Genomic DNA, 445040 nt, shown 5'->3' with positions numbered 1-445040 from the left:
ACGGCGCGCACCGGGCCACCGGCGATAACACCGGTACCGGCGCTGGCCGGGCGCAGGAGCACCACACCGGCAGCCTTCTCACCCTGGATGGGGTGCGGGATGGTGCCACCGATACGCGGGACGCGGAAGAAGTTCTTCTTGGCTTCCTCCACACCCTTCGCGATCGCGGCGGGCACCTCCTTGGCCTTGCCGTAGCCGACACCGACCATGCCGTCGCCGTCACCGACCACGACCAGGGCGGTGAAGCTGAAGCGACGACCGCCCTTCACGACCTTGGCGACGCGGTTGATCGCCACAACGCGCTCGAGGTGCGGGCTCTTCTCCTGAGCCTGACCACGACCGCCACCATCGCGACGGTCGCCGCGACCGCGACGCTCGCCACGTTCGCCGCCAGGTCCGCCCTGGCCGCCCTGGCCGCCAGGTCCGCCCTGGCCGCCGAACTGCCGCGTACGTCCCGGCATCAGGCGTTCCTTCCCTTGTTGCTCTGCATGATCAGAACTCCAGCCCCGCGCCGCGGGCCGCGTCGGCCAGCGCCGCGATACGGCCGGTGTACTTGTTGCCACCGCGGTCGAAGACGACCGCCGCGATGCCGGCGTCCTTGGCCCGACCGGCGATCAGCTCGCCGACCTTGGCCGAACGGGCCTTCTTGTCGCCGTCGACCGCGCGGACATCCGCCTCGAGGGAGGTTGCCGACGCGAGCGTGCGGCCCGCGAGGTCGTCGACGATCTGCACGGTGATGTGCCGTGCCGACCGGTGAACGACCAGGCGAGGACGCTCCGGGGTGCCGCTGATCTTCTTGCGGAGCCGGAAGTGCCTGCGGGTCTTCGAGACGCGGCGCTTGGTGGACACATCGGTGCCCACCGGCTTGCGCTTCGTGATAGTCGCTTCGCTCATGATCACTTACCCGTCTTTCCGACCTTGCGGCGGATCTTCTCGCCGGAGTACCGGACGCCCTTGCCCTTGTACGGGTCGGGCTTGCGCAGCTTGCGGATGTTGGCGGCGATTTCGCCGACTCGCTGCTTGTCGATACCCGAGACGGAGAACTTGGTGGGGCTCTCCACGGTGAAGGTGATGCCCTCAGGGGCGACGACCTTCACCGGGTGGCTGAAGCCGAGCGCGAACTCGAGGTCCGAACCCTTCGCCATGACGCGGTAACCGACGCCGTGGATCTCAAGCTTCTTCTCGTAGCCGTCGGTGACACCGACGACCAGGTTGTTGACAAGCGAACGGGTCAGACCGTGCAGTGCACGGCTCTGCCGCTCGTCGTTGGGCCGCTTGACCTCAAGCGTGCCGTCCTCGGCGCGCTCGACGACAATGGGCTCCGAGACGGTGAGTGCCAGGGTGCCCTTGGGGCCCTTCACGCTGACGTTCTGACCGTCGATGTTGATGTCGACCCCAGCCGGGACGGGGATCGGAAGCCTTCCGATGCGAGACATACGTTGCTCCCCCTTCCCTTACCAGACGTAGGCGAGGACTTCTCCGCCCACGCCCTGCTTGTTTGCCTGACGGTCGGTCAGCAGGCCACCGGACGTGGAGATGATCGCCACGCCCAGGCCGCCGAGAACCTTCGGCAGATTGGTCGACTTCGCGTACACCCGCAGACCGGGCTTCGACACCCGGCGCAGACCTGCGATGCTGCGCTCGCGGTTGGGGCCGTACTTCAGCTCGACGACGAGGTTCTTGCCCTTCTCGCCGTCTTCGTCGCGGAAGCCGGTGATGTAGCCCTCACGCTGAAGGATCTCGGCGATGTGCGCCTTGAGCTTCGAGTGCGGCAGCACGACCTCGTCGTGGTATGCCGAGTTGGCATTACGCAGACGGGTCAAGAAGTCTGCGATCGGGTCGGTCATCGTCATGGTGACCTGTCAACCTTTCTCGCCGTGGTTCCCTTGCGGGCCTACGGCGAACTGGGGGTAAAGCGGGCTAGGCAGCCCGGTCCACAGTGGACTGTGGACCGGACGGTCCTACCAGCTGGACTTGCTGACGCCGGGCAATTCGCCCGCGTGGGCCATCTGGCGCAAGCAGATTCGGCACAGGCCGAACTTGCGGAACACCGAGTGCGGACGGCCGCAGCGGTTACACCGGGTGTAGCCGCGCACCTTGAACTTCGGCTTCTTGGAAGCCTTGTGGACAAGAGCCTTCTTCGCCATCGGCTCAGTTCTCCTTGAACGGGAAGCCCAGGTGCTTCAGCAGCGCCCGGCCCTCTTCGTCGTTGATCGCGGTGGTGACGATGGTGATGTCCATGCCGCGCTGGCGGTCGATCGAGTCGGGGTCGATCTCGTGGAACATCGACTGCTCGTTGAGGCCGAACGTGTAGTTGCCGTTGCCGTCGAACTGCTTGCCCGACAGGCCGCGGAAGTCGCGGATACGCGGCAGCGCGATCGTCAGCAGGCGGTCGAGGAACTCCCACATGCGGTCGCCGCGCAGGGTGACCCGGGCGCCGATCGGCATCCCCTCACGCAGCTTGAACTGCGCGATGGACTTGCGGGCCTTACGGACCTCGGGCTTCTGGCCGGTGATCGTGGCGAGGTCGCGGACCGCACCCTCGATCAGCTTGCCGTCACGGGCGGCGTCGCCGACACCCATGTTGACGACGACCTTGACCACGCCGGGGATCTGCATGACGTTGGCGTAGTTGTACTCGTCCCGCAGAGCGACCGTGATTTCCTCGCGGTAGCGCGTCTTGAGACGGGGGATGATCTTCTCAGTGGTAGTCATGATCAGATCTCCTTCCCATCGCCGCTGCCGCGAGCGATACGGACCTTGCGGCCCTCGTCATCGAACTTGTAGCCCACGCGGACCGCCTTGCCCTCGGACACCAGCATCACGTTGGACACGTGGATGGGCGCTTCCTGGGTGACGATGCCGCCGGACTGGGCGCCGCGCTGGGTCTGCGAGATCCGGGTGTGCTTCTTGACCCGGTTCACACCCTCGACGAGGACCTTGGAGGTCTCGGGGTAGGCCTGGATGACCTTGCCCTTCGCGCCCTTGTCCTTGCCCGCGATGACGACGACCGTGTCGCCCTTTTTGATCTTCATCTTGGTCTTCATGAGTCAGAGCACCTCCGGCGCGAGCGAGATGATCTTCATGAACTTCTTGTCGCGCAGCTCACGGCCGACCGGGCCGAAGATGCGGGTCCCACGGGGCTCGCCCTCCGGCTTGATCAGCACGGCGGCGTTCTCGTCGAACCGGATGTAGGACCCGTCCGGACGGCGACGCTCCTTGACGGTGCGAACGATGACCGCCTTGACGACGTCACCCTTCTTCACCGCCGCGCCGGGGATCGCGTCCTTGACGGTGGCGACGATGATGTCGCCGATGCCCGCGTAGCGACGGCCCGAGCCACCGAGAACACGGATGCAAAGGATTTCCTTCGCACCGGTGTTGTCGGCGACACGCAGCCGCGACTCCTGCTGGATCACTTCAACTCCTGACCATTCTTGGCTCGCCAGATTTCCGACCTGACAAGCTCGGTCTTACCTGGAACAGCTTGTGGTTACTTGGCCTTCTCGAGGATCTCGACGAGCCGCCAGCGCTTGGACGCCGACAGCGGGCGGGTCTCCATGATCTGGACCCGGTCGCCGACACCCGCGGTGTTGCCCTCGTCGTGCACCTTCACCTTGGTGGTGGAGCGCAGGACCTTGGAGTACCGCGGGTGCTTCTTGCGGTCTTCCAGGGCCACGACGACGGTCTTGTCCATCTTGTCGGACACGACCAGGCCCTCGCGGACCTTGCGGTAGTTACGGACTTCGGTTTCAGTCTCGTTCACAGTGTTCTCGCTCATGCTGCGCCCTCAGCAGACGCGTCGGGGGCCGATGAGAGGCCGAGCTCGCGCTCGCGCATCACGGTGTAGATCCTGGCGATCTCGTGCTTGACCGTGCGCAGCCGACGGTTGTTGTCGAGCTGCCCGGTGGCCATCTGGAAACGAAGGTTGAAGAGCTCTTCCTTCGCCTCGCGCAGACGCAGCACGAGCTCTTCTTCGTTGAGCTCGCGGAGGTCTGCCGCGGTGGTTCCCGCTGCCATCAGAAGTCACCACCTTCACGCGTGACGATGCGGCACTTCATCGGAAGCTTGTGGATCGCGCGGCGCAGTGCCTCGCGCGCCACGGTCTCGTTCGGGAAGCTCATCTCGAACATGACGCGCCCCGGCTTGACGTTGGCCACCCAGTACTCGGGGGAACCCTTACCGGAACCCATGCGGGTCTCGGCAGGCTTCTTGGTGAGCGGGCGGTCGGGGAAGATGTTGATCCACACCTTGCCGCCACGGCGGATGTGCCGGTTGATGGCGATACGAGCGGACTCGATCTGCCGGTTGGTGACGTACGCGGGCTCGAGCGCCTGGATGCCGAACTCGCCGAACGTGACGCGCGTGCCGCCCTTGGCAGCGCCCGATCGCTTCGGGTGGTGCTGCTTGCGGTGCTTTACCCTGCGCGGGATAAGCATGACTCAGCTCTCCCCGTTGCCAGAGGCTTCTGCCGCGGGGGCTTCAGCCTTCGTCTGCTGCGCCTCGGCGGCCGCACGGCCCGCCTCGGTGCTGGTAGCGGTGGTGCCGGAGGCACCGGAGCGACGCGCCCGGTTCGGACGCTCGCGACGCGGCTCGCGACGGTCGGCCGACGGAGCGGCTGCGCGGGCATCGTGCTCGCGACGGCCGCCGACGACCTCACCCTTGTAGATCCACACCTTGACGCCGATACGGCCGAAGGTGGTGCGGGCCTCGAAGAAGCCGTAGTCGATGTCCGCGCGCAGCGTGTGCAGCGGGACGCGACCCTCGCGGTAGTGCTCCGAGCGGGACATCTCGGCGCCGCCGAGACGGCCACCGCACTGCACCCGGATGCCCTTGACCTGCGGCGAGCGCATGGCCGACTGGATGGCCTTGCGCATCGCGCGCCGGAACGACACACGGTTGGACAGCTGCTCGGCGGTCACCTGGGCGACCAGCTGGGCGTCGGCCTCGGGGTTCTTGACCTCGAGGATGTTGAGCTGGACCTGCTTCTTGGTGAGCTTCTCGAGCTCGCCGCGAATACGGTCAGCCTCGGCGCCGCGGCGGCCGATGACGATGCCGGGACGCGCGGTGTGGATGTCGACGCGCACCCGGTCACGGGTCCGCTCGATCTCCACGCGGGAGATGCCGGCGCGCTCCATGCCCTTGGACAGGAGGCGGCGGATCTTCACGTCTTCCGCGACGTACTCGGCGTACTGCTTGTCGGCGTACCAACGGGACCGCCAGTCGGTGGTGATCCCAAGCCGGAAGCCGTGTGGGTTGATCTTCTGCCCCATTAGCGGGCACCACCCTTCTTGGCAGCCTTGGCTGCGGGCTTCGGCCGGGACTCGACCTCGACCGTGATGTGGCTCGTGCGCTTGCGGATCCGGTAGGCGCGCCCCTGGGCACGCGGACGGAAACGCTTCAACGTCGGACCCTCGTCCACGTACACCGTCGACACCCAGAGGGTGTCCGGGTCGAGGTTGAGGTTGTTCTCGGCGTTGGCAATGGCACTGGCGAGCACCTTCGCGACCGGCTCACTTGCTGCCTGCGGCGCGAACTGGAGCACGGCCAGGGCCTCGCTGGCGCTACGGCCCCTGATGAGCTCGACGACGCGGCGCACCTTCATGGGCGTGTCGCGAACGTAGCGAGCCCGAGCAACGGCGCGAGGAAGTTCCTCTTGCGCCGGAGCTTCGTTACGGGCGTTCATCGCTGCTTCCCCTTGCTAGGACTAGCCCCGCTCACGCGGGGAGAGTTTGCTCTGTTAGTTCGAGCCGCCTGCTAGCGGCGACGGGCCTTGCGGTCGTCCTTGATGTGGCCCTTGAACGTGCGGGTCGGGGCGAACTCGCCCAGCTTGTGACCCACCATGGCCTCGGAGACGAACACCGGGACGTGCTTGCGGCCGTCGTGCACGGCGATCGTGTGCCCCAGCATGTCGGGGATGATCGTCGAGCGACGCGACCACGTCTTGATCACGGTCTTCTTGCCGGACTCGTTGAGAGCGTCCACCTTCTTGAGCAGGTGGTCGTCCACGAACGGGCCCTTCTTCAGGCTGCGTGGCATTGCTTCTACCTCCCTGCTCAGCGCTTGTTCTTGCCGGTGCTACGGCGGCGGACGATCAACTTGTCGCTCGGCTTGTTGCGACGGGTGCGGCCCTCGGGCTTACCCGCGGGGTTCACCGGGTGGCGACCACCGGAGGTCTTACCCTCACCACCACCATGCGGGTGGTCGACCGGGTTCATGGCGACACCACGAACGGTCGGGCGCTTGCCCTTCCATCGCATGCGGCCTGCCTTGCCCCAGTTGATGTTGGAGTGATCGGCGTTGCCGACCTCACCAACAGTGGCGCGGCAACGCACGTCCACGTTGCGAATCTCGCCGGACGGCATACGCAGCTGGGCGTAGGGGCCGTCCTTCGCGACGAGCCGCACACTCACACCGGCGGACCGGGCGATCTTCGCGCCGCCACCGGGGCGGAGCTCGATCGCGTGGATCACGGTGCCGACCGGGATGTTGCGCAGCGGCAGGTTGTTGCCCGGCTTGATGTCGGCGCGGGGGCCGTTCTCAATCGGGTCGCCCTGCGACAGCTTGTTCGGCGCGATGATGTAACGCTTCTCGCCGTCGGCGTAGTGCAGCAGCGCGATACGGGCGGTGCGGTTGGGGTCGTACTCGATGTGAGCGACCTTGGCCGGCACGCCGTCCTTGTCGTTGCGACGGAAGTCGATGAGGCGGTACGCGCGCTTGTGACCGCCACCCTTGTGCCGGGTGGTGATCTTGCCGTGCGCGTTACGCCCGCCCTTGCCATGCAGGGGACGGATCAGCGACTTCTCCGGCGTCGACCGGGTGATCTCGGCGAAGTCCGACACGCTGGAGCCACGACGGCCCGGGGTGGTCGGCTTGTATTTGCGGATGCCCATGTTTTAGTCAGTCCCTTACGCGGCCGGGCCGCCGAAGATCTCGATCGGCTTGCTCTCCGGGGAGAGCGTGACGATCGCGCGCTTCGTGTCCTTGCGCTTGCCGAACCCGGTGCGGGTGCGCTTGCGCTTTCCGTTGCGGTTGAGCGTGTTCACGCTCACCACCTTCACGCCGAAGACCTTCTCGACCGCGATCTTGATCTGGGTCTTGTTGGCGTCCGGAGACACCACAAAGGTGTACTTGTTCTCCTCGAGCAGCCCGTAGGACTTCTCGGAGATCACCGGCGCGAGCAGGATGTCGCGGGGATCGGGGATCACTTGTCCTCCTCAGACTTCCGCTGCGACGGCGGCAGCTCGAAGCCCGCGGCGGCTGCATCTTCTTGGGTGGCGAACCACACCTCGGCGACGGTCCGGTCATAGAAGGCCGAACCCGGAACGTGGTACAGCATCGAGTCGGCGTTGCCCTTGATCGGGAAACCCTCCGGCTGCGTGCCGTCCTCAAGCGCGTCGTGGCTGCCCGCGCCGAAGCGCGCGCCGACGACGCCCTGGACCTCGGAGCCCTTGGCCGAAGCCTTGGCACCGCGGGTCGGGGCGGACAGGAACGAGTCGAGCGCGGCCTTCGTGAACACGATGTCGTCGTTGACGAGCACGTCATAGGTGTTCAGCTGGTCCGGCGCGATCACGTGCACGTTCTGCAGGTTGCGCACCGACACCCAGGCGACGTCCTCGTCGCGGGTCAGCACGACCAGAACGCGCTTGGCGTCGGTCAGCGTGGCCAGCAGGTTGCGGGCGGTCTTGGTCGAGGGCTTGTCGCCGTCCACCAGGCCGGTCACCACGTGCACCTGGCCGGAGCGGGCCCGGTCGGAGAGGGCACCGCGCAGGGCGGCGGCCTTCATCTTCTTGGGGGTCCGCTGGGCGTAGTCGCGCGGCTGCGGGCCGTGCGAGATACCGCCGCCGACGAACTGCGGGGACCGGGTCGAGCCCTGACGGGCGCGGCCGGTGCCCTTCTGGCGGTACGGCTTCTTGCCGCCACCGGAGACCTCGCCACGAGTCTTCGTCGAGTGCGTGCCCTGGCGAGCCGCGGCGAGCTGCGCCGTGACCACCTGGTGCATCAGCGGGATGTTCGCCTGCACGTCGAAGATCTCTGCGGGAAGCTCGGCAGTGCCGTCGGTCTTGCCCGCGGGGGTCTTGATGTCAATGCTGGTCATCAGACACCACCCTTAGCTGCGGTACGCAGGAACACGAGGCCGCCCTTGGGCCCCGGAACGGCGCCCTTGATCAGGATCAGGCCGGACTCACCGTCGACCTGGTGCACCTTGAGGTTCTGGGTGGTGACCCGGACGTTGCCCATCCGGCCCGCCATCCGCAGACCCTTGAACACGCGGCCCGGGGTGGCACAGCCACCGATGGAGCCCGGGGAGCGGTGCTTGCGCTGGGTGCCGTGCGAGGCGCCCAGACCCTTGAAGCCGTGCCGCTTCATGACACCCGCGGTGCCCTTGCCCTTGGTGGTCCCGGTGATGTCGACGACCTGACCGGCCTCGAACACCTCAGCGGTGATCTCCTGGCCGAGCTCGTATTCGGTCGCGTCGGTGGTGCGCAGCTCCGCGAGAACGCGGCGCGGTGTCACCCCCGCCTTGCCGAAGTGGCCCGCTTCAGGCTTGTTGACCTTGCGCGGGTCGATGGCGCCGAACGCCAGCTGGACCGCGACATAGCCGTCGGATTCCTGGTTACGGATCTGCGTGACCACGTTGGGTCCCGCCTTGACGACGGTCACCGGAACAATCCGGTTGTTCTCGTCGAAGATCTGGGTCATCCCGAGCTTGGTGCCCAGGATTCCCTTCATCTGCCTGTCAGACATGGCTATCGTTACTCTCCGCCGCTCTCGCCACGCACGCTTTACTGGATGTTGACGTCGACACTGGCCGGCAGGTCGATGCGCATGAGCGCGTCGACCGTCTTCGGCGTCGGGTCGAGGATGTCGATCAGACGCTTGTGCGTACGCATCTCGAAGTGCTCGCGCGAGTCCTTGTACTTGTGCGGCGAGCGAATGACGCAGTAGACGTTCTTCTCGGTGGGCAGCGGCACTGGCCCGACGACCCGCGCGCCGGTGCGCGTCACGGTCTCCACGATCTTGCGCGCGGACGCGTCGATCGCCTCGTGGTCGTAGGCCTTGAGCCGGATGCGGATCTTCTGTCCCGCCATAATGGCTTGCCGTTCCTCTGTCTCGTACCGCTGCGATGCGGTTGCGATCCTCGGCGGGCCCGCGAAGGCCGTGCCGTGCCGCTTCCCTGTTCATAAGTCAATTCGGTGTTCAGAACCTTGGCTTCCCCGGTCCACGCGGTCGGGCGTGTCGCGCCGACTCCACATGCGGGTCCCTTGTCGATTCCGAGCTCCGTACTGGAGTACTCATCGCCACGGGGGCCAAACCAAAGATCTGAGGGTCGTGATAGACCCCGGCACTCGTGCTGGGGCGGCCGGTGTAAGAACTGACCGGCCGCCCCGCAACGAGCAACCCATAAAGAATGCCACACGGGTGTGCGGTAATCCAAACCGGGGTGTCCGAGCTAACTCGGACACCCCGGATCGGAACTAAGCGATGATCTTCGTGACCTGACCGGCACCCACGGTGCGGCCACCCTCGCGGATGGCGAACCGCAGACCCTCGTCCATGGCGATCGGCTGGATCAGCTTCACGGTCATGGCGGTGTTGTCGCCCGGCATGACCATCTCGGTGCCCTCGGGGAGGGTAACGACACCGGTCACGTCGGTGGTGCGGAAGTAGAACTGCGGGCGGTAGTTGTTGAAGAACGGGGTGTGACGTCCACCCTCGTCCTTGCTCAGGATGACCGCCTGCGCCTCGAAGTCGGTGTGCGGGGTGGTGGTGCCGGGGCGAACCACAACCTGGCCGCGCTCGACATCCTCACGCTTGACACCGCGGAGCAGCAGCGCCGCGTTGTCACCCGCCCGACCCTCGTCGAGGAACTTCTTGAACATCTCGATGCTGGTGACCGTGGTCGACAGCGCCTTCTCGCGGATCCCGACGACCTCGACGGTCTCGTTCACCTTGATGATGCCGCGCTCGATACGGCCGGTCACGACGGTGCCGCGGCCGGTGATCGTGAAGACGTCCTCGATCGGCATGAGGAACGGCTTCTCGGTCTCACGCTCGGGCTCGGGGATGCTGTCGTCGACCGCGGTCATGAGCTCCATGAGGCGCTCGCCCCACTCGGCGTCACCCTCGAGCGCCTTGAGCGCCGAGACGCGCACGACCGGCAGGTCGTCACCCGGGAACTCGTAGTCGGTCAGCAGCTCGCGAACCTCGAGCTCGACGAGCTCCAGGATCTCCTCGTCGTCCACCATGTCGGCCTTGTTCAGCGCGACAACGATGTACGGCACACCGACCTGACGGGCCAGGAGCACGTGCTCCTTGGTCTGCGGCATCGGACCATCGGTCGCGGCGACCACGAGGATCGCGCCGTCCATCTGGGCGGCACCGGTGATCATGTTCTTGATGTAGTCCGCGTGACCCGGGCAGTCGACGTGCGCGTAGTGACGCTTGCCGGTCTCGTACTCGATGTGCGCGATCGAGATCGTGATACCGCGCTGCTTCTCCTCCGGCGCCTTGTCGATCTGATCGAAGGCCATCAGAGGGTTCACGTCGGGGAACTTGTCGTGCAGGACCTTGGAAATCGCCGCGGTCAGCGTGGTCTTGCCGTGGTCGATGTGACCAATGGTCCCGATGTTGACGTGCGGCTTGGTCCGCTCGAACTTCGCCTTCGCCACTTTGTGTCCTCCTGGACTAGTACTTCCCGCCTGACCGGACATTCGGTGGCGGCTATTCAGGGTCAAATGTGCGGACCCCGGGGAGACCCCCCGGAGAGCCCGCACCTATCGTGCGGCGCTCCGGTTGGGGGTCATTCCCCCGTAGCCTTTGCGATGATCTCCTTGGCGACGTTCGTGGGAACCTCGGCGTAGGAGTCGAACACCATCGAGTAGTTCGCGCGACCCTGGGTCTTGGACCTCAGGTCGCCGACATACCCAAACATTTCCGACAACGGCACCAGTGCCTTGACGATCCGGGCACCGCTGCGCTCCTCCATGGCCTGGATCTGGCCACGGCGGGAGTTCAGGTCGCCGATGACCTCACCCATGTAGTCCTCGGGCGTGGTCACCTCGACCGCCATCATCGGCTCAAGCAGGACCGGGTCGGCCTTGCGCGCGGCTTCCTTGAGCGCCATCGAACCGGCGACCTTGAAGGCCATTTCCGACGAGTCGACCTCGTGGTACGCGCCGTCCAGCAGGGTCAGCTTCAACCCGACGAGCGGGTATCCGGCGAGGATGCCGTAACGCATGGCGTCCTGTGCGCCGGCGTCGACCGAGGGGATGTACTCCCGCGGCACGCGGCCACCCGAGACCTTGTTGTCGAACTCGTAGAGCACACCGTCCGTGGTGGCCAGCGGCTCCAGCTTGATGATCACCTTCGCGAACTGACCGGAACCACCGGTCTGCTTCTTGTGGACGTAGTCGAGCTTGTCCACCGTGCGGCGGATCGTCTCACGGTAGGCGACCTGCGGCTTGCCGATGTTCGCCTCGACCTTGAACTCGCGACGCATACGGTCGACGAGGATGTCGAGGTGCAGCTCGCCCATGCCGGCGATGATGGTCTGGCCGGTCTCGTCGTCCTGGTTGACCCGGAACGTCGGGTCTTCCTCGGCGAGCTTCTGGATCGCCGTGCCCAGCTTCTCCTGGTCGGCCTTGGTCTTCGGTTCGATCGCGACCTGGATGACCGGGTCGGGGAACGTCATGGACTCGAGGACGATCGGGTTGGCCGGGTCGCACAAGGTCTCACCGGTCGTGGTGTCCTTGAGGCCGATCACCGCGTAGATGTGACCCGCGATGGCCTCGTCGACCGGGTTCTCCTTGTTGGCGTGCATCTGGAAGAGCTTCCCGATGCGCTCCTTGCGGTCCTTGGTCGCGTTGATGACCTGGGAGCCGGAAGCGAGCCTGCCGGAGTAGACCCGGACGTAGGTCAGCTTGCCGAAGAACGGGTGCGTCGCGATCTTGAAGGCGAGCGCGGCGAACGGCTCGTCGGTGTTCGGCGCGCGCAGGACCTTGGTCTCGCCGTCCTGCAGCGTGCCCTCGACCGCGGGCACGTCCAGCGGGGACGGGAGGAAGTCGATCACGGCGTCGAGCATGGGCTGAACGCCCTTGTTCTTGAACGCCGAACCGCAGAGCACGGGGTAGGCCGACCGGTTCGTGACGATCCGGCGGATACCCGTCTTGATCTGCTCGACCGACAGCTCCTCGCCCGCGAGGTAGAGCTCCATCAGGTCGTCGTCGGTCTCGGCGACGGCCTCGATGAGCGCCTCGCGGTACTCGTTGGCCTTGTCGACGAGGTCGGCCGGGATCTCCTCGACCGTGTAGTCCTCGCCCTTCGAGACCTCGCCACGCCAGGTCAGCGCGCGCATCTGCACCAGGTCGACGACGCCGATGAAGTCACCCTCGCTGCCGATGGGCAGCTGGATGGGCAGCGGCTTCGCGCCGAGGCGCTCGGAGATGGTGCGCACGGTGAAGTAGAAGTCCGCGCCCAGCTTGTCCATCTTGTTGACGAAGCAGATACGCGGGACGTCGTACTTGGTCGCCTGGCGCCAGACCTGCTCGGACTGGGGCTCGACACCCTCTTTGCCGTCGAAGACGGCGACAGCGCCGTCGAGGACGCGCAGCGAGCGCTCGACCTCGACGGTGAAGTCGACGTGGCCGGGCGTGTCGATGATGTTGATCTGGTGGTTCTTCCAGAAGCAGGTCGTCGCGGCGGACGTGATCGTGATGCCGCGCTCCTGCTCCTGCTCCATCCAGTCCATGACCGCGGCACCGTCGTGGACCTCGCCGATCTTGTAGCTGATCCCCGTGTAGAAGAGGATCCGCTCCGTCGTCGTGGTCTTGCCCGCGTCGATGTGAGCCATGATCCCGATGTTGCGGACCTTGGCCAGGTCGGTGAGCACGTCGAGTGCCACGGGTTTCTTCCCCTGTCTTTGCAGCTACGGCGCCGCTGGAGCCCCGGCCGGGAGGCCGAGGCCGGTTGTCACCAGCGGTAGTGGGCGAAGGCCTTGTTCGACTCGGCCATCTTGTGGGTGTCCTCGCGACGCTTGACGCTGGCACCAAGGCCATTGGAGGCGTCGAGGAGTTCGTTCATGAGACGCTCGATCATGGTCTTCTCGCGACGAGCCTGCGAGAAGGAGACGAGCCAGCGCAGCGCCAGGGTGGTGGAACGACCGGGCTTGACCTCGATCGGCACCTGGTAGGTGGCGCCACCGACGCGGCGGCTCTTGACCTCGATGGTCGGCTTCACGTTGTCCAGCGCGCGCTTGAGCGTCACGACCGGGTCCGTGCCGGTCTTGTCGCGGGCACCCTCGAGGGCACCGTAGACAATACGCTCGGCGACGGAACGCTTGCCGTCCTTCAGCACCTTGTTGATGAGCTGCGTGACCAACGGCGAGCTGTACACCGGGTCGGAGATCAGCGGCCGCTTCGGGGCCGGTCCCTTACGGGGCATGTCAGCTCTTCTCCTTCTTCGCGCCGTACTTGCTTCGCGCCTGCTTGCGGTTCTTCACGCCCTGCGTGTCCAGCGAGCCGCGGATGATCTTGTATCGAACACCCGGAAGGTCCTTGACCCGGCCACCGCGCACGAGCACCATCGAGTGCTCCTGCAGGTTGTGACCCTCGCCAGGGATGTACGCCGTGACCTCGACGCCGCTGGTCAGCTTCACGCGAGCGACCTTGCGCAGTGCGGAGTTCGGCTTCTTCGGGGTGGTGGTGTAGACGCGGGTACACACGCCACGCCGCTGCGGGCTCCCCTTGAGAGCCGCAGTCTTCTGCTTGGCGACCTTGTCCTCGCGGCCCTTGCGGACCAGCTGCTGGATCGTGGGCATAGACCGGCTTTCTCTGCTTCATGTCGACACCCGTTATCGGGCACCGATATGCACTGTGTACTTACGGTTCCTGCTGTTCCGCCCGTCCCCCGAGGTCGGGCGTGTCGCCCGTTCCCGGCAGCACCCCACGCGGGAGTGAAACATCCCAGCGGGGTTCGGAAGGAACTCCGGCGTGACTGACAGGAGCCCGCTTCGTGGCGATCGGGTAAACGACCATCCAGTTCGCGGACCGCGCGGCACAGGCACACGGATCGACCCGACATGGGTCGGGCGCGAGTAGCAAAGATACCTTCCCCACGGGCGCGGGGACAAATCGGGGTCCCTTTACGACTCTCAACTCCAGGGACGCGCACTGTGTCAACCCAGTGGGGGCACTTGTTCCGATGGTAGTCGGGGCGTCCAGTCGATCTCATGAAATGGGCCGCGACGCGCCGACACAGGTGGCGTGTCGGCCCGTCGCGGCCCGGTTTTCCCAGGTCAGATGCCGCAGTTGGGCGCCGACCAGAATCGGCTGGAGCGGCCGTCGAGGTGCGTGTGGTCGTTGTGGCCCGGATAGCCCGGCCCGAGGATGCCCGTGAAGCCGTGGCTGCGGGCCTGCTGTGCCAGGCGACACAGTGAGTGCGGGCCGGAGCCGAGATCCGCGGCGTCCCCGTACAGGTGACGGCTGTCCGAGGCGCCGCCGACCGCGTTGTTGCACGCGTAGCTACGGAAGCCGCTGGTGACGGTGATCGACTGGTCACCGAGGGCGTGGCGCATCGCCTGCAGCTTCCACATCGTCACCCTGGCGTTGAATTTCGCCGTCGACGCGGAGACCGCGCCGCCCGACCAGTCGCTGTTGCAGCGGTTCAACTCGGCGTAGGAGAAGTTGATCGGGGTGCAGTCGTCGTCCTGCAGCGCGTAGATCTTGCTGTAGGTCGCGGAGCCCGCGATCCCGTCGGCGCCGAGTCCGTAGGCCTGCTGGAACCTGGTCACCGCCGACTTGGTGCCGGGGCCGAACTGGCCGTCGAGGGCGACGACTCCGCCGTAGCCGGGATAGCCGGCGACGCGGATCTGGAGTTGGCGCACGTCCTCACCGGACATGCCTTCGGACAGGGTGCGGCCCCACGTGTAGCAGCCGTCGGCCTGGGCCGGGGCGGCGGTGAGCACGAGGGTGGACAGGATGGCGGCGGCGAGGATGGGGAGGGTGGATAAGAGTCGGGCCAAGCGTCGGTTCACACGGCACCTCACTGATCCGAGCGACAGGACTCTCGGAGAGTGACGGAGCGCACGAATGAGGGTCAATGGACCACGACGTTGTTAGGGGTCCGATCGCCACACACGAGGGGGTGGCACGGGCCTTGAGTGAACCGTCGATGAAAGTGGGCTGGACGGTGCCCGCACGCTTGCGTTCCAAGACGACTGGTCGTATTGTTCGGGGCATGGCGCGACCGCGACTCAGTGAGGGCACCCGCAAGCGGCTGCTCGAAGCGAGCACGCACGCGTTCCTTCGGCAGGGCTACCACGGCACGGGCTTGAAGGATCTGCTCGACAGCGTCGAGATCCCCAAAGGCTCGTTCTACAACTACTACCCCAGCAAGGAAGCGCTCGCCGTGGCCACGATCGAGCACACCCAGCGATGCACCGCCGAGAGCCTGGCCGCGGCCCTGGAGAACGCGCCTAATCCAGTCACAGGCCTGCGGGCTTTCTTTCAGGGCCAGGCCGCCGAGTTCGAGCGGACCCGATTCGAGGGCGGCTGCCTGCTGGCCAACCTCGCGGGCGAACTCGACGAGAGCGAGGCCTGCCGGTCCGCGCTGTTCACCGCCTTCCTGGACTGGCGCGACGGCGTCCGCGACGCCATAGCCGACGCGCAGGGACTCGGGCTCGTCCGGGCCGATGAGGACGCCGCCGAACTGGCGGACATGCTCATCGAATCCTGGGAGGGCGCCGTGATCCGAATGAAGGTGGAGCGGTCGGTCGAACCGCTGCACAAGTGCCTGCGCAGGCTGCTCGACGGTTACTTCCGGCCGTAAGCCGGTCTCTTTTTTGCCCCAATTCCAAGACGACTGGTCGTCTTGTTCTGATAGGAGTCCCATGACCACCGCGATCATCACCGGAGCATCGAGCGGCATCGGCCTCGATGTCGCCCGCGAATACGTCAAGCGAGGCGGAAACGTCGTCATCAACGCCCGCGACGCGGACAAGCTCGCCGCCGCGGCCACCGACCTCGGCTCCCCCACCCAGGTCGCCGCCGTTGCGGGCGACATCGGCTCGGCCGCGACCGGCGCGGCCCTGGTCGCCGCGGCCGTCGACCGCTTCGGAGGGGTCGACCTGCTCCTCAACAGCGCGGGCATCTTCGGCGTCAAGCCCTTCGTCGAGGTCACCGAGGAAGAGCTCGACCAGTACCTGACGATCAACCTCCGGGGCACGTACCTGGTCACCCAGGCCGTGGTCCGCCGGATGATCGCCCAAGGCAATGGCGGCGCGATCGTCAACATCGGCACCGTCTTCGTCGACCACGCCAAGTCGGGCGTGCCCGCGTCGGCGCCACTGGCCGCCAAGGGCGGGGTGCACTCGCTGACGGTGAGCCTGTCGGCCGAACTCGCGCCCGAGCGCATCCGCGTGAACATGGTGGCACCCGGCATCATCCGGACACCTCTGCACGACGGGATCAATGTGGACGACTTGGCGGGCCTGGCCCTGCTGAACTCGGTCGGCGAGGTGTCCGACACGACCGCGGCCGTGTTGTACCTGGCGGACGCGGGCTTCGTCACCGGCCACGTGCTGAACGTGGACGGCGGCTACGTGGGCGGGAGGGCCTGATGCCGTACGTGAACATCAAGATCACCGAAGGCGCGACGGTGGAGGAGAAGGCGCTGCTGATCAAGGGCGTGACGGATCTACTGGTCGAGGTGCTGGACAAAGACCCGGCGCTGACCCACGTGATCATCGACGACGTCGCGCTCACCGACTGGGGAGTGCGCGGGCTTTCCACAGCCGAGATCCGCAAGGGCTAGGAAACACCGAAGAGGCCCGGAAGCAACAGCTTCCGGGCCTCTTCGGTGTTTCAGCTCTTAGCGGTAGTCGCGGCCGAAGTCGTAGTCGTCCAGCGGAACCGCCGCACCAGTGCCCGCGCCGAACACGTCCGGCGTGTAGTAGCCGTCGTCGTAGGACGGGATGGCGTAAGCCGCCACTCGTGCCTCTTCGGTCGGCTGGACCTGGATGTTGCGGTACTTGTTGATGCCCGTACCAGCCGGGATCAACTTACCGATGATGACGTTCTCCTTCAGACCCACGAGCTTGTCGCTGCGCCCGTTGATCGCGGCGTCGGTCAGGACCCTGGTCGTCTCCTGGAAGGAGGCGGCCGAGAGCCACGAGTCCGTGGCCAGCGAGGCCTTCGTGATACCCATCAGGACCGGGCGACCCGAGGCGGGCTCGCCACCGGCGCCCACGACGCGGCGGTTTTCCGTTTCGAACACGGCGCGCTCGATGAGGGCGCCGGGCAGGAATTCGGCGGTGCCGCTGTCGAGGATCGTGACCCGGCGCAGCATCTGCCGGACGATGACCTCGATGTGCTTGTCGTGGATCGACACACCCTGGGCGCGGTAGACCTTCTGGACTTCCTCGACCAGGTGCATCTGCGCCTCGCGCGGGCCCATGACTCGCAGGACCTCGTGCGGGTCGCGGGTGCCTTCCAGCAGCTGCTGGCCGACCGAGACGTGGTCGCCGTCGGCGAGCGGTCCGGTCGGGGTCGAGGCGAGCCGCTGACGCTTCGACAGCTTCTCGAAGATGATTTCCTCGCTGCCGTCGTCCGGCGTGAGGGTGATCTTCCAGAAACGGTCGCCGTCCTCGATGCGCACGCGGCCGTCGACGTCGGCGATCGGGGCCTTGCCCTTGGGGACGCGGGCCTCGAACAGCTCCTGCACACGCGGCAGACCGGTGGTGATGTCGTCTCCGGCCACACCACCCTGGTGGAAGGTACGCATCGTCAGCTGCGTGCCGGGCTCACCGATGGACTGCGCGGCCACGATGCCGACGGCCTCGCCGATGTCGACGAGCTGGCCCGTCGCCATGGAACGGCCGTAGCAGGTGGCGCAGACGCCGACCGCGGCCTCGCAGGTCAGGACCGAGCGGACCTTGACCTTCGAGACACCCGACTCCAGCAGCTTCTCGATCGCCGGGTCGCCCAGGTCGTCCGCCCGGTTGAGCAGGACGTTGCCCTCGGAGTCCTTGACCTCGTCGGCGACGCAGCGCGCGTACACGCTGGTCTCGACGTGCTGGTCGCGCAGGACCTTGCCACCCTCGATGGGGTCGCCCAGCGTCATCACGATGCCGCGGGTGGTCCCACAGTCGACCTCGCGGACGATGACGTCCTGCGAGACGTCCACCAGACGACGGGTCAGGTAACCCGAGTCGGCGGTACGCAGCGCGGTGTCGGCCAGACCCTTGCGGGCACCGTGCGTCGCGATGAAGTACTCCAGCACCGACAGGCCTTCACGGAAGTTGGCCTTGATCGGTCGCGGGATGAACTCACCACGCGGGTTGGTGACCAGACCGTTCATGCCCGAGAGCTGACGGATCTGGGTCATGTTGCCCGCCGCGCCCGACTTCACGATCGTGGGGATCGGGTTGTCGTCGGGGTAGTTGTCCTCCATCGCCTTCGCGACCTCTTCGGTCGCGTTGCTCCAGACCTTGACCAGCTCGTTGTTCCGCTCGGTGGCGGAGAGCTGACCACGCTGGTAGCGCTTTTCGACGGTGTCGGCCTTCTTCTCGTATTCCTCGAGAATCCCGACCTTGGCAGGCGGCACGATGACGTCGGACATGGCGATGGTGACGCCCGAACGCGTGGCCCAGTAGAAGCCGGCGTCCTTGAGCTTGTCCAGCGTCTGCGCGACCTTGACCATCGGGTACCGCTCCGCGAGGTCGTTCACGATCGCGGCCTGACGCTTCTTCGGCATCGGCTCGTTCATGAACGGGTAGTCCGGCGGGAGCAGCTCGTTGAACAGCACGCGACCAAGGGTGGTCTCGGCCAGCCACGGCTGACCGGGAGCCCAGTCCTCGGGCTGCATGCCGGGGCCGGGGGTCCGGTCCGAGATGCGGATTTTCACCATGGACTGCAGGCCGAGGACCTTGCGGTCGTAGGCCATGATCGCCTCGGCGGGCGAGGAGTACGCGTGCCCGGCGCCGAGACCGTCGTCCTTGAGGCGGGTCAGGTGGTACAGACCCGTCACCATGTCCAGACGCGGCATCGCCAGCGGGCGACCCGACGCCGGGGACAGGATGTTGTTCGACGACAGCATCAGGATGCGGGCTTCGGCCTGCGCCTCGGCCGACAGCGGCAGGTGGACCGCCATCTGGTCACCGTCGAAGTCGGCGTTGAACGCCTCACAGACCAGCGGGTGCAGCTGGATGGCCTTGCCTTCCACCAGCTGCGGCTCGAAGGCCTGGATGCCGAGACGGTGCAGCGTGGGCGCACGGTTCAGCATCACGGGGTGTTCGGTGATGACCTCTTCGAGCACGTCCCACACGGCCGGGCGCGCGCGCTCGACCATCCGCTTGGCGGACTTGATGTTCTGCGCGTGGTTGAGGTCGACCAGCCGCTTCATGACGAACGGCTTGAACAGCTCGAGCGCCATCGCCTTGGGCAGGCCGCACTGGTGCAGCTTGAGCTGCGGGCCGACGACGATGACCGAACGGCCCGAGTAGTCGACTCGCTTGCCGAGCAGGTTCTGGCGGAACCGGCCCTGCTTGCCCTTGAGGAGGTCGGACAGCGACTTGAGCGGGCGGTTGCCCGGTCCGGTCACCGGGCGACCGCGGCGGCCGTTGTCGAACAGCGCGTCGACGGCCTCCTGCAGCATCCGCTTCTCGTTGTTGACGATGATCTCGGGCGCGCCGAGGTCGATCAGTCGCTTGAGGCGGTTGTTGCGGTTGATCACGCGGCGGTACAGGTCGTTCAGGTCGGAGGTGGCGAAGCGGCCACCGTCGAGCTGGACCATCGGCCGCAGGTCCGGCGGGATCACCGGGACGCAGTCGAGCACCATGCCCATGGGCGAGTTGCGGGTCGCCTGGAACGCCGCGACGACCTTGAGCCGCTTGAGCGCGCGGAGCTTCTTCTGCCCCTTGCCGTTGCGGATCGTGTCGCGCAGGATGTCGGCCTCGGCGTCGACGTCGAAGTCGCGCGCCAGGGTCTGGATCGCCTCGGCGCCCATGGACCCGGTGAAGTAGTCGCCGTAGCGGTCGATGAGCTCGCGGTAGAGCATCTCGTCGGCGATGAGCTGCTTGATGTCGAGCTTGGTGAAGGTCGACCAGATCTCGTCGAGCCGGTCCAGCTCACGCTGGGCGCGGTCGCGGAGCTGGCGCATCTCCCGCTCGCCGCCCTCCTTGACCTTGCGGCGGACGTCGCTCTTGGCGCCCTCGGCCTCAAGCTGCGCGAGGTCGGCTTCGAGCTTCTGCGCGCGGGCCTCGATGTCGGCGTCGCGGCGGTTCTCGACCTGCTTGCGCTCGACGCCCATCTCGTTCTCGAGCGTGGGCAGGTCGTTGTGGCGCAGCTCGGTGTTCACCGAAGTGATCACGTACGCGGCGAAGTAGATGATCTTCTCGAGATCCTTCGGCGCGAGGTCGAGCAGGTAGCCCAGGCGGCTCGGGACACCCTTGAAGTACCAGATGTGGGTGACCGGCGCGGCGAGCTCGATGTGGCCCATGCGCTCACGGCGAACCTTGGCGCGAGTGACCTCGACACCACAGCGCTCGCAGATGATGCCCTTGAAGCGCACGCGCTTGTACTTGCCGCAGTAGCACTCCCAGTCCCGGGTCGGACCGAAGATCTTCTCGCAGAAGAGCCCGTCCTTCTCCGGCTTCAGGGTGCGGTAGTTGATCGTTTCGGGCTTCTTTACCTCACCGAAGGACCACTGACGAATGTCGTCTGCGGTCGCAAGGCCGATGCGGAGCTCGTCGAAGAAGTTGACGTCCAGCACGTCGGTTCCTTCTCCCCTTCTTGGTTACAGCACGTAAATGGGGGGATCAGTGCCTGCCCGCCGGGAGGAGTTTCCGGTTCCTCCCGGCGGCGGCAGCGAGGTTAATTGACGACGTCGTCCACGGACGGCGACTCATTGCGCGAGAGGTTGATGCCCAGGTTCGCGGCGGCGCGCTCCAGGTCCTCGTCGTCCCCGTCGCGCATCTCGATGGCAGCGCCGTCCGAGGACAGCACCTCCACGTTGAGGCACAGCGACTGGAGCTCCTTGAGGAGCACCTTGAAGGACTCCGGGATGCCCGGCTCCGGGATGTTCTCGCCCTTGACGATGGCCTCGTAGACCTTCACGCGGCCGAGCACGTCGTCGGACTTGATCGTCAGCAGCTCCTGCAGCGTGTAAGCCGCGCCGTAGGCCTGCATCGCCCAGCACTCCATCTCACCGAAGCGCTGGCCACCGAACTGCGCCTTACCACCGAGCGGCTGCTGGGTGATCATCGAGTACGGGCCGGTCGAACGCGCGTGGATCTTGTCGTCGACCAGGTGGAGCAGCTTCAGGATGTACATGTAGCCGACCGAGACCGGGTACGGGTACGGCTCGCCGCTGCGACCGTCGTACAGGGTCGCCTTGCCGTCCGAGCCCACCATGCGCTCGCCGTCGCGGTTGGGCCGCGTCGAGCCGAGCAGACCGGTGATCTCGTCCTCGCGGGCGCCGTCGAACACCGGCGTGGCGGTGTTCGTGTCGGGCTCGACCTCGAAGAGCTCCTCGGGGATCTTCTTCGCCCAGTCCGGGTGGCCCTCGATGGACCAACCCTGTTTGGCGATCCACCCGAGGTGGGACTCCATGATCTGACCGATGTTCATACGACGCGGAACACCGTGGGTGTTCAGCACGACGTCGACCGGAGTGCCGTCCGGCATGAACGGCATGTCCTCGACGGGCAGGATCTTGCCGATGACGCCCTTGTTGCCGTGGCGGCCCGCGAGCTTGTCACCGTCCTGGATCTTGCGCTTCTGGGCCACGTAGACCCGGACCAGCTCGTTGACGCCGGGGGGCAGCTCGTCCTCGTCCTCACGGGAGAAGACGCGGATGCCGATGACCTTGCCGGTCTCGCCGTGCGGCACCTTCAGCGACGTGTCGCGGACCTCGCGGGCCTTCTCGCCGAAGATGGCGCGCAGCAGGCGCTCCTCCGGGGTCAGCTCGGTCTCGCCCTTGGGCGTGACCTTGCCGACGAGGATGTCGCCCGCGCCGACCTCGGCGCCGATGCGGATGATGCCGCGCTCGTCGAGGTCCGCGAGGACCTCCTCGGAGACGTTCGGGATGTCCCGGGTGATCTCCTCGGCGCCAAGCTTGGTGTCGCGCGCGTCGATCTCGTGCTCGTCGATGTGGATCGAGGTGAGCACGTCGTCCTGCACGAGGCGCTGCGACAGGATGATCGCGTCCTCGTAGTTGTGGCCTTCCCACGGCATGATCGCCACGAGCAGGTTCTTGCCGAGGGCCATCTCGCCGTCTTCGGTGCACGGCCCGTCGGCGATGACCTGTCCGACCTCGACCCGCTCGCCTTCGGCGACGATGGGCTTCTGGTTGATGCAGGTGCCCTGGTTCGACCGGCGGAACTTGTGCATCCCGTAGGTCTGGCGGGTGCCGTCATCGGCCATCACGGTGATGAAGTCGGCGGAGAGCTCCTCGATGACACCGGCCTTCGCGGCGGTGACCAGGTCGCCGCCGTCGACCGCGGCGCGAAGCTCCATGCCGGTGCCGACCAGCGGGGACTCGCTGCGCAGCAGCGGGACCGCCTGACGCTGCATGTTCGCGCCCATGAGGGCACGGTTCGCGGCGTCGTGCTCGAGGAACGGGATCATCGCGGTCGCGACCGAGACCATCTGGCGCGGCGAGACGTCCATGTAGTCGACGTCGAACGGCTCGATGAACTCGACCTCGCCGCCACGCTTGCGGACGAGCACGCGCTCTTCGGCGAAGTGGTTCTCGTCGTCGAGCGGCGCGTTCGCCTGGGCGATGACGTGCCGGTCTTCCTCGTCCGCGGTCAGGTAGTCGATCTGGTCGGTGACCTGACCTTCGACGACCTTGCGGTACGGGGTCTCGATGAAGCCGAACGGGTTGACCCGCGCGTAGCTCGACAGGGAGCCGATCAGGCCGATGTTCGGGCCTTCCGGCGTCTCGATCGGGCACATGCGGCCGTAGTGCGAGTGGTGGACGTCGCGGACCTCCATGCCCGCGCGCTCACGGGACAGACCGCCGGGGCCCAGAGCCGAGAGCCGACGCTTGTGCGTCAGGCCGGCGACCGGGTTGGTCTGGTCCATGAACTGCGACAGCTGGGAGGTTCCGAAGAACTCCTTGATCGCGGCGACGACCGGGCGGATGTTGATCAGGGTCTGCGGCGTGATCGCCTCGACGTCCTGAGTGGTCATCCGCTCGCGGACCACGCGCTCCATGCGGGAGAGGCCGACCCGGATCTGGTTCTGGATCAGCTCACCCACGGTGCGCAGGCGGCGGTTGCCGAAGTGGTCGATGTCGTCGACCTCGACCGGGATCTCGCGCTGGTTCTCGCCCTCGCCCGAGACCATCGAGGTGTCGCCCGCGTGCAGGCGGACCAGGTACTCGATGGTGGTGACGATGTCGTCCTCGGTCAGCACGCCGGTGTTCGTCGGCATCGCGAGGCCAAGCTTCTTGTTGATCTTGTAGCGACCAACCTTGGCGAGGTCGTAGCGCTTCTCCTTGAAGAACAGGTTCTCCAGGAGCGTCTGGGCGCTCTCCTTGGTCGGCGGTTCGCCCGGGCGCAGCTTGCGGTAGATGTCGAGCAGCGCCTCGTCGGTGCCCGCGGTGTGGTCCTTCTCCAGCGTCGCGAGAAGCGTCTCGGAGAAGTGGAACCGCTCGCGGATGGCCTCGGTGGTCCAGCCCAGGGCCTTGAGCAGCACGGTGACCGGCTGACGGCGCTTGCGGTCGATGCGGACACCGACGGTGTCGCGCTTGTCGACGTCGAACTCGAGCCACGCGCCGCGGCTCGGGATGACCTTGACGCTGAAGACGTCCTTGTCAGTGGTCTTGTCAATCGCGGTGTCGAAGTAGACACCGGGCGAACGGACCAGCTGCGACACAACGACACGCTCGGTGCCGTTGATGATGAACGTGCCCTTGTTGGTCATGACGGGGAAGTCACCCATGAACACCGTCTGGCTCTTGATCTCGCCAGTGGTGTTGTTGGTGAACTCGGCCGTGACGAACAGCGGCGCGGCGTAGGTCATGTCCTTGTCCTTGCACTCCTCGACGGAGGCCTTGACCTCGTCGAAGCGCGGGTCGGAGAAGGACAGTGACATGGAGCCGGAGAAGTCCTCGATCGGGGAGATCTCGTTGAGGACTTCCTCAAGGCCGCCGACAGGGTTCTCGTCACCGGCATCGATGCGGCGCTGGAACCACATCTCGTTGCCGGTGAACCACTCGAACGACTGGATCTGCAGGTCCAGCAGGTTGGGCGTTCCCAGGGGCTCGCGGATCTTCGCGAAGGAGACCCGACGGGGCGCTCCCGGGATACCCGAGTTCGAAGCAGTGGCGGAGTTGGTCGCAGCAGTGGCCTTGGTCGCGCGGGAGACTGCCAAGATGCGTCCTTCCAGGACTATGAGCGGTTGACAGTCACATGCTCTGCTCGCGCTAGCAAGCGGAATACGCGCCTGTCAAGGGTGCCGTCGTGCCCAACATCCTAGCTCTTGGCAAAGGGCGTGCGGAAAGTGGGCAGCACAAAGGGGCAGTCTAGCCACTAAATGGGCGACTGTCGAGGCCCGCCGCTCAATCGGTCCTCCCGCTCAGTACGTGCTGGGTATCAGCGTGACCCCGGACGGTCGCGTAGTCAAGATGCCACGCCTGAGAATCCACTTTTGCAGCAGCGCCATGCCGTTCACAGATAGCCGCTTGACCTGGGGAAACTTGCCTGCTACAAGCAGGGACTCAGCACGTTGGCGCGGGCTTGCCGTCGGGTAGTGGCTGATCAAGCATGTCGAAATCGGTGATCTTCCAGGTCCCGTCGATCTTCTCCGCGCGCACGCCGAACTGGGCGCCGCTGGCGGTGGTCTGGTTCTGATCGGTGCGGGTGGTCGACTGGTCGACGAAGACCAACAAGTCGGCCGTGTCGCCGTCGAGCCGGGTGACGCCGAGCTGGCGGACCTTGGTCGTCAGCACCAGCTTCTGGGCAGGCGCGAGCTCCTTGAGCTGGCCGAACAGCTTGTCGTACTCGCACACGGCGTTGCCGGCGAGGTTGTCCTTGACGGCCTTGGCGGTGGCGTCGAGGCCGGTGAAGTTGTACGACAGGGTCTTCTCGATGGCGACCGTGAGCTTGCCCTGGACCTCGCTGGTGGCGGCGCTGTCGGTCAGGGCGTGGTTGGTGCCGTCGGCGCCGCCGGTGAGCGAGTTGGCCTCGCCGCGGAACCACAGGGCCAGCCCGGCGAGCACCAGGGCGACCACGGAGAGGGCGATGGCGAGGTTGATGGACCGGTTGCGGGCGGCGGCGGCCACCTCTTCCGGCGACCGCTCGTCGACGGCGTCGTCATCATCGGCGTCTCGGCCGCGTTCGGCGGCGGCGAGGTCTTGGGGGGCGCGGATTCCGGTGGCCCGGCGCTTGCCCGAGGGCCGCGGGGAGGGCACGTCAGCGGCATCCTGGTCGACTCCCAGCACGGCGGGGCTAACGACATCGACGTCGCCCGACTCGTCACCATCCGCCACAGTGGACTCATCGGCGGCGTTTTCAGCTTCGACCGAACCCCGACCAGCCCCCACCCTCTCCGGGGGGACGGCCCCTGCCCAGTCTATCGGGGTGGCGGGGGTTTTCCGGGCCTGCTCGGTGGGCTGTGGATCACTCGGCTGGGCTGTGGACGGTTCGGCGGTCGGGTCCGTGGGCTCGAGTATCTTGCTGTCCGCCTGCTCGGCGTCCTGGTGCGGCCGGTGCAGGCCCGCCACCTTGGGGCGGCGGACGGGCGTCGTCGGGGGCGTTACCGGGCGGCGGCGCGACGGGGGCGTGGGCACTGTGTGGACGTCCTCTCGGCGATCAGGAGGCGGGGGTGAACGGGACGAAGCCGACGCCGCTGAGCTTCCAGCCCGCGTCGGTCCGCTCCAGGGACCCCTGGATGCGCTGGTACTTGGACGTGGTCGGCTTGCCGTCGGGGGTGACGTCGATCCGGATGGCGGCGATGAGGACCGCCTTGCCCTCACGGTCGCGCAGATCGGTCACCGCGGACTTGAGCACCCGCGCGCTGGTCACCGTCTTGGCCTGCTGGATGGCCGTCTTGCTGCTCTCGCGCCTGCCGACGACCTCGTCGTGCAGCGGGCCGACCGAGGCGTTGAGCCACCGGTCGAGATCCTCGTCGACCTTGCGGTAGTCGAGGGTGTTGAACGTGATGATCGCCTGCTCGCCGACCCGGGTGACCTCGTCGCGCATCCGCGACAGCTCGAGGTCGTCGTCGTTGGCGGCCTTGATCCAGGCGACGCCGAACCAGACCGCCGCGGCCGCGCTCACGACCACCAGACCGAGGGCGACGAGCACGAACGGGTTCAGCCTCCTGCGCGGGGGCTGCTCGTCGGTGACGTCGTCGATCTCAGGGTCCGTGCTGGTCATGACACTCCAGGGTAGACGGGTGCGAAACGGTCAGGCGGGCAGGCCCAGCAGGCCCGCCAGGCTGGACAGACCGCCGATTCCGGGCTGGGTCACCGTGCCGGGGATGCTGTTCGTCGCGAGCTCGTGCAGCTGCTCGGAGTCGCGGTTCTGGTTGGCCGCCAGCTGCTCCTGCGTCGGCTCGACCGGCTTGCCGCCGAACGGCGCGTTCGCGGAGCCGCGCACGTTGATCGGGCTGCCGACCGGCTCGGCGCAGTAAGCCTGCTCGTTCACCGGCGCGGGACCCGTCTCGTTGCCGTCGCGGCGCTCGGTGCCCTCGTAGCCGCGGGTGCACGGGGGCGGGTCGAACAGGTTGAGCGCCAAGCCCAGGTGGGTCTGGCCCTTCTCGTCGATGACGGTCTTCGGACCCACCGCGACCAGCGGATACGCGACCAGCGCCAGTTCGAGGCCGTCCGTGCGGCTGACCATGATGTTGGAGACGGTCAGCAGGTTCGCGAACACCGCGCCGAGGCCGTTGCCCGACTCGCGCAGCAGGCCGGTGATGGAGTCGGCCGCGCCGGGCGTGGCCGCGATCAGCGTGCGGATCTGCGGGTCGGACTCGCGCAGCTGCGCGGAGAGCGCCTTGAGGTCGCCCGCGAAGGACTTGATGTTGCCCGACTGCTTCATCTGCGTGTTGAGGACGATCGAGCCGTCCTCGATCAGCTTGATCGTCTGCGGCAGGTGCTCGCGGGCGGCCTGGGTGAACGCCATCTGGTTGTCCAGCAGGACCTGCAGGTCGTCGCCGGTGCCGGAGAACGCGCGCTCCAGCTCGTCGACGACCGTGCGCAGCGAATCGGTGGGGACCGAGGTCGCCAGGTTGTCGAGGTCGCGGATGACCTCGTCGGTGCTGATCGGCGTCTTGGTGCGGTCGGCCGCGATGACCGAGCCTTCCTTGAGCACCTCGCCACCGGCCTTGCGCGGGCGCAGGTCGACGTACTGCTCGCCGACCGCGGACCGGTTGGCGATCACGGCGTCGAGGTCGGCCGGGATGTCGGGGGCGGACGGCTCGATCTCGAGGTCGATGCGCATGCCCTCGCGGGTCAGCTTGATCTCACCGACCCGGCCGACGTTGACACCGCGGTAGGTGACCTCGGCGTTGGTGAAGATCCCGCCGGACTGGACCAGGTCCATCTTGACCCGGTACCCGTCGGCGCCGAAGACGCGGCCGAGGTCGGTGAAGCGGAACGCCGCGTAGACGACAGCGACCACGGCGATCACGAAGAACGCCACGAGCTGGAGGCGGACGGTCTTGGTCAGCATCAGGAACCGCCTCCGAGGAGCACGTCGAAGATGCCGCCCATGCCGCCGCCGGACTGCGGCGAACCGGGCTGCACCGGCGTGGACTGGCCGCTGTTGAGCTGCGGCAGCGGCAACACCGGCGGGGCGTTGCCGGGCACGCCGTCCTGGCCGCCGCTCAGACCGCCGGGCAGGTGGAGGTCCTGCAGCGGGTTCTGCCTGCTGCGACCGAGGTTGTTCACGATCTCGCCCAGGTTCAGGTCGAGCGTGGCGTAGAGGTTGAAGTAGTCGCCCTTGACGCCCTTCACGGCCTGGTCGGTGAACGGGTAGGTCACCAGCAGCTCCAGCGCGTTGGGCAGGTTGTTGCCCGCCTCCCCCAGCTTCTGCAGGGTCGGCGCGAGCGCCTTGAGGTCGGCGACGAGGTCGGCCTGGCTCTTGTTGACGGTGTCGACCGCGATGCCCGAGAGCGAGTCGAGGCTCTGCAGCATCGTCACCAGCTGCTGACGCTGGTCGGTGAGCACCTTGAGGCCGGGCCCGATGTTGTCGATGACGCCCGCGATCTGGTCGCGCTGGGCGTTGAGCGTGCTGGCGAGCCGGTTGATGCCGTCGAGCGCCCGGGTGATGTCGGCCTTGCCCGCGTCGAGCTCGGTGACCATCACGTTGACGTTGTCGAGCAGCGCGCGGATGTTGGTCTCGTTGCCCGCGAGCGCGTTGTTGAGCTCCTTGGTGATGCTCTGCAACTGCTCGACACCACCACCGTTGAGCAGCAGCGACAGTGCGCCGAGGACTTCCTCGACCTCGGTGTTGCGGTTGGTCCGCTCGACCGGGATGAACGCGTTGTCGGCGAGCACGCCTTCGGCCTTGCCGCCGGGCGGCGAGCCCAGCTCGATGTACTTCTCGCCGAGCAGGCTGGACTGGCGCAGCTTGGCCAGCGTGTTGGCGGGCAGCTCGACATCGCCGTTGACCAGCAGCGTGGCCTCGGCGGTCCAGCCGTCGGGGGCCAGCGTGATGTTGTCGACCCGGCCGACGGTGACCTCGTTGACCTTGACCCCGGACTGCGGGACCAGGTCGAGGACGTCGCGGAGCTGGACCTTGACCGTGTACGGCCGGTCGCCGAGGTCGGCGCCGCCGGGCATCGGGAGGTCGTAGATGCCGGTGAACCCGCAACCGGACAGCGACACCGCCGCGACCGCGGTGGTGACCGCGCCGGCGAGCTTGATCCTGGTGGTCATCAGTTCCCCCCTCCCGATCCGACTGGGTCGCCCGCCATCGGCAGCGGCAGGGACGGCATGTGGCCGCTGCGGAGTCCGTCGATCACCTGGGCGGGCGACGGCAGCGGAACCGCGCCCTGCACGATCGGCGCGAGCTGGTCGCACACATCGGCGAGGGCGGGCGGCAGCGCGCCCTGGGTGCCCTGGCGGACCAGCTTGCAGACCGTGACGATCGGCGGCTGGGTCAGCTCGTTGATGTTCGCGCGGGCGTCGGTGGTGCCGGACGCAGCGTTGTAGGTGTTGACCAGGTTGCTCAGGGCCAGCGGCGCGATGTCGAGCGTCTCGGCGAGCGCGGCCCGCTGGTCGACGAGCACCTGGGTGACCGTGGCCAGTTTGTCCACATTGGACTTGATCCGGCCGCGGTTGTCGTTGATGAACTGCTGGACCGTGGTCAGCGCGATGCCGAGCTGGTCGACCGACGCGGCGAGGTTGCCGCGCTCGCCGGCCAGGAACCTGGCGGCCTCGGCCAGCTGCTGGTTGAACTGCCGGACCTGGTCGTCACTGCCCGCGAGGGTCGTCGTGAACTTCTGCAGGTTGTCGACCGTTGCGAAGAGGTCCTCGGAGTTGCCCGACAGCGTCGACGTCAGCTTGCTCAGGTCGGTGACCGTGTCGTTGACCGCCTGGCCGTTGCCGTCGAGGTTCTTGGCGAGGGTGTTGAGCAGGTCGGACAGGGCGCCGTCCTTGTTGACCCCGTTGGGGCCGAGGGTGCGGCTGACCCGGCTGAGGCTGGCGTAGAGGTCGTCGACCTCCAGCGGCGCGGCGGTCCGCTCGCGCGGGATGACCGTGCCGGTCGCCATCAGCTCGCCGCCGGTGAAGGCCGGGGTGAGCTGGACGTAGCGGTCCGAGACCAGCGACGGGGCGACGATGACGGCCTTGGCGTCCGCGGGGATCTTGACCTCGCGGTCGACGAGCATCGTCACCTCGACGATGTCGCCCTTGGGCGTCACCGACTCGACGGTGCCGACCTGGACACCGAGCACCCGGACGTCGTTGTGCTCGTAGAGGCCGACGGTGCCCGGGAACATCGCGGTGTAGCGCTTCTCGCTCGCCTCTTTCAGCAGCCACCACAGCGCGGCGGCGATGACGAGGCCGAGCACGCACACGATCGCGACTGTCCGGGCGGCGTCCTTGCCCAGCTTCGTGGAGAAACTGCTCATGACGGGTCCCCCAGACAGCCGGACTGGTTGAGCGGGCCGAACGCGGGCGGCAGCAGCCCGCAGATGTAGTTGTCGAACCAGCGGCCGTTGCCGATCGCGTTGTTGAACTGCCGGGCGAACGGCCCGAACTTCTTGATGCCCTCGGCGAGGGAGTCCTGGTTGCGCTGCAGCATCGCGGTGAGCTGGTCGAGGCTCTGCAGCACCGGGCCGAGCTGCCCGTTGTTGTCGGAAACCAGGCCCTGCAGCTCCTGCGAGAGCGTCTTGGTGCCGGTCAGCAGCGCGGAGATGGCCTTCTTGCGGCTGTTCAGCTCACCGAGCAGCAGGTTGCCGTCGGAGAGGAGCTTGGCCACCTCGGTGTCGCGGTCGGCGAGGGTCTGGCTGATCTGCCGGGTGTTGCTCAGCAGCGTCGCCAGCTCCTTGTCGCGCGAGGAGATGGTGCGCGAGAGGGACTGCAGGCCGTTGAGCGCGCCCTTGACCTCGTCCGGCGTGTCGGCGAAGGTCTCCGAGATCACCTCGAAGCTCTTGGCGAGCTGAACGGTGTCGACCTCGTTGACCGTCTCGGCCAGGCCGCGGAAAGCTTCGAGGACGTCGTAGGGGGCCATCGTCCGGTCGCGCGGGATGCGCACGTCGGGGTTGAGGACCTCGGAGCCGTCGGGCTCCAGCGACAGGTACTTCTGCCCCAGCAGGGTCTTGATCTTGATCTCGGCCCGGGTGCGGTCGCCGATCCAGGCGTCCTTGATCTTGAAGGTGACCAACACCTTGTCGCCGTCGAGCTCCACATCGGACACCTTGCCGACCTTGATGCCCGCGATGCGGACCTCGTCGTCGGCCTGGATGCCGGACGCCTCGCTGAACTCGGCGCTGTAGCTGGTGCCCGCGCCGATGACCGGCAGGTCGTCGGAGTTGACCGCGGCGACCAGCGCGAGCGCGATCACCAGGATGCTGACGATGCCGATCGGGATCGGGTTGCGTGACCGGAAAGGCTTCATGACAGGCACCTTTCCTGGGTCGCGGGCAGCGGCGTGATGTTGATCGGGTGGCTGATCAGACCGGGCACGCTGACCTCACCGGAGCCCTCGCACAGGAAGAAGTTGAACCACGAGCCGTAGCTCACGGTGCGGGTCAGGGTGCCGAGCTTGGTCGGCATGAACTGGATGAAGTGCTCGACCGTCTTCTCGTTGTCGTTGAGGTTCTTCGTCAACGTGCCGAGCGCGGCGATGTCCTGCTTGAGCGGCTCGCGGGCCTCCTGCAACAGACCCGTGGTCGTGGTGGCCAGGCCGCCGATCGCCTCGATGGCGTCGCCGATCGGCTCACGGTCCTCGGCCAGGCCGCTGACCAGCTGCTGCATCTGCACGATGAGCTGCGAGAGCTGCTCGCCGCGGCTGTTGACCGTGCCCAGCACGCCGTTGAGGTTCGTGATCACCTCGCCGATCACCGCGTCCTTGTCGGCGATCGTCGTGGTCAGCGAAGCGGTGTGGGCCAACAGGTTCTCCACCGTGCCGCCCTCGCCTTGCAGGACCGTGATGATCTCGTACGACAGCTTGTTGACGTCGTCGGGCGAGAGCGCCTGGAACAGCGGCTTGAAGCCGTTGAACAGCTCCGTGAGGTCGAGCGCCGGGCGGGTGCGCTCCAGCGGGATCGACTCCCCCGGGTCGAGCACCGAGTTCGGGTCGTAGCCCGCGCCCTGGGTCAGCGAGACGTAGCGCTGGCCGACCAGGTTGCGGAACTTGATCTGCGCCATCACCGACTCGGGCAGCTTGCGGTCGGCGGCGACGGAGAACTTGACCTCGGCCTGGTTGCGGTCGGCGATCGAGACCTCCTCGACCTGTCCGACCCGCACACCGGCGATGCGCACGTCGTCGCCGGGAAGCAGCAGCGTCGCGTCGGAGAACCGCGCCGAGTAGGAGTTCGTGGAGCTCAGGTTCGTGTTGGCGATGCTGATCGCGAGCACACCGGTCGCGGCGATGGTGATCACTATGAACAGCGCCAGCTTGATCAGCGGAGCGGCCATTCCCCTCATTCGAACCTCACCTCCGCGCCGCGGAACGCCGGGCCGAGCAGCAGCGTGCTCCACCTGGGGACCTGGTCGGGTTCGACGCCCATGCCGGGCGCGAGCAGCTGCGACACGAACGCGATCTCCCCGGGAGAGTTGGGCAGTCCAAGACCCACACCGTCTTCGCCGCCAGCGGCGCTGGGCGCCGTGTACTGCGTCGTGTTCGCGGGCGGCAGCAGGCCGTCCGACGACGAGCGGCCAGGTGACGGGAAGCTCGACCCGTCCTGGAGCGGGCCGTCCGGCGGTGCCTGCGGGAACGGATTCGGGAACTGGGTGAAGTCGTAGCAGCGCGGACCGCGGTCTTCGTCGTAGCGCGGCTCGTCCACACCGGCCTTGTACGCGCCGCGGTTGACCGTCACCTCGATGTTGGCGTGCAGACCGGGCTTGTTGGTGCCCTTGCCGAGCGTGGTGTCGACCTGGGCGACGGCCTCGGTCATCAGCTGCAGCAGGCACGGGTACTCCGGGGAGTACCGCGCGAGGACCTCCAGCGTGGGCCGCGAGGTGTCGGCGAGCTGGATCAGGTTCGAGGAGTTGGCCCGCAGGAACGATTCCAGGTCACGCGAGGCGGTGGTCGCGGTGGCGAACAGGGCGTCGAGGTTGGCCCGCTGCTCGGCGACGGTCTTCGACGTCACCGTCAGGTCGGTCAGCGCCTGGACCAGGTCCGGCGTGACGTCGCCGTAGGTCTCGCTGACCGAGGCCAGCAGACGCAGGTCCTCACGCAGCTTCGGCAGGTTCGGGTTCAGTTCGCCGACGAACTCTCCTAGGTCGGCCAGCGACTTGCCGAGATCGTCGCCGCGGCCCTGCAGAGCGGTGGAGATCGCGGAGAGCGTGCTCGACAGCTTCTGCGGCTGCACCGCCTGCAGCACCGGCAGGAGGTTCTCGAACGCCTGCTCCAGCTCGACCGCGCGGACCGAACGGTCCTGCTTGATCGTGTCGCCCGCGCGCAGCGCCTGCTCGTCGATCTCCTCGGGGATCTGCAGCGAGACGTAGCGCTCGCCGAACAGGGTCTTCGGCAAGAAGCGGGCCGAGACGTTGCGCGGGATGACGTCGATCATCTCTGGGTTGATCGCAAGGTCGAGCGTCGCGCCGTCCTTGGTCGGCGTGATCTTGCGGACCTCGCCGACGATCAGGCCGCGGACCTTGACGTCGGAGTGCACCGCGAGCTGGTTGCCGACCTTGTCCGTGGTCAGCGACACCTTCGCGACCGGGGTGAACGCCTTGTTGTACATCGCGATGCTCAGCGACACGAGCGCCGCGATCACCACGATGAAGCCCAGGCCGAGGAGCCTGCGCTTGATGACCTTTCCGGTGGTCTCCCGCCCGCTCATCCCGCGATCCTCACCGTCGTCGTGGTGCCCCAGATCGCGAAGCCGATGAAGAAGTTCACCAGCGCGACCGTGACGATCGTGGTCCGCACCGCGCGGCCCACGGCCACGCCGACGCCCGCGGGGCCGCCGCTGGCGTTGTATCCGTAATAACAGTGCGTCAGGATGATGATGATCGCGAAGATCAGCACCTTGCCGAACGACCAGAACACGTCTTCAGGTGGCAAGAACAGGTTGAAGTAATGGTCGTACGTACCGGCGGATTGGCCGTAGAAGTACACGGTGATCGTCCTCGAAGCCAGATATGAGGACAGCAACCCGATGATGTAGAGCGGGATGACCGCGATGAAGCCCGCGATGATCCGGGTGGTCACCAGGAACGGCAGGCTGGGCACCGCCATGACCTCGAGCGCGTCGATCTCCTCGGAGATGCGCATGGCGCCGAGCTGGGCGGTGAAGCCGGAGCCGACCGTCGCCGACAGCGCCAGGCCCGCCACCAGGGGCGCGACCTCGCGGGTGTTGATGTAGGCCGACGCGAACCCGGAGAAGGCGGCCGTGCCGATCTGGTCGAGCGCGGCGTAACCCTGCAGGCCGACAACGATGCCGGTGAACACGGTCAGGCCGACCATGACGCCGATGGTGCCGCCGATGACCGCGAGCGCGCCGCTGCCGAAGCTGACCTCGGCGAGCAGGCGCATCGTCTCGCGCATGTAGCGGCGCAGGGCGCGCGGGATCCAGGCGAGCGCGCGGATGTAGAACGAGAGCTGTTCGCCGAGGTCGTCAAGTGTCCGCAGGGGACGGTCGACGACCTTCTTGGCGGTCTCTGTCACCGAGGCCATGGTCAGCTCCCCTTCGCCGGGACGACCGTGAGGTAGACCGCGGTCAGCACGAAGTTGACGAAGAACAGCAGCAGGAAGGTGATGACGACGGACTGGTTCACCGCGTCGCCGACCCCCTTCGGGCCGCCCTTGGGGTTGAGGCCGCGGTAGGAGGCCACGACGCCTGCGATGAAGCCGAAGATCAGCGCCTTGAGCTCGCTGATCCACAGGTCGGGCAGCTGGGCCAGGGCCGAGAAGCTGGCCAGGTAGGCGCCCGGTGTGCCGCCCTGCAGCACGACGTTGAAGAAGTAGCCACCCATCACGCCGACGACGCTGACCAGACCGTTGAGCAGCACCGCCACCAACATGCAAGCCAGTACCCGGGGCACGACGAGGCGCTGGATCGGCGAGACGCCGAGCACCTCCATCGCGTCGATCTCCTCGCGGATGGTGCGTGAGCCGATATCGGCGCACACCGCGCTGCCACCCGCGCCCGCCACCAGCAGCGCGGTGACCAGTGGCGCGGCCTGCTGGATGATCGCCAGCACGCTGGCCGCACCGGTGAACGACTGCGCGCCGAGCTGCACGATCAGGGTGCCCAGCTGCAGGGCCACGATCGCGCCGAACGGGATCGCGACGAGCGCGGTCGGCAGGATCGTCACGCTGGCGATGAACCAGCACTGCTGGATGAACTCGCGGGTCTGGAACGGCCGCCGGAAGACGTTGACGACGACGTCGAGCCCAAGCGCGAACAGCCTGCCGGTCTCGCGGAGCGCACCGGCGCCGGGGAAGTTCGCGGGAGCGGTGCGCGTGGTCATGAAGCGCCGCCCGGGGGCTTCCAGGTGGTCTTCGGCAGGCGGGCGACCTGAGGATCGGACAGATCTCCCTGGAAGCCGCTCGGCTGGTCCTCCACCGGCCGCGGCCGCGGCGACGGCTGCACTGGCTGGAAGTTCTGGGTCGGCTGGTCGAGCCGCGGTCGCGACGCGGCGTTGGCCGGGACCATGTGCGAGTGCACGCCGTAGCGGGCGCGCTCCTCATCGGTCAGCGACTCGATGATGCCTTCCTGGGCGGCGTGCGGCAGCGTGTTCAGGATCCGCATGACGCGGTCCTTGCGGCGGCGCACACCGGCCCGCTCAGGCATGCCCGGGGTCGGCTCGATCTGCGGGACCACGCCGCGCAGGTCCTCGTCGCCGGAGCCGTCGGAGTGACCGGCGTCGGCGTGGGCCTGCTCGCGGGCCATCTGCGCCGCGTCCTTCTCCTCGGACATGCCGATCGGGCCGAGGCGGCGACCGTTGATGAACTGCTCCACCACCGGCTCGTCGCTGGTCAGCAGCACCTCACGCGGGCCGAACATGACCAGTTCCTTGCGGAAGAGCATGCCGATGTTGTCCGGGACGGTCCTGGCCAGGTTGATGTTGTGGGTGACGATGAGGATCGTCGCGTCGATTTGCGCGTTCAGGTCGATGAGCAACTGCGACAGGTATGCCGTGCGGACCGGGTCGAGACCGGAGTCCGGCTCGTCGCACAGGATGATCTCGGGGTCGAGCACCAAGGCCCGGGCCAGCCCGGCGCGCTTGCGCATACCGCCGGAGATCTCACCCGGAAGCTTCTTCTCGGCGCCCTGCAGACCCGTGAGCTCAAGCTTCTCCAGGACGATCCGCTTGATCTCGGCCTCGGACTTCTTCGTGTGCTCACGCAGCGGGAACGCCACGTTGTCGAAGAGGTTCATCGAGCCGAAGAGCGCGCCGTCCTGGAACAGGACACCGAACAGCTTTCGCGTCTCGTAGAGCTTGGCCTCGCTGCAGGTGACGATGTCGACACCGTTGATCACACACTTGCCACGGTCGGGCTTGAGCAGCCCGATCATGGACTTGAGGAAGACGGACTTGCCGGTGCCCGAGGGCCCGAGCATGACCGACACTTCACCCGGCGGCAGGGTCAACGTGACATCCCGCCAGATGGCCTGCTTACCGAAGGACTTCGTCAGACCCTCGATGACCACCTCGGCGCCCATCGAACCTCCCGACCTGTGGTTCTACCTGCCGCTTCGACTGCGGACGGTGTCTTCCATGCAACGACGGCGGGGCCTTCGGGTTACTGCCGAAGTTACCGCCGAGTTGGGAACGTACCTGGATGGCCCTTGTCACAGGAAATCGGATGTGAAGTAGCTAACACAAACACGCGCATCGAGGCAGGTCGCGTATTGGGCACCTCGGTAAGCGAAGCCCTCTCGGCGGAGCGCGACTCCCGGTGACCTTTCTCTACGCCGACACCAGCGCTGTCGTGCGGGCGTATTTGCCTGCTGAACCCGATCATGATGAACTCCGCGAACTCCTGCTGTTCGGCCCAGACCCGGTGATCACCAGCGAGCTGACCCGAGTGGAGTTCGCGAGCGCGATAGCCACGGCAGCCCGCATGAACCGCGCCTACGATCCATCGGATCTCCTCCAACGGTTCGATGAGGACTGCGGCGTCGGCGGCGTGGTCAACCTCATCAGATTGGACCCACCCAGCGCGCTCCCACTCGCGCGCGCATGTGATCCGATGTCCGGTGCGCACGATGGACGCCATTCACCTGACAACGATCACGATGGTGCGCGCCAAAGGCGCGGGAGGGGACGAAATCGTGCTCGTCACCAGAGACAAGAAGCAGGCCGAGGCGGCGCATGAGCTGGGAATCCCGGTCCTGACGTAGCCGAAGGGCCCGACGCGCGAGCGTCGGGCCCTTCGGACAGTGAAGTAGGAACTACTTCACGGAGATCTTGGCGCCAGCGGCTTCCAGCTTCTCCTTGGCGGCCTCGGCGGCCTCCTTGTTGACCTTCTCCAGGATCGCCTTCGGAGCGGCCTCGACCAGCTCCTTGGCCTCCTTGAGGCCCAGGCCCGAGACGACCTCACGGACGACCTTGATGACCTGGATCTTCTTCTCACCAGCCGACTCGAGGACGACGTCGAACTCGTCCTGCTCCTCAGCGGCCTCGGCCGGGGCGCCGGCAGGGCCGGCGGCGGCGACGGCGACGGGGGCAGCGGCGGTGACCTCGAAGGTCTCCTCGAACTGCTTCACGAACGCGGAGAGCTCCAGCAGCGTCATTTCCTTGAACGCGTCGAGCAGCTCGTCAGTGCTGAGCTTCGCCATGTTGGCGGTTCCTTTCACTTGCACACCCGGTAGAACGGGCGCGGTGTATTTCCGGGTGGTTTGTTCAGCTCTCGGCTGCGACAGCGTCCTCGGCGGGAGCGTCGGCCTCGGGGGTGGAAGCACCCTCGGCGGCCTTCTTCTCCTGCAGAGCAGCGGCCAGGCGGGCGACCTGCGACGCCGGGGCGTTGAACAGGCCAGCGGCCTTCGCCAGGTTGCCCTTCATCGCGCCCGCCAGCTTGGCGAGCAGCACCTCACGGGAGTCGAGGTCCGCGATCTTCGCGACCTCTTCCACCGTGAGCGGGCGGCCATCCATGTAGCCGCCCTTGATGACCAGACCCTTGTTTTCCTTCGCGAAATCGCGCAGGGCCTTCGCCGCGTCAACCGGTTCGCCCTCGACGAAGGCGATGCCGGTCGGACCGATGAAGAGGTTTTCAAGACCCTCCACACCGGCGTCGTCGGCTGCCCGCTTGACGAGGGTGTTCTTCGCGACGCGGTAGGTCGTGCCAGTGCCGAGAGCGCGACGCAGCTTCGTCAGCTGCGACACGGTGAGGCCCGTGTACTCGGTGACGACGGCAGCCGAGCTGTTGCGGAACTTGTCCGCGATCTCGGCGACTGCATTCACCTTGTCAGGCTTCGCCATGGTCGCCTCCTCTCGATGTGCATTGGGTATTCGCCGGCATCGAGGGCCCCGGAAACGCAGAACGCCCCGGCGCAGTGGCACGGGGCGTAAAAAGCGCGCGAGCGCTTGACACTTCCTCGTCCTCCTGCGCGGGCCGCCCGCATGTCGCGGAACCTTCGCCCTCCTCGGCTTGCGCCTCGGGGGAACCAGCGGTCTTCGGTAGAACCATCGATGAGAGTACGTGGTGCTCTATGCGGTCTCCAAATCGGGTCCACGGCATGATGGTCAGGTGGCCGACGACGAAGAGCCCAAGGGACTGACCCCCGCGCCCGGTGACCGGGGAAACCAGCCCGACCAGACCCCGCCGCCGTTCGTCCCGCCCGCGTCCCCTTCGGCGATGCCGCCGGGGCCGGTGCCGGAGCAGCAGTGGCGCGAATTCCAGGAGTTCCAGCGCTTCCAGGAGTTCCAGCGGAATTCGCCGCCGAAGCGGGGCAGGCCGACGTGGCTGCGGATCCTGCTCGGCAAGTGGGTCCGGCGGCTGGTGTTCCTTCTGGTGCTGGCGTTGGCGGCGATGTGGGCGTACCAGCATTACCTCGGTGGGCCGGACGAGGCACTGCCCGCTTCGGAGACCGGCGGCGGAAAGACCGAGCGGACCGTGCTGTTCGCGTCCTCGCCCAAGGAGGCGGTGCGCGCGCTGTACGACAACATCGCCCAGGACGTCCTGCCGGACGCCTGCACCCGCTTCGAAACCGAGGCGGTGGCGCTGAAGTTCGCGGACGCCTTCGGGGCGGCGAACTGCGAGGCCGCTGTGCACATGCTGAACAAACAGGTCGGCGTGGCAAATGACTACGCGGAGCCAACCTTTCCGCCGGTGGCCAAGATGCTTCCGAAACCGGACGGGACCGTGGTGATCAGCTCGTGCGAGATGGTGGTCCGGGACGGGCCGCGGCTGGGGCAGTTCACCCTGCGCAAGATCCCGAACGCTCGGGGCGAGCAGTGGACGATCTCGGGGTTCGCTTCCGAACCCTCATGTCCTACCGCTTGATCCCGACCAGAGGTGGCTTTGGACAAGGTGCGGACAAGCTGAGCATCAGCACTGCGACCACGGTCGACCTAAGTGATATCACCGGTATGTGAAGCAGATGATCACTCGTCTCGACGACGAGTTGCCAGTGCACACCGAGCCGCGCGAGTCGGTGATCGGCGGGGACCCGCGGCGCGGGGACCGCCGCCAGCTCAGCGCTGGAAGCGGAGCGCGACGCCCGATGAGCGTGCTGTACGCGGACACGAGTGCCGTCATCCGCGCTTACTTTGCCGACGAATCAGATCATCAGCGGCTCAGCGGCCTGCTCTGAGTGCCGCGGCACGCTGTGCCCGGGTCGACAACGCGAGCCAACTACTCGGGCGGCCCGATGAAGACTGCGGGGAGGATGGGCAGTTCGCCGTCCTCCGGCTCGACTCCGCCACCGTGTTCCCGCTCTGAATTCCCTGTCCCACAACAAGAAAGGCCCCGCCGAGGCGGGGCCTTTCTTGTTGTCGCTGTCGATCAGGCGTTCGCGTCGTCCTCGAGGAGGTTGCGGGTGCGCGCCGGGTCGACGGGGATGCCGGGGCCCATGGTGGTGCTGAAGGTGACCTTCTTCAGGAACCGACCCTTGGCCGAAGACGGCTTGGCCCGCAGGACCTCGTCCAGAGCGGCGGCGTAGTTCTCGACCAGCTTGGCCTGGTCGAAGGACGCCTTGCCGATGACGAAGTGCAGGTTGGCCTGCTTGTCGACGCGGAAGTTGATCTTTCCGCCTTTGATCTCGTTGACCGCCTTGGTGACATCCGGGGTCACCGTGCCGGTCTTCGGGTTCGGCATCAGACCACGCGGGCCCAGGACGCGGGCGATGCGGCCGACCTTGGCCATCTGGTCGGGGGTCGCGATCGCGGCGTCGAAGTCGAGCCAGCCGCCCTGGATGCGCTCGATCAGGTCTTCCGAGCCCACGGCGTCGGCGCCGGCGGCCTCGGCCTCGGCGGCCTTGGCGCCGGTCGCGAAGACGATGACGCGGGCGGTCTTGCCGGTGCCGTGCGGCAGGTTGACGGTGCCGCGGACCATCTGGTCGGCCTTACGCGGGTCGACGCCGAGCCGCATGGCGACCTCGACGGTCGCGTCGAGCTTGACCTTGGAGGTCTCCTTGGCCAGCTGGGCGGCCTCGAGCGGGCTGTAGAGCCGCTCGCGGTCGACCAGCTCGGCCGCCTGACGGTAAGCCTTGCTGCGCTTTGCCATTGCTGTTCCTTCACATTCATTGCACACCTGGGGCAGGAAACCGTCCCCGGCGTTACGGATCAGTCGTGGTGCGGACCAGCGCCTGGTCCTCCCACACTTGCTTGGTCTGGCGGGTGGTGCTTATTCGACCGTGATGCCCATCGAGCGAGCGGTGCCGGCGATGATCTTCGCGGCCTGCTCCACGTCGTTGGCGTTGAGGTCGGCCTTCTTGGTCTCGGCGATCTCGCGCACCTGGTCCCAAGTCACCTTGGCGACCTTGGTCTTGTGCGGCTCAGCCGAACCCTTCTCCACACCGGCGGCCTTGAGCAGCAGCTTCGCGGCGGGCGGGGTCTTCAGCTTGAAGTCGAACGTGCGGTCCTCGTACACGGAGATCTCGACCGGCACCACGGTGCCACGCTGCGACTCGGTCGCGGCGTTGTAGGCCTTGCAGAACTCCATGATGTTGACGCCGTGCTGGCCCAGCGCGGGGCCGACCGGCGGGGCCGGGTTGGCCAGGCCTGCCTTGATCTGCAGCTTGATGATCGCTGCAAGCTTCTTCTTCTTCTTGGGTGGCATTTCCGTGCTTCCTGTTATCGCGTGGTTCACCGCGGGCGAATGGCTGCGCCCGGGTGGCCGGCCGGTCCGGTGGTCGGACCGGTCAGATCTTGGAGACCTGAGTGAACGACAGCTCGACCGGAGTCTCCCGGCCGAAGATCGACACCAGGACCTTCAGCTTCTGCCCGTCGGCGTTGACCTCGCTGATCGTGGCGGGCAACGTGGCGAACGGGCCGTCCATGACGGTGACCGACTCGCCGATCTCGAAGTCCACCTCGACCTGCGGGCCGCGCGACTGCGCCGCCGAACCCTTCGCGGGCTTGGACTCCTCGACCTGCGGCAGGAGGAACTTCAGCACGTCGTCGATGGTCAACGGGGACGGCTTGGAGGTGGCGCCCACGAAGCCCGTCACACCCGGGGTGTTGCGCACCGCGGACCAGGACGGGTCGTTGAGCTCCATGCGGACCAGGATGTAGCCGGGCAGCACCTTGCGCTGCACCAGCTTGCGCTGGCCGTTCTTGATCTCGGTGACCTCTTCGGTCGGCACCTCGACCTGGAAGATGAAGTCCTCCATGTCGAGGGTCTGGATGCGGGTCTCGAGGTTGGTCTTGACCTTGTTCTCGTAGCCCGCGTAGGAGTGCACGACGTACCAGTCACCCGGGGCGCGGCGCAGGGCGTCGCGCATCTCGGTGGCCGGATCGGCGGGGGCCTCGTCGATCGGGGCGGCGTCAGCCTGAGCGCGCGCGGTGTCCTCGTCGGACTCCTTGGACTCCGCAGTGGTCTCGGCCTCGGCGTTCTCCACGGCGTCCGACTCGGTGGCTTCGGTGGGCACGACGTCGACTTCCGAGCCTTCCGGCGACGGGGTGACAACCTCGTCGTCGGTGAGGCTGGTCAGCTCACTGCCGCCCGCGGCGCCGTTCTCGGAGGTCACAGTTGGTCTCGCTTCCTTTCATACAACACGTATTCCGCATATTCGACCGGCGCGCCCCGCTGGGCGCAAGCTCAGCCGAACAGCCAGAACACGCCCTTGCCGAGAGCCAGGTCGAGGCCCGAGATGATGGCGACCATGAAGGCCACGAACACCAGCACCACGGTGGTGTAGGTGATCATCTGCTTGCGCGTCGGCCAGATGACCTTGCGCAGCTCGGCCACGACCTCGCGAAGGAACCGGGAGATGCGGGCGAAGATCGAGCCCTTCGACTCCTTGCGGTCCCTGGCAGGGGTGGGCCGACCCTTGCGGTCGGCCGCGTCGGAGTCGGCCTTGGCGCCGGACTTCGCAGCCCGGGCCTTCGCCCGGTCCGGCTTGCTGTCCGCGTCCTTACGGGCGGCCGGGCGAGCCGTGCCACGGCGTTCCCGCCGCGCAGCGGCGGTGACCGGACGAGAAGGGCGCTCCTGCTGCCCCTCTTCCCGTTCCTTGTCCTCGGCCACGCCAGTTCCTCCAACTCGGTGTGTATTCACCGCCCAGCCGGAGGTTCACCCGGGCTGGACGTCAAACGCAGGGGCGACAGGACTTGAACCTGCAACCTGCGGTTTTGGAGACCGCTGCTCTACCAATTGAGCTACACCCCTTCGCTGCCCACCAGCGAGCCGCTGGACCGCGTTCGGACGCCTTTGACTATCCCCACTCTAGCCAAGCGGGGAGCGTCAGGGCGTTCAAGCACGGAAGCATACGGCACCGGGCCCGAGGTACCGCAACCGAGTACCCCGAGCCCGGCCGTGGGCTCAGCCCGCGGCGACCTGAAGTGACTTCAGGGCGTCGGCGAGCCGGGTGATGCCGTCCTCGATCTGGTCCACCCGCACGCCGGAGTAGGCCATGCGCAGGGTCGACTGACCACCCTCGATGAGGAAGTCGGTGCCCTTGACGAACGTCACACCGCGCTCCTCGGCGGCGGGCAGCAGCTTCGCCACGTCCACACCATCGGGCAGCTCGACCCACATGAAGTAGCCGCCCTCGGGGGCGGTGAACTTGGCCTCCGGGATGTGCTTCTCCAGCGCGGCGCACAGCACCTGGACCCGTTCCGCCAGGGCCGCGTTCACCGTGGCGATGGAGCGCTCCATGCCGCCGCTGACGCAAAACTGGTGGACGATCGCCTGCGCGAGCATGTTCGGCGAGATGTAGGTGTTGGTCGCGCGCACCCGGATCTTGCCGATCAGCTCGGCCGGCCCGACCAGGTAGCCGACGCGGGTCCCCGGCGCCACGGTCTTGGAGAACGAGCTGGCGAACACGACGCGGCCGCGGCCCTCGTCGAGCTCCAGCATCGAGGGCAGCGCCTCGCCCGCGAACCGGATCAGCCGGTACGGGTCGTCCTCGAAGATCGTGAAGTCGTACTGCTCGGCCAACTCCAGCAGGCGCTTGCGCTTGGCCAGGCTCAGCGTGTAGCCGGCCGGGTTCTGGAAGTTGGGGATGATGTGCGCGAACGTCGGGCGCAGGCCGCCTTCGAGCAGCGCGGCCAGCTCGTCGGTGTCGATTCCGTCGACGTCGAGGGACACCGGGCGCACGTCGGCGTCGCGGCCGCGCAAGCCCAGCAGCGTGCGGTCGTAGGTCGGGCGCTCGACGATGACCGGCTGACCGGGCTTGGCCAGCTCGTCGAAGAGGAACGCGTCGGCCTGCATCGAGCCGTTGGTGACCAGCACCTGCTCGACCGGCACGCCGTGGAGGTCGGCGAGGTACTTGCGCAGCGGGACGTAGCCCACTGCCGTGCCGTAGCCCAGCGCGCCGCCGGGGTCGGTGGTGAGTGCGGCGTCCGCGGCAGCTTTGAGGCCGTCGACGTCGATGATGTCGAGGGAGGGGGCGCCGCGGGCGAAGGAGATCATTTCTGAGGCCGTCACCCTGTGAAATCTAGATGAACCGCACGCGGGGAGCCCGGTCGGGGCTCCCCTGCGCGGTTGTGCTCAGGCCTGGAAGGGGGCCAGGGCGGCGATGGCGGACGCGCGCTCGGCGTACTTCCACTTCGCCAGGTCGGCGACGGACTTGATGCCCAGCTCGGCGAGCAGCTCGTCGTGCTTGGCGGTCAGACCCTCCAGCGCCGAGGGCGGAGCGTCGAGCAACTCGGCCAGGCTCTTGTCCTCATACGCCTTGTCGACCAGCTTGTTCAGGTTCACGGCCACGAACATCCTCCTGGAGCGTGTAGCGACGGTCACGAAGCGTGCCCAGCCTGCACTCGTCCAGGTGTCACCGCAATGGCTTGCGGTGACCTTCGCTGAAACAGCTCATGAACGCGGTCGGAGCACCGCCACCGGCTTGCCGAGCACGGTCTTCCCGTCGAACTTCGCGGTCAGGTCGATCCGCACGGTGCCGTCGTCGTTGACCGCGCCGACCTTGCCGGACACCTCGACCAGCGCGCCCTTGTCGTCGTCGGGCACGACGACGGGCCGGGTGAACCGCGCTGAGTAGTCGACCAGCTCGCCGCCCCAGTCGCTCACCACGCGGGCCGCGATGGCCATGGTCAGCATCCCGTGGGCGATCACGTCGGGTAGGCCGACCTCGCGGGCGAAGCGCTCGTTCCAGTGAATGGGGTTGAAGTCGAGCGCGGCCCCGGCGTAGCGCACCAGGTCGGCGCGGGTGAGGGTGACCTCGATCGTCGGCAGCGGGTCGCCGACCTGTGGGGTGCTCATTCGCCCGCCTCCTCGGCGTCGCGCACGACGAGTTGGGCCTTGGCGGTGACGACCGGGTCGCCGTTCGCGTCGGCGATCTCGGCCCGCAGGGTGATGAAGTCGTTGCCCGCGCGGCTCATGATGTTGTCGACGTAGCCCGTGACGACGAGTTGGTCGCCGGCGACGAGCGGGCGGTGGTAGGTGAACCGCTGGTCCCCGTGCACCATCCGGCTGTAGTCCAGCCCGAGTTCGGGGTCGCTGACGATCATGTTGATCGCGGCGAGGTTCACGATGGTGGTGAAGGTCGGCGGCGCGATCACATCCGGATATCCGGCGGCCCGCGCGGCCTCGACATCGACGAAGAGCGGGTTCGAGTCCCCGATCGCCTGGGCGAACTCGCGGATCTTCTCCCGACTTACCTCGTACACCGGCGACGGCGGATACGACCGCCCGACAAATGATTGATCCAAGGCCACCGGCGAAGGTTACCCAAGAGGTTGTCCGCAGATGCCGAAGACCGCCCTACCAGCGGGTAGGGCGGTCTTCGGTGATCAGTCTTGGGACCCGCGTCAGCGAGTTTCCTTGTGGAGCTGGTGAGCCTTGCAGTTGGGGCAGAACTTCTTCATCTCCAGGCGATCCGGGTCGTTACGCCGGTTCTTCTTGGTGATGTAGTTCCGGTGCTTGCAGCTCTCACACGCCAACGTGATCTTGGGCCGCACGTCCGTCGAAGCCACAGCAGTACCTTTCTCACATCACAACCAGGCGGGCCATTTCCCAGCCCAGGTTCCCACCCAAATCGGGTGGGGGTTCAGACCCATCGCGTAGCGGTGGCCGGACTTGAACCGGCGACACAGCGATTATGAGCCGCTTGCTCTACCAGCTGAGCTACACCGCTTTGACATGGATCAAGCCGCGACACACCGCAAGGATATCTCGGTGCAACGCGGCCGATCTGTCGAGCCCCTTTACGGAATCGAACCGTAGACCTTCTCCTTACCATGGAGACGCTCTGCCGACTGAGCTAAAGGGGCTTGTCCCTGGGGACGGGCGTAACTTTACACAGCAGTCCGGAAAGCTCCAAAACCGGGGGTGGGATCACGAGAGCAAGGTCAACACGGTCTCGTCGCGCAAGCCCTTGGCCTGCATGGTTCTGGCCTGCAGCCACGCTTCCAGCCGACTTTCCGACAGCGGGCGGGAGATCAAGTAGCCCTGCGCGACGTCACAGCCCATGGCCGCGAGCTGATCACGCGCGACGTCTTCCTCGACGCCTTCGGCGACCACGGTGAGGCCGAGCGAGTGGCCGAGTTCGACAATCGAGCGGACCACCGCGTGGTCGCCGAGGTCGGTGCCCATGCCGAGCACGAAACTCTTGTCGATCTTCACCTCGTCGACCGGCAGCTGCCGCAGGTAGGCCAGCGACGAGTAGCCGGTGCCGAAGTCGTCCACGGCGAGCACGACACCGAGCGCGTGCAGCCTGCGCAGCACCGGAAGGGCCCGCTGCGGGTCGGCCATGACGCCGGACTCGGTCAGCTCCAGGGTGAGCAGCTCCGGCGGCACACCGTGCCGGTCGAGCGCTTCGGCGACCCGGTCGGGGAACGCGGCGTCGTCGAGGCTGCGCACCGACAGGTTGACCGCGGCGGAGATCCGCAGACCCCGGTCGAGCCACTTGCGGACCCGGATGAGGGACTGGTCCATCACGAACCCGGTCAGCGCGTCGATCAGGCCCGCCGCCTCGACCGCGGGGACGAACTCGTCGGGGTCGAGGTTGCCGAACTCGGGGTGGCGCCAGCGAACCAGCGCCTCGACGCCGAGGACCTGGCGGCTGGGCAGCGCGACCTTCGGCTGGTAGTGGACCTTGACCTGCCCGGTCTCCAGGGCCTGCCGGAACTGGGTGACGAGTTGGAAGCGGCGCAGGAAGATCTGGCCCATGGTGGGCAGGTACACACGGACGTTGTCGCCGCTGGACCGCGCGGCCCGCAGCGCGACGTCGGCCCGCTGCAGCAGCGAGTCGACGTCGACGTCGGCGGCGAGGCTCTCGCCTTCCAGCGACTTCGGCGTCGAGTAGCCGACGACCGAGCCCGCCTCGACGGTGAGCCGGTCTACCGGGTACGGCGCGGCGACGGACGCGCGCAGGCGTTCGGCGATGGCGTGGGCGCGGTCGTCGTCGGTGTCGACGAGGAGCGCGGCGAAGGCGCCGCCCTCGAGCCGGGCCAGGGCCACGGCGGAGCCGAGTTCGTCGCGCAGCCTGCGGCCCGCGGCGACGACCATCCGGTCGCTCCACGCGTAGCCGAGGGCGTCGCTGACGGTGGCGAGCACGTCGAGGTCGATGCGCAGGACCACGGAGCCGGGGTGGCGGCGCAGCTGGTCGCCCGCGGCCCGACGGAAGCCGAGGCGGTTGAGCAGGCCGGTCAGCGGATCGTGGTAGGCGTCGTGGCGCAGGGTCGCGAGCAGCCTGCGGTTGTCCATGGCGGTCGCGAGGTGGCTGGCCATGGTGCCGATGAGCCGCACGTCGGGCCTGCCGAAGCCGCGCCAGCGGGACAGCTTGTCGTGCGCCTCGACGATGCCCAGGAGGTGGCTGCCGCTGCGCAGCGGGACCACGAGGGCCTCGTCGGCGCCGCGGCGCATCAGCGCGTGGCGGATCTCGGGTGCCGCGTCGCCGCGGCGGAAGTGGCGGACCTGCGAGCCGGGCAGGCGCAGCAGCGCGTCGGCGCGGGCGCCGGTGGCGTCGACGCCGTACATCTCGGCCGGGAGGTCTTCACCGGAGACGACAGTGTGCAGCGGCTGCTGGGCGTCGAACCGCAGGCGCAGCACGACGCGGGCCGCGCCGAGCTGGTCTTTGATCCGGTCGGCGATGACTTGCCACTCGTCGTCGGTGCTCTGTTCGACGCGCGCGGACTCGCTGACGCCGAGCGACGGTTTCGCGGCGGCCTGGTGCCCGGCGCGGGCGACGATGAGGCTGACTTCCGAGAGCGCTTCGAGGTCGCGCTGTTCGCGCAGCATCCCGGAGTAGGCGAGGTAGAGGGCGGACAGGCCGCTGAGCGCGAGGACCAACAGCGGCGCGCCGGACTCGGCGTGCACCGCGACCTGGTAGCCGATCACGCCCGCGGAGGCGTTGACCATGCCGAGGACCAGGGTGCGCAGGACCAGGCGGACGGCCGCGCCGACGCGCATCCGGCGGCCGAGGACGCGCACGCACACCAGGGCGAGCAGGGTGCTCGACAGCGGTGCGACGAGCGCGCCCGCGATCACTCCGGCCCATGAGGGTCCGAAGCCGCCGAGCAACTGGTTGACCAGGGTGAGGGTGGCGAACGCGGAGCAGATCTCGAAGATCATCGCGCCCGCGTTGTAGAGGATGCGGTCATGGACCCGGCGCACGAGCAGCGTGCCGACACCGGCGGCCAGGTGGGCGGCGAGGACGACTTCGAACGGCGCCACGAACAGGCCGATGACCAACGGGATCTCACAGAAGGAGATCGACCACGACACCCCGCTGCGGACGTCGATGTTGATCGCGAGCTGTTCGGCGATCAGGAACCCGAGCGCGAGCAGCAGGCCGATCCAGATCAGCTGCGGGCGCGGATACGAGGGAAGCCACCACGACACCAGGCAGGCGGCGGTGACGGCCGAGACGAGAACCAGGAGGGAGAAAACCAGGAAGCGCCGGTTCGGCGCCGGATCCTCGGCAGGCCACTGAGGGATTTCAGACTGAGGGATTTCAGCAGGTGGCGACGACGGTGTCGCCACCGGTTCGGCCGCTCCTGAGTGGTCCGGCATGCAACCTCCTCGGACGGCCGATGGTGGGCCCGGTTGGTGTACCCCGCACATGGCGGGTCCCCCGACGGCTAGCTGACTGTACCCCGATCAGGCGAAAGAGGCACGTGTGCTAGTTACCCGCAGACACCGTGATCCGACCACATCCCCGGCAGGTTGATGACACTGCGCCGACCGTGACGTGCGCGTGGGCACTGTCCGACGTGATCGGCGGATTACCGATGGATGACACGGGCACCCCGTGCGGGTGACCCCTCCCCCTGCGCTTTGATGGGCGGCGTGGACCCTGCCGCGATCATCGCCGAGCACGCCGCCCGCGTCAGCGCGTCGGATCCCCTGCTGCCCGTCCCCGCGGAGTTGCGGGAAGGGACGCGGCTCTCGGTCGACGGCGGGGAGGCGGTGAGCTGGTTCCAGCACCTGCCCGTGGGGCTGGCGGCCCGGAGCTGGGAGCCCGCGCGCACGCACAACCTGGACGTCCGGCTGGCGGGCGGCGACCGGGCAGGCACTCTCGGCGCGCTGCTGGACCGGTGGCTGGACTTGATCAAGGATACGGTCACGCCGGGGGACAGCGACTCCGCGGCGGTGGTCGAGCTGCCGAGTCGCGACACCGAGGCGGTGTCGGCGCTGGTGCACCGCGGGTTCGTGCCGTGCAGCGTGCTCGCGGTGCGCAAGGCGGGCCGCGGCGGGCAGGCGGGCGACCCGGGTGTCCGCATCCGGGCGGCGACCGCGGATGACCTGGCGGTGGCGACCGAGCTGAACCTGACGGTGGTGCGCTTCGACGCTTCCTTCGGCAAGATCACGCCGCGCGACAGCACCGAGGAGGTCCTGCGCAACCAGCTCGTGTTCCTGCTGTCCCAGCCGGGGCCCCTGGTGTGGCTGGCCGAGCGCGCCGGCCGGGTGGTGGGGATCGTCCACATCCAGCTGCCGCCGGTGTCGAACTGGGCGGGCCGCTACGTCGCCGCGCCCACCACGGGCTACCTCGGGTGTCTCGGCGTGGTCGAGTCCGAGCGTGGCGGCGGGATCGGCGCCGCCCTCACCGCCCACGCGCACGCCGTCATCGACGCCGCGGGCGTGCCGGTGACCCTCCTGCACCACGCTCTGCCCAACCCGTACTCGACCCCGTTCTGGTACGCCATGGGCTACCGCCCCCTCTGGACCACCTGGCTCCGCCGCCCCACCTTCCCCACCCCGCGAGTCCCCCCGCCAGGCAAGCGAGTCGCCCCCTCAGGCAACTGAGTTCGACGTTCAGGACAACGAGTTCTCAGTTCAGGACGGCGGTCAGTCCTCGAGGAACCTCGCGATGTCGGCGATCTCGGCCTCGACGGCGTCACCGATGCCCTCCGGGAGCCTCCCGAACGGGTCGATTTCGATCTTGCCGCGGATCCGGCGCCAGGTCGCGACCGCGCGGCCGTCGACCAGGACCGCGGGCATGACGAACCCGCCACCCGCCTGGAGCTTGCGCGCGTGCTCGGCGGGCACCGGCCGCTCGCGGTAACCCAACAGGTAGGCGTCGAAGTGGCCGACCAGCCGGACCGTCCGGCCGGGATCGGTGGGCGCGGGCGGTTCCTCGGCGTCCTTGAACGCGGCTCGGGCCTTCCCCAGCGGCAGTCCCGACCAGGTGGCGAAGTCCTCGGCGGTGGCGGGCGCGTGGCCCGCGAGATACCGCCCCGCGAGCCGGGTCAGCGCGCGCGGCTCGTCCACCGCGGGGAGATCGCCGAACCGCACGTAGGTCGGCTCGTCGTCACTCCGATCGGGGCCGCGGCAGATCAGGCCGGTCATCGCGGCGTAGGCGATCAGGTGCGCGGGCGCCTGGGTGCCGGGGTCCAGGTCGATGCCCTCGGCCCGCAGGGTCTCGACCAGTTCGGCCCGCGTCCGCGGCTTGACGGCGGCGTCGGCGATCACCTCGGCGCCGCGGGCGGAGAGGTCGTCGTCCAGGCCGAGCCGGGACCGTCTCCCGCGCAGGCCGTGGGCGAATCGCGGGCCGAGCAGCGCGACGACCCAGCCGACGTCCTCGGCGGCGAGCATGTGCAAGGTCCCGCGCATCGCCCAGGTGCGGACCACGTCCCCGGCGGCGACCGCGGTGTCGACCTCGGCGCGGGTGAGGCCGTCGGTCCGGGCGCGGACGGCGAGCCGGTTGGCCCGGACGTCCTGCGCCTGCAGGGCCACGACCCGGCGCACGGCGTCGACCGTCGACGCCGGGCGGCGGCCCGCGAGCCCTTGGGCGACAGTGCGGGCGACCAGCGGATTCACCGTCGTCATGGGCCAGAAGGTAGCGGTCGTGGGTCCGATCGGGGAAAGTTCGACGATCGCGGCAACCTTTCGGCACTCCCCACGGTCTAGGGGGTGGATCGGGACGGAAATCGGCGGCGGATGGGGGGTGGCGGCGTGCGGGAGGACCTGGATTTCGACGGGTTCGTCCGGGAGCGGTACGACCAGCTCCTGCGGTACGCCGTGATGCTCACCGGTCGCCGCTGGGACGCCGAAGAGGTCCTGCAGGAAGCGCTGGTGCGCTGCCTTAAGAGATGGCGCAAGGTCCCCGCGGACAACGCGGTGGCCTACGCCCGCAAGGCGATCTACCACGAGTTTCTGCGCTCGGCCAAGCGCAAACCGCTGGCGACGCTCGACGAGATCGCCGGACAGCTGGACCTCGAGGACTTCGCCGGTGCCGTGGTGGCCCGCGAACACGTCCTCGCGGTCCTGCAGATCCTGCCGCCGCGCCAGCGGGCCGCCGTGGTCGCACGGTTCTGGCTGGATCTGACCGAGGCGCAGACCGCGGTCGAGTTGGGGTGTTCGGTCGGCACCGTCAAATCACTGACCAGCCGGGGGCTGGCGAAGGTCAGGGAAACGTGGAAGGCGGGGGCCGTGGAACACGCGACGGCAGTCCCCTCGCCAGTGAGGAGGTGGGCATGATCGCGGACGAGCAGGACCGGACCGTGGCCCGGCTCCGCCACGAACTGGGGGCCATGGACGTGCACGCGCACGTCGATCAGGTCGACCGGATGCTGCGCAGGGTGCACACCCGCAGGCGGGAACAGCGGCAGCACACGGTGCAGATAGTGGCGGCGTTGGCCGTGGTGCTGATCGCGGTGGCGGGCGCGTTCGTCGTGAGCTGGCGACCCGCCGAACCGGACATGACGGCGCCCGCCGCGCCGGTGATCGAGTGGCCGCTGCGGGGCAACCTCACGGGTGACATCGCGCTGCACGAACGGGCCGAGGCGATCTGGCGTGCCGCCGGGCCGAACGGGCCGAGCGGGCCGGTGCGGACGATCTACGCGGGCAATCGCAAAGACCGGTCGGCGGGCATGGTGGTCATCGCCATGTCGGCGCCACTGGACTCGGGACGCAGCCAGGTGGCCTTCGTGACCAGCGCGGTCAGCATCCATGGCGTCGCCGACGAGACGAAGCTGTTCCTGCGGTCGGTGGCGACGGTGGAGCCGGGCCAGCGGGCCGTGGGCTTCGTCGTGGCCAAACCCGCGTCGGGCGACGAGGAACTGCGCGGCGGTGGGGCGCTCGGCTTCGCGCTGGCCACGCCGGGGGCGACCGCGATCAAGTTCCAGTCATTGATGTACGACATGCAGCTCGAGGAAGGACAGCCGATCGCGCCGGACGGCGTCGCTTGGCTCATCGGCCAGTCCGGGGTGGCGGCGTGGAATTCGACCGTCGAGGTGGCCGCGCTGGCGCCGATTTCGGTGCGGCTGGCGCCTGCCCTGACCGACGCGGGTGTCGAGCCGGTGACGCTGACGACGTCGGGGCAGACCACCAAGGCGATGGGCGACGTCCGCCCGGGTGACTTGATCGTCACCCCGGAAGGGCTGGTCGGTGTGGTCAGCGGGTCGGACGGGACGGTGGACACCAGGCTCACGGGGCTGGGCTCCATCGGCACGGTCCAGATCGCCCGGTCGACCATTCCCGGCGACCTGGTCGAGCGGGCCGGGGTGCTGACCTTCGAGGCCACCGGGCCGGGAGACGTGCTGCCCGGCAACCGGCTGGTGCTGGCCAACGGGGACCTGGTGGTCAACCTGGGCAGGATCGCCGCGGACCGCCGGGCCGTCGAGCGGATGGTCGACCCGAACACGGTCACGACCGCGATGCGGGTCAGGCAGCGATGAACAGACTTACAACCGCGACGGAGGTGGGGCGCCAGCCCCACCCCCGCCATACCGGATCAGTTCGGCGACGCCCAGCCGTCGCCCCACACTCTGGAGGGTCCCCAGTCCTTGGTCAGGCGGAAGTAGTGCTCGTTGTACGGGTTGAGGCCGTGCCAGCAGTACCCGTAGTAGTACCCGTCGAGCTTGTACCGGACGGGCAGGCCGATGCGGGTGTCGACGCCGTAGGCGTTCCACATCTCGACCTTGAGCTCGCGCCACCAGTAGCTCGGGTCCGTGCTGCCGGTCGCGCGGAGGTTCACACAGGCGGTGCCGTCGTACGACGGCCAGAACGAGCGGGAAGCCAGGCTCGTGGAGAAGTCGTACGAGAAGTTGAACGGCAGGTAGCTGGCCATGACCGAGTACTGGGTCGTGGCGCCTGGACGATCCTTCCCATCGTCCGGGATCATTTCCAGCCAGGGCGCGTTCGGATCAGGGCGGCCGGGTACCGGCTTCGCCGTATCCGGCCGGTCCCCGCGATTTCGGCCATCATCGGCGACCGCACTGGGCGCCGACACCGTAATAGACAGTATTGACAGCCCGACTAGCAAAAGACGCTTAATTTTCGAAGACAACACCATTACTCCCTCCCGGAGTCAGGAATGGAAAGTTAGTCACAGAGCATGGTGGTACACGTCCATCTTTCGGGTGACACCAGGTCGACACCGAGCGCGTCGGCCGGAAAGTGCGACAAATGGCCGCAGACATTCGGTCCAAAGAGAGCAACGTGTGGCCGCATCCGGCATATCCGGGGAACGCAAAGGTCACGGTCCCGCCACTGGCCGGCAGGGGCGTCCTGCGGCGGGACCGCGGGCGAACGCATCCTCGATGGGGACTCCCGACCCCGCATTCGCCGGGCGACATCCTGCCCGACGCTTCGCGGACACCAGTAATTCATAGAATTTCAGCGACGATCCGTGGGGGCTGAAATTAAGAAACGTCCGCCGGGAAGTTAAAGGCCCGGCGGCACCACCCGATCGCGCTGCCCTCGCGCGCGATGGGGACCGGGTCCGGCCGCATTTGCAGGGATGCGGCCGGGCCCGCCTTAATTCAGCGGGCCGGTTGGTGACATAAGAGGAAATTGGCCGGGCCGGTGGCCAACAGCCGCGGACCCGGCAGAACGAAACAAGCCTATGACCGTTCGCACAGGTCATAGGCTTGTTTCGGTGATGTGGCGGGTGAAGGATTCGAACCTTCGAAGCTTTCGCGACGGATTTACAGTCCGCTCCCATTGGCCGCTCGGGCAACCCGCCGGGTTCGTCCAGCGCCGCTGGACGGGGGGAACAATACCCAACCCCCTCCACCGGGTTCCAATCGGTACCCCCAGTGCCCCGCGGCGGTAGCATCCAGGCCACCAGAACCCCTGATGTGGAGGTGCGAGACACGTGGCGGACCCGTCTTTCGACGTGGTGAGCAAGGTCGACCGGCAGGAGGTGGACAACGCGCTCAACCAGGCCGCGAAGGAACTGTCCACTCGGTTCGACTTCCGCAACACCGGCGCCCAGGTGAGCTGGAGCGGTGACGAGGCGATCACCTTCCAGGCCGACACCGAGGAACGCTGCGCGGCGGCGATCGAGGTGTTCAAAGAGAAGCTGATCAAGCGCAACATCTCCCAGAAGGCGTTCGACGTCGAGGAGCCCGCGCTCTCCGGCAAGGTCTACAAGGTCACCGGCACCCTGGTGCAGGGCATCACCTCGGAGAAGGCCAAGGAGATCGCCAAGAAGATCCGCGAGGAAGGCCCCAAGGGCGTCCAGGCCCAGATCCAGGGCGACCAGCTGCGGGTCACCGGCAAGAAGAAGGACCACCTGCAGGACGTCATCACCCTGCTCAAGACCGGCGACTTCGGGATCGCGCTGCAGTTCACGAACTACCGGTAAGCACGATGGGAGACCCCGGCAGGGTGTCTCGGCGGCAAGGTGGAGATTCACCCCGTCCCCCTGCCGGAGGTCGCCATGAATGAGCACAACGCGGGCATCATCGACGTCGACGACATCGAGCGTCGGCTCTCCTTCGTGATGCGGTCCATCAATGTCGCGCTGGCGTTGCGCGACCGGTCGCGGTTCCACCGGGCGTGCGCGCTGCGGCGCGATTTGCTCACATTGCGGGCGAAAGCGGTAAACGAAAGCGGCCAAGGCTCGATGCTGGACGAGACACGACAGGAGCCGCGATGAAGGGCATCATCCTCGCCGGAGGAAGCGGGACGCGGCTGCATCCGATCACCCAAGCGGTGTCGAAGCAGCTGCTCCCGGTCTACGACAAACCCATGGTCTATTACCCGCTGTCGGTGCTGATGCTGGCCGGGATCCGGGACATCCTGATCATCTCGACCCCCACCGACCTGCCCAACTTCGAGCGGCTGCTCGGCGACGGCAGCCAACTGGGTGTGCGGTTCACCTATGCGGTGCAGCCGGAGCCCAACGGGCTGGCGGAGGCCTTCATCATCGGCGAGGAGTTCATCGGCGACGACCCGGTCGCGCTGATCCTCGGCGACAACATCTTCTTCGGGCAGAGCTTCTCCCACCAGCTGCAGGAAAGCGTGGCGACGCTGAACGGCGCCGTGCTGTTCGGCTACCGCGTGAAGGACCCGGAGCGCTACGGCGTCGGCGAGGTCGACGCCGAGGGCAGGCTGGTGTCGATCGAGGAGAAACCGGCGAAGCCCAAGTCGAACCGGGCCATCACCGGGCTGTACTTCTACGACAACGACGTCGTCAAGATCGCCAAGAACCTCCGCCCGTCGGCTCGGGGGGAACTGGAGATCACCGACGTCAACCTGGAGTACCTGCGGCAGGGACGGGCCACGCTCGTGGACCTGGGGCGCGGGTTCGCGTGGCTGGACACCGGGACGCACGACTCGCTGCTGGAGGCGGGACAGTTCGTGCAGGTCTTGGAGCACCGGACGGGGGTACGGGTGGCTTGTCTTGAGGAGGTCGCGCTGGAGCGCGGGTTCATCACGGCGAACGAGTGCTACGCCCTGGGCGAGAAGCTGGCGAAGTCGGGGTATGGGGAGTACGTGATGGCCGTGGCCAAGGCTGCTGGGGCTCGTTAGACCGCTATCGCCCCGCACATCCCCCAACCGGCACTAGGCCTTGGCCATTGCCTCTAGGCGGGCGATGCGGTCGTCCATGGGTGGGTGCGTGGTGAACCTGCGGGCGAAGCGGGCGTTGGCGCGGAACGGGTTCGCGATCATCAGGTGTGACTGGGAGACCAAGGCGGGCTCAGCGGGCAGTGGTGCGGCTCGGGTTCCCGCGTCCAGCTTTCGCAGGGCCATGGCGAGGCCCAGTGGGTCCCCGGTGAGTTTCGCGCCGGATTCGTCGGCCTGGTACTCGCGGGAGCGGCTTACCGCCATGCGGACGATGGTGGCGGCGACCGGGCCGAGCATGCCCACCACGAGCAGGGCGATCGGGTTGTCGTCGTCATCGTCGCCGAAGAAGCCGGTGATCATGGCGATGCCGGCGATCATGCTGACCGCTCCCGCCAACGCACCCGCGACGCAGGAGATGAGGATGTCGCGGTTATAGACGTGGGACAGCTCGTGGGCGAGGACGCCGCGCAGTTCACGTTCGTCGAGCAAGTCCAGCAAGCCGGTGGTGCAGCAGATCGCCGCGGTGCGTGGGTTGCGGCCGGTGGCGAAGGCGTTGGGGGCCAGGGTGTGGCTTAGGTAGAGGCGCGGCATCGGCTGGCGGGCGGCCGTGGCCAGCTCCGCGACGATTCGGTACAGCGCCGGGTGCTCGGCCTGGGAGACCGGTCGGGCGCGCATCACGCGGAGTGCAATTTTGTCCGAGTTGACAAAGGCGTGGAGGCTCAAGAGGACCGCCACACCGCCGCCGATGATCAGCGCGGTGCGCCCGAACAGGGAGCTGACCAGCAGGATCAGCGTACTCATGCCACCCAGCAGCAGGGCGGTCTTGAGCCCGTTGCCATGCCAGTGCACGTTGTCGCCTCCCCGATGTAAAGCTCCTGTTGGGTCCGGAAGACAAACGGCCGTGCCTACTGAGAAGTTCCTCAGTTGCCGCTCTCGCCCCGCCGCCAGTATGTGGTGGGCCGCACACGCTGCCTCGGGTAGCCGCGTTCGTCGAGCAGGTGGGCGCGGACGGCGAGCATCGCGGTGCGCTCCCCCGCCATCCACACCTCGGGCAGGCCATCGGGCAGTTCCGCGGCCCGGATGGCGTCGACGAGGACCGTGCTCTCACCCGCGGGCACACCGTCGCGGTGCAGCCAGGTGATGGCGTGGCCGGGGTGCTCCTCGGCGGCGTCGGCGACCTCGACAAAGGCCAGCGCGGGCTTGCCCTCCGGGAGCGCGCCCAGGATGGCGGTGATGGCGGGCAGCGCGGTCTCGTCACCCGCGAGCAGGTACCAGTCGGCGGCGGGGTCGGGCTGGTAGGCGGGCGAGGGGCCGACGAAGATCAGTTCGTCGCCGACCTTGGCCCGCTCCGCCCATGCGGACGCGGGGCCTGAGTCACCGTGCAGGACGAAGTCGAAGTCGACCTCGTTGGTCGCCGGGTCGTGCCTGCGGATCGTGTACGTGCGGGTCAGCGGGCGAACCTGCGACCACAGGCCGCGCGCGGATTCGAGCGTCAGCGGCTCGGGCAGCACGATGTCGTCGGGGTAGAAGTAGAGCATCACGTTCTGGTCGGTCCCGGCGCCGGCGAGGTCGGCCAACTCGGCGCCTTGGACCGTGATCCTCGCCATGTGCGGGGTGATCCGCTCGACCCGGACCACGGGGACGCGCCAGAGGCGGGTCTCCTGCCTGCGGGAGCGGCGGCGGGCGGGGGTTTCGTTCGCGTTCATCGGTGCCATCCTCACTCCCCGGGTTTGGGCCGGTTTATCGAGGGTGCGGGTTAAAGTTCGCGAATGACCTTGCGCACCGGTTCGAAGGCCTGGAGACCGCCGCGAAGCGGCTCGCGGACCGTTCGGTGACGTCGATGGAACTCAAAGCCATCCGGCGCATCCGGGGTGCACCGGTGGCGCCAGGGACACGAAGCTCCAGGATGTGAAGCCGTGAGTGGGATCGAGTCGTCGCCGGCGGATGCCGATGAGCGAATGCGGACAGCCCGCACGTTGGCTCGCAACCTGTGGCGTCCGCGGGCGCAGGGTGCGGCGGCCGCGCCTGTTCTTGTCGCAGGCTCGGCATTCTTCCGGGATGACGCGGCAACTCTGCTGTGGACCGGTGTGGCAGTACTGCTGATCGGGCAGGCCGTGATCGGCTTGGTCTACGTGTTCGACGTTCATCGCTTCGGCGGCTGACGAACGCGAGCGGCTCCCCGTGTGAACTGGGAGCCGCTTCGCTGTTCTGTGAGACCGCCGAGACGTGCCGAAGATCGACTGACAGTCACCGCCGCCACGAATCCCGAGACTCGGATAGTCGCAGCTCAAGGATTATATGTGGCGAGAAGCTTGGCGACCATTAGTTGCGGAGAGTCACCAATTTTACCCGCGCAGTTCCATCGTGCAGCACTTGGGGCCGCCGCCGGACTTGCGGAGTTCCGAGATATCCACCATGACCGGCTCGTACCCGCGCGCTGCCAAGACCGCCGCCAGGCGGGTGGCTTCGACGGGCAGGATGACGTTGCGGCCGTCGGAGACGGCGTTGATGCCGAGGCAGGCCGCGTCTTCCTCGGTGCAGATGACGGCGTCGGGGAAGAGGCGGGCCAGGACTCGCTGGGTGCCTTCGGAGAACGCCGCCGGGTAGTACGCGATCTCGGCGCGGCGGCCGTCGTGGGCTTCCGACAGGACGAACAGGGCCACGTCGAGGTGGTAGTAGCGCGGGTCGACCAGGTGAAGCGACACCACGGGGACGCCCAGGGTCTCCTGCGCTTCGGCGTGGGCTCCGGGGTCGGTGCGGAAGCCGGTGCCCGCGAGCAGGACCTCTCCGGTCCAGGCGAAGTCGCCCTCGGCCTCGTTGACGCTCTCCGGCATGACGACGTCCCGATAGCCGTTGTCCAGGAACCAGCGGCGGAACTGGTCAGCCTCGGCCGCTCGCTGGGGGGCGCGGAAGCGGGAGCCGAGGACGCGGCCGTCGACAACGGTGCCCGAGTTCGCGGAGAAGACCATGTCGGGGAGGCCGGGCACCGGCTCGATGGTCTCGACCTTGTGACCGAGCCGCTCGTAGGTCTCCTTCAGCGCGGTCCACTGCGCGACCGCCTTGGCGGTGTCGACCGGCTGGTCGGGGTCCATCCACGGGTTGATGACGTACTCGACGGTGAAGTACTTGGGCTCGCACATCAGGTAGCGGCGGGTCGTCGGAACCCGCTCGGCCACGGCGGTGTGGGCCGCGGTTTCGGAGAGCAGCGTCATGGATCGAAATGTATGGCCACATTCGACACACATCAATGTCGCTCCATTGCTCTTGAGCATGCACAATGTTGCGTGTGGACGTCATAGATCAGCGAATCATTGCGCAGCTAGTGGCCGATGCCCGGTCGAGCTACGCGGAGATCGGGAAAGTCGTGTCGCTGTCGGCCCCGGCCGTCAAGCGCCGGGTGGACCGTCTCCTGGAGACAGGTGTGCTGCGTGGGTTCACCGCGGTGGTCAATCCGGAGGCCCTCGGCTGGGGCACCGAGGCCTTCGTGGAGGTGCACTGCCAGGGCAACGTCTCACCCGACCGAATTCGCCGCAAGCTTGAGCCGCTGACCGAGGTCGTCGCCGCGTACACCGTCTCCGGCGCCGCGGACGCGATCGTCCACCTGCGCGCCGCGAACATCCACCACCTGGAGGACGCGCTGGAGCGGCTGCGGGCCATCGACATGGTGTCCCGCACCGTTTCCACTGTGGTGTTGTCGACACTGCTCGAACGTCCCCCGGCCCCCGAGCCCGGATAAGGTCCGCGGGCATGACCGACGTTCTCCTCGACCGCCGCGACGGCGTCGCCGTGATCACACTCAACGCGCCCGACCGGCGCAACGCGCTGACGCTGCCGATGTCGGCGCGGCTGGCCGAACTGGTCGGCGAGTGCGAGGCCGACGACCAGACCTCCGCCATCGTGATCACCGGCACGCCGCCCGCGTTCTGCGCGGGGGCCGACCTCACCGTCCTCGGCGAGTCGCGCGAAGAGGGGCTGCGGGCGATCTACGCGGGCTTCCTCGCGGTCGCCCGGTCGTCGCTGCCGACGATCGCGGCGGTGGGCGGGGCCGCGGTCGGCGCCGGGCTGAACCTGGCGCTCGCCGCGGATGTGCGGCTCGCGGGCCCCAGGGCGCGGTTCGACGCGCGGTTCCTGCAGCTGGGCATCCACCCGGGCGGCGGCATGACCTGGATGCTGCAGCGGATCGTCGGGCCGCAGACGGCCACCGCGATGACGCTGTTCGGCCAGATCCCGGACGCGGCCGAGGCCGAGCGGGTCGGGCTGGTCCTGCGGACGGTCGACGGCGACCACGACGCCTTGGTGGACGCGGCCGTGGCGCTCGCCGCGCCCGCCGCCGCCGGGCCGCGGGAGCTGGTGCTGTCCATCAAGCGGACGATGCGCGCGACGGCGTCAATGGACGCGCACGCCGACGCCGTCGAGGCCGAGCTGCTGACCCAGGTGGCGTCCATGGACACCCCGGAGTTCGCCCAGCTCCTGGCCAAGATGCGGGCCAAGATCAGCGGCAGCCCGTAGACCCTACGTGGCGTACCACACAGCGAACTTCTCCCGCCGGCATCTGGGATACTGTTACCATGAGTTACAGTTAAATTTGGGGTTTGCGGACCACCCTGTGGACACTCGGACCGCGATCGCAGTCTCCCGACTGTGATGTGTAGCGCGTTGCGAGGGACCTGCCGATTCCGATGCCTACCTTGAAGGCGGAAGTGGTCGGCGACCCGGCCGGGTTGAGCAATCGAACGCCAGCTTGGCCGGGGGCGGAAGACTACCCTTGGCAGTAGCGAACGGCACTGGCCAAGCACGCTGTCAGGAGAGAGGGATCGGCGAGTTCATGAGCACAAGTGTGGACGGCGACGTGGCCGGAGGCGCTGACTCCGCCGGGTCTTCCCGTCAGGCCGGGACCAAACTCGACCGGGTAGTGATCCGGTTCGCGGGCGACTCCGGCGACGGTATGCAGCTGACGGGTGACAGGTTCACCTCAGAGGCTGCCGCGTTCGGCAACGACCTGTCGACGATGCCCAACTTCCCCGCCGAGATCCGCGCCCCCCAGGGCACGATCCCCGGTGTCTCCAGCTTCCAGGTGCACTTCGCCGACTACGACATCCTGACGCCGGGCGACCGGCCGGACGTCCTGGTCGCGATGAACCCGGCGGCGCTCAAGGCGAACATCGCCGACCTGCCCGCGGGCGGGACCCTGATCGTCAACACCGACGAGTTCACCAAGCGCAACCTGACCAAGGTCGGCTACGCGGCGAACCCGCTCGAGGACGAGTCGCTGTCGTCCTACCAGGTGCACGAGGTCGCGATGGCCACGATCACCCAGGGCGCGCTGGCCGAGACCGGCCTGGGCAAGAAGGACGCCGAGCGCTGCAAGAACATGTTCGCGCTGGGTCTGCTGTCGTGGATGTACCACCGGCCGACCGAGGGCACCGAGGCGTTCCTGCGCGAGAAGTTCGCCCGCAAGCCCGACATCGCCGAGGCCAACGTCCTGGCGTTCCGCGCGGGCTTCTACTACGGCGAGACCACTGAGGCCTTCGCCGTCACCTACCAGGTCGCGCCCGCCAAGCTGCCCGCCGGCACGTACCGGCAGATCACCGGCAACACCGCGCTCGCGTACGGCATCGTCGCGGCGGGCGTGCAGTCGAAGCTGCCGGTCCTGCTGGGCACGTACCCGATCACCCCGGCGTCGGACATCCTGCACGAGCTGAGCAAGTACAAGCAGTTCGGCATCACCACGTTCCAGGCCGAGGACGAGATCGCGGGCATCTGCGCCGCGCTCGGCGCCTCCTACGGCGGCGCGCTGGGTGTCACCTCGACGTCCGGCCCGGGTGTCGCGCTGAAGTCGGAGACCATCGGCCTCGGTGTGATGACCGAACTGCCGCTGCTTGTCGTCGACGTGCAGCGCGGTGGCCCGTCCACCGGTCTGCCGACGAAGACCGAGCAGGCCGACCTGCTGCAGGCCATGTACGGCCGCAACGGCGAGTGCCCGGTCCCGATCATCGCGCCGCAGTCCCCGGCGGACTGCTTCGCCGCGGCGGTCGAGGCCACCCGGATCGCGCTGAAGTACCGCACCCCGGTGCTGCTGCTGTCGGACGGCGCCATCGCCAACGGTTCCGAGCCGTGGCTGATCCCGGAGCTCGACACGCTGCCCGACCTGACCGTCGAGTTCGCCACCGAGCCCAACGCCCCCGACGGGTCCGGCGAGTTCTGGCCGTACCTGCGCGACCCGGAGACGCTGGCCCGCGCGTGGGCGCTGCCCGGCACCGCCGGTCTGCAGCACCGCATCGGCGGCCTGGAGAAGCAGGACGGCAACGGCAACATCTCCTACGACCCGGACAACCACGACAAGATGGTCCGGACGCGTCAGGCCAAGATCGACGGCATCGACGTGCCCGACCTCGAGGTGGACGACCCGTCCGGCAAGGCGCGGGTGCTGGTGCTCGGCTGGGGCTCGTCCTACGGCCCGATCGGCGCCGCGGCGCGGCGCGTGCGCAAGCTCGGCCACGCGGTCGCCCAGGCGCACCTGCGCCACCTGAACCCGTTCCCCGCCAACCTGGGCGAGGTCCTGCGGAGCTACGACAAGGTCGTCGTTCCGGAAATGAACCTCGGCCAGCTCTCGCTGCTGCTTCGCGGGCGCTACCTGGTCGACGTGATCAGCTACACCAAGGTCGCCGGCCTGCCGTTCATGGCCGAGGAACTCCAGAACGTCCTCACGGACATCGTGAAAGGGGTCGACGCATGACCGCGATTGATCTTGGGCTGCCCGGCCTCGCGGGGGTGCCGACGACCGACGAGCCGCAGAAGGCCAAGGACTACAAGTCCGATCAGGAAGTCCGCTGGTGCCCCGGCTGCGGCGACTACATCGTGCTCAACGCGGTGCAGTCGTTCCTGCCGACGCTGGGCCTCAAGCGGGAGAACATCGTCTTCGTCTCCGGCATCGGCTGCTCCTCACGGTTCCCGTACTACATGAACACCTACGGGATGCACTCGATCCACGGCCGCGCCCCGGCCATCGCCACCGGCCTGGCCACCGCGCGCCCCGACCTGTCGGTCTGGGTCGTCACCGGCGACGGCGACTCGCTGTCGATCGGCGGCAACCACCTGATCCACACCCTGCGCCGCAACGTGAACCTGAAGATCCTGCTGTTCAACAACCGGATCTACGGCCTCACCAAGGGCCAGTACTCGCCGACCTCGGAGCCGGGCAAGGTCACCAAGTCCACCCCGATGGGCTCGCTGGACCACCCGTTCAACCCCGTGTCGCTGGCCCTGGGCGCCGAAGCGACGTTCGTCGGCCGGGCACTGGACTCCGACAAGGCAGGCCTCACCGACGTCCTGCGTCAGGCGGCGGAACACCGAGGCTCGGCACTGGTGGAGATCTACCAGAACTGCCCCATCTTCAACGACGGCGCCTTTGATGTGCTGAAGGAGCCGGGCGAAGCCGAGCAGCGCCTGATCAACCTGCAACACGGGCAGCCGATCCGCTTCGGCGCCGAGAAGGAATACGGCGTCATCCGGAGCGGGTTCGGGTCGCTTGAGGTCGCGAAGGTCAGCGAGGTGGGTGAAGAGGCACTGGTGGTGCACGACGCCCACATCGAGGACCCGTCCTACGCTTTCGCACTGTCGCGACTGTCCACTCAGGACCTCAGTCACACGATCACCGGCGTCTTCCGTTCAGTACGCCGGGACACGTACGACGACCTGGCACGGGCGCAGGTGGCGCAGGCGGTGGAGAGCAAGCCGGCGGACCTCCGGAACCTGCTGCACGGCAAGGACACTTGGACCATCGCACCTTGATTTGAGCCGCAAAGGGCCGCCACCCCAATGGGGTGGCGGCCCTTCGGCTACCGCGCCGCAACATTCCCCTACACGCCGCGAGTCGCCCCTTCAGGCAAACGAGTCGCCCCTTCAGGCAAGTGAGTGCACCATTCCGGCAAGTGACTTCATCGTTGGGACCAGCTACCGGCACTGGGCAGACCGCCTCGGTCTGACCGACGGGCTCGACGACGAACGCATCCGAATGTCGAAGTCACTTGCCGGAATGGTGCACTCACTTGCCGGAAGGGGCGACTCGTTTGCTTGAGGGGGCGACTCGCGGAAGGGCTAGCTCTTCTCGCTGCGGCGCTTGTTCCAAGCCGTGAAGCCCGCCTGCTCCGCGTCGGCCGCGGTCTTGAACCAGACTTCCGCCCGAGTCCGCGGGTAATACGGCGACTCAGTCGTGTGGAACAGCATCGAGTCCGCGTTGCCCTTGATGGTGAACTCGTCCGACGGGGCCGAACCGTCGGCCTTCGGATTCGCCGAGTTCGGCCCGAACGGCCCCTCCGGAATCCGAGCGACCGCCTGCTGGGGAATCTCCGTCTGGCCTCGTTCAGCGCCACCAACGCGGTTCCAGGGGCGGAAGCCCGCCGCCTCAGCCTCGTCGGCATCCCGGAACCAGACTTCGGCCTTGGTCACCGAGTAGAACGCTGACTCCTCGGTGTGGAACAGCATCGAGTCGACGTTGCCCTTGACCTTGAACTCCTCCGCGGGCGCCGTGCCGTCGGCCTTCGGCTTGGCCGAACCCGCGAACTCACCCGGCTCCCACGTCGGCTGGGCGACCACTGGCTGCACGTCACGCTTGGCGCGGGTCCACGGGGTGAAACCGGCCCGTTCGGCGTCGGCCGCGGACTTGAACCACACCTCCGCCTTGGTGCGGCCGTAGTACGGGGAATCGGTGGTGTGGAACAGCATCGAGTCCGCGTTGCCCTTGATGGTGTACTCGGGCGACGGGGACGCACCACCGGGGCCGGGACGCGCCGAACCCGGGCCGTACGGCTCGTCGGTGGCCGGGGCCCGCGCAACGGTGGCCGAGGTGGCGAACATCGGGGTTCCCTTGCCTGACCCGGATTCCGGGTTGTCCGACTCCGTGTCGGCGACCGGTCCCGTGCCGGCGAGGCCGTCGGCGCCCGAGCCGGTGGCCATGCCCGCGGCGGCGGCACCGGCGATGGGACCCGTGCCCGCGAGAGATCCGCTGTCCGCGTCGGTTGGCGAGCCGTTCTTCCCGGACGTGCCCGCCCGGCGAGCCGCCATTGCGGCCGCCGCGCCCGCGGCCGCGCCGCTGGTCGCGGAGCCGCTCACGTTCACGTCGCTGAGGGCGTCTTCGTCGAACTTGGCGGGGAGGGTGTCGCGGTTGCCGTCCTCCATCGAGGGCGGCGGGGCGGCCATCCACTCCGTCTTGCCCGCGTCAGCCGAGACAGCCGCGTCCGCCGCCGAGTCAGCCGAGTCAGCCGAGTCACCGTCGTCGGTGAGGTGGTGCTTGGCCGGGTCGGACTTGGGCTCGTCGTCGAGGGAGCCCTTCAGCGTGCCGGAGCGGCCCGTGTCGTCGAGCGTCTGGACCGGGATGCGGCCGGTCGGGGTGTCGTCGCCCGGGGTGTCGTCCACCCGCGGGGTGCCGGTGCGTTCATCGTCGTCGAGGGTGCCCAGCGCGGAGGCACGTGGCCGCGCCGAGGCGCTCACCTTGTCCCTGTCCGCGGCGCGCGTGGGTTCGCGGTCGCTTTCCTTGACGGCGGGGCCACCGATGCGTTCCTCGGTCACCTCGACCTTGGGCTTGCGGAAGAACCGCTGAACCAGCCAGGTGACAAGCGCACCCAGCAGAAAGGACAGCAGCAACCAGAGCCACACCTGCCCGAAGAGATATTTCATGGTCTGGTCTCCTAAAGGACGACGATTTCGACCCGGCGGTTGGCCGCCTGGCCTGCTGCGGTGTTGTTGGGCGCCACGGGCTTGGTGCTGCCGTAGCCCTTGGCGGTGATGCGGTCCGCGGCGACTCCGAGCTGCGTGAGTCGCGATTGGACAGTGGCCGCGCGCTGGTCGCTGAGCTGCTGCCCGTCGACGCTGTCGTTGCCCGGAGCGTCGGCGATGTGGCCGCCGACCTCGATGGACGCGCCCTGGAGGAGCGGTGCGATCTGCTGCACCGCGTTCTCCCCGGCGGGGGTGAGCGTGGCCGTGTTGGGCTGGAAGGTGATCGGCTGGGCCGCGATCAGCGCGTTGATCTGCTGCTGCACAGCCGCTTTGTCGACCGCCGGGGCGGCGACGGTCAGCTTGTTGTCGACCTTGGCGCCGGGCGCCATCGTGGTCGCCGCCTGTTCCGCCGCGGCCTTGTCCTGCCCGGTCGGGACCGAACCGGACAGGGTCACCGTGTCGCCGTCCCAGCTCACGGCGCGGTCACCCGGTGCGGTGCCCAGGATCGCGACGGCCTTGCCAAGTTCGGCGGCGGGCAGCGGGAGGGTCGCTCCCGGCGTCGCTGTCAACTGGTCGACCACCGGACGCCCGCCCGCGGCCTGAGTGGCGGACGCGACGAGAGCGGTACGCGCGGCCTCGTCGGGGACAGCGCCGCTCAGCACGACCGAGCCGTCCTTGAGGTCGGCCGTCAGCGGCCCGCCCGGCGCGGGCGGCACCGGGTTCGCCGAGCTCGACGGCGCGCTGGAAGCGTTGGGGTCACTGGGATCCGTGCCGCCGATGGCTCCCGCGGGTACACCCGCGACGGACGCCGACCAGACACCGTCGACCGACTCGACCGCGCCGCGCGCGGCGTCGATCTGCCCGGCCGGGACCCCCGAGACGTTGGCGAGGACGCCGTCCATCCGCACGTCGGCTCCGGAGATTCCCGCCGCCGCGAGCGCGTTCTGCGACTCGAGCGCGAGATCGGACTCGACGTCGTCGCGTTTGCCGAACGGCGTGACGGTGGCCAGCAGCGCGAGCAGGGCCGGGATCAGCACCAGCCCCAACAGCCAGGGCAGTATTCCGCCGCGTCGATCGTAGTTCGTGGTCTTCGTGCGACGAATCAGAGTTTCGCCTGGTTGAAGGGAATCTGATACGGAACCTGGCATGGCCGCTCCGAACGGGACAACACCTCCGGTCGTCCATTTGGACGACCTCTAGCACTTCGAAAAGCGCACGGTGTCTTTTATCATTCCCGCAACAAGGCCGCCACTTGGAGTAAGCGGCCAATTCCCCCGCGTCAGGCGAGCGGTCGGAATCCCACTCGCTCGGCGTCGTCGACCGACCGGAACCACACCTCGGCGATGGTCCGGTCAAACTTCGGCGACTCGGGTGAGCAGTACCGAAGCGCGGTGACGCTCGCCTTGATGACGTAGTCGCTCGACGGGGATTCCCCACCCGGCAACGGCATCGCCGATCCCGGACCGAACGGCCCCGGCGGGACGAACGGGTCGACCCCGCCCATCGGCGCCTGCTTCAGCGCGGTGCGCGAGCGCCGCGGGCGGCTCTCCGGCAGGACCGACGCCGCGGCCACGGTCTCGTCCGCGGGCCGGATCGGCTCGAACAGCGAGCGCTCGGCCTCGGCGGCGGGCGCCGTGGCGGTCGCCGCGGTGGCGGGTGCGGGCGGCGCGGGCTGGATGCCGAACGGGATCCGGCCCTGTGGCTTGGCCGGGATGCGCTTGGGCAGCGCGCTGGTCGTGGTGGTGGCGCGCACCTCTCCGTACGCCAAGTTCGGTTCCTCCGCGGGCTCGGTCGCTACCACCGGCCGCGCGACTGGCCGCACGGGCAGTGGTTCCGGCTCGACGACAGGCACCGGCGGCACGGGGCGGACGAACTGCGTGGCGGCGTCGATCGACGCCGCGGGCGCCGGGGCGCTCTCGGTCCGGTCCGGTGCGGCCTGGTCCTCCTGCTCTTCATCGAGGTCGTCGATGAGAGCGTCGTCGGTGTTGTCCTGCTCGCCTTCGGCGTCGATCCGGCGGATCAACTCGGCGGGGATCGGGGTGGTGTGCTGGGTGAAGATCGTGCCGCCGCCGGTGTCGGACCGGTCGTCCTCACGGCTGCGGGCGACCTCGGCCTCAGCTTCGGCCAGGTCGTCGACAAGGTTTTCGTCGGCGGTCTCGGGCTGCCCGGCGAACCACTGCTTTGCGGGAGCCTCGCTCAGCTCCGCCGCGCGGTCGGCCGGGATGTACTGGGTGGTCTCGACGGCCTCGCTGAGCAGCGACCCGGCGTGCCGGGTCTCCTCGACCTCGCCGAGGCGCAGCGCGCCGCGCTCGTCGGCGTCGACCTGCCCGTCGTCGGCACGGTCGTACTCGCCCTGCTGGTCGTACTCGTCTTGATCAGCGTGGTCGCCGTCCGCGCGGTCGTGCTCGACGTCGTAGTCGTCCTGGGTGTCGAGGCGGGCGTGCTCGGCGGCGAACAGGGCCTGGTCGAACTCGCCGCTGTCGCTGCGGCGGGCGTCCTGGCCGTCCCGCTCGTCGCGGTCATCACGATCACTGTGGTCGTCACTGTGGTCGTCGCGGTGGTCGTCGCGGTGGTCGTCGTGCTCACCATGCTCGACACGCTGGTCGTGCTGGGCGAAACCGTCGCGGTAATCGCCATGGCCCTGGGACTCGAAGCCGGGAACGAGAGCGGGCGTCGACCGGAACTCGTGCGATTCGTAATCGTCGCCGAAGTCCGTGGAACGCGGCAACGGATCGGCGTACGAGGTCGCGTAGTCGTCGGCGGGCGCCTGGGCCTCACGCCTGCGGGAAGCGGCGAGCCGGTTCTGCAAATCGGCGACGCGCTTGCGTGCCGGGTTCGCGATCAGGATCCAGCACAGCAGCGCGCCGACCAGGAATCCGGCGAGGCTCCATACCCACACCTGACCGAAGAACGGCATCTGCCACTTCTCCCTCCCGGCCGCGCCGTCGCGGCGCGTAAGACCGTTGTTCGAGCCTAGAGGAGGCTACTGCGGTCGAGTTCGCGACAGGGATGCTCCCCAGGATTTCCCGGACACATCACAGTTTCGCGTCGCTGGTCGTGCCTTATCGGGTACGGGCGACTACATAACGTGTCAGCAGATCCAATGCCTCGCGGGCCGCGCATTCCGGAAGCGTCGCCAATTCGTTCTGCGCCGAAATTGCGTACTCGTCGAGCGTCTTGCGCGCGCGCTCCAGTCCGGGCGACTTCCGCAGCCGGGTGAGGGCGTCGTCGACGTCGGCGTCGTCGGTGATCGGGCCACCGAGCAACTCGGTGAGCCGGGGGTCGCCGCCGTCGTCGATGGCGTAGAGCATCGGGAGCGTCAGCACGCCTTCGCGCAGGTCGGTTCCGGGCGTCTTGCCGGACTCGGCGGCGGGTGAGGCGATGTCGATGACGTCGTCGGAGAGCTGGAACGCGGCACCGATGATCTCGCCGTACTTGAACAGCGCCTCAGTCTGCTCGGGGGTGGCCCCGGAGAACATCGCGCCGAAGCGGCCGGCGGTGGCGATCAGGGAGCCGGTCTTCTGGCCGATCACCGACAGGTAGTGCTCGATCGGGTCGCTGTCGCGGGGCCCGACGGTCTCGCGCATCTGGCCGGTCACCAGTTCGCGCATGGTCTCGGCGATGATCCGGGTCGCGGACGGGCCGAGGTCGGCGACGAGCATCGAGGCGTGGGCGAAGAGGAAGTCGCCGGTCAGGATGGCGATCGAGTTGTCCCACCGGGCGTTCACGCTCGCGTCGCCGCGGCGCATGGTGGCCTCGTCCATGACGTCGTCGTGGTACAGCGTGGCCAGGTGGACCAGCTCCACAGCGGCGGCGGCGGCGATGACCTTCTCGGTGTTGCCCTCGTTGAACTGGGAGCTCAGCAGCGTGAACAGCGGCCGAAAACGCTTGCCGCCCGCCTTCACCAGGTGCAGCGCGGCCTGGTCGACGAAGTCGACGTCGCTGTGCACGACGGAGCGCAGCAGCTCCTCGACCGTCGCCAGTCCGGTGACGACGGCCTCGACGAGCGCCGGGTCGGCGCTGTCGAGCCCCAGCGACGCGGGCACCTCGGAAATGGCCGAGTTCTCGGTGTCAGTCACTCGCGGCGCTCCTGATCAGCGTGGTTGGTGAAAATGAGCCTACTTGGCGGTTGAACTCCGACGTCGGGCAATAGGCGTGACCCGCGCAACGTTCCGGCCTGAGTAGTTGTCCCGATTCGCGATCCGGGTCGATGGGTCAGGATCACCCCGTGCGAACCTCGGTGAACGTGACTGTGCAGCTGGCGGCTGTGGTGCTCTTCCTCGGTCTGCGGCTGTCCGCGGGCGGCTGGCTCCTGGTGATTTACCTTTTCTCGATCATCGGCCCGATCGTCACGCTGGTGCCGCTGTTCTTCGCCATCAAGACCGCGCGCCGGGAAACACTGCCGAGCGGGGTCGCGGCTCCGTTCGTGACGGCGGCCGTGTCCCTTGTCGGCGCCGGGCTGCTGGTGGCCGACTTCGGCGACTCGGCGTCGGGCTGGATCCCCATCCTGGGTGACACCAAGGTCGGCAGCGGCAGTGCGCTGATGGCATTGGACTCGCTTGGCTGGCTCTTCGTGCTGGGCTTCATCAGCTCGGTCGTGTGGATCTTCGTGGCGGTGAGCGCCGCCGAACCGGCGCCGGTGACGCGCAAGGGCGCGCTGATCATCGGCGGGGTGGTGACGGCCATCGCCGCGGTGCTCGTCGTTCCACCGCTCGTCCAGGCGTCGTCCAACGCAGGCGACGAGGACCTCGCGGCGGCGCGTTCGGCAGCGGAGTCGGCAGGCCGGACGCTGCGCGCGGACCTGCGGCCCGCGCCCGAGCGCATGTCGGGTGTCTGGGAACTCTGTACCGACTCCAAGAGCGTCCAGTTCGTGGTCTCCATGGGCGTCTCCGGGGACGTGAGCGACGTGCACAACCAGTTGAGAGACCAGATGTTGTCCTGGCGGTGGGAGAGAGTGAAGAACTGGTCGTACTGGCATGCGAAGACGCGCGACGGACACGAAGTGGTGGCGAGCCAGGCCACGGTGGCCCGCGCGAAGGCGAGCGTGGCTGTCAAGAGCACCTGCGTCGCTGTCGGGAGCGCCATGGCCAGGGAGTTGGAGCTCGAACTCCCGGTGAAGCTGGGCGAATGAGAAACGGGCCCCGGCGCGGTGCGCCGGGGCCCGTTCACGAAGCGGTCTAGCGGATGGCGAACGCTCCGCCCGCCGCCCAGTCGAGGGCGAAGGAGGGGGCGATGCCGAGCAGCAGGGTCACCAGGACGCCGAGGGTGATGGCGGCCGTGGTGAACGCGCCCGGGACCGTGACGGTGGGGCCGTCGGCGGCGGGCTCGCTGAAGTACATCAGCACGATGACCCGCAGGTAGAAGAACGCCGCGACCGCCGAGGCGACCAGGGCGATGACCACCAGCGGGGCCATGCCGTCGGCCAGGGCGGCCTCGAACACGACGAACTTGCCGACGAACCCGCTGGTCAGCGGGATACCGGCCAGCGCGAGCAGGATGAAGGTGAACACGCCTGCCAGCAGCGGCGAGCGCTTCGCCAGGCCCGCCCACTGCGACAGGTGCGTCGCCTCACCCGAGGAGTCGCGGACCAGGCTGATCACGCCGAACGCGGCCAGCGTGGTGAAGCCGTAGGTCAGCAGGTAGAACAGCGTCGCCGACAGGCCCTTCTCGGTCAGCGCGATGGCGCCGACGAGCAGGAAACCCGCGTGGGCCACCGAGGAGTAAGCGATCATCCGCTTGACGTCGGTCTGGGTCAGGCCGAGGACCGCGCCGATGATCATCGAGACGATCGCGACGCCCCAGAGGACGCTGCGCCATTCCCAGCTGGTGGCCTCGAACGCGACCTGCAGGACGCGCAGGATGCCGCCGAACGCGGCGACCTTGGTGCAGGCCGCCATGAACGCGGTGACCGGGGTCGGCGCGCCCTGGTAGACGTCCGGGGTCCAGGTGTGGAACGGGCCGACGGAGGCCTTGAACAGCAGGCCGACGATCAGCAGCGCCATGCCGGCGAACAGCAGGGTGTCGGAGCGGTCCGTGCCCGCCGCCGCGGCCGCGATATCGGCCAGCCGGACAGAACCCGCGTAGCCGTAGAGCAGGGCCAGGCCGTAGAGGAAGAACGCCGACGCGAACGCGCCGAGCAGGAAGTACTTGACCGCCGCTTCCTGCGAGAGCAGGCGGCGCCGACGGGCGAGGCCGCACATCAGGTACAGCGGCAGCGACAGCACTTCCAGCGCGATGAACATCGTCAGCAGGTCGTTGGCCGAGCAGAAGATCATCATGCCGCCGAGCGCGAACAGCGTCAGCGGGAAGACCTCGGTCTGCATCCCGGTGGACGCCACCTGCGCGCGGTCCTGCACGGTGCCGGGCCGGATCGCCGCGGTGGCGACGAACGCGCCACCGGGCTCGACGGACCGGTCCGCGATCATCAGCACCGCGCCGAACGACAGCGCCAGCAGCGTGCCCCACAGGAACAGCGCCGGGCGGTCGACCGCGAGCGTGCCGAACATGGCCAGCTCACCGGCCGCGGGCGCGTCCGTCAGGTACAGCGCGAGGGCGATCCCGGCGCCTGCCAGCGTCAGCAGCGTGAGCACGACCTGCACGGGCCAGCGCTGGTGGCGGGGCAGGAACGCCTCGAACAGCACCCCCACGCACGCCGCGCCGAGCACGATCAGGATCGGCCAGATCGCGGCGAGCGGCGGGGCCTCCACCTTGGGGGCGGGTGGCAACGGCTGGTCCTGGGCGAGCAGCAGGACCGTAGACATCACTGACACTGCAGTTGCCTCTCTGCGGGAACCGGGTCGACCAGGGCCGCTTCACACATCGTGGCGTCCACGGTGGGAGTCACGATGTCGAGAACCGGCTTCGGGTACACACCCAGGCCGATGATCAGCAGGAGCAGCGGTGCGAGCACCAGCTTCTCCCGGCCGTTCAGGTCGAAGATCGCCTTGTGCGCGCTGACGTCGGGTTCGAGTTTGACCTTCACCGCGCCGGGCCCGCCGGAGGTCGCGTCCACCGGTGCGTCGATGGGCGGTTCCTGGGCGAGCAGCGCGTTGCCGCGCAGCGGTCCGGTCATGATCCGCTGGTAGAGCCAGAGGACGTAGATCGCGGCCAGGACCATGCCGACGGTGGCGATGATGGTGAACACCGGCCGGTTCGGGAACGAGCCGATCAGGACGAGGAACTCGCTGATGAACGAGTTCGTGCCCGGCAGCGACAGCGTGCTCAGACCGGCGATGAGGAACATGCCCGCGAGCACCGGGGTCAGCTTCGACATGCCGCCGTAGTCGGCGATGCGGGTCGAGCCGCCGCGGCTGACCACCATGCCGATCACCAGGATCAGCATCCCGGTGGCGATGCTGTGGTTGACCATGTAGGTGACCGAGCCCGCCATGGCCTGCGTGCTGAACGCGAAGATGCCCAGCGCGATGAAGCCGAAGTGGGCGATCGAGACGTAGGCGACGAAGCGCTTCATGTCGGTCTGCCCGGTGGCCAGCAGCGAGCCGTAGACGATGCCCGCGACCGCGAGGACCAGCACCCACGGCGCGAGTTCCTTGGTGGCGTCGGGGAACATCGGCAGCAGGTAGCGCAGGAAGCCGAAGGTGCCGACCTTGTCGAGCACGCCGACGAGCAGCACCGCGACGACGATGGGCGCCTCCGCGGTGGCGTCGGGCAGCCAGGTGTGGAACGGCACCAGCGGCGCCTTGAAGGCGAACGCGGCGAAGAAGCCGAGGAACAGCCAGATCTGCGTGCTCAGCGGCGCGTCGGAGACGACGCCGACCAGCGTCTGCCAGTCGAAGGTGCCCTGGCCCAGTTCGTCGCCCGCCATGACGTAGCAGGCGATCACCGAGGCCAGCATGATCAGGCCGCCGAGGAACGAGTACAGGAAGAACTTCACCGCCGCGTACTGCCTGCGGGCGCCGCCGTAGGAGCCGATCAGGAAGTACATCGGGATCAGCATGAGCTCGAAGAGGACGTAGAACAGGAACACGTCGGTCGCGGCGAACACGCCGATGGTGAGTGCCTGCTCCAGCAGGATCAGCGCGAAGAACCCGCCGGCTGTGCGGCCCTCGGGCAGCTTGTCGGCCCAGCCCGCACCGATCACGATCGGTGTCAGCACGGCGATGGTCGCGATCATGACGAGCGCGATGCCGTCGACACCGAAGGAGACGTGCACGCCGAAGGACGGGATCCAGTCGAACGAGAACGACTGCTGCAGCCGCGCCCCGCTCGCCTCGAACTTGCCCCAGGCGCACGCGGCCATGGCCAGCTCACCCAGGGAGAAGGCCAGTGCGGCCTGCTTGGCGAGTTTCGCGTTGCCGCGTAGGGCCATCACCACGCCCGCGCCGACGAGCGGCAGCAGGAGCAGCACGGCCATCACCCAGGAGCCGTCACCTGAGACGGTCGGACTCATGCGAACCTCACCATCAAGAACGCTGCGATCACGAAGATCGATCCTCCGAGCATGGATAGCGCGTAGGAGCGGACGAAGCCGGTCTGGGTGCGCCGCAGGCGACCCGAGCTACCGCCCAGACCCGCCGCGAGACCGTTGACCAGGCCGTCCACCCCCCGGTTGTCGACGAAGACCAGCGCCCGGGTGAGCCAGATGCCCGGCCTGCCGAACAGCGCCTCGTTGAGGTGGTTGCCGTACAGGTCGGCGCGCGCGGCGCGGACCGGGAACGACACCCGAACCGGCCGGGTGACCGGCTGCTCGCGGCGACCGAAGATCAGGAACGCGATGAGCGCGCCGAGCGCGGACAGCGCGACCGTGAGGACCGCGATCAGGCCGTGCGACAGCGGGCCGTGCGTCTCAAGCGTCGCGCCGACGGTCGGTTCGAGCCAGCCCGCGAGCCGGTCGCCGAGGGCGAGGAACGCGCCCGCGCCGATCGAGCCGACGGCCAGCACGATCATCGGGATCGTCATGGTCGACGGCGACTCGTGCGGGTGGTAGTCGCGGCCGTCCTCGGACTTGAGGTTCTCGTAGCGCGGCTTGCCGAGGAACACCAGGATCAGCAGGCGCGTCATGTAGAACGCGGTGATCCCGGCGCCGAGCAGCGCCACGCCGCCGAAGACCCAGCCGCGCCAGCCCGCTTCGCCGAAGGCCGCCGCGATGATCGCGTCCTTGGAGAAGTACCCGGACAGGAACGGGAAGCCGATCAGCGCGAGGTAGCCGAGGGTCCAGGTGATGAAGGTGACCGGCATCTTGCGCGCCAGCCCGCCCATGCGGCGGATGTCGCCTTCGTCGTTCATGCCGTGCATGACCGAACCGGCCCCGAGGAACAGCCCGGCCTTGAAGAAGCCGTGCGTGAGCAGGTGCATGATGCCCAGCGCGTACCCGGCCGGGCCGAGGCCCACGGCAAGGATCATGTAGCCGATCTGGCTGACCGTGGAGTACGCGAGGACCTTCTTGAAGTCGTCGTACGCGCAACCGATGACGCACCCGATGATCAGCGTCAGCGCACCGATGATCATCACCGCGAAGCGCGCGTCCGCGGCCTGCGGCAGCGAGTAGATCGGGCTGGAGCGGGCGATCAGGTACACGCCCGCGGTCACCATGGTCGCCGCGTGGATCAGGGCCGAGACCGGAGTCGGGCCCGCCATAGCGTCGGGAAGCCATGCCTGGAGCGGGAACTGGCCGGACTTGCCGCAGGCGCCGAGCAGGAGAAGAAGGCCGATCGCGACGACGGTCGCGGTGGACTGGTCGCCGATCTTGTCGAACACCACGTCGAACTGGGTGCTGCCCATCGTCTTGAACATCAGGAAGATCGCCAGGGCCAGGCCGACATCGCCGACCCGGTTCATGATGAACGCCTTCTTCGCCGCCGTGGCCGCGAAGTCCTTGCCCTGATACCAGCCGATGAGCAGGTAGGAGGCGAGACCGACGCCCTCCCAGCCGAAGTAGAGCGTCACGAACGAGTTGCCCAGGACCAGCAGCAGCATCGCCGCGATGAACAGGTTCAGGTATCCAAAAAAGCGACGTCGACCGGCGTCATCATGCATGTAGCCGATCGAGTAGATGTGGATCAGCGAGCCCACACCGGTGATCAGCAGCACGAAGGTCAGCGACAGCGGGTCGAGGCGCAGCCCGAAGTCGATCCGCAGCGCGCCGACGTTGATCCACTCGAACAGGCTCAGGTTCTGCAGCCGGTCGTCCGCGGCGAGCGACGTGCTGCCGAAGAAGAGGACCAGGCCGTAGACGAAGGCCGCGATCACGGTGGCGCTGCCGAGCAGGTGGCCCCACTTGTCGGTGCGGCGGCCGCCGAGCAGCAGCACGGCCGCGCCGAACGCGGGCAGCAGGAGCAGCAGCCAAGCGGCGCTCGCCGCGCCACTGGCTTGCTGGACCTCAGCAGCGAGGTTCAAAGTTCCCGACACCGAGTCTCCCTAGTACTTAAGCAGGTTGGAGTCGTCGACCGAGGCGGTGCGGCGGGTGCGGAAGATCGACATGATGATCGCCAGACCCACCACCACCTCGGCGGCGGCCACGACCATCACGAAGAACGCCATCACCTGGCCGGACAGGTCGCCGTTGATCCGCGCGAACGTCACCAGCGTCAGGTTCACGGCGTTGAGCATGAGCTCGATGCACATGAACACGACGATGGCGTTGCGGCGCACCAGGACACCGACCGCGCCGATGGTGAACAGCAGCGCCGACAGCAGCAAGTAGTAAGTCGGGGTCATGACCCGTCCTCCTTACCGGGGGCGAGCGAGCGGGCGTCGGGCTCGGGCAGCTTGCCCGCGACGGCCTTGCGCTCCCGCTCGAGCTTCTGCGACGCGGTGGCCTCGATGAGCCGCGAGAGCGACTCCGGGGCGACCGAGCCGTCGGGCAGCAGGGCCGGGGTGGCCACCGAGTTCGACGTGGCGAACACACCGGGGCCGGGCAGCGGCGACGGCCGGTCGTGCTCGCCGCGGAAGCGGGCCTCGACCAGTTCCTTCTGTGTCTTGCGGCCCTTCTGGTGCCGGTCGACGTAACCCAGGATCATCGCGCCCACGGCGGCGGTGATCAGCAGCGCCGAGGTCAGTTCGAAGGGGAAGAGGTAGTCGGTGAAGATCAGGCGCCCGATGTTGGCGACGTTGCCGTCGCCGCCGTTGGCCTGATCGCCGGCGAGCCCGATGATCGTGACCTCGTTGAGCGACCGCGCGATGGCGGCCACGATCAGCACCGCGAGGCCGACGCCGAGGACGCCCGCCCACGCCCGCTGACCGCGCAGCACTTCGACGACGGAGTCCGACGAGTCACGTCCGACGAGCATCAGCACGAAGAGGAACAGCATCATGATCGCGCCGGTGTAGACGATGATCTGCACGAAGCCCAGGAACGGCGCCTGCTGGACCATGTACAGGGCACCCAGGCTGAGCATCGTCAGCACCAGGAACAGCGCCGAGTGCACCGCGTTGCGGGCGAAGATCATGCCGAGCCCGCCCGCCAGGGCGAGCGGGCCGAGCACCCAGAAGGTGATCGCCTCACCGGTGGACACGGTCTGCTGGACCGCGAGGAGCGTCGCGCTCACTTGAGTTCCTCCCCGACGGAGTCCGGGTAGCCGTGCTTGCGCGCCAGGAACTGAGCGTTGACGTAGTAGTCCTGCTCGTTGTCGCCCAGGCGCATCGGGTGCGGCGGCTGCTCCATGCCCGGCAGCAGCGGCGCGAGCAGCTGCTCCTTGGTGTAGATCAGCCGCTGCCGGTCGTCGTCGGCCAGCTCGAAGTCGTTGAGCATGGTCAGCGACCGGGTCGGGCAGGCCTCGACGCACAGGCCGCAGCCGATGCAGCGCAGGTAGTTGATCTGGTAGTCGGCGCCGTAGCGCTCACCGGGCGAGTAGCGCTCGTCGTCGGTGTTGTCGCCGCCCTCGACGAAGATCGCGTCGGCGGGACACGCCCAGGCGCACAGCTCGCAGCCGACGCACTTCTCCAGGCCGTCCGGGTGCCGGTTGAGCTGGTGGCGGCCGTGGTAGCGCGGTGCGGTGCCGGGGAAGTTCTCCGGGTACTCCTCGGTGACGACCTTCTTGAACATCGTCGAGAAGGTGACCCCGAAGCCCTTGAGGGGGTCGAAGACGCTCATTCTGCAGACTCCTTGTCACCCGCGGCGACTGCGGCGGGCTCGCGCCGCGCGCGGCGCACCCTTGCGGGCTTCGCGTTCTTGTCCGGCACCCGCAGGTCCAGCGGCGGGATCGGGTAGCCGCCGCCGGTGACCGGCACGCGGTTGTCGTCCATCTCCACCTTGCGCTCGGGCAGCAGGAAGCTGAGCCCGATGAGCAGCACCAGCACCACACCGCCGGCGATCAGGATCGTCGGCGCGGAGATGGCCTCCTCGTTGCGGAAGGCCCGCAGCGCGACCACCAGGACGATCCAGACCAGGTTGGCCGGGACGAGGATCTTCCAGCCCAGGCGCATGAACTGGTCGTAGCGCATGCGGGGCAGCGTGCCGCGCAGCCAGATGAAGGCGAACAGGAACAGCCACACCTTGCCGAGGAACCACAGCAGCGGCCACCAGCCGGTGTTGAACATGTTGTCGTTGATGGCCGAGAGCGGCCACGGCGCCATGTACCCGCCGAGGAACAGCGTGGTCGCCATCGCGGAGACGATGACCATGTTGACGTACTCGGCGAGGAAGAACAGCGCGAACTTCATCGAGCTGTACTCGGTGTGGAAGCCGCCGACCAGCTCGGACTCGGCCTCGGGGAGGTCGAACGGAGCGCGGTTGGTCTCACCGACCATGGAGATGATGAAGATCAGGAAGCTCGGGATCAGCAGGTAGAAATACCAGCCGGTCTGCTGCGCGTCGACGATGTCGCCGGTGGACAGCGACCCGGTGTAGAGGATGACGGCCACGATCGACAGGCCGAGCGCGATCTCGTAGGAGATCACCTGCGCGGCCGAGCGGAGACCGCCGAGCAGCGGGTACGGCGAGCCGGAGGCCCAGCCCGCGAGCACGATGCCGTAGACACCCATCGACGAGCAGGCCAGCACGACCAGCACGCCGACCGGCAGGTCGACCAGCTGCAGCACGGTGCGCTCGCCGAAGATCGAGACCTCGGGGCCGAACGGGATCACCGAGAACGCCAGGAACGCGGGGATCGTCGCGATGACCGGGGCCAGGAAGTACACCTTCCGGTCGGCCGTGTCGGGGATGATCTGTTCCTTGAACGGCAGCTTGATCGCGTCCGCGAGGGACTGGAACCAGCCGTTCGGGCCGACCCGGTTCGGGCCGGGGCGCTGCTGCATCCTGGCGACGATCTTGCGTTCCAGGATGATCATCGCGGTGGTGGCGATCGCGCCGAAGCCGAGCAGCACCACACACTTGATCGCGATGAGCCAGATCGGGTCGTCGGCGAGCAGTTGCGCCCGGTTCATGAGTTGCCTCCAGGTTCCACGGTCACCACGGAGCCGTGGCCCGCGCCCAGGACCCGGCGGGTGGCCGAGTCACCGGAGTTGCCCGGCAGCCAGACCACACCGTCGGGCAGGTCGGCGACCTGGACCGGCACGGTGATCGCGCCGCGGTCGGTGGCGACCTTGGCGGTGCCGGTCACGGCGATGCCGAGGTCGGTGGCGGTCTTGAGGGACAGGCGGGCGAACACCGGTCGGGCGGTGCCCGCCAGGTTCGGCTCGTCGTCCTGCATCGACCCGTTGTCCAGCAGCATCCGCCAGGACGCCAGCACGGTCCCGGTCTTGGTCGGAGCCGCCTGCACGTCCGGCGCGACCGCTGTGCGGGGCACGGCCGGGAGCCGGGCCAGGTCGGCCGCGGCGGCGGCCGGGGTCTGGGTGAACAGGTCGACGTCCATCTCCACGGCGAGCGAGTCGAGGACCCGGCCGTCGGGCATGGCGCCGGTGCCTTCGATGGTGTTGGCGAACTCGCGGCGGCGACCCTCCCAGTTGAGGTAGCTGCCGGACTTCTCGACCGCCGGGGCGATCGGCAGCACCACGTCGGCGTGCGCGGTGACCGCGCTGTGCCGCAGTTCCAGGCTGACGACGAAGCCCGCGGTGGTCAGCGCCCGCTCGGCGAGTGCCGGGTCGGCCAGGTCGAACGGGTCGACACCGCCGACGACGAGAGCGTCGATGCGGCCGTCCGCGGCGGCGGCGAGGATGCCGTCGGTGTCGCGGCCGGGGGCGGCGGGCAGCGAGCCGGGCTTGAGGCCCCACGCCTGCTCGACGTCCACCCGGGCGGAGATGTCGGTGACCAGGCGGCCACCGGGCAGCAGCGTCGGCGCGGCGCCCGCGTCGAGCGCACCGCGTTCGCCCGCGCGGCGCGGGATCCACGCGACCTTGGCTCCGGTGGAGTTCGCCAGCCGCAGCACGGCGCTGAACAGGCCGGGGACCTGCGCGGCGCGTTCGCCGACCAGGATCACCGCGCCGGCAGCACCAAGGGCCTCGGTGACGTCCGGGGCGTGCGTGGCCAGGCCGTCGAGCGCGGACGGCTCGGCGCCGGGCTTGCAGGCCAGCAGCGTGCCCTGGGTCTTCTCGACGCTGGGGCTCGTCCACTGTCCGACGTGGAAGACTTTCGTCTTGTTCTTGCGGGCCGCCTTGCGCAGCCGCAGGAACACGATCGGCGCTTCCTCTTCAGGCTCGAAGGCCACGCAGAGGACCGCGGGCGCCTTCTCGATGCCCGTGAAGGTGACACCGGTTTCCGGTGTCGTGCCGACCACGGTCGAGGCAAGGAAGTCGAGTTCCTCGGTCGAGTGGGGGCGGGCGCGGAAGTCGATGTCGTTGGTGTGCAGCGCGATGCGGGCGAACTTGGCGTAGGCGTAGGCGTCTTCGACGGTCAGCCGACCGCCCGCGAGCACCGCGGCGCCCTTGCCGTCACGCGCCTTCGCCAGGCCCTCGGCGGCGACCTGCAGCGCCTCGGTCCAGCTCGACTGGACCAGTTCGCCGGTCTTCGCGTCGCGCACGAGTGGCCGGGTGATCCGGTCGGTCGCGGTGGCGTAGCGGAAGGCGAAGCGGCCCTTGTCGCAGATCCACTCTTCGTTGACCTCGGGGTCGTCGCCTGCGAGCTTGCGCATGACCTTGCCGCGCCGCCAGTCCGTGCGCTCGGCGCAGCCGGACGAGCAGTGCTCGCACACGCTCGGGGTGGACACCAGGTCGAACGGGCGGGAGCGGAACCGGTACGCCGCGCTGGTCAGCGCACCGACCGGGCAGATCTGGATGGTGTTGCCGGAGAAGTAGCTCTGGAACGGCTTCTCCTCGGCAATGCCGATTTGCTGCAGGGCGCCGCGTTCGAGCAGTTCGATGAACGGGTCGCCTGCGATCTGCGCGGAGAACCGGGTGCAGCGCTGGCAGAGCACGCAGCGTTCGCGGTCGAGCAGCACCTGGGTGCTGATCGGGATCGGCTTGGGGAAGGTCCGCTTGGTCTCGACGAAGCGCGAGTCCGTGCGGCCGTTCGACATGGCCTGGTTCTGCAGGGGGCATTCGCCGCCCTTGTCGCAGATCGGGCAGTCGAGCGGGTGGTTGATGAGCAGCAGCTCCATCACGCCCTGCTGCGCCTTGTCGGCGACCGGCGAGGTGAGCTGGGTCTTGACGACCATGTCGTCGCCGACGGTCATCGTGCAGGAGGCCTGGGGCTTGGGCATGGGGCGCCCGCCCATCTCGACCTCGACCAGGCACTGGCGGCAGGCGCCCGCCGGTTCGAGCAGCGGGTGGTCGCAGAACCGCGGGATCTGGATGCCGAGCCGCTCGGCGGTGCGGATGATCAGCTCGCCCTTGGGCGCGATCACCTCGGCACCGTCGATCGTCAGCCGCACATGTCCTTCTGGGACCGGTGCTTTCTCGACCTCAGTGGGGTTCTCGGGCGCGATGGTCATGACTGCGCTCCTGCCAGTGCGTGCGCGCCGACCCTGTTCTTCTCGCACAGGGCCAGGAATTCGTCGCGGAAGTACTTGATGCCGCTGGTGATCGGGCTGACCGCGCCATCGCCGAGCGCGCAGAACGAGCGGCCGAGGATGTTGTCGCAGATGTCGAGCAGCGTGTCGATGTCCGCCGGCGTGCCGTGGCCTTCGACCATGCGCTGCAGGATTCCCGCGAGCCAGTACGTGCCCTCACGGCACGGGGTGCACTTGCCGCAGGACTCGTGCTCGTAGAACTCGGTCCACTTCATGACCGCCCACGGCACGGACACGGTCTCGTTGAAGACCATGACCGCGGTGGTGCCTAGCATGGAACCGGCCTCCGCCGCGCCTTCGAAGTCCAGGGGGACGTCGAGGTGTTCGGCGGTGAACATCGGCGTGGACGAGCCACCCGGGGTCCAGAACTTCAGTGGGATGCCGTCTTTCATGCCGCCGGCGAGTTCGAGCAGTTCACGCAGCGTCGTGCCGAGCGGTGCCTCGTACTGCCCTGGCTTTTCCACATGGCCCGAAATCGAATAGATCTTCGGGCCGGGCGACTTCGCGGTGCCCATGGTGCGGAACCAGTCGGAGCCGCCGTTGACGATGAACGGCACGCTCGCGATGGTCTCGACGTTGTTGACCGTGGTGGGCGCGGCGTAGAGACCGGCCGCGGCGGGGAACGGCGGCTTGAGTCGCGGCTGGCCTCGGCGGCCCTCCAGCGAGTCGAGCAGCGCGGTTTCCTCACCGCAGATGTAGGCGCCCGCGCCGGCGTGGACGGTGATCTCCAGGTCGAACCCGGAGCCGAGGATGTCCTTGCCCAGGTACCCGGCGGCGTGCGCCTCGCGGACCGCCGCGTTGAGCCTGCGGATGCAGTGCAGGGCCTCGCCGCGCACGTAGATGAAGCAGTGGTGCGACCGCATCGCGTACGAGGCGATGACGCAGCCCTCGATCAGCGAGTGCGGGTCGGCCATCATCAGCGGGATGTCCTTGCAGGTTCCCGGTTCGCCTTCGTCGGCGTTGATGACGAGATAATGAGGCTTGTCCTCGTTTTGCGGCATGAACGACCACTTGATGCCCGCGGGGAAGCCCGCGCCGCCGCGGCCGCGCAGACCGGAGTCCTTCACCACCTGGACGAGCTGTTCCGGCGTGCCCTTGAGCGCCTTGCGCAGCGCGGTGTAGCCCTCAAGCTGCTCATAGGTCTTGAGCGACCAGGACTGTGGGGACAGCCAGCGCTTGGTCAGCACGGGCGTGACCGGCGCGGGCTTGTTCGGGGTTGTCACTTCTTCTCGACCTCCGGAAGCGCGACATCCGACATGGCAGGAGCGGTCCACCCGCGGTCCTCGGCGAGCTTGGCCCCGCGCAGCGTCTCCACCGCGGCCGACGGACCGTCCACAGTGGAGCGATAGTCGACCTCGTCCTCGGGCCAGAACCCGGCCAGCTCCAGCTCCGCGGTGCGGAAGTCGCGCAGCGGCGCTCCCCGCGTCGGCTGGGGCTTCTCCCCCGCGCGCAGCGCGTCGACGAGCGCGACGGCCGACTCGGGGGTCTGGTTGTCGAAGTACTCGTAGTTGACCTGCAGCACCGGACCGAGGTCGCAGGCCGCGAGGCACTCGGCGTGCTCCAGGGTGATCGAGCCCGGCGCACCCGGCTCGCCCGCGGTCTCGTTGTGGCCCAGGCGCTTGCCCCCCTCGCCGAGGTGCTCGCCGAGCGCCTGGTAGATGGCGTCGCCGCCGAGCACCGCGCACAAGGTGTTGGTGCACACCGAAACCAGGTGCTCACCGCAGGCCTTGCGCTTGTACATGGTGTAGAACGTCGCGACCGCGCTGACCTCGGCGGCGGTCAGGTCGAGCAGGCCGGCGCAGAACTGGATGCCCGCCTGGCTGACCTTGCCCTCGACCGACTGCACAAGGTGCAGCATCGGCAGCAGCGCCGACCGCGACTGCGGGTACCGGGCGACGATCTCCTGAGCCTTGGTGACGATGTCCTCGCCGAAGACACTGAGGTCGACGGATTCGGTGACGGCGATGGGTTCCGCACTCATCGGTCACAACCTCCCATCACGGGGTCGATCGAGGCGACGGCGGCGATCACGTCGGCGACCATGCCGCCCTCGGACATCGCGGGCATCGACTGCAGGTTGATGAAGCTTGGTTCGCGCACGTGCACGCGCATCGGTCGGGTGCCGCCGTCGGAGACGAGGTGGTAGCCCAACTCGCCGCGCGGGGACTCGACCGGCACGTACACCTGGCCCGCGGGGACCTTGAAGCCCTCGGTGACCAGCTTGAAGTGGTGGATCAGCGACTCCATGGACTGGCCCATGATCTTGCGGACGTGCTCCAGGGAGTTGCCCATGCCGTCGGCGCCGATGCTCAGCTTCGCCGGCCACGCGATCTTCTGGTCGGCGACCATGACCGGACCCGGCTCCAGCTTCTTGAGGCACTGGGCGACGATCTTGAGCGACTGGTGGATCTCCTCGACCCGGAGCAGATACCGGGCGAAGGAGTCGGCTGCGTTCGAGGTCGGGACCTCGAAGTCGTACTCCTCGTAGCCCAGGTACGGCTCGGTCTTGCGCAGGTCCCAGGCCAAGCCCGCGGAGCGCAGGATCGGGCCGGTGACACCGAGCGCGAGGCAGGCGTCGACCGGGAGGTACCCGACGCCGACGAGCCGGTTGCGCCAGATCGGCTGGCCGGTCAGCAGCTTGTCGTAGTCCGGCAGACGCGAGTCCATCACCTTGATGAAGTCGCTGACCTTCTGGTGGTAGTCCGCCGGGAGGTCCTGCGCGAGACCGCCGGGCCGGATGAACGCGTGGTTCATCCGCAGGCCGGTGAGGTGTTCGAGCAGGTGCAGGACTTCCTCGCGCTCACGGAAGCCCGCGGTCATCGCGGTCAGGGAGCCGAGCTCCATGCCGCCGGTGGCCAGGGCGACCAGGTGCGAGCTGATCCGGTTGAGCTCCAGCAGCATCACCCGGGTGACCTGGGCGCGGCGCGGGGCCTCGATGCCTAGCAGCTTCTCGATGGCCAGGCAGTACGCGGCCTCGTTGGACAGCGGCGCCAGGTAGTCCATGCGCGTCACGAAGGTGACGCCCTGGGTCCAGGTGCGGTACTCGCAGTTCTTCTCGATGCCGGTGTGGAGGTAGCCGACGACCGAGCGGGCCTGGGTGACCGTCTCGCCCTCGAGTTCGAGCACCAGGCGCAGCACGCCGTGCGTCGAGGGGTGCTGCGGGCCCAGGTTGATGACGATGCGCTCGTCGTGGATGGCGTCGTCCAGGATCTCGTCCCAGTCGCCACCCGTGACGGTGTAGACGCGCCCCTCAGTGGTGTCGCGCTCGTCTGCGGGTTGGATGTTCGTGGTCACGAGTAAGACCTCCGCTGGTCGGGCGGGGGGATCTCCGCGCCCTTGTACTCCACCGGGATCCCGCCGAGCGGGTAGTCCTTGCGCTGGGGGTGGCCGTCCCAGTCGTCCGGCATGAGGATCCGGGTCAGCGCGGGGTGTCCGTCGTAGACGATCCCGAACATGTCCCAGGCTTCGCGCTCCTGCCAGTCGGCGGTCGGGTAGACCTCGACGACCGACGGGATGTGCGCGTCGGTGACGTCGACCGCGACTTCCAGCCGGATGCGGCGGCGGAACGTCATCGACGTCAGGTGGTAGACCGAGTGCAGCCGCTGCGGGATGTCGACTCCGTAATCCACACCCGACACCGAGCTGCACAGCTCGAAGCGCAGGGCGGGCTCGTCGCGCAGGGTCCAGCAGAGCGCGACCAGGTCTTCGCGGCGGACGTAGAAGGTGATCTCGCCGCGGTCGACGGTGACCTGCTGGATCGCCTCGGCCGGGATCTCCCGGCGGGCCATGGCCGCGCGCAGGTCGTCGGTCAGCTCGTCGAACCAGCCGCCGTAGGGGCGCTCGGCCGGGGCCGGGGCGTACCCGGGCAGGCTCAGTCCGCCGAAGCCGGTGGTGTCGCCGGTGCCGGCGACGTTGAACATGCCCTGGCGGGTGCGACCCAGGACAACGGGCTCCGCGGGCACGGGCGCCTGGTGCTCGGCCGGGCGGGCCAAGTCCTTCTCAGGCTCCTGGCCGGGAACGGGACGGTCGGCGCTGGACTGCTCGCCGCCGGTGGTGGGGGTGTCAGACATGTCCGTCTATTTCTTCTTGCCGTACTTGATGGAGGACGCGATCAGCTCGGTGCGCTCACCACTGGCGGCGCGGATCGCGGCGCGGGTGGCGTTGATCGGCTCGTCCTGGATCTTGGCGTGCAGCTTGAGGATCGCGTCGAGCAGCATCTCCGGGCGCGGCGGGCAGCCGGGCAGGTACATGTCGACCGGCACGATGTGGTCGACGCCCTGCACCACGGCGTAGTTGTTGAACATGCCGCCCGAGGAGGCGCACACGCCCATCGCCAGCACCCAGCGCGGCTCGGCCATCTGGTCGTAGATCTGCCGCAGGACCGGGGCCATCTTGTTGGTGACCCGGCCGGCGACGATCATCAGGTCGGCCTGGCGCGGGGAGGCGCGGAAGGCCTCCATGCCGAAGCGGGCGATGTCGTAGCGCGGACCGCCGGTGGTCATCATCTCGATGGCGCAGCAAGCCAGCCCGAACGTGGCAGGCCACAGCGAGTTCTTGCGTCCCCAGTTCACCAGCTTTTCCAGGCTGGCCAACATGATTCCGTTGGGGAGCTTCTCTTCGATACCCATGACGTCTGCCTCCTTCCCCCGTCAGTTCCAGTCGAGGCCGCCGCGACGCCAGACATAGGCGTACGCGAAGCCGACCGTTGCGATGAACAAGAAGATCTCCACCAGGCCGAACAGGCCGAGGGCGTCCGCTGAGACCGCGAACGGGTAGAGGAACACCATTTCGATGTCGAACAGGATGAAGAGCATCGCCGTGAGGTAGTAGGCGACCGGCACGCGGCCACCGCCCGCGACCGGCTGCGGCGATGGCTCGATGCCGCACTCGTAGGCCTCGAACTTCGCCCGGTTGTAGCGGCTCGGGCCCAGGAGCGGGCCGAGCAACGCCGAGAACACCGCGAAGCCCGCCGCCAGGACGAACATCACGACCAAGGGGAAGTAGATCCCCAAGCCTGACGACACATCCGCTGACTGTGCTTGGAGCATCGACACCGCCGCTGTCCTTTCCCCGCCGCCTACGGCCGGAACCCTATGGGTCCTCGGTCACACCCGAGCCGGTTAGGATGACCTAACTAATTCGGGCGTAGTTTGTGAAAACATTCACAAGCCAAACCGCTCGGATGTGAAGGGCTTCACAACTTATCGGCGCCAGTCTAGGACCTGGCTCACAACGCGAAACGCGGCCCCCTCGGCAACTCTCCGTGAACGGGTGGTGTCCACAACAGAGCTGCCAAAAGGGCCGCGACCTGCGCTAACTCGGTGCTAGCGGCTGCGAACAGGGGTTACTTGACGGTAGGCGCCATCCGCGTCGCCGCCGTGATGACGCGGTCGAAAGCGTCGCCGTCCTTCTCGTCGTAAAGGCCCGCGAGAAGCTTGAGAACGAGTTTCATCAGGGTCTTGCGAGGCATGCCGTATTTGGTCGCCGTCCGCATGACGACCGGATTTCCGATCAGCTTGGAGAAGACGTTGCCCAGCCGGTAGTAGCTGCCCAGCGACTGCCGCAGCGCCACCGGGTACCCGGCGAGCGCGCGCTCGCGGGCCGGTCCCTCCGCGCGGGCCATCGCCTGGATGACGCACTCGGCGGCCAGCCGGGCGGACTCCATCGCGTAGCCGATGCCCTCGCCGTTGAACGGGTTGACCATGCCGCCCGCGTCGCCGACGAGCAGCAGGCCGTCGCGGTAGTGCGGGGTCCGGTTGAAGCCCATCGGCAGCCCCGCGCCGCCGACCTTGCCCAGCGCGTTGTGCTCGCGGAAGCCCCATTCCTCGGGGGTGCCGTCGAGCCAGGAGCGCATGAGCTTGCGGTAGTCGGTCTTGCCGTAGGCCTTCGACGTGGAGAGCATGCCGAGCCCGACGTTGACCGTGCCGTCGCCCATGCCGAAGATCCAGCCGTAGCCGGGGAGCAGGACGGGGTTGGCCGGGTCGGACTTGTCCCACAGCTCCAGGTGCGACTCCAGGTAGTCGTCCTTGCTGCGGGGGCTGGCGTAGTAGCGGCGGACCGCGACACCCATCGGGCGGGCGTCGATCTTCTCCATGCCGACCGAGAGCGCGAGCCGCGCGGACACGCCATCGCAGGCCAGGATGATCGGCGCGCGGTAGGTGACCGGGGTCTTGTCCGGGCCCGCCTTCGCGGTGACCCCGACGACTCGGCCGGTCCGCTCGTCGGTGACCGCGCCCATGACCGTGGTCTGCTCGGCGAGCCGGGCGCCCGCGCGCTGGGCGGTGCGGGCGAGCATCTCGTCGAAGTCCTGGCGGGTGCGGACCACGCCATAGGGCGGGAAGGAAGCCAGGTCCGGCCAGTCGAGCTCAAGGGTCACCCCGCCGCCGACGACGCGCAGGCCCTTGTTGTGCAGCCAGCCAGCTTCCTCGCGGGTATCGATCCCCAGGTCGATGAGCTGCTTGACCCCGCGCGGGGTCAAACCGTCACCGCAGACCTTCTCGCGGGGGAAGGTGCTCTTCTCCAGGAGCAACACATCCAGACCCGCGCGCGCCAGGTAGGTCGCGGCGGTGGACCCGGCCGGGCCGGCACCCACCACGATGACCTCGGCGTCCTCGCCCGCCTTGCGGCGGCTGATCGAAGTGCTCATGACGCTCCTTGTGAAAGCCTTCACGTACTCCCCGAGTCTAGAGGTGTGAAACAGTTCGCCCGCCGTGGCCGATATCTCGCGGTTCGTCGACAAAGACTCCTGGGGGAGCTGTGACCGCACCATCCATAGACCCGTACCTCTACCGAATGTTGCGACCCGTCGCCGGGCTCGGTGTCGTCTCCACCGTCCTCATCGCGATCACCACCGCGCTCGGCGTCGTGGGGGCGTGGTCCACTTGGAACGCGTACTTCCTGGTCGAGCGGTACTTCGACGATGACCTGACGGTCGGCGTGCCCGACCTCCTCGCGGCGAAAGAGGTCCTCATCGGGGTCTCGTGGAGCCGGATCGGCGCGCTCGTCGTCACGGCCGTGGTGTTCGCCTTCTGGCTCTATCGAGCGCGACTGAACTCCGAGACCATCTGCGAAGTGACGCACCGACGCTCCCGCGGCTGGGTCGTGGGCTCGTGGGTCTGCCCGATCGTCAACCTTTGGTTCCCGTACCAGGTGGTCAGCGACATCTGGAAGGCCAGCAACCCGGACACGCCGCGGCAGCTCGAGACGCTCCGGGCCGAGCAGATGATATCGCCGCGGTTCGTCTCGGGCAGTGGGCAGTTGGGGCTCTGGTGGGGCTGCTGGGTGGCCAGTTTCGTGATCGAACGGATCGCGGCGGTGGTCGTCTACGAGGAGGACAACCAGACGATGGGCATGTTCGGGGTCTCGGCGATCGCCGAGACCCTGGTGACGGTGTTGATCGCGGTGTCCGGAGTGCTCATCATCATGGCCATGCGCCAGATCACGCGCTGGCAGTCGCCGCAGGGGCTGTCATGACCGCGCCGCGCCGCTATCTCTCGGTCCGACCGGTGGGGCGCCGCGGTCTCGTGGCGTCGGTGCTGATCACAGCCTCGGTGGTGTTGGCGATCGCGTCGGCGGTGGCGAACTGGAACGCCTATTTCGCCGTCGTGGATTACAAGCGGCGGGACGCGACGTTCGAGGACGCGCTCGCCGCGCGTGATCTGACGATCGAGTACGGCGCGACCTACTTCTTCGTGTTGGCCGCCGCCGCTATCGCGTTCCTGTTGTGGCTCTATCGCGCCCGCGCGAACGCCGACCTGCTGTGCGACGCGCCGCACCGGCACTCGCGGCCGTGGGTCGGCGGGTCGTGGTTCTGCCCGGTGGTGAACCTGTGGTTCCCGTACCAGGTCATGTCCGACGTGTGGAAGGCCAGCAAGCCGGACGTGCCGTGGCGGCTGGAGTCGCTCAAGCAGGTGCCGGGCAGCGCTCTGCTGCGGGTGTGGTGGGCGTGCTGGGTCGGCAGCTTCGTGATCGGCCGGGTGTCGGCGCTGGTCAATGACCAGCAGACGTCGCCGACGCTGGAGAAGTACTACACGCTGGCGGTCGTCAAGTCGGTGAGCGCGGGCCTGATGATCGCGGCGGGCGCGTTGATCATCGTGGTGATCGTCCGGATCAGCCGCTGGCAGGAGCGGCCCCGAGACTTGGCTGTGGCTACGGCTTGACGGCCCGGTGCAGGGCGACGACGCCGAACGTCAGGTTCAGCCACTCGACCTCGCCCCAGCCCGCTTCGGCGATCATCTCCGCGACCGCGCGCTGGTCGGGCCAGTCGCGCATCGACTCGGCGAGGTAGGCGTAGGCCTCGGAGTTCGACGAGAACGGGCGCGTCGCCAGCGGCAGGCCGCGCAGCACGGTGTTGTGGTAGAGCCAGCGCAGGATCTTGGCGGGCGGCTGGGAGACCTCGCAGATCACCAGTCGGCCGCCGGGCCTGGTCACCCGGGCCATCTCGCGCAGGGCGGCGACAGTGTCGTTCATGTTCCGCAGCCCGAAGGACACCGTCACGGCGTCGAAGGCGTCGTCGGTGAACGGCAGGTGGAAGGCGTCCGCGGCGACCTTGGGGACCGCCCGGGACCTGCCGCCGCGCAGCATCTCCTGGGAGAAGTCGGCGGCCACGCACCAGGCGCCGGTGCGGGCGTGCTCGATGGTCGAGACCGCGGTGCCCGCGGCCAGGTCGAGCACCTTCTCCCCCGGTCCCGCGTCCAGCACGCGGCGGGTCTGTTCGCGCCATCGCCGATCGAAGCCGAGGGTCATCACCGAGTTGGTGCGGTCATAACCTTTAGCGACCCCGTCGAACATCTCGGCGATGTCGTGCGGATCTTTGTCCAAACCGGCGCGAGCCATGGCCGAACTGTACGAGAAGGTGTCAGTTCAGGCTCAGCGCGGTCAGCATTCCGCGCACCGACGTGGGCCAGTCGAACTGTTCGGCCCGCGCCCGCGCGGCGGCCCGGCGATCCGACTCCGGTACGGAGAGCAAACCCTCGACCGCGCCCGCGAAAGCGGGGGCGTGGTCTGAGACCGCGGCGCCGCATTCCGGTCGCACCAGCTCACCGAGCGCGGACGACTCGGACACGACCACAGGGGTCCCCGACGCGAGGGCTTCCAACGCGGCCAGGCCGAACGTCTCGTGCGGTCCGGGGGCGAGCGAGACGTCGGCGGTGGCCAGGAGCGCGGCGACGTCGGCACGGTCGGAGACAAAGCCCAGGAAGGTGACCGGCAGGCCGCTCGCGCGCCTGCGCAAAGCCGACATCCGAGGGCCGTCGCCGGCGACGACGAGCCGCACCCGGTGGCCCGAGCCGTGCAGTTCGGCGAGGGCGTCGACGCTGCGTTCGACGTGCTTCTCCGGGGAGAGCCTGCCGCAGTGCACGAGCAGCGCGTCGGCGCCCGCGGCCAGGGTCGCGCGGAGAGCACCGTCGTGGCGGGTGGGGGCGAACGTCATGAGGTCCACGCCGAGGGGGACCCGACGGACGTTGTCCGCGCCGATGCGGTCGAACTCCCCGCGCGCGAACTCGGTCGTGCAGACCACGGTGTCGTAGGAGGCGGCCATCCGCCGGTTCGCGGCGTCCGCGCAGCGCCGGGCGACCGGGCCGGGCAGGAGGAACTGCTCCAGCAGCCGGTCGAGCCGCTCGTGGGAGATGACCACGCTGGGGACGTCGTGGTCCGCGGCCCAGCGGCCCATGCCGCGCAGGGTGAGCCGGTCGGAGACCTCAAGGCGGTCCGGGCGCAGAGTCGGCAGGAGCGCCTTGACCCGCAGCGGGTCGACGGCCCGGTAGCCGCCGGTTCCGGGAATGGCGGGCGCGGGCAGGGTGATCCGCCGAACCCCGGACGGCAGCCGCTCGTCGTCGCGGCGGCGGCCGGGAACGACGAGGGTGACCTCGTGCCCGGCGGCCACGTACCCCGCGCCCAGATGGTGCAGCGCGGTCCGCAGACCGCCGGAGCGCGGCCCGTAGAAGTTCGCCAGCTGAACGATGCGCAAGCCCGCCTCCCCGGAATTTGTGTGTTGGTCCTGATAACGGGCGTTCAGGGGCACCGTGGTCAGGTGCCGTCGCGGTCCCCTTGGGCGGCGGTTGGAATAGCGCGGTGGGTTTGTCCACCTAGGCGGCCTTGGACCGGCGCCTTCCGATGGCGACGTCGTCGTAGTGGCCGACCAGTTCCTCGCACACCGCTGTCCAGGTGCGGCTCAACACGTCCGACCGGCCTGCCGCGCCCATCCTGCGGCGCAGCAGGGTGTCGGCGAGCCGCTCGACGGCCGCGCGCAGGTCGGGGCCGAAGCGGGCCGGGTCGAGGAGGAAGCCGGTGCGGCCGTGGTCGACCAGGTCGCGGGGGCCGCCCGCGTCCGGTGCGATCACCGGCAGCCCGGAGGCCATCGCCTCCTGGACCGCCTGGCAGAACGTCTCGTGCGGTCCGGTGTGCACGAAGACGTCGAGGCTGGCGTAGGCCAGGGCGAGTTCGTGGCCGCCGCGGAAGCCGAGGAACGCCGCGCCGGGCAGCCGTGCGCGCAGGTTGTCCAGGTCGGGCCCGTCGCCGACCACGACGACCCGCACGCCCGGCAGGTCGTTGAGCACCGCGAGGTGCTGGACCTGCTTCTCCGGCGCGAGCCTGCCGACGTAGCCGACGAGCAGCTCACCGTTGGGCGCGAGTTCCGCGCGCAGGGCCCGGTCGACGTGTTCGGGGGCGAAGCGCCTGGTGTCGACCCCTCGGCCCCACCGGTGGACACGCGGGATGCCGTGGCTGGTCAGGTCGCGGACCGACGCGGTGGACGGCGCCAGGGTCCGGTCGGAGTTGGCGTGGATGCGGCGGATCCACCGCCACGCCGCCCGCGAGCCGCGGCTGAGGCCGTACGCGGCGGCGAACCCGGCGACGTCGGTTTGGTAGACCGCCACGGTCGGCACGCCGAGTCGTCTGGCCGCCCAGAGTCCGCCCGCGCCGAGGACGAACGGCGAGGCGAGGTGGACGACGTCGGGGTCGAAGTCGGCCAGGTCGGTGAGGATCTTCGGCGTCGGGACGCCGATGGGCAGGGACGTGATGACGGGCAGGTCGACCGCGGGCACACGGCTCACACTCGCGTGCAGGTATCGGTCGGGCCCGGCACCGGGCGCGATGACCATCGCCTGGTGCCCGCGCTGATGGAGGTGTTCCACGATCCGCAGCACGGAGTTGCTGACCCCGTTGACCTGCGGCAGGAAGCTCTCGGTGACGATGGCGACGCGCACACCAGCAACGTCGCACCCGGCTATTGCCCGCGAGGGGTCAGCCGAATGACCGAGAGGCGAACTGCGCCGGAACACCCTGCGAGTCGGGTGGGCGCGGCCAAGCTTGGCCTGGTCATCCGCCCGTTGTCATCTCAGCGTCGCACCACGGACACCCGGCGTGGTCACTCTAGGTTGGCATGACGCTCTTGTCCTCTCGTCCCCGCAAGCCGGTCGAGCCCGGTCTGCTGTCCAGGGCCCTCGAGGTCGCTGGTCGCCTCGCCAACGACGCAACGGATGTCATCACCGCGACAGCCGGACGCGGGGCCAAGCCCGGGATCGAGGACTCACCCTTCGACTGGGTCACCGACACCGACCGCACCCTCGAACGCCACACCCGCCGCATCCTGACCGCCGAATTTCCGGGGATACCGGTGGTGGGCCAGGAATTCGGCGCGGACGTCGGCTCTGCGGACGCCGAGTTCCGCTGGGTGGTCGACCCCGTCGACGGCACCGCCAACTACGTCGCCGGGGTCCCCTGGTGCGCCTACAGCCTCGCGCTGGTAGATGCCGAGGGACCGGTCGTCGGGGTCGTCGCCGACCCCTTCCGCGGCCAGATCTACGCCGCCGCGCGTGGACGTGGAGCCAGAGCGAACGGCAGGCGAGTCTCGCTGACCGACCGAACCTCGACGGCTGGCGCGATCGTGTGCACGGAACTGACCCGCACCGGGCCGTGGCCCGGCATGGGTGGCTTCATCGAGCGGGCCGCGTCCGCCCGCGCCGGGGTGCGCGTGCTGGGTTCGGCGGCGCTGGCGATCGCCCAGGTCGCCCTCGGCCACGCGGCGGCGGCGGTCCTGCACAGCTACCACGAGTGGGACGTCGCTGGTTCGGTCGCGCTGGCCCTGGAATCGGGCGCGGCGGTGCTGGACCGGCACGGGGAGGACTTGGCGCTTCCGGTCGACGGCCTGCTGGTGGCGGCGCCTGGGGTTGCCGACCAGGTGCTCACCTGGTGGCAGGAGTCAGCCAACGCCTGAGACCCAACTTTTGGTTGAGTGCGACCCTCGTCGATCGACTGAGCAACCCTGAACTTGCGACGGATGTCCCGCGGCCACCACCCCGGCAAGGTGGAGACATGCCCGAAACATCCGCAGGTCCGCTAAGCGTCGAAGTCGACCGTCACCGAATCCGTCACCGGCAGGCCCTGGCAGGTGAGGACGAACCCGGCGTCGAGCTCGTGCTGTTCGAGGGCGTAGTTGCGACGCATCTCGACCTCGCCGACGACGACCTTCGCCCGGCACGTCCCACACACGCCGCCCTTGCAGGCGAACGGCAGGTCGGCGCGGACCCGCTGCGCGGCGTCGAGGATCGGCTCGTCGTACGGGAGCGCGAGGGTGGTCTCGCGGCCGTCGAGCAGGATCGTGACGGCGGACGTCGGGCCGTCGACCCGACGGTCCTCGGCACGCTTGGGCTCGGGCGGCGGTTCGTCCACATAGAACAGTTCGCGGTGGATCTTGGCGCTCGGCACGCCACGCTCGGTCAGGACGGCGTAGGCGTCCTGGACCAGGCCGAAGGGGCCGCAGAGCCACCAGTGGTCGATGTCCGTCGCGGGCACGACCTGGTCGCACAGCGCGGCGAACCGCCCGGCGTCGAGACGGCCGGAGAACAGCTCGACGTCGCCCGGCTCGCGGGACAGCACGTGCACGAGCTGCAACCTGGTGGGGTAGCGGTCTTTCAGGTCGGCGAGCTCCTCGGCGAACATGACCGTGTCGGAGCGGCGGTTGCCGTAGAGGAGGGTGACACGGTTGCCCGGCTCGGCCAGGACCGTGCCGACGATCGAGATGACCGGCGTGATGCCCGAGCCCGCGGCGACGAAGGCGTGGTGGCTCGGGGTGGTCAGGTCGGGGGTGAAATTTCCTTGCGGGGCAAGGACTTCGAGGGTGTCACCGGGTGCGAGGTCGTTGACCAGCTTGCTGGAGAACAGCCCGCCTTCGACGCGGCGCACACCGATGCGCGGGGCGTCGCCGACGGGGGCGCAGATCGAGTACGACCGGCGTTCCTCACGGCCTTCGACGTCCTGGCGCAGCGTGAGGTATTGGCCCGCGCGGAAGGCGAACTCGTCGGCCAGGCCCTCGGGCACGTCGAAGGTGACCGCGACGGCGTCGTCACAGAGCCGGTCCACGCGCTTGACGGGAAGCGAGTGGAAGGTCGACCGGCGGGTCATGGCGGCGGTCAACTAAATCTCCTTGATCTGTTCGAACGGTTCGCGGCAGTCCTCGCAGCGGCGCAGGGCTTTGCATGCGGTGGAGCCGAAGCGGGACAGTTCGGTGGTGCGCGCGGAGCCGCAGCGGGGGCAGCTCACGCGGCGCTTCGGTGGGTCCAGGGTGAGCGGGATCGGGCCCACGGCACGGGGTCCGATGCGCGAGGGCGGGGCGATGCCGTGCTCGGTGAGTTTGCGCAGGCCGTCGTCGCTGATCCAGTCGGTGGTCCACGCGGGGTGCAGGACGGTGCGGATCTCGACGTCGCGGTAGCCCGCCTCCGTCAGCTTCTCGCGCAGGTCCGACCGCATCTCGTCGAGCGCGGGGCAGCCGGAGTACGTCGGTGTGATCGTCACGACCACGCGGTCGCCGACCTCGCTGACCTCGCGCAGCACGCCGAGGTCGGCCAGGGTGAGCACCGGGAGCTCGGGGTCGAGCACCTGCTCGGCGACCTGACGCGCGCTCACCACACGCCTCCCGGCAGGGCCCGCGCGACCACCTGCATCTCGGCCAGCAGCGGCGCCATAGCCTCGGTGTGCACGCCGCCTCGGCCGCCTCCCGGGACCCCCTGGACGTCGGGACGCGTCAAGCCGGCGGCACCCAGGACGGTGTCGAGCACACTGTCCACTTCGGACTTGAGCCCGGCCGGGTCGACGGCGACGCCCGCTTCGGCCAGGCGGTGCTCGATGGGGTGCGCCGTGAAGAGTTCGTCGAGGTGCGGCCAGACCACGGCGAGACCGGCGATCATGCGCTCGCGGGAATAGTCGGTGCCGCCCGCGAGCCGCAGCACCCACTGGGCTGCGTGGTCACGGTGGTAGGTCAACTCCTTGACGCCCTTCGCGGCGACGGCGGCCAACACCGGGTCGGCTGAGCCGGTCAGCCGGTGCAGCAGGGGGAGACGCCACGCGGAGAAGACGAGCAGACGGGCGATCGTGGTGGCGAAGTCCCCGCCAGGGCCGGGGCCGCAGTCGATCTCGGCGAGGTGGACGTTGCGGAACTCGGCCGGGTCTCGCAGGTACGCCAGGGCGTCCTCGTCGGTCCCCTGGATCTCGCCCGCGCGGGAGAGCAGCATCCGGGCCTGACCGAGGAGGTCGAGCGCGATGTTGGCCAGCGCGACGTCCTCTTCCAACTCGGGCGCCTTGGCGCACCACTCGGCGAGCCGCTGGGCGTAGACCAGGGCGTCGTCGCCGAGCATGAGACAGTAGGCGGCGAGGTCGTCACGGTCCACAGTGGACGGGATGGCGCGGTCCACACCGGACAGAGCGTCGGTGAAGCCGGTGCCGAAGGCCCAATGCTTCTCTTCGTGACCCTCGACGAGGGATTCGTAAGCGTTGTCGAAGCTCATAGATGCGGCACATCCTCTGGGATGGCGTAGAACGTGGGGTGCCGGTAAACCTTGTCGCCCGCGGGGGCGAAGAACGGGTCCTTCTCATCCGGGCTGGACGCGGTGATGGCGTCGGCCTTGACGACCCAGATGCTGACACCCTCGTTGCGGCGCGTGTAGAGATCGCGCGCGTTGCGCAGCGCCATCTCGTCGTCGGGGGCGTGCAGGGAGCCGACATGCACATGGTTCAGCCCGCGCTTGCCGCGGACGAACACCTCGTAAAGAGGCCAAGACGACCTGGGCTCGCTCATGCTACCTGCTCCTTCTTAGCCGCGTAAGCAGCAGCCGCTTCCCGAACCCATGCGCCGTCCTCGTGTGCCTTGCGGCGGTTCTCGATCCGCTCGGCGTTGCACGGGCCGTCGCCCTTGACGACCTGCCAGAACTCATCCCAGTCGATCTCGCCGAAGTCGTGGTGGCCGCGCTCGGCGCTCCAGGCGATCTTCGGGTCCGGCAGGGTGACGCCGAGCTTCTCGGCCTGCGGCACGGACATGTCGACGAAGCGCTGGCGCAGCTCGTCGTTGGTGTGCCGCTTGATGCGCCAGACCATGGACTGCTCGGTGTTGGACGACTCGGCGTCCGGCGGCCCGAACATCATCAGGGACGGCCACCACCAGCGGTTGACGGCGTCCTGGACCATCGCCTTCTGGGCGTCGGTGCCGCGCATCATGGTCATGAGGAGTTCGTAGCCCTGGCGCTGATGGAAGGACTCTTCCTTGCAGACGCGGATCATGGCGCGGGCGTACGGGCCGTAGGAGGTGCGGCAGAGCGGCACCTGGTTGCAGATCGCGGCGCCGTCGACGAGCCAGCCGATGACGCCGACGTCGGCGAAGGTCAGCGTGGGGTAGTTGAAGATCGAGGAGTACTTCTGGCGGCCCTCGATGAGCTTGGTCGTGAGGTCCTCGCGGTCGACGCCGAGGGTCTCGGTGGCGGCGTAGAGGTAGAGGCCGTGACCTGCCTCGTCCTGCACCTTGGCCAGCAGGATCGCCTTGCGCCGCAGGCTGGGGGCGCGGCTGATCCAGTTGCCCTCGGGCTGCATGCCGATGATCTCGGAGTGCGCGTGCTGCGCGATCTGCCGGATCAGCGTCTTGCGATAGCCGTCCGGCATCCAGTCGCGCGGCTCGATCCGATGGTCGGCCGCGACGACGCGCTCGAATTCGCGTTCCAGGTCCACAAGGGTCGATGTTACACCTGAAAGCAAATTTTGAAGAGAGGTGTTACACCGCGAGCTTGCGACGGGCCCGCAGGGAGCGAAGGTGCAGCGGTCCCGGCTTGCGCAGCCACCACACCAGCCCCACGGTCACCGCCCAGACGGCGAAGAGGGTGGTGACGGCGGGCAGGAAGGTCAGGGTCGAACCCCGCCCGGCGACGCGGACCAGGTCAGGGTCGCGCAGGTCGTACTCGACCCGGACGACCTGACCCTCTTCGAGGGCTTCGGGGTAGAGGACCCCGACGTTGGGCACGTGCTCGGCGCCGTCGGGGGTCTGGAAGCGGATGAGGGTGCGGTGGGTGGTGACGTCGAGAACCTCGGCGTCGGCCCGGCCGGTGTGGTTCTCGATGGCGGAGTCCTCGGTGCGGGCGGCGATGACGAGGAGGACGGCGAGCAGCGTGGTGATGACGGCGACGAAGAGGATGGCGCAGGCGGCGGCCCGGCGGAGCTTGTAGGGCTGGGGCTTCACACCGTCACGGTGGGCTTCGGCGGGAGGGACGTCGGCGTAGTCGCGGTGCGGTTCGGCGGGGCCGGGCGTCTCGCCATCGCCCTGGCGCCCGACGGGGTGCGACTCGACGGGCTCAGACTCAGCCTGGCCACGATGGGTTTCGGCGGGATGGGATTTGGTGGCGCCATCACGGGCGGGGTGCGACTCGACGGCCGCACCATCAGTCCGCTCAGCCGGGTGCGACTCGACGGCAGCATCAGCCACGTCCGCCCGCTCGGTGATCTCGAACTTGACCTCGCTCGCCTCGGCGGCCGACCAGGTGTCGCTGATGTCCTGTGTCATCTCGGCGGCAGGCCGACGTGGGTCCGGTCGCACCACCTCGGCTTCGGCGGCGGACCAGGCGGCGGCGTCCGCGTGCGCCAGGTCGTCCGCATCGGCGGTCGTAAGCGGGTCGGCGGGGGCTTTGAGCTGGGGGTTCATCTGGTCCACGTGGGTGGGTCGGTGTGTGGTTTGGACGGGCAGGGGCATCGCCAGGTCCGGTCCGGTGCCGCCCAAGGCCCGGACGGGGGCTCCCCGCTCCTCCATCTTTGCCACCCCCCGAGCCTATCCGCACCGGATTTCGCTGGTCGTCGTTTCCCGCAGACGACGCGTCGTCGCTGGTGGGGGCTATGGGGTGTGGAGGCGGGCGATGGTTTCGCGGAGGTGGGCGTGCAGCGGGCGCAGAATGGCCCGGTCGGCGCGCACTTCGATCACGCGTAGGCCGGGGGCCGGGGTGAGCGCCTCGGCGAGGGCGGCCGGGGAATCTGCCACCGTATGCGGCACGTGATAACCCGCACAGAGGCTGCGCAGGTCGGCGCCGTGGGGGGTGCCGAAGACGCGTTCGAAGCCTGCCGCGTGTTCGTCGGCGCCCTGTTCGAGCAGGGAGAAGATGCCGCCGCCGTCGTCGTTGAGGACGACCACGGCCAGGTTGGGGCGTCGCTCTTCGGGGCCGAGGAGCAGGGCGTTGAGGTCGTGCAGGAACGTCAGGTCGCCGATGAGGGCGTAGACCGGGCCGCCGGTGCCGATGGCGGTGCCCGCTGCCGCGGAGACGTTGCCGTCGATGCCGGCGACGCCGCGGTTGGCGTGGATGGTGATGTCGGCGCGGTGGTCGGCGGCGATGTCGACGTCGCGGACCGGGTTTGAGGAGCCGAGGAACAGGGTCGCGCCCGCGGGGAGGGCGGCGACCACGTCGCGGGCGACGTGCAGGCCGGTGGGCCAGGGCTGGTCGTCGAGGACGGAGTCGACGGCCTTCACGGCGGCCTTCTCGGCGGCGCTCCAGCCCGCGAGCCAGGCGGGGTCGTGGTCGGTGACGTGGGTGAGGTCGTCGTCGTCTAGCCAGCCCCGGACGTGGGTGGCGACGTACTGCGGGTCTGTCCATTGTGGATGGTCGCCGATGCCGTAGACCGGCGCCCGGTCCATCAGGCCGCGCACTCCCCGGGACAGGGTGGGCCTGCCGACGACGATCACCGCGTCCGGTCGCAGGTGTTCGGGCAGTGCGCCGCTCCCGAGCAGCAGCGGACCGCGCCGCAGGACGTGGGCACCGCCGATGACCGCGGCTGCCGCACCCACGGGTTCGGCGACTACCGGCCAGCCTGCCTTCGCCGCCACGGCCGCCGCCGATGCGGCGCGGGCCGGGTCGCCGCTGCCGACGACCATGAGCGAACGGCCAGGCAAGGGGAAGTCGACGCGGTTGCCGGGGACTGTGCGGGCGGCCGACGAGGTGGTCCAGCGGGAGCCGTCGGGACGGCCGTCGAGGCTGTCGGGCCAGTCGGCGGCGCCGGTGGGGACGAGCGGCTCGCGGAAGGGGATGTTGAGCTGGACCGGACGCCCGGTCTCGGCGCGCGCGACGCCACGGCAGACCAGCCCGCGCCAGACCGGGTTGAGCCCCGCGCGCGCCTCGGCGACCGGGAAGTCGACGGCGACGGCGGAGCTGCCGAAGATGTTGCGCTGGTCGATGGTCTGGTTGGCGCCGGTGCCGTGCAGCTCGGGCGGGCGGTCGGCGGTGATCAGGAGCAGGCCGATGCCGGAGTGGTGGGCTTCGAGGACGGCCGGGTGGAGGTTGGCCACGGCGGTGCCGGAGGTGCAGACCACGGCGGCGGGGCGGCCGGTGGCCTTGCCGATGCCGAGGGCGAAGAAGGCGGCCGACCGCTCGTCGACGCGGACATGCAGGGTGAGCACCCCGGCCAGCGACGCCTTGTGGAGGGCGAAGGACAGGGCGGCGTTGCGGGAGCCGGGGCACAGGACGATGTGCCGCACGTCGTTGCGCACCAGCTCGTCGACGACGACGGTCGCCATCGCGGTGGACGGGTTCACTCGACTCCATTCCGATCGACCACGAGCCGACGGCCCGCGGTCCCTGACTTGCGACTCGCGACCCTGGAAACCAGGGAACCCGACCGAGGGTTCGCTGACCAGGGGCGAGGCTGTGCCGAGTGAGCCTCCGCGAATGTTGAACTCACTCGCCGGGAGGGGCGACTCATTTGCCGGGAGGGGCGACTCGCGGGGGTGGGGGTCACGGGAGGGTGGGGGCTGGGAACAGGACCTGCGTGCGCAACGCCCAGCGGGCTATGGAGGTGCCCGCGTCGGTGAGGCCTACGCGGCGGGCGTTCCAGTCGGCGTCGAGGGCGTCGAGGGTTCGTAGGGTTCTGAGGAAGCGGGAGCCCGCTTCGCGGGCGTGGTCCTCGCCAAGGGGGAGGCCCGCTGGGTCGGTCCACGCGTCTTCGGTGAGGACGTGGGTGATCTTGGCGAAGATGCGGTCCGGGGCCATCCGGTCTTCCAGGAGCAGCGCGCCGAGGACTACTTCCTGGATGACGGCCACGGCGTGGCGGTCAGTGGCGACGACGGTCTCGCCGACGGCCATGAGCAGGGCGTCCGGGTCGTCGACAACAGTGTCGCCGCGGTCGGTGAGTAGGAGCCTGGGGCCGGCGCGCTCGACCAGGCCGAAGTCGGTGGCCAGTTCTCGCAGGAGGCGGATCGGGGGCCAGGCGGCCTCGCCGCGGCCCGACGACGGGGCTTCGCGGCAGGTGGGCATGAGCGCCGCGAGTTCGGCGACCAGGGCGGTGGGCAAATAGCCGCGTTCGGTGAGGCGCGCGCCCTTGCCCCGGCAGGCGTCGAGGAGGGTCTCCAACGCGGGGAGGTCGTAGCCCGCGGCCTCGGGCGGCCTGCGGACGTCGGGGCGCAGGCGGACCAGGACCTCGCGGCGGGTCTGGCTGCCGCGGCCGAGGATCCACGAGTCGAGGCGTTCGTCGAGGAGTTTGCCGAACCAGGTGTCCTCGCCGCTGGTGTCCGGGCTCATCAGCAGCCGCAGCACCAGCTCGACGCGTTCGGGCTCGTCGGCGGCGTCGGCGCGCAGGGTGCCCGCGTCGATGGCTTCCTCAAGCATCCGGCCCGCGGCGGCGCGGAGGGCCTGTTCGACGTCGCCCGCGTGATCTGACCAGGTCAGGGTGGGTGGGTCCGGCGGGTAGACACCGGAGGAGCGCCAGGCCCGCTCGACCAGGCCGCGGTAAAGGTGGTCGTCGCGGGCGGCGTCGAGGATGGCGTGGGTGACCTCGCCGCGGCAGAGGCAGGCGTAGTCGCGGTGGCCGAGGAGGTCGAGCAGCTCGGCGAAGGCCTCGCAGGTGTCGTGCAGGTCGTCGAAGGCCTCGGCGCCGTCGGGGCGGCGCGCGGCCAGCGGCAGCGTGCCCCACACCATCTGCTGGACCTCGTACCTGGTGACCTTGGTCGGGTGGGCCGCTGTCGCGCGCATCACCTGCCAGAGGGCGTGCGCGTGCTTCGCCGCGGTGTCGTCCCGCGCGCGAATCACTTCCAAGGCCGAGTCCAGGTCGTGCACACCACCAGCTTTACACGCCGACCCGCAACCCCGCGAACGACTGTCCACAGGTGCGCCGGCATGCTCGCGGTGTGGCTGACCGCGAGGTATCCGAGCTGTTCGACCCGACGCAGTGGCGCGAGATCGACGGTTTCGACTTCACCGACATCACCTACCACCGCGCCGTGGACACGGGCGCCGTGCGGATCGCGTTCGACCGGCCCGAGGTGCGCAACGCGTTCCGGCCGCACACGGTCGACGAGCTGTACCGCGCGCTCGACCACGCGCGGATGAGCTCCGACGTCGGCTGCGTCCTCATCACCGGCAACGGCCCGTCGGCCAAGGACGGCGGCTGGGCCTTCTGTTCCGGCGGTGACCAGCGCATTCGTGGCCGCACCGGCTACCAGTACGCCTCCGGCGACACCGCTGAGACGGTCGACCCGGCGCGCGCGGGCAGGCTGCACATCCTGGAGTGCCAGCGGCTGATCCGGTTCATGCCGAAGGTCGTCATCGCGGTCGTCCCCGGCTGGGCCGCGGGCGGCGGTCACAGCCTGCACGTGACGTGTGACCTGACCCTGGCCAGCACCGAGCACGCCCGCTTCAAGCAGACCGACGCCGACGTGGGCAGCTTCGACGGCGGTTTCGGCTCGGCGTACTTGGCGCGGCAGGTCGGGCAGAAGTTCGCCAGGGAGATCTTCTTCCTCGGCCGGACATATACCGCCGAGGACATGGTCAAGATGGGCGCGGTCAACCAGGCGGTGCCGCACGCGGAGCTGGAGGCGACCGCGCTGGAGTGGGCGCGGGAGATCAACGGCAAGTCGCCGACGGCGCAGCGGATGCTCAAGTACGCGTTCAACGCGATCGACGACGGCTTGGTCGGCCAGCAGATCTTCGCCGGCGAAACCACCCGGTTGGCCTACATGACCGATGAGGCCGTCGAGGGCCGCGACTCGTTCCTGGAGAAGCGCGACCCGGACTGGTCGCGCTTCCCGTACTACTACTGACCCGCCGCGGCTCGACGGCGGGCGCCCTTGCCTGCCAGGTACTGCTCGTGGTCGACGCAGAGCCGCTCCCACAGGGTTTCGCGGCGGTCGGGGCTGATCTCGGGGAGGGCCAGGCCGAAGACGTCGCCGAGCAGGCCGAAGTAGTCGCCGCGGTCGGCGATCTCGGTGTGGGTCACGCCGGCGGCGTCGGTCTCCTTGTACAGGCGCCCGCGCAGCTCGCGGATGGTCGTCGCGTCGCGGTTTGAGACCGTCACCACGCGGACGAAACCGGAGTCGGGGGACGTGCACAGGTGGTCGTGCTTTTCCACGAAGTCCTCGACCTTCGCCTCCGCCGGCGCGAAGTCCATGCCGAGGAACGACCCCCGTGCGTCGTGGTCGAGGCGCCAGCCGCCGGGGACGACCTCCGATGGCCGCAGCGCGAAGGTGTACGGGGTCTGTTCGTACACGCCTTCGGCCAGTGGGATCGGCTCGTGCATGCCATCGCCCAGGCCGGCGTCGACCATCCAGGGGCCGCCGTCGAGGCCGTGGACTTCGATCACCATGTGGTTGCCCGTGACGCCGGGCTGGTCGCCCTTGCCGCCTTGCACCCCGCCGACGCGCCAGTGGACGTCGAAGCCGAGCCAGTCGAGCAGGGTGCTGAACGCGCCGTTGAGGTGGTAGCAGTAGCCGCCTCGGCCGCGCAGCAGGTAGCGAAGGGAGTCGAGGGGGTCGACCGTGCGCTGCTCGCCGAGGGCGATCCACACGGTTTCGTAGGGCACTCGTTCGACCTGGGCTCGGTGCAGTTCGCGCAGTGTGTCCAGGGTCGCAGGCGGCGGGGTGCGTAAGCCGAGCCTTGTCAGGTAGGCATCGCGCAGCGGCGCGTTCACCTGTCGCCCCCAGGTTTTGGTCATCGCCAGAGGCTAGTGGTGGAAACTGTGTATATGCACGACCTGCGAGTTCTCGATCCGGACACATCCGAGTTCATGAAGGCGCTGCGCGCGGCCCTGGACGGCTCGGGCCCCGCCGTGCTCCCGGTCGCCAAGGGACAGTCCGGTGAGGACATGGCGCCGGACGAGCCGCTGGAACCCGACACGGCGTTGATCGTCCGCACGTCCGGCTCGACCGGCACCCCGAAAGGCGTGCTGCTGTCCGCGGCGGCGTTGCGCGCGTCGGCGGAAGCGACCCATGAGCGTCTGGGCGGACCGGGGACCTGGCTGCTCGCCATGCCCGCGCACCACATCGCCGGCGTTCAGGTGCTGGTGCGGTCGATCGTGGCGGGCACCGAGCCGGTGGTGATGCCACGGACCGCGTTCCGGCCCAAGGTCTTCACCGAGTCGGCCTCGGACGCGCTCGGCGCGCTCGGCCCGGTCTACACCGCGCTGGTCCCGACGCAGCTCACCCGGATCGTCGAGGGCGGCGGCGACGCGCTGGCCGCGCTGCGCTCCTTCGACGCCGTGCTCGTCGGCGGCGCGGCCGTATCGGCGTCGACTCTGGAGCGGGCGCTCGACGCGGGTGTCCGCGTCCGCACCACCTACGGGATGTCGGAGACGGCAGGCGGCTGCGTCTACGACGGACTCCCGCTGACCGGCGTGGACGTGCGGATCGCCGACGGTGTGATCGAGCTGAGCGGCCCCATGCTGGCCCACGGCTACCGGTTGGATCCGGCGGCGACCAAAGAGTCCTTTGTGGATGGATGGTTCCGCACCTCGGACACCGGCGAGTGCCGCGACGGCAAGCTCGAGGTCTTGGGCCGCGTCGACGACCTGATCAACACTGGCGGGGTGAAGGTCGCGGCCACCGCCATCGAGCACGTCCTTGCCGCACAGGAAAACGTCCGCGAGGTCTGTGTGGTGGGCGTCGCCGACGCGGAGTGGGGACAACGGGTCGCGGCGGCGCTGGTGCTCACGGGCCCGGTCGACGAGGACGCCCTGCGCTCGGCCGTCCGCGCGGCGCTCGGCCCCGCCGCGGCACCCAAGGACTTCCTGATGGTGGCCGAACTTCCCGTGATCGGACCGGGAAAGCCCGACCGGCGCGCGCTCATCGACTTGTTCACCCTTAATTCGCGCTGCTGACCCCGATGGGACAGCTGGATCTGCGGCTGGCGAATTTCGCGCTCTGGGTGGCCGTTCCGACGCTGCTGCTGGCGTGGCGCACCAAGAGTTTCCACCTGACGATCCTGTTCGGCATCGGTGCGCTGGCCATCGTCCGGTTGGTGGCGGGGTGAGTTGTTCCCGGGCCGGGAACGCCTAGCGCGATGGGGTGGAATCGGCGTTCGGGGACACCGGGTGGCACGGGAAGTCCCTAGCGTGTGGGGAATGGGAGCGAGAAACCGGGCCGGCGTGCGCGAGCTGGGCGATCTGTTGCGGGAGCACCGGGAGGCGGCGGGGCTGACGCTGCGGGACCTCGCGCCCAAGTTGGGGCGGTCCATCGCGCATCTGCACCGGATCGAGACGGGGGTGCGGGGCACCACCTCGGAGACTGAGGTGGTGCATTACCTGGCGAGCTGTGAGGCTCGGTATCAGGACGTGGAACGGCTGATCAAGGTGTGCCGGGAGGCCGCCGATGACCGGGGCTATTGGATTGCGCCCCACGGGCAATGGATGACGGACTCCCTGCGATCCCTGATCTTCCACGAGGCAACGGCCGACCGGTGCGTGAGCTACCAACCCGAGGTGATCCCGGGACTACTCCAAACCGAGCCCTACATCCGCGCGCTCTTCGCGCGGGAGGACATCTCGGAAGCCGCGCGGGAACGGAAGGTGGGCTCGCGGTTGGACCGGCAGCGAATCCTGTTCCGCAACAACCCCGCGAAGTTCACGTTTTTCGTGCACGAACGGGCGTTGCGGCTGGAGGTCGGGGACTACCGGATCATGGCCGAGCAGTTGCTTGCGATGGTGTTCTTCGCCGACCAGCGGAACATCACCATCCGGGTGGTGCCTTCGGCGACCCGGCACCGGGGGCTCTTCGGGGGATCGTTCCTGCTACTCGCCTATCCCCGGTTCCACTCGCTCGTCTTTCTCGATGGCCTGGTGACCGGCCTGTTCATCGAAGATCCCGAGTATGTGACTGCCTACCGTTCACTCCTCCCGCAGATAGCCAAGGCCGCGCTGAGTGCGGGAGAATCCCGGGTGCTGTTCGCCGAACTGGCGGACACGTACGACCGGGCGGAAGGCAGCTGGGATGACGAGTGCCAGGTGGCGCAAGAGCAGCTTTAGCAGCGGTTCGGAGAACGACTGCCTCGAAGTGTCTCTGGAGGTGGAACGGGCGCGCGTCCGCGACTCGAAGAACGCGGCCGGGCCCATACTCGCCGTCGATGCCTCGACCTGGCAGACGCTCCTGAGGTGGGTGGGATGACCCAGTGGCGGAAGAGCAGCTTTTAGCAGCGGTTCGGAGAACAACTGCGTTGAGGTGTCCCTGAAGGTGGCACAGGCGCGCGTCCGCGACTCGAAGAACGCGGCCGGGCCCATACTCGCCGTCAACGCCTCGACCTGGCAGGCGCTCCTCCAATGGGTCAGATAATTCACCATAGAGGCTATTGAGCCACACCCGCAACACCGCAAAGTGACGATAAATTTCGGATCTTCCCCAATGGCTTAACCCTGAGCGATTCAGTAACAAGGCTCAGCGGATCCCGATTAACCTTATGCGAGCGAAAGCATGCGGTATTCGACTGCCGACTTGCGCGCTCTTGCCGAAGGCTGCGGTCGTCTCAGATCGCCCTTTGATCATCGCCTCAGGCGGCCGTTTCCGGCATCAGCGTCTCGTTAACCCACGACGGGCCTTTTCCTTCCGTTGTGACATGAAGTGAAGTCGGGAGTTCCACATGAGATCCACCATCAAGCGGCGTTCCACCGTCATCGTGGCCACCGTCGCAGCGCTCGCCCTCGGCGGCGGGATCGCCTACGCGTACTGGACGTCCACCGGCTCGGGAACCGGCGCGGCGAACACGGGTGTGAGCACGGCCTTCACGGTTGCCAGTTCCGCACCGACGGGCCCCGCGCTGACCCCGGGCGGGTCGGCTCAGACCGTCGCGTTCTCGGTGACCAATCCCAGCACCGGCAGCCAGACGCTGTCGAGCGTCGTGATCACCGTGGCGAACGCGGACGGCACCGTGTGGACCGCGGTCGCGGGCTGTTCCGCGGCTGACTACACCGTGGCCACGCCGGTAATCACCTACGGGCAGATCGCCCCGGGCGGCGTCGCGAACGGCACCGTCAACATCTCGATGAACAACCTGCCCACGAACCAGGACGCCTGCCAGGGCGTCACCGCTCCGCTCTACATCCGCGCCAGCTGACCGATCTCTCGGAAAGCCGAGGTGTGAGATGAGCAGGACACTCAAGCGCGGTTTGCTCGCGCTGAGCGGGACCACGGGGGTGGCCCTCATAGCGGTCACCCCCGCCCTCGCCGCCTGGACGTCAAGCGGGATCGGCTCAGCAGGCGGACAGACAAGCACGCTGTCCGCTCCGACGAGCGTGACGGTTCCGGTATTCAGCTCACCGAATGTTCCGGTGAGCTGGACGGCGTCCTCCGGGCCCACAATTCCCACCGGGTATTACGTCACCCGAATGGGGATCGGGGGCCCGGCCGCGGCGTGCGCTGGTGTGCTGATCATCGGGACTTCGTGCACCGATTCAGGCGTCGTGAATGGCGAACATTCTTATTTCGTCACCGCCGTCTATCGATCTTGGACAGCGGCAGGCAGGGCGAGCGGAATTGTCACGGTGACCACGGCATCCGTGCTCGCATTCACCACCCAGCCGCCCTCCGTGGCGTCCATGGTTTCGATTACCCCTTCGGTCACAGTGCAGCTCCGCGATTCGGGCGGTGCGGCGGTGTCAACCGCGGGAATCTCGGTGACCATCGCCATCGGGGCCAACCCGAGCGGCGGCACGCTCTCGGGAACCAAGACGGCACTGACCAACTCGGCCGGTGTGGCCACCTTCGCCGGGCTCTCGATCGACAAGGCGGGCGCGGGCTACACCCTCACGGCAACCAGTACCGGCCTCACCTCCGCCACCAGCAGCGCGTTCACGGTGACCTTCGGTGCCGCGGCCAAGCTCGCCGTCACCCAATCGCCGACAAACTCGTTCGCCGGGACCGCGTTCTACAGCCAGCCGGTCGTCACCATCCAGGACTCGGCAGGCAACACCGTGACCAATGCGACCACCACGGTCACGGTCACCGCGGCCGGAGCCGGGCTGACCTGTGCGGCCACGGCGGCGGTCAACGGGATCGCCACGTTCACCGGGTGTCTCGCCGCGAACCCGGGGACCTACACGCTCACGGCGAGCGCGGGAGCCCTCACCAGCGCGGTCAGCGCGTCGTTCACCGTGGTCGCCGCCCCCACCAACCTGGCGTGGAGCGGCCAGACCGCCTCGGGGGCCTGCACGGCCACGTCCGGCAGCACGTCGTTCGCCCTCACTTACAACCTCTGCGGCCTTGGGACCATCACGTTCACCGCCCGGGTCAGTTTGACCAACGCCGGCGGTGCCGTGATGACGAACCTCGGCCCCACCGCAACCGTGTCGTTCGCCGTCACGGCCGGCAGTGCCACACCGACGACCGTGACCATTCCGCACGGCGCGACGGCCTCCACCACGACCGTCACGCTCTCGTACGGCGGCCTGGCCGGCACCACCACGATGACCGCGAGCACACCGGGGCCGACCTCCGCGACCGCGAGGCTCAACCGAACCATCTGACCACGCACAGCTGAAAGGAGTGACCATGGACTGCACAGTTCTCGCGGGCACCGGTTCGCCGCTGCTCTCGCTGCTGGCGGTGGCGATCGGCTTGCTGATCGTCGGGGCGCTCCTGGCCCTGACCGCCCGCGCCCGCCGCGGTGTCGGCCCGGCCGCCATCGTGCTCGCGACACTCGCCGCCGGTGTGCTGGCGACCGGCCTCGGCTCGTCGCCCGCGGCGGCACAGCCGGGCTGTCCGGGATGGCCGGGCGACGGGAAGCTCACGCTCGTCCAGACATCGACGATGACCGGGCTCGCGCCGGGCATCGCACCCGCGGCGATCACCGGCACGATCACCAACCACGGCAGCGAAGCCGTCCACGTCACCGAAGTCACCGTCAGCATCGTGGGCGTGGTCATCGCGCCCGGCGCCGCGGCGGGGCCGTGCGACGCGACCGACTACCTGCTGCTGGAACCGCGGATGCCGGTCGGGCGGACTGTGCAGCCGGGCGGGGTCGAACCGTTCTCCGGTGCGGCCATCGGGTTCAACAACACCTCCGCCAACCAGGACGCGTGCAAGAGCGCGCGCGTCGACCTTCGATACCTCAGCTGGTAAACGCACTGCGATGTAAGGAATGTCTAACTATGGACAGACAGCGAATTGCAAGAACCGGCTACGCCCGATGGACCGCGCTGACTGGGCTGGTTGTCGTGGTGAGCGTGTTCGTTCTGACCGGGATATTGGCCGGCGCACCCCGCGCCTTGGCGGCGGAACCCCCCGTGGGGCTGGGCACGGCGGCGTCCTATTCGGTCCTGGGTGGACAGACGGTGACCAACACCGGTCCGAGTGTGCTCAGTGACAACCTCGGTGTCAGCCCGGGAACGGCGATCTCCGGGTTCCCGCCCGGCATCGTCGGCGGCACCATCCACGCCGGCGACGCCCACGCGGCACAGGCACAGTCCGATCTGGTCATCGCCTACAACGACGCGGCAGGCCGGGCGCCGACCGGGCTCGTCGCCGGGGATCTGGTGGGACAGACCCTGGTCTCGGGTGCGTACAAGTCAAGTGGACCGCTGGCGGTCAGCGGCACGCTGACCCTCAACGCCCAGGGCGACCCGAACGCGGTGTTCATCTTCCAGGTCGCCTCGACCCTGATCACCGCCACCGCGAGCAACATCCTGATGATCAACGGCGGGAACGCCTGCAACGTGTACTGGCAGGTCGGAAGCTCCGCGACGCTGGGCACGGCCTCGACGTTCCGCGGCACGATCATGGCGCTCACCTCGATCAGCGTCACCACCGACACCGTCGTCTACGGTCGCGCGCTGGCCCGCAACGGCGCGGTCACCTTGGACAACAACACATTCCTCACGCCTGACTGCTCCCCCACCACGACGACGACGACTGACACCACCACGACCACCGACGACACGACGACAACGACCGACGACACAACGACCACTGACACGACCACCACAACCGACGACACGACCACCACCGACACGACCACCACAACCGACGACACGACCACCACCGACACGACCACCACAACCGACGACACAACGACCACTGACACGACCACCACAACCGACGACACGACCACCACCGACACGACCACCACAACCGACGACACGACCACCACCGACACGACCACCACAACCGACGACACGACCACCACCGACACGACCACCACAACCGACGACACGACCACCACCGACACGACCACCACAACCGACGACACGACCACCACCGACACGACCACCACAACCGACGACACGACCACCACCGACACGACCACCACAACCGACGACACGACCACCACCGACACGACCACCACAACCGACGACACGACCACCACCGACACGACCACCACAACCGACGACACAACGACCACTGACACGACGGACACCACCACGTCGTCCGAGACGACGACGGCGATCTCGTCCACCACCACGGGGGCCGGGTCGAGCACGACCACCTCCGGGCAAGCCGCGCTGACCGGAACCACCGGCCAGTACTACGGATCCGCCCAGTCCGGTGGAACCGGCCCGCTCGCCACCACGGGCGTCAGCCCGGCATTCGGTTCCCTGATCGCGATCGGCAGCCTGCTCTTCGCCCTCGGCGGACTGCTGCTCCTGACGAGCCGCAGAAGCACCCGCCGGGTCACCGACTGAGGCCGATCACTTCGGGGTCCACCGTGTTCGTTCGCTATTTCGATGATCGCGAACAGCGGCCGGGATGTCACCGGGTCACGAGGGCCTCGATGCCGTCAAGCAAACGGTTGAGGCCGAGGACCAGGTCGCGGGCCGCCTCGTCGACCTCCATCGGCGCGGCGGCGGTTCTCGTGCGCAGGTCGAACCGGGCGGCGAGCGGGACCGGGGCGACCGGGTCCATCAGGCGGTCGTTCGGCCGGACCACGCTGCCGAAGCCGTGCCGGGTCTCGACCAGCCCCCAGCCGCGCAGGTCCTCGATGGCCCGCACGACGGTGACCCGGCTGACCTCCAGGCGACGCGCCAGGTCCCGTTCGGAGGGCAGCAGCGAGCCCACCGCGAGTCGCCCGCTCTCGATGGTGCGCCGGATCAGGTCCGCCACCTGACCGGTCTTCGACCCGACGGCCCGATCGAGGTCGGCCGGTCTCCACATCAGTCCAGTATCCCGAGATTGCGGGGTGGCCCCGGGCGCGGCGATCCCGTCTACCAAGATGGGGGCATGGCGACAGTCGCGGAATGGGTCCAGGGCGCACGGGTGCGGACGCTGCCGAACTCGGTCGCACCGGTGTTGGTCGGTGCGGGCGCGGCGGCGGCGCTGGACGGGTTCTCCTGGTGGAAGTCGCTGCTCGCGCTGGTGGTGGCGTTGTCGCTGCAGGTCGGGGTGAACTACGCCAACGACTACTCCGACGGCATCCGGGGCACCGACGACAACCGGGTCGGGCCGCTGCGGCTGGTCGGGTCCGGGGTCGCCACGCCGTCCTCGGTGAAGCTCGCCGCGTTCGCCTGCTTCGGCATCGGCGCGTTGGCGGGGTTGGTGTTGGTGATCGCGAGCGCCGAGTGGTGGCTGCTGGTTGTGGGCGTGCTGTGTATCGCGGGGGCGTGGTTCTACACCGGCGGGTCCAAGCCGTACGGGTACTCCGGGTTCGGCGAGGTCGCGGTCTTCCTGTTCTTCGGGCTCGTCGCCGTCCTTGGCACGCAGTACATCCAGGCCGGGACGGTCAGCTGGGCGGGCCTCGCCTGCGCGGTGTCGATGGGGTCGTTCTCGGCGGCGGTGCTCGTCGCCAACAACCTCCGCGACGTGCCGACCGACCGGGTCGCGGGGAAGACCACGCTGGCCGTGCGGCTCGGTGAGGAACGCACGCGGGTGCTCTACGCGACCCTGGTGGCGATCCCGTTCGTGGTCAGCGTCGCCCTGGCGACGCAAACCCTGTGGGCGCTCGCCGGCTTGATCGCCGCGGTCCTGACCGCGCCCGCGCTGAAGCTGGTCCTCGGCAAGGCGACCGGACCCGCGCTCATCCCGGTGCTCAAGCAGACCGGGCTCGCCATGCTGCTCTGGGCGGTCATCACCGCCCTCGCCGTCGGGCTCAGCTAGCCGCGGCCCGCGCCTTGGCGAAAGTGTTGCGCAGCACCGCCAACAGCGCGTCGCGCACGGAGAGCTTGTCGCGGGCGTCGAACATGATCAGTGGGACCTCGTCGGCGATGGCCAGCGCCCAGCGGATGTCGTCGGGCTCGTGGGCGAGTTCGCCGCCGAACATGTTGACCCCGACCACGAACGGCAGACCGGCCTTCTCGAAGTAGTCGACCGCCGGGTAACAGTCGTCCATCCGTCTTGTGTCGACGATGACCAACGCGCCCAACGCGCCACGCACCAGGTCGCCCCACATGAAGCCGAAGCGGTCCTGGCCGGGAGTGCCGAACAGGTACAGCTTCACCTCTTCGTCGATGGTGATGCAGCCGAAGTCCATGGCGACGGTCGTGGTCGTCTTCGCCGGGACCGCGCCCGCCCGGTCGATCTGCGCGCCCACCGACGTGATCGCCGCTTCCGTCGTCAGCGGCGAGATCTCCGAGATGGCGGCCACCGCGGTGGTCTTGCCGACGCCGAACCCGCCGGCGATGACGATCTTGACCGGTGCCGGCGGACGCTGCGGGCGCTCAGCGGATGGCTTCGAGTCCACGAATGACCCTTTCGATCATGCTGAGATCCTGGGCCGGGGTCGCGCCCGGCCGGCGGAGGACGACGTATCCGAGTTCCGCCAGATCGGCCACCAGCACCCTGGCCACCCCGATGTGCAGCTTGAGCGACGCGGCGATCTCGGCGACGGACATGGTCTTGCGGCACAGCGCGATGATCTCCCGCCGCTCGAAGGCGAGACCGGAGTGCGCCGCGGTGCCGAGGCTGCTGGACATCACCTGCGCCTCGATCTCCAAGGTGTCGTCCACCGGCTTGGCCCGACCCGCGGTGAGCAGGTAGGGCCGCAGCGGCGAGACGTCCGGTCGGCTATCCGACACTGTTCTTGAGCTCTTCGATCAGCTGCGGGGTCAACACGGCGCTGGCCCGGTTGGCGAACATCGCCATCTCGTAGGCGATGGTGCCCAGGCTCGCCTCCTTGGTGGCGAGCACGCCGAGCGAGCAGCCGATGCTGATCGTGCAGACCAGCAGGTAGCCGCGCTCCAACTCGATGATCACCTTGTCCGGCTGGCCCAGCGGGTGGCTGTCGGACACCCCGTTGGCCAGCCCGAGCATCGCCGAGGAGATCGCCGCGAGCCGGTCGGCGTTGGCCCGGACCAAGTCCGCGGACATCGCGATCAGCAAGCCGTCGGCGGACACCGCGATCGCGCCGATCGCGCCCGCGGTGTTCTGGGTGAACCTGCTGACCAGCCAGTTGAAGTTCTGCGCATCGACGCTGATCGCGGGTGCCGGCGGCCTGCTCATCTTGTGCTCTCTCTCCTCGGACTCGCCACTGGGTGCGGGGCGGTTTCCTGGGGTGTGACGGTATCCGTAACGATGGCCGCTTTCGCCAGTCCCAAGGCGAATTTGTCGAACTCGGCCCGTTCCGACTCGGGATCTCGTCTGCGCCAGGCCCGCACGGCCGGTGGCGCGGACGCGACGGACGCCGGACGCAGCCCCGGCGCGAGGTTCTCGCCGGGCACCCGCCTGCTCAGCCCGCCGCGCGACGACGACGGCGGCGGGTCGGCGGCGCGGGCGAACGCGCCGTGGAAGTCGTTGAGCGCCGCGCGGGCGGCGTCCGGGTCGTGGCGCGGCCTGCTCTGCCGGGGCGCGGGGGGCGCCCCGGGCAGCTGCGCGCCCGCGACCCGGCGGTTCAGGCCGCCGCGCGACTCGGTGGGCCGGTCTTCGGCCTGGAGGAACCCCGAGTGGAACTCGTCCATCGCGGCGCGCGCGGCCTGCGGGTCGCGCTCGGCGGGCGGGATCGCGGGCTTTGGGGTCGCGGGCTTCAGCGTGTCGCCTGCCTGCTGGGCGCCCGCGACTCGACGGCGCAGGCCGCCACGCTCCGGTTCCGCGGGCGGCGGGGGCGTGGGCTCGGCTTGGTCGCCGAAGAAAGTCGGGAACCAGAAGAATCCGTCGGTCCGACTGGCGGGCGGGATCTCGAAGCCCGGCATCAGCGGCAGCACCGGCTGGTGGGCGGGCTCCGGTTCCACGACCCGGCGCAGATAGGACCCGACCGCGATGTGGACGCGCGCGGTCACACCGCCGCCCGGCGTCGAGTCCAGCTCGACGCGCAGCGAGTGCCTGCGGGCGAGCCTGCCGACCACGAACAGGCCGAGCACGGTGGTCGGGACGATGTCGAGCCGCTCGCGCTCGACCAGGCGCCGGTTCTCCTCGGCCAGCTTCTCCGGCGGCAGGCCGATGCCGTGGTCGACGATCTCGATCACGCAGGTGCCGTCGGCCTGGAACCTGGCGCCGACCTCGACGTCGGTGTTCGGCGGGGAGAACGACGTCGCGTTCTCCATCAGCTCGGCGAACACCAGCACCAAGTCGGCGCCGATGTCCGCGGCGAGGGTGACGTCGGAGATCGCCCCGAGCTGGACCCGCTGGTACTCCTCGATCTCGGCCAGCGCGGACCGCAGCGCGGTGGACAGCTCGATCGGCCCGGAGAGCCTGCCCCGGTCCGCCGTGCCCGCGACGACGAGGAGGTTGTCGGCGCTGCGGCGCAACCGGGTGGAGACGTGGTCGAGCCGGTAGAGGCGTTCGAGGAGCCGGACGTCCTGCTCGTCGCGTTCGAGTTCGTCGACCAGGGCCATCTGCCTGCCGACGAGGTTCTGCGTGCGCTGCGCGACGTTGACGAACATCAGGCTGACGTTGCGCCGGGTGAGGGCCTGCCGTTCCACCAGCGAGGACGCGGTGGTCTGCACGCGGTTGAACGCGGCGGCGAGCTTGCCGATCTCGTCGTCGCTGGCGACCTCGATCTCCGCGAGCCGGGGCGCCTGCACCTCGGCGACCTCGGTGTCGGTGACCCGGACCAGCTCGGTCTCGGCCAGGTCGGCGACCGACGTGGCGGCGTCGGTGAGTCTGCGCAGCGGGTCGGAGATCGAGCGGCTGACCCGGATGGCGAGGACGGCGACCAGCCCGAGCAGCAGCGCGGCGCCGAATCCGACGCTGTGGGCGAGCAGCCCGGCTTCCGACGCGCGGTCCGTGGCGGCCGTGGTGACCTGCTCGGTCACCTTGTCCTGGGCGACCCGGCGCATCCGGGACTGGTTCTGCACGGTGGCGAGGGCGTCGAAGATGAACGACTCGCCCGCGTTGGCGTCGGGGTCCAGCGGCAGCCGCGCGGCCAGGGCGGCCACCTCGCGGGCCACGTCGCCCTGGTCGACGGCGACGACGATGCCCGCGTGCTCGACGTCGGCCTGCTGGACGAACCGCTCGGTCAGCATCCGGGCCTGCGCGGAAGCCTTGTCCAGCAACACCTGCCCGGTGGCCGGGTCGATCGCGGTGGCGATGATCGCCATGCCGTAGAGCTCGTTCTCCTCGTTGGCCCGCAGCAGCGAGTCGAGGACGGTGAGCTGCCGGGTGCCCTCGGCGTCGCTGGTTCGCTGCGGCGCCAGGCGAAGCGCGTCGAGGATCGCGCCGATGACCGCGTGGTAGGTGCGGGCCACCGCGTCCGGCGAGATGCCCCGGCGCAGCGCGCTCTGCCGCAGCTCGCGCAGCGAACCGATGCGCACCAGGGCGGAGGCGAGTTCCTCGGTGCCCTCGCCGTCGAGGGAGTCGCGCGCGGCGGCGGCCGCGGAGTCGACGGCCCGATGCTGGCGGACGAGGTCGGTGTTGTCCCCGCTCGCCGACGCCAGGTAGCCGGCGGTGAGCAGGCGTTCGCGCTGCAGCTCCCACACCAGGCCACCGAAGTCCTGGGCGCGGCCGGCGACATCCGCGGTGTGGCTGGCGGAGCGGGCGTCGCCGATCCCGCCCGCGACGAACGGGACAGCCACGAGGACCACCGCGGTGAGCGGGACCAGGAGCAGGACGTTGAGCCTGCCCCGGATGCCGAGCCTGCCCAGGATCATCGTTCACCTGCCGTCACCCGGGCCGTGTAGGCCCGGTGTTGGGCGCGGACGATGTCCTCGATCGACGCGCGCAGGGCCAGGAAGTCGGGGTGGCGCTTGACATCGAGGTCGCGGTCCTCGGGCAGCGCCACGGTGATGTCGGCGGCGACCCGGCCCGGGTCACATGCCAGGGCAACCACCCGGCCGCCGAGGAACACCGCCTCCTCGACGTCGTGGGTGACCATGAGCACGGTGGTGCCGGTGTCTTGCCACACCTGGCGGACGAGGACCTGCATGTCCTCTTTGGTCTGCACGTCGAGCGCGCCGAAGGGCTCGTCGAGCAGCAGGACCTCGGGCTCGCACGCCAACGCCCGGGCGATCGCGACCCGCTGCTGCTGCCCGCCCGAGAGCTGCCGGGGCAGCGCATGGCGGAAGTCGGTCAGGCCGGTCTCGGCCAGGTGCCAGTCGACCCGGGCGGCCCGGTCCTCCGGCGTGATCGGGAGCAGCTCCAGTCCGAATGCGACATTGCGCTCGACCGTGCGCCACGGGTACAGCGTCCCCGCCTGCGGCACCAACCCCCGGTCCGGCCCGGGGCCGGTGACGTCGACGCCGTCGAGGGTGATCCGGCCCTCGGTCGGCACGTCGAGCCCGGCGACGAGCGAGAGCAGCGTCGACTTGCCCGAGCCGCTCGCGCCGACGACGCACACGAACTCGCCGGAGGCCACGCGGAGATCGACACCGTGGAGCGCGCGGACCGTGGCTCCCCTCGCCCGGAAGTCCTTGCCGACGCCGGAGAGTTCCAGCTTCATCCGGTCCACCGTCCGACCTTGTTGCGCACCAGGCGAAGCGCGACGTCGATCAGCACGCCGCAGAGTCCGATGACGACGAGCACGGCGAAGATCTTGTCGGTCTGCAGGAACCGCTGGGAGCGCACGATCCGGTAGCCGAGGCCCTCGGTCGAGTTGACCAGCTCGGCGACCACCACGAAGTTCCACGCGGCGGCGGCGTTGACCCTGGCCGCGTCGATGATCCCGGGCAGCGAGTGCGGCACGATCACCTTGCGCAGCACCTCACCCCGGCGCGCGCCGAGTGTGTACGACACGTCGATGAGCGGGCGCGGCACGCCGCGGACGACGTCGGCGATCATCAGGGTGTTGAAGAAAACCGTGCCGATGAACAGCAGGGCGATCTTGGACGGCTCGCCCAGGCCCATCCAGATGATCAACAGCGGGATGAACGCGCTCGCGGGCAGGTAGCGCAGCACGCTGATCAGCGGCTCGAACAACGCCTGTCCCGCCCGGAAAGTCCCCATGACGATCCCGACCGGCACCGACACCGCGACGGCCAGGCCGAACCCGAACAGCACCCGCCTGCCGGTGGCCCAGAGGTCGGCGAACAGCTCGCCGGACTCGGCCATGCCGATGCCCGCCGCGAGCACCGCGCCCGGTGAGGGCAGGAACCGCGACGGGACCACGCCACTCGCCGCGAGGATGACCCACGCGAGGAACGGCACGGCAAGCGAGAGCACCCCCAGGGTCAGGCGCGACCGGCGGGAGATCGGGGCACGAATCGTGAGCAGCGGCCAGGTCCGCCCGGGGCGCTGCCTGCGGGGCAGCGGGCGCCATCCCTCCCGGCCGGACCGGGAGGGATGACTGGTGTCGGTCAGGTCGGCACCGACGGCGAGCGGACTCACTCCGGGACTGCCTTGACGAACCGGTCGTCGAGCAGGCCGTCGAGGGCCGGGCGCTCCTTGACCAGGCCGGTGGTGAGCATGAAGTCGACGATCTTGCCCGCCTGGTGGTTCAGGTGCGCGGGCGTGGTGCCCGGGGTGAACGCGTCGAGGTTCTGCTGCCGGGTGAAGATCGTGGTGCCCGCGTCGTAGGAGCGGTACTCGTCGGCGGTGACCCCGCCGCGCTTGGCCATGATGTCGGTGGCCGGGCCCTTGTTGTCCCTGATCCACCGCACCGTCTCGAACCAGGTGTTCACCAGGGCCTGGACCTCGGCGGGGTGGTCCTTGACGAACTCGGCGGTGAACACCAGGTGGTCCGGGATCGCGCCGGGGAACTCCGCGGAGGTGGCGACGGCCCGGCTGCCCGGGCGTTCGAGCGCCACGCTGGTGAACGGCGCGAAGGCGCCGACCGCGTCGACCTGGCCCGCGGCGAACGCGGCGGCCGCGGCGTCGGTGGCCAGCGGGACCAACTCGATGTCCTTCTCCGTCAGCTTCGCCTCGGCCAGCGCGAGGAGGAGCAGGTAGTGGTCGACGGTGCCCTGTTCCACGGCCACCTTCTTCCCGCGGAGATCGGCGACGCTGACGATCCCCTCCGCGGCGATGATCTTGTCATTGCCGGTGGAGTTGTCGTTGACCAGGACGATCTTCTGCTGGGCGCCGCCGCTGACCGAGGCCAGCGTGTCGTTGAGGGTCTGGCTGTTGGCGTCGATCGCGCCGGTCGCCAGGGCGTTGAGGCTGTCGGTGTAGCTGTCGAAGTACTTCAGCTCGACGGTCACGCCGTTCTTGGCGAAGAACCCCTGCTCCTGCGCGACCTGCCACGGGAACCAGCCGGGCCAGGCGCTGAACCCGAGCGTCACCTTCTTCTCGGACTCGGCGGCTTGCGACGTGCAGGCCGTCGCGCCGGACACGACGAACAGGCATAAGACAGCGGCGATGAGCCTGCTGACCGAACTGGACCTCACTGCGACTCCAGGGGAAGACGAACGGAAACAGCGGCTAGTCGGCCGACTATCGCGCGGCGAAATGCGGCAATTCACTCTAGGAAGAAGTGGGAATGCATTCGTCCACACTAGAGTCGATGCCGGACTCCGTCATCAAACATCCCCGTCCAACCCGATGAACCTCGGCCGTACCGAACCCTAACGGGGTACGGGACGGCCGACCAGGGACCGCGCAGTGGATCTCACCCGATCGGACTATCGGCGCTAAAGCATGTCACTATGCGCAATTATCGACTTATTAGCGAGAACGCCCCCGCGGCCCCCTGAAAGTGACCGGGATTACTGTCCACTCCCGCCGTTTAGGGGTTGCGCGCAGGCTGATTCCGCCTTCTACGAATTACCATCAAAAGAATGGGAACGGTGACGAGAAGTGTCGCGCCGGTGAAGAACAGCGGATGCCGGGTGATCAGCCGCAGGTCGGCGGCCCATCCAGTCCACACCGTCAGACCGCCCTGACACTTGATCACCGCGCCGCCCGGGAACCACGGGCGCAACTCGGTCACCGCGCCGAACGCGCCTTTGCTCGATCCGATCTCCATGGCCTCCTCGGCGCCGCCGTCGGGCGTGACCGTGCAGCCGCGCGCACCGGCCTTGCGCTGCACGGCGACCGTGTCGCCGCTCCACTGGTAGATCGCCGGGTCGCGGACGGTGCCGGACACGTACGTGCCGCTGAACGCGCCGATGGCGTAGACCACCGCGTAGAGCGCCAACAGCGCCCCCGCCAGCGCCAGTGCCCGCTTCACCAGGCGTCTTCGCGGAGCACGATGCCATCACCAGCACCGCCGCCGTCCGAACGACCAGACCGCGAACGGCCCGCCCCGATGACCTCGTCGGCGGAGTGGCCTTCCTCCAACAGCGCGTATGCCTGCCGCAGCTGCGGCAGACCGGACTCCAGCGCCTCGCGCACACCCGGCTCCCCCGCCGCCCGGCCGCTGGTGATGTCGCGCCAGGTCAGCTCGCCCGCGTCGATCCGGGCCTGCAGGTCGCGCAGCGCCTTGGGCGCGTCGGCGCCGCGGGCGTGCTCGGAGATCGCCTTGATGTCCTCGTCGGTGAGGCCGTCCTGCGGCTTGTCCGCGAACTGCTTCTCGACACTGGCGAGCTTGGCGTCGAGCGTCGCCAGCGCGACGTCGAGGCTCGCCTCGGCCTCGCGGAGCCGGACGCTCTTCCAGTCGTCGTTCATCGCGCTCCTCCGATGGGCTGCGGTGTTCCCTGCCGGTTCTGGGTCGACGGGTCCGGGCGGTTCGCGCCCGCGCCGACCGAGGCCGCGCCGTCGCTGATGTCGCCCTTGGCGTCGGAGACGTCGTTGGCCGAGTTGATGGCGTCGTTCAGGTTACGGACGTCTTTGATCTTCATCAACGCCGAGCCGAGGTCGCGGACACCGCTGACGACCGCCTGGCAGCCCTCGATGATCTGCTCGATGCCGCGGATGATCTGCATGACCGCGTTGTAGATCTCGATGGCGTCGATGACCATCTTGACCGCGCGGGCCCACCCGACGATCGGGATCGGGATCAGCGCGATCGCCTCGATCAGCTTGTTGACCAGCTTCTTGATCAGCTTGAGCGCGAGGTCGCAGGCCTTCTTCGAGGCCTCGGCGACCTTCTCGAACGCGGTGCCGACGAGCTTGGCGGCCTGCGCGTCGGCCTCGATGCCGACCGTCCACACGGTACGGATCAGCAGCTCGAACTTCCGCGCGGCGGCGCCGTCCCAGTGCGGGTCGAGCTCGTCGAGACCGGTGTTGAGGTTGTCCCGAACGGACTGGAGGGCCTCGGAGATGTTCTCCCACTGCTTGCCGGTGGCGGAGATCTTCTCGAAGTCACCGGTGATCGGCGTGATGATCGAGCTGACGAGGTCGTCGCCGACGACCTGCTCCCAGATCCAGTTGACGACCTGGACCTGCGCGCCCGCGTCGCGGATCGCGTCTTCGACCTTCAGGCCACCCGCGATGGTCTCGGCGTTGTTCAGCGCGACGGCCGGGTCGACGGTGTCGTCGTAGCTCATCGCGCACCCACCGTCGGGACGCCACTGGCCGCGGCGGACCGCTGAGTGTCCACAGTGGTCAATCGGCCGCACGACGTGCGGTCGGCCGTCTCATACGCGGCGGCGGCGCTTTCCAGCGAGACCTTGACGTTGCCCAGCTTCTCGTTGGCGAACTGGAGCGTCTCACCGTAGAGGCCGACGACGCCGTCGACCACCGGAACCAGCAGGCTCAGCAGGCCGGTGAAGCCGCTGGTGTCGCCGCCCTGGCTCCGAGCGTGGTCCTCGATCGTCTTGAAGTGGCCCGCGTTGCGGTCGAGCAGACCCGCATAGCCGCGCAGCTGCTCCGGCTCGACCCTGAACTGTTCGCCCATCGGTGGGTGCTCCTGACATGTCCCGTGTATGCCAGGGTTGACGGCCGCCTTGGGACGTCGGTTCCCACCGGGTGTCAGGGCTTTTCAGTTGCGAATTGTCGGGAGCCTGTCCTCATGCCACTCGCCGGTGGCCAGGAAGTGCCGCACGAACTCCTGGTACGGCTCGATATCGAGACCTTGGGCGGCGACCCAGGAGTCGTCGTAGTAGGTGTGCGAGTAGCGCTCGCCGCCGTCGCACAGCAGGGTGACCACGCTGCCGGACACCCCGGCCGCCCGGAGTTCGGCGATGATCTGGAACGCGCCCCACAGGTTCGTCCCGGTCGACCCGCCCGCACGGCGGCCGATCAGCTCCTCGACGACCCGGATGACCGCGATCGACGCCGCGTCCGGCACCTTGATCATCCGGTCGATGACCTGGCCGAGGAACGACGGCTCGACCCGCGGCCTGCCGATGCCCTCGATGCGCGAGCCGCGGCTGCCGGTCAGGTCCGGCTCGGTGTCGCGCCAGGCGTCGAAGAACACCGAGTTCTCCGGGTCGACGACGGCCAGCCGGGTGTCGAGGGCGCGATAGCGGATGAAGCGGCCGATGGTCGCGCTGGTGCCGCCGGTGCCCGCGCCGACCACGACCCACGCGGGCTCCGCGTTCGGCTCCTTCGCCATCTGCTCGAAGATCGACTCGGCGATGTTGTTGTTGCCGCGCCAATCCGTGGCCCGCTCGGCGTGGGTGAACTGGTCGATGTAGTGGCCACCGAGCTCGTCGGCCAGCTTGCGCGACTCGGCGTAGATCTGGCCGGGCTCGTCGACGAAGTGGCAGCGGCCGCCCTGGCGCTCGATCAGCGCGATCTTCTCACGACTGGTCGTGCGCGGCATGACCGCGATGAACGGCAGGCCCAGCATCCGGGCGAAGTACGCCTCCGACACCGCCGTCGAGCCCGAGGAGGCCTCGATGACCGGGGTGCCGTCGACGATCCAGCCGTTGCACAGGGCGTAGAGGAACAGCGAGCGGGCCAGGCGGTGCTTGAGCGAGCCGGTCGGGTGGGTCGACTCGTCCTTGAGGTAGAGCTGGACGTTCCACTCCAGCGGCAGCGGGAAGGGCAGCAGGTGCGTGTCGGCGCTGCGGTTCGCGTCCGCCTCGATGATCTTGATGGACCGGCAGACCCAGTCCCGGGTCTTGGCGCTGCACCGGTCGACGGCGGTCATCGCGCGAGCAGGACGAGCACCAGCGCGATCGCCGCGGGCACCGTCTGGACGAACAGGATGCGGAACGACACCGTCGCGGCGCCGTAGAGGCCGGCGATCATCACGCAGATCAGGAAGAACACCTGGAACGACAGCGAACCCGCGGCCAGGCCGTAGAACAGGCCCGCGGCCAGGAAGCCGTTGTAGAGCCCCTGGTTGCCCGCCAGCATGGCGGTCTCGGCGGCGAACTCGTGCGAGGTCCCGAACGCCCGGCGGCCGAACGAAGTGTTCCAGAGGAACATCTCCAACACGAGGATGTAGACGTGGATCAGGCCGACCAGCCCGACCATGACTTTCGCGGCGGTGTCCATCTCAGTCCTCATCCGGTTCTTCGCCGCGCAGCTCCGCCCGGAGGCGGTCGCGTTCTGCGTAGCGGTCAGCGAGGCCCGCGGTGACCCGGTCGTTGAGGCTTCGGAACAGCAGCATGCCCAGCGGGAACCCGACGACCACCGCGATGGCCACCGAGACCAGCAGCGGGAGGTCGAAAAACACCAGGATCCCCGTCACGGCGCCGACCAGGGCGATCCGCGCGAGCGTGTAGAGAGCGATGTCGCGCCCCAGGTGCGCGCCGGGCTTGTCCTGCACGGGCTGGACGTTACTCGGCATGGGCGCTCCGTTCCTCGTCGACGGTGTTCGGCCTGCCCTCGAACCGGGTCGACAGCACCACGGTCGACCTGGTGCGCGCGACACCCTTTATCCGGCGCAGCCTGCTCAGCGACCGCTCCAGGTCGTCCACAGTAGCCACGCGGACCTTGACCACGAAGGACTCGTCGCCCGCGACCCGGTAACAGGACTCGACCTCGTTCAGCTCGGCCAGGGCGTCGGCGACATCCTCGTCGTCGGCGGTGTCGGTCGGGTGGATCGAGACCAGCGCGGTGACGTCGAGTCCGACGGCGCGCGGGTCGACCATGGCGTGGTAGCCGGTGATCACGCCCGCGGACTCCAGTTTGCCGACCCGCTCGTGCACCGCCGACGCGGACAGGCCCACCTGCCTGCCGAGATCGGCGTAGGTGACGCGGCCGTTGGTGCGCAGGGCCGCGATGATTCGGCGATCGACAGTGTCCACGGCGAAAGCCTACGATGCCGCCCGCGCGTGTCCGAACCGGCCGTTTTGTCCCTTACTACCTCTTTACCATCACCCAACCGTTCGAGTACCCGACGGGCGAGATGCCACGATGATCCCGTTTGGTCGACTATCAAGGAGGCGGCGAAGGTGACCGTTGGCCACGTGGGGGAACGCCTGCTCACCCCGGGGGAAGTGGCGGCCCTGTTCCGGGTCGACCCCAAGACCGTCACCCGGTGGGCCACGGCGGGCCGCATCGGGTCCATCCGCACACCCGGCGGACACCGCCGGTTCCGGGAGACCGAAGTCCAGGCGCTGCTGGCCGAGCTCACCACCGAGGCGACGGAGCACGCGTGACCGCGCGTCCCCAAAATCCGGACAAACGGGCTAACCTCGTGTTCTAGGCTTTCGGAGGTGCCTCAATGACTTACCTGCTGGCCGCTGTCAGTGCGATCACCATCGCGGTGCTGATGTGGAAGGCCTTCGGCCCGCGCGCGGCCGAGGCCACCACGACACGCACCGCGATCGCCCCCGACGACGACCCCGACTTCCTCCGCAAACTCGGCGAGAAAACCCGCAAGCGCCCCGAAGAAGACCCACCCGCCTAACCGCGAGTCGCCCCCTCAGGCAAATGAGTCGCCCCCTCGGGCAAGTGAGTTCGACATTCGCGCATAGTGCCCGGCAACCGATGGACTGGTTGTCGGGCACTTGTGCTGCGCGAATGTTGAATTCAGTTGCCTGAGGGGGCGACTCACTTGCCTGGCGGGGCGACTCGCGGTTAGCGGGGGAAGTCGTCGGCTACGGTGGCGGCCATTTCGAGGAGGGCGAGGCGGGTTTCGGGGGCCAGGCGGTCCAGTTCGATCTCGGCGCCCTCTTCCAGGTGCGGGTCGAACGGGATGCGGCACACCGCGCGGCAGCGGGACCCGAAGTGCTGGGCCAGCTTGTCCAGGTCGACCGAGCCCGACTTCGGGCGCACTGAGTTGATCACCGCGACGGAGCGGGAGACCAGGTCGCGGTAGCCGTGGGCGTCGAGCCAGTCCAGGGTGGCCGAGGCGCTGCGGGCGCCGTCCACCGAACCGGACGAGACGATCACCAGCGAGTCCGCGATGTCGAGGACACCCTTCATCGCCGAGTGCATCAGGCCGGTGCCGCAGTCGGTCAGGACGATGTTGTAAAAGTGTTCCAGCAGGGTGACCGTGCGCCGGTAGTCCTGCTCGCTGAACGCCTCCGACACCGCCGGGTCCTGCTCGCTGGCCAGCACCTCAAGGCGCGACGGGCCTTGGGAGGTGTAGGCGCGGATGTCGCTGTAGCGGCGGATCCGGTCGGCGTCGCGCAGCAGGTGGCGGACGGTCGCGGTGGTCTCCAGCGGGATCTTCTGACTCAGGGTGCCGCGGTCGGGGTTGGCGTCCACCGCGATGACCCGGTCGCCACGCAGCGACGAGAACGTCGAGCCGAGCGTGGTCGTCGTGGTGGTCTTGCCGACGCCGCCCTTGAGGCTGAGCATGGCGATCTTGTAGCACCCGCGCAGCGGCTGGTTGACCCGGCCGATGAGCTCACGCCTGCGCACGTCCGTCGGGCTCTCACCCGGGTTGATCAGGTGGCCGCTGGCCACGAAGACCGCCTTGCGCCAACCGGACTGCGGCGCGCGCTTGGTCTGCTTGATCAGGCGGGCGGAGGACAGGTCGTGGCCGTGGCCACCGTCCTGCGGCCTGCCCGCCTGCGGGTAGCCGTATGGCTGGCCCTGCGGGTAGGGCTGGCCCATCTGGTTCGGGCCGGACTGTCCGGGGTTCACGAGGTGCGGACCGGATTGGCTCGGGTTCACGTTGTGGGGGCCCGACTGGTTCGGGTTCACGTGGTGCGGACCGGACTGACCGGGGTTGACCTGGTGGGGGCCGGACTGGCTCGCGCTCACCTGGTGCCGACCCGACTGACTCGGGTTCACCTGGTGGGGGCCCGACTGGTTCGGGTTCACCTGGTGCGGACCGGACTGACCGGGGTTGACCTGGTGCGGACCGGACTGGCTCGCGCTCACCTGGTGCCGACCCGACTGACTCGGGTTCACCTGGTGGGGGCCCGACTGGCTCGGACCGGTGGCGGACGACGCCTCCGGGTGGCCGGTCGAGTCCGTCGCGGCGTCCTCGTCCAAATGGCTCGCGCCCCGGTCCGCGGACGGGCCGAAGTCGTGCCCGTCGCCCTGGGTCTCAGGACCGTTGTTCGGCGGCCGCCAGGCCAGGTCCGACTCTTCTCGGCGTCCAGTCACCCGTGCGACTCCTCCTGCACCCGACAGCGGAAAATCCCCGTTCTCCGTGTCGACGGTAACGCACTTCGCACGAGCAACCGCAGGTGAGGGGCACTACGCGTAGGAGTGCAGTCCGGCGATCACCAGGTTGATGAAGAACAGGTTGAACACGACCATCCCGAAGCCGACCGAGTTGATGACCGCGGCCCGCTTTCCGCGCCAGCCCGCGGTGGCCCGGGAGTGCAAATACCCCGCGTAGACGACCCAGGCGACGAACGCGACGGTCTCCTTCGGGTCCCATCCCCAGAACCGGCCCCAGGCCGCCTCGGCCCAGATCGCGCCGCAGATGATGCCGAAGGTGTAGATCGGGAACGCGAAGATGGTGGTGCGGTACGCGAGGCGGTCGAGGACGTCCGCGTCCGGCAGTTTCGGCCCGAAACGGGTGAACTTCGCCGGGTTGGCGTCGTGGCTCGCCTTGACCAGGTAGAGCAGGCTGACCACGCCCGGGATCAGGAACAGGCCGCTGGACACGATGGCCGCGGCGACGTGGATGACCAGCCAGTACGACCGCAGCGCGGGCTGCACGGGGGCGGCCTCCGTGTAGAGCACGGTGCCGCCGAGGAACATCAGGATCACGATCGGCGTGAGCACGAAGACACCGAGCCTGCGCACCTCGAACTTGCGCATCAGCACCAGCCAGCTCACCACCGCGACCAGGGTGACGGCCATGCCGTACTCGTACATGTTGCCCCAGGGGGCGCGCCCGGTCGCGACTCCGCGCAGGACCAGCGCCGAGAGGTGCAGCGCCGCGCCCAGGACGGTCAGGGCGACGGCCATCCGGCCGAACCGGTCCGGCCTGCTCCGCGCGGGGGTCTCCTCGATCAGTCCATACGACGTCGGCACGCCAGCGCCGACCAGGGCCGCCTGCTCGGACTTCTTCGCCGCGCGGTTGAACGCCTGCTCGACGGCGTAGCAGACCATCGCGATGACGTAGACCAGCGTCGCGGCGCCGAACGTCCAGTCGCTGTAGGTCGACAGCGTGTCGTTGACCGGCATCAGGTATCCCTCCTGGGACTGAGCAGCTCGGCGGCGATCCGGTGGAACTCCTCGCCGTATCCCGCCTGGTCGGTGCGGGCCAGGCCACCGACGCGGACCACGGTACGACCTTCGCCGTCGGGCACCGCACGGACCCACAGCCTGCGGCGCTTCACGGTGAGCGACGCGCCGAGCCCGAGGATCATCAGGATGGCGCTGACCAGCACCCACACCTGGGTCGGGTCGTGCGAGACCTGCAGCGACACCCAGCGCACGACACCGTCGAAGGTGACTTTGGTGCCGTCGTCGAGGCTGATCGACTCCCCCGGCTTGAGGTTCTGCCGGGCGACCCGGGTGAGCCTGCCGCTGTCGACCAGGGAGCGGTCGATCTCGAAGATCGACTGGCCGCGCCCGGAGTCGATGCCCAGGTCGCCGCGCATGACGTCGACCGCGGCGGCCGGGTCGGTCAGGTCGGGGAAGCCGGAGGTGAGGATCTTGTCGTGCATCAGGGCGGTCGGCGCGAACAGGCCGGTGACGGCGATCTGCTTGGTGCGGCGCTCGGCGGAGTCGGTCACGCCGGGCGGGTCGAACTTGGTGGCGCCCTCGGACAGCAGGGTCAGGTTGTCGACCGGGCGCCACTGCACGGTCTGGGTGCGGGACTCGCCGTTCGGGAAGGTGACGGTGAACGTCGGGGCGTAGCCGTGGCCGAGCAGGTAGACCCGGTCGCCCGCCGTGCGCAGCGGCGAGTTGACCTCCAGGTCGTAGGGCCGCCAGGTGTTGGCCGTGAGGTCGTCGCCCGCCTGGTAGTCGATCTTGGCGCGGAACGTGTCGGCCTGGCCGTTGGGCAGGTACTCGGCGTCGAACTTGTTGACCCGCACGCAGAACGGGCTCAGGTCGGTGCCGTCGACACGCAGGCCGGGGCGGAACGAGTCGTAGTTGAGGGTGCCCGAGTTGCAGAACTCGGAGCCGTTGGCCAGCACGATGACCTGGCCCTCGTAGTTGACCATCTTGCCCAGCGCGAGCGTCACTATCAGGCCGAGCATGGCGAAGTGGAAGACAAGGTTGCCCGCTTCGCGGCTGTAGCCGCGTTCGGCGCTGACGCTGCGGACGCCGTCGGCCTCTTCGCGCTCGACCAGCCGCCACCCGCGCAGCCGCGTCCGGGCCGCGGCGATCATGTCGTCGGGCGAGCCGTCGAGGGTCACGGTCTCGTGGTGCGGCAGCCTGCTGAGGTTGCGCGGGGTCAGGACCGGCTTGGCGGTGAACTGCTTGGCGTACTCCAGGGTGCGCGGCAGCAGGCAGCCGACCAGGGAGACGAACAGCATCAGGTAGATCGCGGAGAACCAGACGCTGGCGTAGACGTCGAAGAACTGCATCCGGTCGAGCGCGCGTCCCCACCAGCCGTGCGTGGCGATGTAGGTGTCGACGTTCGGCGGGTTGAGCGAGCGCTGCGGCAGGAGCGCCCCGGGCATCGCGGCGAGGGCGAGCAGGAACAGCAGGATGAGCGCGGTGCGCATGGAGGTGAGTCCGCGCCAGGTGTTGCGCAGGAAGGAGAGGCTCACAGTGGCAGCTTCACGTCGCTGATGAACGCCACCCGCATCCAGCCGACCACCTCGGCCCACAGCCCGGTCACCAGCAGGATGCCGACGACCAGGAGCAGGCCGCCGCCGACGAACTGGATGGTCCGGCCGTGCCTGCGCAGCCAGTCGGAGGCGCCCACGGCCCAGCGCAGGCCGAGCGCGATGAGCAGGAACGGGATGCCGAGGCCCATGCAGTAGATGAAGACCAGCAGGTAGCCGCGGGCGGCGTTTCCGCCGGTGGCGGCGGCCATGGACAGCACGCCCGCCAGGGTCGGGCCGAGGCACGGTGTCCAGCCGAGGGCGAAGATGCCGCCGAGGATGGGGGCGCCTGCCAGGCCCATGCGCGGGACTTTGTGGACGCGCAGGTCCTTCTGCATGGCCGGGACCAGGCCGATGAAGACAAGCGCCATCGCGATGGTGATCACGCCGCCGACGCGCTGCAGGAGCAACTCGTTGATCAGCAGGGCGTCGGCGAGCCAGACCAGGCTGCCGACGGTGGCGGCGAAGACGATGGTGAAGCCGAGGACGAAGAGGGCCACCGCGCCCAGAACCCGGTAGCGGCCCTGTTTGCGTCCCTCGTCGGTGGTGACGGCGGGGGCTTCGGCGCCGACCAGGGCGGCCAGGTAGGCGAGGTAGCCGGGAACGAGCGGGACCACGCAGGGGGAGGCGAACGAGACCATCCCGGCGAGCAGCGCGACAGCGGCGGCCAGCAGCAGCGGGCCGGACGTGGCGAGCTCGGTGGGGTCCACCCGATCAGGGTAAGGAGTGGTCGCTGAGAGCGTTCGCGCGGTGCTTGCGTAAGCGGTCCGGCTCACATCGGTGGCGCGCGAACGTCGAACTCAGTGTCGTGAACGGGGAACTCAGTGTTCTGAACGGGCGACTCGCGGTTATTCGTTGATTAGTTCGTCGAGGACGGGGGTGAGGTCGGTGGCGAGGAGTTCGCGCATGTAGGCGGCGGCGACTCGGCCCTGTTTGTCGATCACGAAGGTCGCGGGGACCACGGCGCGCGGGTAGCCCTTGAGGGCCAGGAGGCTGCGGCCGCCCTGGTCGAAGATCGACGGGTACGTGATCTTGCGGTCCCGCATGAAGTCCTGGGCCTCCGAGCGGCCCGGTTCGCGGACGTCGATGCCCAGGACCTGGACGCCCTTGGCCGCGTAGTCGTCCTGCAACCGCTGCAGTTCCGGGGCTTCGGCGCGGCAGGGGCCGCACCACTGGCCCCACACGTTGAGGACTACGACCTTGCCTCGGTAGTCGCTCAGCTTGAGCTGCTTGGACTCGTCCATCAGGTCCGGGCCCGAGACCTCCGGCAGCACTTTGCGGTCCGCGCCGTCGTAGCGGATCTCGGTTTTTCCGTTCGGGGAGACGAAGACGAACTCCGATCCCGAGGACACCGCGTCCTTGCCAGTCGTGCAACCGGCCAAGGCCAGGAGCGCGGCGAGACCGATGACCAGCGCTCTCATGCGCCGGTCGCCTTCGGGTCGCTCACGCCGACCGGTTCCGCGTAGCGGATGTCGATGAGCTGTTCGTCGTCGAAGACCAGGCTGGTCAGGGAGGCCAGCGAGCACTCCCGCTTGGCCGGGTTGTGCCACAGCCGCTTGCCCTCCAGGTAGCGCCGCAGCGTCCACACCGGCAGCTGGTGCGACACGCACACGGCCTCGTGGCCGTCGGCGACCTCGCGGGCGCGGTAGGCCGCGGCGAGCATCCGGTGGGCGATCTGCAAGTACGGCTCGCCCCAGGACGGCGTGAACGGGTTGCGCAGGTGCGGCCAGTTCTTCGGCGACTTCAGCGCGCCGTCGCCGACCGAGACGCGCTGGCCCTGGAAGACGTTCGCGGACTCGATCAGCCGGTCGTCGGTGGCCAGTTCGAGCCGGTGCGACGCCGCGATCGGCGTGGCGGTCTGCTGGGCGCGGTCGAGCGGCGAGGCGACGATGTGCACGATGTCGTTCTCCCGCAAGTACTCCGCGACGGTCAGCGCCTGGCGCTCACCGGTGGCGGAGAGGCGGAAGCCCGGGATGCGGCCGTAGAGGATGCCGGTCGGGTTGTGGACCTCACCGTGCCGTAACAAGTGGACGATGGTCTTGCTCATGAGGGCTCCTCGGCGGCGGCGGCGGCCGCGGCCGCGTGGGGAAGGGCGGCGGCGATCTCGGTGAACGCCGCGTCGTCGAGGGCGGCGCTGACGAACCACGCCTCGAACGCGCTGGGCGGGGCGTACACGCCGTGGTCGAGCAGGGCGTGGAAGAACGCCGGGAAGCGCCAGGTCTGCGCGGCCTTGGCGCCCGCGTAGTCGGTGACCTCATCCTCGGTGAAGAAGACGCTCACCAGGTTGCCCGCGAACTGGACGCGGTGCGGGACGCTCGCCTTGGTCAGGGTCTCGGTGAACAGCGCGCCGAGTCGGGCCGCGTTCGCGTCGAGCGCCTTGTACACATCCGCGTCCGCGGCGCGCAGGGTCGCGAGGCCCGCCGCGACGGCGACGGGGTTCCCGGACAGCGTTCCCGCCTGGTAGACCGGGCCGGAGGGGGCGAGCGCGGCCATGATGTCGGCGCGGCCGCCGAACGCCGCGGCGGGCAGCCCGCCGGACATGACCTTGCCGAACGTGTAGAGGTCGCCCGCGACGCCTTCGAGGCCGAACCAGCCCGCCGCCGAGACGCGGAAGCCGGTCATCACCTCGTCCATCACCAGCAGCGCGCCGTGCTCGCGGGTGATCTCACGCAGGCCGGCGTTGAACCCGGCGACCGGGGCGATGGCGCCCATGTTGCCCGCGGCGGCCTCGGTGATCACCGCCGCGATCGTCGGGCCGTGCTCGGCGAACGTCGCGCGGACCGCGTCGAGGTCGTTGTAGGGCAGGACGATGGTGTCCTCGGCTTGCGCGCCGGTGACACCGGGCGTGGTGGGCAGCCCGAGCGTGGCGACGCCGGAGCCCGCTTCGGCGAGCAGCGCGTCGACGTGGCCGTGGTAGCAGCCTGCGAACTTGACGATCCGGCTGCGGCCGGTGAAGCCGCGGGCCAGGCGGATCGCGCTCATCGTGGCCTCGGTGCCGGAGTTGACCAGCCGCACCTGCTCGACCGGCGCGACCCGGCCGATGATCTCCTCGGCGAGGTCGATCTCCCCGGCCGTCGGCGTGCCGAACGAGAGCCCATTGCCCGCGGCCGCGCGCACGGCGTCGACGACGGCCGGGTGCGCGTGGCCCAGGATCATCGGACCCCAGGAGCAGACCAGGTCGACATAGCGGTTGTCGTCGGCGTCCACGAGGTACGGGCCCGCACCGCTGACCATGAACCGCGGGGTGCCGCCGACCGCGTTGAACGCGCGGACCGGTGAGTTGACCCCGCCCGGAATCACCGCCTTCGCCCGGTCGAAGAGCGCGGCGGAGCTGCTGACGTGTGCCTGGCTGACCTCGGAAGTCACCCCGTCAGTGTTTCAAACGGCGCGAGGATCACTTCGAGCGGGAGCGGACGGCCAGGATCAGCTGGCGCAGCGCGTCGAGCACGAAGATCAGGGCCAGGGTACCGACGGCGACGGACGCACCGATCCAGCCGCCCTGGTACCGGACGATGGACAGGTCCGGTCGGTCGCGCACGCCGCCGACGGTGTCGACCCCTTCGCCCCACAGCCAGACCGCGAGCCACAGCAGGAGCGCGGCGACGACGACCTCGGCCAGGGCCCACACGGCCCGGCGCGGCTCGTGCACCGCGCCCTCGCGGACGGGCCAGGTCAGGTCGGACTCGTCGTCGGTGACGGTCGGGTCGGAGGCGGTCACCCGGTCAGCCTCTCATGTCACACACCAGGACGTAATCGCGGACATCGGCGCGGGCGAGCAGGGCGATGACGACAGCCCAGGCCGCCACCAGCACCCCGCCGAGCACTGGAGCCACGGCCGCACCCACGGCGTTGGCCACGGCTGGGGCGCACAGGACGCCGAAGAGGGCGCTGACGAACAACCCGACGCGGGCCCACCACCGCCCGGTGCGCATCGGGAACGCGAGGACTAGGGACGCGACGGCGGCGACCGCCGCGCCCATGCCCAGATAGCTGATCGTGCGGTCGGCGACGCCGAGCAGGACCGCGGCGAGCGCGGATCCGGCCACCGCGCAGGCGAAGGCGCCGTCGACCGCACGGGGACGCTGAAGGGGCGGGAGACTCACGCGAGGTAAGTCCCCGCGACCCTTCGGCGTGTTACTCAGTCTTCGTCACGGCCTGCGCTTGGCCGTGTCGAAGTAGGCGCTCGCTTCCTTGGTGTACATGAAGTAGATGGCGCCGGCGATCAGTGCGATCTGCAGCACGGACACGATCGTCGCGATGGCACCCCCGGTGCCCTGCATGAGCCCGATCAGGCCGAACACCAGGCCGAGGCCACCGAGGATCGCCAGGGTGATCCGGGCCCAGTTGCGGCCCGCGCGCATCTTGAACGCGAACAGCAGGTACAGGCCGAAGAACACCGCCGCGATGACTCCGGCGAAGACGATGCCCGCGGTGACCAGGCTGTCGACCTGCGACTCGCTGAACGTGTCGCCCTGCGCCCTGAGCTGATCGATGATCTGGGTCCGGGTGGCTTCCCGGCCGACCGACACGGTCACGAGGAACCCGAGCAACCCGATGGCCGCGTTGGCGATCCACAGCATGAAGGAGGTGTCGACCGGCTTGGGCCGAACGGGTGCGACCGGCTCCGGTTCCGAGGAGGAGTAGTTCGGGTAATTCGGATAGTTACTCGTCATCGGTCGAAACTATTCCGGCCCGGCCGCGCGCGCACCTCAGATTGGCGGAGTTGCTCCGACCAGCGGAGTCAGCGCCGCCCGCAGCGCCGCCCCGTCGCGGGCCCAGGCCAGGACAGTGGTGCCGTCGTCGAGTTCGAGTGGGATCTCATAGGTCTTGCGCGGGGCGGTCAGGCCGCCGCCCAATGGCCTGCCCAGCGCGTCCTCGTCGTCGATCACGGCGACGATCCGGTCGACGGGGAGGATTTCCTGGCCTTGGCGCAGGGTTCGCTCGGTGAGCGACAGGGAGCAGACCCGGCGGCGGGCGTTGACCCAGCCCGCGGTCATCGCAGCGAGCACGACCGCGAGGACCAGCCACGCGAGCCAGTGCACCGGGCCGGTGACCACTTCGACGACCGCGCCGGTGGCCGCGAACACCGGGCCCCAGAGGACCGGCCACCAAGTCGAACCGGGCTCGGCGTAGAGCACCGGCCCGTCGACGTCCTCGCTCACCGCTCGTCGCTGACCGCGAAGAACTTCCGCGCCGCGGGCATGAACATCATGCCGAGCGCCACGACGATCAGCAGGGTGCTGAACAGCCCCAGGATGCCGACACGGCCCACGGAGTACTGGAACAGCGCGGCGAAGACACCGACGACGACCAGCAGCGTGCGGGCTTTACGGGTGCCGCCGCGCGCTTTGTAGGCGAGGAGGACGAAGAAGCCGAGGAACATCAGCGAACCCAGCACCAGCCACCACGACAGTCCGGTGGCGATCTGTTCGAGTTCGGCCTTGTTCTGCCCAGGCCGCTGGCGCAGGGTCTCCTCGACGATCTTGGAGCGCAGGAAGAAGAAGCTGAACGCGCCGAGCACCCCGACGACCCCAGCGGCGACCCACACCCAGAACGCGGCCCGCACGACCCCAGGGGCGTCCGCGCGATCCTCGCCCGCCAGGAACGCCTCGTCGGCGGTGGGCATGATCGGGGCTTCGCGCTTGCGCTCGTCTTCCGTCACCGGGCGACGATATACCGGCGCGGTGATCGTCCTCGGGACAGGGAGCACTACCTGCGTAAATGCTCCGACTGGCGCAAACCCCTGCCTGCTGGGACCGCCCCTTCGTGAGACGGTGATAGACCGACTGAGTGCACCGTCCCTAGGTGGCTCATGACCTACGCCACAGCCCCTAGTCCTTCCGTTGAGTAGCCACTACGTTGCTGTTCGCATTCGTCATGGCCCTCGCCCGAGCGCGACGCGACCGCTCCGGTTCGCAGACCTGGCTCTCTCCCGCAGAACGCGGCGCCCCGGCGCCGGTTCACCGACTGAACAGGAAGTGGCACGAATGACGGGCCTCGCACTGGACCGGCACGTCTCCCAGCAGCCGGAGATCATCGCCGGGCTGCTGGAGCGCGACGATGTGCCCGCCCTGGACCCGGCGCGGCCGATCGTGTTCACCGGGAACGGGACATCACTGCACGCCTGCCGGGTGGCGGCGGGCTGGGTGCGCGTCCTGTCGGGCGGCAAGATCCGCCCGTCAGCCCTCGACTCGCACGACGTCGCACTCACCGAGGTCCTGCGGCCTGAGGATCAGGTGGTGGTCGTCAGTCACCGGGGGACCAAGCGTTATCCCAACGCGGTCCTCGCGAAGGCGCGGGCGGCCGGGGCCAGAAGTTACGCGGTCACCGGGATCGGGCCCGCTGAGCCGGCGGCCGACCACATCGTGCGGACCTGCCCGCAGGAGAAGGCAAGCACCCACACGGCCTCGTACACCGCTTCCCTGACCGTCCTGGGCCGGATGGTGGCGGCGACCCTGGGCGCTGACGCGTTCGCCTCGGCCCTGCGGTCGGTCCCGGATGCCATCGCGGAGACCTTGACCCGAGAGATCCCGGCGCGCGCGATCAGCGCGGTCGCGTCTTCCTCGATGACACTGGTGACGGGCACCGGGCTGGACGCGGTGACCGCGGATGAGGCAGCGCTGAAGCTCAAGGAAGGCACGTACCGGTGGGCTGAGGGAATGCACACCGAGTTCGCCCTGCACGGCACGCCTGCGGTGTTCTCCCGCAAGACAGCGGCATTCCTCATTCGGCACGGGAACCAGGGCGGGCGGACCGACGACCTGCTGGGCTTGTTCACGGCACTGGGATCAGCGGTGCTGACCGTGGGCGACACGGCGGAGGACGACATCACGTTCGCTTCGGTGGATGCGCTGGTGCGGCCGCTGGTGGCGGTGGTTCCGTTCCAGCGGTTGGTTTCGGCGGCGGCGGCGAAGCTGGGGGCGAACCCGGACCTGACCCACGTGGAGAGCGAACCGTGGACGACCGCCATTCGGTCGGTCACCCTCTGATTGGGTATGGGGTTGGGTATCAGGGCTGAGCAGGGATTAAGGTTCGCGCGTCCGGAGTGGACTGTGCGTGGTGCGGTCTTCGGGCTGTGCTGTTCGTCAGTGGTGGTGGGGCTCAGTTCTCGCGGAGCCAACCTGCCGCTTCGACTGCCCAGTACGTGAGGACGATGTCGGCGCCTGCCCTGCGAATGGAGGTCAGGGTCTCCAGGATGGTGCGCCTGCGGTCCAGCCAGCCATTCGCGGCGGCGGCCTCGATCATCGCGTATTCGCCCGACACCTGGTAAGCGGCGACCGGGACGTCGGCGATCTCCGCTACCGCGCGGATTACGTCCAGGTAAGCCAAAGCGGGCTTGACCATGACCAGGTCCGCACCCTCGGCCAGGTCCAAAGTGGTCTCGCGCAGGGCTTCGCGGATGTTCGCCGGGTCTTGTTGGTACGTCATGCGGTCGCCGGTGAGCTGCGACTCCACTGCCTCGCGGAACGGGCCGAAGAAAGCCGAGGCGTACTTCGCCGAGTACGCGAGGATTCCGGTGTCGAGTTGGCCTGCCGCGTCCAGGGCTTCGCGGATTACCGCCACCTGGCCGTCCATCATGCCGCTTGGGCCCAACAAGTGGGCGCCCGCTTCGGCCTGGGCCACCGCCATCTCCGCGTACACCGCGAGAGTCGCGTCGTTGTCCACGTTTCCCTTGGCGTCAAGCACTCCGCAGTGGCCGTGGTCGGTGAACTCGTCGAGGCACAGGTCCGACATCAGGACGGTCTCGTCGCCCAGTTCCGCACGCAAGTCGCGCAGTGCCGCGTTCAGTACGCCGTTGGGGTCGGTGCCGCCCGAACCCACCGCGTCCCGGGTGGTGGGGACGCCGAAGAGCATGATGCCGCCGACGCCTGCCTCGACCGCTTCCAGCGCGGCTTTCCGCATGCTGTCCCGGGTGTGCTGGACGACGCCGGGCATGCTCGCGATGGCGACCGGTTCGGTGGCGCCTTCCTTGACGAACATGGGCAGCACGAGCTGGCTCGGGCGCACGGCTGTCTCCGACACCAGACGCCGCATGGCGGGGGTGGTGCGGAGCCTGCGGGGGCGGTGGTTCGGGAACATCGAGCACCCTTCGGAAGAAAGAACGCGGGCGGCGTGCCGAAGCACACCGCCCGCGGGTGTCTAACGCCGTGCGCGCTTGGTTTTGCGCGGTGGCGGGAGCGCGCCTTCGGCACGCAGCCTGGCCGCGTGCTCGGCCAAGGCGTCGACCAGGGCGGGCACGGTGGCGTGCTCGGGCTGGACGTCGACCCGGAGGCCGAACTCGCGAGCCGTCTCCGCGGTCTTGGGGCCGATGCAGGCCACCAGGGTCCGGGTGTGCGGCTTGCCCGCGATGCCGACCAGGTTCCGGACGGTGGATGACGAGGTGAAGCACACCGCGTCGAAGCCGCCGGTCTTGATCATCTCGCGGGTGTCGGCGGGCGGCGGGGCCGCCCGGACGGTGCGGTACGCGGTGACGTCGTCGATCTCCCAGCCGCGGTCGCGCAGACCGGCGGCCAGGGTCTCCGTGGCGATGTCGGCGCGCGGCAGCAGGACCCGCTCGACCGGGTCCAGGATGTCGTCGTACGGCGGGAAGTCGGCCAGCAGGCCCTCGCTGGACTGCTCGCCCGAGGGCACCAGCTCCGGGTTGATGCCGAACGAGCGCACCTTCTCCGCGGTCGCCTCGCCGACGCAGGCGATCTTGACGCCGCTGAACGCGCGGGCGTCGAGGCCGAACTCGGCGAACTTCTCCCACACCGCGCGGACCGCGTTGGTCGAGGTGAAGATGACCCACTGGTAGCGGCCGTCGACGAGACCCTTGACCGAGCGCTCCATCTGCGCGGGGCTGCGCGGCGGCTCGACGGAGATCGTCGGCACCTCCGACGGGATGGCGCCGTGCATGTGCAGGCGCTCGCTCATCTCACCGGCCTGGTCCTTGGTCCGCGGGACCAGCACGCGCCAGCCGTACAGCGCGCGCGACTCCCACCAGGACAGCTTCGAGCGCTGCGACACCGCGGCGCCCACCGTCACCACCAGGCTGCCCGACACCTCACCGGCGTCGGCGGCCAGCGAGGCGAGCGTGGTGTCGATCGTGCGCTGGCTCGAACCCGTGCCGTCCGCGGTCACCGCGACCGGGGTCTGCGGGGCCAAACCGTGCTCGACCAGCGAGGACGCGGCCTCGGCCAGGTGGCTCGACGTCGCGTGCAGCACGATCGGTCCGGGCACGCCCGCGAGGCCCGCCCAGTCGATGTCGCCGCGGACGTCGACCTCGGTGTGCGTCGAGCCGAGCGCGATGCCCGCGTACGCGGGGACAGCGGTCGCGGCCGAGACGCCGGGCACCACGTCGAACACCGCGCTGGTGCGCGCCACGGCTTGCGCCTCGGCCACGACCGCGGAATGTGTCAGCGGGTCACCGGCGACCAGGCGGACGACGACGCGTCCGGCTTTGGCCTCGGTCACCAAGTCCTTCGCCACGTCGGCGGGTTGCCCGACGGCCGGACGCACCTCGGCGTCCGCGCGGGCGAACGCCAGCACGCCCGAGGGGACGTCCGGGTCGGTCACCACGAGCTCGGCACGTTCGAGCAGTTCCCTGGCGCGAACGGTGAGCAGTCCGGCGTCGCCGGGGCCCGAGCCCACGAACGCGACGCGGCCGGGGGACTTTCGTGCACGGGTGGTCATGTCAGGCCACTTCCCATCAACTACGCCTCAGGACCGGAGAGCACCCCGGCCCCGAGTTCCAACAGTTCGGCGGCCAACGCACGACCGAGCTGCTCTCCTGCGGTCAGGTCTCCGGTGGCCGATGCGCGCAGGATCTCTCCCGCGGGCGTCGCCGCGACTCCGCGCAACGACAGGCGGAAGATCACCTTGTCGTCGGCGTCGAAGTCCTCGACGACATCGGCCAGTGCGCCAATGGGGGCGCTGCAGCCTGCTTCGAGCGCGGCCAGCATGGCGCGCTCCGCGACTACCGCGGCCCTCGTGTATTCATCCTCCACAGTGGACCGGAGGAGGTGCTCGACGTCGACGTCGTCGACTCGGCACTCGATGGCCAGCGCGCCCTGCGCGGGCGCGGGCAGCATCTGGATCGGGTCCAGCGTCTCGGTGATCTCGGCGAGCCTGCCGAGCCGGGCCAGGCCCGCGCGGGCCAGGACCACGGCGTCGAGCTTGCCGTCGGTGACCATGGAGATCCGGGTGTCGACGTTGCCGCGGATCGGCACGATCTCCCAGCCCAGGCCCAGCGCTTCGAGCTGCGCGGCGCGGCGCGGCGAGCCGGTGCCGATCTTGGCGCCCACGGGCAGCTCGCCCAGGGTCAGCCCGTCGCGGGCGATCAGCGCGTCGCGCGGGTCCTGCCGCTGCGGCACGGCCGCCATCGACAGACGCGGGTCCGGCGCGGTCGGCAGGTCTTTGTAGGAGTGCACCGCCACGTCGACCTCGCCGTCGGCGAGCGCGTCGCGCAGCGCGGAGGTGAACACGCCGACGCCGATCTCGGCGATCGGCGCGGAGGAGCGGTCGCCCGGCGTGGAGACCGTGATGATCTCCACCTTGGCGCCCGCCTTCTCCAGCGCGTCGGCGATGGTGCCGGTCTGAGCGAGGGCGAGCGCGCTGCCGCGGGTGCCGATCCGGATGGTGCGAACCATTACCTACCACCGTCCAGCGGGAAATCCAGCACAGTGGATTCGAGCATCGAGTCGATCCGAGTCGCGGTCAGGCTCGCGGGCGCCTGCGGGTCGAGCCCGAACAGCTCGCGCAGGGCCTCGGCGTAGCCGGTGCCTTCGGGGCCCGACGCGAGTTCCTTCACTCGGACCGTCGGGGTGTGCAGCAGCTTGTCGACGACGCGGCGGACCGTGCGGGCCAGCTCGTCGCGGGTGGAGCCGTCGAGGTCGGGCAGCCGCGAGTGCAGGCGCAGCAGTTCGGCGTCGACGACCTCGGCGGCGCGCTTGCGCAGCGCGGTCACCGTCGGGGTCACCTCGGCGGAGCGCTGGGCGGCCAGGTAGGCGCGGACTTCCTCGGCGACGATCTCGCCTGCGCGGCGGGTGTCGAGACCGCTGGGCGCGTCGGCGAGCCTGCGCTGCAGGCTGTCGAGGTCGACCAGGCGCACGCCGGCGATGGCGGCGACGCCGTCCTCGACGTCGCGCGGGAGTCCAAGGTCACAGATCACCAGGGGCCTGCCGGGCCTCGGCGCCACCGCGGAGACCGGCAGGACCGAGCCGACGGCGCCGGTGCAGGCGACCACGACGTCGGCGGCGGCGATGAGTTCGGGCAGCTCGGCCAGACCGGCGGACCGGGCCGGGACGCCCTGCTCGGTCAGCGACGCGGCGAGCCGGGCGCCGTTGGCCTCGGTGCGGTTGGCCACGACGACGTCGCCGATGGCCGCGCGCCGCAGCGCCGCGGCGGCGAGACCGCCCATGGACCCGGCGCCGATGATCAGGGCGCTGCGACCGGCGAGCCCGCCGAGGGCCTGCTCGGCGTCGGCCAGCGCCTCGGACACGACCGAGCCGCCCGCCTGGTCGAGGCCGGTGTCGGTGTGCACGCGCTTGCCGATGCGCAGCGACGTCTGGACCAGCTCGTGCAGGGTGCGGCCGACGGTTCCCTGCTCGCGGGCGACGTTGTAGGCCTGGCGGACCTGGCCGAGGATCTGCGGCTCGCCGACGACCATCGAGTCGAGCCCGGCGGCGACGGTGAACAGGTGCTGCGCGGCGGACCCGGCGTAGTGCACGTAGAGGTGGTCGTGCAGCGCGCTCACGTCGTCGCCCGAGTGCCGGGCGAGCACGTCGACCACGTCGGTGAGGCCGGCGTGGAAGGCGTCGACGACCGCGTAGACCTCGACCCGGTTGCAGGTCGAGACCAGCAGGGCCTCGGAGATGTTCGGGCGGCTGAGCAGGTCGGCGAGCACCTTGGGGACGTCGACCGCGGGCACCGTGACGCGCTCGAGAACGCGCAGGTCAGCGGTGTGGTGCGACATGCCCACTGCGAGAATGCTCACGACACCACCATCCCGTTGACCTTGCCGTTGAACTCCGGCGCCACACCGTTGGTGGCAGCCGCGTTGTCCGCCCGACGGGCCACGTGGAAGGACAGGACCTGCAGCTCGACCGCGAGGTCGACCTTGCGGACCTCGACGTGGTCGGGAACCTGCAGCACGACTGGAGCGAAGTTCAGGATGCACTGAACTCCCGCCTCGACCAAACGGTCGCACACAGTCTGGGCCGCGGGAGGGGGTGTGGCGATGACGCCGATGGACACTTCACGCTCGGCGCAGATGGTGGGGATGTCGTCGATGTGCTCGACCGGCAGCCCGCCGACGGGCACGCCGATGAGGTCGGGGTCGACGTCGAACAGTGCGGTCACGGGGAAGCCTCGTCCGGGGAACCCGCCATAGTTGGCGAGGGCATGTCCGAGGTTACCGATTCCGACGACCGCGACGCTTTGTTTCCTGGTCAGGCCCAGGATTCGCTCGATTTCCTCGATCAGGACCGCGACCTCGTAGCCGACGCCGCGGGTGCCGTAGGAGCCGATGTAGGAGAGGTCCTTGCGCAGCTTGGCGGAGTTGACGCCCGCCGCCACGGCGAGTTCCTCACTGGAGACGGTGCCGGAGCCCTGGTCCTGCATTGCGGAGAGGACCCGCAGGTAGACGGCCAACCGGGCGACCGCGGCCTCCGGGATGGCCCTGGCTCGTTCCCGCGCGGCGGGGACCTCCGCGACCACCCGGGGGATGGGTGCGGTGATCTCGGCGGCTGTCGGGGCGGGCGGGGTGTCGCCGACCCCGTTCCGCTGGCCTCGCTGTGCCGCCACGCTGGTACTCCTCGACAGATTTCGTCTCCGGGATGACCTAACGGTACCGCTTGTGAACGCATGCACAAAGTCGCTGGCCACCCACGGGACGAACCCCACATTCGCGCCAGACGACCTGCCCGCCCGGCCACCCACCTCCGCCAACCGGCAACCACCCACTTCGATCCGCAAGCAACCACCCACGTGGCACCCCCTAACTCACCCCACCCTCCTCCCTGGACCCCACCCACTCATCTCCCCCGATGCCAACCCCCCACCCGCGAGTCGCCCGTTCAGAACAATGAGTTCGCATTTCAGGCACGAAGAACCAAGAGACCCGCGGCCGAACCGCGAACTCACGTGCCTGAAATGCGAACTCATTGTTCTGAACGGGCGACTCGCGATGCCCTAGGGGCGACTCGCGATTACATGCCGGGGGTCATGACCTTGTCGATGACGAAGACGGTGGCGTTCTTGGTGGGGATGTTGCCGCAGAGGATCTTGGCGCCGTTGACGGTCATGTTGTCGCCGGTGCCCTCGATCTTGAGGTCGCCGCCTGCGAGGGGCTTGAGGGTGCCCGCCGCGGCGAGGCCGTCGGCGTCGTAGCGCTTCGGCACCACGTGGTACTGCAGGATCGGCGCCAGGGCCGACGGGTTGCCCGCCAGCTCGGCGAACTTCGCGTCGCCGAGGGCGGCGAACGCGGGGTCGGCCGGGGCGAACACGGTGAGGTTGTCGGTCGTGTTCAGCGTGTCGCCCAGGCCCGGCACCGCGCCGACGGCGGCCACGAGCTTGGTCAGCAGCGGGTTGGTGCTCGCGGCGGTGGCCACGGGCTGCGGGCCCATCGCGTTCAGGCCGCCGGGCGTGTCGCCCTGGGGGAGGTCCTTGCAGTTGGGGCCGAACGTGTCAGCGGCCGTGGTGACACCGTTCTCGGCGGCGGGGGCACTCGCCGCGGTGGTCGTGGTCACGGGCGCGGGGGCGGCCGAGCTGTTCGCTGACGGCTGGTCGGTGCCGCCGCACGCGGTCAGGGTCAACGCCGCCGCCGCGAGGGCCGCACCACCGGAAATCAGCTTGAAGTTCAGCACCTGGAATCACTCCGTTTCGACTTGGACATTCATCGGTTCTTCGGAGCTGATCGCCGGAGGGTTGGGTCCACGATCGGATGTCTCGGAAAGTTTTAGGCGACGGTGAACAGCGACGAGTGCCAGCCGGTCGCGCCGTCCGGGATCGGCGGCACCCGGAGGTCGGTCTGCGTCTGTCCATTTCGGTCGGTCGCGCGCACTTCGGCGCGGCGGCTGCCCGGGCCGAGGTCGAAATCGACGCTCCACATGCGCCAGGTCTGGTCGTTGGCCTCGGCGGCGAGCGTGGCCTGCTGCCACTGCCCGCCGTCGACCCGGACCTCGACCTTCTCGATGCCCACGTTCTGCGCCCAGGCGATGCCGGCGACGGTGACCTTGCCTGCGGGGACGGTGGCGAAGCCGCGCGGCACGTCGATGCGCGACTGCGTCTTGATCGGCGCCTCCCGCGCCCAGCCGCGGTCCTCCCAGTAGAAGCTCTTGTCGCCGGTCTTGATGACCTCCATGTCCACGACCCACTTGGTGGCCGAGACGTAGCCGTAGAGGCCGGGGACGACCACGCGCGCGGGGAAGCCGTGTTCGAGCGGCAGCGGCTCGCCGTTCATGCCGATGGCGAGCAGCGCGCCGCGCCGTTCGTCCATCAGGTCGTCAATCGGGGTGCCGGTGGTCCAACCGTCCACGCTGGTGGAGAACAGCTGGTCGCCGCCCGGTTTGACGCCCGCCTCCCGCAGCAGGTCGCGCATCGGCACGCCGATGAAGTTCGCGGTGGAGATGTACGGGCCGCCGACCTCGTTGGACACGCAGGTCATGGTGATCGTCTTCTCGACCAGCGGGCGGCCGCGGATGTCGTCGAAGTCGAGGTCGAGTTCGGTGTCGACCATGCCGTGGATCTTCAGCCGCCAGTCCTCGGCCCGCAGCCGGGGCACGGTGAGGGCGGTGTCGATCCGGTAGAAGTCACGGTTGGCGGTGATGAACGTCGGCGTGCCCTTGGCCGCCAGGTCCGCGCCCGCCGGGATCGCGGGAGCCGGGGTGCGCGGAACAAGCTTTCCCACACCGGCCCGGGACGCCTCGACGTCGACGCGGCGGGTCAGGAACTGCCCGGCCACGCCCATCAGCGCCGCGCCTGCCGCCACCCCACCCGTGACGAACAGGAAGTTGCGCCGCGACGGGCTGTCGGACTCCGCCTCGGACGCCCGGCCGTGCAGCCAGGTGAACACGCCCACGCCGGCGAGCAGGCTCGCGGCGGGCGCGAGGATGGCGATCTGGCCCAAGTCGGGGCGGTCGAGCACGGCCAGGAAGGCCAGAATCCCCAGCACCGCGGCCAACACCTGGCCCGGCCGCGGACTCCGGCGGGAGAGCAGGCCCGCGACCACGGCCGCGCCGAGCAGCGTCACCGCCATGCCGCCGAGCAGCACGAGCTTGTCGTAGACGCCGAAGGTGCGGATCGCGAAATCCTTCAGCGGGTGCGGCGTCAGGTCGATCGCGGCGTTGCCGACGGCGAGGAAGGGCGAGGCATTCGGCCCGACGAAACCCGCGACCAGGTGCCCGGCGGCGAGCGCGGCGGCGACTGCGACGACGCCGATGAGTGCGGCGACCCGGCGCGACAGGGTCCGGTCAGCGGTGTCCTCGTTCATAAGAGCTATTCGAACCCGGACGGGCCGCGGATGGACTTTCCAGCGACTTACCAGAGTCTTACGTACGACTCGAACGAGTTACTTGAGGGCGGCCCGCAGCCGCGGCTCCTCGACCTTCCAGTACCCGTGCTCCTCACCGTCGACGAGAATCACCGGCACCCGGTCGCCGTACTCGGCGCGCAGTTCGGGGTCGCTGTCGACGTCGGCGGTGTCCCACTCGACCCCCAGGTCGGCGCAGATCCGCTCGACGTCGGCCTTGGCCACCTCGCAGGCGTGGCAGTCCTGCCTGGTCATCACGGTCACCCTGGTCACCCCGGTCACCCTAGTCACGGCGCTCGCAGGCCCGCCCGGCGGAGCTTGCCCATGACCGAGTGCGGCAGCGACTTCGCGAACTCGACGGTGGCCGGGATCTTGAACTTCGCGAGCCGCTCGGCGCAGTGCGCGCGCAGGGCGTCCGCGCTGAGCTCGGCGCCGGGGACCAGGACCACGACGACCTTGACGTGCTCGCCGGTGCGCTCGTCGGGCTCGCCGACGGCGGCTGCCTCGGCGACGACGTCGAGTTCGGCGACGACCTGCTCCACCTCGTGCGGGTAGACGTTGAAGCCGTTGACGATGATCAGGTCGTTCGCCCGGTCGACGAGGTGCAGGTCGCCGTCCTCGTCGAAGTAGCCGACGTCGCCGGTGCGGAACCAGCCGCCGGCGTCGGGACCGCCCTCGCCGTCGGGCCAGTACCCGCTGAACAGGTTGTCGCCGCGGGCGGCGACCAGGCCGGTGTCGGTGGCCTCGTCGGTGAGGTCGGCGGTGAACTCGTCGGGGTCGGTGAGCGCCACGACCGGGCTGCCGTCGCTGTCGACGAGCCGCAGCTCCACGCCCGGGATCGCCCGGCCGACCGAGCCGGGCTTGGCGACACCGCCGACCAGGGTCGAGGTGAGCACGGGGCCGGTCTCGGTCAGGCCGTAGCCCTCGAAGACGGCCAGCCCCGTCTCCTGGCGGAACAGCGCGAGGGTGGCCGCGTCGAGCGGGGCCGCGCCGGAGGTGCAGACCCGGACGGTGGACAGCGCCTCGCCCAGCCGCTCGTGGCCCGCGGCGACGAACGCCTGGTAGATCGCGGGGACGCCGATGACCGTGGTGACCCGGTGCTCCTGGCAGGCGGCCAGCGCGCTCTCGACGCCGAACTTGTCGAGCAGCACCGCCGTCGCGCCCGCGGCGGCGACCTGCCACAGCCCGGACAGGCCGTAGGCGTGCGACAGCGGGACAGTCAGCAGGACACGGTCGCCTGCGATGACCGGCGCCGGGTGCAGCGCGGCGCACTGCTCGACGTTGGCCAGCAGCGCCCGGTGCGACAGCATCACGCCGCGCGGAGTGCCGCCGGTGCCCGAGGTGTAGGCGAGGACCGCGAGGTCCTCCCCGCCGCGGGTGGTCTTCGGCGCCGGTTCCCCCAGGTCGGTCTCATCGAGGTCCGGCAGCGCGACGGAGGTGACAGTGTTGATGGCGGACGAGCCGACGTCGCCGGCGGTGAACGCGGCCCCACTGTGCGCCAGGACCCGCTCGATTTCGCGCGGGGCGGCGTCGGTGCCGATGGGCACGACGACCCCGCCCGCCCGCAGCACACCGAAGAGGGCCACGACGGACTTCGCGGTGTTGGGCAGGCGCAGCGCGACCCGGTCGCCGGGGGCGAGACCCGCTCCCACCAGCGTCGAGGCGAATCGCTCGACGAGCTCACCGACCTGCTGCCAAGTGAGTGAACGCGCGCCCGAGATATCGACCAGGGCTACATGCCGGGGTACTTTTTCGCAGGTTCGCGCCATCAGATCCGCCACCGTGCCGGTCGGCGTACGGGCCATGTGTTCGACCTCATCTCCGCGGGAAGCAGGGGGAAAATCACAGGGATACGCAGTGTGGCACGGGTCACCAACGTCACGGTTAACTACCCACTGCGTCACATTCTTGGACCTCAAGCTTGTTGGCTACTACAAAGTAACTACCACTGAGGCCCTGATTGACGACCTCCGGCGGGACACGGCCGCCGAAGACCGCGTGAGGAGTGTGCGGCTGCTTGATGACCCGCCAGACGCGACCGACCACGGCGCCCGCCGTGCCGCAGGCCCGCCCATCGACGGACCGGGCCCTGTCGCCGCGCGCCGACACCCTGCCGGTCGACGCCGATGCCGAGGCCGAACCGATGACTGAACCGGACGCCATCAACGGCCCCACCAGCCCCGCCTGCCCTGACACCCCCGACGTTCCCGACACCGACGCGGCGCACGCGGCGGCGTGGGAGCTGGTGGGCGCGGCCCAGAGCGGGGACACCCACGCCTTCGGCCAGCTCTACGACCGCTATGTCGACATGGTGTTCCGGTACGTCCTGTTCCGAGTCGGCGACCGTGAGCTGGCCGAGGACGTCACCAGTGAGACCTTCCTGCGCGCGCTGCGCCGGATCACGTCGGTCAGCTACCAGGGCCGCGACGTGGGTGCGTGGTTCGTCACCATCGCCCGCAACCTCGTGCTCGACCACGTGAAGTCCAGCCGGTTCCGGCTGGAGATCACCACGTCGGAGATCCGCGACTCCGAGCGCACGGAGGCCGGTCCCGAACAGCAGGTGATGTCGAAGGTGACCCGCGAGGCGCTGCTCGTCTGCGTCCAGCAACTCGGCGAGGACCAGCGCGAGTGCATCGTGCTGCGGTTCCTGCAGGGTCTGTCGGTCGCCGAGACGGCGCACATCATGAATCGCAACGAGGGGGCAGTGAAGGCCCTCCAGCACCGAGCCGTGCGCAGGCTCGCCCAATTGTTGCCCTCGGAAATTCGGTAAAAGGTTCACCCTGCAGAGTGGACCTGTCCAGTACGGCGCCGAGGCCGTAACCCCGGGCACCGGCAGTCGTTTCACACAGCGGGGATCGATACCGATTTCCTGGGGAATCCGCAGGGCCAACACGAGTCGGAGTGGGATGGTGGAAAGCGGATCGGGGCGGCGTAGCCCGCAGGGTCGACACGAGCGCGACGCTCGTGCCGGTCAGTCGCGTGCGGAGCTGCCCGGATTCACCGTCGACGACCTCACCGTCGTCGACCTGCTCTCGGCCATGGCTCCGCTCACGGCGCCGTCGGGCGACGCCCGCGCCCGGATGCGGGCCAAGGTGCTCGCCGGTATCGCCGAACCCGCCACGACCACGCACGGCACCCGCCCGGTCCGACCCACTCGCGCGGGCCGAGCGCCCCGCGGCCGCCGTTCGGAGTCCGCCCCAAGCGTCCGCCCCGAATCCGCAAGACCTGGGTCCGGGGCGCGGGGCCGGTTCGCCGTGGCCGCCATCGCGGTGCTGGCGCTGGTGTTCTCCCTGGCCGGGATGAGCCTGCTGCTCGCCCGCGACGCGCTGCCGGGCGACACCCTCTACGCGATCAAGCGCACCGGCGAGGCCGCGTCGCTCGGACTGACGTTCGGCGACGAGGAGAAGGCGTTCAAGCACCTGCAGTTCGCCACCGCCCGCATCACCGAGATCGAGACCCTCACCCAGCGCTACCCGAACCCGGCCGACGCGCCGGTCGGCGGCTACCTCTCCGCGCTGCGCGACTTCGACAACGACGCCTCCGCCGGGTCGCGCCAGCTCATCGCGCTGGCCACCGCGGGCGACGGCACCCAGCTCGAGACGCTGCGCTCCTGGGCCGACATCCAGGGCGGCAGGCTCGACGCCCTCGGCCCGCGCCTGCCCAGCGCCGCGGCCATCAGCCAGGACGCGTCCGTGGCGCTGCTGGAGAAGATCGAGGCGCGAGCGACCGCGCTGACCGCCCGGATGACCTGCTACCAGATCACCTCCGGCGCGATCGACGACATCGGCGCCATGCCCGCCACGGCAGGCTGTGAGCGCCGGGCCGACGCGGACCTGCTGCCCACGCCGGGCACCCAGGCGGGCAACGCCCCGTCGACCGGCTCGTCGAACGCCCCGTCGCTCGGCCCCGCCGTCCCACCGCCACCCGCGCAGCAGCCCAGCACGCCGGGGCAACCGGAGCCCGGAGCGCCCACGCTGACGACTCCGCCGCCGCTGGTGACGGTCCCGCCGATTCTCGGTGGACCGACCCTCACCTCGCCGCCGCAGAGCACCTCTTCGGCGGCGCCGACCGTCTCGCTGCCGTTACCGCTGCCGCTTCCCACGATCGCCCTCGCGCCGCTGCTCCCCGGGTTGCCCGGGGTCCAGCTCGGCTGACGCGTCGCTTGGACCAGCGCGTACCGAGGACGCCGTTGTCGGTGGAACCACTAGGCTGGTGACCACGGCACGGATGGCACATCCGACCCACCGGGAGGCATGCGGTGTCAGTACGGCGTGGGGTTGACAAGGACTCCGAACTCGAGCGCCTCGCCGCGCTCGCGGGCGCGGCCAGTGCCGAGGCGGCCGTCTCGCTGGAGCTGCCCGAGAGCGACCGCGACATCGCGATGGACCTCACCGCCGCCGCCTTCTTCGACGTCGACAACACGATCATGATGGGCGCGTCGATCTTCCACTTCGCCCGCGGGCTGGCGGCGCGCAAGTTCTTCAGCAACTCGGATCTGGTGAAGTTCGCGCTGCAGCAGGTGATGTTCCGGGTCGGCGGCAAGGAGTCGGCCGACGGGATCCGCAGCAGCCGCGAACAGGCCCTCTCGTTCGTCGCGGGCCACACCGTCGAGGAACTGAGCAGGCTCGGCGAGGAGATCTACGACGAACTGATGGCCGACAAGATCTGGCCCGGCACCCGGGCGCTGGCCCAGATGCACCTCGACGCGGGCCAGCGGGTCTGGCTGGTCACCGCGACGCCGGTCGAGCTGGCCACGATCATCGCCCGCAGGCTCGGCCTCACGGGGGCGCTGGGGACGGTCGCGGAAAGTACGGACGGCGTGTTCACCGGCAAGCTCGTCGGCGAGATGCTGCACGGCCCGGCGAAGGCGCACGCGGTGCGCTCGCTGGCCGCCCGCGAGGGCCTGGACCTGCGCCGGTGCACCGCCTACTCGGACTCGTCCAACGACGTGCCGATGCTGTCGGTGGTGGGCACCGCGGTGGCGGTCAACCCGGACAGCGGGCTGCGCGAGGTCGCCCGCAAGCGCGGGTGGGAAATCCGCGACTTCCGCACGGGTCGCAAGGCGGCGAAGATCGGCGTCCCGTCGGTGCTCGGCGCGGGGGCGGTGGCAGGCGCGGTCGCGGCCGGACTCGCGTACCGCAAGCGCACCGTCTGAACGCAGGCCACCTCCAGGGGCCAGGGCGGCCGGTGGCTTCCACCGAGGTCCCGTCCTCCGACGTCACCACGACCCGCGCGTAGTTCTCGTAGCGTCCGGTGGCCAGCGCGCCATCGGTGGCGCAGTCCCGGGCGCCGCCCCGCGCGTCGAACACCTCGCCGGCGTCCTGAACCGGGGAATCCTGGCCAATGGGTGGGGCCGTGACCCGGTTGGAGCAGAAGGCCCCTGGCAGGGTGGGGAAGGTCGACCCGCGTCATGTTCGACACGCGGCAGGGCATGCCGTGACCGCACGGGGAGGCCCGCCGTTGGGTGAGCCTGCGAACCGTGAATCTCAACACGACCACCTCCTCGTGCGGTAGTCACTGTTGGAATCCCTGGCTTTTCAGGCGGGGAGGATGTCAAGTTGGAGACATGCTGCCGGAGTTGCGTGTAGGCACCCGGCTGGCCGTGCAGCGGCTGGCCACCCGCGGGTTCGCGCTCGCGGGCGACCCCCTCGCCCGACTGGCCACCGCGCCGTGGCGGTACGACCCGTACCCGATCTACGCGGGGCTGCGGGCCCACGGCGTGCACCGGAGCCGGTTCGGCTTCCACACCGTCGCGACCTACGAGCTGTGTTCGCCGATCCTGCGGGACCGCACGTTCGGCGTGCGCACCCGCGACGGGCTGGAGCCGCCACCCGCGACCCAGTCGCCGCTGCCGATGCACTCGGCGGTGATCCCGACGTTCCTGGAGCAGGACCCACCCGACCACACCCGGCTGCGGGCGCTGGCCCGGCCCGCGTTCAGCCCGCGCAAGATCGAGGGCTACCGGGAGGTGGTCCGCAAGACCACGTCCCGACTGCTCGACGACGCCTTGGCGAAGGGCACGTTCGACCTGATCGCCGACTTCGCCGCGCCGCTGCCGATCGCGGTGATCTCGGACCTGCTGGGCATCCCGGACGTCGACACCGAGCGGTTCGCCCGCTATGGGCGGGTTCTCGGGGCCTCCCTGGACGGGACAACCACGCTGCGGCAGGCGAGGGCGTTGCGGTCGGCCACGGTGGATCTGCAGGCGCTGTTCAGATCACTGATCGTCGCGCGGAGGACCGCTCCGGGCGACGACGTGATCAGCGCTCTCGTGCACTCCCTCGACGCGGGCGAGCTGACCGAATTGGAACTGGTCACCACGTGCGAGTTGCTGCTGATCGCCGGCTTCGAGACGACGGCGAACCTGATCGGCAACGGGATGTGGACCTTCGCGCGGAACCCTGAGCAATGGGAGCTGCTGCGGTCCGACCCGTCGAAGGCGGCAGCTGCCGTGGATGAGGTGCTCCGCTACGAGCCGCCGATCCAGCTGACCCAGCGGATCACCCACGCCGACTCGGTGATCGGCGATGTGGAGATCCCGGCCGACCGGATGGTGATCGTCGCCCTCGGATCGACTGGGCGAGACCCGGGGGCGTACTCGGACCCGGACACATTCGACATCTCGCGCACGCCGGAACACGACCACCTTGGCTTCTCCAGCGGCATCCACTACTGCCTCGGCGCACCGCTGGCCCGGATGGAAGCGGAGATCGCGTTCGCCGCACTGGCCGAGCGGCTCCCCGCGATCCGTCCGCGGCGCACCCCACGCTGGCGCGACACCACAGTGATCCGCGGCCTGCGCTCACTACCGATCGGGGTCTAGCCCAGGAACGGGTTTCCGCGTTGGCTCAGCATTCGGTAGAGGGTCTGCTGAATGGTCTCCCGGACCTGGTCGGTCAGGTTGAACACCAGCATCGGGTCGTCATCGGCCCCTGCCTCATACGAGTCGGTGGCGATGGGCTCGCCGAAGCGGATGTGCCACTTCGAGGGCAGGGGGATCATGCCGAGGGGGCCGAGTAGCGGGAAGAACGGGGTGATCGGGAAGTACGGAAGCCCGAACAGTCGGGCGATCGTCTTCATGTCGCCGATCTTGGGGTAGATCTCCTCGGCTCCGACGATCGAGCACGGGATGATGGGGACGCCCGTGCGCAGGGCCGCGGAGACGAAGCCGCCCCTGCCGAATCGCTGGAGTTTGTAGCGGTCGGCGAACGGTTTGCCGACGCCCTTGAACCCCTCGGGCCAGACGCCCACCAGTTCACCGGCGTTGAGCAGCTGTTCGGCGTCGGGGTTGCACGCCAGCGTCTGGCCGGACTTGCGGGCCAGTGCGCCCAGCAGGGGAACCTGGAAGACCAGGTCGGCGCCCAGCATGCGGAGGTAGCGCTGCCGTGGGTGGTTGTCGTGGACGGCCACCGCGGTCATCAGGGCGTCGAGGGGCAAGGTGCCCGAGTGGTTGCAGACGACCAGGGCGCCGCCGTCGACGGGGAGGTTCTCGATTCCGCTGACCTCTACGCGGAACCAGTTCTTGTAGAGCAGCCGCAGCGGTGGGAGCAGGACCCGCTCGGTGAGGTCCGGGTCGAAGCCGAACTCGTCGATCGGGTAGTCGCCGGTCAGCCTGCGCACGGCGAAGCCGAGGGCGTCGCCGATCCCTCGCCGGACTGCCGAGACCGGTGGGTGTTCGCGAGCCGGGTGCAGCGGGGTGGGCTCGACGATCGGGCCGTCGGCCTTCGGGGGTGTCGGGGCCGGGCGACGCCGGTCCGCTCTCTGCAACGGGATCACACGGGCTTGCTGCATGCCTGTGGCACCTTCCAAGGGCAGATCTAGGTACGCGTCTCCAGGACGCGCCTGCGGGCGGCAGCGAGCAACGCGGGGGTGAATACGGGGCGCAGCTTGCTGCCGGATACGTAGTCGTCGAACGCCTGCCGGGTGGTCCACCGGGGGGTGAACGCCAGCTCGGCCTTGAGTCGGGTGGTGTCGATCACCCGGCCGTAGTTGAGGTAGCGGACGTGGTCGGGTGAGAAGTCGACCAGCCGCGCGCCGCGCAGGAGCCTGCCCGCGGCGGGCAGGGCCTGGCGCAGCACCGGCAGCGGGAGCCTGCCCGCCCGCCGGATGGCTTGCGACAGCATCAGGACGCCGTCAGCGGCCACGTTGAACACCCCTGTTGCCTCAGTTTCGCCCAGGCTCGCCAATTCCAGCACCGCGAGGGCGTCCTCGGAGTGCAGCAGCTGCATGCGGGCGTCGAAGCCCAGCACCGTGGGCACGATCGGGAGGGCGAAGTACCTGGTGAGCACGGTGTCCACGCTCGGCCCGATGAGGTTGGCCAGCCGCAGCGTCGCCACCGACACGTCGGGGCGCCTGCGGGCGAAACCCCGAACATAGGCCTCGACCTCGACCGCGTCCTTGGCGTAGCCGCTGGAGCCGATGTCCTTGGGGGCGTCGTCCTCGGAGAACACCGCGGGCGAGCGCGAACTCGCGCCGTAGACCGCGGCGGTGGACTTCACCACGAGCCTGCGCAGCGAGGGCGCGCGCTGGCAGGCGGCCAGCAGCTGCATGGTGCCGATGACGTTGAGCTCCTTGAGCACCGTGCGCCGGGCGGGACCGGCCGGGTTGGTGGTCGTGGAGGCGTGGACGACGGTGTCGACACCCGCGGACGTGATCACCTTCGCGATGAGCGGGTTGCGGATGTCGGCCCGGACGAACTCGGCGCGGCCCATGGAGCGGACGACGTCCTTGCGCGGGGGCACCGTGTCCACGCCGAGCACGCGGTCGATGTCGGGATTCGCCGCCAGACGGGCGGCCAGATTGCCGCCGAGGTAGCCGCCGACACCGGTGACGAGGACGACTTTTGGCGTCATGCGTTTCCCTAGGGTGGGCGCTTGGGAATGGCCGACTCTACTCGCGAGTCAAGATCGAAAAAGCCCTGGCAACAGACTCTTAACGCAGGTCACATGGGCTGTTGGCCAATGTCACCCGATTGGTCCACTGACCGAAACGCGGCGACGCCCGCACCGTGGGGGTGCGGGCGTCGCCGGACGCGTCGAACTACTTCTTCAGTTTGCGACGCTGCACTCGCGTCTTGCGGAGCAGCTTGCGGTGCTTCTTCTTCGACATGCGCTTGCGGCGCTTCTTGATGACCGAGCCCATGTGTGTCCTCAACTCTCAGGTGGGTCGTTCCAGGTGTTCCGGCGCTCCGGTGTGGCCACGTCACGGAACGCACGCCAAAACACCAGGCACAACGGTTATCCAGCGTACCCGTCGGCCTTCGCGGCTCGACCGGGGGCCTCAGCCCGCGTCGAAATAGGCGTTTTGCAGGTAGTCATGCACCGCTTTCTCCGGCACACGGAAGGACTTGCCCACCCGCACCGCGGGGAGGTCGCCGTTGTGCACCAGTCGGTAAACCGTCATCTTGGACACCCGCATCAGGGTCGCCACCTCGGCCACCGTCAGGAATTGCACCTGCGGAAGTCCGGGTGCGCCCGGGTCGCGCTTGTTCGCCGGCATCATCACCGCGTCCTTCAACACGCGTCGCGCCGTCAGCTTCCCCACCGACGGATTCGACACGCACGTGCTTCTGTCGAGAGTAGCGGGACACGTGTGACTAAAGCGACGCCACGTTTGGCTCAAATCCGCGAAGCGCGGACTTCGTCAGTGCGCTTCGTGTTCGGCGCCCAGCTCCCGGGAGCGGTCCCGAGCAGCCTCGATGGCGGCCAGCAGGGCGGCGCGGACACCGTGGTTCTCCAGTTCGCGGATGGCCATGATGGTCGTCCCGGCGGGCGAGGTCACAGCCTCGCGCAGGATCACCGGGTGTTCGCCGGTCTCGACGAGCATCGCGGCGGCGCCCACGGCGGACTGGATGATGAGCTTCTCGGCGACCGCGCGCGGGATCCCGAGCAGGATGCCCGCGTCGATCATCGCCTCAACCAGGAAGAAGAAGTACGCCGGACCGGACCCGGACAGCGCCGTCACGGCGTCCTGCTGCGACTCCGGCACGCGCACGACCTTGCCGACGGCCGTGAGCATGTCCTCGACGGTCGCGAGGTGCTCCGGGCGGGCGTGCTTGCCCGGCGAGATGGCGCTCATGGCCTCGCCGACCAGCATCGGGGTGTTCGGCATGACCCGGACCACGGGCACGCCTGCGGGCAGCCTGCGCTCGAACAGCGACGTCGGCAGACCGGCGCACAGGGACACCACGAGGGTCTCGGGCTCGACCACCGACGCGAGCTCGTCGAGCAGCGGCTCGATGTCCTGCGGCTTGACCGCGACGACGAGCACGTCGGCTTCCTTGGCCGCCGTCGGCACGTCGGTGCAGCGGATGCCGTAGGTCTTGGTCAACTCCGCCGAGCGTTCCGGGTAGCGCTCGGTGAACAGCAGCTCATCGGCACTGCGGCCGCCGTGCAGCAACCCGGACAGCAGCGCCTCGCCGATCTTGCCCGCACCGAGCACCGCGATCGTGGGCCGCGCGTTCGCCTCAGTCATGGGACAAGGCTAACCACCCACCCGCGAGTCGCCCCGCCAGGCAAGTGAGTCGCCCCTTCCGGCAAGCGAGTTCGACATTCGAGTGTCGCCATTGTCGAACTCGCTTGCCTGGCGGGGCGACTCACTTGCCGGGAGGGGCGACTCGCGGGGTCAGGCGGTGGCGGTGAGGGCTAGTTGGCGGGCCTGGCAGACGAGGCGGCCGGTGGAGTCCACGACCGTGGCGTCGGAGTCGAACCACATGCCGTGGACGGCCTTGGACTCGACCTGGATACGCAGCCAACCCGGCGCCGGGCGGGACCGCAGGTGGGCGGTCAGCTGGACGGTCGGCGACCAGCCGAGCCTGCCCAGGTTGAACGTCACCGGCATCGAGATGTCCCCCGCGACCAGGGCGAACAGCGGGTCGGCGTGCTCGCCGCGCGGGCGCGCCCAAAGCCGCAGGCGCAGCGGGTCTCCGACGTGGCCGTGCAGGAATCCGGCGCCGTTCGGGTCGAGCCGCACGTCGCAGGTCTCGGTCAGCCGGAACATCGACGCGGACGGGACCGTCGACAGGTCGATCGCGTTGCCGGGCGGCTCGGCGGGCTGGTTGGGCAGGTCGGCCCAGGCGGCCCGCTCCCGCGGGAGCCTGCCCGTGGTGACCACGCCCTCGACGCACGCCCGGCCGCTCTGCTCAAGGTGGACCGAGACGACCGTGGTGCGCCTGCCGGTCTTGCGGACGTCGGTGCGCAGCAGCACCGGACCCACCCCCGGCGGGCGCAGGAACTGCGCGCTGACCGACAGCGGGTCCACCAGCGGCGCCCCCGCGCCGGTCTGGCCCGCCACCGCCGCGCGCGCCAGCAGGGCCAACAGGAATCCGCCGTGCGGTCGCCCTCCCACGGTCCATTGGGCCGGGAGATCCGCGGTGAAGGTGCCGTCTCCCATCGGACGCACCTTGACCGCGGCGGCGAACGCCCCACCCGCGGGCACGTGTCCGGACGCCCGCACATCGCCGTGGCCTGTCGCACTACTCATGGGCAACAGCCTGCCACGCCGAGCTACCGAACCCCGCGCGGCTCCGCAGGATGAGCGTCACTCATTTCTTGCTCATGAGCGCACGGAGGAAGAACACGGTGTTCGCGGGGCGCTCGGCCATCCTGCGCATGAGGTAGCCGTACCACTGGCCGCCGTAGGGGACGTAGACGCGCACGGTGTGCCCCTGCTGGGCCAATCGGAGCTGCTCGTCGGGGCGGATCCCGTAGAGCATCTGGAACTCGAACTCGCCGGGCTTGCGGCCGTGGTGGTCGGCGCGCTCGCCGATGATCCGCACCAGGCGCGGGTCATGGGTGGCGAACATGGGGTAGCCGGTGCCCCCGAGCAGCGCGTTGGCGCAGCGCACGTAGCTGCGGTCGACCTCCGGCATGTCGTCGAAGGCGACGGTGTCGGGCTCCTTGTAGGCGCCCTTGCACAGCCGCACCCGCGAGCCGTCGCCGGAGAGCCGGACGGCGTCGTCGAGGGTGCGGTGCAGGTAGGACTGCAGGACCGCGCCGACCCACGGCCAGGTGGTGCGCAGCTCGGCGAGGATGCGCAGGGTCGAGTCGGTGGTGGTGTGGTCCTCCATGTCGAGGGTCACCGTGGTGCCCGCCTCCTCGGCCGCGCGGCAGATGCGCGAGGCGTTGGTCAGGGCGAGGTCCTCGTCGAGGAGTTGGCCGACGGCGGTGAGCTTGACGCTGACCTCGGCGCGGTCGGACAGGCCCTCGGCCTTGAGGCGGTCGAGCAGGTCCACATAGGCCTGCACGGTCTGCTCGGCCAGGGCGGCGTCGGTGGTGTCCTCGCCCAGGTAGTCGAGGGTGACGGCGAGACCGGACTCGACCAGGCGCCGGGTCACGGCGACGGCCTCCTCGGTGGTCTCACCGGCCACGAAGCGGCGGACCACGTCCCGGCTCACGGGTGCGGTCGCGATGACACGGCGGATGGTGTCGTTGCCGGCGGCGGCCAGGATCAACGAGCGCAACGGGTTCACGCGCACAATGTACGACGCGGCTCGCCGGGGGCGAACAAGGCATCCGGTCGTCCTACGTTTGCGCCTCCGGCTTCGGCCTGTTCGGGCGCCTACCGGCCGTTCGGGGAGATCAAATGCAGTCGGGCGAAGAGCAACGCCTCGGCCAGGTCTTTCGCCCGCTCTGCCGGGCCCTTCGCGCGGCGGGTGGACACCTCCAGGACCACCTGGCCCTTGAAGCCGCTCGCGGCGAGCGTCTCGCACAGTTCGGCGCAGGGTTGGTCGCCTCGGCCGGGGACCATGTGCTCGTCCTTCGACAGGCCTGAGCCGTCGGCCAGGTGGACGTGGGTCAGGCCGTCGCCCATTCTCTCGGCGAGTTTCATCGCGTCCATGTGGGCGGCGGACGTGTGTGACAGGTCCAGGGTGTAGTTGCGGTGACCGACATCCGTCGGGTCGATCGACGGCCGGAACGCGGTCATCTCCATCGACCTGGTGCCCAGGCCACGGCGGACCGGGAACATGTTCTCCACCGCGATCGCCACCCCGGTGCGCTCCTCCAGGCTCGCGACCAGGTCGGGGAAGGCGTCGGCGTAGCGGCGTTGCCAGCGGAACGGCGGGTGCACGACCACCGTGCGCGCGTCCAAGTCCTGTGCGGCCTCGACCGACCGGCGCAGCCTGACCTCCGGGTCCGGCGACCAGACGCGCTGGGTGATCAGGAGGCAGGGCGCGTGCACGGCCATGATCGGCACGCCGATCCGCGCCGAGCGGCGGCGCAGGCCGGGGACGTCCTGGCTCATCGGGTCGGCCCAGACCATGACCTCGACGCCGTCGTAGCCGAGTTCGTCGGCCAGTTTGAACGCGGTCGCCGCGGTCTGCGGCCACACGGATGCCGTCGACAGGCCGACGGGGATCGCGGTCACCGACCGAGGAGCAACAACACCGCGGGCGAGACCGTGACCACCAGCCCGACCAGCACGGCGAGCACGGTGGTCTGCAGGTCCTCCGCCTTGCGGATCTTGCGGACGATGAGCACCAGGCCGACGATCACGGCCAGGGCGGCGGCCAGCGCGGCGGCGGGGAGGAAGCCCCACAGCCAGTTGAACGCCAGCCAGACCGCGGCGCCGCCGACCACGCCGAGGGCGAGTTGGCCCGCCATGATCGCCCACTCGCGACCGGGGTTGGCGACCTCGTCGGCCTCGTCGTCGTCGTCGGCATCGTCCCTGTCGCGCGGGTCCGGGTCGAAGTCCTCGTCGAAGTCGCTGTCATCGAAGTCGTCGAAGTCGCGGTCGGTGCCGCCGCGGGCGGGATCGCGAACCGGGTCGCGGTCGAAGTCCTCGTCGAGGTCGTCGTGCGCCTGGTACTCGTTGAACCGGACCGCCGCGCGGTCGTCGAAGGACTCGACTTCCTCGAGGAACTCCGGCCGCGGGCCGCGCGGGTCGATGGCCGTCTCGGCGGCGTCACCTGGGAACTCGCGGGCGCCCCGGTTCGGCGCGGGCGGGAAGGTCGGCAGCGGCCGTGCCTCGCCCGTGGGCAGCGGCGGCTTCGGCACCTGCTGCGACGGCTGCGGAAGCTGCTGGGAGAGCTGCGGCTTGGGCAGCTGCTGCGACGGCTGCGGCAGCGACTGCGACGGCTGCGGCTTCGCCGGCTGCTGGGATGGCTGCGGCATCCGCCGGCCGGGCTGCGGCTGCTCGGGGCGCTGCCCGCGGCGCGGGAGCAGCGGGAGGCGGTTGGGCCCGCCCGCCAGGCCCGCGGGCGGCTCGCTCGGGTCGGGACCGTCGTCGGTGACCCGCGGGATCTGCTCGGTGTGGCCCTCGGCGGGCATGGGTCGCGAGACCGGACGCGGCGGGCGCGCTGGGTCGTGACGCACCGGGTCGGGCCGGGGGATCTCAGCGCGCGGCGGCTCCGGGCGGACGGGCTCCGACCGGGTCGGCTCGTGGCGCACGGCCTCGGGCCGGGCGATCTCCGGTCTCGGCGGCTCCGGCCGGGCGAGCTCGGGCCGCGGCGGCTCCGGGTGGACCGGCTCCGGGCGGCGCAGGCCAGGGCGGACGGCCTCCGGCCGGACCGGCTCGGATCGAGGCGGCTCCTGCCGGGGCGGCTCGTGCCTCGGTGGGTCATGGCGCTGTGGATCATGGCGCGGCGGCTCGCCCATGGGCGGGCGGCCGAGCAGCTCCGGCGGCGGCGTCGGCGCGGGCTGACGACGCTGCGGCGCGGGCTTGGGCGCGTGCGTGGTGCGGCCCTGCCGGTGCGACACCCGCTCCGGCGGCGCCTGGTCCTCGGTGATCGGCAGCATCTTCCCGCTGTCGGACATCACCCGCTCGATGATCGCCTGCGGCGCCGTGTCCGAGCCGTCCTCGGGCTTGCGGCGCCGTCGCCTGGGTGCGCTTTCGCCCGAGGTGCCGCCGTATTTGGCCAGCAACTCGGCAACGGTGCGCTGGGTGCGCTCCGACCCGCCTTCTTGACTCATCCACTCCACCGTGCCCCGTGCTGGCCGATCCGTCCAGTGCCGGCACGCTCCGCGGAGGCTTCCCGGGCGGGAAGTCCCCGACTTCTCTCAGTCCGAGGAGACAGTGTGGTCCCCACCGTTCGTCTGGTCCAGCCGCCGGAGGATCACGCCTTCGCGCAGGGCCCACGGCCCGATCTCCAGTTCCGGCAGTGATAACGCTCGCATAGTGGCCTGTGCCACAAGTGCACCGGCCACCAACTGGTGCGCGCGGCTGGGGCTGACGCCCTCCAGTTCGGCGAGATCACCCGCGGACATGCGGGAGATGAACGCGATCAGCTGGCGCAGCCCGGCGTCGGTCAGCGTGCGGCGCACCCGCGGTCCCGCCGACGACGGCGCGGAGCCGGTCAGCCGGGCCAGGGTGCGGAACGTCTTGGAGGTCGCGACCACTCGATCGGGTTGACCGAACTTCGCGACACGCCTGGCCACGGGGGCCAACTGCTCGGCGAGCCACTCGGTCGTCGACTCGATCTCACCGCGCTGCGGCGGGTCGCTGGTGAACCGGGTCCGGGTGAGCCTGCCCGCGCCAAGCGGGAGCGACCACGCGAAATCCGGGTCCTCATCGATGCCGGCGGCGATCTCCAGCGAGCCGCCGCCGATGTCGAGGACGAGCAGGTTGCCCGCCGACCAGCCGTACCAGCGGCGCGCGGCGAGGAAGGTGTAGCGGGCCTCGTCCTCACCGGAGAGGACCTGCAGATCGACCCCGGTCTCCTTGGCGACCCGGCGCAGCACCTCGGCGGAGTTGCCCGCCTCGCGGACCGCCGATGTGGCGAACGCCATCATCTCGGCGCAGCCCAGCCGGACCGACGACTCCTTGGCCGAGGCGACGGTGCGGACGAGCTCGTCCGCACCGGCCTTCGACAGCATTCCGGAGCGCGTGATGCGCTCCGCGAGCCGCAGCACGGTCTTCTCCGACCGTGCCGGGGTCGGGTGGGCGCCCCGATGGGCGTCCACCACCAGCAAGTGGACCGTGTTCGATCCGACGTCCAATACCCCTAGGCGCACCGGGGGAACGCTACCCGCTCAGGTCAGGACTCGAACTTGTAGCCGAGACCCCGAACGGTCACCAGGTGCCGCGGCGAGGCCGGGTCCGGCTCGATCTTCGAGCGCAGCCGCTTGACGTGGACGTCGAGGGTCTTGGTGTCGCCGACGTAGTCCGCGCCCCACACCCGGTCGATCAGCTGGCCCCGGGTCAGCACCCGGCCGACGTTGCGCAGCAGGTACTCGAGGAGGTCGAACTCCTTGAGCGGCAACGGGATCTCCTCACCGTCCACAGTGACCACGTGCCGTTCGACGTCCATTCGAACCGGTCCGGCGGCGAGCACCTGCGGGAGCAGCTCACCGTCGCCACCGGCCTCGCCACCGCGGCGCAGGACGGCCCGCACGCGGGCGATCAGCTCGCGGGCGGAGTACGGCTTGGTCACGTAGTCGTCGGCGCCGAGTTCGAGCCCGACGACCTTGTCGATCTCGCTGTCGCGGGCGGTCACCATGATCACCGGGACGGCTGAGCGCTGGCGGAGCGCCTTGCACACGTCGGTGCCGCTCATCCCGGGCAGCATGAGGTCGAGCAGCACGATGTCGGCGCCGTTGCGGTCGAACTCCTCAAGCGCCTGCTGCCCGGTGACGGCCACCGCGGCGGTGAACCCTTCCTTCCGGAGCAGGAAGGCAAGCGGGTCGGCGAAGGACTCCTCGTCCTCGACGATCAGCACTCTCGTCATGCCATTCCTCCGTGATCGGTACCGGCGCCGTCGGACTTCGACGGAGCGGCGGACGCGGCCAGCGACGCGACCGCGGCGCGGCCCACCCTGGTCTTCTCCGCGCCGTTGAGGGTGTCCGCCCCGGCCGTGGCCGGGGCGTCCAGGTGCGCGGGGATGCGCAGGGTGAAGGTGGAGCCGAGACCGGGCTTGCTCCACAGCTTGACCTCGCCGCCGTGGTTGGCGGCGACGTGCTTGACGATGGCCAGGCCGAGCCCGGTGCCGCCGGTGGCCCGCGAGCGCGCCTTGTCGACGCGGTAGAACCGCTCGAACACGCGCTGCTGCTCCTCCTCGGCGATGCCGATGCCGCGGTCGGTCACGGCGATCTCGATGAACCCGTCGACCAGCGAGCGGCTCACCGAGACCGGGTTGCCCGGCGGCGAGTAGGCCAGGGCGTTCTCCAGCAGGTTCGACAGGGCGGTGACCAGCAGGGTCCGGTCGCCCTCGACGAGCAGGCCGCTGTCGGGGTCGGTGGTGACGTCGATGCCGGTGGACTCCATGACCAGCCGCGCCCGGCCGAGGGCCTCGCGGACGACCGCGTCGACGTCGACGGTGTTCATGTCGGGCAGCCGCTCGGCGCCCTGCAGCCGCGACAGCGCGATCAGCTCGGTCACCAGGGTGCCCAGGCGGTTGCCCTCGTGGAGGATCTTGGTGGTGAAGCGGCGGACCTCGACCGGATCATCGGCGGCGTCGAGCACGGCCTCGGCGAGCAGCGCCATCGCGCCGACCGGGGTCTTGAGCTCGTGGCTGACGTTGGCCACGAAGTCGCGCCGGGTCGCTTCGAGGCGCACGGCGTCGGACTGGTCGTCGGCGTCGACGACGGTGTAGCCCTCGCCGAGCGGCCGGACCTCACCGAGCACGGCCTCCGGCGTCCGCCCGCCGCGCGACTCCAGCGGCGAGAGGTCGATCTCCACCGGGTCGCCGGTCTCCAGGACCAGTTCGGAGGCTTTGCGCGCGCGCTCGTCGACCTGGCGGTTGCGGACTAAACCGAGTTCCTCGGCGCGCGGGTTATAGATCACCACGTCGCTGAAGTGGTTGAGGATGACGACACCGGAGTGCGACGAGTGCACCCAGCGCTGGACTAGATCCGAAACGGTCGGTCCGGTCGGCCTGCGGGTCGGGTCCCCGTGCCGGGCGTGCCCGACCAGGTATCCGACGAACAGACCGACGAGCACTCCACACGACAGTGCGATCCACGCGGCCACAGGAGGATCGTAAGCAGGTGGGGAGGGGTTTGGACCAGCCCGACAAGCCGTTCAGTGACAGTGGTGACACCGATCGGCCCGCTTGTTCGCGACCAGGCCAGCCCGCGTTCACCCATTCGTGTCCTACCCGCCGGTAACCGCAGGTCAACCGCGAGTCGCCCGCCCCAGCAAGTGAGTCGCCCCTCCAGGCAAGTGAATTCGACATTCGCGAATGTTGAACTCACTCGCCGGAAGGGGCGACTCGGTGGCCTGGCGGGGCGACTCGCGGACTAGCGGCCTTGGTTGGCTACCTTGGCGATGGCGATCTTGGCGGCTTCGGGGTCGAGGTAAAGGCCGCCGGGGGTGGTGGGGGCGGCGGACTCGTCGAGGTCGTAGCGCAGCGGGATGCCGGTCGGGATGTTGAGGCCGGCGATGTCCTCGTCGGAGATCGCGTCGAGGTGCTTGACCAGCGCGCGCAGCGAGTTGCCGTGTGCGGCGACCAGCACGTTCTTGCCCGCCTTGAGGTCGGGGACGATCTCGTTCTCCCAGTACGGCACGACCCGGGCGACGACGTCCTTGAGGCACTCGGTCAGCGGCGCCTCGATGCCCGCGTAGCGCGGGTCGCCGTCCTGGCTGAACTCGCCGCCCTTCTCGATGGGCGGCGGCGGGGTGTCGTAGGAGCGGCGCCAGAGCATGAACTGCTCCTCGCCGAACTCCTCCAGGGTCTGCTTCTTGTTCTTGCCCTGCAGGGCGCCGTAGTGGCGCTCGTTGAGCCGCCAGTCGCGCTTGACCGGGATCCAGTGCCGGTCGGCCGCGTCGAGAGCCAGGTTCGCCGTCGAGATCGCGCGCCGCTGCAGCGAGGTGTGCACGATGTCGGGCAGCAGGTCCGCCGCACGCAGGAGGTGGCCACCGCGGGCTGCCTCGGCGACACCCTTCTCCGAGAGCTCCACGTCGACCCAGCCGGTGAACAGGTTCTGCGCGTTCCAGACGCTCTCGCCGTGCCGGATGAGCACCAAGGTTCCAATTGCCATGGCGATGAGCCTGCCAGATCCGGCGGCAGGCGCGGCCGTGAACGACGTCTCCTTGCCCACCGAGAGGCGTGGGCCAGGTGACGGTGGCCGCTGGGCCAGATGATGTAACCGAAACCACACCCAAGCCGGACTATGCCCCAATCGGAGTAATCGGGCCGGTAGAGCAGGGCAACCAGCAACCGATAGTCGCGAAACCATGAGTTTCCGTGACAAAACTGTTACTTACTGACAGCTATTTCCACGAACGGCGTACTACGTGGCCTTGTGCCGGTTGCCCAGGTCTGCCAAGTTGGCTCAAGCCACATCGGGTCTGCTCCCACGCACTCCCGGATCCGATGCGGCCCCGTGCGGCTCGACTCCCCTGCCGAGCCGCACCCCCGCACTGGGTGTCCGTGGCCTCCCCCGCCACGTGACCGGAGCGGGTTTGGTCGCGGGGCGGTCCAGATATGCGACTCCCCCCCCTCGCTGAATCGCCCCGCGACCCTCTTAAGACTCCTGAGTCACCGGCTCCTGAGTCACCGGCCGCGCCGGCGCCGGTCGGGCCGACCGCCGCCGATGTCGCCAGACCAGGTAGGCGGGCACGCCGAGCACCACCGCGAACGGCAGCACCAGGGCGATGGCCCGCACGACGAACGACGTGGTGTCGACGAACGCCTTCCAGCCGCCCGCGAGCGCGCCAAGGAACGTGTCGTCGTCCGCCACGGGCGCGGGCGCGCTGTCACGGGACAGCCGCAGGGTCACGGTGGACATGGCCACGCTGCCCGCGAGCCGCTCGCGCCGCTTGAGCAGCGACTCCAGGTCGGCCTCGCGGCGAGTCACCTCGGATTCGAGCTGGACGATCTCGGAGATCTGCTGGGCCCGGCCCAGCAGCGCCCGCACCCGCTCCAGGCTGGCCCGCTGGGTCTGGATGCGGCTCTCGACGTCCACGATCTGCTCGGTGACGTCCTGCGCGGACTGGCTGCGCGACTCCTCCTTGCCCAGTTCGGGCGCGGACAGCTTGCTCAGCGTGTCGTCGAGTTTGTCGCTCGGGACGTAGAGGGTCATCGTCGCGCTCCGGTTGCCCACCTCGGCCTGACCGGTGTAGCCGCCCGTGGCGACCACGATCTCGCGGGCACGCTCGGCGCTATCGCGCACGTTCGGCGTGACCAGGACGATCGTGGCCGTCCGGACGAGCTTGCGGTCGACGCCCGGCTGCCCCACCTGCGCGGCCTGTTCGGCCTGTTCGGGCTTCTCGCCTGCCGCGGCCTTGTCCGACCCACCGGAGGTGCCGGAGGAGCCGGTGCTCGCCGCCTCCGGCGCCGCGGCGGCGGGGTTCTCGCGACGCAGGTCGGCGGGCGCGGCGGCGCTGCCCGAGTCGGAGGACCCGCAGGCGGTCAACCCGCCGGTCGCGGCGAGGGCGAGCAACAGTCCAGCTAATCGTCTCTGCTTGGTCGAACGCATTCGGTGCCTCCCAGTTCCGTCGTCCTCATCAGACGTCGGCGGAGGCGCCTTACGTTGCCGAAATGCTGGTCACGACTCGGTTTCGGTCAGCCCCGGCCGATCTTCGCGCTCGGGCCGCACCAAATGTTCGAACGCTTTGAGGTTCGCCAGCGATTCGCCGCGGGAGACCCGCCAGTCCCATTCCCGCCGGATCGAGCCGGCGAAGCCGAGCTCCAGGATCGGGTTGAAGTCCCCGTCGGCGGCTTCGAGGACCTGGCCGAGCAGGCGGTCGAGCTCGTCGGCGGTGATCGAGCTCAGCGCGACCCGGCCGATCAGGTAGATGTCGCCGACCTTGTCGACGGTGTAGGAGACGCCGTAGAGCTTGGCGTTGCGGCGCAGCAGGTAGCGGTAGACGTCCTCGTGCGCCTCGTCCGGGCGGCGGCACACGAAGGCCTCCACCACCAGGCCGTGGTTGCCGACGATCAGCCACGTGTTGGTCTGCTGCTTCTTGATCCCCGGCAGGGTGACCAGGAAGCGGCCCGGCGCGGGGTGGTCATACGCCAGCTCGCGCTCGTCGAGGGTCTCCTGGATCAGGGTATCTAGATCGCTCACACCGCCACCTCAGCACGCGCGAGCGAGTAGCGCAGCGCGTGTTCGGCGTCCGCGTAAGCCGCGATGAGGGCGTCGGTCGTGCGGTCCCAGGAGAATCGGTGGGCGTGCTGGACGGCGCCCGCGCCGAGTTCGGCGCGCAGGCCGGGGCTTCGGGCGAGCCTGCCGAGGGTGTCGGCCCAGTCGTCGGTGGCGTGGCCGCTCACGAGTAGGCCGGAGCGTCCGTCGGACACGGCGACCGGCAGACCGCCCACGGCCGCGGCGACGACCGGCGTGCCGCATGCCTGCGCCTCCAAGGCGACCAGGCCGAAGCTCTCGTTGTGGCTGGGCACGGCCACGGTGTCGGCGGCGCGGTAGACGTCCGCGAGCGCCTCACCCGACTGCGGCGGGAGGAACCGGACGACGTCGGTGATGTCGAGTGCGACGGCCAGGTCCTGCAGGGCGGCGGGCTGCTCCAGCCCGGTGCCCGACGGCCCGCCCGCCACCAGCACGACGAGCCGCTCGCGGGCGATCTCCCCGCGCGCGAGCAGCGCGGCGACCGCGCGCAGCAGCACGTCGGGGGCCTTGAGCGGCTGGATGCGGCCGACGAAGGCGAACACGATCGCGTCGGAGGCGATGCCCAGCCTGCGCCGGGCGGCGTGCCTGCCGCCGGGCCGGAAGCGTTCGAGGTCGACGCCGGGGGCGATGATGTCGACCTTCTCGGGGTCGGCGTCGTAGAGCGAGACCAGCTGCGCGGCCTCGACGTCGGTGTTGGCGATGAGCCGGTCGGCCTCGTCGACGATCTGCTGCTCGCCGATCACCCGCTCCCGCGGCTCGGGGGTGTCGCCCGCGGCGAGGGCGGCGTTCTTGACCTTGGCCAGGGTGTGCGCGGTGTGCACCAGCGGCACGCCCCAGCGCTCGCGGGTCAGCCAGCCGACCTGGCCGGAGAGCCAGTAGTGGGAGTGCACGAGGTCGTAGTAGCCGGGTTCGTGGCGGGCCTCGGCGCGCAGCACGCCCGCGGTGAACCCGCACAGCTCGGCGGGCAGCTCGGCGCGGTCGAGGCCTTCGAACGGACCGGCGGAGACATGGCGGACAAGGACGCCCGGCGCCAGCTCGGCCACCGGGGGCAGGCCGGAGGAGGTGGCCCGGGTGAAGACCTCGACGGCGATACCGCGCTGCGCCATGCGGGTGGCGGTCTCGGTGATGTAGACGTTCATGCCGCCCGCGTCGCCCGTGCCGGGCTGTTCGAGCGGGGACGTGTGCACCGACAGCACCGCGACCCTGCGCGGCTTGCGCAGCTGAATGGGAGTCACCCCGGTTCACCCCTTCCGGTCCACCGCATGGCAGGCGGAGGACGCGGTACTTCGTCGACGCGTTCGGCGAAGGGCGGAGACCCACCCGGCAGATTCAACGCGCCGACAGCCCCGGAATCTTCCCGAGTGCGGTCTTCCTCACCCAGGGGTGAGCTATGTCACACAGATGCTTCGACCAGGTGCGGACACACATCACCGCGCCCACGGCCAACATGATCAACGTGACGAGCAAGCCAGGCCGGGTGGATCACCGCAGGGCGGTCATCTTCTGCCACTGGCTCCACGGGATCAGCCAGTCGTAGACATCCGACGTCGGGGGCATGTTCGCCTGCGAGCCGGTGACCTCCACCGGGTCGCCGATGATCGCGCTGTCGAAGTACGCCTTGGCGTCGGCCTCGAACAGGTTCACGCAGCCGTGCGAGGAGTTGACCTTGCCGATGTTGGCCCGGTTCTCCTCGTTCTCGTGGATGAACTCGCCGTGGTTGGAGAAGCGCACGGCCCACTTCTTCTTGACGTTGGTGTAGCCGTACTGCGGGTTGGAGAAGTCGCCGATCGGGTCCTTCTGCATCACGATCATGGTGCCGTTGGGCGTGTTCAGGTTCGGGTCGGCGTCCTTGCCGTTGCTCGCCGGGTAGCTCGCGAAAAGCTTGCCGTCGCGGTAGACGTTCATCTTGTGGTCGGGGGTGTTGATCTTCACGACCTGGTTGCGCCCGATGGTGAACTTCGACGACAGGTCCGCCTTGCCATAGGCGCCGCCGCCGTAGGCCAGGCCGTAGAGCTTCGCGGTGACCGTGACCTTCGTGCCCGCGGGCCAGTACTCCTTGGGCCGCCAGTCGACCTGCTGGTCGTGCAGCCACGCCCACGAGCCCTCGACCGGCACCGAAGTCTCGACCTTGAGGGCCTTCTCCACGGCGGCCTTGTCGGTCACCTTGCCCTCGGGGAACTTGACGCTGACCGGCATCGCGACACCGACGGTGGCGTTGTCCCCCGGGTTGACCGTGGCGCGGGGGGTCTTCGCGGGCTTGAGGGTGGTGAAGGTGCCCTTGAGCTCGACCTTCTTGCCGTCGATCCCGGTCGCGGACGCGGTGTAGGTGTACTTCTTCGCGTATCCGAGCGCTTCGCTGGACTTCCAGCTGAGCTTGTCGGCGGCCACTTCACCCGCGACGGGCTTGCCGCCGTCATTGGTGAGCTCGACCTCGTCGAGGGTGCCCTCGGTGACCGACACGGTGACCGGCTCGGTGGGCGGGACATCCTTGGCGTCGACGGCCGGGGTCGCGACGAGCTTCGCCTTGGGCGGCTCGTCGCCGCCGGTGGAACCACCGCCGACAGGGGACTCGGACGTGCACCCGGCGACCAGCGCCAAGGCCAGGAACAGGGTTCCCAGAACCACTGCCGTCCGACTGCGTCTCACCGTCTGCCTCCTCTGTCGAGTCTCGTCCCATTGGTGAAGACGTTCCACCCGCTGTCCGGTGGGGTGGCTGTGACCGTGCTCATACATGGTTGTCGGCGGGTGGGGAAAGATTGAGCCGTGAACAACGCCATCGCGGTAGTGACCGGCGCCAGCGCGGGGATCGGCGCGGCCACCGCCCGCCATCTCGCGGCCGCCGGGTTCGACGTCGTACTGGGCGCGCGGCGCCTTGACCTGCTGGAGAAGGTCGCCGCCGAGATCAGCGGCCACGCGATCGAGTTGGACGTGACCGATCCCGCGTCGATCGAGTCTTTCTGCTCCCGCGTTCCAGCGTGCCACGTTCTGGTGAACAACGCCGGTGGCGCCCGCGGGCTCGACCGCGTCCTCGACGCCGACGAGGACCGCTGGCAGTGGATGTGGGACGCCAACGTCATGGGCACCCTGCGGATGACCAAGGCCCTGCTGCCCAAGCTGGTCGCGTCCGGCAACGGGCACGTGGTCACCGTGACGTCCATCGCCGCGACCGAGATCTACGACGGCGGCGCCGGGTACACCGCGGCCAAGCACGCCCAGTCCGCGCTGCACCGGACCCTGCGCGGCGAACACCTCGGGCAGCCGGTGCGGTTCACCGAGGTGCTGCCCGGCATGGTGGAGACGGACTTCTCGGCCAACCGGTTCGACGGCGACCAGGAGCGTGCGGAGAAGGTGTACGAGGGCATCGAGCCGCTCACCGCCGACGACGTCGCCGAGGTGATCGCGTTCGCGGTGACCCGGTCGCCGCACGTGAACCTGGACCAGATCGTCATGAAGCCCCGCGCCCAGGCCTCGGCGACCAGGGCGCACCGGATCTAAATCGAGCAGTTCACCATGACGGGCTCGGGGTGCAGATCGACCCCGAAGGTCGCGCGGACGCCGTCGCGGACCTCGGCGGCCAGCGCCAGCAGGTCCGCCGTCGTCGCGGTGCCGCGGTTGGTCAGCGCCAGGGTGTGCTTGGCGGACAGGGCAACCCGGCCGCCGGGTCCCTCGTGGCCCTTCGTGAAACCGGCCCGCTCGATCAGCCAGGCCGCCGACAGCTTCGACGCGCCGGGCCCCGCCGGGTACTTCGGGACCGACACGTCCGGGCCGACCCGCTCGACGATGCGGGCCATGACGCCGTCGATGTCGGTGTCGGCGACGATCGGGTTGGTGAAGAACGAGCCCGCGCTCCACGTGTCGTGGTCGAGCGGGTCGAGGACCATTCCCTTGCCGCGCCGCAGGTTCAGCACCGCTTCGCGGGCGGCGGCCACCGGGACCCGCTCGTCCTGGCGGACGCCGAGGGCGCGGGCCAACTCGGTGTAGCGGATCGGCGCGGACATGCCGTCGTCGACCAGTTCGAAGCGGGCGCGCAGCACGACCGCGCGGTCGGTGCCCTTGAGGATGCTGGTGCGGTAGCCGAGGCCGAGTTCGGACACGTCGAGCGTGCGTACCTCGGTGGTCGCGCGGTCGAGCAGGTCGACCGAGACCAGGACCTGGGCGATCTCGACGCCGTAGGCGCCGACGTTCTGCACGGGGGTGGCGCCGACGAAGCCGGGGATGCCGGAGAGGCATTCCAGGCCGCCGAGCCCGGCCTCGACCGTGCCGGAGACGACGGTGTCCCAGTCCTCGCCCGCCTCGACGGTCAGCTGGACCCGGCCGGGCGAGGTGCAGTCGATCTTGCTGCCGCGGTTGGCGACCCGCACGACGGTGCCGTCGAAGCCCTCGTCGGCGATCACCAGGTTGGATCCGCCGCCGAGAACCAGCAGCGGGGTGCCCGCGCTGTCGGCCGCGCGGACCGCGTCGACCACCTCGGCGGCGGTGGCGGCGGCCACGAAGTCGGCGGCCGGACCACCGAGGCGCAGGGTGGTGTAGCCGCTGAGCGGAACGTCCGTCCGGACGCCGGCACCGAGTGGGAGGCTGGTCACGGGACCCAACGGTAACCTCCTGGCCATGGCTAGCCGCATCGAGCACCGCGCCGCGTTCACCCGACCGGCCTCCGAGGTCCACGCCGCCCTCGTCGACCGGGCGTTTCTCGACGCGCGGCTGCGCGATCTGGGCGGCAAGAAAGCCACGCTGCTGGACTACTCCGTCGACGGCGACGCCGTCACTTTCAAGCTGCGCCAGGGCGTCGACGCCCAGCGCCTGCCCTCGGTCGTGCGCACGGTGATCAAGGGCGACCTGATCGTCGAGCGCACGGAGTCGTGGCGGCCCGACGGCGTCGCGTTCACTGGCTCGACCTCGGCAAACGTCTCGGCCGTGCCGGGCGACATCAAGGGCGCGTTCCGGCTCGCGGACACCGCGGGCGGCAGCGAGTGGTCGACCCGCGGCGAGGTGAAGGTCAGCATCCCGTTCATCGGCGGCAAGATCGAGTCCGTGATCGCCGAACAGGTCACCCGGCTGCTCGCCGCCGAGGCCGAGTTCGCCGCGAAGTGGCTCGCCGGTAAGTAGCGCGTGGCCCGTACCCCCCGCCTGGCCGCGGGTCGAGCCCGAGCCCTGGGCAGCCCGACGCGCGGCACGACCAACCCGAACCGGCTGCGCCGGATCGACCGGTGGATGGTCGGGTCCCTTCCGGTGCGGGCGGCCCTGACGGCCGCCGCTGACCCGCTCGTCGTCGACCTCGGCTACGGCGCGACGCCGATCACCACGGTCGAGATGGCGGCCAGGCTGCGCACGGTGCGGCCCGATGTGCGGGTCCTCGGTCTGGAGATCGACCCCGAGCGGGTGGCCGCCGCCCTACCGGTCGCGGACCCGCCTGGGCTGGAGTTCCGGCGCGGCGGGTTCGAGTTGGCGGGCACCCGACCGGTGCTGCTGCGCGCGTTCAACGTGTTGCGGCAGTACACGGAGGAGGAGTCGGCGGCGTCCTGGGCGACGATGCTCTCGCGGCTCGCGCCGGGCGGTCTGCTGGTCGAGGGCACGTGCGACGAGATCGGCCGCCGCTGCTCCTGGGTCACACTCGACACTGCCGGGCCGCAAACCTTCACGCTGTCGTGCCTGCCGTCGGGTATCGAGCGGCCGTCGGATCTGGCGGAGCGGCTGCCGAAGGCACTGATCCACCGCAATGTGCCGGGTGAACGGGTCCACGACCTGCTCGCCGCGTTGGACGGCTGCTGGGCCACCGCGGCGTCGTTCGCCCCGTTCGGCCCGCGGGCGCGGTGGGTGGAGACCATCCGGGCGTTCGCCGCGGCGGGGTGGCCGGTGCTGGACAACCGGCGGCGCTGGCGACTCGGCGAAGTCACCGTCGAATGGTCCGCCGTCGCGCCTTGACATTGACGTTGCGTCAACTTCTACCGTGGACCTCGACAGTGAGGGAGGCGGGATGAGCTGGTCGATCGCCCAGGTGGCGCGGATGTCGAAAGTGACTTCGCGAACGCTGCGGCACTACGACGAAATCGGCCTGCTGCCGCCGGAGTCGGTGGGCCACAACGGCTACCGCTACTACGGGCAGGAGCAGTTGCTGCGCCTGCAGCAGATCCTGGTCCTGCGCGAGCTGGGCCTGGGCCTCGACGCCATCGCCGAGATCATCGACAACGGCACCGACGAGGTCGAGGCGCTGCGTAGGCACCACCGTTGGCTGCTGGCCGAGCGCGACCGGTACGACCGGCTGGCGCGGACCGTCTCCCGGACGATTGAGGATGTGGAGGGAGAACACAAGGTGACGACCGCTGAGCACTGGTTCGAGGGTTTCGACTCGACCAAGCAAAAGGCGTTGCAGGAAGAGGCCCGCGAGCGTTGGGGAGCGTCCCACGTGGACGCCGCGACCGAGCGCGTCAAGGGCAAGGGTGAGGACTGGTGGCGTGACCAGGGGCAGACCTGGGTGGCGTCGCTGGAGGCACTGGTCGCGCACATCGACGCGGGCCGGGAGGTGACGGACCCGCTGGTTCAGGAGACCATCGCCGGCCACCACCGGTGGCTGACGAACTTCTGGACCCCCAACCGCGAGTCCTACACCGGCCTGGCCGATGTGTACGCGGACGACCCGAGGTTCCGGGCGAAGTTCGACCAGACCGACCCCCGCCTCGCGGAATACCTTCGCGCGGCAATGGCCGAATACGCCCGCACACTGCTCGACTAGCCACTGGCCCCGACGGCAGTCCTCGACCCGTGGGCCATAGGGCCCAGGCCGCCCGGGTGCGGATGCTGGGTCGGCCGACGGGACTCGTTGGGCATGGCGGGGGAGCTGCAGATCCCCCGTCCCTGGCTCTAAAGTCGGACAGTGGACCTCGCCCAGGCAGTCGACCAGATCCGACTCCACTCCGACGCCCTCCGTGCGGCGGCCGTCGACGCTGGACCCGATGCCGCGGTGCCCACATGTCCGGAGTGGACTGTCCACCAGCTCGTGTCGCATGTGGCCCGTGCCCAGTCGTGGCCGGGTGCGAACCAGACCGCGGCGGTCGGCAGGCCACCGGAGGACTGGGAAGAACTCCTCGCCTGGTGGAACCCGGAGTCCTTCTGCGACACCCTGTTGGCCGCCCAGACCACCTGGCCGCCCACGACGCTCGGGTGGTGGGCCCGACGGTCGGCCCACGAGGCCGCCATCCACCGCCTGGACGCCGAACACGCCCGTGGCAGGCCGGTGCCGCCACTGCTCTTCGACCCCGCCTTCGCCGCCGACGGCATCGATGAGCTGCTGTCCCTGATCGCCCGACGTCACCGCACAGTGGCCGCCCCCGCCCAGGTTCTCCTGCACGCCGCCGACGCGGGCCGTGTTTGGAACCTGTTGCTGGCCCCCGACCACGGCGTCGAGATAGGTCCCGACAACGACCCCGCACTCGATGTCGACGTCGACGTCGCCGTCGTCGGCACCGCCGACGCGGTGTACCGAGCCCTGTGGCGCCGCCCGAGCGCCGCGATCATCACCGGCGACCAACTCCTGCTGAACCACCTCAAGGCCCCGTAGGTACAGGTGTGGACCACCCGGACACTCGGGACTGGTTCAGCGGCACGTCCCGCTCCGAGGCGGGACACCGAGCTTCTCCGTTTCTGTCACGGGGCGATGACCAACGGGCTTGATTGCGTGGTCCGCCTGACCGGGTATCTCGGCCTGCACCTTCGCGCGGGTGGGGTGTGCCTGCCTACCGTTGAGCCCGCCCCGGCCGATTGGAGTGCGCCCGGCGAAGCGCGCGGCCTGAAAGCGGGTCGCCAGAGCAAGGGGACTCGTAATCCCTTGCTCCTCTTTCAGCCTCCGTCGATGAGCGATTCGTGCGGGCGCGTTGTCAGGTTGGTGCGGAGGCCTTCGATCATGGCATCGTCCACCGCCAGCTGGGCCTGGGCGTAGCTGAGGATCGAGCCGTGGCGAGTGGCCAGGTTCGCCAGGAACAGGGTCATGGTCTGGGCCGGGGCTTGGCCGTAGCCGGGCCAGGTGAGGGTTTGGTCGGGGTGGGTGGCCTTCCAGTCGGCGACCAGGCGGGCGGTTGCCCGCTCGGTCAGGGCGAAGTCGGCGACGACGTCTTCTTCGGCGACGCCGAGGAGGGTGAGGACGAGGGCTGCGAGCAGGCCCGTTCGGTCCTTGCCGGAGGCGCAGTGGATCACTGTGGGGCCGGCGTTCGGGGTCGCCAGCAGGGTCAGGGCCTGGTGTAGTTCGGCGGTGCCGTCCTCGGCCACCTCAGCGAAGCGGTCGGCCAGGTAGGGGCCGGGGTCGACGGTGGGCGGCAAGGACGGCTGGTCATAGGGGCGGTGTTCGATGCTGAGGTTGTGGTACTCCAGTCCGTCGTAGTCCGGCACTCGGCCCGCGCGCTCGATTTCCCAGGGGTAGCGGAGATCGATGACGGTGCGGATGCCCAGTTCGGCGAAGCGGTCCCAGTCGTCGGTGGCGAGTTTGGACAGTGAGTCGGAGCGGTAGAGCTGTCCCCAGCGGACGGTGCGGCCGTCGGCGGTGGCGTAGCCACCCACGTCGCGGAAGTTGTGCAGGCGGGCGAACTCGATGTGTCTCCTCACGGTTCGACTGTACGAGCGATCTTGGGGAGCCGGTGTCAAGTGGCTTCGCGGTGGACGAAGGATCGGGAGGCCGATTCATGTTTCCGCTGGTCACGCGGGTACTGAACGGAATCGTTGGGTGCGGGTCGGCGGCGTGAGTCCTCACCCACCGGCCCACGAAGGTCAAGGACCGCCTGACAGAATCGGGGGGTGCCGTCGAACGAACGTCGCTATGTGATCAAGCTCGGGTGTCCGGACCGGACCGGGATCGTGGCGCGGATCGCGTCGTTCTTGACCGAGGCGGGTGGGTGGATCGTCGAGGCGGACTACCACTCCGATCCCGACACCAACTGGTTCTTCACCCGGCAGGAGGTCCGGGCGGACTCGCTGCCGTTCGGGGTGGAGGAGTTGCGGACACGGTTCGCCGAGGTCGCCCGGCAGCTGAGCGCCCAGTCGGACTGGAGCATCATCGACACCGGGGTCAAGCGGCGCGTGGTGATCCTGGTGTCGAAGGAAGGCCACTGCCTCTACGACCTGCTCGGCCGCGTGCACGGCGGCGAGCTGGACGTCGACGTTCGGGCGGTCATCGGCAACCACACCGATCTGGCCGACATCACCCGGGCCCACGGTATCCCGTTCCACCACGTTCCCTTTCCGCCTGGCGATCCCGAGGGCAAGTCGGCCGCGTTCGCCCAGCTGAGTCAATTGGTCGACGCCGCCAAGCCGGACGCGATCGTGTTGGCGCGGTTCATGCAGGTGTTGCCCGCCGAGTTGTGCGCACGCTGGGCGGGGCGCGCGCTGAACATCCATCACAGCTTCCTTCCGTCGTTCGTGGGAGCGCGCCCGTACCACCAGGCGCACAAGCGTGGGGTGAAACTGATCGGCGCGACGTGCCACTACGTCACCGCCGAACTCGACGCCGGGCCGATCATCGAGCAGAACGTGATCCGGGTCGACCACGGCGACTCCGTGGCCGACATGGTGCGCAAGGGACGGGACATCGAGAAGGTCGTGCTCGCGGGCGGGCTGCGCGCCCACCTGCAGGGGCGGATTCTGGTGCACGGCAACAAAACTGTCGTGTTCTGACCTGACGGGCCCAGGCGGATCCTGACTCCTTACTGTGTGGGCGACAACGGTCCACCCAGAGGTGCGATGGCGAGAGAACGGTGACACTGGTGGGTGTCCTCCGGCGCCTGGCGATGCCGACGGAATGACGACACCCGCGAGTGGTCGCGCGCATCATCTGTCGACCCCAACCGCCGCTGCGGGGCAACAGCTGCGAGCGGCAGCTAAGACCACATCTCATTTGGGTGGGTTGGCTGGTAGGCGATATGTTGATCAACGATGAACGATGTGGAGAAGTGGTGTCCGGAGCCGTTGTGGCTGTTGGCGTATCCGGTGTTGCCCGACGCGCCGCAACGCCACCAGGGCGGGGGTCGGCGCCGATTGGACGACCGTGTCGTGTTGGCGGCCATCTTGTACGTGCTACAGACCGGATGTGCCTGGTCGGCGCTACCGGCCTCGTTCGGGGTCAGTGCCCCGACCGCGCATCGGCGGTTTACCGAGTGGGTCGCCGCGGAGGTGTTCGCTCGGCTGCACGAGGCTGTGCTGGACCTGCTCGGCTCCGCCGGTGCGATCGACTGGTCGCGGGCGTCGGTGGACAGCATGCACGTCCGCGCGGTCAAAGGGGGGATCTGACCGGTCCCAGCCCGGTCGATCGGGGCAAGCCCGGCAGCAAGATCCATGCGGTGAGCGAGCGCGGTGGCCTGCCGTTGGCCGTGGTCGTCACGGCGGCCAACCGCAACGACCACCTGGAACTGGAGACCGTCGTCGATGCCGTGGCACCGGTCAAGGGGCCAACTGGCAGGCCTCGCCGCCGACCACGCAAGCTGCACGCGGACAAGGGCTACGACTACCTGTCCTGCCGCAAGGCGTTGCGCCGGCGGGGCATCATCGCCCGGATCGCCCGCCGGGGCATCGAGTCCGCCAAGCGGCTGGGTCGCCACCGGTATGTCATCGAACGAACCCTGGAGTGGGTTTCCCGATTCCGTCGGCTGGCCCGCCGCTATGAACGCAAAGCCGCCCACTTCACGGCATTCGCCCAGCTGGCCTGCGCGGTGATCTGCTACCGCCGAGCCCTCAAACTGGATCTGCTGACTCACAACAACCCCAAATGAGATGCGGTCTAAGGGTCCGCGTAGGCGTCGACAAGGAATGTCGAGAGTGCTTGTGTCTCAACGGTTTTCACGGCTGGCCTCCTGACTTGGTGATTCCAGGTTAGGCGGCGATCAGTGCCGTGTCATTGCCCCTTTAGCGTGGGGATGGACGTTTGACGACCGGCCTTCCCTGTGCTGCGCCGGTTAATTCGATTGCCCACCACCGCCGGTGCCGCCATCCTTCTTCCATGACCATCCGACCCGTCGACCACGTTCCCACCACCGATCCTCGCCCATTGTCCCTTGTGGACCTGACTGCCTGCCTCGAGCTCGCGGACAACCGCGAATGGCCGTACGAGGACCGCAAGTGGGACTTCCTGCTGCGGGTGGGCCAGGGATATGGAATCGTCGACGCGGCCGGGAAACTGGCCGCGTCGGCCGTTCTCACGCGGTTCGGCGGGGTGGCGGCGATCAGCATGGTGTTGGTGGCCGACCGGTACGAGGGACGCGGCCTGGGTAAACGGATCATGCGCCATCTCATGGCCGAGGCGGGCGACAGCATTGTCACGCTCTACGCGACCTCCAACGGCAGGCCGCTCTACGAAAAGCTTGGCTTCCAAGCGGTCTCCGGCTGCGACGCCCTCGTCGGCGGCTTCACCGGAGCCGCTCCGCACACCACCCGCCTGGCGACCGCGGACGACCTGCCCGCGATCCTCCGGCTCGACGCCGAGGTGCTCGGCGTCGACCGGACACACGTCCTGACCAGGCTGCCCGAGTACGCCGACCGCATTCGGGTCGTCGAGCGCGACGGCGCGATCACGGGATACGCCGCCGCGAGCCGGGCGATGTCGACGCAGGACCACGTCCAGGTGGGACCGGTGATCGCCGCCGACGAAGCGGACGCGCGGGCGCTGATCGCGGACCTGGCGGCAGGCGGCCGGATCCGCATCGATCTCGACCCACGTCAGTCCGACTTGCTCGCCTGGGGCAAGGAAAACGGCCTGGAAGTCCTCTTCCAGGCCACTTCCATGGTCGTCGGCGGCGCTCCCCTGCCGGGCGACCGCGGTCGGCTGTTCGCGCCGCTGCTGCAGGCGATCGGCTAGGGCAGGTCCTGTGGATCCCGGCAGCCCATGTCCTAGACCAGCCGCACCAGCATCTTGCCGGTGTTGCCGCCGCTGAGCAGCGACAGAAACGCTTCCGGCGCGTTGCGCAGGCCGTCGACAACGGTCTCCGTGTAGCGGAGGTCGCCGGACTTGATCCAGCCGCCGACCTCGCGGATGAAGTCCGCGCGGCGGGCCGCGTGGTCGCTCACCAGCATGCCGCGCATGGTGATGCGCTTGCCGACGATCTGCATGAGGTTTCGCGGCGCCGGCGTCGGCTCGGTCGCGTTGTAAAGCGAGATCATTCCGCAGACGGCGATCCGGCCGTGGACGTTCATCGCCGAGATGGCGGCTTCCAGGTGGTCACCGCCGACGTTGTCGAAGTACACGTCGATGCCGTCGGGCGCCGCCGTGGCCAGCTGCTCGCCGATCGGCGCCGCCTTGTAGTCGAGCGCCGCGTCGAAGCCGAGGTCGAGCAGGTGCTGGACCTTGTCCGCGCCGCCCGCACTGCCGATGACCCGCTTGGCCCCGCGCAGCCGGGCGATCTGACCGACGAGCGACCCGACGGCACCCGCGGCGGCGGAGACGAAAACCGCGTCCCCGGAACGAAATTCCGCGACATCGAGCAGGCCGGCGTACGCCGTCAGCCCTGGCATGCCAAGCACACCAAGGTAAGCGCCCAATGGGGCGACCGCCGGGTCGACCTTGGCGACGGCGTCCACGCGGACGATCGCGTGGTCGCGCCACCCGGCGCCGTGCAGCACGAAGTCGCCCGGCACCAGAGAATCCACAGTGGACTCAAGAACTTCGCCCACCGCCCCGCCGTGCATCACCTCGCCGAGCGCATACGGCTCGGCGTAAGACTTCGCGGCGCTCATCCGTCCCCGCATGTACGGGTCAAGACTCATGACGTGGTTGCGCACCAGGATCTCACCGGCCGCCGGAGCGGGCAGCGAGGTCTCGACGAAGGCGAAGTTCTCCAGCCTCGGCACACCTCTGGGCCTGCCGGCGAGATGCACTTCCAGGGCGGTGGTCATCAGCTCTCCAGTTCCCGCTTCAGGTTGGCTAGCAGTTCACCGTGGATGCGGCGCAGACCGGCGGGAGCGAAGATCCGCTCGAAGAACCCGCCGACGCCGTTGGCGCCTTCCCACGTCGTGACGACCCGCACGGTGCTCGTGTCCCCGGACCCCTCGACGGTCCAGGTGCTGATCAGCGTGGAGTTCTTGTCGGCCTCGACCAACACGTCCGGCTGCGGCGCGCTGACCTCGACCAGTACGTCGCGGACGCGCTTCGCGGTGGCCTGCAGCGTCCAGTGCACGACCGTGCCCGGACCGGTGCCGCCGGAGCGGACCTCGTAGTCGCGGTAGTGCTCGGTGAGGATCTTCCCGCGCACGCCCGCGTAGTCCGCTACAGCGGCGCGAGCCTGCTCGACGGGGACATTGATCACCTGTTCGGCGACAGCCTGGACCTGGTTCATCGTTCTCCGTACCTCGAATCGGCGACGCCCGTACGCTACTCGCGTGCGGACCGAGATCACCGACCTGGACACACTGCGCCGCCACCGCGCGGAGAACCTCGACCTGCGGGGAGTCGTGCTCATCCGGCTCGACCTGACCGCCCGCGAGGACGACGCGCTGCTGCGCACGGCGCTGGACGGCGCCCTGCTGCTGGGCTGCGTCCTCACCCCGGAGGCCGCCAGGCGGGCCGAGGCGGCGGGCGTGCTCGCGTTCCCCGCCGTGCCGGACCTGCCGTACGACATGTACCGGTCGACCCTCTACACCGCCACGGAGCTGTTCGACGGCTTCGACCCCGCTCGCCCGGAGTCCTACGCGGACACCCCGGATGCCCGGATCTACCGGCACACCAAGGAAACCAAGCTCGACCCGCTGCACGCGCTGACCGAGCGGCTGCACGACCACAGCATCTCCGAGGCCCTCGCCGACGCCATGACCGGCCACCCGGTGGCGGTGATGGGCGGCCACGCCCTGACCCGCGATTCCCCCGGATACCGCGACGCGGTGGAACTCGGCGTCACCCTCGGCCAGGAGGGTTTCACCGTCCTGACCGGCGGCGGCCCGGGCGCCATGGAGGCCGTCCCGCTGGGTGTGCGGCTCTCCCACACGTCCTCTGTGGACGAGGTGGTGCGGTCGCTCGCCGTCGCGCCGAAGTTCGCGAGCGGCGCCACGGTCGACGCGAGCGAGATCGGCACCTGGCTGGCGGCGGGGCTGGCGGTTGACCTGCCCGTCGACCACACCCCGCGCACCATCGGCATCCCCACGTGGTTCTACGGCCACGAGCCGCCCAACCCGTTCTGCGAGCTGCACGCGAAGTACTTCGCCAACTCGGTGCGCGAGGACGGCCTGCTGACCATCGCCACCGGCGGCATCGTCTACACACCGGGCAGCGCGGGCACGGTCCAGGAGGTCTTCCAGGACTACACGCAGAACCACTACTCGTCGATCGGCCCGCCGGCGCCGATGATCTTCCTCGGCAGCCGGTTCTGGAACGAGGAGGTGCCCGCCGCTCCCCTGGTCCGCAGGCTCGCGCGCGGGCGCGAAGCCGAGCCGTGGATCATGGTCACCGACGACATCGACGAGGTCGTGACCCTGCTGCGGGCCTACGCCGAGTCAGTCCAGCAGGCCGGCGCGCTGCGCTAGGACCGCGGCGGTGACCCGGTTCGAGCAGCCGGTGGCCGCCAGGATCTCCGAGACGTAGCCGCGCACCGTCGAGTCCGACAGGCGCAGCTCCTCGGCGATCTCGTTGTTGCTGCGCCCCATGCCGACCAGCCGCAGCACGTCTCGCAGGCGCGGGGAGAGCCGGGCGACCTCGGCGGCGGCGCCGATGCGGTCGAGGTGGTGGGAGGCGAGGTGGCCCATCAGGTCGTGCGTCAGCGTCGGGTCGAGCACGGCCCCGCCGCGCGCCGCGACGCGGACCGCTCGCACCAGTTCGGCCGGGTCGACATGCTTGAGCAGGAAACCTTTCGCGCCCAGCCGCAGCGCCGAGGCGACAGCCTGGTCGGCGTGGAACGTGGTGAGAACGACCACAGCGGGCATTGTCGGGAGCCTGCGCAGCTCGCGGAGCGCGTCCAGGCCGTCCATCCGGGGCATCTTCAGGTCCAGCAGCAGGACGTCGAGGTCCTGGGTGCGGGCCAGTTGCAGCGCCTCGCCGCCGTCGGCGCCCTCGCCGACGACCTGCAGGTCGGGGGCCGAGCTGAGGATCTTGGAGACGAACGCGCGCGCCATCGGCTCGTCGTCGACCACGCCCACGCGCACGGTGGCCCGCTCCGCGGTCAGACCGTCCACATCGAACTGCGCCGTCACGGCACGCCCCTTTCAAGGTTCTCTGGCAAATAGGACCTGACCAGGCATGTTCTCGGCTACCGACGTTCGTAGGTTCTTCAGCGGGCGAGGTCTTCGATGACCTCCGCGCCCGGGAGCGCGGCGAGCACGTCGCCCGGGACGAACAACTTGCTGCCGCGGATTCCGCTGCCGATGACTAGTTCGGGCGCGGCGGCGACGGCGGCATCGATGAGCAGCGGCCAGTCGGCGGGCAGGCCGATCGGGGTGATGCCGCCGTAGGCCATGGCGGTCGCCTCGACCGCGCGGTCCATCGGCGCGAACGAGGCCTTGCGCACGTCGAGCCTGCGCCGGGCGACACCGTTGACGTCGGCGCGGGTGGTGGCGAGCACCAGGCAGGCGGCGAGTCTCTCCTCGCCGCCCCGCTTGCCGAGGACGACCACGCAGTTGGCCGACGCGGTGAGCGGCGTGCCGTAGGCGTCGCAGAACGCGGCGGTGTCGGCCAGGTCGGGGTCGATGCGGGCCACACCGACGCGGTCGGCGCCCGGCAGTGAGGCAAGTGCTTTCGCCACCGGCTCGGCGAGCAGGTCGGCGTGGTCGAGGGCGGGGACGACGGTCAGGCTTCCGGCGATGTTCCAGCTCACACCCCCACATTAGCCACGCGGTCGGGGCGACTGGATGTATCCACTGGGCAGGAGCCACCTCTTAGTGGTTGTGCGTAGAAATACTCAGCATGTGTAGAGGAGCCATCGATGGCACTGGTTCACCTGTCGGCGACAGACGCCGACGGGCCGACGGAGCTGCGCCGTGGCGACACGGTGGAGCTGCGGTTGCCGGAGTCGCTGGGCACTGGTTACCGCTGGCGCTGGCGCCTGCCGGTGACACTGCGGATGGTGGCCGACGAGCATGTGACGCACCCCGGTGCGAAGGTGGACATACCGGGCTCGGCGGGAATGCGCAGACTCGCCTTCGACGTGACCTCGGCGGGTTCGCACGAGCTCCGAGCCGAACTGGCCCGGCCATGGGAGGGCGAGGCACAGCAGGCGCTCACCTTCGTCCTCCACGCACTGTGAGGAGTGTCCGGGATGGGTTCATCAGTTTGGGTGAGGCGAATCCGGATGCGACGCATCGGCCCACTTCACAGCGATGCGACCATTGGCACGAGAATGCACAACCCCGGCAGACGGAAGATGGGGTGGGAGCGGTGACCGAGCTCCGCACGGTAGGGACCAATCCGCCCTGGGAAGGGCTGAAAGGGTCAGACCGGCACGCGGCCTGCATGATCGCGGCCCGCGACGGCAACAAGGGCGCACTCGACGTTCTCGTGGCCGAGCTGACTCCGCTGGTCTGGCATGTCGCACGCGGCACGGGCCTTGACCGGACCGCGGCCGAAGACGTCGTGCAGACGGTGTGGCTGGCGCTGCTGCGCCACGTCGACCGTCTCGCCGAGCCCCGCGCCCTGGTGGGCTGGCTCATCACCACCGCCCGCCGCGAGGCGAACCGGACCCGGCAGCGCGGGAACGGCCAGATCGAGCTGTCGCCGGAGATCGCCGAGCACGTGCTCAGCACCGAGCCGATGCCCGAGGCCGAGGTCCTGCGCGGCGAACGTGATCACAAGCTTTGGGCCGCTTTCCGCAGACTCGCGCCGCGCTGCCAGGAGCTGCTGCGCCTGACGGTGCTGGCGGGCCGGGCCGAATACCGAGTGGTCGCCGACCGGATGGGGATGCCGCACGGCAGCATCGGCCCCACCCGCGGTCGGTGCCTGAACTCGTTGCGCGACTTGTACGACAATGGGGACGGGGTCAAATGAGAACCAAGGACGAGTACGACATGGAACCGGCCGAGCGGGACTACTGGCTGGCCCAGGTCGCCCATCTGGTCGATGACCTGGACCCGGTGCCCGTCGGTCTCGTCGAGCGGGCCCAGTTCGCCATCGCCATCGAGGACATCGACGCCGAGGTCGAGCTGGAGGCCGCGCGCTGGGCCGACCAGCGGCCGCTGGTCGGCGTGCGCAGCGGTGCGCCCGGGACGATCACGTTCTTCGTCGGCGACCTCACCGTCATGGTCAACGTGACCCGCACCGGCGAACGCCAGCGCATCGACGGCTGGCTGGTGCCCGCGGGCGAGCACGGTGTCGAGATCCGGGTCGCCGACCACGGGTCGACGGCGACGACCGCGGACGAGGGCGGCCGGTTCGTGCTCACCGAGGTTCCACGTGGAACCACGCAGATCCTCGTGCGGATGAACGGCGGCAAGCCACGCACGGTGGTCACCCCGACCGTCATTCTCTGACCGTCCTATGACAGCTTGACCAGTGATGGCGGCAGCTCGTCGGCGTGGATCACGCCGACCTGCTGCGTCGCCCTGGTCAGCGCGACGTAGAGGTCGTTGAGGCCGCGTGGGGACTCCGCGACCACCTTTGCCGGCTCGACCAGCAGCACCGAGTCGAACTCCAGACCCTTCGACTGGCGCACGGTCAGCACCACGACCTTGTTCTCCAGGTCGGGCTGATCGCCCACCGCCGCGTCCGACACCGACGCCACCACGGCCGCGCCGATTTCGGCGACCAGCGACTCGGGGGTGAGGACGGCCAGGGTGCCGGGCCCGACGTTGTCAGCCGCCAGTCGCGCAACCGTCTCCGGTACCGCGTCGGCCTCGACCCTTCGCGTCCAAGGCGGCACGCCGGTCTCGCGGACCGAGCGCGGCGGCTCGACGTCGGCGGCCAGTTCGGCGAGGACGTCGGCGGCGACCGCCATGACCTCCGCGGGCGTGCGGTAGTTCACCGTCAGCTCAGCCAGCCGCCACCGGTCCTCGACGTACGGGGCCAGGGTGTCGGACCAGGAGTCGGCGCCTGCCAGGTCGCCGGTCTGGGCGACGTCGCCGACCAGGGTCATCGAGCGCGACGGACAGCGGCGCATCAGGACCCGCCAGGCCATGGCCGAGAGTTCCTGGGCCTCGTCGACGATCACGTGGCCGAACGTCCAGCTGCGGTCCGCGGCGGCCCGCTCGGCGGCGGTCCGGTGGTCCTCGTCGTCGTGGCGGGCGGCGAGCCTGCCCGCGTCGATCAGGTCGTAGGCGGTCAGGATGTCGGGGTCGGCGTCGTCCTCCATCTGCAGGATGTCGAGGACGCCCTGGGCGTAGTCCTGCTCCTCGCGGCGGCGGCGGGCGGCCTCGGCTCGCTCGGCGGCGTCGTCGACACCGAGGAGTTCGGCGGCCTCGTCGAGCAGGGCGGCGTCGGCGGCGGTCCAGCCGAGACCGGGGTCGCGAAGCAGCAGGCCGCGCTCGGGAATGTGGGGCATCGCGGTGGCGAGTCGGTCGGGGCTCGCGTAGAGGTCGGACAGGAACTGCTGTGGGCTGAGCCGCGGCCACAGCTGCTCGATGACGTCCTGGACGGCCTGCTCCTCGCCCAGCTCGCGCCGGATGTCGGCGAGGTCGGCCTCGTCGAGGAACTCGGCGCCGAGCCGCTCGGCCTCCTGCCGGGCCAGCGCGGCGATGATCTCGCCTGCGAAGATCGGGCGGGCCTCGTTGTGGGTTCGCCGGGAGCGTCTGGCGCGGTTTCGGGCGGCGGCGACGGTGTCGCGGTCGAGGACCATTTCCTTGCGTTCGACCACGAGGACCATCGGCTCGTCGGGCAGTTCCTGGCGGTCTTTGACGGCCCGGCGCAGCGCGTCGACCATCGCCAGGCGTCCCTTGATCTCGGCCGCCTCGGCGGGCTCGGGACGGGTGCCGTTCTCGCCGGGGTAGAGCTCGCCGACGGTCTGCAGCAGCACGCCGGTCTCACCGAGCGACGGCAGCACCTGGCCGATGTAGCGCAGGAAGGTCGCGTTGGGGCCGATGATCAGCACGCCGCGGCGGGAGAGCTGCTCGCGGAAGGTGTAGAGCAGGTATGCGGCGCGGTGCAGGGCGACCGCGGTCTTTCCGGTGCCGGGACCGCCTTGGACGACGAGGACGCCGTTGAGGCCGGAGCGGATGATCTCGTCCTGCTCGGCCTGGATGGTCTCGACGATGTCGCCCATCCGGCCGGTGCGGCTCGCGTTGAGGGCGGAGAGGAGGGCGACCTCACCGGTCACGCCCTCGTGGACGTGCTGCTCGCCCGCGCCGAGATCGAGTACCTCGTCGTCGACGCCGGTGACCTTGCGGCGGCTGGTGCGGATGTGCCGGCGCCTGCGCACGCCGTCCGGGGACGCGGCGGTGGCCAGGTAGAACGGCCGGGCGGCGGGGGCGCGCCAATCGAGCTGGAGCGGCTCGTAATCGTCTTCTTCGTCGAAAAGGCCGATTCGGCCGATATAGCTGCGGCTTTCATCGGAGAAGTCGAGTCTGCCGAAACATAGGCCGTTCTCGACCGCGTTGTAATGCGCCAGCCGCTCGCCGTAATGAACGGTGGCGGCGTCGCGCTGGGTCATTGCCTGCGGATTGCTGCTGGTCTCACGCAGGGTCTTGGCCAGGCGGGTGTCCGCGTCAGCGCGGAGATCGTCGAGGTGCGCGTAGAGCAGGGAAACGTATTCCTGCTCACCGTCGATCTCGGTTGACAAACGCCCTCCACTTGCCATATAATTCATTTCAGCGGCGCCCTTGTGGGCGCCATTCTTGTGCGAACGTCAAATATAGCGCACGGAAATACCACCCGATTTCAGCCGCCCGGTCGGGTCAATCCGTCCGTGGCAGCGTCCCGACTCAGCACGACGCCGTCGGTGCGCTTGAGCGCCTGTTCCTTGCGCGCGGCGGACACCTCGGTGTCGCTGGTGAGGTCGCGCAGCCGGACCGGCGGGCCCAGGTCGACCAGCGTCGGCAGGTACTCAGCGTTGTCGACGGTCCAGCCCTGGCCCGACTTCGCGAAGCGGAACCGCGCGAGGACGCCTTCCTCGGTCGTGCCTTTCGGCTCCTCGTGCTTGGCGACCTGGTTGCCGAGGCCGTAGGTGACCCACTTGCCGTTGATCCGCTCGAATGGCTGCACCACGTGCGCGTGGTGGCCGATGATCACGTCGATCGATGGGTCGCCGAGCAGCCGCTGGGCGATCTTGCGCTGGTCGGCGGTCGGCTCGTGCTTGCCCTCGGTGCCCCAGTGGATGCTCGCGACGACCACCTCGGCACCGGCTTCGCGGGCCCGCTTCGCCTCGGCGATGACCGCCGCCGGATCGAGCAGGTTGGCCATCCAGGGCGTGGGGCGGGTCGTGCCCTTGTTGAAGGCGAAGGTGTAGGACACGAAGCCGACCTTGACCCCGGCGACGTCCCGGACCAGCGGTTTCGCCGCCTCAGCGGCGGAGCGGGCCGACCCGGTGTGCTGGATCTTCGCGCCGTCGAGTGCGTCGAGTGTGTTGGCGACGCCCTCGGCGCCCTGGTCCATCGTGTGGTTCGAGGCGGTCGAGCAGACGTCGAAACCGCTCGCGGCCAGCCCAGGGGCGACCTCGGGCGGGGCGTAGAACGTCGGGTAGCCCTTGAACGGTCCCTTGGCGGTGGCGATGGGGACTTCGAGGTGGCAGAGGGCGAGGTCGGCCTGTTCGAGGACCGGCTTGATCCCCGCGAAGAGGGGCGCGTAGTCGCGCTTGCCGTTGCCGTCCTCGGTGGCCTGCTCGGTGAGGGCGGGGTGGATGAGCACATCGCCGCCCGCGATCAGGGTGAAGGAGTCGACGGGAGCGGCGGGAGCGGCGGTGGACGTGGTCGGCGGAAGCGCGGAGGAAGGGGCGGAGGCCGCGGACGGGACAGGGGCGACCTCGGTGCAGCCCGCGGCGGCGGTGAGCAGGGCACAACCGACCAGACCAGCGGTGACTCGGCTCCTGCGCACGGTCGGCACGGTACTGGACGACCGGTGGGGTTGGGTGAAGGGCAGGGGATCCGCGGGCGCCCACGCGTCGACGGGCGAGGGGCGCGACATCGGACCAGGTGGCCGCGACAAACAGTCGACCAGGAGCAGCGCACGCCCGCAGCGGAAGTTGAGCTGGTCGGCCCTGGCCTGGCTGATAAGCCGGACCATGCGTCCGACGGCCGAGCGCGAGGCGCCGGACCGTTCGCACCGCCTGGATCGCCATCCACGCCATGACCATCGCGGCGACTGGCTCACGCCCGTGCGGCGACGAGTACGAACGCCAACGCCCGCTGCCGTGCCAGTCGCACAGCTGCCGCACCGCAGGGAAAGCGACCCGGAACCCAACCGCAGCGCCGGCAACAGCATGGCAGCGCGAATGGCGAGACCGGCGCGGCGGGTAGAGGTGTTCAGCGTTTGCGGCGGAGGATCACCACCAGGGCCACGACGGCGGCGGCGATCACCGCTGGCAGTAGGCGTTTCTTGAGGGAATGGGTTGCGATCTCCATCAGGTCGATGGGCTCGGTCTCGAACTCGGGGACCACGCGCAACGTGCGGGATGGGGTTGGTTGGGCTGGGATCTCTGGGGCTCCTCGCTCATCCGTCTTCGTGGGGGACGAGGTGACGGTGGTGGGTCGCGGGTCGCCGGTCGCGGATGGGGCGGCGGCGGTTGACGGCCGGTTGGGGGCAGATGGCGTGGTGGGGGTGGCAGCCGATGCCGGCGCATCGGTGGGTTGAGTGGGTTGGGTGGGCACGGCGTGAATGGATTGGGCACCTTGAGCAGGCTGGGTGGACTGCCCGGCTGGGGTGGAATGCCCCGCTGAGGTGGACTGCCCAGCCTGGGTGGGCACGGCTTGGGTGGGCTGCGCGGCTGGGGGCTGCGCGGCTGGGGCGGGCTGGCTGGAATGGGCGGGCTGGGAGGGTTCGGGGGCGAGTTTTCTCGCGAGGCAGTCGGCGAAGGTGTTGAGGATTTTGGTGCCCACCTCGGAGATCAGGCCGCGGCCGAATTGGGCGGGTTTGCCGGTGATGGCCAGGTCGGTGCGGACTTCGCCTTCGGTCTTCGCCCCGTTTTCGACCAGGGTGACCGTGACGGTCGCCGTGGCGGTGCCGTTGCCTCGGGAGTCCTTTCCGGAGGCTTTGATGGTGGTTCGGTGGGTGCCCTCGTCCGTCTCGACGAACTCGCCCGAGCCCTTGTACAGCAACGAGATCGGGCCCACCTTCACCTTCACCGTCCCGGTGAAGGTGGTGCCCGAGTACTCGGTCAGGGTGGCGCCTGGCAGGCACGGCGCCACCCGTTCGGGGTCCATGAGGGCGGCCCAGACGGTGTCGATGTCGGCTGGGACCGTGAACCGGTGCTCCAACTGCACGAGACTTCCTCCTAGACGCCCGCTGCGGCGGTCAGGGCGCGCGAAGTGAGGACGCGCGCGAGGTGTTGGCGGTAGGCGGGGTCGGCGTTGCCGTCGGTGGTGGGTGAGGTGCCTTCGGCGGCGTGTTCTGCCGCCGCCTTGATGTTCTCGGCGGTGGCTTGTCTGCCGATCAAGGTGTCCTCCACCGCGGTGGCACGGATCGGGACCGACGCCATGTTGGTCAAGGCGATGCGTGCCTCGGCGATCTTTCCCGCCTCGGCACGGACCGTGGCGGCGACGCCGACGATGGACCAGGCCTGCGCTACGCGTTGGAACTTCTCGTAGTGGGCGGTCCAGCCGGTGTGTTTGGGGACGTGGACCTCGACGAGGATCTCCGCTTGGCGCAGGGCGGTGGTGAAGAAGTCGACGAAGAAGTCGGCGGCCGACACCGTGCGCCGTCCGTCCATACCGGACACGATGAAGCGGGCGTCCAGGGCCAGCGCGGGGGCGAGCAGGTCCCCGGCCGGGTCAGCGTGGGCCAGTGACCCGCCGAACGTGCCGCGGTGGCGCACCTGCGGGTCGGCCACCGTGTCCGTGGCGAGCTTGATCAGTTCGGCGTGTTCGGCGACCAGTGGATCGCGCTGGATGTCGTAGTGGGTGGTCATCGCGCCGATCACGATGTGGTCGCCGCCGTCGCGGACGCCGCGCATCTCCGGGATCCGGCCGAGGTCGATGAGCGTGGTCGGCGCCGCCATGCGCATGCGCAGGACGGGCAGCAGGCTTTGGCCACCCGCGATCACCTTGGCCTCGTCGCCCGCCTCGGCCAGGGAGCGCACGGCGCTGTCGACCGTGGTGGGTGCGACGTAGTCGAAAGCCGCCGGGATCATCGCGAACCTCCAGCCGTGTCGATCGAACCGAGGCCGCCGCCCGCTTCACCGCGGATGCCGCTCTCGGCCGTGGACGCGCCGTGGATCGCCGACCAGACGCGCATGGGGGTGCAGGGCATCGGGATGTCGCGGACACCCAGGTGCCGGACGGCGTCGATCACGGCGTTGACCACCGCCGGTGTCGACGCGATGGTGCCCGCCTCGCCGACGCCCTTGACGCCCAAGGCGTTCGTCGTCGACGGGCTGACCGTACGGTCGGTGACGAACGACGGCAGGTCGACCGCGGACGGGATCAGGTAGTCGGCGAAGGTGCCCGTGGTGAGAGTGCCGGTCTCGTCGTGGATGGCCTCCTCGTACAGGGCCTGCGCCAGTCCTTGGGCGAGACCGCCGTGGACTTGGCCGTCGACGATCATCGGGTTGATGACCTTGCCGATGTCGTCCACGCACACGTACTTGCGGATCTTCACGTGCCCGGTCTCGGTGTCGACCTCGGTGGCGCACAGGTGCGTGCCATGCGGGAAGGAGAAGTTCTCCGGGTCGAACGTGGCCTCGGCGTCGAGGGAGGGCTCGATGCCGTCGGGCAGGTCGTGGGCGGCGAACACGGCGAGCGCGACGTCGGTGATGCCGGTGGACTTGTCGGTGCCGCGCACGGTGAACTGGCCGCCTGCGAACTCGAGGTCGTCCTCCGCGCACTCCATCATGTGGGCGGCGATCTTGCGGGCCTTCGCGATCACCTTCTCCCCCGCCTTGAGCACGGCCATCGCGCCGACGGTCAGTGAGCGGGAACCGTAGGTGTCCATCCCCCTGGCCGAGATCTGGGTGTCGCCGTGCAGCACCTCGATGTGGTCGAACGGCACACCGAGCTGGTCGGCGACGATCTGGCTCCACGCCGTCTCGTGGCCCTGGCCGTGCGGCGACGAGCCGGTGACCACCTCGACCTTGCCGCTGGGCAGCATGCGGATCGCCGCGTGTTCCCAACCGCCCGCGCCGTAGGCCAGCGAGCCGAGGACCCGCGACGGGGCGAGCCCGCACATCTCGGTGAACGTCGACGTCCCGATGCCGAGTTGGACGACGTCGCCGCGGCGGCGCCGTTCCTGTTGTTCGGCGCGCAGCCCGTCGTAGTCGAAGAGTTCCTTCGCGCGGGCGGTCGCCTTCTCGTAGTCGCCAGAGTCGTATGTCATCCCGGCGACGGTGGTGAAGGGGAACTCGTCGTTCTTGATCCAGTTCTGCTCGCGGACCTCGATCGGGTCCATGTCCAGTTCGGCGGCGAGTTCGTCCATCAGGCGCTCGATGGCGAAGGTCGCCTCCGGCCTGCCCGCGCCGCGGTAGGCGTCGGTCGGGGTCTTGTTGGTGAAGACGTTGGTGCACGCGAAGCGGTAGGCCGGGATCTTGTAGATCGCGTTGAACATGAACGCGCCCAGGATCGGCACGCCCGACGTGACCAGGCGCAAGTACGCGCCCATGTCGGCGAGGAGTTCGACCTTGAGGCCGGTCACCGTGCCGTCGCGGCGGGCGGCGAGGGTGAGCTTCTGGATCTGGTCGCGGCCGTGGTGGGCCGACACCAGCGACTCCGAGCGGGACTCGGTCCACTTCACCGGCTTGCCCAGGCGCTTGGCGGCGAGCAGGCAGACGACCTCTTCGGGCGTGACCTGGAGTTTGCCGCCGAAGCCGCCGCCGACGTCGGGGGCGATGACGCGGATCTTGTGCTCGGGTGTGTTCGTGGTCAGCGCGAGCATGAGCCGCAGGATGTGCGGGATCTGCGTCGAGGACCACATCGTGAGCTGCTCGCCGGTCGGGTCGACCACGACCGAGCGCGGCTCCATGAACGACGGGATCAGCCGCTGCTGGCGGAAGGTGCGCTCGATCAGCACCTCCGCGCCCGCGATGGCCGCCTCGACGTCGGACCCGGTGCCCGCCTCGGCCGAGTCGAACACCCACAGCGCGGACTTGTTGGTGCCCAGGTCCGGGTGCACTAGGTCGGCGTCGTCGATGGCGGTGGCCATGTCGAGCACCACGGGCAGCTCGTCGTAGTCGACGTCGATGACCTCCAAGGCGTCGTGCGCCTCGGCCTTGCTGCGGGCGATCACCACGGCGATCGCCTCACCTGCGAAGTTGACCGTGTCGACGGCGAGGGACGGCGCGGGCGGTGCCTTCTGGTCCTCGGTGATCGGCCACGCGCACGGCAGGCTGCCCTGCTCCTCGGCGATGTCCGCGCCGGTCAGGATCGCGACGACCCCCGGCTTGGACTTGGCCGCCGAGGTGTCGATCGACGCGATTCGCGCGTGGGCGGAGGTGCTGCGCAGGAAGGCCATGTGCAGCAGCCCGGGCAGCGTCATGTTGTCGGTCCACCGGGTGCGGCCGGTGATCAGTCGGGCGTCCTCTTTGCGGAGTCGGGACCGGCCGACCTCCGGTTCGACGGTCGCGGTCATCGCTCGCCTCCGGTGACCTGGCTCTTCGTGCGGCTGACGTGCGGCTCGGAGACCCGCTCGACCTCGGGTCCGGCGCCCGGCCGCATCTGGTGGGCGGCGTCGCGGACGGCCTTGACGATGTTCTGGTACCCGGTGCAGCGACACAGGTTGCCTTCGAGGCCATGGCGGACGGCGGCTTCGTCGGGGTCGGGATTGTCGGCGAGGAGGTCGATCGCCTGCATGATCATTCCGGGCGTGCAGAACCCGCACTGCAGCGCGTGGTTGTCGTGGAAGGCCTGCTGGACCGGGTGGAGCTTGCCGTCGCGGGCCAGCCCTTCGATGGTGGTGACCTCGCTGCCGTGGGCTTGGACGGCGAGCACAGAACAGGACTTCACGCTGTGGCCGTCCAGGTGGACGGTGCAGGAGCCGCAGTTGCTGGTGTCGCAGCCGACGACGGTGCCGACCTTGCCGAGCTTGTCGCGCAGGTAATGCACGAGCAATTGGCGGGGCTCGACGTCGTCGGCGTAGTCGATACCGTCGACGGTGACGGTGATGCGCATCGTGCCTCCAAGCGAACACGCCCGCTGGGGCCGGGCTGGCGGTGAACGGACCGAACCCATGTGCTCGTGACTGGGCTCACATCCGAGCGTGCCCCTCTTCGGCCGGCCTCACAACCCCACCGGCATCGCCTGTGGACAACTCCGGGCCGGCGTCACCGCATCGAGTCGGCGGGCTAAAAGATCGAGGACCATCCGACCGCCACCTAAGGACGCCACCCGACCACGGCGACCCACGATCCGTACTGGTCACACGACAGGTGACCAGGATCAAAATTCCGGGGAGGCGGACTAGTCCTAGTGGATGCGGCCGGAAAGCTCGGCGAGCCGCTGTCCCTGCCTGCCCCACCGCAGCGCGATGATCTCCGCCGCGATTGAGACGGCGGTCTCCTCCGGGGTGCGGGCGCCCAGGTCCAGGCCGATCGGGGAGGACAGTGCGGACAGTTCGCTCTCGGTCAGGCCTGCTTCGCGGAGCCGGCTCATCCGGTCGTCGTGGGTGCGGCGGGAGCCCATGGCGCCGACGTAGGCGAGCTTGCCCCGGAGAGCGACTTCCAAGACCGGCACATCGAACTTCGGATCGTGGGTCAGCACCGTGACGACGGTCCGCGAGTCGACCCGTCCCGCCGCCAGTTCGGCGGCGAGATAGCGGTGCGGCCAGTCGACGACGACCTCGTGCGCGCCCGGGAACCGGGTCGTCGTGGCGAAGACCGGGCGGGCGTCGCAGACGGTCACGCGGTAGCCGAGGTACGTGCCGAGCCGGGCCATCGCGGCGGCGAAGTCGATCGCGCCGAAGACGAGCATGCGTGGCGGCGGCTCGAAGGAGTTCACGAACACCGACAGGCCCTCGCCACGCCGTTCGCCGTCGGTGCCGTAGACCAGCGTGCCGCTGCGGCCACTGGCGAGCAGCCCGCGCGCGTCGTCGGCGATGGCGTCGTCGATACGCGCGGACCCGGTGGAACCCGCTACGCGATCCGGCCAGATGACGATCCGCGCGCCAACGAGAGTCGGGTGGGCGACCACGGTCGCGACCGCGACGGGCACCTCGGCGTGGACGGATTCGGCCAGCGCGGACAGCTCCGGGAAGCTGTCGCGGTCGATCCGCTCGACGTAGATGTCGATGATCCCGCCGCAGGTCAGCCCGACCGCGAAGGCGTCGTCGTCGCTGACCCCGTAGCGCTGCAGCACCGGCTGCCCGGTCTCCAGCACCTCGCGGCCGACCTCGTAGACCGCGCCCTCGACGCACCCGCCGGACACGCTGCCGGTCACCGTGCCGTCCGCCGCGACCAGCATCGACGCGCCTGCCGACCGGGGCGCGGAAGAGAACGTGGCCACCACGGTGCCGACCGCCACCGCCTCGCCCGCCTCGTAGCGACGCATGACCTCGTCGAGCACGTCACGCACGGCGCACCTCCTGGAGCAGACGGTCCAATGTGGCCAGGCTATGTCCCGCGAGCAATCGGTGGACATGGGGCAGCGCGACGGCGATCCCGGACTGCACCGGCTGGTACATGTCCGCGCCCGCGTGCGGGTTCACCCAGAACACCCGGTGCGCGAGCCTGCCCAGGCGCGCCATCTGCTCGCCGAGCAGCCGCGGGTCCCCGCGCTCCCATCCATCGGAGAACAGGACGACGACGGCCTGACGGGCGACACCGCGCTGTCCCCAGCGGTCCAGGAACGCTCGGAGGGTCTCGCCGAGGCGGGTCCCGCCGGCGAAGTCCGGCACCGCACGAGCCGCCGCGGCCAGGGCGAATTCGGGGTCGCGCTGGCGGAGTTGCCTGGTCAGCCGGGTCAGGCGGGTGCCGAGGGTGAAGACCTCCACCGGGGATCGCCGGGCCATCGCGTGGGCGAAGCGCAGCAGCGCGTCGGCGTAGGGCGACATCGAACCGGAGACGTCGATCAGCAGGACAATCCGGCGCGGGCGGCTGCGCCTGCGTTTGCGGGCGAGGCGGACGGTCTCCCCGCCGGCGGCCCGCATCGCGCGAAGCGTGCGGTGGCTGTCGATCGGGCCGCGCCGGTCGGGCCGCCAGCGCAGCGCCCGGCGCAGCGGCGGGTCAGGCCGCAGCAGGGCGATGAGTTCGCGCAGGTGGGCGCGTTCGGCGGCGGTCAGTTCGGACACGTCGCGGTGGCGCAGGACCTCGGTGTCGCTCGCCGTGCGGTCGACGTCGCTGACCTCCGAGGAGGAGCCCGCTCCTAGATCACCCAGCGGACTTAGACGGCTGCGTTGGATCGCGGGTGGGCCCGGTGAGCGCGGGCGTGGGGTGGCCCCGGTGAACCAGGCATGGAACGCGGCGTCGTAGCGCGTGAGGTCGTCCGGCTCGCCGCACAGGGTGACCCGGCCCGCCCAATAGAGCTGCCTGACCTGCGCGGCGTCGATCTCGGCGACCGCGTCGAGGTAGGCCCGGACCCGTCCTGGACCGCAGGCCACACCGGCCTCGCGCACCGTGGCGGCGAAGCCGACCAGCCCAGGGAGTGGGTCCACCCACCCAGTCTGCGCCTCAGGCGACCTCGGCGACGAGACCGGTGAGGACGTCGCGGCAGTCCGCGAGCACCTTCTTGCCGCGCTTGGTGGTCCGGTAGAGCCGCACCCGCCTGCCGTCGGCGGTCTCGCCGCGCGACTTCAGCAGGCCCGCTTCCTGCATTCGGTGCAGCAGCGGATAGAGCGTGCCGGGTGAGACCCGGTAGCCGTGGTTGGTCAGTTCGGCGGTCAGCCAGGCGCCGTGCACCTCGTCGTTTGCGGCGTACTGGAGCACGCGCAGCCGCAGCGCGCCGTTCTTGAAGTCCCGGACCACATCCATCGGCTCACGATATCGTGTCTCGATATCGAAATCCGACTTTTTGGTGATCTGCCGCAGCAGCACAAGGATCAGCAGTGAAATCGGGATCCGATATCAGAACCCGAGTACTAAATCGTTGACATGACCGTGTGAAACCCGCCACGCCAAGGGGCTAAGAACGCGCCGAAAGATGGTCACCGCGCGTAAAGTACCCAGGTCACAGCCTCGGTGAAAGGTGGAAGATGCGTCCGACCAAGCGGTGCGAGAAATGACGCTGGCCGACCACTCCCCACCCCTGCACTACCCGACGGACCTGCTCGCCGACGCCGCCGTCCGCGGGCTGGCCGTGTTTCGCGCGGGACCCGAGAGCGCGCCCCGCACCCTCGTCGACATCCTCGACGCCACCGCCGCCCTGCACCCGGACGCCCCCGCGCTCGACGACGGCGCCACAGTCCTGACCTACCGCGAGTTGCTCGCGCAGGTCGACACACTGCGCCGCTCGCTCAACGACGCGGGCATCGGCCTCGGCGACCGGGTCGGCGTGCGTGTCCCGTCCGGCTCCGTCGACCTGTACGTCTCGATCCTGGGCGTCCTCGCCGCGGGGGCCGCCTACGTCCCGGTCGACTTCGACGACCCGCAAGAGCGCGCCGACCTGGTCTTCACCGAGGCCGATGTCGCCGCCGTGCTCGGCGAGGGCCGCGCCCTGACCCCGCGCGGGACACCGCTGGGCCACCTCGGCACGCCGTCGCCCGACGACGACGCCTGGATCATCTTCACCTCGGGGTCGACCGGGAAGCCGAAGGGCGTCGCGGTCGGCCACCGCTCGGCCGCCGCGTTCGTCGACGCCGAGGCCGACCTGTTCCTGCCCGACGAGCCGATCGGTCCGGACGACCGGGTGCTGGCCGGATTGTCCGTCGCATTCGACGCCTCCTGCGAGGAGATGTGGCTGGCCTGGCGCAACGGCGCCTGCCTGGTCGCGGCGCCCCGCGCGCTCGTGCGCACCGGCGTCGACCTGGGCCCGTGGCTCGTCGAGCAGGAGATCACCGTGGTGTCCACGGTCCCCACGCTGGCCGCGCTCTGGCCGTCCGACGCGCTCGACGACGTCCGGCTGCTGATCTTCGGCGGCGAGGCCTGCCCGCCCGAGCTGGCCGAGCGTCTCGCCGTGCCGGGTCGCGAAGTCTGGAACACCTACGGCCCGACCGAGGCGACCGTGGTGGCCTGCGGCGCGCGGATGACGGGCGAGGGCCCCGTGCGGATCGGGCTGCCGCTCGACGGCTGGGAGCTGGCCGTGGTCGACGCCGACGGCGGACTGGTGCCGATGGGCGGGTCCGGCGAGCTGGTCATCGGCGGCGCGGGCCTGGCCCGCTACCTCGACCCGGTCAAAGACCAGGAGAAGTTCGCACCGCTGCCCGCACTGTCCTGGTCGCGCGCGTACCGCAGCGGCGACTTGGTCAAGGCCGAGCCGGAGGGTCTGCTGTTCCTCGGCCGGGCCGACGAGCAGATCAAGCTCGGCGGCAGGCGCATCGAGCTGGGCGAGGTCGACGCCGCGCTGCAGGCGCTGCCCGGGGTCGCAGGCGCCGCGTCCGCCGTGCGCACCACGAAGGCCGGTAACCAACTGCTCGTCGGCTACGTCGTGACGGGCGAGGAGTTCGACCAGAGCGCCGCGGTGGAGCGGCTGCGCAGCGCGCTGCCCGCCGCCCTCGTGCCGTTGCTCGCGAAGGTCGACACGCTGCCCACGCGCACGTCCGGCAAGGTCGACCGGGCCGCGCTGCCCTGGCCGCTCCCGGCGCTCGACACCACCGCGGTCGACCTGGAGGCGATGTCACCCACCCAGGCCTGGCTCGCCGGGCTGTGGGCCGAGCTGCTGGGCATCGGCATCGGCGACCCGGACGCGGACTTCTTCGCCCACGGCGGCGGCAGCCTCTCCGCCGCTCAACTCGTGTCCCGGATTCGGGAGACGTACCCGACCATCTCGGTGTCCGACATCTACCAGCACTCGAGGCTGTCCGCGCTCGCGAAGCTGATCGACGCCACCGCGGGCAGCGTCCGCAATGAGCGGGTCGTGGCGCCGACACCGCGCAAAGCGCAGGTGATCCAGGTTCTCGCGACGATCCCGATGCTGTCGGTCGTCGGCGCGCGCTGGGTGGTCACGCTCGCCGCATTGAACAACCTGATCCAGCTCCCCTGGGCGCCCACCGTGTCGTGGTGGCTGGTCTTCGCGGGGTGGCTGGTCTTCCTGAGCCCATGGGGCCGGATGGCGATCGCGGCGGGTACAGCGCGAACCTTGCTGCGTGGTGTGCGGCCTGGCCGCTATCCGCGCGGGGGCAGCGTGCACCTTCGGCTGTGGGCGGCCGAGCGGATGGTCGAGCTGAGCGGCGCGACCAACCTGGCGGGTGCGCCTTGGATGACGCACTACGCGCGGGCTCTAGGCGCACGTATCGGTGAGGACGTCGACCTGCACTCGCTGCCGCCCGTCACCGGTCTGCTCAAGCTCGGCCGGGGCGCGGCGATCGAGCCGGAGGTCGACCTGTCCGGCCACTGGCTCGACGGCGACGTCCTGCACATCGGCCGCATCCGGGTCGACGCGGACGCGACCGTGGGCGCACGCAGCACGCTGTTCCCCGGCGCTCGGATCGGCAAGCGCGCCGAGGTGGCGCCCGGTTCCGGTGTCCAGGGGTCGGTGCCGACGGGCCAGCAGTGGTCCGGGTCGCCGGCGAGTCGCACGGGCAAGGCGTCGCATCGCGCGACCCGCCCGCCGCGGCGCAAGCGCTGGGTCGCGGCGTACGCGGTGGCGTCGTTCGCGCTGAGCCTGCTGCCGGTGATCGCCGCAGTCCCCGCGCTGCTGATCTTCGGCTCGTTCGTGTCCGGCACCGCCACCCTCGGCGCGGCGCTGGGGCAGGCGCTGCTCGCGGTCGCCCCCGCGACGGTGTCCTGGCTGGTGGCGTACGCACTGCTGATCCTGGCGTCGGTGCGGGCGCTGAGCATCGGCCTGCGCGAAGGCCGTCACCCGGTGCACAGCCGGATCGCGTGGCAGGCCTGGGCGACCGAGCGGCTGATGGGGATCGCGCGGGTCGGGCTCTATCCGCTCTACGCGAGCCAGCTGACCCCGGTCTGGCTGCGTGCGCTGGGCATGAAGGTCGGCCGTGGCGTCGAGGCGTCCACGGTGCTGGCGCTGCCCAGCCTGACCACGGTCGACGACGGCGCGTTCCTGGCCGACGACACCATGATCGGGTCCTATGAGCTCGGCGGCGGCTGGCTGCGGATCGCGCACGCGCGGGTCGGGAAGCGGGCGTTCCTGGGCAACTCCGGCATGACCGCGCCCGGTCGCAAGGTGCCGAAGCGCGGGCTGGTCGGCGTGCTGTCGTCGACGCCGAAGAAGGCGAAGGCGGGCTCGTCGTACCTGGGTATGCCGCCGATGAAGCTGCCGCGCACGGTCGAGACGGGCGACGAGAGCACGACCTTCGACCCGCCGACGCGGTTGAAAATCGCTCGGGGGCTGGTCGAGCTGTGCCGGATCGTGCCGGTGATGGCGTCGCTGGCGCTCGCGGTGCTGGTGGCGGCCGGGTTCGAGGCGCTCGCCGCGGCGGCCGGATTCGGCGTGGCCCTGGCGCTGAGCGGGGTGCTGCTCTTCGGCGCCGGGATCGCCGCGTGTGCCGTCGCGGTGGTGGCGAAGTGGGTCCTCGTGGGCCGGTTCACGGCGATCGAGCGTCCGCTGTGGAGCGGGTTCGTGTGGCGCGACGAGCTGGCGGACACGTTCGTGGAGATGCTCGCGGTGCCGTGGTTCGCCACGTCCGCGCAGGGCACGCCGCTGCTGAACATCTGGCTGCGCGGGCTGGGCGCCAAGGTCGGGCGCGGCGCGTGGGTCGAGACGTACTGGCTGCCCGAGTACGACCTGGTCCGCATCGGCGACGGGGCCACGGTCAACCGGGGCTGCGTGCTGCAGACCCACCTGTTCCACGACCGGATCATGAGCATGTCCGCGGTGACCGTCGGCGACGGCGGCACGCTCGGCCCGCACGGCATTGTCCTGCCCGGCGCGTCGATCGGAGACCAGGCCACCGTGGGCCCCGCGTCGCTGGTCATGCGGGGTGAGTCGGTGCCCGACGGCAGCCGCTGGCTGGGCAACCCGATCGCGGCGTGGCCCGGCTGCTGTTGAATGGGGCTAGTGAGCGAGCTTGCGAGCGAATCATTGACACAGTGCCTTCGCGAGTGGAGCCACCGAACCTGTGAGGTGGCCGCATGAGCGCCAAGGCTGATCCGGCTCGCGCCGGGGAGCCCGGCGCCACCACGTCCGCCGACGCCTACCTCCCGCAGCACGGCAACGGCGGCTACCGGGTCACCCACTACGACCTCACGCTGGACTACCGGGTCGGTCCCGGCAGGCTGGACGGGTCGGCCCGGCTGACGCTGGCGCCGACGCACGCGCTGAGCCGGTTCAGCCTCGACTTCGGCAAGCTGCGGGTCACCCGGGTGACCGTCGCGGGCAAGGCGGCCCGCTACGCCCAGCGCGGGACGAAGCTGCACATCACGCCCGTACGGCCGCTGCCCGCGCTGAGCCCGGTGGCGGTGGAGGTCCGCTATGTCGGCTCGCCCGAGCCGGTCCCGACGGTGTGGGGCGAGTTGGGCTGGGACTACCTCGACGACGGGGTGATCGTGGCGAGCCAGCCGATCGGGTCGCCGTCGTGGTTCCCGTGTAACGACCAGCCCAGTGACAAGGCCACGTACCGGATCGCGGTGACCGTGGCGTCGCCGTACCAGGTGGTGGCGAACGGGGTGCTGGAGTCGCGGCGGACGTCGGCGTCGACGACCACCTGGGTATACCGGCTGGCCCAGCCGACTTCGGCGTACCTGATCAGTGTCCAAATCGGACGGTACGTGCTCAGTGGCGCCGGGACCGTGCACGCGGCGGTGCCCGCGCGGCTGATGGTGCCGTTCCAGTACGACTTCGGCAGGCAGCCGAGGATGCTGGCGGAGTTCAGCGAGATGTTCGGCCCGTACCCGTTCGACCGCTACGGCGTGGTGATCGTGGACGCGGAGCTGGACGCGCCGGTGGAGGCGCAGGCGCTGTCGATCTTCGGCTCGAACCATGTCGACGGCAGGCGCGGGTCGGAGAACCTGGTGGCCCATGAGTTGGCGCACCAGTGGTTCGGCAACAGCCTCACGGTCGCCGAGTGGCGGCACATTTGGCTCAACGAGGGCTTCGCGACCTACGCGGAATGGCTGTGGTCGGAAGTGTCCGGCGGCGACAGCGCCGACACCCACGCACGCCGGTCTTGGCGTGAAGTCGTTGCCCAGCCACAAGATCTGCGGCTCGCCGATCCCGGTATGCAGAAGATCTTCGATGACCAGGTCTACCTGCGCGGCGCCATGGCGTTGCACGCGTTGCGGATTCGCTTGGGGGACGGCGCTTTCTTCGCGCTGCTGCGCGAGTGGACGTCCACCCACCAACACGGCGTCGTAACCACCGAGGCGTTCACCACGATGGCCCAGCGGCACACGCCGTGGCCACTCACCGAACTGTTCGCCCGATGGCTGTTCGACACCATTTTGCCGCCGCTGCCAAGTAAGTAGCGGAGCCGCCTCACCGAGCGGCTCCGCTCCACATCCCATTCGACGCCGCCACTCGTCGTCCGGGCTGGCCTGGGTCTATGGTGCGCCGGCGGGTGCGGTGAACGCGAGCGATTTAGGACGAGAGCAGCGCGTCGAGTCCCGATGCGACGACCCGGTCGGCGTCCTCGCGGTACTTGAGGACCGCGCCGAGGGTGACGGCCGCGCTCGCGGCGTCGAGTTCCGTGCGGTTCAGCGCGAGCAGCGCCTGCGCCCAGTCGATCGACTCCGCCACACCGGGCGGCTTCAGCAGCTCCGCGGACCGCAGTTTCCGCACCGCCGAAGCGACCTGTGTGGACAGACGCTCGCCGATGCCCGGCACCCGGCGACGCAGGATGGCGACCTCGCGCGCCAGATCCGGGTGCTCCAGCCAGTGGTAGAGGCACCGCCGCTTGAGCGCGTCGTGCACCTCGCGGGTGCGGTTGGAGGTGAGGATCACCAGGGGCGCAACGGAAGCGCGGATCTCGCCGAGCTCCGGGATGGTGACCGCGTTCTCGCTGAGGACCTCCAGCAGGAACGCCTCGAACTCGTCGTCGGCCCGGTCGACCTCGTCCACCAGGAGCACGCACGGCGCTTGCTCCAGCGCCCGCAGCAACGGCCTCGCGAGCAGGAAACGGCGGCTGTACAGCGACTTCTCCGCTTCGTCGGGGTCCAGCCGACCGGGGGACGCGGCCTCCAGGGCGCGCAGGTGCAGGAGCTGACGGGGGAAGTCCCAGTCGTAGAGGGCTTGGGTGGCGTCGATGCCCTCGTGGCACTGCAGGCGGATCAGCTCGACCCCCAGCGCCTCGGCGAGCGCGGTGGCCAGCGACGTCTTGCCGGTCCCGGGCTCGCCTTCGCAGAACAGCGGGCGGCCCATCCGCATGGCGAGGAACGCGGCGGTGGCCACACCCTCGTCGGCCAGATAGCCGACAGCGTCGAGCGCGGCGGCGACGTCACGCGGCTGCTCCATCCAGCCACAGTATCCGCGCGGGCACCCGGGGACGACCCCGAGACGAAAACCAGGGTCGTTCCCCGATGTCCGGGCGGCCGCGGTCAAGCAACCTTGAGGTATGACGAACTACAGCGATGGAGACACCAAGACCACCCGCACGCTGCGCCGCAGCCGGACCGACAAGATGGTCGCCGGCGTGTGTGGCGGTATCGCGAAGACGCTCGGGATCGACGCCGCGCTGGTGCGGATCGGTCTCGTCGTGGCGACGATCCTCGGCTTCGGCACCGGCGCGCTGATCTACCTGGCCTGCTGGATCCTGATGCCGGAGGAAACCGCCTAAGATCTTGAGGCGTGACCGATCGCACGGGAACCGCCAAAGTGCTGGTCCTGATCGCCTCCGCCGTGCTGTTCGCGGCGGCCGGGGTGGTGTGCTTCCTGGTCGCGCTCTTCGCGCCCACGATGCGCGGGTGGCCGTACTCGGGGGCGGTCGCCTTCATGGCGATCACGGTGCTGACGGTGGGGCTGGCGATCTTCCTGACGCTGCGGGCGCGGACGGCTCAGCGGGTCGTCCTCGGCGGCTGCGCGACGCTGCTGGTCGGGGCGGCCATCGCGGTGGGAACGCTACTGGTGCTGATCACCTAGGAAGCCGATCAGCAGCGCGCGGATCTTCTTGCGGTGCGTGACCAGCGGATACGCCGACGGCAGCACCTCGAGTCGGGCGTTCGGGAAGGCCTCGGCGGCTTCGTGGGCGACTTCGAGCGGATGCAGCGGGTCGTCCTCGGCGGCGATGACCAGGACATCGGCCCGGACCTGCCGCAACGCTTCCGGGTCCGGCACGGGGACCTGCGACGCGACGGCGTGCAGGGCGGGGCCCAGGCGCATGAGGGCGTCGGCGCGGTCTTCGAGGTAGGAGCCCGCGCCGGGGAGGACGCCCAGCAGGTCGCGCAGGCCGGCGCGGTCGCCGGTGTCGACGGCGGCGGCCATCGCCTCGACCAGGTGCGCGTTGGTCCGGGGGCGCGACAGGGCGGCGGGAAACATCAAGACGAGTCGGTCGAAGCGGTCGGGCTCGGTGCTGACCAGCGCGGACAGCGCGGCGGCGCCGAGCGAGACACCGACGGCCTGGGACGCTTCGGTCTGGGCTGCGTCGGTCTGGCCGATGGCCTTGGCCAGCGTCGGGTAGTGCCAGTAGTCGGCGGGCGGATCGGGGGCGTCGGCGTGGCCGGGCAGCGTCAGCACGATTCGGGTGCCGGGCAGGCCGGACGCCGGGATGCGCGCCTCGCCGGCGGTGGCGCCGAGGCCGGGGACGACCAGGGTGACCGGGTCACCGGACCCGTAGGCCCGGCGGATCACCAGCGTGGGCCGCGCTGGACCTCGATCAGCTTCGGGCGCACGTCCACCAGGTAGACGAGCGCGGCGACCAGGCCCGCCATCCAGAAGATCCAGCCTCTGCCCGCGAAGCTGAACAGCAGCAGTGCGACAGTGGACGCGGCCGTGATACCGACCCAGGCCATCTTGGTCATGCGGTCGGCGGCGGAATAGGCGTCCGGCCGCTGCATCAGCGCGTGGACGAGCGCGAACACACCGACGGGTACGGCGGCCCAGTCGATGACTCGCAAGATCCAGAAAGCGGTCTCCGGCACGTGCCCAGCCTACGTGCGAAACCGTCCGCTCCACCACACACATGTCTGTTAGCGCTTCGCGCTGGTTGGGTAACCAGTAGTTGTGACAGACCGCACGGACCAGTTGCAAGCAGAGTGCTTGCAACTGCTAGCGGTAGCGCGTAGCGTCGGAACTGTCACAAGGAGGCTGGATGGACGAGGTCGGAACCGGCGAGGCGAGGGCGATCGACAAGGTCGCTGACCTCGGACGCGACATCGGTGAGTACATCAAGCACCAGCGCAACTCGGCGAAGATCTCGCTGCGCCAGCTCTCGAAGCTCGCTGGTGTGTCCAACCCGTACCTCAGCCAGATCGAACGTGGTCTGCGCAAGCCCAGTGCCGAGATCTTGCAGCAGATAGCCAAGGGGCTTCGGATTTCCGCCGAAGCGCTCTACGTCCAGGCGGGGATCCTCGACCTCCCGGCGGGCGGCCCCGTGGTCGACGCCGTGCGGGCAGCCGACGAGCTGACCGAGCGGCAGAAGCAAGTCCTGCTTGACATCTATGAGTCTTTCCGGCGCGAGAACGCCAACCAGTCCACAGTGGAGGGGTCTGATGTGGACGACGAAACCCTTAAACGGACCCCACCTTCAAGGAGTGAATCCGCATGACCAAGAGCACTGACGTCCGCAAGGCAGGCGAGCAGGCCGCCGCCGCGGTGAACACCGCCGTCGAGCAGGTCCGCACCCCGCTGCTGGCCGCCCTGGGCGCCGGTGACCTGGCCGCCAAGGCCGTCGCCGACGCGGTGAACAAGGCCAAGGTGCGTGCCGAGTCCACCAAGACCGCCGCCGCCGACCTCCCGACCGAGCTGTCGGGCCTGCGCGAGAAGCTGGACCCGGCCGAGCTGCGCAAGCTGGTCGACGAATACACCGAGGCCGCGGTGAAGCTGTACCAGAAGCTGGCCGACCAGGGCGAGGACGCGCTGGACAAGCTCAAGGCGCAGCCGCAGGTCAAGAAGGTCGTCGAGCAGCTCGAGGAGGCCATCGAGGCCGCCCAGCAGCGAGCGGGCGAGGCCGCGGGCGACGCCCGCACGCTGGCCGAGGACATCCTGGCCAAGGTGACCCGCAAGACCCGCTCGGTCGGCGAGAAGACCGCCGTGCGCACCCAGAAGGTCGCCGCCGACGTCGCGGGGGCCATCGAGGAGGCCGGTGACGAGGCCGCTTCGGAGGTCCGTAGCACCACCCGCCGCGTGGCGAACAAGACGGCCCCGGCCCGCAAGCCCGCTGTCCGCAAGACCACGACGGCTTCGACCACCACGAAGACCACCAAGTAATCCCCCGACGGCGAGGCCCCGGTTCGAGAAATCGAACCGGGGCCTTGACGTCTGTCGGCCGGGTCAGTCGCGGGGTGATGTCATGAATGTTTCCCAGAGGTCGACGGCCTGTTCGAGATCGAGAGCGGCGACCCGCTCCGCCGGAATCCCGGCGGAGTGGACAAGTCGGCGTGCGAGCCAGTCCGGCACTGGCTCACTTTGCCGGACCTCTTCGACAGCCACGTCTCCGACGAGCAGGCCCAACCTGTCACCCACCACTGGGGGGCTGCCCCTGGCCAGTCTATCGGCGGTGAGGGGGTGGAAGGAGGGGTGCGCGAGGGGTGTGGATAACCAGCTCGGAACTGTGGATAACCTCGGAAGTGATGTTGACAACCGGGCGGAAGCTGTGGGCAACCAAGGACTTTGGCTGTGCAGCCAGTGGGTGGGGCTGTGGACAACTGTGGATAACCCCGTCAGGGAAGGCGGGCCAGGAGCCAGTCTGCGACGGCCTGGGTGGTCTCCTCGACGGTGGCGGTTGTCGTGTCCAGGAGGTCCATCGGCGGGGATGTGGTGGCGGCGTTCTTCTTGATCCAGGTGTTGAAGCCGAGCATGTCGGTGATGCGTTGCTCGTTGTCCCAGCCGCGCCAGGACGGGCGGACGCGCAAGCGTTTGCTCAACACGTCGTCGTCGGCTACCAGTGACAGATAGTGGATCTCCGAGAACAGGACGCGTTCCGGGCGGCGTTCCAGTTGTGGGGGTGCCACAGTTCCGCAGAGGACGACCGGGCGACCGCTCTGGTGGATGGTGGCCGCCATGCGCAGCCAGATTCGCCGGAAGGAGGCGTAGTCGTCGTCGGGCTCATGGAGGGCGCCGACCCACAGGAGGTCCTGCTCGAGCACGACCGCGCGGTCGCTGAGCAGTTTCGTCAGACCCCGGCAGACCGTCGACTTTCCCGTCCCGCTGGGTCCGGTCACGACGAACATCGGGAGCCGTCGGAACGGCTCCCGATGCCCACATCGCGCACAGACGAGGACGGAGTCTTCGACCGCGGGTGCGTCGGCCCACTCACCGCAGGCCGCGCAGATCATCGGGTTCAGTCGAAGAGCTCTTCGAGGAAGCTCTTGCGCTTCTTCTTGTAGTGACCGCCGTGGCTGCCGTGGCCGCCGTAGCCCGCGTGGCCGTATCCGGGGGGCGAGTCACGGTAGCCGGGAGGCGAGTCCCGGTAACCGCCGTGCTGCTGCACGGGCGGCGGGTAGTGCTGTGCGGGTGGCACATGCGGAGCAGGCGCACCCTGGTAAGGCGGCGGAGCCGCGGCCGTCGTGAATCGCTGCTCGGCACCGACGATCTGCTCGAGCTCGCCGCGGTCCAGGAAGATCCCGCGGCAGCTGTCGCACTGGTCGATGTGGATGCCGAGACGATCCACCGTACGCATCGGGTTCTGACACTTCGGACAAATCACGTCGTCAGCCTACGCAAAGTGGCATGCCCGTGTCCGCATAGCTTGATCAGACACCCGAACGTGCTGCTTTGTGGCCTGCTCGCACATGGTTCGCCCCGCCCGCCGAACCTAACGTCGGCACCCATGAGCAGTGATCCCCTTCACACCCTCGATGGTCGCTCCACGCTGGTCACCGGCGGGGCGAGCGGGATCGGCCGGGCGTGCGCGCGGGTGCTGGCGGCGGCGGGCGCGAAGGTGCACGTCGTCGACCGGGACCTGCCGGGCGCCGAACTGGTGGCCGCCGAGGTCGGCGGCTGGGCACACGGGGTGGACCTTTCCGACCCCGACGCCCTCGACACCCTGCCGACCGACGTCGACGTCCTGGTCAACAACGCCGGGCTGCAGCACGTGGCCGCCCTGCACGAGTTCCCGCCGGAGCGGTTCGACCTGATCCAACGGGTCATGGTGACCGCGCCGTTCCTGCTGATCCGCCGGTCCCTGCCGCACATGTACGCCCGCGGCTGGGGCCGGATCGTCAACATCTCCAGCGTCCACGGCCTGCGGGCCAGCGCGTTCAAGTCCGCCTACGTCGCGGCCAAGCACGGGCTGGAGGGCCTCTCGAAGGTCGCCGCCATCGAGGGCGCCCCGCACGGCGTGACCAGCAACTGCGTCAGCCCCGGCTACGTCCGGACCCCGCTGGTGCAAAACCAGATCGACGCCCAGGCCCGCGAACACGGGATCGGCGCCGACGAGGTCGTCGAGCGGGTGCTGCTGGACCGCGTCCCGGTCAAGCGGCTGATCGAACCCGAGGACGTGGCCGAACTCGTGTGCTGGCTCTGCGGACCGCACGCCGGCCACCTGACCGGGGCCTCGGTCCCGGTCGACGGTGGCTGGACCGCGACTTGAGCTGACCTGATCCCCGCAGTCCCATCCCCCAGTCTCCCGGAAAGAGGTGTCTCCCTTGGCATCCGACAAGTCGTTCGTGCGCATCGTGAGCGCGAGTCTGATCGGCACGACCATCGAGTGGTACGACTTCTTCCTCTACACCTCCGCCGCGGCCCTGGTGTTCAACAAGCTGTTCTTCCCCAACACCGATCCGCTTACCGGCACGCTGCTCGCGTTCCTCACCTACGCGATCGGGTTCCTGGCCCGGCCGATCGGCGGGCTGGTGTTCGGCCACTTCGGCGACAAGATCGGCCGCAAGCAGCTGCTCGTGGTGAGCCTGCTGCTGATGGGCGGCTCGACCTTCGCGATGGGCCTGCTGCCCACCTACGCCGCCATCGGCGTGGGCGCGCCGATCCTGCTGACGCTGCTGCGGCTGATCCAGGGCTTCGCACTGGGCGGCGAGTGGGGCGGCGCGGTGCTGATCGTGTCCGAGCACGGCGACGACAAGCGGCGCGGGTTCTGGGCGTCGTGGCCGCAGTGCGGCGCCCCGGGCGGGAACCTGTTGGCCACAGCGGTTCTGGCGGTGCTCGCCGCGGTGCAGACCGACGAGGCGTTCATGTCCTACGGCTGGCGGATCCCGTTCCTGCTCTCCGGTGTCCTCGTGGTGATCGGCCTGTGGATCCGGCTCACCGTCACCGAGTCGCCGGTGTTCCTCGCCGCGCAGGCGAAGGCGGCGGAGCGCGAGGAGAAGCACGTCCCCGTGGTCGAGGTGTTCCGCGGCCACTGGCGCCAGGTGCTGATCGCGATCGGCGCGCGGATGGCGGAGAACGTGTCGTACTACGTGATCACCGCGTTCATCCTGGTGTACGTCACGACCGGGCTGGGCATGACCAAGGGCGTCGGGCTCAACGCGGTGCTGATCGGGTCGGCCGTGCACTTCGTGTCGATTCCGTTGTGGGGCACGCTTTCCGACCGCATCGGCCGCAGGCCGGTGTACCTGATCGGCGCGGTGAGCATGGCGGCATGGAGCTTCGCGTTCTTCGCCATGCTGGACACCAAGTCGCCCGCGACCATCATCCTGGCCGCCACCGTGGGCCTGGTGCTGCATGGCGCGATGTACGGGCCGCAGGCCGCGTTCTTCGCCGAGCAGTTCCCGACGCACGTGCGCTACACGGGGATGTCGGTCGGCAGCCAGCTGTCCTCGATCGCCGCGGGCGCGGTTGCCCCGCTGATCGCGGTGGCCCTGTTCCGGGAGTACAACAGCACCATTCCGGTGTCGCTGTACGTGGTCTCGATGTGCGTGATCACCACGATCGCGGTCCTCGCGGCCCGCGAGTCCAAGGGCGAGTCGCTGGGTGAGCGGGCCGGGGGCACGGCCCGCGAGCCGGTTCCGAGCGCGCCCTGACCAGCCCCGGGGCCATCCGCCTCCACGGGTGGCCCCGGGGTTTCCACCCGGGATTGCGTGAGGTGCGACCATGGCGGGCGTGATGGCTGACGACGCCGTGCGCACGCTGCTCGACCTGCTGGCCCGTGGGGCGAGCGGGGACCAGCTGGCGCAGGTGGCCACGGGCGCGCGGGCCTCGGGCCTCGACGGCGCCGACCTCGCGCTGGTCGAGCAGGCCACCGAGAACGCGCTGCGGGTTCGGCACACGGTCGCCGAGCACCGGCGGCGCGAGGCCGAGCTGACGGCCCTGTTCGACACCGCGAGCGACCTGGCCCGGCTGCGCGACACCGACGCGGTGCTGCGGTCGATCGTGCACCGCGCGCGGATGCTGCTCGGGGTGGACGTGTCGTATCTGTCGATGAACGACGAGGTCGCGGGCCGCACATACATGCGGGTCACCGACGGCTCGGTGTCGGCACTGTTCCAGCAGGTCACGCTGGCCATGGGCGAGGGTCTCGGCGGGTTGGTGGCGCAGACCGCCCGGCCGTACGCCACGCGCGACTACTTCGCCGACGAGCGCTTTCGGCACACGAACCCGATCGACACCTCCGTGCGCGACGAGGGCCTGGCGGCGATCCTGGGTGTGCCGCTTCTGTTGGGCAGCAAGGTGATCGGCGTCCTCTACGCCGCCGACCGGACGCCGAGGAACTTCGCCGCGGAGGAGGTCGCGCTGCTGGCCTCGCTGGCCGACCACGCCGCGATCGCCATCGACAACGCCCATCTCCTCGACGAAACCCGCCTCGCGCTCGCGGACCTCAACAGCGCCAACGAGACGATCAGCGCGCACAACGCCGCCATGCGCCGGGCCGAGGAGGCCCACGACAAGCTGATGGACGTCGTGCTGCGTGGCGGCGACGTCCCCGATGTCGCCGCCGCGGTCGCGGAAGTGCTGCACGGCGGCATCGCCGTGTACGACGCCGCGGGCGTCGAGCTGGCCCGGGTCGGCGCCGGATCGGCCCGGTTGTCGGCGAAAGCCGTGGGGAAGTCCCGTTCTTCGGGCCGCGCGGTGTCCACTCAGGACAACTGGGTCTGCGCGGTGCACGCCGGACAAGAGCTGCTGGGCAGTCTCGTGCTCACCGGCAGGCCCGGGCTGGCGGACGCCGACCGGCGCCTGTTCGAACGGGCAGGCGTGGTGACGGCACTGCTGCTGATGCTGCGCCGGTCGGTGGCCCAGGCCGAGGACGAGGTCCGCGGCGAGCTGCTGACCGACCTGCTCACCGCCCCCGACCGCAATCCTGGCGCGCTGTTGGCCCGTGGCAGACGATTGGGCGTCGACCTGACCGAGCCGCACGCGGTGCTGGTGGCCACCGCCGACCAGGTTCCGCGCCGACGGCTGGCGCTCGCCGCCGCGCGCTATGGCGCGCTGGTCGGCGTGCACGCGGACCAGGTCGTCGTGCTGAGCCGGGAATCCGCGGCGGGGAAGCTGGCGGCGCGGATGGCGACCGCGCTCGGGTCCACTTTGGACACCGACGTCACGGTGGGCGCCGCGGGTCCGGTGGCGGGCGTCAGCGCCCTGGTCGAGGCGCACGCGGAGGCGGCCAGGTGCCTGCGGTCGCTGCTCGCGCTCGGGCGGTCCGGGCAGGGCGGGTCGATGGCCGATCTCGGCTTCGTCGGCCTGCTGCTGGGCGAAGCCACCGATCTCGACGCCTATGTCCGATCCACGCTCGGTCCGGTTCTGGACTACGACGAGCGGCGCGGCACGGAGCTGCTGCGGACCCTGCGGGCGTACTTCGCCAGCGGCTCGAACCTCACCAAGGCCAAGGAGGTGCTGCACGTGCACGTGAACACCGTGGTGCAGCGGATGGAGCGGATCAGCTCACTGCTCGGCGAGGACTGGCAGAGCCCGGAGCGGTCCCTGGAAATCCAGCTGGCCCTGCGGTTGTACGACGTCATGCCCTAGCTAGCGCCTGTCTCGAAGTGCCGGCACACGCCAGCCGCGCCGGATGCGGCCCCTGACGGCACGGCCGGATCCGCCCGAATACACCCGGTATGAGGGCGATCCGTCCGCACCGCCAGAAGCCACCCCGATCACGACTGGCGCGCACCGGCACTTCGAGACAGGCGCTAGACAGCCCGGAGGGGCCCGTCATCGACGAGCCCCTCCGGAACGACCGGCCGCCTCACCCAGCCGACCGTCAAAGCCTTACTTGCCCGCGCGGTAAGCGGCCCAGGCGTCCGACATGCGGGTCGACTGTCCGGGGGTGAACTGGTTGTAGCAGTCGTCGTAGGAGTAGTCCATGTAGTTGTGGATCGGGTCCAGGCCCGGCAGCGTGCAGGAGTCACGGCCGGTCGGGCAGCCCGAGGTGGAGCTGGACTGCGCCGGAGTGTCGGCGACCGAGTCGTTGGTGGTGGTGCAGCCACCCTGGAAGGTGTGCCACAGACCCATCCAGTGACCGGCCTCGTGGGTCAGGGTCTTGCCCTTGTCGAAGTTCGTCGCGCTGCCACCGGGAACGCTGGCGTAGTCGATCACGACGCCGTCGAGGGTCGGGTTGTTGGCGTAGTTGGACGGGAAGTAGGCCCAGCCGAGGCCGCCGATGTCGGCCGACCAGACGTTGAGGGTGCTGGCGCCGCCGACGCGGGTGGCGGCCTTCATCTGCTTCTCGACGTTGGAGCGGTCCAGCTTCGAGAACCAGGTGGCGTTCGACCAGCGCTTGGTCTCCTGCAGGGTGAAGGTGAATCCGGTGTTCGCGGCGACACCCGGGGCCTCGGCACCGGCGAAGCCGTCGTTGAGGACCTTGATCTGCTGGGCGACCGTGGCGTCGGACATCGAGCCGACGCCGCCGTTGCCGGTGATGATGTGGAACACGACCGGGATGGTCGCGCCCGCGGCGTAGGCGCCGCTCGACTTCAGCGAGGCGACCTTGAAGCGGAGCTCACGGTTGATCCGCAGCGCCTCGTCCTGCGAGATCTCGTTGCGCTCGACGCCGGGGGCGGTGCCCGGCTTGACGCGGTCGGAGGAGAGGTTGCCGACGCACAGCTCGGGGCGCAGTGCCGCGGTGGCCGTGCCGGTGTCGGCGACGGCACCGCCGGCGAGGGTCAGGCCACCGAGTGCAAGCGCCGCCGCGAGCATCACGGTGCGCGCCCGCGTTGAACGATCCTGAGACATATGTCCTCCATGCAGGGGAGTGGGACGTCAGGATCCTCACCGGGGGCGCATGCGCCCTGGGGTATTTGTGACCTGGGTCACTTATTAACGTATTCCCATATATTGGTTCATTTTCCGGAGTACCCGCAGGTAGAAGCCGATATTGGGACAAGAGTTCCGGTCGGCGGGGTGCCATCCAGCCAACTTTCCAGGGCGTCGAACGCGGTCCGGAAGCACGGGCCGAGCGGCCGGAGCTTGTCGGGATACACGTCGTAGAGACCGTCCACATGGGTCCCGCCGTCGATCCGGTAGTAGCGGTGCAGCGCGCCTCGGTCCTGTGTGGTCACCAGGTCGGCGTAGACGTCCGAGCTCCGCGAAATCGGCAGCAGGGCGTCGAGTGTGCCGTGCAGCGTGATCAGTGGCTTGTGGATCCGGCCGGTCAGCGAGATCCGCTCCACCGCCCGGTGCACCGATTTCGGTCGCACGGTGTAGTCGTAGTCCGCGTCGCAGTTCGGCGTTCCGCTGACACAGAAGGGGATTCCGGCTTGGAGGTCGCCGTCGAACGCGGGGTCGAACTCCTCGCGGTAGATGCGCTGGGTGAGGTCCCAGTAGACCTGGTGGTGGAACGGCCACAGGAATTCCGAGCCCGGCGCGAAGCCCGCGTCGAGAATCGCTTGGTGCGCGGCGGGATCACCCGCCGCGTAGGCCGGGTAGTGGCGGATCGCGGCGGGGAGGGACGTGAACATGTTCGGCCCCTTCTCGGTCCACAGCGTGCCTTCCCAGTCGACACCGCCGTCGTAGAGGCCGGGCCGGTTCTCCAGCTGCCAGCGCACCAGATACCCGCCGTTGGACAGCCCGGCCATGAGGGTGCGCGCGGGGGGACGACCATAGTGTTGTGCCACAACGGTTTTCGCCGCGACTGTCAGCTGGGTGACCCGGGTGTTCCACTCGGCCACCGCGTCACCTGGGCGCCTGCCGTCGCGATGGAAGCCGGTGCCGGTGTTGCCCTTGTCGGTCGCGGCGAACGCGTACCCGGCCGCGAGGACGTGGTCGGCGATCGCCCGGTCGTTGGCGTACTGCCTGCGCACCCCGGGGGCGCCGGAGACGACGAGCCCACCGTTCCACCGGTCGGGCATCCGCAGGACGAACTGGGCGTCGGAGTTCCAGCCGTGGTGGGCGTTGGTGGTGGAGGTGTCGGCGAAGTGGCCGTCGAGCTGGACGCCGGGCACGGCCGCGGGCTTGGGCAGACCCGCCGACGTGAGCCCGGCCCAGTCGGCGGCGACGGTGTGGCCGGTGACCGCGGTCCCGGTGGTGGTGAGGTCGTCGAGGCAGGCGGCCAGCTGCCGCTGCGCGCCGGGCACGTGCAGCCGGTCGGCCGCGCAGTGTCCACTGTGTTCAGTCGCGGCGGCGGGCCCGGCGGTGAGAGCCAGGCAGACCGCGGTCAAGGCGATGCGGGCGAACATCGGGAGGCCTCCACGTCGTCGGGGTGAAGGCCAAGGTAGGGAGCGGGCGCGGGCGCCGATATCCGTGTGATCCACACAATCCGGCGGGCGCTTGTAGTGGTGATCACCGTGAGCGTCCAGTCAGCCTAAAGTGTGGTCCCGGACACAGAATGACCTTGGGCGATGGAGCCAACAGGTGAATCCGGTGGCGGGGCGACGATAGCTGGGCTACACCTGGATTCGTGCATGAGGTGCTCGCCGAACTGGGAGTCCGTGCCGACCTGCTCGCGCCGCAACAGCTCAGCGAACTCGACGAACTCGGCTACTGCCGGTTCGACCGATTCCTGTCCCCGGTCCAGGTCGCCGCGGCGCTCGCCGACGTCGAGATCCGGCTTCGCGAAAGCGGCAGGCAGGGCGGGACCCTGCACCTGAGCGGACTGCTCGAATCGGGCATGGTGTTCGACGCGTTCTGGCTGCGCCCGCACCTGCTCGCGGCGGTCCGGCACCTGCTGGGGCCGGAGTTCCGGATCAGCGAGATGCACTACCGGGCGAGCACCCCCGACCACGGCGGCCAGGCGCTGCACATCGACACCATCGACCGCGCGGGGCCCGGCCGGTGGCAGGTCTGCAACGCGGTGGTCGCGCTGACGGACTTCACAGCGGACAACGGCGCGACCCGCGTGGTCCCCGGCTCGCACCTCGACTACGGCTTCGTGGCCCCGCGCGGGCACGAGGACCACCCCGACCAGGTCGTGTTGGTGGGCGCGGCGGGGACGTGCTGGCTGTTCAACTCGCACCTGTGGCACTCGGGGACGAAGAACCAGACCGGCCAGGTCCGCCACGCGGTGCTGACCAGGTTCCAGCGACGCGGTGTCGCGGCCCTGCTGGACACGTCGCCGTCGGACGGCACGATCGAACGACTGGGCAGCGCTGCGTACCTGCTGATGTGAACCCCGCGCAACGAATGCGCGGACAGGAACAATCGACCAGAGAGCTGGGTAGGCCTCAACCTCCCCAAGCAATGCGACGGACTCACGCTCGCTGAGAGCCGCGGCGCTGGATCGAGACGTTCGGCAGTTCGGCCAGACCGGCGAGATAGCCGCATTTCGCTCGCCGCACACGTTCGCCTCCGACCGACCGGGTCAGGCTCATCTGATCGATCACCGCATGCGGCGGCAAGCCCCAGGGCGAACTCAAGGATCTCACTCGCCTCGGCCCCCATTGAGTGAACACCAGCTGGGGACCGCCCCCGAGCGGTCCCCAGCTGATCACCCCCGGCTATTCAGTTCGCATGGAGCTCAACCTGGTGGCGCCGCGCAGGAACGGCAGCGTCACCAGCGAGACGAGCACGCCCAGCACGACCGCGGCCAGCGACATCGTCGCCACCCCCGCCCAGTCGACGACCAGGGTCGAAGACCCCGCGAGACGCATCACGAGTGCGGCGAGGACGACCCCGATCGCCACCGCCAACACCATCCCGAGGCCGATCGGCACGGCGATCTGCCAGAGCAGCGAGCGGGCCAGCGCCCCGGTCGGGACACCACTCGCGGCGAGGATCGCCAGCGGACGGCGGCGTTCCCGGATGTGTTCCAGCGCCAGCACCAGCAGGCTGATTCCGGCCAGCAGCAAGGTGAACACCGATCCGATGAGCAGCCCCCGCCGGGCCGCCACGAACATCTGCTGGTTGGGATCTTCGTAAACGGTGTCCGCGTAGTAGGTCAGGTGCGCGTCCCACCGCGCCAGGGCGACGGCGGTGCGGACTCGCTCCACGGCGTCCGGGGCGGTGCTCTCGACCACGAGCCCCGACGTCGACCCCGACGGCGGCGCGGCGGGGCCGGACTGAGGTGTGGTGATCGCGTACCAGGACATGGATTCCGGCCAGTACTGGAGCGCTCGGCGGACCGGGGGCACCGTCCAGGTGCCGTACACCTCCGAGTCCGAGCCGCCCTCCCAGTGCACGGTGGAAAGGACGCGGCCCGGCGTCAAGCCGTCGTCGCGTTCCTCGACGCCGGGATGGACGAAGAACTGCCCGTCGGCGCAGTCGGTGATCTTGAGCTGCCGTTCGATGGTGGCGCAGTCGACGACTCGCACCGGCACCGTCGCATCGCCGTCGGGGAACCGGACAGTGGCGTCGCGGAACTTGGCTACCGGCAGGGCGGGCTCAGTCCGGCTGAGGTGGTCCGCGACATCGTCTATCGCCTCAGCCGTGCCCGTCACCATCGCGCTGGACGCGAGGGCGCGACTCGAGGACTCCGGTGGGACGTCGAACCGGACCGCGAGCGACGCCAACACCGACTGCAGCGCGATGGCGCCCGCGAGCACCACCGCGACGCCGCCGACGACCCTGGCCGATGTGCCGCTGTCGAGCTGCAGTCTGCGGATCGCCAGCTGCCACGACGAAGGGCCGCCGCGCAGTCCCGCCACGGTGCGCTCGACGACCCACGGCAGCAGCAGCGGCACGCCGATGAGGACGAGCGTGGCGCCGGCCGCGACCACGTAAGACCAGAGTTGGGTAGAGGAGCCGAGGCCGTCGGCGGCCAGGAGCAACGCGACCCCGAGACCGACCGTGGCGACCCGCCACACCATGCGGCGCCGGACCGGTTTGCTGAACCGCACGACGCCCAGGGGCTCGATGATCGTTCGACGCAACGCGAACTGGGCGGTGAACACGGCGAGGAACGGGATGGCCAGCGCGATCAGGACCGCCATCCACCACACCGGGGCCATGTCCGTCGGGTAGACGCTCACGTCCATGATCCGGACGCCTTCGGCCAGCTGCCTGCCCACCAGGAAAAGGCCCGTGCCGAACAGGAGACCGGCCACCGCGCTCACCAGGCTCTCGGCGGCGGCGATCCGCCGAACCTGGACGCCGCCTGCCCCGACCAGTCGCAGCGCGGACAGCCGCCGGTCGCGTTCGGCGCCCGCGATCCTCGTGCTGGAGGCGACAAAGATGAACACTGGGACGAGCAGCGCCACGGAACCCAGGAGCAGCAACAGAAGCAGACCCGGGTCGAGAGGTTGGCCGAGCTGTCGGTCGGTGCCGAATCCGTAGACCCGCTCACCATGGCCCACCGCCTCCGGCCCCACACCGACGTAGGCCCGCGCGTGTCCCGGCTCGACCGCGGCGTCCGGGGCGATCACACCCGCCGTGTGGTACGGAAAACGCTCGCGCAGCTCGGCGTTTGCGGGCTGTGCCAAGAGATCGGCCAACCCCGGGGTGACATACATTTCGCCGTCAGCCGGAAGCTTCGGGATGCCGGGCGGCATGGGCGCGGTGGGCCCAGTCGGCCAGATATAGGCGACACTGATCGACTTTTCGCCGAAAGTGGTCCCGTTGTTGATGTACCAGAGCGGGTCGACACCGTCGATCTTCTCCCCGATCGTCTGGCTCCCCGCCGCCCGATCGGAGCGGGCGTCGATCATCGGGCCGACCGAGGACGCCAGGAGCAGCACAGCGACGGCGATCCCGATGCCGACCGTGCTCAGGACCAGCCTGGCCACCGAGGTCCGGCCGCCCCCGACGGCCAGCCGGACCCCGATGACCAGGTCGTTGAACCAGGCCCTCACTGCACCATCTCCACCTGGCGGGCGCGGCCGTCGCGGACGATGACCTCGCGGTCGGAGTACGCGGCGACGCGCGGCTCGTGGGTGACGAGGACGATCGCGGCCCCGGTCTCCTTCGCCGTGTCGATGAGCAGGCGCATGACCTGTTCGCCGTTGAGCGAGTCCAGGGCGCCGGTCGGCTCGTCGGCGAAGATCACCTTCGGGCCGGTGACGAGTGCCCTGGCGACCGCGACCCGCTGGCCCTGGCCGCCGGAGACCTCACCGGGACGCTTGTCCGCCGTGCCGTCGACTTCCAGGCGCCCCAACCACTCCCGGGCGGACTCCTCGGCCTTCGCGCGGGCGAGGCCGCCGAGGCGCAGCGGGAGGGCGACGTTCTCCAGGCAGGTCAACTCGGGGACGAGCTGGCCGAACTGGAACACGAAGCCGAACTCGGTGCGGCGCAACGCACTACGGTCCTTGTCGGACATCGCCGACAGCGTCTGTCCATTGTAGACAACCGTGCCGGACTCGGGCGCGACGATCCCCGCCATGCAGTGCAGCAGGGTCGACTTGCCCGAGCCGGACGGCCCCATGACCGCGACGATCTCCCCCGCGCCGACGGTCATCGACGCGCCGTCGAGCGCCGCGGTCTGGCTGTAGGTCTTGCGGAGATCGGTGCCGACCAGGAGCGGCTCGGTCACGAGGCCACCTGCTTGCCGAGGTCGGCGAGCCTGGCCGTGGTCAGCTCCAGCCAGCGCAGGTCCGCCTCGAGGTGGAACAGCGCGTGGTCGCAGATGAGCTGGTCGGCCAGATCGCCGCGCTGCTTGCGCACGGTCAGCTCGCGCATCGCCCGCAGGTGCGCGACGCGCTGGGCGTCGAGCACGTCGGCGGCGTTGCGGCCGGACATGAGAGCCAGGATGACCTTCGTGTAGAGCGCGCTCTGCAGGTAGATCTCCGGCTTCTCCGGCGTCACGAGCCACTCCGCGACATCGGTAACGCCCGCGTCCGTGATCGCGTACCGCTTGCGTTCCGGACCGCCCCCAGGTTCGACACCGCTCTCCTCCACCAGTCCGTTGCGCAGCAGCCGCGAGAGCGTCGAGTAGACCTGCCCGTATGCCAGCGGGCGGTCGGCCCCGAAGTGCTCGTCGTAGGTGCGCTTCAGGTCATATCCGTGCCTGGGTCCCGTTTCCAGGAGCCCGAGCAAGGCGTGTCCGATTGACATGACCCGAACTGTACCGCATGTGTATACACACTGCGAATAGAGGACTGACCTGCGAAGATCAGCAGGCGACGAGGCAGAACGGGTGCCCGGCGGGGTCGGCGTAGACGCGGAACGTCTTCTGCTCGTCGAGCAGCTTGGCACCGATCTCGACGGCCCGCTCATGCGCGGCGGGCAGATCCTTGACCTTGAGATCGAGGTGGAACTGCTGCGGACGCTCGCCTTCCGGCCAGGTCGACGCCTCGTGGTTCGCCACCGCCTGGAACTCGATCAGCGTGCCGCCGTTGCCGATCGTCGACCAGGAGTTGTCCTCGGCGGCGTCGGGCTCGGGCCAGTCGAGCAGGCGGGCGTAGAACTTCGAAAGCTCCAGCGGGTCGGGACAGTCAAGGACGACCGAGCCGAGTGCGGGTATCGACATGATTTCCTCCCAGATGCGTAACCAGTGATATGAGCATGCCGGTTAGGCGCGGACCCGTCAACCGGTAAAGGGCCTACAGTGGTTTTGTGAGTTCTACCCACGACGTGGAGTTGGTCCTCGACTTCCTGAACACCCTTGACGTCGACGAGAACGCCGACCTGCTCGACGACGACCTGAGATGGCACGCCTGGCTGGCCGCACGCGGTCTGACAGCAGGCGACCCCGCGCATGTCCGCGCCGTCCGCGACGGGTTGCGGGGGCTGGTCGGCGGTGCGCCCGCCGATCCCCCGCCTGGTGCCGAGGTGCGGATCACGGTGGTCGCGGGCGTGCCTCAGGTGTCGGCGCCGGACGTCGCCGGTGCGGTTTTGGCGGCGGCGAGTCGACTGGCGGTGCTCGGGGAGTGGGAGCGGGTGAAGATCTGCCCCGCCGACGAGTGCCAGTGGGCGTTCTTCGACCGGTCGCGCAACCGGTCTCGGACCTGGTGCTCCATGCAGGTGTGCGGCAACCGGGAGAAGGCCCGGGCCTGGCGGGAACGCTCGAAGCTCGGCTGAACCACCCGCGAGTCGCCCCGTCCGGCAAGTGAGTCGCCCCGTCCGGCAAGTGAGTCGCCCCGTCCGGCAAGTGAGTCGCCCTGTCCGGCAAGTGAGTGCGTCTTTCGAGCAACTGATTTCGACGTTCGGGATGCGTCGTCAACGAGCCAGTCCGGGGCCCGCCACTTGAGGCATCGAGGCCCGCGGGTTCCACGATCAACTGGCGTGCGCGAATGTTGAACTCGTTTGCCGGAGAGGGCGACTCGTTTGCCGGGAGGGGCGACTCGTTTGCCGGAGAGGGCGACTCGTTTGCCGGAGAGGGCGACTCGTTTGCCGGGAGGGGCGACTCGCGGGAGGGGTTGGCCATGCCTGGCGCGGGCAAGTGCGGGTCGGGATCAGGTGATCAGCTGGGCGATGGTGTAGATCGCCAGGCCTGCCAGGGCACCGACGACTGTGCCGTTGATCCGGATGAACTGCAGGTCTCGGCCCACCTGGAGCTCCACCTTGCGGGCGGTCTCGTCGGCGTCCCAGCGTTGGACCGTGTCGGTGATCAGGGTGGTGATCTCGTCGCGGTAGTTGAGGACGATGTGGGCGGCGGCGCCCTCGACCCAGCCGTCGGCCTTGGTGCGCAGGGACTCGTCGTTCATCAGGCGGGTGCCGAGGGTCATCAGGCCCGCGCGGACGCGGGTGCGCAGTTCGCTCGACGGGTCCTCGGCGGCGTCGAGGAGCATCTTCTTGGCGGTGGTCCACGCCGAGCCGATGAGGGTCTGCACGTCCGGGTGTTCGAGGACCTGGTGCTTGACCTGCTCGGCGCGCTCCATCACGCGCGGGTCGGTCTGCATGTCGCCCGCGAACTCGGTGAGGAACTTGTCCAGGGCCAGCCGCATGGGGTGGTTGACGTCGGTTTTGACGTTCCACGCGAAGGACAGGACCTCGCCGTAGACCTTGTCGGCCACCAGGGAGTCGACGAACTTCGGCGACCACGTCGGCGCGCGGCCCGAGACGACGCCCAGGACTTGGGCGTGGTTGACCTTGACCCAGTCGTAGGCCTGGTCGCACATGAGGTCCACGAGCTTGTGGTGGGCGCCGTCGCCGATGACCCGTTCCAGCAGCTTGCCCATCGGCGGCCCCCACGGCGTGCCGATGATCCGGGTGACGACCGCCTGCTCCATGACGGCCTGCACGTCCTCGTCCCGCAGGACCGTGACGGCGCCGCGGACGACCGTGGCCAGCTCCGACGTGACCCGTTCGGCGTTGTCGCGCTGCGCGAGCCAGGCACCGAGGCGATTCGCCACCCCGACGCGGCGCAAGCGTTCGCGGATCACCTGTTCGGAGAGGAAGTTCGTGCCGACGAAGTCGCCGAGGCTGTCGCCGAGGACGTCCTTCTTGTTCGGGATGATCGCCGTGTGCGGGATCGGCAGGCCCATCGGCCTGCGGAACAGCGCGGTGACGGCGAACCAGTCGGCGAGGGCGCCGACCATGCCCGCCTCGGCGGCCGCCTTCGCGTAGCCGACCCACGGGGGCGCGTCCGGCCAGAGGGTCAGGCCGATGAAGATCACCGTCGCCCCCAGCAGGAAACCCAGGGCGACGCCCTTCATCTGCCGCAGGGCGCGCCGCTTCTCAAATTCGCCGGGTACTTGCTCCACGACGTCATTGTCCGTGAGGATTCCTATCCGTGCCTCGAACCACGCTTGTACCCAGACTGCGCCCGTTCACGTCGACGATCTTCGCGGAGATGACCTCGCTCGCGGTGAGCAATGGCGCGGTCAACCTCGGCCAGGGCTTCCCGGACACCGACGGTCCGCCCGCCATGCTGGCCGAAGCCCAGAAAGCCATCGCCGACGGGTTCAACCAGTACCCGCCGGGGCCCGGCCGACCGGAGCTGCGCGCGGCCATCGCGGCCCAGCGGTCGCGGTACGGGACGGCCTTCGACCCGGATTCGGAGATCCTCGTCACCGTGGGCGCCACGGAGGCCATCGCGGCGTCGCTGCTGGCCCTGGTCGAGACCGGCGACGAGGTGATCCTCTTCGAGCCGTACTACGACTCCTACGCCGCCTCGGTCGCCATGTCGGGCGCCACCCGGCGGGTCGTGTCCCTGGTGGAGGAGCCGTCGGGCCGCTTCGGTCTCGACGTCGACGCGCTGCGGGCCGCGGTCACGCCCGCGACCAAGGCGATCCTGGTGAACACCCCGCACAACCCGACCGGGACGGTCTTCACCCAGGCGGAACTGGAAGCGGTCGCCGCGGTCTGCGTCGAGCACGACCTGCTGGCGATCACCGACGAGGTCTACGAGGACCTGCTGTTCGACGGGCTGGCGCACGTGCCGCTGGGTTCGCTGCCGGGGATGGCGTCGCGGACGCTGACGATCTCCAGCGCGGGCAAGAGCTTCAACTGCACCGGGTGGAAGATCGGCTGGGTCTGCGGGCCCGCCGAGCTGGTCGCGGCGGTGCGCGCGGCCAAGCAGTTCCTGACCTTCGTCGGCGGCGCGCCGTTCCAGCCCGCCATCGCGCACGCGCTGAACCACGAGGGCGCCTGGGTTCGGGAGCTGCGGGACTCGTTGGAGAACAAGCGCGACCGGCTCTCCGCCGGGCTCGCCGAGGCGGGGTTCGGGGTGCGGCAGACGGCGGGCACGTACTTCGTCTGCGCCGACGTGCGCCCGCTGGGCTTCAGCGACGGCCTGGAGCTGTGCCGGGAACTGCCCGCGCGCATCGGGGTGGCGGCGGTGCCGGTGCAGGTGTTCACCGACAACCCGGATCGCTGGCGGCACCTGGTCCGCTTCGCCTTCTGCAAGAAGGACGACATCCTGGACGAGGCGATCAGCAGGCTGCACAAGCTCGGCTGACTCCGGTTTCCCGCTGGTTCCCGGTGTCCCTCTTTGGTGGGTCACCCGGATCCGGCTCCCGGTGATCGTCGTCCGACCGGCGATGACGATCACCGGGAGGACCAAGTGGACACAGCCGAGCTCGTCCGGCGGGCGGGCACGGGTGACCAGACGGCGTGGCGCGACCTGGTCGACCGGCACGCGGGCCTGGTCTGGCGGATCGCCCGCGCCCACCGACTCGGCGACGCGGACGCGGCCGACGTCAGCCAGAGCACCTGGATCGCCCTCGCCGAGCACCTGCCCGGCCTCCGGTCGCCGGAGCGGCTGTCGGCGTGGCTGGCGACCACGGCCCGGCGCGAGTGTCTGCGGATGATCGCCGACCGCGGCCGTGAGGTACGGGCGTCGGAGTGGTCCGACGTCGTCGACTACGCGGGCGAGCACCGCTGGCCGGAAACAGCCACCCTGCGCGGCGAACGCGACGACACCCTGTGGCGCGCGTTCGCGGCGCTGCCGGACCGCTGCCGGTCGCTGCTGGGCCTGCTCGCCTTCGCACCGGACCTGAGCTACGCCCAGCTGGGGCGCGCGGTCGGGATCGCGGTGGGCAGCATCGGGCAGACCAGGGGCAGATGCCTCGACGTCTTGCGGCGCAGGCTCATCTCACTCGGCCTGCCGGGCGAGGTGGCGTGATGACGGACGCGGAGCTGCTCGCCGAGCTTGCGGGGATGCTGGACCGGGTCGATCCCGTGCCCGCCACCGTCCGAACCGCGGCGATGTTGGCGGGGACGTTCGTCGGCGCGCGCTGGGACTGGCTGGAGCTCTCGCCGCAGGCAGGCGTCGCGGTTCGGGGCGACGCGCGGATGTGGCGGTGTGGGGCGGGTGTCATCGAGATCGCCGACCGGGTCCGCGGGCTGCTGACCATCCCGGTCACCCGCGCGGAGCTGCACAGCGCCGCCGGCGTGGTGACCGTCGCGGTGGACTCGGTGGGGGCGTTCTCCGCTCAGCGGCCCGCAGGCCAGATGCGGCTCGTCCTGCACCGGACCGACGAGGTTCCGCTGGTCACGGGGTGGTTCAGGTGACCTGGGAGGACCATCACCGGGCCGCGCTCGCCCACCAGGAACGCGGCGAGCCGCTGCGTGCCCGGCCGCACGCGCGGCTGGCCCGCGAGCACGCGGCGACCGCGGCGCAGGCGGCGGAGTCCGCGCTGGTCATGGCCTGGATCGCGCATCAGGTGGGTGACCATGACGCGGCCGTCGCGCTGATCGCCGACGCTCGGCCCGCGTTGTCCGGGCAGCTTCTCGCGCGTGCGGACTGTCTGCACGGGCTGACGCTCTCCATGATGGCCGAGCACGAATCGGCGCTCACTGTCCTGGCGCGTGCGGCGGGTCGGCTGCACGACGGCCACTGGCGGGCCAACGCCCTGGTCGGCATCGGCATCTCGGCGGGCTACCTGCGGCGGTCCGCCGTGGCGGAAGACGCCTTCGACCGCGCGCACGACCTCTATCTCGCGCACGGCCGACCGGAGCGGGCCCGAACCTGCTTGCACAACAAGGGATTCGTCGCCGCCCAGGCAGGCGACTTCAGCCGCGCCCTGCGCCGCTACGACGCCGCGGGCATCGACGAGGCAAAGCGGCCGGAAGTACTGGTGGACAGGGCGAACGCGCTTCTTGGCGTCGGTCTGGTCAACAGTGCCGGTCGGGCACTCGCCCGGGCGGCGGTGGCGCTCGGCGCCAGCGGGCGCGGCCCCGCGTTCGCCGAGGCCACCCTCGCCCACGCGCGCCGTGCGCTGCTGGCGGGTGATCCCGACACCGCGGCGAAGGCGGCGGGGACCGCGGCTGAACTCTTCGATGAGCAAAGGAATCCCGGGTGGTCAGCACACGCCCGCGCCGTGCGATTGCGTGCCCTGGGACGGACTTCGGCCGACGTCGCCGACCGGTGCGAGCAGGCGGGCTGGGTGGCCGAGGCCGCTGAGCTGCGCCTGCTCGCCGGGCGGCTGGATCTCGTCGAGCCACACCGGTTCGCCGCCGAACCCGGTCTGCGCTCGCTTGGCTGGCTGGCCCGGGCCCGCGCGGCCGACAGTCCGCGGGCCACTTTCGCCGCCTGCCGCGCCGGCGGTCTCGGCGACTCACGACTCGCCGCGGTCGGGGTCGACGCCGCCGTCGCGGGTGGTCGACCTCGAACGATCTTCACCTGGGTCGAGCGGTCTCGTGGCGTGGATGCCCCTGGGTTTAGAGAGATCAGCGCGACACTGGGGGACCGTGTGCTGCTCGACTTTTTTGTCCATAAAGGACGGATGCGGTTGGTTTCGGTTTTCCGCGGCCGGTTCCGCTCACACGTCGTCGGCTCCGCGGACGCGGTCGCCGAAGCCGCCGAGAGCCTGCGCATATCGTCCACACTGGACGCCAGGACCGGGAGTACGGCGGCTTCCCAGCGCGCGGCACGGGTGCTCGACGGGATGCTGTTCGCGAGTCCGGTGGTCCGGGAACTGGTTGTGCTTCCGTCGGCGGAGTTGTCGTCGGTTCCATGGGCGGCGCTGCCGAGCCTGACGGGCAGGCCGGTGTCGGTGGCACCCTCGGCCGCCGCCTGGCTGCGCGCGGAACTCGCCCCCGAGCGGACCGGTCCGACCGCGTGGATCGCCTGCCCCGGCTTGACCCACGCGGCGGGTGAAGTGGCCGCCCTGCACGCCCGACACGGCGGCACCCTGGTGACCGGCGAGGAGTCGACCGTCGCGAACGTGCTCGCGGCGATGACCGGCGCCGACCTGGTCCACATCGCCGCCCACGGCCGCCACCACGCGGCGGCGCCGCAGCACTCCGCGCTGGCCCTGGCCGACGGCGCGCTGCACGCCCACGACATCGAACGGCTTCCCGAGCCGCCACGACGGCTCGTGCTGTCGTCCTGCGAATCGGGCAAGGCGGACATGCTGGGCCTGATCGCCGTCCTGCTCGGCCTGGGTGTCAGCACGGTGATCGCCAGCACGCTGCCGGTCCCGGACGACCTGGCGGTCCCCCTCATGACCGCCCTGCACGAGCGACTCGCGGCGGGCGCGGGCCCGGCGAAGGCACTCGCGGACGCCCAACGGGCGCACGGACACCTGGGGTTCGCCTGCTACGGCAGGCCGAGATGACAGCGGCGGTGGACACGCCTGCTCAACTCACCCGCCTGACATCACCGGCGACACCCGTTCCCGTGCGGCGGTGTGGGTCAGGCCCTCGCCGATGGCCTTGGCGATCTCGGCGGCCACCCTGGGCGCGGCGAAGGAGGTGCCGCTCCAGCGGGCGGCGCCGTAGGTCCGGCCGGTTTCCGACTGGCGAACATGGGCGCTGACGACGTCCACCCCCGGCGCGGCGGTGTCGACCCATGGGCCGTGGCCGGAGAACGGGGCCCGCCCGCCGTCCGGTTTGGTGGCGCCCACCGCGACGACCGACGGGAGGGCGGCGGGCCAGAACGGCCGGGACGTCCCGTGGTTGCCCGCGGCGGCGACCACCACGGTGTCGGTGAAGCGGGAGAACTCGTGGGTCAGCGCGGGCGGGCAGCGGTCGTCCGCGGTGTGGCAGCCCGCGGTCAGGACGATGACGTCGATGTGTTCCCCGCGGGCCGCCGCGTGGTGGCGAGTGCGGCGCAGGGCCATGGCCACCGTGCGGTCGTCGGTGAGGCCGTGCGAACTCAGCACCCGGTGGTGGCGCAGGACCGCCCCAGGGGCATGGCGCAGGGCCACACCGGTGACGAAGGTGCCGTGCCCCGCCTGGGCGTCGGTGACGCCGTCGCCCTCGAAGTCGAGGGTTTCCGGGGCGGGACCCCATTGGCCGAACCAGGGGCGGCTGGTGAACCACGGGTGGGGGTCTACGCCCGTGTCCAGGATCAGCACCGTGACCGGCTTGGGCCACTCCTCGGCCGGCGGCTCCGGGGGCAGCTCGACCGGCTCGGGCTTGGCGCCGGTGCCGTGCATGATCGGGGCGCCGACCATGACCGTGTGGACGTGGTTGGCCGACACCTTGAGGCGGTCGGCGTAGTCCGTGGCGATCCGGACGGCGTCCGCCGTCGGGCGCAGCCGCAGGGTCGCGTGGTCGGCCGAGTCCACCCGGTCGATCCAGCGGCCGAGTGCGTCGACGGCCGCGTCGAGGCCGCCGAGCGGGACGAGGAGCTGGCCGCGGTGGACCAGGCATTCGGCGGGGCCGCCCGGGTCGTGGTGCTGGAAGGCGGGGTGGCGCTCGGCGATCTCATGTGTGTGCACATGGGACACGCTCCCGTCGCAAGGGGACAACCGCTCGCGGGAAGGCCTTGCGTCACCCGGAGTGGTGATTTCCACACTCTGTGACGATGGGCGGCCCGGAGTGCGGCCGTTCACCGTCTTTCCGGGTGGAACTAGCCCGGTTAGGGTGCAGAAATGCGGTCAAGTCGTGGATAGTGACTTGGTTGCGCCGGGTGGTCGGGACCAAGTCGCGGATGGTGGTGACGAACGTGGATCGCACAGTGCGCGTGCTGTTGCTCCGCGTCGCCGCCGTCGCCGGGCTGCTGATGGCGCTCTGGGTCGCGATGGTGCTCCTCGCGTCGAACGCCTCCGCCCAGGACAAGCCGCTGCCGCCGAACCCAACCCGGCCCAACTCCGGGCTGATCGGTCTCGTCGGTAACTCCCTCGGCGCCCTCGACGCAGCACGCCCGCTGGTGAGCGGGCACGGCACGGCGTCGAAGGGTCCCCTGGTCGACGACCCCGTCGACCAGCCAGTCCTGGAACCCCAGGCCGGCGTCAGCCAGTCGAGTGAGACGTTCTCGGCACCCGCCGCGGTGTCGGTCAAGCCGCCCGCGCCGCCGCACAAGCCCGTGGTGAGCGCGCCCGCGCCGGAGCTGGTCAAGGCCGCTCCGGTGCGGCCCGCGCCCAAGGTCGAGCCGCCCGTCGAGGCGCCGCGACCAGTCGTGGTCGCGAAGGCCTCCGCCCCCAAGCGCACTTTCGAATTCGAATTGGTGTCCGGCTCGTCGGATGAAGAAGCCGACAAGCGCACCACCCCGGAACCGCCCGCCGCGCCCGCCGCGCCCGCGGCACCGGCCGCTCCGGGGCCCACCGCCTCCGCCGCCTCCGATGGCGGCGGTCACGCCCGCGGCCTGACCGGCATGCTCGCCGGTCGCGCCTCGCTCACCCCGCCCGCGTCGGCGGGAGTGGCGGGAACGCGCGTCACGGACGCGGCCGGCCGATGCGCGGGGCTTCCCGCGTCGTCCCCCGACTGACGAAGCACTTTTCTCGGGGACAGGTATGCCCATAGGGCGCCCGTGTCCGCTCTCGAACCATCTCCACTGCCCGATCTGCCGACCGCGCCCGTGCAGATCGGGACCCTGGCCCCGGCGCCGCGATGCCCCCGCGGCGCCGGGGCACCCACTGGCCGTCCACCTTGATCGGCACAACGAGGGGCTGTGCCGAATGACCTTCATGGTGGATGGCCAGGTCGAAGTGCGCTGGATGGCGACAGACCCGGAAGGGTCAACGCGTTACGCCATCCAGCGCACTGCGCTTTCTAGCGGGTAAAGAGGGAGGAAAGCTAGTCAAGCGACCGGAATGTGCCCATACGGACTTATCGGTGCGGGCGATCCGGTGACGTTCTCGGCGACCAGCGACAGTCTGCGCACGGCTTCGGCCAGTTGCGCGGGGGGCAGTGTGTAGGGCAGCCGGAGCCAGCGTTCGAGGCCGCCGTGGGCGGCGAACCGCGATCCGGGCGCCACCCGGACCCCGAAGTTCTGCGCGGTCACCGCGAGCCGGGTGCCGATCGGCTCCGGCAGTCGGCACCACAGGCTCAACCCGCCGCCCGGCACCTCGAAAGTCCACTGTGGACAATACGTTCGGACGGCCGCGATCAACGCGTCGCGGCGGGCCGCGATCTCCGTCCGGCGCTCCCGCGGAACCGGGTCCGGATCGGCGTAGAGTTCAGCCAGGACAAGCTGTTCGAGCACCGGCGAGCCGAGATCGTAGGCGTGCCGGGCGGCGGCGATCCGGCGGATCACCTGCTCCGGCGCGCGCACCCAGCCCAGCCGCAGCCCGCCCCAGTGCGACTTGCTCGCCGACCCCACGGCCAGCACCATGCCGCCGCCGAACGCGGGCAGCGGCGCGGGCCCGTCGAGCGGGTCGCCGTCGAGGTCGAGTTCGACCAGGGTCTCGTCCACGACGACGGGCGTCCGCGCGCGGCGCAGCGCCGAGACGAGCCGGGTGCGGCCCTCGGCGTCGAGCCTGCGGCCGGTCGGGTTGTGGAAGTCGACGATGAAGTGGGCCAGCCGCGGCGACGCCTGGCGCAGCGCGGCCTCGATGCCCTCGTGGTCCCAGCCGTCCTCGACCAGCGGGACGGCGACGGGGATGGCGTGCGCGGCCTTGATCGCGTCGATGGCGTTGGGATAGGTGGGGAGTTCGACCAGGACCCGGTCGCCGGGGTCGGTCATCGTGCGCAGCACGAGGGCGAGCGCGTGGTGGGCGCCGTTGGTGATCAGCACCTCGGCCGGGGCGGTCGGCAGGCCGCGCACGGTGTAGCGCTCGGCGATGCGCTGACGCAGGATGTCGACGCCGTAGTCGTGGTAGCCGTGGCCCGCCAGTTCGGCGGCGAACCGGGAGCGCACGGCGTCGATGGCCTTGGCGATACCCGGCACCGCCTCGGGCGCCGCGCGGGCCAGGTCGAGGGGCTGCTCGTCGAGCGACTCCCAGGTCCGGTCCGCGGCTGAGGTGTCGCCGGGTAGCGCGGTCCATGACCCAGACCCGCGCCTGCTGACGATCAGGCCGTCGGCGCGCAGCAGGTCCCACGCGGTGCCGACGAGCGTGCGGCTCACCCCCAGGGCCTCGGCGAGTTCGCGTTCGGCGGGCAGGACAGTGCCCGGCGGAAGTTGCCCGTCGAGCACCAGCAGCTTGATCCCGGCGGCCAACCCGGCCGATCCCTGCCTGCTTCCGTGGGCCCGCCACTCGCCCAGCAATCGGACCAATTGCTGCCGTGATATCCGTGATACCCGCCCACTGAGTGGAACACTCGACGCCATGTGGCCAATTGTCGCAGATTGGCTCTCGATAGGAAGGCCAATCGTGGTCAGGATGGTCGCATGGCCGTCGTCAACCTCCAGCACGTCCCGGTCCGGGTCGAACCCGGACGCCGTCTCACCCAGCTGTTCGCCGGGCTCACGCTCTACGGCGCGAGCATGGCGCTGCAGATCGAAGCCGTGCTCGGGCTCTCGCCGTGGGATGTGCTGCACGAGGCGCTGAACAAGGTCACCGGGCTCAGCTTCGGCACGATCACCGCGATCACCGGGGCGATCGTCATGCTGTGCTGGATACCGCTGCGCCAGCGGCCCGGACTCGGGACGATCGCCAACATCGTGCTGATCTCGGTGTCGGTGGACGTGACGCTGTTCCTCCTGCCGACGCCGGAATCACTGCCCGCCAGGATCGGGTTCCTCGGCATGGGCATCGTCCTCAATGGACTCGCGACCGCCGCGTACATCGGCGCCCGACTCGGTCCGGGCCCGCGAGACGGGCTGATGACGGGGATCGCCGCCCGGTCGGGGTTCTCGATCCGCTGGGTCCGCACGGGAATCGAGGTCGCGGTCCTCGCCACCGGATGGCTGCTCGGCGGCACCGTGGGCATCGGCACCGCGCTCTACGCCGTGGCGATCGGTCCGCTCGCGCAGCTGTTCCTGCCCTTCGTCTCCTGGAAGCAGGACTAGGTCTGGGATCATGGGACACGCGCGCCCAGGGCCTGGTAATCACGCGGGTTGAACGGCCCGGTGGGCGCCGCGCCACGGATGTCGAACCCGTTGACGGCGGTAACCCGCAGGCCGAGCCTGCCGACGGTGCACCGGCGCCAAGCAGATGAAGTGCAACCTCAACAGCTCGGTGCCGCGCGACCAGGCCATGGGGTTCGAGGTCACCGATTCGGCTGGGGCGCTGGTTCTGGCGTCGAGGTTCTGAGTGGATTCGGGGCGGGCCGCCAGGTCCTTCGGTTGGAGTACGACTAGCCCGCCTGCGCCGACTCCGCGCTGACCACGCCGTGCGTGACGCCGAAATCCCCGAGGATGTCGGAGGCCACACCCGCGCAAGTGAGCAGGGCGAGCAAGATGTGCACATCACCGATGAGCGATTCCTTTCGCGCCAACGCTTCGCGCAGCGTTTGCTCGAGAACCTTCTTGGACTCCACGGCGATCGGGACGCGCCACCGCGGCCCGAACCCGCGGCGACGCTTGGCCGGAGCCAGGGCGCCTTCGCCGTGGGCGGACTCGAGCGCCTCGACGACCGCGTCGACGTCGATGCCGACCTCGCTCAGCGCCGCGGTGTCCGCTTGGGACAGTCCGCCGCGACGGTGGGCCTTGGCGACCGCTTCGGTGACCGCGGCGGTGGTGACGCCGTGCGCGGCGAGGATCTTCGCGCTGGTCGTGCCGTCGTGCCTGAGCATGGCCAGCAGCAGGTGCTCGGGCCGGATCAGTGCGGCGTGCTCCTGTTCGGCCAGGTGGACGCCGTCGCGCACGATGACGCGGGCGGACTTGGTGAATCGCTCGAACATCTACTTCCTCCCGTATTTCTTGTGCACGGCCTGCTTGCTCACGCCTAGCTCGGCCGCGATCTCCTGCCAGGACCAGCCGTCGATCCGGGCGCTGCGGACCTGGACGGCTTCGAGTTGTTCGAGTAGTCGGCGCAAGGCGGCCACCGCGCGCAGACCGACCCTGGGGTCCTTGTCGCCCGCCGCCGTGGCCAACTGGGTTGCTTCAGCCATGTCGTCAACATAAGTTGACGACACCCGAGTTGTCAACCTTCATTGACGGAGGCAGGATCAGGGCATGCCGGGATTCGGAATCGCTGAAGCCGCGGGGGTGGGCCCCGACGGTGTCGAACGTCCCAGCGAGGACGTGGTGATCGTGCTGCCCGAGGCGGTGATCCTGCTCGACGGCGCCACCAGCTCGCGCACCGACCTGCCCAGCGGCGGCGACTACGCCCGCGAACTGGGCGCGCAACTGGCCGGGCGGTTGTCGGCCGCACCAGAGCTGGACCTGGCGAAACTCGTGGCCGGGTCGATCCGGTCGGTCGCTCGGCACAACGGGTTCACCCCGGGCGACAGCCCGTCGAGCACGGTGTCGATCGTGCGGTGGGACGACGCGACGGTGGAGGCGCTGGTCCTGGCCGACAGCCCGGTCGCCGCTTTCCTCACCGACGCGACGGAGGTGGTGGCCGACGACCGGCTGCGCGCGCTGCGCGAGTCGGCCGACACCGTCGGCGAGTGGCGCAATCGCGACGGGGGGTTCTGGGTCGCCGAGGCGGTCCCGGCCGCCGCCGAGAAGGCCGTGCGGGCTTCGTGGCCACGGGCCGACGTGCGGGCCGTGCTGATGGCCAGCGACGGTGTCTCGTGCGGAATCGACGATTACGGCGTGTTCGCCCACTGGGATGACATGCGGCGGATGGCCGAGGCCGACGGCCCCCAGGCGGTGCTCGACGCGGTGCGGGCCGCGGAGCTGACCGACCCGACCAGGGCGCGGTGGCCGCGCACCAAACTCCACGACGACCAGGCACTGGTGCATTTGGACTTTAACCAGTGAGCCAAATGACACTTAGCGTGACCTTTTTCACCAAGATCAATACACCCCGTAACGCTCCCGGACGCGGAGCGACTTCGTCAGTGATACCCGCGAGTTCACCTGGAGACGCTCATGCGGCAGTCGAGTTCCAGCACCGCCTCCTCGCCGGTACTGCACACCGGTGACAAAGTGCGCGTTCGCGGCGCCCAGGACATCCTCGCCACGCTCGACGAGGACGGGACCCTGGGCTCACTGCCGCTGATGCCGGAGACGCTGAAGTTCGCCGGCCAGGAACTCACCGTGTTCAAGAGCGCGCACAAGACCTGCGACACCATCAACGGCAAGGGCACCACCCGGCGGATGGACCGCGCGGTACACCTCACCGGCGCCCGGTGCGACGGCAGCGCGCACGGCGGCTGCCAGGCGGGCTGCCTGCTCTTCTTCAAGGAGGAGTGGCTGGAGAACGTCGACGGCACGCCGATCCGGCAGGACTCGCCACCCGCGGGCACGATCCCGCTGAGTCTGGAGGTCATCGAGCGGGGGACGACCGCGGGCACGGACGACGACGGCGAGCCGATCTACCGCTGTCAGGCCACCGAACTGGTCCGCGCGACCGACTACCTGCCGGTGCACGACGCGCGGCAGTACGTCAACGACGTTCGCACGGGGAACGTGCGACTGAGCGCGACCCTGTTGGCGCTGACGATCTCGGTGTTCAACAACTACCAGAAGCTCAGCCGGAAGCTGCCCGCGAAGCTGCGGATCCGCGACGGCAAGTTCTACCCGTTCTACGGCGGCACCGGCCCGGCGAAGCAGAGGCAGCGGGAGCCGCTCGACCTCAAGCCCGGCGAGATGGTCGAGGTCAAATCCAAGGACGAGATCATGCCGACCCTCGGACCGAACAACCGCAACCGCGGCCTCTGGTTCGACGCGGAGATGCTGCCCTACTCCGGGCGCAAGGGTCGGGTGCTCGGCCGGATCGACCAGATCATCAACGAGGCCACCGGAAAGATGATCAAGCTGCGCGACTGCGTCGTGATCGAGGACATCACCTGCGCGGGCCAGTTCAACCGGTACTGCCCGAGGTCGGACTACATCTACTGGCGTGAGGCGTGGCTGCGGCGGGTTCCCGACAGCGCGGCCGACGAGGCCCCGGGCGGCACGGTCTAAGGGTGGGTCAGCGGCTCTGCCGGACCGGTACGGGCACCGGGGGCAGCGCGAAACTGACCTGTACGGCCTGCCGCCTGCGGACCGCGGCGCGGTAGGCCGACAGCCACGAGTAGACGATCACCAACAGCGCGATTCCGCGCGCCCAGTTCACGTGGGCCTCCGGGTAGAGGACGCCCTGGATGTAGGTCTCGATGAACCCGTCCTCGTAGGGCGCCATGCCGGCCCGCTCCCGGGCCCAGTTCTCCGCGCCGGTGATCGGGCACGGCATCTGCCATACCGAGCTGACGACACCCCAGCCCACCAGCGACACGTGCGCCCACAGCGCTCTGGGCCAGCGCACGGCCAGCAGACCGCCGAAGACCAGGAAGCCGAGAATCCCGAAATGGATGGCGAGCAACGCGATCGCGAGAATCCAGGCGCCCAAGACCCACCTCCGTGCCGACGGTCACCACAGAGGGATTTCCCGTGGCGTGCCCTTCAAGTGATCCACGGCGACGCCGTGATCCCAGCGCGAGGACGTCCGCGGCGATCGGCCATGAGTTGTCACCTGGCGCTGATTCCGCGGCGGATAGTCCTCACGAGGGGAGTCGTCCGAAGAGCACAATCCGTTAACCCGGTTGCGAGATTCAGTGCGTCCGTTGAGCCGGTTTCTTTCCCACCCCGGTCCAGTCGAATCCGGCACGACGCAACACATCCGGGTCGAGCAGGTTTCGGGTGTCCACCACGATCGGCTCGGCCACGACCTCCGCCATCCGCACCCAGTCGAGGGTCCGGAAGTCCGGCCACTCGGTGAGCACGACAAGGCCGTGCGCGTCCCTGGCCGCCTCGTAGGGGTCGTCGACGAGGGTGACCAGCCCCAGCTCCGGCGCGGCGGCGGCGGACGTCAGAGCGGGGTCGTAGGCGTAGAGCTCGGCCCCGGCCTGCCGCAGCAGCGCGGCCACGGCGAGCGCGGGCGAGTCACGCAGGTCGTCGGTGCCCGCCTTGAAGGTCAGGCCCAGCAGCCCCAGCCGCACCTTGGACAGGGAGCCGGTGCGCTTGCCGGTCACCGCGAGGCGGATCTTGTCGACCATCCGCTGCCGCTGCCGGGTGTTGGTGTCGATGGTCGCGCGCAGGAGCCGGAACTCGAAGTCGGCGGCGTCGGCGACCTGGAGCATGGCCGCGGTGTCCTTCGGCAGGCACGAGCCACCCCAACCCGGCCCGGGCGTCAGGAACGCCTGCCCGATGCGGTGGTCGTAGCCGATGCCCTCGGTGACGTCGTTGATGTTCGCGCCGAGGCGCTCGCAGAGTTCGGCGACGGCGTTGACGTAGGACAGCTTCATCGCCAGGAAGCAGTTCGCGGCGTACTTCACCAGCTCGGCGCTCTCGGCGTCGGTGAGGACCGTGGGCGCGCCGAGCCTGGCGTAGAGGGCGGCGACCCGCTCGGCGGCGTCCTGCTTGTCGCAGCCCACCACGATCCGGTCCGGATTCAGGAAGTCGTACACGGCGGTGCCCTCACGGAGGAACTCCGGGTTGGACACCACGGCGACGTCGTCGCGGCCGAGCAGTTCGGCGGTGCGCTGCGCGGTGCCCACCGGGACCGTCGACTTGTTCACCACGACGCACCCTTCGGGGAGCAGGTCGCGGCATTCGTCCACAACGGACTCGACGGCGGCGAGGTCGGCGACGCCGCCGACACCCATCGGGGTCGGCACGCAGAGGAAGACGACCTCGGGGGCGCCCGCCGGGTCCGTCATCGCGGTGGCCGCGCCGAGCACGAAGCTGAGCCTGCCGGAGGCGAGCCCCTCGGCGACCAGCTCGGGCAGACCCGGTTCGAGGATGTCGACCTCACCGCGGACCAGCCGCTTGATCTTGTCCGGGTCGACGTCGGCACACACCACCCGGTGACCGAGGGACGCCAGACAGGCGCCGGTGGTCAGACCGACATAGCCGGTCCCGACGACCACGATTCGACGTACGAACATCCGTGCACTCCCAACGTAGTGAGCGCCGCCGCCCACGGTTTGCCTATCCGGCGGACAAATCGCCCGCCGGTTCCCGGGAAACCCGCCGGGTGCCCGCGAAGTCGCGCAACGCGTCTTCGTCGCGCAGGTCGACCATCGTGTTGCCCCAGCGGTCGAGCAGTCCGGTGTCACCGTCGGCCCGCTGTTCGATGTCGGGCCACGCGTCCGGGAACGGACCCGCGGACCGGTGTGCCAGCAAGCCGTCGTAGACCCCGACGTAGGTCCGCGCCTGGGCTCGCCAGTCGAGTTCGGTCTCGGCCCGCCGCCTGCCCGCCGCGCCGAGTTCCGACCGGCGCTCCTCGTCGTCGAGCAGTGCGACCACCGCGTCCGCGAATCCGATGGTGTCACCCGGCTCGACATAAACGGCACAGTCACCGGCGGAAATTACGGTTTCGGTCAGCCGATAGGCCACCACCGGTAACGCGAACGCCATGTATTCCATGGTTTTGTTCATGGTCGAGATGTCGTTGAGCGGACTGAGCGGATCCGGCGAGACGCCGACCGACGCGGTCGACAGGTACCGGGTGATCTGTTCGGGGCCGACCCGGCCGGGGAACTCGATGTAGTCGTCCAGGCCGAGGTCGGTGCACCGCTTTCGGAGGTCGTCGAGGCAGTCCCCGAAGCCAAGCAGGGCGAACCGGACGTCCTCGCGGCCGCGGATCCTGATCATGTGGTCGGCCATGTCGAGCACACCGTCCACACCGTCCTGCGGGCCCATGATCCCCAAGTAGGCCACCAGGTGCCTGCCGCCGCGGCGCAGGCTGTCGACCGCGTCGACCGGGCGCATGATCGCGGTGTCCGGGCCGGACCGGACGACGGCGGTGCGCTCCGGGTCGACACCGCCGCGCTCCCAGGCGATGCGCTGGTAGGAGGTGTTGGTCGAGATGACCCGGTCGGCCGTGCGGAACGTGCGGCGCTCCAGCCACTTCAGGATCGCGAGCTGCGCCCGCGAACCGAGCCCGGTGGGCGTGCCGAACCGCGAGAGGAACACCTCGGGGTTGAGGTCGTGGTGGTCGAAGACGAACTTGACCCCGCGCGCCTTCCACAGCAGGGCGAGCAGCCAAAACGTGTCCGGCGGGTTGCACGCCTGGATCACGTCGAAGCGGCGCCTGCGCGAGACGGTGAGGCTCAGCCAGGCGGTGCGCAGCCAGCAGTACAGGAACTCCCAGGCGTAGCTCAGCAGACCCTCGGCCTGCGGCGGCGGCTTGTACTTGTAGAGGTGCACGCCGTCGAGCACCGCGCGCGCCGGGTCGCCCGGACCCTTCGGGCAGATCACCGACACCTCGTACCCGGCGGCGGTGAGCGCCTGGCACTCGAGCCAGACCCGTCGGTCCAGCGGCACCGGCAGGTTCTGCACGATGATCAACACATGGGGTTTGCCGGTCAACTCGACGCTCCTGACGGTGTCATTCCAGGTCATTGCTGCCCTCGACTAGTGACGTCGGTGGACCAGGCCATGTCGTTTCCTCCGCGCAGCCCGCGCCACCTGGCCAGCACCCGGTCGCAGAGCAGGACGAAGGCGAAACAGCCTGCGTCGACCGCGCTCACCCGGCCCGACCGCAGCAGCTCGACCAGCTCCCGGGGCGAGATCGAGCCATCGGCGGGCGCGGCGCCGACACCTTCGAGTTGGCGGTTGGCCAGCCGCACCCGGGCGCGCCTGCGCACCACGGCCGCCACAGTCCGCGCCGGGCGGACCGTGCACCGGGCGCCGGTGACGGACCGGCGCTCGTGCTCGGCGAAGCGCCGGTGCACCCACCCGTCGTCGGCGAGCACGTCGGGCAGCGGGAACACCCGCTCGTGCCCGGCGGCGCCAAGCGCATAGACGCCGACCCCGGCGAGTCCACGGCGCGGCTCCATCAGCCGCTCGTGCACACGCTGGAACCGGGCGGCCACTGTGGACACCCCGGTGAGGTCGAACTCGGGGATGGGCGCGCACGCGGCCACGGCGCCGTCCGCGAGCGCGGCGACCAGCAGCCGGACGGACTCGATCGGGAGGTCCACATCGGCGTCGAGGTACACCCTCGGGAAGGTCAGGCAGGCTTCGTCGCCCAAGGCGAGCGCGTTGCCCTTGCCGGGAACCGGCGTCTCGATCACCCGGGCTCCGGCCGCGCGAGCGACCTCGGCCGTGCGGTCGTCGCAGGCGTTGGCCACGACGATCACGTCCAGCTCATCCGGTTCGGCGTCGATCAGCAGGGCCGTCAGGCAGCGGCCGATGACCTGTTCCTCGTTGTGCGCGGGGATCACCACGCAGGCGATCGTCACCGGTCGGCCTTTCCGGGATAGCGCAAGAACAGCTCCACGACGCGCCCTGCGTCGTCGAGCACCGCGGGCGGCAGCGACACCCACGGCTCGTCGGCGGGGACACCGTCCGGCCGGTGCCCGAGCTGGGTGCGGTGGGCGGCGAGAGCGTGCAGCTTGCGGTCGCGGACCTCCGCGGTGCGGACCGTGACCGCGCCACCGGTCAGCACGACCCGCGCGAACCGGGCCAGCGACGACCAGCGGGCGCCCTTGGTCAGCGGCCAAGAGCCCCACAGCCAGACCGGGTACTCGAAGAGCCGCGCCCCGGTGCGGTCGGCGACCAACCGGGCGGCGTGCCCCACGGCGCCGTGGTCGGGATGTGCCTCCCACGCGCACGTGCTGAACAGGTCCACGACGCCGCGCTCGCGAACCAGGGTGCTGATCCGCTCGGCGAGCGCGTCGACGTCCTCGGCGGCCTGGCCGTCGGGCAGGCCGAGCCAGAGCACCTCGGGTCCGCCGAGCCGCTCGGCGGCTTCGGCCATCTCGACCCGACGCAGGGCGGCGAGATCCGCCGGGGAGAAGTAGGCGCTTCGGTGCGAGTCGCGACCGTCAGTCACCACGACCACGGTCACGGGTGCGCCCGCGGCGATCTTGCGCAGGATGGTCGCGCCGCAGCCGATGGTCTCGTCGTCCGGGTGTGGCGCGAGGACCAGCGCCGGGCTCGACGACGCGAGCCGGTCGGTCCAGTCGCGCGCCGTGGCGAACAGCGCTCCCCGCGCGATCCGCCGCAGGCCGCTCAGCATGACGACGTCCCAAATCCGGCCGCGGTGAGCAGCGCGCGCTCCAGCCGGTCGGTGGACGTCGACCAGTCCAGCGCGGCCACCGCCGCCAGTCCGCCCGCCCGCAAGCGCGCCCGGAGCGCGTCGTCGCGGAGCACGCGGAGCACGGCGTCGGCCAGGGCAGGCGGGTCGGCCACGTCGGCCAGCAGGGCGCTCTCGCCGTCGCGGGCGAAGTCGTCGACCCCGCCGTTGCGGGTGCTCACGAGAACCGACCCGCACGCCATCGCCTCGGTGGCCGGGAACCCCCAACCCTCGTGCCGGGAGGTGCAGAGGAAAACGGAGCTCCGGTTGTAGATGTCGTCGACCAGCACCTCCGGTGTGGGCGATCTCACATAGTCGACCCAGTCGGGGAGTTCCGGGGCCCGCGCCTGCGTCCCGAAGGCGACCGCGGCGACGGCCGGGAAGGCCGACCGCACCCGGTTGAGGACGTCGACGGCGGTGTCGAGTCCCTTGACCGGAGAGGGGTGGGCGAGCAAGGCGATCACGGGGGCTCGGGTCGCGGGGTCATTGCGCACACGGAACGCGTCGAGATCGAGCCCGTTGGGCACGTGTGTGATCAATTCCTGGGACACGCCCAGGTCAGTGAGCACGTCGACCAAGTGCCGCGACACCGCGATCTTGGGCACGGGCAGCCGCAGCACCTCGCGGACGGCGTCCTCGGGGCCCGCCCAGGTCTCGTAGGACTGGACCAGATGCACTGGCGCGCCATGATCGGGGCGCAGTTCGGGCAGCACCTGCGCGGTGGTCCAGTAAGTCGCGACCGTGACATCGGCGGGTGGCAATGATTTTGGCTGGAATTCGTCGACCGTGGCAATCACCACACGGTCGTCGATCGGCATCCACCGAACGGCTGTGGTCAAACCGCCGGAACGCAGATTCTGCCGCACCTGGCCGAGTCGGCCGCGCAGTCGGGTGATCGGTTCACGGCGGGGCGCGATGGCCCGGTGATGCAGGACCTTGACAGCGTGTCCCCTGTTCACCAGCCTGTTGGCGTACTCGTAGATGACCTTTGGCCCCCCTGAGGGCACTCGGGGGAACATCGGACACAAGATCGTGACCCGCATGCGGTCGCTCCAAGGATGAACCCAAGACCGCGTGATCTCGCGGCACACCGACACAATTCGTTAATCATTTTCTAAAAGATCCGGTGCCGATCTTTGGTTGAACACCAGTTATCCAACCGTTACGCTCGCCGCCGAATCGTTATAAAACGATTTGATCGACGATCAATCCGGAAGGAACCTTCGTTGTGCGCAACGTTTTTCGTTTTGCATTTACCGATCATTCCAAAAACAAGCGGGTGGCCGGCGCCGCGGTAGCGCTCGGCCTGGCTGTGCTGACAGTCACCGCTTGCACCGCCGCCGAGGCCGCCGAGGCCTCTCCCGGCTCGATCAAGCACGCGAAGCAGCACAAGCCCCACCCGCGATTCGGCACCACCGCACCGGTCTCCACCACCTCCGCGCCCAGCTCGAGCACCACCAGCCCGACCTCCGCGCCCTCCAGCGCGACCTCGTCGGTGGTCCCGACGACCAGCGGCAGCACCACCACCACCACTTCCGCCCCCGCGGCGGCCCCGGTCGCGGGCTGCGCGGGCGCGATGAGCCCGACCGGCCTGACGGTGAACGCCGCCGCCATGCCGAAGCGCGACACGATGTCCATCACCCAAGCCGGTGCCGTGGTCGAGAACGTCGACGTCTCCCGCTACATCGACATCACCGCGAGCAACGTTACGGTGCGCAACGTCCGGGTCCGGGGCAACGGCGGCCCCAGCTACGGCATCTACATCCAGCCCGGAGTGACGGGGACGCGCCTCGAGAACATCGAGATCGGCGGTGGCGACAACGGCACGACGAAGACCGGTGTCGACGTCGGCGTGCTGCTCCCCGCGAACTCCGGTGGCGCGGGCTCCAACAAGGCGACCCGGGTGTGGGTTCATCACACGCTGGATGGTTTCCGGTTGGACGGCAACGGTTTGATCTCCTGCAGCCGAGTGTCCAGCTTGGACATGGCGCCCGGCGCGCACGGCGACGGCGTGCAGTCGACCGGCTGGTCCGGCTCGGTAATCCAGGACAGCTACATCGAAGGCGGCTCCAACGCCCCGATCTTCTTCAACCAGGAGAGCGGCAACCCGCCCATCGTCGGCGCCCAGGTGCTGCGCAACCGCATCGTCGGGATGTCCAACGGGACTGACGTGAGCTCGTTCGGCCTCTACGTCAACGGCGGCACGAGCCAGACCAGGGCGGTCGACAACGTCTTCGCCGGGCAGTACCAGGGCGGCCCGGTCAACTCGAACGCCACGTTCGCGGAGTTCAGCGGCAACACGTGGGCGGACGGCAGGCCGGTCACCCTTTAGGAAATCGGCCACTTTCTGTAACGCTCGGGCCCCGGGAATCGTTTCACTGCATATGAGTGAATCCCGGGGCCCGAGTGGCGTCCGAGCCGTGACGGGCCGACGTTGACCACGCCCGCCGACCAGGCGCCGCCCACCGGGCGGGGCGACAAGGCCCCGGGCGAGCACCACCGGATCTCCGGCCACAGCACCGCGGACACCACGGCCGCCGCGGCGGGCGGTGTCATGTGGAGCACGGTCGCGCTGCTCGTGCGCCAGATCGGGCGGCTCGGCTTCGCCATCCTGCTGGCCAGGTGGATCGGGCCCGCGGATTTCGGCATCGCCGCGGAGGCGACGATCTACGTCGCGCTCAACGCCATGCTGCTCGAGACCGGCTTCGCGAGCCTGGTCGTGCAGCGCGACCGGCTGCGCGACGAAGAGGTCGGCGCGGCCCAGACACTTTCGATGGGCGTGGCCGTCGTCATCACGGCACTCACGGTGTTGCTGGCCGGGCCCATCGCCGAGCTGATGAACTCCCCGCAGCTGGCGCCGGTGCTGATGTGGCTGTCGGTGTGCCCGATCCTCAAGGCGCTGGCCGTCGTGCCCGCCGGGTACATCAACCGGTACCTGCGGTTCCGGGCGCTGGCCATCACCGAGATCCTCGCGACCATCGCGGGCGGCGCCGCGGGCATCACCGCCGCCGTCGGCGGGATGGGCTACTGGGCGCTGGTGGTGCAGCAGATCTCCACCGACGTCCTGGTCGCCGTCTGCATGCTGGTCGCCAGCGGGTGGCTGCCGTGGCGGACCGACCGGGCGGCGATCCGGGAGACGGCGAGCTTCGGCGGCAAGGTGATCACCGGCCAGGGGTTGGGCTACCTCACCCGCAACCTCGACAGCATGCTCATCGCCAGTGTGCTCGGCGCGGTCCCGCTGGCGTTCTACACGATCGCCTACCGGGTCATGACGGTTCCGGTGCAGCTGCTCGGCAGCGCGGCGAACCGCATCAGCTTCCCGGTGTTCTCCAGGCTGCAGGACCGTCCGGCCGACGCCAGAAGACTCTTCCTGCGCTCCAGCCAGGTCATGGCCATGGCTGTCTTCCCGGTGATGATCGGCGTCGCGCTGGCCGCACGGGAGATCGTGACCATCGTGTTCGGCGAGGTGTGGCTGCCCGCCGTGCCCGCGATGCAGGTCCTCGCGGTCACCTCGATCATCCAGGTCCTGGTCACCGCCAGCGGCGCCCTCTACCTCGCGGCCGCCCGGGTCGATCTGACCCTGCGCTGGTCGATCATCCCGCTGGTGGTCTGCTCGATCGCGTTCGTCGCCGGTCTTCCCTGGGGCATCACCGGAGTCGCGGTGGCGTACTGCATCGCGACGTTCCTGCTGGCCCCGTTCCAGCTCCGCGCCGCGGGCAACCTCGTGAGCCTGCGACTGCGCGAGTGGGTGTGGGCCATCCTGCCGTTCGCCTGGGCGGGCGCGGCGGCCACGGTCTCCGGGCTGGCGGTGCGCTGGATACTCGCCGACAGCGCGTCCTGGCTCATGCTCCTGGCCTTGGTCGTGGCGGTCCCCGCCACGTTCCTGGGCGCGCTGGCCGTGCGCAGGCGTGACCTGATCCAGATGGCGGTGCGGGCGGGGAAGATGATCCTCAAGGGCCGCAGCGGAATCACGGTCTAGCGGCGGGTCACCGACCGAACCGCCAGTTTCGCGTACTCGAACAGTCCACGTGCGACAGTCCTGATGACCCGCACCCAGTTGGTCTTCACCCAGCCGCGCATCTGGGCCAGGCAGCGGATCTTGTCGCGGCGGCTGATCGGCGAGCGCAGGACCGCGGCTATGTACTGGCGGCCGATGTTGAGCACCGGGAAGGGAATACGGCCGTTCCACTCGGGATCGAGCACGAGGTAGCGGGCCCGCGCGGTCGCGGCCTGGCGCATGATCCGACCGGGGTGCTCCCGGTGCAGGAACAGGTCCTTCTCGACGACCCTGATCGGGCCGCGCAGCGCGAGTTCGACGATCTCGAGGCGGTCGGCGGAGTCGAAGCTGGCGTGCAGCGAAGTCTGCTTCAGCGTTTCCCGCCGCGCCACGCCGAACCAGGCCCAGCACATGTGGTCGAGTTCGGTCAGGTCGCGGAAGCGGACGGCGACATCCGGGTGCCCGGTGCGCGGCTCGTCCTCCCAGCGCCGGATCCGCTCACCGTGCTCGTCGATGTCGACCACCGTGGTGTGCACGCAGGATGCTTCTGGGTGGTTGGCTAGCTCCCCCACACATTCCTTGAAATAGCCCGGCTCGTACACGTTGTCCGAGTGCACCCAGGCGAACAGCTCGCCCGCGGTGTTGTGGAAGCCGTAGTTGTGGTTTCCCGCCGCGCCAAGGTTCTTCTGGTGCCGGACATACCGAACCCGCGGGTCGCGGGCCACGTACTCCGCGACGATCGCCGGGGTCGTGTCCGTCGAGGCGTTGTCGCAGACGAGCAGTTCCCAGTCGGCGAAGTCCTGGGCGAGGATGCTGTCGAGGGCGGCCACGATGAACTTCTCGCCGTTGTACACGGGCATGGCGAGGCTGAGCACGGGCCTGCCGCCCGGCCCCGCCACGTTCCCACTCGCGTCCGCCATCGGTGCCCGCTCCTCGCCGCTTGTCCGTGTCGCTCGTACTGGATATCGCCCACAAGACGGGTCCGGTTACGTCGGCGCGGTCACTTCGGCCAGAGGACCGGCGTGCCGTCGGTGAACCTGTTGCGCTCATAGGTCTGCGGCTGCACGCCACGGGGATAGACCGGTCCGTACTGGGCCCCGGGCTGGAACTCGTTGTCGGCGATCGTGACGTCGACGAGCGCCTTCCCGGTGCTCCCCTCGACGTTGTAGATGGTGTACCCGCCGCCCCCGAGGACGTTGCGCCGGACGATCACCGGCCCCACCTGCTGCCGCTCGGGCATCACATCGGGGGACAGCATGATCGCGGCGTTGCTTCCCTCGCCGGTCCCGACGTCGATCCGGTTGTCCTCGATGACGATGTCGCCGTACGCCTCGTCGGCCTGCAAGCCGTCAATGTGGCCGCCCGCGACCGGCTGGAAGTCGTGGAACCAGCTCCGGGTGATCCGCACATGGTCGCCGAGCTTGGCGCCGTCACTGCTCGCGCCGACGATCTCCACCGCACGGGCGGTCCAGTTGTTCCCGGCGATCCCCGCGTCGGTGTACCCGCCGCGAATGGTGACCTGCTCGATCGTCACCGAGCCCTCGCCCTCGGTGCGGATCGCCCACGGCTCGGACCCGTCGCCCTCGAACACGCTGCGTCGGATGACCACGTCGGGCGCGGCGACGGTGATCGCGCCGGTCACCCGCATCCGGTCCAGCACCGCCCCACGGGCGGTCACCGTCATCGTCCCGGTCGGGGTCAGCTCGATCCCAGGGGGCACGCCCGGCGCCTCCGGTGCGGCGGGCTCCGCCGGTGAACCGCATGCCCCCGCCGTGAGCGCGAGGACAACGACAGCGACAAGACGGCAGATCACGTGGGGTTCCCGACCGGAAGGTGGCGGTATCGGCCGATCCCGAGGGCGGGATCGCGCACCGTCGTGCGCCACAACGCGCCCGACAGTCCGATGAGGACATGGGTGACGACGAGCATGATGGTGAACCCGAAGGCGTCGAAGGTGGCCGCGGCGACGGCGGCGGCGGCGATCGCCCCGGCGAGCGCCTGGCCGAGGTCGCGGTCGGCGGGGTCGGCGGCGAAGCGGCTCACCCGCCGCGCGAAGACGTAGCCGCACCAGAACAGGGCGACCCGCACGATCAGCCCGGTCGCGCCCAGGGTGACCAGTTCGTAGAGGTACTCGTTGTCGAGCACGATGTAGTGCTTCGGCACGAACGTCCCCGGGCCGAGGCCGAACAACGGGTATTCGCTCCAGTACCGGATGACGATCGCGTAGTCGCCGGTGCGCCCGGCGATGCTGGGGTCGTCGTCCACCGCCCGGAACAGCTGCAGGATCCCGCCGAGCACACCCGGGGTGGCGGCCTGCACGGCGATCAGGCCGAGGACCGCGACAGGCAGCAGGTTGACCAGCACGCGCAGCTTCGTCGTCAGGAAGTACACGCCCAGCGCGACCATCGTCGCCAGCACGGCGGAGCGCGAGACCGCCAGCGGGATGCCCGCGGCGATCACCGCGACGGCGAGCCACGGCCAGAACCGCTTGCCCTTCGGCGCGGTCAGCGCGAAGTGCAGGGCCAGCGGCAGCACCATGCTGAGCACGACGCCGTACTCGATGGGGTGGGTGGCGGTGCCGGCGACGCGGTAGAGGCCGTCGCGCTCGACGATGAAGTCGGAGTTCGACGTGTGCACGGTGAGGCCGGGCAGCCGGATCGCGCCGGAGAGATCGATGATCTGGAAGTACTGCAGGACACCGGCCAGTGAGAGGAACGCGGCGCCGCCGACGATCCGGGCGAGCACCTTGCGGACGACATCGCCGGAGCCGGGGACATCCGCGCTGAAGAGCAGCAGGCCCAGCACACTGATCTGGATCATCAGGCCGGCGTCGGCGCCGTTGGCCTCGATCGCCGTCATGCCGCGGATCTGCGCCAGCCCGTAGCTGGCGAGCACGCCCATGACGACCAGGATCGCCAGCACGCGGATGGGCTGGCGCCTGCGGTCGGACTCGCCGCCGGGCACGATCCGGTCGAACGACCAGTACATGAACATCACGGCCGCGATCAGCATGCACGGCCGACCGGCTTGGCCGAGCGGGCCGATCACCAGATTCGCGGGAAGCAGGAAGGTCGCGCCGAGCAGCACGCTGAACGCGGTCAGCTCGTTCCACGGCGCGAAGAGCAGCCCGGTGACCACCAAGGCGATGCCGAGCACCAGGGGCAGTGTGTCGGGGTAGATGATCGCCACCGCCGGCGCGCAGAAGGCCGCCACAATGAACACCACGCGGACCCACGTGCGGGAACCCATCCGCGCCCACAGCGACGGAGCGGGCGGCGTGATCGGGGCGAAGATGACGGTCGGGCTCATCGCGGCCCGGCCTTACGCGATGGGTCACCACCGCTCACTGGCGCCACCCGCACCGTGTCCTGGCCCTGGCCGTGCGGTTGGTCGTGATCTTTCCTCGGCCATCCGCTGGGTCTCCGGGCCGAGCCCTCACCGGCGGGCGGGGCGTCCTCGGTGGCGGGCCTGCGGGTCTGGCCGTTCGGGAGGTTCGCGGTCTTGGCGGCACCGTTCTGAGCCTGGCTGTTCGGCACGCTCGCCTCCTGACCGGCTCCGTTGCGCGCACCGGGCTTCGGCGGCGCGACGGCGGCGGGCACGGGGGTGCGCGGCGCGTTGGCAGGCGCGGGACCCCGAGGCGCGGGCTGCGCGGGGGCGGGCGTCCGCGGCTGGGCGGGCGGCGGTGCCGGTACCCGGGTAGCCGTGACCGGCTGCTTCTCGGGCACGTTCTCCTCGGCCGCGGGCTCCTGGTCGCGCACGGCGAGCTTGGCGTCACGCTTGCGCCGCAGCCGGGTCGTCCCCCAGCCGCGGAAGTCCGCGAGTACGGCGAGACCGAAGGCGAGGATCGTGCCGAGGCCGATCGCCGCGAGCAGCACCTTCAGCCTCGACCCGGTGGTCTGCAGCGGCTCCTGCGGGTTGACGACGTCGTCGAGGGTGACGCGGGCGGGCGGCGGCACGTTCTTGGCCGCCTGGATCGTGTCGAGGCGCTTGCCCAATTCACCCACCAGCGACCGATAGGTGATCAGTGCCTCCTCGCGGGTCGTCGCGACGACCGACACGTGGATCAGCGGGCGGCCCTCCTGGACGAGGGCCTGGAAGGTGCCGGTGCCGCCTTGGGCGGCGACCGCGTTGGCGGTGTCGGCCGACGCGGCGACGCCGCCGAGGACCGAGGCCGTGGACCGCGTGTCGGAGTAGCTGTTGTTCGCGATCGCCGCGGCTTCCTTCTCGGTGGTGACGTACGGCGTGTTGATCACCAGGACACCGCCGACCTCGAAACCCGGCGCGACCTGTGAGGCGGCGACGAACCCCGTGACGCAGCACAGGATCAACGTCGGCACGAACACATACCAACGGCGAATCGCGATGCGAAATACCGTGACAAGATCCATGCTCATACCTTCCACAAAATGGTACCCTCAATGGCTGGCCGGGGCTCCCAGCGCCATTTCGACGGTGACCACAGGATACTGCCGTACTCGCCGGAAAGATCCGGCGAACCATGCGAATTGGACGCAACACCTAAATGGGACAAAACAGCCTCGACCGTCCCGATGTCAGATTCGAAGCCGGGACGAGACGCCTCGGATTCGCCTGCGCGTGGGACACCCCGCCGATGCGCACTTGGTCGCACACGCCGTGGAACCTCCGGCAGGCACTGCGTGACCGGACGTCCGTCGTCGACCTCGGACTCACCTGGTCCGGGCCGACCAGGGCGGTCCTGAAGGCGCTGGGCGCCTACCGGCACGACGGCCGCTGGGCCACCGCGTGGAAACACCACCCACTCACGGTCGCCGCGGGCGAGCAGCGGCTGCGCCACCGCGGCCGGACGAGCGATGCGGAAGTCATCCTGCAGATCGGCGATCTCGCCCGGTTCGACCAGCCGTACGTGCTCTACCAGGATCTCAGCTTCGACATGGTGCTCGAGCGCCTCGTCGACGGCACCGGAAGCGGAGCGCGGATGCCCGGGCTGTCCGAGTCCCGGATCAGAAGGCTCGCCGACCGTCAGCGCGCGATCTATGACCGCTGCGCCGCGGTGCTCGCCATGAGCCAGTGGACCGCCGACCACCTTGTGCGGGTGACCGGTGTCCCCGCCGACCGCGTGCACGTGGTGCCGCCCGGCGCCAACGCGCTGCCCGACGGCCCGGTCCGGGCCGACCGGCCGCGGCCGCGCCGCCGACTGCTGTTCATCGGCAAGGACTTCTACGGCAAGGGCGGAGACGTGGTCGTCGAGGCGCTCGCCGTGCTGCGCCGCGAGGTCGACCCCGCGTTCGAACTGACCATCGCCGGTCCGGCCGCCTTCCCGGGCGAGGTGCCCGCGGGCGCGCGCTTCCTCGGCCACGTGCCGCTCGACCAGGTGGGCGCGCTTTACGCCGAACACGATCTGTTCGTGATGCCCAGCCGGTTCGAGGCATTCGGCATCGCATTCGTCGAAGCCCTCGCCCACGGAATGCCATGTATCGCGCGACGCGATTGCGCGATGCCCGAATTGGTCCGCTCGGGCGTGAACGGCGGTTTTGTCGAGTCCGACGATCCCATCGAATTGGCGGCCCGGATAACCAGCGTCATCAATGACGACTCGATCTACAAGCACACCGACCGCGAATCGGCGGATGTCATCGCCCGGTATCAGTGGTCGAGGGCCGCGGACGACGTCCTGCGGATCATCGGCGCGCTCTAGTGGGCGGCCGGCGACAGCGGACGCCGGACCGAAACCTGCCGGGGGGACAACACGGCTCGCGGACGCGTCGCGATGCGCCATGAGGACCTCCCCTTCTCCCGACCGTCGGAGCCGGCCTTCTCCCCTTGCATACCTATTTCGGCGATCGGCGTTACGCCTATTGGCGCACTCGCGCCGAGACTCGTTGAATCTGCGACCAGGAACGTCCGTCGAGGTCGGGCGCGCACCTTCACCCCCGCCTGTCACCGTAAGCCGCTTAACGGAATAATCGGCGAAAAGGGGCAGAACATGACAGGTCGAGCGTCACCCGGCGACGATACGCGGTCCGCCGGAGTCAGGGTCGGTTTCGCCTGCGCTTGGGACGAGCCACCCGCGCCGACCTGGAGCTATACCCCCTGGAACCTGCGTCAGGCGCTGCGCGTGCGGACTGAGGTCGTCGACCTGGGGCTGCGCTGGGCGCAGCCGAGCCGGACCGTGCTGAAGACGCTCGGGGCCTACCGGCACGAGCGTCGCTGGGCGAGCGCCTGGAAGCACCACGGCGTCACCCAGAGCCTCACCGGGCTGCGGCTGCGGGCCGCCGAACGCAAGCTGCGCCCCGACGTGGTGCTCCAGATCGGCGACCTCGCGCGGCTGGACACGCCGTACTTCGTCTACCAGGACCTGAGCTTCGACCTGCTGCTCGACCATTTCGACGACAAGACCGGGGTCCGGCACTTCCCCCACCTGACGCCCTCGCTTATCCGTCGCCTCATCGACCGCCAGCACGAGATCTACGCGGGCGCGGAAGGCATCCTCGCGATGAGCGGGTGGCTGGCCGAGCACCTGGTCCGGGTCACCGGGCTGCCCGAGGACCGGGTGCACGTCGTGCCGCCGGCGGCCAACGTGCTGCCCGAAGCCGACGACCGGCGGCCCTCGGTGTCCACGCACCGCCGCAAGCTCCTGTTCGTCGGCAGGGACTTCGACACCAAGGCCGGTCCGGACGTGGTGACCGCGCTGGGAGTGCTGCGCCGCGACGTCGACCCGGAGATCGAGCTGACCGTGGTGGGGCCGACCACCTGGCCGCTGCCGGGCCAGGTGCCCGACGGCGTGCGCTTCCTCGGCAGGCTTCCGCTCGAACAGGTCCGCAGGCTCTACACCGAGCACGACGTCTTCGTGATGCCCAGCCACTTCGAGGGCTACGGCATGGCTCTGGTCGAGGCCCTCGCCCATGGCCTGCCCTGCGTGGCGCGCGACGCCTGCGCGATGCCCGAGATCGTCCGGCCCGGGGTCAACGGCGCGCTGGTGACGTCCGCCGACGCGCATGAGCTGGCGGGCACGATCGCCGCCGTCCTCGAGGACGACGGGCTCGCCGAGCGGGCGATCGAGCAGTCCGACGACATCGTGGCCCGCTACAGCTGGGACCGGGTCGCCGACGACGTCCTCCGGATCGCGAACGGTTCGCGCTAGCTCAAGCCAGTCAGGACTTGAACCAGGCCCACCGCTGCAGGCGGCCCGCGCGCAAGGCGTCGGCAAGGGAGACGCCGCGCAGAGCCCGGTCGCTGAGGCCGTCCAGCACGGCCGTGGTCAGCTCGCCGCGGTCGAACCGGGGCGCGGGCTGGTCGCCGGAAACGTCCGGGTCTCCGGCGAAGCCGTCGTGCGCCAGCAGGACCGAACCCGCGGACATCCGCTCCATGGCCCGCTTCGCCAGGTCGTCTACCGGCAGGTCGAGCCAGTCCCACGCCGTCGGTCCCCAGACCACCGGCTCCAGCCCACACCGCTTCACCGCGCGCCAGGTGCCGATCGACTGCGCGCCGAACGGCGGCCGGAACCACCGGACCGGCGTGCCGAGAAGGTCTTCGAGCTCCGCCTTGCCCCGCGCGGTCCGCTGGTACACCTCGGCGGCGGGCAGGGTGGTCAGCCTGCGGTGGTCCACCCCGTGCAACGCGATCTCATGGCCTTGGGCGACCGCTTCCGCCAGCAGCGTGCGATAGCGCCGGGCGCGGTCGAGGAGCACGAAGAACGTGGCGGTGGCGCCGTGCTCGGCGAGTGCCGCGAGGACTTTCTCCGTCCCGTCCGGGTCCGGCCCGTCGTCGAAGGTCAGCACGGCGTGCGGCTCGGTGGTCCGCACTCCGCGCACCGAGCCGACCGGCGCGGTGATCACCCGCGCCACCGGTTTGATCAGGGACCGGACGTTCATGACCGGGCCACCGCGTCCGCCCGCGCCTGCCAGGTTCCGGGCCAGCCCCGCGCCCACTCGCCGCGCCGCCGCCACACCGCCGCCCAGCGCGGGTCCCGGCCCAGCAGCCGCTCGGCGATCATCCGCACGCGCACCCCGGTGCGCAGCGCCAGCAGGCCATACCGGCGCCAAGGGCCGAAATGCCGCTGCACCACCGAAGCCCGGCCCGCGAGGACGAGCACGTCACGGTCCGGCCGGTTCGTCGACGACGCCCCGACCGCGTGCACCGCTCGCGCCTCAGGGGTGATCGACGGCCGGTAGCCGAGCACGGCGGCACGCAGACACAGATCCTGGTCCTCGCCGTAGATCCGGTACGCCTCGTCGAGGCCGCCGAGTTCGTCCCAGGTCTGCTTGGCCAGCAGCATGAAACCGCCGCTGATCACGTCGACATGGCGCACCCGGTCGCGGGCGAAGTTCCCGATCGCCTCCGGGTCGAACCAGCTCGAACCCCTTGCGAGCGCGGAGATCCCGGTCGCCGAGCAGGTGACGCTCCACGGTGTCATCCGGCCGAAGCAGCTTCGCGGGTCCAGCTCGCCGTCGGGTCGCAGCGTGCGGCCGCCGACGATGCCGTGCCGGGGGTTGGCTTTGAGGTGGGCCAGCAACGCGTCGATGGCGCCGGGCATCGGCTCGGCGTCGGGGTTGAGCAGCAGCACGTAGCGGCCCGAGGCCCGCTCCGCCGCCCGGTTGACTCCGTGGGCGAACCCGGTGTTGGTGCCCAGTCTGCGCACGGCGTCCGGTCCGAGCAGCCGCTCGGCGACGTCGGCCGCGCCGTCGGCGGACGCGTTGTCGCTGACCAGGACCTCGAACGAGACCGAGGGCGCGGCGGCGCCGGTGAGGGCCCGCAGCGTGCGCTCAAGGAGTTCGGCGGCGTTGTAGGTGACCATCAGCACCGAGAGTTCTGGCTCGTTCATGCGGCCACCTCACAAATTCGGTGGCTCCACTCGCGAAGGCACTGTGACACTGATTCACTCGCAAGCTCGCTCATGCGGACTTCCCGAGGATCTTCGCGAGCGTCAGCCAAGTGCCGCCCGCCGCCTCGATCTCCGGCAGCGCGCGGCGGACCTCGTCGAGCAGGTCGGGAAGCATGAGCAGCACGGTGTCCGGCTTCGATTCGACCAGTTCGGCGGGCGAGATCACCGGCACGTCCGTTCCGGGCATCAGCCTGCCCTGCTTGCCCGGTGAGGCGTCGGCCACCGTGGGCAGCAGGTCCCGGGTGATCCGCGCGTGGCAGAGCACCGGGACGGCACGTGAGGCCGCGCCGTAGCCGACCACGCGTCTGCCCGCCTGCCGCTGCTCGCCCAGCCAGGTCCGCAGGACTCGGGCGTCGCGGTCGGCGTCGGCTTGCAGCGAACTCAGGACCGAGGGGTTGAGGACCCCGGCGCTCACCTCGCTCGAGATCAGCTTGCGGGTGTCGGCGTCCGGTTCGGCGTTGGCCTGGGCGAGGACGACGATCGTCCCGCCCGCCATCGGGTAGCGCCACGCGCGGTGCACACCAAGACCGTGCGCGCGCAGGGCGGTGTCGAGGGCGGGCACCGACCAGTAGCCGAAGTGGCCGTGGCGCAACTCGCTCCACTGCCGGTGCTGCAGGACGGTGGCCAGGCTGTGGAACTGCAACACCATGACCCCGCCCGGCGCCAGCCTGGCCGCGCGCGCCGCGAGCGCGCTCGCCTGGTCCGGCTCGTGCAGCAGGCCATAGGTGTCCAGCACCAGGTCCGCCTGCCCGGTGGGCGCCTCGACGAGACCGCGCCGCACGACCAGCGGCAGCCAGTCGCCACCGTGCGGGCTGCCGAACTCCGTCACCGACGCGCCGCGCCGGAGCCTGCCTTCGACCGCGAGCCGGTCGACGACCCTGGATGCCTGGTCGCGCATCGCACGGGGTTCGACGCCGAGCACGTTCTCGGGCCATCCGGGATCGTCGGCGAGCTGCGCGAGCCCGCAACCGGCGCAGAACCACATGCGCAGCGGGTGCACGGGCTCAGGCTCGGTCGCGCCGGGCTCGGGGAACTGCTCGCACCCGGGCTGGCGACCCAGATCGAGCACCAACTCGCCCGCACCACCCCCGCAGTGCCTGCACGACACCGCGGGAAGCACACCCGGCGAGTCCAGCGCGACAACCGGATTGGCCATCGTCAGCCCGTCGCGACCGGGCGCATGTCGCCATCGATGGTGCCCGCGGCGGTCCGGTCGCTGAGCCGGGCGAGCCGGGTGAAGCGGCGCTCGAACGCGGCCGCGGTCAGCTTGTGCGCGGTGTAGGCGGCAGCGAGTTCGCGGGCGCCCGCGGGCACGGTCCACGCGCACTCGAAGCCCGGCATCGCCGCGCGGATCCGGGCGAAGTCGACCCGGTAGGACCGCGGGTCCGCGCCCGCCTCGCCGGTGATCGACAGCGTCGAGCCGGGGACGGCGTCGACGACGGCCGCGGCGATCTCGGACACCCGCAGGTTGTTGCGCTCGTCGCCGACATTGAAGGCCTTGGCGTGGATCGCGTGCGTGGGCGCCGCGAGCACCTCGGCGAAGGCCGTCGCGATGTCCGCGGCGTGGACCAGCGGCCGCCACGGCGTGCCGTCGGAGAGCACCTTCACCACACCGGTCAGCAGGGCGTGCCCGACAAGGTTGTTCAGCACGATGTCGGCGCGCAGCCGCGGGGAGAAGCCGAACGCGGTGGCGTTGCGCAGGAACGTGGGGCTGAAGCTGTCGTCGGCGAGCGCGACCAGGTCTTCCTCGACCCGCACCTTGGACTCCGCGTACGGGGTCACGGGGCGCAGCGGGGCGTCCTCGTCGACCAGCCCGTCGCCGCCGCTGGCGCCGTAGACCGAGCACGTCGAGGCGTAGAGGAAGCGGCGGACGCCCGCGTCCTTCGCCAGCCGCGCGAGCCGGGTCGACGCGTGGTGGTTGATGTCGTAGGTGATCTGCGGGGCCAGCGACCCGAGCGGGTCGTTGGACAGCGCCGCGAGGTGCACGACCGCGTCGAAGCCGACGAGGTGCTCGACCTCGACGTCGCGCAGGTCGATCGCGAGTCCCTTGGGGTCGGCGGGCTCGGGCCCCAGGTAGCAGTCGGCGAACAGACCGGAGTCGAGCCCGACCACGTCGTGGCCGTGTTCGGTGAGCACGGGCGCCATCACCGTGCCGAGGTACCCCTGGTGACCGGTCAGTAGAACGCGCATTGCCAGTCCCCTGTCAGCTTCCGGCGCCGGCGGGACCGGCGGCCATAATCAGTTTCGTCGTGTGGAACGCCTCGGCGTAGCGGCTGTTGCACTGCACGCCGCGGATCCGGGCGAGTCCGGCGAAGGTCTCCTCATCGAACCACGTCTTGCCGTGCTGCGAGCCGTAGTGCTCGTGCAGCAGGCCGACCTTGTCCGCCAAGACGTCCTCGGGCAGCGGGAAGAACACCTGCGGCTGCGCCAGATCGCTCTCCCACTTGAGAATCTCGTAACCGAGCACCACATGGTTACGGAAGGCCGTCGGCACCAGGGCCGCCACCCCGCGGTGGTCCTGGTGCGCGTCGTGCGGCGACGGCGCGAACACGAGATCCGGGTCGCAGCCGCGGCGCACGAGTTCCAGCGCCTCCTTGGCCCGCTCCCAGTGCACCGGCAGACGCCCGTCCGGGATGTCGAGAACGGTCACCTCAAGTTCGGCCTTCGGACAGAACGCCGCCAGCGCGGCGCGTTCCTCGTCCTCGCGCGGTCCGCCGCCGCCGGTGAACACCAGCGCGACCACCCGCACGCCCGGGTTGGCGCGGCACAGTTCCAGCAGCGCGCCGCCCGCGCCGATCGCGATGTCGTCGCAGTGCGCGCCGATCACCAGGAGTTCGGCGCAGCGGCGCGGGATCAGGCTGAGCACTCAGGACTCCAAGGCGACGGGGACGCGGTCCGGGCCCTTGTCCCACAACATCCACGGCCGGTTGTTGTGCGCGTACGCGTCGTTGAGGGCGAAGCGTTCCTTGACCGTGTCCGTCGGCTTCCAGAAACCCCGGTACGGGTAGGCGAGCAGCTTGCCCTCCTTGGCGAGCTCCACGCAGCCGTCGGCCACCAGGTCCCCGTTCTCCGGGATGTGGTCGAAGATCTCCTGCCGCAGCACGAAATACCCGCCGTTGGACCACAGCGGCATCTCACTGACCGGCACGATCCCGCTGACCCGGCCATCCTCGCCGAGGTCGACGCAGTGGAACGTCGACTCCGGCGGCACGACCATCATCGACGCGCCCGCGTCGGATGCGGCGAACCGGTCGACCATCACGTCGAGCGGGGCGTCGGTGAGCACGTCGGCGTAGTTGGCGAGGAACATCTCCTCACCCTCGACGTGCTCGCGCACGCGCCGCAGCCGTTCGCCGATGGGCGACTCGATCCCGGTCTGCACGAACGTGATCGACCAGTCCGAGATGTCGGTCGAGAGCATCTCGACCTGCCCGTCGCGCATGATGAAGTCGTTGGACTCGGTCTCGCGGTAGTCGAGGAAGAAGTTCTTGATGTGGTGCGCGCCGTACCCCAGGCACAGCACGAACTCGCGGTGCCCGAAGTGGGCGTAGTAACGCATGACGTGCCAGATGAGCGGCCGCGGGCCGACCAGCGCCATCGGCTTGGGCACGTCGTCGTCGGGCCCGGAGCGCATCCGCATCCCGTAGCCGCCGCAGAAGAGAACGACCTTCATGACCCCACCTCGACGATTTCCAGGTTCGGGATCGGAAAGACCAGCTTCCCACCCCATTCAGCCACATAGGACAGTTGCGCGGTCAGTTCGGCGCGCAGGTTCCACGGCAGGACAAGGACATAGTCGGGCTTGTCCTCGGCGATGCGTTCCGGGGCGCTGATCGGGATGCGCGTGCCCGGGGTGAACCGGCCGTGCTTGTACGGGTTGCGGTCCACCGTGTACGCCAGCAGGTCGGGCCGGATGCCGCAGTGGTTGAGCAGCGTGTTGCCCTTCCCGGGCGCGCCGTAGCCGACCACGGTCTCGCCGCGCTCGGCCGCCGCGGTGAGGAAGCTGAGCAGCTCCCGGCGCACCCGCGCCACCCGCTGGGCGAACTGCGCGTACCCCGACAGCTCGTGCAGGCCCGCGGCCTTCTCCCGGGAAAGGACGTCCTGGACCCGGGTGCTCGGCTCGCCCGCGACCTCGGCCGGACGCGCCCAGAGCCGGATCGAGCCGCCGTGGGTGGGCAGCAGCTCCACGTCGACCACGGTCAGCCCGCCGCTCGCGAGGGCGCGCTGCGCGGACGCGACCGTGTAGTACTGGAAGTGCTCGTGGTAGATCGTGTCGTACTGGTTGAGGTCCATCAGGGTCAGCAGGTGCTGCACCTCGATCGACACCCAGCCGTCGTCGGCGACCATCGCGCGCAGGCCCTTGGTGAACCCGATGACGTCCGGGATGTGGGCGTAGACGTTGTTCGCCACGACGAGGTCGGCGGGCCCGTGCTCGGCACGCACCTCCGCGCCGGTCTCCGGGGTGAGGAACGCGTTCTTGGTCGGGACGCCCTTCTCGCGGGCGGCCGCGCCGACGTTGACCGACGGCTCGACCCCGAGGCACGGCACCGAGCGGGCCACCATGTGCTGCAGCAGGTAGCCGTCGTTGCTCGCCACCTCGACGACGAACGACGACGAGTCCAGCCCGAGTCGCTCGACGGTCTCGGCGACGAAGGTGCGCGCGTGCTCGACCCAGGACGTGGAGTACGACGAGAAGTAGGCGTACTCGGTGAAGGTGTCCTCGGGGCTGATCAGCGGCGGGATCTGGGCGAGCCAGCAGCTCGTGCACACCCGCAGGTGCAGCGGGTAGGTGATCTCCGGTTCCGCGAGCTGCGCCGCGGTGAGGAACCGCTCGCAGGGTGGTGTGGCGCCAAGATCGACGACGTCGGCGAGGTTCGTCGAGCCGCAGAGTCGGCACATCATCATCAGTAAGCCCCTTGACCGCTGAAAACCGCGCGCATCGTCTTCCACAAGATGACCGCGTCGAGCGCGAGCGACCAGTCCTCCACGTACCGCAGGTCGAGCCGGACCGACTCCTCCCACGGCAGGTCGCTGCGACCGCTGACCTGCCAGAGGCCGGTGAGCCCGGGCTTGACCAGCAGCCGCCTGCGCACGTCCGCTTCGTACCGGGCGCACTCCTCCGGCAGCGGCGGCCGGGGGCCGACCAGCGACATCTGGCCAAGCAGCACGTTGAACAGCTGGGGCATCTCGTCGATCGAGAAGCGGCGCAGGACGGCGCCGGAGCGAGTGATCCGGGGATCCTTGCGGATCTTGAAGAGCAGGCCCGCGCCCTCGTCGCACGCCTCGAGATCGGGGACCATCCGGTCGGCGCCGACGACCATCGTGCGGAACTTGACGATGGTGAACTCGTTGCCGTCCTTGCCCACGCGACGCTGGCGGTAGAACACCGGACCGCGGCTGTCGAGCGCGACGACGGCGCCCGCGGCGATCATCACCGGCAGCAGGAAAGTGAACAGGACGAGCGCGCCGACCCGGTCGACCACGTCCTTGACGACGCGGCGCACACCGGTGAACGCGGGCGCGGTGACGTGCAGCAACGGCATGCCGAGCACGGCGCTGACGTGCAGCCGGGGCCCGGCCACCTCCATCAGCATCGGCGCGACGACGAGGTCGGCGCCGCTGCCTTCCAGCTTCCAGGCGAGTTGCTGCAGTCGCTTCGGGGTCCAGTACGGGTCGGGGGCCACGGCGAGGATGCGGTAGCCGCCGCGGCGGACGTGTTCGGCGACGTCCTCAATGCGCCCGACCACGGGCACTCCGTCGATGGCTCCGTCGAGGGCGTCGGAGGTGCAGGCGGCCTCGACGCGCCAGCCGAGGTGCACCGACTGCTTGGTACGGGTGATCAGGTCGAGCGCGGCGGTCGCGTTGCCCGCGACCATGACCGGCAGCAGGCACTGGCCTTCGCGCCGGGAGCGGTGCAGCAGCTTGCGCAGGGCGTAGCGCATGGGGAAGGCCAGGAGCCCGACGGCGGGCACCACGAGGAAGACCCAGGGCCGCATGGTCTCGACGCCGAAGGCGAGACCACCGAGCCCCAGTGCCACGTCGGCGTAGAACAGCCCGCGGCCCAGGCGCGCGAACTCCTCAGCGCCCTGGCCGAGCGCGGACCGGTTCCACGACCGGTTCATCGCCACTGAGCACAAGACCACCGCGACGGTGACCAAGCCGAGAATCAGGGTGCGCGGTCCGGACAGTCCTTGGCTCGAACCCACCATTGGACCGATGGCCGCCACGACGAGGATCGCGCACAGCGCATCGCTGATGATGACGGACCGGCGGTAGCGGTACTCCCAGGTCGAGACTGGCGGCGAAGAAGGTTCGCCCGAGGGCAAGGACGGTCGGGGTGTCGGAAACCCCGCCTCGGAAGACCTTAAAGATCTTCGTCGTGGAAACCCCACTTGGTCACGCATTGTGTTCCCCCGGTCAGCCGGAATGGGCGTGCGGCACTGCGGGGCGTCCCCGACGAGCCCCTGCGATCTTCTTGAAAAGTTGATCAACCGAGGTGTCGAGTCCGTCGACCGAATCCTCGCGTTCGTAACTTCATTCGTCAGGGCCGAGGACGCCGTTACACGCACAGTGAGTTTTTCTATAAGCCGTAAGGATGAATTTACGTTAGGGAGCGCCGCTACTACACGCAACGGCACCACCCCAGGTACCTGGGCAAACGGGTGCGAACGGCGATCCGCCAGCCGTTTTTGGCCATCTACCAGCCGATTTGCCCGCCACGAATGGGTGATCCACTGCCGGGAAGTCACCGAAGGACGCCCCGGGCTCTTCCTCTAATGGAGTAACACGACAAGAGGGCCGCCCCGGCGATGGGACGGCCCTCTTGTCGATCACACTGTGGCCAGGGGCGGGGTCGAACCGCCGACCTACCGCTTTTCAGGCGGTCGCTCGTACCAACTGAGCTACCTGGCCGTACCACTACACACAGTCACTACAGTATTACAACCACACATGCGATCTGACAACCATGATCTAACACGATCGCGCCCCCGATACCGAAAGGTGCGACCTACCAACAGAACCAAGCTGGTTCCGCCGGCCGCCGCACCGTGGGGGTCTGGGGGGTCGCCCCCCAGTGCTTCGGCGAGCGCCCCTGTCCACGTTTTCCGTGGACAGGGGGCACCCAAAGCTCGCGACCCAGACGGGACTCGAACCCGCGACCTTCGCCGTGACAGGGCGACGCGCTAACCAACTGCGCCACTGGGCCTTGCTCTACTGCTGTCTTGCTTTACCGCTGTACTGCGCTAGCCACTACGTACTCCCAACGGGATTCGAACCCGCGCTGCCGCCTTGAAAGGGCGGAGTCCTAGGCCGCTAGACGATGGGAGCCCGACCGCTCGGGCGGACCGATCGACTGCGCTTCCAGAGGCTACCGGTTCTGCTTGCTGGTATTCGCTGGGAGCATGGATAGCTTAGGGCACACCCCCTTGGTACTCCAAAACGGGTATTCCATTGTGCCTCTGAGCTGCGCAAACGTGATCTTCGGACGGCCCGGGAGCTGATCAAGCCCCGGGTCGGGCACGACCCGGGGACCGCGATCGGCTTCGCGGAGCACGTGCCCGGCCTTCGGGGCCTACCCACGCGGGGAGGCGACCGGGGTCGGGCACATCGGAGGAAAGCGACCGAATTGTCGATCATGCCCGACTCGTGGGTGTTTCCGAACGCGCGGACAAGATCGACGAAAGAAGGTGTGAAAAATTCAGAACCGAATAGTGCTCACAATTCACCCGCGCGTCATTGACAACGGCCGTGCGCCGACCGATGGTCCGCGCACGGCCGGGGTCGGCGACTACCGGCGGACGGCGGGCAGGCCGTCGCCACCTTCCACGAGTCCGAGCATTTCGAGCAGCTCACGGCAGTCGTCGGCGTCGATCGAGCCGCGCGCGACAGCCAGCCTGGCTCGCCGCACCTGCTCGTCGGACACGCGTGCCGAGTCGCCGGACCGCGGCGCAGGCACTCCTGTCGAGAATTGGCCGGACGTGCCGAGGCTGTCCTGCTGAAGAAGGAAGGACCGCACTTCGAGTGACCCGCTCATATCGCCTCCCCGAATTGTTTGGCGTGAGGCTATGAGAGATCTCGCCCCGGTCACAGCCCCCCGGAGAGTGAACCGGGTCCGCGCCGGGTAGCCGTAGGTGATCGATTTTCTCGATCCCTGCCGAGTTTGGCCAGTAGGTCACCAACTTTGGGATCACCTGATCGGCGCAACGAGGCCCCGGCCATGTAAACCTTTACCCCCTAGGGGTATAGTTGCCTGCGAGGACCACCACCGTCGAGAGGAATCCCGCCGTGTCTGTTCAGACCGTCTACACCGTCACCGGCATGACGTGCGGCCACTGCGCCAGTTCGGTCACCGAGGAACTCACCGGAATCGAGGGAGTCACCGACGTCGCGGTCGATCTGACGAGCGGCGCCGTGACCGTCACCAGCGCGACGGCGCTGGAGCGGGACGATGTCGTGACCGCGGTGACCGAAGCGGGTTACCAGGTCACGGCCTGATCGCTCCCCCGCGCGGGTTACTTACCGCGAGATTTACCGCTGCACAAGGCGAACATCAGGTGAACATTTTCCCTCGAATTTTCCCACCTTGCCCCTCCCGCGGGGCGAGTGTGCGTGCAACAATCGTCTTGCTGACATACCCCCGGTCAGCGCCTGTGGAGATCCCCTCCGGCCCCCGCGTTCCTCCCCCTGGCGCGGGGGCCTCTCCATGTCCGCAGGTCAGCGGCCTGCCCGCGCGTACTCATCACTGTGCTCACCACATGAGGGGTGTGTCGACCCTCACAGAGGAGGCGGCGCCGCAACCGATTCGTTATCCTCTCCCGGTGCCTTTTCCCTCTTTCGGACGCAGCCGTACCGACCTCAAGACGGTCGGCACCAACACGGGACGCCACCGCCCCCCGCACCGTGAGCAGAGTGAGGAACTCCTGCCCGACGTAGAGCTGGAGAACTACCTCGCGGCTCTCTCCCCCGAATCGGACAACGAGACGACGGCCACCGGCCGCCGCTTCGGCAGCGCCGAGGTCTATCAGCTGCGCTTGTCGCTGATGGCGAACGAGCAGCTGCGTGAACTGGCGGCCTACCGCCAGACATCCCCGATGGCGCTCGCCCAGGAATGGGTCATGCAGCGCCTGGAATGGGAGTCGCAGCAGCTGCAGCGGTCCTGACACCCACACGCACGAGAGCCCCGGTCGTGGGCGACCGAGGCTCTCGTGGGTGAAGAGGACTAGAGCGGGACGACGTTCGTGGCCTGCGGGCCCTTGGTGCCCTGGCCGACCTCGAACTCGACGCGCTGGTTCTCCTCAAGGGACCGGAATCCCTTGGACTGAATCTCCGAGTAGTGCACGAAGACATCGGCGCCGCCGTCATCCTGCGCGATGAATCCGAAGCCCTTCTCGGCGTTGAACCACTTGACTGTGCCCTGTGCCATAAAACCTGCCTCCATCGCAGGAGCTTGGGTCTGCACCATGCAGCCCCGGGCCGCCCTCGGGCGGTGCTCCCGCCCAGTCCGACGGAAAGCAGCGCGCCCGCGTTGTCGTTCCGCGAGCGTGGAAAGCACGAACACAGAAGCTACGGCCTGCAAGGCAAAGAATATCGAGATGTCGTGGGCCGCTCTACGGCCTGACGGGCACCCCGCTAGCCCAAGCGGGTGATCTACGCAAACACGCTCCGAACATCTTCCGGCCGCCCTGGAACATCACCCAAAAAGCAACAGATGTGATGTGAGTCACACCCCTATCCAGCCAACTTCCCAACCCACTACAGCGTCGTAATGAGTGTCAAGGGGTGCTGGGGGAAGGGAAGCGACATGGGCGGCAGGAAACACTCGGGGAGACGGTGGATTCCCGCCACGCTGGTGGGTGCCGGACTGGTCGCGGTCCTCGCCCTGACCGGCTGCACCACGGCAGGCGCGGGCACAGCGACCTCCCCGGGCGGCGCACTGGTCGAGCAGACCGAGTCGGCCAAGATCACTGTCAGCCCGGCCGCGGGCGCCAAGGACGTCGGTCCTGGCGGACCGATCGCGGTCAGCGTCGCCGACGGCACCCTCGAGAAGGTCACGCTCACCAACCCGGATGGCAAGCAGGCCAAGGGAGAACTGGCCGCGGACAAGAAGTCCTGGAAGCTCGGCGAGGACCTCGGCTACGCCAAGACCTACACCTGGTCCGGCTCGGCGCTGGGCGCCGACGGCAAGAGCGTCCCGCTTTCCGGTTCCTTCACCACCGTCAAGCCGAAGAGCCAGATCAAGGCGAGCCTCAACACCGGCGACGGCCAGACCTACGGCGTCGCGATGCCCATCGCGCTGACCTTCGACGCACCGGTGAAAGACCGGGCCGCAGTGCAGAAGGCGCTGACCGTCGAGACCTCGGTCGACACCGAGGGCGCGTGGGCCTGGCTCAGCGACCGGTCGGCGCACTGGCGGCCCAAGGAGTACTGGAAAGCAGGCACGAAGGTCACCGTGAAGGCCGACACCTACGGCATCGCCTTCGGCAACGGCGCCTACGGCCGCAACGACGTGACGTCGACGTTCACCATCGGCAGGCACCAGGTTGTCCAAGGGAACACCCAGACGCACCGGATGGTCGTGAAGACCGAAGCCGGGCAGACACACGACTTCCCCGCCAGCTTCGGTCTCGAGTCCGACCCGGGCCGGGTCACCAAGAGCGGCACACATGTGGTGATGAGCAAGCACGCCAGCTACGGGATGACGAACCCGAAGTACAACTACGAGAACGTGGTCGTGCCGTGGGCGGTCCGCATCTCCAACAACGGCGAGTTCATCCACGGCTACGCCCCCTCGATCTGGGCCCAGGGCAAGCAGAACGTCTCGCACGGCTGCATCAACCTGGCCCCCGCCAACGCGAAGCTCTACTACGACACGGTTCTTCCGGGTGACCCGGTGGAGATCACCGGCAGCACCCAGCAACTCGGCGCACAGGACGGCGACTACTACGACTGGGCCCTGTCTTGGGACAAATGGCAGAAGCTCTCCGCTGAGTCGGCATAGGGCTTTCCTCCAAGTGGCCACCGCCGAAGCGTTCACCGCTGGTCTGTCCTGTCAAAGCCACCGTGTGCCAGGCCGCAGAGGACTCCCGCTTAGGCTGCGCAAATGAGTCGTGTACCTGAGTTGTGGCCGCCTGTGGAGACCGATAGGCCCCAGCGGCATGAGGACGCCCCCGAGCCGGGCACCGACCTCCCGCCGCACTACGCCCACTGCTTCGGCTGCGGCGACCAGGCCGAGGACGGCCTGCACCTGCGGGCCACCGTCGGCGAGGGCCACACGATCCTGTCGCAGTTCACCGTCACCGAGGCCCACCAGGGCGCGCCGGGCCTGGCCCATGGCGGCCTGCTGGCCTGCGCGTTCGACGAGGCGCTGGGCACGACGGTCGGCAACCTGCTGCGGGCGCCCGCGGTCACCGCGAAGCTGGAGACCAGCTTCCTGCGGCCGGTCCCGGTGGGCACCACGCTGTTCATCGACGCCCACCTCGACGGCATCGCCGGCCGCAAGATCTACGTCAGCGCCGACGGCCGCCTCGACGCCCCCGACGGGCCGGTCGCGGTGCGCGCGCGGGCACTGTTCGTGCTGGTCGACCTGAGCCACTTCGTCACCCACGGCCGCAAGGAAGACCTCGTCGCCGTGGCGAAGGACCCGAGCCTGCTCAGCCACCGTCCCTTCGAGATCAATCCGTAGGCTGATGGGGTGGTCTTCTTCCTCTTGGCGCTGCTGGTCGTCGTGGTCCTCCACGCCTACGTGTGGAAGCGGCTGGTGCTCGACGTCGCCCGGACCCCGCGGTTTCGGAAGGTCGGCACCATCGCGTTCGCGGTGCTGGCCGTGCTGCTGGTCGCGGCCCTGGTGCTGCCGCGCTGGATCGGGATCGACGCCGCCCGCTGGATCGTCTGGCCCGGGTACCTGTGGTTCGCGGTGCTGTTCTATCTGTTCGTCGTCCTGCTGGTCCTGGAGATCCCGCGCTTCGTGGCGAACCGGTGGCCGAAGGCGAAGGCCACCGACGAGAGCCGCAGGCTGTTCCTGGCCCGCGGCGCCGCCGTCGTGGCGGCGGTCGCGGCCCCGGCCACGGTCGGCGCGGGCATGGTCTCGGCCCTGAGCGCCCCCGAGGTCAAGCGGTTCACGGTGCCGATCCGCAGGCTCGACCCGACGTTCGGGGGCTTCCGGATCGCGGTGGTCAGCGACATCCACCTCGGACCGATCCTCGGTCGGTCGCACACCGAGCGACTGGTCCGGATGATCAACGAGACGCAGCCGGACCTGGTGGCCATGGTCGGCGACCTGGCCGACGGGACGGTCGCGGAACTGGGCCACGCGGCGGAGCCGCTGCGCGACCTGGTGTCGCGCGAGGGGACGTTCTTCGTCACCGGGAACCACGAGTACTACTCCGGCCACCAGCAGTGGATCACCGAGCTGGAACGGCTCGGGCTGCACTACCTCCGCAACAACCGCACCCAGATCACGCGGGCGGGCAAGACGTTCGACCTCGCGGGCGTCACCGACGTCACCGGCAAGGCGTTCGGCGACGGTCCGGACGTCGTGGGCGCCCTGCGGCACCGGGACGAGACCAAACCGGCTGTTCTGCTGGCCCACCAACCGGTCCAGGTCACCGACGCGGCCCGCGCCGGGGTGGATCTGCAGCTGTCGGGACACACCCACGGCGGGCAGCTGTACCCGTTCCACCACGTCGTCGGACTGGCTCAGCCCGCCGTGTCCGGTCTGTCCAAAGTGGACGACACGTGGCTGTACGTGACCAACGGAGCGGGTTTCTGGGGTCCGCCCGTGCGGGTCGGCGCGGCACCGGACATCACGGTGCTGGAACTGGCAAGCGGGCCGATCATCCGCTGAGGGCCGCTACCAGGGCAGCCGGGACCGCGAGATCCCGCCGGGCCCGGTAGAGGTGCAGATGACACCCGCGGGCGAGATGCGCGGTTCGCGCGGCCGGTAGCAGCCGTGCCGCTCTGGTGCCTGCCGATGACGTCGCTTGATCAGGTGAAGGTTCGCGGGCGGATGGCGTTGGCCTTGTCCACCAGCGCGTGCCGGTGTTCCGGGGTCCCCGCCAACCGGGCCAGCGCCCGGTAGCAGCGTTCCAGGCCGAAGCGGAGTTCGCGCTCCGACAGGTCGCAGCCGAGGACCTGCCGGTTCGGTGTCGCCGGGTGCGCGCCCGGCTTGCCCGCCTTGACCCAGCCGTAGGCGGCTTCCAGCACGTCGGCGGACAGCTGCGTGCGGCGCTCGGCGTCGAGGACCAGGCGTTCCAGCCGCTTGGCGGCGTCGTGGATGTCCGGCTCGCCAACCGGCGTCTGGCCGGTCGGACGGGTCTTGACCTTGATCGCGGCGACCTGTGCGGACACGTGGTGGCTCGAGGTGTCCGGCACCGAGTGCAGGACCTCGATCGCCCCGTTGCGCGCGGTCTGGGCGAGGTACACCCGGGCCAAGCCGAACGCGGCGCTGACGTACGAGTGGTCGGTGCGCCAGACCAGTTCGTAGTAGCGGGCGGCGGCGAAGTGGTCGCCTTCCTGCTCCGCGCTGGCGGCCAGCGCGAGCTTGGGGGCGATCTCGCCGGGCACCGCGTCGTAGACGTGCTCGAAGGACTCGCGGGCGGCCTTCGGGTGGCCGCCTGCCAAGGCGATCAGGCCCCGATACCAGTGCGGGCGCCAGTCGGCCGGGTCCACGACGAGCCTGCGGGCGGCGTCGAGCTCCGACGACGCCGCACGCAGATCTCCTTGCTCCATACGGGCTTTGACCAGCCGCAGCCGCACCTCGATCGAGTCCTGCGGAGCGGCGGTCAGCGCCGCGACGAGTTCCGCGGGCTCGGTGGCGGTGATGCTGGCGAGGACGGCGGCAGCCGGGTCGTCGGTGTCGATCAGCGGCAGCGGCAGCACGGAGGCGACGTCGGCGGGCCTCGGCAGCGGCAGCGGCACCGGGCCCTCGGACACGACCGAGCCGAACGTCCTGGTCTCCACACCGAACACAGTGGACAGTCCGGGCCGCGGCCTGCCGGTGCCCAGCGCCATTACCTCGCGCAGCACACCGGTCAGCTGGTCGGCCATCTCCTCCGCGGAGGCGAAGCGCTGCAAGGGATCGGCGTGCGTCGCGCGCTTGAGGACCCGGTAGTAGCTGCTGAACAGCGCGAACAGCGGCTCGGCGTCCGGCCCGGGCAGGGTGTGCTTGTAGCGGCTCGTGTAGCCGGCGAACTCGATCGACAGGACGGCCAGGGTGCGGCCGACGGTGTAGATGTCGGAGGCCACGGTGGCGCCCTCGGAGGCCAGCTCGGGCGCGGCGTAGCCGGAGGTGAAGAACAGCGGGCTCTCGTAGTCGTCGGTCTTGCGGACGGCGCCGAGGTCGATCAGCTTGAGCTGCTCGCCGTGCTGGATCACGTTGTCGGGCTTGAGGTCGCAGTAGAGCATGTCGATGCTGTGCAGGTAGCCGATGGCGGGCAGGATCTCCAGGCCGTAGGCGATCACCTGCCCGATCGGCAGCGGCTCGGCCCGGCCCGCCTCGCGGTGGTGTTCGAGCGCGAGTTGGCGCAGCGACTGGCCGCCGACGTACTCCATGACGATGTAGCCGACCAGGTTGCCGGTGTTGGGGTCCGGGTGCTGGACGAAGTTGTAGATCTTGACGACGTTCGGGTGCTCGACCTCGGCGAGGAACCGCCGCTCGGCCACGGCCGAGGCCATGGACGTCGCGTCGCCGGTGTCGATCATGCCCTTGAGCACCACCCAGCGGTCGCTGACGTTGTGGTCCTTGGCCAGGTAGATCCAGCCGAGGCCGCCGTAGGCGATGCTGCCGAGCACCTCGTACTGGCCGCCGACGAGGTCGCCGCGGAACAGCCGCGGCCGGAAGTTGAACGCCTGGCCGCACTTGTGGCATTCACCCTCGGCCGGGCCGGGCTCACCGTCGGCGCCGCGGCCGACCTCGGCGCCGCAGTTGTTGCAGAACCGCTTGCTCTCCGAGACCGACGGGTCGTCGAGGACCGCGCTCGCCGGGTCCTTGACCGGAACCACGGGCACGTCGACCAGACCGGCGCCCAGCCTGCCCCGCCCACTGGCCCGCGACGCGGTGCGCCTGCTGGTGCCGGGGAAGGAACTGGACCCGGTGGTGATCGGCCCGGACTCGGTGCGCGTCGCGAGCGGGTGGGGTGTCTGCTGGGGTTCCTCCGGCGGCTTCGGCGGCACGATGCTCTGGGTGAGCGTGTGCATGCCGAGCACGCTGGTGGGCTGCGGGTCGCCGTCGCTCAGGGCGGTGTCGGGGAGGACGCCGGGCTGGCGGGGGGCGACCTGCGGCAGGTCCTGCGGCCAAGGGGCGCCGGGGAACGGGGAGTTGGGCTGTCGGACGGCGCCGGGACGCGACGGATCACCTGGCGCTTCCGCGGATCCGGTGCGGCGCGGGTCGCCGTGGGCGGCCGGGGAAGGGTGCTGGCGGCGCTGACCGGACTGGGGCTGCCCGCCCTGCGCCTGCGCACCCGACTGCCCCTGAGAACCAGGGGGCCTGCCCTGCTGGGGGTTACCCTGCTGGGCATTCGAGCCCGCCGCCTGGTGGGCCTGCGCGGCGGGCACGGGCCTGCCTTGCGAGCCGGGGGCGCCAAACGGCTGCTGGGCCTGGGAACCAGGAGCGCCGGTGGGCTGGTGGCCTTGCGTGTTACGGCTTTGCGGGGCATGCGAGGGCTGAGCCGGAGGCTGTTGGCCACGATGTCCCTGCGGCCCCTGACCGTGGCCCGTGGGCCTGCCCTGCGGGTTGGGCCTGCCCTGAGTGGCCGAGGGGTGCGGCGGCTGTCCCTGCTGCGGCCAACCCGGCTGCTGGCCCTGCGTCCCACGGGGAGGTGTCTGCGGCGGTTGGCCCTGCGGATGCGGCTGCCCTTGGGTGGCGGGCGCGTGCGGCCGCGATTGCGGTTGGCCGGGGGCGAAGGGCCCACCGCCGCCATGACCAGGCGCACCCGGCACGGGGAACTGCGAGGTGCCCGGTGGCTGGGCGGGGTTCGCGGCGAACGGTTGCTGCGCCTGCGTTCCCGGCCGTGGCTGCGGGGACGGCTGCCCATGCGTGCGGGGAGGCTGGCTCTGCCCCGCGAACGGGGGTTCCGTGGATTGCGGCCTCCCCGGTGAGTCCGTCGGAGGAGTCTGGGGAGCCGAGCCGGAACGCTTGGGGTCGGTGTCGCGCTGGATTTGCCACTGGAGTTTCTCCGGGCGCGGCTCGGGCTCCTCGCGGGGCTCGTCGCCGGGGGGTGTCCACTGTGTCATCTCGGCCTCAGTCCCGGTACTTGACCGTCGGGGGCGCGGCCTGTTCGCCCGCCTGGGTGAGCCAGCGCCCGTAGCTGGCCGTCCACGAGCCGCTCGCGATCGACTTCTCCAGCACGCCGTTGACAAACCGGACCATGTCCACGTTCGCTTTCGGGATGCCGATGCCGTAGGGCTCCTCGGTGAACCGCGGTCCGACCATCTTCACGTTCGGGTCCTGCGCGACCATCCCGGCCAGGATCGTGTCGTCCGTGGACACTCCGACGACCTGCCCCTGCTGCAGCATCAGCAGGCAGTCCGTCCAGTTGTCCACGGCGACGACCTCGGGCGGCGCGGGGGAGTCGCGCAGCTTGTTCAGCGACGTGGACCCCTTGGCCGCGCAGACGCGCTGGCCGCGGAGCTGGTCGACGCCGGTGATCTCGGAGCCGCGGTCCACCAGCAGGCGCTGGCCCGCGACGTAGTAGATCGCGGAGAAGTTGATGTCGACCCAGCGGGCGCAGGTGGCGGTCATCGTGCGGACGACGATGTCGACCTCGCCGTTCTGCAGCGCGGGAATCCGCTCCGCCGAGGTGATGACCTTGAACTGGACCTTGTTGGCGTCACCGAAGATCGCGGCGGCGATCTCGCGGACCCGGTCGATGTCGAAGCCCTCGATCTGGTTGCTGGTCGGGTTTCGGAACCCGAACAGGAAGGTGTTCTGGTCGACGCCCGCGATGAGCCTGCCGCGGTCCTGGATCTTCTTCATCGTGGACCCCTCCGGCATCGCGCCGGGGCCGGGCATCGCGCCGGGGCGCAGGCTGGCGGCGGGGTCGCACGGCGGGACCTGGGTGGCCGCTCCGGTCGTCGTCGGCGGGTTCACCACCACGCCCACCGGCTCGGGCCGCTGGGCGGACTGGACGGCGGCCAGGTCGACCGGCTTGCCCGTGGCCGTGCAGGCGGTGGCCAGCATCGCCAACGCCGCTACGAATGCCGCTGTGGCACGCCTCATCGGTACTCCCGCAGTCGTTCCCGGATGCCGAGCAGGATCCCGGCCGCGGCGATGATCGCCAGCACGACGACGCCCGGGACCAGGCCGGTCAACGCCGCACCGGCGTATTTGGTCTGGGTGAAGAACTCCTCGCGACCCGCGTTGAGGGCCGTGATCAGGTTCTTGTCGAGCTTGCCGAACGCCGTGGCCGAGCTGTCCGGCGCGGCGCCGATGGCCGTGGCGACGGCCTCCTCGTACTGGCCGCCGTCGTCGAGTTCACGGATCTTCTTGTGCGCGGCGACCCACGCGTCGGCGTTCGTGAGGGCCTGGTCGACCTCGCCCGCGATCGCCGGGCTGGAGGCCAGTTCCTTGGCCTGGCGCAGCAGGTTGCCCCGGTCGCCGCCGCTGAAGGTGACGGAGAGCTCCTGCCATTCCTTCTCATACCCGGGCCCGTCGCCGCGGGCGACCAGGGTCAGGGTCTCGTCGGCACGGCACTTCAGCGAGTTGATCCTGGCCTGCACCAGCACGTCGACCTGCTGCGAGCCGTTGCGTTCCCCGTCGGCGACCTGGGTCGCGCTGATGATCAGCGCCGCGGCGCCCCACACGAGGGCCAAGGCGACGGCGAGCGTCGCGCCGAACAGGCCGACGTTGAGCAGCCGGTTGGTCTTGCGGGTCAGGTAGCGCTGGGTCATGACGAGCGCGGCGAGCAGGCCAACGGTGAGCACGAGGGTGAACCACGGAAACGACCTGGCCTCGGCCTGACCTGCTTTGAGCCGGTCGTAGTCGATCGCGTAGAGCTGCTCGGCGGCGGGCAGGATCTTGGACCGCATCAGCCCCGACGCCTCGCGCAGGTACGCCGCGCCCGCGGGGAAGCCCTGGCGGTTGTTGGTGCGCGCGGTCTCGATGAGTCCCGTGTAGACGGGCAGCTGCTGCGAGAGCGTGTTGACCTGCTGCTCGGCCAGCGAGTCGCCTGCGACGTCGGAGGACGCCTTGCCGAGTGCGGCGCCCGCCTGGGCGATGTCGAACTCGTAGCGTGACCGCAGGGCGGCGGGCTCGACACCGCCGGAGAGGAACGCGCTGGCCGCGGTGGCGTCGGCGTCCGAAAGCGACCGGTAGATCTGCTGCGCGGCCGCGGCCAAGGGCTCGCGGTGGTCGGTCAGCTCGTCGAGGGTGGACTGCTTCGTCTGCAGGGTCACGGCGGCGAAAAGGCCGGTGACCACGGTCAACAGGAGCAGGCCGACCGCGATCAGGCTCAGCCTGCCAGGGGTCGTCGTCGCCGAGTGGGTCACTCGACGCAACGGCGAAGCCTGCCTGGCCTCGGCGGTCACCACGGATACGTCCACGGGGCAACAGTCAACAACACAAACCCACCCACGACGCCCGCTTTCCCCCGGCGGTTATCTGCCTGTGACGCCGGCACCTTGTCCAAAAGAACCTAGTCGACCGCCACCCGGCGAGCCACCACGGCCGGATTAACATGCCGCGTCGCGGTGGCGACGGTGAGTCACCAAAAATCCTTCTTGCGTGCGGGTCAATCGCCTGGTTGCCCTCTGGTTCCGCCCGCCCACCTCTGGGACCGTCGTCTTATGACCAGTGATCACAACATGCGGCACGTCGCCACGTTCTGCGGCCAGTGCAGCTGTGGCTGCCCGGAGCTGTGGATCGATCCGGACGCACCCGAGGAGAAGCGGGTGGTCATCACCGACGACTTCGGCCAGCGGATCCAGATGAGCGTCGGACAGCTCACCGACCTCGTGGCCGACGTCAAGAACGGTGTCCTCGACGAATTGCTCATCCCAAGCTAGCCCACCGTGGCCACCTGGCTCGGGTGGACGTGCACGGCGGCCTTCCTTGCCGTCGCCGGGTACGCGGTCGCCCGATTGGTGGTCGCGTGCCGCACGGGATCGACCGGGTGCCGCCGCACGGCCGACACCGCGCACGCGCTGATGGCGCTGGGGATGGCGGTGATGTGCTCGCCGGTCGGCGGGCCGCTGCCGATGGCCGGGTGGCAGACCGTCTTCCTGCTGCTCACGGCCTGGTTCCTGGTCCGCAGGGAGCCGGCGGCCGGGTGGCACGGCGGCGGGCTGCACCACGCGGTCGGCGGACTGGCGATGCTCTACATGCTCACCGCCGTCCCGCACAGCGCCCACGCGATGGCGTCCGCCTGGAGTCCCCGGATGGCCGGGGAGGCGGCGCTGCCGGTGCTCGGGTGGATCTTCGTCGGCTACTTCGCCGTGCAGGCGGCGCGGCTGGCCCGGGTGAGCCTGCGGCCGGAGGCGCACCGGGTGGCGGCGGGCTGCCAGGGCGTCATGGCGGCGGGGGCGGGCGGGATGATCCTGGCCATGCTCTGAAATTCCCGCTGAAGACTCTGCTGTGACCTTTCCTTACAGAACTCGAACCGTTTCCTGGCGTCTCCTTGATCCGGCTCTGTGACAGTCATGTCATCGGGTCGTCAAGGGAGGAACTGCCATGCGGGTCAAGCAGTGGGCCGTGGTCGCGGCCATCGTCAGCGGGGTCAGTCTGATCGGCGGCGGGGTCGCGGCGGCGCAGCCGAGCGCGCCGGTCACCATCACCCTGAGCCCGGAGCAGGTGCAGAAGTTGTGTGAGAAGCGGCTGCCCAAGGCGGAGAAGCGGATCGCCAAGCTGCTGGCGCGGATCAACGGCGACGCCCAGGTCAAGGGGTCCGTCGCGGGGCTCAAGGAGCGGGCGGAGAAGGAGCGGGCGGCGGGCCGGGAAACCAGCGCCCAGCTGCTGGAGGAGCGGGCCGAGCGCCGGGCAGGCCGGGTCGAGCAGCTGAACAAGGCGAAGGACCGGGTGGCGGAGTTCCAGTCGAAGCACTGCGGTGCCAAGTGAAGCGCGCGGTGACCGTCGCCGCCCTGCTGCTGGCCTGCGTCGCGTGCGACCGGCAGCCTGCCGCGCCCGCGCCCGGGTCGTCAGGCACCTCGGACATGGACCAGATCGAGTCCACCCTGGACGCCATCGAATCCGAGCTGGCCGGGGATTAGCCTGAAGTCCATGGAGTCCCGTGGGCTGGTGCTCGTGGTCGAGGACGACCCGGCGATCGCCGAGCTGGTCACGCTCTACCTTCGCCGCGACGGGTTCGGGGTGCAGGTGGAGACCGACGGGGCAGCGGCGCTCGCCGCGGCCCGCCGGGTCAAGCCGGTCGCGGTGGTGCTCGACATCGGACTGCCCGGCATGGACGGCATCGAGGTCTGCCGAGCGATGCGCAAGGACGGCGACTGGACCCCGGTGCTGTTCGTGACCGCGCGCGACGACGAGGTCGACCGGGTACTCGGCCTGGAACTCGGGGCGGACGACTACGTGACCAAGCCGTTCAGCCCGCGTGAGCTGGTGGCGCGGGTGCGCACGGTGTTGCGGCGGGCCAACGGACCTGGCGCCGCCGAAGTGCTCTCGGCGGGCGGGACGCGGCTCGACCTCGGTGAGCGTCGCGTGTGGACGGACGTGGGCGAGGTCGCGCTGACGTCGACGGAGTTCGACCTGCTGGCGCACCTGATGCGCAGGCCGGGTCAGGTGTTCGACCGGGCGCAGCTGCTGAGCGCGGTCTGGGGATACGCCGCGGCGGCCGGGACCCGGACCGTCGACGTCCATATCGCGCAGCTGCGGGCGAAACTGGGGCCGCACTGTCCGATTAGGACTGTTCGCAGCGTCGGCTACTCGGTGGAGCGACAGTGAGGCGGGCGTCCATCGCGGTCCGGATCACCGCGCTGGGGCTGGCCGTGGCCGGGGTGGTCGCCGTGGTCGGCGGACTGGTCTCCGCGCGGCTGGTTGTGCAGACGGCGCGTGAGGTCACCCGACAGACGCTGTCCGACCAGGCCGATGTGGTGGCGGGCCAGCTCTCCGACAGCAAACTCGGGCTGCGGCGGGTGGTGGAGGTGCTCGGCGGTCAGGGCGTCGCGGTGGTTCAGGTGCGGCCCAACGGGAACGTCGTCAGCTCGGACGCCACCGCCGAGCGGGCGGCGCGGCAGGCGGGCATCACGGAGCTGACGGGGCCGGTGCACACGACGGTCGAGATCAACGGGCGGGTCCTGCTCGTCGAGCTGCGGCCCGCCGATCCGCGCGGGGCGATCGGGCTGGTCCGGGAGACGGAGACGGCCAAGGGGGTCGGGCGGACGCTGATCCGCAACATCGCCTTCGCACTGGGCCTTGGCCTGCTGGTGGCGGCGGTCGCCGGGCTGATCCTGGCGCGGCTGCTGTCGCGCCCACTGCGCCGCACGGCGGCGGTGGCGACGTCGATGAGCCACGGCAGACGCGACCTGCGGGCACCGGTCGACGGCCCGCGGGAGGTGGCGGAGGTGGCGGCGTCGGTGAACGAGTTGGCGGACGCCCTGCACCGAAGCGAGGCCAGACAGCGGGACTTCTTGTTGTCGGTGTCGCACGAACTGCGCACGCCGCTGACAGCGGTCAAGGGCTTCGCCGAGTCCCTGGCCGACGGCGTGGTCACCGGCGACGCGGTCGCCGCGGCGGGCCGCACGATCGACCAGGAGGCGAACAGGCTCGACCGTTTGGTGGCCGACCTGCTCGACCTGGCCCGCCTCGGCGCCGACGACTTCCGTCTCGACGTGGTCGCCGTCGACCTCACCGCCCTGGTGGCCGAGACGGCGACGGTGTGGTCGGCCCGCTGCGCCACCGCCGGAGTCCGCTTCACCCTGGAGGCGCCCACCGACCCCGTCGTCGTCCACGCCGACCCCCGTCGACTGCGGCAGGTGTTGGACGGCCTGGCCGAGAACGCCCTGCGGGCCACCCCTTCCGGCAGACCGATGGTTCTCGCGTTGTCCCGCGTGCCGGGGGCGGCGGTGCTGCAGGTGCGCGACGGGGGGCCGGGGTTGGCGCCGGAGGAGTACCAGGTGGCGTTCGAGCGGGGGGTGCTGAACGCGCGCTACAGCGGGAGCAGGCCGGTGGGGACGGGGATCGGGCTGGCGCTGGTGCACGGGCTGGTGAGCCGGATGGGCGGGATGATCGAGGCCGGTCCCGCCCCGGAGGGCGGGGCGGCCTTCACCGTGCACATGCGGACCGCCTGACGGGCCGAACTCACCGTCCCGACCAAGGAATTCCGCCTACGAGAGTTTCCGGCGGGAGCGGGTCGAGCGGATCGTGGCCACGGGCAAGCGCAACGGGTCGCAGAAGGGGCTCGGCCGGATCGGCAGGCTGCTGCTGCCGGTGATCTTCAAGGTGCTGCCCAAGCCGGACCTGGACTGGATGTACGACTACCGCTCGCCGTGGGACGCACGAGTCACAGTCTGACTTGCGCGGGCCGGGTAGGGTGCCGGGGAGAGCACGTCTGGGGCGTGCCGCTTTCTAATACTTGGGGTGTGGATGAAGCGCGTTGTTTCCCTGTCTGTCCTCGCGATAGTCACTCCGTTACTGATCACCATTCCGGGCGCGAACGCCGCGCAGCCCACCAGGGCGCCGAAGATGCCGTCGATCCAGACGGCCAACCTGCCCGCGAGCCCGCCAGTCAAGGCGAAGACCTCGACGCTGGCCGCCAAGTCCGGCAAGCGCACGGAGCCGGGGGTGCGCGAGGTCGCGCCGGACGGCGGGTTCTCGATGGTCGCGCTCAAGTGGAGCGGCGCGGCCCCCGAGGTGATGGAGGTGCGCTGGCGCAAGGCGGGCACCTGGAGCGAATGGCAGGAGAGCGAGCCGTCGGAGGGCGGGCGCGACGACAAGCCGGTCGTCACCACCGAGCCCATCTGGACCGGGCGGGCCGATCGGGTCCAGGTGCGCGCCACCCGCGCGGGCGCGGTCGCGACCGACGCGCTGACCGTGGTGGCCGTCGACCCGGGCGAGTCGCCGAATGACGCGCGCATCGCGAGCGTGAACGCCGTCCCGGACAAGCCGACCATGGTCACCCGCGCGCAGTGGGGCGCCGACGAGTCGATCATGGACTGGCCGGCGGAATACGCCGACGACATCAAGGGCATCACGGTTCACCACACCGCGGAGACCAACGACTACTCCTGCGCCGACTCCGCGGCGATCGTCCGCTCGATCTACCGGATCCACACGATCGACCGCGACTTCGGCGACATCGGCTACAACGTGCTCGTCGACAAGTGCGGCACCCTCTTCGAGGGCCGCTCGGGCGGCCAGCGCAACCCGGTGGTCGCCGGGCACGCGTATGGCTTCAACCGGCACACCTTCGGCATCTCGATGATGGGCCACCACACGTCCACCCCGCCCACCGACGCCACGCTGGAATCGGTGGCGACCATGGCGGCGTGGAAGATGGGCAACGGTTACATCGACCCGGCGGGCACGATCACGCTGACCAGCGGCGCGGGCGGGGGCGGGGCTAAATACCCGGCGGGCACGCAGGCGATCCTGCCCAAGATCTTCGGCCACCGGGATGTCGTCGCGACCGAGTGCCCCGGCACCATGGCGTATGACAAGCTCGGCACCATCCGAACCCGGGTCACCACCCTGATGGGTGACTGGCAGGCCAGCCCGCTCCGACAGAAGTGGCAGGCGCTGGGCACGGCCGCCATCGGCCCGGTCTACGGCGTCGAGCAGTCCGAGCCGGGCGGCGGCCGGTCCACCGAGTTCAACCGAGGCGTGTCGACCATCGCCTACCGCTCCGACGTCGGCGCGCACTTGGTGAGCGGCGGGATCAACGCCAAGTTCCGGGAACTGGGCGGAATCGGCAAGCTCGGCTACCCGACGAACGACGAATCCGCCACCACCGACGGCCAGGGCCGCTACAACCACTTCACCGGCAACGCCTCGATCTACTACACACCCGCGACGGGCGCGCACCCGGTGCTCGGCCCGATTCGCGACACATGGAACTCCCTGGGCGCGGAGAAGTCGTTCCTCGGCTACCCGACCACCGACGAGGAAACCATCGACGGCGGGCGACGGGCGAACTTCCAGGGCGGCACCGTGCTGTACAGCGACAGCACCGGCAAGATCACGGTGTACCGCAAGTACACCGGCATCACCGCGGTTCGCCGCTGACCTTCGCTTGAGCGAGAACTGCCCGACCGGTGATCCGGTCGGGCAGTTTCGTTATGGAGGTCCCTATCCCGGTGGCCGAATGCGCAATATCCGCTCATCGGCGTGAAGGAAAATTCGACAGGACGCGCGATCAGCGGCACAGTCGGACGCTTTATGGCGCATGTGCACCGTTGCGGGGAGGGCGAGGTCACGCCAGTGTCAACGGTATGTCAGCCCGGTGTCTTGGCGCCTGGTAACCAGCTGAACCCGGCGATCGAGTAGCCGGCGGACGGCCTCTGATGGACTATTGGGTTCATCAGTGGACTATTGGGTTCATCAGCGATTGTTCTTGAACCAACCAAAGGCGGTAATCCGCCAGGAGCCGGCCCGAGCGAAACCAATGACGAGGCGAGGCGGTCACATGTCACCGCAGGAAACCAACAAGGCCTTGGTGCGCGAGTTTTACGCAGAGATCGACGCCGGGAACCTCGACGCCATGGATCACCTCGTCGCCGACCATTACGTCGACCACAATCCACCTCCGTTCCCCGGGCTCGCACCGGGACGCGCTGGGTTGAAACAGGCGTTCCAGATCTTCTGGGAAGCGACTCCGGGCCGCCACGAGATCGAGGACCAGGTCGCAGAGGGCGACAAGGTTGTGACCAGGCTGACCGCCTACGGCAAGCACGCGGGGAACCTACCGGGCGGGCTCGCCGCCACAGGGCGAGAGATACAACAGTCCGCTGTCGCAGTCCACCGCGTGCACGACGGTCAGCTAGCCGAACACTGGTCAGGTCGCGATGACCTCGGCCTGATGGTGCAACTTGGTGTCATTCACATGCCCGGTTAGCGGTCCTGTCCGAACCTCTCGCCGCGCCGCCCAAATTCGGCATGAGATGGCAAAACCTGGAATCGGGGAAAGCGGCCGGGGCGTTCAGGCCGGATCGACCACGCGGCGGTTGGTGGTGACGTCGAGATGGCCTCGACGAGACCTCCGCTTGGGATATCTGGCGGGGTGCGCGCTCTGTGCGAGGCCGTTCTCATCGAGCACGAGCGCGGCATGCGCTCGATCCGCCCGGACCCGGCCCTCCTTGACCGCACGGTGGCTGATCCCTATCTGGCCGCGTTCCGGGTGGTAGCCGATGCGCCAGCAGCCACCGAGGCATCCCAGCGGCCGGATGGTGTACGACACGCTTGGATCCTTTCGCCTGCTCGCGATCGGCCGCGCTGCGGTGTCAGGCCGCGTCGGCCGCTGCGGCGAGGAGGCGGGCGAGTTCGGTCGGCTTGGTGTGCATGGGCCAATGACCGGAGTCGATGTCGACGAAGCCGAGGTGCGTGACCTTCGCGAGTTCGGCCGCGTCGCCTGCGTTGATCCACTCCTTGGCCTGGGCAGGGGTGAACTCGGGGCATACGAGTACGACCGGCACATCGAAGCGTCGCTCGTCGGTCAGCCGCACGACGCCGGTGGCCACGCCCTCGGGAACGGGGATCGCGGTGGCCGCGAAGGCGTGCCTGGCCTCCTCGTCGAGGTCAACCGAGTCCGGTCCCTCGAAGGGGGCCCAGCCGGGGAAGGGCATGACGCCGTCCCGCAGTTCGAAGAAGTCGGCGTAGGGCTTCCCGTCGTCGGCCGGGAAGCCACCGATGAGGACGGCCTTGGAGATCTTCTCCGGTCGCGCGTCGGCCGCCAGCCAGGCCAGGGTGCAGGCTGCCGAGTGCCCGACCACCATGGGCCTGCCGGAGGCTGAGTCCACGGCGGTGAGCACGGCCGCCACCTGGTCGTCGAGCGTTGCGGAAGTCGATCCATCGCCCTGACCGGGCAGGGTCAGCGGCACGGGGTTGTGGCCGAGCGACCGAAGTGTGGACGCGACATCGTCCCAGACGGATCCGTCGAGCCACAGGCCTGCGATGAGCAGGACGTCCATGATCAATTCCCCTTCCTGTGCGGTCAGGTCACCGCGGTGCATCGACACGTCACGCTATAGCCAATTCCGGACAATCCGCTGCCGGTTCATCGGGCGATCGCCTAGCGATCCGGCCATGTACGCGCAGGAGTGGTTGGCGACCGTGCCGTTCGACTTCCGCGTCGAGGCGGAGATGAACCGCGAGCCGACCGTTCGCCGGCGCCTACGCCCGAGCGCCCCGAATCGCCGACCCGATATCGCCGACCCGGTCGGCGAGCAGCCCCACGGCCCCCACCGCCCGGCTCATCGGGTCAGTGCCGTCGCCGCCCAATGCCTTCTCCCGCAGGTAGGCGGCCTTGACCGCCGCCCACCGCTCGGCCTGCTCAGTCGAGAGCCTGCCGCGCAGTTCCGCGAGCTTGAGCAAGTTGGATTCAGCGCCGGAGGTGAGGGTTTGGGCCTCGCCCTGATAGTGGTCGTCGATGACCGCTTCCAGTTCGGACTCGTTCATCACCGGGACGATGCGCTCGGCCAGCTTGTTCATGTTGCGGTACGAGCCTTGCAGGCCGAACGGCGGCTCGGTGCGGGAGGAATCAGCCTGGGCGGCCGACTCGATGTAGGCCTGGTTGTTGGCCAGCACGACTTCCTGCACGCGCAACAGCTTGCGCAGCACCGAAAGGATCTGTTCGACCTCCACCGCGGAATACGGGTGCGAGAGCTGGTCGGACCGGACCGAGTCGTCGCCGCGGGCCATCCGGACGAACAGGCCGATGTCGGCACGCTCCCGACTGGACAGTGGAGCCAGCACCGGGTTCGACGTGAGCGAGTTCTCCACGTAGCTCAGCGCGAACAGTTCTTCCCGACCGGACAGGACGTCACCCAGGTTCCACACGTCGGCCCGGTTGGCGAGCATGTCCGGGACGCGGAAGCGCTTGCCGGACTCGGTGTACGGGTTGCCCGCCATGCACACGGCGAACCGCTTGCCGCGCATGTCATACGTGCGGGTGCGACCGTCCCAGACGCCCTCCATCCGGCGCTGCGCGTCGCACAGGGAGATGAATTTCTGCAGCAGCTCCGGGTTGGTGTGCTGGATGTCGTCGAGGTAGAGCAGGACGTTGTTGCCCATCTCCAGCCCGAAGTTGATCTTTTCAATCTCTTGACGGGCGGTTGCGTTAGGGGCGTCGGCGGGGTCGATCGACGTCACGTCGTGACCCAGCGCAGGGCCATTGACCTTGACGAACACCAGACCAAGACGGTTCGCGACGTACTCCATCAGCGTCGTCTTGCCGTAGCCGGGCGGGGAGATCAGGAGCAGCAGACCCATCTGGTCGGTGCGCTTGGCGTCACCCGCCGCGCCGAGCTGCTTGGCCAGGTTGTCGCCGATGAGCGGCAGATAGACCTCGTCGAGCAACCGGTTGCGGACGAACGCGCTCATGACCTTCGGCTGGAACTCGGTCAGCCGCAACCGAGACTTCTCCGCCGTCACCAGCGCCTCGCGCTTGCGCTGGTAGGCGCGGAAGGCGGGCACCTGCTCGACTCGGAACCGCTTGGTGCGGGCCAGGAACTCGTCGAGCCGCAGGTCGAGCGCGCGGTCGGTGATGCGCGGATGCGCCCCGAGCAGACCCTCGACCCGCTCGGTGAGCGCGGCGGCCGAGTCGTGCCGCGGCAGGTCCGCGCACAGCTCGATCGCGACCGCCTCCGGCAAGTCCACATCGGACAGATCGGTGGTCGCCTGGAACGCGCCGAGCCAGGCGAGGACGAGCTGGTGCCGGGTGCCGAGATCGTCGCCCAGCGAACGGATGTCCTCGTCGAACTGCTGTCCGCAGGCGGCGCGGAACCGGTCGACGAGCGTGCGGGCGGCGGCACTGGTGACGAACCCCAGTGGCGCGCTCGCCAGCTCCTCGAACAGGTACTCGCCGACGTCCTCGACCGGCAGACTGGCCCCGGCCAGGAACTCCGACGCCGCACGGGAAAGCTCCGCACTCAAGGCGGCGATGGCGGCAGGCGGACCGAAGGCCGATCGGACCCGCGCGAGCGAGCCCGCGCGGATCGTCCACTGATTCCGGGTCGCCTCATCGGTGCCGTACGCCCAGAACAGCTGGGCCGCCGCGCGGACGGCGGGCGAGTAGCGCAGCAGACCGGCGCCCGCGTGCAGGCGCAGCAGGACGTCAAGGATCTGCGTGGCGTCGTGGTCGTGCACGCCGCGCTCGTAGCCTTCGTCGTAGCGGCTCTCGGCGACCTTGCGGACCTCGGCAGGCAGACTCTCCGACTCGCGCAGCGCGACCGCGTCGCCCAAGTCCAAAATGGACGCCGCGAGATGCTCGGCCCGGTAGACCGCGGGCGACTCGGACACCAGCAGCTGCGACCAGAAGACGCTGGTGTGCTGGAAGTCCTGGTCGCGGACCGGTGAGCGGTAGTCGGTCCCGGTCACCGCGAACGCCATCTCGTCGCCATGCGGGACGAGCGTCAGGTCGAGCGGCTGGGTGTTGACGGCGAAGGCGTGCTTGCCGAAGCGCAGCGTGTCGCCGCCGTCGCTGAACAGGTCGAGACGGTCGCGCAGCGAGCGGCCCGCGTCCTGCCGCGCGGCCTTGACCCGGCCCGCCAGTTCCTCAGCACGCACCTGGTCGCCGAGTTCGCGCAGGTCCGCGGTCACCGAGCGGAGCTTGGCGACCATCGGGTCGGACGCGAAATAGGTGTTGACCTCGTCGATCGAGGCCAGGCTCGCCACCCGGCGGGTGACGCTGGCCAGCACCCGCTCGGCCGACTCGACGAGCCGGTCGGCCCGGCGCGCGCGGTCGTCGAGCAGGGCCTGCTTGCGGGAGGAGAACGCCTCGTAGACGTCCGTGCGCTTCTTGCTGAGCTCGGTGAGGAAGTCGTCGAACTCGCCGAAGCGCGACTCCAGGTTCTCGACCTGGAGCATCAGTCGGCCGAGTTGCTCGTCGCAGCGCTCCGGGGTGTCGGCGACCGCGAGCGCCCCCGTGATGGCCTGCCCGAGCAGGGCGAACTCGGCGGCGAACTCCGCGCGGCCCTCGGTGGCGAGCAGTTCCTTGCGCCGCGCGGTGAGGGTGGCGCGGGCCCGGTTGACCCCCGCGAGGACCTCGCCGATCCGCTCCAGGATGGATGTGCGCGCGGTGGCGTCGGCGATGTCGAGCGAGCCGACGACCTCGGTGACGACCTCCAGGCCCTCGGACTGCTCGCTGAGCCGCTCGCTGATCGGCGCCGCCTCGGCGACCGTGGCGATCGACTCGGCGTCGGCGACCAGCTTGGCGACCTGCTCGTGGTACCCGGTGAACGCGTCGGGGCCCTGCAGGAAGCCGACGGCACGCCGGCCCGTCGACGTCTGCTCCCCAGCCACCATCGCGTCGAGCGAGTCCACAGTAGACAAGTCGACATATCGCTGTTCGCGCAGCGTGATCAGTCGACCTTGGGCGCGGCGCAGCTCCGCGAGCTGGGAAACCCAGGCGGCGGCCGACTTCGGCGCCTCGCCGCGCACGGTCCGCACCAGGGTGGTGATCTGGGCCGAGGTCTCGGCCAGCACCTTCGCGGCCTGCCCGGTCAGCGCGGTGACAGTCTCGAACTCGTCGAGGACCTGCTCGGCGGTGGCCCGAACCTCGGTCAGCGGCTCGCGCAGGTCGCCGAGGTCGAGCCAGTGGTAGACGTCGAACGCCCGCGAGCAGGACACGATCAGCGACTCGAAGACGGCGGCCGACGGAGCCATGTCGTCGACCATGTGCGCCACCGACAGGCAGTCGGAGATCCCGCGCACCAGCTCCGGGTTGCCGACCCGCTCCAGCGGCCCGGTCCCCACCGGCTGCGCGGCGGCGTACGTGTCGGACAGGTATGGCGTCTGCCAGACCTGCATGGGGTGGACCCGGGTCGGCTCCTCGGAGACGGCCCGGAACACCACCAGGGTGCCGTCGTCGAAGAGCGAATACCCGTGGCAGACCAGCGGGTTCGCCACTTCTTTGCGGATCAGGTTGTAGGGCAGCAGAAGCGAGCGGCCGTCACCGCGGGCGTGGAAGACGAACAGCACGTCCTCGCCGTTGGGCGAGCGGATGACCCGCTCGTACTCCAGGTCGGTGACGTCGGTGTCGAACGTCTTGTGCACACCGGTCGCGAGGTAGTAGCCGCCGGGGAAGATGAGGCCCTGGTCTTCCGGCAACCGCCTGCACGCCTGGCCGATGCCGTCGAGCCGCACGACGGACTTGGTGTGGGTGTTGAAGACCAGGTGCCGCCACACGGTCTCGTTGTAGGGCCGCACGCGGATGAGGGTCAGCGGCCCCACCTCGGCGTAGTGCACGTCCGCGTCGGCGAGGCTCTGCAGCGGCTCCGCGACCGGCTCGGCGTAGATGCCCTCGCCGGTCTCGGTGTTGTTCTCGACCTTGAGCGTCAGGTCGCCGTGGATCGTCTCGACGAACACCTTGTCCAGGATGGAGATGTGCGGGAACCGGCCGAGCACGTGGTTGTCGCGGGTCGTCTCGACCCACTCGAAGTCGTGCGACGGCGGGAAGACGTGGTCCCGCTCACCACGGTTGTCCTCATAGGACACCAGGCCGCTGGGAGTGATCTTCCAGCGCAGGACCTTGATGTCCTCGGTGCGCGGACCGGTCTGGAACACCGCGAGCAGCTTGCCCTCGACCCGGCGCAGCTGCAGCAGGCGAGTCTCGCGGTAGTACCGGTACAGCTCGCCGAAGTCTCGAACGAACTGATCGTCGCGCAGCAGCTCCGGCAGCTCCTCGGCGCCCGCCGCGTCGAACCGGAACGCCTCGCCGTCGCGCACGAAGGTGTGCAGGGAGAAGACGTCATCGATGGTGGTCTCGGGTTTGAGCCCGATGAACACGTTGTACCCGAACAACATCAGCCCGCCGAGGGAGACGATGTCCCTCGGCACGCAGTTGTTCTCCGTGCGGATCCGGTCGTTGCCGACCAGCCGCAGCTCGGTCCCCCCGAACACCCGCAGGCGTTCGGCGTTGAGCGCCTCGGCCCGGCGGGCCAGCTCGGCGGCTTGCTCGCCGAGCCGGGCCCGCAGCACCTCGTACGTGCCCGCGTCGAGCGCGGGCGCCTCCAGTTTGGACACCTCAGCCGCCGTCACCTGGGTTGTTGTCACCGCTGCGGGGTCAGCTCTGCGCGGCGGCCAGGGCGGCGACCGGCTGGTCGGCGACGCCGAGACGCTGCGCGTGGCCGAGCAGCTCCTGCAGCTTCGTCGAGTCGCCGCCACCGGTGTTGATCAGCTTGAGCAGCAGCGCCGACACGGTCAGGTTCTTGACGTCGTTGGTGCCGAACGACCCGAGGATGCCCTTGAGGTCGTCGGTGAAGCTCGCCGAGCCGTTGAGCCACGACCCGCCAAGCTGCTGGGCGACCGAGGAGTGGTCGACGAACCCGTCGACGGCCTTGCCCATCGTGACCGCGCCGACGATCTTGTCGAAGAACATGGTCTCGCCGCCGACGATGTCGATGTCGGCCTTCTCCAGGCCCGCGGCCAGCACCATCGCCTGCGCCTCGGCGACCTCGCGCTGCGCGTCGATACCCTTGAGGCGGACCTCCTTGTCGGCTTCGAGCCGCAGTCGGTACTCCTCGTGCCCACGCGTCGCGTCGTCCATCGCGGCCAGCGCGCCCGCCTTGTCGGACAGGCCCTCGGCCTCGCCCTTGAGCTTCTCCTTGATGCCCTCGGCCTCGGCCATCGCCTTCTCGCGGTAGACCGCGGCCTCCGCGCGGCCGACCTTCTCGATGGCCGCCGCGTCGCGCTCACGGACCTGGACGTCGGCCAGACCCTTGGCCGCCGCCTCGGCCTGCGCGCCCTCGGCGAGCCGGATCATCGCCCGGGTGTCGAGCTCCGCGGCCTGCTGGCGGGCCTCGGCGAGCACCAGTTCCTCGCGGGCCTTGTGCTTGGCCGACGCCTCGGATGCCTCAGCCGCCTTGATGTCCTTGACCAGGCTCTCCTGGGCCTCGGCCTCGGCGCCGATGATCAGCGCCTGGCGCTTGCGCTCGGCCTCCTCGACCATCCGCAGGCGCTTGATGTTCTCTTCCTGCTCGGCGACGGTCTTGTCGACGGCGATGCGCTCGCGGACGACCTCGGCCACCGCGCGCTTCTCGGCCTCGACCTCTTTGTTCTTGGAGATGGTGGACAGCTCGGTCTCGCGCTCGCGGGCGATGACCTCGAGCATCCGGTCCTTCTCGATGCGCTCGGTCTCGATCGCGATGACCCGCTCGCGATTCTTCTCCGCCACGGCGATCTCGCGGGCCTTGTTCTCGGTCTGGATGCCGAGCGCTTCCTCGGTGCGCAGGTGCGCGGTGTTGGCCTTGAGCCGCTCTTCGGCCTGGACCTTCGCGGTCTCGGCCTCTTCGCGGGCACGCATGGTGTCGACCTCGCGGCGCTGCTTGATCTCCGCGTCCGCCTGCCTGCGTTCGAGTTCGAGGATGGCCTCCCGCGCGTCGACGTTCTGGCGGGTGATCTCCTTTTCCTCGTTGCGCTGGAACTCGTTGGTGCGGATGTGCTCGATCGCGGTCAGCTCGGTGATCTTGCGGATGCCCTGCGCGTCAAGGATGTTGGCCGCGTCGAGCTGCGTCATCGGGGTCTGCTCGAGGTAGTCGATCGCCGCGTCCTCAAGGCTGTAGCCGTTGAGGTCGGTGCCGATGACCCGGATGATCTGGTCGCGGAAGTGGTCGCGCTGGGTGTAGAGGTCGACGAAGTCGAGCTGCTTGCCGACGGTCTTGAGCGCCTCGGAGAACTTGGCGTTGAACAGCGCCTGCAGGGTGTGCTCGTCGCTGGCCCGCTGGGTGCCGATCGCCTGGGCGACCTTGATGACGTCTTCGACGGTCTTGTTGACCCGCACGAAGAACGTGATCCGGATGTCGGCGCGGATGTTGTCGTGGCAGATCAGGCCGTCCTTGCCCGCACGGTTGATCTCGATGGTCTTCACCGAGATGTCCATGAGCTCGGCCTTGTGCAGCACCGGAAGCACGACCGCGCCGGTGAACGTGACGTCCACCTTCTTGACCTTGGACACGATCAGCGCCTTGCCCTGCTCCACCTTCCGGAACAGCCTGCTGACCAGGAACAGCAGGACGATGACGACGAGCAGGATCACGCCGAGCAGGATGCCCAGACCGGTGGAGATCAGGTCCATTCTTGTTGCCCCTCAGTAAAGGTCAGATCAGGAGAGTGGAACGTCGACCGCGGAGATCCAGAAGAACTCGCCCGCCGGGTCGTAGTCGTAGATGAAGGCGGTCTCACCGGTGCGCAGCCCCGGTCCGCCCGCCCGGCGGACCTGGATGATCGCCGAGGAGCCGTCGTCGGCGGTGACCTCGGCCTGGCCGAAGGTCTCGTCGACCACGCCGGTGCGCACCACGCACGGCCTGCCGACGAAGTCGATCCGGGAGGCGACGACCTCGTCGCCGAACATCCTGCGCAGCGGGACCACGACCACCCGGGTCACCAGCAGCGCGATGAGCAGCGCGGCGAACAGCACGCCGACCAAGAGCGCGATCTTGAGCGGAGCCGGGAATCCGACGTCGCCGATCAGGACGGTGCCCACGAGGGCGACGAACCACGCCACCACGACCACCAGCGTGAGCGCGATGCTCACCGGCACGCCGCCGAGGCCGAACCCGTCGGCGACGCCGCCGTCCAAGACGCCACCGTCCAAGGTGTCCGCTGTGTCCACTTCGGACGCACCCAGCGCGACGAAGAGCCAGTAAAGGATCACCACGAGCAAGAGGAAGGTGAACAACACAACGGGGAAGCGGAGAGTCGTCGCGACGAACTCACCCATGTACCGCCCCCATCGCCCAGTTTGTGGAGCCCGACCCTAGTGGTCTTCCCCTGTGTTGTTCGCGTTTCCGCGCAACAATGTGACGCGGTGGAGACCACCCAAGTTCCACCCGTCCCCAGCGGCCCACAAATTGGTGTTACCGGAAGTAACTGTTACTTGCTATCATGGCTTCGAGCAGCCGTGAGAGAGGCAAGGACCAATGACGCTGGCACACGCCGACACACCGCCCGCCGGGGGCGCGCCCGTCCTGCAGATCCTTATCGCGCTGGGCATGTTCGCGGCGGTGTTCATCCCGCTGACGATCTTCGTCGTGCGTGAGGCGCGCGGCCGCAAGACGGCGCTGGGCGGGCTGGCCGACTTCGGCGCCCGGATCACCGGACTGCCCCGCTGGGCCCCGCTGCCCATGGCCGTCGCGTTCGCCTCCGGCATGTCGGCGCTGATCGGCGTGTACTGGGACGTGCCGATCCACATGGAGCTCGGCCGCGACGAAGGTCCGCTGGCCAACCCCTCGCACTACCCGATCTACTTCGGACTCGTCGGCATCTTCGCCTCCGGCATCATCAGCGCCGCGCTGTCCGTGCGCGACATGCCGCCCAACGGCTTGAAGATCGGTCCCAACCTGCGCATCCCGCGCGGCAGCGTGCTGATGATGGCCACCGGGTCCGTCGGCCTGATGGGCTTCCCGCTCGACGACCTGTGGCACCGGCTCTTCGGCCAGGACGTCACCGAGTGGGGTCCCACGCATGTGCTGATGATCTGCGGCGGCATCATCGTGGTCATCGGCATCCAGCTTCTGCTCGCCGAGGCGCGGCGGGTGACCGGGGACACCAAGGTGACCCGCTGGCTTGGCGTGATCACCGCGGGCGCGTGGCTGATGGGCACCTCGGCGATGCTGATGGAGTTCGACCTCGGCGTCCCGCAGTTCCCGATGCTCGCCCACGTCGGACTGGTCGCGCTGACCACCACGTGGCCGATGGTCGTCGCCCGGGCGAGCTTCGGTCCCGGCGGCGCGCTGATCACGGTCGCGGTGCTGATCGTCTCGCGCCTGGTGTTCGTCGCCATCCCGTTCGCCCAGGACTTCCACGTCGCGGTGCTGCTGCCGTGCATCGCCGAGGCGATCATCATCGAGGTCGTCGCGATGTTCCTGCGGCCCGGCCACGCCTTCGGCGCGGTGTCCGGCCTCGCGGTCGGCACCCTCGGCATGCTCGCCGAGACCGGCCTGAGCCAGTGGATCATGTCCGACCCGTGGCCGACGTCGATGCTGCTCGACACGATGGTCGTCGGCGTGATCGCCGGCGTCTCCGGTGGTCTCATCGGAGCCTGGCAGCACCAGCGGATCACCGAGATCGCCCACCCGCACACCGTTGTGCGCCCGCAGGGCTTCCGCCGCAGGCACGCCCTGGGGCTCGTCGGCGCGCTCGGTGCGACGGCCGTGCTCGGCTTCGTCGTGCCGCCACAGGACCCGGAACCCGGCTGGACCGCCGACGTCCAGCTCACCGAGTCCGCCACCGGCCTGCCGGTCGCGCGGCCGGACGGCGCCCCGGAGCGCTGGGTCAACGCCACGATCAAGATCACCCCCGCGGAGATCACCGAGGACGCGGTGTGGCTCAACGGGTTCTCCTGGCAGGGCGGCGGCTTCAACAGCGCGCCCCTGGTCCCGCTCGGCGACGGCGTCTACCGGACCAGCGAGCCGCTGCCGGTGTTCGGCAACTGGAAGTCCGGCATCCGGCTGCACACCAGAGACCGCGTGCTGACCCTGGCGCCGGTCTACGCCCCGGCCGACCCGGCGGCGAACGCCCCGGCGATAGCCGCCGTCGATGGGCCGCACCCATTCATCGCGGAGATCGACTTCCTGCAGCGGGAGCGCAAGTCCGACACCCCGGCGGTGCTCTGGTCGATCGCCTACCTGTTCGTCGGCGGCATTTTCGCCCTGGCTTGGGCGCTGTTCGCCTGGCTCTACGCCTCGGCGGCGCAGCCCGCGCGGGAGCGGTCGAAGGCCGCGGTCGAAGGCTAGGCCCAGTTCCCCTTCGTCCGCCCGAAAGACCATCGACTCTCGGTGACTGTCGGTCGACGCTGTGAGACGCACCATGTCGGCCCACAGGGAGCACCCGATGTCCGCACCGATCGACCAGCTCGACCACGAAGCCCAGGAACAGCTCAGGCAGCATCTGGAGATCTCCGACAACTCGGAACTGCCCGGGCCGGAGGAGAACTACGAAGAGGTCCTCACCTTCTTCAGCGAGCAGTACGAGGCGCTGAAGCAGGAGGTCGAGGTCGTCAAGACCCGGATCGCCTACCTGCTCGAGTCCCTGCCGCAGTACATCGACCAGGCAGGAGGCTCGCGATGAACCCCACCTCGTACCTCGACACGCTCCCCACCGAGCTGCAGCAGATGATCGTCAACCAGCTCGACGCCGACTCCGTGGCCACGCTGTCCATGCAGGTCTCGGCGATGCGCATGCGCGGTGTGGCCCGCGCGCGACTGCAGACGATGCAGGGCGGGTTGCAGGCACTCAACGACGCCATGGACCGCGAGCTGCAGCGGGTGTGGGAGGGCGACTACTGACGCCCCCGGGGTCACGGGATCGCGCGCTCCAAGGCGTCGAGCAGTGGGGCGACCCGATAGGGGATCTGCTCCGTCATCGCGACGGCCGTGGTGCTGCGGATGACGCCGCGGCACGCCAGCACCGCGTTGATCACCTCGTGCAGGTGCCTGGTGTTGCGGGCGGCGACGCGGACCAGCAGGTCGCCGTCGCCCGCGATGCCATGCGCCTCCAGCACGAACGGCACGACGGCGAGGTCCTCGATCGCGGACCCCAGCCTGCCCTGCGCGACCTGCACCGTCAGGAACGCGGTGACCTCGACGCCCAGTTCCGTGTAGTCCACCGAGCGGCCGCGCAGGCCCACCACGCCCTGGCGTTCGAGCCGGGCGACACGCGCGTGCGCGGTGTTGCGCGCGATGCCCAAGCGCTCGGCCAGCTCGGTGATGCCGATGCGCGGACTCGCCACCAGCTCACGGATGACCCGCAGGTCAAGCCGGTTCAGCATGCCCATGCTGCGCAACCTCCTCACTGGACGCTAACCAAATTTGAGCATTTCGCTCAAATTCCACCTCACAGTCTTGCACTACGCTCACCGTGGGCCGTCTCCTTGCCCGCGACGCGCAGGCGAACGAGAGGTGTCGACGACCATGACGGAGCTGTTCGAGGGGTACCGCCCCGCTGACGTGGTGCGCCGGACCTCGGGTCTGGGCGCCATGACCGGGGTGCAGGCCCTCGGCAAGCTGCTGGTCGACCAGCACCGCGCCGACCAGGCTCGGGGCTGGAAGACCGCGGGCCTGGTCTCCGGGTACCGGGGGTCACCGCTCGCGGGGCTCGACCAGGTGCTCGACCGCAACGCCGACCTGCTCGCCGAGCACGACATCAAGTTCATCCCGGGCGTCAACGAGGAGTTGGGCGCGACCGTCGTCTACGGCTCGCAGCTCGCCCCGCAACTGCCCGATCCGCGCTTCGAGGGCGTCTTCGGCCTCTGGTACGGCAAGGCGCCCGGCGTGGACCGCTCCGTCGACGCGTTCAAGCACGGCACGTGGATGGGCACCACCCCGCGCGGCGGCGTGCTCGTCGTCGCCGGTGACGACCCGGCGAGCAAGTCCTCGTCGCTGCCGTCGAACTCGACGATGGCGCTGGCCGAGTCGCTGATGCCGGTGCTGGCGCCGGTCGACGTCGCCGACGTGCTGCGGCTGGGCCGCTTCGGCTTCGAGATGTCGCGGTTCAGCGGCGCGTGGACCGGGTTCACCCTGGTCACCAACATCGGCGACGCCTACGAGATCGTCGACCTGGGCGCGACGCCGGAGATCGTGGTCCCCGAGTTCGAGTGGGACGGGCGGCCGTGGCGGCCCACCCACAAGCCCGGCGTCGGCATCCCCGAGGCGCTGGCGATGGAGCGCGAGGTGCTCGACGGCAGGCTCGCCGCCGCCGTCGCGTTCGGCTCGGCCAACGGCCTGGACCGCATCGAGGGCGCGGTGTCCGACGCCCGGATCGGTCTGGTCGCCTCCGGCCACAACTACGCCTCTCTGCGCGACGCGTTGCAGCGTCTAGGCCTTACCGAGGACGCGCTTCGCGCGCGCGGGATCCGGGTGCTGCGCCTGGGCATGGTCCACCCGCTCGACCGCGACCTGCTGTTCCGCTTCGCCGACGGCCTCGACGAGATGATCGTCATCGAGGACAAGCGCCCGTTCGTCGAGACGCTGATCAAGGAAGCGCTGTTCGACAAGGCCGTCCGGCCGCGCGTCTACGGGAAGCAGGGACCCGAGGGCAAGACGCTCATCCCCGTGCACGGCGCGCTGGAAGCCGACCGGATCCTGGTCGCGCTCGGCCGATTCCTGGCCGACCGGGTCGGCCGCGAGCACGTCGATCTGCGGCACCCGGCGTTCAAGCCGCGGCTGCCCGCGCTGACGCTGACGCCGGTCAACCGCACCCCGTTCTTCTGCTCCGGCTGCCCGCACAACCGCTCCACCGAGACCCCCGACGGCTCGCTCGCGGGCGCGGGCATCGGCTGCCACGCGATGACCACGTTCATGGACCGCAGCGTGGGCTTCACCCAGATGGGCGGCGAGGGCGTGAGCTGGGTCGGCGCGGCGCCGTTCACCGGCACCACGCACCTGTTCCAGAACCTCGGCGACGGCACGTTCTTCCACTCCGGCAGCCTCGCGGTGCGCCAGGCCGTCGCGGCGAACACCAACATCACCTTCAAGCTGCTCTACAACGCGGCGGTCGCGATGACCGGCGGCCAGCACGCCGACGGGTCGGTCGACCCGGCCGCGGTGACCCGGATGCTGCACGCCGAAGGTGTCGTCAAGACCGTCGTGGTCTCCGACGAGCCGCGCAAGTACCCGCGCTCGACCAAGTGGGCGCCCGGTGTTCGCGTGCGCCACCGCGACGACCTGGACAAGGTCCAGCGCGAGCTGCGCGAGACCGAGGGCGTCACGGTGATCCTGTATGACCAGGAGTGCGCCGCGGAGAAGCGCCGCAAGCGCAAGCGCGGGCTGGCGCCGGACCCGGCGAAGCGGGTCATGATCAACGAGTCGGTGTGCGAGGGCTGCGGCGACTGCGGGCAGAAGTCGAACTGCCTGAGCGTCGAGCCGACCGACACCGAGTTCGGCCGCAAGACCCAGATCGACCAGACCTCGTGCAACAAGGACTACTCCTGCCTGCTCGGCGACTGCCCGTCGTTCCTGACGGTCATCCCCGGCACGGGCAAGAAGCGGCTGGTCCGCGACGAGCTGCCCGCCGACCTGCCCGAGCCCGGCTCGCGGCCGACCTCGGCGAACCTGGTGATGGTCGGCATCGGCGGCACCGGTGTCGTCACCACCAACCAGGTGCTCGCCACCGCCGCCCTGATCAGCGGGCTGGACGCGCGGGCGCTCGACCAGACCGGGCTGAGCCAGAAGGCCGGCGCGGTGGTCTCCCACCTGCGCATCACGCCGGAGCCGACGTCGCTGCCCGGGCTGGTGCCCGCGGGGACCGCCACCGGCTACCTCGCCTTCGACGCGCTGGCCGCGACCACCGACGTCAACCTCTCGCGTTGCTCCGACCGCACCATCGCGGTCGTGTCGACCTCCGAGGTCCCGACCGGGCGGATGGTCGTCGACCCGTCGGCGTCCTACCCCGGGCAGGACGACCTGCTCGGCAAGATCTCCGGGCGGACCAAGTCCGTGCACGCGTTCGACGCGCTCGACCTTGCGGAACGGCTCTACGGCAGCACTGCGGCGGCCAACTTCCTCGTCGTCGGCGCGGCCTACCAGGCCGGACTGCTGCCACTGACCGCGTCGGCGATCGAGCGGGCCATCGAGCTCAACGGCGTCGGGGTGGCCACGACCATCCAGGCGTTCCGCGCGGGCCGCAAGGTCGTGCACGACCCGACCTGGCTCACGTCGACCGCTCCGGTCACGCGGGTGGAGGGCACCGAGCTGGAGCGCCTGCTGGCGATCCGGGTGCCGGAGCTGACCGCGTACCAGAACGCCGACTACGCACGCCACTACACCGACGTCGTGTCCACTGTGGAAGCGGCGGAGCGCGCGCTGGGCGTGCCAGGAAAGCAGCTGACCGAGACGGTCGCGCGGAACCTGTTCAAGCTGATGGCCTACAAGGACGAGTACGAGGTGGCCCGGCTGCACCTCGACCCGGAGCTGCGCGCGTCGGTCGAGGAGAAGTTCGGCGCGGGCGCCACGATCGGCTACCAGCTGCACCCGCCGATGCTGCGGGCCATGGGAATGAAGCGGAAGCTCACGCTCAAGCGGACGGCCGGTCCGGCGTTCAAGGTCCTGCGCGCGCTTCGCGGACTACGCGGCACCGCTTTCGACCCGTTTGGCCACGCCCACCTGCGCAAGGTGGAACGTGCGTTGATCAGCGAATACGTCGCGATGATCGAGCGGATCGCGGGCGAAATGACCACCGAGAGCCACGCCGTGGCCTGCGAATTGGCGGCGCTGCCGGATTCGGTGCGCGGATACGAGGACATCAAGCTCGCGTCCATCAATCGTTACCAAGAGCGGATTCAGGGTGTACTGGATCGATTTGACCAGGCGAATCGTCCTCTGGAAAGGGTCTAGACCGACCGCTAACTGGCAACTGTGAATGCTTTCGGAGCGTCATAACCCGACCTAGATTCCCTCTCGAATGGTGAAGGCACTTTTCACCCGAAGGTGCATGCCGTCACCGGTTGCGCATTCACGAGAGGACCTCTTGATGAAGAAGCGGTACACCGCCGCGCTCGCCACCCTGGGCCTGGCTATCGCCGGGTTCGCGGTTCCGACGCTTGCAGGAACGGCCCAGGCTGGTCAGGACGAGGCGGCTGCGGCTGGCTACGACCAGTTCATCGTCACCTTCGCCGACTCGGCCACGTCTCGGGGTCTCGCCCACAAGGGAGTCACCCAGGTGCGCGAACTCGGCTCGGATGGCGTCGTCGTCAAGGCGTCCCGCGGCCTCGGCCGCAACGGCACGGCCGCGCTGATGAACGACCTGCGCAAGCAGGCCGGGGTCGTCAGCGTCGAACCCGACCTGATCATGACCGCCACCACGGCGGACACCCGCTACAGCGAGCAGTGGGACCTCTTCGAGCCCACCGCGGGCATGAACGCCCCCGGCGCGTGGACCACCGCCGACGGCGCGGGCGTGACCGTCGCGGTCATCGACACCGGCATCGTGTCGCACTCGGACCTCAACGGGAACGTGCTGCCCGGCTACGACTTCATCAGCGACGCCACCAGCGCGCGCGACGGCAACGGCCGCGACGCCAACCCGAACGACGAGGGTGACTGGTACGCGGCGGGCGAGTGCGGCGGCGCGGCCAACCCGAGCAACTCGAGTTGGCACGGCAGCCACGTCGCGGGCACCATCGCGGCGGTCTCGGACAACAACAACGGCATCGCGGGCATCGCCGCGAAGTCCAAGATCGTCCCGGTCCGCGTCCTCGGCAAGTGCGGTGGCCGCACCTCCGACATCGCCGACGCCATCACCTGGGCGTCGGGTGGAAAGGTCCGCAACGTCCCCGCGAACGCCAACCCGGCCAAGGTCCTGAACCTCAGCCTCGGCGGCAGCGGCACCTGCGCCTCGGCCTACCAGCGCGCCATCAACGGTGCGGTGTCCCGCGGCACCACCGTCGTCGTCGCGGCGGGCAACTCGAACTCCAACGTCTCGGGCTTCACCCCGGCCAACTGCAGCAACGTGGTCTCGGTGGCCGCCAGCGACCGCGAGGGCAACCGCGCGTTCTACTCGAACTACGGCGCCCTCATCGACGTCACCGCCCCCGGCGGCGAGGTCCGCAACGAGACTGACGCTCCCGGCACCCGCACCAAGCCGCAGGACGGCATCCTCTCGACGATCAACGCGGGCACCACCACGCAGACGACCGAGGACTACAAGACGTTCATGGGCACCAGCATGGCCGCCCCGCACGTCGCGGGCCTGGTCGCCCTGATGCTCGGCGAGAAGCCGCTGACCCCGGCCCAGGTCGAGGCGGCGCTGAAGGCCAACGTCCGCCCCCTCCCCGGCGTCTGCGCCGAAGGCTGCGGCTCCGGCCTGATCGACGCGACGAAGACCATCGCGAACATCTGAAACACCTGAGATAGCGCCAGAAAGGGCGGCTGCCACCACGCCCGGTGGCAGCCGCCCTTTCTTTGTCCCCCCAGTCCCCGTGACCGCAGCCCAGCCCCACCACCGAGAGAACTAGCGAGACAACTCCATCACCCAGTTGATCTCCCAGGTCTCCCCGTCATCCAACGAGAACCCCTGCCGCCAAGTAGCCGAGTCAGGCGAGTTCACCGTCCACAAGTAGCTGACCTTCACCCGCCGCCCCTCAAACTCGTCCCACCCATAGAACTCCCCCTCGCTATCGGACACGAAGTCCCCGAACACCGGAGCCTGCAGCACCCCAGTCCGGCTGCTGATCCAGTAGATCGCCCAGTGCTCCCGCTCCACATCCCAAGTCCGCAACGTCAACCCCGCAGACCCCTTGGTGGTAAACGAGACCTCGTCGATGTTGCCCCCGAAGAACGGCCGACAGGTCGACACCGCGGGAAACTCGTCCCACTCGTCGCTCCCGGTCAGCGGCGCGAGCAGGCGCCGGTTGACGACATTCCAACTGCCATGAAGAAAATCGAACCCCTTGGTCATGCCCCGGACGCTAGAGGGTTATCACTGACACCTTCTGTCAGTGATACCTGCGAAACTTCCGCCATGCGCGCGAGCAGACTGGTCTCCCTCCTCCTGCTCCTGCAGACTCGCGGCAGGCTGACCGCCCAGGAACTCGCCACCGAGCTCGAAGTCTCGATCCGCACCGTCTACCGCGACGTCGACGCCCTGCACGCCGCGGGCATTCCCCTCTACGGCAACGCGGGCCCCGCAGGCGGATACCAACTCCTCGGCGGCTACCGCTCCAAGCTCACCGGTCTCACCAGCGATGAAGCCGAATCCCTGTTCCTGATGCCCGGGCCCGCCGCCGAACTGGGACTCGGCTCCGTGGTCGCCGCCGCCCAGCTCAAGATGATCGCTGCCCTTCCCGAGGAACTGCGCGACCGGGCAGGCCGCATCTCCTCACGGTTCCATTTGGACACCCCGGGCTGGTACGACTCCGACGAGACCCCGCAACTCGCCGCCGTCGCCGACGCGGTGTGGAACCAGCGGGTGATCGACGTGCGCTACCGCCGCTGGAAAACCCCGCGCGAGGTGACCCGCACGCTGAGGCCTTACGGCGTCGTCCTGAAAGCGGGCCGCTGGTATCTGGTGGCGCAGGGCTCGACCACGGTGTCGACGTACCGGGTCTCCGCCATCCTGGACCTCGATGTGTCCACGGAGACGTTCGACCGCCCCGATTTCGACCTCATCGTCTACTGGAAGTCCTACGTGGAGGAGTTCCTGTCGTGGCGCCTCCGCGGCACCGCGACCGTCGAACTGTCCCCACGCGGAATGGAGCGAATGCCGGACATCCTGTCCGCCGAGGCCGTGCGGGCGGTCGCGGAGACCGGAAAGCCCGGTGAACGTCCACAATGGACTCGTGCGGTGATCCCGGTGGAGTCCCCCGGCCACACCGTCAGCGACTTGTTGCGGATGGGCGCGGACATCAAGGTCATCGAGCCGCCGGAGCTCCGCCGGCTGTTCGCCGAGACGATCAGCGAATTGGCGCGTTTGTACGCATGAAGGCCGCCTCGAGAATCGCGGTCAGCCAACGCCTTCCGCGACCTGAGCCGACCGCAGGCTGGCGTCGCGGGTGTAATGGAAGGCTGTGACGGCCATGAGCACGCCCCACACGACGAACCATGGGTCACACAGGTAGAGGTGGCCGTAGCAGCCGCACCAGTCCATATCCCCTGGCGGCACAAGGATTCCGGCCCGAACCAGGAGTTGGATCCCGACTTGCGCGGCGCCATAGAGGATGAGGGCGGCCGCCCCGCCCCAGCCCGCGAGCATCAGCATCCAGTGCGGGAACCGCCGCCTGCCCCACGGCTGGACCAGTGCCAGCGCCAGGACGCCGCCTGCGACCTTGACGAACCCCGCGAACCACACGGCAATGTAAATGCCCGGATCGCCCGCCTCGATCAGCTCCACCGCCTCGCGGCCGACCGTGTCGAGGGCGAAGGTGCCGCCGAAGCCCCAGTAGAAGCTGGTGAGCGCGAACAGGAACGCGCACACCGCGGTCGCGTATCCCGCCCACCGGCCGGGCTGACGTGCGCGGATGTCGCCGACGATCGTTCCCCCCGGAAGTCGAACTCACCGTAGCAAATTCAACGCTCGTGGAAACCGGGGTCGGCCAGATCCGACGAGGGGAAGTTGTGGGGCGCCCGGGGCTCGAACCCGGAACCTACTGATTAAAAGTCAGCAGCTCTACCGATTGAGCTAACGCCCCCTCCGCTGCGCGAGTGTACCGGGTGCCCGCTCCGGGGGAGGCGTGACTGGGTGATCAGCGGGCCCCGCTCAGGGGGATAGGGGCCGTGACACCTATCCCATTCGGCCATCAAAATTCCTGATGGGCCCAACTGGTAATGGCATGAATTGGCGAGTAGCAGACATTTCGAGGATCCGTCTACTGCGGTCGACTAGGCCTCGGCAGAAGCAGTGCGGCATCGAGTTCGGCGTGGTGTTCCGGGTGATCAATCCACCACTTCGCGTAATACGGATTGCGCGCGACAATTGTGGAGTATGCGTGTGCGACGCAGGCGGTGATCTCGTGTCTGCGGTCGGCCCACGGGCCGTCCGAGCGGATGGCCAGCAGCACCGGGGTGATCAGCGGCGTGCCGCGCAGCGGGCGCACGACGATCCCGTGACCGTCGATCGACGCGGGTTGGACCAGGCAGACCGCGCCGCCCGCGGTGAGCGTCATGGCGGTCCGCGCGTCGCTGACCTGGTGGGTGAGGCGGGGCAGGAACCCGGCCGCGTCGCACGCGTGGCGGAGCTGGATACGCAGGCCGTCCTCCTCCGGCGGCGGCACCACCCAGTCCCGGCGGGCCAGGTCGGCGAGATCCACTTCGTCGGTCTCGGCGAGCGGGTCGTCCTCGCTCAAGGCGATGAACTGCGGCTCGCGGACCAGGGCCCGGACCTCAAGCCCGGGCAGTTCGCGCTGCTCAAGGCCCTCGAACCACTCGAACACGGCAAGGTCGGCACGGCCCGACGCCACTAGATCCAGGACGCCCGACCCGGCCGTGTAGGTCTGCACCCGCACCTCCGCGCAGCGGATCCACGCGGCCAGTTCGGAGACCACCGTCCCGGTGAACAGCATCGGCATGGAGGCGAACACCAGCGACGTCTCGGCCGCCGCGCGGGTCCCCGGGTCGCCCATGTTCAGCAGCGTCTTGACGTCATCGAGCACCAGCCGCGCCGAGCGGATGAGGCTGCGGCCCAGCTCGGTCGGCACGCTGCCCGACGGGGACCGCTCGAACAGGTCGCCGCCGATCAGCCGCTCGATGGAGCGCAGCTGCGTGGTCATCGCGGGCTGCGACACACCGATTCTCGCCGCCGCCTTGGACACGCTTCCTTCCTCGGCGATCGCACAGATCGTCCGCAGGTGTCTCAGTTCCAAGTTCGCCATAACCGCAATTAATACCCCGTTTGGATGAGCCTTGACCAGAAGGCTGGACCATATTTCGCTGCACGGATACCTGCGTCCGGATTTTCAACCCTGCATTTTGCGAGGAGCCCGCATGCGGCTCAAGAAAGCTGTGCTCGCGGTGAGCCTCGCCGCGACAAGCCCAACACCGGCGCTTGCTACGGCGACTCCGGCGGCCCGGCGGTTCGCCAGGTCTCGGGCCGGTGGGAACTGACCGGGGCGACCAGCCGCGCGGGCCAGGGCCAGGACACCTGCGGCACCGCGCCCGCGATCTACATGAACGTCCCGGCGTACAAGAACTGGATCAACCAGACCACCGGCGGCGGCACCACACCGACACCGACTCCCACGCCGACCCCGACACCGCCGTCGTGCTCGGACGTCCAGCCGTGGAACCCGAATGTCTGGTATTCGCCAGGCAACCGCGTCTCCTACAGCGGCCACCGCTGGGAAGCGACCTGGTACACCGCGGGCCAGGCTCCCGGATCCTCCCCGTGGAGCAACTGGCGCGACCTCGGCTCCTGCTGACCGGTCGCGGATGAACCCGGGTGCCGTCACCGCCTCGCGGTGGCGGCGTCCGGTTCGGTGGCCCGCTTGCGCGGCTGGACAAGTTGGCCGATCGCCCACGCGGCCGCCACGGCGATCACGCCGCCGACGGTGTTGTTGTAGAAGTCCTGCGAATCGCAAATGCCCACCGCGATAAGCGCTTGAGTGAGTTCGATACCCGCGCTGAGCGCGGCACAGGTGATCATCATCAGCCACGGTCGGCGGACAGTCAAAGTGGCGAAGAACGCGAACGGCATGAGCATGTAGAAGTTCAGCCGCTGTTTCGTGCTCGCCAACGCGAAGTCATTGTCCACGCAGCGCCGCCACGGATTCATGGTGGCGATATCCGGGTCCAGCACTCCGGATCTGCCCAGCGTGACCGCCAGCGCGAGCGCGAGTCCGAAGCCCGCGAGCACCGCCCGAACCCGAGGCCAGCCCCGCCATCGGGCCAGCGCGAGGGCCGCGAACCCGATCACCACGCAGCCTGCGACCATCGCGGCGGCCACCAGTGGCTGGTTCAGTATCCGCTCGGCAAGATCGGCATCCTGCCCCACACTCATCAGTACCCCCAGGCATAGTTCAGCTCTCCACTGGAAGACGTTCGACGGGCGCGAAGGTTGAGCGCGCGATCTGAAATGTTAAACCCGAAGATCTATTTCCGCCCCGCCAAGCGCTCATACCGTTCTCCCACCCCGGCAATTTGGTGGTAGCGAGGGAGATTCTGGCCGTCCACTCAGGACGGCCAGAGGGTCAGTCCCAGTCCCAGCGGAAGCCGAAACAGCCCGGCCCGAAGTCCAGCGCCACGCTGTGCACGGTATGCCGGTCATCGACCGCCATCGGCCGCACGCGCTCGGCGTTGCCCGCCGTCCGCGCGAACTGCTCACACCGGCCGGGCTCCGCGGCGGGGTCGAAGCACACCTCCAGCACGTACTCGCGGACCGGCAGCCGGAACTTGCGCTCGTAGTTGGTGGCCAGCGGATGCGGCGGCCTGCTGACCAGCTCGTGTTCGAGGACGATCGTCTCGCCGCGTCGAAGGGCCGCGTCGAAGACCAGTTCGGCGACCAACAGCCCGCTCTCCGGCCTGCTGATCGTCCGGCCGAGGTGGCAGTTGCGCAGCGGCCGGATCGTGGGCAGCGCGCGGTCGTGCTCGTCGATGTGGTTGATGACGATCCAGCGGTCCGGGCCGTCCGCCTCCGCGCGCAGCACCTGCCGCGAGGTCGACGTCCGCTCGCCCCGGTCGCCGCCGACGACCACCCGGTCGTGCTGACTGAGCCGGGTCAGCCGGTCGTCCCAGCCGATGTCGACCTCGCTGACCGCGTCCTCCACCCGGGTCTCGCGCGGCCAGAAAGCGCCCATCGCCGGGCGGTGCGGGTCGATCAACGCTGTCAGCGTGCCGCGCGGGACGTCCAGGATGTCCTCGAGGTGGCGGACCACGGCCAGCGAGGACTGCCGGGCCGGGCGGCTGCGGCCGGTCTGCCAGTAGCTCAGCGTCGCCAGGCTGACCGACACCCCACGCCTGCTCAGCCGGTCCTGGATCCGGACCAGCCCGAGGCCCTTCGCATCGATCGCCGAGCGCAGAGCGGCCGCGAACGACGGCATGGTGCTGTCGTAGGCGAAGTCGGGCTCACTGAACATCGCGGGCTCCTGATCTGGTCGTGCCGATGGTCGTGCCACGGCCGGACGAGGTCAAGGCCCGGTCATTACCACCCAGCTGAGCCAACCGGGATTGACCAGGCATGATTCGAAGCCGTGTCCACCCTCCCCGCCGAGCTCGCAGCCGCCCTCGACGACGCCCTCGGGCGATTCCCGACCTCGCAGGTCACCGACGCCGTCGAGGCGCTCATCCAGCGCTACCGCGGTGGCGTCGACCCGTCGTCGGCGGTGCTGGACAAAGACCTGACGGTCGCAGCCTACGCGGCGTACCGGATGCCCGCGACCTTCGCCGCCGTGTCGGCCGCGCTGCGCCACGCGGCCGTCCTGGCCCCCGAATTCCAGCCGAAGTCGATGGTGGACGTCGGTGGCGGCACGGGGACGTCGGTGTGGGCGGCCCAGGCGGTGTGGCCGTCGCTGGCGGAGGTGACCGTGCTGGAGCAGTCGGCGCCCGCGATCGCCCTGGGCCGCAAGCTCGCGGAGCGCTCGTCGGCGCCGGCGGTGCGGTCGGCGCGGTGGGAGCGGGCAGTCGTCGGGAGCAGCGTGGCCAAGCCCGCCGCCGACCTGGTGACCCTGTCTTATGTGCTCGGCGAGCTGGCGGAATCGTCGCGGGCGGAGGTCGTGCGCTCCCTCGCCCTGGACGCGGGGCTGCTGGTGCTGGTCGAGCCCGGCACGCCCGCGGGCTACGAGCGGATCGTCGCGGCCCGCGACCTGCTCATCGCCGACGGAATGAAGGTGCTGGCGCCGTGTCCCCACGAGCGCGCGTGCCCGATTCCGCGTGGCCAGGACTGGTGCCACTTCGCCGAACGGCTCAACCGGACCGCGCTGCACCGGCGGGTCAAGTCCGCGACGCTGGCGCACGAGGACGAGAAGTACTCCTACGTCGCCCTCACCCGGGCCGACCTGCCGCACGTGGACAACCGGGTGCTGCGCCACCCGGTCAAGCGCAAGGGACTGGTGTCGCTGACGCTGTGCACGGGCGCGGACGGGCTCGCCGAGGCCAAGATCACCAAGCGCGACCCCGACGCCTACAAGCGCGCCCGCGATGTGGAGTGGGGCGACGGCTGGAGCGCGGGCACATGATCGACATCACAAGTCTCACTGTGCGCTAACAAGGGAGAAATCCCTTGCCTGTCAAGCGAAAGCGGCGTTCAAGGCGTGGACCTGCCGATCGGCAAGTGAGCAACCGATCTTGCCCTGTCAACTGGTTAACCGAGAGTCGATCATCGGCATTTGCTCTATCCACAATGGACGAAAACCTGCTGTTAGCGTCGATTTCGGTGCCGTCACATGGCATCCACCCGACCCAGGAGGAACAACCATGACCAACCGCATGCGCGCAGTGACCACCGTGTTAGCAGGCACCGCCGCCGCGTTCGCGCTCGCCGCGGGCACCGCGCAGGCCGCCCCCGCCAACTCGGTCTTCCTCTACACCGGCTCCAGCGGTCACTGCGCCACCAGCGGCGGCAACGGTGTCGCGGGCGGCGTGTTCGCCTCCTACACCTGCCAGTCGGGCGTCGCGGGCTACAGCCTGTCCGTCACCGCCAAGTCCGGCTCGGTGAGCGGCGTCTACATCAACACCTTCCCGACGCTGGCCGACTGCCAGGGTGTGGGCAACAACGGCACTGCAGGCGGCGTCTTCACCTCGTACCACTGCCAGAACGGCGTCGCGGGCTACAGCCTCTCGGTGACCGGCTGATCCACCGCCCAGGGGTGCCCGCCGCGGCACCCCTGGGCGTTTCGATCCTCGTTTGGAAGGCTGGTGGCCATGGGAGTCGAACTCTGGTCGTCATCAGCATGGGTGGAGCTGGCGACGGCGTGGCTCGACGAGCGGCTCGCCGACGCGGGCATCGAACGGACCGGCACCGTCGAGCAGCCGCGGGTGCGGCCGTGGTCGACCCAGCTGACCGCGCCGACGACGACCGGGACGGTGTGGCTCAAGGCGGTCAACCCGCCGAACGCCTTCGAGGCCGCGCTGTACGACGTCCTGCACGAGCTGGTCCCGCACCGCGTCCTCGAACCCATCGCCACCGACGCCGAGCGCGGCTGGATGCTGCTGCCCGACGGCGGCCGCACGCTCGTAGGCCGCGATCTCGCGGACGACGACCTGGTCAAGGTGCTGACCGAGGTCATGCCGCGCTACGGCCTGCTGCAGCGCGACCTCGCCCCGCACATCGACCGGATGCTCGCCGCGGGGGTCACCGACATGCGGCCCACGGTGATGCCGAAGCGGTTCGACGAAGCCCTCGCCGTGGTGGGCGGCCTGCCCGCGGTCGCCGCGAAGTCCGGCGAGTTCGCCGACTGGTGCGCCCGGCTGGCGATCTCCCCGGTGCCGCCAAGCCTGGACCACAACGACCTGCACGCAGGCAACGTCCTGCTCGCCGACTTGGCCGACCCTGACGCGGTGCGCTTCTACGACTGGGGCGACGCTGTCATCGCGCACCCGTTCGCCGCGATGTTCGTCCCGCTCAAGGTCCTCGCCGACGGGCTGGGCAAGCAGACCACCGGCGTGCTGCGGGTGCGCGACGCCTACCTGGAGGTCTTCACCGACCTGGGTTCGCACGCGGAGCTGGTGGCCGAGTTGGACCTGGCGTGCCGGGTCGCGAAGGTCGCGCGGACCCTCGTCTGGGCGCGGGCGGTCGCCGTCTCGCCGGGGGACTGGGCCGACGCGCCGCGCGAGACGCTCATGAGCCTGCTCGCCGAGTCCTACTTCTGAGCGGTGGACGCCGTGGGGCGGGCCTGACAGCCTGGCGCGATGGAGGAAATCGAGCGGAAGTTCCTGGTGGCGGACGACTCGTGGCGGTCGTCGGTGATCTCGACGAACCGGATGGTGCAGGCCTACCTCGCCATCGGCGAACGCGCGCAGGTGCGGGTGCGCAGCTCCGGCGACAAGGCTTGGGTGACAGTCAAGGGCCAGGCGAAGGGGATCTCCCGGCCGGAGTTCGAGACCGAGGTACCGGTGGATTTCGTCGACGGCGTGCGCTCCTCGGGGCTGTGCGAGGGATCACCGGTGGAGAAGGACCGCCACGTCGTCGACGTCGACGGGTATCTGTTCGAAGTGGACGTGTTCGTCGGCGACAACGAAGGGCTTGTGCTCGCCGAACTGGAACTGGACACTGCCGACGCCGAGTTCCCCCGCCCGGCGTGGCTGGGCGAGGAGGTCACCGACGACAAGCGGTACCGCAACGCCTACCTCGCGACGAACCCGTGGGCAGGCTGGAACCGAGGCGGGGACATGGACGTCTACCCGTCGACTTAGATCTCAGAGGAGACGACACATGGCGGACATCGAGTATCGGTTCGGCACCGGCGAGGGCGACCCGAACGTGCACCACGGCCAGGCCAATGTGGACGTGGACGGCGACGGCACGACGGACGCGATCGCCGTCGACTTCGATGGTGACGGCCGCTACGACGACGCCATGTGGGACTCCGACGGCGACGGTGTCGCCGACACCGCGCTGCTCGATCACGACAACGACGGGGTGGCGGAGTCGGCGTACTCCGACCCGACCGGTCTGGGCACGTGGAACGCCAAGGGCCAGGGCGGCGAGCCGAAGGCCGAACCGCGGGCCGAGGACGTCCCGGAGGAGAAGAAGGACGCCGCGCCGGACGACCAGTCGCAGGACCAGCCGTCCGACGTCCCGGAGGAGGACACGCCCGCGGAGGACAAGGGCGAGAACGTTCCCACCGAGGACAAGGACGAGCCCAAAGACCACGAGCCCAAGGACGAGGGCGGCGCCAAGGGCGAGTCGGCCGGGGAGGACTCGGGCTTCGAGAACATCCCGGCGGACGTCGAGTTCGAGAACGAGTCCGGGTCCGACGAGTCCGGGGAGTCCGAAGAGCCGCCTGCCGCCGAGGAGGAAGAGCCCGCCGCCGAGGAAGAGCCGCCCGCGGAGGACGACACCCTCGACGACAGCGCGTTCGCCGACGCCGACCTGTTCCAGGCCGAGGACACCGCCGACGCCGGCCTTTCGGACTGGTACCCGGGCTTGTAGGCCCGGGACCAGGGCGTCTTCCGCAAGATCCACTGGACAGGCCCTTAGCCTGATGGCGTGGGGATGAGACTCAGCAGGCGGGCCCTGCTCACCGCCGGGGCGGTGGGCGTCCTCAGCGCCTGCACGCCACCGCAGCCGCGTCCGCGGGCGGCCGAGCCCACTTCGGCGCCCAGCCCGACGCCGAGTTCGTCGGCCGCCCCCACGACGTCGGCACCCCCGTCGGCTCCGGTCTCCACGGTGCCCACCACGACGCCTCCCGCTCCGACCGCACGGGCGGCCGTGGTGCGTCGCTACCAGGGGGTCCGGCCCACCCAGTTCGGCCTGACCGTGCCCGGCGTGATCAACCGCCTGCCCTCGGCGGGCGTCGCCCTGACGTTCGACGCGTGCGGCGGCCCCGGCGGCGCCCAGTACGACAGCGCGCTGATCAAGACGCTGCGCGACCTCGACACCCCCGCCACGCTGTTCCTCAACGCCCGCTGGATCGAGGCCAACCCCGCGACCTTCCGCGACCTGGCCGCCGACCCGCTCTTCGACATCGCCAACCACGGCACCAGACACCTGCCGCTCTCAGTCGCCGGGCGCTCGGCGTACGGCATCGCGGGCACGCGCGACCCGGGCGAGGTCTACGACGAGATCGCGGGCAACCACGAACTGCTCACGCGCGCGATGGGCAGGCCACCGGCGTTCTTCCGCTCCGGCACCGCCCACTACGACGACGTTGCCACCAAGATCGTCGCCGAGCTGGGCGAACAGGTCATCGGCTTCGACGTCAACGCCGACAGCGGCGCCCGCGCGAGCCTGCCCCAGATCACCCGGGCCATGGCCGGGGTGCGGCCGGGCTCGATCGTCATCGCCCACATGAACCGCCCGGAGGGCGCCACAGCGCGAGGCATGGCCGCCGCACTGCCGCCCCTGCTGGCCGCCGGGACACGGTTCGTGCACCTGCGCTGAGCGCGCACCTTGGTCAAGTCGGCGCGCACGACGCGCTTGAAGGAGCATGGGCAGGACCGTGAGCGCCCGTTCGCCGCGTTCGCCGCGCACCGCCACCGCGATGACCCCGGCGAGGAGGACAAGCAGCGCGGAAGGCGCGTATCTGAGCAGCACGACGATCACCAGCAATGGCACCGGCAGCTGTGTCAGCACTTGGACAAGCGTGGGCATGGAGCGTTCTCCCTCGTCGGGCCGGGAGAACCGCGCGCGAACACCATCGGCGTCCCCTTCGACCGCTGGAAGAAGGAACGCCTGTACCTCCACGGCCGGCCCGAATACGCGATTCGGCCCACCGAGTCAGGGACAGACGACCTCGGACCCCTCGATGATCGCAGAAATGCCCGAGTGCGCACAGAGCCAGTCGGCTGCACCTGGCGCTGTAGGCCACGTCACGATTCCAGGGCCCGGTCGGCACTCCGTTAGCCTTGAGGCGTGATGTCCCAGGTCCCGCCCCTCATGATCGGCCCGTACAAGGTCGATCCCCGGGTCGTGCTCGCCCCGATGGCGGGCATCACCAACGTCGCGTTCCGGACGCTGTGTCGCGAGTTCGGCAGTCCGACGTCGCTCTACGTATGCGAGATGATCACCGCCCGGGCGATCGTCGAGCGGGACCCGAAGACGATGGAAATGATCACCTTCGGCGCCGACGAGCACCCTCGGTCCATGCAGCTCTACAGCGTCGACCCGGCCAACATGCGGGAAGCGGTCAAGATCATCGTCGCGGAGGGCCTTGCCGACCACATCGACATGAACTTCGGCTGTCCCGTCCCCAAGGTCACCCGCAAGGGCGGCGGAGCGGCGCTGCCGTTCAAGCGGCGGCTGTTCGGCGAGATCGTCGCCGCCGCCGTGCGCAACGCCGGGGACCTGCCGGTCACCGTGAAGTTCCGGGTCGGCATCGATGACGAGCACATCACCTACCTCGACGCGGGGCGCATCGCCGAGGCCGAGGGCGCCGTGGCGGTCGCGCTGCACGCGCGGACGGCGGCGCAGCGGTACTCCGGGCAGGCGGACTGGTCGCGGATCGCGCGGCTCAAGGAAGCGGTCACGACCATCCCGGTCCTGGGCAACGGCGACATCTTCAGCGCGACCGACGCCCTCAAGATGGTCGAGCAGACCGGGTGCGACGGCGTGGTCGTCGGCCGGGGCTGTCTCGGCAGGCCGTGGCTGTTCGCCGAGCTGCACGCCGCCTTCACCGGCGCCCCGATCCCCGACGGACCGGACCTCGGCACCGTCGGCCGGATCCTCTTCCGGCACGCCACGCTCCTCGCCGACCACCTCGGCGCCGAGAAGGGCCTGCGCGACCTGCGCAAGCACATGGCCTGGTACCTGCGCGGCTTCCCGATCGGCGGCGACCTGCGCACGCGGTTCGCGATGGTGTCCGGGCTCGGCGAACTTGCCGACCTGATCGGACAGCTCGACCCGACCGCCCCCTATCCCGAGGAGGCCGAAGGGCCGCGCGGGCGCCAGGGGTCGCCGGGCAAGGTCGTACTGCCGGAAGGGTGGCTCGACGATCCCGACGACGCCGCCGTGCCGGTCGGTGCGGAACTGATGCACTCCGGGGGCTGAACATGCGGTGGGTACTGGGGCTCTTACTCGTCACCGGCTGCTCGACGACGGTGGCCGGGCAAGCGCTGCCCGCGGGCGGCACGAGCGCGCCGGAGGTCGAACGCGAACTCGTCGGCCGGTACTTCACCGACTTCAACGACGCCGCCGACGAGGGCCCGGAGACGCAGCGCGACTTCCTGCGGCGCACCCAGCACCCGGACTTCACCGACCGCACCTGCGACCTGGGCGACCTCGTGCTCACCGTGGAGCCCGCGCTGTCGACCTTGCGCACGGACGCCAAGTGGAAGCCCGAGGACGCGAGCAAGCGCCCTCGTGGCTCGGTGTACGTCGTCGGTGTCTCGGTGCGGATCCGGCGCGACAACGCGACCCTGGCCGAGCAGATCGGGTCGCAGCGGGTCGTCGTGCTCGACGGCCGCGCCTATGGCTTCGCCCCCTGCCCCACCCGTTGATCCATTCGGGTTACCCGAACGGGCGCGTACAGCAACAGCGCTCAGTGAGCGTCACCGGCTTGGCGCAGCGTTCAGTCCACCAGTAGGGGGAATTCCCGGCTCCAGTCGTCCCGTCCGCTCAAGCCCCGCGTCAATACAGACGACACACCACGTAGGTAGGAGGTGACCGCGGTGGCCGCACTGGGACGAGGCGTCGCCGAATCTGAGCCCGCCCAGCGGGCCCGGGACAGCGCCTGGCGCAACGAGCCGACGGTTCCCCTGCGTCGGTCCGCGCTCGCCGACGCCAAGGATCCCGACTCCGGTCCGCCCGCGGACGCGGCGAACCTGGTGAGTCTGCACGAGTCGATCGCCGCACTGCTCGCCTCGCGCGGGCAGTACCGCCAGGCCTACCAACACCTTCGGTCCGCTTTGGACCTGACGTCCGAACTCAGCGCGCCCCCGCAGATCCCCGAGCAGTTCCGCCGCGAGGTCGACCGGCTGCGCCGCGAGCACGCCGAAGCCCACGAGCAGAGCATCCGCGACAGCCTGACCGCCAGCTACAACCGGCGCTACCTCGACCAGCGGCTGGTGGAGGTCGTCAGCGAGCAGAGCCACGCCCACGGGCTCGCCGTCGCGCTGGTGGACCTCGACTGGTTCAAGCAGGTGAACGACACCTTCGGCCACCTCGTCGGCGACCGGGTGCTGCAGCGGGTCGTCGAACTGCTGCAGCAAGGCCTGCCCGAGGGCGCGTTCTGCGCCCGCTACGGCGGGGAGGAGTTCGTCCTCGTCCTGCCCGGCGTGGACCGCCCGACTGCGGTCACGCTGGCCGAGACCGCACGCGCGCGCGTAGAGACCTACGCGTGGTCGTCACTGGTTCTCGGGCTGCGCGTGACGGTCAGCATCGGCCTCTCGCACGAACCGGCGACGCACGTGGCGCACAACACACCCGCGTCTCCCGAGCGCCAGCTGCGCGACGCCGACACCCTGCTCTACACAGCGAAACAGTCGGGCCGCAACGCCGTCGCCTATCTGCTCGACGGCAAGGCTCACCTGGCCGGACCGGCGTCGGGCAGGCGTGCGGTCACTGTTCCGCGAGCAATTCAGCCCTGAGACCGCCCCCAGAGAGCGATGCTCGCCCGATTGGGCTAGTGGTATCCGCGTAATTGCGTACCGTTAGTGAACAAAACCCGGCTTACGGTCGTCACGACCGCCCCTGCGGCCGTACTATCGCCTCCGCCTGCCACGATTAGGTGGGCAACCGCACGCAGTCCCACAACGTGTTGATAACCACCTGACAACGGTTCGAGCAGAACTTCGGAAGGAGCCCGGGTGCGCGACGATCTCGACCCCGACTCCGGACGTGCGACCCAGGGTGGCAAACGACGTGCTCCCGAATCCGACGAGGCGCCCCGCCGCAGGCGCCGGTCGATGGAGGCGTCCGGCGGGGTCAGCGTCTCGGATCTCGTAGAGCGGCACACCGGGTCGCGAACGAATCTCCAGCCCGTGCCGCCCCCGCCGCACAGACCGGCGGACGACCCCGTCGATCCGCCCGCACCCCATTACGTCGCACCTCCTGAGCCCCCGGCCAAGCACAGCACCGGTGAGTTCCCGGCAGGCCCAGCCGCCGATGTCGCACCGCACGCCCCTCGCACCGGCCGTCGCCGTGCCGTCGAGGAGGATCCCCGCCCCAACCTCTCCGACGCCTTCGGCCGCCCGCAGCCGGAGCCGCCGCGCGCGATCCTGCACGCCCCCATCCCGGCGGACCTCGCGGTCCCGCCGACCGGGGCCGACCCACGCAGGCCGGTGCCGGTCGAGCAGGTGCACCGCATCGTGGAGGTCAAGCCGGAGGAGCCCGCCCGGCCCGCGCCGCGACCGGAGCCGCGACGCACGGACATCGGCCAGCACTCGATCCCGATGGCGCCCGTCGTCGCTCCGCGACCGGCCACGCCCCCGCAGGGCCAGCGGCAGGCGGAGCCCCGTCCGATCCCCATGGACCCGGCGCCCCGGCCCGTCGACGTTCCCTATGGCGAACAGCGCACCGGCGCCCAGCCCATCCCGGTGGACCAGGGCTACCGGCAGGTCGAACCGCACCAGGGCAGACCCATCCCGATGGACCCCGCGCCCAGGCCCGACGTGAACCACCGGGGCGAGCAGCCCGGCGACGGCAGGCGCACGGGTGCCCGCCCGATTCCCATGGACCCCGCGCCCGTGCGCAGGCTCGGCGACTCCGGCCCCCTCCCGCTGGACCCCCGCGCACCGCTGCCCACGGGCGGTGGTGTCGACCCGGCCCACCGCACCGGAGCCCGGCCCATCCCCGCGGAGCACCACCGACCCCCGGGCCAGAGCAGCGGCCACCGCATGCCTGCCGGCCCCCAGGGCGACTCCGAAGCCCAGCAGGGCAACGGGTACCGGCCCGCCCCACAAGGCGGCTACCAGCCGACTGGCGGGCACGACCGGCCCGCGCCGGGCGATTACCGTCCCGCCCCGCAGAACCCCGGCTACCGGCCGGACGCGTCCCATGACGGCGAGCCAGGCGGCAGGCGCGGCCCGTTCCCCGGACAGGCACCCGGAAATCGCGGCGGGCTCCCGATCCCGGGTGAGCACCCGATGGACCACGCCGGTCGGGGTTCCCGTCCGCTTCCCGGCGATCCGCGCGGCCCGCGGCCCGCGGACGGCATGCCGCCGCGCGGCCCGATGCCGACCGGAGCAGGCTCGGTCGACGCGATCCTGTCCGGTAGGCCGCCCGCGGGCGACACGGGCAGCCACCCCCGGCCCAGGCCCGACGCGGACACCGGCCACTACCCGCCCCCCGGCCAGGACTCGCTGCCCGGAAACCAGTCACGGCCGATGATTCCCCGGCAGCTTCCGCCCGGGCAGTCGTCGATGCCGCCGCGGCCCGACGTCGACGAGGCGGCACGGCCCGCCGCGCCCGCCGTGCCGCCCGAAGAGCTCATCGGGATGACCACCGAGATGGAAGCCATCGGTGAGCACACCCAGAAACGCAGGCGGGTCGACCAGACGCTGGCCCGCTTCTCCAAGGTGCACGACGAGCTCAAGGCCGAGGAGCGCGCCCGCAAGTCCAAGTTCGGCAAGCTGAACCCGTGGGCCGCGCAGGATGCCGAACTCAACGAGCACCTCGAAGAGCTCGCGATGGTCCCCGGCGAGCCGACCGCGCTGGTCGCCGCAGTCGGACTCGACGCTGCCGACGCTGCCGAGCCACCCGCGGGCACGCGGCTGCAGGAGAAGAAGGTCCGCAAGCAGACGCAGTCGTCCAAGATCGCGAAGATCGTCGCGGGCACCATGGCCGCGCTTGTCTTCCTCTCGAGCGCCGTCGGCTGGGGCTTCCAGAAGTGGGCCGACGGCAAGATCCCGAACGTCCGGGGCCTCGACCTCGACTCCAAGTCGATCCAGAACCCGGAAGCGCAGCGCGGGGACGAGAACTTCCTGCTCGTCGGCTCCGACTCGCGGGAAGGCGCCGCGGGCGAGGACGGCGTGGGCAACGCGAACCAGGTCCCGGGCGCGCGCTCGGACACCATGATGATCGCGCACGTCCCCGCCGACCGGTCGCGCGTGGTGATCGTGTCCTTTCCGCGTGACCTGGAGATCAAGCGTCCCGAGTGCGAGCGGTTCGACGCCAAGACGAGCACGTACACCGGCGAACGCGTGCCAGGACAGAAGGTCGCCAAGATGAACACGGCCTACCAGGTCGGCGGCCCGCTGTGCGCCACCAAGGTCGTGCAGGACATCTCCGGCCTGCGGATCACCCGGTTCGTGGGCATCGACTTCAACGGCTTCAAGGGCATGGTCGACGCGGTCGATGGCGTGAACGTGTGCGTCGAGAAGCCGATGTTCGACACGTTCCTCAACAAGTGGATCGTCAAGGACGCGGGCAAGGCCGTCGAGCTGCGCGGCGACCAGGCGCTGGACTTCGTCCGGGCCCGACATGTGCGCGGCGACGTCACCTCCGACTACGGCCGGATCAAGCGCCAGCAGCGGTTCCTCTCGTCGCTGCTGCGCAAGGCCATGTCGAGCCAGGTCCTGCTCGACCCGGGCAAGCTGACGAGTTTCGCCACCTCCTTCGCTGAGGCCACCTTCGGCGACAACATCGACATCGAGGCGCTGCTCGGCCTCGGGCAGTCGATGCAGGGCCTCGAAGCGGGCCGGGTCACTTTCGTCACGGTCCCGACCGTTGGTGACGCGAACGAACGCGGCAACGAGGTGCTCCTCGAAGAGCCCAAGAACGCGCTGTTCCGGGCCATCGTCAACGACCAGCCGCTGCCCGGGGAGAAGCCCGCGGGCAGCCAGCCGCCTGCCTCCGGCAGCCGGCAGGCGCTGCCGCAGTCGGCGCCGCTGCGCCAGCAGGTGCCGGTCGACCCGAAGACGCTCAAGATCCAGGTCCTCAACGGCGGCAACACCACCGGCGGCATCGCCCGCAGGACGGCGGACAAGCTCACCGCGCTGGGCTACCAGGTGGTCAACGTCAACGCCGGGCCCGCGGTGCCGAAGACCGTGGTGCGCTACGGCAAGGGCAAGGAAGCCGAAGCGAAGACGGTCGCGTCATCGGTGCCGGGCGCGGTCCTCGAGGAGGACGCGGCCACGGTCGGCGCGATCGTGCTGATCATCGGGCCGGAGTACAAGGGCGAGGTCGTGGCCCCCACCGGGCAGGTGGCCCAGCCCACTCCGGAGAAGCTGCCCGCCAACCTGTCCACGGTGAACGGCGGCGACGTTGCCTGCGCATGACGTCGTTAGCACGTGGTTCACCATGGATTCACCTGACGATGGGGTGCCTAGATGCGCGCCCCTCTAGGCTGTGCGCATGCGTGAGGCTTATCATTCCGAACTCGGCGTACTCGCCGACCAGCTCGCGGCCATGTGTTCGATGGTCGCCGAGGCCATGGAGCTCGCCACGCGCGCGCTGCTCGACGCCAACCTGACCATCGCCGAACAGGTGATCAGCGGCGACGAGAAGATCGACGACGCCCGCTCTGCCTGCGAGGAGCACGCTTACTCGCTGCTCGCGCTGCAGGCGCCCGTCGCGACCGACCTGCGCACCGTGCTCGCGGCCATCCACGCCGCCGAGAGCCTGGAGCGCATGGGCGACCTCGCGCTGCACGTGGCCAAGGCCGCGCGGCGCAGGCACCCCGCGCCGGTGCTCCCCGACGACGTGCGCGGCTACTTCGCCGAGCTGGGCCGGGTCACCGTGCAGCTCGCGCGCAAGGCCGAGGTCATCATCCGCACCCAGGACGTCGAGGCCGCCCGTGCGCTCGAGAACGACGACGACGTGGTCGACGACCTACACCGGCACCTGTTCACGGTGATCATGGACAAGGAGTGGCAGCACGGCGTGCCGTCGGCCGTCGACGTCACCCTGCTCGGCCGCTTCTACGAGCGCTACGCCGACCACGCGGTGTCCGTGGCCAAGCGGGTCGTGTTTGTGGTGACCGGCCGGATGCCCGGCTCGGTCAGCGAAGACGACGACCTGTAGCGGACGCCGTCTGGCGCCGGGGCCTCAGGGCCTCGGCGCCACCGCCTCGATCAGCTCACCGAGCTGCTGGGTCAGCCGGGCGCTGTCGGCGGGCGAGTACGTCGCGCGGATCCCGCCGTCAGGGCTGGGCCGCGACAGCGACAGGTAGCGACCGGCGTCGGTGTCGATCCAGCTGACCGTGCCCGCGTCGGCCTGCCGCCCGCGCCTGCCGCGCGCGGTGACGGTGAACATCCCGAACCCGGTGCGCGGCCGCTCAAGCATCGCCGCCGCCATCCGCAACTGCGCCTCCGACGTCGACCGGGGCGCCCGCACCTGCTGGACGAACCCGTCGTCCGACTTCGGCTGCGGCGGGGCCTCGACGACCTGCACGGACTGCCCCGGGCCTGCCGCCATGCCCGGAAGCAGGCCGACCAGCGACCGGGCGAGCCCGGCCGGGCTGATCAGCTCGAACCGGATGGTCTGCCCCTCCTGCACGGCCAGCACCGCCGTCGTCCCAACCGCCGACGCCCGGGCGCGCACCGCCCGGTCCTTCTCGACGGTCCCCATCATGCCGATGCCGACGTCGTAGTCACCCGTGACGGCCAGCGCCGCCTCCAGGTCGGGATCGAGCTGGTTGCGCCGCACCAGACCCCGGTTGGTCAGGTCGGTGAAAACCGCTTTCGCGATGCGATTGCGGTCTTCCTCGAGCTGCCCGAAGCTCGGGATCTGGAACGGGAACTGCCTGCAGCTGATCCGCAACAGCTGGGACAACATGTCCACCGCCGCGAGCGACAGTGAGAACGACCTAGGCATCCACTAGCCGCCGATCACAGGAGGTGCGGTCATCTCGTCGGTGCCGAAGACCTGGTCGGGGTCGGCCTCGACCAGGTACGAGGGCCGGTTGTGCTCGTCGTCCTCGCCACCCTGGCCACGTCCGCCGCCGCCCATGCCGCCACCCGTGGGAGCGCCACCGCGACCACCCGCGGCGCCCGCGCCACCACGTCCACCGCCCGCGGCATGCTCGGCCGCGAGGGCACCGGCCCCCGCCGAACCGCCCATGCCCGACCGGCCGCCGAAGCCACTGCCTGCGCCACTGCCACCACCGGGCCCAAAGCCACCGCGGCCACCGCCGCCGCCACTTCCACCACCGCGGCCGGTCCGGTCGGTGTCGCCGCCCATGCCGGGGCCCATCGGACCCGGGCCCATCGGCGGCATGCCGCCGGGGTACGGGCCGCCGGGCGGGTGTCCGCCGGGGTTCTGGCCGGGGCCACCGGAACCGGGGCCCGGCGGGAGGTCCACGAATCCACCGGGGGTCGTGCCACCGCCACCGCCACCGCCACCGCCACCGCCACCGCCACCGCCACCGGGAGGCAGGAAACCTCCACCGGTGCCGGGCGGGGGCTGGTACCCGCCGCCGCCGGTCGTGCCGTCGCCACCGGGCCGCGTCGAGCCGGAGCCGTCCCGGTCACCGCCGCCGCCGATGTTGACGTCCTGGCCGCTCGGCTTCTTCACGCCATCGGTGCCACCGGTCTCACCCGGGTCGCCGGTTCCCCCACCACCCATGGTCGGCGGCGGCGCGAACGCGGGCATCGTCGAAGCACTGCCCAGCGCCCCGTCGTAGGACCCGACCACCCGCGCGGCTTCCTGGTGCGCGGTCTGGCTCTCGCGGTAGTCGTTCATGTAGACGGCGGACTTGCGGACGAGGTCGAGCGGGTTGGTCGTCGTCATGAGGTCGCGGTTGGCGGCCGCCATGTCGAAGGGCTTCTCCTCCGGCATCGAGTTCTTCGCCTCAGCCAGCGCGGCGGCCTGCAGACTCGTCTGCGTCCCCGCGAGTTGGGCGCTCTGCCCGGACTTGCCGACCCAGTTGCCCACGTTGGCCATGAACTGCCGAGCCTGGTCGCCCGCCTGCCCCTGCCAGTCGGCCTGACTGTTGTTGATGGCGTTGGCGACACTGGTCTGGAACTCGACCATCTTGTTGCCCGCGTCGGTGTAGACCGTCCCCATCTCGCCGACCTGGTCTGGGTCGACGCCATCGGTGACCATGGTCCTGAGGTTGCCGTGCTCGTAGCTCATGTAGTTCGTCGCGGGCATCCCAGGCGGCGGCCGCGTGTCGACACCCTGCGCGAGCTGGGCGGCTTGGGCGCTCATGTCCTGGTTGTACTGCTCGTTGACCTCGCTGTTGCGGGTGAACTGCTTCCAGATCTCCCACCACTCGGCGTTCTCGATCTCGCGGTCGACCTGCTGCTCAGCGTGCTCCCGCACCTCGGCGTCGCTGTCGGAGGTGCCCTTGCGCTCGATGTAGTAGCGGCTGTTGGGATCGTAGGTGGGGTCATACGACGGATGGTCACGCTGCCCATTGCGCGACACGTCCACCGTCGTCTGATCCCCCTGCGGCGGGGTGTACGCGGTCCTGACTGGTCCAGGCATTGGTCAATCCCTCCGATACCTAGGGCAGTTCCGGCTCGACGAGCTTCGCCGCGTCGAGCGCGGGCGCGCACAGCTTGGTCGCGTCGCCGCCGACCACGGCTACGTCGACTCGAGACTTCTCACTGACGGCCAAGGCGATACCGCAACCATTCCCGCCGGAGCCGAACCACTGGACAGCCTCGTGCCCGCCGACGGTGAGGGGCTTCTTCTCACCGGAACTGACGACGTCCTTGATGCCGCGGCTCTCCAGCACGCTGACACCGATCGTGTAGCTCTCGCTGACCGAACCCTTCTGGACCCGCCAGTCGCAACCCCGAGTCGAGCCGACATCGGCTTTCTTCGGCACACCCGTGATACCCAGTGCTTGCGCCGCGGAAGCCGAGATCAGCTCGCAGGGATCGACGTCTTTGAGCGGTGAGGCCTCGGAGGTCTTCTTCGTCGTCGTGGTCTTGTCAGGCTGCCGCGTCCCTGTTTCGGTCGACGCCCCGGTTTGGGTCGTCGGATTGCCGGGGGTCGGTTCCGAGCACGCGGACAATCCGAACGCGCCGAAAACGACCAGGGCCACTAGCAGGTTCGCACGCCTCACGACGGATCCTGATACCTCTCGTGTGAATTGATCGGGGTCAGACCAGTTTGCTCGAGTTGAGCTCGTCTGTGTTCCGGTAGTTGTCCATGGCCTTCTTGATGCCCTCTTCGGCTTTGACCAGCGACTCCCGGAAAGCACGGAGCTGTGTGATGAAACCGGCGTTGTCGGTAGCGACCTGCTGGACGTGCGGCGCCATGATCTTCGCGCCGTGTGAATCGCCGAGCAGCGGAGCCTGGTCGAGACGGACGAGTTGCATTCCTTGTGAGTCCACCCACTCCGCCATGTCACGGATGGCGGACAAGAGTGCCTCGCCGCCCGCTTCGTTGACCGCGAACGCCCCACTGGCCGCGCCCGTCGCGAAATCCGACATGGATTTGCCGATCGTGCTGCCGATCGAAGCGCCGCCCGCGTCGTCGATGTACATGTTTGCCCCTAGTCCGATCGCCTGCCAGACCCCAAGGGCACGGTACCAATCGCCCGTGGTGTCCGTCTTGTGTGTGACGAAGTGGCCTGAGGTCCGGTTCCCCGGAAACGCGAGGTCCCCCGCACGGACCATGCGGGGGACCTCGGTGCGCGCCGGATCAGCCGAAGCGGCCCGAGATGTAGTCCTCGGTGGCCTTCTGACCTGGGTTGGAGAAGATCCGCTCGGTGTCGTCGATCTCGACCAGCCGCCCGGGCTGGCCGACGCCCGCGAGGTTGAAGAACGCGGTCTGGTCACTCACCCGGGCAGCCTGCTGCATGTTGTGGGTGACGATCACGATCGTGTAGTCCTTCTTCAGCTCCCCGATGAGGTCCTCGATCGCCAGCGTGGAGATCGGGTCCAGGGCCGAGCACGGCTCATCCATCAGCAGGACGTCCGGCTGGACCGCGATGGCGCGGGCGATGCACAGACGCTGCTGCTGACCGCCGGACAGGCCGCCGCCGGGCTTGGCCAGGCGGTCCTTGACCTCCGCCCACAGGTTGGCGCCGCGCAGGGCTCGTTCGGCTACCTCGTCGAGTTTGCGCTTGTCGCGTTCGCCCGCCAGCTTGAGGCCGGCGACGACGTTGTCGCGGATCGACATGGTGGGGAACGGGTTGGGCCGCTGGAACACCATGCCGATGGTGCGGCGGACCGACACCGGGTCGACCGTCGAGGCGTAGATGTCCTCGCCGTCGAGGAGGACCTTGCCCTCGGCGCGGGCGCCGGGGATCACCTCGTGCATGCGGTTGAGCGACCGTAGGACGGTCGACTTGCCGCAGCCCGAGGGGCCGATGAACGCGGTGACATTGCGCGGCGGCACTGCCAGCGAAACCTTGTCCACGGCGTGGAACTTGCCGTAGTACAGGTTCAGGTCTTTCACGTCGATGCGCTTGGCCATGGTTGCTCTACCGCCCGCTCACTTGGTCTTCAGAGACGTCAGCCGCGAGATCAGGGATCCCAGCAGGTTGAACACGGTGATGATCAGAATCAGGGTGACCGCCGCGCCCCAGACCCGCGCTTCGCCGACCTCGTTGGTGGTCAGCCGCTCGGAGGTCATGAGCAGCGGCAGCGAGGACATGCTGCCGCCGAACGGGTCGTAGTTGATGAAGGTCGTGTAGCCGACGAGCACCAGCACCGGCGCGGTCTCGCCCATGACGCGGGCGATGGCCAGCGAGATGCCGGTGATGATGCCGGACATCGCGGTCGGGATGACGATCTTGACGATGGTCTTCCACTTGGGGATGCCCAGCGCGTACGAGGCTTCGCGGAGTTCGTCGGGGACGATCTTCAGCAGTTCCTCGGTGGTGCGCACGACGACCGGGATCATCAGCAGCACCAAGGCAAGCGACACCGCGAAGGCACTTCGCGGCATGCCCATCGTGGTGATCCACAGGGCGTAGATGAACAGCGCGGCGACGATCGACGGGACACCCGAGAGGATGTCGACGGTGAAGGTGACCGCGCGCGCCAGGCGCGAGTTCTTGCCGTACTCCACCAGGTACACCGCCACCATGATGGCGATGGGGACCGCGATGACCGCGCAGATCAGTCCTTGCAGCAGGGTGCCGAGGATCGCGTGGTAGACCCCGCCGCCGAACTGGCGCGACGTCAGGCCCGCCAGCGACTTCTGCCACCAGTCCGCGGTGAGGACGTGCTCGAAGCCCTTCGAGATGACCGTGAAGAGCAGCCACACCAGCGGCGCGAGGGCCAGGACGAAGGTCGAGCCGACGAGGATCGTCGCGGCCTGGTTCTTCAGCTTGCGCCCGGTGCTGAGCTGCTGGAACGCCGGCGCTTTCGCGGGCCGGTCCAGGCTGGTCGCGGTAGTCATCATTCGTACTCCTTGTGACCCGCGATGATGGACCGAGCGAAGGCGTTGACGATGAAGGTCAGAACGAACAGCACCAGGCCGGCGGCGATGTAGGCGCCTGCGCCGCGCGGGTCGTTGAACTCCTGCGCCGCGCGGGCGATCTTCGAGGCGATGGTGTCGCCGCCGTCGAAGAGGCTGAAGCCGAAGTTCGTCGTCGTGGAGCTGAGGATGATCATCACGGCGATGGTCTCGCCGAGGGCGCGGCCCAGGCCCAGCATCGACGCGCTGATGTAGCCCGCCTTGCCGAACGGCAGGACCGTGGTCCGGATGACCTCCCACTTGGTGGCCCCGAGCGCGAGCGCGCCCTCGACCTGCATCGTGGGTGTGCGGTCGAAGACCTCACGGCTGATCGCGGTGATGATCGGCAGCAGCATCACCGCGAGGACGATGCTCGCGGTGAAGATCGTCTGCCCGATGCCGAGGTCGGAGCTGCCCTTGGCGAAGATCGGCAGGAAGCCCAGGTTGTCGTTGAGCCAGATGCTGAACGGCGCGATCGCGGGCGCGAGGACGTAGGCGCCCCACAGGCCGTAGATGATCGACGGCACCGCGGCCAGCAGGTCGACGATGTAGGAGAACGGCCGGGCCAGCCTGCGCGGCGCGTACTGGGTGAGGAACAGCGCGATGCCCAGCGACACCGGCATCGCGATCAGCAGGGCGAAGACCGAGCTGAAGACGGTCACCAGGAGCAGGTCGAGGACACCGAAGGCCAGGTCGCCCGGCTCGGCGTTCCACTCGCGACTGAACAGGAAGTTGGACTGGTTCTCCATCAGCGACGGGATCGCCTGGATCAGCAGGAAGACGCCGATCAGGACGATCATCGCGACCACGAAGACGCCGGAGCCGACCGTCAGCGCCTTGAAGATCCGGTCGCCGGGGCGAGTGATCACCTTGGCAGGCACGGCAGGCCCTGGAGGGGGTCCGCCCGCACCCTGGTCGTTGGAAGAAATCGTGGCCTCCGCGGCGGTGTTGGAAGCCGAACCGCCCCGCGGCCCACGAGGGGCCACGGGGCGTCCGACCGAGACGGGTTCGCTCATCGCTTACGCCCGTTCGAAGTGTGCCGGCTGCCGACTAGGAAATCGCCTTGATGGCGGTGAGCAGCTTGGTCTGGAACTCGTTGGGCAGCGGCACGTAGCCCGCGTCCGCCAGAGTCGCCTGACCGGTGGTGGCGGCGGTGGTGAGGAACGCCTTCACGGCCTTGGCGGTCTCGGCGTCGTAGCCCTTCGAGCAGACGATCTCGTAGGTCGCCAGGACCAGCGGGTAGACGCCGGCTTCCTTGCTCGCGTAGAGAGCGTCGAGGTCGATGACCAGGTCGTTGCCATCACCCTTGATCTTGGCGGCGTTGATGGCCTTCGCGGCGCCCTCAGCGCCGAGCTCGACCGCACCGGCACCGCTGTCGATCTTGGCGGCGCTCAGCTTCTTGTCCTGGACGTAGGACCACTCGATGTAGCCGATGGTGCCGGTGCCCGCGGCGATGGCGTCGGCCACGCCCGCGGAACCCTGGGCGCCCTGGCCGATGCCGCCGTTGAACTTCTTGCCCGCGTCCTTGCCCCAGGCGTCCTTGGCGGCGGCCTTGAGGTACTTCTGGAAGTTGTCGGTAGTGCCCGACTCGTCACCGCGGTAGATCACGGTGATGGCGGTGTCCGGCAGGGTCTTGCCGGAGTTGAGCGCGGCGATGGCCGGGTCGTTCCACTTGGCGATGCCGCCGTTGAAGATCTTGGCGGTGACCTCGGCGTTGACCACCAGGTCGGTGACGCCGTCGACCTTGTAGGCGATGCCGACGGGGCCGAAGACCATCGGGAGGTTCCACGCGGGGTTGCCCTGGCAGCGCTTGGCCGCGGCCTCGATCTCGCCCTTGTCCTTGTTCAGGGCCGAGTCCGAGCCGCCGATGTCGACGATGCCCGCGTTGAACTGCTTGACGCCCGCGCCGGAGCCGGACGGGGTGTAGGCGAGCTGCTGATCCGGGCAGGCGGTGACGTACGCGGCGGTGAACGCCTCGATGGCGCCCTTCTGCGCGCTGGAGCCCTCCGCGACGAGGCCCTTCTTGCCGCCGCACTCGACCGCGGCGGTCTGCGTGGGAGCGGGAGCGGCGGAGTTGTTCGAACCCGCGGGGGCGTTGGCGTCGCTGCCGCACGCAGTGAGCGCGAGGGCGCCTGCGGCGATGAGACTCAGCACGGACGCGTGCCGCTTGATGTTCACGTTGGATTCCTCCAGCAGGAGTCTTCATTGTCGCGGCACACCAGGTGGCGCCGCCTCTCGTGATGGGACGCTAGGCAGCGGTGGTTGACGGTTCACCCCAACAAAATGAACGACGGGTGAACAAGCACCTGATTGTGACCAGAGCGACCCACTAGTCGCCCATCCGTGGCCGGCCCGTGACCTGCGCGTACGCGGTGCGTAACCAGCTAACCCCGGTCGGTGTCCACAGTGGAGGAATATTGGACATGGGCCTCCGCGCGCTCGAATCCGAGTCCCCGGTAGACGGTGACCGCGGCCGTGTTGTCGGATTCGACGTAGAGGATCACTTCGGACAGTCCCTGGTCGACGAGGTGCGCGAGGCCCGCGAGCGTGAGCGCCTTGCCGAGCCCGCCGCCCTGAGCGGCCGGGTCCACACCGACGACGTAGACCTCGCCTTCGCCTCCCGGGTGGACCTTCGTCCAGTGGAAGCCGAGCACGCGGTCGTCGGCGTCGACGGCGAGGAAGAAGCCCGCCGGGTCGAACCAGGGTTCCTTCTCGGTGGCCTCGACGTCGGCGACGCTCAACGCGCCCTGCTCCGGGTGCCAGTCGAACGCGCGGCGGTTGACCTCGACGAGGGCGGCCTCGTCCTCGCCGGGCACGAACGTGCGGACGCGGACGCCGTCGCGCAGGCGCGGTTCGGGAAGGTCCGCGGCGGACAGGTCGAGGCGCATCTTCAGCATCTCGCGGACCTTGGCGAGGCCGAACTTGGCGGCGATGGCCGCGGCCGCCGGGTGGTCGCCGTGGGACCAGAAGCGGACCCCGTCGGCGGCCCGGTCGATAACCGTGCGGACGAGTTCGGTGCCGATGCCCCGGCCGCGCGCGTCCGGGTGGACGAAGGCCTCGACGATCTGGCGGCCGAAGGCGTCCCCATCGGTGTCGAGGTGCGCGTAGCCGACGGCCTCGTCGCCGACCATGGCCAACAGGTGCTCGCCGCCGCGGAAGTCACGCGGCAGCGGCCCGTCGGCCGACACCTCGGGCGCGCCGTCCTCGGCGGCGACCGCGAGCAGCAGGGAACGGATCAACGCCAAATGGCGCCCCTCAGGGGCGCCATTCAGCCAGGCATACGTCGCAGACGTCGATGGGGTGTGGTCCACCCCTCCGACATTAGGCGTCGATCGAGTAGCGAAGCTCGTCGGCCGAGATCTCCGCGTCGCGGCGCGAGCCCGACTTCGGCGGCTGGACGAACTTGTAGCCGACGTTGCGGACGGTGCCGATGAGCTGCTCGTGCTCGGGGCCGAGCTTGGCGCGCAGGCGCCGGACGTGGACGTCCACGGTGCGGGTGCCGCCGAAGAAGTCGTAGCCCCAGACCTCCTGCAGCAGCTGCGCCCGGGTGAACACCCGGCCCGCGTGCTGCGCGAGGTACTTGAGCAGCTCGAACTCCTTGTAGGTGAGGTCGAGCGGGCGACCGCGCAGGCGTGCCATGTAGGTCGCCTCGTCGATGACCAGCTCGCCCAGCCGCAGCGCGCCGTCGACGGCCGCGCCCGCCGGACCGCGCGAGGTCAGCAGCCGCAGTCGGGCGTCGACCTCGGCCGGGCCCGCGGCGGGGAGCACGATCTCGTCGATGCGCCAGTCGGAGGTGATGGCGACCAGGCCGCCTTCGTTGACCACCGCGATGACCGGGCAGCTGTCGCCGCCACTGGTCAGCAGCCTGCACAGGCTCTTGGCGGCGGCGAGGTCGGTCCGGGCGTCCACGATCACGGCGTCACGCGAGCCCGCCTCGAGCAGCGCGGTGACCTCAGGCGCCTGGGTCCGCACGGTGTGCGGGAGGAGCATCAGCGAGGGCAACACCGAACCCGGCTCCGGGTCAGCGGTAAGCAGCAGCAGATCGAGGCTCATCCGAGTCCGCCTCTCTGTTGATCCGCTCCGCTTCATTGAGGCGCGGCCCCCATCCGGGGGTTTCGATTGCGACGTGTTGACAGATTAACCACTGGGAACGGCATATGTCCTGGTCATGCCGCCCGCGTCACACGGGAGGAGGCATCTTTTCGATGATGCCCGGGCGGGTCTTACACCGTGTTACAGGGAAGTAAAACCCAAGGTGGACTGCGCTTTATGGGAGCCGTGCGGGCGGTTTCGACCGACGTGTGAATGGCGTGTTACACGGATTCATCCCACCATTCACCGACCCGCCTGTGGACAACCCGATCCACCGCCGACACGTCCTCAGTAGGCTTGGAGACCGAATGACACCGGCGTGGACGGATGGCGAGATGACAGGTGGCGGGGCAACCATGGTGACCAACGGGGGACGGCCGAGCGCCGTACCCAAGCGCCGCTCGAAGGCGGTGCGACGGCTGGTGATCACCCTGGTCGTGCTGCTCGGCCTGCTTGTCGCGGCCGATTTCGGGGCGGCGGCGGTCTTCGAGCACGAGGTCTCGAAGCGCGCGCAGAAGCAGTTCGACCTCACCGACCACCCGTCGGTCAAGGTCGGCGGGTTCTCGTTCCTGCTGCAGGCCGTCTCCGGGGAGTACGAACTGGTGACCGTCGACGCCAAGGGCGTCCCGGTCAACCAGCTGCGCGACGTCGAGGTGCACGCCGACCTGCGCGGGGTGCAGGCACCGCTGTCGGATGTGATGTCGGGTTCGCTGACCGAGGTCCCGGTTCGCGAGGTCGTCGGCCAGGTCAAGGTCAAGGCCGCCGACGTCACCCGGGCCATGGCCGCGAACGAGAACCAGGTCATCAAGTCGCTGACGAACCTGACGATCGATCCGGTCAGCGAGAAGACGGTCGCCACCAAGCCCGCCGAGGACGCCCCCGCGGAGGACGCCGCGGAGACCGCCGACGTCGAGGGCAGCACCGCGGGCGTGAAGCTCTGCGGCACCGCCGAGATCGCGGGCGAGGCCACCGAGCTGTGCGTCTTCTCGATCATCACGCTGACCGAGAACCTGATCTCGGTCGCACCCAAGCGCATCGAACTGCGCAACGGGGAAGCCGACGTCAAGCTGCCGCCCGCGATCCAGCAGAAGGTGCTGCCGTTCTTCGCGGTCAAGCTCGACCCGGGCGACCTGCCGTTCGCGGTGACGCCGACTTCGGTGAAGGTCGAGCCGGGGGTGCTGTCGGTCAAGGGCAGGGCAAACAACCTGGTGCTCGGGAAATGACCGCCGGGTCAGCGTGCCGCTGGTGCGACGCGGGCTCATTGGAGGACTGGTTCATCGAGGACACAGGACACTCCCGCGGAGGGCATCTGGAGCTGTTCGCGAAGGTCCAGGTGTAGAAGGTCCCGGTGTAGCTGACTCGCATTCGGGCTTGCGCGGCCTGCCGGGGAATGGCCCCGACCAGCACAAACGCAACGGGCCGAACCATCCGAACAGGAACCCACCCGCCAAAGCCGGCAGGCGAACCACCCGAACAGGAACCCCAAGACCAAGACCGCAGGCGCCCGCCGGGCCCCAAGCGTCACCCACATCGGTCATTCCTGTCACCACGGGAATGACCTCGGCTACCGCCCTGTTCCACTGGTTGGACGTGGATGCGCGCGGGTACGGGCAGGTTGATGCTTGGGGCGCCCGACGGGAGGAGACCGGATGATCGGCGGCCTGGTGGCCATCGGCACCCTGCTCGTCGCCGCGTTGGTCGGGGTTCTGCTGCGGTGGCGAGACGGCAAGGTGCGGACCAAGACCTCGGTGACCGTGCCCGACGATGTGCGCGCCGTGCTCGACCCCCGTGCCAATGTCACGCTCGTTCAGCTGTCCACCACCTTCTGCGCCCCCTGCCGGCACGCCCGGGTCATCCTGGCCGACCTCGCCGACAAGACCGACGGGCTCGCGCACACCGATATCGACCTCACGAACCGGCCCGAACTCGCCCAGAAGCTCGCTGTTCTGCGGACGCCGACCACGCTCGCGGTGGACTCCCAAGGGGCCGAGATTCTGCGGGTCGGCGGGGTGCCGCGGCGTGAGTCGCTGTTGGCCGCGCTGCGGCCGCATCTGTCGGCATGATCAGTCCCACTGGCTGGACAGAAGTCCCGTACCGAGGGATCGTCGGTAAACTCGCCGCCGTGACCAGCACTCTGACCAGGCGACGCACGGTGGATTTCTGCCGTGTCGACAGTTCGCTGTGTCGGGAAACGATCTGATCGGGCGGTAAGCCCAGGATCGCGCAAGCGTCCGCTCCGCCCTCACCGGACTCCATTTCCCGCGCGTCCAGGTCAGGAGGCACTGTGACCGACCGAGTCACCGAACCCGTCGCCGAACAACAGTCGGCAACACCCCAGGTGGACCCACGCGGTCCCCGTTTCAGCGCTTGGCTCACCACGGCCGTCCTGGTCGCGGTGCTCCTCACCGGGTGGTGGCCGCTGCTGGCCGCCCAGGCCGTGGTGTTCGCCCTTGGTGCGTTCGCCGGCCTGAACTCCTCGCCCTACGGCGTGCTCTACCGCGTGTTCGCCGCGCCCCGGCTGGGGCCGACCGACGAGCGGGAGGACGCCGCTCCGCTCCGGTTCGCCCAGGCGGTGGGCTTCGGCTTCGCCGTCGTCGGCACCCTCGGGTACGCGACCGGGCTGGTGGGGCTGGGAATCGTCGCCACGGCGGCCGCCCTGGCCGCCGCCTTCCTGAACGCCGCGTTCGGGTTCTGCCTCGGCTGCGAGGCATATCTACTGCTCAACCGCCTTTCCATCACGAATAAGAAAGTAGGAACCACCCGATGAGCCGCGAAGACGTGCTTGTGACGGCCGCCTGGTCCGAGGAGAACCTCGGTGCGCCCGGTGTGGTGTTCGTCGAGGTCGATGAGGACGCCAGCGCGTACGACACCGGCCACATCCCGGGCGCGGTCAAGGTCGACTGGCGCAAGGACCTGCAGGACCCGGTGCGCCGCGACTTCATCGACCGCGCGGGCTTCGAGAAGCTGCTGTCCGCCCGCGGCATCGCCAACGACGACACCGTGGTCCTCTACGGCGGCAACAACAACTGGTTCGCCGCGTACGCCTACTGGTATTTCAAGCTCTATGGCCACGAGTCGGTCAAGCTGCTCGACGGCGGCCGCAAGAAGTGGGAACTCGACGGCCGCCCGCTCGATGCCGACGCCGTGTCGCGCCCGGAGACCACCTACTCCGCCAAGGACCAGGACCTGAGCCTGCGCGCCTTCCGCGAAGAGGTCGTCGAGGCGATCAACGCGAAGAACCTGGTCGACGTCCGCTCGCCCGACGAGTTCTCCGGCAAGCTGGCCGCCCCCGCGCACCTGCCGCAGGAGCAGGCCCAGGTCAAGGGCCACATCCCGAGCGCGATCAACGTGCCGTGGAGCAAGGCGGCCAACGAGGACGGAACGTTCCGCTCCGACGAGGAGCTGCGCGACCTGTACAAGGAGGCCGGACTCGACGAGGGCAAGGCGACCATCGCCTACTGCCGCATCGGTGAGCGCTCCTCGCACACCTGGTTCGCCCTGCGCGAGCTTCTCGGCTACAGCGACGTCAAGAACTACGACGGCTCGTGGACCGAGTACGGCTCGCTGGTCGGCGTGCCGGTCGAAATCGGCGCCCAGAACTGACCCGCCGCACCACTTAGGGAGATACCTGACATGAGCTCTTGCGGAGCCCCCGACCAGTCCCTGCCCGCGAACGTGGACGCGGGCAAGGAGATCGTCCTGACCGGCAAGGTCACCAAGGGCGGCGAGCCCGTCGGCGGCGCCTTCGTGCGCCTGCTCGACTCGACCGGCGAGTTCACCGCCGAGGTCGTCGCCTCCGACGCGGGCGACTTCCGGTTCTTCGCCGCCCCCGGCGACTGGACCGTCCGCGCCCTGCACCGCACCGGCAACGGCGAGGCCACCGTCAGCGCGGCGGGCCCTGGCCTGCACGACGTGGCCATCACGGTCGCCTGATCCGTCCGCTCACCCAGACACTGAAGCCTCCGGGACCTCCTGGGGGCTTCAGTGTTTTCGGGCGAGAAATCCGTGACTTCCTTGTGACCAACCGATTCCCGGGTTCAGGCGTGTACCTGGCAACGAGGCCGGAAGGCCGCCGAACTGGGGAGAAACCATGGGAATCAAGGCTTGTTTCCGCACGTCCGTCATCGGTCTGCTGGCCGCCGGCGTGCTCGCCGGCGGCTTGGCCGCAGGCGCGGGTACCGCCGCCGCGTGCCCGGAGTCGACCGCGAGTTCGTCGACGAACTCGCACAGCTACGCGAGCAGGCAGCCGCAGGTCCGTCCCGGCGCGACGGGCAAGCACGTCTTGGCGCTGCAGCTCAACCTGCGCAACCGCGGCTACCAGCTGACCGGCACCGGGTTCTACGGCGCGAAGACGCTCGCCGCCGTACGTGCTTTCCAGCGCTCACACGGGATCAAGGACAGCGGCATCGTCGGGTCCAAGACCTGGCAGGCCCTGTTCGGTCGGATGGACACGGGACTGACGTTGGGTCCCGCGGTGACGCCGAAGTTCGGCATCCAGCCCGGCGAGCGGAACTTCGCGAAGGTCGACCACCTCGGCGCGACGCTCAAGCGGCTCTACCCGACCGAGTCGGGCTGGGCGGTCCGCGGCGGGCTCTACGGCCCGGAGATGGTCGCCTTGGTCAAGCGGTTCCAACTCGCGGCCGGGATCAAGGCCAGCGGCATCGTCGGCCCGAAGACCTGGTCGGCCATGTACGACGTCATCTCCGTCTCCGGTGGCTGGGGCCGCTGAGACACCCGCCACGCTCGGGCCGCCGCGGTCGTGTCCGCGGCGGCCCGTGCCGTTATCCTCCGGTCTGTGGAAATCTTCTTCACGACGCTGCTCGTGCTCATGGGTGTGTTGACCACGTGGTTCGCCGGCTACGTGGTGTACCGCATCTACGCTGACCAGCGCTGATATGACGACGAACGACGCGGTCTCCGGCAGCGGCGACGCGGCGATCAACGCCGCGGAGCAGCGCGCCGAGCAGACCCGGCACCGCAACCTGCCGCAGTTCGACGACCTGCCGATCCCGGCGGACACCTCGAACCTGCGCGAGGGCCCCAACCTGCACGACGCCTGCCTGGCGCTGCTGCCGCTGGTGGGGGTGTGGCGCGGTGAGGGCGAGGTCGTCTACCCCACGATCGAGGGGCCGTTCAAGTTCGGCCAGCAAGTCACCTTCGCGCACGACGGCAGGCCGTTCCTGTTCTACGAGGCGCGGTCGTGGCTGCTCGACGACGAGGGCAACGTCATCCGGCCCGCCGCCCGCGAGACCGGATTCTGGCGGCCGCAGGCCGACGACACCATCGAGGTCCTGCTGACGCACTCGTCCGGCATCCTCGAGCTGTACTACGGCACCCCGCGCACGCAGACGTCGTGGGAGATCGGCACCGATCTGGTCAGCCGGACCGCTTCGGCGAAGGACGTCACCGCGGCCAAGCGGCTCTACGGGCTGGTCAACAACGGCGACCTCGCCTACGTCGAGGAGCGGGCCATGATGGGCCAGCCGATGCAGCCGCACACTTCGGCATACCTGCAGCGAATCGTCGGCTAAGACCGTGCGGCGGCTGCGGCGGTGCGGCGCGGCCGCGGTCCTGGTGGAGCTGGACTCGCTGACCGAGGTCGCCGCCGCGCGGGCCGCGCTGGCCGAGCTGGCCGGTGTCGTCGATCTTGTTCCCGCCGCGCGGACCGTGCTCGTGTCGTTCGCACCGGGGGCGGGCGGGCTCAACCAGGTCCGCGAACTCCTGGACCGAACCGACCTGTCGCAGGCGCCCGCCTCCGCTTCCCGGGCTGTCGTCTTGCCGTCCGTGTACGACGGACCGGATCTGGAGCTGGTCGCCGAGACCGCCGGGTTGAGCGTCGAGGACACCGTCGCCCTGCACTCCGGCGCCGAGTACACCGTCGCGTTCTGCGGTTTCTCCCCCGGCTTCGCCTACCTGACCGGCCTGCCCGAACCGCTGCGCCAGCCCCGGCTCGACACGCCCCGCACCCGGGTCCCGGTGGGCTCGATCGGCGTGGCGGGCGAGTTCACCGGCGTCTACCCGCGCTCCTCGCCCGGCGGCTGGCGGCTGCTCGGCAGGCTCGCCGACGACGCCGACGCGCTGTTCGACCCCGCCCGCACCCCCGCGCCGCTTCTGGCCCCGGGCGACCGCGTCCGCTTCGAGGCGCGATGACCCGAGCCGTCACCGTCCTCGCCACCGGGCCGCAGGCCCTGATCCAAGACATCGGCCGACCCGGCAACGCGCACCTCGGCGTCCCGCCGTCCGGCGCGCTGGACGAGCCGTCGCTGCGCCTGGCCAACCGGCTCGCGGGCAACTCCGAGGACGCGGCGGGTATCGAATCCGTGCTGGGCGGGCTGCGCCTGCGCGCCGAAGGGTCGTGCACGGTGGCGGTGACCGGGCCGAGCGTGCCGGTCACGGTCGACGGCCGCGACGCCGGTTCGCACACCCCGGTCCACCTGCGGGCGGGCCAGGTCATCGAGTTGGGCTCGCCGCGGTCGGGACTGCGCTGCTACGTCGCCGTGTCCGGGGGTATCGAGGTGCCGCCGCAGTTGGGGTCGCGGTCGACCGACGTGCTCTCGGGCATCGGCCCGGACCCGCTGCGGGCAGGTGACGTGCTGCCGCTGGGAACCCCGTCGGGGCCGCCGGTCGGCGAGGACGCCGTGCCGCCGCCGAGCCCCGCCGACCACCTGACGATCCCGGTCCTGCTCGGTCCGCGCGACGACTGGTTCGCCGACCCGTCAGCCCAGTTCGCGAAGCTGACCTGGGCGGTCTCGCCGGAGAGCAACCGCGTCGGCCTGCGGCTGCTGGGCGAGCCGTTGACGCGCGCTCCCGAGTTCGCCGGACGTGAGCTGACCAGCGAAGGCGTGGTGACCGGCGCCGTCCAGGTGCCGGCGAGCGGGCGTCCGGTGATCTTCCTCAACGACCACCCGACGACCGGCGGCTACCCGGTGATCGGCGTGGTCGACCCGCGCCATCTGCCCGCGCTGGCGCAGGCGCGGCCGGGCACCAAGATCCGCCTGCGGACGCGGGCCACCGCGTAGCGAATGTCGAACTCAGTCGCCGGAAGGGGCGACTCAGTCGCCGGGAGGGGCGACTCGGTTGCCGGGAGGGGCGACTCGCGGGTTAGGGGTATTCGGACTCGTAGAGGGCGCTGAGCTCGGTGTGCAGCTTGACCGAGTCGGGCAGTTCGACGCCGTCGAGGGTGTGCACGCGGGTGACCTTGCGGACGCTGGAGACCAGGAACAGGCCCTCGGCGCCGGCGAGTTCGTCGCGGTGGATCGGCTCGGTCTTCGTCGTCCAGCCGGACCGCTCGGCCGCGCGGAACAGGGCGGCCTGGGTCGTGCCGGGCAGAATGCCGATGGTCGGCGGGGTGGTGCGCATGGTGTCGCCCTCGACCAACACGACCGACGCCGTGGGGCCTTCGAGGACCGAGCCGTCGGACGCGATGAAGATCGCCTCGTCGGCGCCGTGCGCCTCGGCGTGGCGCAGCGCGGCCATGTTGAGCGCGTACGACAGCGTCTTCGCGCCGAGCAGCAGCCAGGGCGCGCGCTCCACGATCGACGGGTCGAACCCCCGGTCGAGGGTCAGCGCCGCGACGCCTGCCTCGCGGTGGGTGAACGTCCTGGGGCCGATGGGCATGCCGAGCGCGAACGCAGTCATGCTGCCGTCGCCGAACTCCGGACCACGCGTGTAGACGAGCTTGAGCGCCAACTCGCCGCCCGCGGTCCAGCGGTCGATCACCTGGCGGGAAACGCGCTCCCAGGCCGCCAGGTCCGGCGCGGGCAGGTTGAGCATCGCCGCCGACCGGGCCAGCCGATCGAGGTGCGGACCGAGCTCGCGGGGCTGTCCGTCGACCACGAGGACGGTCTCGAAGACACCGTCGCCACGCAGCAAACCGAGGTCGTCGACCCGGATGTGCGGATGATCGGCATCGGCCACAGTTCCGTCAAGCATCACCAACACGCGCATGGCCGCACTTTACGCCCGCCGAAGGCCTAACATCGGCGGGGTGGAGACCCTGGGCAACCGCGAAGAACTGCGCACGACGCTGCACGAGCGCGGCATGCGCATGACCCCGCAGCGCCAGCTGGTCCTCGACGCCCTGATCGAACTCGAGCACGCCACGCCGGAGCAGGTCTGCCAGCATGTGCAGCGGACCACGCCGTCGGTCAACATCACCACGATCTACCGCACACTCGAGCTGCTGGAGAGTCTCAGCCTGGTCCGCCACACCCATCTGGGCCACGGCGCGCCGACCTACTCGGTGCACGAACACCAGCACGTCCACCTCGTCTGCCACCGCTGTGGCCACATCGATGAGATCCCGCGGTCGATGATGGAAGGGCTCGCCGGAACAGTCCGAGCCGCCCACGGGTTCGTACTAGACGCAAGCCATCTCGCCCTGTCCGGTACCTGCCGCACCTGCACTCAGGAGTCTTCGTGACACCTCGCTCGCCGATCCTCGACCTGCCAGGGGCCATCTCCCCGCCGGACGGGGCGGTGGACTCGGGTGTCGCGTGGCACTGGGGTGATCCGTTCGCCGAGCAGCGGGCCGCCGCCCGCAAGGTCGCCGTCGTCGACCGATCGCACCGCGAGGTCATCGCGGTCCCGGGCGAGGAGCGGCTGGCCTGGCTGCACCTGGTCATCTCCCAGCACGTCACCGGCCTGGCTGGCGGCGCGGGCACCGAGGCGCTGGTGCTCGACAGCCAGGGCCGGGTCGACGCGCACATGCTGCTTGCCCACGCGGGCGACACGGTGTGGATCGATACCGAGCGCGAGGCGCGGGCCTCCGGCGCGCGCGGCGGTCAGGTCTCGCTGTTGGAGTACTTCCAGCAGATGGTCTTCTGGTCGAAGGTCGAGCCGCGCGACGCGAGCGGCGAGCGCGCCGTCCTGTCGCTGGTCGGCCCGGAGACCCCGGAGCTGCTGGAGCGCGTCGGACTGCCCGTCCCGGTAGGCGAGTACGCCGTCGCGGAAGGTGCCGATGTCGTCGTCCGGCGGATGCCGTGGCCCGGCCATGACGCCGCCGACCTGCTGGTTCCTCGGGCCGAGCTGGTCGCGTGGTGGACCAGGCTGACCGACGCGGGCGCGCGCCCGATGGGCACGTTCGGCTTCGAGGCGCTGCGCGTGGAGTCGCGCAAGCCCCGGCTCGGCGTCGACACCGACGAGAAGACAATCCCGCACGAGGTCAACTGGGTGCCGTCGGCCGCGCACGTGGCCAAGGGCTGCTACCGCGGCCAGGAGACGGTGTCGAAGGTCCACAACGTCGGCAGGCCGCCGCGCCGGATGCTGCTGCTCCACCTCGACGGCAGCGCCGACAGCCTGCCCGACACCGGGGACACGGTCCGCAGCGGCGAGAAGGTCGTCGGCCGGGTCGGCTCGGTCGCCCAGCACCACGAACTGGGCCCGATCGCGCTCGCCCTGCTGAAGCGGTCCGTCGGGGCAGGCGCCGAGCTGGTCGCGGGCGAGTCCACCCAGGCATCGGTCGACCCGGACTCCATCCCGCCGGACACCCCCGCGCTGGGTCGAGTGGCGGCTCAGGGCCTCCGGCATTGAGTCAACCGCGGCTCGGTATGCCAGGATCGGCGCCATGTCGACATCTCCGGGCACGTTGATCACGGTCGCCCCGACCGGTGCCGAGCACGCCAAATCCGACGTGCCGAACCTGCCGGTCACCCTGGACGAGCTCGTCGCCACCGCACGCGACTGTGAGCGCGTCGGCGCCGCGATGATCCACATCCACATCCGCGACGACGACGCGAAGCCGTCGTTGGACCTGCAGCGGCTCAAGGACACGGTCGCCGCCGTGCGGGAGAACACCAACCTCATCGTGCAGCTCTCCACCGGCGGCGCGGTCACCGATCCCGAGGAGCACCGGCTGCGCGTGCTCGACGCGATGCCCGACTCGGCGTCGTGCTCGATGGGCACCCTCAACTTCGGCGACGACGTGTTCCTCAACCGCTGGGACTTCATCGTCGAGCTGCACAAGCGGATGCGGGACCGGGGCATCGTCCCCGAGTACGAGATCTTCGACCTCGGCCACCTCACCGCCCTGCGCAGGCTGCTCGACCAGCACGGCCTGCCCGCGGGCGGCCACGTGCACCTGGACCTGGTGATGGGTGTGCCCGGCGGCATGCCCGGCGACACCGAGACGTTCGCCGCGGCGCTGCGGCTGATCCCCGAGGGCGCCACCTTCTCCGCGACCGGCGTGGGCCGCTCGACCCTGCCGGTGCTGTTCGCGGCGCTGTCGGCGGGCGGGCACGTCCGCGTCGGCATGGAGGACACCATCTCTTACGCGCGGGGCGAACGGGTCAAGGACAACGCCCAGTTGGTCGCCCGCGCGTCGGGTCTCGCGCGGATCGCCCAACGCCCGCCGATCAAGCCCGATCAGGCGCGGGTGCTGCTCGGGGTGACAAGCTAGGCAGTGACAGCTAGGTGCAGATATGGCGGCGAGGCACTATTTATCGGAGGATGTGCGCGTGATCGAAGTCCGCCCCGGTGGGCGCAGGCGCATCGACCGAGTGCTGTCGCCTGACTATGTCGAGAACCTCGACCAGCTCGACCTCGTCGAGGTCCGAGCGCGGCGCGACGACGCCGCGCAGGAGGAGACCGACCTCTCCTACATGCGCAGACTGCTCCACGGGCGGATCGACATCGTCAAGGCCGAGCAGAAGCGCCGGGCCACGGGCGGGTCCAAGTCGGTCGTCGACCAGCTCGCCGCCATCCTCGCCGACAACGCGGTGGGCCCGGCGATGGGTTCGGGCCGCTACCAGACCCTTGAGCCGTCGCGGGCCGAAGCGCACCGCAGGCACGTCGAGGCCCTGGTCTCCGACGCGGACCTGACCGATGTGGTCAGCCTGCCGGACGAGCGCCTCGACCTCGCGCTGCGGACCTACCAGGCCGAAGAGGCCTCGGTCTCGCAGCGGCGGCGGCAGGTGCAGGTGGTGATGGATCTGCTGAACGAGCAGATCGGCAGCCGCTACCGCGCGGGCAGCGCCTCGGTCGATGATCTCCTGGCCGCCGAACGTGCGAAACGAGAGCCCAGCTGAATCCCGTATTAGTCGAAGTCCTCCGCTCCGGGTTCGTGGAATCCGTGCACCGCGGCTCTTTGGTGGTGCTCGATCCGGACGGGGAGATCCTCCTTGCCCTGGGTGAGGTCCGCGAGCCGGTCTTCACCCGCTCCTGCAACAAGCCGCTTCAGGGCCTCGGCCTCCTGCGCGCCGGGCTGGACCTGCCCGACGACGCCGACCTGGCCGTCGGCTGCGCGTCACACAGCGGTGAGCCCGAGCACGTCGAGCAGGTCATCGGGATCCTGGACAAGAACACCCTGTCGGAAGCGGACCTCGGCTGTCCGCCGGATTGGCCGCTCAACCAGGCCGCCCGCAACCGGGTCATCGCGGGCGGTGGCGGCAAGCGCTCCGCGGCGATGAACTGCTCTGGCAAACACGCGGCCATGCTCGCGACCAGCGTCCAACTCGGCTGGGACGTCCGCTCGTATCTCGACCCGGACCACCCGGCGCAGATCGCCATCGCCGAGACCGTCGCCGAGATGACCGGCGAGGACATCACCACCATCGGCGTCGACGGTTGCGGCGCCCCGCTGTTCGCCTTGACCTTGGAAGGCCTGGCCACCGGCTACCGCAGGCTGGTGCTGGCCGACCCCGGCACCCGCAGGCGACGGGTTGCCGACGCGATGCGGGCGCACCCACACCTGGTCGGCGGCACCGACCGCGATGACACCGAGCTGATGCAGGCCATCCCCGGCGTCCTGGTCAAGGGCGGCGCGGAGGGCGTGCACGCGATGGTCCTGGCGGACGGCACGTCGGCAGCGATGAAGATCGACGACGGAGCCCCACGCCCACGCACGCCACTGCTGGTGGGCGTCCTGCGGGCCTTGGGCTATGACGCCCCGGCACTGGCCGACATGGCCGAACGAGAAATCCTGGGCGGTGGCGTTCCGGTCGGCTCCGCACGACTGCGCCCCGGCCTACTCGACGACCTGGGCTGACGGCACCCCACCCACCCGACGCAACGGGCCGAACAGGCACCCACCACCTGCGCCGGCTAGTTGAACCGCTCCCGAATAGCCATCCCCGCCCAAAAGTCCCGAAGCTTCGTGAACCGCTCCGCAACCTCACCAGCGTCCGAAGCCTCAATCGCGTCCAAGATCCCGTTCACGTCATCAGCAGACGTGTCCTCAAGCAGCTCCTCATCAGAAAACAGCTGCACCAACCCGCCGTAATCCAGCTCAACGGCGGACGCGTCATCGAAGTTCTCCAGCCAAGCCGCGGTGTCGATCAACACCCGGGTAGGCCCGGCATCCCCGAACGTCTGTTCAGCGAGAGTCGCGGCCCGCTCGATCCGCCGCCGAGCGTCCCCCATCGCGACCCGCCAGAACACCTGCCGCCGCGGATCGTCCCGAGGCGCCACGACCACGTGCCGGTGGGCCGGGTCGACCAACGAGAACCACGGCAGCGGCACCGTCCACGTCGTCGACACGATGTGCACCGACCCGTTTGGCTGGTCGCCCAGGATGTTGGCCGCCCGCGCCCGCAGGCGCTCCGGCGAGTCCGACAGCATCGCCGCCCGCAGCATCGGCGTGGACGTCTCCAGGAAGCCCATCAGGGCCGCGGCGGACCGTGCGCGGACGTCCATCGGGCACACGAGCGGGCCCGGTCCCACGGTGGCTTCCTCGCAGTGGACCTCGGCCGGGTCGATCACCAGGACATCGCGGACCGAGCTCGGCGAGGGTCGGCCGTCGGCCAGCTCGCCGGGAAGGGTGGCGTTGGTGAGTTGTGATCGGAACCACACCTCGCGTTCGCGGATGCCCGCCCGGGCGTGCTCGACCGCGCCGTCCTCGATCACGGCGCGGAGCAAATCCCCCAGTGATCCACCGAAAGAAGACAACGGCTCGTACACCCGGAGGTAGGCGACGAACGGACGAGGCACGCGCTCATGGTTTCACGGACCGTGGCGATCGACGCCCTCGGGCGAGTGTTCGGCCGGGTGTCGGATTCTGCACACCATGCCGCGTCGCATCGAACCCCTTCGGCACGGTACGGTAGTTACCAGGAATCAACTGTCGACATCTACGGGGCCGCCGTTCCCCCGGCCGCCCCGTCACTGTGCGAGGGGGTCGAGCCATGGGGCGCGGCCGAGCTAAGGCCAAGCAGACGAAGGTGGCCCGGGAGCTCAAGTACAGCTCACACGCCACGGACTTCGACGCCCTACAGCGTGAGCTGTCGGGCGGCAAAGACGACGGTCACGACAGCAGTGACCAATTCGACGACTCGTCCGACGACGAGTACGACGAATACCGGCGATGACTCAGGGTCCGTCACCCCGCATTTGGTGACGGACCCACCACGCCGCATCCCCCTCCGTAAAAGCCATGAAGATCGCCCCCTGACCGGGGCGGTCTTCATGGCTCGACATCGGAGCACACAGCTCGGTTTGGCGCACCCTCAGTACGAGACACTCCGGTACTGGGCGGGCACGGCCGCACTGTCACCGACTTCGGTGGCCGCTCGGAGCGCCCAGTATGGATCCCGAAGCAATTCCCGTCCGACGAGCACCAGGTCGGCCGACCCGTCCGCCAGCACCCCCTCCGCCTGGCGGGCGTCGGTGATCTCCCCGACCGATCCGGTCAGCACGTCGGCTTTGCGCTTGATCGCGTCGGCGAACGCCACCTGGTAGCCGGGTCCGGTCGTGATCTTGGCGTGCGGGACGTTGCCGCCGCTGGACACGTCGATCAGGTCCGCTCCCGCCTCCGCCAGCACCCGCGAGATCTCCACGCTGTCGTCGACGGTCAGCCCGCCCTCGGTCCAGTCCGACGCGGAGATCCGGACGAACACCGGGATGTGCTCGCCGACCGCATCGCGCACCGCGCGCACCACCTCGACGGCGAACCGGGTCCGACCCTCGAAGGAGCCGCCGTAGCCGTCAGCGCGGGTGTTGGACAGCGGCGAGAGGAACTCGTGCAGCAGGTAGCCGTGGGCGGCGTGGATCTCGACGACCTTGAACCCGGCCTCGACGGCGTACCGCGCGGACTGGGCGAACTTGGCCACGATGTCGGCGATCCCGGCCTCGTCGAGCGCGACGGGGACGCGGTACTCGGGGATGAAGGCGTCGGTCGTCGGAGCGACCGGGGTCCAGCCGCCGTCGGCGTCGGCCACTCCGCCGTCACCGGCGAACGGGCTGTAGGTGGAGGCCTTGCGGCCCGCGTGCGCCAGCTGGATGCCCGGCACGGAGCCCTGCGCCGCGATGAACGCGGTGATCGGCCGCCACGCCTCGACGTGGTCGGTCGACCAGAGCCCGGCGTCCTCCGGCGAGATCCGGCCCGCGGGCTCGACCGCGGTGGCCTCGGCGAACACCAGGCCCGCCCCGCCGACCGCCCGGGACCCCAGATGCACCAGGTGCCAGTCGTTCGGGAGGCCGTCGCTCGCGGAGTACTGGCACATCGGGCTGACCACGACCCGGTTGGGCAGGGTGACCGAGCGCAGGGTCAGCGGACTGAACAGCAGGCTCACGGGGTCCTCCGAGCTAGTTCGTATGACTACGAACTGTTCAGCACCGATCACCCGACACGTGTTCCCGTTGTGCCTCAGGTCACTCGGCGGACGGTGCGCGCCGCCCGCGCTTGGTCTCGCCGCGCTGCTTCTTCGCGGTGATCCGCCGCTCCTTGGCCCGCCGCGACGGCTTGGTCGGCCTGCGCGCGGGTGGTGGCGGCTCGGCGGCCTGCCGCAGCAGCGTGGCGAGCCGCTCGCGGGCGGCGGCACGGTTGGCGAGCTGCGCCCGGTACTCGCTGGCGGCGATCGTCACCACGCCGTCGACCAGCCGGTTTCCCAGCCGGGCGAGCAGTCGGGGCCGTAGGTCGTCGGGGACCGAGGGCGAGTGCTCGACGTCGAAGGACAGCTCGACCCGGCTGTCGGCGGTGTTCACGCCCTGGCCGCCGGGACCGGACGACCGAGAGAACCGCTCACGCAGCTCGGTCGCCGGGATCACCAGCGTTCCAGACACCACCAACTCTTCCTGCATGCATAAAGCATGCCGCACCGGCGGCGACACACGAACCGCTTTAGCTGGCGCCGACAAACCCGCCTCGCATCCGACCGCCACCTAAGGGGACCGCGACGAATCCCGACCACGGTCACCGCCAAACCGCACCATCACCCGCCAGGTGACCAAAACTCAAAATTCCGGGGAGGCGGACTAAGCCAGGCCCGGGAAAGTTCCGACCGTCGCGAGCAGCGCGACGGGGAGGAGCCTGCCGGGCCGCCCGTGGTCGGCCGCCGGGCTCTCGACCACCGAGATCTCGCGGCCGTTGGCGCGCCGGACGTTGACCAGGACGGTCTCCCGGTCACCGTCGTGCTCGATCTTGGTCCTGATCACGGTGCCGTCGCCGTTCTCCTGGAGGTGGCAGTCCTCGCCCGCCCGGCAGAACAGGCGCAGGGTGCCCGAGGGCTCAAGGGTGATCGTCAGCCGGCGCGCTCCTGAGGAACTGGCGAGGTGCACAGTCAGCACCGATCCGCGGAACTGGAACTCGCCGGGACCTTGCCCGGTCCCGCGGACACCGGTGACCTCGCTCGGCCACAGGAGGCTTCCCGGGCGCACCGCCTCGGACAGCTGCCCCCAGGTGACGTCCGGCCCGGGGCCTGGAGACCCGGTTGGGGACCGGGTAGTGGACGGGTTCGGCGGCACCACCGGCGTGCTCGCCGAGGCGGCCGGGCCGACGTCGCCCGCGGGCTGACTGAGCAGCCCGCCTGCCAGCGCCGTGGTGCCGAGAGCGGCGGCGACCACCGCCGTGGCGACCCCGCCGATCGCGATCGAATGCCTGCGCCGCAGCCGCGCCCGGCCTTCGGCGAAGACCTTGTCGCGGTCGATTCCGAGCGGCGGTTCGCCGTCGAGGGCGCGGCCAAGCAGAGCCTTCACGTCGTCGGGCATGGTGATCCCTCCAGCGCGACACGGCCTGCCGCCAGCAGTTCACGCAGGGCGGCGAGCCCCTTGGACGCCTGGCTCTTGATCGTGCCCTCGCTCTTCCCGAGCGCCTGCGCGGTCTCCGCGACCGAGAGGTCCTCCCAGTACCGCAGGACGACTACCGCGCGCTGCCCCGGCGGCAGCTGCGCCAGCGCCCGCCGGACGTCGACGGCGTCGTCCACCCCGGCCGGGGGCACGCCGATCTCGGGCAGGTCGCCGACCACGTTCTCGCGTCTGCGGAACGCGCGGCGGGACTCATCGATGGCGGTGCGAACCATGATCTTGCGCGCGTAGGCGTCGACGTTGCCCGCGCGGTTGAGCCGCGGCCAGGCGACGTAGATCTTCGCCAGCGTGGTCTGCACAAGGTCCTCCGCGCGATGCCAGTCGCCCCCGCTCAACAAGTAAGCGGTTCGGCGCATGACGACGGCACGGCTGTCCAGGTATTCCCCGAATTCCGCGTCGCGATCGGACACCGGCCCCTCCCGCCCTCACCTTCTAATACGGCGGGGCGGGACCGCGGGTTGCCTCAGAACCTGGGGTGATCTCCGAGCAGCACCGCGCGCGGGGCGTCGGCGTCCTCGGCGGGACGGACATCGCCCAGCACCCACGCCGGCACGTGCCGGGCGGTGAGCACCGCCAGCGCGCGGTCGACGTCCTCGGGTGCGACGACGGCGACCATGCCGACGCCCATGTTGAACGTGCGCTCCATCTCGACCCGCTCGACCCGGCCGCGCTGGGCGATCAGCGAGAACACCGGCTTCGGCGTCCAGGTGCCGCGGTCGAGGTCGGCGTGCAGGCCGTGCGGGATGACCCGGGCCAGGTTGGCCGCGAGGCCGCCGCCGGTGATGTGGGCGAAGGTGCGGACCTCGGTCTCCGCGCACAGCGCCAGGCAGTCCTTGGCGTAGATCCGCGTCGGTTCGAGCATCTCCTCGCCGAGGGTGCGGCCGAACTCCTCGACGTGGCCCTCCAACGGCATCCGGCCGATCTCCAGCAGGACGTGCCGGGCCAGCGAGTAGCCGTTGGAGTGCAGGCCGGAGGACGCCATGGCGATCAGCACGTCGCCGGGGCGGACCTTGTCCGGGCCGAGCAGTTGGTCGGCCTCGACGACGCCGACACCGGTGCCGGACAGGTCGTACGCGCCGTCGGCCATCAGGCCGGGGTGCTCGGCGGTCTCGCCGCCCAGCAGCGCGCAGCCCGCGAGCACACAGCCCTCGGAGATGCCCTTGACCAGCGCGGCGATGCGGTCGGGGATGACCTTGCCGACGGCGATGTAGTCCTGCATGAACAGCGGCTCGGCGCCGCAGACCACGAGGTCGTCGACGACCATGGCGACCAGGTCGATGCCCACGGTGTCGTGGATGTCGAGGGCCTGGGCGACCGCGATCTTGGTGCCGACACCGTCGGTGGAGGAGGCGAGGATCGGCTCCTTCCAGCGGTCGAGCTTGAGCTTGAACAGCCCGGCGAAACCGCCGATGCCGCCCATCACCTCAGGGCGGATCGCCTTCTCCGCCCACGGCTTGAGCTTCTCGACGGCCTCGTCACCGGCCTCGATGCTCACCCCCGCGGCAGCGTAAGTGGCATTTGCGGAGACGGGCTTGGACTCGCTGGTGTCAGTCATAACTCGAATCACTGTTTGTAGGAACGCGAGATCAGGGACGGCGCAATGCGTCCTCGGCACCGTACCCGGTGGTGAGGACCGGGGCAGCGGAGCCCGCGACGCCCTTCTCGATCCCCTCGAGGAGGTGCTTGCCGATGTGGATGTCCTCCGGCAGCGGGATCGGGTACTTGCCGTCGAAGCAGGCCGAGCAGAGCCTGCTCTTGGGCTGCTCGGTCGCCGCGACCAGCGCTTCGAGCGAGACGTAGCCCAACGAGTCCGCGCCGATGGAGCGGCGGATTCCGTCGAGGTCGAGGCCGTTGGCGACGAGTTCGGCGCGGGAGGCGAAGTCGATGCCGTAGAAGCAGGGCCAGCGCACGGGCGGCGACGCGATGCGGACGTGCACCTCCAGCGCCCCCGCCTCACGCAGCATCCGGACCAGGGCGCGCTGGGTGTTGCCGCGCACCACCGAGTCGTCGACGACGACGAGCCGCTTGCCGCGGATGACGTCGCGCAGCGGGTTGAGCTTGAGCCGGATGCCGAGCTGGCGGATGGTCTGCGACGGCTGGATGAAGGTCCGGCCGACGTAAGCGTTCTTCACCAGGCCGGAGCCGTACGGGATGCCGCTGGCCTGGGCGTAGCCGATCGCGGCCGGGGTGCCGGACTCCGGGACCGGGATGACCAGGTCGGCCTCGGCCGGGAACTCGGCGGCGAGCTTGCGGCCGATCTCGACCCGGGTGGCGTGCACGCCGCGGCCGGAGATCGTGGTGTCCGGGCGGGCGAGGTAGACGTACTCGAAGATGCAGCCCTTGGGCTCCGGGGTGGCGAAGCGCGACGAACGCAGGCCCTCGGCGTCGATCGCGATCAGCTCGCCGGGCTCGACCTCGCGGACGAACGACGCGCCGACGATGTCGAGGGCGGCGGTCTCGCTGGCCACGACCCAGCCGCGCTCGAGGCGGCCGAGCACGAGCGGGCGGACACCGTGCGGGTCGCGGGCGGCGTAGAGAGTGGACTCGTCGGAGAAGACCAGGCAGTAGGCGCCGCGCACGGTCGGCAGCAGCTCCATGGCGGCCTGCTCGATGCCCTTGTCGGCGGCGGCGGCGGCCAGCAGACCGGTCAGCAGGTCGGAGTCGGTCGTCGCGCCGTTGCGGGTGGCGACGCCGAGCTCGGCGGCGCGGTCGCGCAGTTCGGCGGTGTTGACCAGGTTGCCGTTGTGGCCCAGGGACAGACCGCTGCCGATGGCGGTGGTACGGAAGGTCGGCTGGGCGTTCTCCCACGTGGTCGACCCGGTGGTCGAGTAGCGGCAGTGCCCGACGGCGACATGGCCGCGAAGGGAGGACAGGACCTGCTCGTCGAAGACCTGGCTGACGAGCCCGAGGTCCTTGAACACGACGATCTGGGCGCCGTCGGCGACGGAGATGCCCGCGGCTTCCTGCCCACGGTGCTGCAGCGCGTACAGGCCGTAATAGGTGAGTTTCGCGACTTCCTCACCAGGCGCCCAGACGCCGAAGACTCCGCATTCTTCGCGGGGCTCGGGTTCCGGTTGGTCGATGTTGGCGTCGGATTTGACTGGGCCAGTCGAGAACTGGTCGGTGACCACCGGAGCGCTCCCTGTGGATGGAGTGAGGCTGCACCCAAGTGTAAGTGCTCGATCGTGTGATGCCGACAATCGGACGGTGGGCCGCGTCACGTGTTCCCCATTGCCATTACCGTGTGTCCGGTGTCCGGACGAAAAGCGCTGATCATCGCCCTCGCGGGCCTCGTCGCCTTGGTGGTGGCGGGATCACTGGCGCCCGTGCCCAGTCCGGCGGAAGTCCGCACCTGGGCGGCGGCCGCCGGGTGGGCGACCCCGGTGGTGTTCCTGGCGGTGTACGCGGTCCTGACCGTGGTGCCGATCCCGCGGACGGTGTTCAACCTCTCGGCAGGCCTCCTCCTCGGCGAGGCACTGGGTGTCGCGGTGGCCATGCTCGGCACGGCCCTGGCGGCCTGGGCGGCGTTCCTGCTGGCCCGCGGACTCGGCAGGCGGTGGATGGAGTCCCACCTGGAACGCGACGCCGTGCGCACGGTGAACGAGCGGCTCAGCGGAGGCGGGGTCGCGGGGATGATCTCGCTGCGGCTGATCCCGATGATCCCGTTCGCCCCGATGAACTACTGCTGCGGCATCTCGACGATCCGACTCGGGCCCTTCCTCGCGGGCACGGTGATCGGCAGCCTCCCCGGCACCGTCGCCGTGGTCATCCTGGGCGACGCCCTCACGGGCACGACGCCGCCCGCGCTGCTGGCGGTGTACGCCGGATTGGCGCTGGCCGGAGCGGCGGGGCTGTACGCGGTCCTGCGAAGGCAGCGCCTGAGGGGACCTGTGGAGCTAGTCGAGGCGGAGCAGGGGCAGCAGAGCTGAGAGATCAGCGCGGGCACCGGACGCGGTGACCCGGCCGGTCGACACCGCCTCGGACCACAACAGCGTGCCGGTGGCGAGGGCGAGCCAGGTGGTCGGGTCGGTCTCGACCACGTTGGGCGGTGTGCCGCGCGTGTGCCGTGGGCCTTCGACGCACTGGACGGCGGCGAACGGGGGCACGCGCACCTCGACGCTGCGGCCGGGGGCGAGGTCTTCGAGGGTGCGCAGGCTCAGGCGGACCGCGGCCGCGAGGACCGGTCGGGACGGCTGGTCGCCCGCGTCCCGCCAAGCCCGCACCGCGGTGCGGAGCTCGGCGGGATCGACACGTTTGCGGCCGGGCAACTCAGGACTCGGTCGCCCGCATCGCCTCGGCCAGCATCTCGTCCACCAGGTGCACGAGCTTGCGGGTGTCGGCGGGCGAGATGGTGGTCCAGAAGTTGCCGTCCGAGGACGCCTTGCGGACCTGGACGTAGCGGCCGTCGGGGGTGTCGAAGAACGACACGACCCGGGCGGCGCGCTGACGACGGCCGAGGCGGTCGCGCACGGCGGCACCGAAGTTCCCGGTGCCCTGGACGTCGCCGATCATCGTGGCGAGGGCCCGTGCGTCGTCCGTGCGGACGCCGCGGCCGAGCAGGGCCGCCTCGAAGCTCTTCTGGGTGCCGTCGGTTGACTTGGCCGCGGCCTCGAAGTCGTCGGTCCGCAGCGTGACGGACTGGCCGGGGCCGCCCTGCCAGCTCGGCAGGACGCCGACCGCGGCCGACGCCAGCGACTCCGGAGAGATGCGGCTCAAGGTGATCTGGTTCTCGCGCATCACGGCCAGTGCCGCGTTGGGCCCGGCCACACCGGTCATCAGCCGCACACCGCGCCCGGCCCACCCCCGGCCGTCGACCTCGCGGTCGGGGCGGGCGATGACGCCGAACAGATGCTCGATCTCCGGGTGCACGTCGACCTTGCGGCCCAGGCCCCTGGCGTCGAGATCAGCCCAGACGCGCTCCTCGATGGCGGCGCGTTCCTCGTAGGTCTTGCCCGGGGACGGCACCTTGACGATCAGCGGCATGGTGCCGGGCGACAGGTGCTCCCACAGGACGTCGAATTCGAGGGCGGAGAGCGAGACGGGCTCGCTCTCCACCTCGATCATGGCTCCGAACGGCATCACTGCTCGCTGGTCTCGCCGATGACGGTGGGGGCGACCATGCGGTCGTCACCGAACACGTCCTCGGTTTCCACGAGGTAGTTCGCCAACTCGTACTCTTCGTCTTCCTCGCCCTGCGCGCCGCGGCCGCCGCCCATGCCGCCACCGCCCATGCCCTTGCCCGCACCCGCGGCACCGCCGCGGGCACCGCCCGGACCACCGGGACCGGCCTGGCCGAAGCCACCGGCGCCCGCCATGCCGCCCTTGCCCATCTGGCCCGCCTGGCGCGACCCGTCGCCCGCCTGGCCCATGCCCGCCTGGCCAAGGCCGCCCTTGCCACCGGGACCGCCCGTGGCGGACTTGCCCGCGCCGGGGTTGTTGGTGCTGTTCGGCGAGGACGGGTTGCTCGTCGGCGGGAGGTTGCCGGTGAAGTTCGGGTTGCTCGGACCGTTGGTGCCGCCCGGGATGAGCTGGTTCGGCGCGGGCGGTCCACCAGGGTTGACCGTCGGCGGGACGTAGCCCTGCGGCGTGGTGCCCGTGGGCGGGACGTAGCCGTTCGGCAGCGTGGGCGTGCCGGACGGGGGGCCCACGAGGTGGCCGCCGCCGGTGCCTGCCGGGGCGACGTAACCGCTGCCGGTGCTGGGCGCGCCCGAGTAACCGGACGGCGAGGTGTAGTTGCCGTTGCCGTTGTTGCCCGAGTAGTTCGAGTTGAAGTTGCCGACCGCCGAACCCGACGTGCTCGCGGGCTCGGGCGTGGAGACGACCACGTCCGGCGGCGGGACGAAGGTGCCCAGCGTGTTGCGGTTGAACTCGCTGCTGTTCTGGTAGGAGTCCATGGTGTCGACGGCCTTCTGCGAAGCCCGGTCCTGCTCGGCTTCCTGGGCCTCGTGGTCCATCGCCTGCCCGGCGACGGCCGCGGCGGGACCGGCGTTGCCGGTCAGCAGCGCGGCGCCCGCGGCGACCTTCGCCCAGCCCGAGGGCGCGGGCGTGGTGACCTCGACCGGCTCGGGCATCTCGGCCCGGGCGCGGGAGATCATGTCGGCCTGGTACTCGGTGGACGACTTCATCATGTTCGTGCCGGACTGGGCGTCGGTCGCCCAGGCCTGCAGCGGAGTCAGGCCCGCGGTGGCGCTCTCGCCCGCCGCGCCTTCCCAGGCCGCGCCGAGCTCGCCGAGCTTGCGGTTGAGATCGGCGTCGATCTCCGCCAGCTCGGTGGTCAGCGCTTCCCAGTACGTGGTCTGCGGCGTGGACGCGGCCGCACCCGGGCCGTTGTTGATCATCGTGTGCAGCGTGGGGTGGTCATACCCTTGCCACCGGTGCATCGCCATAGGAATCACCCTCAGGTCGTCAAGCGAAAGTCTGCGGCCTACTAGCCGTTGTCGTGCTTGCCCCAGCGGGCCGCGTTGTCGCCCTCGACCAGCATGTAGGCGTCATAGGACCGCTGCAGCGCGTCGCAGGCGGCCGTGAGCTGCTTCTCGTAGCCGGTAAGGCAGGCAAGCGCGGATGCCGCGTCCCCACCATTGGTTCGCTCGGCGAACTGCTGCGCGGTCTCACTGCTGACCGGGTCTTCCGCCCACTCCCGAACCTGAAGAGCTTGCAGAGCGGCGAGCTTTTCCCCGACGCGGTATTGCGCGTCACGGAACGCGGCCAGAGCTCCCGGGATCGAGGCGGGCTCGACCTTCAACGTCTGCGTACCTGAATAGCTGGGTTCCACAGGTGCGGATGAACCCCCGCCGCCATCGGCTAGAAACACCGTTCGACTCCCTCAGTCCTGTGCTCTTGCAACGAACTGTATCTGTGATGTACGACGTCGCGGAACGGTTCCACGATATTGGGTGATCTCGTGACTAATTCTTGAGACACCCCACCCCTGCGGGTATGACGCTAGCTCGCGAGGACGACCTTCATGCCCGCTTCGGCGATTTTCGACACCTTGGCGCACAGCTCGGCGTGCGGAGTGACCGGCTGGCGGCCTGCGTTGGTCACGGTGAGCTGGAAATACATCATCTGGCCGTCCTTGGTGTCGACCACGGTGAAACACGCGATCCCGCCCGCCTTGCCTTCGACGATGGCGGCTGGGTAACCCGCGATCTTCGTCGGGACGACGTTCCCCACAACGGAGCTCGTGTAAGAGGCGACACCTTCGGTGACCACAACGTCGACAGCCAGGATCAAATTGGCCTTGTCACCCAAGATCGTGCAGGTGAGGGATCCCGGGAAAGCAGCAGACTTGTTCTCGCGACCCTCGACGCGCTGATCGATGCCGAAGTCGGCGGGCTTGAGGCCGTTCGCCACATCGCACGGCTTGATCGCCGACAGGTCCTTGTCCGCGGGGCGGTCGACCTTGGGCGGTGCGGTCGTCTTCTTCGTCGGGCTCGGCTTGTCCGTCTTCTCCGTCGATTCGCTGGTCGTCGGCGTCGGCTGCGGAGCGGGCGTCGGCTCCGAGCAGGCCGTCAGCGCCAGTGCGGCGAAGGCGGCGACGGCCAGGCGTGTTGCGTTGGTCCCCATGACCGCAAGGTACCGACATGCGACCAGCGGTGACTCGGGAACCTACGATGAGCCGCATGGAGGAGCCGGAGATCACCCTCGACATGCGTGCGGGCGCGCGGTCGAACCCGAACAGCTGGCTTTACGTGATCGACCCGGCCTTCGGGCACGACGAGGACGTGCCGCCTTGGGGTGTGGTCGGTGCGTACCCGGTCGACGACCGCGGCGAGATCGGTGAGGCGTTCCGCCCGAACGCCGACTACCGCCCCTCACCCGCGGCGCTGCGGATGCCGGTGCCGTCCAATCCGCTGGAGAAGATGCTCCAGCTGATCAAGACCCGCCACCGCGAACAGCGCGACCTGCTTCCCGCGGTGCTGGACGCGACCCTGCTGCTGTACTCCGCGTCGGCCGAGGACCAGGCGGTGACCGGTTTCCCGAACCATGACGGACGGGTGATGGTCCCGGCCTGCACGTCCGCGGCGCACGTGCCGGCGAACTGGCCGGGGTGGCGTGAGGTGCGCGGGCGGGATCTGGCAGGACTGCTCTATGGGCATCCGCTCGTGGTGAATCCGATCGGGCCGATCACGGCGCTGGTGCCCGCGGCCGATCTCACCCAAGCACTGAGCTGGTAGGTCAGCCGACCACCACGTCGAAAGAGCGGATCCGGTCCGGGTCGGCGATGATCTCGATGGCGATGATCTTGCCGTCGCCGATGGTGAAGCCGAACACGACCCGAGGTGTGCCGTCCGGCGCCCACACCGCCGCCGGGGCACCGTCGACCAGCGCGGGCTGGGCGGCCTGAGCGCAGCCGAGGAACGAACTCGCCACCGCCCGCACGCCGCGGACCTCGCCCGCACCCGGATCAGCGACAGCATGGAGCCGGTCCCGGACACCGTCTGGAACGAGGCCGCCCGCCACTATGACGAGCAGGCCCTCGCCGCGCTGCTGCTGTCGATCGCGACCACCAACGTCTGGAACCGCATCAACGCCGCCACCCGGCCGGCCGCGGGCGGCGGCTGGTGAAGCTGAGTCCTACCAAGGGATTGGCCCGTGACGGTCGGAGTAACCGCCGGTCGGGCCGTCCGGTCCCACCATCGCCATCGCGATGATGGACTCGACGCCCTCGGCCACCGTCTGGGTTCCGCTGTGCCCGTTGATGTCGGTGGCGGTGTAGCCGGGGTCGACGGCGTTGACCCGCATGCCGGGCAGCGCTTTCGCGTAGTGCAGGGTTACCGCGTTCAACGCCGTCTTCGACGTCGGGTAGCCGATCGACACGAGGCTCGACTCCAACCGCTCCGGGTCGGTGGTGATGGCGAACGACCCCATCCCGCTCGACACGTTGACGATGCGCGGCGCGGATGACTTGCGCAGCAAGGGAAGGAAGGCGCGGGTCACCCGGATCGGGCCGAAGACGTTGGTGTCGTACACGCTCCGGACGTCGTCGGCGGTCATCTCCTCGGGCGAGGACCACGGGCCGCCGATGCCCGCGTTGTTGATGAGCACGTCGATGAGCCCGAAGCGTTCGGCGACCAGGTCGGCGGCGGTGTCGACGGACGCGTCGGAGGTCACGTCCAGCGCGACGACGTGGGCGGTCGCGCCGAGCTTGGCCGCGGCGGCCGCGCCGAGCGCGGGGTCACGGACAGCGAGCAGCACGGTCCAGCCGCGGCCGGTCAGCACGCGGGCGGCTTCGAAGCCGAGTCCTTTGTTGGCGCCGGTGATCAGCGCGGTCGTGGTCATGACTCCACTGTCGAGCCCCCGACACCGGGCAGCCAGGGACAGGTTGTCCCTGGCTGCCCGGCATCGACTCGGGGCACGATGTGGGCATGGACCGACAGGGACTCGCCGCCGCGCTGGCCGCCTGGCGGGCCCGGCTCACCCCGGCCGACGTCGGGCTGCCCGCGGGCACCCGCAGGCGGACACCTGGGTTGCGCCGCGAGGAAGTCGCCCAGCTGGCAGGCATCTCCGTGGACTACGTCAGCCGGATGGAACAGGGCCGCGGCGCCCACCCCTCGGCGTCGGTGCTGGGCGCGTTGGCCCGCGCCCTGCGGCTCGACGAGACCGAGCGCGACCACCTCCACACACTCGCGGGCGTGCGTGCCCCGAACGCGAACAGCATCCCCAGCCTCGTCCGACCCAGTGTCCGCAGGCTGCTCGACCGCTTCGCCGACCTGCCCGCGGTCCTGCTCGACGCCAAAGGCACCGTGCTGGCATGGAACCCGCTCGCCGCCGCGCTGCTGGGCGACTTCTCGAAGTGGCCGATGGAAGAGCGAAACCTGCTCTGGCAACGTTTTCTCGGTGAACACGATCCCGTCGCGCACGACGACGAGGTGGCCACGGACCTGGTGCTCGTCGGCGAACTGCAGACCGTCGCCGCGAGGTACCCCGACGACCCCGAACTCGGGTCGCTCATCACGAAGCTGCGTAAGGGAAGCCGCCGATTCGCCGCGCTGTGGGAACAGCAGATCCCAGCTTACCGGCACACGGCGACCAAGCTGGTCGTGCATCCGGAGCTGGGCCGGATCGAGCTGAACTGCGACGCGCTGGTGGTCCCGGAGACCGACCAGAAGATCGTGATCTACTCCGCGGCGCCTGGGTCGCCGGGCGCCGCGGCGCTGGACCTGTTGCGGGTCATCGGGATCCAGCGGCTGGGTCAGGACTCGAGCCAGCGCTCGATCTCCTCGGGCGGGCCGGGTTTCGCGAACAGCCAGCCCTGAGCGGTGTCGCAGCCGATCAGCCGCAGCCGCTCGGCCTGCTCCGGGTCCTCGACACCTTCGGCGACCACGTCGTGGCCCAGCGCGTGCGCCAGTTCGACGAGCGTCGACACGATGCGCGCGTCGGCCTCGTCGGCGTCGGGCGCGGCGCGCAGGCCCTCCATGAAGCGGCCGGCGAGCTTGATCGAGTGCACCGGGAGGTGCCGCAGGTAGGCCAGGTTCGAGTACCCGGTGCCGAAGTCGTCGATGGCGATCCGCACCCCCATGTCCGCCAAGGCGCGCAAGGCTTCCAGCGGGACCCCGGTGGTGGCCATGATGGCCGACTCGGTCAGTTCCAGCTGGATGCTCGACGGCGGGAGCTCGGCGGCGCGCAGGATCGTCGCGATGTCGTCGACCAGGGTCGGTTCCACGGTCTGCCGTGCGGCGACGTTGACGCTGACCCACGGCGCCCGGTCCCCGTAGATGTCCCGCCAGCGGCGGGCCTGCCTGGTCGCCTCGCGCAGCACCCAGCGGCCCAGCGGCACGATCAGCCCGGTCTCCTCGGCCAGGCTGATGAACTGGTCCGGCCCGAGCCTGCCGAACTCCGGATGTGCCCACCGCACAAGGGCTTCGACGCCGACGAGCTTGCCGTCGGCGAGCCGGACGATCGGCTGGTAGTCCACATAGAACTCTTCGCTCTCCACCGCCGCGGGCATCCGAGCGGCGAGGGTGAACCGGGCGACCTCGCGCGCGTTGCGCTCGTAGTTGTAGCCCGCCCAACGGTTCTTGCCGTCCGCCTTGGCCCAGTACAGCGTGACGTCGGCGTCGCGCATGGTCTCGGCGGGCGTGGTGCCCGCGACGGGCCGCTCCACCAGCCCGATGCTGGCCGACACCGACAGCCGGTGGCCGCCGATCCGCACCGGAATGGCGAACGCCGCGAGGATCTGCTCGGCCAGCGCGATGACCTCGTCGATGCTCTCGCAGTGTTCCATCAGCACCACGAACTCGTCGCCGCCCATCCGCGCGACCAGCCGGTCGGGGCCGGAGACCAGGCCTTCGAGGCGGATGGCGACCGCGGCCAGCAGCTCGTCGCCGATGTCGTGGCCGAGGCTGTCGTTGATGACTTTGAAGCCGTCGAGGTCGAGGTAGCAGATGCCGACGCGGTGGTCGCCGCCCTTGGCGAACGCGGCACTGAGCCGTTCGGTGAACAGCGCCCGGTTGCCGAGTCCGGTCAAGGGGTCGTGGTTGGCCTGGTGCCGGAGACGCTGTTCGAGCAGGTGCCGTTCGGTGATGTCCTCCAGCATGCCGACAACGAACTGCGGCGCCCCGGCCTCGTCGCGCACCAGCGTCACCGACAGGTCGGTCCACAATGGACTGCCGTCGGACTTGCGCAGCATGCGCTCCATCCGATAGCTGTCACGCCGACCGGTCAGCAGTTCCTTGAGCGGCCTGCGCATCGCGGAGGGCTCGTCCGGGTAGCGCAGGTCGTCGACGTGCATGCCCGGCATCTTCTCGACCGGGTAGTCGAACATCCGCGCGCACGCGGAGTTAACCTCGATCAGAGTGCCGTTCGAGTCGGTGATCGCGATGCCGACGGCGGTCTGGGTGAACATCGCCTTGAAGCGGGCCTCGCTGGCCAGCAGCGCGGTCTCCGCGCCGCGGCGGGCGTCCATCACCGCTTGGCGGATCTCCTCCTGGTCGCGGAAGATCCGCTGCTGCATGGCGGTGGTGAAGCCCGCGGCGAACGCCGACAGCAGCGCGGGCAGCCGGTGCGCGCAGTCCTTGTCGACGAGGCGAGGGAGCCGCTCACAGATGAGCTGGACGGAACCCGCGAGGGTCTCCGGCGAGGTGAGGCCGAGGTCGACCAGGGAGGCGCCCACCCGGGCGACCGGGGACGGGTCGAACGAGTCGCGGGCGAGCGCCGTCAACAGGGCTTGGGCGTAGCGGCCGACCTGGGCGACGAGTTCGCCGCGGTCCAACGCCACATAGCCTGTCGCGGTCAGCGCACTCGCCCACAGTTCAGCGAATGCGTCGCGCTCGCCCGGTGCGCAGTCCACCCATCACCCCTTGCTCGCTAGAAGCACAGTTTCCCCTGTTCAACGCCAGGTAGCCACCCCGAACAGAGGTGTTCACCTGACGCGTTCGATCCACCACCACTGGGAGTAGGCCTTCGCCCGCTTCCGACCTTGGTCTGCGGTGCTTACTGAGGCCATCCGGGTAATGGTGAATCATTCACATGGAGCCATGACAAGTGGGCATTTGTTGGATCACACTGCCGAGGCACGGTGATCACGTGCCGGTGATCACCTCCGTGAGGGCGACTCGGAAGGAACACCCACCATGGCCTCCACCCTGCGCGGCCTGTTAGCCGCCTTGTCGACATGCCTGCTGATCATCGGCTTGGCCACGCCGGTCAACGCCGCGCCAAAAGAAGAGGCCGACCATGCTGTGAACCACGAGATGGGCTCGCAAATCCGCAAGCACGAAGGCGTCCACGGCAAACCCACGGACGTGGGCACCATGGCCGTGGTGGCCGGGATCGACGTGTCCAGCTGGCAGGGCAACGTCGACTGGAACCACTGGTGGAACCAGGGAAAGCGCTTCGCCTACGTGAAGGCGACCGAGGGGACAGGCTACAAGAACCCGTACTTCGCCCAGCAGTACAACGGCTCCTACAACGTGGGCATGATCCGCGGCGCCTACCACTTCGCCCTGCCGGACAAGTCGAGCGGCGCGACCCAGGCCGGGTACTTCGCGGACAACGGCGGCGGCTGGTCCCGGGACGGGAAGACGCTGCCAGGAGTGCTCGACGTCGAGTACAACCCCTATGGCGCCACTTGCTACGGCAAGACGCAGGCGGGCATGGCCGCGTGGATCCGGGACTTCAGCAACACCTACCGGTACCGCACCGGCCGTGACGTGGTCATCTACACCTCCACCAGCTGGTGGTCGCAGTGCGTCGGCACCGCGCAAGCGTTTGCCAGCACCAATCCGCTGTGGGTCGCGCGCTACAACACCACCGTGGGGACCCTCCCGTACAACTGGGGATACTGGACCTTCTGGCAGTACTCGGATTCGCCGATCGACCAGAACTACTTCAACGGCGCGTACGACCGTTTGCAGGCACTCGCGCTGGGCTGACCCCGGACCCGCCACCGGGGAGCTAAGTTGTCGCGCGATGAACAGCACCGTGTTCGTAGTCGCGGGCCTCAGCGCCCTGGTGGCGGGTCTCACCGCCTTCGCCATGTCCCGCTTTGCCGCGCGCCGGGGGAAGACCGGCTTGCCACTGGTGGGCACCGTCCTCGTCGCGGCCGGCTTGCTCGCCCTGGTCACCGGCTGGCTGCTGACCGGTGCCACCCCCGACCGCGGTGAGGCGCTGAAGACCGGCGGCCTGGCCGCGGGGTCGGTCGTGGCGCTCTACGCCCTGTGGCTCAACGACCGCAAGCGCCAAGTCGAGGAAGAGCGGCAGGTGATCGAGCGCGGCAGGCAGGAACTCGAACTCGCGCGCGCGGACCACGACCGCGAACGCGTGGCCGACGAACGCTTCGCGCGCGCGGTCGAGTTGCTGGGCAACCCCGCCGACCAGGTTCGTGTCGGCGCGCTGCACGTGCTCAGCGGCCTCGCGCGCGACCGGCCGTACTACACGCAGACCGTGCTCGACGTCGCCTGCTCGTATCTGCGGATGCCCTTCGACCGCACGAATCCCGATCTGATCGATGAGCGGGAGCGCCAGGTGCGGATCACCGCGCAGCGGGTGATCCAGGACCTGCTGCCGACGAAGGGCACCCCGGACCCGCCCCGCTACGACCTGGACCTGACCAGCGCTGACCTGGAGTACTTCGACATCTCCGAGCGCGTGGTCGGAACTCTGGTCCTGCGGTGGGCCAAGCTGTACAGCTCCAACTCGATGTGGGGTTCGGAGATGCTCGGCAGCGTCTGGTTCACCGGTGCGGTCAGTCACGGGATCCTGCACGCGCAAGACGTCGTGTTTCACCGCAAGGCGTGGTTCAGCGGTTTCATCGCGCACGGGCCGGTCAACCTCTCCGGCTGCGACTTCCGCGGGCCGACCAAGTTCGACGGCTCCCAGATCCCGGATTGGGTGGAGCGGGGGAACCGAAACAACCGCGCCACCGTCTACAAGTCTCGTAAGGTTCGGTGACGACCCGGCACCCTGGGGGTAGCGGCATGGCGTTCTACGGGGACCCCGACGAGCTCGACCGGCTCGCGGGGCAGATCGAGCGGCGGGCGGACGAGGTCCGCGCGCACGGCGAGGATATGGACAAGAAAGCCGTGGCCATGCGGTGGAAGTCCATCGCCGCCGACCGCTGCCGGGAGACCGTCGCGGGCGACCGCGAGACCCTCGACGGCACCGCGACCAAGCTCGACGAAGCCGCCGCCGTCCTGCGTCAGCACGCCCAGGAGGTCCGCGAGCTGATCGCGGCCATCAAGCGGATCGCCGAGTCGGTGGTCAACTGGTTCAACGGCGCCATCGACCGGTTCAACAAGGCGGTCGAGAGCTTCAAGAACATGGTCGGCGACATGGTGGACACGGTGACCGGCGTGTTCGGCGGGGGCGGCGACGCCCCGTCGCCGCCGCGGCCGCCGTGGGAGGGCTGGCGCTACCAGCCCGACAACCTGCCGCCCGCGGGCGACAAGCAGTGGCTCGAGGTCGGCAAGTTCATGCAAGCACAGGGGGTCGCGTGACCATGGCCGCGACCGTCGCACCGCACCGGCTCACGCTGACCGCCGGGGAGTACGCCTTCCTGGTGGCCAAGCTGGGCGTGAGCCTGCCGCCGGAGTGGGAACCCGCACCCGACATCGCGACCGGCGCCGAGGGCGACGCGCTGGTCGACAAGGGCGTCCTCACCGGGTCCGGCGACCTGCTCAAGGTCCACCCGTCGATCGAGTCGAACCTGCGGGTGCTCGCCGCGCCGAAGATCATGTTCGACACCACCGCGACGGCGGGCAGCCGCGGTTCGCGCAGCCTGCACGCGCTGGCCGGGCCGGTCGGCGCCTCGCTGTTCCTACTGCCCGACGGCGGCGTGGAGCTGTCGATGTTCACCGCGGTCGACCTCGGCCGCGAACTGGTCCGGGCGGTGCCCGCCAAGGTGTCCGAGGGCATCGGGTCCGCCTTGGACGACCCCGACGACGTCGAGCCGCTGCGCGGTTCCGTCCCCCTGACCGCTCTGCACGAACTGGGCGTCGCCGACCTGCTGCGCGAAGGCGACCCGGAAGCGCCGGCGTACGTGCTGGCGGAGCTGAAGCTGCCGGACGCGGAGGCGAAGTTCGCCACCGAGGTAGTCCGCCGCACTGACGGCGTGCTGCGCTGCCTGGTCACCGCCCTCGTCGGCGACGGCGTCCGCACCGCCCAGGTCACGTGGCTGCACACCGACGCGGGCTGGGTCGGTGTCGCCCCCGCGGCGACCGGATCGGAACGCAAGCTCGTGGACCTCACGCCGGTCGCGCGGGAAGACCTCGGGGTCTGGCTGACCCCGTTCGTGGCGGAGGCAATGGCATGAGCGAGCTTGCGAGCAAATCAATGCCACAGTGCCTTCGCGAGTGGAGCCACCCAACCTGTGAGGTGGCCGCATGAGCGAGCTTGCGAGCAAATCAATGCCACAGTGCCTTCGCGAGTGGAGCCACCCAACCTGTGAGGTGGCCGCATGAGCGAGCTTGCGAGCAAATCAATGCCACAGTGCCTTCGCGAGTGGAGCCACCCAACCTGTGAGGTGGCCGCATGAGCGAGCTTGCGAGCAAATCAATGCCACAGTGCCTTCGCGAGTGGAGCCACCCAACCTGTGAGGTGGCCGCATGAGCGAGCTTGCGAGCAAATCAATGCCACAGTGCCTTCGCGAGTGGAGCCACCCAACCTGTGAGGTGGCCGCATGAGCGAGCTTGCGAGCAAATCAATGCCACAGTGCCTTCGCGAGTGGAGCCACCCAACCTGTGAGGTGGCCGCATGAGCGAGCTTGCGAGCAAATCAATGCCACAGTGCCTTCGCGAGTGGAGCCACCCAACCTGTGAGGTGGCCGCATGAGCGAGCTTGCGAGCAAATCAATGCCACAGTGCCTTCGCGAGTGGAGCCACCGAACCTGTGAGGTGGCCGCATGAGCGAGACCGGACCCGGCGTCAGCAACATCAGCGTCACCGGCGGAGCGGGCGGCTCCGACGCCTTCTACGAGGACCTCGCCGCCATGGGCGACCTCACCGACGACGTCGCGGGCTCGACCCTGACGATCGCCATGACCAGCCACAAGCACCTGGTCGACCCGGATGTGCTGGCCTCCGGCATCCTCAACCCGGGTGGCCTGGCCAAGTTCGAGGCCACGATGCTCGGCGCCCTCGACGGCCCGAGCGGCCTCACCGCCACCTCGGCCGCGATCGGCGTGCGCGGGCTGACGCTGCAGGCCACCAACCAGGCCTACCAGTTCGTCGACGACATGAACGCCAAGGCCCTGGAAGCGAGCCGCTGGCTGCTGGGCGCGGCGGTCGCGGTGAACCCGGCCCTCGGCGCCGCGGGCCTTGCCGCCATCGCCACGGACGTCTACCTGAACTACGACGGCGACTGGCAGAAATGGCTGGTCGAGCACCCGGGAATGGTCGACACCATCCTCGGCATGTCCCCCGGCGCGCTGAGCGCGCTCGGTCTGCCGACGGACCTGGCGACGCTGACGGAGCTCATCGCCGCGGCGTACCCAGACGGCGACGCGCATGTCGTCCCGCCGAAGGAGCAGCCTCAGATCGACACCTCCGAAATCGGAACCACGCCACCGACCGGGCTCGGCGACCTGGTCAACGGCCTCAATCACCGCAACGAAGACAACGACAGCAATGTCTCGGTGACGGCGGTTCGCGATGCGAACGGCAATATCACCGGCTACGTCGTCGACATTCCCGGCACCAAGGAATGGAACGCTCCTTGGGACCAGTCGAAGAAGAGCGCAAACGACCTCGGCACGAACGTCGACGCCATGGCGGGCAATGAAACGGTACTCCAAGAGGGCATCAAGGAAGCGCTGACTCGGGCGGGCGTGCAGCCCGGAGACCCGGTCATGCTCGTGGGACACAGTCAGGGCGGCATGGTGGCGGCTCGTGCGGCCAACGACTTCGTGAACAGCGGCGATTACAACGTCACCCATGTGGTCACTGCCGGTTCGCCCGTGGGGAACATGCAGGTGCCCGACAGCGTGCAGATGCTTTCGTTGGAGAACAACGGAGACGTGGTTCCGCACCTCGACGCCAAGGAAAACCCGGACGCGGACAACCGAACGACGGTGAAGTTCGACAACCAGTCGAACACCGCGGGCGGGAACCACAAAATCGACGGCAACTACACAGACGCCGCTCGACAACTCGACCACAGCCAAGACCCGTCCGTGACCCGGTTCCGGGACGGACTTGGCAACTTCACGGGAGGCAACTCGGTGACGACCTACGAATACAAGGTCACCCGCAAGTGATCCGCCGGTTGAGCGTCGGGGTCGCGACTGCATTACTGGCACTGGGATGCACCAAATCCGAACCCATCGCGGTTCCGACAGATTTCTCCGACCCCGTGCGCGAATTGTTGGCGGCGGTCGACTCCGGCGCCGCACCGACATTCAAAGCCGAGACCTGCGCGAACATGCTTGTCGACGGTCCGACCGACGGTGCGCGGCGGATCCACTCCGAGGCCACGCTAAGCGGTGACCCCGGTGCGGCGGTGGAGAAACTGCGGACGACGGGCATCACCAAGGGGTGGCAGCCGCAAGAAGTCGACGGCGCTGAACTTGCGCTGCAGCACCATTTGCGGGATGGCGTACCGATCACGCTGACGACGAAAGCCGAAGGCTCCTCGCTGCGGGTGCGGGTGTCCGTCGAGTATCGCTGCTCGTCGTCCGGCGGGTTCGACTTCGGGCGAACCGGTGTGCCGCAACTGCTGCCAGGGCAGACCCAAACGCTAGGGAAGCATCAGGAGGCGGCGCAGCACGTCGCCGAGGACGTGACGTCAGCATTCGATCGGGCCGGAACTTTGAAGGTGACGGACGGAGCCGCGGTGGACTGCGCCACCGACGCCTCGTCCGGCGTGAAGAAGGCCTTCGGGGTGGCCGGCCGGTCGATGGCGCCGTCTCAAACCACTTCCGCACAGGCGACGGAGAAGATTGTCGAGGCGCTCGGTGGTGGCTGGGACATCCAGTCCACTGCCCAAGCGAAGCGGACTGTGCTGACCGCGACCGGCCCAAATGGACTGATTGCGATCATCAACGTCGCGAATGACCCGGTGACCGTCGGGTTCCAGGGATTCAGCACACCCTGTGTGACAGTTCGCTGAGAACGGCCGGGTCGCGAATCGCGACCCGGCCGCTGTGGCTCAGCCGAATAGGGCGGGAAGTGTGCCCTCCCAGGCGGTGCGCAGTTCCTCCAGCGGGAACGTCGCCACGTCCTGGATTTCCAGTGCTTCCGACTCCGGGTCGACGACGCCGGTGCGGCGGCAAGGAAGCCCGCGGGCGGCGCACATCTCGGTGAAGCGGAGTTCCTCCGAGCGGGGGACCGCCACGAGGACGCGGCCCGCCGACTCGCTGAAGAGCTGGACGAACGGGTCCTGGTCCGGGTCGAGGAAGACCCGGGCGCCGACCTCGCCGATGAGGCAGGTCTCGACCAGAGTCTGGACGAGGCCGCCGTCGGACAGGTCGTGCGCGGCGGAGACCATGCCGTCGCGCGAACCCGCGACGAGGATCTCGCCGATGAGCTTCTCGCGGGCCAGGTCGACCTTCGGCGGCACGCCGCCAAGGTGGCCGTGGACCACATGCGCCCACTCGGAGCCGCCGAACTCGTCGCGGGTGTCGCCCAGCAGGAGCAGGGTTTCGCCCGCTTCCGCGCCGATCCCGGTGGGGATGCGGCGGCGGACGTCGTCGATGACGCCGAGGACGCCGACGACCGGGGTCGGCAGGATCGCCGTGCTGCCGGTCTGGTTGTAGAAGCTGACGTTGCCGCCGGTGACCGGGATGCCCAGTTCCTTGCAGCCCTCGGCCAGGCCGCGCACGGCCTGCTCGAACTGCCACATCACACCCGGGTCCTCAGGGGAGCCGAAGTTGAGGCAGTTCGTCACCGCGAGCGGGGTGGCGCCGGAGACGGCCACGTTGCGGTACGCCTCGGCCAGCGCGAGCTGGGTGCCGGTGTACGGGTCGAGCTTGACGAACCGCGCGTTGCAGTCGGTCGCCAGGGCGACGCCGCGGCCGGTCTCCTCGTCGATGCGGATCATGCCGGAGTCGGCGGGCTGCGCCAGAACCGTGCCACCGCGGACATAGCGGTCGTACTGCTCGGTGACCCACCGGCGCGAGGCCAGGTTCGGCGAGGCGATCATCCGCAGCACCTCGGCCCGCAGTTCGTCCGAAGTGGCCGGACGGGCGAGCTTCTCGGCGCCGTCGGCGATCAGGGCGTCCTGATCGGCCGGGCGGGCGATCGGGCGCTCGTACATCGGGCCCTCGTGCGCGACGGTGCGCGGCGGCACGTCGACCACGGTCTCGCCCTGCCAGGTGATGATCAGCCGGTCGCCTTCGGTGACCTCGCCGATCTCGGTGGCGATGACGTCCCACTTCGCGCAGACGCGCATGAAAGCATCCACATCGGACGGCTTGACCACCGCGCACATCCGCTCCTGCGACTCGCTGGAGAGGATCTCGGCCGGGGTCATTCCCGTGGCACGCAAGGGAACCCGGTCGAGTTCGACGTGCATGCCGCCGTCACCGGCGCTGGCCAGCTCGCTCGTCGCGCAGGACAGGCCCGCGCCGCCGAGGTCCTGGATGCCGACGACGATGCCTTCGCGGAACAGCTCGAGGCAGCACTCGATGAGCACCTTCTCGGTGAACGGGTCGCCGACCTGGACCGCCGGCAGCTTCTTGCGACCGGTACCGCCCTCGTCGCCCGAGAACGTCTCGCTCGCCAGAACGGAGACGCCGCCGATGCCGTCGAGGCCGGTGCGGGCGCCGAAGAGGATGACCTTGTTGCCGGTGCCCGAGGCGTGCGCGAGGTGCAGGTCTTCCGACCGCATCGCACCGACGCACAGCGCGTTGACCAGCGGGTTGCCCTGGTAGGAGGAGTCGAAGACGACTTCGCCGCCGATGTTGGGCAGGCCCAGGCAGTTGCCGTAGCCGCCGATGCCCGCGACGACACCGGGCAGCACGCGCTTGGTGTCGGGGTGGTCAGCGGCACCGAAACGCAGCGGGTCCATCACCGCGAGCGGGCGGGCGCCCATGGCCATGATGTCGCGGACGATGCCGCCGACACCGGTCGCGGCGCCCTGGTAGGGCTCCACATAGGACGGGTGGTTGTGCGACTCCAGCTTGAACGTGACCGCCCAGCCATCGCCGATGTCCACGACGCCGGCGTTCTCGCCGATGCCCGCCAGCATCTTCGCCTTCATCTCCGGCGTCGTGTTGGCCGACCAGTGCTTCCAGTGCACCTTGGACGACTTGTACGAGCAGTGCTCGCTCCACATCACCGAGTACATCGCCAGCTCGGCGTCGGTGGGGCGGCGGCCGAGGATCTCGCGGATGCGGGCGTACTCGTCGTCCTTGAGGCCCAGTTCGCGGAAGGGCTGCGCCTGCTCCGGCGTCGCCGCGGCGTGTTCGACCGAGTCGATCATGCGGTCACCACCGAGTCGAGGAGGGACAGGAACAGGCCAAGACCGTCGTCGCTGGGGCCGGTGAGCGCGTCAATGGCGTGCTCGGGGTGCGGCATCAGGCCGACGATGCGACCGGTCGGGTCGCTGATGCCCGCGATGTCGTCGAGCGAGCCGTTGGGGTTGGTGCCGACGTAGCGGAACACGACGCGGCCCTCACCCTCCAGTTCATCCACAGTGGCCTGGCTCGCGGTGAAGCGGCCGTCCATGTTCTTGACCGGGATGATGATCTCGGCGTCCTTCTCGAACCGGGACGTCCACGCGGTGGTGTTGTTCTCCACCTTGAGCCACTGGTCGCGGCACACGAAGTGCAGACCGGCGTTGCGCAGCAGCGCGCCCGGCAGCAGCCCGGCCTCGCAGAGCACCTGGAAGCCGTTGCAGATGCCGAGGACCGGCATCCCCTTGTGGGCGGCGTCGATGATGACGTCCATGACCGGCGCGAACCGCGCGATGGCGCCTGCCCGCAGGTAGTCGCCGTAGGAGAACCCGCCGGGCAGGATCACCGCGTCGACACCGCGCAGGTCGGCGTCGCCGTGCCACAGGGCGACGGCTTCAGCGCCCGCGGCCTCGATGGCCCGGATGGTGTCGCTGTCGTCCAGCGTTCCCGGGAAGGTGACGGCCCCGATTTTCACGAGTCCACCCGCCGGACGACGAAGTCCTCGACAACGGGGTTGGACAGGAAGCCTTCAGCGATCTTGGCGAGCGTTTCGTCGTCGACGGAGTCGTCGACTTCCAGCTCGAAATGCTTCCCCTGACGGACATCGGACACACCATCGAACCCCAGACGCGGCAGCGCGCGCGCCACCGCTTGCCCCTGGGGGTCGAGGATCTCCGGCTTGGGCATGACATCGACGACGACTCGGGCCACGGCGGGCTACTCCTGAGTTCGAGCGGGCCGGTACTGGCGCAGCCTACCTGAGCTGCGAGTTCACCCGGCGTTCGCGGGTTCCAGGGTGACCTGGGCCACTGAGCACGACCGGGTGAACCCGGTGGACTGGGGTTACAGGGTGGACTAACCTGATAGCAGCTCTGGCGGTAAGCCAGGGAAGTGAGCCCGGTTCCCGTCCGGACGGTCGGCAGCCGGGCTTCGCGCTGTCTAGGGCGCGCCACCCAGATCAATCACCTTCTGCAAGATCGGGTCCAGACGACGGTGCCAGTCGCCGCCCGCGCCATAACACCAGGCCACCGCATCGGCGATCCAGAGCAATTCGTCCTGGGTGCTGTTGCGGTGTTCGTACGCGAGAGCCGTCCCCGTCGCATGTTTCCTGAGGGCGGACAGGATCGTCACACGGTCAATCTCGTCGCGAACCGCCCGGCTGTCGAGCACCAGTCGGTGGGCATCAACGTCGACAACATCGTCGACAAGTTGGCTGACGCAGCTACGCCGAGCCCGTTCCTCACCTTGCCCGCAGGTCGCGAGATACACCCGAACCGTGAGCCGTTCCGCGGCCAGACGGGAAATGATCGCCTTACGTCGCGCGGGAGTCTCCTTCTTGAAGTGCAGTTCGTACTGGCCTGGCAGCAACATTCCGCGCAGCAGCTTGCGCAGCCTATGCAGGTCCCGCGCATCGACGAAGGCGGCGGCAACGAGGTAGTGGCGGTTTCGGCGGGATTCGTCAGCGAAGACGTGCAAGGTCACCCAAGATAGATCGACTCCCGGCGCTTTCGGCTGGATCGCTAGAACGGGTGTTCGCCCTGGGCGAGAACGGTGGCAGCGGCAGAAGAGTGCGGCAATGGTGGTGCCATGCGACTCCTTGTTCTCGGTGGTACCCGATTCCTCAGCTACGCCGTCGCCGCGGAGGGCGTGCGACGGGGGTTTGACGTGGTGTGCGCGGCGAGAGGTGAGTCGGGCCGGGTGCCGGACGGTGCCCAGCTGGTCAAGGTGGACCGGGACGCCGACGACGGCCTCGACGCGCTGACCGGCGACTTCGACGCCGTGGTGGACGTCGCCCGGCTGTCGTACTCCTGGGTGCGGCGCGCGCTCGACACGCTCGGCGGGCGGGCGGGGCACTGGACGTTCGTCTCGTCCATCAGCGCCTACGCCGACCACAGCACCGTCAGCGACGAACTGCTTCCGCCGCGCGAGGAAGACGACGTCCAAGAGCTCTACGGCAACATCAAGGTCGCAAGCGAGAACGCCGTCCTCGCCGCCATTCCCGACGCCTTCATCCTGCGCTCCGGCCTGATCACCGGGCCGGGCGACGGCAGCGACCGCTTCGGCTACTGGCCCGCCCGGATGGCGCGCGGCGGTCGGGTCGCGGTGCCCGATGTGGACCAGCCGATGAGCTATGTGGACACCCGGGACCTGGCCGCGTGGATCGTCGACGCCGCGGTGAAGGGGCTCAAGGGGACGTTCGACGGCAACGGCCCCGCCGTCCCGCTCGGCGAGTTGCTGCGCGGGATCGCGGACGCGGTCGGCACCGATGTCGAGTTGGTTCCGGTGCCGGAGTCAGTCCTCGTCGAGCAGAAGATCGCACCGTGGTCCGGCCCGCGCTCGCTGCCGCTGTGGCTGCCCGAGGACTACCGGATGATGGGCGCCCGCGACGCCGGACCGGCGCTGGCCGCGGGCCTCACGCCGAAGCCGCTCGCCGACGCCGTCGCGGGCGCCCTGGAGCACGAGCGTTCCCTGGGGCTGGACCGCGAGCGCAAGGCGGGACTCTCGCCGCGAGAAGAGACCGATTTGCTGGCTGCGCTTTAGCCCGCGAAGAGGCAAGCTCGACCGCATGGAGTCGTTCGATTACATCGTGGTCGGTGCGGGCAGTGCGGGTTGCGTCCTCGCGGGGAGGCTGACCGAGGATCCGAGCGTGCGGGTCCTGCTGCTGGAGGCGGGCGGGGCGGACGACGCCGACGAGATCAAGATCCCGGCGGCGTTCTCCACCCTGTTCAAGACCAGGTGGGACTGGAACTACGAGACCGTCGAGCAGAAGCACATGGGCGGCCGCACGGCGTACTGGCCGCGGATGAAGGCGCTCGGCGGCTGCTCGTCGATGAACGCGATGATCTACATCCGCGGCAACCGCGCCGACTACGACACCTGGCGTGACCAGCACGGCGCGGTCGGCTGGGGCTACGACGACGTGCTCCCGTACTTCGTGAAGGCCGAGCGGAACTCCCGCCTCGACGGACCGCTGCACGGGCGCAGTGGTCCGCTGCACGTAGAGGACCGGCGGTACACCCACGAGCTGAGCGCCGCGTGGGTGGAGGCGTCGGGCCTCAAGCCGAACGACGACTTCAACGGCGCCGAACAGGAAGGCGCCGGGCTCTACCAGGTCACCTGCAGGCGCGGCCGCCGCTGGTCGACCGCCGACGCGTACCTGCGGCCCGCGATGACCCGCCCGAACCTGGCCGTGCGCACGCGCGCGTTCACCACCCGGGTCCTCCTGGACGGGACGCGGGCGACCGGGGTCGAATACGAGCACTTGGGCGTCACCCACACGGTCAGCGCCTCGCGGGAAGTCCTGCTCTCGGGCGGCGCGATCAACTCGCCGCAGCTGCTGATGCTCTCGGGCATCGGGCCCGCCGCGCACCTGCGGGAACTCGGCATCGACGTGGCGGTAGCGCTGGCGGGTGTCGGCGGCAACCTGCACGACCACCCCGCGGCCCCCGTCATCTGGACCACGAAGGGGACCACCGACCTGGCGGACTTCTCCACGCCCGCCCGGCTGATCCAGTGGCAGACGACCGGCCGCGGACCCCTGTCGTCGAACATCGGCGAAGCGGGCGGCTTCACCCGCACCCGCGACGACCTGGACGCGCCGGACATGCAGTTCCACGTGGCGCCGACGATGTTCTACGACAACGGCCTGCGGGAATCGTCTGCCCCGGGCTTCACCTCAGCGGCCACCCTGGTCGCGCCGCACAGCCGGGGCACGCTGCGTCTGCGGTCGGCCGACCCGCACTGGCGCCCGCTGATCGACCCGGCGTACTACGCCGAGGCCGCGGACATGGACGCGATCGTCGAGGGCTGCCGCACACTGATCGACATCGCCGACCAGTCCGGGCTGAGCCGGTACTTGGACAAACCCTTCATCCCGACAACCGACGACCTGGCCGAGAGCGCCCGCGAGTGGACGCAGACCCTCTACCACCCGGTCGGCACCTGCTCGATGGGCGAGGGCGACCTGTCCGTCGTCGACCCCCGACTCCGCGTCCGCGGGGTGGACAACCTGCGCGTGGTGGACGCGTCGGTGATGCCGGTGATCCCGCGCGGCAACACCAACGCGCCGACGATCATGATCGCGGAGAAGGCCGCCGACCTGATCAAAGCCGGGTGAAACCGTCCAGCACCTGACGTTTGCGGATGATCATGGCTTCGTTGCCGCCGTGCCCGGAATCGTCGAACACGACAAGTTCGGCGTCCGGCCAGGCCCGCGCCAACTCCCAAGCGGTCTCGATCGGCGAGCCGAGGTCGAGCCGCCCGTGGAGGAGGATCCCGGGGATGCCCGACAGCTTTCCGGCTTCGCGCAGGAGGACGCCCTCATCGAGGAACGCGCCATGGCTGAAGTAGTGCGCACAGATCCGGGCCCGGCTGAGCATCGCTTCGAGCGGCCGGTCGCTGTACGCGGGCGAGACGCTGTTCCACTCCAGCGAGATCGTGGCGTCCTCCCAGGCGTGCCACTCGCGGGCAGCCTTCTCACGGACATCCGGATCGGGGTCGGCCGGCAGTCGGGAGTAGGCCGACAGCAGATCGCCGTCGCCCTCGGGGACGGCGGCCTGGAATCGGCGCCACTCGCCGGGGAAGAACCATGCGAGGCCGCGGTAGAGCCAGTCGATCTCCGATCGGCGAGTGGTGGTGACGGCGGAAATCACGATCTCCGACACCCGCTCCGGATGGCGCTCGGCGTAGGCGAGCAGCAGCGTCGATCCCCACGAAGCCCCGGACAGCAGCCACCGCTCGACCCCAAGGTGCTCGCGCAGGCGCTCCATGTCGGCGACCAGGTGCGCCGTGGTGTTGTAAGTGAGGTCGGTCCCCGGGTCACCGGCAGCTGGGAGACTCCGTCCGCATCCGCGCTGGTCGAACAAGATCACCCGGTAGCGGCTCGGGTCGAAGTACCTGCGGTGCCCGGGAGTGCAGCCGGACCCCGGCCCGCCGTGGACGACGAGCGCGGGCTTCCCGTCCGGTGAACCGCAGGCCTCCCAGTAGACGAGGTTGCCGTCACCGACGTCCAGCATGCCGTGGTCGTACGGCTCGATGGGCGGGTACAGGATGTCTGCCACCCGACCAACGTACTGATCCGACACGACGACAGCGGAATTTCCGCCACGCCCCCACCAGCACAACCCCCACCCGCCCTGGGGGGCTGCCCTACGCCAGTCTACCGACCGCGGGCGACGGATGATCTTGATGGCGGGTCATCTGTGGATGACCGCACGGGCTGGGGATAACTTCAGCGGCGCTTGCCGTGCAGCAGGGTGATCAGCTTCGCCACCTGGGCGTCGACCTTCGGGCCGCGGGCGAAGCTGGTCAGGGTCAGTGGGGCGCGGAAGCGCTGGCGGGTGATGGCCTTGGGCTTGCCGAACTCGCGCAGGCCTTCCGGGCCGTGGATGCGGCCGAAGCCCGAGTCGCCGCTGCCGCCGAACGGCAGGGACGGGACGCCGGCGAAGCTGATCACCGAGTTGACCGCCACCATGCCCGACCGCAGCCGCCGGGCCAGTTCCATTCCGCGCTTCTTCGAGAACACCGAGCCGCCGAGGCCGTATGTCGTGTCGTTGGCCTTGGCGATGGCTTCGTCCATGTCGCGGACCTTGGCGATGGTCATGGTCGGGCCGAAGGTCTCCTCGCGGACCGCCGACGAATCCTCCGGGACGTCGACCAGCACCGTCGGCTGCACGTAGCGGTCGCCGACCTCACCGCCGACCAGGGCGCGGCCGCCGCGGGAGACGGCGTCGGCGATGTGGCGGCGGATGATGTCGAGCTGGCTGGGCATGGTGATGGGGCCGATGTTCGCGTCGGCGTCGAAGCCGGGGCGGACGGTCTTGGCCTTCTCCACGACCTTCGCGACGAACTCGTCGTAGACCTGTTCGTGGACGTACACGCGCTCGATGCCGGTGCAGGTCTGGCCCGCGTTGGAGAAGCCGCCCCAGACGGCGCCGTCGGCTGCCAGGTCGAGGTCTGCGTCGGCGTCGACGATGAGGGCGTCCTTGCCGCCTGCCTCGATCAGCACCGGGGTCAGGGTGTCGGCGCAGGCGGCCATGATCTTCTTGCCGGTGCCCGGGGAACCGGTGAAGGCGATCTTCGCGACACCCGCCCGGCACAGCGCCGCGCCGGTCTCGCCGTATCCGGTGACCACCTGCAACACCGGGTGCTCTGGCACGATTTCGGCGAAGCTGTCGGCAAGCCAGCGGCCCACGCCGGGGGTGTACTCGCTCGGCTTGAAGACCACCGCGTTGCCCGCCGCCATCGCGTAGGCGATAGAGCCCATGGGCGTGAACACCGGGTAGTTCCACGGCCCGATCACGCCGACCACGCCCAGCGGCTGGTACTCGACGGTCGACGCCTGGTTGGCCATCAGCAGCCCGGACGACCGCCGCTGCGGACCGAGGACCTTGCGCGCGTGCTTCGCCGCCCACGCGGTGTGGTCGATCGCGAGGATGATCTCCAGCATCGCGTCCGCGTGCGGCTTGCCCGTCTCCGCGTGCACGACACCCGCGAGCTGCGCGGCCCGCCGGGTCAGCACGCCCTTCCACCGCTGCAGCCGCTCCGCGCGACCGGAAAAGCCCAGGTCAGCCCACCACACAGCCGCCGTCCGCGCTCGCTCGACCGCCGCCTGGACTTCCTCCGCGGTGTGGATCGGGTGGCTGCCGACAACCTCGTCTGTCGCCGGATTGAGCGAGTCGAACTTCGTCTGCACGGTGGTCATGACCCAAAACTACCCGCCGGTAACGCTTACAAGCGAGAGAAAAGCGGCCAAAACACCTAGGGTTGCCGCGTGAAGATCACCCACTTCGGCCACTCCTGCGTTCTGGTGGAAACCGGGTCCGCCCGCCTCCTGCTCGACCCGGGCACCTGGTCCGACGGGTTCGAGGACGTGCGCGACCTCGACGCCGTCCTCGTCACCCACGTGCACGGCGACCACATCGACGCCGACCGCATCGGGCCGCTGATGGCGGCCAACCCGCACGCCGAGCTGATCGTCGACCCGGACACCGCAGTCGAGGTCGCGAAGCTCGGCCTGCCCACCAAGACCGTCCGCCTGGGCGACACCTTCAAGGTGGCGGGCGCGACCGTCGACGCGGTCGGTGGCGCGCACGCGGTGATTCACCCGGAGATCCCAGCGCCCGCCAACCTGGGCTACGTCGTGGACGACGGCGCGTTCTTCCACCCCGGCGACTCATTGTTCGTGCCCGAGCAGAAGATCGACATCCTCGCCCTGCCCACCGGAGCGCCCTGGATGAGGCTCGCGGAGACAGTGGAGTACTTCCGGGCCGTCGCTCCCCGGGTCGCGGTGCCGGTCCACGAGCGCTGGTTAGCCCAGGGCGGCATCGATTCGACCTTCCACCGGTTCGCGACGATGAACCCCCCGCGATCCCGGGTGCACTTCCCCGTCGCGGCCGAGTCGGTCGACCTCTGATACGCCGCTTGGCGCAATTGCGCGAATTGCTTCGTCACGAGCCGTCCCGAATCGGCCCGGACTCCCTCTTCACTGGGTAACGGGCCCCTGCACCCCGTGCCGACCGGCGCGGGTATGCCCCTGAGTTGTCCGGAGGACATCGTGTTCCTGCGTTCACGCACCCGGCTCGGCCGCGCGGCTACCGTCGCGCTGGTCGGTGCCGGCCTCATCGCCACGGCGGGCACCGCGTTCGCCGCCCCGGGCGCCCCTGCCGCCCCTGGTTCCATCTACAGCCCGGGCTCGATCTCCAGCTCGAGTTCCATCTCCGCGGGCACCCGCTCGTACCTGGTCATCACCGCGCCGAACGACACCGCGGGCGCCAAGACCGCCGTCGCCGGCAACGGTGGTTCGGTGTTCGCCTCGTACGACGCCATCGGCGTCATCGTCGCGCACTCGTCGGTCGCCGACTTCGCGTCGAAGATGCGCACGGTCACCGGTGTCCAGCAGGTCGGCGCGTCGCGCACCAGCGACGTGCCCGCCGAGGCCGCGAACCCGGCCATCCCGGCCGCCCCGTCGCAGTCCACCCCGACCGCCAGTGAGACCGCCCGGGTCGACATGACCCAGATCGGCGCCGACAAGGCGTGGGCCGTCAACACCGGCTCGTCCGCGGTCACCGTCGGCGTGCTCGACACCGGTGTCGACGACCTGCACTACGACCTCAAGGCCAACTTCGACGCCACCAAGTCGGCGTCCTGCGCCTACGGCAAGCTCGACACCCGCGCAGGCTCGTGGCGTGACACCGGCTCGCACGGCACGCACGTCGCGGGCACGATCGCCGCGGCCAAGAACGGCAAGGGCATGGTCGGCGTGGCGCCGAGCGTCAAGATCGCGTCGGTCCGCATCGCGGAGAACCCGAGCGGCCTGTTCTTCCCCGAGAACACCATCTGCGCGTTCATCTTCGCCGGTGACAAGGGCTTCGACGTCACCAACAACAGCTACTACACCGACCCGTGGCTGTTCAACTGCCCGGACAACGCCGACCAGGCCGCGATCCTCGAAGGCGTCAAGCGCGCCCAGCAGTACGCCGAGGGCAAGGGCGTCCTCAACGTCTCGGCCGCGGGCAACGAGAACTACAACCTGGCGAGCAAGTCCTCGGACAGCACCAGCCCGAACGACTCGACCCCGGTCAACCGCACGATCAGCAACAACTGCCTGAGCGTCCCGGGTGAGCTGCCCGGCATGGTGTCGGTCTCGTCGATCAACTCGTCGAACGTGAAGTCGTCGTTCTCCAACTTCGGCACCGGCAAGATCGCCGTCGCGGCCCCCGGCGACAACGTGTACTCCACGGTCCCCGGCGGTGGCTACGGCTCGAAGTCCGGCACGTCGATGGCGTCCCCGCACGTCGCCGGTGTCGCCGCGCTGCTGGTCAGCGTGCACCCGACCGCCACCCTGGCGGACCTGCGCTCGAAGCTCGCCACCCAGGCCGACGACCTGACCTGTAGCGACAGCCGCTGCTCGGGCACGACCGCGCTGAACAACTTCTACGGCGAGGGCCGCGTCGACGCCCTGGCCGCGGTCTCCGGCACCACCCCGCCGCCCACCGGCACGGTCTTCGAGAACACCGCTGACGTCAACATTCCCGACCTGGGTGCCGCTGTGTACAGCGACATCGTGGTCTCGGGTGTCGCGGGCAACGCCCCGTCGACCCTGAAGGTGGACGTCAACATCGTGCACACCTGGCGCGGTGACCTGGTCATCGACCTGATCGCCCCCGACGGCACCGCCTACCGGCTCAAGGCGTCGTCGTCGAACGACTCCGCGGCCAACGTGATCGCCACCTACACGGTGAACGCGTCGACCGAGGTCGCCAACGGCACGTGGAAGCTCAAGGTGCAGGACGTGGCCCGATACGACATCGGCCACATCAACTCCTGGAAGCTCACTTTCTAACTAGATCCCCGCGGGAACTGTGACCGCCCCCGTCGAGGCCTTGCGGCTCTCGGCGGGGGCTTTCAGCACCTCGGGGTAGGTGATGCCCGTGGCGCCGTGGTGGCGGGCGATGTCGATGGCGTCGAGAACCGCCTGCCGAGGACCGGGACGGACCAGGTCGGCGGCGTCTACGGCGAGGCGGACCAAGCCGCCGCGGCGGGCGGTGCGGGCGGCGGCGAGGACGTAGGTGAAGCACCAGAGAGTTTCGCCGCGTTCGGTCTGGGCGAATCCCTGGACGCGGGCGCGGTGGACGCCGTCGGTGGTGAGATCGTGCACGCCGTTCAGGTCCGCGCAGAGGCTGAAGCCCTTGCGGCGCAAGGCGGTCAGGGTGCCGCGAGACGCGTGCCAGCGGGGTGGGGCGAAGCTGTCGGTGGACAGGCCGAGACGCTCCATCGCCGCGGCGGCGGCCGTCAGGCGCAGTCCTGCCTCATGCGCCGGAAGGGCACCGAACTCGGCCCGGCGGGCCAGCGACACCGTGCGCCGCGCGCGGGGTTCGGGGGAATGGTCGAAGCCGTGCATCAGCACGGCGTCGCCCGCGGCCCGGCGGGTGCGGACCCAGTCGGCGACCGCGCCGTCGCGGCGAGGGGCGAACAGCAGGGACAGGGGGACCTGTCGCTTCTGCATCTCCTCGGCGAGGTCGGCGCAGCGGTGCAGGGTTCGGGTGTCGATCCCGGCCAGCGAAACCACGAGTCTTGCCGTCACCTATCAAGCTCAGCGCATCCCGGTGACGACCAGGTGTCACCTGTGGATAATCACCCGATCCAGTCGCTGAACTTCCGCCCCGTGACCTGCTCGTAGGCCTGGACGTAGCGCGACCGGGTCGCTGCGACGACGTCGGCGGGCATCGGGGGCGGCGGCTGGTCGCCCTCGCGGTCCCAGCCGGTCTCCGGCGAGGTCATCCAGTCGCGGACGAACTGCTTGTCGAACGACGGCTGCGCGTGGCCCGGCTCGTAGGTGTCGGCGGGCCAGTAGCGCGAGGAGTCGGGGGTCAAGACCTCGTCGCCGAGGACGATGACGCCGTCGAGGAGCCCGAACTCGAGCTTGGTGTCGGCCAGGATGACGCCGCGGCTCTGGGCGTAGTCAGCGGCCTTGGCATAGATGGCGAGCGTGAGGTCGCGGACCTTGCCCGCGAGGTCGGCGCCGATGTCGGCGGCCACGTCGTCGAAGCTGATGTTCTCGTCGTGCTCGCCGAGTTCGGCTTTGGTGGCCGGGGTGAAGATCGGCTCCGGCAGGCGGGAGCCCTCGACCAGGCCGCCGGGAAGTGTGACACCGCAGACGGCGCCGGTGCGGTTGTAGTCCCGGGTGCCCGAGCCCGCGAGGTACCCGCGCGCCACGGCTTCGACCGGCAGCATCTCCAGGCGCCGCACGATCAGCGCGCGGCCGCGGACCTCGGCCGGGATGCGGTCGTCGTCGTAGGAGACGAGGTGGTTGGGCACGAGGTCGCCGAGCAGCTCGAACCAGAAGACGCTCATCGCGGTGAGGATGCGGCCCTTGTCCGGGATCGGCGCGTCCAGCACGAAGTCGTAGGCCGACATCCGGTCGGACGCGACAAGGAGGAGATGGGCGTCGTCGACGGCGTAAAGTTCGCGGACTTTGCCTGCGGCGATCTTGGGGTACTCAGCGAGCGTCGGCACGCTGCGGAAGCTTACGTGGCAGGTCCGGCGGCACCTGGCCCCCCTCGCCCGATCAGGGGAGCGGCGTATCTGGCCCGCCCGGAGCGGCCTCTACTCCATGCGGGCGAAATCCCGTCCGCCACAGCAAGGGGGACACCATGCTGGAAGTGGAACTGGACATATTCTCCGGAATGCCGAACCCGACCTGGGTGCTGTCCGACGCCCAGGAACGCGAACTCGTCGAGCGCGTGAGCGCCTATCCGGATCAGCTCTCGCCGGAGGCGACCGAGGACGAGCAGTTCAGCCTCGGCTACCGCGGCCTGCTCGTCCGCATGGTCAAGTCGAGCGACGACGCCTGGAGCCGGGCCCGGCTGCCGCTCAGCTTCCGCGTCGGCAGCAGGCAGGCGGACGAGCCCATCGCGGACTGGCTGCTCGGCACCGCCGACTCGGTCCGCGACAGCGGGGTAACCGACGAGTTGCGCGAGGTCGCTTCGCGCGGGGTCAACCTCATCCAGACCGCAGCGGAGGTCGCGCGGCCCACCGACGACGTCGGCGCACCCACCGATGGCGAGGGCGCCGACCGGCCCTACGAAGGCGGCGAGGGCGGCCTCGGCATCCAAGGCAGCACTTGGTGGGCCTGCGGGTCCAACCTGTTCAGCGCCAACGCCCAGTACTTCAACGACCCCGCGCACGTGCTGCGCAACAACTGCTACTGCTTCGCCGCGAACCACCTCGCAGGCGAGCGCTACGCCCGGCCCGGCAGGCGCGGCGGTCGGCCGTGCACGGTGATGTCCTGCGGCAACGTGAGCGACGGCCTGCGTGCCGACGGCTGGGTCGACGGCTGCCAGCCGAACAACCTGACCATCGTCCTGGTCATCTGGCCCGGCAACGACTACCACTTCTACCGGCTCGTCACCGGCGGCCCGAACTGGTGGTGGGGCCACAAACCCGGCGCCACCCCGGCGAAGTACACCGACGACTGCGGGCACGCGATCTACCAGCAGAACGGGACCGGCTACGCGCCCAACAACATCTGCCGCGGTCCCTACAGTGACTTCTGCGGGTACTTCTATCAGAACAACGACACGGCTTACGTGGCATGAGGCTGCTCGTCGCCGCGGCGCTGCTGGTGTCGCTGCTCGCCTGCGGCCAGAGGGGAGAACCGGCGGTGGCCGATCGGGTCGAGGTCGAGTTGGACGTGTATTCGGGGCGGCCCAACCCGACCTGGGTGCTGTCCGACGAGGACTCCGCGGAGCTGCGGCGGCGGATCGACGCGCTGCCCGCGACGACCGGTTCGGCGCCGTCGGGCAACCTCGGCTACCGGGGATTCCTGTGCAGGTTGACCGAGGGCGCGGAGCCCGCCCGGGTCCGGCAGGTCGTGCGGCTGCCCGACGGGTCGGCCCGGGACGCGGCCGGGCGGGCGCTGGAACGGTGGCTGCTCGACACCGGGCGCACGCGGCTCTCCGCCGACGTCATCGCGGTGGTCGAACAAGAGCTGGGGTGACGACGTCGTCATAGTCGGAGACACTTCGTGAATGGGGTACGACTGGATTTCGTTCACCACCGACTACGGCCTCGCCGATGGCTTCCCCGCGGCCTGCGAGGGTGTCATCGCCAGGATCGCCCCGGCGGCCCGGATCATCCATGTGACGCACCTGGTGCCACCACAGGACATCCGGCGCGGGGCGGCCGTGCTCGCGCAGACCGTTCCGCACTTGCCGCCCGCGGTGCACCTGGCGGTGGTCGACCCTGGTGTCGGCACCACGCGCAGACCCATCTGTGTCACCACCGAGACGGCGATGTTCGTCGGACCGGACAACGGCCTGCTGATACCCGCCGCCACCGCCCTGGGCATCTCCGCTGCGTATGAGCTGACCGAATACCGGCTGAACCCGGTCTCGGCGACCTTCCACGGGCGCGACATCTTCGCCCCCGCCGCCGCCCACCTCGCCGCGGGCCTGTCGCCGGAGCGGCTGGGGCCGGAGATCGACCTCGGGACCCTGGCCCGGCTCCCGGAACCCGAGACCATCGCCACGCCGGGCAGGCTCGCCACCGAGGTGCTCAGCTCCGACGCCTTCGGCAACCTCCAACTCGCCGCGACCGCGGTCGACCTGGCCGCGTCTGGGGCCACGGCACGCACCCGGGTGCACGCCCAGGTCGGCGACCGGTCCGTCGAAGCCGTTGTCGGACAGACGTTCGCCGACGCCGAACCCAACGGCGCGGTGCTGCTCGTCGACTCCGCCGGGCACCTCGCGCTCGCGATCAACGGTGGCTCGGCGGCGGACGAATTGGGCGCGGGCGCGGGAAGTCCGGCGATCGTGCTGGTCGGCCGCTAAGCGCAGGCGAGGCGCTACGGACCGGCACCTAAGGGGACCGCGACGACACCCGGCCACGGTCACCCACCTATCCGCACCATCACCCGCCAGGTGACCCCGCCATAAAATTCCGGGGAGGCGGACTAGCCTTAGAGAATCGCCCCCGGCACGTACCCGGACGCCTCGGGGAAGCCGCCCAGCACCTCTTCGACCCGCTTCACGACCGCCGCCACCTGCGCGCCCGCCACCCCGGTGAAGGGCAGCCGGTCGGCCAGCAGCGCGTCGAGGCGGGCGCGGTCGAGCGGGATGCGGTCGTCGGCGGCGAGGCGGTCGAGCAGGTCGTTGCGCTCGATGCCCTCCTCGCGCATCGCCAGTGCCACGGCCACCGCGTGCTCCTTGATCGCCTCGTGCGCGGTCTCCCGGCCGACACCAGCCTGCACGGACGCCATGAGCACCTTCGTGGTGGCCAGGAACGGCAGGTAGCGGTCGAGTTCGCGGGCGACGACCGCCGGGTAGGCGCCGAACTCGGCAAGCACGGTCAGGAACGTCTCCAGCAGGCCGTCGAGTGCGAAGAACGCATCCGGCAGCGCGACCCGGCGGACCACCGAGCACGACACGTCGCCCTCATTCCACTGGTCGCCCGCGAGCTCGCCGACCATCGAGGCGTACCCGCGCAGGATCACGGCGAGACCGTTGACCCGCTCGCAGGAGCGCGTGTTCATCTTGTGCGGCATGGCCGACGAGCCCACCTGGCCCGGCTTGAAGCCCTCGGTGACCAGCTCGTGCCCGGCCATCAGCCGGATCGTCTTCGCCACGCTCGACGGCGCCGCCGCGAGCTGGACCAGCGCGGACACCACGTCGTAGTCCAGCGAGCGCGGATAGACCTGGCCGACGCTGGTGAACCGGTTCTCGAACCCGAGGTGCTCGGCGACGACCCGCTCCAGCTCGTCGAGCTTGTCCTGGTCGCCGCCCAGCAGGTCGAGCATGTCCTGCGCGGTGCCGACCGGGCCCTTGATGCCGCGCAGCGGGTAGCGGGCGATCAGCTCATCGACCCGCTGGAAGGCGACCAGCAGCTCGTCGGCGCCGGTCGCGAACCGCTTGCCCAGGGTGGTGGCCTGCGCGGCGACGTTGTGGGAGCGGCCGGTCAGGACCAAGTCGCCGTGCTCGGCGGCCAGCCGGGCCAGGCGGGACAGCACAGCGGCGACCCGGCTGCGGATCAGCTCCAGCGACCGGCGGACCTGCAGCTGCTCGACGTTCTCCGTGAGGTCGCGCGAGGTCATGCCCTTGTGCACGTGCTCGTGCCCGGCCAGCGCGTTGAACTCCTCGATGCGCGCCTTCACGTCGTGGCGGGTGACCCGCTCACGGTCGGCGATGCTGCCCAGGTCGACGTCGGGCAGGACCCGGCGGTAGTCCTCGATGGCCTGCTCGGGGACGTCGATGCCCAGCTTGGCCTGCGCGGAGAGCACGGCGAGCCACAGCTCGCGCTCCATCCGAATCTTCTCCTCGGGCGACCACAGGGTGGCCAACTCGGTGGAGGCATAGCGGCTTGCGAGGACGTTGGGGATGCGGGGCTTCTGCGCGGCGGTCACGTTTGCCCAGCTTACCGGGGTACCGGAGGCACCCCCAGTGCCCCCGGTACCCCACGGCTCAGAACCGCAGAGCCGAGTCGTTGGCCAGCGCGGTCAGATAGCCGTTGATGACTTCGGCCGATGGCGCCCCGGTGTCGCCGGCGTGCCACTCCACGGTGACTACCGAGTGGTCTGGACGAACGACATCCACCGACCGGCTGAGCCGAAAGCGCCCGTCGACTCCCATCCCTCTGGAACGGCACACGGGCTGGGCGTTCACGCAGCCGGACAGGTCCTCCACACCGGTGGCGATCACCGTGAAGTGGATCCCATTCAGCGCACCGTTCAGGGTGAAGGTCGTGAACTGCGCTACGCCGACAAAACCAAGAAGATCGGGTGGCAAACCAGTCCTGGTCACGATGTTGGTGGCACCGGGGACGGCGGCGGTGATCCGCGCGGGCATGGCGGCCGCCAACGCCGCCGAGCGCTCGGCGAGTTGTGCGGACGGATAAGTGGGCGTGGTCGGTGGCGCCACGGTGATCGACGACGCAGGCCCAGGAAACCCCGCTGTCTGGACGCCGCCCATTGCCTTCGCGGCGATCGGCCCGACGATGATCCCGCCGACGAGCACGATAGTGGCAGCGCCTGTGGCCACGAGCGCGCGCTTACGGGAGGTCTCTTCGCGCGCGCGGGTGATCACGTCGTCGATATCGAGTGTGAGTGGCGGCTCGGTCTCCACCGCCCCGAGCAGGTCGTCGCGTAGCTCAGTCTCACGCATGTTCCAGCTCCCCCTCGGACAACCGGCCGACCGCCGAACGCAGCGAGCCCAGCCCGCGCGCCGCCTGACTCTTGACCGTGCCCTCCGTGCACCGCATGACCCGAGCGGTCTCGGCGACGCTCAGCTCGTCGAAGTACCGCAGGACCAGCACCGCGCGCTGGCGTGGTGCCAGCGTCACAGGGCCTTGTGGACGAGATCGCGGTCCCATGAGCGGCCGACGCCCTCGGCGATGTCGATGGTCGGGTCGGCGGTGTCGGGCACCTCGGAGCCGACCGGCTCACGGCGGCGCCACGGTTTGCGCTTCTCGTCGAGCCAGGTGCGGAGCAGGACGGTTCGGGCGTAGTTGTGCACGGTGTCGCGCTTGCCCAGCCGCGACCACGACCGGTAGATCTTGACCAGCGTCGTCTGGACCAGGTCCTCGGCGGTGTGCCAGTCGCCGCAGAACAGGTAGGCCGATCTCCGCAGGGTTCGGGCGTGTTCGTGGGCGAACACCCGAAAGTCCTCGTCGTCTCGCACAGTGCCCCCTTCCGCCTACTACTCACGCCGAGCGGGCTGACAAGGTTGCGTCGATCAGGCGAGTGCTTCGCGAAGCATTCTGCGGGCGGCGGAGCGGGGGTCCGGGTTGACCTCGATGAGGGCGTTGACGACAGCACCGTCGACCAGGGCGATCAGCTGCTCCAGCCGGGCCTCGTCGATGCCCGCCGCGGACTTGGCGAAGGTGTCCATCAGCAGCGACCGCAGCTCGCCGCCGAGTTCGAGGGTCAGCGGGCGCAGGTAGGGCCTGCGGGCGGTGGCGATCAGCCGCTCGTAGCGCAGCAGGATCGCCTGGGCGTCGTTGTCCCGGGCTTTGGGGCCGAGCAGCTGGTCGAGCACCAGCTCCACCAGCGCTTCCAGGCCTTTCGGACTAGTCGCCAGCTCGTCGAGGAACTCCCGGCCACGGGCCAGCTCCTGGCGGCCGTGGAATTCGAGGGCTTCGACGATGAGGTCGTCGAGGGACTCGAAGTAGTACGTCGTGGACGCCAGCGGCAGGCCCGCGCGCTCGGCTACCGAGCGGTGCCGGACCGCGTCGAACCCGCCTTCGATCAGCAGGGCCGCGGCGGCCTCCACGAGCGCGTGTTTGCGGCGCTCACCCTTGGGGGTGCTGGCGGTGGTCATGGTGGAGCAATGGTGCCAGGTCAGTACCTGGGCGCCAGCTCCTGGGCGAGTTCGCGCACGTCATCGCCGTCGAGCGGGACGTCGGGGGACTCCGGGAACGGTTCGACCGCCACGATCAGCTTGCCACCGGAGGCGGCGACAGCCTCGGCGCCGAGGGCGCCCGGCCGGTCGATCCAGGGCGGGTCCAGCGGCGCGCTGACGCCCGCGGGCACCAGCATGATCGACACCAGGCCGCGGCGGGATCCGTCCTGCACGCCGAAGCTCGCGGAGCGGCCACCGACGGGACAGCCAAGGGGGGACGGCGTGTACTCGCCGCGGGAAGTGGCGGCCGGGAGCTCGCCCGCGAGGGCAGCAGCGAGCTCCCGGTCCGCCGTTCCGCACCCGCTAGGGGTGCCACCGGCCTCAGAGCCGGCATTCCCATCCGACGAACGCCCCCTGCTTGGCGTCGCCGGCGGGAAGTCTTGGGCCTCCGCGGCCTTCTGTGACGGTCCGTCAGTCGTAACCTCGTACGGCGTCGACAGATCGTTACCGCCGGCGGGAGATTCAGCCGAACCGACCGCCGCCGAATCGCTGGTGGTCTTACTCGGCCACCACGTGTCGCCGGCGACGATTACGCCCGCCAACAGCGCAAAGCCTAGCGCTGTTCCTGTAAGAAGGGTGTTCCTCTTTCGGGTCAATCTCGATGACTCAGCGCTGATGTCCGACTGGTCGAAGGAGGGCGGCGGAACGTCACGGACCGCGTCGTTGAACAGCTCCGCCAACTTGCGCTCGTCCACTACCTCCACCCCCTCATCCTCGTCGTCACAATCCTGATCGCAGGTCGTCGAGCGCGTCGCCAAGCGATTCCCGCAGGGCGGCCAGCCCCCGTGAGGTCTGGCTCTTGACCGTTCCCTCGGTGCACTTGAGCGTCTCGGCCGTGGCCGCCACGTCCAAGCCTTCCAGGAACCGCAGCACCAGCACCGCCCGCTGCCGCGGCGGCACCCTCGACAGTCCGTCGAGGAGCGCCGACCTGGTCGCGACCGTGTTGCCGATGTCGCCTTCGGAACTCGCCGATTCCGGCAAGACCTCCGTCTGGCGCTCTCGCCGCCACGGCCTGCGCGTCTCGTCGATCATCGCGCGAACCACCGACCGGCGGACGTAGGCGTCCAGGGCCTTGCGGTCCCGGACCTTGCGCCACCTGCGGTGCAGTGCGACGAACGCCGTCTGCGCGAGATCGTCCGCCTTGTGCCAGTCGCCGCACAGCAAGTACGCGGTTCGTCGCACGGCGTCGCGCCGCGCGGCGAAGTATTCCGCGAACTCCTGCTCGTCGCGCTGATCCACGCGAACGCTCTCCACTCATCTGTACGGACTAGGGACGGATCTGACCAGCCACACGGTTGCATGGGGACGAGACGAGATCTACGCCACCGTTGTGAGGTGACTGAGCTCGGGTGAGCACATCACTTCACAGCCCGCCGTTACCAGCGGGCGGGGACCGGACACCCGAACCAGCAGCACGAAATCTCGCAATAGAACCCCAGTCACGGGGAAGCAGCGGTTCGGGTTTGACCGCCGGCGAAACGCTAGCAGGAGGTACCGACGACTTCTCCTCCACCAGCACCGGCATCGTCGGTCACGATTCCGTACCCACAGGATCCGTGGTCGGGGCGTAGCGGTATTGCCCGTTGTGGTGTGATCGGATCGTGACCACACTGCGTCGGATTGATCTCCGCTCGGACACCGTGACCAAACCGGACGACACCATGCGCGCCGCGATGGCGGCCGCCGAGGTGGGCGATGACGTCCTCGACCACGACCCCACGATGCGGGCGCTGGAAGAGCGCGCGGCCGGGCTGCTCGGGGTGGAGGCGATGCTGTGGGTGCCCAGCGGGAGCATGGGCAATCTGATCGCGCTGATGCTGCACCTGGGCCGCGGCGACCGGTTCCTCGCCGCGCGCGGGTCACATGTGCTGGAGGCCGAACTGGGCACGCCCGCCTGGCTGGCGGGCGGCATGCCGCATCCCCTGGAGTGGAGCGGCGCCCCCGGGCGGATCTCGGCGGACGACGTGAGCGCGTTCGCCGCGGCCGGGGCGCCGTACTACGCGCTGCGGACGGCGCTGCTCTGCCTGGAGAACACGCACAACTTCGCCGGTGGGACGGTCACCCCGCCCGACCACCACGCGCTGCTGGTCGCCACCGCCCGCGAGGCCGGGATCCGGGTGCACCTCGACGGGGCGCGGCTGTGGAACGCGGCGGCGGCGCTGCGGGTGCCGCCCGCGGCGCTGACCGTCGGGGTGGACACGGTGCAGGTCTGCCTGAGCAAGGGGCTGGGGGCGCCGGTCGGATCGCTGGTCGGCGGGTCGGCGGCGTTCGTCGCGGAAGCGCGGCGGGTGCGCAAGATGCTCGGCGGCGGGGTCCGCCAGGGCGGGGTGCTCGCGGCGGCCGGGCTGGTCGCGCTGGACCGCATGGGCGATGTGGCCGCCGACAACGCGAACGCGGCCACCCTGGCGGCGGGACTCGCGGAGCTCGGCTGGGAGGTGACCGCGCCGGAGACCAACATCGTGCTTGCCTCGGTGCCGGACGTGCCGACAACGCTGCGGATGCTCGACCGGGTCGCGGTGCCCGCCGTCGCGGTGTCGGGCGGAGTGCGGTTCGTGACGCACCGGGACGTGTCGGCGGTCGACATCACCGAGGCCCTCGACCGGATCAAGGCCGGCTGACTTCGCCGCCTGCCTGCTTGAGTTCGGTCCGCAGTTCGGCGATCTCCGCGCGCAGCCCCTTGACCTCGCCGCGGATGGACTCCTCGATCGACTCCTCGGCGCCGGCGATCTTCTGCACGAACCAGGAGGCGATCACACCGGTCACCACACCGAGCAGGGCGATGCCGCCGATCATCAGGGCGGCGGCGACCAGCCTGCCCTCCACGGTGACCGGGTACCGGTCGCCGTAGCCGACCGTGGAGATGGTGGTCATGGTCCACCAGACGGCGTCGCCGAAGGTGGTGATGTTGGCGTCCGGGTCGTGCCGTTCGGCGTCGAGCACGGCGAGCGACGCGGACAGGCCCACGAGCAGGATGGTCCCCGCGACGTAGACGCCGATGCGGCCGCGGAACGTGGTGCCGACCCGGCGGTTGAGCACCTTGAGGATGGTGATCAGCCGCAAGGCGCGCAGCTGGCGGACCATCGGCAGGGCCACCACGAGCAGGTCGAACAGGTGCCGCCAGATGAACCGGCCCTTGCGCCGCGCCAGGGTGAAGCGGATGACGTACTCGACGGCGAAGACGGCCCAGATCGCCCAGAGCCCGATCTCCTGCCACAGCACCACCGTCGGCGACGCCGTCGTGTGCAGCACCTGCCAGGCATAGCCGCACAGGAAGACCACGGCCAGCGCGGTGAGCGGCAGGTCTGTGCGCACTTCCCACGCGCTTAATCGGGGCTCGAGCGGGTCGCTGTGGCGCACGCCGGGCGCGTAGGTGTCGGACACGCCGCCATCTTCGCTGAGGGCACCCGCTGTGACCAGTGGCTACCCGCGAATTCGTGGCCGATCCGCCTTGCCCTTGATCGCTCCGTAGGCCGCGGCGCCGATGGTGAGGACCGCGGCGGCGACGAGCAGCCACACCACGGCCTTGAACAGGACACCGATCAGCCAGAACGCCAACCAGATCGCGAGCACCGCGCCGATGATCTTGATAACCATGCCGCCCCCTCAAACTGTTTCCTGGTCAACGCCTGGTGGCGGCCACCGGTTCCCAGGAGCGCAGGCGGCGCAGGGCGTCCTCGATGTCGGCGGTGGCGCCTGCGAAGGACAGGCGGACGAACCGGTTCCCGTCGACCGGGTCGAAGTCGATGCCGGGGACGATCGCGAGGCCGGTGTCGGCGAGCAGACGCTGGCAGAAGCTCATCGAGTCGTGGGTGAGGTGGGTGACGTCGGCGTAGGCGTAGAACGCGCCGTCGGCCGGGGCGATCCGGTCGATGCCGAGGTCGGTGAGACCGGTGAGCAGCAGCTCCCGGTTCGTCGCGTAGCGGGCGACGTGACCGTCGAGCTCGTCGTAGCTCTCCGGCTCGAACGCGGCGACGGCGGCGAGCTGGGAGATCGCGGGGGCGCAGATGGTGAAGTTGCCCGTCAACGCGCTGACCGCGCGCTGCAGGCGTTGCGGGACGAGCAGCCAGCCCAGCCGCCAGCCGGTCATCGCGAAGTACTTGGAGAACGAGTTCACCACGATCGACTCGCGGGAGTACTGCCAGGCGGAGCTGGTCTCGGCGCCGTAGGAGATGCCGTGGTAGATCTCGTCGCTGACCAGCTGCACCCCGCGCTCGGCGCACCAGCCCGCGATCGCGGCCAGCTCGGCGGGGTCGAGGACGGTGCCGGTGGGGTTCGCTGGGCTGGCGAGGATCAGGCCGTCGATCGGGCCCAGCTCGTCGAGCATCGCCACGGTCGGCTGGAACCGGGTGGTGTCGTCACACGGCAGCTCGACGACCTCGCAGCCCAGCGCGGTGAGGATGTTGCGGTAGGCCGGATAGCCGGGTCGCGCGAGCGCGACCCGGTCGCCCGCGTCGAACGCCGAGAGGAACGCGAGCAGGAAGCCGCCGGAGGACCCGGTGGTGATCACGACATCCTGCGGGGACACGTCGAGGGAGTGCAGCCGCTCGTAGTGGCCCGCGATGGCTTCGCGCAGCTCGGGAATGCCGAGCTGCTCGGTGTACCCGAGTGCCTGCGTGCCGAGCGCCTCCGCGGCGGCGAACCGGACGGCCTTCGGCGCCCCGGTCGACGGTTGGCCCGCCGCGAGCGAGACGACGTCCCCGTGCGCCCGCTGCCGCGCGTTCGCGGCGGCGAGGACATCCATGACGTGGAACGGCGGGACAGCGGCGCGGTTGGCGACTTTGAGCAGGCGAGCGTGCATGCCGCCAGACTAGGACTTGTCAGTACCCGACATATCCGCCGCCGCCGTGCGTGGCCTTGATGCCGGGAACGTTGGCAGGGGAATTCCAGATATCGTCATGGCCGGGCAAACTCGTGCGCCTTGGACGTGGGGTCGATGCACCTGCATGAGACCTTGGACGGCGTCCCCATTGGCGGCGTTGCGGCGATCTTCGCCGAATCGGTGGCGCTGGTGGCCGAACCGGTGAACAGCCCGCGATGTCGCCGATGGCGCGGTCACGGCTGTCGCCTCTAGATCGTCGCGCGGTCGAGTTCGTCGCCGGCGGTGTGGGCGATGGCCTGCACGGCTTGGGCGAGTGTGGCGAAGCTGGGGAATCCGCCGGGGTCGCGCGGGAACATGTCGCCCGCTGCAGCCATCGGGCCCGCCTAGCCGCCGGCGGCAGTGCGGCACTGCTCGATCGCCCGTGGGTTGTTGTCCGCTGTCCCCATCCCCTCAGCTCGTCGGTTCGACGCCTGACGGTTCGCGGTGGCTCAGTCAGAGCTCGTCGAGCAACTCGCGCACGCAGGTGGCGAGGCGCGCGTTGTCGGCTGGGGTGATGGTGCTCCACAGGCGGCCGTCGGCGCTCGGCCGCGTCAGGTAGAGGTAGCGGCCCGCGTCGGTGTCGTGGAACGAGACGACCCGTTCGGCCCGGTCGCGTCGCCTGCCGCGCTGGGCGCGTTCGGCGCCGAACTGGCCGCGGGTGGTCATGCCGGTGACCATCGAGCCGAGCATCTGCGCGTCGCTGAGGCTCACGCCGTGCTCGGTCAGCGCGTTGATCATCATCTGCGGGTCGGCGTGGTCGGACTTGGTGAGGATGTCGGTCGGCAGGCTGACGGAGCGGCCCGGACCGGCGGGGACGTCGCCCGCGATGGAGACGGCGGCTTCGGCCATGGCGGTGCCGCGGGCGGGGATGAGCCACACCTCGGCGCCGTCGACGACCGCGAGCATCCCCTGATCGCCGTTCGCCACGGAGAGCGCGGTGATCTCGTGGTCGGTCCACACCCAGCTGTCGACGGTGACCGGCGCGTGGGCGACCAGGCTCAGCGAGTCGGCCAACTCGGGCACCGCGCGGCCCCCCTCAGCCAGTCCGCGCTGCTCCAACCCGACGAACGCGGCCGCCACCAGCTCCCGGCGCTCGGTGTGGGTGCGGCCGGGGCTCGGCACGTCGAGCGCGACGTGCCGAGCCGGGAGTCGCTCGGACTCCCAGAGCACGTCGAACTCGATGGTGGAAAGGACAACGCTGTTGGACAAGGTCAGTCGTCCTGCCCCAGGACCGGCGAGACCACCATGCGTTCGTCACCGAAGACGTCCTCGGAGTCGATGCCGTACTTGCGCACGTGCTCTTCGTCCTCCTCGCCCTTCGCACCCGCGGCCGCGGGCTGCATGAGCGACGCGGCCGCCTTCCCCGGCTTGGCCCCGATCCGCTCGGCGTTCTTGGCGGCGCGGGACTGCTCGTCGGGCAGGTCGGTGATCGGCGCCGCACCCCGGGCCGCCGCCCGGGCCGCGCGGCCCTCGGGGGTGTCGGGGAATGCGCCGGCACCGCGAACCAGCCGGTCCTTCCGCGCGTTCTCACCCGCCGCGGCGCCACCCGCGCCCGCGCCCGCCATGCCGGCGAGCGCCGACATGTCGTTCACCATGCCCATGGGGAAGCCCGGGCGGAGTCCGCCGGGAAGGTTGGTGGGGTTGGGGAGCCCGCCGATGTTCGGCCCCAGCGGGCCCACGGTGCTGAGCCTGCCGCCGCCGGGCTGGTTGTTGTTCGTGCCACCGGCACCGCCGCCGCCGGGTCCGTCGGGGATGCCCGCGAGGCCGGGGCCGCCGCCGCCGCCGGGCAGGCCGGTCTGCCCGGGAACGCCCGGGGTGCCCGGCGAACCGGTCGGGGTGTAGGCGCTGGAGTTGCCGTTGAAGGTCTGCGCGGAGGTGGTGCCCTGGCCCTCGTACGGGGTGGCGACGAGGTTCATGCCGGGCGGCACCGGGAGCGACTGGTAGCTGCCGAGGGCGGACTGGCTGCCCTGGCTGTAGCCGTTCATCGAGGTCACGGCCTGCTCGCGGGCGGCATTGGTCTGCTGGACCTGCTTGGCGTTGTCGGTCGTGTGCCCGAACGCGCCGAGGAACCGGTCCATGCCGTCGAGCTTGGTGGGGCCGCGCAGGTCACCGCCGTCGGGAGCACCGTTGCGGGTGGTGGAGAAGGCGTCGCCCTGCTCGCTCACGCCACCGGCGGACTGCTCGACCGCGGGAGTCGCGTCCTGGGCGTAGATGGCCGCGTTCTTGGTGGCGTCCATGCCGCCCTCGGAAGCGCTGCCTTCCCAGGTGACACCGATCTTGCCCAGCTCTTCGCGGAGAACCTGATCGGTCTCGGCCAGGCCTTCGGCAATCGCCTTGAGTGCCGTCACCGACTTGTGCAGCCCTTCGGAGCCCGGTCCTTGACGCAGCTTGTCGAGCTCATCCGCCAGTTGGTGGTGCGTGTAGCCCTCGAAACGGAGGTCGCTCAGCCCGTTCTCGCCTGCCATGTCAGCCCCTCACCCCAGCGTCTGCAACGTGGTCATGGCCATTCCCGCGGCCTGCTCGGTCATCTCGCAGATCTGCTCCTGCGAGAAAGTCTTGCTTGTCTCACGAAGACCGATCTGCAACTGCTGCCCATCGGCGACATCGACGCTCAGGTAGCACTCGTGGCTGTTCTTCGCACCGCCCGCGCCCTTCAGGACGTGGATGACGCCGCCATAACCGTTGACTGAGACCACTGTCGTATCGACTCGGCGCTTGCCCGACAGCCAGTCCTCCACGCCGCCGCCCGTCACCAAGTCGACCGTGTATTCGTAAACCAGACCGGTGGCCGTGACTTCGAGCTCACACCGCTTGGAGCCCTTGTAGGTGTCGGACTGCATCGTGGTCGACTCAGTGCGGGTGATGCGCAACTCCGCGCGCTGAGAATCGGTGAGGAGCGGACACGGCTCCAGTGAATCGAGCTTGATCACCTTCGGGCGTGGCGGGACAGTGGGTGCCTGGGAGTCGGACGACGACTTGGTCGGCGGTGCGCCCGTTGGTGATTCCGAGCCCTGAGGACTGCCCGCCTCGCTGGTCGTGCATCCCGCGACCGCGAGCAGAGACACAAAAGCGAGCGCGACTCGACTACGCACTCCGATCGCCCCCGAGGGCCATGGCGATCTCTTCTTCGTTGTAGCCATAAGCCTTCGCGCTGTCCTTCAACTGCTGGACGAGGTTCTTCAGGCCGAGCACGTACTCGTCGATCCTTACCGTGTAGGAATCGCCGTTGTAGACGAGCAGATCGTTCCAAGCCTCGGCAACCTTCATGCTGACGATGTCGTCGCCGGGCCGATCGACCGGCAGGTCGTATCGAGCGGCATCCACCACGTCACTGAGAGCCTCGGCCTGGGTTTGGATGATCTTGGCGGCGGCGAGGACGTTGTCGTGGTTGACGACGAACTGGCCGCTCGCCGGGCTGCCGCCCATGATGGCGCGGGCGGCGTCGAAGGCGGCGCCCGCTATCGCGCTGACCGTGCCGCCCAATGAAGCGCCGATGTCCATCTTCACGCACCCCCGTACGCATCGTGACGATGTCGTCTCGTTTCGCAGGCTACCAATGGCGCGGTAAGGCCCACCTGAACTTTGACGGAGAAATCGGCGCTTCGGTTCCCTCAGCCCGCGACGGGGATGCCGATCTCGCCGCGCAGGGCGCGCAGGCCGATGTCGGTGCGGTGATGGGAGCCTGCGAGGTGCACGGCGTCGACCTTGCGGTAGGCGTCGGCGCGGGCCGCTTCCAGGTCATCGCCCATGCCGACCACGGCCAGGACCCGGCCGCCGGCGGACACAAGCGCGCCGTCTTCGCGGCGTCGGGTGCCCGCGTGCAGGACGCCTTCGGCCTCGGCGCCGGTGATCAGGTCGCCGGTGCGGGGGCGGCCGGGGTAGCCGTCCGCCGCTATGACAACGGTCACGGACGAGCCCTCAGCCCACTCGAGTGGCGGGTGCGCGGCCAGCTCGTTGCGCGCGGAAGCGAGCAGCAGGGCCGACAGGGGGCTGCGGAGCAGGGCGAGGACCGACTGGGTCTCCGGGTCGCCGAAGCGGCAGTTGAACTCGATGACCTCGGGGCCGTTGCTGGTCAGCGCCAGGCCCGCGTAGAGCAGGCCGGAGAACGGCGTGCCGCGCTCGGCCATCTCGTCGACGACCGGCTGGATGATGCGCGCGACAACGTCGTCGACCATGCCGTCGGGGGTCCAGGGCAGCGGGGCGTAGGCGCCCATGCCGCCGGTGTTGGGGCCGGCGTCGTTGTCGCCGACGCGCTTGAAGTCCTGGGCGGGGAGCAGCGGCATGACGGTGCCCGCCTCGTCGACCACGCAGAACAGGGAGACCTCGGGGCCGTCGAGGAACGACTCCAGCAGCACGGGGTGACCACCGTCGAGCAGGGTCATCGCGTGTGCGCGGGCCTTGCTGAGGTCGGTGGTGACGACGACGCCCTTGCCCGCGGCGAGGCCGTCGTCCTTGACGACCCAGGTGGGGCCGAAGCGGGACAGCGCGGCGTCGAGCCGGGCCGGGTTGTCGACGATCTCGCTGTGCGCGGTGGGGACGCCCGCCGTGGTCATGATGTCCTTGGCGAACGCCTTGGAGCCCTCGATGCGGGCCGCGGCGGCGCTGGGGCCGAACACCGGGATGCCCGCCGCGCGGACGGCGTCCGCCACGCCGGCGACCAGCGGGCCTTCGGGGCCGATGACGACGAGGTCGGCTTCCCATTTGCGGGCCAGTAGCGTCACCGCCGCCGGGTCCGCGGGGTCGACCCCGTAGCTCTCGGAAAGCGAGGCGGTGCCCGCGTTCCCGGGCGCACACGCCAGCGCCGTCACCTCGGCGTCCTTGGACATAGCAAGGACCAGGGCATGCTCGCGGGCGCCAGACCCGATAACCAGGACACGCACGAGGACTGAGACTAGATGCTGGGCGCCCGCGACCGGTAATCGGTGTCAGCCACCGAGGGCCTTGCGCGATCCGTCGTGCAGCGGCACCGGGTCGGTGTCGGCGGCGGTGGCCTTGTCGATGCCGCCCGCGGCGGGGTGCACCTTGACCAGCTCGTCCTTCTTCTCGACGACCAGTTTGGTGATCGCGCACGCGTTGGCGGCGGGGAAGTCCTCGCGGACCAGGAGCACGTTCGGCACGACGATGGTCTTGGCCTCGGCCGCGCCGTAGGTCGCCGCCGGGATGGTGCCCGCGTCGTAGACCGGGTTGATCTTCTTCAGCTCTTCGAGGTGCGGGGTGACGTCGATGAACTCGACCTGGCCCTTCATCGACGTGAACAGGTCGGTGAGCTCGGGCGTGGGCAGGCCGCCGGACCACACCAGGCCGTCGATCTGGCCCGCCTTCATCCCGTCGACGGTGGGGCGCAGGGCGAGCCGCTGGGCGGAGACGTCGGTGTCCGGGTTGAGGCCCGCCGCCTTGAGCAGGCGGGTGGCGATGACCTCGGTGCCGGACTTCGGGGAGCCGGTGGAGATGTTCTTGCCGCGCATGTCGGCGATCGACTTGATGCCGCTGCCGGTGCGCACGACGACCTGGGTCGCGTTCGGGTAAATGCGGGCCAGGGCGCGGACCTTGACCGGCTTGCCCTCGAACGCGCCCTTGCCGTTGACGGCGTCGGCGGCGGTGTCGGCGAGGGAGAAGGCGAGGTCGTAGTCGCCGCCGACGAGTTGCTGGATGTTCTGCACCGACGCGCCGGTCTCGGCGGCGGTGGCCTTGAGCTTGGAGTTGTCGCTGATCAGCTTGGCGAGGCCGCCGCCAAGTGTGTAGTAGACGCCGCCGGTGTTGCCGGTGGCGATGGTGATGCGGCCGTCGCCCGCCTCGCAGTCGCCCGCGCCGCCGGTGGTGGCCGTGTCGGACCGTTTGCCGCCGCAGCCCGCGGCGAGCAGGGCGAGCGAGACGATCAGGATGCGGCTACGCATGTGCTTTCTCCTTGACGCGGGTGAGCAGGTGGACGACGAGTGCGATGACGAGGAACCCGAGACCGATGCCGATCGACACCGGGTGCAGGTAGAGCAGCAGGAGCGCGGCGGGGACGCAGAGGAGGCGGGCGGGCAGCCGGACGGGGCCGAACAGCCAGCCGCCGGTCACCACGGCCAGCGCGGCGATGCCGACCGCGGAGACCGCGACCACCCAGAGGACGGTGCCGACGGGTCGTTGCAGCAGGAGCGCGGCGCCGTTGTCGGTGAGGACGAACGCGATCGGGACGAGGAACGCGGGCAGCGTGTACTTCCAGGTCTGCCACATGGTGCCCATGACCGACCCGCCGGTGATCGCGGCCGCGGCGACGGCGGCGAGCGCGGTCGGCGGCGTGACCTCGGACAGGACGGCGTAGTAGAAGATGAACATCGCCGTCTCCGCGGGCGCCACGCCGAGGTTGATCAGCGCCGGGCCGAGGATGACCCACGAGATGATGAACGACGCGGTGACCGGCACCGCCAGCCCGAGCACGCAGACCGCGATGGCGGCGAACACGACGGTCAGCACGAGCACGGCGGTCGGGTCGGACGCGAGCGCTTTGGCGGCGTCGACGAGCGCGTCGGCGAGGGCGAGACCGAGGCCGGTCTTGGTGATCGTCGAGGTGATGATCCCGGCGGCGGCGCACACGGCGATCACCGGCAGCGCACCCCGGATGCCTTCGGCGAGTGAGTCGATGAGGTCCCGAACCCACCCACGAATGTTGTGGCGGCGCGGGATCAGGGCGAAAAGCGCGGCGACCCCGGTGGCGTAGACGACGGCCGTGAACGGCGGAATATCCATCGCGAGAAAGACGACGATGATCCCCAGCGAGGCGAAGTGGAACCACCCTTGCCGCAGGACTGTCCACAGGCGAGGGGGGTTATCCACAGCCACCCCTCGAAGCGCCCTTTCCGACACCCCTCCCCGATAGACTGGCCAAGGGCCGTCCCCCCGGGGAAGGGCGGGGGCTGCGCTGGGGGCGTTTTCGGGGTTTCGGGCTTCGGTGTTGTCGGGGTTTGCGGGCTCGGTGATGGCGGGGTCTTCGGCGTTGCCGGGGGTTTGGGGTCTGGTTTCCGCTGGTGGGGCGAGGTCCAGGCCGGTGTCGTTGACGTGGAAGCGGCGGGCGTCAGCTTCGACAGCTAGTCCGATGCCCAGGTAATAGAGCAGTGTCGGGACGATCGCCCACACCAGGACGCTCAGGTACGAGGTCTGCAGGTATTCGGCGATGATGAACGCCGCCGCCCCGAGTGTCGGAGGCGAGAGGATCGCGCCGATGCCGGAGGCCGCGAGCAGTCCGCCGGCGTTTTCCCTGGGGTAGCCCGCTTTCCGCAGCACGGGCCAGGTGATGGCGCCAAGGCTGACGGTGGTCGCGGTCCCCGAGCCGGAGACGGTGCCGAGCAGGAATCCCGACGTCGCGGCGGTGCGGCCGGCGGCGGTGCGGGAGCGGCGGAACAGGGCGAAGCTGAAGTCGACGAAGAAGCCACCCGCGCCGGAGGTGTTGAGAACCGCGCCGTAGATGGTGAACAGGACGATGTAGGTCGCGGCGACGTTGAGTGGGATGCCATAGAAGCCGCTCTGCTCGTTGTAGAGGGCGTTGACGATCTGGCCGAAGTCGATACCCGCGTGCGCGAAATCCCAGTTCTGCGGCAGGAAGCCGCCGTAGTAGGCGAACGCCAGGAAGCCCAGGCAGACGATCGGCAGCACCCAGCCCGTGGTGCGCCGGGTCGCCTCCAGGATCAGCAGGAGGAGCAGCCCACCGGCGACGATGTCCGGTGTGGACAGTTCGGCCCGGTCGAGGAACGCGTCGTAACCGCCGGCGAAGCCGTTGCCGCCGAAAGGAAGCACGGGGTAGAGGCCGACGAACAGGGCGATCGTGGCGTACACCCAGTCGACGACGCCAGGGTTCTGCGGGCTCTTGGACGTCGGCCGGTAGCAGAGGAAGACCAGCGGGAGCGTCAGCCCGAGGAAGATCACCAGGTAGAACTGGCTGCCCTCGGTGAACGGCCAGAAGACCTGCTTGAGCACCAGCACCGCGATGGCGACCGACGCGGCCCACACCCCCAGGTCCCAGCGGCCGGTGAGCTTGCGGGCCGGACGTTCCTCGTCGTGCGCGCCGACGACCTCGGTCGGGCTAATGGTGCTGGTCAACCATCCTCCTGCCAGGTGCGTTGGTCTCTGACGCACGCTACCGCTGGTCACCGGTCCACAGAAGAGCGGATGTTGACCAAGCCATCACCTAGCGCGACGATCACTACGCGGCTGGTCAGTTTCTCCACGTTCACCCGCAGGTCGGCAGCCCTTCGCCCAACAGCGGCCCAGGCGTCTTGCCGCCCGGCGAGTGTTGCCCGGTCAACAACTTCTTTGGAGGTCACCATGGTCCGAAAGGCCCGGTTAGCCGGCGTCGCCCTCTGCGCGCTCACCCTGTTCGGCGGGGTGCTGACCAGCGCGAGCGCGTCCCCCGACCAGGATTCCGCGGGCCCGCTGGTGCTCGGCCACCGCGGCGCGTCGGGGTATCGCCCGGAGCACACGCTCGCCTCCTACGAGCTCGCCGCGAGGATGGGCGCCGACTACATCGAGCCGGACCTGGTGTCCACCAAGGACGGTGTGCTCGTCGCCCGGCACGAGCCGGAGATCGGCGGCACCACCGACGTGTCCGCCCGGCCGGAGTTCGCCGCGCGCAAGGTGACGAAGAACCTCGACGGAGTGCAGGTCACCGGGTGGTGGACCGAGGACTTCACTCTCGCCGAGCTGAAGACGCTGCGGGCGGTCGAGCGCATCCCGCAGCTGCGGCAGCGCAACACGGTCTACAACGGCCGCTACGAGGTGCCGACATTGCAGGAGGTCATCGATCTGAGCAAGCGGCTTTCCCGCGAGCTGCGCCGCGACATCGGGATCTACCCGGAGACCAAGCACCCGACGTACTTCCGCAAGATCGGGCTCGAACTCGAGCCGAAGCTCGTCCAGACGCTTACCCGGAACGGGCTGAACCGACCGAACGCCAAGGTGTTCGTGCAGTCTTTCGAGGTATCCAACTTGAAGGCCCTCAAGAGCGAGCTGCGAGTGCCGTTGATCCAGTTGACGTCGGCCTCCGGCGCGCCGTTCGACTTCACCGACTCGGGTGACCCGCGCAAGTACGCCGACCTGCTGACCCCGGCGGGCCTGCGTGAGGTCACGTCCTACGCGTACGGCATCGGTCCGGCCAAGGACCAGGTCATCCCGCGCGACGCGGCAGGCAACCTGGCCGCCCCGACCGCGCTGGTCGGCGACGCGCACGCGGCGGGCCTCAAGGTGCACCCGTACACGTTCCGGGCGGAGAACAACTTCCTGCCGGTCAATCTGCGCTCGTCGGCGAATCCGGCCGAGTACGGGAACCTGTTCGGCGAGCTGTCCGCGTTCTGGGCGGCGGGCGTCGACGGCGTCTTCACGGACAACCCGGACCTCGCGGTGGCATCGCGTTCTGAGGGCTGAGTGGGCTGCCGGTGCCGCTGGGGTCCCCGCGGCACCGCACGCGGCTCAGTCCTGCTTGTGAAATTCGAGGTTGGCTTGTTGGGCGTCGTGTAGCTGGTCTTCGAGGGTGACGATGCGGCAAGCCGCTTCCAAGCCGGTGCCCTGGTCGACCAGTTCCCGGACTCGGGCGGCGAGGCGCAGCTGTTCGCGTGAGTAGCGGCGGTGTCCGCCCGCGGAGCGCTGCGGCTCGATCAGTTTCGCCTCATCGAGGCTGCGGAGAAAATTCGGTGTCGTGCCGAGGATCTCGGCCGCGCGGCCCATGGTGTAGGCCGGGTAGTGCTCGTCGTCGAACTTGTCGGCCGCGGTCGAACTCGAGGCCGTCTGTCTTGGGTCTGGGATCATCGCGCCTCCACATACGAGGGGCCCCGGTGCAAACGCACCGGGGCCCCAGGGTTTTGGGTTTCATCACTGTCAGTTGACCGCGAGGTCAACTTTCCGTACCCGCGTGCGCCCGAAACGCGAGCGCCGCGAGGATCGCTTTTCCGTAACCGAGAACCACCTTCCAATCTGATGGAACTGCGGTACCCGCCCGGCGAAATACAGCCACAGCGGGCGATCCAATGACGAGCCCCTTCCCTTCTCTCCGGTGTTATCAACTTTCCTTGCACTACCGGCATCTCGCGTGGAACCCCTTACCTGAATCGGTCCCAGCACGCCGACGCCACGGGCCACTGACACGGAACCCCTTCACCGACCGGTTCCGGCCACCTGACCGTCTTGCCACTGACTGCCTTGCTGATACCGCTTCTTGCCTTGATTCCTCAGGACCGGCACTGCTCGAACTTCGTCTTCACTTCCCGGTCCCGGTCTTCGTCTCACTTCGCGGGTAGTTCCGTCATCTCCCGCGCCTGCATGACGTTGTATCTCTCAGTACGAGGAGAACAATACACACAGCTGCCGACGAATGTCTACCCCAGCCAGATGAGATTTTCTGTCGCTCAGACCACCTGGGAGTCGACGAAGCACCAGCGCCAGGTCTCGCCCGGTTCGAGTGAGCGCATGACCGGGTGGTCGGTCGAGGTGAAGTGGGCACTGGCGTGCCTGCGGGGGCTGGAGTCGCAGCACGCGACGTGGCCACAGGTCAGGCACTGCCGCAGGTGCACCCAGCCGGAGACGCCCACGGCCCGGCAGTCGGCGCAGAAGTCGTCGGCGTCGGGGGTGACCTGGGCGGGCAGGTCGGCGAGGTGTTCGCAGCTCATCGCGCACTCCTTCGGTGTCCGGGTAATCCTGGCGCAGTGGAGATACTTCTGCTGCTGACCGGAGCGCTGGCCGTGACCGCCCTGTCCCGCCGGGTCGAGTGGCCCGCGCCGCTGGTGCTCGTCGCCGTCGGGCTCGCCGTGTCGTTCATTCCGGGTGTCCCGGAGTTCCGGTTGCACCCGGAAGTGGTGCTGCTGCTGGTGTTGGCGCCGCTGCTGTACTCGGCGGCGCTGGACAGCTCGTACCTCGACATCAAGGCGAACATGCGGCCGATCGGGTTGCTCGCGGTGGGGCTGGTGCTGTTCAGCACGGTCGTCGTCGGGGTGGTCGCGCATGCGGTGATCCCCGAGTTGCCGCTGGCCTCGGCGCTCGTCCTCGGCGCGATCGTGGCCCCGCCGGACGCGGTCGCCGCCGTCGCCATCGGCCGCCGCCTGGGTCTGCCGCGGCGGGCGATGACCTTGCTGACCGGGGAGAGCCTGGGCAACGACGCGACGGCGCTGACCGCGTTCAAGGTGGCGGTCGCGGCGGCGACGGGGGCGGCGGCGTTCTCGTGGGGGCACAGCGTGCTGACGTTCGCCGTCGCGGCCGTCGGGGGCGTGCTGGTCGGGTTGGTGTTGGCGGTCGTGGTCCACGCCGTGCGCCTGCGGCTGCGCGACGGTGTGCTGGAGAGCGCGCTTGGGTTGCTGGTCCCCTTCGGCGCGTACCTGCTGGCCGAGGAGGTACACGCCTCCGGTGTGCTGGCCGTTGTCGTCGCCGGGCTCTACCTCGGGCACAACGCGCCCGCGGCGGGCTTCTCGACCCGGCTGCAGGAGACGGCGGTGTGGCGGTCGGCCGACGTGCTGCTGGAGTCGCTGGTCTTCGCGTTGATCGGCCTGCAGCTGCGCACGGTCATCTCGGACGCGCGGCCGGGCTGGGGTCTGGTGGCCGCGTCGGCGGTGGTGCTGGCGGCGGTGATCGTGGTCCGGTTCGTGTGGATGTTCCCGGCCGCCCATATCCCGCGGTGGCTGTCGCCGAGGATCCGGGCGCGGGAGCCGCGGCCCGGTTGGCGGCAGATCACGGTGATCTCGTGGGCGGGCATGCGCGGGGTGGTGTCGCTGGCGGCCGCGGCGGCGATCCCCCCGGACATGCCGGGGCGCGATGTGGTGGTGCTGCTGACTTTCGTGGTGACGGTCGGGACTTTGTTGTTGCAGGGCACGACTTTGCCCGCGTTGATCCGCGCGCTGCGGTTCGAGGCGTCCGACGGACAGGAACGCGCGCTCGCCGAGGCCCAGGTGCAGAACGCGGCGGCGCGGGCGGCGATCGACCGGCTGGACGAGGTCCTGCTGGAGGGCGAGATCCCTGGCCACCTCACCGACCGGCTGCGCGCGATCGCCGAGCACCGGGGGAACGCGGCGTGGGAACGCTTGGGGCGTCAGGAGTTGGAGAGTCCGGCGGCCGCTTTCCGGCGCCTGCGTCGGGAGATGCTCGCGGCGGAGCGGACGGTGTTCATCCAGGCGCGGAACAGGGGCGAGATCGACGAGGAGATCCTGCGGAAGGTGTTGCGGGAACTGGACTTGGAGGAAGCGGCGCTGGCGAGGGAATGAACCCTCGGTAGACACGCGACGACAGTGGGTGAGCGGCTTGTGTGCGGCTTGCCGGGCGCCACGCCGCAGCAGAAACCCGCCCCCGCGCGACAACAAAGCCCCCACCCACCACGGGGGGCTGCCCTTGGCCAGTCTATCGGTGGGTGGGGGTGTTTCGGGTGGGTGCGGATTTGCTGTGGATGGGGCTGGCCGGGCTGTGGACAACCAGCCCGGCCCAGCGGGGTTACGCCATCGGGTAGCGGACGATCGTCTCGTCGCGGCCCGGGCCGACGCCGACAGCGGACACGCGGGCGCCCGAGAGTTCCTCGATGCGCTCGACGTACGCGCGGGCGTTCGCCGGGAGCTCCTCGAAGGTGCGGCACTCGCTGATGTCTTCCCACCAGCCCGGCATCTCCTCGTACACCGGCACCGCGTGGTGGACGTCGGTCTGGGTCATCGGCATGTCGTCGATCCGCTGCCCGTCGACCTCGTAAGCCACGCAGATCGGCACCGTGTCCAGCCCGGACAGGACGTCGAGCTTGGTCAGGAAGTAGTCGGTGATGCCGTTGACCCGGCTGGCGTACCGCGCGATCACGGCGTCGAACCAGCCGGTGCGGCGCAGGCGCTTGGTGGTGACACCGATCTCGCCGCCGACCTTGCGGAGGCGTTCGCCCATCTCGTCGTTCAGCTCGGTCGGGAATGGGCCGGAGCCGACGCGGGTGGTGTAGGCCTTGAGGATGCCGATCACCGTGGTGATGCGGGTGGGGCCGATGCCCGAGCCCGCGCTCGCGCCGCCGGAGGTCGGGTTCGACGAGGTGACGAACGGGTAGGTGCCGTGGTCGACGTCGAGCAGGGTGCCCTGTGAGCCTTCCAGCAGCACGGTCTCGCCGCGCTCGAGTGCCTGGTTGAGCAGCAGGCGGGTGTCGGCGATGCGGTGGGCGAACTTCTCGCCGGACGCGAGGACCTCGTCGACGACCTGTTCAGGATCGAGGGCCTTGCGGTTGTAGATCTTGACCAGCATCTGGTTCTTGATGTCGAGCGCGGCCTCGACCTTCTGCCGCAGGATCTTCTCGTCGAGCAGGTCCTGCACGCGGACCCCGACGCGGGCGACCTTGTCCTGGTAGGCCGGGCCGATGCCGCGGCCGGTGGTGCCGATCTTGGCCTTGCCCAGGTAGCGCTCGGTGACCTTATCGATCGCCACGTGGTACGGCATGATCAAGTGCGCGTCGGCGGAGATCAGCAGGCGGGAGGTGTCGACACCGCGCTCGTCCAGGCCCGCCAACTCCGTGAGCAGCACCGCCGGGTCGACCACGACACCGTTGCCGATGACGTTGGTGATTCCCGGGGTCAGGATGCCGGACGGAATCAGGTGCAGGGCGAATTTCTGGCCGTCCGGGAGGACGACGGTGTGGCCCGCGTTGTTACCGCCCTGGTAACGCACGATCCAGTCGACGCGGTCACCAAGCAGGTCGGTGGCCTTGCCCTTGCCTTCGTCGCCCCATTGGGCGCCGATCAGCACGATAGCCGGCATGTGAGACTCCAGGTGTTGGCAGTGGAACCGTGGACACCCGAACCCGGGCTGATGCGGGCGAATGCCGGTGATTGAGACTAGACCAGGAGCGTGTGGTGGGTGCACTCGTGCTGGCCTGCGGAAACCAGGCCGACACCGAAGCGTTGTTCGACGTCGGCGCCGAAGTGCGGGAAGTGGCCGCGAAACCGGCCAAATCCGTCGTGGATCCCCTGCTCAGAGGCCTCGACGGGCGCAGGCTGGTGGTGCACGGCACAGACGCCGACCTGGCCGCGATCGTGTTGCGAATCATGCGGCTCGACCTCCTCAGCGGCACCGCGGTCGGCTTCGTGCCCGCCGGACGCTCGGTGATCCCCAAGCTGTGGGGCATCCCGGCCGACCCGGCGGAAGCCGCGCGGGTCGCCGTCGCCGGTGAGGTCGACCCGACCCCACTCATCCGCGACGACGCGGGCGGCGTGCTGCTCGGCCTCGGCGTGCTCCGGTCGGTCCGCGGCGTGGCCTACTGCGACGACGCCACGGTGCTGCGTGGGCGGGCGAGCCGGGTGGAGGTCACACCGGACCCGCAGGGCGGGGACGGCCTCGTCGTGCGGGTGATCCACCGCGGCCTGCTCCGCAACCGGGTCGAGACGACGCGGGGTCGGGCGTTCCAGGTGGGGTGCCTGCCGGTCATTCCCGAACTGGACGGGGTGACCCACAAGCGGGATGTGTCCCGGTGGACCTGGTACCGCCACACCGCCGACCTGCGAGTCGTGCGCGGAGCGATCTAGCGACGACAGGGGTACCGCCACGCAGCGGATCTTCACGGGCCCTAGCGGAGAGTGGTTAAGAACTTTTACTGTAAGTCTTCAAGGCGTCACTCAATGGCTTCATAGGCTCCACCCTGCGCAGACACGGTTACCCGGCGTTCTCCTTGATCCCCACCTGGAGGAACCTTGTCGAAGATCCGCACCCTGCTCGGCTCCTTATCCCTCTCCGTCGTCCTCACGGTCGGCCTCGCCGGTGTCGCGAGCGCCACCCCGCCCAATATCCCCACCGAGACGACCGCCCGCTCCGAGCTCGCGGCCCTCACGGTCGCGGCGGACGGGTCGATGACCGGCTATTCGCGCGACCTCTTCCCGCACTGGAGCACCATCTCCGGTACCTGCAACACCCGCGAGACCGTCCTCAAGCGCGACGGCAGCAACGTGGTGACCGACTCGTCCTGCGCGGCGACCTCGGGCAGCTGGTACAGCCCCTACGACGGCGCGACCTGGTACGCGGCGTCCGATGTGGATATCGATCACGTCGTGCCGCTCGCCGCCGCGTGGCGGTCCGGGGCTTCCTCGTGGACGACCAGCCAGCGGCAGGCGTTCGCCAACGACCTGAGCTACCCGCAGCTCATCGCGGTCACCGACAACGTCAACCAGGCCAAGGGTGACCAGACGCCCGCGACGTGGAAGCCGCCGCGCAGCGCGTACTGGTGCACTTACGCGAAGATGTGGACGCACGTGAAGTACAAGTACTCGCTTCGCGTGAACTCGGCGGAGAAGTCCGCGCTGTCGAGCATGCTGAACTACTGCTGACGACCTGAAAGGACGCCGATGTCGGAGTACACCTCACCGTTCGCCGCCGGCCCGGGCGTGATGACCGAGGAAGCCGGTGTGCTGACCGGTGACCTGGAGCTGCGCACGGTCAGCGCTCCCGGTGGCGCGGTGACGGCGAAGGTGCGCTACGCGGGGACGACCGAGTGGTACCGGCTGCGCGGCGGCCAGTGCAAGCTCGTCCACGACGGCGATCACAGCGCCGTGCACTCGATCCTCGTCGGAGTCCTCAACCGCCCGATCGGCTGACGCGCCCCGCGAGTTCAACGTTCAGGACACTGAGTTCAACATTCAGAACGGCGAGGCCCACGTTCGGAACGTGGGCCTCGCCGTTCTGCCGTTCTGAACGTTGAACTCGCGGCTTAGAGACCTAGGGCCGCGGGGGCGGCGGGGTCGGAGTCGGAGAGGAACGTCGAGCAGCGCTCGTACTCCTCGTTGTCGTTGATCGCCTTCGCGGCGCGGGCCAGGGCGGCGAGGGCGCGCAGGAAGCCCTGGTTGGGGGCGTGCGACCACGGGATGGGGCCGAAGCCTTTCCAGCCGGAGCGGCGCAGCTGGTCGAGGCCGCGGTGGTAGCCGGTGCGCGCGTAGGCGTAGGCGGCGACGTTCTCGCCGGAGTTGAGCGCCGCTTCGGCGAGCGCGGCCCAGGCGGCACTGAAGTCCGGCCAGCGGGCGGCTACGTCAGCCGGGTCGGTGCCAGAGTCCAAAGCACCTTGCGGCTCGTCGCGGGCGGGGAGCATTGTGGGGTCAGGTCCTAGCAGGTTGCCGTCCATACGGGTCATCCTGCCCCATCGCCCGAGTCGGTGAACCTTGAGACGAATACATCCCGATATCGCACTAGGTGACCACCCTGATTCGAAAGGTCACCAACCCGTAGGGGATTACCCGGATTTTTCGCACGAAGGAGTGGGGGCGGCTTTCCGTTCTCAGCGTCGCGCCGCCATGATGACCGGGTGAACATGGGGCGAGCATCGGTCGACGACCCTGCGGGCAAAGGTCCTGTCGGGCAGTTCAAGGATTTCTTTCGGCTGCATTGGACGCGCGGTGACGCGGGTACCGAGACGCCGGAGTGGGTGTGGCATTTCGCCTATCGCACCTGGTTGATCGCCCTGCTGTTCAAGGTGCTCGGGTCGTCGTGGGACGAGTCCTGGCATTTCAAGTTCCAGCGTGACGACCTCGCCGCGCCGCATCTCATCAACAGCGTCGGCACAGGTATCGCCGTGGTTCTGGTGGCCATTCACACCTTCACCGGCATGGCGGTCACGAAACGCGCGCAGCGGCTGCTGCAGGTCGGTTTGGCTGTTTTCCTCATCGCCGCACCGCTCGATGTGATCAATCACCGGCTCAACGGGCTCGATCTCACGGCGTGGAGCGCGTCACACGCGCTGCTGTACCTGGGCACCGCGCTGATGATCGCCGCCCTGATCGACGGCTGGGTCTCGGCCGGGCCGCGGGGCCGGTCACGGCCGTGGATCCTGGGCGGGCTGTGGTTCTTCTTCCTGGAGAACGTGCTCTTCGCGAACGGGCAGCAGGAGTACGGCGTCCTGGAGCTGCGGTCCTGCATGCCGAACGGCGTGCTGAACATCGACACCTGCTACGCCGAGCGCAGCCTGCTGGAGTTCGCCGCCGAGCAGATCGGCCGCCCGGTCGACTACGTGGCGATCAAGCAGTTCGCGCTGCCGATCCCGGACTGGGTGTACCCGATGTGGGGAATCGGCGTGGCCGCGCTCGTGCTGGCCGTCGCCGCCAAGACGATCGGCCTGCGCTGGGCCGCCACCGGTGTGGCCGCCGCGTACGTCGCCTACCGCGCGGTGATCTGGCCGATGCTGGTCGTGGCCGACTTCCCGCCGTCGACCGTGCCGTTCTACCTGGTGTTCGTCGGCCTCGCGATCGACCTGGTGCGCCGGATGAACCTCTCGCACGCCATGGAGGCCGTCGCGGGCGCCGGTGCGGTGACCGTGCTCGGGCACGTCGCGCTCTACGCGCAGGAAGTGACCATCGCCGCGCCGCCGATCGCCTGGTGGTCCGCGCCGATCACCTTCGTGCTGCTGGCCGGGTTCTGGTGGCTGGGCAGGCCGGTCGCGCAGTGGTTCGACAAGCGGCAGACGGCCGTCAAGGTCTCCGTCTGACAGCCGAAAACGGCGCCTCCCGTTCGCGGGAGGCGCCGTTTTTCGTGTCCGGGGTCAGCCCGCGATCATGCGGCCGGCCGACTTGAGGTGCTCGCACGCCTGGGTGATGCGTGCGGCCATGGCCTGCTCAGCGGCCTTGAGGTAGCTGCGCGGGTCGTAGACCTTCTTGTTGCCGACCTCGCCGTCGATCTTGAGCACACCGTCGTAGTTGGCGAACATGTGCGCCGCGATCGGGCGGGTGAACGCGTACTGGGTGTCGGTGTCGATGTTCATCTTGATGACGCCGTAGGACACCGCCTCGTGGATCTCCTCGAGCAGCGAGCCGGAGCCGCCGTGGAAAACCAGGTCGAACGGCTTCGAGCCGGGCGCCAGACCCAGTTTCTCGGCCACGACGTCCTGGCCCTGCTTGAGGATGGACGGCTTGAGCTTGACGTTGCCCGGCTTGTAGACGCCGTGCACGTTGCCGAAGGTCGCGGCCAGCAGGTAGCGGCCCTTCTCGCCCACGCCGAGCGCGTCGACGGTCTTGAGGTAGTCCTCGGCCGTCGTGTAGAGCTTGTCGTTGATCTCGTTGTCGACGCCGTCTTCCTCGCCGCCGACGACACCGACCTCGATCTCCAGCACGATCCTGGCCTTGGCCGCGGCCTCGAGCAGGTCGGCGGCGATCTGCAGGTTCTCGTCGAGCGCGACCGCCGAGCCGTCCCACATGTGCGACTGGAACAGCGGAAGCCCACCAGTATCCACTCGCTCCTGGCTGATCGCGATCAGCGGGCGGACGAAGCCGTCGAGCTTGTCCTTGGGGCAGTGGTCGGTGTGCAGCGCGACGTTGACCGGGTACTTCTCGGCGACGACGTGCGCGAACTCGGCGAGCGCGACCGCTCCGGTCACCATGTCCTTGACCTTGGTGCCGGAGGCGAACTCGGCGCCGCCGGTGGACACCTGGATGATGCCGTCGCTCTCGGCTTCGGCGAAGCCGCGGAGCGCGGCGTTCAGTGTTTCCGACGAGGTCACGTTGATGGCCGGGTAAGCGAACTCGTTCGCCTTGGCCCGGTCCAGCATCTCCGCGTAGACCTCGGGTGTGGCGATAGGCATCGGTGGGTCCTCCTCGGGGTGGCCTGCGCCGTTCCGCCGCATCCTACGAGGCTTGTGTGTCGGGCGTGTTGGGCAGACTGGCCGCATGGCCAAAGCGACCTGGAACCCCGAGACTGGTCGGCCTCCCCGGAATTTTTGGAGTTGGTCACCTGCCCTCCCATGGTGCGGGGCCGCGCCCAGCCTGGTCGCGCGGCTCAGCCGGGAGAGTAAGTGTTACTTCAGTTTACGGTTACTTGTGGTAGCTTACTCCCGGTAAGGAACGCGACCGAGGAGGACTCCGATGGGTGTGACGAACCTGCTGGCCCGCGAGCAAGACGTCAAAGGCAAGGTCATCGTGATCACCGGAGCCGCCCGCGGCTTCGGCGCGGGCCTGGCCAAGCGCTTCGCCGCGCGGGGAGCCAAGGTCGCGCTCGTCGGTCTGGAACCGGACGTGATGAAGAAGGTCGCCGCCGAGTGCGGACCGGACGCCGCCGTGTTCGAGGCGGACGTGACCGACTGGGCGGCGCTGGAGACCGCGACCAGGGGCGTCGTCGAGCGCTTCGGCGGGATCGACATCGTCGTGGCCAACGCGGGCATCGCGGCGGCCGGGTTCGTCCGGTCGATCGACCCGAAGGCGTTCGAGCGGACCATCGAGGTCGACCTGCTCGGCGTATGGCGCACCGTTCGGGTGACGCTGCCGCACGTGATCGACCGCAAGGGCTACATCCTGGTCGTGTCCTCGCTGGCGGCGATCACGCACGCGCCCGCGATGGCGGCCTACGCCGCGGCGAAGGCGGGCGTCGAGGCGTTCACCAACAGCCTGCGCGCCGAGATGCGGCACCTCGGTGTGCGCGTCGGTGTCGCGCACCCGTCGTGGATCGCGACCGACCTGGTCAACGGCGCCGACAAGCACCCCGTGTTCGGCCCGCTGCGGGCGAGCATGCCCGGCCCGATGGGCAAGACGTACCCGGTCGAGTTCGCCCTCGACGCCCTGGAGAAGGGCATCCTGCGGCGCGACCGCTCGATCCACGTGCCCGGCTGGGTCGGCGCGCTGAAGGTGATCCGCACGTTCCTGCCGCCGATCATCGAGATCGGCGCGAAGCTGCGCGGCAACATCGTGGCCAAGGCGGACAAGGCCGCGCTCGAAGACATCGCCAAGCGTGGCGCGGAAGCCTCTTCGCGACCCGTCGGCGCGGGCGGCCAGGCCGACGCCGAAGCGCGCTAGCTGGATTGGTCGTTGGCTAGCCTGTGGTCACACCAGCGAGGAGGCGCGGATGTCGCGACGGGACCAGATCAAGCTTTCGCCGGACGAGATCCAGGCGTTCCTGGACAACCAGAAGATCGCGAACGTGGCGACCATCGGCAAGAACGGGCGTCCGCACCTCGTCTCGCTCTGGTACCTGCCCGAGGGCGACACCCTGACGACGTGGACCTACGAGTCGTCGCAGAAGGTCGCCAACCTCCGCAGGCTGCCGCAGGCCACGGTGCTCGTGGAGAGCGGCGAGAGCTATGAGGAACTCGTCGGCGTGATGCTGGAGTGCGACGTCGAGCTCATCGAGGACACCGAGCGCATCACCGAGATCGGCAGCGGGCTGACGCTTCGGTACACGGGCAGCGAGGAAGTCGCGGCGGCCGCGTCGCAGTTCGTGCGGGCCCAGGCGGCGAAGCGCGTCGGGCTGGTCTTCAAGCCCACCAAGATCGTCTCCTGGGACCACGGCAAGCTCGGCGGCACGTACTAACCCGCGAAGGGGCCGAGGGCGATCGTCCATTCCCGGATCACGCGGGCGGCGGCGATTCCCTCGGTCGTGTACGGATCGAGGGCGAGGATCTTGTCGAGCTCCTCGCGGTCGGCGACCTTGACCACGAAGAATCCGCCGGTCCCGTCCGCCCACGGGCCGCCGCCGAGCACGTGGCCGGTCTCCACCAGCTCCTGCAGGTAGGCGCGGTGAGCCGGGCGGACCTCGGCGAGGCGGTCGGCGTCGTCGATGTACGTGGTGTCCACGGTGAACCAGGTCATGGCGCCCATCGTCGCAGTCGGTCTTTTCCGACCGTCGGCCGATGTGCTTCTGATCGCCGACCGGTAAGGTTTGGCCGTGGCAGGGGATGGTGTGCAACCGGGTGATTACCCCCCGGCGCGCGGGAATGTCGGTGCCTCCGGGCAGCCCGCGGACCCGCCCGTGGAGGGCAACGCGGAGCGGAGCGTCGAGCAGACGCTGACCCGGCTCCGGGCTATCGACCTCAAGAGCGCGCCCCCGCCGACGCCTGAGGCGCCGCTGACGCTCGAAGACCTCTACCGCACCCACCGGATGCGTCTCGTCCGGCTGGCGCTGCTGCTGGTCGACGAGCCTGCGACGGCCGAAGACGTCGTGCAGGAGGCGTTCACCGGGCTGCACCGCAACTGGGGTGGTCTGCGCGACGCGGCCGCCGCGGTCGGCTATCTGCGGACAGCGGTGGTCAACGGCTCGCGCAGCGTGCTGCGGCGACGCAAGACCGCGCGGGAGTACACGCCGCCGCACGCGGTCAACGCGCGTTCGGCCGAGAGCCTCGCGATGCTGACCGCGGAGCACCAGCAAGTGGTCAAGGCGCTGTCGCAGCTGCCGCCGAGGCAGCGCGAGGTCCTGGTCCTGCGCTACTACGGCAACCTGTCCGAGGCGGAGATCGCCGAGGCCACGGGCATCTCCAAGGGCACGGTGAAGTCGACGGCGAGCCGCGCGCTCGAAGCTCTGCAGAAGATCATGAACACCTAGTCTCCCTAAAAAGTGGTTTAGACCAATAGACTCTCCCTGGGACGTGATCTCGGGGAGGGGTACGCGCGTGGGCGCACATCTGATTTCGGGCGGCAGGCTCGTCACGCCGGACGGCGTGCTGGAGGACGGCTGGCTGCTCATCGAGGACGGCCTGATCGCCGACCTCGGCTCCGGCGCGCGGCCCACGACGTACCGCGTGCACGACGCGCGCGGGGCCTGGGTGGTGCCCGGGTTCGTCGACATCCACTGCCACGGCGGCGGCGGATCGGCCTTCACCAGCCTCGACCCGGCCGACGTCCTGCGCGCCGCGCATACCCACGCCCGCCACGGGACCACGACACTGCTCGCCAGCCTTGTCTCGGCGACGGTCCCGGACCTGGTCGAGCAGATCGCAGCCCTGCGCGAGCACGTCGAGGACGGTCTACTCGCGGGCATCCATCTCGAAGGGCCGTTCCTCGCCGAGGCCCGCTGCGGCGCGCACGACCCGGCGATCCTGCAGCCGCCCTACCGCGACGCTGTGGACAAGCTCCTCGCGGCAGGCCCGGTCCGGATGGTCACGCTGGCGCCTGAGCTCGACGGCTCGGTCCGCGCGGTCCGCCAGATCGTCGACGCGGGCGCCATCGCCGCCATCGGCCACACCGACGCCACCGAGGCCCTGGTGCTGCCCGCGGTCGACGCGGGCGCGACCGTCGCGACCCACCTGTTCAACGGCATGCGACCGCTGCACCACCGCGAGGCGGGCCCCATCGGCGCGCTGCTCGACGACGAGCGCGTGTCCGTCGAACTGATCTGCGACCTGGTGCACCTGAGTCCCACGGTCGTCCGGCTGGCCGCGCAGCACGCGGGGCCCACCAGGACCGTCCTCGTGACCGACGCCATCGCCGCGGCGGGTGCGGGCGACGGCCGATACCTGGTCGGCGGGATCACCGTGGAGGTGCTCGACGGCGTGCCGATCGTCGTCGGCGGCGACTCGCTGGCGGGCAGCACACTGACCATGGACGCCGCGTTCCGCAACATGGTGAAGACCTGCGGCATGGGCATCCTCGACGCCGTCGACGCGACCTCGACGCGGCCCGCCGAGCTGCTGGGTCTGGCCAAGACGACCGGCAGCCTCACCAAGGGCTTGGCGGCCGACGTGGTGCTGCTCGACCCGGATCTGCGGCTCGACGGCGTCCTGCGGCGCGGTGAGTGGGTTAACGTCGACGCATGACCGACGACCCGGAACGCCTGCTCGCCGAGGCGCTGCGCGCGCAGGCCGCGCGGACTCCGCTGTCGGAGTCGGCGACGAGCCCGGTCGCGCACTTCGGTCTACTCTCCGGCAGTGACCTGCCGCTGATCGCCCAGCCGGAGCCGACGACCCGGCTCGAACCGGAGGTCCGGCCGCGGGTCCGGTGGGTGCTGTTGATCGCGGTTCTGCTGGGGTTGGCCGCCGGGTCACTGGTGGGCCTGCTCACGCTTATCTGAGCCCGGTACCTTTATGGGTGTGATGAGCGCCGATCTGACCGTCAATCTCGCCCTGCTGCCGTCCTGGCTGGACCCCGAGGTCATCCTCCGGAGTCTCGGCCCGTTCCTGCTTCCGGGTCTGTGCCTCATCATCTTCGCCGAGTGCGGCCTGCTGCTCGGGTTCTTCCTGCCGGGCGACTCGCTGCTGTTCACCGCGGGCCTGTTCGTGGCCCTCGACTACATCTCGCCGCCGCTGTGGCTGGTGTGCCTGCTGCTGACGATCTGCGCGTTCGTGGGCAACGTCGTCGGGTACTGGATAGGCGAGAAGGTCGGGCCCGCGCTGTTCAACAGGCCGGAATCGAAGCTGTTCAAGAAGGAACACGTCGTCAAGACGCACGAGTTCTTCGAGAAGTACGGCCCGCGCGCGATCGTGCTGGCCCGGTTCGTGCCGATCATCCGCACGTTCATCACCGCGATCGCAGGCGTCGGCAAGATGGACAAGCGCAAGTTCTTCGTCTACTCGGCCATCGGCGCGGTGCTGTGGGCGACCGGAGTGACGGTGCTGGGCTACTTCCTCGGCCAGATCCCGTTCGTGCACGAGAACCTCGAAGCGATGATCCTGCTGATCGTGTTCATCTCGGTGCTGCCGATCATCTTCGAGGTGCTCAAGGCCCGCCGCGAGAAGAAGCGCGCCGCCGCCTAGGACCTAGAACATCGAGCCCGGGTTGAACAGGTTGCCCGGGTCCAGCGCGGCTTTGATGGCGCGGTGGGTGCGCAGGCCGATCGGGCCGATCTCGCGGGCCAGCCATTCGCGCTTGATCTTGCCGATGCCGTGTTCGCCGGTGACCGTGCCGCCGAGGCTGAGGCCGACAGCGAGGATGTCGTCGAAGGCTTGGCGGGCGCGGGCGAACTCGTCCTCCGACGTCGGGTCGTAGACGATCGTCGGGTGCATGTTCCCGTCGCCCGCGTGCCCGACGACGGCGATGCGCAGGCCGACCTCGCGGCTGATCCGCTCGCAGCCCGCGATCAGCTCGGCGATGCGGGTGCGCGGGACGCAGACGTCGTCGGTGAGCCAGGAGCCGTAGACCTCTAGGGCCATCAGGACGGCCCGGCGGGCGGTGAGCAGTGCCTGTCCTTCGGCCGGGTCGAAGGTCGTGAACGCCATTTCCGCGCCGGCGTCGGTGCAGACCTGTTCGATCATGGCCAGTTCCCGGCGGGCGGCCTCGCCGCCGGAGTCGGACTGGCAGATCAGCAGGGCGGCGCAGCCCTTGCCCGCGCCGAGCTCGGTCTTGAGGTGTTCCTCCACGGCTTCGATCAATGTGGCGTCCATGATCTCCATCAGGGACGGCACGATGCCCTCGCGGACGATCCTGGTCACCGCGACGCCCGCGGCCTCGGTGGAGCCGAACGCCGCCACCATTGTTCCCGGCGCCTGGGGCAGCGGCCGTAGGGCGAGGGTCGCCTGGGTGATGACGCCGAGGGTGCCTTCGCTGCCGATGAACAGCTTGGTGAGGTCGTAGCCCGCGACGCCCTTGACGGTGCGGCGGCCGGTCTTGAGGAGTTCGCCGTCGGCGAGGACGACGTGCAGGCCGAGCACGGAGTCGGTGGTGACGCCGTATTTGACGCAGCAGAGCCCGCCGGCGTTGGTGGAGAGGTTGCCGCCGATAGTGCACCAGTCGTAGCTCGACGGGTCGGGCGGATAGAAGAGCCCGTGCTTCTCGACCGCGCCGCGCAGGTCGAGGTTGATGACACCGGGTTCGACGACGGCGAGCCGGTTGTCCGGGTCGATCTCCAGGATCGCGTTCATCCGCGTGGTCACCAGCACGACGCAGCCGTCGATGGCGTTGGCCGCGCCCGACAGCCCGCTACCGGCGCCACGCGGCACTATCGGCACCCCGTGCTCAGCGCAGGCGCGCACGACTTCCTGGACTTGCTCGGCGTCGGTGGGGAACGCGACCGCGAGCGGCTCGCCGAACGGCGCCAACGGCATGACGTCACGCCGGTACGCGGCGGTGACGTCGGGATCGACCGCCAGGCCGTCGCCGAGGATGGTGTTGAGCCTGGCCAGAAGGACGTCGATGCTCACAGACCCACGGTAGTCGCCGGTGGGATTAGTAACGGTTGACAGTTACAGCGTTCGGACGAAGAGCCGACGCCATTCGCTGACTTACCCTTGGTCAAGTGGGTTGCGTCACTGTGGACCACCCACGTCGGGGAGGGGCGGTGTGCCATGGCTGTCATGCCAGGTCCCAGTGTTCAGGCTCGTGCTCTATCGCTGTTCATGACCAGAACCATCCGCCCTATCGCCGACCGGATCCAGCTTCGCGGGGCGCAGCTGCGCCTGGTACGTGAGGCATTCGACTCGCTGGGCGTGACTCCGCTTCCGCGTGGCGCGAAGGTTCGGGCCGTGTCGGAACCGCACGGGTATGGCGACGTCCACGGCCTGTGGATCTGCGCGCGCGAAGCCGATGAGAAGGCCGGCGCGGTGCTGTACCTGCACGGCGGCGGGTTCGTCTTCGGGTCGGTGCGGACGCACAAGCACCTCGCGGCGGCGCTGTCGGCGACCTCCGGCCTGCCGGTGCTGCTGCTGGACTACCGAAAGGCCCCAGAACACCCTTTCCCAGCCGCCGCCGACGACGCGCTCGCCGGCTACCACTGGCTGCTTGACCAGGGCATTCCGGCGAACAAGATCGTCGTCGCGGGCGACTCCGCCGGCGGCCACCTGACGGCCGGGCTGCTCGCCGAACTGACCCGCCAGCGCATCGTGATGCCCGGCGCGGCGGTGCTCTTGTCGCCGTTCCTGGACCTGACCTGCACCCAACTCGACGACCGCGACGCACGGCGTAGAGACCCGTACATCCCGCCGAACCGCGCGCGCGAAGCAGCGGCCGCTTACGCGGGCGAGGTGCCGATGACACACCCGCGCTTGACTGTCCTTAAAGGAAGCAAGCGGCGGTGGCCGCCGATGCTGATCCAGGTGGGCGACACGGAATGCCTGCTTGGCGACTCCGAGCGGCTCGCGACGGCCATGCGGATGGCGGGCGCGCACTGCGAGTTGCAGGTGTGGCCGGGGCAGGTCCATGTGTTCCCGGCGTTCTACCCGATCGTCCCGGAGGGCAGGCAAGCGATCCGCTACGCGGGCGAGTTCCTGCGGGAAGCGCTGTCGGAGGAGTTGGCGGCCTGAGTGAAGGAACGCCATCGGGCAGCAGGGAAGCTCAGCTGCGGGCCGGTGGCGTTCTTGGAATCACGGACGCGCGCGACTGAGGAGAGGGCGATCTCAACACAGTTCGCGTCAGCCCCGCTCGTGGAGCTCGCACGGCTCTTTCGCCACATCAGAGCACTTCCTACAAGTTCTGCTCGATGCGCCGAATCAGGGCGGCTGAGTCGGCAGGATCAAGCGCATCCGATCGGATCCGATCAAAGACCAGGCTACAGGCCTGCACTTGGTCAGCCTTCTCGATCTGGACCGCGCCCGCCGCGTGCTCCACATAAGCCAGGTCCGGTTCGCCCGGTCCCGGGAAGCTGAGCAGGGTGAACGCACCGTCCATCCCCGCGTAGGTCCCGTGGTCGGCCGACACGACCTGCAACGTCACGTTCGGCAGCTTCGCCACCTCGATAAGGTGGCGAAGCTGCTCTTTCATCACCTGCCTGGTCCCGACTTGCCGGGTGAGCACGGTCTGATCCACGATCGCCGCCACCTCGAGCCGATCATCCTGCGAGCGCAGCCGCTGCTGCCGGATCATCCGCACCCGCACCTGGTTCTTGATGAACGACATGTCGGTGTGCAGGTGCCGGAAGCCCGCCGTCGTGTGCGCCTCGGTGCGCAACAGCCCGGGCATATGCGCCAACTCGAATGTGCGGATAGAGGAGGCTGCGGTCTCCAGGGCCGTGTAGCCACGGGCCGTCACTCCATAGGCCTGCCACCAACCCTTCGCCTGTTTGGCGGTGCGGACTTGGTCCAAGTACGGCTCCCAGTCGTTCACCGGGATCACGTAGAGATCCAGCAGGAACTTGGCCAGCGGGATATCCGGGGCGACCTCCCCGTTCTCGATCCGGCTCAACCTCCCCGTCGAGATCTCCGTCCGGCGTGCCACCTCGGCAGCCTTCAGCCCCGCAGCCTCCCGCAACTCTCGAAGCTTCTTCCCTAGCATCCGCCGCTGAAACGGCGGCGACTGATGTGTACCCACCGGAGTCCTCCCCGCACTGTCCGTGCCCATGATCCCGAGTGGAGACTCGAAAGCGGAACTTCCGCATCGGCACGTCCGTTCGCGAGTCATGGAATGGGTCATCCCGATCCCCGTGCTGCTCCTGGTCGCCGTCGGCGTCTACGAGCCACGCGCGCAGCGGTGGCGGAAGCGGCCGGGAACACCGATCTCCGCGACGTACGTCAACGAGTTCACCGCGATCTTCTACGGCACCAAACGCACCGAGTTGAACCACCGGGACTCCATGTCCCTGATGCGCGAGGATGACGCCCAGGGCGCCCCTCCCGGCCTGGGCGTGGACCTCGCGTGCTTGAGCGGAACTTCCGCGACGCCTCCTCCGGGTCCGACATACGCACGGACCCTTGTCCCACATGGTCATCTGGGACCCCTGGCACCGGCTCGAATACCACCGCATCCACGGCAAAGGACGACAAAAGCACGTCTACACCGAGTCCGTAGAGGACAACGGCTGGAAGCTCCTCATCACCGGCATGACCCGCGAGCAGTGGTTCGTCACCTACACCCGCGTCTGCGCTGAGGACTTCCTCGCGCGCAAGAACGCGCCACCGGGTGACTACGTCATCGCCGTCTACCGCACCGGCCGCAGCCGCGACGGCGACCGCCAGCCCCTCGGTTCGGTCCGAATCACGTTCGGCGGTGCCGAACTCTCCGACTACACAATCGGGTGACGAGGGTCTGATCTGCGGAAACTGGGCCGTTTGATCAGTAATATCGAACATGTGTTCAGCGCTGATCGGGTCGCGGAGATGAGCGACGTCGAGGTGTTGGACCTGCTGCGCGATCTGGAGCGTGAGCAGGCCGCCCGCGACGCCGTGAAGGTCCGCGCGCTGGCGCGGATGGCTGAGTTGCGCCCCGATCGCGATCAGGGCGGTCATCGGTTCGCCGGTGCGGAGGTCGGGGCGGCGTTGGTGTGGACACCGGCGCGGGCGGCGACCCAGGTCGCATTGGCCGCGCGCCTGGTGATCCTGTTTTCGTCCACTGTGGACGCGTTGGCTGACGGTCGGATCGACCTGGCCCGGGCGCACGCGCTGGCCGAGATCACCGCGACCCTGTCCGACGAGCATGCCCGCGAGGTGGAGGCGTGGATTCTCGCCCGCCACGAGCACAAGACCGTCGATGGTTGGCGGCAGGCGTTGCGGGCGAAGAAGGACCGGGTCGACCCCGACGGTGCCGATCGGCGCCGCGAACAACGCCGCCGCGAACGCCGCGTCGATCTGTATGCCGCCGAGGACGGCATGGCGCACTTCGACATCTACGACACCGGTGAACGGTTGCGCGCGGTCTACCTGATCGTGGACAAGATCGCCCGCACGATGCGCGCCAACGGTGCCGCCGAACCGCTCGACACCCTGCGCGCGGACGCCCTCTACGACCTGGTCGTCCACGGCGGCGGGCGAGGGGTCACCGTCGAGCTGCAGGTCGCCGTGCCCTACACCGTGCTGCTCGGGGCGAATCTGGGCGGCACCCTCGACGGGTACGGCCCCGTCCCGAACATCACCATCCGGGAACTGATCAGCGCCCACGACACCAGTTGGCGGCGGATCCTCACCGACCCGGTCGGGAAAGTCCTCGAAGTCAGCACCCGCCGCCACCCCGGCGCCGACCTGACCCGCCACATCCGGCTGCGCGACCAAACCTGCCGCTTCCCCGGGTGTCACCGGGCGGCGGTGTCCTGCGAACTCGACCACACCATCCCCCACAGCCACGGGGGCACCACCAGCGCACCCAACCTCGGCTGCCTATGCAAACTCCACCACACACTCAAAGACCAACCCGGCTGGCGGCTCAAACAAACCCGGCCAGGACTGTTCGTCTGGACCACACCCACAGGGGAGAACCATGCCGTCGACCAAGAACCACTCATCGACTACGACCTGCCCGCCCCCAGACCACCCGATCCGCGCCCGCTCACAGCTGTCGCATACGAGGAGCCCGCACCGTTCTGACCACGGCACGACACACCACACGCCAGCCCACGGTCCTCACCTGGTCAGCGTCAACCGGGCACACGACCCCGTGCGTTCAGGCATCATCGAAGGATGAGCAAGTGGGAGAAGCTGCCGGAGCGTGTCCTGCCGGAAGGCTGGGTCGTCGAGGTCGACACGTCCACCCAGGACTCCACTCTCGCCGCCGACGCGGATGCCGAGGTCAGGGAGGCGCGCAACGTTCTCGAGCGGGGCGGGTGGGGCGTCTGACCCGGCGATTGCGGATGCGACAAGGCAAGGTGAATAGGTCTTCATTCCGCTGCGGCACATCCGCCGTCACACGTAGGGTGACGGCGTGACCCTGGCTACAGGTCTGCTTGATTCCGCCGGCCCGCTGCTGGTCTGGGCGATCGTGCTCGGCTTCGTCTTCGCCGAGTGCGCCTTCATCGTGGGCTTGTTCCTGCCTGGCGACTCCCTGCTGTTCGCCGCGGGTGTCGTGCTGGCGCAAGGTGCCCATGAGCACCAAGCCTGGTGGCTGTCGCTGGCCGCGACAATCGTCGCGGTGGCGGGCAACCAGCTCGGCTACTACATCGGCCACAAGACCGGCCACGCGATCATCACCCGGCGCGGCGGCAAGGTCATGAACGAACACAACCTGTCCCGGGCCAGGGACTTCCTGGACCGGCGCGGGTTCTGGGCGATCGTGTTCGCCCGGTGGATCCCATGGATCCGCACCCTCGCCCCGCTCATCGCGGGCGCCGCCAAGATGGACCCCCGGCGGTTCGCGCTGGCCACGACCATCGGCGGGCTGGCCTGGGTACCGACGCTGGTCCTGGCCGGGTACTACGCCGCGGGCCTGCTCGACGAGTTGCCCTGGCTGCAGACCGCCGCCCTGTGGGGCAGCATCGCGTTCATGGTGCTGGGCACCGCGTGGGGCATCTGGCGCTACCGGCAGGAGATGCACAAGCCGGTCGACACCGTGCTGATCACGGAGTAGAGCGCAGCGCCAGCAGGATGCCGTCCGGGTCGCGCACGGCGATCTCGTCGGTCTCCACGGTGAACGGGACACCGAACTCCGCCAGCCGGGACTCCCACGACACCAGTTCGTCGACGTGGAACGTCAGGTGGTCCAGGCCCGGTCGGCTCTCGTCGAACGACGCGCGCTCGGCGCCGAGGTGCTGGACCAGGGTCAGGGTGATGCCGAAGCCGTCGAGGAACGCCTTGCGCAGGCCCGGTTGGTCTTCGTGCACCGCGGTGGCGAACCCGAGGACGCGTTCGTACCAGGGGACGCTGCGGTCCACGTCGGTCACCGTGAGAGCGACCTGGCGAACGCCGGGCATCGGACGACCTTCCTTTCGGCACCGTTCGGGCGGCTGCCTTCCGCCATAGTGCCCCAGTCAGGTCACGGTCCGTGCCGTCGTTATTCGATCTTTCGCAGGACGAGATCCGCTGTTCGCGCGGTCCTCGCGACCAATACGGCGTTGCGCTCGTCCGATCCGTCCGTTCGAGCCGCCGCCTGTTCGGCCGAGCGGCCGTGCGCCAGATGGCGTTCGAACAGGCGTTTCCGGCGCAGACCGGGATCGGGGTCGAGGTACCAGACCTCATCGAGCAGCGGCCGCACCTCGGGCCAGAGCAGCAGGTAGTTGCCCTCGGTGACGACGAGGGGAACGTCACAGGTGATCGGGACCGCGCAGGCGATCGAGTCCTCGATCTCGCGGCGGAACTCGGGCGCGTAAACAATCTTGTCGGTGTTCGTCCTTAGTCTGCGCAGCAGGTCGACGTACCCGTCGGCGTCGAAGGTGTCCGGGGCACCCTTGCGGTCGGCTCGCCCGAGCCGGTCGAGTTCGGACTGGGCGAGGTGGAATCCATCCATACCGACGAGCGCCGCTTGCCCATCCAGCGCGGCGACGATCCGGGCTGCCAGAGTCGACTTTCCGGAGCCCGGTGGTCCGCAGATGCCAAGGACACGCCGGTGCCCTGGCAGCGCCAGCGCTTGCGCCCGCCCGACCAGGTCGGCAAAGATCGGCTCTCCCCGCATAATGACTCCTTAACTGCCGATGGGGTCCGCGCGCAAGCGTTTGCAGATGGAGTCGGACAGGACAACGCTGTGGCCACAATGGAGGACGTCGCCAAGTTGGCGGGTGTCTCGATCAGCACCGTCTCACATGTCGTGAACGAGACCCGCGCGGTCGCCGTCACGACGCGCTCGCGGGTCTTAGAGGCGATCGAGTCGACCGGCTACACCGGCAACGCGATCGCCCGGTCGCTGGTCACCGGCGGCACGAAGTCCATCGGCGTGGCCATGTCCCTGCTGGCCAACCCGCACCTGGCCAAGCTCATCCACGCCATCGAGGCCGAGGCCAGCGCCGCCGGCTACACCGTCCTGCTCGGCGACACCCTCGACTCGGCCGACGGCGAGCGTTCGGCCGTGCGCAGGCTGCAGGCCCGGCGGGTCGACGGCATGCTGCTGACCCCGGCCCCCGGCGACACGGCGACGCTCGAACAGCTGGCCCGCACGGATGTGCCTGCCGTGCTGGTCGACCGGGTGTCGCACAAGATCAAGCTCGACCAGGTGGGGCCGGAGAACATCCAGTCGACCTCCACCCTGGTCTCTCATCTGGCCGCCGCTGGGCACCGCCGGATCGGGTTCATCAGCGGTGTCGAGTGGATGACCGCCAGCGAGGAACGCACGCTCGGCTATCGGCTCGGGCTGGGGCGAGCGGGACTGCGCTGGGATTCGAACCTGGTCGCGGGCGGTGGGGCCACCCCGGAGGACGGCGTGCTGGCGCTGCGCAGGCTGCTGACCGTGCCGGAGCGGCCCACGGCGGTGATCACCGGAAACGGCGCGATGACGGCGGGCGCGTTCCGGGAGGCGCGGGCACACGGCTTGGAGATCGGCCGCGACCTGGCGATCGTGGGCCACGACGAGGTCGAGTGGGCCGAGCTGGTGCACCCGCCGATCACCACGATGGCGCACCCGGTCGACGAGATCGGGCGCACCGCGGTCCGGCTGCTGCTCGCCCGGCTCGACGACCGCGACCGCCCGCCGCAGACCGTGTTGCTGCCGCCGGAGCTGATGCACCGCGGTTCCTGTGGGTGCGATCCCACGTCGTAAAACGGCGTAACGGCCACAGTGGACAGCGCGACGTCTCGGACGGGTCCGGCAACCATGTCGACTCCGGTCCGAAGGAGACGGGTCTTGGCAGAGCTGGCGATCAGTTCCGCGGACGAGTGGCCGGTGGCTCGTCGGTCGCTGAGCAAGTGGCTGTTGCGGCGCCACGTGCCGGAGCTGCTCACGTGCGACGTGGTGATGGCGGCCGAGGAGGCACTCGGGCTGGCCGGTCCGGTGTCGATCGTCGCCGAGGCGTCCGAGACCGACGTCGTCCTGCGGATCGTCGGGCACGGGGCGATCGCGCCGGGTGCGCTGCCGATGCTGCGGGCCTCGGTCGACCGGTTCGAGCTGGTGCGCGAAGGCGACCGGACGACCGTGATCGCGAGTTTTCCGCTACCCCGCTCAGAATCCGCCTGAGACCGGCAGGACCGCGCCGGTCACGAACGACGCCGCCGGGCTGAGCAGCCACACCACGCCCTCCGCGATCTCCTCCGGTTCACCCGCGCGGCCGAGGGGGATCTTCGGCGCGAGCCGTTGTGGGCGGTCCGGCATGCCCGCGGCGGCGTGCAGGTCGGAGTTGACCAGGCCGGGGGCGACGACGTTGACCCGGATGCCCTCCGCCGCGACCTCCTGGGCCAAGCCGTAGGACAAGGTCTCGACTGCCGCTTTGCTTGCGGCATAGTGAATCCACTCGCCGGGAGAGCCACGGCGGGCGGCGGTGCTGGAGATCGTCACGATCGAGCCACCGGCCCCACCGTCGCGTGTGGACAGTCGATGGACGGCTTCGCGGGCGCAAAGGAAGACGCCAGTGACGTTGACGTCGAACACGCGGCGGAAGGTGTCGGCGCTCTGCTCGTCGAGCCTGCCGGGGGTGTTGCCGGTGATCCCGGCATTGGCGACGAGGGCGGACAGCGGGCCCAGGGTGTCGGCCTTCTCGAACAGGGAGCGCACTTGGGCCTCGTCGGAGACGTCGGCCTGGACGGCGAGCGCCTTGCGGCCGAGCACTCGGACCTCTTCCGCGACCTTCTCGGCCGCGACGGCGTCGCCCGCGTAGTTGACCACGATGTCGAACCCGTCGCGGGCGGCCCGGCGGCACACCGCCGCCCCGATTCCCCGGCTGCCGCCGGTGACCAGAAGGACGCTCACTAGGCCTCATCCCAAGGTCGGTGGCTCCACTCGCGAAGGCACTGTGACATTGACTCGCTCGCAAGCTCGCTCATGTCCTCATGCTGGCATGGCCTTCCAACGTGGCGGCGGCCTCCATGAGCATCCAGCCGGACACCTGCACGGACAGGTCGCGCTCGACCCGGCCGTCCCGAGCGCCGCGCGGGGTGATGGCGGGGATGCCTGCCTCGTCGCCGAACAGCGGGCCGCTGGGGGCGACCGAGCGGTTGCGCCAGGCTTCGTCGGCGGTGGTGAACACCAGCCAGGACGCGAGGTCGCCGGATGCCTCCGGCAGGCGGATGGCCGCCAAGGCCAGGTAGCGGGCGAGGATGCCTGCGAACAGGCCGCCGTCGCCGCCGCGCCTGCCGGGCAGGACACCTTCGACGGCGAGGTGGTGGGCGACGGCGTGGACGGTGCGCTCGGCGCGCTCGGCCCACACGCCGGAGCGGTCGTCGGCGGCGAGTTCGACGCAGGCGCCGAGGAATGTGCCCTGATTGTAGGTGTAGACGATGTCGACGAGCCCGGCGATGCCACCGTCCGGGGACGTCCGCAGGCCGTCGTAGAGCAGGCCGGTCTCGCGGTCGAGCAGGTAGCCGTCCATCCAGTCGGTGATCGACCGGGCGCGCTGGCGGTCGGCGCGGTCCTGGGCGAAGCGGGCGAGCAGGATGGCGGCCGGGCCGTTGGCCGGGACGTTCTTGAGGTTGTCGCCGCGTCGCCACCAGATGCCGCCGCCGCCGTGGTCGGTCCAGCCTTCGCGGAGTCGGGCGGTGATCGCGTCGAGGCCGTCCTTGGTGTCGAGCCCGATCTCGTCGGAGGCGCGGAGGAGGGCGAGGCCGAGCCAGGCGATGTCGTCGTAGTACTCGTTGGTCCACTGCCGGAAGTTGCGCAGGCGGATGCCGCGGACATGCTGGTGGATGATGCGCAGCCGGTTGGCCGATGGCGCGCGGACCTGGGCGTCGATGAGGCAGTCGAGCAGGTTGGCCTGCCACCAGTAGTTCCAGTTCACCAGGAGCCGGTGGCGCGGGGACGCAGGCCAGGTCGCCACGCCCAGCCGGGTGCCGGGGATCGCCCAGAGTCTGCGCAGGTGGCGGGCCAGAACGCCGTGCTCGGCGAAGGCGGCGCGGGCAGCCCACAGTTGAGGTGACTGCTCGGCAGCCCCCTCCGCGTACTCCGTGCCCCGGGTCACACACCAATCGTGACGGCTGAATCGTTTCCGAAGTCCCGCGAGAGGGGAGATGTCACCGAGTCGTGGAAAGGTGGGGTGATGCGAACCGAGCAGGTCACATGCCCGTTATGTGAGGCCACCTGCGGCTTGGACGTCACCCTCGATGGTGATCGGGTGACCTCCGTCCGTGGCGACGCGGCCGATGTCTTCTCCGCGGGGTTCATCTGCCCCAAGGGCGCCTCTCTTGGCGCGCTGCACCACGATCCGGACCGCCTGCGCACGCCGATGATCAAACGCGACGGTGTGTGGGAGTCGGCCACGTGGGATGAGGCCTTCGCCGAGATCTCGGCGCGGCTGCTCCCGATCATCGCCGAACACGGCAAGGACGCCGTCGCCGTCTACGCGGGGAACCCGTCTGTCCACAACACGTCGACGGCGCTGTACGGGCGCGTGTTCTTCAAGGCGCTCGGGACCAGGAACTTCTACTCGGCCAGCACGGTCGACCAGATCCCCAAGCACCTGAGCTCCGGCTACCTGTTCGGCGACCCGATGAGCATCCCGGTGCCCGACGTCGACCGGACCGACTACCTGCTGCTTCTCGGCGCGAACCCGCTGGTGTCCAACGGCAGCCTGATGACCGCCCCGGACATGCGCGGCAGGCTGAAGGCGATCCAGGCCCGCGGCGGCAAGATCGTCGTCCTCGACCCGCGCCGGTCCCGCACGGCGGAGATGGCCGACGAACACCACGCGATCCGCCCCGGCACCGACGCCCTGTTCTTGTTCGCGCTGGTCAACACCCTGTTCGCGGACGACTTGGTCACCTTGGACCACTTGGCCGACCACGTGACCGGCGTCGAGGAAGTGCGGGCGCTGGCCCAACCGTTCACCCCGGAGGCGGTCGAGCCGATCACCGGCATCGCGGCGGGCACCATCCGGCAGCTGGCCCACGACCTCGCCGCCGCACCCACCGCGGCCGTGTACGGCCGGGTCGGCACCTGTGTGCAGGCGTTCGGCACCCTCGCGAGCTGGCTGGTCGACGTGCTGAATGTGCTGACCGGCAACCTCGACCGCCCGGGCGGCGCGATGTTCCCCTTGGCGGCGGCCGGCCAGGCGAACGCTCAGTCGGGACGACGCCGCGGCTTCGCCCACGGCCGCTGGCGCAGCCGTGTCCGGGACCTGCCCGAGGTGATCGGGGAACTTCCCGTCGCCACCCTGGCCGACGAGATCCTGACCCCGGGCGAAGGTCAGGTCCGCGCGCTGGTCACCATCTGCGGCAACCCGTGCCTGAGCACCCCGAACTCCGGCAGGCTCGCGGATGCGTTGGGACAGCTGGACTTCATGGTCTCGCTGGACGTCTACCTGAACGAGACCACCCGCCACGCGGACGTCATCCTCCCCGGCCCGACCGCTTTGGAACGCCCCCACTACGACGTCGCCCTCTACCAGTTCGCCGTACGGAACGTGGCGAACTGGACCAAGGCCGCACTGCCCACGGAGCAGCCCCAGGAATGGCAGACCTTGTTGCGGCTCACCGGAATCATCACCGGAGCGGGCAGCGACATCGCCGCCATGGACGACTTCGTGGCAACCCAGTTCGCGGCCAGGACAGGCGTGGAACCGGCAGCGGACTTGACGGGCCCGGAACGCCTCATCGACATCCTCCTGCGCGGCGGTCCCTATGACCTGACTCTGGCGGACCTCCTCAACGCGCCCCACGGCATCGACCTGGGCCCATTGAAGCCCCGAATCCCGGACGTTCTGGCCACCCCGAGCGGTCGCGTCGAACTGGCACCGCCACCGCTGATCGAGGACGTGCCCCGGTTGCAGGCGGAGCTGACGAACGTCCCGAATGGACAGATGCTCCTGATCGGCAGGCGGCAACTGGGCTCGAACAACTCGTGGATGCACAACCTGGAACCGTTGGTGCGCGGCAAGAACCGCTGCACAGCCCAGGTGAACCCGGACGACGCCGCCCGCCTCGGTCTGGTCGAGGGTGGCACGGCAACCGTTCGATCGCGGACGGGGAAGATCGAAGTCCCCGTGGAGATCACCGACACGATCCGCCCAGGAGTGATCAGCATCCCCCACGGCTGGGGCCACGACTCAGACGGCACGCGAATGGCAGTGGCGAAGGCCCATGCGGGCGTCAACTCAAACCTGCTTGCAGACGAACTACTCATCGACGCTTTGTCAGGAAACGCGGTCCTCAACGGCATCCCCGTAGAAGTAAGCCCAGGCTGACACCCCGACAATCCCGCGAGTCGCCCCTTCCAGCAAACGAGTCGCCCCTTCAGGCAAGTGAGTTCGACATTCGGATAGGTTCGTTCGGGCTGTCGCGGCGAGGCCGCCCAAGGCGGGATGCCACGCTCGGACTCAGCGGTCTCGACGAGTGAACTCGCGAGCCCCGAATGTCGAACTCACTTGCCTGAAGGGGCGACTCGTTTGCTGGAAGGGGCGACTCGCGGGTTGTGGGTTACCAGGCCTGGGTGAGGTCCGCGTGTGTTCGGACCCATGAGTGCATGACCACGCCTGCCGCCACGCCCGCGTTGATCGACCGGGTCGAGCCGAATTGGGCGATAGACACCAGCAGGTCCGCGCCCGCTCGGGCTTCGGCGGTCAGGCCGGGGCCTTCCTGCCCGAAGATGAGCACGCATTCCCGGGGCAGCTCGGTGGTCTCGATCGGGACCGAACCGGTGGTGTTGTCGACGCCCACCACAGCCAAGCCGGAGGCTTTCGCGTAAGCCAGCAGGGAATCGACTGTCGCGTGGTGGTCTACGTGCTGGTACCGGTCCGTCACCATCGCACCTCGCCGGTTCCAGCGACGCCTGCCGATGATGTGGACCGCCCGGGCGGCGAAGGCGTTGGCGGTGCGGACGACAGTGCCGATGTTGTGGTCGTGTTGGAAGTTCTCGATGGCGACGTGGAAATCATGCCTGCGGGTGTCGAGGTCCGCGATGACCGCGTCCCGTCGCCAGTATCGGTAGGCGTCCACGACGTTGCGGCGGTCGCCTTCGGCCAGCAACTCCGGGTCGTAGCGGTCGTCTGTGGGCCAGGGGCCCTCCCAGGGGCCGACGCCCACGGGTTCGCCGAAGACCCATTCGGTGGGGCCGGTCTCCGGGTCTTCGGTCGGACCGCTCACGTGGTCGGGACCAGGGGCCGGTGCCGGCGGGCGTACGCACCGACGTAGGACACCACCAACACGATCAACGCTCCGATTGCCACGGCCTGAACATAGTCCTCCGGAAAAAAGACCCCGATGATGTAGTGCTCATTGAATCCTCCCGGTAACTCGCCGAGGCCCTGCTGTCTTCGGAAGTAGTTCTCGATCGCTGTCAGCGGGCACGTGACCGGCAGGACGTTGACGATCACGCCCCAAGCCGCGAAGAAGACGTGGACGAAGATCGATTTGGGCCAGCGCCAGGCCAGGAAGCCGCCAAGGCCGATGTAGAGGAGCGCGATGAAGTGCACGACCATCGTCGCCGCGGCGAGAACACCGGCCATGCGCATCCTCCCGAGCCCCAGTACCTCCACGGTACCCGCGGATCGGGAGGACGCGCCTGGTCAGAGGCCTAGATCGGCGAGATCGAGCAGCGAGCGGTACGGCAAACCCCTGGCCTCGATGGCTTCGCGGGCCTCCGTGCCCCGGTCGACGACGGTGGCGACGCCGACGACGATCGCTCCGGCCTCTTCCAGGGCGTCGACAGCGGTCAGCACGCTGCCGCCGGTCGTGGACGTGTCCTCGACCGCCAGTACCCGCTGGCCGGCGACCTCGATGCCCTCGATGCGGCGCTGCATGCCGTGTTCCTTCAGCGCCTTGCGCACGACGAAGGCGTCGAGGACCTCACCGGCGTTGGCGGCGGCGTGCATCATCGCGAGGGCCACCGGGTCGGCGCCGAGGGTGAGGCCGCCGGCGGCGACGTAGTCCCAGTCGGCGGTGGCCTGCCGCAGCAGACGGCCGATCAGGGGGGCGGCGGCGTGGTGGAGGGTGGCCCGGCGGAGGTCGACGTAGTAGTCGGCTTCCTTGCCGGACGCCAAGGTCACGCGCCCATGGACAACGGCCAGTTCGGTGACGAGACGGGCCAATTCGCGCTTGGCGGTCAGGTCGACACTCGGAGCGGTTCGCACAGGTCGTCAGTCTCTCACGTGGTTCAGCCGAGGCCGCGGCTGTCCTGCTTCAGCGCCGTGTCGACGGTGAGCGCGGACGCCACGACCATGCTGATCAGGGGGTCTTGGAGCGGGCGGTGGATCTGCAGGACGTAGTTGTCGGCGTTGGTGAACAGGGTCTTGGCGAAGCCCTCGAACGTCTTGGTGATCCGCGCCACCTCGGCGCCGGAGTGGTCGAGCACGGCGAAGTTCCACGCCCGCCAGTTCTCCGCCTGAATGCCACCGATCTGCTGACCGTTGACCATGAACGAGAACCGGATCTTCCCGAAGACGTTGTCCTGGACGATCTCGCCGACCGGCTGCCCGTCTGGCCGCTCGACGATCATCCGCGACTTGAACACCTTGCGCGGCCGGGTCAGCGCGAGCACCGGCTGGTGGTTGGCGTCGCGGACCTCGAAGCGGTGGGTGAAGAACTGGTCGTACTCGCCGAGGAACCGCACGACCTTCTTCAGCGTGCTCTGCCCGACCTGCGCGACGAACCCGACCGGGCGCCCGTGCTGGTCGAAGACCGAGTACTCGGACGCCATTTCAATCAGTTTTACTTTCTGATTGACGACCAGCACCGGCTCGGTGAACAGCGTTCCGCCGCCCTGCCCGGCCTGACCGACCCCGGCCTTGCGCTGCTGCTCTTTGATCCGGTTCGGATCGTGAGCGCCTTCGAGCGACAGCTCCCACGCGCTCGCGTCGCTGCGCGCATGCTGCTGGGCGGGCTGGGTCTGGGCGGTCCACTGGGTGCCGTCCCACCAGCGCAGGACGTTCGACCCAGGGTTGTCCGGGTACCAGCCGGGCTGCGGGTTCGTCATGGCCTGAGCCTAGGTCCTGTCCTGTGAGTCCGGTGCGCGGGATTCGTGATCCGGGTGGTTCCTGGACGCGCCGGGGCGATGCCGCTCGTACCGGGTTGTACTTGGGCTTCGCGCCGGTGCGGCCAGGGGCCGCCCGGGCGCGAATAGCGCGTGCCGGACTCGCAGGACAGGACCTAGCCTCGGCGGCGTCCCTTGGCGGCCCGCTTCTGCAGGACGCGCAGCAGGCCGCGCGGCAGGACCTTGGCGACGCCGATCAGCGCCTTGTACTGCAGCCCGGGGATGGACCGCGACCGCCCGGACACCAGGTCGTCGAGGCACTCGGCGGCGACCCGGTCGGCGTCGAGCCAGAGGAACTCCGGGATGGCCGAGACGTCCTCGCCGACCCGCTGGTGGAACTCCGTGTGCGTGAAGCCGGGACACAGCGCCACGACCCGGACGCCGGTACCCGCCAGCGACGACGACAGCCCCTCCGACAGCGCGGTCACGTACGCCTTCGTCGCCGCGTAGGCCGGGCCGGTGAAGGGGAAGAACCCGGCGACGCTGGACACGTTGATCACCCCGCCGTGGCCGCGGTCGATCATGCCCGGCAGCGCCGCGTGGGTGAGCCGCATGACCGTGGTCGCGTTGACGTCGAGCTGCGACTGCAGGACGTCGATCTCCGCCTCGGCGAACGGGGTGGCCGTGCCATACCCGGCGTTGTTGACCAGCAGGTCGATCGGCCGGGACGCGTCGGCGAGACGGTCCTCGACCCGCTTGCGCGCGCGGGTGGTGGCCAGGTCCGCGGTCATGACCTGGGTCAGGATGCCGTGGGCGGCGGTCAGCTCGGCCGCCGTCGACTTGAGGCGCTCGGTGTTGCGGGCCACGAGCACCAGGTCGTATCCGGCCTTGGCGAGGTTGCGGGCGAATGCGGCGCCGATGCCCGCGGTGGCACCGGTGATGAGCGCGGTAGGCATGCGATCAACCTACTGGGTGGTAATGGGGATGTGGGAGGTCCGCTTCCGGCTCAGCTGTTGTCGTCGATCTGCCGGACGCTGTGCAGTCCGGGCGCCGATTCGGTCTCGGCGTCGAACGGGTCGACGACGTCGGCGATCTCGCCGACGCCGCGCAGCAGCCGCTCCAGCCGCGACGGGCTGGAGTTGGGCGCGGCGGCGGCCAGGACCCAGCCGTCCTCGATCCAGGCGACGGCGATGTCCGGGCCGATCTCCTCGGTGGCGTCGACCAGGTCCGGGGTGATCAGCGCGCGGGCGCCCGCGATGTCGGAGACGAAGGCGTAGCGCTGGCCGACCGGGCCGAGCAGCTCCGGCATGTGCTCACGCTGGAACGGCGTGCTCGGGATCCACAGCTCGACCACGACCGGATGCACCCGACGGCACTGGACGGCGACGATGACCGTGTTGACCCGGCCGCCCATCTCCAGGTCGAAGACGTAGACCCGGCGCCTGCCGTCGGCGGTGAACGTCGAGCCGGTGACGACGTCGCGGGCCACGCCGTCGCCGTAGTAGGCGATGGCGCCGCCGCTCCACTTGCTCGGCAGGACGTGGTCGGTCTCGGCGAACTGCCAGCCGCGCAGGGCCGCCCAACGGTGTCGCTCGCGGTTTCTCGAGGTGAGACGAGCGCGATCGCGCAGCAAGAAAAGGCCGCCCGCGACGAACGCGACCGCGGCGATGACGAACCAGACCCACGCGGGTATGCCCACGTCTTGCAGCGTAGTCGTCAGGCGCGCGGGTTCAAGATCACGGGTGGTGTGGCTGAAGGTTTATCCGTGAACGTTGGTCGCGTCGAGGGCGGACAGGGCCGCGCGGATCGACAGGAGGTCCTCGTGCCGGGCCACCTGCAGGCCGGTCAGGCCGGCGATCTTGCGCAGCCGGTAGTCGATTGTGTTGGGGTGAACACGCAACTGGGTGGCGGTCTGGCGGCGGTTGAGACCTGTGTCGAGGAAGACCCGCAGGGTCGGCAGGAGGTCCGGTTTGTCCGCGACGGGGGCGAGCAGCGACGCGAGGTGGTCGCGGGCCGGGCTGGGCCGGGTGAGCTGGTATTCGAGGAGCAGGTCGGCCAGCCGGTAGATGCCGGGGGGCTTCGCGTAGATCATCGCGACCTCGCGGAGTTCGCCCGCGAGCCGCGCCGCGTCCGGGACGCCGGCCGGCTCGGTGGCGACGACACCCGCGACGACCGGCGCGCCCGCGGCCTTGCTCAACGCGGCGGCGAGCACGTCAAGCCTCGACCAGTCCTCGGGGGAGGTCGAGGCCGCAGCGGTGTGGTGGGGGATCAGGGCCAGGCCGCCGTCGACCGACAGCATCGACAACACCGGCTCCCGTGACCGGCGGTCGAGTTCGGTGCGGAGCCTGCGCAGCTTCCGGCGGCCGGCCACGCCGGGGTCGACGCCCGCGATGGTCTCGTCGGGATGCTTGCCGATGGACAGGCTGACCACGAAGTAACCCGGGGGCAGTCGGGTGCCCGCGACCTCGGCGGGCAGGCCGCCGTCGAGCAGGGTGGCGAGCAAGGCCTGCCGGGCGCCGTGCTCGTCACCGAACATCGACTGGCGCTCGCTGAGGTAGCCCGCGGCGACGGCGCCGGTGGTCAGGCGCAGGTAGTTGAACAGCAGCCGGTGCGCCTCGAACACCGATTTCAGCTCATCCGGCTGGACCTCGGGCTCGACGAACTCGAAGCAGGCCTGGGCGCCGAGGTGGTAGGCGCCGATCACGGCGTCGATCGGCAGGCCTTCCTCGGCGCGGCGGGCCGCGGACTCGCGCACGATCGCCAGATCCGCGGGGTCGGGCAGCGTCCCGGTGCGCAGGACGGTGAGGAACAGGCGGATGGCCTGTTCGATGATCCGGGCGACGTCGCCCGACAGCTCCTCGGCGGGCAGCCTGCTGTAGACGTCGAGCCCGCCGACCAGCCGCTTGATCACGAACGCGGTCAGTTCCGGGAGCTGGGAGCTCAGCCGCGAGTGCAGGGGCGTGCCGCCGAAGACGATTCTGTTGTGATCGGTCACAAGTTTCCTCCGAAACTTTGGGCCAATCTCCCAGCGCCCACCAGGGATTGTGTCCACCACCATGTGACCAGGAGATTACTCGCTAGTAACACAGAATGGAGCACCCAATGCTGGTGCGACGGCTCAGCCTGGCCCTGGCGGTCACCGCGGCCACCCTCGCGGTGGGCATGCCGGCGGTGGCTGACGACACGATCGACTACGTCGCCCTCGGCGACTCGGCGGCCGCCGGACCGCTCATCCCGAACCAGGACATCAACCTCGCCTGCCTGCGATCGGACAACAACTACCCGGCCGTCGCGGCGAAGGCCCTTGGCGCCCGGCTGACCGACGTCTCGTGCTCCGGGGCGAAGATCACCGACTTCACCGGCCGCCAGTTCGGCTTCCTCCCGCCGCAGTACGACGCGCTGAACTCGGGCACGGACCTGGTCACGCTGACCATCGGCGGCAACGACATCGGCCTGGTCCAGGCGGCGCTGGGGTGTATCAACCTGCTCCCCGAGCCGTTCGGCTTCTCCTGCGCCGACCGGTTGAACGCGGGCGGCAAGGACTCCCTCGGCACGGCTATCGCCGCGTGGGCCCCGCAGTTCGGCCAGGCCCTCGACGCGATCCGGGCGAAGGCGCCGAAAGCGAAGATCGTCGTCGCCGGCTACGGCACCTACATCCAGCGCGACGGCTGCTACCCGATCCAGCCGATCTGGGCGCGCGACGCCAACTACATCCAGGCGTCGGTGGACAAGCTGAGCGGTGTTTTGCGCGACCAGGCCGCGTCGCGTGGAGCGACGTTCGTCGACCTCGCGGCGGTTTCGGTCGGTCACGACACCTGCGCGGCACCGTCGAATCGGTACCTCGAAGGCCTGATCCCGACCACAGCCGCCGCGCCGCTGCATCCGAACGCCCAGGGCATGGCCGCCTTCGGCACCGCCATCGCGGCGAGCGTCCGCTAGGGCCGACCCGTACCTCAACGGGAGAGCTGGAGCGTGGCCGACATGTACCACCCGACGCCCAGTGGCCACGCCAACGGCTTGGCGTACCTGCTGCGCCAGGTGATCGACTAGCCGACGATAGGGCCGCCCAAGGGGTACGGCCCTATCGTCATGCCGTCAGTCGGCGCGGCCGACCGTGAGGGCGGTGTTGTCGTCGGCGATGTCGACCCGCACCGTGTCGCCGTCGCGGATGTCGCCGGACAGCAAGGCCTTCGCCAGCTGGTCGCCGATCGCCGAAGACACCAGCCTGCGCAGCGGGCGGGCGCCGTAGACGGGGTCGAAACCGTTGAGCGCCAACCACTCCCGTGCCGCCGGGGTGACCTCCAGGTTCAGCCTGCGCTGGGCGAGCCTGCGGCCAAGTTTGGCGACCTGGATGTCGACGATCGACGTCAGCTCCTCGGTGGCCAGCGAGTGGAACACCACGACGTCGTCGAGCCGGTTGAGGAACTCCGGCTTGAAGTGCCGCTGCACCACCGACATCACGGCGTCCTTGCGGTGCACCTCGTCGAGGTTGGCGTCGGCGATGATCTGCGAGCCGAGGTTCGACGTCAGCACCAGGATCGTGTTGCGGAAGTCGACCGTGCGGCCCTGGCCGTCGGTGAGCCTGCCGTCGTCGAGGACCTGCAGGAGCACGTCGAAGACGTCCGGGTGGGCCTTCTCCACCTCGTCGAGCAGCACGACGCTGTACGGGCGGCGACGGACCGACTCGGTGAGCTGGCCGCCCTGGTCGTAGCCGACGTAGCCGGGAGGGGCGCCGACGAGACGGGCCACCGAGTGCTTCTCGGAGTACTCGCTCATGTCGATGCGGACCATCGCCCGCTCGTCGTCGAACAGGAACTCCGCGAGGGCCTTCGCCAGCTCCGTCTTGCCGACGCCGGTGGGGCCGAGGAACAGGAACGAGCCGGTCGGGCGGTCCGGGTCGGACACTCCCGCGCGGGCGCGGCGGACCGAGTCGGAGACAGCACGCACGGCTTCGGCCTGGCCGACGACCCGCGAGGCGAGGGCGTCCTCCATCCGGAGCAGCTTGTGCGTCTCGCCTTCGAGCATCCGGCCCGCGGGGATGCCGGTCCACGCGGAGACGACCTCGGCGACATCGTCGGGGCCGACCTCCTCTTTCAACATCACCTGCTCCCCAGGCTGGGTCGCGGTGGCCTCGGTCGCGGCGTCGAGTTCCTTCTCCAGCGCGGGAATCCGGCCGTAGCGCAGCTCAGCCGCCCGGCCCAGGTCGCCGTCGCGCTCGGCCCGCTCGGACTCGCCGCGCAGCGACTCCAGTTGTTCCTTCAGTTCGCGGACGCGGTCCAGCGAGCCCTTCTCGTTCTGCCAGCGGGCGGTCAGACCCGCCAGGTCCTCCCGCTTCTCGGCCAACTCGGCCCGCAGTGCGGCGAGCCGCTCACGGGAGGCGGCATCGTCCTCTTTGGACAATGCCATCTCCTCGATCTCCAATCGGCGGACCGCGCGCTCGACGCCGTCGATCTCGACCGGGCGGGAGTCGATCTCCATGCGCAGCCGCGACGCCGCCTCGTCGACGAGGTCGATCGCCTTGTCCGGCAGGAAACGCGCGGAGATGTAGCGGTCGGACAGGGTGGCGGCGGCGACCAGCGCGGTGTCGGTGATGCGGACACCGTGGTGGACCTCGTAGCGCTCCTTGAGGCCCCGCAGGATGCCGATCGTGTCCTCGACCGACGGCTCGCCGACCAGGACCTGCTGGAACCTGCGCTCCAGCGCCGGGTCCTTCTCGATGTGCTTGCGGTACTCGTCGAGGGTGGTGGCGCCGACCATCCGCAGCTCGCCGCGGGCCAGCATCGGCTTGATCATGTTGCCCGCGTCCATCGCACCCTCACCGGTCGCGCCCGCGCCGACGATCGTGTGCAGCTCGTCGATGAAGGTGATCACCTGGCCCGCGGACTCCGTGATCTCCTTGAGCACGGCCTTGAGCCGCTCCTCGAACTCGCCGCGGAACTTCGCGCCCGCGACCATCGAACCGAGGTCCAGGCCGACGACGCGCTTGCCGCGCAGCGACTCCGGCACGTCACCGGCGATGATCCGCTGGGCGAGGCCCTCGACGATCGCGGTCTTGCCGACACCGGGCTCACCGATGAGGACCGGGTTGTTCTTGGTGCGGCGGGAAAGCACCTGGACCACCCGGCGGATCTCGGCGTCGCGGCCGATCACCGGGTCGAGCTCGCCCTTGCGGGCGCGCTCGGTCAGGTCGAGGCCGTACTTCTCCAGCGCCTGGTAGGTGCCCTCCGGATCGGGGCTCGACACCCGCGCGGACCCGCGCACCTTGGCGAACGCCTCCCGCAGCGCGTCGGCGCCCGCGCCGTGCCGCCTGAGGACCTCGGCGACGTCGCCGCCCTCGGCCGCGAGCCCGACCAGCAGGTGTTCGGTGGAGACGTACTCGTCGCCCATCTCGGTGGCGAGCTTCTGCGCGTGCGTGATCGCCCGCAGCGCCTGCTGCGCGAGTTGCGGGGAGGACACGGTCGCGCCGGTCGCCGAAGGAAGGGCGCGGTGCAGCGGCTCCAGCTCCTTGCGGACAGTCTCGGGATCGGCTCCGACGGCGGTGAGCAGTGGGGCGGTGAGCCCGTCGCTCTGCGCGAGCAGCGCGCTGAGCAGGTGCACCGGGCGGATGTCGGGGTTGCCCGCCGTCGAGGCGGACTGGGCCGCCGCGGAGATCGCCTGCTGGGTCTTGGTCGTCGGATTGAACGCGTCCATCTGCCACCTCGGGTCGTACGTTCGCCAGTCACCGGATCCAACGCGCGAAAACTTGAGTCAGTTCCACTCAACCTTAGGACGTGGACCACTTCCGGTCATGCCGAAACGACCAGGTGTTCCGCCGCCAAGCAGGTCACTCACCCGTCGCAACGGCGCTGTCCACACCCGATGCCCAGTTATCCACAAAGCCCAGGAGGCTATCCACAGGCGGCTGTGGGTTTCGTCCACAAACGGACGCACCCGCCGAAAGGAAGCCGCCAAGTGGGTGGCATCTCGATGGGAGTGATCACACTGTGGCGATCAAACCGGCTGTACGCAGCGGAAACGTCGGGTGTCGAAGAGGTCGCCGCAAAGTGGAGCTGATCACAGGTCGGCGTTCAGCTTGCCGAGAAGGCGGGAGAACTCGCTCAGATCGTCGGTGGACCATTTGCCGAACATGGCGCGCAGCTTCTGCCAGCGGTCGTTGCGCACCTTCGCCAGCCGCTCCGAGCCGGTCTCGGTCAGCTGGACGAGCCGGGCGCGGCCGTCGGACGGGTCGGGCACCCGCTCGATCAGCGCCAACTCGGTCAGCCGGGCGATCTGCCTGCTGACGGTGGACTTGTCGAGACCCGTGCGCTCGACCACGTCCGCCGCCCGCACCGCGCCGATGTCGTTGAGGTGCAAGAGAAGGGCGTAGGACGCGCCGTCGAGGCCGGGGTGCACCTTGGCCGCGAGGGTCAGCGAGACGCTGCGCGCGCGGCCGAACAGTTTCGACAGTTCGGATTCGAGCGCCTGTGCGGCCTGTTCGCGCGCGTTCTCGGTCACGTGCGCCCTTTCGTCCCGGTCGAGTCACGGAACGTTATCGTCCGGTCGCTCGCTCGTGAACGTAGGTCTCGTGTACGTCGACCAGCACCCACCGTTCCGGGCCCGCGAGCTCGGCCGGAAGATCATCTCGCGCGACGGAGTGGGCGCGGCCGTTGATGTGCAGCCCGCGGACGGTCGGCCCGAGATCGATCAACAGGATCCCGACGCGGGCGCCGTCGGGCAGCGGTTCGGTCTCCGGGTAGGCGAGCCTGCGATCGTCGATCACCCGGATGAACCCGGGCGGCCCCTTCCGGACCACCTCGGCACAGCCGCCGTCGGCGTCGGCGGTGGCGATGTAGGCCATCGAGACCCCGCCGATGAACTCAGCCGCCCGATCGTCCAACGGACCGTGCGAAGCGCAGAGGTCGGCAGCCATGAACGCGAGGTCGTGCCACACCCCGCCACCGTTTCACGAGGATCAGCCGAAAGCGACATCCGCCGACCGTACGTCCCCCATTAGGCCGTAGTTAGATCACCAAGCGTGAGGATACGGCACACCTTAGGGTGATCTTCGCGGCTCTTCCATGGAATCGGACTACGCTGAACACTCCGTCGGGGGACGTCGCTCTAGTACCGTGTTGCCAGGCTTAACCGGCGCCCGAGAGGTGGAGTCACCCCCCGATCATGACAGCCAACGCCCTGGTGAGCCCCATCCCAAGCTCACAGCCTCGGACCGACTCGCCCACCGCAGTGTCGACGATGGTGCGGCTGGTCCGGGAGAGCTTCGCGGTGGTGGAGCCCCGCGCCGGAGAGGTCGCACAGTTCTTCTACGGGATGCTCTTCACCATCGAGCCGTCCGCCCGCGAGATGTTCCCCGCGAACATGCAGGTCCAGCGGTCCCGCCTGCTGCGTGCCCTGGTGCACGTCGTGCAGATGGTCGACCGGCCCGACGACCTGGTGCCGTTCCTTCAGCAACTTGGGCGTGACCACCGCAAGTTCGGTGTCATCAGCTCCCACTACGAAGCCGTCGGGATGGCGCTGATCTCGTCGGTCAAGAAGTTCGCCGGCCCCGCGTGGACCGACGAGGTCGAACGCGCCTGGGCCGAGGCGTACACGATCATGGCCCGCTCGATGCTCGACGCGGCCGCGGCCGACGAAGGGCCCGCGTACTGGCCCGCCGAGGTCATCTCGCATGAGCGGATCGGCTGGGAGATCGCGATCGTGCGGGTCCGGCCGCACTACCCGGTGCCGTATCTGCCGGGGCAGTACGTGAGCGTCGAAGTCCCGCAGCGCCCCCGGTTGTGGCGGTACCTCACCCCGGCCAACGCGCCGAGACCCGACGGGACCATCGACTTCCACATCCGCGGTGTCGAAGGCGGCTGGGTCAGCCGGTCGATCGTGGCGCACGCGAATGTGGGCGACACATGGAAGATGGGTCCGCCGATGGGGCGGATCAGCGTTTCCCGCGAGACTTCGCGCGACGTGCTGATGGTCGCCGGCGGGACTGGGGTCTCACCGATGCGGGCGATCATCGATCACCTGTCGCAGTGGGGGCAGAATCCTCACGTCCACCTGTTCATCGGTGGGCGGATCGAAGAGGATCTCTATGACGTTCCCGCGCTACAGAGCATTGCCGCGGTGAATCCGTGGCTGACTGTGGTGCCGGTGGTGGAGGAATCCGGGATTCCTGGGACAGAGCAAGGGACTTTGGCGGACGTGGTGACCCGGTATGGGGCATGGGGGGATCGGGACGTGCTGGTGTCCGGATCTCCCGGGATGATCCGGGCCACTGTGTCGCGGATGCTCGTGGCGGGCACTCCGCTGGACCGAATCACGTACGACCCGTTCACCGTCGATTAGGCGAGCCGAAAACCAGGCGCGGACTGACCGGGCGCATTGCTACGGTTGCACCGCACTCCCGGTGCGTAGCCCGCGGCTACTTCCTTCAAAGAACAACACCGCGAGCGATTTGATCTCGGGGGCGACAACTTCAGATGTGCCCGGTGCGCAGGTAGCGGTTACTTCCATCTTTAAATGGGCGGGTTGCGGGTTCGAGTCCCGTTCTCGACTTTGGGTCGAGGTAGCTCAATTGGTAGAGCAGCTTGTCACCGTCACCGACTTCGATCTCGGGCCTCTCTGAAAGTTGGCCGCTCCCGCATTTATGGGGGCTTATCGTGAGCAAGTTCAACACCACCGCCGCGCGACCGGCGGTCACCTCGCCGATCTCCGGCGAGCACACGCCGTCGGGCGTCACCCACGAGGGCGGCGCGGGGTACGCGCGGGACACGAAGTCCGAGCTGTTCCTGCTTGCCGTGACGAACATGGTCGGCGAGAACACCTTCTACGAGCCTGGCGGCAGGCGCGACGAGCGGTACGCCCAGCTCGTCGGCCAGGCCGCGCTGACCGACCCCGAGTGGACGGCCCGGTTCCTGCGCTGGCTGCGCGCCGAGGCCAACATGCGCACCGCATCCCTTGTGGGCGCGGCGGAATTCGTCCGCGCCCGACTCACCGCTGATCAGCCGAGCGGCCAGGGGCCCAGCAACCGCTCGGTCATCGACAGCGTGCTCCTGCGTGCCGACGAGCCCGGGGAGATGCTTGCCTACTGGACGTCCGTGCACGGACGCAACGTCCCCAAGCCCGTGAAGCGTGGCATCGCCGACGCCGTCCGCAGGCTCTACGACGAGCGCGCGCTGCTGAAGTGGGACAGCGCCGCCCGCGGCTACCGCATGGGTGACGTCATCGACCTCGTCCACCCGAACAGCGACACGCCCGCCCAAGGCGAGCTGTACAAGCACGCCCTCGACAAGCGACACAACCGCGGCAACCCCATTCCGGACAGCCTCGCCGTGCTTCGGGCGCGTGCGGAGCTCACCGCGGTCCCTATGGCGGACCGCCGCGGCCTGCTTCACGCGGACAAGGCCACGCAGGTCCTGCGCGAGGCCGGCATGACGTGGGAGTCGCTGGCCGGGTGGCTACAGGGCCCGCTCGACGCCCACGCCTGGGAGACGGTCATCCCGACCATGGGCTACATGGCGCTGCTGCGGAACCTACGCAACTTCGATGAGGCCGGTGTCTCCGACGGTGTCGCCGAGGGGGTCGCCGCTCGACTCGCCGACCCCGTCCAGGTCGCCCGCTCGCGACAACTGCCGATGCGGTTTCTCTCCGCGCACCGCGCCGCGCCCAGCCTGCGGTGGGGCCATGCCCTGGACAAGGCGCTCACCGCGTCCCTGGACAACGTGCCCAAGCTCGGCGGGCGCACCCTGATCCTGGTCGACACGTCGAGTTCCATGGACTCCGGGTTCTCCAAGGATGGAACCCTGAAGCGGTGGGACGCGGCGGCGGTCTTCGGGATCGCACTGGGCGGGCGCTGCAAGAACGCCGAAGTCGTGTCGTTCTCGTCCGCGCGGTACTACATGAACGACCCTGCCGGGCCGAAGACGAAGCCCTTCGCGATGCGGAAGGGCGAGTCGCTGCTGCGGTCGGTCGACCGGTGGAAGAGCGGTGGGTACTTCCTCGGCGGTGGCACGGATACCCCGGGCGCCATCGCCAAGCACCTCCGCCGCGGGTTCCACGATCGGCTCGTCATCATCACCGACGAGCAGGCTGGGGGCGGCGACGTGCATGACGTCGTGCCCGACACGGTGCCGCTCTACACGTGGAATCTGGCCGGGTACCAGCACGGGCACGCGCCCAGCGGCAGCGGCAACCGGCACACCTTCGGCGGGCTCACGGACGCCGCGTTCCGGATGATCCCGCTCCTCGAAGCCGGGCGAAGCGGGGACTGGCCGTTCTGATCCGGTGCTTTCCGTTGTGATCCGGCGCTTCCCGTTTGATCCGGTGTGTCCCGGTTCTGGTCCGGTGCGTCAGCGGCGGGGCTGTGTGGGTGGTTCGCCGGCTGGCCCTGGCTGGGGTGCCTGTTTGGGTGGTTCTGTTCTGCCCCTTGCGAATCAGGGTGGTGGGGGGCACTTAGATAGGCCGTTCGGTTCTGCTCCAAGCGTTCCCCCGGTGGTGACGGGCCACTTAGACAGACCGTTCCGTTCTGCCCCAAGCGTTCCCCCGGTGGTGACGGGCCACTTAGACAGACCGTTCCGTTCCGCTCCAAGCGTTCCCCCGGTGGTGACGGGCCACTTAGACAGACCGTTCCGTTCCGTTCTTCCCCAAGCGTTCGTGGGGTGGCCGCCACCCGAAATGGGTCATTTGGATCGGCGCGTTGCGTTTGTGGGGCCTGGGTGGCCTGAGCCCTTCTGGGCGGGGCGCCGCCGTGCTTGCGTCGTGAAGTCAGCGGCGGGGCTGGGGGCGCCAGACCACCAGGGCCGTCTGTTGGCGCACTGGGACCAAGTCGTTTCGGTATGACTTGTGGATGGCGGCGGCTGCCTGCTCCGCGGCGGCGTAGGCCGAGGCCAGCTCCTGGGCCAGTTCCGAGATGCGGTCGCGCAGGGCGTCGACTTCGTTTTCCAACTCGATGACGCGCTTGATGCCCGCGAGGTTCACACCGTCCTCTTGGGACAGTCGCTGGACCTCGCGGAGCAGGGCGATGTCGCGCATTGAGTAGCGGCGGCCGCCGCCGGAGGTGCGGCCTGGGGAGACCAGCCCCTGGCGGTCGTAGCTGCGCAGGGTTTGGGCGTGCAGGCCCGATAGCTGGGCTGCCACCGAGATCACGAAGACCGGGGTGTCCTCGTCGGCCCCGGGCGGGAAGGGGTTCATGACTCCCTCGCCTTCTGCACCATCGCCGTCAGCTCCGGGCGCGGGTCGTGCGCGTTGGTTGCCGCGGCGTACGCCTCGAGGGCGGACTTTGCGGCGTCGTCGAGCGTGGGTGGGACGGTGACGGCCAGTGTGACCAGCAGGTCTCCTGCTTGGCCGTCGCGCTTGACCACACCCTTGCCGCGGACGCGCAGGACACGGCCCGGCGTGGTGCCGGGGGTGACGCGCAGCGAGACCGGGGCGTCGAGGGTGGGGACCGTCAAAGTCGTGCCCAGGGCCAGTTCGGGGTAGGTGACCGGCACCTTCAAGGTGAGGTCGTTGCCGTTGCGGCCGAAGACGGCGTGCGGGGTGACGTGCACGCGGACGTACAGGTCGCCGGCGGCCGCGCCCTGGCGGCCGGGCTCGCCCTGGCCCGCGAGGCGGATGCGCTGGTCGTCCTCGACGCCCGCGGGGATCCGCACGGTGAGGGTTCGGGTCTTGGTGCTGACGCCCTCGCCGCCGCAGTCGGGGCAGGGGTCGTCGATGGTGCGGCCGGTGCCGCGGCAGTCGCGGCACGGCTCGCTGAAGGCGAAGGCGCCCTGACTGCGGCTCACCAGACCCACACCACCGCACGTCGCGCAGATCTTGGGGCTGCTGCCCGGACGGGCGCCGGAGCCGTGACAGGTGTCGCATGTGGACGGACTGGACAGTCGCAAGGGGACGGTGGCGCCCTTGACCGCTTCGACGAAGTCGATGCGGACCTCGGTCTCCACATCCGCGCCGCGCCGGGGGCGGTTGCCCGCGGCGGTCGCTCCCGCGCGGGTGCGGCCGAACAGGTTGCCGAGCAGGTCGCTGAAGCCCCCGCCGCCGAACCCGCCCTGACCGGGCTGGCCTGCGAAGTCGAAGTCGAACCCGCCGCCACCGCCGCCGAAACCGCCGGGGCGGAAACCGCTGGAGCCGAACATCGACCGGGCCTCGTCGTACTGCTTACGCTTGTCCGGGTCGCCGAGGACGCCGTAGGCCTCCGACACCGACTTGAACTTGGCCTCGGCGTCGGTGTTGCCCGGGTTGGCGTCCGGGTGCAGCTCGCGGGCGAGCTTTCGGTACGCCTTCTTGATTTCCGCGTCGCCGGCGTCGGAGGAGACGCCAAGCTCACGATAGAAGTCCTTGTCGATCCAGTCCCTAGCGCTCACCGGACGTCTCCTCCTTTCGCTCAGTTCTGTTCGTCGGCCGGTTGGTCGACGATGACCGGTCCGGCCTCGGCGTCGGTGACCGCCACCAGCGCCGCGCGCAGGGTTCGGTCGCCGAAGCGGTAGCCGCGGCGCAGGACGCCGGTGACCGTCGGGCCCGCCACGTCCGGGGACGTGTTGTGCTGGACGGCTTCGTGCACCGACGGGTCGAACGGCTCGCCCTCGTGGCCGAACGGTTCGAGGCCCGCCTTCTGCAGCGCGGCCGCCAGCTTCTCGGCCACCGCCTTGAACGCGCCGGTCAGGTCGCCATGGGCGCCTGCCCGCTCGATGTCGTCGAGGACCGACAGCATCTCGTTGACCACCTGCGCCTTGGCCGCGGTCGCGACGACCTCGCGGTCGCGGTCGACGCGCTTGCGGTAGTTGGCGTACTCGGCCTGCAGGCGCTGCAGGTCGGCGGTGCGCTCGTCGAGCTGCGCCTTGAACTCCGCTGCCGGGTCGAGTTCGTCGACCTGGACGGGCTCAGGCTCAGGCTCGGGGGCCGCATGGGCGGGCGCCGCGGCGTCGTCGGAGGCTGTGCGGATCTGCCCGGTCTCCGGGTCGATCCGTCGCCGATCACGCACCACGACCTGCGGCTCCTCGCCGTCAGAGCTGTGCTGATCGGTCACTTCTTCTCCTTGTCCTCGTCCACGATCTCGGCGTCGACGACATCGTCGGCACCGTCGGCCGCGTCAGCCTTAGGCGCCTCGGTCGAGCCGTCGCCCGCGGCCGCGTCCGCGCCGGTGTTGGCGTAGAGCGCCGAACCCATGGCCTGGGACTCGGTCGCGAGCTTCTCCATCGCGGCCTTGATGGCCGGGATGTCGGTGCCCGCGAGCGCGGTGTTGGCCTCCAGGATGGCGGCGTTGACCTTCTCCTTGGCCTCGGCCGGGATCTTCTCGTCGTTGTCCTTGACGAACTTCTCCGTCTGGTAGACGAGCGTCTCGGCCTGGTTGCGGACCTCGGCCTCCTCGCGGCGCTTCTTGTCCTCTTCCGCGTGCGCCTCGGCGTCCTTGACCATGCGGTCGATGTCGTCCTTCGGCAGCGCGGAGCCGCCGGTGATGGTCATCGACTGCTCCTTGCCGGTGCCGAGGTCCTTCGCGCCGACGTGCACGATGCCGTTCGCGTCGATGTCGAAGGTGACCTCGATCTGCGGCACGCCACGGGGGGCGGGCGGCAGGCCGGTCAGGTCGAAGGTGCCGAGCTTCTTGTTGTCCGCGGCGAAGTCGCGCTCACCCTGGAACACCTGGATGCCCACGGTGGTCTGGTTGTCATCGGCGGTGGAGAAGATCTCCGAGCGCTTGGTCGGGATGGTGGTGTTGCGCTCGATGAGCTTGGTGAACACCCCGCCCTTGGTCTCGATGCCGAGCGAGAGCGGCGTGACGTCGAGCAGCAGGACGTCTTTGACCTCGCCCTTGAGCACACCGGCCTGCAGCGCGGCGCCGACGGCGACGACCTCGTCCGGGTTGACGCCCTTGTTGGCCTCGCGGCCGCCGGTCAGCTCCTTGACCAGCTCAGCCACGGCGGGCATGCGGGTGGAGCCACCCACGAGCACCACGTGGTCGATCTCGCCGACGGAGACGCCCGCGTCCTTGACGACGTTGTTGAACGGCGCCCGGGTGCGGTCGAGCAGGTCGGCGGTGATGCGCTGGAACTCGGCCCTGGTCAGGTTCTCGTCCAGGAACATCGGGTTCTTGTCGGAGTCGACGGTGATGTAGGGCAGGTTGATGTTGGCGCTGTTCGAGCTGGACAGCTCGATCTTCGCCTTCTCCGCGGCCTCGCGGATGCGCTGCAGCGCCATCTTGTCCTTGGTCAGGTCGATGCCGTTGCTCGCCTTGAACTTCTCGACCAGCCAGTCGACGATGCGCTGGTCCCAGTCGTCGCCGCCGAGGTGGTTGTCGCCGGAGGTCGCGCGGACCTCGACGACGCCGTCGCCGATCTCGAGCAGCGAGACGTCGAACGTGCCGCCACCGAGGTCGAAGACCAGGATGGTCTGCTCCTTGGCGCCCTTGTCCAGGCCGTAGGCCAGGGCGGCCGCCGTGGGCTCATTGACGATGCGGAGCACGTTGAGGCCGGCGATCTGACCGGCTTCCTTGGTGGCCTGCCGCTGCGCGTCCTCGAAGTACGCGGGGACGGTGATCACCGCGTCGGTGATCGTCTCGCCCAGGTAGGACTCGGCGTCGCGCTTGAGCTTCATCAGCACGCGCGCGGAGATCTCCTGCGCGGTGTAGGCCTTGCCGTCGATCTCGGCGGTCCGCCAGTCCTCGCCCATGTGCCGCTTGATCGAACGGACCGTCCGGTCGACGTTCGTCACGGCCTGGTTCTTGGCGGGCTGGCCGACCAGCACCTCACCGTTCTTGGCGAACGCGACGATGGAAGGGGTCGTCCGGGATCCCTCCGAGTTGGCGATAACCGTCGGTTCACCGCCCTCAAGGACGGCGACGACGGAATTGGTCGTCCCCAGGTCGATGCCGACCGCTCGCGCCATGGTGTTTCCTCCTGCAGTAGCTGTGGTGCGTTCTCTAGAGTTGAGCGTACCGGACTCAGTTTTCAAACTTGAGCCGTCCTCACTCAACCTTCCTGCAGGCCCAACGAGCGAGTCGGTCGCCTTGTTCCCGGTGTGACGGCCGCCTCGCGAAGCCGCCCTACGCACGGGTGCACCACCGCCACGGGTGTGACGGTGGTGCGTGTGTTCCCACGTGACCCGGGTCAGCCGAATCGGATCGACACGTCGCCGCTGTCGGCTTCCACATCCACCAAGTTGGCCGCCGCGACATCGCTGCCGATGCCGTTGTCCAGGTCGCCGCTGTCCACCACCGCGTTGACGCGGTATCTCCCCTGCGGCACGACGACCTGGACCCGGCCGCTGTTCGCCCGGGCCCGGACGTTCCCCACCTCGACCAGCGCCACCTCGATGCTCCCCGACGACGCCCCGATGTCGGCCGAGCCCCCCAGCCCGACCGCCTTGACGCTGCCGGAGGAGACGTCGACCGCCACGTTGTCCCCGATGTCGACGAGCTCGACCCGACCCGAGTCGGCCGCCACCGTCACCTTCCCGGCCACCTTGCGCACCGTCACGTTCCCCGACCCGGCGGACACGTTGACCGATCCGGCGCCCTCGATCTCCACATCCCCCGAGTCGATCTTGCCGCTGACCGTCACCCCCTCCGGGACGACCACGTCGTAGTCGACCCAGCAGTTCCGGACCGGGCAGGACTCCAGGATCAGCACGTCGCCGTCGACCCGGTGCGTGGCGCCCGGCCGGTCGGAGTTGTGGTGCACCTGGCGGTGGACCCTGGTGGTCCCGCCCGTCCGGATCTTGACGGCCCCCGAGTCGTTGGCCACGAGGACGGAGCGGATGGTCTGACCCACGGCCTCGTTGTCCGCGTACCGCTTGGTGACCATTCCGCAGGCCCCCGACAGCAGCACCGCGCCCGCCACCCCCATGGCGAACACCCCCTGCAACAACGCTTTCCGCGCCATCCCGTCCCCCTCAACCTCGTGCCTCGACTGCGGAGAACGCTAGTGATCAGCGGCCGCCGCGGGCATCAGGAATGCCCCCGACTCGACCCGGGGGTTATCCCTACCTCCACTCCTGGATCTCGGGGTAGACCGGCTGGGTCACCGGGCGGCCCTTGAGGTGCCGGTCGAGGAACGCGACCAGCAGCCCACGGGTGATCTCCACGCTCCGCGTGCCGCTCAGCTCCGGGTCGCCGGGTAAGCCGAGCTGCTGGCCCAGCAGCGGGAAATCGGTGAACGACAGGTGCCCGGCACGAGGCAGCGTCACCCAGCGCCGAGGCCCGGTCAGCACCTGCCAAGCCCGCGCCCAAGTCGTGTCCTCGGTCGCGGCCGGAGTGTGGTCATCGGTGCCGACCAGAAGAAACGGGCGGTCCAAGCCGGTGGCCGGCGCGAAGAACGTGCCGTCGAGGTTTGCGCCGACGAGCACCCGCGGATCGGTCCGCATGGTCTCGGCCGCCGCGTTGCCGCCGATGGAGTGGCCCGCCATGCCGATTCGCGAGCGGTCGATCACCCGGGCGTGCCGCCAGGACCGGAGCCGGTCGAGCACGAACGACACATCCGCCGCGCGTCCCTCGGCGATCGCGGCGAACTTCCCCTCCCGTACCGCGTCACACGCGACGCACGGCTGGACTCGACCATCGGGGTAGGTGATCGCCGCCGCTTCGTAGGCGTGGTCGACGACGGCGACGACGTAACCCTGGGAGGTGACCTCCTCGGCGAGCGCCGACAGCGTGGCCCGCGGCAGGCTGAACCCCGGCGACAGGACCACCAGCGGAAACCGCCGCGGGACCGGGACCGCGTCGACTCGCGCGTGCCTTCGTGTCGCGGCGACCACGGCCGGGTCGATCCCCGTGTAGCCCTGGATTTCGATCACCGCCTTCGCCTCGGCCTCACTCAGATACGGCGCGCGCGGCCCGAGCCGGGCGAGAGCGGGGTAGTGGACCGAGACCATCAGCTCGCGCGGTCCACCCGCCCACTGGTCGACGCGCGAGGAATCCACGAGATGCAGGGTGTCCACCCCGACCAGGTAGCGGCCGGTGGGCGGGGATAGCTCGAGCCGGGCCGGATCGGCGGTGGCTGGGCTGACCAGAGCGACGACGGCGAGAAGGGCGCCCATCAGGGCTTTCTTGATCACCTGATCAACGTTAGGCAGATCGGGACGCGCCCACATCGGTCCCTGGATGGAGTCGGCGTAGGCCTTTGGTCGTAGGACCTACCGCAGCGGGGCGAGCAGGTGCTCCACCACCGGCAGCAGCTCGGCCGCGGTGGGTGGCTCGTCGTCGATGAGGCCCTGCATGAGCATTCCGTCGACGCCGGCGAGGAAGGCGCGGAAGCCGACCTCGTCGGGGTGCCGGGCCAGGCTGGTGAGGACGTCGAGCCACATCCGGGCGGCCGGGCGCAGTTCGGGGCGGCGGGCGGCGAGCAGGTAGAGCTCGTACTCGGCCATCGTGCGCCCGCGCCGGGGCCCGACGGCGAAAGCCAGCATCTCGGCGACCGCGGCGGCCGGGTTGCTGCCTTTGATCCGGCTCGACTCGATGAGGACGCGTGCCTCTGCCGCCATGCTCTCGGCCGACCAGGTCAGCGTGCCCACGAGCAGGTCGTCGAGACCGGCGAAGTGGTACGTGATCGACGCCGGGGGCACGCCCGCCTCGCGCGCGACCGACCGGTGGCTCACGCCGACGACGCCTTCGGCCTCGATCACCCGCAGGGTCGCCTCGACGATCTCCGTGCGCCGCCGGTCGCCGCGCGCCTTGCGGCCGTCGACCCGGCGGTACGAGCGGGTCAGTGCGTCCGCCCGAGTTCGAGCAGCAGCACGCCGCCGATGACCATCGCCAGGCCGAGGCCCATGGTCAGGTTGAACGGCTCGTCGAGGAACAGCGCACCGATGACCGCGACGGCCGCGACGCCGACCGCCGCCCAGATCGCGTAGGCGACGCCGACCGGGAACCCTTGCTTGAGCAGCCGGGCCAGCGCGGTGAACGCCACGCCATATCCGACGATCACGACAACCGAGGGGAACAGTTTTGTAAAACCATCCGAGATCTTGAGCGAGATGGTCGCCGTCACCTCGCCGACGATCGCCACGGCGAGCAAGATGAGCGGATGCATTTCGCCAAACTACCTGAACACACGTCCCAGTAGTTGCCGAGGTGTGCGCCACACTTGGCCGACTTAGGCTTCGCTAAGTCGGTTACCGACGAGTAAGAACAGCTAAGGTCCCGAGTTCGATCGGGAATCGAGGGAAGGTCACCGCCACATGGGTGCCGTGCAGTTGACACTGGGTCTGGTCGCCGTCGCGGTCAGCCTCGTGGCCTGGAGCATGTTCGTTCGCACTGTCGGGCGGATGGTGAAAATCGTCCGCCTCGGACAGCCGGACGCCACGCGCAACGGCCCGTTCGTGCCGCGCATGACGAACATGTTCGTCGAGTTCGCCGCCCACACCCGGATGAACAAGTTCCGGCATGTCGGCCTGGCCCACTGGCTGGTGATGTGGGGCTTCCTCATCGGCTCCGCGGCGCTGTTCGAGGCCTACGGCGAGGTGTTCGTGCCGACCTGGGGCTGGCCGATCCTCGACAACATCAGCCTCTGGCACCTCCTGATGGAGCTGCTCGGCATCGGCACCATCCTCGGCGGCTTCGCGCTGGTGATCATCCGCCAGCTCAACCACCCGCGCCGGGCCGACCGGCAGTCCCGCTTCCAGGGCTCGAACTTCCGGCAGGCGTACTTCGTCGAGTTCGTGGTGATCTTCGAGGGCATCGGCATCCTCGGCGTCCGCGCGGCCAAGGCGGCGCTCGGCGCGCACGAACTGCCACTGTGGGCCGCGTTCGTCACCAACCCGATCGGCGACCTGCTGCCCGCCAGCCCGAACCTGATCTCCGTCCTGGCGTTCGTCAAGCTCATGGGCGCGATGATCTGGGTCTACGTGGTCGCGAAGTACATGACCATGGGTGTCGCGTGGCACCGCTTCAGCGCGTTCTTCAACATCTACTTCAAGCGTGAGGCCGACGGCGGCGTCGCCCTCGGCGCGATGAAGCCGATGATGTCCGGCGGCAAGGTGCTCGACCTGGAGGAAGCCGACCCGGAGGTCGACGCGTTCGGCGCGGGCAAGGTCGAGGACTTCTCCTGGAAGGGCTGGCTCGATTTCACCACCTGCACCGAGTGCGGCCGCTGCCAGTCGCAGTGCCCCGCATGGAACACCGGCAAGCCGCTGTCCCCGAAGCTGCTGATCACCCAGCTGCGCGACCACGCCTACGCCAAGGCGCCGTACCTGCTCGCGGGCGGCAAGAAGGACATGGCGGGCGACGAGATCGGCCTGACCGACCACTCGAACGTCGACGTCCTCGCGCTGGCCGAGGCCGAGCGCCCGCTGATCGGCGGCGTCGACGAGCTCGGCGTCATCGACCCCGAGGTGCTGTGGTCCTGCACAACCTGCGGCGCGTGCGTGGAGCAGTGCCCGGTGGATATCGAGCACGTCGACCACATCGTCGACATGCGCCGCTACCAGGTGCTCATCGAGTCGAACTTCCCGTCCGAGCTGGGCGGCATGTTCAAGAACCTGGAAAACAAGGGCAACCCGTGGGGCCAGAACGCCAAGGACCGGCTCGCCTGGACCGAGGCCCTGGACTTCGAGGTGCCGGTCTTTGACGGTGAGCTCGCCGACGACACCGAGTACCTGTTCTGGGTCGGCTGCGCGGGCGCGTTCGAAGACCGCGCGAAGAAGACCACGCAGGCCGTCGCCGAGCTGCTGCACATGGCCGAGGTCAACTACGTCGTGCTCGGCACCGAGGAGACCTGCACGGGCGACCCGGCCCGCCGCGCGGGCAACGAGTTCCTGTTCCAGATGCTCGCGCAGCAGAACGTCGAGGTCATCAACTCGGTGTTCGAGGGCCGGGAGAAGGGCAAGCGCAAGGTCGTCGTGACCTGCGCGCACTGCTTCAACACCCTGGCGAACGAGTACCCGGAGCTCGGCGGGCAGTTCGAGGTCGTGCACCACACGCAGCTGCTCAACCGGCTGGTGCGGGAGCGTCGCCTGGTGCCGGTGGCCCCGGTCGCCGAGGACGTCACCTACCACGACCCGTGCTACATCGGCCGCCACAACAAGATCTACGAGGCGCCGCGTGAGCTGGTCAGCGCCGCGGGCGCGAACCTGCGGGAGATGCCGCGCAACTCCGACCGCGCGATGTGCTGTGGCGCGGGTGGCGCGCGGATGTGGATGGAGGAGCGGGTCGGCAAGCGGATCAACGTCGAGCGCGTGGACGAGGCGCTCGGCACGGCTCCGTCGAAGATCGCGACCGGCTGCCCGTTCTGCCGCGTGATGCTCACCGACGGCGTGACCGCGCGCAAGGCCGACGGCCTGGCAGGTGAACACGTCGAGGTCATCGACGTCGCGCAGCTGCTGCTGTCGTCGGTGAAGCGGGCGCCCGCGCCGGTGCAGGACATCCCGACCGACGTGACCCCCACCGGCACGCCGCTGCCGGACGAGGACAACTCGACCGTCTGATCCACGAGGCGAAGGGCGCGACCGAAGTCGGTCGCGCCCTTCGCTGTGTTCAACATATGGAAAGACGGTTCCGCGATCTAGGAATCGTTAGCTATGTTAAACATATGGTCCGGTCCCGGTGGTCAATCCTGACGGTCATCGTCGTCGCGCAGACCGGGTCCATCTCGCTTCTCTACGGCGTCCCTTTCCTGATCCCGCTCATGCGCGAGACCGAGGGCATCACGCTGACCCAGGCGGGCACCCTCGCAGCCGCGCCGCTGCTGGGTGTGCTGGCGATGCTGATCATCTGGGGTGCCCTGGCCGACCGGTTCGGCGAGCGGCTGATCATGACCGTCGGCACGCTCGGCACCGGCGTCTGCGGCGTCGGGGCGGCGCTGATCGACGGACCCGCGGCACTCGGCCTGGCGCTGGTCGCGGCGGGCGGCTTCGGCTCGTCGATCAACGTGACCAGCGGCCGAGCCATCCTCGCCGCGTTCGACGTGACCCAGCGCGGGCTGGCCATGGGGATCCGGCAGAGCGCGCAGCCGCTCGGACTGAGCCTGGCCGCGGTCATCCTGCCGCCACTGGGACTCGCCTGGGGCTACCGCGAGGCGCTGCTCGTGCCCGCGGGGATCTGCCTGGTGATGGGAGTGGTGGTCGCCGTGGTCGTGCCCAGCCACCCGCGCGAGGAACGCTCGCGGGTCCGGGCGCCGTCGCCGTACGGGAACATGCGGCTTTGGCGGGTGCACATGGCGAGCGCGCTGCTGGTGTGGCCACAGTTCGTCGGCGCCGTGTTCGCGCTGACCTACCTGGTGAACGAGCAGGGCTGGGACCCGGTGCAGGCTGGGGCGCTGCTCGCCGTGGTCCAGCTGCTCGGAGCCGGGGGACGGATCGGCGCGGGGGTCTGGTCGGACCGGGTGGACAGCCGGATGCGGCCGATGCGGATCATCGCCGCCGCGGGCACGGTGGCGATGGTCGTGTGGGCGTTAGGCGATGTGTTCGCGCCCGCGCTGGCCTTGTTCGGGCTGGTGGCGGTGACGATCATCGCCGCGTGCCCGAACGGCCTGTCGTTCACCGCGACCGCCGAACTCGCCGGCCCCGCGTGGGCGGGACGGGCGATGGGCGTGCAGAACACCGGGCAGAACTCGATGGCGATGGCGGTCGCGCCCGCGTTCGCCGCGATCGTCACGGCCATCGGGTGGCCGCTCGCGCTGACCGTGGCGGCGGTGTTCCCGCTGGTCGCGGTCGGACTGACACCGGTTCGCGGTGAACGTCCCGGCAGGGCAGGGATCAGCGCCGGGTGTCGACCCGGTGGAAGTTCAGGTACGCGCGCGACGGCGTAGGTCCGCGTTGCCCCTGGTAACGCGACCCGGCCTTCTCCGAGCCATACGGGTGTTCCGACGGCGAGGTCAGGCGGAACAGGCAGAGCTGCCCGATCTTCATGCCCGGCCAGAGGGTGATCGGCAGGTTGGCGACGTTGGACAGCTCGAGGGTGATGTGTCCGGTGAAGCCCGGGTCGATGAACCCGGCGGTCGAGTGGGTCAGCAGCCCGAGCCGCCCGAGCGACGACTTGCCTTCGAGGCGGCCCGCCAGGTCGTCGGGCAGGGTGACGCGCTCGTAGGTGGAGCCGAGGACGAACTCGCCGGGGTGCAGCACGAACGGCTCGTCACCGTCGGCCTCGACCAGCGACGTCAGCTCGTCCTGCTGCTGGCGGGGGTCGATGTGGGTGTACTTGGTGTTGTTGAAGACCCGGAAGAACCGGTCCAACCGCACGTCCACGCTCGACGGCTGAACCATCAGCGGCTCGAATGGCTCGATCCCCAGTCGTCCGGAATCGAGTTCTTTGCACAGGTCACGGTCGCTCAGCAGCACGCACCCACCCTAGTTGGTCCGTCCTGGTGAGCAGCCAGGCCACAAGGAGATTGGGCAACCAGCACAGCCAGGCGATGGCCGCGTAGGCGTCGGCGAACGGGATGTCGATCTCCAGGGCGCCGTAGAGCCCCAGTTCCAGCCGCAGCGTGACGGCGGCGAACGTCAGGGCGAAGCTGCGAACCATCCACTTTCGGTGCTCGGCGATCCGACCCGAGCGGATCATCACCAGCCCGGTCGCGGTGGTCGCCAGCCAAGCGATGGCCAGCGCCGCGAACCCGAGCGACGCCACGACACCCCCGTGCGCCGTCGTCGCCAGCGCCAGCCCGCCCACACCTCCGACGAACACCCCGGCGACGTACGCCCGCCCGACGATCTTGTGAACCCGCCGCTTCCGCATGAACTGCCACGGCCCGGCCGCCAAGGCGACCAACGCGCCGGCGATGTGGAGGCCGAGCACGAACTCGCGGGCGACGAAGACGTCCCGCTGCTTCTCGAAGTAGGTGTCCGGGTCGAAACCCAGGTAGTGAGCGGAGGCCGCGACGATGAGCAGGGAGAGGACGGTCATCGTGATCCAGCCGAACCGGGATAAGCGCATGCGCACAGTGTTGAGTCGGTCGACCCCACCGACATCCGGCGCGAACCCTGGTAGCGGCCCTGATCTTGCCCTTAGGCCAAAGCGCCCTGATGGAGCTTCGCGGGCGGATCCGTGTATTCTGTCGATCACTGCGGATGTAGTTCAGTGGTAGAACATCAGCTTCCCAAGCTGAATATGCGGGTTCGATTCCCGTCATCCGCTCAGAGGAAGTATCTGCACGTCAGAAGGGGTGTCACCGGACCATCGGTGACACCCCTTCTGCTTGCCCCAGGACCCCGCGTGCTGTCCACGTGCTGTTAGCTCGCCTTGTCTTCGTCCTGGTCACGGTGCTTGTCGATCAGGTCCGAGAGCCGATCGGCTATCGCCTTGTCCGCCGCACTGGTCGCACGCTGGTAGATCAGAGCCGCCCGCATGTCGTCGTGCCCCATGCGCTGCATCAAGTCCTTGGTGCTCGACCCGGCCTGAGCCGCCCAGATGTTTCCCGCGTGGCGAAGGTCATGGAAGTGCACGCCCTTGAGGCCCATCTTGGTGACCAGCTCGGTCCACTTCACCCGCTGACTGAAGTTCGACCGCCGCAGCGCCCCGCCCTTCTGCCCGGTGAACAGCAGCGCGTCCGGCTCAGGCTTCACGAACTCGGCGAGGTGCTTCACCAGCTCAGCCCGGATGGCCATGGGGACAGCCAGCGTCCGAACCCCGGCCTTGGACTTGGGCAGCCCGACGACCAGGCCACGTCCGGCGACCTCCGTGGACGCCTGAGACACCCGGACCCAGCTCCCGTCCGCAGCCACGTCACACCGCCGCAGCGCGGACACCTCACCCCACCGCAGGGTGCAGAACGCCGTCACGAGGATGAGCGCCCGATATCGCGGAAGCGGCATCCGGTTGGCGAGGTCGAAGACCTGAGCGACGGCGAGCACCGGACGCTCAGCGGGCGACTCCTGATCGGCGCCCTTCACCCGGCAGGGATTCCGCGCCAAGATCCGATCTTCGTCCACCGCCGTGTTCAGAACCGCCCGCACCAGCCGATACGCCTTGGCCGTCATCGTCTGCGAGACGCCGGACTCCAGCAGGTCAACCCGCCATTGCCGAATTACCGCGGTAGTGATCTTGCCGATCTCCATGTGACCGATCAGCGGCTCGACGTGCTTGGAATGCAGCCAGCGGTACAGCTCGACCGTGCGCAGGCCCAGGCCGGGCCGTTGGACGATCCACCGTTCCGTGTAGTCGCCGAGCTTGACCTTCGACTTCGCCGGGTCTGTCCACTCACCGGCCATGAGCAGGCTTTCAACCTTGACGAGGAACTTCTCGGCCGCGCCCTTGGTCTCAAACGTCTCCGGCGCGAGACGACGTTGCCCGTCAGGGCCGAGGTAGCTTGCCTGCCACCGGCCGGACGGGAGTTTCCGCACCCACCCGAACCGGCGACGACGCTTGCCAGCCATCACGCCACCTCCCGCATGTGACGCCACACCATGGCCGCAGTGATCGGCTCGACTCGGCACGCCGCGAGGTAGCCGTCGAGGTCGGAGAGCGCGAACCGGATGTGTATGCCGACCTTGTGGAAGGCCACCCGACGCTCAGCGATCAACCGGCGCACGAAGCGGACCGAGGTGTTCAGGTAGTCCGCGGCTTCCGGGACTGTGAGGTACTTCTGTTCCATCTCATTCCCCCAGGTCAGGCCGCTACAGGCGGAGTTGCTGAAACATTGGCCGCGAGGAGTGCGGCGTCGTATTCGGCTCGCCATCGGATGCGTTCGGAGATGGCGTGCATGAGCAGGTGCGCTCGTGGTGGGACGGTGGGGTCGCCGGGTTTGACCTTGTGCCAGACCAGTCGTTTCGGGTCGGGTTCTTCCTTGACGACGCCGATGTCGGCGAGGGCCTGGACCACGAACGCTTTGCGGTCGGCCCGGTGATCGGCCAGCGTCTTGCCCGACCACTTCCGCGACACCAGCACCCGCCGCCCAGGCAGGCCAAGGCTTGACCGGCGATGCGCCCGCCCCTTGCAGTGCCCTGGTGTCGTCCGCCTGGACACGCCGAGCGGCTGGACCCCGTAGAGCAACCAGACCGCGCAGCGCGGTGAACACGGGGTGATCGACAGTTCGTCGTGGAGCCGGTCGTGGTGTTCGCGTTGCCGGTCCCCGGTGGACTCGATCACCTCACCGGTCGACTTCATGAGGTACTTCGTCAGGTACCCGATGTGCCGTCCGGCTTGTTCGGTGCCGCCGAGGATGCCCTTTGAGTGGACCTGCGCCCCAAAGGTCGACACGTGCGCCGGGGTCTCGACCTGGTCGACCGCGTGCGCCCACGCCGTCAACGGTTGCCGCGTGGTCGGGTCGATGAACTGTTCGCCGTCCCAGACCGGGACCACGCTGCCCGGATAGCGCAGTTCGTCGTGCGGTGGCCACCAGACCTGGAGGTAGGTGGCGGCGGTGACCTGTCGGAGCACTTCGTGGGGGATGGAGCCGCGGATTGCGGTGTGCAGGTGCGGGGCGGCGCGTTTCTGTGGTTCGACGGTGGCGAAGTACTGCACGTCCCAGCCGACGACGCGGCGAAGGTTCTGCCACCACCGGTCGATCAGGGATGCGAAGTGCACTGCGTCCCGGGCCGCCCGCCGATAGTCGTAGGTGCGGATGTCGACCGGTGTCCCGTCCCCGCGGACCGCACCGTACGAGTCGCAGGTCAGGGTGACGAACATCGAGGGCCGGAAACCACCGGCGTATTGCCTGCCCACGGTCCGCTTCTCCACCTTCCGCCGAGGCAGGTTCGGTGCGTCCTGCCGCCGCTTCGTGGACCGCTTCGGAGCCCGCTTGCCCACGGCATCCGGCGACGGCAATCGACCCCGCACCCCGAGCCCGCGCAGCTCGTCGTCAACCGAGTGGATCTCGTCGCGCAGTTCGTCCGCGTCCCCGGCCTGCCCGTCCTCGATTGCCTCCCGGTATGCCGCTACGAGGTCGGCCCGGAACGCCATCAGCTCTGTTTGATCGGTTGTGGGCGGTTCCGGGGTGAAGTCGGGTTCGTCGCCCATGTGCCAGCCCTCGCGGCACTGGACCATCCGCAGGGCGCGGGCTTTCCGCGCACACGGCCCGCAGACGGATTCCACCGTGGATCCGCAGGGGACGGCGACGTGTCGGAGTTCTCCGGTGTCGAGGTCGCCGACCTCCATGGTGAATGGGCGGACACAGACCCCGTACTTCTCCGCCGTCGCGGTGACCACATCGAGGGCCAGTGGGTGCCGCATCCGTTGCGCGCGGGTGCCTTCCGGTGCAGGGGTGACAGCGGTACTCATGCGGCCACCCCCGCCCGGTCAGCGGCCCAGGCCCGCAGGGTGGACATACCAACGCTTTGCTTGCCGCCCGGTTCCAAATCGGGGAACACCGCAGGCGTGTACGTGAGGCCGTCGAAGATCTTCACCCGAGTGCCGTCAGCGAGCGCACCGAACACGTGCAGGTGGACCGAGTCCGGTCCTGCCCGCCAGGCCGAAGCCGTGACGTTGGTCAGGGTCGCCGCCCAGGACAGCAGCGCAGATGCCACACCCGCCAGGGTGTAGGCCTGCAGTTGGATCGTGACCGCGTCCTCCCGGCAGGCGTTGACCGACACATCCCATGGACCCGGCAGCGCCGGGTGCGTGGCCAGGTGATCCCGAATCGCGTCCAGCCGCGTCGTGATGAGGACATTCATGCCGCCACACCCCCGACCGTGAACGGCACGACCGCACCGATCGAGTCTCGCCCGGTGACGTAGGCGACGAGTTGGGCCAGGTCGTCATCGGTGACATGGAACGCGCGTGCCCGTACAGGTTCGCGTTTGCCGTCCACCTTCACCCAGGCGACACCGGGGACGTGTTCGCTGATCTCGTGAGCTGTTGCGCCGCGTTGGCGGACGCCGTCGCCGAGGACCATGTCGACCTGTGCGGGTTCGTCCAGGCGCATCGCGACGCGGGTGGAGAACAGGTGCCGGAACGGCACGATCTCCTTGCGCGGGTCCTGCAACAACCCGAGCACGCACACGCCCGGTGCCCGGCCCTGCGAGGTGATCGCTTGCAGCGCCCGAGCGGCGCGTTCCCTCAGCGCCTTGTCCGTTTGGTACGCGACCACGTCGGCCAGCTCGTCAATCACCAGCAGGAGGAACGGGTCACCAGTCTCAGCCGTCCACGTGCGGCGCAGACCCCGGTAGGACTCCGCGCGGCGCTTCACCTCTCCGGCGATCTCTTCGAGCATGGTCACCGCCGCTTCACCGTTGTCGAAGACAACGCGGTGGAACACCTCCGGTGCCTGCCCGAGTTCCATCCCGCCCTTGGGATCGATCCCATAGAGGCGCACAGCACCGGACTTGATCGCAGGTGCCAGCGCCGACACCACCGACCACAGCAACGAGCCTTTCCCGGCCCCGGAGACACCGACATTGAGGACATGGGTGCCGAGCAGTCGCAGTCGCCACGGCCGCCCCGACTCGGTTCGCCCGATCACCACCCGCTTAAGATCAACCGCGGAGTCCTTCGCCGCCAGCTCGGGCAGGACGATCGGTGCGGCCAGGGGATCGGAGTGCACAAAGTCGAGTTCGAGCCGCCCAGGCTTGATCACCCGCACCCGGCAGGAGTGGGCGTGGAAGGAGTGCGCCAGCCCCGAGGCGTGCAACTCCCACTGTTCTGGGGCTTGCCCTTTGACCATGCGGACCCGGACACGGTCACGCCACCCATCCGAGCGGACACGGCCCAGGCGCGGCCGATATTCAGTGCCGCGCTTGTCTTTCACCAGGTCCGCGAGGCGCATGACGGTCCGCCATTGCCAGGCGTAGATCATGCAGCGCCGGTACTCGGTGCGAATTTGCGGCATGGCGAACCGCTCGAACGAGGGTTCGTGCAGCCACCGCCACACCCCGAACAACATGAACAGCACCGCCAGGCCGGCGGCGAACCACCACGGCCCGACCCCCGAGTACGACCACCAGCCCGCGGCCAGGACCACAAGGGTCAGCGGGTAGCGGTAGATGAGCTTGGCGAGATGCCACAGGCTCCACCCGAGCAGGCCGACGAGCACAATCGGGGCGATGGCGAGCTTGACCCAGTTGGGCAGCAGCGTCCACCAGGGCAACCGAGGCCGAGCGATTTCCAACGGTGCCGGGTCGACCCACCGCGAATCGTTGCGACGTCCCATCAGAGCCCACCCCCGACCATCGAAGCGTGGCCCTGCCCTAGCGAGAGAATCTGTCGATGTACTAGCGTGTTCACTGTCTACTCCGATGTCTGGTGTGGACAGCACAGAAGCGGGAAAGGTTGGTAGCCGGGTCCGCTTCTGTGCCTATGGTTTCCTTGCGCCGCAACATGGGCGTACGTCATCGCCGCACCACCCAGGCGCGTTTTGTTTGTTCCAAATGGACTTATTGGGTCAGGTGATGAGCGCCGGATCGGCCTCCCCATGACCCCGCAACTTCACAACCTTGTCTTTCGCGAGCCATGCTTCGGCCCCGGCTTCATACCGGTGTCGGGTGTCGATCGCGGCGACGTGACGGAACACTTCGGCCCTGTATTCGTGGTAGGCGATCCACTCTTCCCGCGGTGCGTCGAACGCC

The 445040-nt window shown here is 69.4% G+C and carries 460 protein-coding genes, 9 tRNA genes and 2 pseudogenes (2 of these 471 only partly in view); 166 read left to right on the top strand and 305 right to left on the bottom strand.

Going from position 1 to position 445040, the window contains the following annotated elements:
* The 24 genes from rpsE to ACUZ2Y_RS22985 form a co-directional block, all read right to left on the bottom strand.
* Nucleotides 1–461, bottom strand: partial view of a 30S ribosomal protein S5 gene (gene rpsE, locus ACUZ2Y_RS23100; protein WP_431419679.1) — the 5' portion only. 211 nt of this gene lie to the left of the window's left edge; only the first 461 of its 672 coding nucleotides appear in the window; it begins with the start codon at nt 459–461; its stop codon lies off the left edge, out of view.
* Nucleotides 462–492: 31 nt separating this feature from the next.
* Nucleotides 493–894, bottom strand: a complete 402-nt coding sequence (gene rplR, locus ACUZ2Y_RS23095) for a 50S ribosomal protein L18 (protein ID WP_476322175.1) — start codon at nt 892–894, stop codon at nt 493–495.
* A gap of 2 nt (nt 895–896) precedes the next feature.
* The gene (gene rplF, locus ACUZ2Y_RS23090; protein ID WP_476322172.1) at nt 897–1436 is read right to left on the bottom strand and encodes a 50S ribosomal protein L6; all 540 of its coding nucleotides are present in this window, start codon (nt 1434–1436) and stop codon (nt 897–899) included.
* Between the two features lie 18 nt (nt 1437–1454).
* Entirely contained in the window at nt 1455–1853 is a 399-nt protein-coding gene (gene rpsH / locus ACUZ2Y_RS23085) for a 30S ribosomal protein S8 (RefSeq protein ID WP_091382634.1), read from the bottom strand.
* A gap of 108 nt (nt 1854–1961) precedes the next feature.
* Entirely contained in the window at nt 1962–2147 is a 186-nt protein-coding gene (locus tag ACUZ2Y_RS23080) for a type Z 30S ribosomal protein S14 (protein ID WP_091382637.1), read from the bottom strand.
* A 4-nt stretch (nt 2148–2151) separates the two neighbouring features.
* On the bottom strand, nt 2152–2715 hold the full coding sequence (rplE, locus tag ACUZ2Y_RS23075) for a 50S ribosomal protein L5 (RefSeq protein ID WP_091382640.1): 564 nt from the start codon (nt 2713–2715) through the stop codon (nt 2152–2154).
* A 2-nt stretch (nt 2716–2717) separates the two neighbouring features.
* Complete coding sequence (rplX, locus tag ACUZ2Y_RS23070; protein ID WP_476332017.1) at nt 2718–3035, bottom strand: 50S ribosomal protein L24; 318 nt, start codon at nt 3033–3035, stop codon at nt 2718–2720.
* A gap of 15 nt (nt 3036–3050) precedes the next feature.
* Nucleotides 3051–3419, bottom strand: coding sequence for a 50S ribosomal protein L14 (rplN, locus tag ACUZ2Y_RS23065; protein WP_091382642.1), 369 nt, complete (start codon nt 3417–3419; stop codon nt 3051–3053).
* A gap of 74 nt (nt 3420–3493) precedes the next feature.
* Nucleotides 3494–3781 (bottom strand): 30S ribosomal protein S17, encoded by a 288-nt coding sequence (gene rpsQ / locus ACUZ2Y_RS23060; protein ID WP_476322167.1) that lies wholly within the window; start codon nt 3779–3781, stop codon nt 3494–3496.
* Entirely contained in the window at nt 3778–4020 is a 243-nt protein-coding gene (gene rpmC, locus ACUZ2Y_RS23055; protein ID WP_091382645.1) for a 50S ribosomal protein L29, read from the bottom strand. The genes rpsQ and rpmC overlap by 4 nt, the downstream gene beginning before the upstream one ends.
* A complete protein-coding gene (gene rplP / locus ACUZ2Y_RS23050) occupies nt 4020–4439 on the bottom strand; it encodes a 50S ribosomal protein L16 (RefSeq protein WP_091382647.1) in 420 nt (139 codons plus the stop codon). Before rplP ends, rpmC begins: the two co-directional genes overlap by 1 nt.
* Nucleotides 4440–4442: 3 nt before the next feature.
* A complete protein-coding gene (rpsC, locus tag ACUZ2Y_RS23045) occupies nt 4443–5273 on the bottom strand; it encodes a 30S ribosomal protein S3 (protein WP_476322162.1) in 831 nt (276 codons plus the stop codon).
* Nucleotides 5273–5686, bottom strand: coding sequence for a 50S ribosomal protein L22 (rplV, locus tag ACUZ2Y_RS23040; RefSeq protein ID WP_091382651.1), 414 nt, complete (start codon nt 5684–5686; stop codon nt 5273–5275). The genes rpsC and rplV overlap by 1 nt, the downstream gene beginning before the upstream one ends.
* A gap of 71 nt (nt 5687–5757) precedes the next feature.
* Nucleotides 5758–6039 (bottom strand): 30S ribosomal protein S19, encoded by a 282-nt coding sequence (rpsS, locus tag ACUZ2Y_RS23035; protein WP_018682829.1) that lies wholly within the window; start codon nt 6037–6039, stop codon nt 5758–5760.
* Nucleotides 6040–6056: 17 nt separating this feature from the next.
* Entirely contained in the window at nt 6057–6893 is an 837-nt protein-coding gene (gene rplB, locus ACUZ2Y_RS23030) for a 50S ribosomal protein L2 (protein WP_187218418.1), read from the bottom strand.
* 15 nt (nt 6894–6908) lie between these two features.
* The gene (gene rplW / locus ACUZ2Y_RS23025) at nt 6909–7208 is read right to left on the bottom strand and encodes a 50S ribosomal protein L23 (RefSeq protein ID WP_091382657.1); all 300 of its coding nucleotides are present in this window, start codon (nt 7206–7208) and stop codon (nt 6909–6911) included.
* Nucleotides 7205–8098 (bottom strand): 50S ribosomal protein L4, sunset domain variant, encoded by an 894-nt coding sequence (rplD, locus tag ACUZ2Y_RS23020; RefSeq protein WP_476322156.1) that lies wholly within the window; start codon nt 8096–8098, stop codon nt 7205–7207. Before rplD ends, rplW begins: the two co-directional genes overlap by 4 nt.
* Entirely contained in the window at nt 8098–8748 is a 651-nt protein-coding gene (gene rplC / locus ACUZ2Y_RS23015) for a 50S ribosomal protein L3 (protein WP_476322153.1), read from the bottom strand. Before rplC ends, rplD begins: the two co-directional genes overlap by 1 nt.
* Before the next feature lie 38 nt (nt 8749–8786).
* Complete coding sequence (gene rpsJ, locus ACUZ2Y_RS23010) at nt 8787–9092, bottom strand: 30S ribosomal protein S10 (RefSeq protein WP_003938093.1); 306 nt, start codon at nt 9090–9092, stop codon at nt 8787–8789.
* A gap of 387 nt (nt 9093–9479) precedes the next feature.
* Nucleotides 9480–10673, bottom strand: a complete 1194-nt coding sequence (gene tuf / locus ACUZ2Y_RS23005; RefSeq protein WP_476332015.1) for an elongation factor Tu — start codon at nt 10671–10673, stop codon at nt 9480–9482.
* Nucleotides 10674–10804: 131 nt separating this feature from the next.
* Nucleotides 10805–12904: an elongation factor G gene (gene fusA / locus ACUZ2Y_RS23000; protein WP_476322150.1), complete on the bottom strand. Its 2100-nt coding sequence runs from the start codon at nt 12902–12904 to the stop codon at nt 10805–10807.
* Between the two features lie 68 nt (nt 12905–12972).
* Nucleotides 12973–13443, bottom strand: coding sequence for a 30S ribosomal protein S7 (gene rpsG / locus ACUZ2Y_RS22995; protein WP_018682836.1), 471 nt, complete (start codon nt 13441–13443; stop codon nt 12973–12975).
* A gap of 1 nt (nt 13444) precedes the next feature.
* On the bottom strand, nt 13445–13819 hold the full coding sequence (gene rpsL / locus ACUZ2Y_RS22990) for a 30S ribosomal protein S12 (RefSeq protein ID WP_476322146.1): 375 nt from the start codon (nt 13817–13819) through the stop codon (nt 13445–13447).
* Nucleotides 13820–14296: 477 nt separating this feature from the next.
* Entirely contained in the window at nt 14297–15034 is a 738-nt protein-coding gene (locus ACUZ2Y_RS22985; RefSeq protein ID WP_476322144.1) for a D-Ala-D-Ala carboxypeptidase family metallohydrolase, read from the bottom strand.
* Nucleotides 15035–15237: 203 nt separating this feature from the next.
* Between ACUZ2Y_RS22985 and ACUZ2Y_RS22980 the strand changes: the two genes are divergently transcribed.
* The 3 genes from ACUZ2Y_RS22980 to ACUZ2Y_RS22970 all read left to right on the top strand — a co-directional run bounded on the left by ACUZ2Y_RS22980 (nt 15238) and on the right by ACUZ2Y_RS22970 (nt 16812).
* Nucleotides 15238–15828 (top strand): TetR/AcrR family transcriptional regulator, encoded by a 591-nt coding sequence (locus ACUZ2Y_RS22980; protein WP_476322141.1) that lies wholly within the window; start codon nt 15238–15240, stop codon nt 15826–15828.
* A 61-nt stretch (nt 15829–15889) separates the two neighbouring features.
* Complete coding sequence (locus ACUZ2Y_RS22975) at nt 15890–16618, top strand: SDR family NAD(P)-dependent oxidoreductase (RefSeq protein WP_476322138.1); 729 nt, start codon at nt 15890–15892, stop codon at nt 16616–16618.
* Nucleotides 16618–16812: a tautomerase family protein gene (locus tag ACUZ2Y_RS22970; RefSeq protein WP_476322135.1), complete on the top strand. Its 195-nt coding sequence runs from the start codon at nt 16618–16620 to the stop codon at nt 16810–16812. Before ACUZ2Y_RS22975 ends, ACUZ2Y_RS22970 begins: the two co-directional genes overlap by 1 nt.
* Nucleotides 16813–16869: 57 nt before the next feature.
* Here the strand turns inward: ACUZ2Y_RS22970 and ACUZ2Y_RS22965 are convergent, their stop codons facing one another.
* The 13 genes from ACUZ2Y_RS22965 to ACUZ2Y_RS22905 all read right to left on the bottom strand — a co-directional run bounded on the left by ACUZ2Y_RS22965 (nt 16870) and on the right by ACUZ2Y_RS22905 (nt 36293).
* On the bottom strand, nt 16870–20769 hold the full coding sequence (locus ACUZ2Y_RS22965) for a DNA-directed RNA polymerase subunit beta' (protein ID WP_476322133.1): 3900 nt from the start codon (nt 20767–20769) through the stop codon (nt 16870–16872).
* 101 nt (nt 20770–20870) lie between these two features.
* Nucleotides 20871–24377 (bottom strand): DNA-directed RNA polymerase subunit beta, encoded by a 3507-nt coding sequence (rpoB, locus tag ACUZ2Y_RS22960; RefSeq protein ID WP_476322131.1) that lies wholly within the window; start codon nt 24375–24377, stop codon nt 20871–20873.
* Nucleotides 24378–24723: 346 nt separating this feature from the next.
* Nucleotides 24724–25494, bottom strand: coding sequence for a hypothetical protein (locus ACUZ2Y_RS22955; RefSeq protein ID WP_476322128.1), 771 nt, complete (start codon nt 25492–25494; stop codon nt 24724–24726).
* Nucleotides 25495–25816: 322 nt separating this feature from the next.
* Nucleotides 25817–26383: a hypothetical protein gene (locus ACUZ2Y_RS22950; RefSeq protein WP_476322125.1), complete on the bottom strand. Its 567-nt coding sequence runs from the start codon at nt 26381–26383 to the stop codon at nt 25817–25819.
* A 30-nt stretch (nt 26384–26413) separates the two neighbouring features.
* Nucleotides 26414–27679, bottom strand: coding sequence for an MCE family protein (locus tag ACUZ2Y_RS22945; protein ID WP_476322122.1), 1266 nt, complete (start codon nt 27677–27679; stop codon nt 26414–26416).
* Nucleotides 27679–28887, bottom strand: coding sequence for an MCE family protein (locus ACUZ2Y_RS22940; protein WP_476322119.1), 1209 nt, complete (start codon nt 28885–28887; stop codon nt 27679–27681). The genes ACUZ2Y_RS22945 and ACUZ2Y_RS22940 overlap by 1 nt, the downstream gene beginning before the upstream one ends.
* On the bottom strand, nt 28887–30083 hold the full coding sequence (locus tag ACUZ2Y_RS22935; protein ID WP_476322116.1) for an MCE family protein: 1197 nt from the start codon (nt 30081–30083) through the stop codon (nt 28887–28889). The genes ACUZ2Y_RS22940 and ACUZ2Y_RS22935 overlap by 1 nt, the downstream gene beginning before the upstream one ends.
* Nucleotides 30080–31072: an MCE family protein gene (locus ACUZ2Y_RS22930; RefSeq protein WP_476322114.1), complete on the bottom strand. Its 993-nt coding sequence runs from the start codon at nt 31070–31072 to the stop codon at nt 30080–30082. The genes ACUZ2Y_RS22935 and ACUZ2Y_RS22930 overlap by 4 nt, the downstream gene beginning before the upstream one ends.
* Nucleotides 31069–32103 (bottom strand): MCE family protein, encoded by a 1035-nt coding sequence (locus tag ACUZ2Y_RS22925; RefSeq protein WP_476322111.1) that lies wholly within the window; start codon nt 32101–32103, stop codon nt 31069–31071. Before ACUZ2Y_RS22925 ends, ACUZ2Y_RS22930 begins: the two co-directional genes overlap by 4 nt.
* Nucleotides 32100–33464 carry an MCE family protein gene (locus tag ACUZ2Y_RS22920; RefSeq protein ID WP_476322108.1) on the bottom strand — a complete coding sequence of 455 codons (1365 nt, stop codon included), beginning with the start codon at nt 33462–33464 and terminating at the stop codon, nt 32100–32102. Before ACUZ2Y_RS22920 ends, ACUZ2Y_RS22925 begins: the two co-directional genes overlap by 4 nt.
* Entirely contained in the window at nt 33461–34300 is an 840-nt protein-coding gene (locus tag ACUZ2Y_RS22915; RefSeq protein WP_476322105.1) for an MlaE family ABC transporter permease, read from the bottom strand. The genes ACUZ2Y_RS22920 and ACUZ2Y_RS22915 overlap by 4 nt, the downstream gene beginning before the upstream one ends.
* Nucleotides 34301–34302: 2 nt before the next feature.
* Entirely contained in the window at nt 34303–35097 is a 795-nt protein-coding gene (locus tag ACUZ2Y_RS22910) for an MlaE family ABC transporter permease (RefSeq protein ID WP_091382700.1), read from the bottom strand.
* Nucleotides 35094–36293: an ABC transporter ATP-binding protein gene (locus ACUZ2Y_RS22905; protein WP_476322101.1), complete on the bottom strand. Its 1200-nt coding sequence runs from the start codon at nt 36291–36293 to the stop codon at nt 35094–35096. Before ACUZ2Y_RS22905 ends, ACUZ2Y_RS22910 begins: the two co-directional genes overlap by 4 nt.
* Nucleotides 36294–36839: 546 nt before the next feature.
* Here ACUZ2Y_RS22905 and ACUZ2Y_RS22900 point away from each other — a divergent pair.
* Entirely contained in the window at nt 36840–36974 is a 135-nt protein-coding gene (locus ACUZ2Y_RS22900; protein ID WP_476322099.1) for a hypothetical protein, read from the top strand.
* A 51-nt stretch (nt 36975–37025) separates the two neighbouring features.
* Here ACUZ2Y_RS22900 and rplL read toward each other — a convergent pair whose 3' ends face one another.
* Nucleotides 37026–37412: a 50S ribosomal protein L7/L12 gene (gene rplL / locus ACUZ2Y_RS22895; protein ID WP_476322096.1), complete on the bottom strand. Its 387-nt coding sequence runs from the start codon at nt 37410–37412 to the stop codon at nt 37026–37028.
* 64 nt (nt 37413–37476) lie between these two features.
* Nucleotides 37477–38052: a 50S ribosomal protein L10 gene (rplJ, locus tag ACUZ2Y_RS22890; protein WP_476322093.1), complete on the bottom strand. Its 576-nt coding sequence runs from the start codon at nt 38050–38052 to the stop codon at nt 37477–37479.
* A 268-nt stretch (nt 38053–38320) separates the two neighbouring features.
* Between rplJ and ACUZ2Y_RS22885 the strand changes: the two genes are divergently transcribed.
* Nucleotides 38321–39076: a hypothetical protein gene (locus ACUZ2Y_RS22885; RefSeq protein ID WP_476322091.1), complete on the top strand. Its 756-nt coding sequence runs from the start codon at nt 38321–38323 to the stop codon at nt 39074–39076.
* An 88-nt stretch (nt 39077–39164) separates the two neighbouring features.
* Nucleotides 39165–39386, top strand: coding sequence for a hypothetical protein (locus ACUZ2Y_RS22880; RefSeq protein ID WP_476322089.1), 222 nt, complete (start codon nt 39165–39167; stop codon nt 39384–39386).
* Between the two features lie 191 nt (nt 39387–39577).
* Here ACUZ2Y_RS22880 and rplA read toward each other — a convergent pair whose 3' ends face one another.
* The 13 genes from rplA to ACUZ2Y_RS22815 all read right to left on the bottom strand — a co-directional run bounded on the left by rplA (nt 39578) and on the right by ACUZ2Y_RS22815 (nt 48199).
* Complete coding sequence (rplA, locus tag ACUZ2Y_RS22875) at nt 39578–40297, bottom strand: 50S ribosomal protein L1 (protein WP_476322087.1); 720 nt, start codon at nt 40295–40297, stop codon at nt 39578–39580.
* A gap of 120 nt (nt 40298–40417) precedes the next feature.
* Nucleotides 40418–40852, bottom strand: a complete 435-nt coding sequence (gene rplK, locus ACUZ2Y_RS22870) for a 50S ribosomal protein L11 (protein ID WP_476322085.1) — start codon at nt 40850–40852, stop codon at nt 40418–40420.
* Nucleotides 40853–40934: 82 nt separating this feature from the next.
* Nucleotides 40935–41762, bottom strand: a complete 828-nt coding sequence (gene nusG, locus ACUZ2Y_RS22865) for a transcription termination/antitermination protein NusG (RefSeq protein ID WP_476322083.1) — start codon at nt 41760–41762, stop codon at nt 40935–40937.
* 71 nt (nt 41763–41833) lie between these two features.
* Nucleotides 41834–42259, bottom strand: a complete 426-nt coding sequence (secE, locus tag ACUZ2Y_RS22860; RefSeq protein WP_476322081.1) for a preprotein translocase subunit SecE — start codon at nt 42257–42259, stop codon at nt 41834–41836.
* 68 nt (nt 42260–42327) lie between these two features.
* Nucleotides 42328–42400, bottom strand: a tRNA-Trp gene (locus ACUZ2Y_RS22855).
* Nucleotides 42401–42553: 153 nt separating this feature from the next.
* Nucleotides 42554–43660 (bottom strand): aminotransferase-like domain-containing protein, encoded by a 1107-nt coding sequence (locus ACUZ2Y_RS22850; RefSeq protein ID WP_476322079.1) that lies wholly within the window; start codon nt 43658–43660, stop codon nt 42554–42556.
* 63 nt (nt 43661–43723) lie between these two features.
* A complete protein-coding gene (locus tag ACUZ2Y_RS22845; protein WP_476322077.1) occupies nt 43724–43945 on the bottom strand; it encodes a hypothetical protein in 222 nt (73 codons plus the stop codon).
* A 96-nt stretch (nt 43946–44041) separates the two neighbouring features.
* On the bottom strand, nt 44042–44446 hold the full coding sequence (locus ACUZ2Y_RS22840) for a MaoC/PaaZ C-terminal domain-containing protein (protein WP_476322075.1): 405 nt from the start codon (nt 44444–44446) through the stop codon (nt 44042–44044).
* Nucleotides 44443–44901, bottom strand: a complete 459-nt coding sequence (locus ACUZ2Y_RS22835; protein ID WP_476322073.1) for an FAS1-like dehydratase domain-containing protein — start codon at nt 44899–44901, stop codon at nt 44443–44445. Before ACUZ2Y_RS22835 ends, ACUZ2Y_RS22840 begins: the two co-directional genes overlap by 4 nt.
* Nucleotides 44902–44994: 93 nt before the next feature.
* Nucleotides 44995–45159, bottom strand: coding sequence for a 50S ribosomal protein L33 (gene rpmG / locus ACUZ2Y_RS22830; protein WP_476322071.1), 165 nt, complete (start codon nt 45157–45159; stop codon nt 44995–44997).
* A gap of 88 nt (nt 45160–45247) precedes the next feature.
* A tRNA-Met gene (locus tag ACUZ2Y_RS22825) sits at nt 45248–45320 on the bottom strand.
* Between the two features lie 63 nt (nt 45321–45383).
* Nucleotides 45384–45456: transfer RNA gene (locus ACUZ2Y_RS22820), tRNA-Thr, on the bottom strand.
* Between the two features lie 64 nt (nt 45457–45520).
* Nucleotides 45521–48199, bottom strand: coding sequence for a putative bifunctional diguanylate cyclase/phosphodiesterase (locus ACUZ2Y_RS22815; RefSeq protein ID WP_476322069.1), 2679 nt, complete (start codon nt 48197–48199; stop codon nt 45521–45523).
* Nucleotides 48200–48475: 276 nt separating this feature from the next.
* Here ACUZ2Y_RS22815 and ACUZ2Y_RS22810 point away from each other — a divergent pair, with 276 nt between their 5' ends.
* A complete protein-coding gene (locus tag ACUZ2Y_RS22810; RefSeq protein ID WP_476322067.1) occupies nt 48476–49432 on the top strand; it encodes a GNAT family N-acetyltransferase in 957 nt (318 codons plus the stop codon).
* A 42-nt stretch (nt 49433–49474) separates the two neighbouring features.
* Here ACUZ2Y_RS22810 and ACUZ2Y_RS22805 read toward each other — a convergent pair whose 3' ends face one another.
* A complete protein-coding gene (locus tag ACUZ2Y_RS22805) occupies nt 49475–50455 on the bottom strand; it encodes a winged helix DNA-binding domain-containing protein (RefSeq protein WP_476322065.1) in 981 nt (326 codons plus the stop codon).
* A 126-nt stretch (nt 50456–50581) separates the two neighbouring features.
* On the opposite strand from ACUZ2Y_RS22805, the gene ACUZ2Y_RS22800 reads away from it, so the two are divergent.
* Both ACUZ2Y_RS22800 and ACUZ2Y_RS22795 read left to right on the top strand, forming a co-directional pair.
* Nucleotides 50582–51106 carry a sigma-70 family RNA polymerase sigma factor gene (locus tag ACUZ2Y_RS22800; protein ID WP_476322063.1) on the top strand — a complete coding sequence of 175 codons (525 nt, stop codon included), beginning with the start codon at nt 50582–50584 and terminating at the stop codon, nt 51104–51106.
* Nucleotides 51103–52305: a hypothetical protein gene (locus ACUZ2Y_RS22795; protein WP_476322061.1), complete on the top strand. Its 1203-nt coding sequence runs from the start codon at nt 51103–51105 to the stop codon at nt 52303–52305. The genes ACUZ2Y_RS22800 and ACUZ2Y_RS22795 overlap by 4 nt, the downstream gene beginning before the upstream one ends.
* Nucleotides 52306–52361: 56 nt before the next feature.
* On the opposite strand, the gene ACUZ2Y_RS22790 is transcribed toward ACUZ2Y_RS22795, so the two are convergent.
* Both ACUZ2Y_RS22790 and ACUZ2Y_RS22785 read right to left on the bottom strand, forming a co-directional pair.
* Nucleotides 52362–52697: a hypothetical protein gene (locus ACUZ2Y_RS22790; protein ID WP_476322059.1), complete on the bottom strand. Its 336-nt coding sequence runs from the start codon at nt 52695–52697 to the stop codon at nt 52362–52364.
* A gap of 816 nt (nt 52698–53513) precedes the next feature.
* Nucleotides 53514–53594 (bottom strand) — tRNA-Tyr (locus ACUZ2Y_RS22785).
* Nucleotides 53595–53726: 132 nt separating this feature from the next.
* On the opposite strand from ACUZ2Y_RS22785, the gene ACUZ2Y_RS22780 reads away from it, so the two are divergent.
* Genes ACUZ2Y_RS22780 through rfbA form a run of 3 tightly spaced genes read left to right on the top strand, consistent with a single transcriptional unit; the run spans nt 53727 to nt 55387 of the window.
* Complete coding sequence (locus ACUZ2Y_RS22780; RefSeq protein ID WP_091382770.1) at nt 53727–54218, top strand: YajQ family cyclic di-GMP-binding protein; 492 nt, start codon at nt 53727–53729, stop codon at nt 54216–54218.
* A gap of 39 nt (nt 54219–54257) precedes the next feature.
* Nucleotides 54258–54512: a hypothetical protein gene (locus ACUZ2Y_RS22775; protein ID WP_476322057.1), complete on the top strand. Its 255-nt coding sequence runs from the start codon at nt 54258–54260 to the stop codon at nt 54510–54512.
* Nucleotides 54509–55387, top strand: coding sequence for a glucose-1-phosphate thymidylyltransferase RfbA (gene rfbA / locus ACUZ2Y_RS22770; RefSeq protein WP_476322055.1), 879 nt, complete (start codon nt 54509–54511; stop codon nt 55385–55387). Before ACUZ2Y_RS22775 ends, rfbA begins: the two co-directional genes overlap by 4 nt.
* Before the next feature lie 33 nt (nt 55388–55420).
* Here rfbA and htpX read toward each other — a convergent pair whose 3' ends face one another.
* Both htpX and ACUZ2Y_RS22760 read right to left on the bottom strand, forming a co-directional pair.
* The gene (gene htpX / locus ACUZ2Y_RS22765) at nt 55421–56272 is read right to left on the bottom strand and encodes a zinc metalloprotease HtpX (protein ID WP_476322053.1); all 852 of its coding nucleotides are present in this window, start codon (nt 56270–56272) and stop codon (nt 55421–55423) included.
* 71 nt (nt 56273–56343) lie between these two features.
* On the bottom strand, nt 56344–57129 hold the full coding sequence (locus tag ACUZ2Y_RS22760) for a siderophore-interacting protein (protein ID WP_476322051.1): 786 nt from the start codon (nt 57127–57129) through the stop codon (nt 56344–56346).
* A gap of 210 nt (nt 57130–57339) precedes the next feature.
* Between ACUZ2Y_RS22760 and ACUZ2Y_RS22755 the strand changes: the two genes are divergently transcribed.
* Nucleotides 57340–57585, top strand: coding sequence for a hypothetical protein (locus tag ACUZ2Y_RS22755; protein WP_476322049.1), 246 nt, complete (start codon nt 57340–57342; stop codon nt 57583–57585).
* Between the two features lie 183 nt (nt 57586–57768).
* Here the strand turns inward: ACUZ2Y_RS22755 and ddaH are convergent, their stop codons facing one another.
* Entirely contained in the window at nt 57769–58635 is an 867-nt protein-coding gene (gene ddaH, locus ACUZ2Y_RS22750) for a dimethylargininase (protein ID WP_476322047.1), read from the bottom strand.
* Nucleotides 58636–58709: 74 nt separating this feature from the next.
* On the opposite strand from ddaH, the gene ACUZ2Y_RS22745 reads away from it, so the two are divergent.
* The 4 genes from ACUZ2Y_RS22745 to ACUZ2Y_RS22730 all read left to right on the top strand — a co-directional run bounded on the left by ACUZ2Y_RS22745 (nt 58710) and on the right by ACUZ2Y_RS22730 (nt 63214).
* Nucleotides 58710–59159: an Lrp/AsnC family transcriptional regulator gene (locus ACUZ2Y_RS22745; protein ID WP_187218461.1), complete on the top strand. Its 450-nt coding sequence runs from the start codon at nt 58710–58712 to the stop codon at nt 59157–59159.
* A gap of 11 nt (nt 59160–59170) precedes the next feature.
* The gene (locus tag ACUZ2Y_RS22740) at nt 59171–59932 is read left to right on the top strand and encodes an enoyl-CoA hydratase (protein ID WP_476322044.1); all 762 of its coding nucleotides are present in this window, start codon (nt 59171–59173) and stop codon (nt 59930–59932) included.
* A gap of 316 nt (nt 59933–60248) precedes the next feature.
* Complete coding sequence (locus ACUZ2Y_RS22735) at nt 60249–62159, top strand: 2-oxoacid:acceptor oxidoreductase subunit alpha (protein WP_476322042.1); 1911 nt, start codon at nt 60249–60251, stop codon at nt 62157–62159.
* Nucleotides 62156–63214: a 2-oxoacid:ferredoxin oxidoreductase subunit beta gene (locus tag ACUZ2Y_RS22730; RefSeq protein WP_476322040.1), complete on the top strand. Its 1059-nt coding sequence runs from the start codon at nt 62156–62158 to the stop codon at nt 63212–63214. Before ACUZ2Y_RS22735 ends, ACUZ2Y_RS22730 begins: the two co-directional genes overlap by 4 nt.
* Before the next feature lie 306 nt (nt 63215–63520).
* Here ACUZ2Y_RS22730 and ACUZ2Y_RS22725 read toward each other — a convergent pair whose 3' ends face one another.
* The 4 genes from ACUZ2Y_RS22725 to ACUZ2Y_RS22710 form a co-directional block, all read right to left on the bottom strand.
* On the bottom strand, nt 63521–65098 hold the full coding sequence (locus ACUZ2Y_RS22725; RefSeq protein WP_476322038.1) for a sunset domain-containing protein: 1578 nt from the start codon (nt 65096–65098) through the stop codon (nt 63521–63523).
* Nucleotides 65099–65109: 11 nt separating this feature from the next.
* On the bottom strand, nt 65110–66174 hold the full coding sequence (gene arfA / locus ACUZ2Y_RS22720; protein ID WP_476332014.1) for a channel-forming protein ArfA/OmpATb: 1065 nt from the start codon (nt 66172–66174) through the stop codon (nt 65110–65112).
* A 242-nt stretch (nt 66175–66416) separates the two neighbouring features.
* Nucleotides 66417–68054 (bottom strand): sunset domain-containing protein, encoded by a 1638-nt coding sequence (locus ACUZ2Y_RS22715; protein WP_476322036.1) that lies wholly within the window; start codon nt 68052–68054, stop codon nt 66417–66419.
* Nucleotides 68055–68199: 145 nt separating this feature from the next.
* Nucleotides 68200–69216, bottom strand: a complete 1017-nt coding sequence (locus ACUZ2Y_RS22710) for a polyprenyl synthetase family protein (protein WP_476322034.1) — start codon at nt 69214–69216, stop codon at nt 68200–68202.
* Between the two features lie 167 nt (nt 69217–69383).
* Here ACUZ2Y_RS22710 and ACUZ2Y_RS22705 point away from each other — a divergent pair, with 167 nt between their 5' ends.
* On the top strand, nt 69384–70268 hold the full coding sequence (locus ACUZ2Y_RS22705) for a hypothetical protein (protein WP_476322032.1): 885 nt from the start codon (nt 69384–69386) through the stop codon (nt 70266–70268).
* A 46-nt stretch (nt 70269–70314) separates the two neighbouring features.
* On the opposite strand, the gene nuoN is transcribed toward ACUZ2Y_RS22705, so the two are convergent.
* The 15 genes from nuoN to ACUZ2Y_RS22630 form a co-directional block, all read right to left on the bottom strand.
* Entirely contained in the window at nt 70315–71898 is a 1584-nt protein-coding gene (nuoN, locus tag ACUZ2Y_RS22700) for an NADH-quinone oxidoreductase subunit NuoN (RefSeq protein ID WP_476322030.1), read from the bottom strand.
* On the bottom strand, nt 71898–73547 hold the full coding sequence (locus ACUZ2Y_RS22695; protein ID WP_476322028.1) for an NADH-quinone oxidoreductase subunit M: 1650 nt from the start codon (nt 73545–73547) through the stop codon (nt 71898–71900). The genes nuoN and ACUZ2Y_RS22695 overlap by 1 nt, the downstream gene beginning before the upstream one ends.
* Nucleotides 73544–75505, bottom strand: a complete 1962-nt coding sequence (nuoL, locus tag ACUZ2Y_RS22690) for an NADH-quinone oxidoreductase subunit L (RefSeq protein WP_476322026.1) — start codon at nt 75503–75505, stop codon at nt 73544–73546. Before nuoL ends, ACUZ2Y_RS22695 begins: the two co-directional genes overlap by 4 nt.
* Before the next feature lie 9 nt (nt 75506–75514).
* Nucleotides 75515–75814, bottom strand: coding sequence for an NADH-quinone oxidoreductase subunit NuoK (gene nuoK, locus ACUZ2Y_RS22685; RefSeq protein WP_187218470.1), 300 nt, complete (start codon nt 75812–75814; stop codon nt 75515–75517).
* Nucleotides 75811–76644, bottom strand: a complete 834-nt coding sequence (locus ACUZ2Y_RS22680) for an NADH-quinone oxidoreductase subunit J (RefSeq protein WP_476322023.1) — start codon at nt 76642–76644, stop codon at nt 75811–75813. Before ACUZ2Y_RS22680 ends, nuoK begins: the two co-directional genes overlap by 4 nt.
* Nucleotides 76641–77189 carry an NADH-quinone oxidoreductase subunit NuoI gene (gene nuoI / locus ACUZ2Y_RS22675; RefSeq protein ID WP_476322021.1) on the bottom strand — a complete coding sequence of 183 codons (549 nt, stop codon included), beginning with the start codon at nt 77187–77189 and terminating at the stop codon, nt 76641–76643. The genes ACUZ2Y_RS22680 and nuoI overlap by 4 nt, the downstream gene beginning before the upstream one ends.
* On the bottom strand, nt 77186–78481 hold the full coding sequence (nuoH, locus tag ACUZ2Y_RS22670) for an NADH-quinone oxidoreductase subunit NuoH (protein ID WP_476322019.1): 1296 nt from the start codon (nt 78479–78481) through the stop codon (nt 77186–77188). Before nuoH ends, nuoI begins: the two co-directional genes overlap by 4 nt.
* A complete protein-coding gene (locus ACUZ2Y_RS22665) occupies nt 78478–80922 on the bottom strand; it encodes an NADH-quinone oxidoreductase subunit G (RefSeq protein WP_476322017.1) in 2445 nt (814 codons plus the stop codon). Before ACUZ2Y_RS22665 ends, nuoH begins: the two co-directional genes overlap by 4 nt.
* Nucleotides 80919–82223 (bottom strand): NADH-quinone oxidoreductase subunit NuoF, encoded by a 1305-nt coding sequence (nuoF, locus tag ACUZ2Y_RS22660; RefSeq protein ID WP_476322015.1) that lies wholly within the window; start codon nt 82221–82223, stop codon nt 80919–80921. Before nuoF ends, ACUZ2Y_RS22665 begins: the two co-directional genes overlap by 4 nt.
* A complete protein-coding gene (gene nuoE / locus ACUZ2Y_RS22655) occupies nt 82220–82981 on the bottom strand; it encodes an NADH-quinone oxidoreductase subunit NuoE (RefSeq protein WP_476322013.1) in 762 nt (253 codons plus the stop codon). The genes nuoF and nuoE overlap by 4 nt, the downstream gene beginning before the upstream one ends.
* Complete coding sequence (locus tag ACUZ2Y_RS22650; RefSeq protein ID WP_476322011.1) at nt 82978–84294, bottom strand: NADH-quinone oxidoreductase subunit D; 1317 nt, start codon at nt 84292–84294, stop codon at nt 82978–82980. Before ACUZ2Y_RS22650 ends, nuoE begins: the two co-directional genes overlap by 4 nt.
* On the bottom strand, nt 84291–85070 hold the full coding sequence (locus ACUZ2Y_RS22645) for an NADH-quinone oxidoreductase subunit C (protein WP_476322009.1): 780 nt from the start codon (nt 85068–85070) through the stop codon (nt 84291–84293). The genes ACUZ2Y_RS22650 and ACUZ2Y_RS22645 overlap by 4 nt, the downstream gene beginning before the upstream one ends.
* A gap of 6 nt (nt 85071–85076) precedes the next feature.
* Nucleotides 85077–85628: a NuoB/complex I 20 kDa subunit family protein gene (locus ACUZ2Y_RS22640; protein ID WP_476322007.1), complete on the bottom strand. Its 552-nt coding sequence runs from the start codon at nt 85626–85628 to the stop codon at nt 85077–85079.
* A gap of 21 nt (nt 85629–85649) precedes the next feature.
* Nucleotides 85650–86048, bottom strand: coding sequence for an NADH-quinone oxidoreductase subunit A (locus ACUZ2Y_RS22635; RefSeq protein WP_091382944.1), 399 nt, complete (start codon nt 86046–86048; stop codon nt 85650–85652).
* Between the two features lie 296 nt (nt 86049–86344).
* Nucleotides 86345–87646 (bottom strand): geranylgeranyl reductase family protein, encoded by a 1302-nt coding sequence (locus tag ACUZ2Y_RS22630; protein ID WP_476322005.1) that lies wholly within the window; start codon nt 87644–87646, stop codon nt 86345–86347.
* A 146-nt stretch (nt 87647–87792) separates the two neighbouring features.
* On the opposite strand from ACUZ2Y_RS22630, the gene ACUZ2Y_RS22625 reads away from it, so the two are divergent.
* Together ACUZ2Y_RS22625 and ACUZ2Y_RS22620 are read left to right on the top strand one after the other, a co-directional pair.
* Complete coding sequence (locus ACUZ2Y_RS22625) at nt 87793–88473, top strand: DUF4328 domain-containing protein (protein WP_476322003.1); 681 nt, start codon at nt 87793–87795, stop codon at nt 88471–88473.
* Nucleotides 88470–89159, top strand: coding sequence for a DUF4328 domain-containing protein (locus ACUZ2Y_RS22620; protein ID WP_476322001.1), 690 nt, complete (start codon nt 88470–88472; stop codon nt 89157–89159). The genes ACUZ2Y_RS22625 and ACUZ2Y_RS22620 overlap by 4 nt, the downstream gene beginning before the upstream one ends.
* Here ACUZ2Y_RS22620 and ACUZ2Y_RS22615 read toward each other — a convergent pair.
* From ACUZ2Y_RS22615 to ACUZ2Y_RS22605, 3 genes are all read right to left on the bottom strand, one after another.
* Entirely contained in the window at nt 89149–89835 is a 687-nt protein-coding gene (locus tag ACUZ2Y_RS22615) for a demethylmenaquinone methyltransferase (protein ID WP_476321999.1), read from the bottom strand. The genes ACUZ2Y_RS22620 and ACUZ2Y_RS22615 overlap by 11 nt on opposite strands.
* A 22-nt stretch (nt 89836–89857) precedes the next feature.
* Entirely contained in the window at nt 89858–90967 is a 1110-nt protein-coding gene (locus ACUZ2Y_RS22610; RefSeq protein ID WP_476321997.1) for a glycosyltransferase, read from the bottom strand.
* A gap of 118 nt (nt 90968–91085) precedes the next feature.
* Complete coding sequence (locus ACUZ2Y_RS22605) at nt 91086–92204, bottom strand: glycosyltransferase family 4 protein (RefSeq protein ID WP_476321995.1); 1119 nt, start codon at nt 92202–92204, stop codon at nt 91086–91088.
* Between the two features lie 176 nt (nt 92205–92380).
* On the opposite strand from ACUZ2Y_RS22605, the gene ACUZ2Y_RS22600 reads away from it, so the two are divergent.
* Complete coding sequence (locus tag ACUZ2Y_RS22600; RefSeq protein WP_476321993.1) at nt 92381–93214, top strand: inositol monophosphatase family protein; 834 nt, start codon at nt 92381–92383, stop codon at nt 93212–93214.
* Nucleotides 93215–93336: 122 nt separating this feature from the next.
* Here ACUZ2Y_RS22600 and paaE read toward each other — a convergent pair whose 3' ends face one another.
* From paaE to ACUZ2Y_RS22560, 8 genes are all read right to left on the bottom strand, one after another.
* Nucleotides 93337–94401 (bottom strand): 1,2-phenylacetyl-CoA epoxidase subunit PaaE, encoded by a 1065-nt coding sequence (gene paaE / locus ACUZ2Y_RS22595; protein ID WP_476332012.1) that lies wholly within the window; start codon nt 94399–94401, stop codon nt 93337–93339.
* Nucleotides 94402–94413: 12 nt separating this feature from the next.
* The gene (gene paaD, locus ACUZ2Y_RS22590; RefSeq protein ID WP_476321991.1) at nt 94414–94905 is read right to left on the bottom strand and encodes a 1,2-phenylacetyl-CoA epoxidase subunit PaaD; all 492 of its coding nucleotides are present in this window, start codon (nt 94903–94905) and stop codon (nt 94414–94416) included.
* Complete coding sequence (paaC, locus tag ACUZ2Y_RS22585) at nt 94899–95780, bottom strand: 1,2-phenylacetyl-CoA epoxidase subunit PaaC (protein ID WP_476321989.1); 882 nt, start codon at nt 95778–95780, stop codon at nt 94899–94901. The genes paaD and paaC overlap by 7 nt, the downstream gene beginning before the upstream one ends.
* Nucleotides 95777–96070 carry a 1,2-phenylacetyl-CoA epoxidase subunit PaaB gene (gene paaB / locus ACUZ2Y_RS22580; protein ID WP_476321987.1) on the bottom strand — a complete coding sequence of 98 codons (294 nt, stop codon included), beginning with the start codon at nt 96068–96070 and terminating at the stop codon, nt 95777–95779. The genes paaC and paaB overlap by 4 nt, the downstream gene beginning before the upstream one ends.
* A complete protein-coding gene (gene paaA, locus ACUZ2Y_RS22575; protein ID WP_476321985.1) occupies nt 96067–96990 on the bottom strand; it encodes a 1,2-phenylacetyl-CoA epoxidase subunit PaaA in 924 nt (307 codons plus the stop codon). The genes paaB and paaA overlap by 4 nt, the downstream gene beginning before the upstream one ends.
* 43 nt (nt 96991–97033) lie before the next feature.
* Nucleotides 97034–98068, bottom strand: coding sequence for a DUF3592 domain-containing protein (locus ACUZ2Y_RS22570; protein WP_476321983.1), 1035 nt, complete (start codon nt 98066–98068; stop codon nt 97034–97036).
* Between the two features lie 72 nt (nt 98069–98140).
* On the bottom strand, nt 98141–99826 hold the full coding sequence (menD, locus tag ACUZ2Y_RS22565) for a 2-succinyl-5-enolpyruvyl-6-hydroxy-3-cyclohexene-1-carboxylic-acid synthase (RefSeq protein WP_476321981.1): 1686 nt from the start codon (nt 99824–99826) through the stop codon (nt 98141–98143).
* Nucleotides 99827–100025: 199 nt separating this feature from the next.
* Nucleotides 100026–101342, bottom strand: a complete 1317-nt coding sequence (locus tag ACUZ2Y_RS22560; RefSeq protein WP_476321979.1) for a hypothetical protein — start codon at nt 101340–101342, stop codon at nt 100026–100028.
* Nucleotides 101343–101413: 71 nt separating this feature from the next.
* Here ACUZ2Y_RS22560 and ACUZ2Y_RS22555 point away from each other — a divergent pair, with 71 nt between their 5' ends.
* Complete coding sequence (locus tag ACUZ2Y_RS22555) at nt 101414–102325, top strand: 1,4-dihydroxy-2-naphthoyl-CoA synthase (protein WP_476321977.1); 912 nt, start codon at nt 101414–101416, stop codon at nt 102323–102325.
* Here the strand turns inward: ACUZ2Y_RS22555 and ACUZ2Y_RS22550 are convergent.
* Nucleotides 102319–103215 (bottom strand): arylamine N-acetyltransferase family protein, encoded by an 897-nt coding sequence (locus ACUZ2Y_RS22550; RefSeq protein ID WP_476321975.1) that lies wholly within the window; start codon nt 103213–103215, stop codon nt 102319–102321. The two genes, ACUZ2Y_RS22555 and ACUZ2Y_RS22550, sit on opposite strands and share 7 nt — an antisense overlap.
* Nucleotides 103216–103245: 30 nt before the next feature.
* Here ACUZ2Y_RS22550 and menE point away from each other — a divergent pair, with 30 nt between their 5' ends.
* From menE to ACUZ2Y_RS22505, 9 genes and pseudogenes are all read left to right on the top strand, one after another.
* A complete protein-coding gene (gene menE, locus ACUZ2Y_RS22545) occupies nt 103246–104376 on the top strand; it encodes an o-succinylbenzoate--CoA ligase (RefSeq protein ID WP_476321973.1) in 1131 nt (376 codons plus the stop codon).
* Nucleotides 104377–104381: 5 nt separating this feature from the next.
* Nucleotides 104382–104528, top strand: a complete 147-nt coding sequence (locus tag ACUZ2Y_RS22540) for an AzlD domain-containing protein (RefSeq protein WP_476321971.1) — start codon at nt 104382–104384, stop codon at nt 104526–104528.
* Nucleotides 104529–104619: 91 nt separating this feature from the next.
* Nucleotides 104620–105519, top strand: a complete 900-nt coding sequence (locus ACUZ2Y_RS22535) for a helix-turn-helix domain-containing protein (RefSeq protein WP_476321969.1) — start codon at nt 104620–104622, stop codon at nt 105517–105519.
* Complete coding sequence (locus ACUZ2Y_RS22530) at nt 105485–105658, top strand: DUF397 domain-containing protein (RefSeq protein ID WP_476321967.1); 174 nt, start codon at nt 105485–105487, stop codon at nt 105656–105658. Before ACUZ2Y_RS22535 ends, ACUZ2Y_RS22530 begins: the two co-directional genes overlap by 35 nt.
* A gap of 30 nt (nt 105659–105688) precedes the next feature.
* Nucleotides 105689–105823 (top strand): annotated as a pseudogene (locus tag ACUZ2Y_RS22525) (DUF397 domain-containing protein); the annotation flags it as partial.
* Between the two features lie 304 nt (nt 105824–106127).
* Entirely contained in the window at nt 106128–106601 is a 474-nt protein-coding gene (locus ACUZ2Y_RS22520; protein ID WP_476321965.1) for a hypothetical protein, read from the top strand.
* 538 nt (nt 106602–107139) lie between these two features.
* Nucleotides 107140–108009 (top strand): hypothetical protein, encoded by an 870-nt coding sequence (locus tag ACUZ2Y_RS22515; RefSeq protein WP_476321963.1) that lies wholly within the window; start codon nt 107140–107142, stop codon nt 108007–108009.
* A gap of 25 nt (nt 108010–108034) precedes the next feature.
* Nucleotides 108035–108604, top strand: a complete 570-nt coding sequence (locus ACUZ2Y_RS22510) for a hypothetical protein (RefSeq protein ID WP_476321961.1) — start codon at nt 108035–108037, stop codon at nt 108602–108604.
* Nucleotides 108605–108702: 98 nt separating this feature from the next.
* Nucleotides 108703–110163, top strand: coding sequence for an ice-binding family protein (locus ACUZ2Y_RS22505; protein ID WP_476321959.1), 1461 nt, complete (start codon nt 108703–108705; stop codon nt 110161–110163).
* A gap of 67 nt (nt 110164–110230) precedes the next feature.
* Here the strand turns inward: ACUZ2Y_RS22505 and ACUZ2Y_RS22500 are convergent, their stop codons facing one another.
* Nucleotides 110231–110632: a winged helix-turn-helix domain-containing protein gene (locus tag ACUZ2Y_RS22500; protein WP_476321957.1), complete on the bottom strand. Its 402-nt coding sequence runs from the start codon at nt 110630–110632 to the stop codon at nt 110231–110233.
* A 66-nt stretch (nt 110633–110698) separates the two neighbouring features.
* Between ACUZ2Y_RS22500 and ACUZ2Y_RS22495 the strand changes: the two genes are divergently transcribed.
* Nucleotides 110699–111571 (top strand): 1,4-dihydroxy-2-naphthoate polyprenyltransferase, encoded by an 873-nt coding sequence (locus ACUZ2Y_RS22495; protein WP_476321955.1) that lies wholly within the window; start codon nt 110699–110701, stop codon nt 111569–111571.
* Here the strand turns inward: ACUZ2Y_RS22495 and ACUZ2Y_RS22490 are convergent.
* The 15 genes from ACUZ2Y_RS22490 to ACUZ2Y_RS22420 all read right to left on the bottom strand — a co-directional run bounded on the left by ACUZ2Y_RS22490 (nt 111564) and on the right by ACUZ2Y_RS22420 (nt 122859).
* Nucleotides 111564–112154, bottom strand: a complete 591-nt coding sequence (locus ACUZ2Y_RS22490; RefSeq protein ID WP_476321953.1) for a GTP-binding protein — start codon at nt 112152–112154, stop codon at nt 111564–111566. The genes ACUZ2Y_RS22495 and ACUZ2Y_RS22490 overlap by 8 nt on opposite strands.
* A complete protein-coding gene (locus ACUZ2Y_RS22485; protein WP_476321951.1) occupies nt 112132–112488 on the bottom strand; it encodes a DUF742 domain-containing protein in 357 nt (118 codons plus the stop codon). The genes ACUZ2Y_RS22490 and ACUZ2Y_RS22485 overlap by 23 nt, the downstream gene beginning before the upstream one ends.
* Nucleotides 112478–112912 (bottom strand): roadblock/LC7 domain-containing protein, encoded by a 435-nt coding sequence (locus ACUZ2Y_RS22480; RefSeq protein ID WP_187218506.1) that lies wholly within the window; start codon nt 112910–112912, stop codon nt 112478–112480. The genes ACUZ2Y_RS22485 and ACUZ2Y_RS22480 overlap by 11 nt, the downstream gene beginning before the upstream one ends.
* Complete coding sequence (locus ACUZ2Y_RS22475) at nt 112909–115494, bottom strand: sensor histidine kinase (protein ID WP_476321949.1); 2586 nt, start codon at nt 115492–115494, stop codon at nt 112909–112911. The genes ACUZ2Y_RS22480 and ACUZ2Y_RS22475 overlap by 4 nt, the downstream gene beginning before the upstream one ends.
* Nucleotides 115491–116282: an ABC transporter ATP-binding protein gene (locus ACUZ2Y_RS22470; protein WP_476321947.1), complete on the bottom strand. Its 792-nt coding sequence runs from the start codon at nt 116280–116282 to the stop codon at nt 115491–115493. The genes ACUZ2Y_RS22475 and ACUZ2Y_RS22470 overlap by 4 nt, the downstream gene beginning before the upstream one ends.
* Complete coding sequence (locus ACUZ2Y_RS22465) at nt 116279–117166, bottom strand: ABC transporter permease (RefSeq protein WP_476321945.1); 888 nt, start codon at nt 117164–117166, stop codon at nt 116279–116281. Before ACUZ2Y_RS22465 ends, ACUZ2Y_RS22470 begins: the two co-directional genes overlap by 4 nt.
* Entirely contained in the window at nt 117163–118164 is a 1002-nt protein-coding gene (locus tag ACUZ2Y_RS22460) for an ABC transporter substrate-binding protein (RefSeq protein WP_476321943.1), read from the bottom strand. Before ACUZ2Y_RS22460 ends, ACUZ2Y_RS22465 begins: the two co-directional genes overlap by 4 nt.
* 338 nt (nt 118165–118502) lie before the next feature.
* Nucleotides 118503–118946: a hypothetical protein gene (locus tag ACUZ2Y_RS22455; RefSeq protein WP_476321941.1), complete on the bottom strand. Its 444-nt coding sequence runs from the start codon at nt 118944–118946 to the stop codon at nt 118503–118505.
* A complete protein-coding gene (locus tag ACUZ2Y_RS22450) occupies nt 118943–119383 on the bottom strand; it encodes a hypothetical protein (protein ID WP_476321939.1) in 441 nt (146 codons plus the stop codon). The genes ACUZ2Y_RS22455 and ACUZ2Y_RS22450 overlap by 4 nt, the downstream gene beginning before the upstream one ends.
* The gene (locus ACUZ2Y_RS22445) at nt 119380–120204 is read right to left on the bottom strand and encodes a WXG100 family type VII secretion target (RefSeq protein ID WP_476321937.1); all 825 of its coding nucleotides are present in this window, start codon (nt 120202–120204) and stop codon (nt 119380–119382) included. Before ACUZ2Y_RS22445 ends, ACUZ2Y_RS22450 begins: the two co-directional genes overlap by 4 nt.
* Nucleotides 120201–120554 carry a hypothetical protein gene (locus tag ACUZ2Y_RS22440; RefSeq protein ID WP_476321936.1) on the bottom strand — a complete coding sequence of 118 codons (354 nt, stop codon included), beginning with the start codon at nt 120552–120554 and terminating at the stop codon, nt 120201–120203. The genes ACUZ2Y_RS22445 and ACUZ2Y_RS22440 overlap by 4 nt, the downstream gene beginning before the upstream one ends.
* 84 nt (nt 120555–120638) lie before the next feature.
* Nucleotides 120639–121754 carry an L-cysteine desulfhydrase Cds1 gene (gene cds1 / locus ACUZ2Y_RS22435; RefSeq protein ID WP_476321934.1) on the bottom strand — a complete coding sequence of 372 codons (1116 nt, stop codon included), beginning with the start codon at nt 121752–121754 and terminating at the stop codon, nt 120639–120641.
* Nucleotides 121751–122104 (bottom strand): DUF1304 domain-containing protein, encoded by a 354-nt coding sequence (locus ACUZ2Y_RS22430; protein WP_476332010.1) that lies wholly within the window; start codon nt 122102–122104, stop codon nt 121751–121753. Before ACUZ2Y_RS22430 ends, cds1 begins: the two co-directional genes overlap by 4 nt.
* Nucleotide 122105: 1 nt before the next feature.
* Nucleotides 122106–122399, bottom strand: coding sequence for a DUF4229 domain-containing protein (locus ACUZ2Y_RS22425; protein ID WP_476321932.1), 294 nt, complete (start codon nt 122397–122399; stop codon nt 122106–122108).
* Complete coding sequence (locus ACUZ2Y_RS22420; protein ID WP_476321930.1) at nt 122389–122859, bottom strand: Lrp/AsnC family transcriptional regulator; 471 nt, start codon at nt 122857–122859, stop codon at nt 122389–122391. The genes ACUZ2Y_RS22425 and ACUZ2Y_RS22420 overlap by 11 nt, the downstream gene beginning before the upstream one ends.
* A 147-nt stretch (nt 122860–123006) precedes the next feature.
* Here ACUZ2Y_RS22420 and ACUZ2Y_RS22415 point away from each other — a divergent pair, with 147 nt between their 5' ends.
* Together ACUZ2Y_RS22415 and ACUZ2Y_RS22410 are read left to right on the top strand one after the other, a co-directional pair.
* Complete coding sequence (locus ACUZ2Y_RS22415; RefSeq protein WP_476321928.1) at nt 123007–123213, top strand: BldC family transcriptional regulator; 207 nt, start codon at nt 123007–123009, stop codon at nt 123211–123213.
* A 65-nt stretch (nt 123214–123278) separates the two neighbouring features.
* Complete coding sequence (locus ACUZ2Y_RS22410) at nt 123279–123464, top strand: hypothetical protein (RefSeq protein ID WP_476321926.1); 186 nt, start codon at nt 123279–123281, stop codon at nt 123462–123464.
* A gap of 170 nt (nt 123465–123634) precedes the next feature.
* Here the strand turns inward: ACUZ2Y_RS22410 and ACUZ2Y_RS22405 are convergent, their stop codons facing one another.
* The 12 genes from ACUZ2Y_RS22405 to ACUZ2Y_RS22350 form a co-directional block, all read right to left on the bottom strand.
* Complete coding sequence (locus tag ACUZ2Y_RS22405; RefSeq protein WP_476321924.1) at nt 123635–125116, bottom strand: MinD/ParA family ATP-binding protein; 1482 nt, start codon at nt 125114–125116, stop codon at nt 123635–123637.
* Nucleotides 125117–125209: 93 nt separating this feature from the next.
* Nucleotides 125210–126151 carry a c-type cytochrome biogenesis protein CcsB gene (gene ccsB, locus ACUZ2Y_RS22400; protein ID WP_476321922.1) on the bottom strand — a complete coding sequence of 314 codons (942 nt, stop codon included), beginning with the start codon at nt 126149–126151 and terminating at the stop codon, nt 125210–125212.
* Nucleotides 126151–127644: a cytochrome c biogenesis protein ResB gene (gene resB / locus ACUZ2Y_RS22395; RefSeq protein ID WP_476332008.1), complete on the bottom strand. Its 1494-nt coding sequence runs from the start codon at nt 127642–127644 to the stop codon at nt 126151–126153. Before resB ends, ccsB begins: the two co-directional genes overlap by 1 nt.
* Before the next feature lie 41 nt (nt 127645–127685).
* Nucleotides 127686–128456: a cytochrome c biogenesis CcdA family protein gene (locus tag ACUZ2Y_RS22390; protein WP_476321920.1), complete on the bottom strand. Its 771-nt coding sequence runs from the start codon at nt 128454–128456 to the stop codon at nt 127686–127688.
* A 138-nt stretch (nt 128457–128594) separates the two neighbouring features.
* Entirely contained in the window at nt 128595–129167 is a 573-nt protein-coding gene (locus ACUZ2Y_RS22385) for a TlpA disulfide reductase family protein (RefSeq protein WP_476321918.1), read from the bottom strand.
* Nucleotides 129164–129793 (bottom strand): histidine phosphatase family protein, encoded by a 630-nt coding sequence (locus ACUZ2Y_RS22380; RefSeq protein ID WP_476321916.1) that lies wholly within the window; start codon nt 129791–129793, stop codon nt 129164–129166. Before ACUZ2Y_RS22380 ends, ACUZ2Y_RS22385 begins: the two co-directional genes overlap by 4 nt.
* A complete protein-coding gene (gene hemL / locus ACUZ2Y_RS22375) occupies nt 129790–131112 on the bottom strand; it encodes a glutamate-1-semialdehyde 2,1-aminomutase (RefSeq protein WP_476321914.1) in 1323 nt (440 codons plus the stop codon). The genes ACUZ2Y_RS22380 and hemL overlap by 4 nt, the downstream gene beginning before the upstream one ends.
* A 28-nt stretch (nt 131113–131140) precedes the next feature.
* Complete coding sequence (locus ACUZ2Y_RS22370; protein WP_476321912.1) at nt 131141–131464, bottom strand: hypothetical protein; 324 nt, start codon at nt 131462–131464, stop codon at nt 131141–131143.
* A gap of 4 nt (nt 131465–131468) precedes the next feature.
* On the bottom strand, nt 131469–131849 hold the full coding sequence (locus tag ACUZ2Y_RS22365; RefSeq protein WP_476321910.1) for a hypothetical protein: 381 nt from the start codon (nt 131847–131849) through the stop codon (nt 131469–131471).
* A gap of 45 nt (nt 131850–131894) precedes the next feature.
* Nucleotides 131895–132419, bottom strand: coding sequence for a hypothetical protein (locus ACUZ2Y_RS22360; RefSeq protein WP_476321908.1), 525 nt, complete (start codon nt 132417–132419; stop codon nt 131895–131897).
* A 36-nt stretch (nt 132420–132455) separates the two neighbouring features.
* Nucleotides 132456–132908, bottom strand: coding sequence for a hypothetical protein (locus tag ACUZ2Y_RS22355; RefSeq protein ID WP_476321906.1), 453 nt, complete (start codon nt 132906–132908; stop codon nt 132456–132458).
* Nucleotides 132905–133408 (bottom strand): hypothetical protein, encoded by a 504-nt coding sequence (locus ACUZ2Y_RS22350; protein WP_476321904.1) that lies wholly within the window; start codon nt 133406–133408, stop codon nt 132905–132907. The genes ACUZ2Y_RS22355 and ACUZ2Y_RS22350 overlap by 4 nt, the downstream gene beginning before the upstream one ends.
* Nucleotides 133409–133733: 325 nt before the next feature.
* On the opposite strand from ACUZ2Y_RS22350, the gene ACUZ2Y_RS22345 reads away from it, so the two are divergent.
* The gene (locus ACUZ2Y_RS22345; protein WP_476321902.1) at nt 133734–134735 is read left to right on the top strand and encodes an SIS domain-containing protein; all 1002 of its coding nucleotides are present in this window, start codon (nt 133734–133736) and stop codon (nt 134733–134735) included.
* 112 nt (nt 134736–134847) lie between these two features.
* Here the strand turns inward: ACUZ2Y_RS22345 and hemB are convergent, their stop codons facing one another.
* The 9 genes from hemB to ACUZ2Y_RS22300 all read right to left on the bottom strand — a co-directional run bounded on the left by hemB (nt 134848) and on the right by ACUZ2Y_RS22300 (nt 145059).
* Nucleotides 134848–135825 carry a porphobilinogen synthase gene (hemB, locus tag ACUZ2Y_RS22340; RefSeq protein WP_476321900.1) on the bottom strand — a complete coding sequence of 326 codons (978 nt, stop codon included), beginning with the start codon at nt 135823–135825 and terminating at the stop codon, nt 134848–134850.
* Nucleotides 135826–135885: 60 nt separating this feature from the next.
* Nucleotides 135886–137418: a bifunctional uroporphyrinogen-III C-methyltransferase/uroporphyrinogen-III synthase gene (locus ACUZ2Y_RS22335; protein ID WP_476321898.1), complete on the bottom strand. Its 1533-nt coding sequence runs from the start codon at nt 137416–137418 to the stop codon at nt 135886–135888.
* 20 nt (nt 137419–137438) lie between these two features.
* Nucleotides 137439–138374, bottom strand: a complete 936-nt coding sequence (gene hemC, locus ACUZ2Y_RS22330; protein WP_476321896.1) for a hydroxymethylbilane synthase — start codon at nt 138372–138374, stop codon at nt 137439–137441.
* A complete protein-coding gene (locus ACUZ2Y_RS22325) occupies nt 138374–139720 on the bottom strand; it encodes a glutamyl-tRNA reductase (RefSeq protein WP_476321894.1) in 1347 nt (448 codons plus the stop codon). The genes hemC and ACUZ2Y_RS22325 overlap by 1 nt, the downstream gene beginning before the upstream one ends.
* Entirely contained in the window at nt 139717–140529 is an 813-nt protein-coding gene (locus ACUZ2Y_RS22320) for a redox-sensing transcriptional repressor Rex (RefSeq protein ID WP_476321892.1), read from the bottom strand. The genes ACUZ2Y_RS22325 and ACUZ2Y_RS22320 overlap by 4 nt, the downstream gene beginning before the upstream one ends.
* Before the next feature lie 404 nt (nt 140530–140933).
* A complete protein-coding gene (locus ACUZ2Y_RS22315) occupies nt 140934–141587 on the bottom strand; it encodes a fasciclin domain-containing protein (RefSeq protein WP_476332006.1) in 654 nt (217 codons plus the stop codon).
* Between the two features lie 95 nt (nt 141588–141682).
* Nucleotides 141683–143215, bottom strand: a complete 1533-nt coding sequence (locus ACUZ2Y_RS22310; RefSeq protein WP_476321890.1) for a molybdopterin-dependent oxidoreductase — start codon at nt 143213–143215, stop codon at nt 141683–141685.
* A gap of 78 nt (nt 143216–143293) precedes the next feature.
* A complete protein-coding gene (locus ACUZ2Y_RS22305) occupies nt 143294–143509 on the bottom strand; it encodes a glutaredoxin family protein (protein ID WP_476332004.1) in 216 nt (71 codons plus the stop codon).
* Nucleotides 143510–143541: 32 nt separating this feature from the next.
* Nucleotides 143542–145059 (bottom strand): AMP-binding protein, encoded by a 1518-nt coding sequence (locus ACUZ2Y_RS22300; RefSeq protein ID WP_476321888.1) that lies wholly within the window; start codon nt 145057–145059, stop codon nt 143542–143544.
* Nucleotides 145060–145397: 338 nt separating this feature from the next.
* On the opposite strand from ACUZ2Y_RS22300, the gene ACUZ2Y_RS22295 reads away from it, so the two are divergent.
* The 4 genes from ACUZ2Y_RS22295 to ACUZ2Y_RS22280 all read left to right on the top strand — a co-directional run bounded on the left by ACUZ2Y_RS22295 (nt 145398) and on the right by ACUZ2Y_RS22280 (nt 150077).
* Complete coding sequence (locus ACUZ2Y_RS22295) at nt 145398–146024, top strand: sigma-70 family RNA polymerase sigma factor (protein ID WP_476332002.1); 627 nt, start codon at nt 145398–145400, stop codon at nt 146022–146024.
* A gap of 136 nt (nt 146025–146160) precedes the next feature.
* Complete coding sequence (locus ACUZ2Y_RS22290; RefSeq protein WP_476321886.1) at nt 146161–147408, top strand: DUF5667 domain-containing protein; 1248 nt, start codon at nt 146161–146163, stop codon at nt 147406–147408.
* 104 nt (nt 147409–147512) lie between these two features.
* Entirely contained in the window at nt 147513–148409 is an 897-nt protein-coding gene (locus ACUZ2Y_RS22285) for an HAD family hydrolase (protein WP_476321884.1), read from the top strand.
* 423 nt (nt 148410–148832) lie between these two features.
* Nucleotides 148833–150077 carry a cytochrome P450 gene (locus ACUZ2Y_RS22280; RefSeq protein WP_476321882.1) on the top strand — a complete coding sequence of 415 codons (1245 nt, stop codon included), beginning with the start codon at nt 148833–148835 and terminating at the stop codon, nt 150075–150077.
* Here ACUZ2Y_RS22280 and ACUZ2Y_RS22275 read toward each other — a convergent pair.
* The 17 genes from ACUZ2Y_RS22275 to ACUZ2Y_RS22195 all read right to left on the bottom strand — a co-directional run bounded on the left by ACUZ2Y_RS22275 (nt 150074) and on the right by ACUZ2Y_RS22195 (nt 166899).
* A complete protein-coding gene (locus tag ACUZ2Y_RS22275; protein ID WP_476321880.1) occupies nt 150074–151045 on the bottom strand; it encodes a lysophospholipid acyltransferase family protein in 972 nt (323 codons plus the stop codon). The two genes, ACUZ2Y_RS22280 and ACUZ2Y_RS22275, sit on opposite strands and share 4 nt — an antisense overlap.
* A 26-nt stretch (nt 151046–151071) precedes the next feature.
* Entirely contained in the window at nt 151072–152106 is a 1035-nt protein-coding gene (locus ACUZ2Y_RS22270) for an NAD-dependent epimerase/dehydratase family protein (RefSeq protein WP_476321878.1), read from the bottom strand.
* A gap of 187 nt (nt 152107–152293) precedes the next feature.
* Nucleotides 152294–152395, bottom strand: a complete 102-nt coding sequence (locus ACUZ2Y_RS22265; RefSeq protein WP_018684825.1) for a 30S ribosomal protein bS22 — start codon at nt 152393–152395, stop codon at nt 152294–152296.
* 138 nt (nt 152396–152533) lie between these two features.
* Nucleotides 152534–152752, bottom strand: coding sequence for a helix-turn-helix domain-containing protein (locus tag ACUZ2Y_RS22260; RefSeq protein WP_091376928.1), 219 nt, complete (start codon nt 152750–152752; stop codon nt 152534–152536).
* Nucleotides 152753–152896: 144 nt separating this feature from the next.
* Nucleotides 152897–153727 (bottom strand): pyrroline-5-carboxylate reductase, encoded by an 831-nt coding sequence (gene proC, locus ACUZ2Y_RS22255; protein ID WP_476321876.1) that lies wholly within the window; start codon nt 153725–153727, stop codon nt 152897–152899.
* A gap of 150 nt (nt 153728–153877) precedes the next feature.
* Entirely contained in the window at nt 153878–154645 is a 768-nt protein-coding gene (locus ACUZ2Y_RS22250; protein WP_476331999.1) for a thioesterase family protein, read from the bottom strand.
* A 151-nt stretch (nt 154646–154796) separates the two neighbouring features.
* Nucleotides 154797–155723, bottom strand: coding sequence for a proline dehydrogenase family protein (locus ACUZ2Y_RS22245; protein WP_476321874.1), 927 nt, complete (start codon nt 155721–155723; stop codon nt 154797–154799).
* An 89-nt stretch (nt 155724–155812) separates the two neighbouring features.
* Nucleotides 155813–156619 (bottom strand): sugar phosphate isomerase/epimerase family protein, encoded by an 807-nt coding sequence (locus tag ACUZ2Y_RS22240; protein WP_476321872.1) that lies wholly within the window; start codon nt 156617–156619, stop codon nt 155813–155815.
* Nucleotides 156616–158163: a hypothetical protein gene (locus tag ACUZ2Y_RS22235; protein ID WP_476321870.1), complete on the bottom strand. Its 1548-nt coding sequence runs from the start codon at nt 158161–158163 to the stop codon at nt 156616–156618. Before ACUZ2Y_RS22235 ends, ACUZ2Y_RS22240 begins: the two co-directional genes overlap by 4 nt.
* Before the next feature lie 87 nt (nt 158164–158250).
* Entirely contained in the window at nt 158251–159204 is a 954-nt protein-coding gene (locus tag ACUZ2Y_RS22230; RefSeq protein ID WP_476321868.1) for a Ppx/GppA family phosphatase, read from the bottom strand.
* A gap of 23 nt (nt 159205–159227) precedes the next feature.
* Nucleotides 159228–159917 carry a response regulator gene (locus ACUZ2Y_RS22225; RefSeq protein WP_476321866.1) on the bottom strand — a complete coding sequence of 230 codons (690 nt, stop codon included), beginning with the start codon at nt 159915–159917 and terminating at the stop codon, nt 159228–159230.
* Nucleotides 159914–161158, bottom strand: a complete 1245-nt coding sequence (locus ACUZ2Y_RS22220; protein ID WP_476321864.1) for a sensor histidine kinase — start codon at nt 161156–161158, stop codon at nt 159914–159916. The genes ACUZ2Y_RS22225 and ACUZ2Y_RS22220 overlap by 4 nt, the downstream gene beginning before the upstream one ends.
* 269 nt (nt 161159–161427) lie before the next feature.
* Nucleotides 161428–162168 (bottom strand): phosphoglyceromutase, encoded by a 741-nt coding sequence (locus tag ACUZ2Y_RS22215; RefSeq protein ID WP_476321862.1) that lies wholly within the window; start codon nt 162166–162168, stop codon nt 161428–161430.
* A 486-nt stretch (nt 162169–162654) separates the two neighbouring features.
* Nucleotides 162655–163608, bottom strand: a complete 954-nt coding sequence (locus ACUZ2Y_RS22210; RefSeq protein ID WP_476321860.1) for a DUF4349 domain-containing protein — start codon at nt 163606–163608, stop codon at nt 162655–162657.
* Nucleotides 163609–163677: 69 nt separating this feature from the next.
* Entirely contained in the window at nt 163678–164199 is a 522-nt protein-coding gene (locus ACUZ2Y_RS22205) for a type III secretion system chaperone family protein (RefSeq protein WP_476321858.1), read from the bottom strand.
* Nucleotides 164196–165488, bottom strand: a complete 1293-nt coding sequence (mshA, locus tag ACUZ2Y_RS22200; RefSeq protein WP_476321856.1) for a D-inositol-3-phosphate glycosyltransferase — start codon at nt 165486–165488, stop codon at nt 164196–164198. Before mshA ends, ACUZ2Y_RS22205 begins: the two co-directional genes overlap by 4 nt.
* A gap of 247 nt (nt 165489–165735) precedes the next feature.
* Nucleotides 165736–166899: a L,D-transpeptidase gene (locus tag ACUZ2Y_RS22195; protein ID WP_476321854.1), complete on the bottom strand. Its 1164-nt coding sequence runs from the start codon at nt 166897–166899 to the stop codon at nt 165736–165738.
* 117 nt (nt 166900–167016) lie between these two features.
* Between ACUZ2Y_RS22195 and ACUZ2Y_RS22190 the strand changes: the two genes are divergently transcribed.
* Nucleotides 167017–167748 (top strand): SDR family NAD(P)-dependent oxidoreductase, encoded by a 732-nt coding sequence (locus ACUZ2Y_RS22190; RefSeq protein ID WP_476321852.1) that lies wholly within the window; start codon nt 167017–167019, stop codon nt 167746–167748.
* On the opposite strand, the gene ACUZ2Y_RS22185 is transcribed toward ACUZ2Y_RS22190, so the two are convergent.
* Nucleotides 167745–168836, bottom strand: coding sequence for a UDP-N-acetylmuramate dehydrogenase (locus ACUZ2Y_RS22185; protein WP_476321850.1), 1092 nt, complete (start codon nt 168834–168836; stop codon nt 167745–167747). The two genes, ACUZ2Y_RS22190 and ACUZ2Y_RS22185, sit on opposite strands and share 4 nt — an antisense overlap.
* A gap of 25 nt (nt 168837–168861) precedes the next feature.
* On the opposite strand from ACUZ2Y_RS22185, the gene ACUZ2Y_RS22180 reads away from it, so the two are divergent.
* The 4 genes from ACUZ2Y_RS22180 (at nt 168862) to ACUZ2Y_RS22165 (ending at nt 171808) form a co-directional block, all read left to right on the top strand.
* On the top strand, nt 168862–169359 hold the full coding sequence (locus ACUZ2Y_RS22180) for a DUF2505 domain-containing protein (protein WP_476321848.1): 498 nt from the start codon (nt 168862–168864) through the stop codon (nt 169357–169359).
* A gap of 3 nt (nt 169360–169362) precedes the next feature.
* Entirely contained in the window at nt 169363–170175 is an 813-nt protein-coding gene (locus ACUZ2Y_RS22175) for a class I SAM-dependent methyltransferase (protein ID WP_476321846.1), read from the top strand.
* Between the two features lie 52 nt (nt 170176–170227).
* Nucleotides 170228–170983, top strand: coding sequence for a MerR family transcriptional regulator (locus ACUZ2Y_RS22170; RefSeq protein ID WP_476321844.1), 756 nt, complete (start codon nt 170228–170230; stop codon nt 170981–170983).
* Between the two features lie 141 nt (nt 170984–171124).
* Nucleotides 171125–171808 carry a maleylpyruvate isomerase family mycothiol-dependent enzyme gene (locus ACUZ2Y_RS22165; RefSeq protein WP_476321842.1) on the top strand — a complete coding sequence of 228 codons (684 nt, stop codon included), beginning with the start codon at nt 171125–171127 and terminating at the stop codon, nt 171806–171808.
* Between the two features lie 278 nt (nt 171809–172086).
* Here the strand turns inward: ACUZ2Y_RS22165 and ACUZ2Y_RS22160 are convergent, their stop codons facing one another.
* A complete protein-coding gene (locus tag ACUZ2Y_RS22160) occupies nt 172087–172845 on the bottom strand; it encodes a tyrosine-protein phosphatase (RefSeq protein WP_476321840.1) in 759 nt (252 codons plus the stop codon).
* Nucleotides 172846–173034: 189 nt separating this feature from the next.
* On the opposite strand from ACUZ2Y_RS22160, the gene purU reads away from it, so the two are divergent.
* From purU to ACUZ2Y_RS22145, 3 genes are all read left to right on the top strand, one after another.
* Nucleotides 173035–173910 (top strand): formyltetrahydrofolate deformylase, encoded by an 876-nt coding sequence (purU, locus tag ACUZ2Y_RS22155; protein ID WP_476321838.1) that lies wholly within the window; start codon nt 173035–173037, stop codon nt 173908–173910.
* Between the two features lie 258 nt (nt 173911–174168).
* A protein-coding gene (locus ACUZ2Y_RS22150) for an IS5 family transposase (RefSeq protein WP_476321836.1) occupies nt 174169–175001 on the top strand; the annotation gives its coding sequence in 2 pieces (ribosomal slippage) (nt 174169–174505 and nt 174505–175001; 834 coding nt in all).
* A 227-nt stretch (nt 175002–175228) separates the two neighbouring features.
* Nucleotides 175229–176083 (top strand): GNAT family N-acetyltransferase, encoded by an 855-nt coding sequence (locus ACUZ2Y_RS22145; protein WP_476321834.1) that lies wholly within the window; start codon nt 175229–175231, stop codon nt 176081–176083.
* 32 nt (nt 176084–176115) lie between these two features.
* Here ACUZ2Y_RS22145 and ACUZ2Y_RS22140 read toward each other — a convergent pair whose 3' ends face one another.
* Together ACUZ2Y_RS22140 and ACUZ2Y_RS22135 are read right to left on the bottom strand one after the other, a co-directional pair.
* On the bottom strand, nt 176116–177117 hold the full coding sequence (locus tag ACUZ2Y_RS22140; RefSeq protein ID WP_476321832.1) for an NADP-dependent oxidoreductase: 1002 nt from the start codon (nt 177115–177117) through the stop codon (nt 176116–176118).
* On the bottom strand, nt 177117–177557 hold the full coding sequence (locus tag ACUZ2Y_RS22135) for an SRPBCC family protein (RefSeq protein ID WP_431420089.1): 441 nt from the start codon (nt 177555–177557) through the stop codon (nt 177117–177119). Before ACUZ2Y_RS22135 ends, ACUZ2Y_RS22140 begins: the two co-directional genes overlap by 1 nt.
* A gap of 43 nt (nt 177558–177600) precedes the next feature.
* On the opposite strand from ACUZ2Y_RS22135, the gene ACUZ2Y_RS22130 reads away from it, so the two are divergent.
* Entirely contained in the window at nt 177601–178737 is a 1137-nt protein-coding gene (locus ACUZ2Y_RS22130; protein WP_476321829.1) for an LOG family protein, read from the top strand.
* Here the strand turns inward: ACUZ2Y_RS22130 and ACUZ2Y_RS22125 are convergent.
* Both ACUZ2Y_RS22125 and ACUZ2Y_RS22120 read right to left on the bottom strand, forming a co-directional pair.
* Nucleotides 178708–179400 carry a response regulator gene (locus ACUZ2Y_RS22125; protein WP_476321827.1) on the bottom strand — a complete coding sequence of 231 codons (693 nt, stop codon included), beginning with the start codon at nt 179398–179400 and terminating at the stop codon, nt 178708–178710. The genes ACUZ2Y_RS22130 and ACUZ2Y_RS22125 overlap by 30 nt on opposite strands.
* A gap of 77 nt (nt 179401–179477) precedes the next feature.
* Nucleotides 179478–180020 (bottom strand): YbaK/EbsC family protein, encoded by a 543-nt coding sequence (locus ACUZ2Y_RS22120; protein WP_476321825.1) that lies wholly within the window; start codon nt 180018–180020, stop codon nt 179478–179480.
* A gap of 108 nt (nt 180021–180128) precedes the next feature.
* Here ACUZ2Y_RS22120 and ACUZ2Y_RS22115 point away from each other — a divergent pair, with 108 nt between their 5' ends.
* The 3 genes from ACUZ2Y_RS22115 (at nt 180129) to ACUZ2Y_RS22105 (ending at nt 181668) form a co-directional block, all read left to right on the top strand.
* Entirely contained in the window at nt 180129–180449 is a 321-nt protein-coding gene (locus ACUZ2Y_RS22115) for a protease inhibitor I42 family protein (protein ID WP_476321823.1), read from the top strand.
* A gap of 131 nt (nt 180450–180580) precedes the next feature.
* Nucleotides 180581–181186 (top strand): RNA polymerase sigma factor, encoded by a 606-nt coding sequence (locus ACUZ2Y_RS22110; protein ID WP_476321821.1) that lies wholly within the window; start codon nt 180581–180583, stop codon nt 181184–181186.
* A complete protein-coding gene (locus ACUZ2Y_RS22105) occupies nt 181183–181668 on the top strand; it encodes a carboxypeptidase regulatory-like domain-containing protein (RefSeq protein ID WP_476321819.1) in 486 nt (161 codons plus the stop codon). The genes ACUZ2Y_RS22110 and ACUZ2Y_RS22105 overlap by 4 nt, the downstream gene beginning before the upstream one ends.
* A 5-nt stretch (nt 181669–181673) precedes the next feature.
* Here the strand turns inward: ACUZ2Y_RS22105 and ACUZ2Y_RS22100 are convergent, their stop codons facing one another.
* From ACUZ2Y_RS22100 to ACUZ2Y_RS22060, 9 genes are all read right to left on the bottom strand, one after another.
* On the bottom strand, nt 181674–183935 hold the full coding sequence (locus tag ACUZ2Y_RS22100; RefSeq protein ID WP_476321817.1) for a HelD family protein: 2262 nt from the start codon (nt 183933–183935) through the stop codon (nt 181674–181676).
* Between the two features lie 71 nt (nt 183936–184006).
* The gene (locus ACUZ2Y_RS22095; protein WP_476321815.1) at nt 184007–185158 is read right to left on the bottom strand and encodes a CapA family protein; all 1152 of its coding nucleotides are present in this window, start codon (nt 185156–185158) and stop codon (nt 184007–184009) included.
* Nucleotides 185159–185586: 428 nt separating this feature from the next.
* Nucleotides 185587–186543 (bottom strand): SRPBCC family protein, encoded by a 957-nt coding sequence (locus tag ACUZ2Y_RS22090; protein ID WP_476321814.1) that lies wholly within the window; start codon nt 186541–186543, stop codon nt 185587–185589.
* A gap of 11 nt (nt 186544–186554) precedes the next feature.
* On the bottom strand, nt 186555–187409 hold the full coding sequence (locus ACUZ2Y_RS22085) for an FAD binding domain-containing protein (protein WP_476321812.1): 855 nt from the start codon (nt 187407–187409) through the stop codon (nt 186555–186557).
* Nucleotides 187406–189838: a xanthine dehydrogenase family protein molybdopterin-binding subunit gene (locus ACUZ2Y_RS22080; protein WP_476321810.1), complete on the bottom strand. Its 2433-nt coding sequence runs from the start codon at nt 189836–189838 to the stop codon at nt 187406–187408. Before ACUZ2Y_RS22080 ends, ACUZ2Y_RS22085 begins: the two co-directional genes overlap by 4 nt.
* Complete coding sequence (locus ACUZ2Y_RS22075; protein WP_476321808.1) at nt 189835–190377, bottom strand: (2Fe-2S)-binding protein; 543 nt, start codon at nt 190375–190377, stop codon at nt 189835–189837. Before ACUZ2Y_RS22075 ends, ACUZ2Y_RS22080 begins: the two co-directional genes overlap by 4 nt.
* A 294-nt stretch (nt 190378–190671) precedes the next feature.
* On the bottom strand, nt 190672–191775 hold the full coding sequence (locus tag ACUZ2Y_RS22070; protein WP_476321806.1) for an XdhC family protein: 1104 nt from the start codon (nt 191773–191775) through the stop codon (nt 190672–190674).
* Nucleotides 191768–192853 carry a vWA domain-containing protein gene (locus tag ACUZ2Y_RS22065; RefSeq protein ID WP_476321804.1) on the bottom strand — a complete coding sequence of 362 codons (1086 nt, stop codon included), beginning with the start codon at nt 192851–192853 and terminating at the stop codon, nt 191768–191770. Before ACUZ2Y_RS22065 ends, ACUZ2Y_RS22070 begins: the two co-directional genes overlap by 8 nt.
* 16 nt (nt 192854–192869) lie before the next feature.
* Complete coding sequence (locus ACUZ2Y_RS22060; protein WP_476321802.1) at nt 192870–193169, bottom strand: PadR family transcriptional regulator; 300 nt, start codon at nt 193167–193169, stop codon at nt 192870–192872.
* A gap of 247 nt (nt 193170–193416) precedes the next feature.
* On the opposite strand from ACUZ2Y_RS22060, the gene ACUZ2Y_RS22055 reads away from it, so the two are divergent.
* Together ACUZ2Y_RS22055 and ACUZ2Y_RS22050 are read left to right on the top strand one after the other, a co-directional pair.
* The gene (locus tag ACUZ2Y_RS22055) at nt 193417–197304 is read left to right on the top strand and encodes a Pls/PosA family non-ribosomal peptide synthetase (protein ID WP_476321800.1); all 3888 of its coding nucleotides are present in this window, start codon (nt 193417–193419) and stop codon (nt 197302–197304) included.
* Nucleotides 197305–197387: 83 nt separating this feature from the next.
* A complete protein-coding gene (locus tag ACUZ2Y_RS22050) occupies nt 197388–198719 on the top strand; it encodes a M1 family metallopeptidase (protein WP_476321798.1) in 1332 nt (443 codons plus the stop codon).
* A gap of 112 nt (nt 198720–198831) precedes the next feature.
* Here the strand turns inward: ACUZ2Y_RS22050 and ACUZ2Y_RS22045 are convergent, their stop codons facing one another.
* On the bottom strand, nt 198832–199704 hold the full coding sequence (locus ACUZ2Y_RS22045) for an AAA family ATPase (protein ID WP_476321796.1): 873 nt from the start codon (nt 199702–199704) through the stop codon (nt 198832–198834).
* Between the two features lie 100 nt (nt 199705–199804).
* On the opposite strand from ACUZ2Y_RS22045, the gene ACUZ2Y_RS22040 reads away from it, so the two are divergent.
* On the top strand, nt 199805–200026 hold the full coding sequence (locus tag ACUZ2Y_RS22040) for a PspC domain-containing protein (protein WP_476321794.1): 222 nt from the start codon (nt 199805–199807) through the stop codon (nt 200024–200026).
* A gap of 11 nt (nt 200027–200037) precedes the next feature.
* A complete protein-coding gene (locus ACUZ2Y_RS22035) occupies nt 200038–200328 on the top strand; it encodes a hypothetical protein (RefSeq protein ID WP_476321792.1) in 291 nt (96 codons plus the stop codon).
* Here ACUZ2Y_RS22035 and ACUZ2Y_RS22030 read toward each other — a convergent pair.
* Nucleotides 200308–201036: an alpha/beta fold hydrolase gene (locus ACUZ2Y_RS22030; RefSeq protein WP_476321790.1), complete on the bottom strand. Its 729-nt coding sequence runs from the start codon at nt 201034–201036 to the stop codon at nt 200308–200310. The two genes, ACUZ2Y_RS22035 and ACUZ2Y_RS22030, sit on opposite strands and share 21 nt — an antisense overlap.
* Nucleotides 201033–201326, bottom strand: coding sequence for a DUF2516 family protein (locus ACUZ2Y_RS22025; protein WP_476321788.1), 294 nt, complete (start codon nt 201324–201326; stop codon nt 201033–201035). Before ACUZ2Y_RS22025 ends, ACUZ2Y_RS22030 begins: the two co-directional genes overlap by 4 nt.
* 170 nt (nt 201327–201496) lie before the next feature.
* On the opposite strand from ACUZ2Y_RS22025, the gene ACUZ2Y_RS22020 reads away from it, so the two are divergent.
* Nucleotides 201497–201952 carry a helix-turn-helix domain-containing protein gene (locus ACUZ2Y_RS22020; RefSeq protein ID WP_476321786.1) on the top strand — a complete coding sequence of 152 codons (456 nt, stop codon included), beginning with the start codon at nt 201497–201499 and terminating at the stop codon, nt 201950–201952.
* Nucleotides 201949–202614: a hypothetical protein gene (locus ACUZ2Y_RS22015; protein ID WP_476321784.1), complete on the top strand. Its 666-nt coding sequence runs from the start codon at nt 201949–201951 to the stop codon at nt 202612–202614. The genes ACUZ2Y_RS22020 and ACUZ2Y_RS22015 overlap by 4 nt, the downstream gene beginning before the upstream one ends.
* A 452-nt stretch (nt 202615–203066) precedes the next feature.
* On the opposite strand, the gene ACUZ2Y_RS22010 is transcribed toward ACUZ2Y_RS22015, so the two are convergent.
* Together ACUZ2Y_RS22010 and ACUZ2Y_RS22005 are read right to left on the bottom strand one after the other, a co-directional pair.
* Nucleotides 203067–203576, bottom strand: coding sequence for a P-loop nucleotide/nucleoside kinase family protein (locus tag ACUZ2Y_RS22010; protein ID WP_476321782.1), 510 nt, complete (start codon nt 203574–203576; stop codon nt 203067–203069).
* Nucleotides 203577–203686: 110 nt separating this feature from the next.
* Nucleotides 203687–204052 (bottom strand): TFIIB-type zinc ribbon-containing protein, encoded by a 366-nt coding sequence (locus tag ACUZ2Y_RS22005; protein WP_476321780.1) that lies wholly within the window; start codon nt 204050–204052, stop codon nt 203687–203689.
* A gap of 123 nt (nt 204053–204175) precedes the next feature.
* Between ACUZ2Y_RS22005 and ACUZ2Y_RS22000 the strand changes: the two genes are divergently transcribed.
* The 3 genes from ACUZ2Y_RS22000 (at nt 204176) to ACUZ2Y_RS21990 (ending at nt 208260) form a co-directional block, all read left to right on the top strand.
* The gene (locus ACUZ2Y_RS22000; RefSeq protein WP_476321778.1) at nt 204176–204937 is read left to right on the top strand and encodes a 3-hydroxybutyrate dehydrogenase; all 762 of its coding nucleotides are present in this window, start codon (nt 204176–204178) and stop codon (nt 204935–204937) included.
* Between the two features lie 55 nt (nt 204938–204992).
* On the top strand, nt 204993–206321 hold the full coding sequence (locus tag ACUZ2Y_RS21995) for an MFS transporter (protein WP_476321776.1): 1329 nt from the start codon (nt 204993–204995) through the stop codon (nt 206319–206321).
* A gap of 70 nt (nt 206322–206391) precedes the next feature.
* Complete coding sequence (locus tag ACUZ2Y_RS21990) at nt 206392–208260, top strand: helix-turn-helix domain-containing protein (RefSeq protein ID WP_476321774.1); 1869 nt, start codon at nt 206392–206394, stop codon at nt 208258–208260.
* Between the two features lie 243 nt (nt 208261–208503).
* Here the strand turns inward: ACUZ2Y_RS21990 and ACUZ2Y_RS21985 are convergent, their stop codons facing one another.
* Both ACUZ2Y_RS21985 and ACUZ2Y_RS21980 read right to left on the bottom strand, forming a co-directional pair.
* Entirely contained in the window at nt 208504–209466 is a 963-nt protein-coding gene (locus tag ACUZ2Y_RS21985) for a zinc metalloprotease (protein ID WP_476321772.1), read from the bottom strand.
* A gap of 107 nt (nt 209467–209573) precedes the next feature.
* Entirely contained in the window at nt 209574–210908 is a 1335-nt protein-coding gene (locus tag ACUZ2Y_RS21980) for a tannase/feruloyl esterase family alpha/beta hydrolase (protein WP_476321770.1), read from the bottom strand.
* Between the two features lie 221 nt (nt 210909–211129).
* Here ACUZ2Y_RS21980 and ACUZ2Y_RS21975 point away from each other — a divergent pair, with 221 nt between their 5' ends.
* A complete protein-coding gene (locus ACUZ2Y_RS21975) occupies nt 211130–211837 on the top strand; it encodes a phytanoyl-CoA dioxygenase family protein (protein WP_476321768.1) in 708 nt (235 codons plus the stop codon).
* A gap of 82 nt (nt 211838–211919) precedes the next feature.
* Here the strand turns inward: ACUZ2Y_RS21975 and ACUZ2Y_RS21970 are convergent, their stop codons facing one another.
* From ACUZ2Y_RS21970 to ACUZ2Y_RS21950, 5 genes are all read right to left on the bottom strand, one after another.
* The gene (locus ACUZ2Y_RS21970; RefSeq protein WP_476321766.1) at nt 211920–212093 is read right to left on the bottom strand and encodes a Scr1 family TA system antitoxin-like transcriptional regulator; all 174 of its coding nucleotides are present in this window, start codon (nt 212091–212093) and stop codon (nt 211920–211922) included.
* 72 nt (nt 212094–212165) lie between these two features.
* Complete coding sequence (locus ACUZ2Y_RS21965; RefSeq protein ID WP_476321764.1) at nt 212166–214454, bottom strand: FtsX-like permease family protein; 2289 nt, start codon at nt 214452–214454, stop codon at nt 212166–212168.
* Nucleotides 214451–215131, bottom strand: a complete 681-nt coding sequence (locus ACUZ2Y_RS21960; protein WP_476321762.1) for an ABC transporter ATP-binding protein — start codon at nt 215129–215131, stop codon at nt 214451–214453. The genes ACUZ2Y_RS21965 and ACUZ2Y_RS21960 overlap by 4 nt, the downstream gene beginning before the upstream one ends.
* Complete coding sequence (locus ACUZ2Y_RS21955) at nt 215128–215652, bottom strand: PadR family transcriptional regulator (protein ID WP_091375911.1); 525 nt, start codon at nt 215650–215652, stop codon at nt 215128–215130. The genes ACUZ2Y_RS21960 and ACUZ2Y_RS21955 overlap by 4 nt, the downstream gene beginning before the upstream one ends.
* Nucleotides 215653–215710: 58 nt before the next feature.
* A complete protein-coding gene (locus ACUZ2Y_RS21950) occupies nt 215711–216070 on the bottom strand; it encodes a VOC family protein (protein ID WP_476331997.1) in 360 nt (119 codons plus the stop codon).
* Nucleotides 216071–216153: 83 nt separating this feature from the next.
* On the opposite strand from ACUZ2Y_RS21950, the gene ACUZ2Y_RS21945 reads away from it, so the two are divergent.
* Nucleotides 216154–216618 carry a CGNR zinc finger domain-containing protein gene (locus ACUZ2Y_RS21945; protein WP_476321759.1) on the top strand — a complete coding sequence of 155 codons (465 nt, stop codon included), beginning with the start codon at nt 216154–216156 and terminating at the stop codon, nt 216616–216618.
* Nucleotides 216619–216992: 374 nt separating this feature from the next.
* Here ACUZ2Y_RS21945 and ACUZ2Y_RS21940 read toward each other — a convergent pair whose 3' ends face one another.
* Nucleotides 216993–218195: a DUF445 domain-containing protein gene (locus tag ACUZ2Y_RS21940; protein ID WP_476331995.1), complete on the bottom strand. Its 1203-nt coding sequence runs from the start codon at nt 218193–218195 to the stop codon at nt 216993–216995.
* Between the two features lie 77 nt (nt 218196–218272).
* On the opposite strand from ACUZ2Y_RS21940, the gene ACUZ2Y_RS21935 reads away from it, so the two are divergent.
* The 4 genes from ACUZ2Y_RS21935 (at nt 218273) to ACUZ2Y_RS21920 (ending at nt 222542) form a co-directional block, all read left to right on the top strand.
* Nucleotides 218273–219439, top strand: a complete 1167-nt coding sequence (locus ACUZ2Y_RS21935) for a pyridoxal phosphate-dependent aminotransferase (RefSeq protein WP_476321757.1) — start codon at nt 218273–218275, stop codon at nt 219437–219439.
* A 105-nt stretch (nt 219440–219544) separates the two neighbouring features.
* Nucleotides 219545–220105 carry an RNA polymerase sigma factor gene (locus tag ACUZ2Y_RS21930; RefSeq protein WP_476321755.1) on the top strand — a complete coding sequence of 187 codons (561 nt, stop codon included), beginning with the start codon at nt 219545–219547 and terminating at the stop codon, nt 220103–220105.
* Complete coding sequence (locus ACUZ2Y_RS21925; RefSeq protein ID WP_476321753.1) at nt 220105–220494, top strand: hypothetical protein; 390 nt, start codon at nt 220105–220107, stop codon at nt 220492–220494. Before ACUZ2Y_RS21930 ends, ACUZ2Y_RS21925 begins: the two co-directional genes overlap by 1 nt.
* The gene (locus tag ACUZ2Y_RS21920) at nt 220491–222542 is read left to right on the top strand and encodes a CHAT domain-containing protein (protein WP_476321751.1); all 2052 of its coding nucleotides are present in this window, start codon (nt 220491–220493) and stop codon (nt 222540–222542) included. Before ACUZ2Y_RS21925 ends, ACUZ2Y_RS21920 begins: the two co-directional genes overlap by 4 nt.
* A gap of 27 nt (nt 222543–222569) precedes the next feature.
* Here the strand turns inward: ACUZ2Y_RS21920 and ACUZ2Y_RS21915 are convergent, their stop codons facing one another.
* On the bottom strand, nt 222570–223649 hold the full coding sequence (locus ACUZ2Y_RS21915; protein ID WP_476321749.1) for a S8 family peptidase: 1080 nt from the start codon (nt 223647–223649) through the stop codon (nt 222570–222572).
* A gap of 227 nt (nt 223650–223876) precedes the next feature.
* Between ACUZ2Y_RS21915 and ACUZ2Y_RS21910 the strand changes: the two genes are divergently transcribed.
* Nucleotides 223877–224638 (top strand): hypothetical protein, encoded by a 762-nt coding sequence (locus ACUZ2Y_RS21910; RefSeq protein WP_476321745.1) that lies wholly within the window; start codon nt 223877–223879, stop codon nt 224636–224638.
* A 312-nt stretch (nt 224639–224950) separates the two neighbouring features.
* Here ACUZ2Y_RS21910 and yczR read toward each other — a convergent pair whose 3' ends face one another.
* The gene (yczR, locus tag ACUZ2Y_RS21905) at nt 224951–226420 is read right to left on the bottom strand and encodes a MocR-like transcription factor YczR (protein ID WP_476321743.1); all 1470 of its coding nucleotides are present in this window, start codon (nt 226418–226420) and stop codon (nt 224951–224953) included.
* A 60-nt stretch (nt 226421–226480) separates the two neighbouring features.
* On the opposite strand from yczR, the gene yczE reads away from it, so the two are divergent.
* On the top strand, nt 226481–227101 hold the full coding sequence (gene yczE / locus ACUZ2Y_RS21900) for a membrane protein YczE (RefSeq protein WP_476321741.1): 621 nt from the start codon (nt 226481–226483) through the stop codon (nt 227099–227101).
* Nucleotides 227102–227388: 287 nt separating this feature from the next.
* Here the strand turns inward: yczE and ACUZ2Y_RS21895 are convergent, their stop codons facing one another.
* Together ACUZ2Y_RS21895 and ACUZ2Y_RS21890 are read right to left on the bottom strand one after the other, a co-directional pair.
* The gene (locus ACUZ2Y_RS21895) at nt 227389–227934 is read right to left on the bottom strand and encodes a Clp protease N-terminal domain-containing protein (protein WP_476321739.1); all 546 of its coding nucleotides are present in this window, start codon (nt 227932–227934) and stop codon (nt 227389–227391) included.
* A complete protein-coding gene (locus ACUZ2Y_RS21890; protein WP_187218612.1) occupies nt 227935–228144 on the bottom strand; it encodes a sigma factor-like helix-turn-helix DNA-binding protein in 210 nt (69 codons plus the stop codon).
* A 64-nt stretch (nt 228145–228208) separates the two neighbouring features.
* Here ACUZ2Y_RS21890 and ACUZ2Y_RS21885 point away from each other — a divergent pair, with 64 nt between their 5' ends.
* Together ACUZ2Y_RS21885 and ACUZ2Y_RS21880 are read left to right on the top strand one after the other, a co-directional pair.
* The gene (locus ACUZ2Y_RS21885; RefSeq protein WP_476321737.1) at nt 228209–228961 is read left to right on the top strand and encodes a hypothetical protein; all 753 of its coding nucleotides are present in this window, start codon (nt 228209–228211) and stop codon (nt 228959–228961) included.
* 111 nt (nt 228962–229072) lie between these two features.
* The gene (locus ACUZ2Y_RS21880; RefSeq protein ID WP_476321735.1) at nt 229073–230110 is read left to right on the top strand and encodes a hypothetical protein; all 1038 of its coding nucleotides are present in this window, start codon (nt 229073–229075) and stop codon (nt 230108–230110) included.
* Nucleotides 230111–230117: 7 nt separating this feature from the next.
* Here ACUZ2Y_RS21880 and ACUZ2Y_RS21875 read toward each other — a convergent pair whose 3' ends face one another.
* The 7 genes from ACUZ2Y_RS21875 to ACUZ2Y_RS21845 all read right to left on the bottom strand — a co-directional run bounded on the left by ACUZ2Y_RS21875 (nt 230118) and on the right by ACUZ2Y_RS21845 (nt 236846).
* Nucleotides 230118–230534, bottom strand: coding sequence for a DUF2784 domain-containing protein (locus ACUZ2Y_RS21875; protein ID WP_476321733.1), 417 nt, complete (start codon nt 230532–230534; stop codon nt 230118–230120).
* Between the two features lie 202 nt (nt 230535–230736).
* The gene (locus ACUZ2Y_RS21870) at nt 230737–232071 is read right to left on the bottom strand and encodes a UDP-glucose dehydrogenase family protein (protein ID WP_476321731.1); all 1335 of its coding nucleotides are present in this window, start codon (nt 232069–232071) and stop codon (nt 230737–230739) included.
* 43 nt (nt 232072–232114) lie between these two features.
* A complete protein-coding gene (locus ACUZ2Y_RS21865) occupies nt 232115–233497 on the bottom strand; it encodes a glycosyltransferase family 4 protein (protein WP_476321729.1) in 1383 nt (460 codons plus the stop codon).
* 29 nt (nt 233498–233526) lie between these two features.
* Nucleotides 233527–234372: a glycosyltransferase gene (locus tag ACUZ2Y_RS21860; protein WP_476321727.1), complete on the bottom strand. Its 846-nt coding sequence runs from the start codon at nt 234370–234372 to the stop codon at nt 233527–233529.
* Nucleotides 234369–235151: a PIG-L deacetylase family protein gene (locus ACUZ2Y_RS21855; RefSeq protein ID WP_476321725.1), complete on the bottom strand. Its 783-nt coding sequence runs from the start codon at nt 235149–235151 to the stop codon at nt 234369–234371. The genes ACUZ2Y_RS21860 and ACUZ2Y_RS21855 overlap by 4 nt, the downstream gene beginning before the upstream one ends.
* Nucleotides 235145–236251: a glycosyltransferase family 4 protein gene (locus tag ACUZ2Y_RS21850; RefSeq protein ID WP_476321723.1), complete on the bottom strand. Its 1107-nt coding sequence runs from the start codon at nt 236249–236251 to the stop codon at nt 235145–235147. Before ACUZ2Y_RS21850 ends, ACUZ2Y_RS21855 begins: the two co-directional genes overlap by 7 nt.
* 217 nt (nt 236252–236468) lie before the next feature.
* Nucleotides 236469–236846, bottom strand: a complete 378-nt coding sequence (locus tag ACUZ2Y_RS21845; protein ID WP_476321722.1) for a hypothetical protein — start codon at nt 236844–236846, stop codon at nt 236469–236471.
* Here ACUZ2Y_RS21845 and ACUZ2Y_RS21840 point away from each other — a divergent pair.
* Both ACUZ2Y_RS21840 and ACUZ2Y_RS21835 read left to right on the top strand, forming a co-directional pair.
* Complete coding sequence (locus ACUZ2Y_RS21840; protein ID WP_476321720.1) at nt 236821–237540, top strand: right-handed parallel beta-helix repeat-containing protein; 720 nt, start codon at nt 236821–236823, stop codon at nt 237538–237540. The genes ACUZ2Y_RS21845 and ACUZ2Y_RS21840 overlap by 26 nt on opposite strands.
* Before the next feature lie 102 nt (nt 237541–237642).
* Nucleotides 237643–239187, top strand: coding sequence for a lipopolysaccharide biosynthesis protein (locus ACUZ2Y_RS21835; protein WP_476321718.1), 1545 nt, complete (start codon nt 237643–237645; stop codon nt 239185–239187).
* Here ACUZ2Y_RS21835 and ACUZ2Y_RS21830 read toward each other — a convergent pair.
* From ACUZ2Y_RS21830 to ACUZ2Y_RS21815, 4 genes are all read right to left on the bottom strand, one after another.
* Nucleotides 239184–240125, bottom strand: a complete 942-nt coding sequence (locus ACUZ2Y_RS21830; RefSeq protein ID WP_476321716.1) for a glycosyltransferase family 2 protein — start codon at nt 240123–240125, stop codon at nt 239184–239186. The two genes, ACUZ2Y_RS21835 and ACUZ2Y_RS21830, sit on opposite strands and share 4 nt — an antisense overlap.
* An 80-nt stretch (nt 240126–240205) precedes the next feature.
* Nucleotides 240206–240925, bottom strand: coding sequence for a right-handed parallel beta-helix repeat-containing protein (locus ACUZ2Y_RS21825; RefSeq protein ID WP_476321714.1), 720 nt, complete (start codon nt 240923–240925; stop codon nt 240206–240208).
* An 89-nt stretch (nt 240926–241014) separates the two neighbouring features.
* Nucleotides 241015–242514 (bottom strand): O-antigen ligase family protein, encoded by a 1500-nt coding sequence (locus tag ACUZ2Y_RS21820; protein WP_476321712.1) that lies wholly within the window; start codon nt 242512–242514, stop codon nt 241015–241017.
* A complete protein-coding gene (locus tag ACUZ2Y_RS21815) occupies nt 242511–243593 on the bottom strand; it encodes a YveK family protein (protein WP_476321710.1) in 1083 nt (360 codons plus the stop codon). The genes ACUZ2Y_RS21820 and ACUZ2Y_RS21815 overlap by 4 nt, the downstream gene beginning before the upstream one ends.
* Before the next feature lie 224 nt (nt 243594–243817).
* Here ACUZ2Y_RS21815 and ACUZ2Y_RS21810 point away from each other — a divergent pair, with 224 nt between their 5' ends.
* Both ACUZ2Y_RS21810 and ACUZ2Y_RS21805 read left to right on the top strand, forming a co-directional pair.
* The gene (locus ACUZ2Y_RS21810; protein ID WP_476321708.1) at nt 243818–244882 is read left to right on the top strand and encodes a glycosyltransferase family 4 protein; all 1065 of its coding nucleotides are present in this window, start codon (nt 243818–243820) and stop codon (nt 244880–244882) included.
* Nucleotides 244883–245302: 420 nt separating this feature from the next.
* A complete protein-coding gene (locus ACUZ2Y_RS21805) occupies nt 245303–246328 on the top strand; it encodes a glycosyltransferase family 4 protein (RefSeq protein ID WP_476321706.1) in 1026 nt (341 codons plus the stop codon).
* A gap of 10 nt (nt 246329–246338) precedes the next feature.
* Here ACUZ2Y_RS21805 and ACUZ2Y_RS21800 read toward each other — a convergent pair whose 3' ends face one another.
* From ACUZ2Y_RS21800 to ACUZ2Y_RS21745, 12 genes are all read right to left on the bottom strand, one after another.
* Nucleotides 246339–247058 (bottom strand): polysaccharide deacetylase family protein, encoded by a 720-nt coding sequence (locus ACUZ2Y_RS21800; RefSeq protein ID WP_476321704.1) that lies wholly within the window; start codon nt 247056–247058, stop codon nt 246339–246341.
* Nucleotides 247055–248008 carry a glycosyltransferase family 2 protein gene (locus tag ACUZ2Y_RS21795; protein WP_476321702.1) on the bottom strand — a complete coding sequence of 318 codons (954 nt, stop codon included), beginning with the start codon at nt 248006–248008 and terminating at the stop codon, nt 247055–247057. Before ACUZ2Y_RS21795 ends, ACUZ2Y_RS21800 begins: the two co-directional genes overlap by 4 nt.
* A gap of 70 nt (nt 248009–248078) precedes the next feature.
* A complete protein-coding gene (locus ACUZ2Y_RS21790; RefSeq protein WP_476321700.1) occupies nt 248079–249224 on the bottom strand; it encodes a methyltransferase C-terminal domain-containing protein in 1146 nt (381 codons plus the stop codon).
* Nucleotides 249225–249226: 2 nt separating this feature from the next.
* The gene (locus ACUZ2Y_RS21785; protein WP_476321698.1) at nt 249227–250258 is read right to left on the bottom strand and encodes an NAD-dependent epimerase/dehydratase family protein; all 1032 of its coding nucleotides are present in this window, start codon (nt 250256–250258) and stop codon (nt 249227–249229) included.
* 13 nt (nt 250259–250271) lie between these two features.
* Nucleotides 250272–250934: a PIG-L deacetylase family protein gene (locus ACUZ2Y_RS21780; RefSeq protein WP_476321696.1), complete on the bottom strand. Its 663-nt coding sequence runs from the start codon at nt 250932–250934 to the stop codon at nt 250272–250274.
* Complete coding sequence (locus ACUZ2Y_RS21775) at nt 250935–251741, bottom strand: sugar phosphate nucleotidyltransferase (protein ID WP_476321694.1); 807 nt, start codon at nt 251739–251741, stop codon at nt 250935–250937.
* Nucleotides 251738–252973: a class I SAM-dependent methyltransferase gene (locus tag ACUZ2Y_RS21770; RefSeq protein WP_476321692.1), complete on the bottom strand. Its 1236-nt coding sequence runs from the start codon at nt 252971–252973 to the stop codon at nt 251738–251740. Before ACUZ2Y_RS21770 ends, ACUZ2Y_RS21775 begins: the two co-directional genes overlap by 4 nt.
* Entirely contained in the window at nt 252973–254472 is a 1500-nt protein-coding gene (locus tag ACUZ2Y_RS21765) for a sugar transferase (RefSeq protein WP_476321690.1), read from the bottom strand. Before ACUZ2Y_RS21765 ends, ACUZ2Y_RS21770 begins: the two co-directional genes overlap by 1 nt.
* Nucleotides 254473–254906: 434 nt before the next feature.
* Nucleotides 254907–254980 (bottom strand) — tRNA-Phe (locus tag ACUZ2Y_RS21760).
* Between the two features lie 221 nt (nt 254981–255201).
* Nucleotides 255202–255275: transfer RNA gene (locus tag ACUZ2Y_RS21755), tRNA-Asp, on the bottom strand.
* 49 nt (nt 255276–255324) lie between these two features.
* Nucleotides 255325–255397: transfer RNA gene (locus tag ACUZ2Y_RS21750), tRNA-Glu, on the bottom strand.
* Between the two features lie 460 nt (nt 255398–255857).
* Nucleotides 255858–256103, bottom strand: coding sequence for a hypothetical protein (locus tag ACUZ2Y_RS21745; RefSeq protein ID WP_476321688.1), 246 nt, complete (start codon nt 256101–256103; stop codon nt 255858–255860).
* A gap of 251 nt (nt 256104–256354) precedes the next feature.
* On the opposite strand from ACUZ2Y_RS21745, the gene ACUZ2Y_RS21740 reads away from it, so the two are divergent.
* Together ACUZ2Y_RS21740 and ACUZ2Y_RS21735 are read left to right on the top strand one after the other, a co-directional pair.
* Nucleotides 256355–256564, top strand: a complete 210-nt coding sequence (locus tag ACUZ2Y_RS21740; RefSeq protein ID WP_476321686.1) for a heavy-metal-associated domain-containing protein — start codon at nt 256355–256357, stop codon at nt 256562–256564.
* Between the two features lie 323 nt (nt 256565–256887).
* On the top strand, nt 256888–257229 hold the full coding sequence (locus tag ACUZ2Y_RS21735) for a hypothetical protein (RefSeq protein ID WP_476321684.1): 342 nt from the start codon (nt 256888–256890) through the stop codon (nt 257227–257229).
* A gap of 59 nt (nt 257230–257288) precedes the next feature.
* On the opposite strand, the gene ACUZ2Y_RS21730 is transcribed toward ACUZ2Y_RS21735, so the two are convergent.
* Nucleotides 257289–257492, bottom strand: coding sequence for a cold-shock protein (locus ACUZ2Y_RS21730; RefSeq protein WP_054052713.1), 204 nt, complete (start codon nt 257490–257492; stop codon nt 257289–257291).
* Between the two features lie 378 nt (nt 257493–257870).
* Between ACUZ2Y_RS21730 and ACUZ2Y_RS21725 the strand changes: the two genes are divergently transcribed.
* From ACUZ2Y_RS21725 to ACUZ2Y_RS21715, 3 genes are all read left to right on the top strand, one after another.
* The gene (locus ACUZ2Y_RS21725) at nt 257871–259067 is read left to right on the top strand and encodes a L,D-transpeptidase (RefSeq protein ID WP_476321682.1); all 1197 of its coding nucleotides are present in this window, start codon (nt 257871–257873) and stop codon (nt 259065–259067) included.
* 102 nt (nt 259068–259169) lie between these two features.
* Entirely contained in the window at nt 259170–259751 is a 582-nt protein-coding gene (locus tag ACUZ2Y_RS21720) for a PaaI family thioesterase (protein ID WP_476321680.1), read from the top strand.
* 9 nt (nt 259752–259760) lie between these two features.
* Entirely contained in the window at nt 259761–260912 is a 1152-nt protein-coding gene (locus tag ACUZ2Y_RS21715) for a metallophosphoesterase (RefSeq protein WP_476321678.1), read from the top strand.
* Between the two features lie 140 nt (nt 260913–261052).
* Here ACUZ2Y_RS21715 and ACUZ2Y_RS21710 read toward each other — a convergent pair whose 3' ends face one another.
* From ACUZ2Y_RS21710 to ACUZ2Y_RS21700, 3 genes are all read right to left on the bottom strand, one after another.
* The gene (locus tag ACUZ2Y_RS21710; RefSeq protein ID WP_476321676.1) at nt 261053–263620 is read right to left on the bottom strand and encodes a tetratricopeptide repeat protein; all 2568 of its coding nucleotides are present in this window, start codon (nt 263618–263620) and stop codon (nt 261053–261055) included.
* 685 nt (nt 263621–264305) lie between these two features.
* The gene (locus ACUZ2Y_RS21705) at nt 264306–265283 is read right to left on the bottom strand and encodes a glutamate ABC transporter substrate-binding protein (protein WP_476321674.1); all 978 of its coding nucleotides are present in this window, start codon (nt 265281–265283) and stop codon (nt 264306–264308) included.
* Nucleotides 265280–266605: a hypothetical protein gene (locus ACUZ2Y_RS21700; RefSeq protein ID WP_476321672.1), complete on the bottom strand. Its 1326-nt coding sequence runs from the start codon at nt 266603–266605 to the stop codon at nt 265280–265282. The genes ACUZ2Y_RS21705 and ACUZ2Y_RS21700 overlap by 4 nt, the downstream gene beginning before the upstream one ends.
* Nucleotides 266606–266848: 243 nt before the next feature.
* Here ACUZ2Y_RS21700 and ACUZ2Y_RS21695 point away from each other — a divergent pair, with 243 nt between their 5' ends.
* The 9 genes from ACUZ2Y_RS21695 to ACUZ2Y_RS21655 all read left to right on the top strand — a co-directional run bounded on the left by ACUZ2Y_RS21695 (nt 266849) and on the right by ACUZ2Y_RS21655 (nt 273063).
* A complete protein-coding gene (locus ACUZ2Y_RS21695; protein ID WP_091376051.1) occupies nt 266849–267067 on the top strand; it encodes a hypothetical protein in 219 nt (72 codons plus the stop codon).
* A gap of 6 nt (nt 267068–267073) precedes the next feature.
* The gene (locus ACUZ2Y_RS21690) at nt 267074–267613 is read left to right on the top strand and encodes a DUF5134 domain-containing protein (RefSeq protein WP_476321669.1); all 540 of its coding nucleotides are present in this window, start codon (nt 267074–267076) and stop codon (nt 267611–267613) included.
* 118 nt (nt 267614–267731) lie between these two features.
* Complete coding sequence (locus ACUZ2Y_RS21685) at nt 267732–268115, top strand: hypothetical protein (protein ID WP_476321667.1); 384 nt, start codon at nt 267732–267734, stop codon at nt 268113–268115.
* Nucleotides 268112–268267 (top strand): hypothetical protein, encoded by a 156-nt coding sequence (locus ACUZ2Y_RS21680; RefSeq protein WP_476321665.1) that lies wholly within the window; start codon nt 268112–268114, stop codon nt 268265–268267. Before ACUZ2Y_RS21685 ends, ACUZ2Y_RS21680 begins: the two co-directional genes overlap by 4 nt.
* 10 nt (nt 268268–268277) lie before the next feature.
* The gene (locus ACUZ2Y_RS21675) at nt 268278–268955 is read left to right on the top strand and encodes a response regulator transcription factor (protein WP_476321663.1); all 678 of its coding nucleotides are present in this window, start codon (nt 268278–268280) and stop codon (nt 268953–268955) included.
* The gene (locus ACUZ2Y_RS21670) at nt 268952–270301 is read left to right on the top strand and encodes a HAMP domain-containing sensor histidine kinase (RefSeq protein WP_476321661.1); all 1350 of its coding nucleotides are present in this window, start codon (nt 268952–268954) and stop codon (nt 270299–270301) included. The genes ACUZ2Y_RS21675 and ACUZ2Y_RS21670 overlap by 4 nt, the downstream gene beginning before the upstream one ends.
* A 73-nt stretch (nt 270302–270374) precedes the next feature.
* A complete protein-coding gene (locus ACUZ2Y_RS21665; protein ID WP_476321659.1) occupies nt 270375–270524 on the top strand; it encodes a hypothetical protein in 150 nt (49 codons plus the stop codon).
* 171 nt (nt 270525–270695) lie between these two features.
* A complete protein-coding gene (locus ACUZ2Y_RS21660) occupies nt 270696–272234 on the top strand; it encodes an N-acetylmuramoyl-L-alanine amidase (protein WP_476321657.1) in 1539 nt (512 codons plus the stop codon).
* A gap of 400 nt (nt 272235–272634) precedes the next feature.
* Nucleotides 272635–273063 (top strand): ester cyclase, encoded by a 429-nt coding sequence (locus ACUZ2Y_RS21655; protein ID WP_476321655.1) that lies wholly within the window; start codon nt 272635–272637, stop codon nt 273061–273063.
* An 84-nt stretch (nt 273064–273147) separates the two neighbouring features.
* Here the strand turns inward: ACUZ2Y_RS21655 and ACUZ2Y_RS21650 are convergent, their stop codons facing one another.
* The 5 genes from ACUZ2Y_RS21650 to ACUZ2Y_RS21630 all read right to left on the bottom strand — a co-directional run bounded on the left by ACUZ2Y_RS21650 (nt 273148) and on the right by ACUZ2Y_RS21630 (nt 281883).
* Nucleotides 273148–273405, bottom strand: coding sequence for a hypothetical protein (locus tag ACUZ2Y_RS21650; protein ID WP_476321653.1), 258 nt, complete (start codon nt 273403–273405; stop codon nt 273148–273150).
* 43 nt (nt 273406–273448) lie between these two features.
* Nucleotides 273449–274135, bottom strand: a complete 687-nt coding sequence (locus ACUZ2Y_RS21645) for an alpha/beta fold hydrolase (RefSeq protein WP_476321651.1) — start codon at nt 274133–274135, stop codon at nt 273449–273451.
* Between the two features lie 202 nt (nt 274136–274337).
* Entirely contained in the window at nt 274338–279218 is a 4881-nt protein-coding gene (locus tag ACUZ2Y_RS21640; protein ID WP_476321649.1) for a DNA repair ATPase, read from the bottom strand.
* Nucleotides 279219–279228: 10 nt separating this feature from the next.
* The gene (locus ACUZ2Y_RS21635) at nt 279229–281238 is read right to left on the bottom strand and encodes a flotillin family protein (protein ID WP_476321647.1); all 2010 of its coding nucleotides are present in this window, start codon (nt 281236–281238) and stop codon (nt 279229–279231) included.
* A 27-nt stretch (nt 281239–281265) separates the two neighbouring features.
* On the bottom strand, nt 281266–281883 hold the full coding sequence (locus ACUZ2Y_RS21630) for a hypothetical protein (RefSeq protein WP_476321645.1): 618 nt from the start codon (nt 281881–281883) through the stop codon (nt 281266–281268).
* A 199-nt stretch (nt 281884–282082) separates the two neighbouring features.
* Between ACUZ2Y_RS21630 and ACUZ2Y_RS21625 the strand changes: the two genes are divergently transcribed.
* From ACUZ2Y_RS21625 to ACUZ2Y_RS21615, 3 genes are all read left to right on the top strand, one after another.
* Complete coding sequence (locus ACUZ2Y_RS21625; RefSeq protein WP_476321643.1) at nt 282083–283897, top strand: hypothetical protein; 1815 nt, start codon at nt 282083–282085, stop codon at nt 283895–283897.
* A 97-nt stretch (nt 283898–283994) separates the two neighbouring features.
* Complete coding sequence (locus tag ACUZ2Y_RS21620) at nt 283995–284231, top strand: hypothetical protein (RefSeq protein WP_476321641.1); 237 nt, start codon at nt 283995–283997, stop codon at nt 284229–284231.
* Entirely contained in the window at nt 284228–284449 is a 222-nt protein-coding gene (locus ACUZ2Y_RS21615; protein WP_476321639.1) for an F-box protein, read from the top strand. Before ACUZ2Y_RS21620 ends, ACUZ2Y_RS21615 begins: the two co-directional genes overlap by 4 nt.
* Nucleotides 284450–284460: 11 nt before the next feature.
* Here the strand turns inward: ACUZ2Y_RS21615 and ACUZ2Y_RS21610 are convergent, their stop codons facing one another.
* On the bottom strand, nt 284461–284937 hold the full coding sequence (locus ACUZ2Y_RS21610; protein WP_476321637.1) for an Lrp/AsnC family transcriptional regulator: 477 nt from the start codon (nt 284935–284937) through the stop codon (nt 284461–284463).
* A 136-nt stretch (nt 284938–285073) separates the two neighbouring features.
* Here ACUZ2Y_RS21610 and ACUZ2Y_RS21605 point away from each other — a divergent pair, with 136 nt between their 5' ends.
* Nucleotides 285074–288493 (top strand): indolepyruvate ferredoxin oxidoreductase family protein, encoded by a 3420-nt coding sequence (locus tag ACUZ2Y_RS21605; protein ID WP_476321635.1) that lies wholly within the window; start codon nt 285074–285076, stop codon nt 288491–288493.
* A gap of 136 nt (nt 288494–288629) precedes the next feature.
* Nucleotides 288630–289997 carry a S8 family peptidase gene (locus ACUZ2Y_RS21600; protein ID WP_476321633.1) on the top strand — a complete coding sequence of 456 codons (1368 nt, stop codon included), beginning with the start codon at nt 288630–288632 and terminating at the stop codon, nt 289995–289997.
* 111 nt (nt 289998–290108) lie between these two features.
* Here ACUZ2Y_RS21600 and ACUZ2Y_RS21595 read toward each other — a convergent pair whose 3' ends face one another.
* Nucleotides 290109–290555, bottom strand: coding sequence for a hypothetical protein (locus tag ACUZ2Y_RS21595; protein WP_476321631.1), 447 nt, complete (start codon nt 290553–290555; stop codon nt 290109–290111).
* A gap of 63 nt (nt 290556–290618) precedes the next feature.
* On the opposite strand from ACUZ2Y_RS21595, the gene ACUZ2Y_RS21590 reads away from it, so the two are divergent.
* Nucleotides 290619–291578 (top strand): helix-turn-helix transcriptional regulator, encoded by a 960-nt coding sequence (locus ACUZ2Y_RS21590; protein WP_476321629.1) that lies wholly within the window; start codon nt 290619–290621, stop codon nt 291576–291578.
* 21 nt (nt 291579–291599) lie between these two features.
* Here ACUZ2Y_RS21590 and ACUZ2Y_RS21585 read toward each other — a convergent pair whose 3' ends face one another.
* The 3 genes from ACUZ2Y_RS21585 to ACUZ2Y_RS21575 all read right to left on the bottom strand — a co-directional run bounded on the left by ACUZ2Y_RS21585 (nt 291600) and on the right by ACUZ2Y_RS21575 (nt 293463).
* A complete protein-coding gene (locus tag ACUZ2Y_RS21585; protein ID WP_476321627.1) occupies nt 291600–292070 on the bottom strand; it encodes a DUF3995 domain-containing protein in 471 nt (156 codons plus the stop codon).
* 141 nt (nt 292071–292211) lie between these two features.
* A tRNA-Lys gene (locus ACUZ2Y_RS21580) sits at nt 292212–292284 on the bottom strand.
* A gap of 177 nt (nt 292285–292461) precedes the next feature.
* On the bottom strand, nt 292462–293463 hold the full coding sequence (locus ACUZ2Y_RS21575; RefSeq protein WP_476321625.1) for a LysR family transcriptional regulator: 1002 nt from the start codon (nt 293461–293463) through the stop codon (nt 292462–292464).
* A 24-nt stretch (nt 293464–293487) separates the two neighbouring features.
* On the opposite strand from ACUZ2Y_RS21575, the gene ACUZ2Y_RS21570 reads away from it, so the two are divergent.
* Nucleotides 293488–294009: a trypsin-like serine protease gene (locus ACUZ2Y_RS21570; RefSeq protein WP_476321623.1), complete on the top strand. Its 522-nt coding sequence runs from the start codon at nt 293488–293490 to the stop codon at nt 294007–294009.
* Nucleotides 294010–294035: 26 nt separating this feature from the next.
* Here ACUZ2Y_RS21570 and ACUZ2Y_RS21565 read toward each other — a convergent pair whose 3' ends face one another.
* Nucleotides 294036–294587, bottom strand: coding sequence for a VanZ family protein (locus ACUZ2Y_RS21565; protein WP_476321621.1), 552 nt, complete (start codon nt 294585–294587; stop codon nt 294036–294038).
* 190 nt (nt 294588–294777) lie between these two features.
* Nucleotides 294778–295662, bottom strand: coding sequence for an XRE family transcriptional regulator (locus tag ACUZ2Y_RS21560; RefSeq protein ID WP_476321619.1), 885 nt, complete (start codon nt 295660–295662; stop codon nt 294778–294780).
* 114 nt (nt 295663–295776) lie between these two features.
* On the opposite strand from ACUZ2Y_RS21560, the gene ACUZ2Y_RS21555 reads away from it, so the two are divergent.
* The 11 genes from ACUZ2Y_RS21555 to phoU all read left to right on the top strand — a co-directional run bounded on the left by ACUZ2Y_RS21555 (nt 295777) and on the right by phoU (nt 308144).
* The gene (locus tag ACUZ2Y_RS21555) at nt 295777–296760 is read left to right on the top strand and encodes a small ribosomal subunit Rsm22 family protein (RefSeq protein ID WP_476321618.1); all 984 of its coding nucleotides are present in this window, start codon (nt 295777–295779) and stop codon (nt 296758–296760) included.
* A 238-nt stretch (nt 296761–296998) separates the two neighbouring features.
* Complete coding sequence (locus tag ACUZ2Y_RS21550; RefSeq protein ID WP_476321616.1) at nt 296999–297376, top strand: hypothetical protein; 378 nt, start codon at nt 296999–297001, stop codon at nt 297374–297376.
* A gap of 69 nt (nt 297377–297445) precedes the next feature.
* Nucleotides 297446–298393 (top strand): phosphotransferase family protein, encoded by a 948-nt coding sequence (locus tag ACUZ2Y_RS21545; RefSeq protein ID WP_476321614.1) that lies wholly within the window; start codon nt 297446–297448, stop codon nt 298391–298393.
* A 39-nt stretch (nt 298394–298432) separates the two neighbouring features.
* Nucleotides 298433–298936 (top strand): CYTH domain-containing protein, encoded by a 504-nt coding sequence (locus ACUZ2Y_RS21540; RefSeq protein WP_476321612.1) that lies wholly within the window; start codon nt 298433–298435, stop codon nt 298934–298936.
* 19 nt (nt 298937–298955) lie between these two features.
* The gene (locus tag ACUZ2Y_RS21535; RefSeq protein ID WP_476321610.1) at nt 298956–299675 is read left to right on the top strand and encodes a hypothetical protein; all 720 of its coding nucleotides are present in this window, start codon (nt 298956–298958) and stop codon (nt 299673–299675) included.
* Nucleotides 299676–299738: 63 nt separating this feature from the next.
* Nucleotides 299739–300626, top strand: a complete 888-nt coding sequence (locus ACUZ2Y_RS21530; RefSeq protein WP_476331993.1) for a polysaccharide deacetylase family protein — start codon at nt 299739–299741, stop codon at nt 300624–300626.
* Between the two features lie 474 nt (nt 300627–301100).
* Entirely contained in the window at nt 301101–302231 is a 1131-nt protein-coding gene (gene dusB / locus ACUZ2Y_RS21525) for a tRNA dihydrouridine synthase DusB (protein ID WP_476331991.1), read from the top strand.
* 2 nt (nt 302232–302233) lie between these two features.
* Nucleotides 302234–302680, top strand: coding sequence for a hypothetical protein (locus ACUZ2Y_RS21520; RefSeq protein ID WP_476321608.1), 447 nt, complete (start codon nt 302234–302236; stop codon nt 302678–302680).
* 162 nt (nt 302681–302842) lie between these two features.
* Entirely contained in the window at nt 302843–303769 is a 927-nt protein-coding gene (locus ACUZ2Y_RS21515; protein WP_476321606.1) for a GGDEF domain-containing protein, read from the top strand.
* A gap of 219 nt (nt 303770–303988) precedes the next feature.
* The gene (locus ACUZ2Y_RS21510; protein ID WP_476321604.1) at nt 303989–307399 is read left to right on the top strand and encodes an LCP family protein; all 3411 of its coding nucleotides are present in this window, start codon (nt 303989–303991) and stop codon (nt 307397–307399) included.
* Between the two features lie 76 nt (nt 307400–307475).
* Nucleotides 307476–308144, top strand: a complete 669-nt coding sequence (gene phoU, locus ACUZ2Y_RS21505) for a phosphate signaling complex protein PhoU (RefSeq protein ID WP_476321602.1) — start codon at nt 307476–307478, stop codon at nt 308142–308144.
* Nucleotides 308145–308168: 24 nt separating this feature from the next.
* Here the strand turns inward: phoU and ACUZ2Y_RS21500 are convergent, their stop codons facing one another.
* The 10 genes from ACUZ2Y_RS21500 to ACUZ2Y_RS21455 form a co-directional block, all read right to left on the bottom strand.
* On the bottom strand, nt 308169–308936 hold the full coding sequence (locus ACUZ2Y_RS21500; protein ID WP_476321600.1) for an ESX secretion-associated protein EspG: 768 nt from the start codon (nt 308934–308936) through the stop codon (nt 308169–308171).
* Between the two features lie 3 nt (nt 308937–308939).
* Nucleotides 308940–310550, bottom strand: a complete 1611-nt coding sequence (locus tag ACUZ2Y_RS21495; protein WP_476321598.1) for a hypothetical protein — start codon at nt 310548–310550, stop codon at nt 308940–308942.
* 19 nt (nt 310551–310569) lie between these two features.
* Nucleotides 310570–311136, bottom strand: a complete 567-nt coding sequence (locus ACUZ2Y_RS21490) for a DUF3558 domain-containing protein (RefSeq protein ID WP_476321596.1) — start codon at nt 311134–311136, stop codon at nt 310570–310572.
* 37 nt (nt 311137–311173) lie between these two features.
* Nucleotides 311174–311560 carry a hypothetical protein gene (locus tag ACUZ2Y_RS21485; RefSeq protein ID WP_476321594.1) on the bottom strand — a complete coding sequence of 129 codons (387 nt, stop codon included), beginning with the start codon at nt 311558–311560 and terminating at the stop codon, nt 311174–311176.
* 157 nt (nt 311561–311717) lie between these two features.
* On the bottom strand, nt 311718–312494 hold the full coding sequence (gene pstB / locus ACUZ2Y_RS21480) for a phosphate ABC transporter ATP-binding protein PstB (protein WP_476321592.1): 777 nt from the start codon (nt 312492–312494) through the stop codon (nt 311718–311720).
* An 18-nt stretch (nt 312495–312512) separates the two neighbouring features.
* Nucleotides 312513–313427, bottom strand: coding sequence for a phosphate ABC transporter permease PstA (gene pstA, locus ACUZ2Y_RS21475; RefSeq protein WP_476321591.1), 915 nt, complete (start codon nt 313425–313427; stop codon nt 312513–312515).
* Nucleotides 313424–314350, bottom strand: coding sequence for a phosphate ABC transporter permease subunit PstC (pstC, locus tag ACUZ2Y_RS21470; RefSeq protein WP_476331989.1), 927 nt, complete (start codon nt 314348–314350; stop codon nt 313424–313426). The genes pstA and pstC overlap by 4 nt, the downstream gene beginning before the upstream one ends.
* A 181-nt stretch (nt 314351–314531) precedes the next feature.
* Complete coding sequence (gene pstS, locus ACUZ2Y_RS21465; RefSeq protein ID WP_476321589.1) at nt 314532–315659, bottom strand: phosphate ABC transporter substrate-binding protein PstS; 1128 nt, start codon at nt 315657–315659, stop codon at nt 314532–314534.
* Between the two features lie 206 nt (nt 315660–315865).
* Complete coding sequence (gene mshD / locus ACUZ2Y_RS21460) at nt 315866–316726, bottom strand: mycothiol synthase (RefSeq protein WP_476321587.1); 861 nt, start codon at nt 316724–316726, stop codon at nt 315866–315868.
* 76 nt (nt 316727–316802) lie between these two features.
* Complete coding sequence (locus ACUZ2Y_RS21455) at nt 316803–317534, bottom strand: winged helix-turn-helix transcriptional regulator (RefSeq protein ID WP_091376181.1); 732 nt, start codon at nt 317532–317534, stop codon at nt 316803–316805.
* Nucleotides 317535–317929: 395 nt separating this feature from the next.
* Between ACUZ2Y_RS21455 and ACUZ2Y_RS21450 the strand changes: the two genes are divergently transcribed.
* The 9 genes from ACUZ2Y_RS21450 to ACUZ2Y_RS21410 all read left to right on the top strand — a co-directional run bounded on the left by ACUZ2Y_RS21450 (nt 317930) and on the right by ACUZ2Y_RS21410 (nt 324592).
* Entirely contained in the window at nt 317930–318796 is an 867-nt protein-coding gene (locus ACUZ2Y_RS21450; protein ID WP_476321584.1) for an LmeA family phospholipid-binding protein, read from the top strand.
* 426 nt (nt 318797–319222) lie between these two features.
* A complete protein-coding gene (locus ACUZ2Y_RS21445; protein ID WP_476321582.1) occupies nt 319223–319636 on the top strand; it encodes a TlpA family protein disulfide reductase in 414 nt (137 codons plus the stop codon).
* A 221-nt stretch (nt 319637–319857) separates the two neighbouring features.
* Nucleotides 319858–320340 carry a DUF4395 domain-containing protein gene (locus tag ACUZ2Y_RS21440; protein WP_476321580.1) on the top strand — a complete coding sequence of 161 codons (483 nt, stop codon included), beginning with the start codon at nt 319858–319860 and terminating at the stop codon, nt 320338–320340.
* Nucleotides 320337–321176, top strand: coding sequence for a sulfurtransferase (locus ACUZ2Y_RS21435; protein WP_476321578.1), 840 nt, complete (start codon nt 320337–320339; stop codon nt 321174–321176). Before ACUZ2Y_RS21440 ends, ACUZ2Y_RS21435 begins: the two co-directional genes overlap by 4 nt.
* Before the next feature lie 30 nt (nt 321177–321206).
* A complete protein-coding gene (locus ACUZ2Y_RS21430) occupies nt 321207–321506 on the top strand; it encodes a DUF1416 domain-containing protein (RefSeq protein ID WP_187218750.1) in 300 nt (99 codons plus the stop codon).
* Nucleotides 321507–321663: 157 nt separating this feature from the next.
* Complete coding sequence (locus ACUZ2Y_RS21425; protein WP_476321576.1) at nt 321664–322302, top strand: peptidoglycan-binding domain-containing protein; 639 nt, start codon at nt 321664–321666, stop codon at nt 322300–322302.
* A gap of 166 nt (nt 322303–322468) precedes the next feature.
* Nucleotides 322469–323104 (top strand): heme-binding beta-barrel domain-containing protein, encoded by a 636-nt coding sequence (locus ACUZ2Y_RS21420; protein ID WP_476321574.1) that lies wholly within the window; start codon nt 322469–322471, stop codon nt 323102–323104.
* Nucleotides 323105–323108: 4 nt separating this feature from the next.
* A complete protein-coding gene (locus ACUZ2Y_RS21415; RefSeq protein ID WP_476321572.1) occupies nt 323109–323723 on the top strand; it encodes a 5-oxoprolinase subunit B family protein in 615 nt (204 codons plus the stop codon).
* The gene (locus ACUZ2Y_RS21410) at nt 323720–324592 is read left to right on the top strand and encodes a 5-oxoprolinase subunit C family protein (RefSeq protein WP_476321570.1); all 873 of its coding nucleotides are present in this window, start codon (nt 323720–323722) and stop codon (nt 324590–324592) included. Before ACUZ2Y_RS21415 ends, ACUZ2Y_RS21410 begins: the two co-directional genes overlap by 4 nt.
* 82 nt (nt 324593–324674) lie before the next feature.
* Here ACUZ2Y_RS21410 and ACUZ2Y_RS21405 read toward each other — a convergent pair whose 3' ends face one another.
* Nucleotides 324675–325520, bottom strand: a complete 846-nt coding sequence (locus tag ACUZ2Y_RS21405; RefSeq protein ID WP_476321568.1) for an aminodeoxychorismate lyase — start codon at nt 325518–325520, stop codon at nt 324675–324677.
* A gap of 94 nt (nt 325521–325614) precedes the next feature.
* On the opposite strand from ACUZ2Y_RS21405, the gene ACUZ2Y_RS21400 reads away from it, so the two are divergent.
* From ACUZ2Y_RS21400 to ACUZ2Y_RS21380, 5 genes are read left to right on the top strand one after another with little or no spacing between them, the layout of a single operon-like run.
* Nucleotides 325615–325995 (top strand): Fur family transcriptional regulator, encoded by a 381-nt coding sequence (locus ACUZ2Y_RS21400; protein ID WP_228769973.1) that lies wholly within the window; start codon nt 325615–325617, stop codon nt 325993–325995.
* Nucleotides 325992–327104 (top strand): CAF17-like 4Fe-4S cluster assembly/insertion protein YgfZ, encoded by a 1113-nt coding sequence (gene ygfZ / locus ACUZ2Y_RS21395; protein ID WP_476321566.1) that lies wholly within the window; start codon nt 325992–325994, stop codon nt 327102–327104. The genes ACUZ2Y_RS21400 and ygfZ overlap by 4 nt, the downstream gene beginning before the upstream one ends.
* Before the next feature lie 34 nt (nt 327105–327138).
* The gene (locus ACUZ2Y_RS21390) at nt 327139–327969 is read left to right on the top strand and encodes a beta-keto acid cleavage family enzyme (protein ID WP_476321564.1); all 831 of its coding nucleotides are present in this window, start codon (nt 327139–327141) and stop codon (nt 327967–327969) included.
* A gap of 58 nt (nt 327970–328027) precedes the next feature.
* Nucleotides 328028–328597 carry an RsiG family protein gene (locus ACUZ2Y_RS21385; protein ID WP_476321562.1) on the top strand — a complete coding sequence of 190 codons (570 nt, stop codon included), beginning with the start codon at nt 328028–328030 and terminating at the stop codon, nt 328595–328597.
* Nucleotides 328594–329556, top strand: a complete 963-nt coding sequence (locus tag ACUZ2Y_RS21380) for an asparaginase (RefSeq protein ID WP_476331987.1) — start codon at nt 328594–328596, stop codon at nt 329554–329556. Before ACUZ2Y_RS21385 ends, ACUZ2Y_RS21380 begins: the two co-directional genes overlap by 4 nt.
* Nucleotides 329557–329612: 56 nt before the next feature.
* Here ACUZ2Y_RS21380 and ACUZ2Y_RS21375 read toward each other — a convergent pair whose 3' ends face one another.
* Nucleotides 329613–330497: a DUF8083 family protein gene (locus ACUZ2Y_RS21375; RefSeq protein ID WP_476321560.1), complete on the bottom strand. Its 885-nt coding sequence runs from the start codon at nt 330495–330497 to the stop codon at nt 329613–329615.
* A gap of 194 nt (nt 330498–330691) precedes the next feature.
* Between ACUZ2Y_RS21375 and ACUZ2Y_RS21370 the strand changes: the two genes are divergently transcribed.
* Nucleotides 330692–330874, top strand: coding sequence for a DUF3073 domain-containing protein (locus ACUZ2Y_RS21370; RefSeq protein ID WP_091376232.1), 183 nt, complete (start codon nt 330692–330694; stop codon nt 330872–330874).
* Between the two features lie 138 nt (nt 330875–331012).
* Here the strand turns inward: ACUZ2Y_RS21370 and ACUZ2Y_RS21365 are convergent, their stop codons facing one another.
* The 6 genes from ACUZ2Y_RS21365 to purF all read right to left on the bottom strand — a co-directional run bounded on the left by ACUZ2Y_RS21365 (nt 331013) and on the right by purF (nt 336718).
* A complete protein-coding gene (locus tag ACUZ2Y_RS21365; RefSeq protein ID WP_476321557.1) occupies nt 331013–332077 on the bottom strand; it encodes an NADH:flavin oxidoreductase/NADH oxidase in 1065 nt (354 codons plus the stop codon).
* 79 nt (nt 332078–332156) lie between these two features.
* Nucleotides 332157–332585: an alternative ribosome rescue aminoacyl-tRNA hydrolase ArfB gene (gene arfB / locus ACUZ2Y_RS21360; RefSeq protein ID WP_476321555.1), complete on the bottom strand. Its 429-nt coding sequence runs from the start codon at nt 332583–332585 to the stop codon at nt 332157–332159.
* A 174-nt stretch (nt 332586–332759) separates the two neighbouring features.
* A complete protein-coding gene (locus tag ACUZ2Y_RS21355; RefSeq protein ID WP_476321553.1) occupies nt 332760–333491 on the bottom strand; it encodes a hypothetical protein in 732 nt (243 codons plus the stop codon).
* Entirely contained in the window at nt 333476–333997 is a 522-nt protein-coding gene (locus ACUZ2Y_RS21350) for a SigE family RNA polymerase sigma factor (RefSeq protein WP_091376246.1), read from the bottom strand. The genes ACUZ2Y_RS21355 and ACUZ2Y_RS21350 overlap by 16 nt, the downstream gene beginning before the upstream one ends.
* Before the next feature lie 53 nt (nt 333998–334050).
* Complete coding sequence (gene purM / locus ACUZ2Y_RS21345) at nt 334051–335142, bottom strand: phosphoribosylformylglycinamidine cyclo-ligase (RefSeq protein ID WP_476321551.1); 1092 nt, start codon at nt 335140–335142, stop codon at nt 334051–334053.
* A gap of 31 nt (nt 335143–335173) precedes the next feature.
* Complete coding sequence (purF, locus tag ACUZ2Y_RS21340) at nt 335174–336718, bottom strand: amidophosphoribosyltransferase (protein ID WP_476321549.1); 1545 nt, start codon at nt 336716–336718, stop codon at nt 335174–335176.
* A gap of 120 nt (nt 336719–336838) precedes the next feature.
* Here purF and ACUZ2Y_RS21335 point away from each other — a divergent pair, with 120 nt between their 5' ends.
* Nucleotides 336839–337516 (top strand): TVP38/TMEM64 family protein, encoded by a 678-nt coding sequence (locus ACUZ2Y_RS21335; protein ID WP_476321547.1) that lies wholly within the window; start codon nt 336839–336841, stop codon nt 337514–337516.
* Here the strand turns inward: ACUZ2Y_RS21335 and ACUZ2Y_RS21330 are convergent.
* The 5 genes from ACUZ2Y_RS21330 to ACUZ2Y_RS21310 form a co-directional block, all read right to left on the bottom strand.
* On the bottom strand, nt 337484–337855 hold the full coding sequence (locus ACUZ2Y_RS21330) for a sterol carrier family protein (protein WP_476321545.1): 372 nt from the start codon (nt 337853–337855) through the stop codon (nt 337484–337486). The genes ACUZ2Y_RS21335 and ACUZ2Y_RS21330 overlap by 33 nt on opposite strands.
* Nucleotide 337856: 1 nt before the next feature.
* Nucleotides 337857–338666 carry an ESX secretion-associated protein EspG gene (locus tag ACUZ2Y_RS21325; RefSeq protein ID WP_476321543.1) on the bottom strand — a complete coding sequence of 270 codons (810 nt, stop codon included), beginning with the start codon at nt 338664–338666 and terminating at the stop codon, nt 337857–337859.
* Nucleotides 338666–339973, bottom strand: coding sequence for a PPE domain-containing protein (locus tag ACUZ2Y_RS21320; RefSeq protein WP_476321541.1), 1308 nt, complete (start codon nt 339971–339973; stop codon nt 338666–338668). Before ACUZ2Y_RS21320 ends, ACUZ2Y_RS21325 begins: the two co-directional genes overlap by 1 nt.
* 41 nt (nt 339974–340014) lie before the next feature.
* Nucleotides 340015–340329, bottom strand: coding sequence for a hypothetical protein (locus ACUZ2Y_RS21315; protein WP_476321539.1), 315 nt, complete (start codon nt 340327–340329; stop codon nt 340015–340017).
* A gap of 200 nt (nt 340330–340529) precedes the next feature.
* Nucleotides 340530–341153 (bottom strand): DUF3558 family protein, encoded by a 624-nt coding sequence (locus ACUZ2Y_RS21310; RefSeq protein ID WP_476321538.1) that lies wholly within the window; start codon nt 341151–341153, stop codon nt 340530–340532.
* A 56-nt stretch (nt 341154–341209) separates the two neighbouring features.
* Here ACUZ2Y_RS21310 and ACUZ2Y_RS21305 point away from each other — a divergent pair, with 56 nt between their 5' ends.
* Nucleotides 341210–341764, top strand: a complete 555-nt coding sequence (locus tag ACUZ2Y_RS21305) for a type VII secretion system-associated protein (protein ID WP_476321536.1) — start codon at nt 341210–341212, stop codon at nt 341762–341764.
* 1 nt (nt 341765) lies between these two features.
* On the opposite strand, the gene ACUZ2Y_RS21300 is transcribed toward ACUZ2Y_RS21305, so the two are convergent.
* Nucleotides 341766–341969 carry a hypothetical protein gene (locus ACUZ2Y_RS21300; RefSeq protein WP_476321534.1) on the bottom strand — a complete coding sequence of 68 codons (204 nt, stop codon included), beginning with the start codon at nt 341967–341969 and terminating at the stop codon, nt 341766–341768.
* A 36-nt stretch (nt 341970–342005) separates the two neighbouring features.
* Between ACUZ2Y_RS21300 and ACUZ2Y_RS21295 the strand changes: the two genes are divergently transcribed.
* Complete coding sequence (locus ACUZ2Y_RS21295; protein WP_476321532.1) at nt 342006–342155, top strand: hypothetical protein; 150 nt, start codon at nt 342006–342008, stop codon at nt 342153–342155.
* 9 nt (nt 342156–342164) lie between these two features.
* Here the strand turns inward: ACUZ2Y_RS21295 and ACUZ2Y_RS21290 are convergent, their stop codons facing one another.
* Nucleotides 342165–342869, bottom strand: coding sequence for an SDR family NAD(P)-dependent oxidoreductase (locus ACUZ2Y_RS21290; RefSeq protein WP_476321530.1), 705 nt, complete (start codon nt 342867–342869; stop codon nt 342165–342167).
* Between the two features lie 86 nt (nt 342870–342955).
* Here ACUZ2Y_RS21290 and ACUZ2Y_RS21285 point away from each other — a divergent pair, with 86 nt between their 5' ends.
* Nucleotides 342956–343846, top strand: a complete 891-nt coding sequence (locus ACUZ2Y_RS21285; RefSeq protein ID WP_476321528.1) for a helix-turn-helix transcriptional regulator — start codon at nt 342956–342958, stop codon at nt 343844–343846.
* Here the strand turns inward: ACUZ2Y_RS21285 and ACUZ2Y_RS21280 are convergent.
* Nucleotides 343783–345879 carry a putative bifunctional diguanylate cyclase/phosphodiesterase gene (locus ACUZ2Y_RS21280; protein ID WP_476321526.1) on the bottom strand — a complete coding sequence of 699 codons (2097 nt, stop codon included), beginning with the start codon at nt 345877–345879 and terminating at the stop codon, nt 343783–343785. The two genes, ACUZ2Y_RS21285 and ACUZ2Y_RS21280, sit on opposite strands and share 64 nt — an antisense overlap.
* A gap of 283 nt (nt 345880–346162) precedes the next feature.
* Between ACUZ2Y_RS21280 and ACUZ2Y_RS21275 the strand changes: the two genes are divergently transcribed.
* The 6 genes from ACUZ2Y_RS21275 to ACUZ2Y_RS21250 all read left to right on the top strand — a co-directional run bounded on the left by ACUZ2Y_RS21275 (nt 346163) and on the right by ACUZ2Y_RS21250 (nt 352133).
* Nucleotides 346163–346963: a lysozyme gene (locus tag ACUZ2Y_RS21275; RefSeq protein ID WP_476321524.1), complete on the top strand. Its 801-nt coding sequence runs from the start codon at nt 346163–346165 to the stop codon at nt 346961–346963.
* A gap of 103 nt (nt 346964–347066) precedes the next feature.
* Nucleotides 347067–347981: a pentapeptide repeat-containing protein gene (locus ACUZ2Y_RS21270; RefSeq protein ID WP_476331985.1), complete on the top strand. Its 915-nt coding sequence runs from the start codon at nt 347067–347069 to the stop codon at nt 347979–347981.
* Nucleotides 347982–348007: 26 nt separating this feature from the next.
* Complete coding sequence (locus ACUZ2Y_RS21265; protein ID WP_476321522.1) at nt 348008–348526, top strand: WXG100 family type VII secretion target; 519 nt, start codon at nt 348008–348010, stop codon at nt 348524–348526.
* Nucleotides 348523–349341 (top strand): hypothetical protein, encoded by an 819-nt coding sequence (locus ACUZ2Y_RS21260; RefSeq protein WP_476321520.1) that lies wholly within the window; start codon nt 348523–348525, stop codon nt 349339–349341. The genes ACUZ2Y_RS21265 and ACUZ2Y_RS21260 overlap by 4 nt, the downstream gene beginning before the upstream one ends.
* A gap of 588 nt (nt 349342–349929) precedes the next feature.
* Nucleotides 349930–351282: a lipase family protein gene (locus ACUZ2Y_RS21255; RefSeq protein ID WP_476321518.1), complete on the top strand. Its 1353-nt coding sequence runs from the start codon at nt 349930–349932 to the stop codon at nt 351280–351282.
* Nucleotides 351279–352133, top strand: a complete 855-nt coding sequence (locus ACUZ2Y_RS21250) for a hypothetical protein (RefSeq protein WP_476321516.1) — start codon at nt 351279–351281, stop codon at nt 352131–352133. Before ACUZ2Y_RS21255 ends, ACUZ2Y_RS21250 begins: the two co-directional genes overlap by 4 nt.
* A 39-nt stretch (nt 352134–352172) precedes the next feature.
* Here the strand turns inward: ACUZ2Y_RS21250 and purL are convergent, their stop codons facing one another.
* The 4 genes from purL to ACUZ2Y_RS21230 form a co-directional block, all read right to left on the bottom strand.
* Nucleotides 352173–354446: a phosphoribosylformylglycinamidine synthase subunit PurL gene (gene purL, locus ACUZ2Y_RS21245; RefSeq protein ID WP_476321514.1), complete on the bottom strand. Its 2274-nt coding sequence runs from the start codon at nt 354444–354446 to the stop codon at nt 352173–352175.
* Entirely contained in the window at nt 354443–355114 is a 672-nt protein-coding gene (gene purQ, locus ACUZ2Y_RS21240; RefSeq protein WP_476321512.1) for a phosphoribosylformylglycinamidine synthase subunit PurQ, read from the bottom strand. Before purQ ends, purL begins: the two co-directional genes overlap by 4 nt.
* A complete protein-coding gene (gene purS / locus ACUZ2Y_RS21235) occupies nt 355111–355350 on the bottom strand; it encodes a phosphoribosylformylglycinamidine synthase subunit PurS (RefSeq protein WP_054052885.1) in 240 nt (79 codons plus the stop codon). Before purS ends, purQ begins: the two co-directional genes overlap by 4 nt.
* 228 nt (nt 355351–355578) lie before the next feature.
* Nucleotides 355579–356121 (bottom strand): hypothetical protein, encoded by a 543-nt coding sequence (locus ACUZ2Y_RS21230; protein ID WP_476321510.1) that lies wholly within the window; start codon nt 356119–356121, stop codon nt 355579–355581.
* Between the two features lie 105 nt (nt 356122–356226).
* Between ACUZ2Y_RS21230 and ACUZ2Y_RS21225 the strand changes: the two genes are divergently transcribed.
* Nucleotides 356227–357180 (top strand): Rossmann-fold NAD(P)-binding domain-containing protein, encoded by a 954-nt coding sequence (locus tag ACUZ2Y_RS21225; RefSeq protein ID WP_476321508.1) that lies wholly within the window; start codon nt 356227–356229, stop codon nt 357178–357180.
* A 25-nt stretch (nt 357181–357205) separates the two neighbouring features.
* A complete protein-coding gene (locus ACUZ2Y_RS21220) occupies nt 357206–358756 on the top strand; it encodes a GMC family oxidoreductase (RefSeq protein WP_476321506.1) in 1551 nt (516 codons plus the stop codon).
* Here ACUZ2Y_RS21220 and pip read toward each other — a convergent pair.
* Both pip and ACUZ2Y_RS21210 read right to left on the bottom strand, forming a co-directional pair.
* Nucleotides 358743–359699, bottom strand: coding sequence for a prolyl aminopeptidase (gene pip, locus ACUZ2Y_RS21215; RefSeq protein ID WP_476321504.1), 957 nt, complete (start codon nt 359697–359699; stop codon nt 358743–358745). The genes ACUZ2Y_RS21220 and pip overlap by 14 nt on opposite strands.
* 170 nt (nt 359700–359869) lie before the next feature.
* A complete protein-coding gene (locus ACUZ2Y_RS21210) occupies nt 359870–361342 on the bottom strand; it encodes an aldehyde dehydrogenase family protein (RefSeq protein ID WP_476321502.1) in 1473 nt (490 codons plus the stop codon).
* A gap of 69 nt (nt 361343–361411) precedes the next feature.
* On the opposite strand from ACUZ2Y_RS21210, the gene ACUZ2Y_RS21205 reads away from it, so the two are divergent.
* Both ACUZ2Y_RS21205 and ACUZ2Y_RS21200 read left to right on the top strand, forming a co-directional pair.
* Nucleotides 361412–362053, top strand: coding sequence for an MBL fold metallo-hydrolase (locus tag ACUZ2Y_RS21205; RefSeq protein WP_476321500.1), 642 nt, complete (start codon nt 361412–361414; stop codon nt 362051–362053).
* A 141-nt stretch (nt 362054–362194) separates the two neighbouring features.
* A complete protein-coding gene (locus ACUZ2Y_RS21200; RefSeq protein WP_476321498.1) occupies nt 362195–363982 on the top strand; it encodes a S8 family peptidase in 1788 nt (595 codons plus the stop codon).
* On the opposite strand, the gene ACUZ2Y_RS21195 is transcribed toward ACUZ2Y_RS21200, so the two are convergent.
* Together ACUZ2Y_RS21195 and ACUZ2Y_RS21190 are read right to left on the bottom strand one after the other, a co-directional pair.
* Nucleotides 363983–364723: a DUF2334 domain-containing protein gene (locus tag ACUZ2Y_RS21195; protein WP_476321496.1), complete on the bottom strand. Its 741-nt coding sequence runs from the start codon at nt 364721–364723 to the stop codon at nt 363983–363985.
* 50 nt (nt 364724–364773) lie between these two features.
* Nucleotides 364774–365655: a phosphoribosylaminoimidazolesuccinocarboxamide synthase gene (locus tag ACUZ2Y_RS21190; RefSeq protein ID WP_476321494.1), complete on the bottom strand. Its 882-nt coding sequence runs from the start codon at nt 365653–365655 to the stop codon at nt 364774–364776.
* Between the two features lie 137 nt (nt 365656–365792).
* Between ACUZ2Y_RS21190 and ACUZ2Y_RS21185 the strand changes: the two genes are divergently transcribed.
* The 3 genes from ACUZ2Y_RS21185 to ACUZ2Y_RS21175 are packed head-to-tail and all read left to right on the top strand — an operon-like array spanning nt 365793 to nt 367970.
* Nucleotides 365793–366737 carry a hypothetical protein gene (locus ACUZ2Y_RS21185; RefSeq protein ID WP_476321492.1) on the top strand — a complete coding sequence of 315 codons (945 nt, stop codon included), beginning with the start codon at nt 365793–365795 and terminating at the stop codon, nt 366735–366737.
* Complete coding sequence (locus ACUZ2Y_RS21180) at nt 366734–367138, top strand: hypothetical protein (RefSeq protein WP_476321490.1); 405 nt, start codon at nt 366734–366736, stop codon at nt 367136–367138. The genes ACUZ2Y_RS21185 and ACUZ2Y_RS21180 overlap by 4 nt, the downstream gene beginning before the upstream one ends.
* Before the next feature lie 31 nt (nt 367139–367169).
* Nucleotides 367170–367970, top strand: coding sequence for an SAM hydrolase/SAM-dependent halogenase family protein (locus tag ACUZ2Y_RS21175; protein WP_476321488.1), 801 nt, complete (start codon nt 367170–367172; stop codon nt 367968–367970).
* 128 nt (nt 367971–368098) lie between these two features.
* On the opposite strand, the gene purB is transcribed toward ACUZ2Y_RS21175, so the two are convergent.
* The 7 genes from purB to ACUZ2Y_RS21140 all read right to left on the bottom strand — a co-directional run bounded on the left by purB (nt 368099) and on the right by ACUZ2Y_RS21140 (nt 372770).
* Nucleotides 368099–369538, bottom strand: coding sequence for an adenylosuccinate lyase (purB, locus tag ACUZ2Y_RS21170; protein ID WP_476321486.1), 1440 nt, complete (start codon nt 369536–369538; stop codon nt 368099–368101).
* Between the two features lie 58 nt (nt 369539–369596).
* Nucleotides 369597–370256 carry a hypothetical protein gene (locus ACUZ2Y_RS21165; RefSeq protein ID WP_476321484.1) on the bottom strand — a complete coding sequence of 220 codons (660 nt, stop codon included), beginning with the start codon at nt 370254–370256 and terminating at the stop codon, nt 369597–369599.
* Nucleotides 370257–370287: 31 nt separating this feature from the next.
* The gene (locus tag ACUZ2Y_RS21160) at nt 370288–370473 is read right to left on the bottom strand and encodes an RNA polymerase sigma factor (RefSeq protein ID WP_476321482.1); all 186 of its coding nucleotides are present in this window, start codon (nt 370471–370473) and stop codon (nt 370288–370290) included.
* Nucleotides 370470–370811: an RNA polymerase sigma factor gene (locus ACUZ2Y_RS21155; protein WP_476321480.1), complete on the bottom strand. Its 342-nt coding sequence runs from the start codon at nt 370809–370811 to the stop codon at nt 370470–370472. Before ACUZ2Y_RS21155 ends, ACUZ2Y_RS21160 begins: the two co-directional genes overlap by 4 nt.
* A gap of 54 nt (nt 370812–370865) precedes the next feature.
* Nucleotides 370866–371450: a TetR/AcrR family transcriptional regulator gene (locus ACUZ2Y_RS21150; protein ID WP_476321478.1), complete on the bottom strand. Its 585-nt coding sequence runs from the start codon at nt 371448–371450 to the stop codon at nt 370866–370868.
* Between the two features lie 20 nt (nt 371451–371470).
* On the bottom strand, nt 371471–371704 hold the full coding sequence (locus tag ACUZ2Y_RS21145) for a hypothetical protein (protein ID WP_476321476.1): 234 nt from the start codon (nt 371702–371704) through the stop codon (nt 371471–371473).
* A gap of 547 nt (nt 371705–372251) precedes the next feature.
* On the bottom strand, nt 372252–372770 hold the full coding sequence (locus ACUZ2Y_RS21140; protein WP_476321474.1) for a SigE family RNA polymerase sigma factor: 519 nt from the start codon (nt 372768–372770) through the stop codon (nt 372252–372254).
* Nucleotides 372771–373132: 362 nt separating this feature from the next.
* Here ACUZ2Y_RS21140 and ACUZ2Y_RS21135 point away from each other — a divergent pair, with 362 nt between their 5' ends.
* Complete coding sequence (locus ACUZ2Y_RS21135; RefSeq protein WP_476321472.1) at nt 373133–374149, top strand: threonine aldolase family protein; 1017 nt, start codon at nt 373133–373135, stop codon at nt 374147–374149.
* Here ACUZ2Y_RS21135 and ACUZ2Y_RS21130 read toward each other — a convergent pair.
* The 11 genes from ACUZ2Y_RS21130 to ACUZ2Y_RS21080 all read right to left on the bottom strand — a co-directional run bounded on the left by ACUZ2Y_RS21130 (nt 374136) and on the right by ACUZ2Y_RS21080 (nt 384468).
* A complete protein-coding gene (locus tag ACUZ2Y_RS21130; protein ID WP_476321470.1) occupies nt 374136–374912 on the bottom strand; it encodes a potassium channel family protein in 777 nt (258 codons plus the stop codon). The two genes, ACUZ2Y_RS21135 and ACUZ2Y_RS21130, sit on opposite strands and share 14 nt — an antisense overlap.
* Nucleotides 374913–374951: 39 nt before the next feature.
* Entirely contained in the window at nt 374952–375125 is a 174-nt protein-coding gene (locus ACUZ2Y_RS21125; RefSeq protein ID WP_476321468.1) for a hypothetical protein, read from the bottom strand.
* Between the two features lie 25 nt (nt 375126–375150).
* Nucleotides 375151–376329 carry a pyridoxal phosphate-dependent aminotransferase gene (locus ACUZ2Y_RS21120; protein WP_476321466.1) on the bottom strand — a complete coding sequence of 393 codons (1179 nt, stop codon included), beginning with the start codon at nt 376327–376329 and terminating at the stop codon, nt 375151–375153.
* A gap of 269 nt (nt 376330–376598) precedes the next feature.
* Nucleotides 376599–376724, bottom strand: coding sequence for a hypothetical protein (locus ACUZ2Y_RS21115; protein ID WP_476321464.1), 126 nt, complete (start codon nt 376722–376724; stop codon nt 376599–376601).
* Between the two features lie 118 nt (nt 376725–376842).
* Nucleotides 376843–377598: an ESX secretion-associated protein EspG gene (locus tag ACUZ2Y_RS21110; RefSeq protein ID WP_476321462.1), complete on the bottom strand. Its 756-nt coding sequence runs from the start codon at nt 377596–377598 to the stop codon at nt 376843–376845.
* 2 nt (nt 377599–377600) lie between these two features.
* Nucleotides 377601–378854, bottom strand: a complete 1254-nt coding sequence (locus ACUZ2Y_RS21105; protein WP_476321460.1) for a PPE domain-containing protein — start codon at nt 378852–378854, stop codon at nt 377601–377603.
* A 9-nt stretch (nt 378855–378863) separates the two neighbouring features.
* Complete coding sequence (locus ACUZ2Y_RS21100; RefSeq protein ID WP_476321458.1) at nt 378864–379529, bottom strand: DUF3558 domain-containing protein; 666 nt, start codon at nt 379527–379529, stop codon at nt 378864–378866.
* On the bottom strand, nt 379474–379896 hold the full coding sequence (locus ACUZ2Y_RS21095) for a hypothetical protein (RefSeq protein ID WP_476321456.1): 423 nt from the start codon (nt 379894–379896) through the stop codon (nt 379474–379476). Before ACUZ2Y_RS21095 ends, ACUZ2Y_RS21100 begins: the two co-directional genes overlap by 56 nt.
* 104 nt (nt 379897–380000) lie before the next feature.
* Nucleotides 380001–381269, bottom strand: a complete 1269-nt coding sequence (purD, locus tag ACUZ2Y_RS21090) for a phosphoribosylamine--glycine ligase (protein WP_476321454.1) — start codon at nt 381267–381269, stop codon at nt 380001–380003.
* Between the two features lie 45 nt (nt 381270–381314).
* A complete protein-coding gene (locus ACUZ2Y_RS21085; RefSeq protein WP_476321452.1) occupies nt 381315–382283 on the bottom strand; it encodes a TAXI family TRAP transporter solute-binding subunit in 969 nt (322 codons plus the stop codon).
* Nucleotides 382276–384468: a TRAP transporter permease gene (locus tag ACUZ2Y_RS21080; RefSeq protein ID WP_476321450.1), complete on the bottom strand. Its 2193-nt coding sequence runs from the start codon at nt 384466–384468 to the stop codon at nt 382276–382278. Before ACUZ2Y_RS21080 ends, ACUZ2Y_RS21085 begins: the two co-directional genes overlap by 8 nt.
* Before the next feature lie 225 nt (nt 384469–384693).
* Between ACUZ2Y_RS21080 and ACUZ2Y_RS21075 the strand changes: the two genes are divergently transcribed.
* Nucleotides 384694–385788: a glycerophosphodiester phosphodiesterase gene (locus tag ACUZ2Y_RS21075; protein ID WP_476321448.1), complete on the top strand. Its 1095-nt coding sequence runs from the start codon at nt 384694–384696 to the stop codon at nt 385786–385788.
* Between the two features lie 45 nt (nt 385789–385833).
* On the opposite strand, the gene ACUZ2Y_RS21070 is transcribed toward ACUZ2Y_RS21075, so the two are convergent.
* Together ACUZ2Y_RS21070 and ACUZ2Y_RS21065 are read right to left on the bottom strand one after the other, a co-directional pair.
* Complete coding sequence (locus ACUZ2Y_RS21070) at nt 385834–386169, bottom strand: helix-turn-helix domain-containing protein (protein WP_476321446.1); 336 nt, start codon at nt 386167–386169, stop codon at nt 385834–385836.
* A gap of 596 nt (nt 386170–386765) precedes the next feature.
* Nucleotides 386766–387026 carry a UBP-type zinc finger domain-containing protein gene (locus tag ACUZ2Y_RS21065; RefSeq protein ID WP_476321444.1) on the bottom strand — a complete coding sequence of 87 codons (261 nt, stop codon included), beginning with the start codon at nt 387024–387026 and terminating at the stop codon, nt 386766–386768.
* A 36-nt stretch (nt 387027–387062) separates the two neighbouring features.
* On the opposite strand from ACUZ2Y_RS21065, the gene ACUZ2Y_RS21060 reads away from it, so the two are divergent.
* Complete coding sequence (locus ACUZ2Y_RS21060) at nt 387063–388607, top strand: Na+/H+ antiporter (protein WP_476321442.1); 1545 nt, start codon at nt 387063–387065, stop codon at nt 388605–388607.
* Between the two features lie 223 nt (nt 388608–388830).
* Here ACUZ2Y_RS21060 and ACUZ2Y_RS21055 read toward each other — a convergent pair whose 3' ends face one another.
* Entirely contained in the window at nt 388831–390117 is a 1287-nt protein-coding gene (locus ACUZ2Y_RS21055) for an adenylosuccinate synthase (protein WP_476321440.1), read from the bottom strand.
* A 95-nt stretch (nt 390118–390212) separates the two neighbouring features.
* Here ACUZ2Y_RS21055 and ACUZ2Y_RS21050 point away from each other — a divergent pair, with 95 nt between their 5' ends.
* From ACUZ2Y_RS21050 to ACUZ2Y_RS21040, 3 genes are all read left to right on the top strand, one after another.
* Entirely contained in the window at nt 390213–390881 is a 669-nt protein-coding gene (locus tag ACUZ2Y_RS21050) for a hypothetical protein (protein WP_476321438.1), read from the top strand.
* Between the two features lie 174 nt (nt 390882–391055).
* Entirely contained in the window at nt 391056–391676 is a 621-nt protein-coding gene (locus ACUZ2Y_RS21045) for an HNH endonuclease family protein (protein ID WP_476331984.1), read from the top strand.
* Nucleotides 391677–391694: 18 nt separating this feature from the next.
* Nucleotides 391695–391943 (top strand): hypothetical protein, encoded by a 249-nt coding sequence (locus tag ACUZ2Y_RS21040; protein WP_476321436.1) that lies wholly within the window; start codon nt 391695–391697, stop codon nt 391941–391943.
* A 113-nt stretch (nt 391944–392056) separates the two neighbouring features.
* Here ACUZ2Y_RS21040 and ACUZ2Y_RS21035 read toward each other — a convergent pair whose 3' ends face one another.
* Nucleotides 392057–392464: a DUF3151 domain-containing protein gene (locus ACUZ2Y_RS21035; RefSeq protein WP_476321434.1), complete on the bottom strand. Its 408-nt coding sequence runs from the start codon at nt 392462–392464 to the stop codon at nt 392057–392059.
* Between the two features lie 186 nt (nt 392465–392650).
* Here ACUZ2Y_RS21035 and ACUZ2Y_RS21030 point away from each other — a divergent pair, with 186 nt between their 5' ends.
* Nucleotides 392651–393820 carry a hypothetical protein gene (locus ACUZ2Y_RS21030; protein WP_476331982.1) on the top strand — a complete coding sequence of 390 codons (1170 nt, stop codon included), beginning with the start codon at nt 392651–392653 and terminating at the stop codon, nt 393818–393820.
* A 54-nt stretch (nt 393821–393874) separates the two neighbouring features.
* Here the strand turns inward: ACUZ2Y_RS21030 and fbaA are convergent, their stop codons facing one another.
* Nucleotides 393875–394909, bottom strand: coding sequence for a class II fructose-bisphosphate aldolase (gene fbaA / locus ACUZ2Y_RS21025; RefSeq protein ID WP_476321432.1), 1035 nt, complete (start codon nt 394907–394909; stop codon nt 393875–393877).
* A gap of 280 nt (nt 394910–395189) precedes the next feature.
* Between fbaA and ACUZ2Y_RS21020 the strand changes: the two genes are divergently transcribed.
* Both ACUZ2Y_RS21020 and ACUZ2Y_RS21015 read left to right on the top strand, forming a co-directional pair.
* The gene (locus ACUZ2Y_RS21020) at nt 395190–396113 is read left to right on the top strand and encodes an SDR family oxidoreductase (RefSeq protein ID WP_476321430.1); all 924 of its coding nucleotides are present in this window, start codon (nt 395190–395192) and stop codon (nt 396111–396113) included.
* Between the two features lie 49 nt (nt 396114–396162).
* Nucleotides 396163–396627, top strand: coding sequence for a pyridoxamine 5'-phosphate oxidase family protein (locus ACUZ2Y_RS21015; RefSeq protein ID WP_476321428.1), 465 nt, complete (start codon nt 396163–396165; stop codon nt 396625–396627).
* Here the strand turns inward: ACUZ2Y_RS21015 and ACUZ2Y_RS21010 are convergent.
* Nucleotides 396624–396905 (bottom strand): YciI family protein, encoded by a 282-nt coding sequence (locus tag ACUZ2Y_RS21010; protein ID WP_476321426.1) that lies wholly within the window; start codon nt 396903–396905, stop codon nt 396624–396626. The two genes, ACUZ2Y_RS21015 and ACUZ2Y_RS21010, sit on opposite strands and share 4 nt — an antisense overlap.
* A gap of 160 nt (nt 396906–397065) precedes the next feature.
* Here ACUZ2Y_RS21010 and ACUZ2Y_RS21005 point away from each other — a divergent pair, with 160 nt between their 5' ends.
* The 4 genes from ACUZ2Y_RS21005 (at nt 397066) to ACUZ2Y_RS20990 (ending at nt 399781) form a co-directional block, all read left to right on the top strand.
* Nucleotides 397066–397635: a SigE family RNA polymerase sigma factor gene (locus tag ACUZ2Y_RS21005; RefSeq protein WP_166658224.1), complete on the top strand. Its 570-nt coding sequence runs from the start codon at nt 397066–397068 to the stop codon at nt 397633–397635.
* 79 nt (nt 397636–397714) lie between these two features.
* Complete coding sequence (gene nagA / locus ACUZ2Y_RS21000) at nt 397715–398845, top strand: N-acetylglucosamine-6-phosphate deacetylase (RefSeq protein WP_476331980.1); 1131 nt, start codon at nt 397715–397717, stop codon at nt 398843–398845.
* Complete coding sequence (locus ACUZ2Y_RS20995) at nt 398842–399099, top strand: hypothetical protein (RefSeq protein ID WP_476321424.1); 258 nt, start codon at nt 398842–398844, stop codon at nt 399097–399099. The genes nagA and ACUZ2Y_RS20995 overlap by 4 nt, the downstream gene beginning before the upstream one ends.
* A 22-nt stretch (nt 399100–399121) precedes the next feature.
* Entirely contained in the window at nt 399122–399781 is a 660-nt protein-coding gene (locus ACUZ2Y_RS20990; RefSeq protein WP_476321422.1) for a VTT domain-containing protein, read from the top strand.
* 3 nt (nt 399782–399784) lie between these two features.
* On the opposite strand, the gene ACUZ2Y_RS20985 is transcribed toward ACUZ2Y_RS20990, so the two are convergent.
* Nucleotides 399785–401164 carry an FAD-binding oxidoreductase gene (locus tag ACUZ2Y_RS20985; protein ID WP_476321420.1) on the bottom strand — a complete coding sequence of 460 codons (1380 nt, stop codon included), beginning with the start codon at nt 401162–401164 and terminating at the stop codon, nt 399785–399787.
* A 195-nt stretch (nt 401165–401359) separates the two neighbouring features.
* On the opposite strand from ACUZ2Y_RS20985, the gene ACUZ2Y_RS20980 reads away from it, so the two are divergent.
* On the top strand, nt 401360–402262 hold the full coding sequence (locus tag ACUZ2Y_RS20980; RefSeq protein WP_476321418.1) for an alpha/beta hydrolase: 903 nt from the start codon (nt 401360–401362) through the stop codon (nt 402260–402262).
* On the opposite strand, the gene ACUZ2Y_RS20975 is transcribed toward ACUZ2Y_RS20980, so the two are convergent.
* Both ACUZ2Y_RS20975 and ACUZ2Y_RS20970 read right to left on the bottom strand, forming a co-directional pair.
* Nucleotides 402211–402411, bottom strand: coding sequence for a DUF397 domain-containing protein (locus ACUZ2Y_RS20975; RefSeq protein ID WP_476321416.1), 201 nt, complete (start codon nt 402409–402411; stop codon nt 402211–402213). The two genes, ACUZ2Y_RS20980 and ACUZ2Y_RS20975, sit on opposite strands and share 52 nt — an antisense overlap.
* A gap of 11 nt (nt 402412–402422) precedes the next feature.
* Nucleotides 402423–403265: a helix-turn-helix domain-containing protein gene (locus tag ACUZ2Y_RS20970; RefSeq protein ID WP_476321414.1), complete on the bottom strand. Its 843-nt coding sequence runs from the start codon at nt 403263–403265 to the stop codon at nt 402423–402425.
* A 28-nt stretch (nt 403266–403293) separates the two neighbouring features.
* Here ACUZ2Y_RS20970 and ACUZ2Y_RS20965 point away from each other — a divergent pair.
* The 5 genes and pseudogenes from ACUZ2Y_RS20965 to ACUZ2Y_RS20945 form a co-directional block, all read left to right on the top strand.
* A pseudogene (locus ACUZ2Y_RS20965) lies at nt 403294–403578 on the top strand (DUF6191 domain-containing protein); the annotation flags it as partial.
* A gap of 76 nt (nt 403579–403654) precedes the next feature.
* Nucleotides 403655–403972 carry a hypothetical protein gene (locus ACUZ2Y_RS20960; protein WP_476332150.1) on the top strand — a complete coding sequence of 106 codons (318 nt, stop codon included), beginning with the start codon at nt 403655–403657 and terminating at the stop codon, nt 403970–403972.
* Between the two features lie 51 nt (nt 403973–404023).
* Nucleotides 404024–405250 (top strand): HNH endonuclease signature motif containing protein, encoded by a 1227-nt coding sequence (locus tag ACUZ2Y_RS20955; protein ID WP_476321412.1) that lies wholly within the window; start codon nt 404024–404026, stop codon nt 405248–405250.
* 93 nt (nt 405251–405343) lie between these two features.
* On the top strand, nt 405344–405499 hold the full coding sequence (locus ACUZ2Y_RS20950; RefSeq protein WP_476321410.1) for a hypothetical protein: 156 nt from the start codon (nt 405344–405346) through the stop codon (nt 405497–405499).
* Between the two features lie 85 nt (nt 405500–405584).
* Nucleotides 405585–406226 carry a DedA family protein gene (locus tag ACUZ2Y_RS20945; RefSeq protein ID WP_476321408.1) on the top strand — a complete coding sequence of 214 codons (642 nt, stop codon included), beginning with the start codon at nt 405585–405587 and terminating at the stop codon, nt 406224–406226.
* On the opposite strand, the gene ACUZ2Y_RS20940 is transcribed toward ACUZ2Y_RS20945, so the two are convergent.
* Together ACUZ2Y_RS20940 and ACUZ2Y_RS20935 are read right to left on the bottom strand one after the other, a co-directional pair.
* Nucleotides 406216–406569 carry a VOC family protein gene (locus ACUZ2Y_RS20940; RefSeq protein WP_091376477.1) on the bottom strand — a complete coding sequence of 118 codons (354 nt, stop codon included), beginning with the start codon at nt 406567–406569 and terminating at the stop codon, nt 406216–406218. The two genes, ACUZ2Y_RS20945 and ACUZ2Y_RS20940, sit on opposite strands and share 11 nt — an antisense overlap.
* 80 nt (nt 406570–406649) lie before the next feature.
* Nucleotides 406650–407267 carry a nucleoside/nucleotide kinase family protein gene (locus tag ACUZ2Y_RS20935; protein ID WP_476321405.1) on the bottom strand — a complete coding sequence of 206 codons (618 nt, stop codon included), beginning with the start codon at nt 407265–407267 and terminating at the stop codon, nt 406650–406652.
* Between the two features lie 78 nt (nt 407268–407345).
* On the opposite strand from ACUZ2Y_RS20935, the gene ACUZ2Y_RS20930 reads away from it, so the two are divergent.
* Nucleotides 407346–408344, top strand: coding sequence for a LacI family DNA-binding transcriptional regulator (locus ACUZ2Y_RS20930; protein ID WP_476331978.1), 999 nt, complete (start codon nt 407346–407348; stop codon nt 408342–408344).
* Nucleotides 408345–408428: 84 nt separating this feature from the next.
* On the top strand, nt 408429–408758 hold the full coding sequence (locus ACUZ2Y_RS20925; protein WP_476321403.1) for a hypothetical protein: 330 nt from the start codon (nt 408429–408431) through the stop codon (nt 408756–408758).
* Here the strand turns inward: ACUZ2Y_RS20925 and ACUZ2Y_RS20920 are convergent.
* Both ACUZ2Y_RS20920 and ACUZ2Y_RS20915 read right to left on the bottom strand, forming a co-directional pair.
* Nucleotides 408744–409487 (bottom strand): SDR family oxidoreductase, encoded by a 744-nt coding sequence (locus ACUZ2Y_RS20920; RefSeq protein ID WP_476321401.1) that lies wholly within the window; start codon nt 409485–409487, stop codon nt 408744–408746. The genes ACUZ2Y_RS20925 and ACUZ2Y_RS20920 overlap by 15 nt on opposite strands.
* A gap of 70 nt (nt 409488–409557) precedes the next feature.
* Nucleotides 409558–410691, bottom strand: a complete 1134-nt coding sequence (locus ACUZ2Y_RS20915; RefSeq protein WP_476321399.1) for a glycoside hydrolase family 76 protein — start codon at nt 410689–410691, stop codon at nt 409558–409560.
* Between the two features lie 78 nt (nt 410692–410769).
* Here ACUZ2Y_RS20915 and ACUZ2Y_RS20910 point away from each other — a divergent pair, with 78 nt between their 5' ends.
* The gene (locus ACUZ2Y_RS20910; RefSeq protein WP_476321397.1) at nt 410770–412911 is read left to right on the top strand and encodes a molybdopterin-dependent oxidoreductase; all 2142 of its coding nucleotides are present in this window, start codon (nt 410770–410772) and stop codon (nt 412909–412911) included.
* Between the two features lie 232 nt (nt 412912–413143).
* Here the strand turns inward: ACUZ2Y_RS20910 and ACUZ2Y_RS20905 are convergent, their stop codons facing one another.
* From ACUZ2Y_RS20905 to ACUZ2Y_RS20875, 7 genes are all read right to left on the bottom strand, one after another.
* Nucleotides 413144–413809, bottom strand: a complete 666-nt coding sequence (locus ACUZ2Y_RS20905; RefSeq protein ID WP_476321395.1) for a TrmH family RNA methyltransferase — start codon at nt 413807–413809, stop codon at nt 413144–413146.
* Nucleotides 413806–414171, bottom strand: a complete 366-nt coding sequence (locus tag ACUZ2Y_RS20900; RefSeq protein ID WP_476321393.1) for a DUF2784 domain-containing protein — start codon at nt 414169–414171, stop codon at nt 413806–413808. Before ACUZ2Y_RS20900 ends, ACUZ2Y_RS20905 begins: the two co-directional genes overlap by 4 nt.
* A gap of 60 nt (nt 414172–414231) precedes the next feature.
* Nucleotides 414232–414795, bottom strand: a complete 564-nt coding sequence (gene pyrE / locus ACUZ2Y_RS20895) for an orotate phosphoribosyltransferase (protein WP_476321391.1) — start codon at nt 414793–414795, stop codon at nt 414232–414234.
* 23 nt (nt 414796–414818) lie between these two features.
* Nucleotides 414819–415637 (bottom strand): LURP-one-related family protein, encoded by an 819-nt coding sequence (locus ACUZ2Y_RS20890; protein ID WP_476321389.1) that lies wholly within the window; start codon nt 415635–415637, stop codon nt 414819–414821.
* A gap of 173 nt (nt 415638–415810) precedes the next feature.
* Nucleotides 415811–416590, bottom strand: a complete 780-nt coding sequence (locus ACUZ2Y_RS20885) for an SDR family NAD(P)-dependent oxidoreductase (protein ID WP_476321387.1) — start codon at nt 416588–416590, stop codon at nt 415811–415813.
* A gap of 50 nt (nt 416591–416640) precedes the next feature.
* A complete protein-coding gene (locus ACUZ2Y_RS20880; protein ID WP_476321385.1) occupies nt 416641–417333 on the bottom strand; it encodes a type III secretion system chaperone family protein in 693 nt (230 codons plus the stop codon).
* A gap of 60 nt (nt 417334–417393) precedes the next feature.
* Nucleotides 417394–418629, bottom strand: coding sequence for a PucR family transcriptional regulator (locus ACUZ2Y_RS20875; RefSeq protein WP_476321383.1), 1236 nt, complete (start codon nt 418627–418629; stop codon nt 417394–417396).
* 107 nt (nt 418630–418736) lie between these two features.
* Here ACUZ2Y_RS20875 and ACUZ2Y_RS20870 point away from each other — a divergent pair, with 107 nt between their 5' ends.
* A complete protein-coding gene (locus ACUZ2Y_RS20870; RefSeq protein WP_476321381.1) occupies nt 418737–419573 on the top strand; it encodes an SGNH/GDSL hydrolase family protein in 837 nt (278 codons plus the stop codon).
* Nucleotides 419574–419729: 156 nt separating this feature from the next.
* Here the strand turns inward: ACUZ2Y_RS20870 and clpB are convergent, their stop codons facing one another.
* The 3 genes from clpB to ACUZ2Y_RS20855 all read right to left on the bottom strand — a co-directional run bounded on the left by clpB (nt 419730) and on the right by ACUZ2Y_RS20855 (nt 423564).
* Nucleotides 419730–422324, bottom strand: a complete 2595-nt coding sequence (gene clpB / locus ACUZ2Y_RS20865; RefSeq protein WP_476321379.1) for an ATP-dependent chaperone ClpB — start codon at nt 422322–422324, stop codon at nt 419730–419732.
* 363 nt (nt 422325–422687) lie between these two features.
* Entirely contained in the window at nt 422688–423128 is a 441-nt protein-coding gene (locus ACUZ2Y_RS20860) for a MarR family winged helix-turn-helix transcriptional regulator (protein WP_476321377.1), read from the bottom strand.
* A 34-nt stretch (nt 423129–423162) separates the two neighbouring features.
* Nucleotides 423163–423564: a hypothetical protein gene (locus ACUZ2Y_RS20855; protein ID WP_476321375.1), complete on the bottom strand. Its 402-nt coding sequence runs from the start codon at nt 423562–423564 to the stop codon at nt 423163–423165.
* A gap of 227 nt (nt 423565–423791) precedes the next feature.
* On the opposite strand from ACUZ2Y_RS20855, the gene ACUZ2Y_RS20850 reads away from it, so the two are divergent.
* Together ACUZ2Y_RS20850 and ACUZ2Y_RS20845 are read left to right on the top strand one after the other, a co-directional pair.
* Entirely contained in the window at nt 423792–424967 is a 1176-nt protein-coding gene (locus ACUZ2Y_RS20850; RefSeq protein ID WP_476321373.1) for an FAD-binding oxidoreductase, read from the top strand.
* Between the two features lie 314 nt (nt 424968–425281).
* Entirely contained in the window at nt 425282–426901 is a 1620-nt protein-coding gene (locus ACUZ2Y_RS20845; RefSeq protein WP_476321371.1) for a TROVE domain-containing protein, read from the top strand.
* A gap of 484 nt (nt 426902–427385) precedes the next feature.
* On the opposite strand, the gene ACUZ2Y_RS20840 is transcribed toward ACUZ2Y_RS20845, so the two are convergent.
* The 8 genes from ACUZ2Y_RS20840 to ACUZ2Y_RS20805 form a co-directional block, all read right to left on the bottom strand.
* Nucleotides 427386–427811 (bottom strand): heat shock protein transcriptional repressor HspR, encoded by a 426-nt coding sequence (locus ACUZ2Y_RS20840; protein ID WP_476321369.1) that lies wholly within the window; start codon nt 427809–427811, stop codon nt 427386–427388.
* Complete coding sequence (gene dnaJ, locus ACUZ2Y_RS20835) at nt 427808–428980, bottom strand: molecular chaperone DnaJ (protein WP_476321367.1); 1173 nt, start codon at nt 428978–428980, stop codon at nt 427808–427810. Before dnaJ ends, ACUZ2Y_RS20840 begins: the two co-directional genes overlap by 4 nt.
* Nucleotides 428981–429000: 20 nt before the next feature.
* Nucleotides 429001–429642, bottom strand: coding sequence for a nucleotide exchange factor GrpE (gene grpE, locus ACUZ2Y_RS20830; protein WP_476321365.1), 642 nt, complete (start codon nt 429640–429642; stop codon nt 429001–429003).
* Nucleotides 429639–431498 (bottom strand): molecular chaperone DnaK, encoded by a 1860-nt coding sequence (gene dnaK / locus ACUZ2Y_RS20825; RefSeq protein WP_476321363.1) that lies wholly within the window; start codon nt 431496–431498, stop codon nt 429639–429641. Before dnaK ends, grpE begins: the two co-directional genes overlap by 4 nt.
* Before the next feature lie 221 nt (nt 431499–431719).
* Nucleotides 431720–432493, bottom strand: a complete 774-nt coding sequence (locus tag ACUZ2Y_RS20820) for a DUF4097 family beta strand repeat-containing protein (RefSeq protein WP_476321361.1) — start codon at nt 432491–432493, stop codon at nt 431720–431722.
* 100 nt (nt 432494–432593) lie between these two features.
* Complete coding sequence (locus ACUZ2Y_RS20815) at nt 432594–433664, bottom strand: alpha/beta hydrolase family protein (protein ID WP_476321359.1); 1071 nt, start codon at nt 433662–433664, stop codon at nt 432594–432596.
* Nucleotides 433665–433742: 78 nt separating this feature from the next.
* A complete protein-coding gene (locus ACUZ2Y_RS20810; RefSeq protein ID WP_476331976.1) occupies nt 433743–434315 on the bottom strand; it encodes a TetR/AcrR family transcriptional regulator in 573 nt (190 codons plus the stop codon).
* On the bottom strand, nt 434312–434638 hold the full coding sequence (locus ACUZ2Y_RS20805; RefSeq protein WP_476321357.1) for a DMT family transporter: 327 nt from the start codon (nt 434636–434638) through the stop codon (nt 434312–434314). The genes ACUZ2Y_RS20810 and ACUZ2Y_RS20805 overlap by 4 nt, the downstream gene beginning before the upstream one ends.
* 148 nt (nt 434639–434786) lie before the next feature.
* On the opposite strand from ACUZ2Y_RS20805, the gene ACUZ2Y_RS20800 reads away from it, so the two are divergent.
* Together ACUZ2Y_RS20800 and ACUZ2Y_RS20795 are read left to right on the top strand one after the other, a co-directional pair.
* Nucleotides 434787–437030 carry a (Fe-S)-binding protein gene (locus tag ACUZ2Y_RS20800; RefSeq protein ID WP_476321355.1) on the top strand — a complete coding sequence of 748 codons (2244 nt, stop codon included), beginning with the start codon at nt 434787–434789 and terminating at the stop codon, nt 437028–437030.
* A 104-nt stretch (nt 437031–437134) separates the two neighbouring features.
* A complete protein-coding gene (locus ACUZ2Y_RS20795; protein ID WP_476321353.1) occupies nt 437135–438352 on the top strand; it encodes an MFS transporter in 1218 nt (405 codons plus the stop codon).
* Here the strand turns inward: ACUZ2Y_RS20795 and dcd are convergent.
* On the bottom strand, nt 438300–438881 hold the full coding sequence (gene dcd, locus ACUZ2Y_RS20790; RefSeq protein WP_476321351.1) for a dCTP deaminase: 582 nt from the start codon (nt 438879–438881) through the stop codon (nt 438300–438302). The two genes, ACUZ2Y_RS20795 and dcd, sit on opposite strands and share 53 nt — an antisense overlap.
* The gene (locus ACUZ2Y_RS20785; RefSeq protein WP_476321349.1) at nt 438862–439476 is read right to left on the bottom strand and encodes a DUF2306 domain-containing protein; all 615 of its coding nucleotides are present in this window, start codon (nt 439474–439476) and stop codon (nt 438862–438864) included. The genes dcd and ACUZ2Y_RS20785 overlap by 20 nt, the downstream gene beginning before the upstream one ends.
* A gap of 130 nt (nt 439477–439606) precedes the next feature.
* Here ACUZ2Y_RS20785 and ACUZ2Y_RS20780 point away from each other — a divergent pair.
* A tRNA-Gly gene (locus tag ACUZ2Y_RS20780) sits at nt 439607–439677 on the top strand.
* A 95-nt stretch (nt 439678–439772) separates the two neighbouring features.
* Here the strand turns inward: ACUZ2Y_RS20780 and ACUZ2Y_RS20775 are convergent.
* The 6 genes from ACUZ2Y_RS20775 to ACUZ2Y_RS20750 form a co-directional block, all read right to left on the bottom strand.
* Complete coding sequence (locus ACUZ2Y_RS20775; RefSeq protein WP_476321347.1) at nt 439773–440915, bottom strand: tyrosine-type recombinase/integrase; 1143 nt, start codon at nt 440913–440915, stop codon at nt 439773–439775.
* A complete protein-coding gene (locus ACUZ2Y_RS20770; protein WP_476321345.1) occupies nt 440915–441133 on the bottom strand; it encodes a helix-turn-helix domain-containing protein in 219 nt (72 codons plus the stop codon). The genes ACUZ2Y_RS20775 and ACUZ2Y_RS20770 overlap by 1 nt, the downstream gene beginning before the upstream one ends.
* A 14-nt stretch (nt 441134–441147) precedes the next feature.
* Nucleotides 441148–442758, bottom strand: a complete 1611-nt coding sequence (locus ACUZ2Y_RS20765) for a replication initiator (RefSeq protein ID WP_476321343.1) — start codon at nt 442756–442758, stop codon at nt 441148–441150.
* Nucleotides 442755–443150: a hypothetical protein gene (locus tag ACUZ2Y_RS20760; RefSeq protein ID WP_476321341.1), complete on the bottom strand. Its 396-nt coding sequence runs from the start codon at nt 443148–443150 to the stop codon at nt 442755–442757. Before ACUZ2Y_RS20760 ends, ACUZ2Y_RS20765 begins: the two co-directional genes overlap by 4 nt.
* A complete protein-coding gene (locus ACUZ2Y_RS20755) occupies nt 443147–444625 on the bottom strand; it encodes an FtsK/SpoIIIE domain-containing protein (RefSeq protein ID WP_476321339.1) in 1479 nt (492 codons plus the stop codon). Before ACUZ2Y_RS20755 ends, ACUZ2Y_RS20760 begins: the two co-directional genes overlap by 4 nt.
* 231 nt (nt 444626–444856) lie before the next feature.
* Nucleotides 444857–445040 carry the 3' portion of an AMED_5909 family protein gene (locus ACUZ2Y_RS20750; protein ID WP_476321337.1) on the bottom strand. The gene runs 89 nt beyond the window's last position, so 184 of the gene's 273 nt are visible here — the last part of the coding sequence; the start codon falls outside the window, past its right edge — the gene reads right to left on this strand; its stop codon occupies nt 444857–444859.

Source organism: Actinokineospora sp. UV203 (assembly GCF_056323665.1).
The sequence above is the reverse complement of the archived record's forward strand: the minus strand, read 5'-3'. Positions and strand labels throughout refer to the sequence as shown.

What these genes read in the sequence shown, in the direction of transcription:
- rplR (WP_476322175.1), bottom strand. Translation starts at nt 894, where the DNA reads ATGAGCGAAGCGACTATCACGAAGCGCAAGCCGGTGGGCACCGATGTG.
- rplF (WP_476322172.1), bottom strand. Translation starts at nt 1,436, where the DNA reads ATGTCTCGCATCGGAAGGCTTCCGATCCCCGTCCCGGCTGGGGTCGAC.
- rpsH (WP_091382634.1), bottom strand. Translation starts at nt 1,853, where the DNA reads ATGACGATGACCGACCCGATCGCAGACTTCTTGACCCGTCTGCGTAAT.
- ACUZ2Y_RS23080 (WP_091382637.1), bottom strand. Translation starts at nt 2,147, where the DNA reads ATGGCGAAGAAGGCTCTTGTCCACAAGGCTTCCAAGAAGCCGAAGTTC.
- rplE (WP_091382640.1), bottom strand. Translation starts at nt 2,715, where the DNA reads ATGACTACCACTGAGAAGATCATCCCCCGTCTCAAGACGCGCTACCGC.
- rplX (WP_476332017.1), bottom strand. Translation starts at nt 3,035, where the DNA reads ATGAAGATCAAAAAGGGCGACACGGTCGTCGTCATCGCGGGCAAGGAC.
- rpsQ (WP_476322167.1), bottom strand. Translation starts at nt 3,781, where the DNA reads ATGAGCGAGAACACTGTGAACGAGACTGAAACCGAAGTCCGTAACTAC.
- rpmC (WP_091382645.1), bottom strand. Translation starts at nt 4,020, where the DNA reads ATGGCAGCGGGAACCACCGCGGCAGACCTCCGCGAGCTCAACGAAGAA.
- rplP (WP_091382647.1), bottom strand. Translation starts at nt 4,439, where the DNA reads ATGCTTATCCCGCGCAGGGTAAAGCACCGCAAGCAGCACCACCCGAAG.
- rpsC (WP_476322162.1), bottom strand. Translation starts at nt 5,273, where the DNA reads ATGGGGCAGAAGATCAACCCACACGGCTTCCGGCTTGGGATCACCACC.
- rplV (WP_091382651.1), bottom strand. Translation starts at nt 5,686, where the DNA reads ATGAACGCCCGTAACGAAGCTCCGGCGCAAGAGGAACTTCCTCGCGCC.
- rpsS (WP_018682829.1), bottom strand. Translation starts at nt 6,039, where the DNA reads ATGCCACGCAGCCTGAAGAAGGGCCCGTTCGTGGACGACCACCTGCTC.
- rplB (WP_187218418.1), bottom strand. Translation starts at nt 6,893, where the DNA reads ATGGGCATCCGCAAATACAAGCCGACCACCCCGGGCCGTCGTGGCTCC.
- rplD (WP_476322156.1), bottom strand. Translation starts at nt 8,098, where the DNA reads ATGACCAGCATTGACATCAAGACCCCCGCGGGCAAGACCGACGGCACT.
- rplC (WP_476322153.1), bottom strand. Translation starts at nt 8,748, where the DNA reads ATGTCTGACAGGCAGATGAAGGGAATCCTGGGCACCAAGCTCGGGATG.
- rpsJ (WP_003938093.1), bottom strand. Translation starts at nt 9,092, where the DNA reads ATGGCGGGACAGAAGATCCGCATCCGGCTCAAGGCCTACGACCACGAG.
- rpsG (WP_018682836.1), bottom strand. Translation starts at nt 13,443, where the DNA reads ATGCCCCGTAAGGGACCGGCCCCGAAGCGGCCGCTGATCTCCGACCCG.
- rpsL (WP_476322146.1), bottom strand. Translation starts at nt 13,819, where the DNA reads ATGCCCACGATCCAGCAGCTGGTCCGCAAGGGCCGCGAGGACAAGGTC.
- ACUZ2Y_RS22980 (WP_476322141.1), top strand. Translation starts at nt 15,238, where the DNA reads ATGGCGCGACCGCGACTCAGTGAGGGCACCCGCAAGCGGCTGCTCGAA.
- ACUZ2Y_RS22975 (WP_476322138.1), top strand. Translation starts at nt 15,890, where the DNA reads ATGACCACCGCGATCATCACCGGAGCATCGAGCGGCATCGGCCTCGAT.
- ACUZ2Y_RS22970 (WP_476322135.1), top strand. Translation starts at nt 16,618, where the DNA reads ATGCCGTACGTGAACATCAAGATCACCGAAGGCGCGACGGTGGAGGAG.
- ACUZ2Y_RS22950 (WP_476322125.1), bottom strand. Translation starts at nt 26,383, where the DNA reads ATGACCAGCACGGACCCTGAGATCGACGACGTCACCGACGAGCAGCCC.
- ACUZ2Y_RS22945 (WP_476322122.1), bottom strand. Translation starts at nt 27,679, where the DNA reads ATGCTGACCAAGACCGTCCGCCTCCAGCTCGTGGCGTTCTTCGTGATC.
- ACUZ2Y_RS22940 (WP_476322119.1), bottom strand. Translation starts at nt 28,887, where the DNA reads ATGACCACCAGGATCAAGCTCGCCGGCGCGGTCACCACCGCGGTCGCG.
- ACUZ2Y_RS22935 (WP_476322116.1), bottom strand. Translation starts at nt 30,083, where the DNA reads ATGAGCAGTTTCTCCACGAAGCTGGGCAAGGACGCCGCCCGGACAGTC.
- ACUZ2Y_RS22930 (WP_476322114.1), bottom strand. Translation starts at nt 31,072, where the DNA reads ATGAAGCCTTTCCGGTCACGCAACCCGATCCCGATCGGCATCGTCAGC.
- ACUZ2Y_RS22925 (WP_476322111.1), bottom strand. Translation starts at nt 32,103, where the DNA reads ATGAGGGGAATGGCCGCTCCGCTGATCAAGCTGGCGCTGTTCATAGTG.
- ACUZ2Y_RS22920 (WP_476322108.1), bottom strand. Translation starts at nt 33,464, where the DNA reads ATGAGCGGGCGGGAGACCACCGGAAAGGTCATCAAGCGCAGGCTCCTC.
- ACUZ2Y_RS22915 (WP_476322105.1), bottom strand. Translation starts at nt 34,300, where the DNA reads ATGGCCTCGGTGACAGAGACCGCCAAGAAGGTCGTCGACCGTCCCCTG.
- ACUZ2Y_RS22910 (WP_091382700.1), bottom strand. Translation starts at nt 35,097, where the DNA reads ATGACCACGCGCACCGCTCCCGCGAACTTCCCCGGCGCCGGTGCGCTC.
- ACUZ2Y_RS22905 (WP_476322101.1), bottom strand. Translation starts at nt 36,293, where the DNA reads ATGGGCGCCGAGGTGGTCATCGAGGGTCTGACGAAGTCCTTCGGTAAG.
- ACUZ2Y_RS22900 (WP_476322099.1), top strand. Translation starts at nt 36,840, where the DNA reads ATGGACGCCATTCACCTGACAACGATCACGATGGTGCGCGCCAAAGGC.
- rplL (WP_476322096.1), bottom strand. Translation starts at nt 37,412, where the DNA reads ATGGCGAAGCTCAGCACTGACGAGCTGCTCGACGCGTTCAAGGAAATG.
- rplJ (WP_476322093.1), bottom strand. Translation starts at nt 38,052, where the DNA reads ATGGCGAAGCCTGACAAGGTGAATGCAGTCGCCGAGATCGCGGACAAG.
- rplA (WP_476322087.1), bottom strand. Translation starts at nt 40,297, where the DNA reads ATGGCAAAGCGCAGCAAGGCTTACCGTCAGGCGGCCGAGCTGGTCGAC.
- rplK (WP_476322085.1), bottom strand. Translation starts at nt 40,852, where the DNA reads ATGCCACCCAAGAAGAAGAAGAAGCTTGCAGCGATCATCAAGCTGCAG.
- ACUZ2Y_RS22845 (WP_476322077.1), bottom strand. Translation starts at nt 43,945, where the DNA reads ATGTTCGTGGCCGTGAACCTGAACAAGCTGGTCGACAAGGCGTATGAG.
- ACUZ2Y_RS22840 (WP_476322075.1), bottom strand. Translation starts at nt 44,446, where the DNA reads ATGAGCACCCCACAGGTCGGCGACCCGCTGCCGACGATCGAGGTCACC.
- ACUZ2Y_RS22815 (WP_476322069.1), bottom strand. Translation starts at nt 48,199, where the DNA reads ATGCCGGACCACTCAGGAGCGGCCGAACCGGTGGCGACACCGTCGTCG.
- ACUZ2Y_RS22805 (WP_476322065.1), bottom strand. Translation starts at nt 50,455, where the DNA reads ATGACGACGGTGAATCCGCTGGTCGCCCGCACTGTCGCCCAAGGGCTC.
- ACUZ2Y_RS22795 (WP_476322061.1), top strand. Translation starts at nt 51,103, where the DNA reads ATGATCGCGGACGAGCAGGACCGGACCGTGGCCCGGCTCCGCCACGAA.
- ACUZ2Y_RS22790 (WP_476322059.1), bottom strand. Translation starts at nt 52,697, where the DNA reads ATGGCCAGCTACCTGCCGTTCAACTTCTCGTACGACTTCTCCACGAGC.
- rfbA (WP_476322055.1), top strand. Translation starts at nt 54,509, where the DNA reads ATGAAGGGCATCATCCTCGCCGGAGGAAGCGGGACGCGGCTGCATCCG.
- ACUZ2Y_RS22760 (WP_476322051.1), bottom strand. Translation starts at nt 57,129, where the DNA reads ATGAACGCGAACGAAACCCCCGCCCGCCGCCGCTCCCGCAGGCAGGAG.
- ddaH (WP_476322047.1), bottom strand. Translation starts at nt 58,635, where the DNA reads ATGACGCTGCTCTCCGAAACCGCGGCCCACACCGCCGTGGCCGAGCGG.
- ACUZ2Y_RS22740 (WP_476322044.1), top strand. Translation starts at nt 59,171, where the DNA reads ATGACCGACGTTCTCCTCGACCGCCGCGACGGCGTCGCCGTGATCACA.
- ACUZ2Y_RS22735 (WP_476322042.1), top strand. Translation starts at nt 60,249, where the DNA reads ATGAGCACAAGTGTGGACGGCGACGTGGCCGGAGGCGCTGACTCCGCC.
- ACUZ2Y_RS22730 (WP_476322040.1), top strand. Translation starts at nt 62,156, where the DNA reads ATGACCGCGATTGATCTTGGGCTGCCCGGCCTCGCGGGGGTGCCGACG.
- ACUZ2Y_RS22725 (WP_476322038.1), bottom strand. Translation starts at nt 65,098, where the DNA reads ATGAAATATCTCTTCGGGCAGGTGTGGCTCTGGTTGCTGCTGTCCTTT.
- ACUZ2Y_RS22715 (WP_476322036.1), bottom strand. Translation starts at nt 68,054, where the DNA reads ATGCCGTTCTTCGGTCAGGTGTGGGTATGGAGCCTCGCCGGATTCCTG.
- nuoN (WP_476322030.1), bottom strand. Translation starts at nt 71,898, where the DNA reads ATGTCTACGGTCCTGCTGCTCGCCCAGGACCAGCCGTTGCCACCCGCC.
- ACUZ2Y_RS22695 (WP_476322028.1), bottom strand. Translation starts at nt 73,547, where the DNA reads ATGAGTCCGACCGTCTCAGGTGACGGCTCCTGGGTGATGGCCGTGCTG.
- nuoK (WP_187218470.1), bottom strand. Translation starts at nt 75,814, where the DNA reads ATGACCCCGACTTACTACTTGCTGCTGTCGGCGCTGCTGTTCACCATC.
- nuoI (WP_476322021.1), bottom strand. Translation starts at nt 77,189, where the DNA reads ATGAGCGTCTTCGACCCCCTCAAGGGCTTCGGGGTCACCTTCTCGACG.
- nuoH (WP_476322019.1), bottom strand. Translation starts at nt 78,481, where the DNA reads ATGAACCGGGCGCAACTGCTCGCCGACGACCCGATCTGGCTCATCGCG.
- ACUZ2Y_RS22665 (WP_476322017.1), bottom strand. Translation starts at nt 80,922, where the DNA reads ATGACCATCGCGCCCGAGAACCCCACTGAGGTCGAGAAAGCACCGGTC.
- nuoE (WP_476322013.1), bottom strand. Translation starts at nt 82,981, where the DNA reads ATGAGTGCGGAACCCATCGCCGTCACCGAATCCGTCGACCTCAGTGTC.
- ACUZ2Y_RS22645 (WP_476322009.1), bottom strand. Translation starts at nt 85,070, where the DNA reads ATGTCTGACACCCCCACCACCGGCGGCGAGCAGTCCAGCGCCGACCGT.
- ACUZ2Y_RS22640 (WP_476322007.1), bottom strand. Translation starts at nt 85,628, where the DNA reads ATGGGTATCGAAGAGAAGCTCCCCAACGGAATCATGTTGGCCAGCCTG.
- ACUZ2Y_RS22635 (WP_091382944.1), bottom strand. Translation starts at nt 86,048, where the DNA reads ATGCTCCAAGCACAGTCAGCGGATGTGTCGTCAGGCTTGGGGATCTAC.
- ACUZ2Y_RS22630 (WP_476322005.1), bottom strand. Translation starts at nt 87,646, where the DNA reads ATGAGCACTTCGATCAGCCGCCGCAAGGCGGGCGAGGACGCCGAGGTC.
- ACUZ2Y_RS22625 (WP_476322003.1), top strand. Translation starts at nt 87,793, where the DNA reads ATGTTGCGACCCGTCGCCGGGCTCGGTGTCGTCTCCACCGTCCTCATC.
- ACUZ2Y_RS22620 (WP_476322001.1), top strand. Translation starts at nt 88,470, where the DNA reads ATGACCGCGCCGCGCCGCTATCTCTCGGTCCGACCGGTGGGGCGCCGC.
- ACUZ2Y_RS22615 (WP_476321999.1), bottom strand. Translation starts at nt 89,835, where the DNA reads ATGGCTCGCGCCGGTTTGGACAAAGATCCGCACGACATCGCCGAGATG.
- ACUZ2Y_RS22600 (WP_476321993.1), top strand. Translation starts at nt 92,381, where the DNA reads ATGACGCTCTTGTCCTCTCGTCCCCGCAAGCCGGTCGAGCCCGGTCTG.
- paaE (WP_476332012.1), bottom strand. Translation starts at nt 94,401, where the DNA reads ATGACCCGCCGGTCGACCTTCCACTCGCTTCCCGTCAAGCGCGTGGAC.
- paaC (WP_476321989.1), bottom strand. Translation starts at nt 95,780, where the DNA reads ATGAGCTTCGACAACGCTTACGAATCCCTCGTCGAGGGTCACGAAGAG.
- paaB (WP_476321987.1), bottom strand. Translation starts at nt 96,070, where the DNA reads ATGAGCGAGCCCAGGTCGTCTTGGCCTCTTTACGAGGTGTTCGTCCGC.
- ACUZ2Y_RS22550 (WP_476321975.1), bottom strand. Translation starts at nt 103,215, where the DNA reads ATGACCAAAACCTGGGGGCGACAGGTGAACGCGCCGCTGCGCGATGCC.
- menE (WP_476321973.1), top strand. Translation starts at nt 103,246, where the DNA reads ATGCACGACCTGCGAGTTCTCGATCCGGACACATCCGAGTTCATGAAG.
- ACUZ2Y_RS22540 (WP_476321971.1), top strand. Translation starts at nt 104,382, where the DNA reads ATGGGACAGCTGGATCTGCGGCTGGCGAATTTCGCGCTCTGGGTGGCC.
- ACUZ2Y_RS22535 (WP_476321969.1), top strand. Translation starts at nt 104,620, where the DNA reads ATGGGAGCGAGAAACCGGGCCGGCGTGCGCGAGCTGGGCGATCTGTTG.
- ACUZ2Y_RS22530 (WP_476321967.1), top strand. Translation starts at nt 105,485, where the DNA reads ATGACGAGTGCCAGGTGGCGCAAGAGCAGCTTTAGCAGCGGTTCGGAG.
- ACUZ2Y_RS22520 (WP_476321965.1), top strand. Translation starts at nt 106,128, where the DNA reads ATGAGATCCACCATCAAGCGGCGTTCCACCGTCATCGTGGCCACCGTC.
- ACUZ2Y_RS22510 (WP_476321961.1), top strand. Translation starts at nt 108,035, where the DNA reads ATGGACTGCACAGTTCTCGCGGGCACCGGTTCGCCGCTGCTCTCGCTG.
- ACUZ2Y_RS22500 (WP_476321957.1), bottom strand. Translation starts at nt 110,632, where the DNA reads ATGTGGAGACCGGCCGACCTCGATCGGGCCGTCGGGTCGAAGACCGGT.
- ACUZ2Y_RS22495 (WP_476321955.1), top strand. Translation starts at nt 110,699, where the DNA reads ATGGCGACAGTCGCGGAATGGGTCCAGGGCGCACGGGTGCGGACGCTG.
- ACUZ2Y_RS22480 (WP_187218506.1), bottom strand. Translation starts at nt 112,912, where the DNA reads ATGAGCAGGCCGCCGGCACCCGCGATCAGCGTCGATGCGCAGAACTTC.
- ACUZ2Y_RS22475 (WP_476321949.1), bottom strand. Translation starts at nt 115,494, where the DNA reads ATGATCCTGGGCAGGCTCGGCATCCGGGGCAGGCTCAACGTCCTGCTC.
- ACUZ2Y_RS22470 (WP_476321947.1), bottom strand. Translation starts at nt 116,282, where the DNA reads ATGAAGCTGGAACTCTCCGGCGTCGGCAAGGACTTCCGGGCGAGGGGA.
- ACUZ2Y_RS22450 (WP_476321939.1), bottom strand. Translation starts at nt 119,383, where the DNA reads ATGAACGACGACTGGAAGAGCGTCCGGCTCCGCGAGGCCGAGGCGAGC.
- ACUZ2Y_RS22445 (WP_476321937.1), bottom strand. Translation starts at nt 120,204, where the DNA reads ATGAGCTACGACGACACCGTCGACCCGGCCGTCGCGCTGAACAACGCC.
- ACUZ2Y_RS22440 (WP_476321936.1), bottom strand. Translation starts at nt 120,554, where the DNA reads ATGGGCGAACAGTTCAGGGTCGAGCCGGAGCAGCTGCGCGGCTATGCG.
- cds1 (WP_476321934.1), bottom strand. Translation starts at nt 121,754, where the DNA reads ATGACCGCCGTCGACCGGTGCAGCGCCAAGACCCGGGACTGGGTCTGC.
- ACUZ2Y_RS22430 (WP_476332010.1), bottom strand. Translation starts at nt 122,104, where the DNA reads ATGGACACCGCCGCGAAAGTCATGGTCGGGCTGGTCGGCCTGATCCAC.
- ACUZ2Y_RS22425 (WP_476321932.1), bottom strand. Translation starts at nt 122,399, where the DNA reads ATGCCGAGTAACGTCCAGCCCGTGCAGGACAAGCCCGGCGCGCACCTG.
- ACUZ2Y_RS22410 (WP_476321926.1), top strand. Translation starts at nt 123,279, where the DNA reads ATGACTTACCTGCTGGCCGCTGTCAGTGCGATCACCATCGCGGTGCTG.
- ccsB (WP_476321922.1), bottom strand. Translation starts at nt 126,151, where the DNA reads ATGCCGGTCAACGACACGCTGTCGACCTACAGCGACTGGACGTTCGGC.
- resB (WP_476332008.1), bottom strand. Translation starts at nt 127,644, where the DNA reads ATGCGCACCGCGCTCATCCTGCTGTTCCTGCTCGCCCTCGCCGCGATG.
- ACUZ2Y_RS22385 (WP_476321918.1), bottom strand. Translation starts at nt 129,167, where the DNA reads ATGAGAGCGCTGGTCATCGGTCTCGCCGCGCTCCTGGCCTTGGCCGGT.
- ACUZ2Y_RS22380 (WP_476321916.1), bottom strand. Translation starts at nt 129,793, where the DNA reads ATGAGCAAGACCATCGTCCACTTGTTACGGCACGGTGAGGTCCACAAC.
- ACUZ2Y_RS22360 (WP_476321908.1), bottom strand. Translation starts at nt 132,419, where the DNA reads ATGACGAGTAACTATCCGAATTACCCGAACTACTCCTCCTCGGAACCG.
- ACUZ2Y_RS22345 (WP_476321902.1), top strand. Translation starts at nt 133,734, where the DNA reads ATGACGGGCCTCGCACTGGACCGGCACGTCTCCCAGCAGCCGGAGATC.
- hemB (WP_476321900.1), bottom strand. Translation starts at nt 135,825, where the DNA reads ATGTTCCCGAACCACCGCCCCCGCAGGCTCCGCACCACCCCCGCCATG.
- ACUZ2Y_RS22335 (WP_476321898.1), bottom strand. Translation starts at nt 137,418, where the DNA reads ATGACCACCCGTGCACGAAAGTCCCCCGGCCGCGTCGCGTTCGTGGGC.
- hemC (WP_476321896.1), bottom strand. Translation starts at nt 138,374, where the DNA reads ATGGTTCGCACCATCCGGATCGGCACCCGCGGCAGCGCGCTCGCCCTC.
- ACUZ2Y_RS22310 (WP_476321890.1), bottom strand. Translation starts at nt 143,215, where the DNA reads ATGAACGAGGACACCGCTGACCGGACCCTGTCGCGCCGGGTCGCCGCA.
- ACUZ2Y_RS22305 (WP_476332004.1), bottom strand. Translation starts at nt 143,509, where the DNA reads ATGACCAGGCAGGACTGCCACGCCTGCGAGGTGGCCAAGGCCGACGTC.
- ACUZ2Y_RS22300 (WP_476321888.1), bottom strand. Translation starts at nt 145,059, where the DNA reads ATGGCCCGTACGCCGACCGGCACGGTGGCGGATCTGATGGCGCGAACC.
- ACUZ2Y_RS22295 (WP_476332002.1), top strand. Translation starts at nt 145,398, where the DNA reads ATGACTGAACCGGACGCCATCAACGGCCCCACCAGCCCCGCCTGCCCT.
- ACUZ2Y_RS22290 (WP_476321886.1), top strand. Translation starts at nt 146,161, where the DNA reads ATGGTGGAAAGCGGATCGGGGCGGCGTAGCCCGCAGGGTCGACACGAG.
- ACUZ2Y_RS22275 (WP_476321880.1), bottom strand. Translation starts at nt 151,045, where the DNA reads ATGCAGCAAGCCCGTGTGATCCCGTTGCAGAGAGCGGACCGGCGTCGC.
- ACUZ2Y_RS22270 (WP_476321878.1), bottom strand. Translation starts at nt 152,106, where the DNA reads ATGACGCCAAAAGTCGTCCTCGTCACCGGTGTCGGCGGCTACCTCGGC.
- ACUZ2Y_RS22265 (WP_018684825.1), bottom strand. Translation starts at nt 152,395, where the DNA reads ATGGGCTCGGTCATCAAGAAGCGCCGCAAGCGCATGTCGAAGAAGAAG.
- ACUZ2Y_RS22260 (WP_091376928.1), bottom strand. Translation starts at nt 152,752, where the DNA reads ATGCCGGCGAACAAGCGCGACCCGGGCGCACCCGGACTTCCGCAGGTG.
- proC (WP_476321876.1), bottom strand. Translation starts at nt 153,727, where the DNA reads ATGACTGAGGCGAACGCGCGGCCCACGATCGCGGTGCTCGGTGCGGGC.
- ACUZ2Y_RS22250 (WP_476331999.1), bottom strand. Translation starts at nt 154,645, where the DNA reads ATGGGAGACGGCACCTTCACCGCGGATCTCCCGGCCCAATGGACCGTG.
- ACUZ2Y_RS22235 (WP_476321870.1), bottom strand. Translation starts at nt 158,163, where the DNA reads ATGAGTCAAGAAGGCGGGTCGGAGCGCACCCAGCGCACCGTTGCCGAG.
- ACUZ2Y_RS22225 (WP_476321866.1), bottom strand. Translation starts at nt 159,917, where the DNA reads ATGACGAGAGTGCTGATCGTCGAGGACGAGGAGTCCTTCGCCGACCCG.
- ACUZ2Y_RS22215 (WP_476321862.1), bottom strand. Translation starts at nt 162,168, where the DNA reads ATGGCAATTGGAACCTTGGTGCTCATCCGGCACGGCGAGAGCGTCTGG.
- ACUZ2Y_RS22210 (WP_476321860.1), bottom strand. Translation starts at nt 163,608, where the DNA reads ATGCGTTCGACCAAGCAGAGACGATTAGCTGGACTGTTGCTCGCCCTC.
- ACUZ2Y_RS22180 (WP_476321848.1), top strand. Translation starts at nt 168,862, where the DNA reads ATGGCTAGCCGCATCGAGCACCGCGCCGCGTTCACCCGACCGGCCTCC.
- ACUZ2Y_RS22170 (WP_476321844.1), top strand. Translation starts at nt 170,228, where the DNA reads ATGAGCTGGTCGATCGCCCAGGTGGCGCGGATGTCGAAAGTGACTTCG.
- ACUZ2Y_RS22145 (WP_476321834.1), top strand. Translation starts at nt 175,229, where the DNA reads ATGACCATCCGACCCGTCGACCACGTTCCCACCACCGATCCTCGCCCA.
- ACUZ2Y_RS22140 (WP_476321832.1), bottom strand. Translation starts at nt 177,117, where the DNA reads ATGACCACCGCCCTGGAAGTGCATCTCGCCGGCAGGCCCAGAGGTGTG.
- ACUZ2Y_RS22135 (WP_431420089.1), bottom strand. Translation starts at nt 177,557, where the DNA reads ATGAACCAGGTCCAGGCTGTCGCCGAACAGGTGATCAATGTCCCCGTC.
- ACUZ2Y_RS22115 (WP_476321823.1), top strand. Translation starts at nt 180,129, where the DNA reads ATGGCACTGGTTCACCTGTCGGCGACAGACGCCGACGGGCCGACGGAG.
- ACUZ2Y_RS22105 (WP_476321819.1), top strand. Translation starts at nt 181,183, where the DNA reads ATGAGAACCAAGGACGAGTACGACATGGAACCGGCCGAGCGGGACTAC.
- ACUZ2Y_RS22100 (WP_476321817.1), bottom strand. Translation starts at nt 183,935, where the DNA reads ATGAATTATATGGCAAGTGGAGGGCGTTTGTCAACCGAGATCGACGGT.
- ACUZ2Y_RS22085 (WP_476321812.1), bottom strand. Translation starts at nt 187,409, where the DNA reads ATGATCCCGGCGGCTTTCGACTACGTCGCACCCACCACGGTCGACAGC.
- ACUZ2Y_RS22080 (WP_476321810.1), bottom strand. Translation starts at nt 189,838, where the DNA reads ATGACCGCGACCGTCGAACCGGAGGTCGGCCGGTCCCGACTCCGCAAA.
- ACUZ2Y_RS22075 (WP_476321808.1), bottom strand. Translation starts at nt 190,377, where the DNA reads ATGCGCATCACCGTCACCGTCGACGGTATCGACTACGCCGACGACGTC.
- ACUZ2Y_RS22060 (WP_476321802.1), bottom strand. Translation starts at nt 193,169, where the DNA reads ATGGATGTGGTCCGGGACTTCAAGAACGGCGCGCTGCGGCTGCGCGTG.
- ACUZ2Y_RS22055 (WP_476321800.1), top strand. Translation starts at nt 193,417, where the DNA reads ATGACGCTGGCCGACCACTCCCCACCCCTGCACTACCCGACGGACCTG.
- ACUZ2Y_RS22050 (WP_476321798.1), top strand. Translation starts at nt 197,388, where the DNA reads ATGAGCGCCAAGGCTGATCCGGCTCGCGCCGGGGAGCCCGGCGCCACC.
- ACUZ2Y_RS22045 (WP_476321796.1), bottom strand. Translation starts at nt 199,704, where the DNA reads ATGGAGCAGCCGCGTGACGTCGCCGCCGCGCTCGACGCTGTCGGCTAT.
- ACUZ2Y_RS22040 (WP_476321794.1), top strand. Translation starts at nt 199,805, where the DNA reads ATGACGAACTACAGCGATGGAGACACCAAGACCACCCGCACGCTGCGC.
- ACUZ2Y_RS22020 (WP_476321786.1), top strand. Translation starts at nt 201,497, where the DNA reads ATGGACGAGGTCGGAACCGGCGAGGCGAGGGCGATCGACAAGGTCGCT.
- ACUZ2Y_RS22015 (WP_476321784.1), top strand. Translation starts at nt 201,949, where the DNA reads ATGACCAAGAGCACTGACGTCCGCAAGGCAGGCGAGCAGGCCGCCGCC.
- ACUZ2Y_RS22010 (WP_476321782.1), bottom strand. Translation starts at nt 203,576, where the DNA reads ATGTTCGTCGTGACCGGACCCAGCGGGACGGGAAAGTCGACGGTCTGC.
- ACUZ2Y_RS22000 (WP_476321778.1), top strand. Translation starts at nt 204,176, where the DNA reads ATGAGCAGTGATCCCCTTCACACCCTCGATGGTCGCTCCACGCTGGTC.
- ACUZ2Y_RS21990 (WP_476321774.1), top strand. Translation starts at nt 206,392, where the DNA reads ATGGCGGGCGTGATGGCTGACGACGCCGTGCGCACGCTGCTCGACCTG.
- ACUZ2Y_RS21985 (WP_476321772.1), bottom strand. Translation starts at nt 209,466, where the DNA reads ATGTCTCAGGATCGTTCAACGCGGGCGCGCACCGTGATGCTCGCGGCG.
- ACUZ2Y_RS21980 (WP_476321770.1), bottom strand. Translation starts at nt 210,908, where the DNA reads ATGTTCGCCCGCATCGCCTTGACCGCGGTCTGCCTGGCTCTCACCGCC.
- ACUZ2Y_RS21955 (WP_091375911.1), bottom strand. Translation starts at nt 215,652, where the DNA reads ATGTCAATCGGACACGCCTTGCTCGGGCTCCTGGAAACGGGACCCAGG.
- ACUZ2Y_RS21940 (WP_476331995.1), bottom strand. Translation starts at nt 218,195, where the DNA reads ATGAAGGGCGTCGCCCTGGGTTTCCTGCTGGGGGCGACGGTGATCTTC.
- ACUZ2Y_RS21925 (WP_476321753.1), top strand. Translation starts at nt 220,105, where the DNA reads ATGACGGACGCGGAGCTGCTCGCCGAGCTTGCGGGGATGCTGGACCGG.
- yczR (WP_476321743.1), bottom strand. Translation starts at nt 226,420, where the DNA reads ATGGCGTCGAGTGTTCCACTCAGTGGGCGGGTATCACGGATATCACGG.
- yczE (WP_476321741.1), top strand. Translation starts at nt 226,481, where the DNA reads ATGGCCGTCGTCAACCTCCAGCACGTCCCGGTCCGGGTCGAACCCGGA.
- ACUZ2Y_RS21895 (WP_476321739.1), bottom strand. Translation starts at nt 227,934, where the DNA reads ATGTTCGAGCGATTCACCAAGTCCGCCCGCGTCATCGTGCGCGACGGC.
- ACUZ2Y_RS21890 (WP_187218612.1), bottom strand. Translation starts at nt 228,144, where the DNA reads ATGGCTGAAGCAACCCAGTTGGCCACGGCGGCGGGCGACAAGGACCCC.
- ACUZ2Y_RS21885 (WP_476321737.1), top strand. Translation starts at nt 228,209, where the DNA reads ATGCCGGGATTCGGAATCGCTGAAGCCGCGGGGGTGGGCCCCGACGGT.
- ACUZ2Y_RS21880 (WP_476321735.1), top strand. Translation starts at nt 229,073, where the DNA reads ATGCGGCAGTCGAGTTCCAGCACCGCCTCCTCGCCGGTACTGCACACC.
- ACUZ2Y_RS21870 (WP_476321731.1), bottom strand. Translation starts at nt 232,071, where the DNA reads ATGTTCGTACGTCGAATCGTGGTCGTCGGGACCGGCTATGTCGGTCTG.
- ACUZ2Y_RS21855 (WP_476321725.1), bottom strand. Translation starts at nt 235,151, where the DNA reads ATGCTGAGCGGCCTGCGGCGGATCGCGCGGGGAGCGCTGTTCGCCACG.
- ACUZ2Y_RS21850 (WP_476321723.1), bottom strand. Translation starts at nt 236,251, where the DNA reads ATGCGGGTCACGATCTTGTGTCCGATGTTCCCCCGAGTGCCCTCAGGG.
- ACUZ2Y_RS21840 (WP_476321720.1), top strand. Translation starts at nt 236,821, where the DNA reads ATGCCGAAGCGCGACACGATGTCCATCACCCAAGCCGGTGCCGTGGTC.
- ACUZ2Y_RS21845 (WP_476321722.1), bottom strand. Translation starts at nt 236,846, where the DNA reads ATGGACATCGTGTCGCGCTTCGGCATGGCGGCGGCGTTCACCGTCAGG.
- ACUZ2Y_RS21830 (WP_476321716.1), bottom strand. Translation starts at nt 240,125, where the DNA reads ATGGCGGACGCGAGTGGGAACGTGGCGGGGCCGGGCGGCAGGCCCGTG.
- ACUZ2Y_RS21820 (WP_476321712.1), bottom strand. Translation starts at nt 242,514, where the DNA reads ATGAGCCCGACCGTCATCTTCGCCCCGATCACGCCGCCCGCTCCGTCG.
- ACUZ2Y_RS21815 (WP_476321710.1), bottom strand. Translation starts at nt 243,593, where the DNA reads ATGGATCTTGTCACGGTATTTCGCATCGCGATTCGCCGTTGGTATGTG.
- ACUZ2Y_RS21810 (WP_476321708.1), top strand. Translation starts at nt 243,818, where the DNA reads ATGCGCACTTGGTCGCACACGCCGTGGAACCTCCGGCAGGCACTGCGT.
- ACUZ2Y_RS21800 (WP_476321704.1), bottom strand. Translation starts at nt 247,058, where the DNA reads ATGAACGTCCGGTCCCTGATCAAACCGGTGGCGCGGGTGATCACCGCG.
- ACUZ2Y_RS21795 (WP_476321702.1), bottom strand. Translation starts at nt 248,008, where the DNA reads ATGAACGAGCCAGAACTCTCGGTGCTGATGGTCACCTACAACGCCGCC.
- ACUZ2Y_RS21790 (WP_476321700.1), bottom strand. Translation starts at nt 249,224, where the DNA reads ATGGCCAATCCGGTTGTCGCGCTGGACTCGCCGGGTGTGCTTCCCGCG.
- ACUZ2Y_RS21785 (WP_476321698.1), bottom strand. Translation starts at nt 250,258, where the DNA reads ATGCGCGTTCTACTGACCGGTCACCAGGGGTACCTCGGCACGGTGATG.
- ACUZ2Y_RS21775 (WP_476321694.1), bottom strand. Translation starts at nt 251,741, where the DNA reads ATGAAGGTCGTTCTCTTCTGCGGCGGCTACGGGATGCGGATGCGCTCC.
- ACUZ2Y_RS21770 (WP_476321692.1), bottom strand. Translation starts at nt 252,973, where the DNA reads ATGATGATGTGCCGACTCTGCGGCTCGACGAACCTCGCCGACGTCGTC.
- ACUZ2Y_RS21765 (WP_476321690.1), bottom strand. Translation starts at nt 254,472, where the DNA reads ATGCGTGACCAAGTGGGGTTTCCACGACGAAGATCTTTAAGGTCTTCC.
- ACUZ2Y_RS21745 (WP_476321688.1), bottom strand. Translation starts at nt 256,103, where the DNA reads ATGAGCGGGTCACTCGAAGTGCGGTCCTTCCTTCTTCAGCAGGACAGC.
- ACUZ2Y_RS21730 (WP_054052713.1), bottom strand. Translation starts at nt 257,492, where the DNA reads ATGGCACAGGGCACAGTCAAGTGGTTCAACGCCGAGAAGGGCTTCGGA.
- ACUZ2Y_RS21725 (WP_476321682.1), top strand. Translation starts at nt 257,871, where the DNA reads ATGGGCGGCAGGAAACACTCGGGGAGACGGTGGATTCCCGCCACGCTG.
- ACUZ2Y_RS21720 (WP_476321680.1), top strand. Translation starts at nt 259,170, where the DNA reads ATGAGTCGTGTACCTGAGTTGTGGCCGCCTGTGGAGACCGATAGGCCC.
- ACUZ2Y_RS21705 (WP_476321674.1), bottom strand. Translation starts at nt 265,283, where the DNA reads ATGAGGCGTGCCACAGCGGCATTCGTAGCGGCGTTGGCGATGCTGGCC.
- ACUZ2Y_RS21695 (WP_091376051.1), top strand. Translation starts at nt 266,849, where the DNA reads ATGACCAGTGATCACAACATGCGGCACGTCGCCACGTTCTGCGGCCAG.
- ACUZ2Y_RS21685 (WP_476321667.1), top strand. Translation starts at nt 267,732, where the DNA reads ATGCGGGTCAAGCAGTGGGCCGTGGTCGCGGCCATCGTCAGCGGGGTC.
- ACUZ2Y_RS21675 (WP_476321663.1), top strand. Translation starts at nt 268,278, where the DNA reads ATGGAGTCCCGTGGGCTGGTGCTCGTGGTCGAGGACGACCCGGCGATC.
- ACUZ2Y_RS21660 (WP_476321657.1), top strand. Translation starts at nt 270,696, where the DNA reads ATGCCGTCGATCCAGACGGCCAACCTGCCCGCGAGCCCGCCAGTCAAG.
- ACUZ2Y_RS21655 (WP_476321655.1), top strand. Translation starts at nt 272,635, where the DNA reads ATGTCACCGCAGGAAACCAACAAGGCCTTGGTGCGCGAGTTTTACGCA.
- ACUZ2Y_RS21645 (WP_476321651.1), bottom strand. Translation starts at nt 274,135, where the DNA reads ATGGACGTCCTGCTCATCGCAGGCCTGTGGCTCGACGGATCCGTCTGG.
- ACUZ2Y_RS21635 (WP_476321647.1), bottom strand. Translation starts at nt 281,238, where the DNA reads ATGGACCTGATCTCCACCGGTCTGGGCATCCTGCTCGGCGTGATCCTG.
- ACUZ2Y_RS21630 (WP_476321645.1), bottom strand. Translation starts at nt 281,883, where the DNA reads ATGGGTGAGTTCGTCGCGACGACTCTCCGCTTCCCCGTTGTGTTGTTC.
- ACUZ2Y_RS21625 (WP_476321643.1), top strand. Translation starts at nt 282,083, where the DNA reads ATGACGCTGGCACACGCCGACACACCGCCCGCCGGGGGCGCGCCCGTC.
- ACUZ2Y_RS21620 (WP_476321641.1), top strand. Translation starts at nt 283,995, where the DNA reads ATGTCCGCACCGATCGACCAGCTCGACCACGAAGCCCAGGAACAGCTC.
- ACUZ2Y_RS21615 (WP_476321639.1), top strand. Translation starts at nt 284,228, where the DNA reads ATGAACCCCACCTCGTACCTCGACACGCTCCCCACCGAGCTGCAGCAG.
- ACUZ2Y_RS21610 (WP_476321637.1), bottom strand. Translation starts at nt 284,937, where the DNA reads ATGGGCATGCTGAACCGGCTTGACCTGCGGGTCATCCGTGAGCTGGTG.
- ACUZ2Y_RS21605 (WP_476321635.1), top strand. Translation starts at nt 285,074, where the DNA reads ATGACGGAGCTGTTCGAGGGGTACCGCCCCGCTGACGTGGTGCGCCGG.
- ACUZ2Y_RS21600 (WP_476321633.1), top strand. Translation starts at nt 288,630, where the DNA reads ATGAAGAAGCGGTACACCGCCGCGCTCGCCACCCTGGGCCTGGCTATC.
- ACUZ2Y_RS21595 (WP_476321631.1), bottom strand. Translation starts at nt 290,555, where the DNA reads ATGACCAAGGGGTTCGATTTTCTTCATGGCAGTTGGAATGTCGTCAAC.
- ACUZ2Y_RS21590 (WP_476321629.1), top strand. Translation starts at nt 290,619, where the DNA reads ATGCGCGCGAGCAGACTGGTCTCCCTCCTCCTGCTCCTGCAGACTCGC.
- ACUZ2Y_RS21575 (WP_476321625.1), bottom strand. Translation starts at nt 293,463, where the DNA reads ATGGCGAACTTGGAACTGAGACACCTGCGGACGATCTGTGCGATCGCC.
- ACUZ2Y_RS21570 (WP_476321623.1), top strand. Translation starts at nt 293,488, where the DNA reads ATGAGCCTTGACCAGAAGGCTGGACCATATTTCGCTGCACGGATACCT.
- ACUZ2Y_RS21565 (WP_476321621.1), bottom strand. Translation starts at nt 294,587, where the DNA reads ATGAGTGTGGGGCAGGATGCCGATCTTGCCGAGCGGATACTGAACCAG.
- ACUZ2Y_RS21560 (WP_476321619.1), bottom strand. Translation starts at nt 295,662, where the DNA reads ATGTTCAGTGAGCCCGACTTCGCCTACGACAGCACCATGCCGTCGTTC.
- ACUZ2Y_RS21550 (WP_476321616.1), top strand. Translation starts at nt 296,999, where the DNA reads ATGACCAACCGCATGCGCGCAGTGACCACCGTGTTAGCAGGCACCGCC.
- ACUZ2Y_RS21545 (WP_476321614.1), top strand. Translation starts at nt 297,446, where the DNA reads ATGGGAGTCGAACTCTGGTCGTCATCAGCATGGGTGGAGCTGGCGACG.
- ACUZ2Y_RS21540 (WP_476321612.1), top strand. Translation starts at nt 298,433, where the DNA reads ATGGAGGAAATCGAGCGGAAGTTCCTGGTGGCGGACGACTCGTGGCGG.
- ACUZ2Y_RS21535 (WP_476321610.1), top strand. Translation starts at nt 298,956, where the DNA reads ATGGCGGACATCGAGTATCGGTTCGGCACCGGCGAGGGCGACCCGAAC.
- ACUZ2Y_RS21530 (WP_476331993.1), top strand. Translation starts at nt 299,739, where the DNA reads ATGAGACTCAGCAGGCGGGCCCTGCTCACCGCCGGGGCGGTGGGCGTC.
- dusB (WP_476331991.1), top strand. Translation starts at nt 301,101, where the DNA reads ATGTCCCAGGTCCCGCCCCTCATGATCGGCCCGTACAAGGTCGATCCC.
- ACUZ2Y_RS21520 (WP_476321608.1), top strand. Translation starts at nt 302,234, where the DNA reads ATGCGGTGGGTACTGGGGCTCTTACTCGTCACCGGCTGCTCGACGACG.
- phoU (WP_476321602.1), top strand. Translation starts at nt 307,476, where the DNA reads ATGCGTGAGGCTTATCATTCCGAACTCGGCGTACTCGCCGACCAGCTC.
- ACUZ2Y_RS21500 (WP_476321600.1), bottom strand. Translation starts at nt 308,936, where the DNA reads ATGCCTAGGTCGTTCTCACTGTCGCTCGCGGCGGTGGACATGTTGTCC.
- ACUZ2Y_RS21495 (WP_476321598.1), bottom strand. Translation starts at nt 310,550, where the DNA reads ATGCCTGGACCAGTCAGGACCGCGTACACCCCGCCGCAGGGGGATCAG.
- ACUZ2Y_RS21485 (WP_476321594.1), bottom strand. Translation starts at nt 311,560, where the DNA reads ATGTACATCGACGACGCGGGCGGCGCTTCGATCGGCAGCACGATCGGC.
- pstB (WP_476321592.1), bottom strand. Translation starts at nt 312,494, where the DNA reads ATGGCCAAGCGCATCGACGTGAAAGACCTGAACCTGTACTACGGCAAG.
- pstA (WP_476321591.1), bottom strand. Translation starts at nt 313,427, where the DNA reads ATGATGACTACCGCGACCAGCCTGGACCGGCCCGCGAAAGCGCCGGCG.
- ACUZ2Y_RS21455 (WP_091376181.1), bottom strand. Translation starts at nt 317,534, where the DNA reads ATGAGCCTCGATCTGCTGCTGCTTACCGCTGACCCGGAGCCGGGTTCG.
- ACUZ2Y_RS21450 (WP_476321584.1), top strand. Translation starts at nt 317,930, where the DNA reads ATGGTGACCAACGGGGGACGGCCGAGCGCCGTACCCAAGCGCCGCTCG.
- ACUZ2Y_RS21445 (WP_476321582.1), top strand. Translation starts at nt 319,223, where the DNA reads ATGATCGGCGGCCTGGTGGCCATCGGCACCCTGCTCGTCGCCGCGTTG.
- ACUZ2Y_RS21435 (WP_476321578.1), top strand. Translation starts at nt 320,337, where the DNA reads ATGAGCCGCGAAGACGTGCTTGTGACGGCCGCCTGGTCCGAGGAGAAC.
- ACUZ2Y_RS21430 (WP_187218750.1), top strand. Translation starts at nt 321,207, where the DNA reads ATGAGCTCTTGCGGAGCCCCCGACCAGTCCCTGCCCGCGAACGTGGAC.
- ACUZ2Y_RS21425 (WP_476321576.1), top strand. Translation starts at nt 321,664, where the DNA reads ATGGGAATCAAGGCTTGTTTCCGCACGTCCGTCATCGGTCTGCTGGCC.
- ACUZ2Y_RS21420 (WP_476321574.1), top strand. Translation starts at nt 322,469, where the DNA reads ATGACGACGAACGACGCGGTCTCCGGCAGCGGCGACGCGGCGATCAAC.
- ACUZ2Y_RS21410 (WP_476321570.1), top strand. Translation starts at nt 323,720, where the DNA reads ATGACCCGAGCCGTCACCGTCCTCGCCACCGGGCCGCAGGCCCTGATC.
- ACUZ2Y_RS21405 (WP_476321568.1), bottom strand. Translation starts at nt 325,520, where the DNA reads ATGCGCGTGTTGGTGATGCTTGACGGAACTGTGGCCGATGCCGATCAT.
- ACUZ2Y_RS21400 (WP_228769973.1), top strand. Translation starts at nt 325,615, where the DNA reads ATGCGCATGACCCCGCAGCGCCAGCTGGTCCTCGACGCCCTGATCGAA.
- ACUZ2Y_RS21390 (WP_476321564.1), top strand. Translation starts at nt 327,139, where the DNA reads ATGTCGACATCTCCGGGCACGTTGATCACGGTCGCCCCGACCGGTGCC.
- ACUZ2Y_RS21370 (WP_091376232.1), top strand. Translation starts at nt 330,692, where the DNA reads ATGGGGCGCGGCCGAGCTAAGGCCAAGCAGACGAAGGTGGCCCGGGAG.
- arfB (WP_476321555.1), bottom strand. Translation starts at nt 332,585, where the DNA reads ATGCAGGAAGAGTTGGTGGTGTCTGGAACGCTGGTGATCCCGGCGACC.
- ACUZ2Y_RS21355 (WP_476321553.1), bottom strand. Translation starts at nt 333,491, where the DNA reads ATGCCCGACGACGTGAAGGCTCTGCTTGGCCGCGCCCTCGACGGCGAA.
- purM (WP_476321551.1), bottom strand. Translation starts at nt 335,142, where the DNA reads ATGACTGACACCAGCGAGTCCAAGCCCGTCTCCGCAAATGCCACTTAC.
- ACUZ2Y_RS21325 (WP_476321543.1), bottom strand. Translation starts at nt 338,666, where the DNA reads ATGCCGTTCGGAGCCATGATCGAGGTGGAGAGCGAGCCCGTCTCGCTC.
- ACUZ2Y_RS21320 (WP_476321541.1), bottom strand. Translation starts at nt 339,973, where the DNA reads ATGGCGATGCACCGGTGGCAAGGGTATGACCACCCCACGCTGCACACG.
- ACUZ2Y_RS21310 (WP_476321538.1), bottom strand. Translation starts at nt 341,153, where the DNA reads ATGGGGACCAACGCAACACGCCTGGCCGTCGCCGCCTTCGCCGCACTG.
- ACUZ2Y_RS21305 (WP_476321536.1), top strand. Translation starts at nt 341,210, where the DNA reads ATGGAGGAGCCGGAGATCACCCTCGACATGCGTGCGGGCGCGCGGTCG.
- ACUZ2Y_RS21295 (WP_476321532.1), top strand. Translation starts at nt 342,006, where the DNA reads ATGGAGCCGGTCCCGGACACCGTCTGGAACGAGGCCGCCCGCCACTAT.
- ACUZ2Y_RS21290 (WP_476321530.1), bottom strand. Translation starts at nt 342,869, where the DNA reads ATGACCACGACCGCGCTGATCACCGGCGCCAACAAAGGACTCGGCTTC.
- ACUZ2Y_RS21285 (WP_476321528.1), top strand. Translation starts at nt 342,956, where the DNA reads ATGGACCGACAGGGACTCGCCGCCGCGCTGGCCGCCTGGCGGGCCCGG.
- ACUZ2Y_RS21275 (WP_476321524.1), top strand. Translation starts at nt 346,163, where the DNA reads ATGGCCTCCACCCTGCGCGGCCTGTTAGCCGCCTTGTCGACATGCCTG.
- ACUZ2Y_RS21270 (WP_476331985.1), top strand. Translation starts at nt 347,067, where the DNA reads ATGTCCCGCTTTGCCGCGCGCCGGGGGAAGACCGGCTTGCCACTGGTG.
- ACUZ2Y_RS21265 (WP_476321522.1), top strand. Translation starts at nt 348,008, where the DNA reads ATGGCGTTCTACGGGGACCCCGACGAGCTCGACCGGCTCGCGGGGCAG.
- ACUZ2Y_RS21255 (WP_476321518.1), top strand. Translation starts at nt 349,930, where the DNA reads ATGAGCGAGACCGGACCCGGCGTCAGCAACATCAGCGTCACCGGCGGA.
- purL (WP_476321514.1), bottom strand. Translation starts at nt 354,446, where the DNA reads ATGATCGACTCGGTCGAACACGCCGCGGCGACGCCGGAGCAGGCGCAG.
- ACUZ2Y_RS21225 (WP_476321508.1), top strand. Translation starts at nt 356,227, where the DNA reads ATGCGACTCCTTGTTCTCGGTGGTACCCGATTCCTCAGCTACGCCGTC.
- ACUZ2Y_RS21220 (WP_476321506.1), top strand. Translation starts at nt 357,206, where the DNA reads ATGGAGTCGTTCGATTACATCGTGGTCGGTGCGGGCAGTGCGGGTTGC.
- ACUZ2Y_RS21210 (WP_476321502.1), bottom strand. Translation starts at nt 361,342, where the DNA reads ATGACCACCGTGCAGACGAAGTTCGACTCGCTCAATCCGGCGACAGAC.
- ACUZ2Y_RS21185 (WP_476321492.1), top strand. Translation starts at nt 365,793, where the DNA reads ATGCTGGAAGTGGAACTGGACATATTCTCCGGAATGCCGAACCCGACC.
- ACUZ2Y_RS21180 (WP_476321490.1), top strand. Translation starts at nt 366,734, where the DNA reads ATGAGGCTGCTCGTCGCCGCGGCGCTGCTGGTGTCGCTGCTCGCCTGC.
- ACUZ2Y_RS21175 (WP_476321488.1), top strand. Translation starts at nt 367,170, where the DNA reads ATGGGGTACGACTGGATTTCGTTCACCACCGACTACGGCCTCGCCGAT.
- ACUZ2Y_RS21150 (WP_476321478.1), bottom strand. Translation starts at nt 371,450, where the DNA reads ATGACCACCGCCAGCACCCCCAAGGGTGAGCGCCGCAAACACGCGCTC.
- ACUZ2Y_RS21125 (WP_476321468.1), bottom strand. Translation starts at nt 375,125, where the DNA reads ATGGTTATCAAGATCATCGGCGCGGTGCTCGCGATCTGGTTGGCGTTC.
- ACUZ2Y_RS21120 (WP_476321466.1), bottom strand. Translation starts at nt 376,329, where the DNA reads ATGCACGCTCGCCTGCTCAAAGTCGCCAACCGCGCCGCTGTCCCGCCG.
- ACUZ2Y_RS21115 (WP_476321464.1), bottom strand. Translation starts at nt 376,724, where the DNA reads ATGGCTGCAGCGGGCGACATGTTCCCGCGCGACCCCGGCGGATTCCCC.
- ACUZ2Y_RS21105 (WP_476321460.1), bottom strand. Translation starts at nt 378,854, where the DNA reads ATGGCAGGCGAGAACGGGCTGAGCGACCTCCGTTTCGAGGGCTACACG.
- ACUZ2Y_RS21100 (WP_476321458.1), bottom strand. Translation starts at nt 379,529, where the DNA reads ATGGCTACAACGAAGAAGAGATCGCCATGGCCCTCGGGGGCGATCGGA.
- ACUZ2Y_RS21085 (WP_476321452.1), bottom strand. Translation starts at nt 382,283, where the DNA reads ATGCGTAGCCGCATCCTGATCGTCTCGCTCGCCCTGCTCGCCGCGGGC.
- ACUZ2Y_RS21075 (WP_476321448.1), top strand. Translation starts at nt 384,694, where the DNA reads ATGGTCCGAAAGGCCCGGTTAGCCGGCGTCGCCCTCTGCGCGCTCACC.
- ACUZ2Y_RS21070 (WP_476321446.1), bottom strand. Translation starts at nt 386,169, where the DNA reads ATGATCCCAGACCCAAGACAGACGGCCTCGAGTTCGACCGCGGCCGAC.
- ACUZ2Y_RS21065 (WP_476321444.1), bottom strand. Translation starts at nt 387,026, where the DNA reads ATGAGCTGCGAACACCTCGCCGACCTGCCCGCCCAGGTCACCCCCGAC.
- ACUZ2Y_RS21055 (WP_476321440.1), bottom strand. Translation starts at nt 390,117, where the DNA reads ATGCCGGCTATCGTGCTGATCGGCGCCCAATGGGGCGACGAAGGCAAG.
- ACUZ2Y_RS21040 (WP_476321436.1), top strand. Translation starts at nt 391,695, where the DNA reads ATGTCGGAGTACACCTCACCGTTCGCCGCCGGCCCGGGCGTGATGACC.
- ACUZ2Y_RS21035 (WP_476321434.1), bottom strand. Translation starts at nt 392,464, where the DNA reads ATGGACGGCAACCTGCTAGGACCTGACCCCACAATGCTCCCCGCCCGC.
- ACUZ2Y_RS21030 (WP_476331982.1), top strand. Translation starts at nt 392,651, where the DNA reads ATGGGGCGAGCATCGGTCGACGACCCTGCGGGCAAAGGTCCTGTCGGG.
- fbaA (WP_476321432.1), bottom strand. Translation starts at nt 394,909, where the DNA reads ATGCCTATCGCCACACCCGAGGTCTACGCGGAGATGCTGGACCGGGCC.
- ACUZ2Y_RS21020 (WP_476321430.1), top strand. Translation starts at nt 395,190, where the DNA reads ATGGGTGTGACGAACCTGCTGGCCCGCGAGCAAGACGTCAAAGGCAAG.
- ACUZ2Y_RS21015 (WP_476321428.1), top strand. Translation starts at nt 396,163, where the DNA reads ATGTCGCGACGGGACCAGATCAAGCTTTCGCCGGACGAGATCCAGGCG.
- ACUZ2Y_RS21010 (WP_476321426.1), bottom strand. Translation starts at nt 396,905, where the DNA reads ATGACCTGGTTCACCGTGGACACCACGTACATCGACGACGCCGACCGC.
- ACUZ2Y_RS20995 (WP_476321424.1), top strand. Translation starts at nt 398,842, where the DNA reads ATGACCGACGACCCGGAACGCCTGCTCGCCGAGGCGCTGCGCGCGCAG.
- ACUZ2Y_RS20990 (WP_476321422.1), top strand. Translation starts at nt 399,122, where the DNA reads ATGAGCGCCGATCTGACCGTCAATCTCGCCCTGCTGCCGTCCTGGCTG.
- ACUZ2Y_RS20980 (WP_476321418.1), top strand. Translation starts at nt 401,360, where the DNA reads ATGACCAGAACCATCCGCCCTATCGCCGACCGGATCCAGCTTCGCGGG.
- ACUZ2Y_RS20975 (WP_476321416.1), bottom strand. Translation starts at nt 402,411, where the DNA reads ATGTGGCGAAAGAGCCGTGCGAGCTCCACGAGCGGGGCTGACGCGAAC.
- ACUZ2Y_RS20960 (WP_476332150.1), top strand. Translation starts at nt 403,655, where the DNA reads ATGGTCATCTGGGACCCCTGGCACCGGCTCGAATACCACCGCATCCAC.
- ACUZ2Y_RS20950 (WP_476321410.1), top strand. Translation starts at nt 405,344, where the DNA reads ATGAGCAAGTGGGAGAAGCTGCCGGAGCGTGTCCTGCCGGAAGGCTGG.
- ACUZ2Y_RS20940 (WP_091376477.1), bottom strand. Translation starts at nt 406,569, where the DNA reads ATGCCCGGCGTTCGCCAGGTCGCTCTCACGGTGACCGACGTGGACCGC.
- ACUZ2Y_RS20935 (WP_476321405.1), bottom strand. Translation starts at nt 407,267, where the DNA reads ATGCGGGGAGAGCCGATCTTTGCCGACCTGGTCGGGCGGGCGCAAGCG.
- ACUZ2Y_RS20930 (WP_476331978.1), top strand. Translation starts at nt 407,346, where the DNA reads ATGGAGGACGTCGCCAAGTTGGCGGGTGTCTCGATCAGCACCGTCTCA.
- ACUZ2Y_RS20910 (WP_476321397.1), top strand. Translation starts at nt 410,770, where the DNA reads ATGCGAACCGAGCAGGTCACATGCCCGTTATGTGAGGCCACCTGCGGC.
- ACUZ2Y_RS20900 (WP_476321393.1), bottom strand. Translation starts at nt 414,171, where the DNA reads ATGGCCGGTGTTCTCGCCGCGGCGACGATGGTCGTGCACTTCATCGCG.
- ACUZ2Y_RS20890 (WP_476321389.1), bottom strand. Translation starts at nt 415,637, where the DNA reads ATGACGAACCCGCAGCCCGGCTGGTACCCGGACAACCCTGGGTCGAAC.
- ACUZ2Y_RS20885 (WP_476321387.1), bottom strand. Translation starts at nt 416,590, where the DNA reads ATGCCTACCGCGCTCATCACCGGTGCCACCGCGGGCATCGGCGCCGCA.
- ACUZ2Y_RS20870 (WP_476321381.1), top strand. Translation starts at nt 418,737, where the DNA reads ATGCTGGTGCGACGGCTCAGCCTGGCCCTGGCGGTCACCGCGGCCACC.
- clpB (WP_476321379.1), bottom strand. Translation starts at nt 422,324, where the DNA reads ATGGACGCGTTCAATCCGACGACCAAGACCCAGCAGGCGATCTCCGCG.
- ACUZ2Y_RS20850 (WP_476321373.1), top strand. Translation starts at nt 423,792, where the DNA reads ATGACAGCCAACGCCCTGGTGAGCCCCATCCCAAGCTCACAGCCTCGG.
- ACUZ2Y_RS20840 (WP_476321369.1), bottom strand. Translation starts at nt 427,811, where the DNA reads ATGAACCCCTTCCCGCCCGGGGCCGACGAGGACACCCCGGTCTTCGTG.
- dnaK (WP_476321363.1), bottom strand. Translation starts at nt 431,498, where the DNA reads ATGGCGCGAGCGGTCGGCATCGACCTGGGGACGACCAATTCCGTCGTC.
- ACUZ2Y_RS20820 (WP_476321361.1), bottom strand. Translation starts at nt 432,493, where the DNA reads ATGGCGCGGAAAGCGTTGTTGCAGGGGGTGTTCGCCATGGGGGTGGCG.
- ACUZ2Y_RS20805 (WP_476321357.1), bottom strand. Translation starts at nt 434,638, where the DNA reads ATGCATCCGCTCATCTTGCTCGCCGTGGCGATCGTCGGCGAGGTGACG.
- ACUZ2Y_RS20800 (WP_476321355.1), top strand. Translation starts at nt 434,787, where the DNA reads ATGGGTGCCGTGCAGTTGACACTGGGTCTGGTCGCCGTCGCGGTCAGC.
- ACUZ2Y_RS20795 (WP_476321353.1), top strand. Translation starts at nt 437,135, where the DNA reads ATGGTCCGGTCCCGGTGGTCAATCCTGACGGTCATCGTCGTCGCGCAG.
- ACUZ2Y_RS20785 (WP_476321349.1), bottom strand. Translation starts at nt 439,476, where the DNA reads ATGCGCTTATCCCGGTTCGGCTGGATCACGATGACCGTCCTCTCCCTG.
- ACUZ2Y_RS20775 (WP_476321347.1), bottom strand. Translation starts at nt 440,915, where the DNA reads ATGGCTGGCAAGCGTCGTCGCCGGTTCGGGTGGGTGCGGAAACTCCCG.
- ACUZ2Y_RS20770 (WP_476321345.1), bottom strand. Translation starts at nt 441,133, where the DNA reads ATGGAACAGAAGTACCTCACAGTCCCGGAAGCCGCGGACTACCTGAAC.
- ACUZ2Y_RS20765 (WP_476321343.1), bottom strand. Translation starts at nt 442,758, where the DNA reads ATGAGTACCGCTGTCACCCCTGCACCGGAAGGCACCCGCGCGCAACGG.
- ACUZ2Y_RS20760 (WP_476321341.1), bottom strand. Translation starts at nt 443,150, where the DNA reads ATGAATGTCCTCATCACGACGCGGCTGGACGCGATTCGGGATCACCTG.
- ACUZ2Y_RS20755 (WP_476321339.1), bottom strand. Translation starts at nt 444,625, where the DNA reads ATGGGACGTCGCAACGATTCGCGGTGGGTCGACCCGGCACCGTTGGAA.